Source organism: Luteibacter anthropi, from assembly GCF_023699965.1.
GTDB lineage: Bacteria > Pseudomonadota > Gammaproteobacteria > Xanthomonadales > Rhodanobacteraceae > Luteibacter > Luteibacter anthropi.
Window position 1 is genome coordinate 1,270,001 of the sequence record NZ_CP077072.1, and the last position, 461,373, is coordinate 1,731,373.

Annotated in this window: 382 protein-coding genes, 3 pseudogenes and 1 riboswitch (2 of these 386 only partly in view); of the genes and pseudogenes, 180 read left to right on the forward strand and 205 right to left on the reverse strand. The window is 64.0% G+C overall.

Annotated elements, in window-relative coordinates:
- On the forward strand, window positions 1-819 hold the 3' portion of the coding sequence (locus tag KR767_RS05800; protein WP_250878430.1) for an OapA family protein. Its footprint begins 645 nt before the window's first position; only the last 819 of its 1,464 coding nucleotides appear in the window; its start codon lies beyond the left edge, outside the window; its stop codon occupies window positions 817-819.
- Window positions 820-821: 2 nt separating this feature from the next.
- Entirely contained in the window at window positions 822-1,937 is a 1,116-nt protein-coding gene (locus tag KR767_RS05805) for an anhydro-N-acetylmuramic acid kinase (protein ID WP_250878431.1), read from the forward strand.
- Between the two features lie 6 nt (window positions 1,938-1,943).
- Here the strand turns inward: KR767_RS05805 and KR767_RS05810 are convergent, their stop codons facing one another.
- The 3 genes from KR767_RS05810 to KR767_RS05820 form a co-directional block, all read right to left on the reverse strand.
- Window positions 1,944-2,267: a hypothetical protein gene (locus KR767_RS05810; protein ID WP_250878432.1), complete on the reverse strand. Its 324-nt coding sequence runs from the start codon at window positions 2,265-2,267 to the stop codon at window positions 1,944-1,946.
- 35 nt (window positions 2,268-2,302) lie between these two features.
- The gene (locus KR767_RS05815; protein WP_166946360.1) at window positions 2,303-3,535 is read right to left on the reverse strand and encodes an AmpG family muropeptide MFS transporter; all 1,233 of its coding nucleotides are present in this window, start codon (window positions 3,533-3,535) and stop codon (window positions 2,303-2,305) included.
- Between the two features lie 77 nt (window positions 3,536-3,612).
- Window positions 3,613-4,383, reverse strand: coding sequence for an exodeoxyribonuclease III (locus KR767_RS05820; protein ID WP_166945363.1), 771 nt, complete (start codon window positions 4,381-4,383; stop codon window positions 3,613-3,615).
- A 72-nt stretch (window positions 4,384-4,455) separates the two neighbouring features.
- Here KR767_RS05820 and KR767_RS05825 point away from each other — a divergent pair, with 72 nt between their 5' ends.
- The 3 genes from KR767_RS05825 to KR767_RS05835 all read left to right on the forward strand — a co-directional run bounded on the left by KR767_RS05825 (window position 4,456) and on the right by KR767_RS05835 (window position 6,371).
- A complete protein-coding gene (locus KR767_RS05825) occupies window positions 4,456-4,968 on the forward strand; it encodes a GNAT family N-acetyltransferase (RefSeq protein ID WP_250878433.1) in 513 nt (170 codons plus the stop codon).
- A gap of 1 nt (window position 4,969) precedes the next feature.
- The gene (gene pyrE, locus KR767_RS05830) at window positions 4,970-5,617 is read left to right on the forward strand and encodes an orotate phosphoribosyltransferase (protein WP_166945367.1); all 648 of its coding nucleotides are present in this window, start codon (window positions 4,970-4,972) and stop codon (window positions 5,615-5,617) included.
- 97 nt (window positions 5,618-5,714) lie between these two features.
- A complete protein-coding gene (locus KR767_RS05835) occupies window positions 5,715-6,371 on the forward strand; it encodes a DUF4124 domain-containing protein (protein ID WP_250878434.1) in 657 nt (218 codons plus the stop codon).
- 6 nt (window positions 6,372-6,377) lie between these two features.
- Here KR767_RS05835 and KR767_RS05840 read toward each other — a convergent pair whose 3' ends face one another.
- Genes KR767_RS05840 through coaBC form a run of 3 tightly spaced genes read right to left on the reverse strand, consistent with a single transcriptional unit; the run spans window position 6,378 to window position 10,394 of the window.
- Window positions 6,378-8,711, reverse strand: coding sequence for a phosphomannomutase/phosphoglucomutase (locus KR767_RS05840; RefSeq protein ID WP_250878435.1), 2,334 nt, complete (start codon window positions 8,709-8,711; stop codon window positions 6,378-6,380).
- 19 nt (window positions 8,712-8,730) lie between these two features.
- Entirely contained in the window at window positions 8,731-9,186 is a 456-nt protein-coding gene (dut, locus tag KR767_RS05845) for a dUTP diphosphatase (RefSeq protein ID WP_166945373.1), read from the reverse strand.
- The gene (coaBC, locus tag KR767_RS05850; protein WP_250878436.1) at window positions 9,183-10,394 is read right to left on the reverse strand and encodes a bifunctional phosphopantothenoylcysteine decarboxylase/phosphopantothenate--cysteine ligase CoaBC; all 1,212 of its coding nucleotides are present in this window, start codon (window positions 10,392-10,394) and stop codon (window positions 9,183-9,185) included. Before coaBC ends, dut begins: the two co-directional genes overlap by 4 nt.
- Window positions 10,395-10,548: 154 nt before the next feature.
- On the opposite strand from coaBC, the gene radC reads away from it, so the two are divergent.
- Window positions 10,549-11,280 (forward strand): RadC family protein, encoded by a 732-nt coding sequence (gene radC / locus KR767_RS05855; RefSeq protein WP_166945377.1) that lies wholly within the window; start codon window positions 10,549-10,551, stop codon window positions 11,278-11,280.
- Window positions 11,281-11,287: 7 nt separating this feature from the next.
- Here the strand turns inward: radC and KR767_RS05860 are convergent, their stop codons facing one another.
- Window positions 11,288-12,412: an FAD-dependent oxidoreductase gene (locus tag KR767_RS05860; RefSeq protein WP_250878437.1), complete on the reverse strand. Its 1,125-nt coding sequence runs from the start codon at window positions 12,410-12,412 to the stop codon at window positions 11,288-11,290.
- Between the two features lie 668 nt (window positions 12,413-13,080).
- On the opposite strand from KR767_RS05860, the gene argS reads away from it, so the two are divergent.
- Both argS and KR767_RS05870 read left to right on the forward strand, forming a co-directional pair.
- On the forward strand, window positions 13,081-14,769 hold the full coding sequence (gene argS, locus KR767_RS05865; protein ID WP_166945381.1) for an arginine--tRNA ligase: 1,689 nt from the start codon (window positions 13,081-13,083) through the stop codon (window positions 14,767-14,769).
- Window positions 14,770-15,513, forward strand: a complete 744-nt coding sequence (locus tag KR767_RS05870) for an SPOR domain-containing protein (RefSeq protein WP_250878438.1) — start codon at window positions 14,770-14,772, stop codon at window positions 15,511-15,513. It abuts the gene before it with no gap.
- 182 nt (window positions 15,514-15,695) lie between these two features.
- Here KR767_RS05870 and KR767_RS05875 read toward each other — a convergent pair whose 3' ends face one another.
- Together KR767_RS05875 and speA are read right to left on the reverse strand one after the other, a co-directional pair.
- A complete protein-coding gene (locus KR767_RS05875) occupies window positions 15,696-16,556 on the reverse strand; it encodes an NAD(P)-dependent oxidoreductase (RefSeq protein ID WP_250878439.1) in 861 nt (286 codons plus the stop codon).
- A 59-nt stretch (window positions 16,557-16,615) separates the two neighbouring features.
- Entirely contained in the window at window positions 16,616-18,505 is a 1,890-nt protein-coding gene (gene speA / locus KR767_RS05880) for an arginine decarboxylase (RefSeq protein WP_250878440.1), read from the reverse strand.
- A 293-nt stretch (window positions 18,506-18,798) separates the two neighbouring features.
- Here speA and speE point away from each other — a divergent pair, with 293 nt between their 5' ends.
- Window positions 18,799-19,656 carry a polyamine aminopropyltransferase gene (gene speE / locus KR767_RS05885; RefSeq protein WP_166945388.1) on the forward strand — a complete coding sequence of 286 codons (858 nt, stop codon included), beginning with the start codon at window positions 18,799-18,801 and terminating at the stop codon, window positions 19,654-19,656.
- A 263-nt stretch (window positions 19,657-19,919) separates the two neighbouring features.
- On the opposite strand, the gene KR767_RS05890 is transcribed toward speE, so the two are convergent.
- Window positions 19,920-20,960 (reverse strand): hypothetical protein, encoded by a 1,041-nt coding sequence (locus KR767_RS05890; protein WP_250878441.1) that lies wholly within the window; start codon window positions 20,958-20,960, stop codon window positions 19,920-19,922.
- Between the two features lie 175 nt (window positions 20,961-21,135).
- Here KR767_RS05890 and KR767_RS05895 point away from each other — a divergent pair, with 175 nt between their 5' ends.
- The 5 genes from KR767_RS05895 (at window position 21,136) to KR767_RS05915 (ending at window position 25,115) form a co-directional block, all read left to right on the forward strand.
- Window positions 21,136-21,333: an antitermination protein NusB gene (locus tag KR767_RS05895; RefSeq protein WP_166945392.1), complete on the forward strand. Its 198-nt coding sequence runs from the start codon at window positions 21,136-21,138 to the stop codon at window positions 21,331-21,333.
- A 53-nt stretch (window positions 21,334-21,386) separates the two neighbouring features.
- Window positions 21,387-22,019 carry a ParA family protein gene (locus KR767_RS05900; RefSeq protein ID WP_250878442.1) on the forward strand — a complete coding sequence of 211 codons (633 nt, stop codon included), beginning with the start codon at window positions 21,387-21,389 and terminating at the stop codon, window positions 22,017-22,019.
- A gap of 50 nt (window positions 22,020-22,069) precedes the next feature.
- A complete protein-coding gene (locus KR767_RS05905; RefSeq protein WP_166945396.1) occupies window positions 22,070-22,540 on the forward strand; it encodes a SixA phosphatase family protein in 471 nt (156 codons plus the stop codon).
- 8 nt (window positions 22,541-22,548) lie between these two features.
- Window positions 22,549-23,103: a YceI family protein gene (locus KR767_RS05910; protein ID WP_166945398.1), complete on the forward strand. Its 555-nt coding sequence runs from the start codon at window positions 22,549-22,551 to the stop codon at window positions 23,101-23,103.
- A gap of 62 nt (window positions 23,104-23,165) precedes the next feature.
- Window positions 23,166-25,115 (forward strand): phospholipase D family protein, encoded by a 1,950-nt coding sequence (locus KR767_RS05915; protein WP_250878443.1) that lies wholly within the window; start codon window positions 23,166-23,168, stop codon window positions 25,113-25,115.
- A gap of 195 nt (window positions 25,116-25,310) precedes the next feature.
- On the opposite strand, the gene KR767_RS05920 is transcribed toward KR767_RS05915, so the two are convergent.
- Both KR767_RS05920 and KR767_RS05925 read right to left on the reverse strand, forming a co-directional pair.
- Window positions 25,311-25,838 carry an energy transducer TonB gene (locus tag KR767_RS05920; protein WP_166945402.1) on the reverse strand — a complete coding sequence of 176 codons (528 nt, stop codon included), beginning with the start codon at window positions 25,836-25,838 and terminating at the stop codon, window positions 25,311-25,313.
- A 52-nt stretch (window positions 25,839-25,890) separates the two neighbouring features.
- A complete protein-coding gene (locus KR767_RS05925) occupies window positions 25,891-27,177 on the reverse strand; it encodes an acetyl-CoA C-acetyltransferase (RefSeq protein ID WP_250878444.1) in 1,287 nt (428 codons plus the stop codon).
- 195 nt (window positions 27,178-27,372) lie between these two features.
- Between KR767_RS05925 and KR767_RS05930 the strand changes: the two genes are divergently transcribed.
- The gene (locus KR767_RS05930) at window positions 27,373-28,503 is read left to right on the forward strand and encodes a hypothetical protein (protein WP_250878445.1); all 1,131 of its coding nucleotides are present in this window, start codon (window positions 27,373-27,375) and stop codon (window positions 28,501-28,503) included.
- 71 nt (window positions 28,504-28,574) lie between these two features.
- On the forward strand, window positions 28,575-31,061 hold the full coding sequence (locus KR767_RS05935; protein WP_250878446.1) for a sensor domain-containing protein: 2,487 nt from the start codon (window positions 28,575-28,577) through the stop codon (window positions 31,059-31,061).
- A gap of 1 nt (window position 31,062) precedes the next feature.
- Here KR767_RS05935 and KR767_RS05940 read toward each other — a convergent pair whose 3' ends face one another.
- From KR767_RS05940 to KR767_RS05950, 3 genes are read right to left on the reverse strand one after another with little or no spacing between them, the layout of a single operon-like run.
- The gene (locus tag KR767_RS05940; RefSeq protein WP_250878447.1) at window positions 31,063-31,518 is read right to left on the reverse strand and encodes a GNAT family N-acetyltransferase; all 456 of its coding nucleotides are present in this window, start codon (window positions 31,516-31,518) and stop codon (window positions 31,063-31,065) included.
- 4 nt (window positions 31,519-31,522) lie between these two features.
- The gene (gene ntrC / locus KR767_RS05945) at window positions 31,523-32,908 is read right to left on the reverse strand and encodes a nitrogen regulation protein NR(I) (RefSeq protein ID WP_250878448.1); all 1,386 of its coding nucleotides are present in this window, start codon (window positions 32,906-32,908) and stop codon (window positions 31,523-31,525) included.
- Window positions 32,901-33,914, reverse strand: coding sequence for a two-component system sensor histidine kinase NtrB (locus KR767_RS05950; protein ID WP_250878449.1), 1,014 nt, complete (start codon window positions 33,912-33,914; stop codon window positions 32,901-32,903). The genes ntrC and KR767_RS05950 overlap by 8 nt, the downstream gene beginning before the upstream one ends.
- A gap of 223 nt (window positions 33,915-34,137) precedes the next feature.
- Here KR767_RS05950 and KR767_RS05955 point away from each other — a divergent pair, with 223 nt between their 5' ends.
- From KR767_RS05955 to KR767_RS05970, 4 genes are all read left to right on the forward strand, one after another.
- Window positions 34,138-35,265, forward strand: coding sequence for a serine hydrolase domain-containing protein (locus tag KR767_RS05955; protein ID WP_166945416.1), 1,128 nt, complete (start codon window positions 34,138-34,140; stop codon window positions 35,263-35,265).
- Window positions 35,266-35,342: 77 nt separating this feature from the next.
- Window positions 35,343-35,855 carry a GNAT family N-acetyltransferase gene (locus tag KR767_RS05960; RefSeq protein ID WP_250878450.1) on the forward strand — a complete coding sequence of 171 codons (513 nt, stop codon included), beginning with the start codon at window positions 35,343-35,345 and terminating at the stop codon, window positions 35,853-35,855.
- Window positions 35,856-35,863: 8 nt separating this feature from the next.
- Window positions 35,864-36,055: a hypothetical protein gene (locus KR767_RS05965; protein ID WP_250878451.1), complete on the forward strand. Its 192-nt coding sequence runs from the start codon at window positions 35,864-35,866 to the stop codon at window positions 36,053-36,055.
- Window positions 36,056-36,151: 96 nt separating this feature from the next.
- Window positions 36,152-37,039 (forward strand): patatin-like phospholipase family protein, encoded by an 888-nt coding sequence (locus KR767_RS05970; protein ID WP_250878452.1) that lies wholly within the window; start codon window positions 36,152-36,154, stop codon window positions 37,037-37,039.
- A gap of 87 nt (window positions 37,040-37,126) precedes the next feature.
- Here the strand turns inward: KR767_RS05970 and KR767_RS05975 are convergent, their stop codons facing one another.
- Complete coding sequence (locus KR767_RS05975; protein ID WP_250878453.1) at window positions 37,127-38,554, reverse strand: PepSY-associated TM helix domain-containing protein; 1,428 nt, start codon at window positions 38,552-38,554, stop codon at window positions 37,127-37,129.
- Window positions 38,555-38,777: 223 nt separating this feature from the next.
- On the opposite strand from KR767_RS05975, the gene KR767_RS05980 reads away from it, so the two are divergent.
- The gene (locus KR767_RS05980) at window positions 38,778-39,074 is read left to right on the forward strand and encodes a hypothetical protein (protein WP_250878454.1); all 297 of its coding nucleotides are present in this window, start codon (window positions 38,778-38,780) and stop codon (window positions 39,072-39,074) included.
- A 195-nt stretch (window positions 39,075-39,269) separates the two neighbouring features.
- Here KR767_RS05980 and KR767_RS05985 read toward each other — a convergent pair whose 3' ends face one another.
- Window positions 39,270-40,364, reverse strand: a complete 1,095-nt coding sequence (locus KR767_RS05985) for an alkene reductase (RefSeq protein ID WP_166945422.1) — start codon at window positions 40,362-40,364, stop codon at window positions 39,270-39,272.
- Between the two features lie 113 nt (window positions 40,365-40,477).
- The gene (locus KR767_RS05990; RefSeq protein ID WP_166945424.1) at window positions 40,478-41,251 is read right to left on the reverse strand and encodes an AraC family transcriptional regulator; all 774 of its coding nucleotides are present in this window, start codon (window positions 41,249-41,251) and stop codon (window positions 40,478-40,480) included.
- 114 nt (window positions 41,252-41,365) lie between these two features.
- Here KR767_RS05990 and KR767_RS05995 point away from each other — a divergent pair, with 114 nt between their 5' ends.
- Both KR767_RS05995 and KR767_RS06000 read left to right on the forward strand, forming a co-directional pair.
- Complete coding sequence (locus KR767_RS05995; protein ID WP_166945426.1) at window positions 41,366-42,259, forward strand: DMT family transporter; 894 nt, start codon at window positions 41,366-41,368, stop codon at window positions 42,257-42,259.
- A 107-nt stretch (window positions 42,260-42,366) separates the two neighbouring features.
- Window positions 42,367-43,494, forward strand: coding sequence for a Fic family protein (locus KR767_RS06000; protein ID WP_250878455.1), 1,128 nt, complete (start codon window positions 42,367-42,369; stop codon window positions 43,492-43,494).
- A 13-nt stretch (window positions 43,495-43,507) separates the two neighbouring features.
- On the opposite strand, the gene KR767_RS06005 is transcribed toward KR767_RS06000, so the two are convergent.
- The 7 genes from KR767_RS06005 to KR767_RS06035 all read right to left on the reverse strand — a co-directional run bounded on the left by KR767_RS06005 (window position 43,508) and on the right by KR767_RS06035 (window position 50,706).
- Complete coding sequence (locus KR767_RS06005; protein ID WP_250878456.1) at window positions 43,508-44,170, reverse strand: hypothetical protein; 663 nt, start codon at window positions 44,168-44,170, stop codon at window positions 43,508-43,510.
- A 2-nt stretch (window positions 44,171-44,172) separates the two neighbouring features.
- Complete coding sequence (locus KR767_RS06010; protein ID WP_250878457.1) at window positions 44,173-44,697, reverse strand: RNA polymerase sigma factor; 525 nt, start codon at window positions 44,695-44,697, stop codon at window positions 44,173-44,175.
- Window positions 44,698-44,792: 95 nt separating this feature from the next.
- A complete protein-coding gene (locus KR767_RS06015) occupies window positions 44,793-45,950 on the reverse strand; it encodes an acyl-CoA dehydrogenase family protein (RefSeq protein WP_250878458.1) in 1,158 nt (385 codons plus the stop codon).
- Window positions 45,943-47,253, reverse strand: coding sequence for an MFS transporter (locus tag KR767_RS06020; protein ID WP_250878459.1), 1,311 nt, complete (start codon window positions 47,251-47,253; stop codon window positions 45,943-45,945). Before KR767_RS06020 ends, KR767_RS06015 begins: the two co-directional genes overlap by 8 nt.
- A gap of 1 nt (window position 47,254) precedes the next feature.
- The gene (locus KR767_RS06025; protein ID WP_250878460.1) at window positions 47,255-48,229 is read right to left on the reverse strand and encodes a DapH/DapD/GlmU-related protein; all 975 of its coding nucleotides are present in this window, start codon (window positions 48,227-48,229) and stop codon (window positions 47,255-47,257) included.
- Window positions 48,230-48,231: 2 nt separating this feature from the next.
- Window positions 48,232-49,584, reverse strand: coding sequence for an amino acid permease (locus KR767_RS06030; protein ID WP_250878461.1), 1,353 nt, complete (start codon window positions 49,582-49,584; stop codon window positions 48,232-48,234).
- 144 nt (window positions 49,585-49,728) lie between these two features.
- A complete protein-coding gene (locus tag KR767_RS06035) occupies window positions 49,729-50,706 on the reverse strand; it encodes a LysR family transcriptional regulator (protein WP_250878462.1) in 978 nt (325 codons plus the stop codon).
- 401 nt (window positions 50,707-51,107) lie between these two features.
- On the opposite strand from KR767_RS06035, the gene KR767_RS06040 reads away from it, so the two are divergent.
- Complete coding sequence (locus tag KR767_RS06040) at window positions 51,108-52,409, forward strand: aromatic amino acid transport family protein (protein WP_250878463.1); 1,302 nt, start codon at window positions 51,108-51,110, stop codon at window positions 52,407-52,409.
- A gap of 129 nt (window positions 52,410-52,538) precedes the next feature.
- Entirely contained in the window at window positions 52,539-52,964 is a 426-nt protein-coding gene (locus tag KR767_RS06045) for a GNAT family N-acetyltransferase (RefSeq protein WP_250878464.1), read from the forward strand.
- Window positions 52,965-52,968: 4 nt separating this feature from the next.
- Here KR767_RS06045 and KR767_RS06050 read toward each other — a convergent pair whose 3' ends face one another.
- Entirely contained in the window at window positions 52,969-53,547 is a 579-nt protein-coding gene (locus KR767_RS06050; protein WP_250878465.1) for an RBBP9/YdeN family alpha/beta hydrolase, read from the reverse strand.
- A gap of 268 nt (window positions 53,548-53,815) precedes the next feature.
- Between KR767_RS06050 and KR767_RS06055 the strand changes: the two genes are divergently transcribed.
- The gene (locus tag KR767_RS06055) at window positions 53,816-54,883 is read left to right on the forward strand and encodes a sensor histidine kinase (RefSeq protein WP_250878466.1); all 1,068 of its coding nucleotides are present in this window, start codon (window positions 53,816-53,818) and stop codon (window positions 54,881-54,883) included.
- Window positions 54,883-55,602 carry a LytR/AlgR family response regulator transcription factor gene (locus tag KR767_RS06060; protein WP_250878467.1) on the forward strand — a complete coding sequence of 240 codons (720 nt, stop codon included), beginning with the start codon at window positions 54,883-54,885 and terminating at the stop codon, window positions 55,600-55,602. Before KR767_RS06055 ends, KR767_RS06060 begins: the two co-directional genes overlap by 1 nt.
- 134 nt (window positions 55,603-55,736) lie before the next feature.
- Here the strand turns inward: KR767_RS06060 and KR767_RS06065 are convergent, their stop codons facing one another.
- Both KR767_RS06065 and dkgB read right to left on the reverse strand, forming a co-directional pair.
- Entirely contained in the window at window positions 55,737-56,606 is an 870-nt protein-coding gene (locus KR767_RS06065) for a helix-turn-helix transcriptional regulator (RefSeq protein ID WP_250878468.1), read from the reverse strand.
- Window positions 56,607-56,700: 94 nt separating this feature from the next.
- Window positions 56,701-57,507, reverse strand: a complete 807-nt coding sequence (gene dkgB, locus KR767_RS06070) for a 2,5-didehydrogluconate reductase DkgB (protein WP_250878469.1) — start codon at window positions 57,505-57,507, stop codon at window positions 56,701-56,703.
- A 99-nt stretch (window positions 57,508-57,606) separates the two neighbouring features.
- Here dkgB and KR767_RS06075 point away from each other — a divergent pair, with 99 nt between their 5' ends.
- From KR767_RS06075 to KR767_RS06085, 3 genes are all read left to right on the forward strand, one after another.
- Window positions 57,607-58,509, forward strand: a complete 903-nt coding sequence (locus KR767_RS06075) for a LysR family transcriptional regulator (RefSeq protein ID WP_250878470.1) — start codon at window positions 57,607-57,609, stop codon at window positions 58,507-58,509.
- Window positions 58,510-58,636: 127 nt separating this feature from the next.
- Window positions 58,637-59,404, forward strand: a complete 768-nt coding sequence (locus tag KR767_RS06080; RefSeq protein ID WP_250878471.1) for a DNA/RNA non-specific endonuclease — start codon at window positions 58,637-58,639, stop codon at window positions 59,402-59,404.
- A 113-nt stretch (window positions 59,405-59,517) separates the two neighbouring features.
- The gene (locus KR767_RS06085) at window positions 59,518-60,138 is read left to right on the forward strand and encodes a helix-turn-helix transcriptional regulator (protein WP_250878472.1); all 621 of its coding nucleotides are present in this window, start codon (window positions 59,518-59,520) and stop codon (window positions 60,136-60,138) included.
- A 107-nt stretch (window positions 60,139-60,245) separates the two neighbouring features.
- On the opposite strand, the gene KR767_RS06090 is transcribed toward KR767_RS06085, so the two are convergent.
- From KR767_RS06090 to KR767_RS06115, 6 genes are all read right to left on the reverse strand, one after another.
- Window positions 60,246-61,805 carry a methyl-accepting chemotaxis protein gene (locus KR767_RS06090; RefSeq protein WP_166945449.1) on the reverse strand — a complete coding sequence of 520 codons (1,560 nt, stop codon included), beginning with the start codon at window positions 61,803-61,805 and terminating at the stop codon, window positions 60,246-60,248.
- Window positions 61,806-61,907: 102 nt separating this feature from the next.
- Window positions 61,908-63,704, reverse strand: coding sequence for a GGDEF domain-containing protein (locus tag KR767_RS06095; protein WP_250878473.1), 1,797 nt, complete (start codon window positions 63,702-63,704; stop codon window positions 61,908-61,910).
- Window positions 63,705-63,820: 116 nt separating this feature from the next.
- Window positions 63,821-64,426, reverse strand: coding sequence for a histidine phosphatase family protein (locus KR767_RS06100; RefSeq protein ID WP_250878474.1), 606 nt, complete (start codon window positions 64,424-64,426; stop codon window positions 63,821-63,823).
- A 43-nt stretch (window positions 64,427-64,469) separates the two neighbouring features.
- Entirely contained in the window at window positions 64,470-64,736 is a 267-nt protein-coding gene (locus tag KR767_RS06105; RefSeq protein ID WP_166945458.1) for a DksA/TraR family C4-type zinc finger protein, read from the reverse strand.
- Window positions 64,737-64,800: 64 nt separating this feature from the next.
- Window positions 64,801-65,271 (reverse strand): VOC family protein, encoded by a 471-nt coding sequence (locus KR767_RS06110; RefSeq protein WP_166945460.1) that lies wholly within the window; start codon window positions 65,269-65,271, stop codon window positions 64,801-64,803.
- Window positions 65,272-65,343: 72 nt separating this feature from the next.
- The gene (locus KR767_RS06115; RefSeq protein WP_250878475.1) at window positions 65,344-66,249 is read right to left on the reverse strand and encodes a LysR family transcriptional regulator; all 906 of its coding nucleotides are present in this window, start codon (window positions 66,247-66,249) and stop codon (window positions 65,344-65,346) included.
- 130 nt (window positions 66,250-66,379) lie between these two features.
- Between KR767_RS06115 and KR767_RS06120 the strand changes: the two genes are divergently transcribed.
- A complete protein-coding gene (locus KR767_RS06120) occupies window positions 66,380-67,270 on the forward strand; it encodes a 1-acylglycerol-3-phosphate O-acyltransferase, YihG family (RefSeq protein WP_250878476.1) in 891 nt (296 codons plus the stop codon).
- Here KR767_RS06120 and KR767_RS06125 read toward each other — a convergent pair.
- The gene (locus KR767_RS06125; RefSeq protein ID WP_250878477.1) at window positions 67,215-68,051 is read right to left on the reverse strand and encodes an AraC family transcriptional regulator; all 837 of its coding nucleotides are present in this window, start codon (window positions 68,049-68,051) and stop codon (window positions 67,215-67,217) included. The genes KR767_RS06120 and KR767_RS06125 overlap by 56 nt on opposite strands.
- Before the next feature lie 103 nt (window positions 68,052-68,154).
- Between KR767_RS06125 and KR767_RS06130 the strand changes: the two genes are divergently transcribed.
- From KR767_RS06130 to KR767_RS06140, 3 genes are all read left to right on the forward strand, one after another.
- Window positions 68,155-69,291, forward strand: a complete 1,137-nt coding sequence (locus KR767_RS06130) for an FAD-dependent oxidoreductase (protein WP_250878478.1) — start codon at window positions 68,155-68,157, stop codon at window positions 69,289-69,291.
- A 100-nt stretch (window positions 69,292-69,391) separates the two neighbouring features.
- Window positions 69,392-69,751 (forward strand): DUF2946 domain-containing protein, encoded by a 360-nt coding sequence (locus KR767_RS06135; RefSeq protein ID WP_250878479.1) that lies wholly within the window; start codon window positions 69,392-69,394, stop codon window positions 69,749-69,751.
- 42 nt (window positions 69,752-69,793) lie between these two features.
- A complete protein-coding gene (locus tag KR767_RS06140; RefSeq protein ID WP_250878480.1) occupies window positions 69,794-72,091 on the forward strand; it encodes a TonB-dependent receptor in 2,298 nt (765 codons plus the stop codon).
- Here KR767_RS06140 and lanKC read toward each other — a convergent pair.
- From lanKC to KR767_RS06165, 6 genes are all read right to left on the reverse strand, one after another.
- The gene (gene lanKC, locus KR767_RS06145; protein ID WP_250878481.1) at window positions 72,088-74,808 is read right to left on the reverse strand and encodes a class III lanthionine synthetase LanKC; all 2,721 of its coding nucleotides are present in this window, start codon (window positions 74,806-74,808) and stop codon (window positions 72,088-72,090) included. The two genes, KR767_RS06140 and lanKC, sit on opposite strands and share 4 nt — an antisense overlap.
- A 159-nt stretch (window positions 74,809-74,967) precedes the next feature.
- Window positions 74,968-75,090: a hypothetical protein gene (locus tag KR767_RS21320; protein WP_284732874.1), complete on the reverse strand. Its 123-nt coding sequence runs from the start codon at window positions 75,088-75,090 to the stop codon at window positions 74,968-74,970.
- Between the two features lie 211 nt (window positions 75,091-75,301).
- On the reverse strand, window positions 75,302-76,666 hold the full coding sequence (locus KR767_RS06150; protein WP_250878482.1) for a sensor histidine kinase: 1,365 nt from the start codon (window positions 76,664-76,666) through the stop codon (window positions 75,302-75,304).
- A gap of 10 nt (window positions 76,667-76,676) precedes the next feature.
- The gene (locus tag KR767_RS06155) at window positions 76,677-78,053 is read right to left on the reverse strand and encodes a sigma-54-dependent transcriptional regulator (protein ID WP_166946368.1); all 1,377 of its coding nucleotides are present in this window, start codon (window positions 78,051-78,053) and stop codon (window positions 76,677-76,679) included.
- A gap of 50 nt (window positions 78,054-78,103) precedes the next feature.
- Window positions 78,104-80,470, reverse strand: coding sequence for an ABC transporter permease (locus KR767_RS06160; RefSeq protein WP_250878483.1), 2,367 nt, complete (start codon window positions 80,468-80,470; stop codon window positions 78,104-78,106).
- Complete coding sequence (locus KR767_RS06165) at window positions 80,467-81,198, reverse strand: ABC transporter ATP-binding protein (RefSeq protein WP_250879128.1); 732 nt, start codon at window positions 81,196-81,198, stop codon at window positions 80,467-80,469. Before KR767_RS06165 ends, KR767_RS06160 begins: the two co-directional genes overlap by 4 nt.
- A 351-nt stretch (window positions 81,199-81,549) precedes the next feature.
- Between KR767_RS06165 and KR767_RS06170 the strand changes: the two genes are divergently transcribed.
- From KR767_RS06170 to KR767_RS06205, 8 genes are all read left to right on the forward strand, one after another.
- Window positions 81,550-82,359: a BUD32 family EKC/KEOPS complex subunit gene (locus tag KR767_RS06170; RefSeq protein WP_166945479.1), complete on the forward strand. Its 810-nt coding sequence runs from the start codon at window positions 81,550-81,552 to the stop codon at window positions 82,357-82,359.
- A gap of 55 nt (window positions 82,360-82,414) precedes the next feature.
- Window positions 82,415-84,895 (forward strand): hybrid sensor histidine kinase/response regulator, encoded by a 2,481-nt coding sequence (locus KR767_RS06175; RefSeq protein ID WP_250878484.1) that lies wholly within the window; start codon window positions 82,415-82,417, stop codon window positions 84,893-84,895.
- A gap of 150 nt (window positions 84,896-85,045) precedes the next feature.
- Window positions 85,046-87,220, forward strand: coding sequence for a glycoside hydrolase family 3 N-terminal domain-containing protein (locus KR767_RS06180; RefSeq protein WP_250878485.1), 2,175 nt, complete (start codon window positions 85,046-85,048; stop codon window positions 87,218-87,220).
- Window positions 87,221-87,266: 46 nt separating this feature from the next.
- Window positions 87,267-88,043 carry a 3-hydroxybutyrate dehydrogenase gene (locus KR767_RS06185; protein ID WP_250878486.1) on the forward strand — a complete coding sequence of 259 codons (777 nt, stop codon included), beginning with the start codon at window positions 87,267-87,269 and terminating at the stop codon, window positions 88,041-88,043.
- Between the two features lie 144 nt (window positions 88,044-88,187).
- Window positions 88,188-89,801: an alpha/beta hydrolase gene (locus KR767_RS06190; protein WP_250878487.1), complete on the forward strand. Its 1,614-nt coding sequence runs from the start codon at window positions 88,188-88,190 to the stop codon at window positions 89,799-89,801.
- A 132-nt stretch (window positions 89,802-89,933) separates the two neighbouring features.
- The gene (locus KR767_RS06195) at window positions 89,934-91,364 is read left to right on the forward strand and encodes an alpha/beta hydrolase (RefSeq protein WP_250878488.1); all 1,431 of its coding nucleotides are present in this window, start codon (window positions 89,934-89,936) and stop codon (window positions 91,362-91,364) included.
- A gap of 168 nt (window positions 91,365-91,532) precedes the next feature.
- Window positions 91,533-93,062, forward strand: a complete 1,530-nt coding sequence (locus KR767_RS06200) for an alpha/beta hydrolase (protein ID WP_250878489.1) — start codon at window positions 91,533-91,535, stop codon at window positions 93,060-93,062.
- 132 nt (window positions 93,063-93,194) lie between these two features.
- Window positions 93,195-94,745: an alpha/beta hydrolase gene (locus tag KR767_RS06205; protein ID WP_250878490.1), complete on the forward strand. Its 1,551-nt coding sequence runs from the start codon at window positions 93,195-93,197 to the stop codon at window positions 94,743-94,745.
- Window positions 94,746-94,797: 52 nt separating this feature from the next.
- Here KR767_RS06205 and glnA read toward each other — a convergent pair whose 3' ends face one another.
- Window positions 94,798-96,210, reverse strand: coding sequence for a type I glutamate--ammonia ligase (gene glnA / locus KR767_RS06210; RefSeq protein ID WP_166945496.1), 1,413 nt, complete (start codon window positions 96,208-96,210; stop codon window positions 94,798-94,800).
- 347 nt (window positions 96,211-96,557) lie between these two features.
- Here glnA and acpA point away from each other — a divergent pair, with 347 nt between their 5' ends.
- Window positions 96,558-98,225 (forward strand): acid phosphatase, encoded by a 1,668-nt coding sequence (gene acpA / locus KR767_RS06215; protein ID WP_250878491.1) that lies wholly within the window; start codon window positions 96,558-96,560, stop codon window positions 98,223-98,225.
- A gap of 151 nt (window positions 98,226-98,376) precedes the next feature.
- Here acpA and KR767_RS06220 read toward each other — a convergent pair whose 3' ends face one another.
- The 3 genes from KR767_RS06220 to KR767_RS06230 are packed head-to-tail and all read right to left on the reverse strand — an operon-like array spanning window position 98,377 to window position 102,818.
- Complete coding sequence (locus KR767_RS06220) at window positions 98,377-99,918, reverse strand: DHA2 family efflux MFS transporter permease subunit (protein WP_250878492.1); 1,542 nt, start codon at window positions 99,916-99,918, stop codon at window positions 98,377-98,379.
- A 3-nt stretch (window positions 99,919-99,921) separates the two neighbouring features.
- On the reverse strand, window positions 99,922-101,325 hold the full coding sequence (locus KR767_RS06225; RefSeq protein WP_250878493.1) for an HlyD/EmrA/EmrK family protein: 1,404 nt from the start codon (window positions 101,323-101,325) through the stop codon (window positions 99,922-99,924).
- Window positions 101,322-102,818, reverse strand: coding sequence for an efflux transporter outer membrane subunit (locus KR767_RS06230; RefSeq protein WP_250878494.1), 1,497 nt, complete (start codon window positions 102,816-102,818; stop codon window positions 101,322-101,324). The genes KR767_RS06225 and KR767_RS06230 overlap by 4 nt, the downstream gene beginning before the upstream one ends.
- Before the next feature lie 154 nt (window positions 102,819-102,972).
- Between KR767_RS06230 and KR767_RS06235 the strand changes: the two genes are divergently transcribed.
- The 3 genes from KR767_RS06235 (at window position 102,973) to KR767_RS06245 (ending at window position 107,231) form a co-directional block, all read left to right on the forward strand.
- Window positions 102,973-103,767: an undecaprenyl-diphosphate phosphatase gene (locus KR767_RS06235; protein WP_166945506.1), complete on the forward strand. Its 795-nt coding sequence runs from the start codon at window positions 102,973-102,975 to the stop codon at window positions 103,765-103,767.
- Between the two features lie 264 nt (window positions 103,768-104,031).
- On the forward strand, window positions 104,032-105,633 hold the full coding sequence (locus tag KR767_RS06240; RefSeq protein WP_250878495.1) for an alpha/beta fold hydrolase: 1,602 nt from the start codon (window positions 104,032-104,034) through the stop codon (window positions 105,631-105,633).
- Window positions 105,634-105,761: 128 nt separating this feature from the next.
- Complete coding sequence (locus KR767_RS06245; RefSeq protein WP_250878496.1) at window positions 105,762-107,231, forward strand: alpha/beta hydrolase; 1,470 nt, start codon at window positions 105,762-105,764, stop codon at window positions 107,229-107,231.
- Window positions 107,232-107,246: 15 nt separating this feature from the next.
- Here KR767_RS06245 and KR767_RS06250 read toward each other — a convergent pair whose 3' ends face one another.
- Entirely contained in the window at window positions 107,247-108,230 is a 984-nt protein-coding gene (locus tag KR767_RS06250) for a LysR family transcriptional regulator (RefSeq protein ID WP_166945512.1), read from the reverse strand.
- Window positions 108,231-108,415: 185 nt separating this feature from the next.
- Here KR767_RS06250 and KR767_RS06255 point away from each other — a divergent pair, with 185 nt between their 5' ends.
- From KR767_RS06255 to KR767_RS06270, 4 genes are read left to right on the forward strand one after another with little or no spacing between them, the layout of a single operon-like run.
- A complete protein-coding gene (locus KR767_RS06255) occupies window positions 108,416-109,615 on the forward strand; it encodes an efflux RND transporter periplasmic adaptor subunit (RefSeq protein ID WP_250878497.1) in 1,200 nt (399 codons plus the stop codon).
- 7 nt (window positions 109,616-109,622) lie between these two features.
- Window positions 109,623-112,814, forward strand: coding sequence for an efflux RND transporter permease subunit (locus KR767_RS06260; RefSeq protein WP_166945516.1), 3,192 nt, complete (start codon window positions 109,623-109,625; stop codon window positions 112,812-112,814).
- A 3-nt stretch (window positions 112,815-112,817) separates the two neighbouring features.
- Window positions 112,818-114,251, forward strand: coding sequence for an efflux transporter outer membrane subunit (locus KR767_RS06265; RefSeq protein WP_250878498.1), 1,434 nt, complete (start codon window positions 112,818-112,820; stop codon window positions 114,249-114,251).
- Window positions 114,248-115,021, forward strand: coding sequence for an SDR family NAD(P)-dependent oxidoreductase (locus KR767_RS06270; protein ID WP_250878499.1), 774 nt, complete (start codon window positions 114,248-114,250; stop codon window positions 115,019-115,021). The genes KR767_RS06265 and KR767_RS06270 overlap by 4 nt, the downstream gene beginning before the upstream one ends.
- A 784-nt stretch (window positions 115,022-115,805) precedes the next feature.
- Here the strand turns inward: KR767_RS06270 and KR767_RS06275 are convergent.
- The 12 genes from KR767_RS06275 to KR767_RS06330 form a co-directional block, all read right to left on the reverse strand.
- A complete protein-coding gene (locus KR767_RS06275; protein WP_250878500.1) occupies window positions 115,806-116,108 on the reverse strand; it encodes a hypothetical protein in 303 nt (100 codons plus the stop codon).
- Window positions 116,108-116,398 (reverse strand): hypothetical protein, encoded by a 291-nt coding sequence (locus tag KR767_RS06280; RefSeq protein WP_250878501.1) that lies wholly within the window; start codon window positions 116,396-116,398, stop codon window positions 116,108-116,110. Before KR767_RS06280 ends, KR767_RS06275 begins: the two co-directional genes overlap by 1 nt.
- Before the next feature lie 1,114 nt (window positions 116,399-117,512).
- Window positions 117,513-118,673 (reverse strand): AI-2E family transporter, encoded by a 1,161-nt coding sequence (locus KR767_RS06285; RefSeq protein ID WP_250878502.1) that lies wholly within the window; start codon window positions 118,671-118,673, stop codon window positions 117,513-117,515.
- Window positions 118,670-118,987 (reverse strand): hypothetical protein, encoded by a 318-nt coding sequence (locus tag KR767_RS06290; protein WP_250878503.1) that lies wholly within the window; start codon window positions 118,985-118,987, stop codon window positions 118,670-118,672. The genes KR767_RS06285 and KR767_RS06290 overlap by 4 nt, the downstream gene beginning before the upstream one ends.
- Before the next feature lie 3 nt (window positions 118,988-118,990).
- Window positions 118,991-119,479 carry a phage holin family protein gene (locus KR767_RS06295; protein WP_243852909.1) on the reverse strand — a complete coding sequence of 163 codons (489 nt, stop codon included), beginning with the start codon at window positions 119,477-119,479 and terminating at the stop codon, window positions 118,991-118,993.
- A 23-nt stretch (window positions 119,480-119,502) separates the two neighbouring features.
- Window positions 119,503-119,892 carry an ElaB/YgaM/YqjD family protein gene (locus tag KR767_RS06300; protein WP_166945528.1) on the reverse strand — a complete coding sequence of 130 codons (390 nt, stop codon included), beginning with the start codon at window positions 119,890-119,892 and terminating at the stop codon, window positions 119,503-119,505.
- An 81-nt stretch (window positions 119,893-119,973) separates the two neighbouring features.
- A complete protein-coding gene (locus KR767_RS06305; protein ID WP_166945530.1) occupies window positions 119,974-120,132 on the reverse strand; it encodes a DUF1328 domain-containing protein in 159 nt (52 codons plus the stop codon).
- 114 nt (window positions 120,133-120,246) lie between these two features.
- A complete protein-coding gene (locus tag KR767_RS06310; protein ID WP_250878504.1) occupies window positions 120,247-120,888 on the reverse strand; it encodes a YbhB/YbcL family Raf kinase inhibitor-like protein in 642 nt (213 codons plus the stop codon).
- Between the two features lie 13 nt (window positions 120,889-120,901).
- Window positions 120,902-121,996 (reverse strand): PQQ-dependent sugar dehydrogenase, encoded by a 1,095-nt coding sequence (locus tag KR767_RS06315; RefSeq protein ID WP_250878505.1) that lies wholly within the window; start codon window positions 121,994-121,996, stop codon window positions 120,902-120,904.
- 55 nt (window positions 121,997-122,051) lie between these two features.
- Entirely contained in the window at window positions 122,052-123,053 is a 1,002-nt protein-coding gene (locus tag KR767_RS06320) for a YheT family hydrolase (RefSeq protein WP_166945536.1), read from the reverse strand.
- Entirely contained in the window at window positions 123,050-123,850 is an 801-nt protein-coding gene (locus KR767_RS06325) for a lysophospholipid acyltransferase family protein (protein WP_166945538.1), read from the reverse strand. Before KR767_RS06325 ends, KR767_RS06320 begins: the two co-directional genes overlap by 4 nt.
- Window positions 123,851-123,933: 83 nt before the next feature.
- Complete coding sequence (locus tag KR767_RS06330; protein ID WP_166945540.1) at window positions 123,934-124,413, reverse strand: Lrp/AsnC family transcriptional regulator; 480 nt, start codon at window positions 124,411-124,413, stop codon at window positions 123,934-123,936.
- Between the two features lie 139 nt (window positions 124,414-124,552).
- On the opposite strand from KR767_RS06330, the gene phhA reads away from it, so the two are divergent.
- Window positions 124,553-125,443: a phenylalanine 4-monooxygenase gene (phhA, locus tag KR767_RS06335; protein WP_166945542.1), complete on the forward strand. Its 891-nt coding sequence runs from the start codon at window positions 124,553-124,555 to the stop codon at window positions 125,441-125,443.
- A 70-nt stretch (window positions 125,444-125,513) separates the two neighbouring features.
- Window positions 125,514-125,744, forward strand: coding sequence for a hypothetical protein (locus tag KR767_RS06340; protein WP_166945544.1), 231 nt, complete (start codon window positions 125,514-125,516; stop codon window positions 125,742-125,744).
- Window positions 125,745-126,445: 701 nt separating this feature from the next.
- Here KR767_RS06340 and KR767_RS06345 read toward each other — a convergent pair.
- The 7 genes from KR767_RS06345 to KR767_RS06375 all read right to left on the reverse strand — a co-directional run bounded on the left by KR767_RS06345 (window position 126,446) and on the right by KR767_RS06375 (window position 132,063).
- A complete protein-coding gene (locus tag KR767_RS06345; RefSeq protein ID WP_166945546.1) occupies window positions 126,446-127,153 on the reverse strand; it encodes an SGNH/GDSL hydrolase family protein in 708 nt (235 codons plus the stop codon).
- An 18-nt stretch (window positions 127,154-127,171) separates the two neighbouring features.
- Window positions 127,172-127,873 (reverse strand): RES family NAD+ phosphorylase, encoded by a 702-nt coding sequence (locus KR767_RS06350; protein WP_250878506.1) that lies wholly within the window; start codon window positions 127,871-127,873, stop codon window positions 127,172-127,174.
- Window positions 127,870-128,271: an MbcA/ParS/Xre antitoxin family protein gene (locus KR767_RS06355; protein ID WP_250878507.1), complete on the reverse strand. Its 402-nt coding sequence runs from the start codon at window positions 128,269-128,271 to the stop codon at window positions 127,870-127,872. The genes KR767_RS06350 and KR767_RS06355 overlap by 4 nt, the downstream gene beginning before the upstream one ends.
- A gap of 275 nt (window positions 128,272-128,546) precedes the next feature.
- The gene (locus KR767_RS06360; protein WP_250878508.1) at window positions 128,547-130,271 is read right to left on the reverse strand and encodes a DUF885 domain-containing protein; all 1,725 of its coding nucleotides are present in this window, start codon (window positions 130,269-130,271) and stop codon (window positions 128,547-128,549) included.
- Window positions 130,272-130,483: 212 nt separating this feature from the next.
- Entirely contained in the window at window positions 130,484-131,182 is a 699-nt protein-coding gene (locus tag KR767_RS06365; protein ID WP_166945554.1) for a helix-turn-helix transcriptional regulator, read from the reverse strand.
- Between the two features lie 69 nt (window positions 131,183-131,251).
- On the reverse strand, window positions 131,252-131,893 hold the full coding sequence (locus tag KR767_RS06370) for a glutathione S-transferase family protein (protein ID WP_250878509.1): 642 nt from the start codon (window positions 131,891-131,893) through the stop codon (window positions 131,252-131,254).
- Window positions 131,890-132,063 (reverse strand): hypothetical protein, encoded by a 174-nt coding sequence (locus KR767_RS06375; RefSeq protein ID WP_166945558.1) that lies wholly within the window; start codon window positions 132,061-132,063, stop codon window positions 131,890-131,892. Before KR767_RS06375 ends, KR767_RS06370 begins: the two co-directional genes overlap by 4 nt.
- Window positions 132,064-132,194: 131 nt before the next feature.
- Here KR767_RS06375 and KR767_RS06380 point away from each other — a divergent pair, with 131 nt between their 5' ends.
- On the forward strand, window positions 132,195-133,220 hold the full coding sequence (locus KR767_RS06380) for a class 1 fructose-bisphosphatase (protein ID WP_208392350.1): 1,026 nt from the start codon (window positions 132,195-132,197) through the stop codon (window positions 133,218-133,220).
- A 109-nt stretch (window positions 133,221-133,329) separates the two neighbouring features.
- A complete protein-coding gene (locus tag KR767_RS06385; protein WP_166945562.1) occupies window positions 133,330-134,253 on the forward strand; it encodes a patatin-like phospholipase family protein in 924 nt (307 codons plus the stop codon).
- Here KR767_RS06385 and KR767_RS06390 read toward each other — a convergent pair whose 3' ends face one another.
- Window positions 134,254-134,838, reverse strand: a complete 585-nt coding sequence (locus tag KR767_RS06390) for a TetR/AcrR family transcriptional regulator (RefSeq protein ID WP_250878510.1) — start codon at window positions 134,836-134,838, stop codon at window positions 134,254-134,256.
- 335 nt (window positions 134,839-135,173) lie between these two features.
- Here KR767_RS06390 and KR767_RS06395 point away from each other — a divergent pair, with 335 nt between their 5' ends.
- Window positions 135,174-136,394 carry a chitinase gene (locus KR767_RS06395; RefSeq protein WP_250878511.1) on the forward strand — a complete coding sequence of 407 codons (1,221 nt, stop codon included), beginning with the start codon at window positions 135,174-135,176 and terminating at the stop codon, window positions 136,392-136,394.
- An 86-nt stretch (window positions 136,395-136,480) separates the two neighbouring features.
- On the opposite strand, the gene KR767_RS06400 is transcribed toward KR767_RS06395, so the two are convergent.
- Window positions 136,481-138,592 (reverse strand): TonB-dependent siderophore receptor, encoded by a 2,112-nt coding sequence (locus tag KR767_RS06400; RefSeq protein WP_250878512.1) that lies wholly within the window; start codon window positions 138,590-138,592, stop codon window positions 136,481-136,483.
- A gap of 214 nt (window positions 138,593-138,806) precedes the next feature.
- On the opposite strand from KR767_RS06400, the gene KR767_RS06405 reads away from it, so the two are divergent.
- Genes KR767_RS06405 through KR767_RS06415 form a run of 3 tightly spaced genes read left to right on the forward strand, consistent with a single transcriptional unit; the run spans window position 138,807 to window position 140,931 of the window.
- Window positions 138,807-139,115 carry a DUF3649 domain-containing protein gene (locus KR767_RS06405; protein WP_250878513.1) on the forward strand — a complete coding sequence of 103 codons (309 nt, stop codon included), beginning with the start codon at window positions 138,807-138,809 and terminating at the stop codon, window positions 139,113-139,115.
- A complete protein-coding gene (locus tag KR767_RS06410) occupies window positions 139,112-140,665 on the forward strand; it encodes a PepSY-associated TM helix domain-containing protein (RefSeq protein ID WP_250878514.1) in 1,554 nt (517 codons plus the stop codon). The genes KR767_RS06405 and KR767_RS06410 overlap by 4 nt, the downstream gene beginning before the upstream one ends.
- Window positions 140,662-140,931 carry a DUF3325 domain-containing protein gene (locus KR767_RS06415; RefSeq protein WP_166945572.1) on the forward strand — a complete coding sequence of 90 codons (270 nt, stop codon included), beginning with the start codon at window positions 140,662-140,664 and terminating at the stop codon, window positions 140,929-140,931. The genes KR767_RS06410 and KR767_RS06415 overlap by 4 nt, the downstream gene beginning before the upstream one ends.
- 76 nt (window positions 140,932-141,007) lie before the next feature.
- Here KR767_RS06415 and KR767_RS06420 read toward each other — a convergent pair whose 3' ends face one another.
- A complete protein-coding gene (locus tag KR767_RS06420) occupies window positions 141,008-143,281 on the reverse strand; it encodes a CocE/NonD family hydrolase (RefSeq protein ID WP_250878515.1) in 2,274 nt (757 codons plus the stop codon).
- Window positions 143,282-143,348: 67 nt separating this feature from the next.
- Window positions 143,349-144,011 (reverse strand): M24 family metallopeptidase, encoded by a 663-nt coding sequence (locus KR767_RS06425; RefSeq protein ID WP_250878516.1) that lies wholly within the window; start codon window positions 144,009-144,011, stop codon window positions 143,349-143,351.
- A gap of 224 nt (window positions 144,012-144,235) precedes the next feature.
- Here KR767_RS06425 and KR767_RS06430 point away from each other — a divergent pair, with 224 nt between their 5' ends.
- Window positions 144,236-145,543, forward strand: coding sequence for a lytic polysaccharide monooxygenase (locus KR767_RS06430; protein WP_250878517.1), 1,308 nt, complete (start codon window positions 144,236-144,238; stop codon window positions 145,541-145,543).
- A 236-nt stretch (window positions 145,544-145,779) separates the two neighbouring features.
- Here the strand turns inward: KR767_RS06430 and KR767_RS06435 are convergent, their stop codons facing one another.
- Window positions 145,780-146,853 carry an NAD(P)H-dependent flavin oxidoreductase gene (locus KR767_RS06435; RefSeq protein ID WP_250878518.1) on the reverse strand — a complete coding sequence of 358 codons (1,074 nt, stop codon included), beginning with the start codon at window positions 146,851-146,853 and terminating at the stop codon, window positions 145,780-145,782.
- Between the two features lie 133 nt (window positions 146,854-146,986).
- Between KR767_RS06435 and KR767_RS06440 the strand changes: the two genes are divergently transcribed.
- On the forward strand, window positions 146,987-147,685 hold the full coding sequence (locus KR767_RS06440) for a lipopolysaccharide kinase InaA family protein (protein WP_250878519.1): 699 nt from the start codon (window positions 146,987-146,989) through the stop codon (window positions 147,683-147,685).
- A 163-nt stretch (window positions 147,686-147,848) separates the two neighbouring features.
- Window positions 147,849-149,957, forward strand: a complete 2,109-nt coding sequence (locus tag KR767_RS06445; RefSeq protein WP_250878520.1) for a TonB-dependent receptor — start codon at window positions 147,849-147,851, stop codon at window positions 149,955-149,957.
- A 145-nt stretch (window positions 149,958-150,102) separates the two neighbouring features.
- Here KR767_RS06445 and KR767_RS06450 read toward each other — a convergent pair whose 3' ends face one another.
- Both KR767_RS06450 and KR767_RS06455 read right to left on the reverse strand, forming a co-directional pair.
- The gene (locus tag KR767_RS06450; protein WP_250878521.1) at window positions 150,103-154,779 is read right to left on the reverse strand and encodes an autotransporter outer membrane beta-barrel domain-containing protein; all 4,677 of its coding nucleotides are present in this window, start codon (window positions 154,777-154,779) and stop codon (window positions 150,103-150,105) included.
- A gap of 701 nt (window positions 154,780-155,480) precedes the next feature.
- Complete coding sequence (locus KR767_RS06455) at window positions 155,481-155,678, reverse strand: hypothetical protein (protein WP_250878522.1); 198 nt, start codon at window positions 155,676-155,678, stop codon at window positions 155,481-155,483.
- A 54-nt stretch (window positions 155,679-155,732) separates the two neighbouring features.
- On the opposite strand from KR767_RS06455, the gene KR767_RS06460 reads away from it, so the two are divergent.
- The gene (locus tag KR767_RS06460; RefSeq protein WP_250878523.1) at window positions 155,733-156,107 is read left to right on the forward strand and encodes a hypothetical protein; all 375 of its coding nucleotides are present in this window, start codon (window positions 155,733-155,735) and stop codon (window positions 156,105-156,107) included.
- A 171-nt stretch (window positions 156,108-156,278) separates the two neighbouring features.
- Here KR767_RS06460 and KR767_RS06465 read toward each other — a convergent pair whose 3' ends face one another.
- From KR767_RS06465 to KR767_RS06485, 5 genes are all read right to left on the reverse strand, one after another.
- A complete protein-coding gene (locus KR767_RS06465; protein WP_166945588.1) occupies window positions 156,279-158,582 on the reverse strand; it encodes an Orn/Lys/Arg family decarboxylase in 2,304 nt (767 codons plus the stop codon).
- 3 nt (window positions 158,583-158,585) lie between these two features.
- Complete coding sequence (adiC, locus tag KR767_RS06470; RefSeq protein WP_250878524.1) at window positions 158,586-159,929, reverse strand: arginine/agmatine antiporter; 1,344 nt, start codon at window positions 159,927-159,929, stop codon at window positions 158,586-158,588.
- A gap of 12 nt (window positions 159,930-159,941) precedes the next feature.
- The gene (locus tag KR767_RS06475; protein ID WP_250878525.1) at window positions 159,942-161,417 is read right to left on the reverse strand and encodes a DcaP family trimeric outer membrane transporter; all 1,476 of its coding nucleotides are present in this window, start codon (window positions 161,415-161,417) and stop codon (window positions 159,942-159,944) included.
- Between the two features lie 365 nt (window positions 161,418-161,782).
- The gene (locus KR767_RS06480) at window positions 161,783-168,628 is read right to left on the reverse strand and encodes a beta-1,3-glucanase family protein (protein WP_250878526.1); all 6,846 of its coding nucleotides are present in this window, start codon (window positions 168,626-168,628) and stop codon (window positions 161,783-161,785) included.
- Window positions 168,629-168,977: 349 nt separating this feature from the next.
- Entirely contained in the window at window positions 168,978-169,712 is a 735-nt protein-coding gene (locus KR767_RS06485) for a GNAT family N-acetyltransferase (protein WP_250878527.1), read from the reverse strand.
- Window positions 169,713-169,814: 102 nt separating this feature from the next.
- Here KR767_RS06485 and pdxR point away from each other — a divergent pair, with 102 nt between their 5' ends.
- The gene (pdxR, locus tag KR767_RS06490; RefSeq protein WP_250878528.1) at window positions 169,815-171,299 is read left to right on the forward strand and encodes a MocR-like pyridoxine biosynthesis transcription factor PdxR; all 1,485 of its coding nucleotides are present in this window, start codon (window positions 169,815-169,817) and stop codon (window positions 171,297-171,299) included.
- A gap of 39 nt (window positions 171,300-171,338) precedes the next feature.
- Here the strand turns inward: pdxR and KR767_RS06495 are convergent, their stop codons facing one another.
- The 6 genes from KR767_RS06495 to KR767_RS06520 all read right to left on the reverse strand — a co-directional run bounded on the left by KR767_RS06495 (window position 171,339) and on the right by KR767_RS06520 (window position 178,467).
- A complete protein-coding gene (locus tag KR767_RS06495) occupies window positions 171,339-174,161 on the reverse strand; it encodes a TonB-dependent receptor plug domain-containing protein (RefSeq protein WP_250878529.1) in 2,823 nt (940 codons plus the stop codon).
- A gap of 640 nt (window positions 174,162-174,801) precedes the next feature.
- A complete protein-coding gene (locus KR767_RS06500; RefSeq protein WP_250878530.1) occupies window positions 174,802-175,572 on the reverse strand; it encodes an SDR family NAD(P)-dependent oxidoreductase in 771 nt (256 codons plus the stop codon).
- 31 nt (window positions 175,573-175,603) lie between these two features.
- Window positions 175,604-176,344: an SDR family oxidoreductase gene (locus KR767_RS06505; protein WP_250878531.1), complete on the reverse strand. Its 741-nt coding sequence runs from the start codon at window positions 176,342-176,344 to the stop codon at window positions 175,604-175,606.
- Window positions 176,341-177,456, reverse strand: a complete 1,116-nt coding sequence (locus tag KR767_RS06510; RefSeq protein WP_250878532.1) for a flavin monoamine oxidase family protein — start codon at window positions 177,454-177,456, stop codon at window positions 176,341-176,343. Before KR767_RS06510 ends, KR767_RS06505 begins: the two co-directional genes overlap by 4 nt.
- Window positions 177,450-178,103, reverse strand: a complete 654-nt coding sequence (locus KR767_RS06515) for a cupin domain-containing protein (RefSeq protein ID WP_250878533.1) — start codon at window positions 178,101-178,103, stop codon at window positions 177,450-177,452. Before KR767_RS06515 ends, KR767_RS06510 begins: the two co-directional genes overlap by 7 nt.
- Before the next feature lie 7 nt (window positions 178,104-178,110).
- Window positions 178,111-178,467 carry a carboxymuconolactone decarboxylase family protein gene (locus KR767_RS06520; protein ID WP_425602730.1) on the reverse strand — a complete coding sequence of 119 codons (357 nt, stop codon included), beginning with the start codon at window positions 178,465-178,467 and terminating at the stop codon, window positions 178,111-178,113.
- A gap of 140 nt (window positions 178,468-178,607) precedes the next feature.
- On the opposite strand from KR767_RS06520, the gene gcvA reads away from it, so the two are divergent.
- From gcvA to KR767_RS06540, 4 genes are all read left to right on the forward strand, one after another.
- Window positions 178,608-179,522 (forward strand): transcriptional regulator GcvA, encoded by a 915-nt coding sequence (gene gcvA, locus KR767_RS06525; protein ID WP_250878534.1) that lies wholly within the window; start codon window positions 178,608-178,610, stop codon window positions 179,520-179,522.
- Window positions 179,523-179,604: 82 nt separating this feature from the next.
- Window positions 179,605-179,751 carry a hypothetical protein gene (locus KR767_RS06530; RefSeq protein WP_166945610.1) on the forward strand — a complete coding sequence of 49 codons (147 nt, stop codon included), beginning with the start codon at window positions 179,605-179,607 and terminating at the stop codon, window positions 179,749-179,751.
- Between the two features lie 29 nt (window positions 179,752-179,780).
- Complete coding sequence (locus tag KR767_RS06535) at window positions 179,781-180,050, forward strand: hypothetical protein (RefSeq protein ID WP_250878535.1); 270 nt, start codon at window positions 179,781-179,783, stop codon at window positions 180,048-180,050.
- A gap of 181 nt (window positions 180,051-180,231) precedes the next feature.
- Complete coding sequence (locus KR767_RS06540; protein ID WP_250878536.1) at window positions 180,232-181,434, forward strand: DUF2252 family protein; 1,203 nt, start codon at window positions 180,232-180,234, stop codon at window positions 181,432-181,434.
- Window positions 181,435-181,574: 140 nt separating this feature from the next.
- On the opposite strand, the gene KR767_RS06545 is transcribed toward KR767_RS06540, so the two are convergent.
- The gene (locus tag KR767_RS06545; protein ID WP_250878537.1) at window positions 181,575-182,450 is read right to left on the reverse strand and encodes an NmrA family NAD(P)-binding protein; all 876 of its coding nucleotides are present in this window, start codon (window positions 182,448-182,450) and stop codon (window positions 181,575-181,577) included.
- A 91-nt stretch (window positions 182,451-182,541) separates the two neighbouring features.
- Between KR767_RS06545 and KR767_RS06550 the strand changes: the two genes are divergently transcribed.
- Complete coding sequence (locus KR767_RS06550) at window positions 182,542-183,489, forward strand: LysR family transcriptional regulator (RefSeq protein WP_250878538.1); 948 nt, start codon at window positions 182,542-182,544, stop codon at window positions 183,487-183,489.
- A 93-nt stretch (window positions 183,490-183,582) separates the two neighbouring features.
- On the opposite strand, the gene KR767_RS06555 is transcribed toward KR767_RS06550, so the two are convergent.
- The 4 genes from KR767_RS06555 to KR767_RS06570 form a co-directional block, all read right to left on the reverse strand.
- Entirely contained in the window at window positions 183,583-184,233 is a 651-nt protein-coding gene (locus KR767_RS06555) for a winged helix-turn-helix domain-containing protein (RefSeq protein WP_250878539.1), read from the reverse strand.
- Window positions 184,234-184,493: 260 nt separating this feature from the next.
- On the reverse strand, window positions 184,494-185,267 hold the full coding sequence (gene dsbG / locus KR767_RS06560; protein ID WP_166945618.1) for a thiol:disulfide interchange protein DsbG: 774 nt from the start codon (window positions 185,265-185,267) through the stop codon (window positions 184,494-184,496).
- A gap of 102 nt (window positions 185,268-185,369) precedes the next feature.
- Window positions 185,370-185,819 carry a GNAT family N-acetyltransferase gene (locus tag KR767_RS06565; RefSeq protein WP_166945620.1) on the reverse strand — a complete coding sequence of 150 codons (450 nt, stop codon included), beginning with the start codon at window positions 185,817-185,819 and terminating at the stop codon, window positions 185,370-185,372.
- A 30-nt stretch (window positions 185,820-185,849) separates the two neighbouring features.
- Window positions 185,850-186,764, reverse strand: coding sequence for a LysR substrate-binding domain-containing protein (locus KR767_RS06570; RefSeq protein ID WP_250878540.1), 915 nt, complete (start codon window positions 186,762-186,764; stop codon window positions 185,850-185,852).
- Between the two features lie 203 nt (window positions 186,765-186,967).
- On the opposite strand from KR767_RS06570, the gene KR767_RS06575 reads away from it, so the two are divergent.
- Window positions 186,968-187,570, forward strand: a complete 603-nt coding sequence (locus KR767_RS06575; RefSeq protein WP_250878541.1) for an NADPH-dependent F420 reductase — start codon at window positions 186,968-186,970, stop codon at window positions 187,568-187,570.
- A 390-nt stretch (window positions 187,571-187,960) separates the two neighbouring features.
- Here KR767_RS06575 and KR767_RS06580 read toward each other — a convergent pair whose 3' ends face one another.
- Window positions 187,961-188,773 carry a haloalkane dehalogenase gene (locus KR767_RS06580; protein ID WP_250878542.1) on the reverse strand — a complete coding sequence of 271 codons (813 nt, stop codon included), beginning with the start codon at window positions 188,771-188,773 and terminating at the stop codon, window positions 187,961-187,963.
- A gap of 407 nt (window positions 188,774-189,180) precedes the next feature.
- On the opposite strand from KR767_RS06580, the gene KR767_RS06585 reads away from it, so the two are divergent.
- From KR767_RS06585 to KR767_RS06595, 3 genes are all read left to right on the forward strand, one after another.
- Window positions 189,181-189,420: a hypothetical protein gene (locus tag KR767_RS06585; RefSeq protein ID WP_250878543.1), complete on the forward strand. Its 240-nt coding sequence runs from the start codon at window positions 189,181-189,183 to the stop codon at window positions 189,418-189,420.
- 640 nt (window positions 189,421-190,060) lie between these two features.
- Window positions 190,061-190,717 carry a glutathione S-transferase family protein gene (locus KR767_RS06590; RefSeq protein ID WP_250878544.1) on the forward strand — a complete coding sequence of 219 codons (657 nt, stop codon included), beginning with the start codon at window positions 190,061-190,063 and terminating at the stop codon, window positions 190,715-190,717.
- Window positions 190,718-191,280: 563 nt separating this feature from the next.
- Window positions 191,281-191,634: a hypothetical protein gene (locus KR767_RS06595; RefSeq protein WP_250878545.1), complete on the forward strand. Its 354-nt coding sequence runs from the start codon at window positions 191,281-191,283 to the stop codon at window positions 191,632-191,634.
- 62 nt (window positions 191,635-191,696) lie between these two features.
- Here the strand turns inward: KR767_RS06595 and KR767_RS06600 are convergent, their stop codons facing one another.
- From KR767_RS06600 to KR767_RS06635, 8 genes are all read right to left on the reverse strand, one after another.
- Window positions 191,697-193,202, reverse strand: coding sequence for a class I adenylate-forming enzyme family protein (locus tag KR767_RS06600; RefSeq protein WP_250878546.1), 1,506 nt, complete (start codon window positions 193,200-193,202; stop codon window positions 191,697-191,699).
- A 238-nt stretch (window positions 193,203-193,440) separates the two neighbouring features.
- On the reverse strand, window positions 193,441-194,298 hold the full coding sequence (locus tag KR767_RS06605) for a PA0069 family radical SAM protein (protein WP_345779900.1): 858 nt from the start codon (window positions 194,296-194,298) through the stop codon (window positions 193,441-193,443).
- Between the two features lie 302 nt (window positions 194,299-194,600).
- Window positions 194,601-196,166 (reverse strand): ATP-dependent nuclease, encoded by a 1,566-nt coding sequence (locus tag KR767_RS06610; protein WP_250878547.1) that lies wholly within the window; start codon window positions 196,164-196,166, stop codon window positions 194,601-194,603.
- Between the two features lie 370 nt (window positions 196,167-196,536).
- Window positions 196,537-196,893: a hypothetical protein gene (locus KR767_RS06615; protein ID WP_250878548.1), complete on the reverse strand. Its 357-nt coding sequence runs from the start codon at window positions 196,891-196,893 to the stop codon at window positions 196,537-196,539.
- A gap of 815 nt (window positions 196,894-197,708) precedes the next feature.
- Window positions 197,709-198,275 carry a hypothetical protein gene (locus KR767_RS06620; protein ID WP_250878549.1) on the reverse strand — a complete coding sequence of 189 codons (567 nt, stop codon included), beginning with the start codon at window positions 198,273-198,275 and terminating at the stop codon, window positions 197,709-197,711.
- 211 nt (window positions 198,276-198,486) lie between these two features.
- Window positions 198,487-199,716 carry a hypothetical protein gene (locus KR767_RS06625; protein ID WP_250878550.1) on the reverse strand — a complete coding sequence of 410 codons (1,230 nt, stop codon included), beginning with the start codon at window positions 199,714-199,716 and terminating at the stop codon, window positions 198,487-198,489.
- Complete coding sequence (locus KR767_RS06630; RefSeq protein ID WP_250878551.1) at window positions 199,716-200,855, reverse strand: nucleoid-associated protein; 1,140 nt, start codon at window positions 200,853-200,855, stop codon at window positions 199,716-199,718. Before KR767_RS06630 ends, KR767_RS06625 begins: the two co-directional genes overlap by 1 nt.
- A gap of 846 nt (window positions 200,856-201,701) precedes the next feature.
- On the reverse strand, window positions 201,702-201,842 hold the full coding sequence (locus tag KR767_RS06635; RefSeq protein ID WP_250878552.1) for a hypothetical protein: 141 nt from the start codon (window positions 201,840-201,842) through the stop codon (window positions 201,702-201,704).
- Between the two features lie 229 nt (window positions 201,843-202,071).
- On the opposite strand from KR767_RS06635, the gene KR767_RS06640 reads away from it, so the two are divergent.
- The 3 genes from KR767_RS06640 (at window position 202,072) to KR767_RS06650 (ending at window position 206,919) form a co-directional block, all read left to right on the forward strand.
- Window positions 202,072-203,147, forward strand: a protein-coding gene (locus tag KR767_RS06640) for an IS3 family transposase (protein ID WP_425602707.1) whose coding sequence is annotated in 2 segments (ribosomal slippage) — window positions 202,072-202,330 and window positions 202,330-203,147 — 1,077 coding nt in all. Because the reading frame shifts where the segments join, the coding sequence is not laid out codon by codon here.
- 1,754 nt (window positions 203,148-204,901) lie between these two features.
- Window positions 204,902-206,152 carry a hypothetical protein gene (locus KR767_RS06645; RefSeq protein ID WP_250878553.1) on the forward strand — a complete coding sequence of 417 codons (1,251 nt, stop codon included), beginning with the start codon at window positions 204,902-204,904 and terminating at the stop codon, window positions 206,150-206,152.
- 284 nt (window positions 206,153-206,436) lie between these two features.
- A complete protein-coding gene (locus KR767_RS06650; RefSeq protein WP_250878554.1) occupies window positions 206,437-206,919 on the forward strand; it encodes a PaaI family thioesterase in 483 nt (160 codons plus the stop codon).
- A gap of 55 nt (window positions 206,920-206,974) precedes the next feature.
- Here the strand turns inward: KR767_RS06650 and KR767_RS06655 are convergent, their stop codons facing one another.
- From KR767_RS06655 to KR767_RS06665, 3 genes are all read right to left on the reverse strand, one after another.
- The gene (locus KR767_RS06655; RefSeq protein WP_250878555.1) at window positions 206,975-208,057 is read right to left on the reverse strand and encodes a PA0069 family radical SAM protein; all 1,083 of its coding nucleotides are present in this window, start codon (window positions 208,055-208,057) and stop codon (window positions 206,975-206,977) included.
- 101 nt (window positions 208,058-208,158) lie between these two features.
- The gene (locus KR767_RS06660) at window positions 208,159-208,647 is read right to left on the reverse strand and encodes a hypothetical protein (RefSeq protein ID WP_250878556.1); all 489 of its coding nucleotides are present in this window, start codon (window positions 208,645-208,647) and stop codon (window positions 208,159-208,161) included.
- Between the two features lie 168 nt (window positions 208,648-208,815).
- The gene (locus KR767_RS06665) at window positions 208,816-209,172 is read right to left on the reverse strand and encodes a hypothetical protein (RefSeq protein ID WP_250878557.1); all 357 of its coding nucleotides are present in this window, start codon (window positions 209,170-209,172) and stop codon (window positions 208,816-208,818) included.
- A gap of 83 nt (window positions 209,173-209,255) precedes the next feature.
- On the opposite strand from KR767_RS06665, the gene KR767_RS06670 reads away from it, so the two are divergent.
- A complete protein-coding gene (locus KR767_RS06670) occupies window positions 209,256-209,480 on the forward strand; it encodes a helix-turn-helix domain-containing protein (RefSeq protein ID WP_250878558.1) in 225 nt (74 codons plus the stop codon).
- A gap of 99 nt (window positions 209,481-209,579) precedes the next feature.
- Here KR767_RS06670 and KR767_RS06675 read toward each other — a convergent pair whose 3' ends face one another.
- From KR767_RS06675 to KR767_RS06715, 9 genes and pseudogenes are all read right to left on the reverse strand, one after another.
- On the reverse strand, window positions 209,580-209,969 hold the full coding sequence (locus KR767_RS06675) for a hypothetical protein (RefSeq protein WP_250878559.1): 390 nt from the start codon (window positions 209,967-209,969) through the stop codon (window positions 209,580-209,582).
- A complete protein-coding gene (locus KR767_RS06680; RefSeq protein WP_250878560.1) occupies window positions 209,953-211,992 on the reverse strand; it encodes a hypothetical protein in 2,040 nt (679 codons plus the stop codon). Before KR767_RS06680 ends, KR767_RS06675 begins: the two co-directional genes overlap by 17 nt.
- Window positions 211,993-211,996: 4 nt before the next feature.
- On the reverse strand, window positions 211,997-213,715 hold the full coding sequence (locus KR767_RS06685; RefSeq protein WP_250878561.1) for a hypothetical protein: 1,719 nt from the start codon (window positions 213,713-213,715) through the stop codon (window positions 211,997-211,999).
- A gap of 220 nt (window positions 213,716-213,935) precedes the next feature.
- The gene (locus tag KR767_RS06690; RefSeq protein WP_250878562.1) at window positions 213,936-215,234 is read right to left on the reverse strand and encodes a tyrosine-type recombinase/integrase; all 1,299 of its coding nucleotides are present in this window, start codon (window positions 215,232-215,234) and stop codon (window positions 213,936-213,938) included.
- A gap of 155 nt (window positions 215,235-215,389) precedes the next feature.
- A pseudogene (locus KR767_RS06695) lies at window positions 215,390-215,614 on the reverse strand (PA0069 family radical SAM protein); the annotation flags it as partial.
- Between the two features lie 183 nt (window positions 215,615-215,797).
- A complete protein-coding gene (locus tag KR767_RS06700) occupies window positions 215,798-218,974 on the reverse strand; it encodes a TonB-dependent receptor (RefSeq protein WP_250878563.1) in 3,177 nt (1,058 codons plus the stop codon).
- A gap of 308 nt (window positions 218,975-219,282) precedes the next feature.
- Window positions 219,283-219,993 carry an MgtC/SapB family protein gene (locus KR767_RS06705; protein ID WP_250878564.1) on the reverse strand — a complete coding sequence of 237 codons (711 nt, stop codon included), beginning with the start codon at window positions 219,991-219,993 and terminating at the stop codon, window positions 219,283-219,285.
- A 174-nt stretch (window positions 219,994-220,167) separates the two neighbouring features.
- Window positions 220,168-221,826 (reverse strand): MFS transporter, encoded by a 1,659-nt coding sequence (locus tag KR767_RS06710; RefSeq protein ID WP_250878565.1) that lies wholly within the window; start codon window positions 221,824-221,826, stop codon window positions 220,168-220,170.
- Window positions 221,827-221,838: 12 nt separating this feature from the next.
- Window positions 221,839-223,314 carry a hypothetical protein gene (locus KR767_RS06715; protein WP_345779895.1) on the reverse strand — a complete coding sequence of 492 codons (1,476 nt, stop codon included), beginning with the start codon at window positions 223,312-223,314 and terminating at the stop codon, window positions 221,839-221,841.
- A 189-nt stretch (window positions 223,315-223,503) separates the two neighbouring features.
- Here KR767_RS06715 and acs point away from each other — a divergent pair, with 189 nt between their 5' ends.
- Together acs and KR767_RS06725 are read left to right on the forward strand one after the other, a co-directional pair.
- Window positions 223,504-225,444: an acetate--CoA ligase gene (acs, locus tag KR767_RS06720; protein WP_250878566.1), complete on the forward strand. Its 1,941-nt coding sequence runs from the start codon at window positions 223,504-223,506 to the stop codon at window positions 225,442-225,444.
- A gap of 11 nt (window positions 225,445-225,455) precedes the next feature.
- Window positions 225,456-226,121 carry a response regulator transcription factor gene (locus KR767_RS06725; protein WP_250878567.1) on the forward strand — a complete coding sequence of 222 codons (666 nt, stop codon included), beginning with the start codon at window positions 225,456-225,458 and terminating at the stop codon, window positions 226,119-226,121.
- Between the two features lie 74 nt (window positions 226,122-226,195).
- Here KR767_RS06725 and KR767_RS06730 read toward each other — a convergent pair whose 3' ends face one another.
- Window positions 226,196-229,657, reverse strand: a complete 3,462-nt coding sequence (locus KR767_RS06730; protein WP_250878568.1) for a PAS domain-containing hybrid sensor histidine kinase/response regulator — start codon at window positions 229,655-229,657, stop codon at window positions 226,196-226,198.
- 92 nt (window positions 229,658-229,749) lie between these two features.
- Between KR767_RS06730 and KR767_RS06735 the strand changes: the two genes are divergently transcribed.
- Window positions 229,750-230,367 (forward strand): 4'-phosphopantetheinyl transferase family protein, encoded by a 618-nt coding sequence (locus tag KR767_RS06735; RefSeq protein ID WP_250878569.1) that lies wholly within the window; start codon window positions 229,750-229,752, stop codon window positions 230,365-230,367.
- Between the two features lie 142 nt (window positions 230,368-230,509).
- A complete protein-coding gene (locus tag KR767_RS06740; RefSeq protein WP_250878570.1) occupies window positions 230,510-231,253 on the forward strand; it encodes a pyridoxine 5'-phosphate synthase in 744 nt (247 codons plus the stop codon).
- 324 nt (window positions 231,254-231,577) lie between these two features.
- Here KR767_RS06740 and KR767_RS06745 read toward each other — a convergent pair whose 3' ends face one another.
- The 9 genes from KR767_RS06745 to dnaA all read right to left on the reverse strand — a co-directional run bounded on the left by KR767_RS06745 (window position 231,578) and on the right by dnaA (window position 242,044).
- Window positions 231,578-231,985 (reverse strand): ExbD/TolR family protein, encoded by a 408-nt coding sequence (locus KR767_RS06745; RefSeq protein ID WP_166945646.1) that lies wholly within the window; start codon window positions 231,983-231,985, stop codon window positions 231,578-231,580.
- A gap of 6 nt (window positions 231,986-231,991) precedes the next feature.
- Entirely contained in the window at window positions 231,992-232,405 is a 414-nt protein-coding gene (locus KR767_RS06750) for an ExbD/TolR family protein (RefSeq protein WP_166945648.1), read from the reverse strand.
- Between the two features lie 20 nt (window positions 232,406-232,425).
- Window positions 232,426-233,175 (reverse strand): MotA/TolQ/ExbB proton channel family protein, encoded by a 750-nt coding sequence (locus KR767_RS06755; protein WP_166945650.1) that lies wholly within the window; start codon window positions 233,173-233,175, stop codon window positions 232,426-232,428.
- A 60-nt stretch (window positions 233,176-233,235) separates the two neighbouring features.
- The gene (locus KR767_RS06760; protein WP_425483421.1) at window positions 233,236-233,784 is read right to left on the reverse strand and encodes an energy transducer TonB; all 549 of its coding nucleotides are present in this window, start codon (window positions 233,782-233,784) and stop codon (window positions 233,236-233,238) included.
- A 321-nt stretch (window positions 233,785-234,105) separates the two neighbouring features.
- Window positions 234,106-235,398 carry a tetratricopeptide repeat protein gene (locus KR767_RS06765; protein WP_250878571.1) on the reverse strand — a complete coding sequence of 431 codons (1,293 nt, stop codon included), beginning with the start codon at window positions 235,396-235,398 and terminating at the stop codon, window positions 234,106-234,108.
- A 277-nt stretch (window positions 235,399-235,675) separates the two neighbouring features.
- The gene (gene gyrB, locus KR767_RS06770) at window positions 235,676-238,117 is read right to left on the reverse strand and encodes a DNA topoisomerase (ATP-hydrolyzing) subunit B (protein WP_250878572.1); all 2,442 of its coding nucleotides are present in this window, start codon (window positions 238,115-238,117) and stop codon (window positions 235,676-235,678) included.
- A 69-nt stretch (window positions 238,118-238,186) separates the two neighbouring features.
- Window positions 238,187-239,269 (reverse strand): DNA replication/repair protein RecF, encoded by a 1,083-nt coding sequence (recF, locus tag KR767_RS06775; RefSeq protein WP_250878573.1) that lies wholly within the window; start codon window positions 239,267-239,269, stop codon window positions 238,187-238,189.
- Between the two features lie 89 nt (window positions 239,270-239,358).
- Window positions 239,359-240,459 (reverse strand): DNA polymerase III subunit beta, encoded by a 1,101-nt coding sequence (dnaN, locus tag KR767_RS06780; protein ID WP_250878574.1) that lies wholly within the window; start codon window positions 240,457-240,459, stop codon window positions 239,359-239,361.
- Between the two features lie 214 nt (window positions 240,460-240,673).
- A complete protein-coding gene (gene dnaA / locus KR767_RS06785) occupies window positions 240,674-242,044 on the reverse strand; it encodes a chromosomal replication initiator protein DnaA (RefSeq protein ID WP_250878575.1) in 1,371 nt (456 codons plus the stop codon).
- A gap of 192 nt (window positions 242,045-242,236) precedes the next feature.
- Between dnaA and rpmH the strand changes: the two genes are divergently transcribed.
- From rpmH to KR767_RS06810, 5 genes are all read left to right on the forward strand, one after another.
- The gene (gene rpmH, locus KR767_RS06790; RefSeq protein WP_045828244.1) at window positions 242,237-242,371 is read left to right on the forward strand and encodes a 50S ribosomal protein L34; all 135 of its coding nucleotides are present in this window, start codon (window positions 242,237-242,239) and stop codon (window positions 242,369-242,371) included.
- Window positions 242,372-242,385: 14 nt separating this feature from the next.
- Entirely contained in the window at window positions 242,386-242,766 is a 381-nt protein-coding gene (gene rnpA, locus KR767_RS06795) for a ribonuclease P protein component (protein ID WP_166945662.1), read from the forward strand.
- 65 nt (window positions 242,767-242,831) lie between these two features.
- Window positions 242,832-244,520 carry a membrane protein insertase YidC gene (yidC, locus tag KR767_RS06800; RefSeq protein WP_250878576.1) on the forward strand — a complete coding sequence of 563 codons (1,689 nt, stop codon included), beginning with the start codon at window positions 242,832-242,834 and terminating at the stop codon, window positions 244,518-244,520.
- 52 nt (window positions 244,521-244,572) lie between these two features.
- Complete coding sequence (mnmE, locus tag KR767_RS06805; protein ID WP_250878577.1) at window positions 244,573-245,904, forward strand: tRNA uridine-5-carboxymethylaminomethyl(34) synthesis GTPase MnmE; 1,332 nt, start codon at window positions 244,573-244,575, stop codon at window positions 245,902-245,904.
- A gap of 274 nt (window positions 245,905-246,178) precedes the next feature.
- Window positions 246,179-247,222 (forward strand): virulence RhuM family protein, encoded by a 1,044-nt coding sequence (locus KR767_RS06810; RefSeq protein WP_166945668.1) that lies wholly within the window; start codon window positions 246,179-246,181, stop codon window positions 247,220-247,222.
- A 247-nt stretch (window positions 247,223-247,469) separates the two neighbouring features.
- On the opposite strand, the gene KR767_RS06815 is transcribed toward KR767_RS06810, so the two are convergent.
- From KR767_RS06815 to KR767_RS06825, 3 genes are read right to left on the reverse strand one after another with little or no spacing between them, the layout of a single operon-like run.
- Window positions 247,470-248,243, reverse strand: coding sequence for a serine hydrolase domain-containing protein (locus KR767_RS06815; protein WP_250878578.1), 774 nt, complete (start codon window positions 248,241-248,243; stop codon window positions 247,470-247,472).
- Window positions 248,129-248,626: a serine hydrolase domain-containing protein gene (locus KR767_RS06820; RefSeq protein WP_250878579.1), complete on the reverse strand. Its 498-nt coding sequence runs from the start codon at window positions 248,624-248,626 to the stop codon at window positions 248,129-248,131. The genes KR767_RS06815 and KR767_RS06820 overlap by 115 nt, the downstream gene beginning before the upstream one ends.
- Before the next feature lie 9 nt (window positions 248,627-248,635).
- Window positions 248,636-249,385, reverse strand: coding sequence for a hypothetical protein (locus KR767_RS06825; RefSeq protein ID WP_250878580.1), 750 nt, complete (start codon window positions 249,383-249,385; stop codon window positions 248,636-248,638).
- Between the two features lie 146 nt (window positions 249,386-249,531).
- On the opposite strand from KR767_RS06825, the gene KR767_RS06830 reads away from it, so the two are divergent.
- Window positions 249,532-250,314 carry a winged helix-turn-helix domain-containing protein gene (locus KR767_RS06830; RefSeq protein WP_250878581.1) on the forward strand — a complete coding sequence of 261 codons (783 nt, stop codon included), beginning with the start codon at window positions 249,532-249,534 and terminating at the stop codon, window positions 250,312-250,314.
- An 8-nt stretch (window positions 250,315-250,322) separates the two neighbouring features.
- Here KR767_RS06830 and KR767_RS06835 read toward each other — a convergent pair whose 3' ends face one another.
- The 3 genes from KR767_RS06835 to KR767_RS06845 all read right to left on the reverse strand — a co-directional run bounded on the left by KR767_RS06835 (window position 250,323) and on the right by KR767_RS06845 (window position 254,152).
- Entirely contained in the window at window positions 250,323-251,546 is a 1,224-nt protein-coding gene (locus KR767_RS06835; protein ID WP_250878582.1) for an MFS transporter, read from the reverse strand.
- Window positions 251,547-251,662: 116 nt separating this feature from the next.
- Window positions 251,663-253,195, reverse strand: a complete 1,533-nt coding sequence (locus tag KR767_RS06840) for an MFS transporter (protein WP_250878583.1) — start codon at window positions 253,193-253,195, stop codon at window positions 251,663-251,665.
- A gap of 48 nt (window positions 253,196-253,243) precedes the next feature.
- Entirely contained in the window at window positions 253,244-254,152 is a 909-nt protein-coding gene (locus KR767_RS06845) for a LysR family transcriptional regulator (RefSeq protein WP_250878584.1), read from the reverse strand.
- A gap of 105 nt (window positions 254,153-254,257) precedes the next feature.
- Between KR767_RS06845 and KR767_RS06850 the strand changes: the two genes are divergently transcribed.
- Together KR767_RS06850 and KR767_RS06855 are read left to right on the forward strand one after the other, a co-directional pair.
- On the forward strand, window positions 254,258-255,325 hold the full coding sequence (locus tag KR767_RS06850; protein ID WP_250878585.1) for an NAD(P)-dependent alcohol dehydrogenase: 1,068 nt from the start codon (window positions 254,258-254,260) through the stop codon (window positions 255,323-255,325).
- A 76-nt stretch (window positions 255,326-255,401) separates the two neighbouring features.
- Complete coding sequence (locus tag KR767_RS06855) at window positions 255,402-256,583, forward strand: MBL fold metallo-hydrolase (protein ID WP_250878586.1); 1,182 nt, start codon at window positions 255,402-255,404, stop codon at window positions 256,581-256,583.
- A gap of 3 nt (window positions 256,584-256,586) precedes the next feature.
- Here the strand turns inward: KR767_RS06855 and KR767_RS06860 are convergent, their stop codons facing one another.
- Entirely contained in the window at window positions 256,587-257,036 is a 450-nt protein-coding gene (locus tag KR767_RS06860; protein WP_166945693.1) for a winged helix-turn-helix transcriptional regulator, read from the reverse strand.
- Window positions 257,037-257,115: 79 nt separating this feature from the next.
- On the opposite strand from KR767_RS06860, the gene KR767_RS06865 reads away from it, so the two are divergent.
- On the forward strand, window positions 257,116-257,913 hold the full coding sequence (locus KR767_RS06865; protein WP_250878587.1) for an SDR family NAD(P)-dependent oxidoreductase: 798 nt from the start codon (window positions 257,116-257,118) through the stop codon (window positions 257,911-257,913).
- Between the two features lie 42 nt (window positions 257,914-257,955).
- On the opposite strand, the gene KR767_RS06870 is transcribed toward KR767_RS06865, so the two are convergent.
- Window positions 257,956-259,695 (reverse strand): PQQ-dependent sugar dehydrogenase, encoded by a 1,740-nt coding sequence (locus KR767_RS06870; protein ID WP_250878588.1) that lies wholly within the window; start codon window positions 259,693-259,695, stop codon window positions 257,956-257,958.
- Window positions 259,696-259,979: 284 nt separating this feature from the next.
- Between KR767_RS06870 and KR767_RS06880 the strand changes: the two genes are divergently transcribed.
- Entirely contained in the window at window positions 259,980-262,436 is a 2,457-nt protein-coding gene (locus KR767_RS06880) for an FtsK/SpoIIIE family DNA translocase (RefSeq protein ID WP_284732875.1), read from the forward strand.
- Between the two features lie 90 nt (window positions 262,437-262,526).
- Here KR767_RS06880 and KR767_RS06885 read toward each other — a convergent pair whose 3' ends face one another.
- The 16 genes from KR767_RS06885 to KR767_RS06960 all read right to left on the reverse strand — a co-directional run bounded on the left by KR767_RS06885 (window position 262,527) and on the right by KR767_RS06960 (window position 277,441).
- Window positions 262,527-263,801, reverse strand: a complete 1,275-nt coding sequence (locus tag KR767_RS06885; RefSeq protein WP_250878589.1) for a hypothetical protein — start codon at window positions 263,799-263,801, stop codon at window positions 262,527-262,529.
- Window positions 263,801-266,158, reverse strand: a complete 2,358-nt coding sequence (locus tag KR767_RS06890) for a hypothetical protein (RefSeq protein WP_250878590.1) — start codon at window positions 266,156-266,158, stop codon at window positions 263,801-263,803. The genes KR767_RS06885 and KR767_RS06890 overlap by 1 nt, the downstream gene beginning before the upstream one ends.
- A gap of 265 nt (window positions 266,159-266,423) precedes the next feature.
- Window positions 266,424-267,356 (reverse strand): ribose ABC transporter substrate-binding protein RbsB, encoded by a 933-nt coding sequence (gene rbsB / locus KR767_RS06895; protein WP_250878591.1) that lies wholly within the window; start codon window positions 267,354-267,356, stop codon window positions 266,424-266,426.
- Between the two features lie 21 nt (window positions 267,357-267,377).
- On the reverse strand, window positions 267,378-268,322 hold the full coding sequence (locus tag KR767_RS06900; RefSeq protein ID WP_166945707.1) for an ABC transporter permease subunit: 945 nt from the start codon (window positions 268,320-268,322) through the stop codon (window positions 267,378-267,380).
- A gap of 1 nt (window position 268,323) precedes the next feature.
- A complete protein-coding gene (locus KR767_RS06905; protein ID WP_250878592.1) occupies window positions 268,324-269,805 on the reverse strand; it encodes a sugar ABC transporter ATP-binding protein in 1,482 nt (493 codons plus the stop codon).
- Window positions 269,805-270,203, reverse strand: a complete 399-nt coding sequence (gene rbsD, locus KR767_RS06910) for a D-ribose pyranase (protein ID WP_166945711.1) — start codon at window positions 270,201-270,203, stop codon at window positions 269,805-269,807. Before rbsD ends, KR767_RS06905 begins: the two co-directional genes overlap by 1 nt.
- Window positions 270,200-271,096 carry a ribokinase gene (gene rbsK / locus KR767_RS06915; RefSeq protein ID WP_250878593.1) on the reverse strand — a complete coding sequence of 299 codons (897 nt, stop codon included), beginning with the start codon at window positions 271,094-271,096 and terminating at the stop codon, window positions 270,200-270,202. The genes rbsD and rbsK overlap by 4 nt, the downstream gene beginning before the upstream one ends.
- Before the next feature lie 114 nt (window positions 271,097-271,210).
- Window positions 271,211-271,567 (reverse strand): gamma-butyrobetaine hydroxylase family protein, encoded by a 357-nt coding sequence (locus tag KR767_RS06920; protein WP_250878594.1) that lies wholly within the window; start codon window positions 271,565-271,567, stop codon window positions 271,211-271,213.
- Between the two features lie 85 nt (window positions 271,568-271,652).
- A complete protein-coding gene (locus KR767_RS06925) occupies window positions 271,653-272,270 on the reverse strand; it encodes a hypothetical protein (protein ID WP_166945714.1) in 618 nt (205 codons plus the stop codon).
- Window positions 272,271-272,310: 40 nt separating this feature from the next.
- The gene (hslU, locus tag KR767_RS06930; RefSeq protein WP_208392355.1) at window positions 272,311-273,648 is read right to left on the reverse strand and encodes an ATP-dependent protease ATPase subunit HslU; all 1,338 of its coding nucleotides are present in this window, start codon (window positions 273,646-273,648) and stop codon (window positions 272,311-272,313) included.
- A gap of 3 nt (window positions 273,649-273,651) precedes the next feature.
- On the reverse strand, window positions 273,652-274,185 hold the full coding sequence (gene hslV / locus KR767_RS06935) for an ATP-dependent protease subunit HslV (RefSeq protein WP_208392356.1): 534 nt from the start codon (window positions 274,183-274,185) through the stop codon (window positions 273,652-273,654).
- Between the two features lie 68 nt (window positions 274,186-274,253).
- Window positions 274,254-275,135 (reverse strand): tyrosine recombinase XerC, encoded by an 882-nt coding sequence (locus tag KR767_RS06940; RefSeq protein ID WP_166945716.1) that lies wholly within the window; start codon window positions 275,133-275,135, stop codon window positions 274,254-274,256.
- Entirely contained in the window at window positions 275,132-275,818 is a 687-nt protein-coding gene (locus tag KR767_RS06945) for a DUF484 family protein (RefSeq protein WP_166945718.1), read from the reverse strand. Before KR767_RS06945 ends, KR767_RS06940 begins: the two co-directional genes overlap by 4 nt.
- A gap of 58 nt (window positions 275,819-275,876) precedes the next feature.
- The gene (gene dapF / locus KR767_RS06950) at window positions 275,877-276,704 is read right to left on the reverse strand and encodes a diaminopimelate epimerase (protein WP_250878595.1); all 828 of its coding nucleotides are present in this window, start codon (window positions 276,702-276,704) and stop codon (window positions 275,877-275,879) included.
- 6 nt (window positions 276,705-276,710) lie between these two features.
- A complete protein-coding gene (gene lptM, locus KR767_RS06955) occupies window positions 276,711-276,926 on the reverse strand; it encodes an LPS translocon maturation chaperone LptM (protein ID WP_166945722.1) in 216 nt (71 codons plus the stop codon).
- A 44-nt stretch (window positions 276,927-276,970) separates the two neighbouring features.
- Window positions 276,971-277,441 carry a GNAT family N-acetyltransferase gene (locus tag KR767_RS06960; RefSeq protein ID WP_166945724.1) on the reverse strand — a complete coding sequence of 157 codons (471 nt, stop codon included), beginning with the start codon at window positions 277,439-277,441 and terminating at the stop codon, window positions 276,971-276,973.
- Window positions 277,442-277,685: 244 nt separating this feature from the next.
- Between KR767_RS06960 and KR767_RS06965 the strand changes: the two genes are divergently transcribed.
- Complete coding sequence (locus KR767_RS06965) at window positions 277,686-279,170, forward strand: RimK family protein (RefSeq protein WP_166945726.1); 1,485 nt, start codon at window positions 277,686-277,688, stop codon at window positions 279,168-279,170.
- 564 nt (window positions 279,171-279,734) lie between these two features.
- Here the strand turns inward: KR767_RS06965 and KR767_RS06970 are convergent.
- Entirely contained in the window at window positions 279,735-279,950 is a 216-nt protein-coding gene (locus KR767_RS06970; RefSeq protein ID WP_166945728.1) for a hypothetical protein, read from the reverse strand.
- 135 nt (window positions 279,951-280,085) lie between these two features.
- Here KR767_RS06970 and aroE point away from each other — a divergent pair, with 135 nt between their 5' ends.
- Entirely contained in the window at window positions 280,086-280,922 is an 837-nt protein-coding gene (aroE, locus tag KR767_RS06975; RefSeq protein WP_250878596.1) for a shikimate dehydrogenase, read from the forward strand.
- A gap of 2 nt (window positions 280,923-280,924) precedes the next feature.
- Window positions 280,925-281,185 (forward strand): YkgJ family cysteine cluster protein, encoded by a 261-nt coding sequence (locus KR767_RS06980; protein ID WP_250878597.1) that lies wholly within the window; start codon window positions 280,925-280,927, stop codon window positions 281,183-281,185.
- A 225-nt stretch (window positions 281,186-281,410) separates the two neighbouring features.
- On the opposite strand, the gene KR767_RS06985 is transcribed toward KR767_RS06980, so the two are convergent.
- Together KR767_RS06985 and KR767_RS06990 are read right to left on the reverse strand one after the other, a co-directional pair.
- A complete protein-coding gene (locus KR767_RS06985; protein ID WP_250878598.1) occupies window positions 281,411-282,070 on the reverse strand; it encodes a peptidoglycan-binding domain-containing protein in 660 nt (219 codons plus the stop codon).
- Window positions 282,071-282,395: 325 nt separating this feature from the next.
- Window positions 282,396-283,067 (reverse strand): lysozyme inhibitor LprI family protein, encoded by a 672-nt coding sequence (locus KR767_RS06990; protein ID WP_250879132.1) that lies wholly within the window; start codon window positions 283,065-283,067, stop codon window positions 282,396-282,398.
- Window positions 283,068-283,306: 239 nt separating this feature from the next.
- Between KR767_RS06990 and KR767_RS06995 the strand changes: the two genes are divergently transcribed.
- Complete coding sequence (locus KR767_RS06995) at window positions 283,307-283,795, forward strand: glutathione peroxidase (RefSeq protein WP_250878599.1); 489 nt, start codon at window positions 283,307-283,309, stop codon at window positions 283,793-283,795.
- 6 nt (window positions 283,796-283,801) lie between these two features.
- Here the strand turns inward: KR767_RS06995 and KR767_RS07000 are convergent, their stop codons facing one another.
- Both KR767_RS07000 and KR767_RS07005 read right to left on the reverse strand, forming a co-directional pair.
- Complete coding sequence (locus KR767_RS07000; protein WP_166945737.1) at window positions 283,802-284,125, reverse strand: hypothetical protein; 324 nt, start codon at window positions 284,123-284,125, stop codon at window positions 283,802-283,804.
- A 91-nt stretch (window positions 284,126-284,216) separates the two neighbouring features.
- Complete coding sequence (locus tag KR767_RS07005; protein ID WP_166945739.1) at window positions 284,217-284,546, reverse strand: DMT family transporter; 330 nt, start codon at window positions 284,544-284,546, stop codon at window positions 284,217-284,219.
- 141 nt (window positions 284,547-284,687) lie between these two features.
- Between KR767_RS07005 and KR767_RS07010 the strand changes: the two genes are divergently transcribed.
- The 13 genes from KR767_RS07010 (at window position 284,688) to KR767_RS07070 (ending at window position 295,878) form a co-directional block, all read left to right on the forward strand.
- Window positions 284,688-287,021, forward strand: coding sequence for a TonB-dependent receptor family protein (locus KR767_RS07010; RefSeq protein WP_345779896.1), 2,334 nt, complete (start codon window positions 284,688-284,690; stop codon window positions 287,019-287,021).
- A gap of 128 nt (window positions 287,022-287,149) precedes the next feature.
- Window positions 287,150-287,419, forward strand: a complete 270-nt coding sequence (locus tag KR767_RS07015) for a hypothetical protein (protein ID WP_250878601.1) — start codon at window positions 287,150-287,152, stop codon at window positions 287,417-287,419.
- A gap of 105 nt (window positions 287,420-287,524) precedes the next feature.
- Window positions 287,525-288,055: a hypothetical protein gene (locus KR767_RS07020; RefSeq protein ID WP_166945745.1), complete on the forward strand. Its 531-nt coding sequence runs from the start codon at window positions 287,525-287,527 to the stop codon at window positions 288,053-288,055.
- Window positions 288,056-288,158: 103 nt separating this feature from the next.
- The gene (locus KR767_RS07025; protein WP_250878602.1) at window positions 288,159-288,476 is read left to right on the forward strand and encodes a hypothetical protein; all 318 of its coding nucleotides are present in this window, start codon (window positions 288,159-288,161) and stop codon (window positions 288,474-288,476) included.
- 36 nt (window positions 288,477-288,512) lie between these two features.
- Window positions 288,513-288,860 (forward strand): hypothetical protein, encoded by a 348-nt coding sequence (locus tag KR767_RS07030; protein WP_250878603.1) that lies wholly within the window; start codon window positions 288,513-288,515, stop codon window positions 288,858-288,860.
- 107 nt (window positions 288,861-288,967) lie between these two features.
- On the forward strand, window positions 288,968-289,267 hold the full coding sequence (locus KR767_RS07035; protein WP_250878604.1) for a hypothetical protein: 300 nt from the start codon (window positions 288,968-288,970) through the stop codon (window positions 289,265-289,267).
- A gap of 70 nt (window positions 289,268-289,337) precedes the next feature.
- On the forward strand, window positions 289,338-289,871 hold the full coding sequence (locus KR767_RS07040; protein ID WP_250878605.1) for a gamma carbonic anhydrase family protein: 534 nt from the start codon (window positions 289,338-289,340) through the stop codon (window positions 289,869-289,871).
- Window positions 289,872-289,928: 57 nt separating this feature from the next.
- Complete coding sequence (locus tag KR767_RS07045) at window positions 289,929-291,977, forward strand: M3 family metallopeptidase (protein WP_166945753.1); 2,049 nt, start codon at window positions 289,929-289,931, stop codon at window positions 291,975-291,977.
- 55 nt (window positions 291,978-292,032) lie between these two features.
- A complete protein-coding gene (gene xth, locus KR767_RS07050; protein ID WP_166945755.1) occupies window positions 292,033-292,800 on the forward strand; it encodes an exodeoxyribonuclease III in 768 nt (255 codons plus the stop codon).
- The gene (locus KR767_RS07055) at window positions 292,749-293,468 is read left to right on the forward strand and encodes a YecA/YgfB family protein (protein WP_166945757.1); all 720 of its coding nucleotides are present in this window, start codon (window positions 292,749-292,751) and stop codon (window positions 293,466-293,468) included. Before xth ends, KR767_RS07055 begins: the two co-directional genes overlap by 52 nt.
- Window positions 293,469-293,765: 297 nt before the next feature.
- Window positions 293,766-294,602: a pirin family protein gene (locus KR767_RS07060; RefSeq protein WP_250878606.1), complete on the forward strand. Its 837-nt coding sequence runs from the start codon at window positions 293,766-293,768 to the stop codon at window positions 294,600-294,602.
- Between the two features lie 123 nt (window positions 294,603-294,725).
- Complete coding sequence (locus KR767_RS07065) at window positions 294,726-295,409, forward strand: HAD family hydrolase (protein ID WP_166945761.1); 684 nt, start codon at window positions 294,726-294,728, stop codon at window positions 295,407-295,409.
- A gap of 94 nt (window positions 295,410-295,503) precedes the next feature.
- A complete protein-coding gene (locus tag KR767_RS07070; protein WP_250878607.1) occupies window positions 295,504-295,878 on the forward strand; it encodes a hypothetical protein in 375 nt (124 codons plus the stop codon).
- 190 nt (window positions 295,879-296,068) lie between these two features.
- Here KR767_RS07070 and KR767_RS07075 read toward each other — a convergent pair whose 3' ends face one another.
- The 11 genes from KR767_RS07075 to KR767_RS07125 all read right to left on the reverse strand — a co-directional run bounded on the left by KR767_RS07075 (window position 296,069) and on the right by KR767_RS07125 (window position 313,191).
- The gene (locus tag KR767_RS07075; RefSeq protein ID WP_250878608.1) at window positions 296,069-298,816 is read right to left on the reverse strand and encodes a glycoside hydrolase family 15 protein; all 2,748 of its coding nucleotides are present in this window, start codon (window positions 298,814-298,816) and stop codon (window positions 296,069-296,071) included.
- A gap of 4 nt (window positions 298,817-298,820) precedes the next feature.
- The gene (locus tag KR767_RS07080) at window positions 298,821-299,642 is read right to left on the reverse strand and encodes a carbohydrate ABC transporter permease (RefSeq protein ID WP_250878609.1); all 822 of its coding nucleotides are present in this window, start codon (window positions 299,640-299,642) and stop codon (window positions 298,821-298,823) included.
- On the reverse strand, window positions 299,639-300,517 hold the full coding sequence (locus KR767_RS07085) for a carbohydrate ABC transporter permease (RefSeq protein ID WP_250878610.1): 879 nt from the start codon (window positions 300,515-300,517) through the stop codon (window positions 299,639-299,641). The genes KR767_RS07080 and KR767_RS07085 overlap by 4 nt, the downstream gene beginning before the upstream one ends.
- Complete coding sequence (locus tag KR767_RS07090) at window positions 300,514-301,788, reverse strand: sugar ABC transporter substrate-binding protein (RefSeq protein ID WP_250878611.1); 1,275 nt, start codon at window positions 301,786-301,788, stop codon at window positions 300,514-300,516. Before KR767_RS07090 ends, KR767_RS07085 begins: the two co-directional genes overlap by 4 nt.
- Window positions 301,785-303,260 carry a glucoamylase family protein gene (locus KR767_RS07095; RefSeq protein ID WP_250878612.1) on the reverse strand — a complete coding sequence of 492 codons (1,476 nt, stop codon included), beginning with the start codon at window positions 303,258-303,260 and terminating at the stop codon, window positions 301,785-301,787. The genes KR767_RS07090 and KR767_RS07095 overlap by 4 nt, the downstream gene beginning before the upstream one ends.
- Before the next feature lie 174 nt (window positions 303,261-303,434).
- The gene (locus KR767_RS07100) at window positions 303,435-306,284 is read right to left on the reverse strand and encodes a TonB-dependent receptor (protein WP_250878613.1); all 2,850 of its coding nucleotides are present in this window, start codon (window positions 306,282-306,284) and stop codon (window positions 303,435-303,437) included.
- 149 nt (window positions 306,285-306,433) lie between these two features.
- A complete protein-coding gene (locus KR767_RS07105) occupies window positions 306,434-309,502 on the reverse strand; it encodes a TonB-dependent receptor (RefSeq protein WP_486624467.1) in 3,069 nt (1,022 codons plus the stop codon).
- Between the two features lie 234 nt (window positions 309,503-309,736).
- Window positions 309,737-310,729, reverse strand: a complete 993-nt coding sequence (locus KR767_RS07110; protein WP_243852930.1) for a LacI family DNA-binding transcriptional regulator — start codon at window positions 310,727-310,729, stop codon at window positions 309,737-309,739.
- Window positions 310,730-311,055: 326 nt separating this feature from the next.
- Window positions 311,056-312,654 carry a PepSY-associated TM helix domain-containing protein gene (locus KR767_RS07115; RefSeq protein WP_166945777.1) on the reverse strand — a complete coding sequence of 533 codons (1,599 nt, stop codon included), beginning with the start codon at window positions 312,652-312,654 and terminating at the stop codon, window positions 311,056-311,058.
- 4 nt (window positions 312,655-312,658) lie between these two features.
- Window positions 312,659-312,922, reverse strand: a complete 264-nt coding sequence (locus KR767_RS07120; protein WP_166945779.1) for a hypothetical protein — start codon at window positions 312,920-312,922, stop codon at window positions 312,659-312,661.
- Complete coding sequence (locus KR767_RS07125) at window positions 312,922-313,191, reverse strand: hypothetical protein (protein ID WP_250878615.1); 270 nt, start codon at window positions 313,189-313,191, stop codon at window positions 312,922-312,924. Before KR767_RS07125 ends, KR767_RS07120 begins: the two co-directional genes overlap by 1 nt.
- Window positions 313,192-313,461: 270 nt before the next feature.
- Here KR767_RS07125 and KR767_RS07130 point away from each other — a divergent pair, with 270 nt between their 5' ends.
- Entirely contained in the window at window positions 313,462-313,896 is a 435-nt protein-coding gene (locus KR767_RS07130) for an SPFH domain-containing protein (protein WP_250878616.1), read from the forward strand.
- Window positions 313,897-313,913: 17 nt separating this feature from the next.
- Here the strand turns inward: KR767_RS07130 and KR767_RS07135 are convergent, their stop codons facing one another.
- The gene (locus KR767_RS07135; RefSeq protein ID WP_250878617.1) at window positions 313,914-315,023 is read right to left on the reverse strand and encodes a restriction endonuclease; all 1,110 of its coding nucleotides are present in this window, start codon (window positions 315,021-315,023) and stop codon (window positions 313,914-313,916) included.
- A 96-nt stretch (window positions 315,024-315,119) separates the two neighbouring features.
- Between KR767_RS07135 and rsmG the strand changes: the two genes are divergently transcribed.
- The 6 genes from rsmG to KR767_RS07165 all read left to right on the forward strand — a co-directional run bounded on the left by rsmG (window position 315,120) and on the right by KR767_RS07165 (window position 319,659).
- Complete coding sequence (gene rsmG / locus KR767_RS07140; RefSeq protein ID WP_250878618.1) at window positions 315,120-315,749, forward strand: 16S rRNA (guanine(527)-N(7))-methyltransferase RsmG; 630 nt, start codon at window positions 315,120-315,122, stop codon at window positions 315,747-315,749.
- Window positions 315,750-315,838: 89 nt separating this feature from the next.
- Entirely contained in the window at window positions 315,839-316,687 is an 849-nt protein-coding gene (locus tag KR767_RS07145; RefSeq protein WP_166945787.1) for a ParA family protein, read from the forward strand.
- A gap of 9 nt (window positions 316,688-316,696) precedes the next feature.
- A complete protein-coding gene (locus tag KR767_RS07150; RefSeq protein ID WP_166945789.1) occupies window positions 316,697-317,572 on the forward strand; it encodes a ParB/RepB/Spo0J family partition protein in 876 nt (291 codons plus the stop codon).
- A gap of 25 nt (window positions 317,573-317,597) precedes the next feature.
- On the forward strand, window positions 317,598-318,131 hold the full coding sequence (locus KR767_RS07155; protein ID WP_166945791.1) for a sigma-70 family RNA polymerase sigma factor: 534 nt from the start codon (window positions 317,598-317,600) through the stop codon (window positions 318,129-318,131).
- A complete protein-coding gene (locus KR767_RS07160; RefSeq protein ID WP_166945793.1) occupies window positions 318,128-318,862 on the forward strand; it encodes a DUF3379 family protein in 735 nt (244 codons plus the stop codon). The genes KR767_RS07155 and KR767_RS07160 overlap by 4 nt, the downstream gene beginning before the upstream one ends.
- Before the next feature lie 80 nt (window positions 318,863-318,942).
- Entirely contained in the window at window positions 318,943-319,659 is a 717-nt protein-coding gene (locus KR767_RS07165; RefSeq protein WP_250878619.1) for a glycosyltransferase family 2 protein, read from the forward strand.
- A 155-nt stretch (window positions 319,660-319,814) separates the two neighbouring features.
- On the opposite strand, the gene KR767_RS07170 is transcribed toward KR767_RS07165, so the two are convergent.
- Together KR767_RS07170 and KR767_RS07175 are read right to left on the reverse strand one after the other, a co-directional pair.
- Window positions 319,815-320,759 (reverse strand): patatin-like phospholipase family protein, encoded by a 945-nt coding sequence (locus KR767_RS07170; RefSeq protein ID WP_166945797.1) that lies wholly within the window; start codon window positions 320,757-320,759, stop codon window positions 319,815-319,817.
- 12 nt (window positions 320,760-320,771) lie between these two features.
- Complete coding sequence (locus tag KR767_RS07175) at window positions 320,772-321,764, reverse strand: helix-turn-helix transcriptional regulator (protein ID WP_166945799.1); 993 nt, start codon at window positions 321,762-321,764, stop codon at window positions 320,772-320,774.
- Between the two features lie 195 nt (window positions 321,765-321,959).
- On the opposite strand from KR767_RS07175, the gene KR767_RS07180 reads away from it, so the two are divergent.
- Together KR767_RS07180 and KR767_RS07185 are read left to right on the forward strand one after the other, a co-directional pair.
- Window positions 321,960-322,895, forward strand: a complete 936-nt coding sequence (locus tag KR767_RS07180) for a hypothetical protein (protein WP_250878620.1) — start codon at window positions 321,960-321,962, stop codon at window positions 322,893-322,895.
- Window positions 322,896-322,989: 94 nt separating this feature from the next.
- The gene (locus KR767_RS07185) at window positions 322,990-323,862 is read left to right on the forward strand and encodes a DUF481 domain-containing protein (RefSeq protein ID WP_166945803.1); all 873 of its coding nucleotides are present in this window, start codon (window positions 322,990-322,992) and stop codon (window positions 323,860-323,862) included.
- 99 nt (window positions 323,863-323,961) lie between these two features.
- Here the strand turns inward: KR767_RS07185 and hemC are convergent, their stop codons facing one another.
- The 5 genes from hemC to KR767_RS07210 form a co-directional block, all read right to left on the reverse strand.
- Window positions 323,962-324,882: a hydroxymethylbilane synthase gene (gene hemC, locus KR767_RS07190; protein WP_250878621.1), complete on the reverse strand. Its 921-nt coding sequence runs from the start codon at window positions 324,880-324,882 to the stop codon at window positions 323,962-323,964.
- 72 nt (window positions 324,883-324,954) lie between these two features.
- Complete coding sequence (locus KR767_RS07195; RefSeq protein WP_250878622.1) at window positions 324,955-325,659, reverse strand: LytR/AlgR family response regulator transcription factor; 705 nt, start codon at window positions 325,657-325,659, stop codon at window positions 324,955-324,957.
- Window positions 325,637-326,680 carry a sensor histidine kinase gene (locus KR767_RS07200; RefSeq protein WP_250878623.1) on the reverse strand — a complete coding sequence of 348 codons (1,044 nt, stop codon included), beginning with the start codon at window positions 326,678-326,680 and terminating at the stop codon, window positions 325,637-325,639. Before KR767_RS07200 ends, KR767_RS07195 begins: the two co-directional genes overlap by 23 nt.
- 44 nt (window positions 326,681-326,724) lie before the next feature.
- The gene (locus tag KR767_RS07205) at window positions 326,725-327,393 is read right to left on the reverse strand and encodes an alpha/beta hydrolase (RefSeq protein WP_250878624.1); all 669 of its coding nucleotides are present in this window, start codon (window positions 327,391-327,393) and stop codon (window positions 326,725-326,727) included.
- A gap of 329 nt (window positions 327,394-327,722) precedes the next feature.
- On the reverse strand, window positions 327,723-328,685 hold the full coding sequence (locus KR767_RS07210) for a GlxA family transcriptional regulator (RefSeq protein ID WP_250878625.1): 963 nt from the start codon (window positions 328,683-328,685) through the stop codon (window positions 327,723-327,725).
- Window positions 328,686-328,787: 102 nt separating this feature from the next.
- On the opposite strand from KR767_RS07210, the gene KR767_RS07215 reads away from it, so the two are divergent.
- On the forward strand, window positions 328,788-329,075 hold the full coding sequence (locus KR767_RS07215) for a hypothetical protein (protein WP_250878626.1): 288 nt from the start codon (window positions 328,788-328,790) through the stop codon (window positions 329,073-329,075).
- A gap of 83 nt (window positions 329,076-329,158) precedes the next feature.
- On the opposite strand, the gene KR767_RS07220 is transcribed toward KR767_RS07215, so the two are convergent.
- Window positions 329,159-329,644, reverse strand: a complete 486-nt coding sequence (locus tag KR767_RS07220) for a nuclear transport factor 2 family protein (protein ID WP_250878627.1) — start codon at window positions 329,642-329,644, stop codon at window positions 329,159-329,161.
- A gap of 297 nt (window positions 329,645-329,941) precedes the next feature.
- Window positions 329,942-332,044 carry a prolyl oligopeptidase family serine peptidase gene (locus KR767_RS07225; RefSeq protein WP_250878628.1) on the reverse strand — a complete coding sequence of 701 codons (2,103 nt, stop codon included), beginning with the start codon at window positions 332,042-332,044 and terminating at the stop codon, window positions 329,942-329,944.
- Between the two features lie 219 nt (window positions 332,045-332,263).
- On the opposite strand from KR767_RS07225, the gene KR767_RS07230 reads away from it, so the two are divergent.
- From KR767_RS07230 to KR767_RS07275, 10 genes are all read left to right on the forward strand, one after another.
- Window positions 332,264-334,669 (forward strand): S9 family peptidase, encoded by a 2,406-nt coding sequence (locus KR767_RS07230; RefSeq protein ID WP_250878629.1) that lies wholly within the window; start codon window positions 332,264-332,266, stop codon window positions 334,667-334,669.
- A 915-nt stretch (window positions 334,670-335,584) separates the two neighbouring features.
- Entirely contained in the window at window positions 335,585-335,677 is a 93-nt protein-coding gene (kdpF, locus tag KR767_RS07235) for a K(+)-transporting ATPase subunit F (protein ID WP_166945822.1), read from the forward strand.
- On the forward strand, window positions 335,674-337,395 hold the full coding sequence (gene kdpA / locus KR767_RS07240; RefSeq protein ID WP_250878630.1) for a potassium-transporting ATPase subunit KdpA: 1,722 nt from the start codon (window positions 335,674-335,676) through the stop codon (window positions 337,393-337,395). Before kdpF ends, kdpA begins: the two co-directional genes overlap by 4 nt.
- A gap of 3 nt (window positions 337,396-337,398) precedes the next feature.
- Window positions 337,399-339,471, forward strand: coding sequence for a potassium-transporting ATPase subunit KdpB (gene kdpB, locus KR767_RS07245; RefSeq protein ID WP_166945826.1), 2,073 nt, complete (start codon window positions 337,399-337,401; stop codon window positions 339,469-339,471).
- A 14-nt stretch (window positions 339,472-339,485) separates the two neighbouring features.
- Complete coding sequence (locus tag KR767_RS07250) at window positions 339,486-339,671, forward strand: hypothetical protein (RefSeq protein ID WP_250878631.1); 186 nt, start codon at window positions 339,486-339,488, stop codon at window positions 339,669-339,671.
- Between the two features lie 55 nt (window positions 339,672-339,726).
- Entirely contained in the window at window positions 339,727-341,148 is a 1,422-nt protein-coding gene (locus KR767_RS07255) for an outer membrane beta-barrel protein (RefSeq protein WP_250878632.1), read from the forward strand.
- Between the two features lie 10 nt (window positions 341,149-341,158).
- Window positions 341,159-341,734 (forward strand): potassium-transporting ATPase subunit KdpC, encoded by a 576-nt coding sequence (kdpC, locus tag KR767_RS07260; protein ID WP_250878633.1) that lies wholly within the window; start codon window positions 341,159-341,161, stop codon window positions 341,732-341,734.
- Between the two features lie 240 nt (window positions 341,735-341,974).
- Window positions 341,975-344,635, forward strand: coding sequence for a sensor histidine kinase (locus KR767_RS07265; protein ID WP_250878634.1), 2,661 nt, complete (start codon window positions 341,975-341,977; stop codon window positions 344,633-344,635).
- Window positions 344,632-345,330 carry a response regulator gene (locus KR767_RS07270; protein ID WP_250878635.1) on the forward strand — a complete coding sequence of 233 codons (699 nt, stop codon included), beginning with the start codon at window positions 344,632-344,634 and terminating at the stop codon, window positions 345,328-345,330. The genes KR767_RS07265 and KR767_RS07270 overlap by 4 nt, the downstream gene beginning before the upstream one ends.
- Window positions 345,331-345,500: 170 nt before the next feature.
- Entirely contained in the window at window positions 345,501-345,845 is a 345-nt protein-coding gene (locus KR767_RS07275; RefSeq protein ID WP_166945838.1) for a hypothetical protein, read from the forward strand.
- Window positions 345,846-345,853: 8 nt separating this feature from the next.
- Here KR767_RS07275 and KR767_RS07280 read toward each other — a convergent pair whose 3' ends face one another.
- Complete coding sequence (locus KR767_RS07280) at window positions 345,854-346,642, reverse strand: AraC family transcriptional regulator (RefSeq protein WP_166945840.1); 789 nt, start codon at window positions 346,640-346,642, stop codon at window positions 345,854-345,856.
- 143 nt (window positions 346,643-346,785) lie between these two features.
- Here KR767_RS07280 and KR767_RS07285 point away from each other — a divergent pair, with 143 nt between their 5' ends.
- The 6 genes from KR767_RS07285 (at window position 346,786) to KR767_RS07310 (ending at window position 352,404) form a co-directional block, all read left to right on the forward strand.
- On the forward strand, window positions 346,786-347,028 hold the full coding sequence (locus tag KR767_RS07285; RefSeq protein ID WP_250878636.1) for a hypothetical protein: 243 nt from the start codon (window positions 346,786-346,788) through the stop codon (window positions 347,026-347,028).
- A 78-nt stretch (window positions 347,029-347,106) separates the two neighbouring features.
- Entirely contained in the window at window positions 347,107-347,565 is a 459-nt protein-coding gene (locus tag KR767_RS07290; protein ID WP_166945844.1) for a MarR family winged helix-turn-helix transcriptional regulator, read from the forward strand.
- A 25-nt stretch (window positions 347,566-347,590) separates the two neighbouring features.
- Complete coding sequence (locus KR767_RS07295; protein WP_166945846.1) at window positions 347,591-349,051, forward strand: efflux transporter outer membrane subunit; 1,461 nt, start codon at window positions 347,591-347,593, stop codon at window positions 349,049-349,051.
- Between the two features lie 25 nt (window positions 349,052-349,076).
- A complete protein-coding gene (locus KR767_RS07300; RefSeq protein WP_250878637.1) occupies window positions 349,077-350,288 on the forward strand; it encodes an HlyD/EmrA/EmrK family protein in 1,212 nt (403 codons plus the stop codon).
- Window positions 350,289-350,364: 76 nt separating this feature from the next.
- Complete coding sequence (locus tag KR767_RS07305) at window positions 350,365-351,897, forward strand: DHA2 family efflux MFS transporter permease subunit (protein ID WP_166945850.1); 1,533 nt, start codon at window positions 350,365-350,367, stop codon at window positions 351,895-351,897.
- Window positions 351,898-352,083: 186 nt separating this feature from the next.
- On the forward strand, window positions 352,084-352,404 hold the full coding sequence (locus KR767_RS07310; protein WP_250878638.1) for a hypothetical protein: 321 nt from the start codon (window positions 352,084-352,086) through the stop codon (window positions 352,402-352,404).
- A 67-nt stretch (window positions 352,405-352,471) separates the two neighbouring features.
- Here KR767_RS07310 and KR767_RS07315 read toward each other — a convergent pair whose 3' ends face one another.
- Window positions 352,472-353,002 (reverse strand): acyloxyacyl hydrolase, encoded by a 531-nt coding sequence (locus KR767_RS07315; RefSeq protein ID WP_250878639.1) that lies wholly within the window; start codon window positions 353,000-353,002, stop codon window positions 352,472-352,474.
- A 311-nt stretch (window positions 353,003-353,313) separates the two neighbouring features.
- Between KR767_RS07315 and KR767_RS07320 the strand changes: the two genes are divergently transcribed.
- Window positions 353,314-356,226, forward strand: coding sequence for a putative bifunctional diguanylate cyclase/phosphodiesterase (locus KR767_RS07320; RefSeq protein WP_250878640.1), 2,913 nt, complete (start codon window positions 353,314-353,316; stop codon window positions 356,224-356,226).
- Window positions 356,227-356,234: 8 nt separating this feature from the next.
- Here KR767_RS07320 and KR767_RS07325 read toward each other — a convergent pair whose 3' ends face one another.
- A complete protein-coding gene (locus tag KR767_RS07325; protein WP_250878641.1) occupies window positions 356,235-356,927 on the reverse strand; it encodes a YrbL family protein in 693 nt (230 codons plus the stop codon).
- A gap of 240 nt (window positions 356,928-357,167) precedes the next feature.
- On the opposite strand from KR767_RS07325, the gene KR767_RS07330 reads away from it, so the two are divergent.
- From KR767_RS07330 to KR767_RS07340, 3 genes are all read left to right on the forward strand, one after another.
- Window positions 357,168-357,944 carry a DODA-type extradiol aromatic ring-opening family dioxygenase gene (locus KR767_RS07330; protein WP_250878642.1) on the forward strand — a complete coding sequence of 259 codons (777 nt, stop codon included), beginning with the start codon at window positions 357,168-357,170 and terminating at the stop codon, window positions 357,942-357,944.
- A gap of 140 nt (window positions 357,945-358,084) precedes the next feature.
- On the forward strand, window positions 358,085-358,651 hold the full coding sequence (locus KR767_RS07335) for a DUF2239 family protein (RefSeq protein WP_250878643.1): 567 nt from the start codon (window positions 358,085-358,087) through the stop codon (window positions 358,649-358,651).
- The gene (locus tag KR767_RS07340; protein WP_250878644.1) at window positions 358,648-360,021 is read left to right on the forward strand and encodes an MATE family efflux transporter; all 1,374 of its coding nucleotides are present in this window, start codon (window positions 358,648-358,650) and stop codon (window positions 360,019-360,021) included. Before KR767_RS07335 ends, KR767_RS07340 begins: the two co-directional genes overlap by 4 nt.
- Window positions 360,022-360,051: 30 nt before the next feature.
- Here KR767_RS07340 and KR767_RS07345 read toward each other — a convergent pair whose 3' ends face one another.
- Window positions 360,052-363,216 carry an efflux RND transporter permease subunit gene (locus tag KR767_RS07345; protein ID WP_250878645.1) on the reverse strand — a complete coding sequence of 1,055 codons (3,165 nt, stop codon included), beginning with the start codon at window positions 363,214-363,216 and terminating at the stop codon, window positions 360,052-360,054.
- 256 nt (window positions 363,217-363,472) lie between these two features.
- Window positions 363,473-365,380, reverse strand: coding sequence for a TonB-dependent receptor domain-containing protein (locus KR767_RS07350; RefSeq protein WP_250878646.1), 1,908 nt, complete (start codon window positions 365,378-365,380; stop codon window positions 363,473-363,475).
- Window positions 365,381-365,537: 157 nt separating this feature from the next.
- A riboswitch (cobalamin riboswitch) is annotated at window positions 365,538-365,756 on the reverse strand.
- A 219-nt stretch (window positions 365,757-365,975) separates the two neighbouring features.
- Here KR767_RS07350 and KR767_RS07355 point away from each other — a divergent pair.
- From KR767_RS07355 to KR767_RS07365, 3 genes are all read left to right on the forward strand, one after another.
- On the forward strand, window positions 365,976-368,987 hold the full coding sequence (locus tag KR767_RS07355; RefSeq protein ID WP_250878647.1) for a TonB-dependent receptor: 3,012 nt from the start codon (window positions 365,976-365,978) through the stop codon (window positions 368,985-368,987).
- 1,139 nt (window positions 368,988-370,126) lie between these two features.
- A complete protein-coding gene (locus tag KR767_RS07360; protein WP_250878648.1) occupies window positions 370,127-370,417 on the forward strand; it encodes a hypothetical protein in 291 nt (96 codons plus the stop codon).
- On the forward strand, window positions 370,414-370,704 hold the full coding sequence (locus KR767_RS07365; RefSeq protein ID WP_166945872.1) for a hypothetical protein: 291 nt from the start codon (window positions 370,414-370,416) through the stop codon (window positions 370,702-370,704). The genes KR767_RS07360 and KR767_RS07365 overlap by 4 nt, the downstream gene beginning before the upstream one ends.
- Window positions 370,705-371,234: 530 nt before the next feature.
- Here the strand turns inward: KR767_RS07365 and KR767_RS07370 are convergent.
- Genes KR767_RS07370 through KR767_RS07385 form a run of 4 tightly spaced genes read right to left on the reverse strand, consistent with a single transcriptional unit; the run spans window position 371,235 to window position 374,580 of the window.
- Window positions 371,235-371,582: a gamma-glutamylcyclotransferase family protein gene (locus KR767_RS07370; RefSeq protein ID WP_250878649.1), complete on the reverse strand. Its 348-nt coding sequence runs from the start codon at window positions 371,580-371,582 to the stop codon at window positions 371,235-371,237.
- Window positions 371,579-372,730 (reverse strand): N-acetylglucosamine-6-phosphate deacetylase, encoded by a 1,152-nt coding sequence (nagA, locus tag KR767_RS07375; protein ID WP_250878650.1) that lies wholly within the window; start codon window positions 372,728-372,730, stop codon window positions 371,579-371,581. Before nagA ends, KR767_RS07370 begins: the two co-directional genes overlap by 4 nt.
- Before the next feature lie 49 nt (window positions 372,731-372,779).
- The gene (locus KR767_RS07380) at window positions 372,780-373,814 is read right to left on the reverse strand and encodes an SIS domain-containing protein (RefSeq protein ID WP_166945878.1); all 1,035 of its coding nucleotides are present in this window, start codon (window positions 373,812-373,814) and stop codon (window positions 372,780-372,782) included.
- A 13-nt stretch (window positions 373,815-373,827) separates the two neighbouring features.
- Window positions 373,828-374,580 carry a GntR family transcriptional regulator gene (locus KR767_RS07385; protein WP_166945880.1) on the reverse strand — a complete coding sequence of 251 codons (753 nt, stop codon included), beginning with the start codon at window positions 374,578-374,580 and terminating at the stop codon, window positions 373,828-373,830.
- A gap of 237 nt (window positions 374,581-374,817) precedes the next feature.
- Here KR767_RS07385 and zwf point away from each other — a divergent pair, with 237 nt between their 5' ends.
- The 5 genes from zwf to KR767_RS07410 all read left to right on the forward strand — a co-directional run bounded on the left by zwf (window position 374,818) and on the right by KR767_RS07410 (window position 380,696).
- A complete protein-coding gene (gene zwf, locus KR767_RS07390; protein WP_166945882.1) occupies window positions 374,818-376,290 on the forward strand; it encodes a glucose-6-phosphate dehydrogenase in 1,473 nt (490 codons plus the stop codon).
- Window positions 376,287-376,988 (forward strand): 6-phosphogluconolactonase, encoded by a 702-nt coding sequence (pgl, locus tag KR767_RS07395; protein ID WP_250878651.1) that lies wholly within the window; start codon window positions 376,287-376,289, stop codon window positions 376,986-376,988. The genes zwf and pgl overlap by 4 nt, the downstream gene beginning before the upstream one ends.
- Before the next feature lie 99 nt (window positions 376,989-377,087).
- A complete protein-coding gene (gene edd / locus KR767_RS07400; RefSeq protein WP_250878652.1) occupies window positions 377,088-378,899 on the forward strand; it encodes a phosphogluconate dehydratase in 1,812 nt (603 codons plus the stop codon).
- Between the two features lie 15 nt (window positions 378,900-378,914).
- Entirely contained in the window at window positions 378,915-379,559 is a 645-nt protein-coding gene (gene eda / locus KR767_RS07405; RefSeq protein WP_250878653.1) for a bifunctional 4-hydroxy-2-oxoglutarate aldolase/2-dehydro-3-deoxy-phosphogluconate aldolase, read from the forward strand.
- 282 nt (window positions 379,560-379,841) lie between these two features.
- Window positions 379,842-380,696: a DMT family transporter gene (locus tag KR767_RS07410; RefSeq protein WP_250878654.1), complete on the forward strand. Its 855-nt coding sequence runs from the start codon at window positions 379,842-379,844 to the stop codon at window positions 380,694-380,696.
- Here the strand turns inward: KR767_RS07410 and proP are convergent.
- The 3 genes from proP to KR767_RS07425 all read right to left on the reverse strand — a co-directional run bounded on the left by proP (window position 380,693) and on the right by KR767_RS07425 (window position 384,883).
- Window positions 380,693-382,189, reverse strand: coding sequence for a glycine betaine/L-proline transporter ProP (gene proP, locus KR767_RS07415; protein WP_250878655.1), 1,497 nt, complete (start codon window positions 382,187-382,189; stop codon window positions 380,693-380,695). The genes KR767_RS07410 and proP overlap by 4 nt on opposite strands.
- 313 nt (window positions 382,190-382,502) lie before the next feature.
- The gene (locus KR767_RS07420; protein ID WP_250878656.1) at window positions 382,503-383,528 is read right to left on the reverse strand and encodes a LacI family DNA-binding transcriptional regulator; all 1,026 of its coding nucleotides are present in this window, start codon (window positions 383,526-383,528) and stop codon (window positions 382,503-382,505) included.
- A 65-nt stretch (window positions 383,529-383,593) separates the two neighbouring features.
- Window positions 383,594-384,883, reverse strand: a complete 1,290-nt coding sequence (locus tag KR767_RS07425; RefSeq protein ID WP_250878657.1) for a sugar MFS transporter — start codon at window positions 384,881-384,883, stop codon at window positions 383,594-383,596.
- Between the two features lie 384 nt (window positions 384,884-385,267).
- Here KR767_RS07425 and glk point away from each other — a divergent pair, with 384 nt between their 5' ends.
- The 3 genes from glk to KR767_RS07440 all read left to right on the forward strand — a co-directional run bounded on the left by glk (window position 385,268) and on the right by KR767_RS07440 (window position 391,690).
- A complete protein-coding gene (glk, locus tag KR767_RS07430) occupies window positions 385,268-386,287 on the forward strand; it encodes a glucokinase (protein ID WP_250878658.1) in 1,020 nt (339 codons plus the stop codon).
- Window positions 386,288-386,408: 121 nt separating this feature from the next.
- On the forward strand, window positions 386,409-389,141 hold the full coding sequence (locus KR767_RS07435) for a TonB-dependent receptor (RefSeq protein WP_250878659.1): 2,733 nt from the start codon (window positions 386,409-386,411) through the stop codon (window positions 389,139-389,141).
- A gap of 269 nt (window positions 389,142-389,410) precedes the next feature.
- The gene (locus tag KR767_RS07440) at window positions 389,411-391,690 is read left to right on the forward strand and encodes a family 20 glycosylhydrolase (RefSeq protein WP_250878660.1); all 2,280 of its coding nucleotides are present in this window, start codon (window positions 389,411-389,413) and stop codon (window positions 391,688-391,690) included.
- Window positions 391,691-391,836: 146 nt separating this feature from the next.
- Here KR767_RS07440 and KR767_RS07445 read toward each other — a convergent pair whose 3' ends face one another.
- On the reverse strand, window positions 391,837-396,126 hold the full coding sequence (locus tag KR767_RS07445; protein WP_250879133.1) for a DEAD/DEAH box helicase: 4,290 nt from the start codon (window positions 396,124-396,126) through the stop codon (window positions 391,837-391,839).
- A gap of 148 nt (window positions 396,127-396,274) precedes the next feature.
- On the opposite strand from KR767_RS07445, the gene KR767_RS07450 reads away from it, so the two are divergent.
- Window positions 396,275-398,482, forward strand: coding sequence for a glycoside hydrolase family 3 C-terminal domain-containing protein (locus KR767_RS07450; RefSeq protein WP_250878661.1), 2,208 nt, complete (start codon window positions 396,275-396,277; stop codon window positions 398,480-398,482).
- Between the two features lie 76 nt (window positions 398,483-398,558).
- Entirely contained in the window at window positions 398,559-399,329 is a 771-nt protein-coding gene (locus tag KR767_RS07455) for a transporter (protein WP_250878662.1), read from the forward strand.
- Here the strand turns inward: KR767_RS07455 and KR767_RS07460 are convergent.
- The 3 genes from KR767_RS07460 to mprF form a co-directional block, all read right to left on the reverse strand.
- Window positions 399,326-399,487: a hypothetical protein gene (locus KR767_RS07460; protein WP_166945904.1), complete on the reverse strand. Its 162-nt coding sequence runs from the start codon at window positions 399,485-399,487 to the stop codon at window positions 399,326-399,328. The two genes, KR767_RS07455 and KR767_RS07460, sit on opposite strands and share 4 nt — an antisense overlap.
- 648 nt (window positions 399,488-400,135) lie before the next feature.
- Window positions 400,136-400,933 (reverse strand): virulence factor, encoded by a 798-nt coding sequence (locus KR767_RS07465; protein ID WP_250878663.1) that lies wholly within the window; start codon window positions 400,931-400,933, stop codon window positions 400,136-400,138.
- Window positions 400,930-403,542 (reverse strand): bifunctional lysylphosphatidylglycerol flippase/synthetase MprF, encoded by a 2,613-nt coding sequence (mprF, locus tag KR767_RS07470; protein ID WP_250878664.1) that lies wholly within the window; start codon window positions 403,540-403,542, stop codon window positions 400,930-400,932. The genes KR767_RS07465 and mprF overlap by 4 nt, the downstream gene beginning before the upstream one ends.
- 189 nt (window positions 403,543-403,731) lie before the next feature.
- Here mprF and KR767_RS07475 point away from each other — a divergent pair, with 189 nt between their 5' ends.
- Complete coding sequence (locus KR767_RS07475; RefSeq protein WP_250878665.1) at window positions 403,732-405,669, forward strand: LTA synthase family protein; 1,938 nt, start codon at window positions 403,732-403,734, stop codon at window positions 405,667-405,669.
- Between the two features lie 164 nt (window positions 405,670-405,833).
- Here the strand turns inward: KR767_RS07475 and KR767_RS07480 are convergent, their stop codons facing one another.
- On the reverse strand, window positions 405,834-406,535 hold the full coding sequence (locus tag KR767_RS07480; protein ID WP_250878666.1) for a pirin family protein: 702 nt from the start codon (window positions 406,533-406,535) through the stop codon (window positions 405,834-405,836).
- Between the two features lie 197 nt (window positions 406,536-406,732).
- Here KR767_RS07480 and KR767_RS07485 point away from each other — a divergent pair, with 197 nt between their 5' ends.
- Window positions 406,733-407,737, forward strand: a complete 1,005-nt coding sequence (locus tag KR767_RS07485) for an LLM class flavin-dependent oxidoreductase (RefSeq protein ID WP_166945911.1) — start codon at window positions 406,733-406,735, stop codon at window positions 407,735-407,737.
- Window positions 407,737-408,171: a putative toxin-antitoxin system toxin component, PIN family gene (locus tag KR767_RS07490; protein WP_250878667.1), complete on the forward strand. Its 435-nt coding sequence runs from the start codon at window positions 407,737-407,739 to the stop codon at window positions 408,169-408,171. Before KR767_RS07485 ends, KR767_RS07490 begins: the two co-directional genes overlap by 1 nt.
- 219 nt (window positions 408,172-408,390) lie before the next feature.
- On the opposite strand, the gene KR767_RS07495 is transcribed toward KR767_RS07490, so the two are convergent.
- Window positions 408,391-409,293 (reverse strand): LysR family transcriptional regulator, encoded by a 903-nt coding sequence (locus KR767_RS07495; protein WP_250878668.1) that lies wholly within the window; start codon window positions 409,291-409,293, stop codon window positions 408,391-408,393.
- Window positions 409,294-409,395: 102 nt separating this feature from the next.
- Here KR767_RS07495 and KR767_RS07500 point away from each other — a divergent pair, with 102 nt between their 5' ends.
- Window positions 409,396-410,106 carry an SDR family oxidoreductase gene (locus tag KR767_RS07500; protein ID WP_250878669.1) on the forward strand — a complete coding sequence of 237 codons (711 nt, stop codon included), beginning with the start codon at window positions 409,396-409,398 and terminating at the stop codon, window positions 410,104-410,106.
- A 139-nt stretch (window positions 410,107-410,245) separates the two neighbouring features.
- Here KR767_RS07500 and KR767_RS07505 read toward each other — a convergent pair whose 3' ends face one another.
- Entirely contained in the window at window positions 410,246-410,893 is a 648-nt protein-coding gene (locus KR767_RS07505; RefSeq protein ID WP_250878670.1) for a DUF6348 family protein, read from the reverse strand.
- Between the two features lie 23 nt (window positions 410,894-410,916).
- Window positions 410,917-411,714, reverse strand: a complete 798-nt coding sequence (locus KR767_RS07510) for a DUF72 domain-containing protein (protein ID WP_250878671.1) — start codon at window positions 411,712-411,714, stop codon at window positions 410,917-410,919.
- Window positions 411,715-411,873: 159 nt separating this feature from the next.
- Here KR767_RS07510 and KR767_RS07515 point away from each other — a divergent pair, with 159 nt between their 5' ends.
- On the forward strand, window positions 411,874-412,494 hold the full coding sequence (locus KR767_RS07515; RefSeq protein ID WP_166945922.1) for a response regulator: 621 nt from the start codon (window positions 411,874-411,876) through the stop codon (window positions 412,492-412,494).
- Between the two features lie 100 nt (window positions 412,495-412,594).
- Here the strand turns inward: KR767_RS07515 and KR767_RS07520 are convergent, their stop codons facing one another.
- On the reverse strand, window positions 412,595-413,590 hold the full coding sequence (locus KR767_RS07520; RefSeq protein WP_250878672.1) for a GlxA family transcriptional regulator: 996 nt from the start codon (window positions 413,588-413,590) through the stop codon (window positions 412,595-412,597).
- Window positions 413,591-413,661: 71 nt separating this feature from the next.
- On the opposite strand from KR767_RS07520, the gene KR767_RS07525 reads away from it, so the two are divergent.
- The 4 genes from KR767_RS07525 to bla all read left to right on the forward strand — a co-directional run bounded on the left by KR767_RS07525 (window position 413,662) and on the right by bla (window position 418,567).
- Window positions 413,662-414,300, forward strand: a complete 639-nt coding sequence (locus tag KR767_RS07525; protein ID WP_166945923.1) for an HD domain-containing protein — start codon at window positions 413,662-413,664, stop codon at window positions 414,298-414,300.
- 89 nt (window positions 414,301-414,389) lie between these two features.
- Window positions 414,390-416,603 carry a TonB-dependent receptor family protein gene (locus KR767_RS07530; RefSeq protein WP_250878673.1) on the forward strand — a complete coding sequence of 738 codons (2,214 nt, stop codon included), beginning with the start codon at window positions 414,390-414,392 and terminating at the stop codon, window positions 416,601-416,603.
- Entirely contained in the window at window positions 416,603-417,673 is a 1,071-nt protein-coding gene (locus KR767_RS07535; RefSeq protein ID WP_250878674.1) for a PepSY-associated TM helix domain-containing protein, read from the forward strand. Before KR767_RS07530 ends, KR767_RS07535 begins: the two co-directional genes overlap by 1 nt.
- Window positions 417,674-417,766: 93 nt before the next feature.
- Window positions 417,767-418,567, forward strand: coding sequence for a subclass B3 metallo-beta-lactamase (gene bla / locus KR767_RS07540; RefSeq protein ID WP_250878675.1), 801 nt, complete (start codon window positions 417,767-417,769; stop codon window positions 418,565-418,567).
- Between the two features lie 104 nt (window positions 418,568-418,671).
- On the opposite strand, the gene KR767_RS07545 is transcribed toward bla, so the two are convergent.
- Window positions 418,672-419,127: a hypothetical protein gene (locus tag KR767_RS07545; RefSeq protein WP_250878676.1), complete on the reverse strand. Its 456-nt coding sequence runs from the start codon at window positions 419,125-419,127 to the stop codon at window positions 418,672-418,674.
- A 289-nt stretch (window positions 419,128-419,416) separates the two neighbouring features.
- Here KR767_RS07545 and modA point away from each other — a divergent pair, with 289 nt between their 5' ends.
- The 6 genes from modA to KR767_RS07575 are packed head-to-tail and all read left to right on the forward strand — an operon-like array spanning window position 419,417 to window position 424,218.
- Complete coding sequence (gene modA / locus KR767_RS07550; protein ID WP_250878677.1) at window positions 419,417-420,184, forward strand: molybdate ABC transporter substrate-binding protein; 768 nt, start codon at window positions 419,417-419,419, stop codon at window positions 420,182-420,184.
- Between the two features lie 7 nt (window positions 420,185-420,191).
- On the forward strand, window positions 420,192-420,866 hold the full coding sequence (modB, locus tag KR767_RS07555) for a molybdate ABC transporter permease subunit (RefSeq protein ID WP_250878678.1): 675 nt from the start codon (window positions 420,192-420,194) through the stop codon (window positions 420,864-420,866).
- Window positions 420,863-421,522, forward strand: a complete 660-nt coding sequence (locus KR767_RS07560) for an ATP-binding cassette domain-containing protein (RefSeq protein WP_250878679.1) — start codon at window positions 420,863-420,865, stop codon at window positions 421,520-421,522. Before modB ends, KR767_RS07560 begins: the two co-directional genes overlap by 4 nt.
- A 28-nt stretch (window positions 421,523-421,550) precedes the next feature.
- The gene (locus KR767_RS07565) at window positions 421,551-422,543 is read left to right on the forward strand and encodes a lysylphosphatidylglycerol synthase transmembrane domain-containing protein (RefSeq protein ID WP_250878680.1); all 993 of its coding nucleotides are present in this window, start codon (window positions 421,551-421,553) and stop codon (window positions 422,541-422,543) included.
- 8 nt (window positions 422,544-422,551) lie between these two features.
- Entirely contained in the window at window positions 422,552-423,712 is a 1,161-nt protein-coding gene (locus KR767_RS07570; RefSeq protein ID WP_250878681.1) for a serine hydrolase domain-containing protein, read from the forward strand.
- A gap of 29 nt (window positions 423,713-423,741) precedes the next feature.
- Window positions 423,742-424,218: a T6SS immunity protein Tdi1 domain-containing protein gene (locus KR767_RS07575; protein ID WP_166945938.1), complete on the forward strand. Its 477-nt coding sequence runs from the start codon at window positions 423,742-423,744 to the stop codon at window positions 424,216-424,218.
- On the opposite strand, the gene KR767_RS07580 is transcribed toward KR767_RS07575, so the two are convergent.
- The 7 genes from KR767_RS07580 to KR767_RS07610 form a co-directional block, all read right to left on the reverse strand.
- A complete protein-coding gene (locus tag KR767_RS07580) occupies window positions 424,215-424,514 on the reverse strand; it encodes a type II toxin-antitoxin system RelE/ParE family toxin (RefSeq protein ID WP_250878682.1) in 300 nt (99 codons plus the stop codon). The two genes, KR767_RS07575 and KR767_RS07580, sit on opposite strands and share 4 nt — an antisense overlap.
- Window positions 424,511-424,780 carry a YlcI/YnfO family protein gene (locus KR767_RS07585; protein WP_250878683.1) on the reverse strand — a complete coding sequence of 90 codons (270 nt, stop codon included), beginning with the start codon at window positions 424,778-424,780 and terminating at the stop codon, window positions 424,511-424,513. Before KR767_RS07585 ends, KR767_RS07580 begins: the two co-directional genes overlap by 4 nt.
- Window positions 424,781-424,821: 41 nt before the next feature.
- Window positions 424,822-426,105, reverse strand: coding sequence for an RNA polymerase sigma factor (locus tag KR767_RS07590; RefSeq protein ID WP_250878684.1), 1,284 nt, complete (start codon window positions 426,103-426,105; stop codon window positions 424,822-424,824).
- A 33-nt stretch (window positions 426,106-426,138) separates the two neighbouring features.
- The gene (locus tag KR767_RS07595; RefSeq protein WP_250878685.1) at window positions 426,139-426,909 is read right to left on the reverse strand and encodes a YciI family protein; all 771 of its coding nucleotides are present in this window, start codon (window positions 426,907-426,909) and stop codon (window positions 426,139-426,141) included.
- Between the two features lie 12 nt (window positions 426,910-426,921).
- Entirely contained in the window at window positions 426,922-427,386 is a 465-nt protein-coding gene (locus tag KR767_RS07600; protein ID WP_250878686.1) for a VOC family protein, read from the reverse strand.
- A 26-nt stretch (window positions 427,387-427,412) separates the two neighbouring features.
- Window positions 427,413-427,844, reverse strand: coding sequence for a YciI family protein (locus KR767_RS07605; protein ID WP_166945945.1), 432 nt, complete (start codon window positions 427,842-427,844; stop codon window positions 427,413-427,415).
- Between the two features lie 97 nt (window positions 427,845-427,941).
- Window positions 427,942-428,901, reverse strand: coding sequence for an HWE histidine kinase domain-containing protein (locus KR767_RS07610; RefSeq protein WP_250878687.1), 960 nt, complete (start codon window positions 428,899-428,901; stop codon window positions 427,942-427,944).
- A gap of 508 nt (window positions 428,902-429,409) precedes the next feature.
- Here KR767_RS07610 and KR767_RS07615 point away from each other — a divergent pair.
- The 4 genes and pseudogenes from KR767_RS07615 to KR767_RS21440 form a co-directional block, all read left to right on the forward strand.
- Window positions 429,410-435,397 carry an alpha-2-macroglobulin gene (locus KR767_RS07615; RefSeq protein ID WP_250878688.1) on the forward strand — a complete coding sequence of 1,996 codons (5,988 nt, stop codon included), beginning with the start codon at window positions 429,410-429,412 and terminating at the stop codon, window positions 435,395-435,397.
- A gap of 98 nt (window positions 435,398-435,495) precedes the next feature.
- A complete protein-coding gene (pbpC, locus tag KR767_RS07620; RefSeq protein WP_250878689.1) occupies window positions 435,496-437,862 on the forward strand; it encodes a penicillin-binding protein 1C in 2,367 nt (788 codons plus the stop codon).
- Between the two features lie 98 nt (window positions 437,863-437,960).
- Window positions 437,961-438,731, forward strand: a pseudogene (locus KR767_RS21435) (PAS domain-containing protein); the annotation flags it as partial.
- A 150-nt stretch (window positions 438,732-438,881) separates the two neighbouring features.
- Window positions 438,882-439,283, forward strand: a pseudogene (locus KR767_RS21440) (methyl-accepting chemotaxis protein); the annotation flags it as partial.
- Window positions 439,284-439,287: 4 nt separating this feature from the next.
- Here KR767_RS21440 and KR767_RS07630 read toward each other — a convergent pair.
- Entirely contained in the window at window positions 439,288-440,043 is a 756-nt protein-coding gene (locus KR767_RS07630) for an excisionase family DNA-binding protein (RefSeq protein WP_166945954.1), read from the reverse strand.
- A 376-nt stretch (window positions 440,044-440,419) separates the two neighbouring features.
- On the opposite strand from KR767_RS07630, the gene KR767_RS07635 reads away from it, so the two are divergent.
- The 3 genes from KR767_RS07635 (at window position 440,420) to KR767_RS07645 (ending at window position 443,730) form a co-directional block, all read left to right on the forward strand.
- Window positions 440,420-441,814, forward strand: a complete 1,395-nt coding sequence (locus KR767_RS07635) for a sugar porter family MFS transporter (RefSeq protein ID WP_250878691.1) — start codon at window positions 440,420-440,422, stop codon at window positions 441,812-441,814.
- 380 nt (window positions 441,815-442,194) lie between these two features.
- Window positions 442,195-442,737: a DUF2058 domain-containing protein gene (locus KR767_RS07640; RefSeq protein ID WP_166945958.1), complete on the forward strand. Its 543-nt coding sequence runs from the start codon at window positions 442,195-442,197 to the stop codon at window positions 442,735-442,737.
- Window positions 442,738-442,743: 6 nt separating this feature from the next.
- Window positions 442,744-443,730 carry an NAD-dependent epimerase/dehydratase family protein gene (locus KR767_RS07645; RefSeq protein ID WP_250878692.1) on the forward strand — a complete coding sequence of 329 codons (987 nt, stop codon included), beginning with the start codon at window positions 442,744-442,746 and terminating at the stop codon, window positions 443,728-443,730.
- A gap of 88 nt (window positions 443,731-443,818) precedes the next feature.
- On the opposite strand, the gene KR767_RS07650 is transcribed toward KR767_RS07645, so the two are convergent.
- Window positions 443,819-444,877 carry a bifunctional transcriptional activator/DNA repair enzyme AdaA gene (locus tag KR767_RS07650; protein WP_250878693.1) on the reverse strand — a complete coding sequence of 353 codons (1,059 nt, stop codon included), beginning with the start codon at window positions 444,875-444,877 and terminating at the stop codon, window positions 443,819-443,821.
- Between the two features lie 163 nt (window positions 444,878-445,040).
- Window positions 445,041-446,402, reverse strand: a complete 1,362-nt coding sequence (locus KR767_RS07655; protein ID WP_243852944.1) for an MFS transporter — start codon at window positions 446,400-446,402, stop codon at window positions 445,041-445,043.
- 152 nt (window positions 446,403-446,554) lie between these two features.
- Here KR767_RS07655 and cyoA point away from each other — a divergent pair, with 152 nt between their 5' ends.
- The 6 genes from cyoA to KR767_RS07685 all read left to right on the forward strand — a co-directional run bounded on the left by cyoA (window position 446,555) and on the right by KR767_RS07685 (window position 452,536).
- A complete protein-coding gene (gene cyoA / locus KR767_RS07660; RefSeq protein ID WP_208392363.1) occupies window positions 446,555-447,619 on the forward strand; it encodes a ubiquinol oxidase subunit II in 1,065 nt (354 codons plus the stop codon).
- A 42-nt stretch (window positions 447,620-447,661) separates the two neighbouring features.
- Window positions 447,662-449,662 (forward strand): cytochrome o ubiquinol oxidase subunit I, encoded by a 2,001-nt coding sequence (gene cyoB / locus KR767_RS07665; RefSeq protein WP_166945964.1) that lies wholly within the window; start codon window positions 447,662-447,664, stop codon window positions 449,660-449,662.
- A 1-nt stretch (window position 449,663) separates the two neighbouring features.
- Window positions 449,664-450,290: a cytochrome o ubiquinol oxidase subunit III gene (gene cyoC, locus KR767_RS07670; protein WP_243852995.1), complete on the forward strand. Its 627-nt coding sequence runs from the start codon at window positions 449,664-449,666 to the stop codon at window positions 450,288-450,290.
- Window positions 450,287-450,685 carry a cytochrome o ubiquinol oxidase subunit IV gene (gene cyoD, locus KR767_RS07675; protein WP_250878694.1) on the forward strand — a complete coding sequence of 133 codons (399 nt, stop codon included), beginning with the start codon at window positions 450,287-450,289 and terminating at the stop codon, window positions 450,683-450,685. The genes cyoC and cyoD overlap by 4 nt, the downstream gene beginning before the upstream one ends.
- On the forward strand, window positions 450,682-451,470 hold the full coding sequence (locus tag KR767_RS07680) for an SURF1 family protein (protein ID WP_250878695.1): 789 nt from the start codon (window positions 450,682-450,684) through the stop codon (window positions 451,468-451,470). The genes cyoD and KR767_RS07680 overlap by 4 nt, the downstream gene beginning before the upstream one ends.
- 127 nt (window positions 451,471-451,597) lie before the next feature.
- Entirely contained in the window at window positions 451,598-452,536 is a 939-nt protein-coding gene (locus tag KR767_RS07685) for a DUF535 family protein (protein WP_250878696.1), read from the forward strand.
- On the opposite strand, the gene KR767_RS07690 is transcribed toward KR767_RS07685, so the two are convergent.
- The 3 genes from KR767_RS07690 to KR767_RS07700 form a co-directional block, all read right to left on the reverse strand.
- Window positions 452,533-454,884: a TonB-dependent siderophore receptor gene (locus KR767_RS07690; protein WP_166945970.1), complete on the reverse strand. Its 2,352-nt coding sequence runs from the start codon at window positions 454,882-454,884 to the stop codon at window positions 452,533-452,535. The two genes, KR767_RS07685 and KR767_RS07690, sit on opposite strands and share 4 nt — an antisense overlap.
- 138 nt (window positions 454,885-455,022) lie before the next feature.
- Entirely contained in the window at window positions 455,023-456,048 is a 1,026-nt protein-coding gene (locus KR767_RS07695) for a FecR family protein (RefSeq protein ID WP_250878697.1), read from the reverse strand.
- The gene (locus tag KR767_RS07700; RefSeq protein WP_166945972.1) at window positions 456,045-456,590 is read right to left on the reverse strand and encodes an RNA polymerase sigma factor; all 546 of its coding nucleotides are present in this window, start codon (window positions 456,588-456,590) and stop codon (window positions 456,045-456,047) included. The genes KR767_RS07695 and KR767_RS07700 overlap by 4 nt, the downstream gene beginning before the upstream one ends.
- 293 nt (window positions 456,591-456,883) lie before the next feature.
- On the opposite strand from KR767_RS07700, the gene KR767_RS07705 reads away from it, so the two are divergent.
- The gene (locus tag KR767_RS07705) at window positions 456,884-458,590 is read left to right on the forward strand and encodes an ArnT family glycosyltransferase (RefSeq protein ID WP_250878698.1); all 1,707 of its coding nucleotides are present in this window, start codon (window positions 456,884-456,886) and stop codon (window positions 458,588-458,590) included.
- A 1,177-nt stretch (window positions 458,591-459,767) separates the two neighbouring features.
- Here KR767_RS07705 and KR767_RS07710 read toward each other — a convergent pair.
- Window positions 459,768-460,385 carry a YrbL family protein gene (locus tag KR767_RS07710; protein WP_250878699.1) on the reverse strand — a complete coding sequence of 206 codons (618 nt, stop codon included), beginning with the start codon at window positions 460,383-460,385 and terminating at the stop codon, window positions 459,768-459,770.
- 118 nt (window positions 460,386-460,503) lie between these two features.
- Between KR767_RS07710 and KR767_RS07715 the strand changes: the two genes are divergently transcribed.
- Window positions 460,504-461,373, forward strand: partial view of an LTA synthase family protein gene (locus KR767_RS07715; RefSeq protein WP_250878700.1) — the beginning only. The gene runs 1,029 nt beyond the window's last position; only the first 870 of its 1,899 coding nucleotides appear in the window; it begins with the start codon at window positions 460,504-460,506; the stop codon falls past the right edge of the window.

A 461,373-nucleotide genomic window follows, 5' to 3' on the forward strand; every position in this document is an offset into this window, starting at 1 on the left:
GGCGCCGCCACCAAGGCCGGCATGAGCACGGCGATGGTGCTGAAGCTGGCCGAGGTGTTCAAGTTCGACATCGACTTCGTGCAGGACCTGCGCGTCGGCGACAACTTCACCGTCATCTACGACGATGTCTACAGCGACGGCGCCTTCCTGCGCGAAGGCGACATCGTGGCCGCCGAGTTCGTGAACCAGGGCAAGCGCTACACCGCCTACCGCTTCAAGAACACCGACGGCAAGGTGAGCTACTTCAGCGAGGAAGGCCGTCCGCTCACCGGCTCCTTCCTGCGCATCCCGGTCGACTTCACCCGTATCTCCTCGCAGTTCAGCGCCGGCCGCATGCACCCGATCCTGGGCAAGATGCGCGCGCACAAGGGCGTGGACTACGCCGCCCCCTCCGGCACGCCCATCCATGCGGCGGGTGACGGCGTGGTCAAGTTCCGCGGCTGGATGAATGGCTATGGCAACTTCGTGGTCATCCAGCACAACGCCACCATCAGCACCGCCTACGGCCACATGTCGCGCTTCGCCAACCTGCGCGTCGGCCAGCGCGTGAGCCAGGGCAGCACGATCGGCTTCGTCGGTATGACCGGCCTCGCCACCGGTCCGCACCTGCACTACGAATTCCGTGTCAACAACGTCCAGCGCGACCCGCAGACGGTCACCCTTCCCAAGCCCGAGCCGCTGCCGGCCGCGCAGCTGGCGAAGTTCAAGAAGGAGGTCGTGGCACCGCAGCTTGCGCGTCTCAACCGCGTCGACAGCAACGTCAAGCTCGCCAGCGCCGACACCAAGCCGGGCAACGATAAAGCCAAGAGCAACGACTGACCGTGGCACTACACGACGGCCTCTACGTAGGCCTCATATCGGGCACCAGCGCGGATGGCATCGATGCCGCGCTGGTCCGCTTCCGCAACGAAAGGCCCGCGCTTGTCGCGGGCCTCACGCATCCATGGGACGAAAACCTGCGCCGGCGCATCCTTGCCGTGGCCCAGGATGAGGAACGCCTCGACCTGGATGCCTACGGCCGGCTCGACGTCGCCGTAGCGCGCGCCTTCGCCGAGGCCACGCATGCCGTGCTGGCGAAAGCCGACGTTGCTGCGAGCGAGGTCGCGGCCATCGGCTCGCACGGCCAGACGATCCGTCACCGCCCAGACGGCGACCTGCCCTTCACGCTGCAGATCGGCGATCCCTCGGTGATCGCGGAAAACACCGGCATCGACACCATCGGCGACTTCCGCAGGCCCGATGTGGCCGCCGGCGGCCAGGGCGCCCCACTCGTTCCCGCGTTCCACGCCACGGTGCTGCGCCCGCGCGAAGGCGCCCGCGTGGTGCTCAACCTGGGCGGCATCGCGAACGTTACCCGGCTCACTTCCGACGGGGGCGTCACCGGTTTCGATACCGGCCCGGCCAATGGCCTCATGGATGCCTGGTGCCTGCGCCACCGTGGCGAAGCCTACGATCGCGACGGCCGTTTCGCCCTGTCCGGCACGGTCGACCCCGACCTGCTCGCCGAACTGCTGGACGATGCCTACTTCGTACTGCCGCCGCCCAAGAGCACGGGCCGCGAGCATTTCCACCTGGGCTGGCTCGACCGGCATCCGCGCGTGGCGGAACTGGCACCGGAAGACGTACAGGCCACCCTGCTCTCCCTCAGCGCCGTCTCCATCACCGATGCCATCCGCGAGCACGCCGGAGATGCGCTTGACGTCGTGGCCTGCGGCGGCGGCGTGCACAACCTCGCCTTGATGCAGGCCATCGCGATGCGCCTGGAAGACAAGGCCCTGGTGGTGAGCGCCGATTTCGATATCGACCCGGATCTGATGGAGGCCATGGGCTTTGCCTGGCTGGCCTACCGCCGCCTGCGTGGCGAACCCGGCAACCTGCCGGCCGTTACCGGCGCAAGGGGCCCCCGCCTGCTGGGCGCGCTGTACGCCGCACCCTGACCGGCTTCAAAGGGATTCGTCGGTCGCCTTGCCAGCCGGCTTCACCAGGCGGTCGGGCGAGGCCTGGGCCAGGGCAGACAGCGCCTCCTGGAAAGCGGCCTGTTCGCTGGCATCCCAGGTGCCGTGAAGATGGGCGATATCGCCCGGATCGAGCAGCAGTTCGCCGAATGCGTCGCTCGGGCCAAGGCCGAGGCCATGGCGCAACGCATGCAGGATCACCTCATTGATCGACCAGCGGCGTTCGCGGGCAAGTGTCTTGATCCGCTCGGCCATCTGGTCGTCGATATGTCGCACTACGATATCCGGCACGTGCGTGACCTCCTCGCGCATGCCCCCTGTGCTGCCGATCTTACACAGGTTTGCCGTCAGGGCGCATTGACCGGAACCGGCTTCGACAGGCCCGGAATACGCGGCCACAGCCACGCCAGCACGAGCAGCGTGGGCACGATCGACACCGTGCTGATGATGAACAGCGCCGGGTAGCCCGCGCCCTTCACGAGGAAGCCCGAAAAGCCGCCGATCAGCTTGCCGGGCAGGTTGGCCAGCGAGCTGAGCAGGGCGTACTGGGTGGCGGTAAAGCTGCGATTGACCAGCGATGACATGAAGGCCACCAGCACCGGCCCGGCGAAGCCCTGGGCGAGGTTGTCGCCCGACAGCGTCGCCACGAAGGCCCAGGTCTGGCCGGGGTTCTGCGCCATCAGCAGGTAGAGCATGTTGGACAGCGCCACGCCGATCGCGGAGATCACCAGCAGGCGCCGCATCTCGAACCGGGTGACCGCCCAGCCGCCCGCCAGGGCGCCCACGATGCCGATGATCAGGCCATAGACCTTGGATACCTCGGCGATCTGCGTCTTGCTGAAGCCGGCGTCCAGGTAGAACGGATAAGCCATTGCCCCCAGCATCTGGTCCGGCAGGCGGAACAGGGCCACGAAAACCAGCAGGCCCGCCGCCAGCACGAGTCCGAAGCGCGAATAGAAGTCGCGGAATGGCCCGATGAAGCTTTCTTCCACCGCCTGGCGCAACGGCACCCGCTCGCGTACACGGTGTTCGGGCTCGCGGGCGGCAAAGACCGCCGCCACCGGAATCAGGATGAGGGCGCAGATCACCACGTAGCCGCGCTGCCAGCCCACCATGTCGGCCACGATGAGGATGCCAGCGCCGCCCGCGATGAGACCCAGCCGGTATCCCAGCGTATAGGTGGCTGCGAGTGCCCCCTGTGCCTCGATGGGCGCAATCTCCACGCGGTAGGCATCCACCACGATGTCGATGGTGGCGCCCGCGATGGCCGCCAGCAGGGTCATGCCCATGAACACCTGCAGGGAAAGCGTCGGCGGCATCGCCGCCATGCCCAGCAGCCCCGCCGCCAGCAGCAGCAGGGCAAACAACAGCCAGCCACGTCGCTGCCCCAGCCGGCAGAACAGCGGCAGGCGGAACTTGTCCACGACCGGCGCCCAGACGAACTTGAAGTTGTAGGCGAAGGTCACGAAGCTGGCGATGCCGATGGCACCGTAATCCACCCCCGACTCCTTCAGCCATGCGGACAGCGTATTGCCGACCAGCAGGAACGGCAGGCCCGAACCGATGCCGAACAGCAGCATGGTGATGGCACCCGGCTGGGCAAAGGCCGCAAGGACACCCCGCAGCCCCTTGTAGCGGACCGTTCCCGACGCTTCGCTCACTCGGCGTAATCCACGGTGTAGGGCGCGTGGTCGGAGAAACGCTCGTCACGATAGATCGAACAACCGCGCAGGCGATCGCGCAGGCCCTGGGTGACGATCTGGTAGTCGATGCGCCAACCCACGTTGTTGGCCCGTGCCTGGCCACGGTTGGACCACCAGGTGTATTCCACGGCATCGGGTTTCAGTGCGCGGAAGCTGTCGACCCAGCCCAGCTCGTTGAACAGCAGGTCGAGCCATGCGCGTTCTTCGGGCAGGCAGCCGGAGTTCTTCTGGTTGGAGGTCCAGTTCTTGATGTCGTTCTTCGTGTGCACGATGTTCCAGTCGCCGCACAGCACGTAGTCGCGGCCGCTGGCGGCCCACTCGCGCAGGATCGGGGTGAGCCATTCCATCACGCGGAACTTGTACTGCTGGCGTTCGTCACCCGAGGAACCCGACGGGATGTAGAACGACACCACGCTGAGATTGCCATAGCGGGCTTCGATGTAGCGGCCTTCGCAGTCGAAATCTTCGCGGCCCAGCGAAGTACGCACTTCATCGGGTTCACGACGCGAATAAATGGCCACGCCGCTGTAGCCCTTCTTGCTGCGGGCGTCGTGATAGAAGCAATGATGGCCATCGGGCCGGAACATCGCATCGGTGAGCTGCGATTCCTGGGCCTTGGTTTCCTGCAGGCAGACCACGTCGGCGTCCTGCTGGCGAAGCCAGTCGAACACGCCCTTGGTGGCGGCGGAACGGATGCCGTTGGCGTTCAGCGAGATGATGCGCATGGGATCTTCTTTGCGACGTCGAGGACCGCATGATAGCGGCTTGCGCCGACGGCCTCCTGTTAGGATGTAACAATGATGCCGAACATCGAAGTGCGCCCCGTCGACGACAGCCTGCGTGCCGAGGTCAGCGCGCTCGCCGTCCACCCGGCGCAAACCATGTTCGTAGGCCAGGTATCCGACTCCTTAGCCGATGTCGCCGTATGTCCCGGCAGCGAGGCGCTGGCCCTGCTGGAAGACGGTGCGGTGGTGGGTTATGTGCGCATCGATCGCACGGCGGCGGCGCTGGGTGATTCGCCATTCGTCGCCGGCGCAGTGGCGCTGCGCAGCTTCCTCATCGATGCTCATCGACAGGGCCGGGGCCTGGGTACCCGTGCGCTCGCAGCCATCGCCGCATACGTCGCCGGACGGCACCCGGACCGCCAGCGCATCCTGCTTACCGTGAACGTGCGCAACGAAGGCGCCGTCCGCGCCTATGCCCGGGCCGGCTATGTCGACAGCGGCACGCTGTACCATGGCGGGTCGGCGGGCCCGCAACATGTGATGTGGGCGTCGCTGCCCCCATCGAACCCAGCAGAGACTTCCTGACGTGCACGATTACCAGCGCGAATTCATCGAACTGACCCTTTCCCGCGACGTCCTGCGTTTCGGCGAGTTCACGCTGAAATCCGGCCGCAGCAGCCCGTACTTCTTCAATATGGGCCGCATCGACTCCGGTGCCGCACTGGCCCGCCTGGGTCGTTCCTACGCCGCAGCGGCCACCCGCTCCGGCGTGGCCTTCGACATGCTGTTCGGTCCGGCCTACAAGGGCATCGCCCTGGCCGCCGCCACGGCCATTGCCCTGGCGGATACCCAGGACCGGGACATTCCCTGGGCCTACAATCGCAAGGAAGCCAAGGACCACGGCGAGGGCGGCACGCTGGTCGGCGCCCCGTTGAAGGGCAAGGTGCTGATCGTCGACGACGTGATGACCGCCGGCACCGCCGTGCGTGAATCCCTTGAACTCATCCGCGCGCAGGGTGCCGAACCGGCTGGCGTGCTGATCGCACTCGATCGCCAGGAACGCGGCCAGGGCGAGCTGTCGGCCGCCCAGGAAGTATCGAAGCACTTCGGCATCCCCGTGATCGCCATCGCCAGCCTCGCCGACGTGCTCGCCTATGCGGGCGAGCGTCCGGAACTGGCCGCCGAGCACGCGCGCCTGGTGGCGTATCGCGAGCAGTACGGCGTCAAGGCCTGACAAAAGCGCGACTGCGTCACGCGGACGGTCGCGATAGCGGCCTGCGCATGGTTCCCCTCCGATGGCTGGCTATACTCCGGCTTCAGGAGGGAACACCATGCGAGCTGTACGTTACATCCTGGCGGGAGCCGCGCTGTGCCTTGGCACGGCGGCACTCGCCCAGAGCAACACGTCCAACAACAACGGCGTCCGCTACAAATGGAAGGACGCCTCGGGCGCCTCCATCTTCAGCGACACGCTCACACCCGATGCCCTCAAGTCGGGCTATGACGTGGTGAACAGCCAGGGCATGACGGTACGCCATGTCGACAGGGCGCTCACCGCCGACGAACGCGCCGCAGCCCGCAAGCTTGCCGACCAGAAAGCGGCACAAGACCAGGCGCAGGAGCAACGCCGGCGCGAAGACGCGCAGATGCTCAATGCCTATCCGGACGAAACCTCGTTCATGGCGGCGAAAAACGCCGAGGTCGATAATTTCGAGCAGGCAGCCCGTACCACGCGCCTCAGCTTGCAGGGACAGGAGAAGGCCCTTGCCGACCTGCTCAACCGTGCCGCGGATCTTGAGCGCGCCAAGCAGCCCGTGCCGCCGTATCTCAAGGATCGCATTGCCGCCCAGCGCGATACCGTGACCAACCTGCGCACCACGCTCCAGCGCCAGCAGGCGGCCAAGGACACCGCAAAGGCCGGGCTGGACGCACAGCTGAAGCATTACCGCGACGTCAAAGCCGCCGCGCAGGCCCCCGCCGGCCAGTAGGCCGGCTCAGAACGGCAGCGAAATCCCGCTGTCCACGGCATGGATGTGCTGCCGGAATGCGTCCCTGATCCGCTCGAATGCCTTGCCGTCGTTCGCTTCGAAACGGAATACGAGCGCTTCCTCGGTATGCGAGGCGCGCACCAGGCCCCAGCCATCCGCCCAGTCGACGCGAACGCCATCAAGCGTGGTCACTCGCGCATCGTCGAACGGTATGTCGCGGAACGCCGCCATGAAGCGAGCCGACGCGCCCTCCTCCATCGCCAGGCGTAGCTCCGGCGTGGACATGCCATGTGGAAACTCGGCGACCAGCGCGGACAGACCACGCTCTTCCGGATCGCCCGCGAGGATTTCGAGCAGCCGTGCCGCCGCATACACGCCATCGTCGAAGCCGTACCAGCGATTGCCGTCGGCAAAGAAGAAATGGCCACTCATTTCGCCACCCAGCGCGGCGCCAGTCTCGCGCATCTTCGCCTTGATCATCGAGTGTCCCGTACGCCACATCAGGGGCACGCCTGCCGCCTCCTGGATGACCGGGCGCAGGTGCGCGCTGCACTTCACATCGTAGACGACCGTGGCCCCCGGATTGCGCAGCAGGACGTCTTGCGCAAACAGCATCAGCAGCCGGTCCGCCGGTACGATCTCGCCCTCGTGCGTGACGACACCCAGGCGGTCGCCATCGCCGTCGAACGCGATGCCGAGATCGGCGCCCGTGGTGCGCACGGCGGCGATCAGGTCGGCAAGGTTATGTGCATCGGACGGATCGGGATGATGGTTCGGGAAGGTGCCGTCCACGTCACAGTAAAGCGGCATCACCTCGCAGCCGATGTCTTCCAGCACGCGCGGCGCCACGGCGCCTGCAATGCCGTTACCGGCATCCACCACCACCTTCAGCCGGCGCCCGGCGGAAACATCGCCGACGACACGGGAAACGTAGGCATCGGTTGCGGATACCTCCCGCAGGCTGCCATGCCCATCGACAGGAAGCTGGCCTTCTTCGATACGCCGGCGCAGGTCGGTGATGGCGTCGCCGGAGAGGGTTTCACCGCCGACCACGATCTTGAAACCATTGTGACTGGCGGGGTTGTGGCTACCCGTCACGGCCACCGCGCAGCCCGTGCCAAAGTGAAAGGCCGCGAAATAGACCACCGGCGTGGGCGCGGCACCGATGTCGATCACGTCGATGCCCGCTGATCGCAAGCCGTCGGACAGTGCATGCGCAAGCTCCGGCCCCGACGTACGACCGTCGCGACCGATCACGATCTCATGCAGGCCATGCTCACGCATGAGGCTGCCGATGGCACCGCCGATCTGGCGGGCGGTGTCCGTGCCCAGGGAGCGTCCCACGACACCACGTATGTCGTATGCACGAAAGATCGAGGCGTCCACTGGACTCGCCGTGAGTTTCGGGATATCGGACACCACCTCGTCCGCGGCATGCGCGAGGGCTGGCGCCGCTGCGGGAGGCAGGCGTGGTTTGCGCACCACATCGGCAACAAGGATGTCCGGTTTCGGCTCGTCATCCACGGGCGGCGGAAGATGATTTCGTCGCCAGGCGAGAAAACCACCGCCACCCAGGCAGAGCAACGTCAGCACGCCAGCGACCACGACCGAATCGGGCAGCACGATGAAGGCGCGGGGCATGGCTGCCATGACGGAGAACATCGTTCCCGGCACCGGCATCCCGGTCGCTTCCAGTTCCGCCGCACGGGAACCGCGGGTCAGCAAGGGAGCGGCATTGTCGCCCTGGTGCAGTTCAAGGCGGCCGCCTGCGGGGGATACGGCCTCGAAGTGCTGGGTGATTGCGTCGAACGGAAATTCCAGCCAGATCCAGGCGCGTGGATCCCGGATATCACCGATGGGCTCCACAAGGGACATTCGCCGCTGGCCATTCACCAGCAACGTGGACGCAGGGACAGCCGTTTCCGTGCCCAGCGCACTCATCAACTGTGCGGCCTTGGCATACCCGAAGGTGCGATAGTCGGCATGCACCACTTCATCGAGGCCGCTGCTGTAGACGTCCACAGCCCGCGCATCCGGCATGGCAAGGCGAAGGCGGGCGGCCACGGCCGGATGGTCGTCAAGGATGACGGCGAGCGCCGGGTCACCGATGGCCTTGCGAAAGGCGCCCTGGTATCCGTTCACGACGCCCGCAATGGCCTGTACGGCCTCCCGCTGGGCAGCGTGCGTACGCTCGGCCGCGCTCTCCTTGTCGGCGATGAGCCAGGTCTGCCACGCGCAGAAAAACCCCAGCACGATGAACAGCGTCGCTCCCGCCAGCGGCAGCGTGCGACGCAGATCGATACGGAGTCTCCGCCCCACCCCTCCCGTTATCCGAGCCATGCCGCCCCTTGTCGTCGTGTCAGCCCACGCCGGTGGAACCGAATCCGCCTTCGCCCCGCTGCGACGGCTGGAATTCGTTTACCACGCGCAAACGCGCGCGGCCTACCGGCACGAGCAATAGTTGCGCAATCCGGTCGCCCGGCGCGATGGTCACCGTCGCATTTCCGCGATTCCAGCAGGAAATCATCAACGGGCCCTGGTAGTCGGCATCGATGACGCCCACCAGGTTGCCCATCACCAGGCCCTGCTTGTGGCCCAGGCCCGAGCGCGGAACGATCAGCGCGCACCAGGCCGGATCGCCGATGTGGATGGCCATGCCGGTGGGCACCAGCAGGCTTTCGCCCGGAGCCAGGGTCACGGGTGCCTCTGTAGCCGCGCGCAGGTCCATGCCTGCGCTGCCTGCCGTCGCCGGTTCGGGCAGCGGGATGCTGTCGCCCAGGCGCGGGTCGAGGATTTTCAGTTCGATGTCGATCAAGGTGTCGGTCCGTGGCCGGAAAGGAAGCGTTCGGCGATGTGCTCGATGAGCTGTCGCGCCAGTTCGGTCTTGGGCCGGGTGGGGAGTACGAGATCGCCACCCGGCCAGTACAGGTGCAGTGCGTTCTCGGCCACTTCGAAGCCCTTGCCCGCGCCCACTTCGTTGGCGGCGATCATGTCCAGGCCCTTGCGACGCAGCTTGTCCTGCGCGTAGCTGGCCAGCTCGTGCGTTTCGGCGGCGAAGCCCACCAGGAAGGGATGTCCGGGTTGCGCCGCGAGGGCCGCAATGATGTCCGGGTTTTCGGTGAGCTCCAGGTGCAGCGGGGACCCGTCGACCTTCTTCAGTTTGTGGTCGGCCGTGCCTGCCGGGCGGTAATCACCCACGGCGGCCGCTCCCACGTAGATATCGCTGCGCTGGCAGGCCGCGAGCACGGCGTCGTGCATCTGCCGCGCGCTGCGCACATCGATGCGCGTGACACCTGGCGGTGTCGGCAGGGATACCGGACCGGCCACCAGCGTGACCTCCGCACCGGCATCGCGGGCCGCGGCGGCCACGGCGAAACCCATGCGACCGGAACTGCGGTTGCCGATGAAGCGCACCGGATCGATGTCTTCGTAGGTGGGGCCCGCGCTCACGACCACATGTCGGCCGTGCAAGGCCTGGCTACCAAACGAGGCCACCAGGCGGTCACGCAGGTCGTGCGGTTCGAGCATGCGACCGGAACCGATGTCACCGCAGGCCTGGTCGCCATCGGCCGGCCCCAGGATGCCCACGCCACGCACGCGCAGCGTGCCGATATTGGCCTGCACCGCCGGATGGGCCCACATCTGCTGGTTCATCGCCGGCGCCACGTACACGGGTGCCGCGGTGGCGAGCACGACGGTGCTGAGCAGGTCGTTGGCAAAACCATGCGCCAGACGGGCAATGGTATCGGCGCTGGCGGGGGCGATGAGCACGCGCTCGGCCCATTTGGCCAGCTCGATATGGCCCATGGCGGCTTCGCCCTGCTCATCCCACAGGCTCACCCGCACCGGCTGTCCGGACAGCGCCTGGAAGGTGGTGGGCGTGACGAAGTGGGTGGCGCCCTCGGTCATCACCACACGGACCTCGGCTTCGAGATCACGCAGGCGACGGACGAGCTCGCAGACCTTGTAGGCGGCGATGCCGCCGGTGACGCCGATCAGGATGCGACGCTGACGAAGACTCATGGCGAAACAGCGTTTGCTCTAAAGGCTGGTTAGCTTAGCGGATTTCGCGCCTACCTCCGTCGCGGGCGACGAGCGGCGCTTTTTCAGAATCCTTCCATCGCGGCTTGCCGGTCATCCGCCTACCGTGGGCCGTCGCCGACACCGGAACACGAAGATGAAACAGGATACCCACGCGCAAGGGGTGGGGGATGCCCGCACGCCTCGCTACACCGCCGGAACCATCCCGCAATGGCCCGAAAGCGAACGCCCTCGCGAACGGCTGCTGCGCCATGGTGCCGTGGCGCTTTCCGATGCCGAACTCATTGCCGTCCTGCTGGGTAGCGGCAGTGCCGGCCGCGATGCCGTCGCCACGGGCCGGGCGCTGCTCGGCGAGGCGGGCAGCCTGGGGCGCCTGCTCGCCGACCCGGACCACATGCCCCGGGTGCACGGCGTGGGCCCCGCGAAGCGGGCGCGCATCGTCGCCGCGCTGGAGCTGGCCCGGCGTTCACTCGCCGAAGGCCTGGCAGACCTGCCTGCGCTCCGCTCGCCCGCCGACAGCACCGCCTATCTCGAATCACGGTTGCGGCACCTGGCCCACGAGGTGTTCGCCTGCCTCTTCCTGGACACCCGCCATCGCGTACTGGGCTATGAAGAATTGTTCCGCGGCACCATCGATGGCACCAGCGTCTATCCAAGGGAGGTCGTGCGAGCGTGCCTGCGCCATCAGGCGAGCGCGGTGATCTTCGCCCACAACCATCCGTCGGGCATCGCCGAACCCAGCACGGCGGATCTGGACATCACCCGCCGGCTCACCGAAGCGCTGGCGCTGATCGATATCCGCGTGCTCGACCACATCGTGGTCGGCCATGGCGAAACGGTGTCCATGGCCTCACGGGGGCTTATCTGACGATCCGTCAGGGCTGCTTCAACGGACCATAGGTCGCCGCATAGCTGCGCGGGGTGATGAACGGCATCAGCAGGCTGCGCAGCGCATGTGGCAGGCGGGCTGCCTTGGAGAGCTTGTCGGTCATCGCCTGCACGTGTTCGACGCGGGAACGGCGTGCTGCCTCGAAACGCTGCCCCACCGCCGGGCCCGCGCCCTCCTTCGCGACGATATCCGCCAGCACCAGGGCGTCTTCCATCGCCAGCGCGGCGCCCTCGGCCCAGACCGGGGCCGTGGCGTGCGCGGCGTCACCGATCAGGAGGATGCGGTCGCGACTCCAGGAGGTGAGGCGCACCTCTTCGATGGGCGAGTGATACACCGACCCGGGATAGGCCAGCACGGCGTCCATCGTCTCGCGCACCCGCGCGGGGAAGTCGCGCACTACATCACGCAGCAGCGACAGGTCGCTGTCGGCGGCGCCGGCCGACGTGGCCGCGGCCCAGCCGTAGACCGTGCGCTCATCCACGGGCAGCAAGAGCACCATGCCGCGCTCGCCGGTCCACAGGGTCCAGCAATCGAGGCCGGGGTTCGGGCCCATGAAACGCCAGCTTGCCGCGGCAAGCCGCGCGCTGGAGGCTCCGGCCGTGCCGGCCACGCTGGGCCGGATCGTCGAGCGCACGCCATCGGCGCCGACGAGCAGGTCCGAGATCCACTCCTGGCCGTCGGCCAGGCGGGTGCGGACGCCCGTGGCGTCCTGCGATACCGAGGCCACGCCGGTTCCGCGCAGGATGTGGGAGGCATCCTGGCCGCTGGCGAGCATGTTCATCAGGTCCGAGCGACGCACCGCACGCGGCCGCATCGCCTCTCCCCAGAAAGCGTCCTCATCGATCGACGCGAGGATCCGGTCCTTCCGCGTGCGGTACTCGCGACGCTTCACCGGATACCCCAGGCGCTCGATCGCCTCGCCCAGCCCCAGCCGGTGCAGGGCAGCCACGGCATTACCGGGCAGGTTGATGGCCAGACCGGCGTCGGCGGCCTGGAGGCTGCGCTCGACGATGGTGGCCGGCACCCCCTTCTGGGCCAGGGCCCGCAAGGTGGCGAGGCCGGCGATGCCGCCTCCGGCAATGAGGACACGCTGATTCTGGGGTTGATCCATCCGCTGGGCTTCCGGGTGTCGAAGAGCCGACATCTTCCCGGATCGGGCATGGGGTGTCCGGTACGAAACCATCAAATCGGGCGAGTGACCCGTTTCCAGACCACCTGGCCCGGCTTCTGTAGGAGCGCGCCTTGCGCGCGACCGGGGGGCCATCGCAAACGGCTGTCGCGCGCAAGGCGCGCTCCTACAAGGGCGCTGCGTTCGTCGGATGGTCTGGCATCCGGCGAATCGCAAAAATAAAGGCGCGAGTGCCGCTCGCGCCTTCGTGGGTCATCTATCGAGGGAGGGGCGTCGATAACCCGTCGTGCCATGGCGGGGAGACACCGGGCACGGATGAAAGTGTGACAGTGACCCGTGACAGACCCGTGACGTGCCGAAAATCCCCTGAAGAGGACGGCCGCCGCGGGACTTATGCACATTTGCGATCTTTCCCACTTGCCGGTCACAGCTGCTGTCCTTGCGCAGGTCAGGCACTTAACTTGCTGATCTTAAATACCTTTACTTGTGACGCAACGATGTCAAGAGGGGCTGGGGGGCTTCGAAGGCACTTGACGGGAGCTTTGTTCACAGAGTTATCCACAGGCAGCAAGGGATCTGTGGACAGACCCGAAGGGCGGGTTTTGCCTTTCTGATAGGATTGCGGGTTCCATCTCCGCGTCGCACATCCCGTGAAACATCCGCTGAAACAACTTGTCCTTCAGGCGATTGGCGCCCTGCGGGAGTCCGGCAAGCTGCCTTCCGACTTCGTCGCCCCCGCGTTCGTCATCGAGCGCACGCGCAGTCGCGAGCACGGCGATTTCGCGACCAATGCCGCCATGATGATGGCCAAGGCTGCCGGCCGTAAGCCGCGCGACATCGCCACCGACCTGGTGGAAGCCCTTCCGGTTTCCCCGCTCGTGGGCAAGGTCGAGATTGCCGGCCCCGGCTTCATCAACTTCTTCCTGGCCCCGGCCGCGTTCCACGCCGAAATCCGCCAGTCCCTCGCGCTGGGCGACAGCTACGGCCACAACCAGGACGGTGGCGGCCGCACGGCCGGCGTCGAGTTCGTCTCGGCCAATCCCACCGGTCCGCTGCATGTCGGCCACGGCCGCGCGGCGGTCATCGGCGACAGCATCAGCCGCCTGCTGCACGCGGCCGGCTACAAGGTGTTCCGCGAGTTCTACTACAACGACGCCGGCGTGCAGATCGCCAACCTGGCTCTCTCCACCCAGTGCCGCGCCAGGGGCATCGGCCCGGACGACGCGGGCTGGCCCGAGTCGGGTTATCGCGGTGACTACATCGCCGACGTGGCCCGCGCCTTCCTGGCGAAGGAATCGGTGGAAGCCGATGGCGAGGTCGTCACCGGTAGCGGCGACGTCGACAACCTCGACGATATCCGCCGCTTCGCCGTGGCCTGCCTGCGCCACGAGCAGGATCTCGACCTGAAGGCCTTCGGCGTCGGCTTCGACGTGTACTACCTCGAATCCTCCCTCTATACCGGGGGCAAGGTGGACGAGACCGTGCGCGAGCTGGTCGCACATGGGCACACCTACGAGGAAGGCGGCGCGCTGTGGCTGCGTACCACCGATTTCGGTGACGACAAGGACCGCGTCATGCGCAAGTCCGACGGCACTTACACCTACTTCCTGCCCGACGTGGCCTACCACCGCACCAAGTGGCAGCGTGGCTACGAGCGTGCCATCACCGAGCTGGGCTCCGATCATCACGGCTCCCTGGCCCGCGTGAAGGCCGGCCTGCAGGCGCTGGACGCCGGCATTCCGAAGAACTGGCCCGAGTACGTGCTGCACCAGATGGTGACGGTGATGAAGGGCGGCGAAGAGGTGAAGATCTCCAAGCGCGCCGGTTCGTACGTCACCCTGCGCGATCTGATCGACGAAGTGGGCCGCGACGCCACGCGTTACTTCCTGATCGCCCGCAAGGCCGACTCGCAGCTGGTGTTCGACATCGACCTGGCCCGTTCGCAGAGCACCGACAACCCGGTCTATTACATCCAGTACGCGCATGCGCGCGCCTGCCGCGTCTTCCGTGAACTGGCCGATCGTGGCCTGGCGACGGATCGCGCCAACGGCCTGGCGAAGCTCGACCTGCTCGACAACGAGCACGAGCAGGTGCTGATGGTGGAGCTGTCGCGTTATCCGGAAGTGGTGGAGGCCGCCGCAGCCAATCTGGAACCGCACCTGATCGCGCAATACTTGCAAGAGCTTGCGCGCGCGCTCCATAGCTACTATCACGAGCACAAGTGGATCGTCGACGACGCCGATCTGCGCGACGCCCGCCTCGCCATGGTGGCCGCCACGCAGCAGGTGCTCCGCAACGGTCTGGATCTGCTGGGCATTTCCGCCCCGGAGAGCATGTAAATGGCAACACGCAAGAAGGGCAAGGGCCGCCAGGCCGTTCGCAACAGCTCCGGTGGCATGCCGGGCTGGGGCTGGGCGCTGATCGGTATCCTCGCCGGCGCCGTGCTGATGGCCGTCGCGATGCGCGGCAGCATCATCCCCATCAAGAAAGACGGCCCGGAACCGAACCCGCAGGCCACCGCACAGAAGGGCAGCGACCCGGGCGTGGCGGACCAGGCCGAGCCCGAGAAGCCGAAGAAGCCGTCGTACGACTTCTATTCGGTGCTTTCGGAGAAGGAAGTCCGCATCCCCGATGCCGAGATCCGCGCGCAGGCCAGTGCCGAAGCGCAGCAAAAGCAGCAACAGCAAGCGGCCCAGCAACAGGCCGCACAGCAGGCCGCCGCACAGCAGCAGGCACAGCAGCCTCCGCAGCAGACCGCCGTCGTCGCCGCGAACCTGCCGAAGGCCACCACGCAGACTGTGACCGCCACGCCCTCGCAGCCGGCCCAGCCTGCCGCGCAATCGGCGGGTTCGGGTTACCTGCTGCAGGTAGGTGCGTTCCCGAGCGCATCGGATGCCGAAGCGCTGAAGGCCAAGCTGGCCTTGCAGGGTTTCGTGGCGAACGTGCAATCGGTGAAGGTAGGCGCGCAGACGTACAACCGTGTGCGCCTGGGGCCGTTCAAGTCGGCTACCGACCTGGAAAGCACGAAGCAGCGCTTGCAGTCGGCGGGGATCAGTGCCATTGCCTTGAAGGAAGGCAGCTGAGTCTTTGGCACCTCGCATAAAAAAGCCCGCTTCGGCGGGCTTTTTTATGGCTGGAGTTTCGGCCTGATCCGGTCGCGCGCAAGGCGCGCTCCTACATGGATTGGGGCTGTCGCGCGCGGGCGCGCTTCTGCACGAGCCGCCCTGTAGGAGCGCGCCTGCGCGCGACCGCTACGAAGCGCCCCTCAGCTCTTCCGCTTCAACCGGATCAACGCGGAAATATCGTCATCACCATACCCCTGCGACATCAGCTCGGCATAGTTCGCCAGCGACTGCTCGATGATGGTCCGATCCGTGCCCGCGTCCTGCGCGATACCACGCACGATGCCGAGATCCTTGTGCAGCAGGCTCAGCTTGAAGCCCACCGAGAACTCGTTGCGCAGCATCGTGGCGCCACGCTTTTCGAGAAACCAGTTGCCCGCCGCGCCCGCACCCAGCGTGGGAATCAGGCGATCCGCCTCCAGCCCCAGCGCCTCGCCCAGGGCCAGGCCTTCTGTCACCGCCTGGGCGATACCGGCCACCAGCACCTGGTTCACGGCCTTCGTCGCCTGGCCGCCACCCACCGGCCCCATGTGGGTAATACGCGCACCATAAGCCTCAAGCACCGGCCGCGCGCGTTCGAGCACGTCCGCCTCGCCGCCGACCATCACCGACAGCTTGCCGTTCTTCGCGCCTTCCACACCGCCGGACACCGGCGCATCGAGGAAATGCGCACCGACCTCGGCAAGGATGCGCGCGGCACGCTGCGCCGTGGCGGGCGCCACCGTGGAATGATCGATCACGATGTCGCCCCTGGACAGCGATGGCGCCAGCGCCTCCACCACGCCGATCACATCGGCATCCGCGCTGACGCACAGCGCGATCACATCACACGATGCGGCGATGCCCGCCGTATCCGGTGCCTGCACGCCCAGTTCCTTCGCCAGTTCGTCCGCGCGCGCCTGCGTGCGGTTGCCAACGGCGGCAAGCAATCCCTTGTCGTGGAGGTGCCGGGCCATGGGGGCGCCCATGGCACCCAGTCCGATGAATGCTGCCTTGATCGTCATTGCGTTATCCGTCGTCGTACGTGCAAAAAAAACGCGGCGCATGAAGCGCCGCGTCCGGTTCAACGCCCCGCGGTCTCCGCGAGGTAGGTGTAGCCTGTAAGGCCTTTCTCCAGCGCCTCGGTGAGCGTCGTCGCCTCGTCGTCGCCGATGCCCGCTGCCGCGATGCGGTCCGCGTAGGACTGGCGCAGCGCCTTCAGGTCATAGCCCACATAGTCGAGCATCAGGTCGGTGGTGTCACCACGACGGATGTGCGCGAACTCGTAGCCGCCGGCCGTGGCGCGGACATTCACGGCATCGGTGTCGCCGAACAGGTTGTGGATATCGCCCAGGGTCTCCTGGTAGGCGCCCACCATGAAGATGCCCAGGCGATACGACTCGTCGTCCTTCAGCGCGTGCAGCGGCAGGCTGACGTCCACGCCCTCGGCATCCACGTAGTGGTCGATGCGGCCATCGGAGTCGCAGGTGAGGTCGGCGATGACGCCACGACGGGTCGGCTCTTCGTCCAGGCGCGAGATCGGCACGATCGGGAAGATCTGGTCGATGGCCCAGATGTCCGGCACCGACTCAAACACCGAGAAGTTCACGAAGTACTTGTCGACCAGCTTCTCGTCGAGGTCGTCCAGCGCCTGGCGATGGGCGCGCTCGGCCGGCAGCAGGCGCGTACGCACCGCATTGGCGATGGCATAGAACAGCTCGTCGAGACGGGCACGATCGCGCAGGTCGAGCTGACCCAGTGCATACAGGGCCTGGCCTTCGGCGAAATGGTGCTGGGCCTCGTGGAACAGCTCAAGCGGCGGACGCTGGTCCAGCTCGGCGTGAGTCTCGCGCAGGTGGCGCAGCACCGTCGGCTCGCCGTCGCGCTCGGCCGGAATCGTACCCTCGGGCACTTCTTCCACTTCGCTGACGTTTACCACCATCACGGCGTGGTGCGCGGTCATCGCGCGGCCGGACTCGGTGAAGATCGTGGGCGCCGGCATGCCGTACTCGGCTACGGCCTCGGCCAGCGGCTGTACCACGCTGGCGGCGTACTGGCCCATGCTGTAGTTGATGGAGTTGAAGCTGCGCGAGCGGGTGCCTTCGTAATCCACGCCCAGGCCGCCACCCACGTCCACGATGTCGATGGGCACGCCCAGGCGATGCAGTTCGACGAAGTAACGCACCGCTTCGCGCATGCCGGCGGCGATATCGCGGACGTTCGAGATCTGCGAGCCCATGTGGAAGTGCTGCAGGCGCAGGGTGTGCTTCAGGCCGGCGGCATCCAGGCGGTCGATCAGCTCCAGCACCTGGCCCGGGCTGAGGCCGAACTTGCCCTTGTCGCCACCGGTGTTCTGCCACTTGCCCGCGCCGATGGAGGCCAGGCGCACACGTACGCCCAGCAGCGGCTCGACGTCGAGCACCTTGGCCTCGGCGAGCACGTGGTCCAGCTCCGAGAGCTTCTCGATCACGATGTGCACGCGCAGGCCGAGCTTGCGGCCGATCAGCGCCAGGCGCACGTACTCGCGATCCTTGTAACCGTTGCAGACCACCATGCTGCCCGGACGGGCATGCGCCAGCACGGCCATCAGCTCGGGCTTGGAGCCGGCTTCGAGGCCGAAACCGTGCTCGCCGGCGGCGACCAGCTCGCCGACCACGCCGCGCTGCTGGTTCACCTTGATGGGGTAGATAGCCGTGTACGAGCCGGCATAGTCCGCATCGTCGATGGCCTTGGCGAAGGCCTCCTGCAGGCGGGAAAGGCGGTCGGCCAGGATGTCGGGGAAGCGCACGAGCAGGGGCAGGCGCAGCCCTTCGCGCGTGGCCTGCTCCACGATGGCCGGCAGGTCGAGGGTGGGGCCTTCATCGCCGCGGGGGCGGATGTTGAGGTGGCCGTTGCCCGCTACGTCGACGTAGCCGTTGCTCCAGTGCGGGATCGCGTAGGTCAGCTTCGCGCGATCGATGGTCCAGTTCGCCATGGCAAACGTTTCTCCAGGTGAGTGTGTCGAGCCCTTTCCGGGGGCGCGGAACAGTCGCAGCGGCGAACCTTGACTCAAACGGGCCTGGCGGCCGGGAGCCTCGCACGCCGCGGGGCCGACCAGGCTGGGCCCACCACCCCTTGGAGGCGGGCAGACCTCGTATTGTAGCGGGCACCCATGACATCCGTGTATCCATCCGGCCAGGATCCGCGGGGACGGCCTTGGCCGCTTTTTCATCAGGAGCCGGTACAATCCCCTGTTCAGACCCCTTACCGTTTCCAGGAACAAGCGTCATGTCGCAGCAGCAGCTCAGCTGGTTTACCGAAGCCCACCAGGCCTCGGGTTCATCCATCGGTTACCGCGTCGAGCGCCTGTTGCACGCCGAGAAGACGCCGTTCCAGACCATCGAGATCTACCAGACCACCGACTGGGGCAACCTCATGGTGATCGACGGCTGCGTGATGCTCACCAGCCGCGACAACTTCCTCTACCACGAGATGATGACCCACCCGGCGCTGTTCACCCACGCCCGCGCCAAGCGCGTCGTCATCATCGGCGGCGGCGACTGCGGCACGCTGCGCGAGGTGCTCAAGCACGAGGAAGTAGAGAAGGCCACCCAGGTCGAGATCGACGAGCGCGTCACCCGCCTCGCCGAGCAGTACTTCCCGGAACTGTGCGACGCCAACAACGACCCGCGCGCCGAGCTGCTGTTCATCGACGGCATCAAGTACATGGCCGAGGCCGAGCCGGAATCCATCGACCTCATCATCGTCGACTCCACCGACCCGGTCGGCCCGGCCGAAGGCCTGTTCAACGCCGCCTTCTACGCCAGCTGCTACAAGGCCCTGCGCCACGGCGGCATCCTGGTGCAGCAGTCGGAATCGCCGATGGCCCACATCGAGCTGATCAAGGCCATGCGCTCGGCCATGCGCACCACGGGCTTCAAGGCCGTGCGCACCCTGCCCTTCCCGCAGCCGTGCTACCCCACCGGCTGGTGGAGCTGCACCATGGCCCGCAAGGACGGCGATCTCTCGGGCTTCCGCGAGCGCGGCGCCCTCAGCAAGAACTTCGCCACGAAGTACTACAACGCCGACATCCACAAGGGCGCCCTGGCCCAGCCGGAATTCATGCGCGAGGCGCTGGGCGAGTAAGCATTCGGATCACTGCTGCATGCGAAAAAAGGCGCCCGATGGGCGCCTTTTTTCATCCCGCCAGACCTCGCGGATTCACCCGCTTGTGTAGGAGCGCGCCTCGCGCGCGACCCCTCACCCTTTCCTGTAAAACGATGAGGCCTTGCGATGATCGGGCCGGCGGTTAACCGCTCGCACGACCATTGCAAGGCCTCGTTCGCCATAGCCGTTCTGAGGGGTTGCGCGCGAGGCGCGCTCCTACAGGGTCAGCGGGTGCGGGTTGGTCACTTGGCGCTTTCGAGCTTGCCCGGCTCCCAGCCGGGGGGCGCTTCGGCCTTGATGCCGTAGGCGTTGAGCGCGGCCAGCACCACGCTCATTTCGGTGCCGCCACTGCGAGCCAGGGAGAGCAGCTTCTGGGCCTTCGAGCGGTCGCCGAGGCCTTCCATGTGCAGGCGGGCGAACTGCTGCATCTGCCAGACGAGGTTGAGCCGGGCATTCTTTGCCGAGAGCTGGTCGGCGGCTTCCGGCGCCAGGGTCTCGCGCAGGTGCAGGCCGAGCGAGCGGCCCAGCGGGCTGCTGCCCCATTCGAGTACCTTGGCGAGCTTCAGGCAGTCGGTCACCACGCTTTGGTCATCCTTGTGGCCTTCGCAGTACTGCGCGGCGGCCGGGAACATCGGCAACGGCTGGGTCGCGGCCAGACCGAAGACGATTTCCAGCTGCACACCGGCCGCACCGGCGCCCTGCAACGGATCGAACGTATCCGGCGGCGGGGGAAGCTGGCTGACCGACATGGCCAGCGCCTTCATGCTGGCGCCGAGGTAGTCGTCATAGGACTTCGCGCTGGCGGCCTTGGCCAGATCCTCGCGGGCCTGCTTGTCGTTGCCCTGCGGCATGTCCATGCCGAGCTTGAGCAGCCACACTGCCGCGTTGTCGGGGGCCTGGTTCACCAGGCTGGCCACCGCGTCGGCATTGGGGCAGCTGCCGGCCTTGGCATCGCAATCGGCCAGCTGGCCCCAGGCCACGCGCGGACCAGCGTCGGCATTGCGCGCGGCGCGCTCCAGCAGGGCGTGGTAGGTGAGCACCTCGGGCGGATTGACCAGCGGACGCGCCAGCAGGGCGGCACCCAGCAGGGGCTCGGCCTCGGTGCTCAGCGCGACGACGCTGGCCAGGTCCTTCTGGAACTGCAACAGGGCCTTGGTGCGGTTCTTCTGCGCGGCAACAGGCCCCTTGGCCGGCGCCTTGGCGGCCTGGTAAGGCGTGGCGGCGAAAGCAGACAGCGAAAGCAGACCCGAAAGGGCAAAAGCTACGGCGCGACGTCCCCGCATGGGCCATCTCCATGACATAAAAAGGGAAGGATACCGCCCCACCATGAACGGAAGCTGCCGGGTACGCTTTCACAAACGAAAGACATTGCTACCATCGGAAGCTTGCGCGGGGGGACCACCGGCAGGGGGCCGGCACGACCGCTGCATCAATCCTGCGACAGAACAGGAACCTACAATGGATCAATTTGCCATCCTTGCCAGCGAACGTGCTGGTTTCTTCGTCGGCTGGGGCACGCTGGCGCTCATCAATGCCGGCCTCGCCCAGGGCAAGAACCGCGGCGGCCTCGCCTGGTGGGCCCTCTCGCTGATCCTTGGCCCCATCGCCACCCTCATCCTCGTACTGTTACCGAAAGTGCGGACCAAGATCTTTTGACCCGGGCGCCAGCCTGTGTAGGCTAGAGCCCTCCCCATCGCAGGTGCGCGCGGATGCTTACGACGCTCGTGGCAAGCAGCAAGGGTGGTTGCGGGAAGACGACGCTGGTCACCCAGCTGGCCACGCACTGGGCGCAGGCCGGCAAGCACACGGCCATCATCGACGCCGACCGCCAGCACTCCAGCCTGCGCTGGGTGGGCAGACGCCCGGAGAATGCCCCTGCGGTGACCGCCATCGAAGGCAGCCGCAAGGCCTTCGACCGGCTGTCCGACGATATCCAGCGGGTGATCGTCGACACCCCCGCGGGTGTCGACGAGAAAGACCTCGAACCGTATCTGGAAAAAGCCGACGTCATCCTCGTGCCGGTGCTGCCTTCGCAGTTCGACCTGGATGCCACGCTCGACTTCCTCGGCACCTTGCAGGGCATCGGCCGGGTCAAGCGCGGCAAGCTGCCCGTAGGGCTGGTCGCCAACCGCCTGAAGCCATGGACCAATGCCAGCCAGGCCGCGCTCGCGGAGCTGGCCGGACGTGCGCCGTTTCCCGTGGTCGGGGAACTTCGCGACTCGCAGGCGTACGTTTTGCTCACCGCCCTCGGTAAGGGCATCTTCGATTACCACTCGGAAAACGTGCGCGGGCACCAGGAGGACTGGGCCAGGGTGTTGCGCTGGATCAAGCGCAACAGCTGACGCACCGACCACCACGCCACGTCATGTGGCTCTAGCGGAGGGAGACATCCATGCGAGAACTCATCCTGTTACGCCATGCCGAAGCGACGCCGCACGGCAAGGAAGGCAAGGACGACCGCGAGCGAAAACTCACCGAACACGGAAAGAACGAAGCCCGCGCAGCCGGACAATGGCTCGCCGAGCACAAGATCACCTACGACCGCGTCCTCTGCTCGCCATCCGAGCGCACCCGTGAAACCGCGGCGCTGGCCCTGGGCCAGATCGAACCTTCCTACGAAGACAGCATCTACGACGCCACTGTCGGCGACCTCTACGACCTGCTGGATCAACAAGCCGACGCCGAGCGCGTGGTCCTGGTTGGTCACAATCCCGGCATAGAGCAACTGGTAGCCTTCCTCACCGAAGGTCGTTCCGAGGACTATCGCGGCATGCCGCCCGCCGGCATGGCCCGTCTGGTCTTCGATGGCCCCCTGCAACCCGGCACGGCGAAACTCGAAACCTTCTGGTCGCCACCCAACTGAGCCACCGAATGCGTTTCCTGCTGCCGGCGATCGCCCTGCTCCTGACGACGACGCCTCTTGCCGCCGCCGACCTGCACATCGATCCGCTCCGCTCGCGCGCCGAGTTCAGCGTTCGCCTGCTCTGGGTCAGCACGGTCTCCGGCAGCTTCGACGGCATTCGCGGTGAAGTCTCCATCGACCGCCAGGCCCGCACGGCCGTGGTCAAGGCCGACATCGACACCGAAAGCATCCGCATGGAATCTGCGCGCCTGCGTCGCTGGGTGCTGGCGCCGGAGTTCTTCGATGCCGAGCACCATCCGCAGATCCACTTCGTGTCACTGCCGGTGTCCCTGCATACGCTCAGCGGAGGCAGCGACATCGAGGGTAGCCTCACCCTGCGCGGCATCACCCGTCCGGTGACCTTCCACCTGGAACCCAACCATTGCCCGGCCGATGCCATGGCCGGCTGCGTCCTCCAGCTGGAAGGCAGCATCGACCGCACCGACTTCGACATGCGCGGCCATCGCGGCGCCCTGTCCGACCGGGTCACCCTCGGCATGGCCATCGTGCTGTCCGCTCCCTGAGCCGGCGGCCATCCATGGACGAACTCACGTGGCGTTGCTCCGCGTCGCCTAGAATCCGCGCCATGCGTCATGTCCTTATGTTCGTCATCCTCGCCGCCTCGCTCGCCACCGGCGGCTGCACGGTGTCGCGTGCGCGCATCCAGCGCGCCGACGCCGTGGTCAGCCTGACGGTGGACCGGCAGAGCACCTGCGACAGCGCGGACCACTGCGCCATCCCCTCGCCGCTGATGGAAGCGGCCAGCGAAGCCGATGCCGCGTCCACGGCCAAGGCGCCGGTGCATGTGGCCACCTTGCTGGAAGATGGCGAATCAGCTCTCGCGGCCCGCATCAACCTGATCCGTGCCGCCACCCGCAGCATCGACGTGCAAACCTACATCTGGGAGCAGGACGACTCCGGCAAGCTCGTGCTCGACGAACTCATCCATGCCGCCCGGCGCGGCGTGCGTGTGCGCATCCTGGCCGACCAGCTGTTCTCCTTCCGCGACCCGGGCCTGCTTGCCGGCCTCGCACGGGCCAGCGATCACCTGGAGATCCGCCTCTACAACCCGACCTTCCACAGTGCCCGCACGCCACCGCTGGAATTCGCGGCCGGCATCGTCTGCTGCTTCTTCAAGTTCAACCAGCGCATGCACAACAAGCTGCTGGTGGTGGACGACCTCATCGGCATCACGGGCGGAAGGAATTACGAGGACCGCTATTTCGACTGGGACGATGCCTTCGACTACGTCGACCGCGATGTCATGGTCGGCGGCCCCGTGGCGCGCACGATGGGCAAGAGCTTCGAGCAGTTCTGGGTGCACAAGCGCGCCGTACCGCTCACCCATCTTCGCGACGTCAACCGTGAGCTGGTCAACGACACCGACGATACCAAGCGCTGGAAGGAGCCGGCCTACGAGCATCCCGAGCGCGTGGCCCAGCTGCTCGCCAATGCAGAAGACGCCGGCTGGCTCGGCAGCCACATCCAGGCGACCTCGCTGCGCCTGAATCGCGTGGAGTACTTCTCCGACCTGCCTGGCAAGACCGACGAACCCAAGCGTCGCGAGGCGCGCACCCTCACCCGTCACATCATGGGCATGGTGCGCAACGCGAAAAGCGAGATCGTGCTGCAGACCCCTTACCTGGTGATGAGCCGGCCGGCCAAGAAGATCTTCGAGCGCCTGCGCAAGCAGCCCGACCCGCCCCGCATCATCGTGTCGACCAATTCGCTGGCATCCACCGACGCGTTCGCGGTGTATGCGCTCTCGTACAAGCACCGCAAGCGCTATCTCACCGACTACGGCTTCGAGATCTACGAGATGAAGCCGCATCCAACCGATGTCGATCGCGATGCGCTGGAGGGCCGCTACCACGCGCTCTACACGCCGCCGGTCGACACCACCGACGAGGACGATACAGCGACGCTGACCGGCAGCCGCGGACGCAGGCAGGCGCGGGCCGAAGCCGAGCGCGCCGCGGGACCGCCGTCGGAGTCGTCAGGCTACCTGTCGGCGGCCATGCGCTCCCGCCGCGGCCCACGCCATCGCCCTGCGCCGCTGCTCACCAGCGGCATCCGCTTCGGATTGCATGCGAAATCCATCGTGGTGGACGACACCTTCGCCATGGTGGGCACGCACAATTTCGATCCGCGCTCGGACCACTACAACACCGAGGCGGGTGTCATCGTCTACGACAAGCGCTTTGCCGACCGCCTGCGTGGTTCGATCCTGCAGGACACTCTGCCGGGCAACGCGTGGGTGATCGGACCGAGGCAGAAGTCGATTCCCGTGCTGTCGTCGGTGAACGAGTTCATCGGCGATGTGTCGGAGAGGCTGCCATTTTTCGACCTGTGGCCGTTTCGCTATGCCACCAGCTATGAGCTGAAGCCGGGGTGCATTCCGATGCGCTGGAACGACCCGCGGTTCTTCGAGTGCTATCAGGCCGTGGGCGACTTCCCGGAGGTGGATGTGTCGCTGAAGCTTATCTACACGCGGATGATCACAGCCTTCGGTTCATCGGCGGCGGGGATTCTGTAGGTTTGCGTTCTTCCGGTCGCGCGCAAGGCGCGCTCCTACAAATGCGGCAGGGCTACCGAACCGGACCGGCTGTTGTAGGAGCGCGCCTGCGCGCGACCGGGTCAGGCGATACATCCGGCATCCCGAACCCGCCCCTGTAGGAGCGCGCCTGCGCGCGACCGGACCGAATAACAGGAACGCCTCGCTGGCGCCCCCTCAAAACGGCCGCGTCAGCTCGAACCGCACCGGAAGCTCGGCAGTGAAATGCGCCGGACGATCAGCCGCCGCAAAGCGCCAGCGGCGGATGGCATCTTCCGCCGCACGATCCAGGTCGAAGTCACCGCTGGAACGCCCCACGGCCACACCCATCACGTCGCCTTCGGGCGTCACCGTCACGTTGAGCACCACCTGGCCCTCTCGACGGGCGCGCAAGGCGGAGATCGGATAACGCGGCGACGGCATGTACACGGCACGCAACGGCTCCGGCTTCGCTGCCTCGGCCACCATGGGCGACGACTCAGGTCGTGACCGGTTCACCACGCGCGGCGGCGGCTCGTCGCGCAAGATGCCCGCCGGGGCCGGCGCCGTGCCGGAACGCGATGCAGGCTTCGGCATAACCACCTCGGCCAGCGGCCGGGAGGCAGGTGCGCGTTCATAGGTAAGCGCGGTAAGCCAGCTCGTGCCGGCAATACCGAGGACAAGGCCCAGGGCGCTCAAAGAAGTGCTGGTACGTAATGCGAGCATGCAGATGTTGCCCGGCCGGCACCCCTTCGATGCCGGCCGTTCTTCCTTATTGTCAGGGGCGTTCGAGGATCGCCGTGACGCCCATGCCGCCTGCGGTGCAGATGGAGATCAGGCCGCGGCCCGAGCCCTTCTGCTCGAGCATCTTCGCCAGCGTGGCGACGATGCGCGCACCCGTCGCCGCGAAGGGGTGACCCGCCGCGAGACTGGAGCCGTTGACGTTGAGCTTCGACGGATCGATCGATCCCAGCGGGCCGTCGAGGCCCAGCCGGTTGCGGCAATAGTCGTCGTTCTCCCATGCACGCAACGTGCAGAGCACCTGGGCGGCGAAGGCCTCGTGGATTTCGTAGAAGTCGAAATCCCCCAGGGTGAGCCCGGCCTGCTTCAGCATGCGGGGCACGGCCACGGTAGGTGCCATGAGCAGGCCCTCGCCATGGACGAAGTCCACCGCCGAGACCTGGGCATGGGTGAGGTAGGCCTGGATGGACAGGCCACGCGAGGCCGCCCATTCGTCGCTGGCCAGCAGCACCGCTGCCGCGCCATCGGAGAGACCCGTGGAATTGCCGGCGGTGAGCGTGCCCTGGCCCGAGGTCTTGTCGAAGGCCGGCTTCAGCGAGCCCAGCTTCTCCAGGGTGGAATCCGGCCGCAGGAAGCCGTCGCGCTTCAGGCCACGGAACGGCACCACGAGGTCGTCGAAGAAACCGGCATCGTAGGCGGCGCCGAGCTTCAGGTGACTGGCAAGGGCCAGTTCGTCCTGCTCGGTGCGGCCGATCTTCCACTCCCTGGCCATCAGCTCGCAGTGATCGCCCATGGACTTGCCGGTGCGCGGTTCTGCCACACCCGGGAACGAGGGCTTGAGCTCCTTCAACGAGAAGCCACGGGTGGCAACCTGGAGCTTTTCCTTGAGAGTCTTCGCACGATTGAGCGCCAGCAGGCGCTTGCGGAACTTCTGCCCGTAGACGATGGGCACGTCGCTGGTGGTGTCCGAGCCGCCCGCGATACCCGCGTCGATCTGGCCGGTGGCGATCTTGTTGGCGATGAGGATGGCGTTGTCCAGCGAGGTGCCGCAGGCGCGCGCCGTGGTGATGCCCGGCGTGGTGGGCGCCAGGCCCGAGGACAGCAGCGCTTCGCGGGCCAGGTTCCAGTCCGACGAGTGGCGGATCACCGCCCCCATCGCCACTTCGCCCAGCTCCACGCCATGCAGGCCGTACTTCTCGACCAGCGCGCCGAGAACCTTGACCGACATGCCGAAGTTGCCGACGTCGGCATACGCGGTGTTGTTGCGGCAGAAGGGAATGCGGACGCCGCCGACCACACCCACGCGCTTTTGCGTCTTATCCATGCTGTTGTGAGGAACTATCCGGAACCGAAGGGGAGTGCCCGAGCGGGCGAACCCGTTCGAAGGCGAAGATGCCGTGGACGCCGACGATCGCCGACGAACGCGTATCGGCAAGGCTAACCCGCATCCCTCCCCGGCGAAAGCCCGAAGAGCCCGGATGGTAGAATGGCGTTCCTTTGCCGTTGTGGAAAACCCGCCGTGTCCGAGTCGCCCCTGATCGCCTGCCCCGCCGTGCTGGCGCTGGAACTGGCCGGGGGCGACAGCCCCGACCGGCTCGAACTCACCCGCGACGAAGCCCAGGAACTGGCCGCCCTGGTGGCAGAAGACCTGCGCGCCCTGGTGCCCGGCGTGGAAGCCGCCCGCTTCGCGCTGGCCGGTGCCCTGTTCGACGGCGTGGAGATTCTTCGCCCCGGTTACCCGGTGTTCGCCACCCTTGAGGAACTGGCCCGGCGCATCCCGCGCGTGACCACGGCCGGTGGCGTGGTGGCTTTCGGCACGCACGAGGGCCACATGCCGGCCCAGCCGCTGGTGCCCGATACGCGCTACGCCGGTGGCCCGATGCGACTCATCCCGTGGATGCTGCTGGTGCCGGCCGACCAGGCGGACGACATCACCGCCGCGATGGAAGTAGAGCTGGTGGGCCGTGGCGAAGCCGGCGCGCGCACGGCGGATTTCCTCATGCGCACGCTTGGCGTCCGCCTGGAACACGCGCGCTACCTCAGCCGCAACGACCTGCTGGCCCTCACCTGCGTGCAGTACGAACACGTGAACCTGGCGCCCCTGTGGACCATGCTCGAAACCGCCCTGCTCACGCCCTACCAGCAGGAGACGGCGCTGGGCTCGCGCGGCCTGCCGCTGCGCTATGCCGACGGGCAGGTGAGCATTCCCGGCATCGCCGGCTGGTTCACCCGGGACGGCGAGCACCGCGACAGCGCCGCCCACGAATTCGCCGGCACGCTGTTCGAACTTCGCCAGTACGCTGCCCTGCTCGACGCCCACCACGTGCCCCTGCGCATGGACGGCGACGCCGCCCGCAGCGAGCCGTATTTCATCGAGCATGTGGCCGACGCCGATCCGGCCCTGCCGCCGCCCGAGCTCTACGCCCATGAAGCCGCCGGCCTGGGCATGGCCGCCATCACCGTGGCGCAGCCGTCGGCCGGCAAGGCCCGCATTCTCGGCCACGGTTATCCGCTGGCGCCGAACGTGCTGGGCCTCCTGCTGGAAAACCTCGCCGACCGCTACGCCGCCACGCCGAATGTGCACGCACTCGGCAAGATCCTGCTGGATGCGAATGGTGCGCTCGACGCGCCTGCTCCGGCCCTTCACTAAGGTCTTCACGAACGATATACGCCGGCCGCGAAGGGCGGGTAGAGTGACGGCATTCCGCAGCCGGCGCCTCCATGCAACCCACGGTTCCACCACCGACCGCATCTCCGGCCGACTGGCCGGCCTATCTGCTGGATCGCGCGCCGGCGATGATCGCGTACGTGGACGCGGACACCCGCTATCGCTATGCCAGCCCCTCTTACCTGACATGGATGGGCATCGAGGGCAGCGTGGTCGGCCGACACATGGAAGAAGTGATTCCCGTCTCGCTCTACAAGCGCATCATCCCCGGCTTCGAGGCCGCCCTCAGCGGTGACCAGACGGTGGCCGACCGCGAGATCCGCGACGACGATGGCCGTCACTTCGCGCAGGCCACCTTCTCACCGGACATCGACGAATCAGGAGGCGTGCGTGGTGTCTTCATCATGCTGGCCGACGTCTCGGTACGCCGCGAACTGGAAGCCCGCCTGCGCGAGAGCGAACGCCGCTTCGCGCTGGCCTTCCGCCATGCCGCCATCGGCATGGCCCTGGTACGGCCGGACGGGCGCTGGCTGCAGGTGAACGAAGCCATCTGCGACATCCTCGGCTATACGGAAGACGAACTGCTCACCTCGGTGTTCCAGGACATCACCCATCCGGACGACCTGGCGGCCGACCTCGCCCTCACCGAGCGCGTGCTCAACGGCGACCGGCAGTCGTTCCACATGGAAAAGCGCTATATCCACGCCGAAGGCCACATCGTGCACGCGCTCATCAGCGTTTCGCTGGTACGCGACGAACGCGGTGAACCGCTGTACTTCATCTCGCAGATCCAGGACATCAGCGAGCGCAAGGCCTTCGAAGATGCGTTGTTCCGCGAGCGCGAGCTGGCCGAGGTCACGCTGAAGTCCATCGGCGATGCCGTGATCACCACCGACACCCACCTGGTGGTGACCTCGCTCAACCCCATCGCCGAAGCGATGACCGGCTGGAGCAGTCACGAAGCCGTGGGCCGTCCCATGGACGACATCTTTCGCCTGCGCGATCCGCTGACCCGCCAGCCCATCCCCAATCCGCTGCATGCAGCAGTCACCCGCAACACCATCGTGGGCCTCACCACCGACGCCATCCTCCTGCATCGCAACGGCTTCGACAGCCCCATCGAGGATTCGGCCGCACCTATCCACGATTACGCCGGCAACGTGGTCGGCGGCGTGGTGGTGTTCCACGACGTAAGCGAGACACGCGCGCTGGCCCTGAAGATGGCCCACCTCGCGCACCACGACACGCTCACCGGCCTGCCCAACCGCACCCTGCTGCAATCGCGGATGGACTTCGCCGTGACCGTGGCCGCCCGGCGCGGCCAGCGCGCCGCCGTGCTGTTCGTGGACATCGATCACTTCAAGCAGATCAACGACACCATGGGCCATGCGGCGGGCGACTCCCTGCTACAGGAAGTGGCCCGGCGCATCCGCTCGGCCGTGCGTCCCGACGACACCGTGAGCCGCCTGGGCGGCGATGAATTCGTGGTGCTGCTGCCGCACGTGGAATCCGCTTCCGACGCCTCCATCGTGGCCGAGAACGTGCTGCAGGCCTGCGGCGAGGCGATCGGCATGGGCGCGGGTGCCGCCGCCCTGGCGATCAGTTTCAGCATCGGCATCAGCCTGTTTCCCGACGATGCGCGCGACGCGGAATCCCTGCTGCGCAATGCCGACACCGCCATGTACGAGGCGAAGATGCAGGGGCGCAACGGCTACCGCTTCTTCAACGCCAGCATGAACGAGCGCAACAGCGCCCGCGTGCGCATCGAGATGGAACTGCGCCGCGCGCTGGCCCGCAACGAGCTGACCCTGCACTACCAGCCGAAGGTGGATGTCGAGCTGGGCACCATCGTCGGCGCCGAGGCATTGCTTCGCTGGCAGGTGGATGGCGAGGATGTCTATACGCCCGAGCAGTTCATTCCCGTGGCTGAAGACTGCGGCCTCATCGTGCCCATCGGCGACTGGGCCTTGCGCGAAGCCTGCCGCCAGGCCGAGGTCTGGGCGCGCACCTATCGTCCGCTGTCGGTTTCGGTGAATGTCTCCGCGCTGCAATTCCAGCACACGCGCTTCTTCGAATCCCTGCACAGCGTGCTGGAAGACACCCGCCTGCATCCCACCCTGCTCGAACTGGAACTGACCGAACGCACGGTGATGGAAGGCGGCGACCACATCGCCCACCTGCTGCGCCAGATCAAGCAACTGGGCGTTACGCTGAGCCTCGACGATTTCGGTACGGGCTATTGCAGCCTGTCGTACCTGAAGCACTTCCCCGTGGATACGCTGAAGATCGATCGCGCCTTCATCCGCGACGCCGCCTGGGACAGCGACAGCGCCGCCATCGTGCGCGCAATCATCACCATGGGCAAAGGCATGCACAAGCATGTGCTTGCCGAAGGCGTGGAAAGCCAGGAGCAGGCTGACTTCCTGCGCGCATCGGGCTGCACGCAGATGCAGGGCTTCCTTTATGGTCGCGGTGTCAGCGCTCGCGAATTCGAAGCCCGCATCGCGGAAGTGGACACGGGCCTGCCCGGCGCGCGCTGACTCAGCGCGCCAGCATCGCCTCGTACATGTAGTAGTGGCAGCGCTCCATGCCCAGGCCGGAGTATGTGGCCTGGGCGCGCTCGTTCTCCGTCTCCACGTAGAGACGGATGCCCACGGCACCCGCTTCGTCGGCCAGGCCTTTCACGTGCGCATACAGCGCGCGGAATACCCCGGCACGACGGGCCTCCGGCGGCACGTAGACGCTCTGGATCCACCAGAAATCACCGCAGCGCCAGTCGCTCCATTCGTAAGTGATCATCAGGCACCCGGCCGGCATGCCATCGAGCATCGCCACGAGATAGAAGCCGCGACGCGGCTCATCGAAGACGGCGCGCACGCCACGACCGATGATGTCGGGATCGAGTCGCTTCTGCTCGGTCTCCCAGGCCATGGCGCTGTTCCAGTGGGCGATCGTGTCGGCATCCGCGACCGTCGCCCGGCGAATCTCCAGGGTCATCGTTTCATCCATTGTTGGGCCGGCGCTTGCGCGAGGCGCCGAGTTTTCGGGTCAGGGTGTTGCGGCCGACGCCAAGCGCCGCCGCGGCCTGCTGCCGGTGGCCGTCGTTGGCCACCAGCGCGACCTGGAGCAGGGTGCGGTCCAGCGCCTCGCGGGCGCGCGCATGGATATCCGCCTCTCCCTGTGCCAGGGCATCCTGCGCCCACAGGCGCAACGCGTCCGTCCATTCACCCGACTTCGTCTCGCGACCGGGAAGCGCGCCGAGATCCGATGCAAGGATTTCACTGCCGGGAGCAACCACGGCAAGACGGCGACAGAGGTTTTCCAGTTCGCGGACGTTGCCCGGGTAATCACGTTGCTCGATCAGCTTCATCGCGGCGCGCGAGAAGCGCTTCGGCGGCAGGTTGAGTTCCGTGGCCGCGCGGGCGAGGAAATGCTTTGCCAGCAACGACACATCGCTGCCTCGCTCGCGCAGCGAAGGCAGCGCGATGCGCACGACATCCAGCCGATGCTTCAGGTCGGCGCGAAACAAGCCAGCCGCCACGCGTGCATCCAGGTCCTGGTGCGTGGCCGCCACGATGCGCACGTTGCCGCGCAGGGATTCGCGGCCACCCACGCGATAGTACTCGCCACCGGAGAGCACGCGCAGCAGGCGTGTCTGCAAGCCCACCGGCATGTCGCCGATCTCGTCGAGAAACAGCGTGCCGCCGTCGGCCTGCTCGAAGCGGCCGATATGCCGACGCGCGGCGCCGGTAAAGGCACCGGCCTCGTGGCCGAACAATTCACTCTCCAGCAGTTCGGCGGGAATGGCTGCCGTATTGAGGGCGACATAGGGTTTGCCGCTGCGCGCGCTTTCCTCATGCAGTGCGCGAGCCACCAGCTCCTTGCCCGTACCCGTTTCGCCGGTCACCAGGACGTTGAGATCGCTGGCAGCCACGCGACCGATCAGCCGGAATACCTCGCGCATGGCTGCGCTTTCGCCCAGCAGGGCGTGCGGGTCCTGGCGCAGTTCGGGCACCACCACGTCTTCATGCGACGCCGCGATGGCGCGTTCCACCGCCGCCACCGCCTGGTCAAGGTCGAACGGTTTGGCGATGTAATCCACGGCGCCTGCGCGATACGCGGCAGCGGTGGTCGCCACATCGGTGAAGGCGCTCATGACAATCACCGGGCCGATATTGCGCCGGGTAAGGTCTTCAAGCAGGCGCAGGCCATCTTCACCCGGCATGCGCACATCGGTGACCAGCAAGGCCGGCCGCGCATCGTCGAGCGCCGTGCGCACCGCGTCGCCCGCGCTGAATTCACGCACTGAGTGCCCGGCATCGCGCAATGCCTCGGCCAGCACGAAGCGCACGCCGCGATCGTCGTCGGCGATCCAGATGTCAGTCATGCGCACGCTCCATCGGAAGGTAGAGGGAGAACGTCGTCTCGCCCGGGCGGCTCACATAGCGCAGGTCACCGCCGTGTTCCTGCGCGATCTCGCGCGACAGCGCCAGGCCCAGCCCCGTCCCGTCGGGACGGCCGGAGACCAGTGGCTGGAACAGGCTGTCACGCAGCGCATCGGGCACGCCGGGACCATCGTCGATCACATCGATGCGCAGTGCCGACCGTACCGACCGTTCGCCAAGGCGCACGCCGTGCTCCACGCGCGTACGCAGCACGAGCAGGCCCGCCCCTGCCTCACGTGCATTTCGAGCCAGGTTGAGCAGCACCTGCAAGAGCCGGTCGCCGTCACCAAGGCTGTCCGGCAGGCTGGGATCGTAGTCGTGACGCACGCCAGGTGCCCCCGGCTCGGCGCCGATGATGTGTTCCAGTCGCTCCAGCAGCTCGTGCACATTCACCGGCGCGATCCGCGCCGCACCGCCATGCCGGAGCAAGCCATCGGCCAGCGCAGCCAGCCGGTCGGCTTCGCCGATCACCATCCCGGCCAGCTGCCGCAAATCGTCATCCTGCACCCGGCGCTGTAACAGCTGTGCGGCACCACGCAGGCCGGCCAGCGGGTTCTTTACCTCATGCGCGAAGCCGCGCAGGGTGGCCGACAACGGCGTCGTCGTGCCGCCCTGCTCGCTCACCAGCGGATGCACCTCGACCAGCACCCGCTCGTCGTCCACCGGCTGCACCATCAGGTCGGCCGTCACCTCCCGACCGCGCGCCACCCCGAAGGTGACTGCCCGCAGATGAAACGCCCGCCGCTCCCGCTGCGCCCGCACCAGGTGCGAGACGAGACCCGGCTCCCGCATCAGCTGCGGCAACCGCTGCCCCACCGCCGTCCGCGGCCCCACCCCCAGCACCTCGCCCAGGGCGGGGTTGATCCACAACACGGCGCCTCCTGCCCCGACGAGGGCAAGGCCGGTACCCAGCAGGGTCAACAGGTCGTTCGTATCCGGTGCATGCATTGCACCAATGTAGGGAGGTTGGATAACGGTGGCAATCGGGGGGAACGCGATGGCCAATGGAAATGCCGGCATAGTACGCGCAGGTGCCGGCCGGCCATCGCGAACCACTGACCGGTGCATGGCGGCTCGCGGTAGGTCACAAGTACGGAGGCCGACCGGCACGTACGCCTGGGCCTGGCCCTCCATAGGATGCATCCATTCATTCACCGGAGCAGGGGCCGCCATGGCAAAGCATATCGCGGGTCTGTTGATGGCCCTGGTCCTGTCGCAGGCGCCGCTCGCGCACGCGGAAACCTCCATGGCGGTCCAGGTGGACGACGTCGTGGCCAAGGATATGGCGGCTCGCCATACGCCTGGTGCATCCGTCGCCGTGATCAAAGACGGCAAGGTGGTGCTCGAGAAGAGCTATGGGCTCGCCAGCGTCGAACTGAACGTGCCAGCGACGAACGCGACACTGTATCCGCTCGCTTCCACGACCAAGGAATTCACTGCCGTAGCGATCATGACACTGGTCGAGCAAGGCAAGCTCGCGCTCGACGATCCGGTCAGGAAGTATCTTCCGGAACTCCCCGCCTCATGGATGCCCGTCACGATCCGCCATTGCCTTTCCCACACATCCGGCCTTCCCGACAATGTGCAGGACGATACCGTCAACGTGCTGCCATTGGCGGGTACGCGTGCGGACCTGATGGCCTTGCTTGCCAGCAAGCCGGTCAAGGCGCCAGGCACGTCGATGGCTTACAACCAAACCGGCTACATGTTGCTCGGCGACATCATCGCGCGTGTCAGTGGCATGCCTTACCAGCAATATATCGACGACCGCTTGCTGAAGCCGCTGGGCATCACCGGCTTACGGTGGGGTGATACGTGGACGCTCGTGCCGGGTCGTGCTTCGCTGTATACCGCCCTGCAGCCGACGGCCGATCACTCGAAGCTCCAGCTCGATGCGAAAGGTGCACCCGTACTTTCCACCGACGGCATCCACCCATTCGGATCGAAGATAGCGACGGAATGGTTGCTGCCCGCCGCAGGACTGAGCGGCAATATCGAGGCGATGGCCACCTGGGAGAACGCGCTATGGAGCGGCAGGATCATCAAGCCGGAAAGCCTCGCGCTGATGGCGAAACCCTACGTGATGACGGACGGCAAAACCGGCGACTTCGGCCTGGCGCTCATGCACGACAGCCAGCAGGGGCATGTAACGATACACACCGGGGGTGGCGCGGCCGTCTGGATCACCACGATCCCCGATCGACACCTGACGGTGATCGTTCTGACGAATCTCCAGGCATCGCAGCCTTATAAGCTGGTCGCAGGCATCCTCGATGTGTACCTGGATAGCCCGCACTGAGATTGTCCCTGACAAACTTAAGAAATTCATGCACCCAGCGTTGTTTCATTTCCGAGTGACTTTCTCAGGCTGATCAGATGAATTTTACAGCGTCTATTCCATACCTGAAAACAGAACGCCTGATACTTCGGGAGTACAGGCCTGGCGATTTTGAAGCTTTTGCTGCGCACCTTGCGGACCCCGATTGCATGCCGCCTCCGTACCTGTCTGACCGGAAAACCGCGTGGCGTATATTCGGATCTCATACCGGCCTATGGATCCTGGGTGGCGCAGGTTGGTGGGCTATCGAACACCGGGACACCGGTGAGCTGGTCGGCAATGTCGGAGCTTTCTTCCGCGACCGGGATCCGGTGCTTGAGCTTGGCTGGAATACATACAAGCCGTTCTGGGGGCAAGGCATAGCCGGGGAAGCCGCGACGGCCGTGCTACAGCACGCTTTCGATGTCCAGTGTAGATCACAAGTGCAAGCGCTTATCGGCGCTGGCAACAGAAGATCAATCCAGGTGGCGGAACGCCTAGGGTTTCGTTATGCCAACGACACCGGCCTCGACGGCCACATCATGCGGAGATATATGCTCGAACGAGTATGAGGACACCCATGAATGTGAAGCCACGGAGCATGCCAAGTTGGTATGCGAATGGTCCCGAATGTATTGATCGCCCGGTCAAGGCAGGGCAGCTTGCCGCTGCACTCCTACCAACGATGTACCTGTTCTATCGCCACCGGGTCATGGATATCGCGGATACGCTGCCAAAGTATCTCGACGGATGGGATGGACCGACGATCTGACAGACCACTTTCAATGGCGACGGCGTGTCCCCATTGGATGGCGGGGTCACCCACCGACCATTCGCCGAGACCACTCATGCCACGAGCCACCATTTCATGACCACCGGATTCCAGGAACTCCGCCGTTACGATTTCAGGGATACGAAGACGCTGGTCTTCGCCGGTGGCGGTAACCGCTGCTGGTGGCAATCCGGGGCACTGCGCCATCTACTCGATGCCGGGATGTCGCTACCAGGACAACTCGTGGGAACGAGTGCGGGAGCCGCCGTCGCTGCATCGTTTCTGACGAAAAGTGACGGCGAGGCATTGAAAGCCTGCCTGCGACTCTATGCAGGGACACCGAAGATCTTCGACTGGTCTGGCATCGCGAAGCTCAAGTTCCGCTTCGCCCACCAGCGCGTCTATCCGGCCTGGGTCGATGCGTTCCTCAATGCCGGCACGCTCGACACCTTGCGCCAGTCGTCGTCACGGCTCACGGTGGGCCTGACACGAACGGCACGCTTCCTCGGCATGCGTGGTTCCGTGGCGGCAGGCACGTTCGCCTACCTCATCGACAAGTACGTGTGGAACAGCATCCATCCGCGCCTCCCGTCGCTGATGGGCCTGCGCCAGGATTTCATGGTGCTCAACGACTGCACCGACATCCAGTCGGCGCAGGACCTGCTGATCGCGGCTGCATCCGCACCGCCCATCATGTCCGCACGCCCTGTCGGCGGCGCGCATGCCATCGATGGGGGCTATACGGACAACGCACCCATTCCTCCCCAGGCCGATGCCGAACGGGCGGGCACGCTCGTGCTGCTGACCCGGCACTACCCGAAGCTGCCGCCGCTGTTCCGCTGGGCCGGTCGCACGTACTGGCAGCCGAGCAAGCGCATTCCCGTCTCCACCTGGGATTGCACGCCCCGCGCGACGGTTCGTGAAGCCTACGAACTGGGCAGGCAGGATGCGGTGGAAGCCCTGCGCAGCCATCGCGTGTTCTGAGGCGGTTATATGTCACGCGAGGGGTATTACGAGAAGGGCGCCATGGTCTGCACGAGTAACGCCAACGGCAGTCAGGATCGGTCTGACTCAGCTTCGTGCCAGACCGAGGAAAATCCGGGCCTTGCTCCAGCGAGTGACAAGTAGCCGCTCCAGCATAAGAACCACCAGCAAGGTTCCGCCAAAGAGCGGCAGGCATATCCCCAGAAGGACAATGACCGCTATCAACGCGCCAGCCACGCGAGCACTTCCGTGCGCAGGTGGTGCCCCCAGCAAGCCGGATGGTCGGCGACGCCACCACAGCACCGTGGCGCTGACGGACATCAGCAAAAGGCCGAGTGCCGTGGCTACGCCGAGCACCTGATTCAGTGGTGCGAACAACTGGCCTTCGTGGAGGGCCACCCCATAGCCGATAAGCCGGTCGAGGAACGGACGATCCTTGAATCGCGTCACATCGATGATCTTTCCCGTGGACGGATCGATGCGCGCGTCGATCCGCCGAGGACGGTCCTGGACATCGGAGTGAGCCGACCAGAAAGGCGAACGCTTCGAAGGTGGGCTGATCAATACCGGCGCGGGCCAGTGCTGGCTGGCCATGCCGGGAACGATACGGTCGATCGGTGAATAGTCCGGTGCCACGACAGGCATTGAAGCCGTCTTGTCATCCATGGCCATGCCGGGCATCGACATCCCGGCCATGCCTGCGTGTTCATCCGTGACAGGTGCATTGGCTTCGCGGTTGATCCTTCGCTGGTCAGCGCTACCTGTGGTCCAGTCCTGGGCAACCACCATGTGGGAATAAGCCTGCCTTGCATCTTTCAGCAAGCCACCCCATGACTTCGCCCACGGAAGACCTGACAAAAGCAGCACGAGCGCCATCGCGGAAATCCATACGCCGGTCACCGCATGCAGGTCGCGCCAGAAGATGCGGGATCCTTGTCCCAGCCGGGGAAGTAGCACGCCGCGCAAACGCGTGCCACGCGGCCACCAGAGATAAAGACCCGTCAACAACATCACGATGGTCCACGACGCCGCCAGCTCCACGAGCATGGAGCCCGGCGTACCGGCCAGCAGTTCACCGTGCAGATAGAAGATCACCCGCATGAAGCGATCCTCGTCGTTCACGATGTGAAGCACCCGTGCGGTTGAAGGATCGACGAAGACACGGATGACTTGCGGGCCCTTGCCCACGAGAACCCGCGTGGCCTGCTCCGTGGTGACGGGAAGTTCGTAGGCGTTGAGGACGCTGCCGGGTACGGCGGCCAGCGCCGCAGACACCTGCGCCGAGGGTGGTAGCGTCGGGCCATGGGCCACATGCGCGTAGCCGCGTTCCAGCCACGGCTCGATCTGTGGCTTGAACAGGTAGACCATGCCCGTCGTCGCCAGCCAGACAATGAAGGGAAGGCAGAACAGCCCGGCATAGAAGTGCCACCGCCAGATCATGCGGTAGCGCGCGCCTCGCGATGGCGTCACCGCCGCAGGCGATAGCTCCGGGAAACGGTTTGCATCTGCGTTCACGCCGCACCTGGAGTAGGGACCAGGGTTGGGATGGTGACATACGAACCGGTGACCGGCGGCACCACCGTGGCAACGTGTCGCGGTGGCCTGCGCGATGTCCGTCCATCCTTGCGACAAGGCTTCTGGACGTTTCTATCCCACGCCTGAAGGCATGAAGTTACGTCCAATAAAACCGCCACGACTGGACTAGAATCGAAGCACCCGCACCACCGCCGGAGTCGCCATGAACACGCGTAGCCGCTTCCTGCTGCTGGCACTGGGAGCCAGCGTCGTGATGCCCGCCTGGGCCGCCAAGGACGATCCGGCCGCCCAGCTGGCGAAGCTCACCGAAGGCCGCATCGCGGGCAAGCCCCAGCGCTGCATCGACCTCAGCCAGGCCTATGACAGCCAGGTGATCGACAAGACCACCATCGCCTACCGCGTGGGCAGCACCTGGTACGTAAACCAGCTGCGCTCGGGCGGTGAATTCCTCGATTCGCGCGATGTGCTGGTCACCCGCACCTTCGGCTCGCAGTTATGAGAACTCGACAGCGTGCGTCTTGTGGAGCGCTATACCGGCGTACCCGGTGGCTTCGTGGTGCTCGGACAGTTCGTACCCTACCGGCTCCCGCCGAAGGATCACTGAGTATTTTTGTCGTGGCCCGATGGCTACGGTTTACATGAGTACACGGCGGGTTACCTCTTCAGGAAGCAACCCGCCGTGCATCGATCAGGCTCAGCCGAGTGACGGATAGTCCGTATAGCCGTGCTCGTCGCCACCGTAATAGGTGTTCGGATCGCTCGGGGCGATCGGGGCACCGGATTTCAGGCGCTCGACGAGATCGGGATTGCTGATGAACGGACGCCCCATGGCGATCACGTCCGCGCGACCTTCGCGCAACGCGGCATCGGCCAGCGCAAAGTCGTAACCGTTGTTGCCCATGTACTTGCCGTGGAAGGCCTTCTTCAGGGCCCCGAAATCGTAGCCCGGCACGTAGTCGCGCGAGCCGCCGGTGGCGCCTTCCACGATATGCAGGTACGCCGGGTTGAAGCGGTTGAGCCCTTCCACCGCATGCAGGTAGAGCGGCACGGGGTTGCTGTCGCTGGAATCGTTGACGGGCGATACCGGCGAAAGACGCACGCCGGTGCGACCGCCACCGATGGCGTCGGACACCGCGCCCATCACCTCGAAGAGGAAGCGCGTGCGGTTCTCGATGCTGCCACCGTACTGGTCATGGCGCTTGTTGGAGCCATCGCGCAGGAACTGGTCGATGAGGTAACCATGGGCGGCATGCACTTCCACGCCGTCGAAGCCGGCCTTGCGGGCCATCGTGGCGGCATGGGCGAAGTCGGCGACGATCTGGCGGATCTCGTCCACTTCCAGCGCACGCGGCTCCTCATGCGGCTGGAAGCCACTCTCGGTGAATGCATTGCCTTCGGGCTTCACGGCGGACGGTCCCACCGGCTTCACGCCCTGCGGTTGCAGCGACGGATGCGAGATGCGGCCCACGTGCCAGATCTGCACCACGATGGAGCCTCCCTTCGCATGCACGGCATCGGTCACGTTCTTCCAGCTGGCAACCTGCGCATCCGTATACACCCCCGGCGTGAACGCATAGCCCTTGGCGCTGTCGTCGACCTGCGTGGCCTCGGTGATGATGAGGCCGGCCGAGGCACGCTGGCTGTAGTACTCGACGGCGGACGGACGCGGCACGTCGCCCTTCAGCGCACGGCTGCGCGTGAGCGGTGCCATGGCGATGCGATTCCTGAGATCGAGGTCACCGAGGCGGATGGGCTGGAACAACGGGCTTGCGCTGCGATTTTCTGACATGAATATGGTCACCGGTATAGTAAATGTGGGCCGTTATTAGGACGGAACGGACAAAATAAGCTGCCCGTCTTCCTGCGGGCAGGTGACCCCACATTCAATCCCCGGTGACGGGATCAGGCGCGCGCCAGCATGCCCTTGCGAAACTGGTCTGGTGTGCAGCAGGCCTGGCGCTTGAACATCTCGATGAACGACGACGCGGTGGCGTAGCCGAGTTCGCGGGCGATCGTCTCTACCGACTGCTGCTTCGCCAGCAACTCCACGCCCAGCGTGAATCTCAGGCGCTGACGCCATTCACCGAAGCCGATGCCAAGCTCGCTCTGCGCCAGGCGCTCCAGCGTGCGTACGCTCATATGCTGCGACCGGGCGATGTCCCGCACCGAATCGCCACGCGCAATGTATGTTCTTGCGAATGCCATGGCGGCGACGAGGTGCGGCTCTTCGCTGGATGGCAAGAAGTTGGCCACCGGTCTTGCGGCGAGGATCTGGTCGATGACCACGCGCGACATGCGGACGTGCGCGGGCTCGCGCGGCGTGATGATGTCCAGCCGTGCAAACTCGTCCAGCAGCACTTTCAATACCTCGCTGATGGATAGCGCACAGGCTTCGGCCGGCATCTTCGCTGCAATGGCGAGGGAGACATACACCGCGCGAAATTCCAGCGCATTGCGATTGACCGCACCATGGGAAACGCCCGGCGGAATCCAGATACCGTACTGCGGCGGTGACACCATGCGTCGCGAGTCGACGGTCAGCTCCATCAGGCCTTGCGATACGTAGTTGAGCATGCCCCACGGATGCACATGCGACTCGAACACCGAGGGCGGCATCGTGCCGTGGCGGAAATAGATGGGGCCGGGCAATTGCTTGAAGGTAGGGATCGGACGCATTGGCGATCTCCCTTGCTGTCGCAGAACCGGGAGGCATTGTCGCATTTCAGGGATGCCCGGCAAATGCGTCACTGCTACGCTTTACCTGCCGTATCCCCTCCCCTGTACGACCCCATGAATTACCTCTTCCCCGTTATCGCCGCCCTCCTGTGGGGCGTGAACACGCTCGTCACCAAACTGGCCTCCGGCACCGTCGGTGCCGTGGACATCAGCCTGCTGCGCTGGTTTTTCGCGGCAGTGGTGGTGTCGCCCTGGGCGATACCACGATTGCGTCGCAACATGGCCGTCATCCGTCCCAACCTCGGCCGGTTCTTCCTGCTTGGCCTGCTGGGCAGCGTCGTCTACCAGTGTGCAGCCTATTACGCCGCCCATTTCACCTCGGCGACCAATATGGGCGTGATCCAGTCGCTCATTCCTCTGATCACCCTGATGCTCTCGGCGATCTTCCTGCGCCACCGGGTCACGGCGCTGGTCGTGGCCGGTGCCCTCGTTTCCGCGTTTGGTGTCGTCATGGTGATTTCGCACGGCGATCCGCGCCAGCTCACCGTGCAGGGGCTCAACCGTGGCGATGGCCTGATCGTGCTGGGTGCCACGGCGTTCGCGCTCTACAACCTGCTCATGCACAAGTGGAAGCTGAAGGTCTCGCTGGTGGAGTCGCTGTTCATGCAGGCCTCTACGGCCACCATCATGCTCGTACCGCTATGGCTGGCCTTCGGCGAAGGCGTGCACGGAGCGGCGGCATGGGGATGCATTGCCTTTGCCGGCATCGGTGCCTCGGTGATGGCCCCGCTTTGCTGGATGGCCGGCATCAGCCGCCTGGGTGCGGCCCGCGTCACGGGATTCTTCAACCTCGTGCCTATCGTGACGGCCGTGCTGGCGGTGTTCGCCCTGGGCGAAAAACTGACCGTGACCACGGCCTGCGGCGGCCTGCTGACGATTCTCGGCGTGATCGTCGCGGAGTACGCCGGGCGGCGCACGTCGCAGCCTGCGAAGGAAGCGCTGGCCTGAGGCGTGCTCGCGGCGGCACCCCCGCATGCGCCGAATCCTGCCTATAATCGGCTCACAATCTGAGCCGAATAAGTCCTGGATTCGGCTCATCGCCCCGGAGCAGGCCCATGAGTACCCTTCGCTGGATCTGGCAGGCACCGGACTGGCCCCGATTCACCTGGCAGGCTGATGCCCTGGCCCCTCTGCTGCGCGAATGCCAGCTGGCGCAAGGCCAGTTGCTGGGCATGGCCGGCACGGCGGGCGTGGAAGTCCAGGCGGAGGATGCCCTGGATACGCTGCTGTCCAACATCGTCACCTCTTCCGCCATCGAAGGGGAACGCCTCAATGTCGAATCGGTCCGGTCATCGCTGGCCCGGCGACTGGGGCTGGCGGAACACCCGCCCCGTCCATCCACGCCCCGGAGCGAAGGGCTTGCCGACCTGATGCTGGATGCCACCCGCGACATCGATGCGCCGCTCGACAGGGCGCGCCTCTTTCGCTGGCACCAGTGGCTCTTCGTGAATCACGACGCGTTGCTGCCTTCGCGCATCCGCGTGGGTGGCTTGCGTGGCGACGAACCCATGCAGGTCGTATCCGGTCGTATCGACCGGCCCGTGGTTCATTTCGAAGCACCGCCACGCGATGGACTGGAAAAACAGCTCGATGGATTCCTCGCATGGTTCGACGCATCACGACGCGATGCGACGCTCGATCCGCTGCTGCGTGCAGGCATCGCCCACTTCTGGTTTGTCACCCTGCATCCTTTCGATGACGGCAACGGCCGCATCACGCGCGCCCTCACCGATCTCTCGCTTGCCCAGTCCCAACCCCAGGCCATCCGCTTCCATGCCATGTCGGCAAGCATCCTTGCCGACCGCACGGGCTATTACACGATCCTCGAATCCAGCCAGAAAGCAGGGCTGGATATCACGGCATGGCTGAAATGGTTCCTGCGCACGCTGCTGGATAGTCTCCTCCACGCACAGCAACGTATCGATAGCGTCCTGTCCAAAGCCCGGTTCTGGCAGGCTCATCGACACCGTGGCCTGTCGGAAGATCAGGTCAAGGTCCTCAATCGATTACTGGACGGCGGTGACCGGGGCTTCCTGCAAGGTATCAGCGCCTCGCAGTACCAGGCCGTGGCAAAGGTATCCAAGGCCACGGCGACCCGACACCTCGCCGACCTGGTCGAAAAAGGCTGCCTGCGACGTCTGCCGGGCGGGGGCAGGAACACGCGTTACGAGCTCGACGTGTGACGGAAAGGCCCGGTCACTCTTTCTCAAACCGGGCAATCTCTTCCAGCATCGCCTCGGTGCGAACGACGGAGCGGCCGGCGTGGCTGTCTTCCAGCCACTTCGTGCGGCCCAGGCGGCGCACGAGGAGATAGCTCAGGGCCACCACGGCCAGGGATATCGCCGCGCTCGACAGCAGCCATGCCACGACACCCGGTGACCAGGTCCACGACGTCGTGCCGCGGGCGTCCATGCCGTACTGGCCCAACATCAGGAGCACGGGTATCCAGATGACGCTGCCCAGTACGGCGAACACCGGGGCTTCCACCTTCGTTCGCCATGTGCGCAGGCGGGCGACGCGGCGCTGGATATCCAGTACCGGAGCCGCATAGTCGATGGCGCGTACCATCCCCATGACCCTCGCCGTGAAGATGATGGCCAGCGTGCCGAAGACCTGCAACGCGATGCCGCTGGCCAGGGCGGGCCAGATACCCAGGTGGGTGGACCAAAAGCAGATGCCCCATAGCGCCAGCACCACGCCGATAGCCATCTGCGCCAGCTGCCCGATCATCAGCGGCCGCAGCCCCCGGCGCAGGCGGTCAGACTGGCCCTGGCGGAAGATCTGCCAGTTCAGCGCTTCCTGTTTTTCCAGGCGCCGGTCGAGCGCCTGCCAGGCGAGCTTCATGTCGTCGAGTTCCATGGTCATGCTCCGGTGGATGCCGCGCCTGTCATCTGCCCGCGCAGCTTCTGCTTGATGCGACCGATCTTGGTCGCGACGTTGGTTTCGCTGATGCCGAGGACCTGGGCCATCTCGGCGTGGGAACGGTCTTCGAGGTAAAGCAGGATCAGCGCCCGGTCGAAGGCCCCGAGGCGGCCGATAAAGGCATAAAGCGCTACCAGCCGCTCGTCGGCGTCGGGCGGCGTCGCGTCGCCGACACTTTCGAGGTGATGCCAGTCCAACGGCTCCAGCCGGTCATCCTGCACGCTGCCGCGCTTGCGCAGCTGGGAAATGGCGACGTTGAGCGCCACGCGGTACAGCCACGTCGAGAACTTCGCCTTGCCGGGATCGAAACGGCCGAAGGAACGCCAGGCCTGAAGGCCGATCTCCTGCACCAGGTCGCGGCGATCCTCGGCCTGCCGGGCGTACAGCGACGCCACCTTGAGCACGATCCGCTCGTGCTCGCGCAGCAGGCTCTGGAAGCGTTGTGGGTCGGCGTGGACGGTCATCGTGCGGATCGTTCCCCTGGGTACGGAACATGATTCGCACGGGGCGGAGAAAAATCACAGCCCGGCAGACGCCTCCCGGCCGAAGTGCCCTTCCTTCAGGAGCCGAGCGCCTGCCGCCCGAGCGCCACCAGGACGGAATCGGACTGCGGGCCGTGCACGCGCCCACAAAGCGAATCGCGAAAATGACGTTCCAGCGGATGATGACGGTCCAGGCCATGATTGCCCGATACGGACAAGGCCTTTTCCAGCGCCGTCACGGCGTTCTCGGTAACACGCATCTTCACGAACTGCGCATGCAGGCCAGGCAGTCCTTCATCGCTGTCGGCACGTCGTGCGGCGTCGTCGATGAGTACGCGATTTACTGCGAGCAGGTTTTCGATCTCGCCTACGACGGACTGAATGCGCGGCACCGTCGCGAGGGCGGCACCCAGGCTGCTCGGCGTGCGTTCGTTGAGAAAACGCAGCAGCCAGTCACGACCTGCGCGCGCAATCCCGTCGTAGAGCGCCGCAAGCAGGATGCCGTTCCAGATCTGGATCAGCGCCGACTGTTTCTGAAGACCATCGCTGCCCGGCTCATAGAGACTGAGGCAGGCATCGGCTGCCACGACGACGTCCTCCAGGTAAACCGAATGACTGGCCGAGGCACGCAAACCCGCGTGATTCCAGGTGGGTTCGACGCGCAGGCCCGGGGCATCCGCCGGCACGAGCCACATACCCACGCGCGGCCGCTCATCGTCGGTGCGTGCCAGCACCAGCCATGCACCGACCACGCCGCTGCCGGTAGCCCAGGCCTTGGCGCCGTCGATGCGCCAGCCACCGTCCGCGCCGACCCTGGCGATGGTTCCCGGCATCCCACCGCGCATGGCCGAACCCATATCGGGTTCGGCCTGCAAGGCATTGAGCACCGTATGGTTGACCACGGTATCCCTGGCCACATCGGAATAGACCGGCGGCCGGATGACACGCAGCACACCGTGCATCAGGTAGTGCATGGCAAGCAACAGGCCGGTAGCCGCTTCGCCGCCGCCGACAGCCCCGACGATTCGCGCGGCATCGGAGAGACCACCACCCTGCCCGCCGTGGATCGTCGGCACCGTAAGAGCAAGCAGGCCCAGGTCACGCAGATGCGCGATATGGGCGCGAGGGAACGACGCCGTCTCGTCGCATGAAGCGGCATCCTCGGCCATGACACGGCGAAGCTGGCGAAGGCTTTCGTCATTCGTATCGAACGGGGTATGAAGTCGGTTATTCATGGGATGACGGACGAAGGGGGGCCGGGCGATCCGGCAACGGCTTCCCGGCAAGATCACGGATGAAAGGCAGGGGAACGAGCGAAATCAGTCCGCAGCCCACGAGATACCAGGCCGGTGCCAGCTGGCTGCCGCTGATCTGGATAAGGCCAATGGCGAAGAACTGCGCGAAACCGCCAAAGACAGAGACTGCCAGGCAATAGACGATCGACATGCCCGAGGCACGGATATGCGCAGGAAACAGTTCGGCCAGCATCACGATGGTGGGTGCCGTGGTGAACGCCACCAGCATAGCAAGTACCGCGGACACAGCCAGCATGACGGACATCTCGGGGATGGCACGCATCAGCACGAACGACGGATAGATCGCAGCGACCAGGATGACCCGCGATACGCCGATCACCGCGCGCCTTCCCACACGATCGGAGAGGTATCCTGCCACCGGCGAGAAGATCGCCGCGGTACCTGCCGCCACCACGGGAAGCCATAACGAACTGCTCATGGCGATATGCAGGTACTTGTCCGTATAGCTGGCCAGGTAGAACAGCACGATATAGGTCGCGGCCGATGCCCCGAGCATCGCGAGCACGCCTTGCACGATGACCACCGCATGCCCGCGCAATGCAACGAACAGTGGCTCCCGCGATGCATGGTCGGGATGCCAGGTTTCCACCAGATGGCGCCGGATGTAGATGCCAACGGGGCCAATAGCCAGCCCGATCACGAAGGGTATGCGCCAGCCCCAGGCCTCCAGTGATTCACGGTCAAGGGATGATGTCAGGGTAAGCCCGATCACCGAAGCAACCAGTGTGTTTGCCGCCTGGCTCGTGAACTGCCAGCTGCCGTGATAGCCACGCCGGCCGGGCGTGCTGTGCTCCACCAGCCATGCCGTGGAAACACCGATCTCACCGCCCAGCGCAAAGCCCTGCACCAGTCGTGAAGCGACGATAAGCAGGGGTGCCAGCACTCCCGCACTCGCGAAGGTCGGTGCGAAGGCGATCATCGCCGAGCCCGCCATCATCAGCCACATCGTCAGCATCATGCCGGCGCGACGTCCCTTGCGGTCCGCATAGGCGCCCAGGGCAATGGCGCCGACCGGACGCATGAAGAAACCGACACCGAAGGTGCCCACGGCCAGCAGCAGCGAGATGAGGCTGTCGCCGGCTGGAAAATAGAGCCTGGCAATGACCGGGGCGAAAAAGCTGTAGATGGTGAAGTCGAAGAACTCCAGGCCGTTGGCAAAGCTGATCGCCACCAGTTCCTTGCGCGGCAACGCATCACTGCCGTGGAGAGAGCGGGAGGTCATGTCAGGTTCCCGGATGCATGTGTGGATTCAGTTGCCCCCATCCGCTGGCCCGGGCCAACGCTTCCAGATGTCCGGTCAGGCTGTTGCGGCGAAAGGTAAGCCTCGGCATGCCCGCCAGCTCGATAGCCTTGACCACGCGCCCGTCGGCCAAGGTCACAGGCAGGCCGGCCGTGACGTAGCAACCGGCTTCGATGACGCAATCGTCGCCCAGGGAAATACCCGTGCCGGCATTGGCGCTGATGAGGCAGCGCTCGCCGATGGTCACCATGTGCTGGTTGCCGCCGGAGACCCGGCCCATCAATGACGCCCCCCCGCCGATATGCGTCCCGGCGTGGACCACCACGCCTGCGCTGACACGTCCCTCGATCATGCACGCGCCCAACGTGCCGGCGTTGAAGCCACAGAAGCCATCAGGGGTGACGGTGGTACCCGGCGCGAGGTAAGCCCCCAGCAGTACGCGTGTGGCGTCGGCAATGCGAACCTCACCCGGGGTCACGTAATCAAGCATGGCAGGCACGGCAAAAACGCTGCGTACCAGCAGGTGCTGCCCCGCCAGTCGCGCACGCAGGCGCACGCTTTCCAGTGCCGACGCCACGCAAGGGCCCAGCGACGTCCAGGCCACATCATGGTTGAGCAGGCCGATGAGGCCCACGACATTGGCCTCGCGCGGCTTAACCAGTCGATGACTGAGCAGGTGCAGGCGCAGCCAGACATCAAAGAAATCGCGTGGCGGCGTATGGATGTCGATCGTCACGCGCATCACCTGCCGTCGGACGTCGCACACGGGGTCGGAGACCGCCAGTGGACGAAGCAGGTCCACCATCGCATCGCCGCGCTCTTCGTCACCCACGACGACACTTTCGCAGGGCCGGTCCGATGGCTCACGACCAGGCGCAGGAAACCAGATGTCCAGGGGAACACCCGCGGCACCGGTCGTCGCAAGGCCCACTGCGCTGATGCGTCGTGCCAAGGTCATCGTCAGGCTCCCTGGAAGTCGTTGTCATTCGCCGCGACAGGCCTGTCGATCCTGCACAGCCATGAAAGCAGGTAAAGCACGGCGAAGGCGGCAACCACATAGGCAAACACCGGGCGGAATGCCGCGTCCGTGGCAAGAATGCTCGTCACGGCCACGAAGAACAGCAATACCAGCAGATTGCTCGCGGGAAACCACGGTGCCATGTAGACAAGCTGATGCCCGGACGACTTGCTCGTGCGAAAACGCAGGTGTGCGACGACGAACAACGCCCAGATCGCCACCACGCCCATCGCGGTGCCGTTCATCAGCAAGCCGAAGACCTGGCCTGGCATCACGTAGTTCAGACCGATTGCCATCGAAACGAAACCAAAGCCCGTGGCCACGGCATACTCTGGTACGTCGTTGTCGTTGAGCCTGCCCAGGGCCGCCGGTGCACAGCCTGCGGCCGCCAGGGCGCGCAGCACGCGCGCCATGCCGAAGAGGAAGGAATTGCAGGACGACAGCAGCACCAGCACGAGGATCAGGCTCATGGCCTCGCCTGTGCCGGGCAGGCCGATGTGGTCGAAGATGATGACAATCGGGCTGGCATTCACGGGGACATCCTTCCACGGCACGAGCAGCACGATCATGGTCGTCGTCCCTACGTAGAACAGCAACAGGCGGCCGAGCAGGCCCTTGATCGCCCTGGGCAGCGCACGTTCCGGCCGGATCGTTTCCGCCGCGGCAAGGCAGATCAGCTCCGTACCTCCGAAGGCAAACGCAGCCACCGGCAATACCGACAGGAAACCCGTGGCACCGGTGGGAAAGAACCCGCCGTGCCGCCAGAGGTTTGCCACGGAAGCATCCGGCAGGCCTGCACTGCCATGCGCAAGCAGCAGGAACACACCCATGACGAGGAAGATCGACAGCGCGATGATCTTCACCAGGGTCATGACAAATTCGGTTTCGCCGAAGATGCGTACGCGCAGCGTATTCACCAGCGAAAGTACCAGCAGCCCGCCCAACGCTGCCGACCATTGCGGCACGGACGGCAGCCACGTATGGACAAGCATGCCCACGGCGCTCAGCTCGGCCATGCATACCATGGCCCCACACAGCCAGTAGGCCCATCCATGGACGAAAGCAAGACGAGGCCCGAGGTAACGCATCGTGTAGCCGACGAAGCTTGTTCCCTGCTCGTCGTTCAGCGCCATTTCGCCGAGGCAGCGTGCCACGATGTACATCACCAGGCCGGCCAGCACATAGGCCAGCAGGAGCGACGGGCCTCCGGCGTGGATACCCTGCCCGACTCCCATGAAAATGCCCGAGCCCAGCGCGCCTCCCAGCGCGAAGAATTCGACCTGCCGGCTATTCAAGCCGCGCGTATCGCCTTTCACCATCCACCTCGATCGTTCGTCTGCCCTGCCTGTCGGCAACGCGAAAATTATCGACAGATCAAGGCCACAAAGGCATGCCGCTGGCGGAACATGCACTGTGTAACCACGGTAGATAAAGCGATATCAGGCGTAGAAAGAGGCAAGCCGCGCGGCAATCGCATCCAGGAACACGCGGATCTTCGGCGTCAGGTGTCGGCGGGTGGGCAGCAGGGCGCAGATCGGTGCTTCCTCGGCCCAGTCGGGGAGCACCTGCACCAGCTTGCCGGCCGCCAGGTCGTCGGCCAGGTCGATGCTGGACTTGAACATGATCCCGCGGCCTTCCAGGCACCAGCCATGGATGACGTCCCCGTGGTTGGAGCGCAGGCGTGACGGTGCCACCAGTTCCATGTATTGCCCATCCGGCCCGGTGAGCTTCCACGGCATGCGGCCGTCGAACCAGCGCAGGCAGGCGTGCCGGAGCAGGTCGTCGGGCACCTGTGGCGTGCCATGGGCGGCAAGATAGGCCGGCGAGGCGACCAGGATGCGCCGGTTGTCCACCAGCTTGCGGGCCACGTAGTTATTGTCCGGGATGCGTCCCAGGTAGATGGCCACATCCAGCTGGCAGGAGATCGGGTCCTGCGGCCAGTCCTCCATCACCAGTTCGATCTGCAAGGACGGATGCATTTCGACGAGAGTGGCGATCACCGGGGCCACGTGTGCGGTACCGAGGCTGATGGTGCAGCCCACGCGGAGAATGCCCGTCGGTGCATCCTTGCCCCCTGCCAAATATGACTCGGCGGCATCCAGTTCGGCCAGTACCCGGTCCACGTGTTCCAGCAGGGCCAGCCCTTCATCGGTGGGAACCAGGCGGCGGGTGGTGCGATGGATCAGCCGGTGGCCCACCCTGCGCTCCAGTGTGGCAAGACGCTTGCTGACCACACCCAGGCCCACGTCGAGCGTGCGTGCGGCACCGGAGAGGCTGCCATGGGAGAGGATCAGCTGGAAGGTACGCAGCTCGTTCAGGTCGTCGAGCATGCCCGACGTGCGGTTCACCTTCGGCATGGCGTGGTTGTCGGAAGCGCCTTCGTTGCGGTCCTCGCGCTGGATCGTCCGCCGTGCCATCGGAATACGCCACCTTCGTGAAATCGCGTCATTGTCCGGCTATCTCGGGCCGAGAAATAGCACACCTCTCCCTCCCGTGGCGGCAAAACCCGACCGGCGTTGACAAAACGGTGCCGCGTTATCGCAGAATGGGGGCCCTGCCGGCGCATGCCGGCCTTCCTGGCGTGATTTCCCCGGTGAACACTGTGGACCTCGACACGACGAACGACACCACCCTCTTCACGGCACTGCCGTGTCGCGCGGGCGGCCGTTCGTGTTGTCGTCCCTGTTGAGCGTCTCCCGGACACACGCTGCCTGCGCCTGAGCGCCGGCCACCCCCTCCCCCCGAACACCACGCCCTCCGGCATCCCGCCGGATGGCATGCAGCGTCGTCGACGCGCACCGAACCGCAGGAACTTCCGATGGCTTATCTCCACGATCACGGCACCGATCCCGGCGAGCGCATGAGCGCCGAACAATGGCGTGCCGCCACCCGCTTCGACGGCACCGACGTGGGCTGGGTGATGATGAGCATCGGCATGGCCATCGGCGCGGGCATCGTCTTCCTGCCCGTGCAGGTGGGCCTGATGGGCATCTGGGTCTTCCTGCTGTCGGCCGTGATCGGCTACCCGGGCATGTACCTGTTCCAGCGGCTGTTCATCAACACGCTGGCCGATGCGAAACAAAGCCAGGATTACCCGAGCATGATCGCCGGGTATCTCGGTCGTGGCTGGGGCGTGGCGCTGGGTCTGCTGTACTTCGTGATGCTGACGATCTGGATGTTCGTCTATGCCACCGCCATCACGCGGGACAGCGCGTCCTACCTGCAGAGCTTTGGTATCACGCAGCACCTGCTTTCGGACAGTCCGTGGTATGGCCTCATCCTCATGATCGTGCTCGTGGCCCTGGCATCCCGTGGCGAGCGGGCCTTGTTCCGCCTGTCGTCACTGCTGGTGCTGACCAAGCTGCTCATCGTGGCGGCGCTAGGCTTCCTGATGATCTCGCGCTGGAACCTCGGCAATCTTGGCACGCCACCCGCCCCGGGCACGCTGGTGAAGAACGCCGTGGTCACCCTGCCCTTCACGCTTACCTCGATCCTGTTCATCCAGACGCTGAGCCCGATGGTGATTTCCTATCGTGCGCGCGAAACCTCCATCGCCGTCGCGCGGCACAAGGCGCTGCGCGCCATGAACATCGCCTTCGGCATCCTCTTCGCCACGGTGTTCTTCTACGCGGTGTCCTTCACCCTTGCCATGGGTCACGACGATGCGGTGAAGGCCTATGAGCAGAACGTGTCGGCACTGGCCATCAGTGCGCAGATCTTTCCCGGCAGCTGGGCCAGCCTGGTCGGCGTGGTGCTGAACATCTTCGCGGTGATGACGGCATTCTTCGGCGTGTACCTGGGTTTCCGCGAAGCCTGCCAGGGCATGCTGGTGACCCTGCTCGGGCGGTGGTTGCCGCAGGAACGCATCCCGCGCCACTGGGTGGCGCGCGGCGTCATGGTATTCGCCGTACTGCTCGCATGGGGCGCCATCGTGGGCAATCTCCCCGTACTGCCCTTCACGACCCTGAGCAGCCCGATCTTCGGCGTGCTGGGCTGCCTGATTCCCGCCTGGCTGGTCTACAAGGTCCCGGCATTGTCCCGTTACAAGGGTGCCGGTCTCGCCTTCATCGTGCTGATCGGCCTGCTGCTGTGCGTGTCGCCGTTGCTGGCGTGGCTCTGATAGTCACGACAAATGCCACCGAACTGGGTACATATATCGTGCTCAAGGGGACGCCGCGCGTCGAGCCGGTGAAGTGACGCAAGGCTCTGCGTTTCGCTATCGTGAGTGTCCTCACAAAGGAGAGACGCAGTGAACCTAGACATCATCGAGGAACCCACGCCCGAGGACCGCGCCGCCATCGTCGCCCCCCTGGTGGCCTATAACGAAGCGCACGGCCCGGCAGCCGTAATCAGGCCCGTGGCCATTCTGCTCAGGGACGATGCGGGAGACGCCATCGGCGGTCTGTGGGGCAAGACCATGTTCGACTGGCTGTATGTGGAATTGCTCGCCGTGCCCGAATCGCTGCGCGGCCAGGGCGCGGGAGCTGCGCTGATCCGCGCAGCGGAAGATCTCGCCATCGCGCGCGGATGCATCGGCTCCTGGCTGGATACGTTCGCTTTCCAGGCACGTCCGTTCTACGAAAAGCTGGATTATTCGGTGTTCGGCCAGATCGACGACCATCCGAGGAACAGCGCCCGCTACTTCCTCATGAAGCGCTTTGCGAACCGCCTGTAACGCGTTACACCATGCGACGCAGCGCTTCATGAACCTGCGGAAGCGCCGTGAACCCATCCTCCGCCATGAAGTGGCCGCCGCCGTTCACCACCTGGAGGTCGCTGCCGAGCGACTCGGCCAAGGCGTGTGAATGCCTGGTATCCACGATGACGTCGTTGTCCGAAACGATCGACACGATATGCGCGGCACGCTTGCGGACTACGTCGTGATCCAGGGGTGGCGAGGTAAATGCTGCCAGCGTGGGAATGGTATCCAGCGGGCAATCGAAGCCGGAAACCAGCACGATACCTGCTGCGCGCGTGCCAGTGGGCAGCGATTGCAGATGCCGCAACGCCGTCACGCAGCCCAGGCTGTGGCCGATGATGAAGGTGCGGTCATTCACCACCGGCAGCGCCTCCTTCAGTGTTCTGGCCCACGCATCGACCTGCGGTTCATTCGATTCGGGCAGCGCCACGACATCGACCTGCGCACCTTCGACTTCCAGCGAGCGTTTCAGGGCAGGAAACCAGTGGTCCGTCGGCGAGGCCATATAGCCGTGAACGATGACGACACGTTTGTTCGCGAAGGGGCGACTCGACGACATGGCACGTCCTTTGACCAATGTGGAGCCCCCTATCCTACGATACCTTCCACCGGCCACGTCGGGCGGAGCGAAAAGTAGCGCCTTACGGCCCACGTTCTACCGCACATCCCGCACGTACCGTCGATGGGGGCTGGCCCGCCGGCAGCCCTTGCGCTGGAATGTTCGCAGGACCCATGGACGGCCCCTGCCAATGTAGCTCCGGAAGGGTAGGATGCGGTCAGGGAGCCCGCAGCTTCCTTGCCGAGTCCCCCTACCATCGCAGGCCGCCATGCCGTTTCCTGTTCCGCCACGACAGCGCGTGCCCTTCCTGCTGCCCATCGCGGCCGGATCGCCCATCGTGGCCTGCATGGCCGTGGTCGGGCTGGCCGAGTTCGGCTACGAGCACGCCATCGCGGTGCGCATCTTCCTCGCCAGCGCGTTCGTACTGTGGAGCATCCCGCTCACGGTGTTGCAGCGTGCTTTATGGCGACGCATCCCCATGTGGATGCTGGTCGTGGCCATGCTCGCCGCCGGCTATGTCATGTCCGTGCTCAACAATGCGGTGCTCCAGCTGCTGGCGATCCACTGGGGGCGCGTACCGAGTTTCAGCTGGTTCCGTACGCTTGCCGGACTGGACGGTTGCTGGCTGGCGTATATCGCGTTCTGCGCCATCCATGCCATCGTGGCCCATGCGTACGAACTGAGGACGGCGCGCGAACGGTTGCATGAGGCCGAGGCGCTGGCCCGTGAAGCCGAGTTGCGTGCATTGCGCTACCAGATCAATCCGCATTTCCTCTTCAACACGCTCAATGCCATCTCGGCGCTCGTGACCGAACGGCGCAACGACGATGCCACCCGCATGCTTTCGACATTGGGCGATCTGCTGCGCACCACGCTCGAAGGTGATCACGCGCATGAAGTGACGCTGGCCGAGGAACTGTCCACGACCGGCCTTTATCTCGACATAGAGAAAGCCCGCCTGGGCGAACGACTCATCGTCGATGTCCGCGCCGGACCGGATGTGCTTCGCGCCCGGGTGCCGGGCCTGTTGATACAGCCGCTGGCGGAGAACGCGATCCGGCATGGCATTACTCGCCTGCGGACACCCGGCCGCCTCGACCTGCGGGTCGCACGCGAAGACGGGAACCTGCGCATTACGCTCCATAACGATGGGCCCGTGGCGGAATCCAACGATATCGTGCGGCCCGGGGCCATCGGTCTGGCCAATGTTCGCGAGCGGCTTGAGCGCCTGTATGGCGAAGCGCAGCAGGTGGCCGTGATCATGCCCGACGACGGCGGCTGTCAGGTCGACATCCTCCTGCCGTTCCGCCTGCATGCCCCGCCGGAGGTGGCCTGATGCGCGTACTGATCGTCGACGATGAGCCCTTGTCGCGACGCGGCGTGCTACTGCGCCTGGCGCGGCATGCCGATGTGCTTGCCACCGACGAATGTGCCGATGGCGAAACGGCCGTCGCCATGCTGAAAGAACAGCGCTTCGATGTTGCCTTTCTCGATGTGCGCATGCCGGGAATCAGCGGCTTCGATGTACTGGAGGCACTGCCGAAGGAACGCCGGCCGCTGCCGATCATGCTGACCGCCTACGACCAGTACGCCTTGCGTGCCTTTGAGGCCGCTGCGCTGGACTATCTGTTGAAGCCCATCGACGACACGCGTTTTGATGAAGCGCTGTCCCGGGCAAGGCAACACCTCGGGACCCGGGAACCGGCGCCCCAGGGTCATTCGCCTCACGCACGCTGCTTTACGGCACGCCTGGGCCATCGCGATGTCGTGGTAAGAACAGACGATGTCGAGTGGATCGAGGCCAGCGGCGACTACGTGGGCCTGCACGTCGGCGAACGCTGTCACCTGGTGCGGGAGACCATGCAGCAGGTGGAGCGCATGCTCGACCCGTCGTGTTTCATCCGCATCCACCGTTCCACCATCGTGCGCGTGGACTGCGTGGCCGAGCTGGAAGCGCTATCGAACCGGGATTGCCTGGTGCGCCTTCGCGACGGCACCCTCGTGCGCGCAAGCCGGTCCTATGTGGATGGCTTGCGACGCGCACTGGGGCTCTGAGAGAGGGCCACCCAAGCGCCGCCAGGCGAGGGTCCGGGGGTCGGGGCGCGCGGCACCGGGTGGCCCGCGACGAGCATGGGCCGTGAGTGTGGAGATTGGTTCCAGATTCGATGGAGATCGGATCGAGCCGCTGCTCAGGCCGCAGGCGAACCCAAGCGGCGCAGTTCCACTGGCGTGAGGCCCGTCAGCTGACGCAGCGTGCGGGTCAGGTGGCTGTGATCGGAGAAGCCGCAGCGATGCGCCACATCCGTTACCGAGTGTCCCGTGCGAAGCAACTGGCATACAGCCTGTTCGGTCTTGAGCAGGCGCACGTATTCCAGCTGTGTGTAACCGAAGTGGATCGGGAAATACCGGGCGATGGTCACCGGGTGACACTCGGCGATTTCGCCCAGCAGTTTCAGCGGGCAGCGCTCGTTCCAGTGTTCGGCGAGAAAACCGCGCAGGCGTGCGGCCCAGTGCGTGCGCGACTGCGCGGCGATCCGCTGCGACGACGCCAGCCACTGCGCCAGCATGGCGCGGGCTTCCCAAGGCAGCTGTTGCACGTTGGTGCGCGACTCGCGGAACAGGCGCAGCAGCACGAGACTGGCACCCGGTGAGTTGGTGAGAGCCAGTGCGATATCGTCTTCGCTGAGCCCGAGGTCGCGCAGGTAAGCCGGCTGCACGTCGAGGTTGATTACATGACCGGACAGCGAATCGGCATGCACGCGGTAGGTCTCGCAGCGACGTACCAGCAGCACCTCACCGGGCGAGGCCTGCTGGCGGCCCGAGCGATGATCCATCAGCAGGCGGCCGGAAGCCATGAGCGTGATGCGAGTGGATGCCAGGGCGATGCGTCCGGCATATCGCGGCACTTCCAGCCACGCCCGCGAGGCCAGCAGACCGTCCAGTGGCCGGCCCACGTCGTCGCCGGCCACCGTATCGGTGCGCTGGGAGCGCTGGACAGCCCAGTCCGGTCCCGGCTCGCAGGCGGCATCGAAGTGCGGCGGATGGATGGACGCAGGCATGCGGGGAAGCGAGGTCGGCTTGCGGAAGATGACGCATCTTCCATGGTTCTACCTTTCGCGACAATTACTTGCGAGCGCCCGGTCGATGAGGCGTTCAGACGTCCCAGGCGGGTGCCAGGCCTTCGGGGCTCACTTCGCGGCCGCCCCGCTCCAGCGCTGCGATGGCTGCCATGTCGTCGTCGCCCAGATGCAGGTCGCGGGCCAGCAGGTTGCTGGCCAGGTTCTCGCGCCTGGTGGACGACGGAATCACCGCGTAACCCTGCCGGAGAGCCCAGGCGAGCGCCACCTGCGCCACCGTCGCCTGGTAGCGATCGGCGATGCGGGTCAGCACGGGATCGGCCAGCACCTTGCCGTAGGCCAGGGTCATGTACGAGGTCACGGTGATGTCCTGCGATGCAAGGAATGCCGTGAGCGAGCGGTTCTGCAGGTAGGGGCTCAGCTCGATCTGGTTGGTGGCGATCTCGCCCGCACCCAGCACGTCGATGGCCTCGCGGGTCAGGGCGATGTTGAAGTTGGAGATACCGATGGCACGGGTCAGGCCACGTGCCTTCACCGCGGCCAGGGCTTCCAGCGTTTCGGCCAGCGGCACGCCGTTGCCGGGGGCCGGCCAGTGGATGAGGGTGAGGTCCACCCGGTCCGTGCGCAGCTTTGCGAGGCTTTCTTCCAGGCTGGAAGCCAGCTTGGCGCGCGAGTGGTTCTCCACCCAGATCTTCGTGGTGAGGTAAAGGTCGTCGCGGGATACGCCGGACTCGGCTACCGCGTGGCCGACCTCGGCTTCGTTGCCGTAGATCTGTGCGGTGTCGATGGCGCGGTAACCGAGATCCAGCGCATGACGGACGGAATCGACGACGGTCTGGCCGGTCAGGCGAAACGTGCCCAGGCCGAAAGTGGGGATGCCCATGGCATGCTCCGGGGAAGTGAGGGAGGCGCGCATTCTCGGCCTCTTACCTTTGTCGAAAAAGCCGCGTATAAGCGAAATACACTTGAGCCGAACGCAACGATGAACATCACCCTCGACGAGATCCAGAACTTCATCACCGTCGTCGACACCGGCTCGATCACCAGCGCGGCGCAGCAACTCGACCAGACCGTCTCCGCCGCCAGCCGCACGCTGGGCCGGCTCGAACAGAAGCTCAAGACCACCCTGCTGCGCCGTACCACGCGACGCATCGAACTCACCGACGAAGGCCAGGCCTTCCTCGAACGCGCGCGCGAGATCGTCTCTGCCGTGGAAAGCGCCGAAGAGCAGATGGCCTCGCGACGCAGCCGGCCCGCGGGACGGCTACGCGTCGATGCCGCCTCGCCCTTCATGCTGCATGTCGTGGTCCCGCTCATCGCGGGCTATCGAGAACGCTTCCCCGAAGTGGACCTGGAACTGCACAGCAGCGAAGGCTTCATCGACCTGCTGGAACGACGCACCGATGTGGCCCTGCGCATCGGCCGGCTGCGCGATTCCACCCTGCATGCGCGCTCCATCGGCAGCAGTCGCCTGCGCTGCCTCGCCAGCCCGGCCTACCTCGAACGGTACGGCACGCCACGCAAGGTGGCCGATCTCGAAAAGCACATGCTGCTGGGCTTCACCGAACTGGACATGCTCAACGAATGGCCTTTGCTCGATGCCAAGCGCCAGCCCGTGCACATCAAGCCGGCCATCGGTTCGTCCAGCGGTGAAACGCTGCGCTATCTGGCCCTCGAAGGTAACGGCATCGTCTGTCTGTCGGACTTCATGACGCGGACCGACCGCGAAGCCGGCACACTGGTCGAGGTGTTGCCGAAAATGACTATCGAGCAACGCCAGCCGATCAACGCCGTGTACTACCGCAATACCGCGATCTCCGCGCGCATCGCCTCCTTCGTGAACTATCTGGCCGAAACCATCGGTGACCACGGCTTCGAACACTGAGGCGAAACGCCCGAAGTGCGAGGCAGGTCGCACTTCCCTGCCCGCGTTGTCCCCAATCCGTCATCGCTTGCGGCAAGAATGACCGCCTCGCGAACGGGGGATCCGTCGCCTTCTTGGGGAACAACTCATGCTCAATCGTCATGCGCGCGCGTTCTGCGTGGTTTTCGTCCTGTTTGTCGGCGGCGCGGTCCACGCGTCGGACACCCAGTGTCCCCAGCTCTTCCAGGGTGGTCAGGCTCCCGACCTGACCGATACCTCGCTGGCCGAACGCACCACGCCGCTGTGCTTCGATGCCTACTCCCTGCTTGCCTCCGGTGTCACCAAGGGCCCGCTGTGGTCCGCGGAGCACCTCACCGCGCAGCAGATCGCCGATGCGCAGAACACGCCGCGCAAGGATGCCTTTCACGCCGAGACCGCCATCCCCGTGGCGGATCGCGCCCAGTTGGCCGACTACAAGGGCAGTGGTTACGACCGCGGCCACATGACGCCGTCGGGTGACGAGCCGAATTCCAGCGCGCAGTACCAGAGCTTCTCGCTGGCGAACATGATCCCGCAGAGCCACACGCTGAACACCGGCAAGTGGGAGCGCATCGAAACCAGCGTGCGCACCATGGCCACCAACGACGGCGAAGTCTTCGTAGTGACCGGCCCGGCCTTCGACGGCCCGACGCCAGACACGATCGGTGCCGATGCCGTGATCGTGCCGAACTACACCTGGAAGGCCATCTACGATCCCAAGGTCGGCGCCAGCGCCTGGCGTTGCTCGAACATCGACACGCCGGTCTGCTCGGTGGTGTCGATCAACGCGATCATCACCGAGACGGGCATCGATCCGTTCCCGTCGCTGTCGGCCACGCTGAAGTCGCGCACGATCTCGCTGCCGCTGCCGAAGTGATGTGACGCCGGTCCGCCGGGCTCGTATGCCCGGCGGACCGGTGGCATCGGCAGCGCTCGACGGCGTGTGCGTCCAGGCTGGACAGAAAGTCTCGCCGAACCCATGATCGTCGCATGACCGATGTCCTTGCCACCTTCATTCCCGTTGCCGATGCCATTGCTGCCGTGCTGAAGCCGCATGCCGAAGTCGTGATCCATGATCTCGGCAACGGCCGTATCCGGCATATCGCCAATCGCATGTCACGCCGTGCACCGGGCGATGCATCGCTTACCGATATCGCGGATATCGAATCACTCGACGATGCGGTGATCGGACCCTATCCGAAGACCCATGCCGACGGACGCTCGATGAAGTCGGTGACTGCCGTGCTGCGCGACGGGCGGCGCAAGGCGGTGGGGCTGCTTTGCATCAACATCGATGTGAGCATGTTCGAGGCAATGCATGCGATGTCGAAGGAATTCCTGCGTTTTGCAGAGGCCGCACCGCGACCGGATGCCTTGTTTCGTGAGGACTGGCGGGAGGAAATCAACGATCTGGTGGGTGCGTTCCTTGGTGAGCGTGGCACGAGTCTGGCCGGTTTGGATGTAACCGAGCGTGAGGCACTGGTGGCGCAGCTGGATGAACGTGGGTTGTTCGATATCCGCCACGCAGCGAACTACATCGCCAAGGTGCTCGGTGTATCACGGGCGACGCTCTACAAGTCGCTGAAGCGCGTCAGGCAAGACGACCTGTAGGAGCGCGCCTTGCGCGCGACCGGGTTGTCTCGATCACCCGGTCGCGCGCAAGGCGCGCTCCTACACCGGCATTCATCGCGATCACCCGTTCGCGCGCAGGTCCGTCCCTACGTGAGTTCGAAGTAAGCCACTTCGCGACGGAGGATTTCCGCGCTCTCGCGCATGGCGCGGCTTGCGGCGGCGGCCTGCTCCACCATTGCGGCATTCTCGCGCGTGGTTTCGTCGATGCCGCGGATCGCGCCGTTCACCCGGGCGATGCCGTCGTTCTGTCCGCGAGTGGCTTCCATCACCGAACCCACCAGACCCGCAAGGGACGTTACCCGCTCCCCGATGCCTGTCAGTACCGCACCGGCCCGATCCACCGACGTCACGCCCGCCTGCACGGCTTCGTCGCTGGCACCGATCAGGCCGCGGATGTCGCGTGCCGCCTGCGCGCAGCGCTGGGCCAGTTCGCGCACCTCGGAGGCGACCACGGCGAAGCCACGGCCGTGCTCACCGGCGCGGGCGGCTTCCACGGCGGCATTGAGCGCCAGCAGATTGGTCTGGAACGCTACCTGGTCCACCAGATCGAGCACCTCATTCATGCGCTCGGTGGTGCGCAGGATCGTCCGCATGTTGTCGATGGCGGCCATCGCTACGCGGTGGCCTTCGTCGGTCATGTCGCGCGCCTCGTTCACGGCCGAATGCGCTGCGCTGGCATGGCCCAGGCCACCCGATACGGCACGTGCCATGTCTTCCATCGACGCGGAAGTATGCCGCAGGTGCTGTGCCTGGGTGCGCGTGCGATCGTTGAGTGCGTCGTTGCCGTGCGCAATGCCGCTGGCGGCATGCGCCACCAGGTCTGCGCGATCGCGTACCTGGGTCACCACATGACCCAGTTGCGCGTCCATGGCGGTGAGCGAGGTCAGCAAAGCACCGATCTCGTCGTTACGGCCCACGTCGATGCGCGCGCCCAGGGTGCCGCTTGCGATGGCCGATGCGACGTCGGTCGCCTGGCGCAACCGCCGGCCAAGCGAACGGATGATCGCCAGATCCATGGCGCTGGCAGCCAGCAACGCGATGGCGAGCAGCACGGCCGACACCGCCGCGCCGCGCTGGATATCCGCGTGCTGCGCTTCGGCCTGCGCCTTGCCGCCCGCGAGCGCCAGGGCGAAGAGGTTGGAGAAGTCGCTCTTCAGCGGTACGACGGCCGACTGCACGTCATTGGACAACTGAAGCTGTGCCAGGTCGAACTGTTCGGCCTTGAGCAGTTCCACGACATCGTCGATGGCCTTGTCAGCGGCCTTGCGGTGTTCGGCAGCCAGCGAGACCAGTTTTTTCTGCGCCACGCCTAGCCCGCTGGCTTCGAGCGACTTCCACTGTTTGTCGATGTCGTGTCGATCCGCACCGATGGCGGTCACCGCATCGTCCACGGCCGAGGGCAGGCGCATCAGCGTGGCATGCACGAGCGCATCGAGCAGGTCGTTGTAATCGTTCTGGATGTGGCCGACGTCCGCCACGGGTGCCAGCGTGTCGCCGACGACGGACTGCAGGCGCTCGTTGGCGGTTCGCAACTGCACGCCACCCACGATCCACAGGGCGAGCAGCAGGCAGATGGTACCGGCAAGGCGCAGGAGCAGGCGCGCGCGCAACGTCAGCTCAGGTAACGGAAGGCGGGAGAATCGCATGGCGCACTCACGGGGGACGGGGATGCCTTCGTGTCGGCCGGAGTTTCTGCAACTTTAGCGATTTTTGGCAAATTATACTTTTGTTTCAGTTAGTTGAAGATGTCATGACAACGCATTCACCGGGCGTCCGTCGAAGTGCACCACGTGCAGTCCGATGCCCGAATGCTTCGCCACGCGCTTGGCCGAAGCGGCAAGGCTAGCCACGGTCTCCGCATCGCGCGGAAAGGCTTCCGTGAAGCAGGCCACGCCCACGGCGACCGTGGTGATCGGAAAGAAACGCTGGTGACCGTGGCGGTCTTCGCTGTCGATGCCGCCGCGTGCACGATCCACGTCATCGAACAGGTTGCCGGCCATCGCATTGAAGCGCACGCGCATCTCCTCGCATCGCGACGTCCAGTCACTGCCCTGGAACACCACGAGGAAATCGTCGCCACCGATATGACCGACGAAGTCCGCATCCTGGCGAAGATCGCCGGTCAGCGTGCTCGCCAGCAATCGGATCATCTCGTCACCACGGAAATAGCCGTACTGGTCGTTGAACGGCTTGAAGTTGTCGAGATCGAAATAGGCGGCGGCGAACGCGCCACCGGATTGCAGCAGGCGCTCGATATGTTCGGTCACCGGCAGGTTGCCCGGCAGAAAGGTCAGCGGGTTGGCGTAGCGCGCTGCTTCCACGCGGATTTCCGTCACCCGTCGCACGAGGGCTTCGCCCGTTCCCAGCCCGAGGTAGCGACCCCGCGAGGTAATGACGAAACCGTCGCTCAGATAGCGCTGGTCTTCGCCGCGCAGGATGTCGGCCATGTTCTGCAAGGGCATGTGCTCGTCGCAGAGCAACGGTTCGGCGTGCATGAAAGTCGTGCAGGGTTTGCGGCCGAACAGCTCGCGGGCGAACGGCTGCGCCATGCGTTCGGTGAAGACACGCCGGTTGACGATGCCCAGGGGACGGCCATCGTCGACGATGGCCACCGCATGCAGGCGCGGTTCGGCGGCAAACAAGTCCACGATGTCTTCGTTGAGCTGCACGGATGACAGGCAGGGCGCCTCGATGAGCATATGGCCTGCCGTGAAGCGGCTGCCCGATACGGGGCCACGCGGACGCGGTGGTACGGGTACATGGCCCAGTGACAATGCGGCGACGACACGGCGTGGCGGCTCGCTCAGGGACTCCGCGCTGGGACGGGCAATCAGGAAACCCTGCGCGTACGGAATGCCCAGTTCGCGAAGCATCAGCAGGTCGGCTTCTTCCTCCACGCCTTCACCGACCAGCTCGGCACCGAGGGTTTCGGCGACGGAACACAGCGCGCGCACGATGGCGAGGCGTTCGGCGCTGTGCGCCAGGCCATTGATGAGGTAACGATCGATCTTGACGATCTCCGGGTGCACCTCGTTCCACATCTCGAAATTCGAATGCCCGTTGCCGAAGTCGTCGAGGGCCACGCGGATGCCACGCGCACGCAGGAATCCCAGCGCGTGGGCCAGTCGTGCCGGGTTGTCGACGATGTCGCGCTCGGTGATCTCGATGGTCACGCGGCTCACGTCGAGACCGTGCACCGACAAGGCCTCGATCACCTCCTCGGCCCGCACGCCTTCCTGCACCAGCGCCTGCGCGCTGAGGTTCACCAGCAGGCGCCCCGACAGGCCGCTTTCGACAAAGCGCTCCGCGATGCGGCGCACCGCCGCCAGTTCGAAGACACCAAGACGTCCACGCGCCCGGGCCAGATCCAGCAGGTCCGGTGGCGTCAGGTCGAACTGCGGCAAGGCCGACCGGATCAGGCCCTCATGCGCCACCACCTGTCCGGTGTCGATGCGGATCACCGGCTGGAAGACGGCGGTGAGGGATGTTCCGGCGAGGGCCTGCTCGATCAACGACGGTTCGCGACCGCCGGCTGGGCTGTTCATGGGCATCGTCGTGGCAAGGCCGGGGAACTGCCCCGTTAATCGGCCACCGAAGCGAATGCTTTAGTAAAAACCCTTCGAAATCAATTATTTCTGATTTGTGACATCGGCCATGACGCTCAAGCGTCAGCCAGTTCCAGTGCGCTCAGGTTCCAGCGGTCGAAGGTGAAACGGCCCTCGCGCAGCGCCAGCGGCGTGTAGGCGCAGTTGCCGTGGTGGTAATTCGCCGTGTTGCCATCGCCCAGGGCGCCCAGCACCGCACGCAGGCAATGACCGTGCGACAGCACGGCCACGCGCCGGTAAGGCAGAGCGCGCGCGGCTTCCAGCGCCGGCAGCATGCGCGCCGCCACGTCGTGCAGGGACTCTCCGCCACGGGCCGCCGCGCCCGGCTCGGTACCGCGCAGCACCTCGATCCATCGCGGGTTCTCGGCCATGGCCTCGGCGACCAGACGGCCCTCCAGTTCGCCAAAGCTGCGCTCCACCAGGCGCTCGTCGAGGCTTACCGTGCCACCGATGGCGCGCGCGGCGATCTCGGCCGTGCGACGCGCGCGCAGCAAGGGAGAACTGATGATGTGCCCGACGCCCAGGCTGGCGAGGCGACGCCCCAGCGCTTCGGCCTGTTCAAGGCCGGCGGTGGTGAGCGGACTGTCCTCCCTGCCCTGCGCGCGGCCGGCGACGTTCCATTCCGTCTCGCCGTGGCGGGCGAGAATCACTTGTTCGAGCATGGGGATGCCTGGGGAGAGAGTTCGCTCATTGTAACGGCGCGCTTCAACGCAGCTGGCTGTCCTTGCTTCCGCGCCGGTTGTAGCCGCTGAAAGCCGCTTCCTCGTGATCGGCCGCTTCCTGGCAGGCCACGCACAGCCGCACGCCCGGCACGGCCTTGCGGCGCGCCTCGGGAATCGGCTTGTCGCATTCCTCGCAGTGCTCCAGTCCGGGGCCATGGGCCAGCCGGCTGCGCACCCGCTTCACCGCGTCGTCCACGGTGGCATCGATCTGGTCCTGTACGGCGGTATCGCCCGCCCATCCGGTCGCCATGGGGCACCTCCACGCCATGCGGTCCCAAGTAACTGATTTATGGGCGGACGCGCCGTTTCAAAGGTCAGCTCGCAGCGGCCTTCAGCTTCGAGATATCGATCTTCGTCATCTGCATCAGGGCGCCCATGGAGCCCGCATTGCCGGCCAGATCGGCGATATCCCCCGGCACCACCTGCCAGGACAGGCCATAACGGTCTTTCAGCCAGCCACAGGCCGACGGACTGCCGCCATCGGTGAGCGCATCCCAGTAATGATCGATCTCCCGCTGGTCGTGACAATGCACCACCAGCGACAAGGCCTCGTTGAACCGGAACACCGGTCCACCGTTCAAGGCCGTCACCGGCTGGCCATCGAGCTCGAAGGACACCGTCATCACCGAGCCCTCCGCACGTCCGGAGGCGGCGGAGGCTTCCTTCGGGTAGCGGGTGATCGAGAGGATCCGGGAGTTGGGGAAAATCCCGGTGTAGAACGTCGCGGCCTCCTCGGCCTGCGTGTCGAACCAGAGGAACGGGGTGATGCGCCGGAAAGCGGACATGCGGTTCTCCCAGGACAGGCCACGGCATGGCCCTTCATACGGTACGTCGAACGGCGGCAGGCTATCTCGACATCATGGGGCAGCGGCCAGCCCCACGCAGAAATCCACGAAGGCCCGCACCTTGGGCGGCGCGTTGCGGCGCGAGGGGTAGAAGGCATAAAGCGGGAAGGTCTCTTCGGCCCAGTCGGGGAACAGCTCCACGATGCGGCCATCGGCCAGCGCGTCACGCATGCTCAGCTCAAGTATCTGGGCGATGCCCACGCCGGACACGCACAGGGCGTACATGGTGCCGGAGTCGGTCGCCAGCACCGGACCGGTGGTCTCCACCGTCACGATCTTGCCCTTGCGATGAAATTCCCATTCGAACGGGCGCCGGGTCACGGGGTCACGGAACTGGATGCAGTGATGGCCGATCAGATCCTTCGGCGTGGCGGGCCGGCCGTGGCTGGCGAGATAGCCTGGCGTCGCCACGGTAAGCACGCGGGTATCGAGCAGCTTGCGGCCCACCAGCGACGACGACGGCGGCACGCCGAAGCGCACCGCCACGTCGATGCCGTCGGAGATCAGGTCGCCCAGCTCGTCACGGGTGACGATTTCCAGTTCCAGGTGCGGGTGCTGGTCGAGAAAGCTGCGCAGGCGGGGCGCCAGGATCTGGGCCGAGAACATCGGATCGACGCTCACCCGCAGGCGGCCGCGCACTGTCTGGCCGTCGCCCGCGGCCGAAAAGGCCGCATCCTCGATGCCGGACAACAGGGGACCCACCTGGGCATAAAGGCGCTGGCCCTCGTCGGTCAGCGTCACCGAGCGGGTCGTCCGGTGGAGCAGGCGCACGCCCAGGCGTGCTTCGAGGCGGCCGACGGCGCGACTGACACCCGAGGGTGACAGTCCCAGCGCATCTGCGGCGCGGGCAAAATTGCCGGTCTCCACGACGGAGACCAGCACGCTCAGGTTACCCAGCAGGCGGCCATCGGCAGGCATGGCAAAGACTCGTGATCAGGAGTCATGAAAGATCCTCGTCGCCCGGCGTAGCGTCAATAGTGCTGTCCCCGCTCACGGAACGGGGCCACGGACCAAGTAAACTGAACCTTCATCGATTTCAGCCAATCCCATGCTCGCCTCGCTCCCTGCCGTCCTGCGCATCCCCCTCGCCTGCCTGCTGCTGTTCGTCAGCACGGTGCTGCATGTGGTGCCGCTGTTCGTCCTGACCGCCGTGCGCCTGCTGGTCCCGCTACCGGCCGTGCGCCGCCTCTGCGCCGCCGTGCTGGTGGGCATCGCCGAGAGCTGGCTTGGCTTCAACAGCTGGATGTTCGGTGCCTTCACGCGGACCCGCTGGATCGTGGAAGGCACGGAAGGCCTTGGGCCTCGTGAGAATTTTCTCGTGGTTTGCAATCACCAGAGCTGGGTGGATATCCCCGCCCTGCAAAACGTGTTCAACCGTCGTATTCCGTTCATGCGCTTCTTCCTGAAGAGCGAGCTGATCTGGGTTCCCCTGCTGGGGCCGGCATGGTGGGCGCTGGATTTTCCGTTCATGAAGCGCCATTCGCGCCAGCAGCTGGAAGCCCGGCCGGAGCTGCGCGGCAAGGACCGCGAGGCCACCCGTAAAGCCTGCGAGAAGTTCAGGCAGGTGCCGGTGGCGATCATGAATTTCACCGAAGGCACCCGTTTCACTCCCGCCAAGCATGACGCACAGCAATCGCCATACCGCTACCTGCTGCGCCCCAAGGCAGGCGGCGTTGCCTTCGTCATCGATGCCATGGGCGAGGCTATCCGCGACATCCTCGACGTCACCATCGTGTATCCCGATGGCCCGAGCACGATGATGGACATGATTGCCGGCCGTATCCGCGAGGTGCGCATCCACGCGCGTCGCCTACCCATTCCGGCCGCGATGCGTGGCGATTACGAGAACGACACGGCCTTCCGCGAGCGTTTCCAGGCGTGGATCAACGATCTGTGGGCCGAGAAGGATGCACGGATCGCGGCGATGCTGGCGAAGTAGGCGCCCTTGCTGCCAGTTGTCCCGGCGTTACCCCAAGGGCCTTGCGGAACATTGCGATGAAATTGCTGGGCGACGCATAGCCCATCGCATCGGCCACGACAGCCACGGCGTCGCCCTGCGCAAGGCGGTCCAGCGCATGCAGCAGCTGCGCCTGCTGGCGCCACTGTGCGAAACCCAGGCCGGTTTCCGCCCGCATGGCACGACGCAATGACCGTTCGGACATGGTCGCCAGCGCGGCCCACTCGTCGAGCACTCGCTCGCGGCCCGGCTCTTCGAGTATGGCGTGTGCCACACGCAGCAGGCGCGCATCGCGTGGCATGGGCAGGTTGAGCGATTCGTGCGGCGCGCGGCCGATCTCGTCGCAGATGACCTGTGCGATGTGTTTTTCATCTGCCGCCAGCGACCGGGCTTTCTCCCAGCTCGCCGCGCGATGGGCCAGGACAGCCAGCACCTCGCTGATACCGATCACACACGGTGCCACGGGCAGGCTCGCACAGGCGGCCGGGGCCACGAAGATCGTCCATCCGCTCAGGGCGCCCGTAACGCGAACCTGATGGCGCACACCAGGAGGAATCCAGCCAGCACGATGCGGTGGAAGCAACCATGTGCCCTCTTCCGCCTGCACATGGATCAGCCCGGTCTCGACGCAGAGCAGCTGGCCGCGGTGATGGGCATGCCAGTCGTATTCGCGCGTACCCAGGCGATATTCGTTGTCCGCCGACGCATCGCCTGCGATGACGATCAGCGAAGGACCATCGACACGTTCACTGTGATCCGTCATCGGGCACCCTGGCCGGTTTCCAACAGTTGTCGTCCGCGCTTCGTTACCGCCGCCCGCGACTGCCATGTCACCGTTCACGCCTCACTTCACGGAACCGCTGTGCATGAACGATGCATTTCACGTTGCCATCGTGGGCGCCGGACCTGGCGGGCTTTGCCTCGCCCAGGCGCTGACCCGGACAGGTATCCGCTGCGATGTCTACGAGCGTGATGGTTCGGCGAACGAACGGACGCAAGGATATCGCATCAGGATCGATGCAGCGGGGCAGCGTGCGCTGGCGAAGGCCCTGACACCTGCCATGGACCAAGCGCTTCGCCTCACCGCATCGCTGGCCACGTCGCCGGGGCAGATACTGGACACGCACTTACAGCCCATAAGTGCGCAGCGGCCGGATAGCTGGCAGGACGACGAGGAACAAAGCGATCTCGGTATCCACCGGCAGAGCCTGCGCGAGGTGCTCATGACCGGCATCCGCGACAGGGTGCATTTCGGACACGCTTTCGCTGGATACGACACGCTGGATGATGGGCGTGTGCGTGTCGCCTTTGACAACACCACGAGCGTGACGACCGATGTACTCGTCGGCGCCGACGGCGTGCATTCGCGTGTGCGGACGATGCTCGCCCCTGAGGCAACGCCAACGCTTACGGATGCCGTCTGTCTCTACGGCAGATCCACCCCCCATGCGCACGAGGCCCTCATGGATGGCACTCGCATCATCCTCGCCCAGGATTGCGCGGCGATCATCGAAGCCATGCGCTTTCGCCATGACCTGCCCGATACCGTGTCGCCGGTGGACGATTATCTCTACTGGGCCTTGCTCACCACGCGCGAACGCCTGGACCTGTCCGCCGCACTGGCAGGCGACGTACCAGCGGCCATCGAACGAATCACGCATGCATGGCATCCCACCCTCCGCAGCGTGATGTGCGGTAGCGGGCCGTCGGATATCGCCATCGCACCGGTACGCACGGGCCGTACCGACGTCCGCTGGAAACGGGGGCGGGCAACCCTGCTCGGCGATGCCATCCACGCCATGAGCCCTGCGGGCGGACGGGGCGCGAACATGGCGCTGGAAGATGCAGTCGCCCTGGCCGCATGCCTTGCCGGTGCACCGGCGAACCCTTATGGGCTTACCCATGCCCTGGATCGCTACGAGGCGGAGATGAGGCGCAGGGCGGATGAGGCGATCGCTGTGTCGGTGGCCGGCATGGACAGGCTGCTGGGCAAGACCACCTGATCGCGCGACACCGTGCCGCAGCGGCCCGGATGCCGTTCGTGCCATCATCCCTTGACCCATGTCCAGGGTTTTACAAAGGGGCGCCCGGGTGCGTCGTGGCATGACAGGCAAACGCGGCTGGCTTTGGATGGCGCTCGTCGCCGTCTGGCTGACCGTGCTCGCCCCGACGGTCTCGCGGACCGCCGCAGCGGCGTTTGCCCTGCCCGACCTGGGTGCCTGGTGCGAGCCGGTGGGCCACCACCACGAGGATGGTGCTTCCGCGCATACGGACGAAGACGCCGCCTGCGGTTACTGCACCCTGTTTGCCAGCACACCGACGCTGGGCGGCGGCGCGTTCGTCGCCGGGGTGCCCTTCATCGCCGGCCCGGTGAAAACCGCCGGCCCTCCGTTGCCACGCGCCGCCACCGCCAGCTTCTTTCCGACCCATCCCCGGGGACCGCCCGTCGTCGTGACTGCCTGATCGCTACCGATCCGCCGCCCGACCACTTCCCGGACTCCCGTCATGACCATCCTCGCCCACGATGGCCGCGCGCTTGCGCGCGCCATTGCCTGCGCCCTTTGCACCACGACGTTTGCACTTCATGCGGCAGATGCGCCCGATACACCCCAGAACGCGACGAACCTGCACGAGGTGAGGGTTTCCGCCGCCAGGCAGGACCATGCCATCGATCCGGACATGCCTGCCGCCGTTGAAACCATCACGGCCGACAAGCTCGACCGGCTCAATGCCGTGAACGCCGAAGACGCATTGAAATACCTACCGGCCTTCGGCATCCGCAAGCGCTTCATCGGTGACGAGAACGCCACGTTCTCCGTACGCGGCACCAGCAACCAGCAAAGCGCGCGCGGCCTGGTGTATCTCGATGGCCTGCTGCTCTCCAACCTGCTGGGCAACAGCTGGTCGAATCCGCCGCGCTGGTCGATGACCTTTCCGGACAACCTGGCTCGCGTGGACGTGATCTACGGCGCCTATTCCGCGCTGTATCCAGGTAATTCCATCGGCGCCACGGTGGTGATGAGCACCCGCATGCCCGACACGCTGGAAGCCACGGGCGAGGTGCAGGCCTTTACGCAGCACGTGGACAGCTACGGGCTGAACCGTAACTACGGAGGCAGCCGGCAGAGTGCAACCTTCGGTGACCGCGTGGGACGCGTTGCCTTCCTCATCGGCGTATCGCACCTGCAATCGAACGGACAACCGCTGGTCTACGCCACGCAAAACCTCTCGACGCGTCAAGGGACGCTGACTCCCGTCACCGGCGCCATCGGCGACACGGGCGCGAACGGCTTGCCGCGCCAGGTCGTGGGGATCAACAGCGAAGGGCAGGAAGCCACCAGCCAGGACGAAGCCCACCTGCGCCTGACCTACGATTTCACGCCGGAACTGACCGGTGGCGTGACCGCCGGATACTGGAGCCAGGATCTCTCGCACCGTACTGACACCTTCCTTCGCGATGCCGCCGGACAACCCGTATGGTCCGGCCCGGTAAGCATCGGCGGCCGCACGTATACGCTGCCTGCCAACTTCTTTGCACCGAGCACGCGCCAGAGCCGCAATTATCTCTATGGGGTGTCACTGGGCACGCATCGCGATACCGGCTGGAATATCGAGGGCAATGCCTCCTACTTCGACATGGACCGCAACCGCGACCGTGTCGCCTCGGCATTCACCGACAACGGCCCCGGCCTGCTCACCGCGGGCGACGGCAGCCGCTGGCGCACGTTCGACCTGCGGGCGAGCCACACGCCCGATACGCAGGGGCCGAACACGCATACGGTGAGTTTCGGCTACCACTACGACGGCTATCTTCTGCGCACCGGTAACTACGCGCTGGCGCAGTGGCGCGATGGCGGCAGCGGCGCCTTCACGGGAGGTAATGGTGGCAGCACACAGACACAGGCGATGTACCTGCAGGATGCCTGGCAACTGGACGAGCGCTGGCGGCTGGTGGCCGGGGCCCGCTACGAACAATGGCGTGCCTTCGGGGGCACGCGTTCCACCGCCACTGCCAGCACGGGTTATCCGGAGCGCAAGGAATCGCATACCTCGCCCAAGCTATCGCTGAGTTACGCCGCTACCGATTCGCTGACCCTTCGTCTGTCCGGCGCGCGGGCCTATCGCTTCCCCACGGTGAGTGAGTTGTTCCAGGGAACGTTCAACGGTATCTCGCTTATCAACAACAACCCCTACCTGAAGCCCGAGAACGACCTGTCCCGCGAATTCTCTGCACAGTGGTATCGAGGCAATAGCGTGACGCGCTTCACCCTGTTCCGCAGCGATACCCGCAATACACTGTTCAGCCAGACCGATACCACCGTCTTCCCCAACGTGACCAACGTGCAGAACGTTTCGCTGGTGCGCACCCGGGGCGCGGAAGCCAGCTACGATGGCACGGGTGTGTTCTGGCCGTGGCTCGATCTGACGGCGAATGCCGCCTATACGCAGGCCACCACGGTGCGCAATCCGCAGAACCCGGCCTCGATAGGCAAGCAGTTCTATCGTATCCCCCGCTGGCGCGCGAACATCGTGGCCACCTGGCATGCCAGTGAGCGAGTCGGCCTCACGCTGGCCGGACGCTACTCCGGCAGGCAGTACAACACGCTGGACCACAGTGATATCAACCCGGATACCTTCGGAGGCGCCAGTGATTTCCTCACCTTCGATGCCAAGCTGAACTGGAAGATCAGCGAGCACGTCGAACTGGGTGCCGGTGTCGACAACCTCACTAACCGCCGTTATTACGTCTATTACCCGTATCCATCGCGGACTTACCTGATGGAAGCGAAGTTCCGGCTCTAGGCGGCTGCCAGCCTGCGGGCACCGGCCATGGCCGGCAGGTGCTCGTCGAGCATGAACGATGCAAGGCCACCATGCCTGAAGCGATGGAAGAATTTCGCCACGCCCGCACTGCCCGTGGCGAAATCGCAGCTGAGCCGCAGCAGGCGCGCGCCCGGGACAGCCAGCCCGTCAGGCCTGCGCACGAGGAACGGCTCGATGCCATTGGCGAGCTTGCGGGCTTCACGCAGATAGATATCCGAACGCTCGGGGAAGAAGGCCGCCAGGTCCAGAAGGGTTTCACCGATACCGGCGAGCCCCTCGAAAAGGCCGGGATGGATGGCGTGGTGCCGGAACAGGTCCGCTTCCGCCGTGAGCACCATGTCCTGATAGCACTGCTCGCCCGTGACCGCGTACATGCGAGCCAGGACGGCAACGATGCCAGCGGTACCATGCGCAAGATAGGGCTGGGTTACCGGGCGCCCCAGGGCCACGGGCCAGGTAGGGTCGCCGTCGGGATTCAGGCGACGCTGGGCGAAGTCGAAAGCAACCGCCGCCCGTGCTGCCGTCATGAATTCCTGATCACCGGTTGCGACATGCAGATGCATGAGGAACAAGGCGATTCCCGAGGCCCCACGTGCCAGTCCCACCGGCTGCTGCTCACCCGCAGGCCAGTACATGCCCTGTTCGTTCCTTATTGCCGCTTGCAGTAACGCGCTTCCAGCTTGCCTTGCCTCGTCAAGGAAGGCAGCGTGCGAAGTCGCATGCCAGGCCTTGATGCGACCCAACCCCCATCCCGCAAGCCCGTCGTGCAACCCATAATCGCCCCATGAGGCAGGCGCTCGCGTCGACATGCTATCCATCAAGGTGTCGGCGAGTGCCCGTTCACCCAGCTCATACAGGACCCAGGCAATACCCGTGTCGCCGGCCATCAGGCTGGCGCCACGATCGCGAGCCTGCGAAGCCCCATCGATCAGGTAGTTCTGCCACTGCGCCGGCGTGTTTCCTGAAATCTCCCGACAGGCATGAATCACACCCGCCGCTCCATGAGCGATGCCCCAGGGATGGGTCTCGAAAACGCCGATGTCGGCGGGCACGAATCGATCAGGCCGGGCTTCGGCGGCGCGTGCGCCGATGAAACGAAGCAGTTCGGATGTCGGATCGCAAACCGGAGGATACTCAACGCTGCGGTGAGGTACTGGCAGGTTACCATCGTCCATCTGCAGGACGGCCTCCCGCAAACGAACCATGGCATCTTGCGGGCGTGGCCGCCTCGTTGCGTTCACGGCGGTCAGATCGGCCACAAGATCGACGAGTGCGGCGGGATATCCCATGTCACGCACCATCATCACCACGAAGCGCGATGCTGCGCCGGTATCCAGGTACATCATGGCGTTTACCGGAATCACCGCGGCCAGGAGGTTGGCGCCGAATGCATAGTAGTCTTCGGACATCGCTGACGCGAGGTCCGTGCGCTGCGGTGACACCGACGCAAAGCCGGGCGTGCGCAAATCGACCGGCTCGTCCATGCCGTGTTCGATCGACGCTTCAAGATCAATGAATCGTACCCCGCCTCCTGCGTCGACGATGCAGTTTTCAGAGGACAGGTCGCCGATGGAAATACCCTCGGCGTGTACCTTCGCCATCGCTTCTGCCAGATGAGTGAACACCTTGCAGATCTCGTGCAGGTACATGGTGACGTCGGCGCGGGTTGCACGGCATTTCAGCCATGGATACCTCTGCACCAGCCAGCTACGCAGGGTGTTACCCTCCAGGTAGTCCTCCACCAGAAAAGTGTGCTCCCAGTCCCGGAAATGGGCGTAGGGTTGCGGTGCCACATCCAGGGAAGCCAGACGGCGGAGCAACCGGAACTCCTTGCGTAGGGTTGCCGTCGCACCTGTGCCTTCACCAACGTAAGGCCGCGCCTCCTTGACGACCACGCGCTTGCCGCTGTGCAGATCGTCCGCAAGGTAAACACCGCCGGCGGCAGAAAAGGCCAATGCCTTGTGAACGCGGAATCGACCGCCGCCAATGGCAATCTCAGCGGTCGAGGCTCCCGAAGGGTCTTCGCCAAAGGGGTCTTTCAGCCAGTCCGGTAGCCAGTAACAGGGGGCCCGCGCGTCGAGCAATTTACTACCGTCGGGTGCCGTGAGCAGCCACTCCCGGCGCGCGTCAGCGCGAATGCGAAAGTCCGAGCGAATGCCGCCATAGCGATAATGCAGTACACGCGAATCCCGATACCCTCGATCCGTGAGCACGCAAGGGCCTACGTAACCCGATAGTGACGAGTACAGGTCTTCCATGACGCTACGAAATTCGTGCACGTCGCAGGGATAGATCGTGATGAACTTGCCCGAGGCCGAGCGCGAGCAGCGCTTGCCGTTGATGACCCGCAGGAAACGCAGGTCCGCAGCGAACTTGAAGGCAACGCCACGCTCCACGAGCAGGGCGGTCACGATGGACAGGACAATCCGGGAGGTGGCCTCTACCGAGGACACGTGGATTTTCCATCCTTGTGCAGGAAGGACGATGCCCTCGGGCCGGCAATGCATCCAGATACCGGAACGTTCAAGCTCCCAGCGCCGGACGCGCATCACGGGAACAGTGCGACGGCGACGGCGGGCGATCTGCGCGCGTACCGGATCGATAAAGTCCTCGTCCTGTGCCCCCCGGTATCCCGGCGCGTCGAAATATTCCCTGTCGACACCTATAAAGGGTGAAAAATCGATGCGCTGCTCCATGACTATCCATTTCCGTTTACCCCAACACTACCGGCACGTGGAAGAAAGGCCGGACCCCTTCCTCCACGTGCCGCCTTCCCGGACTCAGACGATATCGATCGACATGACGCTCGCTGATCCCGGCCTTCCATCACCTGCCCATTCCCTGGACGGGCGCGTTCAGCATCCCGCGGTGCTGGACGTGCTTCCGATGTTGCTGGTATCGGTGATGAACGCTTGCTGGGACTCTGGTTCCTTGAGCATCTGCAGTCCCTTCACCAGATCTTCCAATAACTGATTCATGTCCTATGTCCTCCATGTCGATATCGTCCCGTACGCCCCGTGGGAAGACCGGGGCGTGGGGGAAATGTACGTATCGGCGACGTGTAGCGGCAACGCCTGGGAGGCGAAAATCAGCGGCTTTCGGCCCTTGCGCGTGACTTTCTTCGGCGCCTGGCCGGAAGCGGTCACGGCGCATGTCCGCGAATGGACACTTCCGTCCGCAAGCGGACGCTCAGGAGGCCATGCCGTAGGGCAGGCGGATCAGCGCCTGCGCACCGGGTGCCCCATGCCTGGGGCGTAGTTCCACCGTACCCCCGTGGGCTTCGATGATCAGGCGGCTCAGGCTCAGGCCAATACCCGATCCCTCGGGCTTCGTGGTGAAGAAGGGAACGAAAAGGCAGTCGCTGGCCGGCAAACCCACGCCCTCGTCGTCTATCGTCACCAGTACATCGTCCACATCCACCTGCCAGTCCACCCACACACGGCCTTCGGCAACCCTGGCCAGCGTTGCCTCGACCGCATTGCGTAACAGGTTCACAAAAACCTGGCCGAGCTGATCTTCGTCGCCCTCGATGGTCACCGGGCGCGATCCGGCGATGTCGATGGTCAGCCGGTGCTCGAGTCTTACAACCCGATGAAGCAGTTCGTCGAGCCTGAATCGCGTGCGCTGCTGGGGAGGCAGGCGTGCAAGCCGGCCGTATCCCGAAAGAAATCTCGCCAGGGCCGCAGCGCGGCGCCCTATGGCGTCCAGGCCATCGAGCAGGGGCTGCCGTGCCATCTCCGCCGACTCCTTTTCCAGCAGCACGGCCAGGCTGCCGGCCAGCGAGCCGATCGGCGTCAGTGAATTGTTCAGTTCGTGACTCAGTACCCGGATCAGGCGCTGCCAGGCGCGACGCTCCTCCTCGCTCAGTGCCGCGCTCAGGTCGTGGAGCATGACCAGGGTGTGTCCTCTTCCATCGCTGTACCAGGATGCACGACGAACGGCCCAGCGCCCCTTTCCCGCGGGGAACTGGTGATTGACGATCGTGTCATCAGCTGCTGCCAACACAGGACCCAGCCCGAGTTCAGCGGCATCGCGCCCCACCACTGCCGTGCGCTCTGCGCGCAGCAGACGCCGGGCCGCAGGATTGATCAGGCGCAACGCGCCTGCGTCGTCGATAACAAACACGGCACTATTGAGGGCCACGAGAGTCTTGCCGAGAAATCGCGAGGCTTCCGTTCGTTTTCGGCGACCCTGACGCAGCTCGTCCGACAGCGCGTTGATGTCAGCAACCAGTACCTGGAGCGGGTCACGCCGCCATCGGACATGCCCGCGCAAGCCGTAATCACCTTCCCTTAATGACGCCAGGAGATCGAAAGCCGTCGCCAGCGAGGAGAGCAATCGTCCACCGAGCAGGCGGCCCACCAGCAGGGATCCGGACAACCCCGTGATGAGAAGGCCCAGCCGTGTCGCAAACGACAGCTCGTCGCACAGCGCAAGCAGAAACCCTGTCACGGCCAGCGGAGCCGCGAAACAACCTGCCCAGACCATGGCCCGGCGGCGAAGCAGGCGAGGATGCATCGCGGATGCCGTGGCTACTACCGTGGAATCAGGCATGTGGCGTCCGTTACCCGGTCTGCTCGAAGTGGCCCCTGGACTTCATCTTGTCGATGCGACGATACAAGGCCTGCCGGGAAATGCCCAAGGCGTCGGCTGCGCGCTGGAGATTATGATCGTTGCGCTCCAGTGCATTACGAATGAGCATCTCTTCCGCTTCGGGAAGGGTGAGCCTGTCGAGCAGGAGTGGCGACTCATTGGGTGGCGTGGTAAGCGAAAGTACGGTGGAATCGATTTCGTCATGACTGGCCAGTAGTACGGCACGCTCGATGGAGTGTTCGAGCTCGCGCACATTTCCCGGCCAGTGATAGCCGCGCATCAGGCGTTCCGCCGACGGTGTGAAGATCATCGCGCATCGTCCCAGGCGGCGGCATTCACGTAGCAGAAAATGCCGGGCCAGTGGTATCACATCCTCGACGCGTTCTCGCAGAGGAGGCAACCTCACCTGCATGGCATTCAGGCGGTAGAGCAGGTCACGGCGGAAGCGGTTCGCGCGAATCGCCGCCTCGAGGTCCGCATTACTTGTGGATACGACACGGACATCCACCTTGCGCGTGCGGGCCGACCCCTCGCGCTCCAGCTCGCCTTCTTCCAGGACACGAAGAAGTTTCACCTGGTGAAATATGGGAATGTTCCCCACCTCCTCCATGATGAGCGTACCCTGATGTGCCAGCTCGAATCGCCCCGGCCGCGACATGGGCTTGTCTTCGCCGAACATGTCTTCATTGAAGCGTGATTCGGGAAGGCTCCCCATATCGGTGCGTATGACCGCCTGCTCGGCACGCGGCGACAGGGAATGAATTTCCCTGGCGAATACCGATTTTCCCGTGCCATTCTCACCTAGCAGAAGTACGTTCGAGTGCGTAGTGGCGACCTTGTATATCAGGTCGACCACTCGTCGCATCGACGACGATTCACAAACTCGCAGGACATCATTGTCCTGCCTCGACAGGGCGGCTTCGCTCCTGAGCCTCTGGTTTTCGTCCCGCATCTGCCCCAGCGCGATCTGGTTCCTTACCGATTGCAGCATCCGCATGTTGTTCCACGGCTTTTCGATGAAATCCGCCGCGCCGAGCTGCATCGCCTTTACGGCGATATCCACGCTTCCCCATGCTGTCATGACCAGCAAGGGCAGCTCCGGATAGGTTTCGCGCAGCTTCGCAACCAGTGCGAGGCCATCATGACCGGACGTGGTATCGGCGCCGTAGTTGAGGTCAAGCACGGCACAGGAAAATGCGGAGCAAGCCACGGCGGCCAGGGCAGCGGCAGGGGACTCGACCTGGACGGACGGGATGTTTTCCGTGCGCAGGAGGATATGCATCGCCAGTCGCACATCGGAATGGTCATCCACGACAAGGACAGGCAGGCTGTGATCCGGACCAGTCATTCGCATACTCCTGTCTCTTGGCTTTTGGCTTTTGGTTGGCAGGAGGTTTGTCAGCGGATTACATGAAGCGGATCAATCCGGGCAGCCCTCATCGCCGGGATTCCGCATGCAGCGAGTGTCAGCAAAACCATGACCAGGCTTACAAAGGTCACGACGGTCGTATCCACGATCTTCCAGCTCGTCAGTCGATCCATCCATCCCCTTCCGGACAACCAGGCGGCGATGGCAAGCCCGATGGCTACACCGGCGAACGCAGGTCCGCAGCCCCGGGAAAGCACCCTGCCCAGCAGATCGCCTGGCGTGGCTCCCATGGCTCCCATCATGGCAAACTCCCCACGCCGCATCGCAACGTCCACCGACTGGCTCGAATAGAGGCCGATGCATGCCAGTATCACGGCCACCATCGCAAAGGCGGTGGACAGCACCGCGTCACGGCGTGACGGATCCAGTACCGCATTGATGTCGCTTTGCAATGCACGCACATCGGAAACCGCCAATGCAGGCGCCACGGAGTGGACGACGGATGCAATCGTCGTCGCATCGAGTGTCACCGCTCCCGGGCCACGCATGATGACGTGCATCGCCATGAACCGGCGGGCAAAGGTAAACGTAGAGGGCGGCACCTGCGCCAGCGGAAGGAATACCGTGGGCTCAGGGTCCCTGTCGGGTCCAGCATGCCGCGTATCGGCAACCACGCCCACGATATGCAGGGGGTCGATCGTGTCGCCGGGCAAGGCAGGCCTCACCACGTCATCGGACCCGAATGCCCGCAGATACGCCTCGTTCACCAGGGCCACAGGCAAGGTATCCGGCGTATCTCCTTCTTCCAGCTGCCGTCCGCGCAGTATCTCCATGCCCATGGCCTCCATCGCGCCAGGGGTGATCACGGCATACTGAATGTGCTGGACCCTGCCATCGGTTGCCTTGAAGGGCATGATGAAACGCCCCGTTATGGGCAGGTGGTTGGATAAGCCCACGCTATCGATCCCCGGCAGGGCCGCCAGGCGATGGCGAAGACGTTCGGCCAGGGTTACGACATCATTCAATGATGGGTACTGAACCTCATCGGGCGATACCTCGAAGAGCAAGGCCTGATCTGCACGGAATCCCAGTGGCACCTGGTCCAGGTTCCACCAGCGAACGATCATGCCCACGCTCAGCACGAGCAGGATCGTGGCCAGTGCCGTCTGCGCGGTACCGACGATGCGTCGCGCATGGACAACAACTGCGCCGCTACGCGGAGCACCGTCATGGTGGCGCCTGGATATCCCCTCTGGTCGTCGATAGAGCGGCCTTCCCGAGGTTGCGATGGCCAACACGATCATTGCCACGACGACGGCAAACAGTCGAACACGCCAGTCGATCCTGACCAGGGCGTCCGGTGCAAACCAGGCGCCCGGCAGAAACCGGGTGAACATGTGTGCCAGAAAGCCGCCCAGTTGCAGCCCCATGGTGACGGCCAATGTGCCGATCAGCGTTGCTTCTGCGGCAAGTGGCAGCCACAGGCGGTAGCCACGAGCTCCCAGCGCCACCTGCAGTTCCACTTCGCGCGACTTGGCCATCGCGCGTACAAGCATGAGGCTGGACAGATTGAGGCCTGCAATAAGCAGCACGAGCGCACCGCATCCGAGGAATAGCAGCAGCGTCGGACGCGAGGATGCCGTTACCTGTGCAGCAAGTGATGTCGCGCCATAGCCACCAAGCTGATCCTTTGGAATGCCCAGTTCTCCGGCATGGCGCGTGGCCACCTGGTTGACCTGTCTTGCGAAAGAGTCGATGGATGTGCCCGGTGCAAGCCATGCCACGGCCATCAGATTGGAAGCGTGGTCCGCAACGTCGCCCTCATTGCCAAGGGGCAGCAGGACGTCCACGTCCTCAAAAAGCCGGTAGCTTGGCGGCAGCACGCCACGGACACGGAAGGGCCGTCCATTGATGAGGATCGTGCTACCGATGGCATGCGCATCGGCTTCCAGCCAGGTTCGCCAGAAATCCCACGAAACCATGGTTTCATCTGTATCACCAGAAAACGGATGACCTATCTCGGGCATCACGCCAAGGGTCGGGAGAAAACCCATGTTCACCCGTTGCCCACGCAGCAGAAGTATATGTTCGCCCACGCTGACATTGATCGCTTCGGATACACGCGCCACGCCGGTTGAACGTACACCCTCAGGCGTGGCCAGCAGGTTGTACAACCGTGGTGATATCGACCGATATTCTGCTCCCCTGCCGTAGAAAGCCACGTGTTCGTGATTCGGAAACGGCGGCGGCCTCAGAAGCAAGCCGTTGACAGGTACAAAAGCGCTCACCATGGCGGCGACGCCGAGCGCCAGCGTAAGCGACGCCATGGCCAGATAGCCGGGGTGACGGAAAAGACCGCGCAAGCGGCCGATCAGATCGGGCAGGCGGCTCGTCACAGAAACGACTCTGCTGCCCGACGTTCGTCTAGGCCGCATTCGGCCTCCCGCCGCAACTGCTGGAACGTGCTTTCATCGACGACGCGCCCATCCAGCAGGCGTACGACCCGGTCGGCCATGAAACCGAAGCGCTCGTCGTGCGTCACCATGCAGATGGTGCGCCCCGCCGCATGCAGGCGGGCCAGCAGGACCATCACGTTCTCGCCGTTGCGCAGGTCGAGGTTTCCCGTCGGCTCGTCTGCAAGAAGGATGGCCGGATCCCCCGCCAGCGCACGTGCCACCGCGACACGTTGCTGCTGACCTCCCGACAACTGGGCCGGGAAGTGACTTATGCGATGGGCCATGCCCACGCTCGCCAATGCCTCGGCCGCCCGTTCCATGCGCTCACGTCGGCCCACGCCCGGCCGGAAGGTCAAGGGAAGCTCCACATTCTCCGCAATGGTCAGGTCAGGCAGCAGGTTGAACGACTGGAAGACGAAGCCGATGTAGGCGTTGCGCAGCGCCGCACGGGCATGCCTGCCGAGCCCGGCGACATCGTGCCCGACGACCTGCAGTTCGCCATGGGTCGGCGTATCCAGGAGCCCCATCAGCGACAGCAACGTCGTCTTGCCACAGCCGGAAGGGCCGGCAATGGAAACGAACTCGCCACGACGGATATCCAGATGGATATCCGTCAGCACGTGGTTTTCCATCGCACCGGCATAGAACACCTTACCGATGCCGCGCATCTCGACGACGGAGGGGACGGTTTCCGCCAACACGGCATGACCTCGCTGGTGAGGCAAGTACGGGAGAGCCTACGCCCGGATCATGTCGGTTGTCGCGGTACCGCGAAGACTGCGTCAAAGCAGTTTTTGCTTATATGCCGAATACGCTTAGTGAATGCGCCGAACCGGCACAGACAACGTCAGGACTTAACCATTTTCTTACAAAGGAAACCTAAAGGATGATCTAAGCAAAAACTAAGCTTAGAATAGGCTTACGGGGTTGGGACGTGATCGCAGGGTCACGGTGTTTCTTGGCGCGCAGGCAGGCCACGCGGGTGACCGTGCAGGCAGCCTGTGTACGGAGAGCCCCGCATGGTGCAGAAATTCTCGTTGGGCGGTCGCACCGCCTGGTTGAAACGCTACGACCCGGACAACTGGCTGAGACCTGCCATGGTACGTCTCTGGAACGGTCTGGCCTCACGCCTGGAGCTGGCCGCGCTACGCTCTCCACCTCGCTATGCCGGCGAGCAGGCCAAGGAAATCGAACTTCGCCGCCTCGAAGCGCTGCGGGCCTGTGGCGCTCCGGTGCCGCGCATTCTTGGCGAGGGCCCTCGCAGCCTCATCCTGAGCGACATGGGCCCTACCCTTGCCCATCGACTGAAGCGCCTCAAGAGCGCCAACGACGCGGACATCCTCGTGCGCCAGACGGTGCATGCCATCGGTGAGCTGCATCGCCACGGCGGTTACCTGGGACAGGCCTTCGCCCGGAACATCACCGTCGGCGACACCGGCGTCGGCTTCATCGACTTCGAGGAAGACCCCAGCGAGATCATGAGCCTCGCCCAGGCCCAGGCGCGGGACTGGGTGCTCTTTACCACCGGGGTAGGCCCCTATTTCACGGGTCGCATGGATGTCCTGAGTGAACTGATCCGCGAGCAGGCAAGCCAGGCCGAGCCACAGGTCGCCCGGGAGGTCCATCGCATCGCCAGCAGGTTGGGCTTCCTGGAACGTACAGGGCGTTTCCTGGGTCGCAAGGCGTCGGCGATGGGCGCCGCCATTGGTGCCATCCGCAAGGGCTTTGCCACGCTGGCGCTCGCCGCCATCCTCGTGGACGTTCTCAGTGATGGCGACTGCGACATGTGGCTGGCCCTGGTCGACGTCGTACGCCATAGCGCTATCTGACTCCGTCGCGCGCTACCATCGCGGGTCAACCGTGTGACCCGCACAGGCCCGCCGCATGTCTTCCCTGCCGACCGACTATCCCTGGTTCCTGCCTGCCGATCGCGAACTGGGGCGTCTGATTCGCGAGCAGGACTGGACACACACCTCGCTGGGCCCGCTGGATAGCTGGCCCGATGCCTTGTGCCACACCCTGGCGTCGATGCTCCGCACCGAAGCCCCCATGGCGCTGTTCCACGGCACCGAAGGCGTGCTGTTCTACAACGATGCCTACCGTTCCATCGCAGGGCTGCGACATCCCTCCGTGCTGGGCCAGCCCGTCACCATCGGCTGGCCGGAGGTGGCGCCGTTCAACCGGCGTGTGCTCGACACGGTGCTGGCGGGTGGCACGCTCTCCTATCGCGACCAGCACGTGGTGCTCAACCGCACCGGCGAGCCCGAGGACGTCTGGCTGCACCTGGATTACAGTCCTATCGTTGGTGCCGATGGCGTCATTGCCTGCGTACTCGTACAGATCAAGGAAACCACCCATCGGGTAGAGGTGGAGCAACGCCTGCGTATCGCCCAGCAGGCCGGCGGTGTAGGCACCTTCGAGTGGTTTCCCGAAACCGGGCGCCTGGAAGTGTCCGACGAGTACCGGCAGATCTGGGGACTGCCCGAGCATGGACCCGTCACCGACACCATGCTCTACATGCTCCTGCACCCCGATGATCGCACCGTGGCCGCCATGCATCGCCTGGAGCAAGGCAATCCGCTCGACTACATCGAATACCGCCGCGTCGATCCCGTCACCGGCGAGATCCGCTGGATTGCAAGACGGGGCGAGGTAGTGCGCCATGAGGGTCGGGCACGCCGCCGCTATATCGGCATCGCCATGGATATCACCGAACGCAAGCGGGCCGAGGCTGAGCTGGCCGATCTCGCCGCCACCTTGCAGGAGCGCGTGACCCAGCGCAGCGCCGAACTGCTGCGCACGCAGGATGCCCTGCGCCAGAGCCAGAAGATGGAAGCCATCGGCAATCTCACCGGCGGCGTGGCGCACGATTTCAATAATCTGCTGCAGGTCATCAGCGGCAATCTGCAATTGCTTGCCGACGACGTAGGTGACAACGAGCGTGCCGCCCGTCGTGTATCCAATGCGCTGGCAGGCGTGGCACGCGGCTCCAAGCTGGCCTCGCAGTTGCTGGCCTTCGGCCGGCGGCAACCGCTCGCACCGAAAGTGGTGAACATAGGCCGCTTCATCCGTGACATGGACGACCTGCTCCGGCGCACGCTGGGCGAGGCCATCGAGATCGAGACCATCATCGCCGGCGGCCTGTGGAACACGCTTATCGACCCCGGCAACATCGAGAACGCGTTGCTCAACCTCGCCATCAACGCACGCGATGCGATGGACGGCCAGGGGCGCCTGACTATCGAGGCTGGCAATGCCTATCTCGATGCCAACTATGTCGATGCACTCGACGACGTGAACGCAGGACAGTACGTGCTGCTGGCCGTCACCGACACAGGACACGGCATCGAGGCAGGCATTGTCGACAAGGTATTCGATCCCTTCTTCACGACCAAGCCGGAAGGCCGGGGCACCGGCCTTGGGCTTTCGATGGTCTACGGCTTCGTGAAACAGTCCGGCGGCCATATCCGCATCTATAGCGAGCCGGGCCACGGCACGACAGTGAAGCTCTATATGCCGCGCACGACCCAGTCGGAAGATGTGATCGTCGACATCGATGCGGGCCCGGTGACCGGCGGCAACGAAACCATCCTGGTGGCCGAAGACGACGATGCCGTACGCGATACGGTCGTCGCCATGCTCGTCGACCTGGGTTATCGCGTACTGAAATCGCGTGATGCATCCAGCGCGTTGTCTATCGTGGACAGCGGCATTCCCATCGATCTGCTTTTCACCGATGTCGTGATGCCTGGCCCACTCAAAAGCACCGAGCTGGCCCGCAAGGCCTGCGAGCGACTTCCCGGCATGGCCGTGCTTTTCACGTCAGGCTATACGGAAAACTCGATCGTGCATGGCGGACGCCTCGACGAAGGCGTGGAATTGCTGAGCAAGCCCTATACACGCGAAACCCTCGCCAGGAAACTTCGCCAGGTATTTGTCGCACAAGCCCAGCGCAACGCGGCACGGCCCGCCCACGCGTTCACCATGATCCATTCGCCGCCAAGGGTGCGCATCCTTGTCGTGGAAGACGACTGGCTGGTGCGCACGACGGTGGTCGAAATGCTGCAGCTACGCGGGCACGATGTGTGCGAGGCCGGCGATGCCGCCCATGCCATTGACCTGCTTGCCAGCCAGGGCATCGACCTGCTGATCGCCGATGTGGGTCTTCCTGGCATGTCGGGCATCGAGCTTGCGGCCCGTGCGAGGGATATCCAGCCGGAACTGGCCGTCATCTTCGCCACAGGGCATGCGCATGCGGCCGGTGCCACGGCAGATGCGCGCACCGTGATCCTCGGTAAGCCTTATGGTTCGGATGGCCTTGCCGGTGCCATCGCCCGCCTTTTCCCATCCCGGCCGGCAGCCTGAGAAGCCTCGTGCCTTCACCTCGGTGAAGGTCTTGGCGCCCAACGACGTAATCGTTTACATGTAACGTCATTTACGTGCCCACTGCACGGATCGATGCCGGTATCCTAGCCCGCTTCCGGCCACGGCCGACGCTTTGCAGAACGCACCGACATGACTCGTGACTCCCGCATCGAAGACCTCATCACCCGCATGACCGTGGAGGAAAAGGTCGGCCAGCTCGGCATCTTCGCCGATGCCGTGCGCCCCTTCGCCCCGGACATCAACCCCGAGGTCAACGCGCGTGGCGCGGCCGAAGTGCTGGAGCAGATCCGTGCAGGCACGGTCGGTGCACTGTTCAATGGCGTGGGTGCCACGGAAGGTCGCGAAGCCCAGCGCGTCGCCATCGAGGAGAGCCGCCTGGGGATTCCCCTGATTTTTGGCTCCGACGTCATCCACGGCATGCGCACGGTGTTTCCTATTCCGCTGGGCGAAGCCGCCAGCTTCGAACCGGATCTTGCCGAGCGCACGGCGCGCGTCACCGCCGTCGAGGCCACGGCAGCCGGCGTGCACTGGACATTCGCTCCGGCGGTGGATATTTCGCGCGACCAGCGCTGGGGACGTGTCGCGGAAGGCTCCGGCGAGGATGTCGTGCTGGGTTCGGCCTTTGCTGCTGCGCGTGTACGTGGCTTCCAGGGCACGGACCTGACGGCCCCGGATTCGCTGCTCGCCACGCCCAAGCACTTTGCCGCCTATGGTGCGGTTGCCGGCGGCATGGAATACAACACCGTGGACATCGCACCGCAAACCCTGCGCGACGTGCACCTGCCGCCGTTCAAGGCGGCGCTCGATGCCGGTGCCATCACCATCATGAGCGCATTCAACGACATCAACGGCGTACCCGCCTCGGCCAATCGCGAGCTGATGACGGGCGTTCTTCGTGACGAGTGGGGCTTCGGCGGGTTTGTGGTGTCCGACTACACCGCGGACATGGAACTGATCGCGCATGGCTATGCCGCCGACGAGCGAGACGCCGCGCGCCTCGCTTTTCTTGCTGGCGTCGACATGAGCATGCAGAGCGGATACTACGCAGAGCACCTGGCCGATCTTGTTGCGAGCGGTGATGTTCCGATGGACGTACTCGACGAAGGCGTGCGGCGCGTATTGCGGGTGAAGGAAACCATCGGCCTGTTCGATAATCCGTATCGTTCGCTTGACCCCGATGTGGAAGCCGATACCTCGAAGCTCGCTGGGCACGACGCCCTGGCGCGCGATGCGTCCCGTCGTTCCATCGTGATGCTGAAGAACGATGGCGTGCTTCCCCTGCGCAAGTCCGGTACGCGGATCGCGCTGATCGGCCCGTTCGCCGAAGACCGCGACCACATCGAAGGATGCTGGACGCTCTTCGGCGACAAGACGCGTTATGTCGACATCGCCAGCGGCATCCGCGATGCACTTCAGGGCAGTGAACTGGACATCGTGGCCGGCAGCGGCATCGAGGAAGCCATCGATGGCGGCATCGAAGCCGCCGTCGCCGCCGCCCGGCGCGCCGACGTGGTGCTGCTGGCCATCGGCGAGCCGCAGAACTATTCCGGTGAAGCCCAGTCCCGCACGCAGATCGTGGTGCCCGCTGCCCAACAGGCGCTCGCCGAAGCCGTAGCCGCCACCGGTACGCCCGTGGTCGTGCTGCTGAAGAACGGTCGCGCCCTCGCCCTGTCGGGGGCGGTTCGCGATGCGAACGCCATCCTCGTCACCTGGTTCCTCGGCACCCAGGCAGGTCACGCTATCGGTGACGTTGTTTTCGGTGACTACAACCCGTCCGCCCGCCTGCCCGTCAGCTTCCCGCAGGACTCGGGCCAGCAGCCCTTCTTCTACAACCATGCGCGCACGGGCCGTCCCGAACTGACAGACCAGCCGCCGGCCTTCAAGGCACGTTATCGCGAAGCCACCTTCGAGGCGCTGTATCCCTTCGGGCACGGCCTCAGCTACACGCGCTTCAGCTATACACCGCCATCGGTAAAGACCACGGCAGCCTGGGACGACACCATCGTCATCACCGCCACGGTCACCAATACCGGCGAGGTCACCGGCGAGGAAGTGGTGCAGCTGTATATCCACGATCGTGTCGCCAGCCGCGTGAGGCCCGTGCGTGAGTTGAAGGCCTTCCGCAAGATCCTCCTTGCACCGGGCGCATCGGAAGAGCTGTCGTTCGAACTGACCCGCCGCGACCTGGCTTTCACCCACGTCGACGGACGCACCTTCGAGGCGGAACCCGGATTGTTCGACGTGTGGATCAGTGGTTCGTCCACCACGGGTGACATGGCGTCGTTCACGCTGACGAAACCCTGATACGACATGGTCTAAGCTTCGTCCTGTCCCCTGACGGAGCCACACCATGCACGATCTGGAAGGCAAGGTTGCCCTTGTCACCGGCGCGGCCAGCGGTATCGGCCGCGCCATTGCCGAAGCCTATGCAAAGGCCGGCGCACGCGTCGTCATCGCCGACATCGACCACGACAAGGCCAGCGAAGCCGCACGCGCGATAGGAAACGGTGCCATGGGCATCGCCATGGATGTCACCGACGAAGCACAGGTCGACGACGGTTTCGCGCGCACGCAACGTGAGCTTGGGCCAGTGGACATCCTGGTCAGCAATGCCGGCGTGCAGATCGTCGCCCCCCTTGTTGATTTCCGTTTCGCCGACTGGAAGCGCATGCTGGCCATCCATCTTGATGGCGCCTTCCTTACCTCACGTGCGGCGATGCGGCAGATGAAGGAAAAAGGCCACGGTGGGGCGATCATCCTCATGGGTTCGGCCCACTCCCATGTCGCCTCGAAACTGAAGGCGCCCTACGTCACCGCCAAGCACGGCCTGCTGGGACTGGCACGCACCATCGCAAAGGAGGGAGCCACGGATGGCATCCGCGCGAATGTGCTGTGCCCCGGCTTCGTGCGGACGCCGCTGGTGGACAGGCAGATCCCTGAGCAGGCCAGGGAACTGGGTATCGACGAGGACGCCGTGATTCGCGATGTCATGCTTCGTGACACGGTGGATGGCGAATTTACCACCCTTGGTGATATCGCCGATACGGCGCTGTTTCTTGCCGGTTTCCGCTCGAACGCGCTTACAGGCCAATCGATCGTGGTAAGCCATGGCTGGTACATGCAGTAGATACCGCCCACGTGGCAGGCAGCTCCTGGTACCAGCCGACCGGGACTGCCTCCTGTAGAAGACACGCTTTGTCCTCCGTAGCCTGATGGGCCGCTAACGGAAAGAAGGATGGCCATGAAGGCCCCTTCATCAGGAGGATGAAGCTTGTCACGACGACACCCCGCGAAACCCGCATACCTCTTCGCCCTGATGGGTGCCCTGGCATCGCCCTCGATGGCTACGCCCAGCGTGGCATGGGAACGCTGCCCTGCCAGCTATTTCTTCCACCCTGGTGAAGGCAGCGACTCCCGCCTGCAATGCGCCGAGCTCGATGTTCCCCTTAGCTATCGCAACGACGACGGCCGGACTACCCGGGTCAAGGTCATGCGCGTGCATGGCGGTCCGGATGCGCTGATCAGGCCCGCCATCTCGGTGAACCTCGGCGGTCCGGGATCGGACAACCGCCAGGCATTCGCCAACCTGGCAAGCGTCTGGCTGTCTATCCCCGCACATGACGTCGAGCTGGGATCCTTTCGCCGCATCATGGATACCTATGACCTGACCTTCGTGCTTCCACGCGGCCTGGATCCCGATCGCCCCATGCAGTGCGATGCGCTGGACACCAGGGTCTGGGAGTCTTTCCTTGAGCACCCCGTCGACCTTCGCTGGAATGCCCTGGTCCGCGAGGCGAGTCGTTTTGCGATGGCTTGTGGCCGACAGGCCATGAATGCCCAGGTCGACACGGATACGCATGCACGCGATATCGATCGCCTGCGTTCTGCCATGGCGCTGGATCGCATTCACCTGTTCGGCCAGTCGTACGGAAGCTGGGTGGCGCTCTGGTATGCCTCGCTCTTCCCACACCAGGCAGGCAGGACGGTCCTGGACGGTGCCATGGATATCGGACGCCGTCTCGACAAGGCCGTCATCGACGACCTGGAAGAAAAGGATCGCCTGCTGGTGGTCTCCGCCCTGCAGCCCATGGCGGATGCCCCGGCGACCTATGGCCTTGGCGACAATACGGTTTCCATCGCGGGACAGTTGTTGCGCATGGATCGCTCGCTCCGGGTAGGCTTTGCCTCCCTGTTCTACGGGGCACCGAGCGTTCTTGCCGCGATCCGTCTTGCCGGATGGGTCGATCGCTTTGACGCTACCCAAGTCTCCCGCCTGGTGGAGACCTATCGCTTCAGTCCCTCCGCCGAGGTCGACCGCCGTGCACGGAGCAGCGCCCGCGCATACCTCGAACGCATGGGGGTCGCCGCCCTGCATAGCGCACAGCCCTTCGATGCGGCCGAAGGCATGGACATTGCGGTGAACTACGCTGTGCATTGCAATGACACACCATGGGACCGTTCGCTGGACAACTGGAAGCGCTTCGCCACCCATAGCCTGGACTGGACGGTCAGCGCGCGTACCGTCGACATGCTGGTGCCGCTTATCTGTGCGCTATGGCCGCGCCAGGACATACCTGCACCGCCCATCGACAACATCGCGAAGCTGTCGTCACTGCTTATCGTCAACAGCGAGTACGACCGCGTCACGCCGTGGGCGTCGGTACAGCGTCTGCTCGACCGCTACCCGCGTGCCCGTGCGGTGAAGCTCCGCGGCTCGGCCATGCACGGCCTGGTAGGACTGAGGGAGGCGCCATGCGTAGAGCATGACGTTGGCCGTTACCTGCTCGATGACCGCCTGCCTCCACTGCGCACGACCGAGTGCGAGCTGGAGACGGACAACCGCACGACGACCATGCCTGCCGTCGGTCGTGATGAACTGCGCTGAGGAAAGGACATGTTACATACCCGCCTGCGACTCATGGCCGTTGCCCTCGCCTTCGCTTTCAGCGGCAACACGCAAGCAACGCAACTCCTCTGGGGCCCGTGCCCCTGGTCGTCACCCTCGGATACTTCACGCGTGACGTGCAGCCGCCTGCGGGTGCCTGTCGACCACGATGTACCCACTGGCCCGGCCATGGACATCGGGATCATGCGCATCCCCGCGATGCGTTCCGATGTACGTGAAGGAGCGATCTTCTTTCACTTCGGTGGTCCCGGCCTGCATCCCCGTGATTTCCTGCCTTCGATGATCGCGCGCTGGGAAAACTACGACGCCACCGATCCACTGCATGGCGACAAGCGCCGGCTCGCTGAACGCTACGATGCCATCGCCGTCATCCCGCGAGGCCTGCCAGGTGGCACCCGTGTCAGTTGCGAGGCACTGGCGCAGGACGAACCGCGGCGACCATCGCGTCCGCCGGATGATGCCCAATGGCAGGAGATGCTCGGCTACACCCGGGCCGTGGTCGATGCATGCCAGAACGAATCCCTGGCACCCTTTATCGACACGTATCAACACATAGGCGATACGGAAGCTGTACGCGTGGCGCTCGGAGAACCTTACGTCAACTACTTCGGAACCTCCTATGGCACCCGGGTTGCGATGGCCTACGCTTCACGGTATCCCGGATCGGTCCGCCGACTCCTGCTGGATTCCTCGATCGATCCCACCGTGAGCGTCGCGACGCTTCTGGACCAGGGCGTGGAAGAGCGTGACCGCATCGTGTCGCGGCAGGCCATCGGGCTGGCAGCGAATGATCCTTCACGCTGGCAGCTTGGCGCGGATCGCGAGGCGATACGCCTGCGCGTGAAGCAGATGCAGGGCGACCTTCGGGGTAACGTCGTGCCATGGCTGGACGGACCGGAAACACTGGCTGCCGCCCTCACGCTATCGGACTGGATGGCCGGCGCGGCCCATGCAACTGCCGATGATCTCAGGAAGCGCGTGGCGGAACACCGGTTTCACGTTGACGACGACACCCATCAGTTGATCCGCTCACGGGCCGAATGGCTGGTGGAAATGCATGCCGGCGAACGGCCTGATATCGATGCGGACGAGCTCTCGGCGTTGTCCGTCAACCTCATGACCCTCTGCAACGACGAGCGCTGGGTGACATCCACCGATGAGATCCGTGACATGACGTCCATGCTGGCCCAGCGACACATCACGTGGGACGGGCGCGAAGCGGCCCAGAAGCTCGTTTGTGCCCACTGGCCGCATCGCCTCCAGCGTCCGGCCGCACCCGTGCCGGTCATGCCGCCCCGACCCTTTCTCATGATTCAGGCCGAGTACGATGCCTACACACCACTGCGGGGCGCTGCCCGCATGGCCGACCGGATGGAAGGTGCCCACCTCGTGGTCGGCCGCGGCCTGCAAGGCCATTACCTTTTCGACCGCACCGATACACCGTGCATCGAACAGGCAGCCAGCCGCTATCTGCTCAGTGGCGAGCTGCCAACGCTGAAACATACGTCGTGCCCGGGCCAATCGCGAAAGACATCACCGTAGAAGCCACCGACATCCGCGGCCGACATGCATTTCCTTCAGACATGGAATTGACTTGCCTACGCTGAGCGTAGGCAAGATCCCACAGGCTTGCGTCCTTCTACTGGCTAGTCTGGCCACCCTCCGCCAAAAAGATCGCGGGCGGCCATGTCGCGTCAAAAGGAGTTCGTCATGAGGAATGCGCTGCTGCTCCTGCTTACCCTTATCATCACCTCCGGTGCCTGCGCATCCGTCACCACTCCTGAGAGCGGTGACGGCTTTGTGCCGGTCACCTGTGATCGCGCCATCGCCAGCTCGCTCCTGATGGCCTATCGCATCACATGCCATGTCTTGTCCGTCCCGCTCGATCACTCCAATCCCTCGAATCCGGCGCGCATCCGGCTTGCCGTTTACAGGATCGCAGCACGCCTTCCTCAGTCGCGCATAGGAACACTTCTCGTACAGCCTGATGGCTTCAGCCAGAACCCCCTGGCATCTCTCACGAAAGTTGCGGAGCATAGGTTTCAACGCCCGGGACCATCGGAACTCGAATCACTGTTGACGCTGGCCGATCATTTCGACCTCGTGGCCCTTCAACCGCGAGGCACGGGTGACACGCAACTCCGGTGCACGCAGATGTCGGCAGGCGCTGCCAGTCGCTACCTGCTCGATCCGTCTGATGACGCGGCATGGCATCAGTGGGTGGCAGAAGCTCGCGCTTTTGCCATGTCATGTGGCCCCAATGCAGCGTTCCTTGGGACCACGCAGGCCGTCAATGATATCGATGCACTGCGTACCATGCTCGGCGAGCCGTCCCTTTACTTCTATGCACAGGGGCGCGGAGCCTGGATAACGACCTGGTATGCCGCCGCACATCCCGACACGACAGCACGAATGCTGCTCGATGGTGCGATATCGTTTCATCTGCGCCGCTTTCCCTGGCAGACCAACGTCCATCAGGTGTACCGTGAGCGCATGCTGCGTGAAAGCCTTGTGCGTCCCGCCATCGACCTTGCTACTGGCGACGTCCCGGAGCAGACGACCGCCAGCATCATGCATCGCCTCCGGCACATGCCACTTGTACTTCGGCGCGCCTGGCACGCCCGGTTGAATCAACCCACCGATATCATGGCTGCGCTTGCCGTGGCGGACCGATGGCCCCTCCTTCTTTCCGGCGAGCGTATCCGGGAAATGAATCGTCACCGCTTTCATCCAGACCCAGCGCTCAATGCAAGGATTCGGCATGCTGCCGGCGATCTCCTTGAGGCCATACCCACCGACCACACCGCATGGGATCGCCAGGGGATCGATGGCGCGACACTTGCGACGCTATGCAACGATTCACCTCACCAGACGGATGTTGATGCATTGCGTGCCGACGAATCCTTTCATCGTGATGTCTTCTCGTTACCCGATACGGATGCCATCGTGCATGGAGTGGCGTGTCATGCATGGCCCTTCGGATCATCGAATCGTCCGCTTCCGCAGACAAGCTCAAAGGCTCCATCCATCATGATGATTCACGCCGGTGTCGATCATATGGCGCCACCGGGCGGAGTAGAAGGTGTGGCACACGATTACCCCAATGCCTATCTTGTAGTTGAGTCGTCATTGGCAGCTCGCCCCGTGTTCGGACACCCCGCAAGCCCGTGTGCAACGCGCATGGCTCTCGATTACCTCATGACAGGCCGGTTGCCCGCCACCCATATCACCCGCTGTTAACCGGACGTCTCCGCACGAGGGCCTGACGATGCCCGTCCATTCCATGGAGAGGGATGGCATATCGTCCGGATGCCGCGCGTTCGCGGTCACCCGGCATCCGTTTCCCGACCGCGATCACAAGGAAGATATCGCATGCAAGGACTTGCTCTACGTACGTTACCCCTTCTTCTCATGGGGTGTTTTTCTGCACATGCCTCACATTCCGCCACCATCGCATGGCGAACCTGCGATGGCATCGTCGATCATCAGGACATCGAAGCGCTGGGCCCGCGATTGAAATGCGGGAAGCTGGAGGTTCCGTTCGACCATGCCCGCCCCGGCGATAGTCGCACCCTCGCACTGGATGTCGTTCTTGCCACGGCAGGCGCACCTTCTGCTACGCAGCGCACACTGCTTCTCGAAGGCAGTGAAAAGCACGCGAACCTCCCGGCCAGGGCGGTACAAGCATGGGATGCTGCCATGTCCGGCGCCAGCAACGGGGCACTGGGCGACCTCGCAGATGCCTTCGACATCGTGGCGCTGGCCAATCGCCATGACATCTGGAAGCCTTCCGCCGGTTGCGCCACGCTTGATCTCACGGCACTTGAACGTGTTTCGACCGATCCGGAAGACAACCAGGCATGGGATTATTTCAAAGACTATGCGGGCCGATGTGCGGATGAAGCGCAGCACCTTGGCACGTCGCAGCGTGCGGCCGACGTTGAGTGGCTTCGCCGGGCGCTGGGTATCGACAAGCTGGATATTCTCGCCGGTGGCCACGGCGCCGGGCTCGTGACCTCCTACGCAACGCAATATCCGCAGTCCACAGGTCGCGTGCTCATCGACAACGGTATCAACCTGGATCACGGCTGGGACCGCTACTTCGTCGGATCCGCCGAATCGCTGGAGCGTGAACGCCATCGGCAGGCCTATGTGCCCGCCGCCATGGAACCCCGCCGCTGGGAGCTGGGTGACTCGGCCCAGGAAGTACGGGATAACGTCTTCGGCCGGGTTCCTATGCTCTTTCGTACGCGCTGGGCAGGGCTTCTGTGGGAACCGGCCGATCTTCGCGCTGCCGTGGAGGTCGCACGTCTCTATCTCAACGCCGGCGATGTAGCGCGCAAGGACATGCTCTCACAGGTGGAGCATCATCGATTCATGATCGATGATGCCGATGACGCTCGTGTGCGTCGCACGGCACGAGCCATGGTCGCCGCATTTCCGGAGCAAGGCATCTGGCGTCTGGGCACATTCCGTGCGTCGTTCCTTCCGGCGCTATGCAACGATCTTTCGCTCCGGCGCGATGAAGAGGGCGTGCGCCAGTGGCTGCGTAGTGCCCAGGACCAATGGCTTCACTGGGATCAGCGGATGATTGCCGCGATGGTCGTGTGCAGCCAGTGGAAGGAAAGCAGCCAGCCGAAAGCCACCCTCGATGCACTGTCGAAACTGCCACCTTTCGTATGGCTGCATTACGGCGAGCACCGGACCTACCCCCTTGCGGCGGTACAGCCCTATCTGGACGAGCTGCCCAATGTTAGGCAGGTGGTGATCGGCGGCCCGCAGGCGGTGGTGAACGGCAGGCCGAACCTGTATGCGCTCGGCCCGGCCCAGCCGTGTGCGAGCCAGATCGGTGCGCATTATCTTCTCACGGGCGAAACCCCATCCCAGAGTGTTACCGCCTGCCCGGCGCAAGGCACACCATAAACAAAAAAAGGAGGCGCTTTCGCGCCTCCTTTTTATTTACCCACCGACGCGATCAGATCGCGTAGTACATCTGGAACTCAAGCGGGTGGGTGCTGGCACGGTAACGGGTGACTTCCTGCATCTTCAGCGCGATGTAGCCGTCGATGAAGTCGTCGGTGAACACGCCACCGGCCTTCAGGAACTCACGGTCCTTGTCGAGGGCGACCAGCGCCTCGTCGAGGCTCGCGCAGACTTGCGGGATGTTCTTCTCTTCTTCCGGCGGCAGGTCGTAGAGATCCTTGTCAGCCGGCGCACCCGGGTCGATCTTGTTCAGGATGCCGTCGAGGCCGGCCATCATCAGCACGGCGAAGGTGAGGTAACCCGACTGCATCGGATCCGGAAAGCGGATTTCGATGCGGCGGCCCTTGGGGCTCGACACGTACGGAATACGGCACGAGGCCGAGCGGTTGCGGGCCGAATAGGCGAGCATCACCGGCGCTTCGTAACCCGGCACCAGGCGCTTGTAGCTGTTGGTGGTGGAGTTGGCGAACGCGTTGATGGCCTTGGCATGCTTGAAGATGCCACCGATGTACCACAGCGCCGTCTGCGACAGGCCGCCGTAGAGGTCGCCCGCGAAGAGGTTCTCGCCGTTCTTCGACAGCGACTGGTGCACGTGCATGCCCGAGCCGTTGTCGCCGACGATCGGCTTCGGCATGAAGGTGACCGTCTTGCCCTGCTGGTGGGCGACGTTCTTGATGACGTACTTCATGGTCATCAGTTCGTCGGCCTTCTTCACCAGGGTGTTGAAGCGGGTGCCGATCTCGCACTGGCCGGCGTTGGCCACTTCGTGGTGGTGCACTTCGACCACCTGGCCCAGCGACTCCAGCACCTTGCACATGTCGGCGCGCAGGTCGCCCAGACTGTCGACCGGGCTGACCGGGAAATAGCCGCCCTTCACGCCCGGACGATGGCCCGTGTTCGTGCCGTCGTACTTGTAGCGCGACGACCAGGCGGCCTCTTCGGAGTTGATCTCGTAGAACACGCGGCCCATGTCGTTCTGCCAGCGGATCGAGTCGAAGATGAAGAACTCGGGCTCCGGACCGAAGAAGGCGGTGTCGGCGATGCCGGTGGACTTCAGGTACGACTCGGCGCGCTTGGCGATGGAGCGCGGGTCGCGGCCGTAGGCCTGCATGGTGCTCGGTTCCAGCACGTCGCAATGCAGGATCAGCTGCTTGTGGGCGCTGAACGGATCCAGATGCGCCGTTTCCGGGTCGGGCATCAGCACCATGTCGGATTCGTTGATGCCCTTCCAGCCGGCGATCGACGAGCCGTCGAACATCTTGCCGTCTTCAAAGGTGCCTTCATCGATGGCATGGGCCGGGAAGGTCACATGGTGGTGCTTGCCGAGCATATCGGCGAAGCGCAGGTCGACGAACTCGATGTTCTCGTCCTGGATCAGGTTCAGCACTTTGGAAGCGGCGGACATACAAACCTCGGATAGGTATGGGGCGGAATGCGTAAAGCAATCGCTATGCCAGCGGCGGTGCCTGCGACGGACCGGCCTGGATCAAGCCGGGGCATCATAGAACGGGTATGCGACGGCTGCATGATTGCACCAATATGGTGCTTTATGGGCTGCCGTGCACCATTCCGGATGCAGCCAGCCGTGCAGAATTGCCCTTCATCACTCACGCAATGGCATCGTGGCGATGTGGATGGATGCGGCATGACCCCGAAGCCCCTTTCGTTTACCCTGCCCGGTCTATCGTGAACCCATGCATGGATGGATGCGGACACTCACGGTCCCCCACCACCTCGGCAGACAGATAGATCATGAGCAAACCCGAAGACGACAAGCCCGATGCCGGGCGTCGCCGCCTCCTTGGCGGCATGGCCACCACGGGCGCGCTGATCGCGCTGGGTGGCGGCAGCGATGTCATCGCCGCCGGCAAGGCTGTTGCGGCCACGCCCACCCCGACCGAACTCGATGCCTTGCTGGACAAGCACATCCAGAACGTGGTCGTGATCTATGCGGAAAATCGCAGCTTCAACAATCTGTTCGGCAATTTCCCGGGCGTAAAGGAGCCCCTGTCGGCCGTGCCGAAGGAACGCTACGTGCAGCGCGATCGCGACGGCAAACCCTTCGCGAAGCTGCCGCCGATCTGGGGCGGCATGGTGCCGGAGTCGCAGACGGTCAACCACCGCGTCTACAAGGTCGCGGAAAAGGACCTCACCGACCTGCCGAACGCCCCGTGGGCCCTGCGCATGCCTGATGGCGAGCCCCTCCCCCATGGCGTGGTCACCCGCGACCTGGTCCATGCCTTCTACAACAACCAGTTGCAGATCAACGGCGGCAAGAACGATGGCTTCGTGGCCTGGGGCGACAACGGCGCGCTGACCATGGGGCACTACGACGAAGCACCGGTGCACCTGCGCCTGTGGCGCCTGGCCGAGCAGTTCACGCTCTGCGACAACTTCTTCATGGGCGCCTTCGGCGGTTCGTTCCTCAACCACCAGTATCTCGTGGCCGCCCAGCCGCCGTTCTACCCGAACGCCGACAAGAGCCCGGCCCAGTTCGGCATCGCGGTGACGCAGAGCGGCTCGGCCACCGATTACCGCCTGAAGTTGGCGGACGACTCCCCGGCCAGCGCCACGCAGGGCAAGCCGAAGTTCGCCCATCACAACCAGCTCACCCCGGACTTCTACGCGGTGAACACCATGGGTCCGCCGTATTCGCCGGGCTTCAACGTAGACCAAAAGAACCCGGCGCTCGCCGACGCCAGCAGCCCGAACACCCTGGTGCCGCAGACGCACAAGCACATCGGCGACATGCTTTCGGCGAAGAACATCGACTGGGCCTGGTACGGCGGTGCCTTCCAGGCCGCACTGGATGGCAAGGGCGACAGCGAGAACGGCACCTTCCCTTCCACGCCCAACTTCCAGGCGCACCACCAGCCGCTCAACTATTTCGTGAGCCTCGCCCCGGGAACCGACGCACGCAAGAAGCACCTGCTGGACGGCGGCCTGGGCGAAACGGCGAAGACCAACCGTTTCCTCGCCGATGCAAAAGCCGGCAAGCTGCCGCCGGTAGCCTTCTACAAGCCGCAGGGCGATCTGAACATGCACGCCGGCTATTCCGACGTGGAAGCCGGTGACCGCCATATCGGCGCCATCATCCACGAGCTGCGCCAGAGCAAGCAGTGGAAGAACATGCTGGTGGTCATCACCTTCGACGAGAACGGCGGCTGGTGGGATCACGTGGCACCCCCAAAGGGCGACCGCTGGGGACCGGGCACACGCATTCCCGCGCTGGTGGTGTCGCCGTTCGCGAAGAAGGGCCATGTCGAGCACACCATCTACGACACCGGCTCCATCGCGCGCTTCATCACGCGCCGGTTCAAGCTGGAAAAACTGCCGGGCCTGAAGATGCGCGAAGACGCCATGACGGCCGCCGGTGGCCCGCCCCCCGGCGACCTGACCGAAACCCTCCAGTTCACCTGATCGTAACCATGTAGGAGCGTGCCTCGCGCGCGACCGGCCCGGAGCCATGCAGTCATCGCTTCCGAACGGTCGCGCGCAAGGCGCGCTCCTACAGTTCGCTTCGTAGCCATCGCATCCGCGATCCGGCGGCAGCCGGCCTGGATACAAAGGCTCAATGTGCCAGCGTGCCACCCGAAGCAAACGGCGGCTTCGCAAACCAGATCGCGATCATCGCCAGGCCGAACATCAGGCCGAAGAGCCAGAACACATCGTTTACCGCCAGCGTCGCGGCCTGCATGTCCACGATGCGATTGAGCGCCGCGTTGGCCGTGGGGCCCTGCACGCCGAAGGTCTGGAAACGGTCGAGGTATTCCATCGTTGTACGATCGCCCGAGCCGATGTGTTCCGCCAGCGTCGCATGGTGATACGTGGTGCGATGCGAGTACATCGTCGTACTGACCGCCGTGGCGATACTCCCTGCCAGCGTGCGGAAGAAGTTCGACAGACCCGATGCACTGGCCACCTGCTCGTCGGGAATGCCAGACAGGATGATCTGGTTCACCGGCACGAAGAACAGTGCCACGCCCGCACCCATCATCAAGCGCGGCAATGCCAGCTCCGCATAAGGCGCCGTCGTATTCAACGTCGCCATCCAGAATGAAGCACCGGCAAAGATCGCAAAACCCAGCGTATTCAGCAGGCGCAGGTCGAACTTGTTCTGGAACGCGCCGACCAGTGGCGACATGAAGATGGCAAGTATGCCGATGGGTGCCACGACGAAACCGGCCCAGGTGGCGGTATAGCCCATCACCTCCTGCACCCACATGGGCATCACCACGGTGCCGCCGAAGAACGCGAACATGCCCAGCGACAGGCACAGCACGCCGATGAAGAAGTTGCGCTTGCCCAGCAGGCGCAGCTCCACCACGGGGTTCTTGTGCATCAGCTCCCATGCCACGAGGAAGGTCAGGCAGACCAGCGCCACGATCGCCAGCACCGTGATGGTCTTTGAGGTGAACCAGTCATCATCGTTGCCGTTGTCCAGCATGAATTGCAGGCAGCCCACGCCAACCGCCAGAAGGAAGAGGCCAATGGCGTCCACCGGCATCTTCACCACCTTCGATTCCCGGCCGCGCAGCAGGGTGATGGTGATGATCAGGGCGAACAGACCCACGGGAATATTGATGAAGAAGATCCACGACCAGTGATAGTTGTCGGTGATCCAGCCCCCCAGAATCGGGCCGAAGACGGGAGCCACCACGACCGTCATCGCCCATAGCGCCAGCGCGATGGGGCGCTTGGCCGGCGGATAGTTGTTAAGCAGCAGGGTCTGCGACAACGGCACCATCGGCCCCGACACGGCACCCTGCAACAGGCGGAACACGATGAGCATCGGCATGCTCTGCGCCAGGCCGCACAGCGCCGAAAACACTACGAACAGCAGCACAGAGACGCTGAACGTCCGCACCTCGCCGAAACGCTTCGCCACCCATCCGGTCAGCGGCTGCATGACCGCACTGGCCATGGAATAGGCACTGATCGCCATCGTGCCTTCGTTGCTGCTGACGCCGAGATTGCCCGCGATGGTGCGCACGGAGACGTTCACGATGGAGATATCGAGCACCTCCATGAACGTCGCCAGTGCGACGCCCGCCGTGAGCAAGGCCAGTTGGCCGCCTCGCAGCGGCGCCAGTGAAGTGCTGCCGCCTGCCATGGCTTAGCTGCGCTTCGCCGGCACGGGCGCGGGCACCTGCACGGTGTTCGCGCGGATGATCTCCAGTGCGTGCTGATCGGCCTCGCCCATTTCCTGCTCGTAGACGTTGGTGGTCATCAGCGGCTTGCTGCGCGGTGTCTCGGACAGCACGCGACCACCGCGATCATGCGTATCGACGGTCACATCCGCGGACAGGCCCACGCGCAACGGATGCTTGCGAAGGTCTTCCGCATCCAGCGACACGCGTACCGGCAGGCGCTGCACGACCTTGATCCAGTTGCCCGTGGCATTCTCGGCCGGCAGCAGCGAGAACGCGCTACCCGTGCCCGCATTCAAGCCGATGACCTTGCCGTGGTATTCCACGCCTGAGTACATATCGGTAGTAACTTTCACCGGCTGGCCGATACGGATGTGCTGGAGCTGGGTTTCCTTGAAGTTGGCATCGACCCACAGATCGGACAACGGCACGATCGTGAGCAGGTCCTGCCCCGGCTGTATGCGCTGGCCTACCTGTACCTGACGACGCGCTGCGTACCCCTCGATGGGCGAGACGATGGCGTTGCGGCCGTTGTTGACCCAGGCGTTACGGAACTGGGCCCGGGCCTGGACCACCGCGGGGAAATTCTCCACGGTGGTGCCATCCACCTGTGCGTGGGCCGCGGCGGCCTCGCGTTCGGCGGCCTGCAAGGCAGCCTGTGCCTGCTGCATCTGCCGTTTGCCCGTATCGACTTCCTCGGCCGATACCGCACGACGCTCCAGCAGCGGATGGCGACGGTTGTACTCGTCGCGCGCCTGTTCGTACTGCGCACGTCGCTGCGGAATGGCCGCATCGGCCTGGTTGGCCTGCTGCATCTTCGCCTGTGCCTCGCGCACGGCCTGCGCCAGCTGGCCTTCGGCGTTCATGAGCGACACCCGTGCATCCACCGGATCGAGGCGGATCAGCACCTGCCCGGCATGGACGCGATCGGTTTCCTCCGCAGCCACCTCGACGACGGTGCCCGCCACACGGGACGAGACCGTCACCATGTCGCCCTTGATATAGGCATCGTCGGTGGTTTCGCGCAGGGAAAATACGAAGAGGTAGAGCAACAGCCAGGTAATGCCCGCCAGGATGAAGACGGCGGCGATGATCGAAAGAATCAGCACCTTCTTCCGCTTCGCCTTCGGATCATCTTCTTTCTTCTTGTTCTCGTCTTTTTCCTTGTCGCCACCCTCGCCCTTGTCCTTGTCATCGCCAGCGGCGTGATCCTTGTCGTCCGCCTTGCTGCCGTCATCGGCATGCCTGTCGTCGCCCTTTTCCTCCGGCGACGATTCATCACCGTACTTGTGCAGGTACTTGTAGCGATACTTGTAGGGCAGCGGTTCGCTCGCGCCTTCGTCGCGCGGATCGTCGTTTTCGGGAGTCATCGCGTGGATTCCTTGCCGGCGGCGGTGGCCGGTAGATCGGGCAGGTCGTCGGCGTGGTAGCCACCACCCAGCGCATGAATGAGTGAGAGGTTCGCGGAAATCATCTGGCCGGTGAGTTGCAGTCGGGCATCGCGTTGCTGGTCGACCTGCATGTCGGCGTTGAGCCAGTTGCGGTCGTCGATCAGTCCCTTCGAGCGACGGTCACCCGCCTTGCGCTGCTGTGCCTGCGCGGCATCGAACTGGCGGTCCTGCTGCTGCTTCTGGGCGTCGAGCATGCGCAGCCGCGCCACACCCTGGGCGATATCGCCGGCGGCCTGCACCACGGCACCGTCGTATTGCGCCACGGCCGTATCGAGCTGCGCCTGGGCGCTCTCGAACTGCGCTTTCAGCCTGCCTCCGCTGAAAATGGGCAACTGCACCGATGGACCGATGTTGCCGAGGGTCAGGTCCGTGCGAGTGCCGGAGCCGAGGTCCGGATAGGTGCGCAGGAATGCACCCAGGGCCATCAGGCTCACGTCCGGGTAATAGGCCTTGCGTGCCTGGTCGATCTGCCGCGACGAGGCCTCGATCTGCCAGCGCGCGGCAGCAATGTCAGGACGACGGGCCAGCAGGCCCAGGCGTGCGTCGGGCGGCAGTTCGGTATCGGGCGTGGGCAACGGCACGGACGACAACGTACCCAGTGCCGTCGGCGACACACCGGCCAGCGCGGCGAGCTGGGCCAGGTCCAGCGCTGACGCGCCCTCCAGCTGCGCTACGGCGCCGCGTTGCTGCGCCAGCTGGCCATCGGCCTGGTCGAGCGTGGTCGGATCGTCCAGCCCGCCGTGCACGCGAAGCTCGACCAGTTCCCGGTATTGCGCGGCGCTGTCCGCTGCATGCTTAGCCACCGCAAGGCGCGCCTGCTGTGCCTGCCAGTCGAAATACGTGTTCACGACGTTGTATTGCAGGGATGCGGCGGCCGACGCCCGCTCGGCCTCGGCCGCCCGGGCCTGGCCCACGGCGGCGGCCACGGCATCCTTCTGCTTGCCCCACAGGTCGATGTCCCAGGTGGCCAGCGCGCCAGCCACGCCGCTGTTGCTCCAGCTATGTCCGGGGCTCAGCTGGAAGCCCTGTGCATTGCCGGTGGCACCGGGCGCCTCGCCACGCAGCGTGACGTCACTGTAGCCATGCGAGCCGCCCAGCAGCCCGCGCACCTGCGGATTCAGCTCGGCGCGGGCCGAATCCACGGCACGCGATGCCGCGCGGTAACGGGCCTCGGCCTGCTCCAGGTTGGGCGAGCCGCGCATGGCGAGATCGACGATCCGGTCCAGCTGGGCATCGCCATAGCGATGCCACCAGTCGGGCTCGGGCCAGCCGGCCTTGCCCGTCGGCAGGCCGGCCAGGGGCACCTCGTCACGAGGGACGAAGCTGGGTGGCCGGACCGGCGGCGCGCAGGCGCCGAGGGTCAGGGTCGCCGCCAGGATGGCGACGCGTATCCGGAAAGTGGGAGGCGCCATGGGCAGGTCCGTATGCGAATTCTTGCGAATGGACGACCGCCGGGGCCGTCCATGCGTCGGGCGAAAGTAACAGTGCCCCGCGTGGGCACGATGTGACGGTGCAGGCCGCTCAGCGGCTAAGCTATGGCGCCGCCCCAACGAGAAAGCGAGTCACGTGAACGACCTCATCAGCGCCATCCTGCTCGGCATCGTCGAGGGAATCACCGAATTCCTGCCCGTCTCCAGCACGGGTCACCTGCTGATCGCCGAACGCTGGCTCGGTGCACGCTCCGACCTGTTCAACGTGGCCATCCAGGCCGGCGCGATCCTCGCCGTCACCTTCATCTACTGGCGCACGCTGTGGAGCTTCGTGCTGAACTGGCGGCGCCCGGAAACCCGCGCCTACATCGCGAAGCTCGCCGTGGCCTTTCTCATCACCGCGGTGCTCGGCCTTATCGTGACCAAGCTGGGCTTCAAGCTGCCCGAGAACATCACGCCGATCGCATGGGCGCTCATCATCGGTGGCATCTGGATGATCGTGGCCGAACGCCTCGCCGCGAAGCAGCCCGATCGCACGACGGTAACCTGGAAGGTAGCGATCCTCGTCGGCTTCGCACAGATCGTTGCCGGCGTGTTCCCGGGTACGTCGCGCTCGGCGGCCACCATCTTCGTCGCCATGCTGGCCGGTACGAGCAATCGCGCCGCCGCCACGGAATTCGCCTTCCTCGTCGGCATCCCGACGATGTACGCCGCTACGGGCTACGAGCTGCTGAAGACCTTCCACAATGGCGGAGCCGCCGGTGAGGACTGGACCGGCCTGGCCGTGGCCTTCGTCGTCTCGACCATCGTCGCCTTCGCGGCCGTGAAGTGGCTGCTCGGCTACATCCGCTCGCATCGCTTCACGGCCTTCGCGGTGTATCGCATCGCCCTGGGTGCTGCGCTGCTGTTGTTCCTGCCCTCGGGCGTGTGAGCGCAAAGCTCGCGCACCGGAATGCCTATGCACGGTGCGCGACCCGCGACAGGTCGGTGTCGTCCGGCAACGCTGGGCCAGCAATGGCTCACTGCGGCGGATGACACGCACATCAAGGATTTCATGACAGCGTTGTCGCCCCTTGGCCGGTCGCGTCCCTCCATGCGCCTATAGGCCATGCAACACCCATGTCCTACGTTCGGACGCACCACCGGATACGCCACATCGCGCACCGATGGTTCCAGCAACGAACAAGGACATTTCATGCAGGAACGCAAACCCCGCTCCACACGTCATCCGCTGGCCATGGGCATCCTGGCTGCCTGTCTTCTTCATGCAGGCGATACGCTGGCCTCCACGGCCGATCTCGACTGGGATACCTGCGAGCGCTCCAATCCGTATATCGGCGAGGAACATCCGGGCACCAGCGTGCTGTGTGCCAGTCTCCGCGTGCCCCTGGACTACCGCAACCCCACCGGGAAGACGACCGAGGTGCAGGTCATGCGCGTACGTCATGGCCACATCGACACGCCACGCAAGGCCATCTTCTTCAACTTCGGTGGCCCCGGCCACGACCCGCGCGAAACGCTTGAGCGAACCGCCGTGAACTGGGTCGACGTCGCGCCGGATGACGAAGTGTTCGGCGAATTCAACAAGGTCGCCGGGCAGTTCGATCTCATCACGCTCGTGCCCCGTGGCATGAACCCCGATAACCGCCTGGAGTGCGACTATGATCGCGAACTGCCCCTGCATGAGCTGTACGAAAACCGTGACAGCAACCGCGCGTGGCGCGGACTCCTGGAGCTGACACGAAACTATGCGAGAAACTGTGGCCCCGCATCGCAAGCACTGGGTGTGGACACCGATACCTATGTGAAAGACATCGAATCCCTTCGCATGGCCAGCGGTTACGACAAATTATCGTTCTACGGAGCATCTTATGGTTCGCTGACCGCGCTCTGGTACGGCGCCAGCTATCCGGACAGGGTAAGCCACATGGTGCTGGACGGTGTCATGGACGTCACCAGGACATGGAACGACATCGTCAAGACGGACCTCGCGCGCCGCGACCAGGCCCTCATCGACGCAGCAGTGCAGCCTACCGCCAACGATGCTCAGGCCTACGGGCTGGGGATGCAGGCCGGCAGCGTGCTGGTGAAGCTCATGCGCATGCCGCTGTCGCTGCGGATGGCATGGCAGGCCGACATCGAAACGCCCGAAGACGTGCTGGCTGCCGTCACGCTGTCGAACTGGCTGACGAACGGGATGACGCTACGCCAGGTGCGCGCAGCCCTCGACACCCACGACTTCAGCAAGGACACGCAGGTCAACCATGCCACCATCGTGGCAGCCGCGCATCTGTACGCGGCTATTCCGCGTCCGCCCATGCTTCATCGCACGAGCAACGACGAATCCGATATCTCTACCGGCACCAACCTTGCCGTGCAATGCAACGATGCACCCTGGGAACGGAACATCGATACCTGGCGGCGGTTCCTGCTCAACAGTATCGGCTGGTCGTTCAGTCTGGGCGAAGGCGATATCGTGACCTCGCTGGTGTGCGCTCAATGGCCACGCACGCAGAATCGTTTCCCTGATGTCAGCAAGCTGGCGAAACTGCCTCCGGCACTCATCCTCAACGGCGAATACGACCGCACCACGACCTGGGAGGGTGCCCGTGCCACCATGGCACTGATGCCCCGCGCACGGGCCGTGCTCGCACGCGACACCAGCGATCATGGCGTGCTCGGCAAGAGCTTCTCACCGTGCATCGAGCGAACCGCCGCCCGTTACCTGCTGACCGGCGCACTGCCGGCCAGCACCGTCACCAAGTGCCACTACGAGCCCATGCCCGACAAGCGCTGAACGCCTTCCCATCGACGTTGCTGACCTGGCTTCCTTGCCGGAGGACTACGCAAGCGTCCTCCGGTACCTCTATCCGATGGCGGGCGCCAACCCTAGTGTCATGGGTTTGAATGGACAAGGACGCCCCCATGGATCGCATCGTGCCTTCCGTTTTTCGCCACGCCTGGCTGCCGCTGCTTGCTCTGGCGGCCAGCCAGGACGCTGGTGCCACACCTGTCGCCTGGACCCCTTCGATCACGCCGGGCGTTGAATGCGCCGGCCTCGCCGTTCCGCTCGATTACCACGGCGATACGGCGGAAACCCGCCAGATCGAGGTCTGCCGGATGCGCCCGGCGGAACCGGCACACCGACGTGGCGTCATGCTGCTGGTTCCAGGGGAGAGCGACCTGACACCTGCCCAGGCGCTTAGCCAGCAGGTCGAGCGTTGGAGGCAGAGCACGCTCGACGACTGGAAGGCGCTGGCACGCACCTTCGATGTGGTCACCGTCGCCCCTCGCGGACTGACATCCGGCACCGACAATGCCTGCCTGTCGGCAGCCGACGAGGGCGGCCTCGCTACCTACCGCCGCTTCGGCATCGATACCTCAGCGGCCAATCTCGATGCGGCGGCCAATCGTGCCGTCCTGCTGGCCTTCACGTGTTCCGGTGACTCCATGGCGCCCTACGCAGGCATCCGCCAGCGCCTGGGTGACATCGAGAGTCTGCGCAGCCGGCTGGGTGAAGACTTCAGCGCCATCTACGCCACGGGGCAAGGCGCCTGGGTCGTCGCCCGGTATCTCGCCATCCATCCTGGCGCCATGTCTCCCGTGGTCCTGGACAGCCCCGTGGATTTCACCGCCACCCGCTGGGGGGCCACGCAATCGGGCCTGATGGCGCGCGGCGCGCTCTACCGGAATGCATTATCTCTCGTCGATGCATCCATCGATGCGACGGCGGCGTTTGCACGACTTCCCGCCTGGTTCCGCGTACTGGTGGACGACCATATCGCCGAACCCCGCGTCCTGAAGAACGCACTGGAGGTCGGCCGCTGCATGGCATCGGCATCGCCCGAGCTGCGGCCCTACTGTGCAAAAGGCTACGGCCCGGTGGGGGCGGACTTCCTTCCGGACGCCACCTTCCGCCTGATTGCGTCGGACTCACCTTCCGACCAGGAGAACCTGTCCGGTAGCGGGCGCAAACCCGCCTCGCAGGCCCATACGCGTGACGTCATCGCTCGCGCATGCGTGGATGACGATTCCTATCGCGCTCCCCTTGGCCTATGGAAGCAACGCATCGTCGGGCTGGATCGTGAGGCACCGCTGGCGCAATACGGCGAAGGCTTCGTCGGCATGGTCTGCTCGCACTGGCCGCGCAACGTGGCGCCGACGCCGGTACATCCGGATGCCGGCAATACGCCGGTGCTGGCATTGCGCAAGGAAGGCGATACCGCGGCGATGCATACCGATATCGTCAAGGCGATGGCATCGACACGCCATGGCACGCTGGTCATGAGCAAGGACCCCGTCATGCATGACGCCTGCGCGGCGCACCTTGCCCGGGCGTTCCTCATCGACGGGCATCGCCCGGCGACGCCCCTCGTGAACTGCGCCGCCGAGTGACCTGACCGCCGGCGGTCAGGCGACCTTCGCCACCGCCGGCATCGCCATCTTCTGCATCTTCATGAGTTCGGCCTGCTGCTGTTCCACGATCTTGCACTGCGGTTCGCTGGTGCGCTGGAACAACTCGCTGGTCCACTCGATAAAGGCCTGCACGCGCGCCGAAAGGTGGCGCTTCTGCGGGTAGACGATCCACAGGTTGGAGCCGGTGGAAATCGTGTCGGTCATGATGATTTCCAGCATGCCCTTCTCCAGTGCGCATGCGGCAAGGCAATGCGGCGCCTGGATGATGCCCAGGCCCGCGATGGCGGCCTGGATCACCGACTCGCCGTCATTGATCAGCATATGTGCGTCCACGTCCACCGACACGCGACCGCCCGGAGTGTCGAATTGCCACTGCGACGGCTTGCCCGTGCTGGGGTGCACGAAGTTCACCGTCTTGTGCTGGCGCAACTCCTCGATGGTCGAGGGCGTGCCGTGACGGCCGAGGTAGCCTGGCGAGGCGCACAGCACGTTGCTGAAGTGGCCGATCTTGCGCGCGATGAGGCTCGAATCGGCCAGTTCGCCCATGCGGATGGCGCAGTCGAAGCCTTCCTCGTTCAGGTCGAACGGGAAATCGCACATGGTCATTTCGAGGCGGATATCGGGGAAACGGCGCTCGAATTCCGCAAGATTAGGAATGAGCGCGGCACGCCCCACGGCCGATGACGCGGCCACCTTCAGCTTGCCCGCCGGCTTGGTCCTGGCGTAGCCCAGGGCCTCGGTCGCCTCGGTGAGGTCTGCAAGGATCTCCTTGCATCGTGCGTAGAACGCGGAGCCATCGTCGGTCAACCGCAGCGAACGTGTCGAGCGGAAGAATAGGCGCGCCCCGAGGTTTTCTTCCAGGCGGGAAATGGCCCGGCTCACCCCCGAGGGGGTCATCTCCAGATGCTGCGCCGCGGCGGAAAAACTCTTCGCCTCGACCACCCGGACAAACACGCTGATAGCGGAAAAGTCTTCCATCGCCGACTCCCCAAAGGATGCATTCGTGACTGGCCGTCACAGGCGAGGTGATTGTAGACCCATTTTTCGCTTGACGGGCAAGACCTAGATTTCGCCACCTGAAGCGGACCGCCTTGACCTCAACTTAAGTTGAGGCTCGATCATGCGGCACCGCAACGCCATTCCGATCAGCTCCCAGGACTACCATGAAGAAGAAAATCCTGTTCGGTTCGTCCGCCCTGGCGGTTGCGATTGCGTCGGCCCTCTGGTTGAGCGCGGGTGGTCCCAGCCACGCCGCCGAGCCGGCGGCCGCCATGCCAGCCCCCGAAGTCACCGTCGCCCAGGTCCTCCTGCGCCCGGTCGCCGACACTGCCGCCTTCACCGGCCGCATCCAGTCGGTGGACACCATCCAGATCAAGCCCCGCGTCAGCGGCTACATCGACTCGGCTCACTTCCGCGAAGGCGCCTCGGTGAAGAAGGGCGACCTGCTCTTCACCATCGACCCGCGCCCGTACAAGGCCGAAGTGGACCGCCTGGCCGCCAACCTGATCCAGGCCAAGGCCCAGGCGAAGCTCGCCGATGCCAACGCCGCCCGCGGCACGAAGCTGGTGGAACAGCACGCCGTGTCGCGTGAAGAGGCCGACAGCCTCGACACCGCCTCGGCCAGCGCCCGCGCCCAGGTCGCTTCGACCCAGGCTGCGCTCGACGCCGCCCAGCTCAACCTCTCGTTCACCCAGGTGCGCGCACCGGTCGACGGCAAGGTCAGCAATCAGCTGATCACCCCGGGCAACCTCGTCACCCCGAACGACACGCTGACCAGCGTGGTGAGCGTGGACCCGATGTACGTCTACTTCGACGTGGACGAGCAGAGCTTCCTGAAGCTCGATCGCCTGCGCCGCCAGAACGGCCGCGCGCCGGAAGTGGAAATGGGCCTGGCTGACGAAGACGGCTACCCGCACAAGGGCAAGATCGATTTCGTCGACAACCAGATTCGCAGCGGCGCCGGCACGATCCGCCTGCGCGCGGTGTTCCCGAATGCCGATGGTGCCTACACCGCCGGTCTGTTCGCACGCGTCGAACTGCAAAGCGGCGACACCCAGCCGCGCGCCCTCATCGACGACAAGGCCGTGGGCACCGATCTCGGCAACAAGTTCGTCTACGTGCTCGGCAAGGACAAGAAGGTGGAATACCGCCGCGTGTCCACCGGTGCGCTCGTCGATGGCCTGCGTGTCGTCGAGGGCGTGAATGCCGAAGACGTGGTGGTGGTGAACGGTCTGCAGCACGTGCGTCCCGGCGTCGAAGTAAATGCCAAGCGCGTCGCCATGACCTCGCTCACGCCAGACAACGGACGCAGCGTCGCGTCACGCCGGGCAGGCGTGGACAGCGTCGCCCAGAACCAGGACTGATCCTTCCATGAAAATCGCCCAATTCTTCGTCGAACGGCCGATCCTCGCGGGCGTGCTGTCGGTGCTGTTCCTGATCGCGGGCGGTATCGCCGTGTTCAAGCTGCCGATCAGCGAATACCCGGAAGTGGTGCCGCCCACGGTGGTGGTGAAAGCCACCTACCCTGGCGCCAACCCCAAGGTGATCGCCGAAACCGTCGCCACGCCGCTCGAAGAGCAGATCAACGGCGTGGAAGGCATGCTCTACACCTCGTCGCAGTCCACCAGCGACGGCGCGATGACCCTCACCGTGACCTTCGCCCTCGGCACCGACCTGGACAACGCCCAGGTGCAGGTGCAGAACCGCGTGTCGCAGGCGCTGCCGCGCCTGCCCGAGGAAGTGCAGCGCCTCGGCGTCACCACCAACAAGAGCTCGCCCGACCTGACGATGGTGGTTCACCTCACCTCGCCGGATCACCGTTACGACATGCTCTACCTGTCGAACTACGCCCGCACGCACATCAAGGACCAGCTCGCCCGCCTGGACGGCGTGGGTGACGTGCAGCTGTTCGGCGCCGGCGAATACAGCATGCGCATCTGGATGAACCCGGAGAAGCTCGCCATCCGCAACCTCACCACGGGCGACGTGGTGAAGGCGATCCGCGAGCAGAACATCGAGGTGGCCGCCGGTGCACTGAACGCGCCCCCGGGCCCGAACAGCAATGCCTTCCAGGTCAACATCAACACGCGCGGCCGTCTCATTACCGAGGACGACTTCCTCAACATCATCGTCCGCAGCGATGCCAGCGGTTCGGTCACCCACCTGCGCGACGTCGCACGCGTGGAACTGGGCTCGAACAACTACGCGCTGCGCAGCCTGCTGAACAACCGCGAGGCGGTGGCGATTCCCATCTTCCAGCGCCCGGGCTCGAACGCGATCGCGATCTCCGACGAAGTGCGCAAGGAGATGGCCGAGCTGAAGAAGGATTTCCCCCAGGGCGTGGACTTCTCCATCGTCTACGACCCGACGGTGTTCGTGCGCGGCTCCATCGACGCCGTGGTGCACACGCTGTTCGAGGCCATCGTGCTCGTGGTGCTGGTGGTGATCCTGTTCCTGCAGACCTGGCGCGCCTCGATCATCCCGCTGGTGGCCGTGCCCGTCTCGCTGATCGGCACCTTCGCGATCATGTACATCGCGGGCTTCTCGCTCAACGCGCTGTCGCTGTTCGGCCTGGTGCTCGCCATCGGTATCGTGGTGGACGACGCCATCGTGGTGGTGGAAAACGTGGAGCGCCATATCGAGCATGGCCTCGATCCGAAGATGGCCACGCGCCAGGCCATGACCGAAGTGACCGGCCCCATCGTCGCCACGGCCCTCGTACTGTGCGCCGTGTTCGTGCCAGCCGCCTTCATCAGCGGCCTCACCGGCCAGTTCTATCGCCAGTTCGCGCTGACCATCGCCATCTCGACGGTGATCTCGGCCTTCAACTCGCTGACCCTGAGCCCGGCGCTGTCGGCCATCCTGCTCAAGGGCCATAACGAGCCGAAGGACAAGCTCACGATCTGGATGGACAAGAGCCTCGGCTGGCTGTTCCGTCCGTTCAACCGCACCTTCGAACGCGCAGCCAATGGCTATGTGAGCGGCGTGCAGAAGATCCTGCGCTTCTCGGCCATCGTGCTGGTGATCTACGCGGGCCTCGTCGGCCTCGCTTTCCTCGGCTTCTCCAAGACGCCGACTGGCTTCGTGCCCCCGCAGGACAAGCAGTACCTGGTGTCGTTTGCGCAGCTACCCGATGCCGCCTCGCTCGATCGTACCGAAAACGTGATCCGCCGCATGGGCGATATCGCGCTGGCACAGCCTGGCGTGGAAAGCGCCGTGCAGTTCCCGGGCCTGTCGATCAACGGCTTCACCAACAGCACCAACGCCGGCATCGTGTTCGTCACGCTGAAGCCGTTCGAGGAGCGTCGTTCGGCCGACCTCTCGGCCAATGCCATCGCCGCTGCCCTGAATGCCAAGTTCGCGTCGGTGCAGGATGCGTACATCGCGATCTTCCCGCCACCGCCGGTGAACGGCCTCGGCACGATCGGCGGTTTCCGCATGCAGATCGAAGACCGCGCCGACCTGGGCTTCGAGGAGCTGTTCAAGCAGACCCAGGGTGTGATCGCCGCCAGCCACAAGACGCCCGAGCTTGCCGGCCTGTTCACCAGCTACCAGGTGAGCGTGCCGCAGTTCGACGCCGACGTGGATCGCGAGAAGGCCAAGTCCGAAGGCATCGACCTGGGCGACGTGTTCCAGACCATGCAGGCCTACCTCGGCTCGCTCTACGTCAACGACTTCAACCGCTTCGGCCGCACCTACCAGGTGAACGTGTCCGCGGAGCCGTCGTTCCGTCATGAGCCCTCGGACATCGTGGGCCTGAAGACGCGCAACGCCAACGGCGATCTGATTCCGCTGGGTTCGTTCCTCACCGTGCGCCAGACCAACGGCCCGGATCGCGTGCAGCACTACAACGGCTTCCCCACCGCCGAAATCAACGGCGGCCCGGCCCCGGGTTACAGCACGGGCCAGGCGCAGGATGCGATGGAAGCGCTGGTGAAGGCCAACCTGCCCAACGGCATGACCTTCGAGTGGACCGAACTGACGTATCAGCAGATCCTCGCCGGCAACACCGCGGTGCTGGTGTTCCCGCTGTCGGTGCTGCTCGTGTTCCTGGTGCTGGCTTCGCTGTACGAAAGCCTCAGCCTGCCGCTGGCCGTAATCCTGATCGTGCCGATGGTGCTGCTGTCCGCCATCTTCGGTGTGCTCATCACCGGTGGCGACAACAACATCTTCACCCAGATCGGCCTGATCGTTCTGGTGGGCCTGGCGTGCAAGAACGCGATCCTGATCGTGGAATTCGCCCGCGAAGCCGAAATCGAAGGCATGAACCGCGTGGATGCCGTGCTCGAAGCGGCCCGACTGCGACTGCGCCCGATCCTGATGACGTCCTTCGCGTTCATCATGGGCGTGGTGCCGCTGGTCACCTCGCACGGTGCCGGTGCGGAAATGCGTCACGCCATGGGTGTGGCCGTGTTCTCCGGCATGCTCGGCGTCACCTTCTTCGGCCTGATCTTCACCCCGCTCTTCTATGTGCTGATCCGCGCGTGGAACGAGCGCACCGAGGCCCGTCGCGCCATCCGCCGCGAACGCCGCCTCACCGCCCATGCAGCACGGGAGTCGTAAGTCATGAAAACGCTGTTCCGCAGCACTGCCCTGTTCACCGCCCTCGTGCTCGCCGGTTGCGCGAGCGTGGGGCCGGACTACCACGCACCGAAAGAAAGCCCGGTAACCCTGCAGGGCGTCGATCCGTCGCAGCAGCAGGCCACCGACTTCCAGGCGCAATGGTGGAAGCAGTTCGGTGATCCCACCCTCGATTCGCTGATCGGGCGCGCCGCGAAGAACGCGCCTGACCTGCGCATCGCGGTGGCTCGCCTGAAGCAGGCGCGTGCGGCACTGGGCAGCGAAGAGTCACGGCAGATTCCGGATGTCGAAACCGGCGTGTCCTACTCACGGGCACGCCAGCAGCAGCCTGGCTTCAGCGACCAGCGTTCGACTGTCACCAGCTATCAGGCCGGCTTCGACGCCTCGTGGGAACTCGACCTGTTCGGCGGCATCCGCCGTTCGGTCGAGGCTGCCCGCGCCGATGCGGACGGCAGCATGGCCGCCTTGCAGAATGCGCAGGTGAGCCTGTTCGCCGAAGTGGCGCGCAACTACTTCGACCTGCGCGGCACCCAGCTGCGCATCGACGTGGCCAAGCGCGACATCACCAATCAGCAGGATTCGCTGAAGGTGATCGCCGCCCGTGTCGAGATCGGCACAGGCGCCGAGCAGGATCTGGCCAGCGCCAAGGCACGTCTTGCCGCCGTGGAGGCACAGCTTCCGGTACTGGAAAGCCAGGCCAAGGCCGATCAGTTCCGTATCGCGGTGCTGCTCGGCGAACGCCCGGGCGAACTGGACGTCGATCTGTCGCCGGCCACGTTCAAGCCCATCGACGTCAGCCTCGCCATCGGTGGTGCCGACGAAGTGCTTTCGCGTCGTCCGGACATCCGCATCGCAGAGCGTCAGCTGGCTGCGGCCAATGCCCGCATCGGCGTCGCCAAAGCCGACTGGTTCCCGCACATCTCGCTGGGTGGTTTCGTCGGTTTCCTTGCCGGTCGCAGCAACGACTTCGGCGGTGCGCAATCGCGTGCGTGGTCCATCGCTCCGAGCATCTCGTGGGCCGGCCTCAACGTGCAGCGCGTCAACGCCGGTGTGAAGGGCGCCAAGGCGCAAGCCGAAGAAGCCCGCGCCAACTACGACCGCACGGTGCTCTCCGCACTGGAAGACGTGGACAACTCGCTGGTGGGCTTCAACCTCCAGCGTGAACGCGTGCAGAAGCTGATCGTGCAGGCCGACGAAAGCCGCAAGGCCGCGCAGCTGGCGAAGCTGCGTTACGACGCCGGCCGCACCGACTACCTCGAACTGCTCGATGCCGAACGTACGCAGCTCTCGGCCGAAGACCAGCTCGCCGAGGCCGAAGCCGCCATCAACACCCGTGCCGTGCAGCTGTACAAGGCACTGGGCGGCGGCTGGCAGGCTTGCGGCGACACCACCTGCTCCCAGGTGGCGGCTGCCCCATGAACGTAGCGAAGGTCCACCGCCTGCCGGTCACCGGCAAGCGGGCCCTTCCGACCGCCGTCGAACCCCCGCTCACCCAGCGCATCGCGCTGGTGACGGGGGCCAATCGCGGCATCGGTCTGGAAGTGGCCAAGCAGCTCGCCTCGCTCGGCGTCACCGTCTTCATGGGCATGCGCGAGCCAGGCAAGAACGACAAGGCCGTGAAAGCGGTTCGCGAACTCGGTGGCGATGCCTACGCACTGAAACTGGATGTCACCAAGGCTGCCGACGTCGAAGCCGCCATCGCCACCATTGACGGCAAGTACGGCCGCCTCGACATCCTGGTGAACAACGCCGGCGGTTACTTCGACCACGACGCCCGCGCCGAACGCCCCGACATCGACGCGATCCGCGGCGCCCTTGACGTCAACCTGCTCGGCGTATGGATGCTGACGGCAGAAGCACTCCCCCTGATGCGTCGCCACGGCTACGGTCGCATCGTCAACGTATCAAGCGAATGCGCCACCGTCGCGATGTGCGGCGACAAGGCACCCGCCTATCGCGTATCGAAAGCCGCACTCAACGCCTACACGCAGGTCATCGCACGCGAAATGAGCGGCAGCGGCATCCTCATCAACGCCGTCTCCCCCGGCTGGACCGCAACGACGATGGGCGGCAAAGGCGGCCGCCCCGTAGCCGAGGGTGCGGAAGGCATCGTATGGGCTGCCCTACTCCCCGAACGCGACTCCGGCAACGGCCAGTTCTACCGCGACCGCATGAAAATCGGCTGGTAACTCCCCTGTAGGAGCGCGCCTCGCGCGCGACCGGTTGAAACGGCGCGCTCCGTAGCAACGCCAAGCTCCCTACCGAAGGGGTGGGAGCCAATCGCATCGGCGATGCTTTTACGCTCCGTAGTAAAGCAGCCTTTGGAAGCCTCGCTCCTTAGGAAGGGCTCGCCTTGCGGCCTCGCTACTCGGCGCTCGAACGTGGCTAAGAACGAGCCGGCGGGGGCGGCCCTTGTCGCGCCGGCCTGCGGTGTCCCTCGGGAAAGGAGAGCCGCTGCGCGGCTAGTGTCTTATGGCTTGCGCCCCTTCGGGCCCGGTGAGCGTGCGGGGTTTTTCGACTCGGCTCCTGCCTCGGCGAAAAATGCCGGTCATCCTGACCGGCACCCTACGGGCCTTATCCGCCCACTCCCCTCACCTCCATCAAGTCGCGCCAAGGGCCACCCCCGCCGGCTCTCCACACGTTGCGGCAACTTGTTTGCTCTGCCTACGTTACGGCAGCCTGCTTGCTCTCCCCACGCCGCCGCAATCTGCTTGCTAGCCAAACGCTGCGACAACCTGCTTTTGCTCCCCACGTTGCGACCACCTGCTTGTGTAGGAGCGTGCTTGCGCGCGACCGGTTGTCGCGAATGACATGATGGTTTCGCCCTGACCGGTCGCGCGCAAGGCGCGCTCCTACACAAGCAGGTGATCGCGAGGTTGATCGCCGATGCGATCGGCTACCACCACACCGTAGAGAGGTTGCTACCGAAGGGGTGGGAGCGGATCGCATCCGCGATAGGCGCTCTCGATACGCCTACCGTGGCCCCGGCGCCAACCACCCCAACCACAACGCCGCCATCGTCGACCCAAACAACGTCGCTCCGGCGATATCCAACGTCCACGTCCACACCGGCTCAATCACCGTACACGACTCCGACGCAAACACCGCCACGGCCAACGCGCCGACCACGAATGCACTAAACGCCAACGCCACATTCCACTTCGCCCCCTTCGATAGCGGATCGCCATCCTCGCGCTTCCCCATCAAGACGGCGATGTTGATGCCCAGCAACACCACCCCACACATGGCCTTGGCAATCTCGACACGCTGTGCCATCACTTCGCCCCTCCCAACGCGCGCACCTCATCCCACATGCGCCGCACATTCGCTTGCTTGGTGCATTGCAGACCCATGCGATAAAGCACGTTCACACCGGACATGGCTCTGGCGACACACCGCTGATTCGGCAATTCGGTTTCCGCCATGTACTCGGTAAGCACCGACTGCATCGCCTCGGCATACGCCTGCCACGCCGTCGCATCATTCATCAACGTATCCATACTGGCCTCGGTATTGAGGCCAAAGCTCCCCTCGCCGAGGACGCTATCGTCTTTCGGTTCATTCATTTGCTGGTTTTCCCCTGGCATCGCTCTCCGAGCGGGGCACGCCAAAGGCCGTGCCCCTCATCAACTCGGGTGCGAGATCTCACCTATCCCACGTTTTGTCCGGATTTCTCATGCCCACGGCACTACGCGCCGGATACGACGGCAGGGCCAAAAAGCCAGAGGAATCAGGACCGACGCGGGCGCTAGCCGCGTCCTGACAGGGCGTCAGGACGTCCCTGGACCGTCCGGAACAGACGGTGGGCGTGAGAATGCCTTAGTATTTGGCATAGCCATATCAACTCCTATGAGGTTGGTTTGGTTAGCGGGTCAGGGGTGGTGCAAACACCTCTGGCTCGCGACTTTCTCGACACATCGAGCGATGGTTGCCCACCACGACATGACACGGACGCGTGGGCAACGCACACACCGTACCAAATTGCGGCCGCGTTTGGATATGGAAGGATTCTGAAAAATCGCGTTGATGTGTTTGCCAACGCGACATCCTTTACACGATCACCGCCCCCTGTAGGAGCGTGCTTGCGCGCGACCGGTCAGCACGAAACCATCGAATCATTCGCGACAACCGGTCGCGCGCAAGCACGCTCCTACAAAAGCGGATTGTCGCGATGTAGGGCGCATCTGTCGTGTTCGCGATTTCATCCGCACGTCTACCGCACCGTTTGGGAGAGCCGGCGGGGGCGGCCCTTGGCGCGACCTGATGGAGGTGAGGGGAGTGGGCGGAAAAGGCCCGTAGGGTGCCGGTCAGGATGACCGGCATTTTTCGCCGAGGCAGGAGCCGAGTCGAAAAACCCCGCACGCTCACCGGGCCCGAAGGGGCGCAAGCCATTAAAACACTAGCCGCGCAGCGGCTCCCCTTTCCCGAGGGACACCGCAGGCCGGCGCGACAAGGGCCGCTCCCGCCGGCTCATTCTAGGCCACGTTCGAGCGCCGAGCAGCGAGGCCGTAAGGCGAGCCCACCCTACGGAGCGAAGCCTCCAAAGGCTGCTTTCCTACGGAGCGTTAATCGCCGATGCGATTGGCTCCCACCCCTTCGGTAGGGAGCTTGGCGTTGCTACGGAGCGCGCCGTTTCAACCAGTCGCGCGCGAGGCGCGCTCCTACAGGGGTGGGGCGGGGTTAGCGGGAGATCATGTGTGCGAACCATTGCCAGCCGCGGAGTTTGGCAGTGATGAGTTTGACGCAGGTGAGCATCGGGACCGCGAGGATCGCGCCGGGGATGCCCCAGAGCCAGCCCCAGACGAGGAGCCAGAGCAGGATGGCGACGGGGCTCAGGCGTGAGCGGCGGCCTTGCAGCATCGGGGTGAGCAGGTTGCCTTCCACTGCCGTGATACCGGCGAAGGTTGCTGCGGGAAGCAATGCCGTGCCGAGGTCCTGGAAGTGGAGTGCGCCGACGATGGCCAGTACCGTTGTCGTCGTGATGGCGCCGACGTAAGGAATGAAGTTGGCGATGGTGGCGAAGCTGCCCCATAGCAGGGGGTCGGGCACGCCGTAGAGATACAGCATGCCCGATGTGACCAGGCCGAGCGTGACGTTGATCGCCGCTGTGAGCAGCAGGTAGCTCGATACTTCGATCTGGATGCTGCGTACGATGCTTACCGTGTGGCGCTTGTAGGCGAACGTCGGGGAGATTTCCACAGCGCGGCGCAGGATTTCATCGCCGTATACGAGGAAGAAGAACACCAGCAGGGCGACGGTGAGCACGCTTGCCACCACCTTCGGCGTACCGGCCATCACATCCCATGCGGTGAATGCGATGTCGCTGTTTGCCTGCGGCTGGTTGCGCGCGGCGCTGCCGCCCACGAGCGTCTGCGTGGCACGACTCGCGGCTTCGATCTGTTGCGTCATCGGCTTGATGCGCGGTGCGATCGAGCGCATGGCCGTGGGTGCCTGGTGCAGCCAGTTGAGTGCGGGTTGCGACAGCGTGGCGGCACCGGCGACCAGGCCGGTGCCCAGCAGGAACATCACGGTGACGGCGGCGAACCAGCGTGGAATGCGCCAGCGTGCGGCCCACGCGACGATGGGATTGAGCGCCAGGCCGATAAAACCCGCCAGCACCAGGGGCACCAGCAACGACTTGCCGATGGCGACGGTATAGACCAGCGCCAGCAGGATCATGCCGGTGAGTGAAATGCGGATCGACTTCAGGTGCCGGGATACGCGCCGCGTGCTGCGGCCGGCATTCGATCTGCGACGTGGACGGGTGGCGAGCGTCGAGACGGCAACGCCGGGCGCCGCGGCTGAGGCAAGCGGCAGGTGGGTACTGAGCGGGTCGTTCACGGCGGGTCGGTGGCGGTGTCGGCCGGATCGCCGGCGAAGTCGCCAAGGATACCGCCGGCTGCCATGGAAATAATCTTACCGATGAGGTCTGCGCTGCCGCCCGCCACGAGGCTGCTCACCCCGGGTACGGCCAGCGGATTCACGTTGACGTTGCTGAGCAGAAAACCCGAGCCGGCCGCGAGGCCGAGCACGGTGAGCGGGTATTCGTAGCCCCGCGCGATGAGCGCAGCGGCCGGAGCCACGGTCTCCTCGCGGGCAATGGCAACCTTTGCCCGTGCCTCGGTCACCCTGGCCATGCTGCTGAAAATACCCATCGCTTAGCCCTCGCCTTCGGCGCGTTCGCCTTCCGCCTTGCCCCGCTTGACGGCTTCCTTCGCCAGCAGGGCAAACTCGGCCCGGGTGGCGGGAAGGGTCAGCCAGTGCATGCCGCGGCGGAATACCAGGATCGACAGCACCAGCAACAGCAACTGGATACCGGCCAGGGCGGTGAGTGCCCAGGCCCAGGACCCGAACCACTGTGCCAATCCCCAGCCGGCCAGTGCCAGCAAGGTAAAGCCCAGTGCCACGGCAAATACGATGGCAGCCAGGCCCATGAACAGCATCATGACGATGCCGCTTCGCGCCAGGCCGATCTCCGCCAGCGCCAGCTTCAGCTGGGCACCGAACAGGTTCTTCAGGCCAGTGCCGAGACGGCGTACATCGTCGATCCAGTCCGGCATCGACAGCTTCGGACGGGCGGCGCGTTCTGCGCCGCCGCCGATGGGTTCCTCGCTTTCGCTACGCCCCGAGGGATCGTTTTCCAGCATGCCTCACCCCCGGGTGGATGGAATCAACGACGGAGGATGCGGCCCGCCAGCCAGCCAGCCGCCACGGCCAGCGCGATCGACTGTACCGGCTTTTCGCGCACGTAATCACGGGCCACGTCGAGCCAGTCGTTGGCCTTGTCGAGGGCGTCATCATAGGCCTCCTTGCCGCGCAGCTTGGCTTCCTCGGCCTTCTCGGCCGCGCGGGTGGCGCCATGGGCAGCCTTGTCGGTCGCCGAGTGCAGGGTGCTCTCGACCTTGTCCGCGGCACGATCGACCGCCTCACGGGTGCGGTCCACGGCGTCGGTGGTCGCCTGCTTCACCTTTTCGGCGCGATCCTCGATGCGCTCGGCGGCCGAGACGGTGTTGGCCGCAGCGGTGGCTGCGTTGGCGACATGGTCGGCGGACTTGGTCATGACAGGTTTCTCCGTCGAAAACTGGGCAAATCAGGTTAGGGGAGGATAAGTGACGCGGAAGTCATCGTCGCGGACCCACGGCTACACACTGCGGCCGCGGAAGAACGAGATGATCGCAAGGATCAGGAAGATCACGAACAGGACCTTCGCGATACCCGCTGCCGTACCGGCGATACCGGCAAACCCGAAGATGGCGGCGATGATCGCGATGACCAGGAAGACAAGGGCGTAGTGCAGCATGGCGGGTTCTCCGGTGGGTTGGCGCGGAACCATTTAGTCCCGCGCCCCGCGCATGCCATGTGAATCTGCCCGACGCCGCTCGCGCAGCGTTCAGGCTTCGGCTTCACGTACCGATCACGCCCTCGCCTTCGGGTTGAGGGTGTAGGTGCCGGTAAGCACGGCCTCGTCCACCACATGCCCCTTGATGACATCACGCAGCTCGGCCAGGGTGAAGCCGTTCTCCAGTGCCACGTGCTCTACATCCAGTGCATAGACATGGAAGTGGTAGTGGTGGATGCGGGTGTCGTTCCACGGGGGGCACGGGCCGTCGTAGCCGTGGTAATGGCCGTCCATGTCCTTGTCGCCCTTGAACCAGCCGGTGTAGTCGTTGAGACCCTGCACGGCGTTGCCCGGGCCCGTCAGATCATCCTTCAGCTTTCCGTTGCCCTTGCCGCGCGGCACGATGCCTTCGCCACAGGCACCTTCGCCCAGCTCACGACACTCCAGCGGAATGTTGGCCATCAGCCAGTGCACGAATTCCACGCGCGGCAGGTCGTAGCGCACTTCGCGGCCTTCGACGTTCACGTCGTCGGGTTTCGACGGCACGTCGGTGTCGATCACGGCGATGGCGAACGACTTCGTGGTGGTGGGGACTTCGGTCCACACCAAGTGCGGTGTCTTGTTGGCGGCGAGCTTTGCCGGCTCGCCGATCTCCATGAAGGCGTTGTCGGCCGGGATCGGCTTGCCGTGTTCGAAGTTGTCGCTCTTGAGGCGCATGCTTGTCTCCTTCTTATTTCTTGTAGGTCACGCGGTAGATCGCGCCGTTGAGATCGTCGCTGACGAGCAGGCTGCCATCGGGCAGCGTCTGTACATCGGCGGGGCGACCCAGCGCCTTTTCGTCGGCAAGGAAGCCCTCCACCAGTGGCTCGTAACTGGCAACCTTGTTGCCGTTCAAGCGCACGGTCATCACGCGATAGCCGGATTTCTTCGTGCGGTTCCACGAGCCATGTTCCGCAACGATGATCGCTCCACGGTAGCTGGCCGGGAACTGCGTGCCTTGATAGAAGCGCATGCCAAGAGCAGCCACATGCGCTCCGAGCTTCAGCACGGGCGGGGTGTAATCCTTGCAGCTCTTGCCCTTGCCGAAGTCCGGGTCGAGCGTGTCGCCCTGGTGGCAGTACGGGTAGCCGAAATGTTCCTTCGGCCTGGTGACATGGTTGAGCTCGTCGCTGGGCAGGTCGTCGCCCAGCATGTCGCGACCGTTGTCGGTGAACCACAGCGTCTTGTCGGTGGGGCGCCAGTCGAAGCCCACCGTATTGCGCACGCCGCGCGCCACCACTTCCGAACCGCTGCCATCGGGATTCATGCGCGTGATCTGCGCAAAGCCTTCGCTATCGCGATCACAGATGTTGCACGGTGCACCGATGGGTACGTAGAGCTTGCCATCGGGACCGAAGGCGATGAACTTCCATCCGTGATGGGTCTCGGTCGGTAGTTTGTCGGTGATGACCTCGGGCTTCGGCGGTGCATCGAGATGGTTCTCGATGTCGCGCAGCACGTAGATCTTGCTTACCGCCGACACGTAGAGGTCGCCATGGCGGAACGCCACGCCCACGGGAAGCTCCAGACCGGTGGCGATGCTGCGCACCCTGGTGACCTTGCCGTCGTCGCCGTAGGTCACGGCATAGACCTTGCCGGCGTCGTTGGAGCCGACGAAGACGGTGTTCTTCGTACCCAGCGCCATCTCGCGCGCATTGGGTACCTGGTCACTCCACAGGGAGATGGAAAAACCTGCCGGAAGCTTCAGCGCTTCCATCGGCGGTGGCGCGGCGAGTGCCGAACCGGTGAATAACAGGGAAAGACCGAGGACGAGGGCACTGCGCATGTGACGAACTCCCGGATGGATGGATCACGATGGACCCTATCGTGCGAACGCGGCGTCAGCGCTGGATCGCGTCGAATCGGGCGGCGATGTAATCGTCGGTGAAGCTGGTCATGCCGTAGTCGCGGATGAAACCGCAATGGCCGCCATAGGCGGCGATGTCCAGCTCGATGTTCGGCGGCAGGTCGAGCTGGTCGAACGCGCCGACCGGAATCACGGGATCATCGCGTGCCGTGAGGATCGTTGCCGGAAGGTGCAGGTCTTTCAGGCGGTTGCCCGCCACCGAGTAGCCGTCGAGATAGGCTTCGAGGGATTCGAAATCGGTATGGCGCAGCACCAGCGAGCGCGTGAGGTCACGCATGTTCTGCTTCAGCTCGGCCAGCTCGAAGTACGTCTGCTGCGGAAAGGCTTCCTGCTTCAGGCGCAGCGAGCGGCGCCATTTCTGCATGAAGTAGGCCTGGTAGAACCAGGGCGCATCCTTCTCCAGCGAGAACAGGCCCTCGGACGGGTCGATGATGGGACACACCGCCAGCACGTAGTCGAGCGCCACGCCCAGCGAAGGCGCCAGCATGGCGGCGCGCAGCGCGAAGTTGCCCCCCAGCGAGAAACCGGCGAGGCCGATCGCGCGGGAGGGGAACATCTTCACGATCTCGCCGAGGGCGACCACCACCTCGTCGATGCGACAGGAGTGGAACAGCGCCTCGTTGAGGCCGTGGCTGTCGCCATGGTCGCGGAAGTTCAGGCGGAAGATGTCCCAGCCGTCTTCCAGCAGGCGGCTGCCGGTCTGCAGTACATAGGTGGAATCGACGCTGCCTTCCCAGCCGTGGAACAGGATGGCCAGGCCACGCGACTCACGGCCCGTGGTCTGCGCGGTGTAGCGCCCGCTCAGGCGGTCGCCGTTGCCCACGTCGATCAATACATCCCGGGCGTTTTCCTGCACGCGCTGCGCGCGGCGCGGCAGCAGGCGCCGGCGGATGCCGCTGGACGAGAGCATGGTCTGGATGTGGCCGCTACGCAGCGGCCAGGGCGGCTGGAAGTCCGAGCCCCTCGGCAGGCTCATGCGCGCGGGCCGCTATCCAGTGCGGCGGCGATGCGTTCACGGGCCGTCTCGGCCATGCGGCGTCGGGCGTCGGGCGAGAGCGGCACGGGTTCGAGGAAGTGCACCTCGACATCGAGCGGCGGCTCGCCCAGCAGGCGGATGAAGTTGCCCAGGAAGCTTTCGCCGTCGCGGAACCCCGCGTCGATCAGGCGCTGGCCGTTGCGGGTGAAGCGCAGGGCCACCGGCTGCACCGGCACCTCGGCGTCGAGTGCCGCCTGGAAGATGCGGGCATGGAACACGCGCAGCACGCCGTTGTGGCCGGTGCCGCCTTCGGGGAACACGGCGACCGAACGGCCTTCGCGCAGGCGCTCCACCATCACCGCCATGACCGAGGCCAGGGAGTGGTTGTTGCCACGGCGGTGGAAGATCGTGCCCCCGCGCGCGGCCATCCAGCCCACCAGCGGCCAGCGGGCAATCTCGGCCTTGGCCACGAAGCAGGCGGCGCGCTGGGAATGCAGCAGTTCGATGTCCAGCCACGAGGTGTGGTTGGCCACGAAGAGCACGGGATCGGGCAATGGCGTGCCGAAGCGGCGGCTGCGAAAGCCGAACACCCCAAGGAGCATGGTCGACCACAGCCGGATGGTGCGGTGGGCGAGCGGCTCCCGGCCGTTCTTCATCACCCCGCCGGCCCAGCTCAGGATGAGCGTGCAGACCAGGATGCCGAACAGCACATGCAGCAACAGCAACGGCACCCGCCACACATAGCGCAGCGGACGCAGACGGTCACGTGGGGTCGGGTTGGCGGTGGCGGCTTCCATCGAGCGCACAAGATTAACGAGGGGCGGTCCCGCCCGCTAGGGGAAATAGCTATTGTCTTTATCTATAAGGCAGTTGCGTACCCCTACCCGGCAACGTTGCCCAGCGGCAGGGCCGCCGAGGCCTTCACCGTGCGCAGGACGAAGCTCGTATTGACGTCGGCCACCCCGGCGGCGTTGAGCAGCCGGTCGAGCAGGAAGCGGGAGAAGTCGTCCAGGTCGGCCACGTAGACCTGGAGCAGGTAGTCCATGTCGCCGGTGAGGGCGTAGCAGGCCACCACCTCTTCCCAGGCGCCCACGTGCTCGCGAAAGGCATCAATGGCTTCGGATTCGTGCTGGCGCAACTGCACGCGGACGAAGGCCTGCAGGCCCAGGCCCAGGGTGCGTGGCTCCAGCCGGGCGCCATAGCCGGCGATGACCCCTTCGGCTTCCAGCCGCTGGACCCGGCGCAGGCAGGCCGACGGCGAGAGGTTCACCTCGGTGGCCAGCTCGGCGTTGGTGATGCGGCCGTTGGCCTGGAGGGTGGTGAGGATGCGCAGGTCGGTGCGGTCGAGGTTCGTTTGCACGATTATTTCCTCAGATCGATTCAGATCGGTGGATCATTGCATATCAGGCTCTCGGTCATGCAACAAAACAAGCTCATTGCGTGCCTTACTCGCTAAGCTGTTGTTCCATCACCAGCAAACAGCCCCAAGGAGGCCCGCCATGGACACCACTCCCCGTCGCGTCGAGCATCAGCAGACCGATCGTGGATATGTGCCCGTCTACGCGACCGGCACGGTGGAGCAGCCCTGGGCGAGCTATTCGAGCACCGACCACGAGGTATGGGACACCCTGTACCGCCGTCAGAAGGCATTGCTGCCGGCCTACGCCTGCAAAGAGTTCCTGGAGGGCGTGGAGCGCTTCGGCTTTGGCGAAGGCGGCATTCCCCGCTTCGACGACCTGAACGAGGTGCTGGGCAAGGCCACCGGCTGGAAGATCGTCGCCGTGGAAGGCCTGCTGCCCGACGAGGTGTTCTTCGACCACCTGGCCAACCGCCGTTTCCCGGTGAGCTGGTGGATCCGCAAGCCGGACCAGCTGGACTACCTCTCCGAGCCCGACCTGTTCCACGACCTGTTCGGCCACGTGCCCCTGCTGCTGAACCCGGTGTTCGCCGACTACATGCAGGCCTACGGCAAGGGCGGCATGAAGGCGCATGCGATCGGTCCGGAGGCGTTGATGAACCTCACGCGCCTGTACTGGTACACGGTGGAGTTCGGCCTGATCCGCACCGACGAGGGCCTGCGCATCTACGGCGCCGGCATCGTCAGCTCGAAGGGCGAGTCCATCTATTCCATCGATTCGACGGCGCCCAACCGCATCGGCTTCGACCTGGAGCGGGTGATGAACACGAAGTACCGCATCGACACCTTCCAGCAGACGTACTTCGTGATCGACGACTTCGAGCAGCTGTTCGATGCCACCGGACCGGATTTCACGCCGATCTACGCGAAACTGGCCACGGGCGAGGCGACGTCGGCCGCCGAAGTGCTGGATACCGACAAGGTGTACCAGCGCGGCACGCGTGAAGGCTTTGCCACCAGCGGCGACAACTGAAACTCAACGGCGGCCTAACAAGCCGCCGTCTACGATGCACCTACGTTGCACAAAACAGGGTGGATCAACCGTGGTCGTCTTCGATATCCCTTTCGACTCCGTCGCGCCGGGGCTGTGGCTCCTTCAGAAGAACGAGACCGAATACGCCGAGTTCTGCTCGCGCGACGACGCGCTCGCCCACGCCCTGAACGAGGGCCGCCGCATCGAGGCCAGCCGTTGTGCGCGGGTGGTGCTGAACATCGAGGGCAATGACGGTCATTGGCGGGCGTTCGATACGTCGATCAAGCCTTACGTGAACTGACCCGGCATCACCGGGTAACACACGCTGCCCATCGTCGTTCCAGCGAAAGCTGGAACCTAGCGCGGTGCGGTGGGTTGTCGCGAGGGAATCTCCTACGCTGAAGCCGATGCAGCGCCCTCGCCCTGCTGGCGAACCGGGGCGCTGGGTTCCTGTTTTCACAGGAACGACGAGCTAAGGGCAACCGTCACCCCACCTACCGTCGTTCCAGCGAACGCTGGAACCCAGCGCGGTGCAGCGGGTTGTCGCGAGGGAATCTCCTACGCCAAAGCCGGTGCAGCGCCCTCGCCGTGCTGGCGAACCGGGGCGCTGGGTTCCTGTTTTCACAGGAACGACGAGCTAAAGGCAACCGTCCCCCACCTACCGTCGTTCCAGCGAACGCTGGAACCCAGCGCGGTGCAGCGGGTTGTCGCGAGAGAGTCGCCTACGCCAAAGCCGATGCAGCGCCCTCGCCGTGCTGGCGAACCGCGGCGCTGGGTTCCTGTTTTCACAGGAACGACGAGGGTTGGCTCGGGACCTCGTCGGATTTCGGGCAAAATAAAACCCCGGCAGCCAGGGGAGGAGCTACCGGGGTCGCGTCGGGTCCAGGCTATCAGGGGAAATAGCGGGACCCGGGACAATCGTCGAATATCCGTTCGATTGCCAACGGGTCGCCTCTCGGCGATCGAATACTTAGATAGGGGCGAAGCCGTGAAGTTCCCGTATCACTTCATGGTCGCGTTCGGGTTCTGTTTAACTTCGGCAGCCGTCGCGTGCTCCGCCAGCCACGGGCGCACCTGCGCAATCCACAGCGCGTAGCCGTTCGGCTTCATGTGCAGGCCGTCCTCCTTGAACAATTCCGGCCTGGGTTGGCCGTTTTTATCGAGCATCGCCGGCGCCACGTCGAGAAACGCCACGCCCTTCTGCTGCATCGACCAGTCGCGCACCAGCTTGTTCGCTTCGGCGATCTGCGCCAGCAGGTTTTCGCGGGCCACGCTCGGCTTGATCGAGATGAAGGCGATGGGCACCTCGGGCTGATCCTGGCGTACCTTCGCCACGAAGGCCGCGAAGTCGTCGCGGACCTGGGCCGGCGTATCGCCGCCCTGGAGATCGTTGTCGCCCGCGTAGAGCACGATGGCCACCGGGTGGTACGGCTTCACGATGCGGTCGGCGAAAGCCGTGGAGTCGTCCAGGTCGGAGCCGCCGAAGCCGCGGTTGATCACGCGGTACCCGGGGAAGTCGCTCGCCAGGCTGGTCCACATGCGGATCGACGAGCTGCCGATGAAGAGCACGGCGTGGGCCGGCGGCGGGTTGTTCTTGTCCGAGGCCTCGAACGCCTGGATATCGGGTTCCCACTTGGCGTGGTCGGCATCCTTCGCAAGCGCGCCGAGGGACAGGAACAACAGGGTAAGGAGGATCGTCAGGCGTTTCATACGGACGACCGTAAACGCTTACGTCCTTCCGGGCAAATTCTCACGCTCCACGGCAGTCACTTTCAGCACCGCTTCGATGCGCGTTCCGTTCCAGCGATAGATGTAGTGCGCGGCCTGCACGCAGGGCGCCACGAGGTCGGGATAGAACACGGCCACGCACTCGCCACCCGCGTGCCGGGCGCTGTCGTAGACGATGCCGTTGGAACCCGTCTCGCGAAGTGCCCTGGCCAGCTTCACGCTGGCAGCGTAGGAATCCGGATCGTGTTCGGCGGACCAGCCGCCACGGATGTCGTGGAACGATCCGGCGATGGCGGTCTTGTAGCAGCGCACCTGCACGTCGGTGGGCGGTTCATGGGTAGCGGCGAGGAACGCCTCGCGGTGGAACACCGTTTCCTCGATGGCCGTGGGGATGCTGTGGGCGGCGTAGAACACGCCCCAGTGGCCGTCGGAAAAGCGACTGCCTTCGGGCGGGATGTGCGCGAATGCCGCCATGACAGGGGTGGTGCCGGGGCCCACGATACGGCGTTCCGGAGGCACCAGACTCAGCGCGCCGATTTCGTCGCGCAGGCGGGGATTGGTGAGGGATTCGATCGCCATGACGGCGTCGATGTCCTTCGCATCGGCGATGCGGTCGAACAGGCCCACGGGTGGAAACCGGCTGGGGACGATGCGGTAGGCCTGGGTCCAGCGGATGCGCCTGACGGGCGGCAGCGGGTTCATCCGTTCCAGCCGCGCTGGGCGTCCAGGTATTGCCGGACGACGTAGAGATCGGCCACGTTGCCCGAGAGCATGCGCTCCAGGGCCGAGCGGCCGCCGAACAGGGGGGCCGTGTTGGGCTTGCGGACCCAGGCATCGGCCTGGGCCGGGTCGGGGAAGAGGATCTGGAGGTCTTTCCAGATGCCCAGCAGGTAGCTGATGCGCTCGATCACGTCGCGCGAGGGAGCGCCGTCCTGCTGTTTCTTCCACTTGAAGTAGGTGGACTCCGGCGGATCGCCGAGCAGTGTGCGTTGCTCGGCGGCCTTGAGTTTCCAGTGGTCGGCCAGCGCGAAGAAGGCCCGGAGGGCGGGGCCGCCCAGGTCACCGGCATGGATCGGTTCGGCATGGCGTGCGGGCTGCATCACGGCTTCACCTGTGGAGTTGTGATGGAGTATACGCCACAGGTGGAGTTTTTGCGATTCGTGGGGTGTTTTCGGTGGGTGGGACGTGTCGTCTGGCCCGGTCGCGCGCAAGGCGCGCTCCTACACAAGCCGCGTTGTAGGAGCGCGCCTCGCGCGCGACCGGTACGAAGCGATGCCAAGTCCAGACATCCCATGTAGGAGCGCGCCTTGCGCGCGACCGTTACGAAGCGATGCCCTGGAAGCTCGCCTGCGCGCGACCACCAAGGCAAGCCGCCTCACTGCCGCGACTTGATCCACCCGTCGATGCGCTCCTCCAGCACCGGCAACGGCACCGAACCCAGCGCCAGGATCGTGTCGTGGAACGCCCGCAGGTCGAACTTCTCGCCCAGCTGCTTCTCCGCACGCGCACGCAGCTCGCGGATCTTCAGGTAACCCAGCTCATACGACAGCGCCTGTCCCGGCCAGCTGATGTAGCGGTCCACCTCGTTGGCGATCTCGCGCTGGCTGAGGGCGGTGTTCTGGGTGAGGTAATCGATGGCCTGCTGGCGCGTCCACCCAAGGTGATGGATGCCGGTATCCACCACGAGGCGGCACGCGCGCCACATCTGGTAGGTGAGATAACCGAAGTGCTCGTACGGCGTGTGATAGATGCCCATCTCCTCGCCCAGGTACTCCGAGTACAACGCCCAGCCCTCGCCATAGGCCGAGATATAACCGTCACGCCGGAACGGCGGCAGGCCCTGCTGCTCGTCCGACAGCGACAGCTGCAAGGCGTGCCCCGGCATCGACTCATGCAAGGTCAGCGCCGGCATGTTGAACAGCGGTCGCGACGGCAGATCGTAGGTATTCACCAGATAGGTATCCGGACCACCACGGCCGGAGGTGTAGTACGGCGCGATATCCGCCGGCACCGGCTTGATGGCGAAGCGCTGGCGCGGCAGCAGGCCGAAGTACTTGTCGAGCTTGCCGTCCACCTGCTTGGCAACCCACGCCGTGCGCATCAGCAGTTCGTCGGGCGTCTTGGCGTAGAACTGCGGATCGGTGCGCAGGAATTGCAGGAAGGCCGGGAAATCGCCCTTGAAGCCGGTCTGCTTCATCGTGTCGAGCATCTCGGCATGGATCTTCGCCACCTCGCGCAAGCCGATGGCGTGGATGTCGTCGGGCGAAAGATCCAGCGTGGTGTATTCGCGGATCTGCTGGCGGTAATAGTCCTTGCCATCGGGCAGCGCTTCGGCGGCCAGCGTGGGCCGTGCCTTTGGCACGTATTCGTCGCGGAAGAAATGCAGCAGCTTCGCGTAGGCCGGGATCACATCATCGGCGATGGCCTTGCGCGCCTCGGCCTGCAACGCAGCGGCATCGGCGGCCGGCATGGTGGCCGGCATCGAGGCGAACGGCTTGTACAGCTCGCTGTCCTCGGGCTTCTTCAGCTCCGCCACGGCGGCGATGGACACGTCGCGCCCCTTCAGCACTTCACGCGGCACGGTGAAACCGCGCGCCAGGCCCAGGCGCATGTTCGCGATTTCCTGGTCCATCCACAGCGGTATTTCCTTCAGGCGTGCGATGTAGTTTCGATAGTCCTCGCGGGTGTGCAGATCGTTGCCGCGCAGCACGTAGCCGATATCGGACCAGAACGCGGAGTCGCTGTTGAACGGCATTTCCCACTGGTGGAACCGCTGGGCCGCAGCAAGGTTATGGATCTGCTCGTGGTAGATCTCGTAGTTCACGCGCTCCGCATCGCTCAGCGTCTTCGGGTCGATGCGGTCGAGCTGGGCGAGCACGTCGTTCCAGTAGGCCAGGCGCTTGCCCTGGCTGGCAGCATCCACGGTATTGAGCTGGCCACTGCCCGGCTGCGCCTCGCCCGAGGTGAGGATGCCGGCCTGGCCGTTGCGCCAGGCCCATTCCTTCTCATAGATGGAACGGAAGGTGTCGTCAGGCGAGGCGGCGTGGGCGGCACCGGCGAAGAGGCCGGCAAAGGCAATGGCGCGGATCCAGGGAGACATGCGGGTTCCGGGTGGCGGCGGGGAAACCCCGATGATGGCACCGCCCCGTGCCCTGCTCCACCGCCAAGGGTCATGCCCAGCTCCTGTAGGAGCGCGCCTGCGCGCGACCCTACGCCAGCGCATATCCGGGAAGGCCCGGCAACACCTGACGGAGTGGCATGACCGGTCGCGCGCGAGGCGCGCTCCTACAGGGGTATCTGGCGCCGCGATATCTACATGGCGTAGTAGTCGCGCATGGTGTCGAGGTAGGCCTTGAGGTTGCGGTCGGCTGCGTCGACGAACACCTCGCCCGAATGGCGGCAGTCTTCGATGCGGTCGGGGCGGAAGTTACGGAAGGCCTGCCGGTGCCGGCACCAGGTGCCCAGCGTCCACGAGCCGCCCCAGAACGACAGGCAAAGTGGCTCCACCTCGCGCGTGCTGGCGCGGCCTTCCACGTCGCGATACTCCAGGCAAAGCACGAAGCGATTCAGCACGGCCTCGTGCAGGCGGTCGAGCATCATCGCGATGCGGTTCTGCGCCGGATCGCGCCAGATCGGCGCGAAGATCTTCGCCTGCGCAGAACGCTCGCGCAGTTCCGGGGGCAACACCGCCTCGATCTTGATCAGCGCGGACTGCGCCTCGCGCGCCAGCCGCTCGCCGGCAAATGCGCGGACGAAGCGCGTGCCGGCCACCAGGGCTTCGAGTTCGTCGGCGGAGAACATCAGCGGCGGGATGTCGGAGCCCTTGCGCAGGACATAGCCGACACCGGCTTCGCCCTCGATGGGCACACCGGAAAGCTGGAGATCCGCCACGTCGCGATAGACCGTGCGTGGCGAGACCTCGAGCATGTCGGCGAGCTGTCGCGCGGGCAGTGCCGTGCGACGCCCGCGCAGGGCGTTGATGATGAGGAAAAGGCGATCGGCGCGACGCATCGGCACATCATCGCCCTGACAGCGACGTGCGGAAAGCGATGAAGGTCACGACCGCGCATCGTCCCGGCCTCACGCGGCCGCCAGCATCTGCGAACGGGCCAGGGCGGTATCCTGGTCGGCGGCACGCCGGATCGCCGGGCGGGCCATCAGACGCTCGACGTAGGTCTCGAACACCTCCTGACGCGCCACGATACCGGTGCCCATGGCCCAGGCCAGTGCATGCCCCCACAGGACATCCACGGCACTGAAACGCTCGCCGAGCAACCACGCCCCCTTCGACAGCTGGGTCGCCACCGTCTGCATGGTCGTATCGTAGTCCCCGTAGGGGCACTGGCTTACCGGCGAGGCCGGCCGCTTCAGCAGATGATCGATCAGCGCCGGTTCGAAACAGGTGCCATAGAAGGCCAGCCAGCGCAGGTATGGACCACGCAGCGGATCGCTCAGGCCGGGCGCCAGGCCCGCTTCGGGAAAGATGTCGGCCAGGTAGGCGAAGATCGCCGGTCGTTCCGTCACCAGGCCGCCCCGGTGCTCGATGGCCGGCACCTTGCCCATCGGATTGACCTTCAGATAGGCCGGCCGGCGGTTCTCGCCCGCGGCCAGATTCATCACGTGCATGTCGTACTGCGCGCCCAGCTCTTCCAGCAGCATCAGGGTGCTGGTCGAACGGCTGTTCGGGGCATGGTGAAAAACGATGCGATGCGTGGTGTTCATGCCTGCAATTCCTTCAAGCGATGGATCGTGGTCCTGGCGGCAGGCCGCGGCCGGGTGGCCTTCTGGCCCCCGGGGCGGTCGGGTGCGAAACGGAATCGGCCGTCCATCAGCCGTCCGCGATGGCCCATGGGGGCAAAGGCAGCAGCAAGGCGTTCGAGAATGCGGTTCATGCAGGTCCCCTCCCGTGGCTCGATGGAAGGAAGTCTGCCGGGGGGCTACTGACAACGTTCTGTCAGCAGCCCTCTGGCGCCGTTCACCCGGCACCCGGACAATGCAGGCTTTCGCGCCAGAGTCCGTCCCGATGTCGAAACCGATTTCACTGATCCAGTTCCTGATCGAAGAGAAACGCGCCGGCCATGTGTACGGCGAGCTGAGCCTGCTCATCGAAGTGGTGGCCCGCGCCTGCAAGCGCATCTCCGTCGCCACCGGCAAGGGTGCGCTGGGCGGCGTGCTCGGCAACGCCGGCTCGGACAACGTGCAGGGCGAGGCCCAGAAGAAGCTCGACGTCATCTCCAACGAGATCCTGCTCGAAGCCAACGCCTGGGGCGGCCATCTCGCCGCCTGTGCCTCGGAGGAAATGGAAGACCCGCAGCCGATTCCCGACGCTTACCCGAAGGGCCACCACCTGCTGCTGTTCGATCCGCTGGACGGCTCCTCGAACATCGACGTGAACGTGTCGGTGGGCACCATCTTCTCGGTGCTGCGCTGCCCCGATGGCGTCACCGAGCCCACCACGGAGGATTTCCTCCAGCCGGGCACGGAGCAGGTGGCCGCCGGTTATGTCGTTTACGGCCCCAGCACCCTGCTGGTGCTGACGTTCGGCCACGGCGTGCACGAGTTCACGCTCGACCGCGAGCACGGCAGCTTCGTGCTGACCAAGCGCGGCATCACCATTCCTGCCGACACCAGCGAGTTCGCCATCAACATGTCGAACCAGCGCCACTGGGAAGCCCCGATGCAGCGTTACATCGGCGAGCTGCTGGCCGGCACCACCGGCCCGCGTGGCCGCGACTTCAACATGCGCTGGGTGGCCTCCATGGTGGCCGACGTGCACCGCATCATCACCCGCGGTGGCGTGTTCTTCTATCCGCTGGACGCCAAGATCACCGCCAAGGGTGGCACCGGCAAGCTCCGCCTGATGTATGAAGCCAACCCGATGGCCTTCATCGTGGAACAGGCCGGCGGCGCCGCCACCACCGGTCGCGAGCGCCTCATGGACATCCAGCCCAGCGGCCTGCACCAGCGCGTTCCGGTGTTCCTCGGCTCGAAGAACGAAGTGGAAGTCGCCACGCGCTACCACCTCGAAGCCGACCAGACCCGCGTCTGAGCCGGCCCGGTCCGGGGCGGCACGCGTCGCCCCGGATCCGCCATTCCCCGGCCACCGGCCTGCCGCCGCGTGGCCCGATCATCCGCCAGCCCCCTTCCCGGTCATCACCATGTCCCTGCGTCGCGCCCGCACCTGGCTTCCGCTGTTTCTGACGGCCCTGCTTTCGGGCTGCCTCGGCGGCCACAAGACCGATACCCGCCTGGACACGGCCGTGCCCGTGCTGGCGGCGAAGCCGCGCATCGGCCTGGCACTGGGCGGTGGTGCGGCGAAGGGCTTCGCGCATATCGGCGTGATCAAGATGCTGGAAGCCAGCGGCATCCATGCCGACGTGGTGTCCGGCACCAGCGCCGGCAGTGTCGTGGGCGTGCTGTACGCCAGCGGCATGGACGCCTTCGCGTTGCAGCAGGAAGCCTTCTCGCTGGACGAGGGCAAGATCCGCGACGTGCGTATCTTTTCCGGTGGCCTCGTGCAGGGCCAGAAACTCCAGGACTACGTGAACCAGCTGGTGAAGCAGCAGCCCATCGAAAAGCTGCGCATTCCCTTCGCCGCCGTGGCCACGGAGCTGGAAAACGGCGAGCGCGCCATCTTCATCAAGGGCAATGCCGGCCAGGCCGTGCGCGCATCGAGCAGCATCCCGGGCGTGTTCGAGCCGGTGGAAATCAACGGCAGGCATTTCGTCGACGGCGGCGTGGTAAGCCCCGTGCCCGTGGACGCCGCGCGCCAGCTCGGCGCCGACATCGTCATCGCCGTGGATATCTCGGCTCGCCCCGATGGCAGCAACCCGGGCAACATGGTCGGCATCGTGGGCCAGTCGATCACGATCATGGGTCGCAAGCTGGCCGAGCAGGAACTGACTCGTGCGGACATCGTGATCCGTCCGAAGGTAGGCCAGATCGGTCCCACCGACTTCGACCAGAAGAACGTCGCGATCCTGGAAGGCGAACGTGCCGCCCTGGCGGCCATTCCCGCCATCCGCGCGAAGATCGCCGAGAAGACGGCTGCCATGGGCAAGCCGCCTGTCCCGGCGCACTGATCAGGCGGTTTCCACCAGTTCCATCGCGGACTGACGCCCAAGCGAGAGGATTTCATCGGACAGCGTGGTGTCGTCCACCGCACGCGCCAGCGAGAGGCTGCCGACGAGCGAGGAAAACACCGACATCGCCAGCGTGCGACGGCGCTTGCCGCGTACGGCGTCAGGCAGTGTCGATACGATCAGTTCCACCATGCCGCCGTAGCCTTCGGTGAAGGCAGCGCGCGTCTCGCTGGGACGACGTGCGACTTCGGCGGAGAGCGTCGCGGCGACACAACCGGTTTCCGGATGATCGCGGTGATCGCTCGACAGATAATTGTTGACCAGCGCGCGGTAGCTGTCGCCACGTGAAGCGGCCACTTTCGCGGCCATGCGCTCGGCCGCGGTGCTGGCACCGGTGGCGACGCATTCGCGCACAAGGTCTTCCTTCGAACCGAAGTGGTTGTAGAAACCACCCTGCGTGAGACCCACGTCGTTCATCAGGCTGACGACGCCGACGGCATCGATGCCATCGGAGCGGAACCGCTCGGAAGCCGCCTCGATGATCTTCTGGCGGGTCTGCTCCTTATGGCCTTTCTCGTAACGCATGCTGTTGCTCCTAGGGTTCGTTCCCCGGCCCTCTTTCGATTGTAGCTGGTCCTTGCGCATTGAAATGATGGGCGGCATGGCCCTTGTGCGACATACCTTTTTGTGTTCGACATTTTTCATTTCACACATCCAAGGACAGTACCCGCGCGTGTGAAAACATGCTGTTTCATTGCGCAAATAACTATGCGGCAACGATTTGTTTCGCACGAAAACGACGCGAAACCTTGCCGGAAACGTGATGATCTGCTTGCCCACTTTTTGGATGATGACCACCTTTCACGCAATGCGCCGCGCCCACGCGCGCGATGCATTGCCTACATCCCAAGGAGGTTCACTTGAAGCGCACGATGCACCGCAGCAAATGTTTCGCGTTCGCCTGCATGACCCTGGCTGTCGCTCCGTTCGCCATGGCACAGGATGCGCAAGGCCTGCAGGCCGCCCAGCGCACCGTCCTGCTCAGCAAGCTCCTGGCCGACGAGGCCGCGCAGACGAAAGCACCTTTCATGCAGTCGGTGAAATCCTCCGTGCGCACGCTCGACAACGCCTCCGTCGAAGCCGTGTCGCCGAAGCGCGCGCAGAACCCGGCCAACGTGCGCCGCGTGGAATCCATCGTGGACGAAGCCACGTTCAACTACATCTTTCCGCTGCGCCGGCCGGAATACACGTATCGGGGATTTCTCCAGGCCGTGGCGAAGTTCCCTGCGGTATGCGGCAGCTACACCGATGGCCGCAATGCGGATGCCCTCTGTCGCAAGACGCTTGCCACCATGTTCGCCCACTTCGCCCAGGAAACGGGCGGCCACGAAGACTGGCGGCCGGAGGAAGGCTATCGCCAGGGCCTCATGTACGTGCGCGAGGCCGGCTTTACCGAGCAATCCAACGGATACAACGGCGAATGCGCGGCGGATACCTGGATGACGCGCACGTGGCCCTGTGGCCGCTGGCCGGATGGCCGCTTCAAGAGCTACTTCGGCCGTGGCGCGAAGCAGCTGTCGTATCACTACAACTATGGTCCGTTCTCCGACGCCATGTATGGCGATGTGCATGTCCTGCTCGATGCGCCAGAACGCGTGGCGGATACGTGGCTCAACCTCGCCAGCGCCACCTTCTTCCTCGTCTATCCGCAGCCGCCGAAACCTTCGATGCTGCTCGCCGTCGACGGCACGTGGGTACCGAATGCCGCGGATCGTGCAGCGGGACGCGTACCCGGCTTCGGTATCACCACCATGATCATGAATGGCGGTATCGAATGCGGTGGCACCGGCCCGGAGCACCCGGCATCGGCCAACCGCATCACGTACTATCGCGCATTCGCCGCCAAGCTCGGCGTGCCCATCGATCCAAGCGAAAAACTCGGCTGCCGCAACATGCAGCAGTTCACGGCCGACAGCGCGGGTGCGCTGCCGATCTACTGGGAAAACAACTGGACCGAAAACCCCGGCTGCAAGCTAGTGAACTACCAGACGCCGAACTCGGCGCTGAAGCCCGGCGACTACGTGAAATGTGTACGCGCCTCATTCCCTGACGTGCAAATCGTGGACGATACCAAGAGCTGAACATGTAGGAGCGCGCCTCGCGCGCGACCATTCCGGCGATATCGCATCACCGGTCGCGCGCAAGGCGCGCTCCTACAATGGGTTTGTCAGAAACGGTAGCGAGCCATGCCCATGATGCTGCGGCGGGGGCCGTAGAAGCAGTCGCCGCGTGCCAGGCAGCTGGCGTTGTAGATCTGGTTGGTGAGGTTCGCCGCGTTCACGGAGAAGCGCCACGGCCCCTGCGTATACGCCACCATCGCGTCGAACAGCACCTTCTTCGGCACGCGGATGGTGTGCGTCTCGTCGTAGTTCACGCCGATATAGCGCGCACCCGCGCCGAAGCTCAGGCCGTCGCCGTCGGCATCGTTGACGTGGTACACGCCCCAGGCCGAGGCCTGGTTCTCCGGTAGCCCGGCGATGGTGGAACCGTCACTCGGCCGTGCATGCGTCCAGGTATAGGTGCCGATCAGGTCCACGTGTCGCGCGATGCGGGTGGAGGCTTCCAGTTCCACGCCGCGCGTACGCGCACGGCCCGCCTGGATCTGGTTCAGCGGATTGACCGGGTCCGGCGCCAGACGGTTTTCCTCGCGCAGGTCGAAGTACGTCGCCGTGACCAGCGTGGGGCTACCCACCGGCTGGTACTTCACGCCTGCCTCGTACTGCTTGCCGCGCAGCGGCTGGTACGGACGGTTGTAGACATCCAGCTGCCCCAGCGGCTGGAACGACTCCGTATAGCTCACGTACGGCACGATACCGTTGTCGAAGCGATACATCAGGCCGTAGCGCGCGGTGGTGGCGTTATCCACCAGGCGCTGGTTGCCCGTGGTCTGCGTGGCGCGGTCATGCCGGAAGCCGATGGTGCCGATCAGGTGCTCGCCCCAGTTCACCTGGTCCTGCACGTAGGCACCCGTCTGGCGCGAGCGCGACGAAGGCGACTTCGCCACCTCCGGCGCCACGAAACCGTTGTGGTACACGGGTGCGTACAGGTCGAACGGCGTCAGGTCCACGCCGCTGCCCTGCTTCGCATCGCTGTGCGAGTAGCCCAGGTCGAGACCGACGATTACCTTGTGATGGGTCGGGCCCAGGTCGAAGTCGGCTTCGCCGTGGGTATCGGAAGTGAAGCGGCGATAACGGGTCAGCGCCACCCACGAATACCGCGATACCGTACGCTCGTCCGCATCCAGGAACGGGTCGGCCGGCTTGCCGTACACGTTGGGATAAGCCGAGCGGTAGTCCACGTTGTCGTGCGAGAAGCGCGTGTTCTGCACGATCTTCCACGTGTCGTTGAAGCGATGCTCGAAGAACGACGAGATCGAACGCTGGTTCGTATCGTAGCGGTCGAAACCCGGCTCGCTGACGAAACGGTTCGTACGAATGCGTCCGTTGGGATTCGGGTAGATGGTGCCCGCGTGCGGCAGGAAGTTGAGCGTGCTGCCGTTGTGGTCGAACTGGAGATTCGCCAGCAACGTCCAGCGCGTGTTCTCGTCCGGCATCCAGGTGATGGCCGGCGAGATCGCCTTGCGGTCGTCGGGCACATGGTCGATCTGGGAATCGGAATCCCGGTACACACCGATGAGGCGATACGCCCAGTGGCCTGCCGTATCCAGCGGCCCGGTGAAGTCAAAGGCCAGCTGCTTGCGGGCATGGTTGCCCAGCTGCGCCACCACCTCGTGCGAGGCGGTGAACTGGGGACGCTTGGAGGTCAGTGCGATAAGACCGCCCGTGGTGCCCTGCCCGTACAGCACCGACGACGGTCCACGCACGATTTCCAGGTGATCCACGAAGTACGGCTCGGTGCGCGCATATGCACCACCGAAAGACTGCCGCAGGCCGTCGAGGTACTGCACGAACGACGTACCGCGCAGCATGGCGTCATCGCCACGGCTGTCCACGCCATAGGAATCCGCACGCACACCGGCCGAGTAACGCAGCGCGTCCTGCACGGTGAGTACGCCCTGGTCGAGCATCTGGGCCGCCGAGACGACGGAAATCGCCTGCGCCGTCTCGATGAGCGGCGTGTCGGTCTTGGTGGCGCTGGAGGCGTTCGAGCTGGCATAGCCCTCGGCCAGGCGCGTGCTGCTGACCGCGACCGGGGCCAGTTGCACGGCCTTGTCGTCGGTCTTCGTGGTCGCGCCGTCCGGGGCGGTCTGTGCCTGCAAGGCAAAAGGAAGCAGTGCCCCCGCAATCAGCAGGGACAGCGAATTTTTACGCAGAATCATGGACTTTCCCGGAACGGGCCGCGGAACCCTTCTCCCCGCGACCGGCAGTTATTGCGAATGAATCGCATTACATGATGCCGGATACGCGTGATTCGTGCAATATTGCGAACGAATCGCATTCGCGTACACTTCGGCGTTTGCCGATATCGCCGCGCGCCATCCCCTCGTCCGGGTAGCTATCCGCGCCAGCACCGGGGCCCTCTGATCGCGAGCTATGAGCAAGCGCAACCACACCGCTTTTGATGTCCGTTACGCCATGCAGGTGGCGTCACGCGCCATTGCCGCCCTTTTTGGCGGTTATGTGCTGGCGGCCATGACCACGGCCGGCCTCTCCCGCTGGCTGCCGCTACCCCGCGTGGAAGCGGTCATGACCGGAATGCTGTCGTCCTTCGCCATCTATGCCACGGTGGCCATCGTGGCCTTCGCCGTGAACCGGGCGTGGCGCATCTGGCTGTATCTCGCCATTGCCGGTGTGCCGCTGGCCATTGCCCTGGCCTGCACCGGACCGGGGATGACGCCATGAAGGGTGGACTGCGCCAGTCGATGGCCTGGCTGCATACCTGGACCGGCCTGCTGGTGGGATGGTTGCTGCTGGCGATCTTCATGACCGGCACCAGCGCTTATTTCCAGGACGAGATCACCCGCTGGATGCAGCCGGAGATCCATGGTGAGCGCGATCCCGTCGCAGCAGCCGAAGGCGTCGTCGGCTGGCTGGGCGAACACGCACCGGATGCTGCAAGCTGGTCGATGATGCTGCCCGGACACCGGGCGATCGCCACCACGGCGTACTGGGAAGACGCCGATGCGCGCCGCGGCGGCTGGCGCGACAACAGCTTCATCGTGGACGGTGCGGGCCATCGCGTGGACGCGCGCGAGACGCTGGGCGGTTTCTTTCTCTACCGCATGCATTTCGACCTGCATTACCTGCCGGTGATCTGGGCACGGTGGATCGTCGGCTTCTGCGCCATGTTCATGCTGGTGGCGATCATCAGCGGAGTGATCACGCACAAGAAGATCTTCATGGACTTCTTCACCCTGCGCTTCGGCAAGGGGCAACGCTCGTGGCTGGATGCGCACAATCTTTCCGCCGTGCTCGCCCTGCCCTTCCACCTCATGATTACCTACACGGGCCTGGTCACCCTGGCTTCGATGTATATGCCCTGGGGCGTCTCCGCTGTTTACAAGGACCGCGCCGAATACTTCGCGGACGCGTTCGGCATCGAGGCAACACCGGAGCGATCCGGAAAACACGCGCCCATGGCTCCCATCGCCGACATGATCCGCCAGGCGCGCCAGCAATGGCACGGTGCCGATCCGGGTTATATCGATATCTCCCTACCCGGCGACGCGAACGGTACCGTCCGCATGATGCGCGGCGGTGGCGAGGCGATGGGTGTACGTGGACAGACCCTGGTCTTCGATGCCGCGACGGGCCATATGCACACGCCACCGTCGCTCAAAGGCCCTGCGTTTGAAACCGAGAGCGTGATGATCGGCCTGCATGCGGGACGTTATGCTCCCATCGTGCTGCGCTGGCTGTATTTTCTCTGCGGTCTGGGTGGCACCGCGATGGTCGCGACCGGACTGGTGCTGTGGACCTCGAAGCGCCGGCTGCAACTGCCCGATCCGGAACGCCCACACCTTGGCTTTCGCCTCGTCGAGCGGCTGAACATCGCCACGATTGCCGGGCTGCCTTTTGGTATCGCCGTGTACTTCCTCGCCAACCGGCTTCTGCCGATCCACATGGCCGGACGTGCGGATTGGGAAGTGCACTGCCTGTTCATCGCCTGGGGACTGACGCTTATTTATGCCTGCGCGCGCAACACGCGAAGGGCCTGGATAGAGACGATATCGGCAGGTGCACTGGCGTTTTTCGCCGTACCCGTCGTCAATGCACTCACGACGGATCGCGGACTGTGGAATAGCCTGCGCCATGGCGACATGGTTTTCATCGGCTTCGATCTGGCCATGATCGTGCTGGCGGCAACGTTCGGATTCATGGCATGGAAGCTGTACACGCGTCCGGCACAGGCCATACGCAAATCCCGCGCGGCACGGGAGGTGACGGCATGATCCTGGTCTCGCTGGCGTGCGCGCTGGCAGGCTTTCTTTGCCTGTGCCTGGCCATGGCGCGTCACCAGCGCGACGTGCTGGGCCGCATGCTCCCGGCACGCCTGTCACGTGTGCTTTCAACGTGCGGATGGCTCGCACTGGGCGCGACGCTGGCCGTTGCCATGGAAGTGGAAGGCGCCGCCCTCGGCGCGGTTTATGCCGTGGGCATCTATACGCTATGTGCTATCACGGTTTCAGTGAGCGTGACTTATCTGTCGCGTCGCTGAGAACATATCGTCGTCGCGAGCTTTTCTCCAGCGCCCTTCATCTTCGAACTTCCGTGTATTTCTACCTGTGAGCGGCTCAGTGCCGGAAAGAACCGATAGGCAGATCCAGAAAGCTTCCAGGCAACCAGTTGATTTTCAAGGGCTCCCCGGCGTCGGCCGCCGTCTCGGCGCTCACGTCGTTCCCCGTACCCATGTTGATCTGCTGCCCCGCGCCCTTCACCACGGCCACCGTCACCACGAGACGGCTGCCGGGTTCGAAACGGCGGCTGGTGGTACGGCTGTTGGTGAAGTCCAGTGCGATCGGCTTGCCTGGCGTGAGCAGCTTGCGCACCGACCGGTCGGCAGCGTAGCTGGCACGCGTTTCGTACCAGGACAGCTGAAAATAGCTTCCGTCGGCCTTCTTTTCATACAGCGTGATCATCAGGTCGAAGTCGTGCTTGTTCGTCACCAGGTCGAGGTGGCCTGAGAACAGGCCGCTCAGTTCCGTTCCGTCGGGCAACGGCTCGCTCGTGAACACCAGCGCGTTGCGATCGTCCAGCTCCGGAGATTTCGCGTCCGGTGCCGGCAGGTCGTCACGCTTGCCCAGATCAACCGTGAGTGTGGCTGGCGTGGTGCCCTTGCCATCCGCCAGCGTCAGTGCCTTTCCATCGTTGGCGAGATACAGGCGACGATGACCCGGCGCCATGGCCGCCAGGGTCGGTGCATGTTTCCAGGTGTTTGCGCCCATCACCTCATAGTTGATCCGGTCAGCCAGCAACGCGGGTCTGGGTGCTCCACGGAAGACGTAGTCGAACCACTGGTAGCGCAAGACCTTGCCTATGTCCTGCTTTGCCACCGCATCGATGGCATAGCCGTCTACCACCGGGCGGGCGCTGCGCTGTGCGCCGATATGGTCCCAGGGGCCGAGCAGCAGGTAGTGATCCGCCTTCGGGTTGTAGCGGTAGTGCTGGGTCAGGTAGTACAGGGCGCCGATCTGTGCACCGTCGAAGTAGCCGGTCGTGGTGAGCACCGGGATGTCGATGTTCGCGAATTCCTCCTTGTACGGAATCATCGCCTGCCAATAGGCATCGTAGGACGGGTGATCAAGCCAGCGGCGGAAGACCGGATTGGGCTTTCCGTCGAGTACGTCCAGATCGCGATACGCGTTGCCACTCTCGTACCAACGCCGGTACAGGCCCTGCCAATGTGCGTTGTCGTCGTAGGCGGCCTGATCCAGGGCCTTGCCTTCGGTGACATAGGGCACCCACGAATACACGAAGCTCAGGAACACATTGCCTTCCATGGGCACGTCGATACCCGGTGCCGCCGTCACCGAAGGCATGAGGGCACGCAATGCCTTCGGCCGGTGCTTGGCCGCCGCCCACTGGGTGAAGCCGTTGTAGCTGCCACCGTACATGCCTACCCGGCCGTCGCTCCATGGCTGTTTCGCGATCCATTCGATGACTGCGTCGGCATCGGCGCCATCGTGCTCGTAAGGCACGGCCTGATCCGGGCTGATGCCCTTGCCGCGTGTATAACCCACGACCGCCGCGTAGCCGTGCGCCGCGGTGAGGCGCAGTTCCAGTTCGGACCACACCGGGTTGGCGTATACCGTGAAGCCGAGCAAGGCAGGCAACGGCTTGTCGTGTTTCTTCGGCAGCATCACCAGTGCCGTGACCTGCGCGCCATCGGGCGTGCGCACCAGCACGGGCGCGTGCACGTCATAACGGCGCGCGTCGTCTTCGGCGACCAGCTTGTCCGTATAGGGACGGAAAGCGGTGTAGGCCTCGGCCATCAGATGCGCCTTGACCAGGGCCACCGCGTTGTCCTGGGCGATGCTGTCCTTGCCCACCTGCGCCTTCAGCAACGTGCCGAAGTCGCGGCGCAGTTCCACCGGCTGCACATTGTACGGGTCGTCGTCGGAACCGAAGCTGGCCATGACCTGGGAGGACAGCACATTCTCCAGGGGTGGAACGATCTCGTGGAACGCATTCGCATATGCGTCGCCAAAGGCGGTGCCCTCCTTCGCCTCGATCTGGCGTGCCCGCGCGTAGATCTGCCAGCGGACGGTGCCCGCCGCATCCAGGGGGCGGACGCTGTCGCGACGCAGCGGCAGAAGTTCGGCGAGGGTCTTCAGGGCGTCGTCATAGCGACCGGCGGCTATCTGCAACTGAGCGCGCGTGTCGAGCAGGATGACGGGATCGGGCGAGTTGTAGCGCGGAATCAGGCCCGCGGCGAGCTGGCGCAGCGCCTCGCCGTTGTCCGTGCCATGGGGCACGCTCCAGGCGATGGGCGTATCGTCCGCCGCCCATGCGGGAATCCCCCATGCCAATCCCAGCGATACTGCCCAGCACAGCATTCCCTTCCGCATGGCTCGTTTCCGACGGGTATGAGGAAGGCCGATGCTGCCAGCGCCCGATTGCCCGACGCCAGTGCCCTTAGTCGCGAACCAGCAGGTCTTCGTAGAAGGCGCCGATGGCGCGTTCGGGATGGGCGATCTGGATCTCCAGGATCCATAGTCCCGACACCGGCACGGCGTCATGATTGCCCAGCGAACCGGCCTTGTGTACGGCATGCGGGAAGTCGCCCACCCGGTGTCCCTTGGTCTCGTGGTTCAGGCGCCAGCCCATGGCCTCGGCTTCCTTCCCGGCATAGGCGTAGAGCGCGATGCCATCCAGCCCCTCGTGCCAGCGCGCGGCAGTGCGCCGGAACAATTCGCGGGCGGCTTCCGCACAGGCGTGCATGACGGGGTCGCCACCGACCACGAAGGTGTCGCCAACGTCGCCTTCGTGACCATCGAAGACAGGGCCCAGGTCGACGAAGAAGATATCGTCCTGCCCCAGCACCGTGTCCGGCTCGGAGCGCTGGCGGAAGGTCTTCAGGGTGTTGGCACCGAAACGGATGATGCTCGGATGCCAGATGCGCTGCATGCCGGCGGCATGCAGGCGCTCACCGGCCATCGTCGCGGCATCGGCTTCCGCCATGCCCGGCACGATACGCGATGCGATGTCCCGCAGGGCAAGCCAGGCCTGCTCGCGGGCATGCAGCATGTGCTCATGGGAAAATGAGGAGCCTACGTTCTCGGCGGTGGCGACGGGCATGGGGACATCCTGCTCTGGCGGAGCGGGACATTATCCGCCGAGTGCCGTTCCGGTGCATGGGTAGCGCCCCTGCCATACACAACGAAGGGCAAGCGGACTTGTGAACCAAGCCACGTCAGCGAATGCCGCAGATGGAATTAGGACAACACCGCATATCGGGATGGGCGCCTCACAGCGAGAATCGCGCCACCATTCGGTTTTCCGTCTCATCAAAGGAGTGAAGAGTGAATACATCCGTTCCGCTGCCGTCGCGTGCGCGCGTTCCCCTGAAAGTCGGCCTGGCATCCGTCATCGTGGGCCTGTGCGCCCAGTGGGCGCCGTCCGCCGTCGATGCCCATGGCATGGCCTCGCGTCCCATCGCCCGGCAGTACCAGTGCAAGAAGGACGAGGGTTACTGGGGTGCCGTTGACGGTTCGAAGATTCCCAATGCGGGCTGCCGTGCGGCGTATCTCGCCGTAGCCGCCACCGAAGGCCAGCAGGCCGGCATCTATCCGTTCCAGCAGTACAACGAGGTAGCTGCCAATCCCCCTCGCTACGAGGACATGGCATCGATCATGGCCACGGTTCCCAATGGCCTGCTGTGCGCAGGCGGCGATCCGCGCAAGCGCGGTCTCGATGTCCCGCAGTCGAAGGGTTGGGCAAAGTCGGTGCTGCGCCCGGCAGGCGGTTTCGTCGACATGGCATGGGAAGCTACGGCGGCACATAACCCGTCCTTCCTCATGGTGTTCCTGACGAAGCCGGGCTGGTCGCCGGGCAGCGAGCTGCACTGGGAAGATCTAGATCTCATCTACAAGGGCGAATCGCCGGAGCCGGATCGCAGCGTATACCCGAACGTGTACCGCTACCGCGTGCCGTTTCCGGCAGGCCGGCATGGCGATGCGATGGTGTACAGCGTCTGGCAGCGCCGCGATCCGGGTAACGAGGGTTTTTTCAACTGCAGCGATGTCACCATCCAGGATGCAGGCATTCCTGATTTTCCGTGGGTGGAAGAGAAGCCGTTCGTCGTCGAATCGATGAAGCCTGTACCGGGCGAGCAGGTGCAGTTTCGCGTGCTCGGTGGCGATGCATCCGGCAGGGAAGTGGTCGATGTGAAGCTGGCCATTACCGATGGCAACAAGCATCCCGCGCCGTGGGTTGCCGAGCTGGCTTCCGCACTGAACCTTTCGCACGCAGCGCATGTGCAGGTGGGCGTTCGTGACGGCGATGCCGTGCGCTTCGATGGCGCCAGCATTTATGCGAACAAGGTGTGGCTGCGTGATGAGGGTTCAAGCAGCGCCATGCGCATCATCCCGGCCGATGGCCCGGGACCTGGCCCGGGTGATCATCCTGCATGGCCCGAGGGGCTGGGTGCTTACAAGGCGGGCGATGTCGTGAAGGGCATCGATGGCAACCTGTGGCGTTGCAAGGGCCACCCTCACGGCGCCTGGTGCAATATCAAGCCGAACACGGCACCGGAGTCGTGGCCTTATGCGCCGGGTAGCGCGGCCATGCCCGCCGATGAGGATCAGCATGCCTGGGTGAGGGCTGGTTGAACGCTGGTTCGTAGGGGAGGTAGTCGCTAAAACCGGCTGCCTCGCGCTGGGTTCCTGTTTTCACAGGAACGACGGGTAGGGAGGTGGCGGTAACTCTACCGAAGTCGCCGGTTGGGAGATGGAGGTAACCTCCCTACCCGTCGTTCCAGCGAAAGCTGGAACCCAGCGCCCCGGTTCGCCAGCACGGCGAGAACATCACATCGGCTTCTGAACAAGGCGTGGAATAACGCGCCACCTTAAAGACGCAGGATACGAACCGCCTCATCCAGCATGCGCCTGGCAATGACACTGGCCGATTCCTCCCGCGCAAAAACCCCGGCCTGTCCCGACCACAACGGCTGGAAATCTCCCTTGCCCCGAGGCTCCGTCGCCGCACGCAGCGGTGCAAGCGGTCCGCCCGCCAGGGGAAACGGTAGCGCATCGTCCGACAATGGCCCCACTTCACTCATGACCCGGTTGATCACACCACGCGCAGGACGCCCGGTGAGCACGTTCGTCACCGCCGTATTGTCATCCCTGGCAGCACGCAGCGCAGCCTTGTGTACCGTAGCGCTGGTGGACTGATCGGACAGCAGGAATGCCGTACCCACCTGCACCGCCGCCGCACCCAGGCAAAGTGCAGCGGCCATGCCGCGACCATCACCGATACCGCCGGCCGCGATCACAGGCACGTCCAGCGCATCGACCATCTGTGGAACAAGCGCCAGCGTGGTCGGCTGGGTCGCCATGTCGTCGGTGAGAAAATTGCCACGGTGCCCGCCGGCCTCGTATCCCTGCGCGATCACCGCATCGCAACCATGCTCCTGAAGATAGCGGCCTTCCTGCACGGTCGTCGCGCAACCGATCACCTTTGCACCGGTCGCCTTCACGCGCTTCAGCAGCGCCGTATCCGGCAGGCCGAAGTGAAAACTGACCACTTCCGGCCGCATTCGCTCCACCATCGCGCACATGGTGTCGTCGAACGGAGCACGGCCCCCCGCGGCGGCGATGGCCGATGTATCGACAGCGAATTCCTTGAAGTAAGGTTCAAGACGCGACAACCAGCGCTGCATGTCCTCATCGGTAGGGGCGATGGGCGTATGCGCGAAGAAGTTGAGGTTGACCGGTGCGTCTATCGCTGCACGAAAGCGTTCCACTTCCGCCGTGACTTTTTCGACGCTGATGGACGAACACGGTATCGCACCAAGTCCGCCGGCTTTCGCCACCGCAATGGCGAGATCGGCAAGGCCGGAACCGGCCATGGGTGCCAGCAGCAAGGGCTGCGACACATGGAGGAGATCGAGGACGCGGCGGTCCGTCCAGACGGTCATGACGACTCCTTTACATGATTGGCAGGCGCGTGAAGGGGAGCGTCACGCATCCGCCCGAGTATACGCCTCTTGATCCACACGGACCGCGCTCCCATGTCACCGCATTGAAGCGTGCAGCTGGCAGGGCAGGACGATGGTGCAAGGCATACCAGCGGATATCTGGTGGAACGACGAAGGTGAACTGGTTGAGCCTGCGAATCAAGGTCGTGGCGGCATCAGCTGGGTGAAACGACGCACCATTCACGGTGCCGGTACGTTCTACGTGAAACGCCAGCGTGGATACCTTTATCGCAGCCCTCGCCATCCATTCGGAAGGCCCACCGCGTTACGCGAGATGCTTGCCATGCGTGCTTTGCGCAAGCTGGGCATCGCAACACCTGAAGTGGCATATTTCGACATGCGCCACCGCGATGGCGCGTGGGAAGCCATACTCGTCACGCATGCACTCGAAGGTTACGTCAGCCTGCAGGATGGCCTGCTTTCTGCACGCTGGCGGCATGCACAGAAGGAGGCCATCCTTCGCCTGCTCACCGATGCCACGGTGATACTGCACCGTGCACGACGCCGGCATGGCCACCTCTATCCCAAGGAAATCTTCGTTGATGATCGCGGCACGCAACCACGACTGTGCTTTCTCGATCTTGAGCTGAGCCGTCGCCAGTTTCGCGTGCGCGATGCTGCCGAATCCGATCTTCGTCATCTGCTGCCATCGCTGCGCAACCTGGGTGTGGAGGCTTCCCTGTGCCAGGCCATCGTGGATCGCTATAGACGCAATGGCATCGCTTTGCGCGACGAGCGCATCGCACCACGCGCAAGGCAACGCGCTTATTGAAGACGGGCCTATTCGCGCCATGTCCTCCCGGTGAGGCATCTCGGCCGACATGGGTAGGTCACCGCCAGTAAGGTCTTGCGCCAGCTCGAAATATTCCATCACGGAATTGACACTTAAATGATAACCGTTATCATTCAAGCGTCCTTTCTCTACCGGTTCGTCCATGCCTTTCCTGCCTGCGCGGCGCCCGCTTGCGGCCGCCCTTTCGTGCCTGTCGCTCTGCTCCGTGGCCCTTGCCGACGATGCGCCCACCGACACCCGCCCCACCGCGCTCAAGGAAGTCAGCGTCACTGCCACCCGTACGGAGGGCTTTGCGGCCCGCCGGGTCGAGGTGGGGCCCTTCCAGGGGCAGGACATCCTGGATATTCCCGCCACGGTGAACGTGGTGACCCGCGACCTGCTCGACCTGCAGCAGCCGTCCGGCCTGTACGACGCGCTGCGCAACGTGGCCGGCGTGACCCGGCTCCAGCTCAACGGCCTGGCGTACGACAACCTGTCGCTGCGCGGCATCGCGCTGGACAACCGCTCCAGCTATTACTTCAACGGCGTGTTGCCGTTCGACAACAATATTGCGATTCCCATGGAGGACAAGCAGGGCTTCGAAGTACTCAAGGGTGCATCGGCGCTCTACTACGGCTTCGCCGTGCCCGCCGGCATCGTCAACATGACCACGAAACGCGCTGGCGATACGCCAGTAACCCAGATCGGTACGTCGGTGGACAACAACGGCTCGGTCAAGGGCACGATCGATGTCGCCCGCCGCTTCGGCGACCACCAGCAGTTCGGTGTACGCGTCAACGCCGCCACGCAGAGCATCCACGCGCCCATCGACGACGCGCACGGCAATCGCCACATGGCGAGCCTCGCCGCCGACTGGAAGGTCTCCGATAGCGTGCTGCTGAAGTACGACTACGAGCACGTGGAGCAGGACCTGCCCGAGCAGGCCGGCATCACGCCGCTGCCTGCCGTAAAGGGCCAGGTGACACTGCCGAGGCTTCCCGACCCCGGCCAGTTGCTGTCTTCCAGCCAGCACAACACGCGCGCGCGTGCCGACACGCACCTGCTGCGCGCCGACTTTGCCCTGAGCGAAAACTGGGCAGGCATGGTGTCGATCGGCCGCTCCACCACCGAGCGCGACCGCTGGGCCTGGATCTTCCGCAACTATAGCCTCGTCACCGGCAAGGGCCAGCTCCAGGCCAGCCAGCAGAACGGCCAGCGCTACCAGAACACCAATGGTCGCGCGGAGATCAATGGCGCCTTCGATACCGGCCCGGTCACCCACAACGTCACCATCGGCTTCTCGCGCAATCGTCTTTTCCAGCCCGACTTCACCACGAATTTCTTCGTCGCCAGCCAGTCTCTCTATGACCCGACGCAGAACCTGGTGCTGAAGTCATCCGGCGCACCCAAGCCCTTCTATGCGCAGACGGTGTGGAACACGGGCACCTACGTATTCGACCGTGTCTCGCTGGGCGAAAGCTGGGAAGTCACCGGCGGCATGCGTCGCTCCACCTACGAAAGCCAGCAGTTCGGCACGCCTTCCACGGATATCACCAAGAACACACCATCGGCCAGCGTGGTCTATCGCCTCGACAGCCAGAGCAGCCTGTATGCCAGCTACATCGAAGGCCTGGAGTCCGCCGGCAGCGCACCAGGTACGGCGGAAAACCCCTACCAGGTACTGCCCGCCGCCGTGAGCCGGCAAAGTGAGATCGGCTACCGGCACCGCTTCGACAACGAGATGCTGGTGTCGGTGGGTGCGTTCGACATCCGCCAGCCATCGGCCGGCGTGGACGCCAACAACGTGTATGCGCTGAACGGCCGTGCCCGCTATCGCGGCATGGAATTCTCGGCACAAGGACATGTCACCACCCAGCTGTCGGTGGCGGCCTCTGCCATGTGGCTGCATGCGCGCCAGGTGGCTTCGACCGATCCCACCATCGAGGGCAAGACACCGGAAAACACGCCCCGCACCAGCGCCAGTCTGTTTCTCGCCTACGATATCGCGTCGCTCCCCGGGCTCGATGTCAACGCGGGTGCGTTCTACACCGCAAGCCGGCCGATCAACGACCAGGACCAGGCATGGATCGGCGGCTATACGCTGTTCTCCGCCGGCTCCCGTTACCGCACGGTGCTCTCTGGCAAGCCCGCCACCTTCCAGCTGAACCTGGAAAACCTCGGCAACAAGCGCTACTGGAGTGCAGCGGGTTCCAACCTGCTGTCCGTGGGCCTGGGCCGTACGGCGATGGTCAGCGCCACACTGGATCTGTAATCCGTGGCCCTGCAGGAGCGCGCCTTGCGCGCGACCGGTGAGGCGGGAGGGTATGGGTGATTTGAAGGTATCGCCTTGTGGCGGTCGCGCGCAGGCGCGCTCCTACAGACGCAAGGGGCCGGATCAGCGTCCGGCCCCTCTTTTTTTACCAGTTGACGCGCACGCCGACCGTGCCGTTCACCGCCTGGATACCACTGCCGAAGGCCTTCTGGTAACCCAGGTTGGCGTAGATCGACGTCAGGCGACTCACCTGTGCGCTGACACCCGCCGTCACTTCGTACCAGGTGCCGCGCAGGTTCGAATGGAACGGCACGAAGCCATCTTCGGAGGAAATCTCCGTGCGCGGATTCGCCGAGAACTCCTTCCATACGTTGCCGCGCAACCACGTCGTGAGCAGGCGTGGCTGCATGCCGTCGTCGAGTGCCCAGGTACGCGCCAGTCGTGCACCCGCGCGGCCAGCCAGTGAATTGGCGGTACCGAAGCGCACGGTAGCCACGGGGTCGGAGGCCTCATCGGCAGTGACGCCCTGGTAAACCAGCTGTGCCTGCGGCTCGATGATCCAGTGATCCCGCAGCTGGATCGGGTAACCGGCTTCCAGTGAGGCGGCAAAACCGAAGGCATCGGTTTTCAGGTCGGCAAGCTGGCCCGAACCCGAGCGCGCGGTGTACCAGGTGCCCTGCATCACGGCATCCAGGTACCAGTTCTTCGCGCCATAGTGCGTCCAGTAGCCACCGAAGGTGTAGGCATCGAACTTGTTCGTGCCCGCACGGCTTCCGTCGTAGTGGGTGACGCTGCCGTTGCTGTGGCCGATGGTGGCATACAGGCCGGCACGATTGCGCGAGCCGTCGGCGAAACGCTCGTGGACGAGATCGCCGCCTGCCTGCAAGGCCACGAAGTTGTCGTCGAACGACGGCCCTTCGTTGAACAAGCCCCCGCGGCGCGCATTCCACTTGCCATCCTGGCCGATCACGCGGGCCCAGACACCATTGCTCTGGTCGGCCGTGAGGTCGGCCTGCTCGCCCATGCGCTCATGCAAGGTGCCCAGCGTGGCGCGGCCATAGTTCACCATCATCGACGACAGCGCGGTGTAGTCGGAGATTTCGCGACGGTAGTCCGGACGTGGATCGGGACCGGGACCCGGGCCCGTATCCGGATCACCGCCATTGTCGCCCTCTCCGCCATCGATGCCATTGGTATCCGGACCGTTGTACTGCGAACGCAGGTACCACGCTTCCGGCGTGGCACCGTCGCGGCCGCCACGATACAGCGCGTACTCGTAAGGACCGGCAATTGCGCGGCCACCAAGCGCGAAGGCATCGGCCGTGGTCGTCGCGCCGCGCTGGGCGTCGACAAGCAGGATGCCGTTGCCCGGCGTGGCCTGCCCCAGGCCGCCGACATTTGTCACGTTCAATGTCGAGCGGCCGCTCGCCTGGCCGCCGTTGATCACGATGCGATCGGTCGGCGAATTGTCGCCGCCCAGCACCGTGTTCATGTTGACGACCGCGTTCTGGCCCACGTAATTCGTCGTCGTCAGCGTATTGCCGGTTCCCGTGCCGGCAAGGTTGAGCGCACCGGCATTGACCAGCGTGCCGTTTACCGTGAAGTTGCCCTTTGCCTGCCCTGCGAACAGGGGCATGGCGTCGGCTACCGCGACGGTACCAAGGTTGTTTACCGTGCCGGACACGGCGCCATAGCCACCCAGCGTGGTGCCGGCGGCCACCTGCACGCCGCCATTGCCGGAGATCGTGGCCTGCGCGTTCCGTGCATCACCGACGACGAGGTTGCCCCTGGCGATCGTCGTCAGGCCGGTATACGTGTTCGCGCCATTGAGCACCGTCGTTCCGGCTCCTGCCTGGGTCAGCGTGCCGCTGCCCGAGATGGTTCCACCCATGGACAGCGTATCGCTACGGTTCACGACCAGTGCACCGTTATCCACGACATTGCCAAGGATGCTGCCGCTGGTGCCACCCGTGCCGAGCTGCAAGGTGCCGCCACTGATCGTGGTGCCGCCGGTATACGTGTTGGCGGCGGTCAGTACGGTGGTGCCACCTTCGCTCTTGGTCAATGCACCGTTGCCGCCGATGGCACTGTTCACCGTGAAGGTGGTGCCGGCTGCCGTGGCGAGCGTGCCACCGCCGTCATGCAGGGTGAGTGTACGGTTCGTACCGAAATTCGTCGTGGTACGCAGGGTGCCCTGGTCGAAGTCGACACCCGTATTCACGGCACCCAGGTTGGTGTCCTTCGAGACCTGCACCGTGCCACCGTCGATGGCTGTGCCGCCCGTATAGGTATTGTCGGCTCCGAGCACGAGCGTGCCCAGGTCGGACTTGCGCAGTGCGGTCTGTCCCGCCAGTACGCTGTTGATGGTGGCTGTATAGCCCGCACCGAGGGCGCTGCCGTCGCCGACGCGGATGGTCGACTGGCCGGGATCGGCTGCCGTGCCGACCATGGTGATGGGATCACCGGTGACGACATAGCCATCGCTGGCGAACTGCATGCCGGCGACATTGACGTTGCCCAGGCTGTTGTCCACCGTGACCGTCCCCGGGGCGGCCGAGAAGATGGCGAAGGCGCGATCCGAGAACGGCGCGTTGACGGCGCCACTGGCATCGGTCCAGTTATCGTTTCCGTTGAAGTTCTGCCAGGTGCCGTCGCCACCGTCGATGTGGCCGTCGTTTTTGGGGCCTGCCGCGCCATCCCAGTAATTGAGGGTGAGGCCGTTGGTGTTGACCAGGTTGACCTGCTTGTCCACCGAGGTCTGCACGAAGAAATCCGGCGAGGGAATGGTGCCGATGTCCAGTCCGTTGTTGGTCAATGATCCGGTGTAATCGATCACCCGGTACAGACCGGTGTCGAAGGTGCCGCCCTGCGCCACCGATACGTTCAGCGTGCCATCCAGCACGAGGTCGCCACCCACGCGCGTGAGATCGTTGAACGGACCGCCTGCCACGTTGGCCTGCCCGAAGCTGTAGTCGAGGATGGAGCCGCTGCCCAGGTTGAGGTTACGGCCGATGGTGAGCGTACCGGGCGCGATGCTGTTGTCGCCCGGCGACAGGGTGGCGCCATCGGCGACAATCACCGATCCGCCGATCGTGCCACGGCCGCCCAGCGTCGCACCGCTGGCGACGTTCGTATCACCCGTGGCGGCGGACTGATTGCCGTTGACATAGAGCGCACCGCTATCAACGTCCGTGGTGCCGGCATAACTATTGTCTGCGGTGAGCACGGTGGTGCCCGTGCCTGCCTGGCGAACGGCACCTGCTCCTGAAATCGTGTTGCCCAGGGCCACCGTATCGGCGCGATCAAGCCACAGCTGCGCGTTGTTGATGATATTGCCCTGCACGCTGCCACTGGTGCCGCCATCACCCAATTGCAGCACACCGCCGGTCACGGCGGTGCCGCCGGTATAGGCATGGGTGCCGGTTAGGATCAGCGTGCCATCGCCTGTCTTGCCGAGCTGGCCTGCGCCGGTCACCGGCTGGGAGAGCGTCGTCGTCACCCCCGCGGCGGTATCGATGGCACCGTTGTTTGCCGTCACCGAGACGGCGCGCTGTGCGCCGAGATCGAAGCTGTTGATGAAACTCAGCGCACCGCCATCGAGCGTGATCGCACTGCCGCCCGCGCCGATCTGGTTGTCGGCACCGATGGCAATGGCACCGCCCTGGATCGTGGTTCCGCCGGTGTAACCATTGATGCCGGTCAGCGTAAGGATGCCCGCCTGGGTCTTCTCCACGGCACCGCTGCCACTGATGACACCGGTATAGGTGCCGTCATCAGGCTGCGTGAAACGCACCAGGCCACCATTGGCGATGGCCTCGGGCAGGCTTTGTGCACGCGCCTCAAGAATGCCGGCGGCATCCACCTGCACGCTGCCATTAAAGTTCGTATTGTTGCCGGTCAGGGCCAGGGTGCCCTGCTGCACGTTGACCGCCAGCGGGCTGCCACCCGCATTGCCGATGGAGCCATAGAGCGTCCAGATGCCGTCACCGGTCTTGGTCAGCGTCTGGAAGTTGCTGATATTGCCCGCCAGCGAGTCGCTGGATCCGGAGGCACCCGCCAGGGTCAGCGTGTTGGTCCCGCCGCCACCATCGAAGCTGCCGGTAATAACCGAATTCGCTTCCAGCGTCAGGTTGTCGTTGCCCCCCGCGAAGGACAGGCTGCCCTCCACGCGGGCGCCACTGCGATTGATGAAGGTGACATTGCCGCTGCCGCTATTGCCGATGACATTGGCATTGGCCGAGGCGCTGCTGCGGATGATGCCGTAGTTGTCCACTACGTTCGATGCGCCCGTCGAGCGATCCTCGAACCAGATGGCCGCGGCGTTCTGTGCGGCGATGAGGCCGTTGTTGACGATGCGGTTGCCCGACCCCATGACGTTGATCGCTTCGGCATTGGTTTGCGTACCGGTAGCGATGACCTGCGCACCCTGCGCGATATTGATCGTGCCGTTGGAACCGAACTCGATCGTGTTCTTGCCCGCGTTCCACAGGCCCGCACCGGAACTGGCATTGTTCTGCACGCTCGAACCCTGGTTCAGCGTGATCGCCACGTTGTCACCGAGGCTGATGGCGCTGGTGTTGCCCACGGTGAGCTGCGCGTTGGGCGACATCGTTACGGTAGAGCCCGAAGCCGTATTGGGGCCGTTACCGATGATCGACGTATAGGGATTGGGGGCGTTGGCATCGCATGTCGTGGCATTGCCATTGGTGACACAGGTGGCCCTTCCCGGCTCCGCATAGAGCACACCGAAAGCAAGCAGGCCCACGAGCAGGGACGACGTAAGAGCGCCATGCGCATCGCGCGGCGACGGACTGAGCAACATGATTTCCTCCTTCTGGACAGGCGCAACAGCCCGTGCCCGTGCAAAGGCACGGACAGCGATTCGCTGTGTTGTTGGGGAGCGGGGGCCAGGGCGCGCTTGAAGCGCTAGCGCCTAATCAAAAATGTGACCCAGATCACAATATTACCATTGCGTTGCCGAATCAGCGGGTGTGATGAGTGCCTGGCACCTCCTTTTCCTGGAAGCATTCAGCGTTGCCGCGACGCCGTGTCTGCGTCATATGCCGGCGTCCATATGCACGGCAGGCGCATGGCGCACCCTTGAATGCCTTGATACATCTGGTTTTCCGCTGGCGACGCCCGCGCCTTCATTTACCGGGAATTTTCATCGGATCACTCTGAATTACGAAACGTCTCATTATTTGAAAGCGCTTCGTTATTCAGGAGATGCATTATCTTTATTCACGTCACGTGCACGAATGTGTATGACTTCGCACACGTTAGATGCTTGATGCCCTTCGGAACTCATGGTGTCCCCACTTCGTGCCGGCGATACCTGCATTACCGGCAATAAGGCGCATGGACATGCGGTATTTGCCAATTAAGCATGGGCCGTCCATGCACACTTCGCCTCTGTAGGAGCGCGCCTTGCGCGCGACCGATGCGAGGCGAAGCGACTAGAACGTATGCCACCTTCAACGAAACCTGTCGCGCGCAAGGCGCGCTCCTACAGGGGTTTCGCGATCAGCTGGATTTGCGGAGCCAGCCGCCGCCGTAGCGACGTATCCAGTCGGGTGTTTGTGCGGGCAACGGATTGCTGTCCAGGCAGATAAAGCCCCTTCGCCGCTCGATGCAGGCGATATCGTCGAAGGCCACCACCATCGCATCGCCCGTCTCGATCAACGTCAGTCTGCGCTGGGACCAGTCCACGTCGTGGAGCATGCCGCGACATTTCCGTGTGCTGTTTCTCCGGTGGCGGAGAAATGACGCCACCACGTGGTGACCGATGCAAAGCCGGGTCAGGCGAGCTTCAAGCGCTGCCACTGCGGTGCTGGAGAAATGGCGGATAGCCAGCACGCCATCGAAAGGCACCTCGGTCTGCCGGTGCTCATTCATGCCATGGGAAGGCAACGGGTTGGGATAGTCGAACCGCAGGACGCGGCTTCGCGCGTCAACCGCGTCGACCATCCCCAGGACATGTGTTCCGCCAGTGCACCACAGTTTGACATGGTGGCCTCTTTCGATACCTCGAAAAGGCGTGTCTTCGTCCATCGTATGGTGCATGCGGCGTTCCCGGCAAAAGGCGAACTGTCGGCAGGAGGCCAGCATGTGTCTGTCGGATACATCGCCAAAATTGGTTTTTCGGACTAGTCCTATGGTTGTTTTGTGACGGGAGTCGCGGACACCGGATTTATGGCTTATTTGTCTGTCGGTACCTTGTACGTTGCTTTGCTGGCCTGGTCGCGCGCGAGGCGCGCTCCTACACACGCCGCTCTATAGGAGCGCGCCTCGCGCGCGACCGGTTCTCACCGTATATATCGATCAGGCGTCGACGGAGAGAACCTCAACCACGTAATGATCCCGGCCGTCCTCGTCCACCTCGACGATAAGGCCATGCACGTCGGATTCGAAGCCTGGGAACTGCTGGTTCTGCTCGCGCGCGAGCTGAAGCGATTCAAGGATGGCGTGGTTCGTACCGCCATAACGCTCGCCAGGCATGATCGTGGGGATACCGGGCGGATAAGGCACGATCATCGTGGCCGCAATGCGGCCGTCGAGTGCATCGATATCCACGCGCTCAACCTTGCCCTGGACAAGACGATCATAGGCTTCCGCCGGCGTAACGACGGGCTCAGGAAGTTCGGTGTACATCTCGCTCATGATCCGGGCGACATCATGGGTGACGTTGAAGCGGTGCAACGCATCGCAAAGATCACGCAGGCCGACGTCCTCGTACACTTCCGGATAAGCATCCACCAGCGACGGCAAGGCATTACGCAATGATTCATTGCGATCGTAAAGACCCTTGAACGACAACAGTTCGGTGGCCAGCGTGCTCCACTTGCCCTTGGTGACGCCCATGGAGAACAGGCACAGGAAGGAATAGAGATTGGTCTTCTCGACGGTGATGCCGCGCTCCCACAGGAACTTGGTCACCACGGCGGCGGGGATGCCGCCCTCTTCGGTCGACTTGCCATGCATGTCCAGGCCAGGCGTCAGCACGGTGACCTTGATCGGGTCGATCATCACGTAGTCGTTCGGCAGGTCACCGAAACCGTGCCAGGCCGCACCGGATGCCAGCGACCAGTCTTTCTGCGCCGTGGTCACCGGGCCGATGGTGTCGAGGTCCTTTTCCAGCTGGCTGCGCAATGCATCCGGCTGCCATACCTGGAACCACCACTCCTCGCGCGACAGCTCGCGCTCGATATGCAGCATGGCCCGACGGAAGGCGATGGCCTCGTCATGGGTTTCCTGTACCAGCGAACGACCCGCCTTGCCTTCCATCATCTTCGAGGCGATGTCGCAGGAAGCGATGATGCCGTAGTGCGGCGACGTGGACGTATGCATCATGAACGCTTCGTTGAAGCGCTCGGCATCAAGGCTGTGCTCGCGGCCATCGCGCGCGTGGATCATCGATGCCTGCGAAAACGCCGCCAGCAGCTTGTGCGTGGACTGCGTGGCGAACATCACGGCGTCCTGCGTCCGCTCCTTGCCCTTGCCCATCGCATAGTGGTTCTCATACAGCTCGTGGAACGCTGCATAGCCATACCAGGCTTCGTCGAAATGCAGGTAATCCACGGCGGAGCCGATGCGCTCGGCAATGGACTCGGCGTTGTAGCACAGGCCATCGTAGGTAGAGTTTGTGACCGTGGCGATGCGCACCTTCGCACCGTCCATATGGGCCTTGCTCGCCAAAGGGTGTGCTGCGACACGTGCGGCCATATCGGCCGGGTCGAACTGGTCGAGGCTGATCGGGCCGATGATGCCGTGGGCATTCCGGCTCGGACGGAAGTAAACCGGGACGCCGCCGGTCATGATGATCGAGTGCAGCAGCGACTTGTGGCAGTTCCGGTCCACGAATACCACGTCGCCGCGGGCCACGACGCCATGCCATACGATCTTGTTCGACGTGGATGTTCCGTTGGTGACGAAAAAAGTATGGTCGGCGCCGAAGTTGCGGGCGGCTTCCTGCTCCGCCGTCTTGATGGGGCCGCTGTGGTCCAGCAATGAGCCCAGCTCCGGTACGGAAATGGAAAGATCGCTGCGCAAGGTGTTCTCGCCGAAGAACTGGTGAAGCGCACGACCCACCGCCGACTTGGTGAAGGCGATGCCGCCGGCATGACCCGGCGTATGCCAGCTGTAGTTCGAGCGCGAGGAATGGATCAGAAGCCCCTTGAAGAAAGGCGGAAGCAGACGCTCCATGTAATCGTCGGCGGCGCGCATGATCTGTCGCGCAATAAACGCCTTGGTATCTTCGTAAAGATAGATGAACCCGTGCACACGCCCAAGCAGCTTGGTCGGCACCTGTTCGATGGTGCGCCGTTCACCGTAGAGGAACACCGGAAGGTCGCCACGACGGGCATCCTGCTCGTCCAGGAACTGGTACAGGTCGTCGAACTGGGACGGCCCCTCTTCCGTGCCGTCGATGGAGATCAACACGGCCGACGCGGCCGTGTAGGTACGACCGGCTGCATGCGCATCGGCCATGTTAAGGCCCGTGAGCACACGCTGGTTATGCGTGGCGATCTCTTCGGCCAGCGCGCGGATCAGGATGCCGTTGATACGCGGCGAGTTGAAGTCGTCGTCGATGATGACGATCGGGTAATCCAGCGAATTGAAATACATGGCTCAGCTCCGGGGGGACGGGGATGCGATCTTCTGGGAGAGCGTCTTCTTGCGCCGTTCCTCGCTGAAGAACGGGTAGAACACGGTGATGAAGAGCATGAACAGGAAGGCCCAGGTAACAAGCTGGCCTTCGGTGCCGAAGATGGCCCACAGGCAGTAGCAGACCACGATACTGGTCAGCACCCAGTACACGCCCACATGCACCGTGCTATGGCTCTGCTCCACGACGAAGTAGCAGGCCACGCAGGAATAGATATACGGCAGCAGGGTCAGCACCACGGCCGCCGACGTCACCAGGCCGAACTGCGCCGATGCCGACGGCGAGGTGGCCGTGGCCAGTACCACGAGCGACATCAGCACGCCCACGATGATCAGGCCCTTCACGGGCGTGCCGTCCTTGTTGGTGCGACTGAACACGGCCGGGAACAGGCCGTCGTCACCCGCCGCCTTGGCCGACAGCGCCGTCAGCAGGATCCAGCCGCCCAGCGAACCGGCCGCGCCCAGCGTGGCGCACAGGCTGACGATGCCGCCACCGACCTGGCCGATGGCGACCTGCGCCGCCAGGGCAAACGGCGCATCGGCCACCTGGAGCTGGTCGTTGGGCACCATGCCCATGATCACCGCCGAGCTGGCGATATATACGACGGCAGCAAGCGCCACGCCCGCGAGCGTCGCGATGGCGACATTCTTTTCGGGATTACGTACCACACCGGCGGACACCGATGCCGACTCCACGCCGATGAATGCCCAAAGTGTCAACGATGCCGAACTGGAGATGGCCTGGAAATCGCTCTTGCCAGAGACGTTGTAGGCTGCCGTGAATACGTCGGACTTGAACCAGAACCAGCCCAGCAATGCCACGCCGAAAAGCGGTATCAGCGCAAACGACGTGGTGATCGACTGGATGCGCGTCACCACATGCGCACCGGCGATGTTCGCAAACGTGAACAGCCAGATCAGGCCCACCACCGCCAGGGTACGTATCCAGGGATTGGCCAATGCGGGAATGAAGTAGCTGAAATACCCCACGGCCGCGATGGGAAGCGCCACGTTGCCTATCCAGTTCGCAAACCAGTAGATGGTATTGGTCTGAAAACCCATGTAAGGCCCGAAGGCATCACGTGCGTAGGCATAAGGGCCACCTTCCTTCGGCGCCAGCTTGCCGAGCTTGGCGAAAACAAACGCCAGCAACAGGGAACCCAGCGTGGTCACCGTCCAGCCCCACATCGATACCGAACCCAGCTTGGCCAGGTTGCCGGGCAGCAGGAACGCTCCCGACCCCATCATGTTGCCTGCCACGAGAAACGTGGCTGCCACCACGCCTATCTTTTTGTCGCCAGCCGCCATGGGATGCTCCTGTTATTTGATGAAGCTGTACTGCACCGATCCTTGCAGCCGGGTATCGTTGGCCCGGCTGCCATTGCGTTGCTCAAGCGTGCCGTGGAGCAGTTCCATACCCATCGTCCAGGTGGGTGTCGGGCTCCAGATCATGTTCAATGCCGCGTAGTCGGTCATGGCGAACGCGGTATCGTCGTTGAGGTGATTGGACGGTACGCGCGCCTGCCCGTAGACCAGGTTCGAGCGCCACTGCTGCGACCAGTAATGGGTGTATGCGCCATACCAGCCCCAGGCCTTGCGGGCATGCAGGCGCCCGGCATCGTCCACCGTGGCATCGAGCCGGCTGCCGCTGGTGTCGGAGAGATAGCGGGCGATGCCCTTGCCATAGACGCCGCTGATCATCAGCATGTCCTTGTCGATCAGGGCAAAGGTGCCGCTGAGGGCCACGCCCCAGCCCGTGGCGTAACCATCGGACTTGCCGTCCGTATAACCCAGCCTGCGCAACAGCATGCCGGCCTGCACATGGCCCCAGTCGCGCTCGCGGCGCAGGGCGACCACCAGGTCCGGCACCCGCGTCGCCCCCTTCATGTCCGCCCGCGTTACCGTGGACGCCACCTCGGACTGCGGCCGCTCGCCCGAGATCGTGAGGCTGTTGCCCTCTCCAAACGGAAACGCCTGGTGGATGCCCGGCTGCAGAACAAACATCTGCCCGCCCGGACCCGCGAAGTCGAGCGTATCCGGCAGCGCATCCGCATCCATGAAGGCGGAATAACCGTAGCCCGCATAGGTATTGCCGATCTGCCCATACGCGTGACGCAGGTGGAACTGGTAGCTGTTGGCATCGCCACCGTAGAAGTCGTTTTCGAGATAGAAGCGCAGGCTGCCGTATTCCGTGGGCCGGCGCGCTTCGAAGGTGAAGCGGGTCTGACGCGCGTGCATGTTGAAATGCTCGTGGTCGCGCGAGGTGCTTCCTGCGGGAAACGCCCCGGGGATGAACTGCTCGTCGTTGCCGGCATCGTGGTTGTCGGCAATGGCATCCAGTTTCGCGTACCCGCCGATGCGGATTTTCGTTTCGGTACCCGGCACGTCGAAAAACCCCTTGAGCTCGGGGTCCGTGGGCGGGGGGGCATTATTGACACGCGAGGCACCGGCGCCCTGGTCAGCGACCGAGTTCTGTGAGGGAAGACGTGACGCGGGCACACCGACCGCCGTCGCCGTGGATACCTTTTCGGCCGGGGTCGTCGCCACGATGGGCTGACTGCCGGGAACAGCCCCGGCTGGAGGAACCGGGGCCGGTGGCGCCTTCTGCACCTGCGCGGTCTCTACCGCGTCCAGCCGTTCACCCATGCGCTTGACCACGTCACGCAAGGCATCTACCTCGGCGCGCAGCTGTGCGTTCTCTTTGCGCAGCTGCGCCTCACCGCTGTCCTGCGCCTGGGCCCCCATGGCGAAACACGCCATGCCCGCCGCGAGGGCAAGCCATCGAATCCGTTTCATGTACCGGATGCCTCCTTTCCCACCCATGGAAATACGCCGCCCGTGTATAAGAACGCGGTGCCTGCCTCGACGAAATATAGGAGCCTTCAGCCCACCCTACCCGCTCATTTGCGGCAAGGTTGTGACAGCTCTCACAGTAGCCTGGCCGTCGCACGGCGATGGTAGTGGTGCAACCGCAAGGCCCTTCCTTTTGTCCGGGCGGTGCGACACCGGACCGCAAGCAATCGCCTCCTCTGTAGGAGCGCGCCTGCGCGCGACCGGTGATATCGCAAACACCGGTCGCGCGCAGGCGCGCTCCTACAGAAAACAAAAAGGGCGGTGGATTGCTCCACCGCCCTTTTCTTTACAGCATGCCCTGCAACGGCTTACCAGCCGATGCTGAGCTCCAGGTGCTCGGGCTGCGTGCTCTGCAGCGACGAGCTGTGGTTGGCCACGTCATCGTAGGAGAAGCCGTAGGCATTCCCACCGATGTTGTGCTTGTGCCAGAACTTGGCGTAGTAGTTCGTCGGCGCCTGCAGGTAGTACTGCGTGTCGTCGTTCCACTTCGTTACGTCTTCCATCACGTGGCGGTTGAACGCACCCGCCATCTGGGCTTCCAGCTGCTCCACGATGCCCCACGGATCGGTACCGTCGGCGAGATGGCCTTCGCCGCCGAACACGTCCACGGAGGCAGGCTTCTTGATCTGGTAGAGCCTGCCCTGCTCCTCGCCCGGCTGCTGGGTATCGGCCCAGTTGGTGTGGGTCAGGGTCAGCACGCCGTCGATCACCTTGCCATCGAACTGCATGGCACCCATGGTCATGTGCAGGTTGTTGGTCGTGTAGTACTGCCACACTTCGTCGATGTACGGATCGAAGTAGTGGGCCTGCGAACCACTGGCCTGGAATGCATCGTCGTTCGGGGCCGGGATGCGCAGCGAGCTGTCGCCGAGGTTCGGAATCTGGAATTCAGGGCCGACTTCCTGATTGTACTCGGTGAAGATCTGCGAACGCGTCTCCGTGATGCCTGCGGTCTGGTGCGTGGTCTTGTTGTCGCCGTACAGATCGACCACCAACGGGAACGAGAACTGGTCGACCTGGGTGGTGTTGATCCACATGCCGTTGTCGGCCCAGGTGTACTCGTACCAGTCGTAGTAGGTGTTGATGTTCGGATCGGTGGCGTTGGTCAGGCTCGGACCCGCAAAGCCGACGGTTCCATCCGCCGCGACGTTGTTGGCCATGTACAGCGGTTCGCCGAACGAGATGAAGATACGGCCCGCGAACGACTTCGGCAGCTTGAGCAGCTTGGTCTGCGCCAGCGTGAACGCATAGTTCGGGTACGGATTTCCATTCTTGGTCAGGTGGCCCGTGGCGGTGTTGTCGGCCACGGTGATCGGCGCGATGTCACCGTTGGGATCGATCCAGGCGTACTGCTGGGTTGCCGGGTCCTTCGCGATCACTTCGACGTAGATCTGGTCGTCGCTCCACTTGCCATTGGTCGTGTTGCGCAGCTGCACGCCGACGAAACCCGGATAGATGTCGTAGTTGAAACCTTCCGGCGGATCATTGTTCGCACTGCTGCCACCGTTGCCGGTGCTGCTGGTACCCGTGCCGCCCGTGCCCGTACCGGTGCCCTGGTTGCCCGAGCCCTGTGCGGCCGCGACGGTGAGCACCGCCGGGTTGCTGGTCACGCTCTGGCCGAGGCCATTGGTCACCACCACGTCGTAGTTGCCCGCGTCCGTCGTGGCCACCACCTTGGTGTAGGTGGCCTGGGTCGCACCCGGGATGTTCACGCCGTTGAAGCGCCACTGGTAGGTGGGCTGGCCGGAGGCCTTGACGCTGACCGTGAAGGTCGCCGTCTGGCCGGCCGTGAGGGCCTGTGCGGAAGGCTGCGACACGAACTGCGGAGTCACCGGCTGGTACACCTCGAATTCCCACAGCGATACACCGTAGCCCACCGTATTCTTCGCCAGGCTGTGCATGCGCACGTAACGTGCGGTCTGCGCCGGGAAATCCACGCGTTCCACGCCGCCCTGGCCGGTGAACGGCTGGGCCGTCACAGGCTGCCAGTCGGTGCCGTTGCCAGTGTTGGACACCTCGATGTTGTGCGACGTCGAGTAGGCATTCTCCCAGCGCAGGATCACGTGGTCGAAGGTCTGCTGCGAACCTAGGTCGAGTGCAATCCAGGCTTCCGGATCGAACGACGAACCCCAGCGGGTGGTGAAGTCGCCATCGACCGCATTGCCCGGGCCGAGGTAGGTGTCGTTCTCGTTCTTCAGCGAGGTAGCCGACGCATGCAGCGCAACGTTGACGCCGTTCTGGCCGTCACCCGGCGTACCCGGATTGTCCGAGTTGCCACCGTTGTTGCCCTGGTTGCCACCGGTGTTCTGCGGAGGGGTTTCCCACGGCGGCAGGTCGAAGCCGCTGGTGGAGTTGTCCACCGTCAGCTGTACGACGTTGCTCAGCGTGGCGATGCCCTGTGCGTTGGTGACCTTCACCTGGTACTGCGCCGTGTTGTCGGCCGCGGTCAGGGCCGGCGTCGCGTAGGTGCCGTCATAGGTCACCGACACGGAGTCGCCGTTCTTGAACCACTCATAGGTCATCTGACCGGTGCCGGTGGCCGCCACGGCGAAGTGCGCCGAACGACCCACGCCGGCGGTCTGGGCCACGAGCGGTGTCGAGATCAGCGGTGCCGGAAGTGCCGTCGCCGAACCCGAGACGCAGATGGCGCTACCGGGATAGTTTTCGGCAAGCTGCGGCGTGACATCACCGGATCGACTCACCATCAGTGCCTTGTCGGCATCGCCCGGATCATTGTCGGTGGTCCAGGTAGACCAGTCCTGCGGGAAGGCATTGGTGGACAGGTTCTTGCCGCTGATGGCCAGTGCTTCGGCGGCGGATGGCAGGCGTGCATTGACCTGGGCGCAGTCGTCGGCCGCCTTGGAACGCTTGTACTGCGCACCTTCGTCGGCGAGGCTGCGTTCGTGACGCTCCCAGGTCAGGCCGCTGAGCGTGTCGGTGACGTGGTTATCGTCCTGGACGATGTATCTTGACGGCGCATCGCAGCAACTGGGCGTGTTGAACACCTCGAACTCATACATCGAGTAGCCGTAGTTGGTACCACGCTTCACGCCCTGCATGCGGACATAACGACCGCTGACCGGGTGGGGAAAGCTCAGGTCATCCGTGCCGCCCGTACCCGTCGAGTTCTCCAGTACATCGGTGAAACCCGTGTCCTTGTCGTTCGACACCTGGATCTTGTAGTCGGCGCCATAAGCCGCTTCCCACTTGATCACCACGTGATCGAATGTCTGCACGGCACCCAGGTCCACTTCGAACCATGCGGCATCCGTCTTGGCCGGATCGGAATCCTGCTCCGATGCCCAGCGCGTGGTGTCATCGCCATCGACGGCATAGGAGGACGGCGTACCGTTCGCATCCTGCACGCCACTGGCATAGGTCACCTTCTCACGCGCCAGATTGGCGCCCGGGGGAGCCAGGGTCAGCTGTGCCGTATTACTGGTGGCAGCCGAAGCACTACCCAGGATATTGGTCACGATGACCTGGTAGCCGCCCACGTCGGTCTGGCTGACGGCGGGAATGGTGAGCGTCGGCGAATCCGTACCGACAGCCAGGGTCCCGTGCATCCACTGGTAGTGGAACGGCGAGGAGCCGGCCACGTTTGCGGTGAACGAGGCAGACTGGCCGAGGTTCGCGCGGACATCACCCAGCGAGGCGGTGAAAACCGGCGGACGAGCCGCATTCACGGTCAGCGCCACCGGGCCCGACGTAGCGGGAGCCACCGGGTTGTCCACTTCGACCGAGAAATTGCCTGCATCCGATGCCTGCACCGCCGCGATGTCGTACGACGGACCATCTGCACCGACGATCTGCGTTCCGTTGTGGAACCACTTGTAACTCAGCTTCGGCGACCCACCGGCAGCCACCTGGAAGTGCGCGGGCTGACCGGCATCCACCGTCACGGCCTGCAACGGCTGGGTGATGGTCACGGCCTGCGCCGCGAACACGTGCAGCGTGGCAGGTGCCGAGTCCGGCGTGTCGCCCAGGCTGTTGTGCGCGGACACCGTATAGGTCGAACCATCGTCACCCTGTACGGTAGCCGGCGTGTCGTAGGCCGACGTGGTTGCACCATCGATCACCACACCGTTCTTCTTCCAAGTGAAGGTCATCGGCTGGGCACCGGAGACGGCGGCTTCGAAATGCCCACTGCTGCCCACGGTGACCGAATCATCCTGTGGAGTGGCGATCAGCGAAGGCGGCCCCAGCGGCGTCGACGGCTGCTGCACCGGCGAAATCTGGAACGTCGCCGAGCCGGCCGTCATGCCCGTCGCAGTGGCGGTGACCGTCACCTGGCCTGGCGTGAACTTCGTGCGCAGCGCGATCTTCTGCAGGCCGCCCTCGAACTTAAGTTCATGATCGCCTGGCGAGTGGTAACCGTGGATCGGTTCCTGCGAACCATCGAAGTTCGTGGTCGAACCGGCGGACCAGTCCACCAGCTGCTGCGTACCGCCCTGGTAGGTCACCAGCGAGTCACCGCTGGTGACGGTAAAGGTCACGTTGACGTCACCCTCGACCGGCACGAGCACGTTGTTGGCATCGAGCACGCGGGCTTCGATGAACGCGGCGTCGGAGCCGTTCGCGGTCACGGCGAAGGAGCTGCCATCCGGCTTCGTCAGTGCTACGTCGGGCACCACGGTGAGCAGGATGTGGTCCGGCTTGCCGGCCGTATTCAGCACGTCCTCTACCGGCTGGTTATTGGCGTCCTGCACCACGTTGCCGTCGGTGCCGATGCACTGCAGCTTGGCGGTACCGGACTGCCAGGTCACGTCCCAGTGCACCTGCTGGGGCAGCTTGGTGGTGGCGGCGGCCTGGGCCACGTTCTGCATCTTGCCCGTGGTCTCGCTGGGACCGTTCGGATCGCCCGCATTACCGTTGACGAGGTTATAAGAAGCCTGGTCGATGCTGGTCCAGTCGTTCGGCTGCTGGTCGGTGCCCTGCTGCACATCGTTGATGAGCAGGCGGGCGGCCGGGCAGTTGGTGAAGCCGCTGACGCGGATGTCACCCGACCGGTTCCAGGTGTTGGCGAGCTTCACGACCGGCTGCAGCTGGAACGGAGTCCAGAGGGCATCGTATGCGTAGTAGATCAGCTTCGGGAAACGATTCTGGTCGACCATGGAATCGCCCAGCGAACGCACGTTGTGGGCGAAGTTCTTGATCTGCGTGCCATCGGGATACTGCGCGATAGGCTGGTTCGGATCGCCGTTCACATGCTGGTAGGTCCAGTGCGTCGAGTCTTCCGTGCCTTCGTCGAAATTGCCGGTTTCACCCGGGGTATCCGCGAAGTACCACTGGGACATGCCGAAGGTACCTACGCTTCGCGCCTGCGAGTACGGCACCATGTAGTTCAGCAACATCGCCAGCTGCGCGTCGTAGGCCTGGCGCTGGGAACCGATACCCCAGTACTCGGCGCCCCAGACGGGCAGGTTCTTGAAGGCACCAGCCTTCATGGAGGTCTCGCAGCCGGCCTTGCTGCAACTGAACAGGTCACCGTTGATGATGGGCTGGCCCGTCGTGGGATCGGTTGCTCCGCTACGATCCGACGCTGCCCTGGGAGCGATGTTGTCCCACTTCGCGGCCAGGGCACGCAGCTCCAGCGCGAACGAGTTCAGGATCGCACCGTTGTCGGTTTCCCATGCAAGGATCGATGGGTGGCTGCGATCGCGGATCACCATGTCGCGATGCACTTCGCGCTTGACGTTGCGCATGTACAGGCACTGCGACACGGCGGTGGCGTCGCCCTTGGACGCGCACTCCTTGTCGAAGCCGCCTTCGCCGTCACCGCTGGGCTGGATGATGAACACACCCAGGGCATCGGCCGCCTCGACGAACTCGGGGCTCGACGACGAATGGCCAGGCCGCCACATGTCACCGCCACCGGCGGCGAACAGCTGCAGGTCGCGCCATTGTTGTTCTTCCGGCACGGACGAGCCGAGCGCCGGGTAATCGTAGCGGCCCGAAGCGCCATCGGCGCGGAAGCGCTCGCCGTTGACGTAGGGATAGCTCTTGTCCCAGGTGATCATGCGGATGCCCAGAGGGCTCTGCTTGGCATCCACGATGGCGCCGTCGATGCTGACGGTGTGGAACACCTTGTACATGTACGGACGCGGACGGCCGGTGTCGCCAGGCCGCGCCACGTTGTGCAGGCTGCCGTTCGGCCACCACAGGTGCAGGTCGGCGCCCGACACCGTCAGGTGCTGGTCGAACACCGGCGCGACGTCATTTGGTGCCTGGTGCGGAGCCAGCTCCTGCTGTTGCTGGTCGCTGGCCACCACCTTGCCGTTCTCGTCCACGATCTGCGTGGTGAGCGTGACGGTCTTCGGTACGTCCGTGTCGTTGACGACGTTGGTCTGTACGTCGATCACGGCCGACTGGTTGTTCGCACCCAGGCTCTGGGTGCCGACGTAGGTACCCCAGGTGTTCTGGCCTTCGTACACGTTCTCCGGAATGTGCACGAGGTTGGTCACGTGCAGCTTCACCGGACGGAAGATACCCGCCTCGGACTGGCCGAAGCGGAAGGCACCGCCGAAGCCCGGGTCCTGGAAGATGTCGCCACCATCGCGCTCGACCTTGACCGCGATGACGTCCGTGCCGTCGTAACGCAGATATGGGGTCAGGTCCACGATGTGCGGAATGAATCCGTATACATGGGTGGCGTTGGCATTGGGCTGGTTCGGCTGGTTGAGCGTGCCGGTACCCGGGATGAACTGCCCGTTGACGTAGACACGGTCGCCCGTGTGCGCGCCTTCGAACTCGATCATCACTTTCTTGCCACGGTAAGACGCCGAGTCGGTCAGCACCTTGCGGTACCAGCTCAGGCTACCGTCGAGGCTGCCCTGGCCGCCACCGGATTCCTGGTTGATGAAGGTGGTGAAGTCGTTGGCCGCATGCGGCAGGCCCACCACTTCCCACTGGGAATCGTCATAGGACGGATTCGCGCCGTCGTCGCCGTTCGGCACGGCGGCATGACCCGACTGGTTGATGTACTGCTTGATGTACTTCCACGGCGTGGCGCCGATGTTGATGTCCTGGCGATCCGAAGGCGCGAGTGTCACGGCATGGGCCGTGACCGTCGCACCAAGGAGCGCCATGGCGATGAAGGCGGATAGCCTTCCTCGCCCCGGGCTGCCCGGTGGTGACGCGGGGTGACTCTTCATGGGGTGTACGTTCCCTGGTTGAAGTCGCGGTGAGGACAACTCCCGCCCCAGGTCCGGGCATGGCCGGAGGCCGTTGCAATCACCGTCGATGTCGCCGACGGTGCACAGCGGTAATTCCCCTGTTTGCGCGTCGAAGCACTCCCACCGTGTCGGGTGGACGAGGGCATCGGGACGATGTCGCGGGGGAGCGTATGGATGCGTTCATCCACCGGCATACCCTATTCAGGGGTGTACGCCCTTGATCGCCTGCTCCACGATTCCGTTCCATGAACCGGCCCGCACAACGCGTGGTGCCGACAGGTTTATCCAAGACGACCGGACCACCTGCCACGATATTTCGAGCGCTGGACTAACCCTCAGGAACTTGCATGGGCGCACAAGTGCGTATCGCCGCCAGTGACTGGCGCTGCTGACCGTCGCGGTCGAAATTCCTCTCGGACAGCCATTGGACGAATCCATCGCGCAACGCAGGCCATTCGCCGTCGATCACCGAAAACCACGCGGTGTCCCTGCTGCGTCCCTTGTAGACGCTCGCTTGCCGGAAGATGCCCTCGAACGCAAAGCCAAGTCGTAACGCTGCCTCGCGCGAGGGCGCGTTGAGGCTGTCGCACTTCCATTCGTAACGTCGATATCCCAGCTCGTCGAACACGTAGCTCATGAGCAGGTACTGCGCTTCGGTGGATATGGGCGTGCGCTTCAGCCGGGGCGAGAACACCACGTGACCTACTTCGATCACACCATTGCCCGGATCGATGCGCATCAGTGACATCGTGCCTACGGCTGCCCCCGTGCGCTGGTCCACCACGGCGTAATGCAACGGATCGCTGCTGGCTGCCGCATCGCGCACGTAGCCTGCGAAGGCGGCTTCGCTGGTAAACGGCCCCACCGGCAGATAGGTCCAGCCCGAGGCATCCGGTGCCATCGCGTGGGCATTCCACAGCTCGGAAGCGTGGCGCTCCGCCTCCAGGGGCTCCAGCCGGCAGAAGCGCCCTTCCAGGCTGACGCGGGCGGGCCGGGGACGCGGGCGCCAGTCCGGCAGGGCGATGCCAACCGGTTGGCCGAGGGAATTAAGGGTGTCTGCCATGTCGTTCTCCGGAGAAGGGCTCGACAGCAAGGCTAGGCTTTCGTGGCTCTTCCGATAGTGCCACATGCTGGCACTATGATGGAGCCACACCGCAGGATCGCCATGCCCATGCCACCCCATGCCGACGACGCCGCCTGGTCCGACTTCCTCGCCGGGTCGCCACCCCTGCGCCGCGATGGTGCATCCCTGCAAGGTCAGCTGCTGCGCCACTTGCGTGCGGGCATCCTCGACGGGCGGCTGCCTGCGGGCAGCCGGCTGCCCGGCTCGCGTGCACTGGCGGATGCCGTAGGCGTGTCGCGCAATACCGTCACGGCCGTCTACGAACTGCTGGGAGCCGAAGGGTTCATCGCTGCCGGCCGCCAGGGCACCCGCGTCGCCGCCCTGCCCCGTTTGCGAACGTCACCTGCCGACGTTCGCGTGGCGCGGGCGCCAGTGCTGTCGGAGCGCGCCATGCGCATCCCTCGTCGTGCCGCTGCGGCAGACGATACGCTGGCCTTCCGGCCAGGCGTACCTGCCCTGGATCACTTTCCGGCAGGAGCCTGGAAGCGTTGCATGGACAAGGCCATGGCAGCCCATGGCGACACATTGCTGGGCCACGGCGATCCTTTCGGCGAACCGGCGCTTCGTGCCGCCGTGTTGCGGCATCTCACCCTCTCGCGTGGCATACGGGCGACACCGGAGCAGGTCGTCATCACCACTGGCGCGCAGGAGGCCCTTGGCCTTTGCGTGCGCCTGCTGGCCGATGCCGGAGATGCGGGGTGGATCGAGGACCCGGGTTATCGCGGTGCGCAGCAGGCCTTCGCCGCGGGTGCACTAGACGTCACGGCCTGTCCGGTGGACGACGCAGGCATCGTCATCGCAGACGAAGCATGGCAGGCACGTTCGCCGAAGCTGGTCTACACCACGCCATCGCACCAGTATCCGTTGGGTTCGGTGCTTTCCGCGGCACGTCGGCTGGCCTTGATAGAGAAGGCCACCTCGCACGGCACATGGATCATCGAGGATGACTACGACAGCGAGTTCCGCCGCTCGGGCGAATCCATCGGTGCCATGCAGGGCATGCTCCCGGACGCGCCGGTGCTCTATGTCGGCACCTTCAGCAAGACACTGTTTCCCGCATTGCGGATGGGTTTCATGATACTGCCCGAGGCCTTGCGCCCCGTGATGGCACCTGTGCTGGCCGAGCTGTTACGTGGGGGGCGACGCGTGGAACAGCTGGCCCTGGCAGACTTCATCCACGGCGGCGGCTTCGGTCGCCACCTCTCCGCCATGCGCCGGCTCTACCGTCAGCGCCGGGATGCATTGCAGGAGGCCCTGGCGACGCAGCTGTCCGTGCCACACCGGATCACCGGTGGCGACAGCGGCATGCACCTGAGCCTTCACCTGCCGGCTCATGTCCCCGACCGCCGGCTGGCCTTCATGGCGCGGGAACACGGCATGGCGCCCGAGCCCTTGTCCGCCTTCGCATCCTCAGGGCATCCCACATGCAACGGACTCGTACTCGGCTATGGAAATACCGATGCCTCACGGATGAAAGCACTGGTGCGCAGCCTTGCAACGCTCATCGAACGAGCGGTCACGCGCTAGGGAGGCAGCGCTTATCGCGCTGCCTCCCTAGCGATGTCGTCAGGCCTTCGACTTGCCACCGAAGTGATAGTCGAACTGGATCCACCATTGCCGCCCGTAGATGTCGTAGATGCTGGACGGATAGTTGGGCCATCCCTGCGTGCGATCCACCGGCATGCGATTGGCGACGTTATTGATGACAAGGGATACGGATGCCTCCTTGTTCAACTGATAGGCCACGCTCGTATTGAACAACGTGTACGGCGCCCGGTAACCCAGCTGGTTTCCGTACGGGATTCGTCCGTAACGGATGCCGTTGACCGTGGCCGACCAGTCGTTGCGATGCCAGCTCAGTGCCGCATTGACCTTGCTGCGCCATTCGGTCTGGTAGGCGGGGCTCAGGTAGTCCTGTATCGCATCGCCACCGAACTGCTCGTACTTGTGGCTGAACACCGTCGTGTAATCGAGCTTCAGGGCGAACAGGCCGAAGCGGTCACCGCCCCAGCGGATGTTCGAACTTGCATCCAGGCCGCTTGTGTGTTCGTTGGAAGCGTTGATCGGATTGACGTCCACGCTCGTCACGCCATTGGCATTCACCAGTGCATTGGCTGCAACACGGTGGACACGGGCAATGGCATCACTGCAAAGCGAGGACTGCGGGTCCACCGGTGTACCCGACAGGGTCTGGCCGGCGAGGCAGTCGGCATCGGTTCGCAGCAGCTGGTCCATGCTGAGGTTCGTCACCTCGTCGGTGATGGCGATATGGTAGTAATCGACCGACAGATCGAAGTTCCTGCTGGGCGACCACACTACGCCATAAGTGAAGGAACGGGCCGTCTCCGGCTTCAGTTTGCTGTTGCCGCTCTGGGTGTAGTTGATGTTGTATGTCTGGTCGCAGCTTCCGTACGGCTGGTTGCCGAGGCGGCACAGGTAATAATCGGTCTGCCCGGGGTTATAGCCCAGCGTGGCATTGGAGAAGATGTAGTTCATGTCCGGCGCACGGAAGCTGGTGGCGTAGTTGCCACGAATCAGCAGGCTTTCCACGGGTCGGTATTCCAGGCCCACGTTGAAGGTCGGCTTGCTGATCCTGTTGCCGGCGAAGTGGAAGACGTCGTAGCGCGCGGCACCCGACACCGTCAGTGAGGACAGCACGGGCGCATTGAATTCCACGCCTACGGCCTGGTTGCGCCGGGTGCCCCCGGACGAATCGGCGGTACCCGTGTTCCAGAAGTAGCCCTGGTCGATGCGTGGATCCGGGTGCTGGTGGTAGCCCTGGTCGCCCAGCTCCGCAATCGCCGCCACGCCAAAATCACCGCCGGGCAGTGTGAATGGGGTGCCGTTTACCGCGAGGCTGGCGGTCTGCGTCCATGAACTGTTCTTGCTCGTGCTGGATGCCGCGAGGCTTTCGTACTGCGCTGCTGACAACGGACTGTAGAAGTTGGCCAGGTTCGGCGCATAGGCGGGAAACGTCGTGCCATCGACAACGTGGCTGCCTACCTGCTGGCCGAGAAAGTACGTATCCACGCTATTGAGGAAGCGTTGCCGCGTCTGGTCGCTGCTGTAATGGGAGTATGTGTAGTTCGCATCGTAGTGCCAGTCGCTGCTGCCGAAGTCACCCCGGGCACCCACCGACGCCGTGAACGAGCGCTCCAGATAGGTGCGGTCGTATCCTTGCAGGCCGATGCCTTCGTCCGGGGCAAGGACGCGCGTGAGGTTTTCCAGGCGCTGGGTCTGGGTATCCCAGAACGGACCTGCGACGGACGAACTGGACCAGCTGGGCGGCCCGATCAGGTGGCTGGTGACACGGGTGTCGTCGGCCAGGAAGTCGCCATAGAGCGAGGTGTGGTCATTGATCTTGTACTGCAGGCTGGCAAAACCGGAGGCCTGCTTCTTGGCCGCTCCCAGCGTGCCGACGTTGTAGTACCGGTCGCTCCCGCAGTACGTGCCAGGGCGCTTCGGATTATTGCTGGTATCCAGGCCGACGCTGCCGCCCATCAGGCCGCCGAGGCCCTGGCATGCGCCATCGGGTGGCGCGAGATAACGCCCGGATATCGGATCGCGAATGGTCGCCACGCCCGGTACGGAGGTGGTGGGGTCGATCGCATTACGCGTGTAGGACGAACTCAGGTGCCGGTCGCCGAACTCCAGCGGCTGGGTATTGTTCAATTCAAGCCCGGCAACACCGGTCAGCTTGCCCGCATCGATACCCTGGGTGAGCTGGAGGCGCTGGTTGGCGCCACCGCCACCTTGTGTTCCGCCCGCACGTACCTTGATGTCGGTGCCGTCGTAGTGCTGCTTCAGGATCACGTTGACGACGCCGGCGATGGCGTCCGAACCATAGATTGCCGACGCGCCCGCATCGGTCACTTCGATGCGCTCGATGGATTCGGAGGGAATATTGGCGAGGTTGACCGCATTGACGCGGCCATCGTAAGCCACCGGATACTCCGCCAGGCGATGACCGTTGACCAGCACCAGGGTGTGGTTGGCACCAAGGTTGCGCAGGTTGAGGAAGTTGCCCGCCGGCGTGAAGGTGCTGCCGAAATCCTGACCCTGCACCTGTCCGGTGTTCTGCGTGAGCTGCGACAGGGCATCGAAGGCATTGCGATAACCACGGGCGTCGATTTCATCGGCCGTGATGGTGGTCACGGGCGATGCGCCTTCCAGTTCGGTGCGCGGGATGCGCGAACCGGTAACCACCACTTCCTGCAACTGCCGCGGCGAATCCTTGTCATCGCCGGGCGCTGACGAAGGTGCGGCGTCGGACGTCGGTACCGTCGCCGTCTGTGCCCATGCCGGCATCGCCAGCATGATGCCGACGGCGAGGGCCGTTCGTTGGAAAACCCGGGTAGCGCGAGTGGAAGTAAAGCCTGGACTGGACATGGGAGGGCAAATCCTGGGTTCGGCAACCCGTCCCGGCATCAGGGCCAGGTTTTCAGGGTGCAAGGTGATCGACAGCGTGCGCTGTCAGTGGGCATGGGAGGTGGAGCAGGAATCAGGCTGTGGGGACAGCCGTACGTAACGACCCGATCAACAACAGTGCGCGACGCCACGACAACAAGCGTCGCAGGTAGCGATTTTCAGGCACTGGATGTTCATAGCCATTCGTGGTCGTGAAGAGGTGGGGGGAACAGGCACGGATCATCATTCATGACGTCCGGCACGATCATTCTCTTCATCTATTTTTCATGGTGTCAATAAAGTTCCGCAGCGCACTTGCGGAACATGGACCACCGTGGCGGCCCGGAGCAGGAAATCACGAAAGTCGCGCCGCAGGACGGAGGCGGCCGCGTTTCCAGAAATCACCGGCAAAACCATGGACATGGATTGAGGTGACCGCTACGTGCACAGGATCTGGAGCGACCCGTCTTATAACCGATGGTTATAAGTACATAAGAAATGACCATATAGAAAAGGGCCGGTGACTGCCGCCATCCAGCCCTTGAAACGCGCACTCGACCGTGGATACGACCGACACCTGACAGGGTACGGCGACCTATGAACGAGCCATCGCGCGGATCGTTTACTGGCGTCCGGCGGTGACGCCACCGTCCACCGGAAGCACCGTACCCGTAATCCAGCCAGCCTGTTCGGAGGCAAGGAACAGGATGGCTTCGGCCACATCGCCGGGCTGGCCGTTGCGGCCCAGCGGGTGGAAGGCATCGAACGTGGGCAGCACTTCCTTCACCTGCGCGTCGCTCATGAAGGTGTTGTACACCGGTGTCTCGACCACGGCAGGTGCCACCGCGTTGATGCGGATGTGATGTGGTGCCAGTTCGATGGCCAGGTTGCGCACCATAGCGTGGACGCCGGCATTCGCCGCGGAATACGCCGCCGACGGCGTGGCGCCGATGGCCTGGATCGCCCACATCGAACCGGTCTGCACGATGGCACCGCCGCCAGAATCCTTCATGGCACGCGCCGCGGCCTGTGCCGTGAAGAACTTGCCCTTGAGGATCGTGTCCAGGTACCAGTCGTAGTCGGCTTCGGTGAGGTCGAGGAAGGGCTTCGGATTGAACACACCTGCATTGTTCACCAGCACGTCGAGACGACCGAAGCGACGCACGGCGGTGTCCACGAGCTCCTGCCCCGTGCGCGGATCGGCGATGTCACCGTCGGTGACGATCACGTGGCTGCCCGACGGGTTGATATCCTTCGCCGCCGCGACAAGCTTCTGGCGGTCGCGACCATTGATGACCACCTTCGCGCCTTCGGCGACGAAGCGCCGTGCGGTTTCCTTGCCGATGCCCGAACCGCCACCCGTGATGGCGATGACCTTGTTTTTGAAACGCATGTCGTTGTGTCCTGTTGTCTTTAAAAGGAGATCAGATCTGGGCAAAGCCGCCGTCGACGGCAATCTCTGCGCCCAGCATGTAGCGGGAGTCGTCACTGGCGAGGAAAAGCGCGGCCTGCGCGATGTCGTCGGCCAAACCAAGCCTTCCAAGCGGTACGCGTTGCGCAATGCGGGTCTTCGCAGCGGCGACATCCGCATCGGATGCGCTGCCGTGAATGGGCGTGTCGATGGCGCCAGGGCTGACGGCATTGACCCGGATGCGCCGCGCCAGCAGCTCTGCTGACCATGTGCGCGCCAGCGAACGCACGGCTGCCTTGGATGCCGACAGCATCGACAGGCCGGGCGTGCCCACTTCGTTGAGCCATGAGGTGTTGAGGATCACCGAGGCTCCCTCGCGCAACAGCGGCGACACCGCCTGCATGGAAAAGAAGACGCCCTTGACGTTGATATCCATCAACTCGTCGTAACGAGCTTCCGTGGTGGATTCCAGCGGTGTGCCAAAGGCCACGCCGGCATTGGCGAAGAACACATCGAGTCCACCGATCCGATCGCGCAGCACGTGTTGCATGCGTTTGAGGTCGTCGTGCGAACACACGTCAGCGACGATGGGTATCACGGCATCGCCAAGCGTCACTGCCACCTCATCCAGCCGTGCCGCATCGCGCCCGGTGATCGCGACACGTGCGCCTTCGCGGGCGAACAATGCTGCCGTCGCCAGCCCGATACCACTGCTGCCGCCCGTGACGAGCGCTGTCTTGCCTTCGAGTTTCATGGATTCATTCCTGCTATGGGGATGCCAGCGAGCGCGACGTCGACACCATGGTCCGCCGCCTCTATAGCACCGGCGATGTAGCCGGGCATCGAGGGCGACCACTCGCTGGCAATGCCGGCCATGACGGCATGCCAGGGCGCGTCGACACGCGAGATGGATACCGCTGGTTCGTGATGACCCGTGGCCATCTGGTCGTCTTCCGTAGCCGTCAGGGCATCGCATGCCCAGTCTTTCAGGTATTCGGCACGCGGCTTGGCCGCCTGCTCGCCGAACAGCCTTGCCAGCTCCGCCCTGCATTGCATGCGCAGGTCTTCATCCGAAAGGCGACGCCGCATCGTGGCCGGTATGCCGATGAAGCCGAACAAGGCGCCGCTGCCATCGCGAGGCGACGCATCGTGTATTTCGACGAGCGGCCCCGTGTTGCTACGCGCATGGCCCGACAGGCCTTGTTCGCGCCAGAAGGGCTCGTCGTATACGGCCACGTACTTTGCGTGGGGCGCCATCCAGGTGCCCGTCGATCGCCACTGCCGCATCACGCTGGCTGGCAGCGCGGGAACCAGATCAAGCGTGGCTGCCGCCAGACGTGGAGGAAGCGCCAGCAACACATGGGCTGCCTGCCATGAAACCGAAGCTCCATCGCCACGCACTGCATGCACGTCCACCGTTTTTCCATCGGTGGCGATACGTGTTACGCGGTGCTCCAGCCACAGGCACTCATCGGGTATGCGCCGCGCCAGTGCTTCGGCCAGGGCCACCATGCCACCTTCCAGCCGCAACGACGAAGGCGCAGAGATAAAGCCGGAGAAACGATCCGGCGCGCGACCGATGCTGCGTTCGACCAGCATGTCCCCCGCCTCGTGCTGACCGGTAGTGATCAGGCCAAGGCGGGAAACCAGTTCGTGCAGCTCGTGTTGCATGCCGGGCCAGTACCAGGTGGCACCGAGGTCATAGCGGTTTCCATGATCGCCTTCGGGAAGCGACAGCAGTCGTCCGCCGATGCGCTGCCGCGCTTCAAGCAGCACGACCTCGCGATGACCACGCTCCAGCAGCCGCGCAGCGGCATACAGGCCGGCTACGCCAGCACCAATGATGACGATGCGACGGTTCAGCACGGCAGGTGTCCCGTCTTCAGGTAGACCGTGACGCCTTCGCTGCCCGCCACGAATTGCACGGGACACCCAGAAGGAAACCGCAGCCAGCTACCTTGTGGATAAGCTGTGGTTTCGCCGTACAGTTCACCGCTGACGACGAATATCTCCAGGTTATCCACAGGTTCGTCGAACAGCGTGTGCCCCGCATCCAGCCGATGTATGGCGACGCTTTCATCCGCATACGTGTGCAGAACGCACACCATCCCGCCGGGCCGTGGCGCCCATTGCGATGGATCGCTCGTGTCCACGCGGACATCGCGCGTATCGCCTTCATCCATCTGGCGAAGCTTCACGAAGATCGTCGTGCCGTGCGTGCTGGATGGTGCGTGCGACGACCCTGAAGGATGACGCAGGTAGCAACCCGCTGGGTGGTCACCGCCGTCATCGCGGAAGATGCCTTCGAGCACCAGGATCTCTTCGCCGCCCGGGTGGACGTGGCTAGGAAACGACGTACCGCGCTCATAGCGGACCAGGCTGGTAGCGCGTGCACATTCCTCGCCGATGCGGTCGAGCATCATGCGGTTGACCCCCTGCTGCGGCGAATCCACCCAGCGATAGTCGCCTGGTGTAACGATCGCCGGCTGAGAGAGATCGGCGTGGACACGCATGACCGCCTCAGGCTGCCGGCAATGCGTCGAACGCGTCCAGCGTACGCGCCGTATAGGTCAGGGCAGCGCCGGCATTGAGGGCGATGGCCGTACCCAGTGCCTCGGCGATTTCCTCGCGCGTCGCTCCGTGTTCGGCCGCCATCTTCACATGCGTGGCAATGCAGCCGTCGCAACGGGTCGTGATGGCGACCGCCAGGGCGATCAGCTCATGGACCTTCGCACTGAGGTGGTTGCCCTGCTCGCCGCTGGACATCATCGACAGCCCGCGCATCACGGGCGGGTTGAGCCTGGTGAAGTCGCCGACGGTGCGATGCAGCTCGTCGCGGTAGGTATTCCAGTCATACAGCATGGCGTTGCTTCCCATGGGTGATCGAGGTAGAAAAACTATTCACGCCCCGGCAAGGCGATGTGCTCGGTTCGCTTTATGGGAAGCATGGTGATCCCCGGCTTGCGGGCTCACAAACGGTATATTCTTGGGCTCATATAAAGAATTTCTTTATCGCCATGAAATCACCCGTGTTCCTCAACGCCCTGCGTGCCTTCGAGGCCAGCGCGCGGCACCAGAGCTTCTCGGCCGCCGCGGCCGAGTTGAGCGTCACCCCCGCGGCCGTGGGACAGCTGGTGCGCAGCCTGGAGGACTGGCTCGGCACCCCGCTGTTCCATCGCAGTACCAGCGGCAAGGCCCGCCTGGTGCCCACCGAAGCGGCGGAACGGGCTTTGCCCGACATCCGTGCGGGATTCGACCGCCTTACGCTGGGCCTCAGCCGCCTGCGTGAGTCGTCAGCCAGCGGTGTCCTTACCGTGACCGTAAGCCCGGCATTCGCGGCCAAATGGCTGCTGCCCCGCCTGGAACATTTCCAGGCCGAGTACCCGGATACGGACGTACGCCTCGATACCAGCCTGAAGCTGATGGACTTCACGGCCCAGGGCATCGATATCGGCGTGCGCTATGGGCGTGGCGAATGGCCAGGCCTCGTGGCCGAGAAGCTGATGGACGAACAACTCTTTCCCGTATGCTCGCCGCAATGGCTTCGGCATCACCCGGACGTCAGCGAGCCATCCTCGCTGTCGGCACGCATGCTGATACACGATCAGTCCGTGGATACGCATATCGGTTTTGCATCCTGGCCCACATGGCTTGCCCACGCGGGTACGCCGGAGGTGGATACCACGCGTGGCCTGCGCATCAACAACTCGGCCGCCGTGCTCCAGGCGGCCATCGACGGCCATGGTGTCGCGCTTGCCCGCAGTGTCATGGTGAGGGACGACCTGGCCAGCGGCAGGCTCGTGCGATTGTTTCCCCATATCGGGCAGGCTTCCGAACTGGCCTACTTCGTGGTCTATCGTGCCGAATGCGCCTCGCTGCCGAAGCTGCTGGCGTTTCGCGACTGGCTCATGCACGAGGCACGTGCCGCCTGAACGTCAAGGCGTCCTCACAAACAACGCACGGGTCGTTCAAGGTCCACTAGTGAGGCTGGAATCTCTTTCCAGGAGTCCTGTCATGGCCAACGAGAAAAACCGTCCGCCGCAACATCCCGGCCAGAATGATCCGCCGGAACATCCGCGCAACCCCACGCGCCAGCGCGAAACCAACGATTCGGGTGACCCGAAGGACGATTCGGGCGAAGACAACCAGCAGCAGAAATAACCTGTCCTGCACCTTCGAGGAGAACGCCGATGCTCCAGCTCAACCCGCCGCTGCCAATGAACACCCCGAAGGGCGAAGGTTTTGCCCATATCCTGATCGACTATGGCCCGGAGTCCGATCTGTACTGGACGGTGCTCATCACGGCGACCGGGGAGATCTGGACCTTCTCCAATCGTGAGGTGCGCGCGTCGAAGAACATCACGCTGGGCCGCACCTCCCCTTCGGCGCCACGCGCGGTACGGCGCGCGGAAGCAGGTGACGGCGCCGTCGTGGCACTGGGATCGAAAGACGCCCTGTAGGAGCGCGCCTTGCGCGCGACCCAACGGTACGGCTATGCCCGATGATTAAAAACGGTCGCGCGCGAGGCGCGCTCCTACAGGGGTGGCGGTGGTGTGCGGGGCATCTCGCTGGCTTCACCTGGTGGGGCACACGCTGCCAACGCCCAACCTTCCACACCGGGCGAAGGAACCTGCGAAATCCATGTCCCGCTCCGAAGCCGTCTCTCCCGACCGTCGCGAACCCCACCTCACGGCCCTGCGCAATCTCAAGATGGCGCGCTCTGCGCATGCCTTCGTGCGAGGGAACACCCTGCAGTTCTACGAGTGGCTGGAAGGTGCGGATCGCACCCTGCCCAAGGGACCCGATATCTGGATCTGTGGCGATTGCCATGTCAGCAATATCGGCCCGGTGGCCGACCGCGAGGGCGGGCTCGATATCCAGATCCGTGACCTCGACCAGGCTGTAATCGGCAACCCCGCGCACGACATCGTGCGGCTGGCGGTGTCTCTCGCTACCGCGGCACGCGGCTCCGACCTGCCCGGCGTGATCACCACCCGCATGGTGGAGCAGCTGATCGCGGGATACGAGCGCGGCATGGCTGGCGGTCGCAAGGAGTACCGCGTGGTGGCGCGTCCGGACACCATCCGGCTGGTGATGAAGGCGGCACTCAAGCGCCGCTGGAAACATCTGGCACGGGAACGCATGAAAGGCGTGCGCCCCGATATTCCCGAGGGTAAACGCTTCTGGCCCGTGACCGACGAAGAGCGGGCGCAACTGGAGAGCCTTGCCGCCACCGATGGCATGCGTGCGCTGGTGACCCAGCTGGTTCACCGCGACGACGATGCCACGATCGAACTGCTGGATGCGAAGTACTGGGTGAAGGGTTGCAGCTCGCTCGGGCGCCTGCGTTATGCCCTGCTCGTGCGATTGGCCGCCAAGGGTTCGCCGGACGAGTTGTGTCTGGTCGACGTCAAGGAAGCCCTGAAGGCTGCCGCGCCTCGCAGTGCCAATGCGGGCATGCCACGCGATAACGCCGAACGCGTGAAGCAGGGTGCGTTGCACCTGGCCCCCAACCTCGGCGAACGCATGATGACCGGACGCATCCAGGGCCGCACGGTGTTCGTGCGCGAGCTGCGCCCGCAGGACCTAAAGATCGACCTGGAGCGCCTGGCCGATACCGAAGCCATGGACGTCGCCCATTATCTCGGCAATGTGGTGGGCCGTGCACATGCGAGCCAGCTCTCATGGCCCGAGCGCAAGAGCTGGCTGGGCGAGCTGGCGCGTAACCGGCCCAGGAGTATCGATGCCCCCTCATGGCTGTGGCGCAGCGTCGTCGAGCTGGTCCAGGCGCACGAGGGTGGTTACCTGGAACATTGCCGGCGCTTCGCCAACGAACTGCGTTGAGGCGAGTGCGCCTGCCGGCGCCTTGTGGATAACCCGGTAGATATCCACAGACATACCGACAAGCGCGCTTGTGCTGCTACGCATGGCTTGTGGATAACAAAGCACATATCCACAGGTTGATCCCCTGCTCGAAAAGAGCCTTACCTCGAAAGGGGTAAGGCCATGCCCGCCACGACGTCCTCGAACGAACGATGGCCCCGCACGTGCTCGGCCCCCTCGTGATCGAACGCGATATGGCCGCTGTTGAGCGCCTGGTTCATTTCGACGAAGCCCCTGATCGCAGTTCGTGAGAACGGGTTCTGCGCCAATACGCCTTCCCATGCGTTTTCATCGAGTGCCACGGCCGTTACCGTCCGGCCCAGCGCGTGGCCCAATGCCCTGGCAATCTCATCCGGAGAGCGGGCTTGCGGACCTTCCAGGTTGATGATGCGAAGTCCTTCCCACGACTGCCGCAGCATGTCGCCGGCCACATCACCGATATCGGCCGTAGCAACCATGGGAAGCGCTTTATCCACAGGCGCCAGCAGACTGGGCAGCACACCCTCGCTGGCCGCCACGGCAAAGACCCGCTCCCAGTTCTCCATGAAGTAGGCGGCGCGCAGGAAGGCCACGGGGATGCCGAGCGTCGCCATGCCTTGCTCGGCCATGCGGTTGGTGGCGATCACGCCGACACCATCGCGATCCGCACCAATCGACGAAAGCAGGACGAGCTTCGGCAGACCAGCCCGACGGATCGCTTCCGTTACGGCATCCGTCGTCCTCTGCGCATGCTCGAAGAGGTCTTCGCGGTCGTAGCCCGGCGGCTTGACGAGGTACGCTGCGGTGGCTCCCGCAAAGGCAGCCGCCATGCCCTCCACGTCGGAGAAGTCGGTCACGACGACCTCCGCGCCGCGCTCCTGCCATTGCGCAGCCTTGCTGATATCCCTCAACACCACGCGTACCGGCTCGCCTTCTGCAAGAAGACGCAAGGCCACGACGCGGCCGGTACGACCGGTGACACCTGTGACGACGTACATGATTCACCTGACATGCATGCCCGGACCGGGCGACCCGCCTAGAATGGTGATCGCACACCCCCTCCCCAAATGCAGCAAAGACATAGCCGACATGCATCCGGTGGATATTGCTTCGCTCGATCTCAACCTGCTGAAGGTGCTGGACGCCTTGCTGAAGGAAGGCAGCGTCACGCGTGCCGGTGTACGACTGGGCCTCAGCCAGCCCGCCACCAGCCGTGCCCTGGCGCGGTTGCGCAAACTGCTCGGGGATCCCCTGCTGGTGCGCACACCGCAGGGACAGGAACTGACCCCATGCGCACTGTCACTCGCGGAGCCGCTGGAACGCTTGCTGGTAGAAGTCCGGCAGATCGTTGCGCCGGTACGCTTCGAGCCATGGACACTGGTAGGCCGCTTCACCATCGCCAGCATGGATCACCTGACGACGCTGGTCGTACCTGGCCTTTCGGCGCGCCTGCAAGAGCTTGCACCCAACGTGGATGTCGCCGTGCTTCCTGCCCGGGGCGACAACGTGGACCTCGTTACGCGCGGCGATGCCGATGTCGCCATAGGTCGTTTCGACGTCGATGCGCTACCCGCCAACATGCACTCGAAGCAGCTGTACGACGAACGGCTGGTGTGCGTGATCCGGCGTGATCATCCGATTCGTCAGGCACCATGGAATCTCCCGGCCTTCCTGTCGCTGGCTCATGTCGTGACGACCATCACGGGCGATGGCCCGGGCCTCGTCGATTCGGCGCTCGCATCGATGGGGCATTCCCGCCGTATCGCATTGCGTCTTCCCCAGTTCCTTACGGCCCCCCTGGTGGTGGCACAGGGCGACATGGTTGCGGTGATTCCCGAACGCCTGGCGTTGTACCTGTCGCGCCAGTTGCCGCTGGCCCTGCTTGAACTGCCCTTCGCACTGGCGCCTTTCCCGTTGTCCATGATCTGGCATGCGAGGACCCATCGCGACCCGCGGTCCGCGTGGTTACGCCAGCAGCTGATGGCCGTCGTAGCGGCGGTTCCGGTCGCGGAAACCCGAGGTATCGAACCGGACTGAATGTACGTCGTTGTGGATAACTGCATACCTATCCACAGGGAAGTCCACATGCATCGGCGTCGCGATGCACAGATGATTCTCAAACCTTGAGACTTACTTCCTGACCATGTAGCCGAAGCCACGAACGGTGCCGATGGCCTCTTGCCCGAGCTTGCGACGTAACGAGTGCACCAGCACTTCCAGCGCGTTGGAGCCCACGTCGGAATCGCAGCCATAGACCGAGCGTTCGATGACGTCGCGCTGCACGATGCGACCTGGCCGGCACATCAGCGCGCGCAATACGGCGAATTCCCTGCGGGTAAGCTCCACACGGCGCCCCTCCAGCGAGACTTCGAGCCGGCCGATATCCATGTGGATGGGGCCTGCCTGCATGCCGTTGTCGGCTTGTCCTTCGTGGCGTCGTGCAAGACAGCGGGCCCGTGCCGTGAGTTCGTCAAGGTCGAAGGGTGTGGCAAGGCAGTCGTCGGCACCGGCATCCAGGGCGTCGATACGCGCCCTGGCGCTGTCGCAGGCCACGATGACGAGGATCGGCGTGCGTACTCCGGCGCGCTTTGCATCACGCAGCAACCCGGTATCCACGGGCTCGGGCAACGCAATTACCACGAGATCCGCATCGGGCTGGCGCAGCGCTTCCAACGGACTGTTGCCCGCGTTGATCCACAGGACCGTACAGGCCATCTGTTCGAAGGCGCGCTTCATCGCCATGCCCTGGCGTGGATCTTCTTCGACGATGATGACGTACATGTGGCAACCGGCCCCTTTGGAGAACCCGATTGTGCCGTGAATCACGCCACTTCCGTTACACGACTTCGGCCAGCCCACTTATCCACAGGACCTACGAAGCCCCTGTAGGAGCGAACCTTGTCCGCGACCGCACAAGCGAAGGCAAACCAGGTAAAACACCCGATCCGACGAAGCGAGCGATCACCGCCCGCTCCATCAGCACAACGCTTCCTCCGCCATAGCCATCATGACGAGGTCACGCGCAGAGCGCGCTCCTGCCGTTACTTCGGGCCCAGGATGCTTTCGAGGCCGCCCGAGCGCGGCATGCCGCCGAACTTCGACAGCTTGCCGTCCGCACCCTGCTGCACGATGCCCGGCGTACCCTGGATATCCAGCGACATCATCAGCGCCAGGTTGCCGTCGAGCTGCTTCTGCACCTCGGGCGAAATGGTCTTCTCCGCCGCAATGCCGCCCTTGGAGAACGCTTTTTCGTTGCGGGTAAGGGCTTCGGCCGGATCCTTCGCACCGAGGATGGCCGCCGCCTTGGCCGGGCTGTCCTCGCGGATGATGCCCACGACCAGATAACGGATCTGCACCTTTCCGCTTTCCACCCACGGCCGCGCCGCTTCCCAGAACGCATGGCAGTAGGGGCAGTTCGGATCGGTGAAGACATAGACCACGCGCGGCGCGCTGGGCTTGCCGTCCAGCACCCACTTCGACTCGGACAGCTGCTTCATGATCTTCGCCGCACGCGGCTTGATCACCAGTTCGTCCATTTTCTTCGCATCGATCCGGCTGCCCTGGGCATCGACGCGCGTGCCGACGATGGCATTGCCGTCAGGCGTGACATAGACCGACATGGGCTCGTCGCCGACGATGCCTGCAAAACCCCGTACGCTGCTGCCCGCGTCGAACTCCTGGACGTCGGTGAGGCCTTGCGCCTGCAAGGCCTTGAGCACGGGTGGCGGGGTCTTGCCATCGGCCGCATGGGCTCCGGTCGAGACCATGATGGCCATGGCGAGGACGGCGCGGGGCCACAGGGGCAAACGGATCATGGGCATTCCTTCATCGGTTGTTCTTCAGGGACAGACCGATGTTCGCCGGTTTTCCTTACATGCGAAACCCATGGGGCGCCGAATCAGCTTTTGGCTGAGGGCCTAGCGCAGCCGCAGGCTGTAACGAACGAAGTCATCGGCGCTGACGAATTCGTCGTAAAGACGCCTTGCCGGATTGTCCTGGCGCGTGTGCCAGTAGAGGCGCGACCAGCCCTGTGACTTGCCTGACGTTACGAGGTCTTCGATGAGCTTTCGCCCGATGCCCTTGCCACGGCAGGACGGATCGACGAACAGGTCTTCGAGATAGCACACCGGTTCCACTACCCAGGTTCCCTCATGCAGGAGGCTGATGCTGAAGCCGACCACGGTGCCGTCCATGTCGGCCACGCGGCAGGTCAGCGCGGAATCCGTGCCGAGGATGCGCTGCCACGTTCTCGCTGTGACTTCCGGGGCAACGCTCGCTTCGTAGAACGCGTTGTAGCCGGCCCACAAGGCCAACCACGCAGCTTCGTCGGCGGTGTTGGCATCCCGGATGATGAGGTGATCGGACATGCGAAAGTTTTCCTGGAACTGCGTGGGGTATCAGGTCAGCGCAGGCAACGTGTCAGCAAGAAAGTCTACCAGCGCCCGCACAGAGGGCAGCATGTACCGCCGCGACGGAAAGACAAGGTGCAGCACCAGCTCCGGTGTGCTCCAGCCTTCGAGTACCTTGACGACGTCGCCACGATCCAGCGCTGCCTTGCAGGCTGCGTCGGGCAGCATGGCGATACCCAACCCGCGCATGGTGGCGTTGAGGACGGCTTCGCTATCCATGCAGGTAAGCACCGGCTGGTGGCGAACCATCGCCGACTGGCCCCTCGCATTGACCAGCATCCACTCCTGCCACTCGTCCCCTGCCCCGTAGACGAGGGTGCGCTCCTGGCGCAGGTCTTCCGGATGCGACAGCGCGGTATGTGGTTCGTAGTTTCTGCCTGCAACAAGGATGCGCCTGCTCACTCCGAGCCGCTTGGTAACAAGATCGGGCTCCATGTCGTCAGGACGATAGAGCCTTATCGCGACATCGATGGACTCTCCCTGGAGGTCGACGCGCCGGTCGGTGGTCACGACCACCAGGCGAACGTTCGGATAGGAGGCCATGAACGTCGGAAGGTGCGGAGCAAGATAGAGCCGCGTCGCCAGGGCGGGGCAACTCAGGCGGACCAGCCCGCCCGGACTGGCGCTCGCCACATCGACGACTTCCTGTGCGGCCAACGCCTGTTCGATCGAAGACTGGCTGTGCGCAAAGAACCGCGTACCCAGCTCGGTCAATGTCACCCGCCGCGTGGTCCGGTGAAGCAGGCGTGCACCAAGACGCTCTTCGAGCATGGCAACCCGGGCGCTGAGTCTCGACTTCGGAATATCCAGCACGCGAGCGGCCGCCGAAAATCCACCGTGCTCGGCCACCATCACGAAATAGTAGAGATCGTTGAGATCTTCGAGGATCGCCTGGGTCTTCACTGGATTGTCCGGTCAGGGGTAACGGCGCGTTCGACTATGGCGGCTATATGCCCGATTTTTCATGTTCTAGCCTGTAGGAACCTCCCACGCATGGTCAAGTTGGCCGGGAATGCTCCGTTCCCGAAGACGCTCATGACCTGATCGACGTGCCCCGGCTCCATAGGGGCTTTGTTCCCTGACGAAAAGAAAGCAGGAAATCCAGAATGAGAATCGGCATCCTCGGTACGGGCCGGCTGGGCTCGGCACTCGCCTTGCGCATGGTGCGCACGGGACATCAGGTGGTGCTCGCCAACCGGCGTGGACCGGAATCCCTTTCCCGCCTCATGGGCCAACTGGGCCCTGGTGCCCGCGCAGGTTCCGTCGCGGAGGTGGCTGCACAGGATGTGATCGTCCTGGCTGTCCGCTGGGAGGATGCCAGCGAGGCCATCGCCTCGCTCGGCTCGCTGAAGGGAAAAATAGTGATCGATACGACCAACCCCTACATGGAGAAAGACGGACATATTTCCCTCATCGATATCGGGGATAAGACTTCGAGCGAAGTCATCGCCGGCATGCTGCCCGGTGTCCATGTCGTCAAGGCCTTCAATACCTTGCTGGCGGATATGCTGGGTTCCAATCCGGGCAAGGGCGGTGGCCGCAGGGTGATTTTCTACTCCGGTGACGATCCCACCGCCAAGGCTACCGTGAAATCCATCATCGCCACCTCGGGGTGGGCACCTGTGGATCTGGGAGGTCTGGTACAGGGAGGACGACTGCAACAGGCAGGCGGATCGCTTGCTGGTCTCAATCTGGTGCAGTTCACTTAAGTGCGTCTGTCGTCATCGGCCCGGGACACCTGGCGCATCGCATCAACCGGAGTCGACGGAACGGTGCCGGTAGTTGCAACACACCACAAAGCCCGGGAGTCAGTTACCTGGCTCCCGAGCAAATGAGTCTACCGATCCGGTCTAGCCGAGCATTTCGCCCGCCAGCCCCGAAATCCGCAGAATGGTCTTCCAGACTGAAACAAGGATGTTCATCGTCATGCCAATACTTGCCTCGAGCTAAAGGTATTTCGTTTATTCACTGACAGGAACGGGTCAGGTGGCGTCCGGGGCAAGGTCGGTGCGCATCGGCCACGCGGGAAGCCTCCGCATGGTTCGTCAACGAATGCATTCGCACCGGTGATCACAGGAATGCGTCTTTGCCGGGTTCTGTCACGGAAGGTTCCCGATGAACGCGGACAGCGCCTGTCCGATGTCACGTGGCGAATCTTCCTGCAAGACATGCGATCCCTTCACTTTCACCTCTTTCTGGTTCGACCAGCTCCGGGCGTAGTCCAGCGCGGCGCCGGAAAGTGCTGCCCCCGGATCGCCGGCGATTAGTAGCTTCGGGATATCCGATCTCGCTATCCATTCGCTTGCGGAAGTCACGATATCCGCCACTTCTTCGGGCTCGCCATTGATGGGGAGCTCTCGTGGCCATGCGAGCATGGCTTCGCGCCTTTCCGGATCGCGATAGGGCATGCGATAGCCATTCATGGTCTCGTCGTCCATCTTTTCAATGACCGTATGCGGAAGGATGCCTTCAATGAAGAGGTTTTCCTCCATGATCATCTTCCTGCCAACCGGCGACCTCAGTGCCTGGAACATCTTTCGCATGCCATCCGGGAACTCGGACCAGCGCGATGGCCTGATGATCCCCTCCATATAGGCGAATCCCGCCACACGTGACCGGTACCGGCTCGCCCAGTACGAGGCCAGCGCCGTGCCCCAGTCGTGGGAGACGAGCACGATCTTATCGCCCAGGTTCATTTTCTCGAACCATGCATCCAGGTAACGAACATGGTCATGGAAACGGTAGCTGCCCGAAGGCGATAGTCCCGACAGGCCCATGCCGATCAGATCGGGGGCGAGGCAGCGCCCGTTTCCTTTTACATACGGGATGACATTCCGCCACACGTATGACCAGGTGGGATTGCCATGCAGGAAGACGATGGGCCGACCTTCACCCACATCGACATAGCTCATGCTGGAATCGAGTACAGGCACGCTACGGCGCTGATGCCGGTCGCCATGGGACTCAGGATCGGTGGAAAAGGAAGTCGAACGCGCGATTGACACGGTGAAGCCCTCACGATGAATGATTGATCCGGCGTCACGAGGCCGATCGTCGATACCTTAACGATCCAGGCCTTCTGGCCCGCTCGATCAGCGTTTGGACAGGCTATTCCGGTCGACGGACGCTATACAGCCGTCCGCTCCGGACGATCTGTTACCGCGATCCGGACAATCGGGATCTAGGCGACTGATTCGGCCGCGGCGAGGGTGAGTTGTTGCTGCATCCACCGCATTTCCGGATGCGGCATCAGGGCGGCGGGCGCCAGCATAGGGCACCTGAAAGCCCTTCAGCTTCCGATCCGTATGGCGTTGCTGGCATGGCATCCATGGTCATTGCTGAGGCGCGCCATATCCGCATCCGTGATGTGATTCGCGACTCGTTCCGCTGTCGTCATGCCTTGCCAGGTATCCAGTTGCAGGCAGTGTTTATCCGTGACGCCGAGAAATCCCTGGATGACGCGGGCGGCACCCGCCAGTCCTTGTGTCCGCGGATCTTTCAGGCGCAGGATTGGGGCACCCTTTCCTGGCGGCCCACCGGGAAGCCGATACGCGCGTGATGCAGCCATTCCTCCATCTGCCTGCAAGAGATTGCTCCCTGGAATAAAAGCGGGGGTACCTGGTGGCGAAGCCGGCGATTCATTGCTCGTTTCATGCATGGGCCGATCCGTTGCAGGGGGCGATCCTTGCAGCGCACTTTCCGCTATAGGGGACACCGGCACAGCCGCTGGCCTGGCTGGCGCGTCATGGTGCCGCGTTTCAGATGTCGATGAGATGGCTCTAGTGACCAGACGTGCAGTCTTCGGCACCGGCATCGGTGTGCGTACCACGGCTGTTGCTCTGTTTGCGTCGATAAAGCGCACTTCCAATGCCGATGACGTTTCCTGGTTCATATCGGATGGAGCATTCGGATGCCATGCAAGCAATGCGAGGACAGCTAGCAGGTGAAGCGACGAAATCACCCCCAGCGTGACGCCGCGACGCAGCCACCCGCGTTCGGATGAGCCATGTCCGGTCAGGTACTGCATCCGTGTACGTTGCATCCGTGGCCCCCGGCCCAGGTGATCGTCGCTTGCCCTGAACCGGAATGCCCCGGTTCCCTTGAGTCAGGATTCGACTTCCGGGACATCGATTGGTTCACCCCTTCCGGACTACTATCCGTTGGCCCCAGTCCGGTCCATCACCTCAAGGAGCCCGACGATGTCCATCACCATCACCGCCTTTGACCGGTCGCCCGACGGCGGCAAGGGACTTGCGCGCGATACGCGTGTGCGTTGGGCGCTGGAAGAGCTGGGACTGCCCTACGAGGTGCGCTTCGTATCGTTCAAGACGATGAAGGAGCCCGCACACCTGGCCCGCCATCCGTTCGGGCAGATTCCCACCTTCGAAGAAGGTGAGCTGGTGCTGTTCGAGACCGGATCGATCCTTCTCCATCTCGCCACGCATCATGCGGGCCTGCTGCCCGACGATGCCAATGCAAGGGCACGCGCCATTACCTGGCTGTTTGCCGCCCTCAGTACGGTGGAACCACCCATCCTCGAACTAAGCAATGCCAGGTTCGCCGAAGGCGACAAGCCTTGGACTGCCGAACGCATGCCACTGGTCAAGGAACGCATCGGCCAGCGGCTTCGCCAGCTTGCCATGTGGCTGGGTGATGCCGAATGGCTTGATGGTGCATTCAGCGCAGGCGACCTGATGATGATCTCGGTGATGCTGAGGCTGCGGCCATCGGGCATCCTGGATGAACATCCCTCCCTCGCAGCTTATGTCGCCCGGGGTGAGGCCAGGCCTGCCTACCGTCGGGCTTATGCGGCGCAATGGGCCGTCAACGCCGGGCCTGATGCGGGCTGCGCGTAGGAAGAGCGACTCCGCCGTAGCCATCATGGGTGCCATGCCGGCGTTTCGGGCATTCCCTTCGCAAGTTCATGCGCATTTACGGCATAAATAGAGCGACCGCTCACCGGGAAATACCCATTTCCACCCGGCACTGACCAGTGAACATGCCGAATCGGCGGCAACTTCACGGCTCTTTCATGGATCGCATGAATTATCGGGCCCACCAAAGCGCCGGGGCAGCCGGCTGCAAACGTTAAGACCCGCAACAGGTCGAGCGTCACGCTCAAGGGATCCGCACTTCTTCCGCATGCCATGGCCCGAAGCCGGCAGGCACCACCGTGCGACATGTCCTGAATCAGCGTCGGCAACGTCAGGCCTGCACGGATAAACACGGCACAACAGGAGTGCAAAGGCGGAAAAAGGGGCTATCTGTCAGATGCTATTCGAATTGTCGCTTGCGACGCGTTGCGTTGTATCGCCACTCGTCTTCATGCAGGCGACAAGTGTGAGGAGAACGTAGGAAGGCTATAGAGAGCCACGCAGTGAGTAGAGATCAATACTTCAATCACTCAAGGAGACAACACGTGCGAATTCAAGCAATCAAGGCGGCTGCCTGTACGATGTTCCTGATGTTTTCGGCCACTGCCATCGCGCAGGATGCCGGACAGGATGAGTCGCTGAACTTCTCCCATGGCGTCAGGAGCGTCACCCCTGCCCCGTCGATAGCACTTGCCGGTCCGTATACGCACTTCTGCCTGCAGAGCAAGCTCAAGGACACCGGCGGCACGTACAAGTGCAACTGGATGGAAAGCTTCGCCGCCGCCTGCGAAATCAAGGATTTCGTGGGAGAGATCTACAAGGGCGCCATCATCGATGGCCCCAAGGTCCTCGGTAACTGCCCCAACGGCAGCCCCGTCGTCATGGTGACCCACTACTGACGATGGAAGGATGGAACCTCCGGGCATGATCCCGGGGGTTCCATACTTCGGCAGCGCACGGATCAGATGGTCTTCAACAATGCCCCTGCCACTTCGTGCCGAAGTACCTTGCCCATGGCATTGCGCGGAATACGCTCGATGGTATGCAGGCGATCAGGTAGATGAAACGCACCGAGCTGGGTATTGAGCCAGGTCATTACCGACGCCAGGCCGTCTTCTCCTGCATCCGGAGCCAGCTTGATCGCTGCTACGACGAGTTGCCCACGCCTGTCGTCGGGTATCCCGACCACGGCGACATCGGCGACCAGTGCATGCTGAAGAAGCCTGTTTTCGACGGCCGTAGGTGAGATGTTGAAACCCTCGCGCAGGATCATGTCCTTGCTTCGCGAGACGAAATGAAGCATCCCGTCTTCGTCTTCGCGCATCTTGTCGCCCGTGGCCAGCCAGCCGTCGTCCGTGAGATGCGTCCTGACGACGCCCGGTGCCTCCCAGTAGCCCAGGCTCGTGTTAGGGCCGCGCATATGTACCTCGCCGATCACGCCTCGCGTCACGGTATTCCCGTCAGGGCCGACCAGACGGACGCGAAACGGCCTGGGCCGCATGACATCCCAGGTATCACCCAGGTCCATGCTACCGAGGCATTCGGTCATGCCATAGGTATTCCTTAAGCGCACGTTGAACGCACGCTCGAAATCGAGGGCCACTTCGGAGCGACAGGCATCGCCACCGATGCCGCATATCCGCAAGGAGCTGACATTGCGGGGGTTGCGCAGCTGCGCATCCACCATGACGGGACAGATGAAAGGCACCACGAACATCGCCTGCACGCCATGCTGTTCGACGGCATCCAGCACATGATCGATAGTGGGGCCTTCGGGCATGACCAGCGTGCAACCGGTAGACAGGCCCACGAAGAGAATCATCGTTCCGGACACATGGGCGATGGGGCTGTTGGCCATGAGGCGCATGCCCGGACCGGTTTCCCACTGTTCCATGGATTCAACAAGATGGTGAATCGCCCGCTGGTTATAGGTCACCAGTTTCGGTACACCCGTGGTACCCGACGTGGCGAGAAGCAAGCAGACCGCTTCCAGATCGGTAGAAAACACATCGGATGTCTGTTCAACCGAGAGACTCCTCCACGAGATGTCGCCCTCATTGTCGGACGTCACGATGCGACACGGAAGGCCGGCACCCGCGGATGCGATGGACGGCCCCATGTCGATATCGTGGAAGATCAGCGAGGGTGATAGACGATGGAAGAACTCACCCAGCTCGACGACGGTCAGCTCTTTCTTCAATGGAACGATGATTGCTCCGGCCAGCACGCTGGCGAGCATGAAAATCGCAGCATTCGGCGATGTCTTGGCCAGCGTCACGATCCGGTCGCCCTTGACGATGCCCGCCTTGCGCAGGCCGCGGGCAAGCTTCAGCACTTCGCTGGAGAGGCGTGAATACGTCCATGCTTCATCGCCGATGATGATGGCGATGGCATCGGGGTGGTTACGGGCGAAGTCGAGGAACGACCGCAAGGGTCCGGCGACCGGTGAATCGTCGATGGTGCTCATGTCACATGGCGTCCGGCAGGGGTAAGTGTGCCGTACTTGACCACGTGTGGAACGGGCTCTCTAGATCAAAATCCTTGGTTATTCATCCCTAGGACAATTCCATGAAACATGGATGTTTTCGTCATACGGACATGCCCCGGCAATGAAGCGCATTGCCAGACCTCAATGGTAGTTATGCATATGTGCGACGTTCACTGACCGGAACCCGGCGGAAAACAACCCTATCGACATGCCATGCTCAGAACAATTCGCCTTGAGGTGAATGAATACGCGGCGGCACGAATTGCGACGTATCCAACACCGTATCCCAGGCACGGTATAGACCGGCTTTTCTTGAAGCCACCTGCACTCGTTTCCGGATGATGTCCGCGAAGACGCCCTGCCCGCGCATCCGGGTAGCGAAGTTGCTGTCGTAATCCTTGCCGCCGTTCATCTGCTGGACGAGGCTGATGATATGTGCGGCGCGATCGGGGTAATGGATATCCAGCCATTCGCGAAACAGCTGCTTCAACTCATGCGGCAGACGAACGCACGTATAGCCAATCGAGTTGGCGCCGTTCGCCGCAGCGCGCTCGATGATCCCTTCCACGTCCTTCTCGTTCAATGCGGGAATGATGGGCGCGACGAGAACACCTACCGGCACGCCGGCATCGCGCAGGGTTTTCACGGCCTTCAGCCGGCTATGCGGCGCCGATGCGCGAGGCTCCAGTTTCGAGGCCAGCTTGTTATCCAGTGAGTTGATCGAGATGAACACCTGCACCAGGTTCCGCTCAGCCATCGACGCGAGGATATCGATATCGCGCTCGATCAACGCATTCTTGGTGACGATGGTGCAAGGGTGGTTGCACTCATTGAGCAACGCCAATGCTGCCCGGGTCAGCCGCCACCGCTTCTCGATGGGCTGGTATGGATCAGTATTGCTGCCGATGTTGATCGGCTTGCACACGTAGTTCTTCTTTGCCAGTTCGCCGCGAAGGATCTCGGCCAGATTGCTTTTGGCGAAGAGCTTGGTCTCGAAGTCCAGGCCGGCAGACAGGTTGAGATAACCGTGCGAGGGCCGGGCATAGCAATAAACGCACCAACATTTTATGACGATCTAGAAAGTGTTCAATTCTTTCGCGCTTGCACGGACCAGCTAACGCATTTAGCCCGGATACAATTTAACGAATAATCCAGGAAGAGCTACTGTAATAGCCTAGCGATCGTGCCATGCGACAGCGCGCCCAGCGCTGCCGTCAGCCGCTGCTGGATGGGCTCTAACCTTTGGCGATCGAACGCAACCTTGACAGCTCGTCCGCGGTCTCAAATTTTCAGCTGCGCTTCGCAATCCCAATCGGCGGCGTGCGTGCTGCGTCCAGTTAACGCGGTGCCTCCACCGCGACAAATGCAATGAGACGGTCATCGTCGCCATTGCGTGATGCACTGATAGATCTCCTGGATCATATGAACCAATGTCGGCGTTGAGTGTGCTTTATCGAAGTTAGCAAATGAGTCCGCAAATTTAAGCGCGACATCAACCTTCGACTTCTTCGTAAGTGGCCGGAGGCGCCGGCCATCCATGGAGTAGTATGTTTTTCTGAATTCATCTGGTAGATACGACTCGATCGTATAGCCGTCCGTGACCCAAGCTCTACGCAACGGATTCTCAGATTTAGAAATGCTCGCAAGCATCTTGGCTTTAGGACTTCGTCCACTCCTCGGTACTGCGCCTTTGTCATTGTCGTTTTCGAAGTCGAGATCACGATCCATTAGAACAAAAGCATTCGGATTAATCTTAAAGATGTCGATGGCGTCACCAGCTCCCCCGCCAGTGTAGTGGCTCAGCGCGGCACCGCCGTAGCTGCAGAATGCATAGTCGACGTTCTCTTGTGGAAGCAGGCAATTCTCCCGGACGCACCAGAGCTTCAGCCAATGCAATAGATAGATGCGATCGGAGGGTCCTTCGACCCAGACTATGCCGTTCGCGAGGCACAAATCGCTCGGCCGATGTCCAAGCGACAACAGGGCCTTCGCCGGCTCTGTCAATGACTGGAACCTCCAACCGTTGGCTTCGAAGAGACGCATCGAAGGGTCGGACGAAGCTACGTCGATTGTGATGGCGGAATGGCTTGTTATGAAGACTTGTAAGTCGCGCTCGGAGGCAATCTTGCTGACCTCTCGTATGGCAATTCGCTGCAAGGTCGGATGCATATGCGTTTCTGGCTCTTCTACAATGCACAAACTACCTTCTACGCGGGTTCGCAACCATCCCAACAATCCACCGAGTGCCCGCCAGCCAGATGGAATAGCTGATATCCGGACGTGATTACTTTGAGACAGGTCGTCATTGAAGTTGGTATGGATCGTAAATTGATCTCTTTCGATGAAGGGCGGAATGTGGTTTATACGTAAGTTTAGCAATCCGTCATAAAAGGGTTGGTCGGGATCCAGCGGAAAGCGATTGGTCCCATTGAGATACTCGGCATGTGTATTTAATGGGGCCAGCCAATCGGCAGTAGCGACACCGCGTTCGTCATGATTGTTTCGATAGAAAATGCAAGCACCTATGCCGAAGACCAGATCTCGCAGATCTGGAGGTATCGAAACGCCGGGCTCCACGCTAATGGGCCCCTTCCACGTCAGATAGTTTCCACCAATCTTCGCAATTGCGGACACGCCTGCCTTATCGATTCCTAGCTTATTAAAGTTAAACATCAAATAGCTACCGTCATCGAATCCCAAACGAAATCCGGACTCCGTTCCAATCCTGAGGTTCTCTCTTACGATAGTTGAGAGTAAGTCGGGATCCAGGAGGCAACGGACAGTGTCGACCACGGTCGACTTTCCGCCACCATTTGGACCGATGACTACATTGACCAAGGAGAGGCTATGACCCGGCCCACTAAGGTACCCAGGTTGACCAATGGTGCCATGATTCAATTCGAGTTTTCGCAATCCAGCGAAGGCAATAGTGCTTAGCTTCATTCCTGCGACGGTCCCTTCCTTAGCTTTCTAATCTGCCTTGGTAGACGAGTTTCACGTTTCATAGATTCTCATGTTCGCTTATCCGGCGAAACAAACGACAGATCCATGTGTACCGACGAACAGCGCCGGTGGCGTAGACCCCGGTAGCAGTAACACTATCTACTTCTCACCGATTCTCTCTAGCGAGAGTCACACTTTCTAGATTCGGCTTCGTCGCGTCTCATCTAATGCGTTCGGACTGATGCATTGAGACACCGCCTTTAACATAGCTCGATCTTAGGTTTACTCAGCGATGAGCGTTATTACTTTTGTAGAGACGCAAGGTTGTATATCAATCCGTTGAGCTCTCTGAGGCGGCGAGAATTTTTCCTCACTCGTTGCAAGGCATGCTATCGATGTCGAGCATCTCACCAGGAAAAAGATTAGAGAAAACTGAGTAGTCCAGCGTATGTTCAGATGCACCGTCAAGCCGAATGACGAGACCCTCGAGAATGATTCGCGCTCGAACGGACAGCTCCGAAGGTGTCAAAGGAACAAACTCGAAGATCTTTCCTGCGATCGCGTGGCTGAGCGCATTCGGGCCAGAGCCGCCATATCCCCAGGCATATCCGCCAGCGTAGGTATAGAGATCGACTCGTGCAGGTACGTTCTCGGCCCTTCCTTTTGGGTAGCGACGATAGAGGACGACAGCAGCGCCTTCGCAGAAGCGCAGGAGAATCTCCGACATTTATAAGCTCCTTAGGTTATTGTGTTTCCGCGCTTCCAACGAAACGGTTGTCGGTCCGAAGGGCCTATCCGTATATCGGCACGACTTGGCGATCCTTTAACCGTATTGGGCTGGCTGCTTCTAACTCACGTGGCGGTCTCGCAATCATAGAATTGCTGCGGCAGCGCTCCCGCTTGGCCCACCGGGCCGATTTCGTCCAAGTCGCGGGGAAGATCGACTGCGCCCCCATACCGGCAACTCCCGACTGCCAGGTGTTTAAGACGGTCATGCTGGTTCCGTCGATTTCATGTAGTCAAGGCTCCGCCTTCTCGCGCACCTCCGTTAGATTGCGGAAGACGTGCATGTCTAGTGCACCGCGCCAAAGGCAGCCAATGCACCATCATCGAACGATTTCGATAGCCAAGCTTGTATTTTCTTTTCGTCATTAAATTTTGGGATTTGCATTGCATCGTCCAGGTGAGGGCTCGTCCAGTCGGGCGCTTGCCCGTGAGACCTAGTCATAGCGAAGCTGTTGGAACGAGAGCATGGCCGCCAAATGCATGACCATCTCATTCCGCGGGAGGTCGTGCCGAACCTTGATATCGTAATAGAGCGCGCGAATCGCAGGGAAACTCTCGAGCGTTATACGAACTTGGGATCCGTGGCCTACCCACGTAATCGCTATCCCTTCAAGCCTATCAAGTGCATGAAGAGATACGGATGCCGCTGCTCTCAGATCGTGCTCGTTAAAGACGTCTTTGTTTTCCTCTAGTCCGATCGAAAGGCAAGACAGAAAATCTAATCTTTCTTGCCCGTCCTCTAATGAAGGAGGCATCTCAAATTTTGCCTTTTTTTAGCACGATGTCCTCGCGCCTGAGAAAATTGTCTACGATAGCAGCGACGGTAGCTCCGTCGAGATCTAATAGAGTCCTGGCGTAACGTTCGTCTATTACCCTAACGATCGGATCCTTAGCGAATTCAGCTGTGGTCGCCGTTAACCGTTTCCAGTTCGCTGCAGTACAACCGAAGAAGATGATGTAGTACTGCACTAGGCAAGGGCCGTAGTGTGATATTGCATCATGCAGTCCGACCTTCAAGTTCTTGGAGAGCTCCTGCTTCTTATCGCTTATCTCCGAGTACGACTTAATCTGGAATGCCACATAGCGTTCGGCTTCGTCTGCAGACCCTAACTTTAAGAGGACGTCGACGCCCTGGTCCCTCGGACCTTGGACTACATAAGAAATTTGATCGTACTTTTGGAAGCAATCACCAATGTCGGTGAGCCTTTCTTGCAGAATGTCGCAAAGTTCATTATGCGTGTAGTCGGCGTTCTTTTCCGTGTCTTCCGCCGAAGATCTACGTAACCTGACGACTTCAGCAACTACCTCTTTCGGCGTAAGCATATCCTTGCGACCTCAGTTAGTACCTAGACATACGAACGCGTTGGAATTGTCGGTAGATCCGGCATAGGACAGAATGAAAAATTCACTGTCTGAATGAGTGAGAGAACTTCGCTCTCGATCTCGAGAAATTCTACTCTGGGCTGGCGGATGGTGGATATCGGGCACCACGGATCACTCAAACCAGTTCGCGTGGACCAGCGCCGCTCTCAACCTAGATAAACATTAGATTAGCGAAACTAATCATCCATAGCCTGAATAGCTCGCTATACCTATAGGAAAAGGTACCTACTGCAAGGAGGGTTGGTGCCCAGCTGAGAATGCGAATTAGGGTTAGTATCCGCTTGGAGAAGCGCAGCTGTTTATTGAAGCCCTGGATAGCGGAAGCTAGGCTCTTCCTAATCGAATCAGGATACGTCTGCATCTTCCCCGATAGCGGATCAAATATTACTTTGAACGCGCCATGGATTCGCGCTAGCTGGAGACTCTGGTTTTCTGTGAATCCGGCAAGGAGGACACTGATGAGTAGTGCCCCTAGGCATAGTATCAGTGATTCAATAAATGACGTTGCATGATAGATACCAAGTACGGTTGCAAGGCTCAATGGCAAGCCCAGCAGTTTCGTGGCTCCGTCCCCCACGACGCTCTGGAGCTTGGTGACCATGTCGAGCTCAGCCTGGCTTATCTCTTTGCGCACTTTATCGAATGAGAATCGGCTTATGTAAGCATCAACGTCATACTGATACTTTTCCAGCACATCGGGCCACCGCTTAACCAGATAGGTCAGATCGGCCGAAGCAAAATCAGCTTCGCCTAAGATATCGGCAATCGATAGCCGAAAAAGCGCTCGGCGCTCCTCCTGATGAATGCCGGCATCGTCTCCAGTCGCGGTGAGCGCTCGTAGAGACTTCAAGTCGGGTGTCGCCAGCTCGAGCAATTCCGCACCGATTCGAGTAACCAACTGAACGGTTATGGGTGGACTTTTTTCGTCCGCGGGGATGACGAACAACAGCTTTAGGGGATCCGCAGGACCGCCTCTCAACGGCTGGGTGATCTGGGACAGCTCGCTCACCAGCGTCGCTACTTGGTTCAACCGGCTAATACCCACCGGCATCGGCTCCTCGCCTGCCGCGTAGTCCACATCGACAATATAGTAAGCGACGGGGACGATTCCCTGACTTGGCCGCGTAGAGCCCTCAGCTAGAGCGGTGACGTTGTCATAGAAGCGAGCATACTCGTTTGCGGCGAGACGCCATTCAAATGTGATCTTGCCGTCTACTGTTTCAGGAGGATCAGAGAACTGTCCAAAATGCGCCTGCAATCCCTGGCACGCGCGAATGGCTTCCTGCACAACCAAGCTTGCTTCGCCGTCAAAGGAAAACGCGCCATCAATAATCGTAGGTCGCCCACAAATTCGGTAGAGTGCTACGACGTGGGAAAACATCAGTTGTCCTCAGCAAGCTGATCGCGATCTCGAAGAGTTTGCTCGATCTTCTTAATCATTCGCTCCGGTAACTGGCGGATTGTCAGCGATCGCTGCTCACGGCTGTAGATAACTTCACCGTCGTTGACGCTTAATGCACTTGCTTCAAAATTGAGCGACCAGCGGTCTGTTCGCTCACTGATTCTAGCGTACGTTTTAAGTGCTTTTTTACTTACTTGAAAGTCGTCCGGAATTTGATAGGCATCAGAATTCAGAAAAGCCTTCATGCCGTCTAGGTGCTGCACCAACTCGACAGGAAGTTGGCGACCGACGACTTCGACCACATGGTCCAACGTCACCGTCGTTCCATCATCAAGGCTTGCCATATAGTCAATAATGCTCTGACGCGCCTTAGAGGCATGATCAGCGATGGCTTTGACGCTTTTTACGTAAGCTCGCACAGCTTTTACCACACCCTTGGTCGCTCGAGCGGAAGACACGCCCTTCTCGCAGCCAAGTGCGGTCGTAAAGTAGCCGGCAATGTCATCGCGTCCGCTGCGATTAACAAAGCACAAATATGTTCGCTCTCTTTCCGCATCGGCGTCGGAGTCATCCTGCTCATCGATTACATCGGCAGGTCCATTAAGCTGCGCCAGTTCGTGCGCATAGCGCACCAGATTGATGCGTGCTGCCTGATGGAGTTTTGACAGATCTACTTCGTTGATTTCTTCAGGCTCGAAATCCTCCGTCAAATGAATGCCATCGCGCTCTTTAATCATCGCAACGAGGAGGTAATTTGAGTTCTGGTGCGAATAAGCGGCGAAGAAAATGAAGCCGCCGGTCGCTAACGGCTCCTTGGCCGAGTATGTGACCAACTCCCTCATCGCACTATGAGTAAGCGCCATAAAGTGACCTGAGTCGGTATCTTGAACAAATTCGGCCACTGCGCCAGGAAAAGGTCCTTCCCGCCGACGATCGCCAAATTGGCCATAGTACAGAGCCCCTTGCTCATGACCCATCAGACCAGCCAGCAGGTTTGCCAGCCGTATCACCATAGGCTTCGTTACATCCAGCAGCTGATTTCGAAGCTTGGCGTCGGCGGTGTCACTGCCACGATCCTTGGCCAGCTCGTGGATAACCGCAAAATCTAAACGATCCATGATGCCTCCCTGTGTCCTGGATCTATTGTAATCGATGATCGCTCCTGGCGTCGGCTACTCGCCTCTCATCAGCACCAAAGGTGTCTACGGCCGCGTCGGCAACTGTGCCGACGAAGCGCTGAGTATTCCTTGTCCAATAACAGGTCGACAGGCTTGCCGTATGCAACGGGTCGCTTTGGCAGCGGCAATTTTTCATATCAAGGATCGAAACTGAAGAAACCGCGTTTACCCGTGGATGCTTCAGCACGAGGTATCTGTACTCTTTTTTTTTGACTACGTCAAATTTCTGACAGTTCGCCGCTGAGCTACTTTGGAAACGACGGCGAGCAGTAATGTTTCGTCATTGCGAACGGTATCCATTGCTGTCCCGGTGTCATCGAAATTGTAGAGACGCATAGCCTCGCTATTGCTATTCGCATCAATGCTACTTAGACCAGTCGCAACGAATTACATGTGCATTACAACTGCAAATTTGGTATTGACTTGGTCGTTAGCTAGCGACTTAAACCTACGGAATTACACGCATTTTTGTACGTAACTAGCGTTAACCTACGGAAGGCTAAACGAGCATTTCGTACTCGCAAAGTATTACGTAGCGAGACAGCGCGCAGTCATTTTAAAAATTTCACTCTTCCTTCGCCTCGGACCGATTGGACGATCCGACATAGAGGAAATGATGAAACGACGTACCCGGGACTTGCTCCTCACCTCCGCTCTTTCGCTCGCGACGATATCCAGATCGAGCCAGCTCAACCCAACGTGGTATACGTTCCACGCTATAACCCTGCAACGGTATACGGCGCTCCGACAACCACGACGACCACAACGACGATCAGCACTTCGGGCTCACCGTTGCCGGACGTGGATCAAGAGGTCGTCACGACGTCCTCCGACCCCGGCGTGAGCGTCGGTGGTGCGGTTGCCACAGGCATTGTCGCGTTCGGTGCCGGCATCGCCGTAGATCATCTGTTCCTGCACCACCACCATCACGACAACTCGGCAGGTTGGGGCGACTGGAATGGACAGCCACCGCCGCCGCCAGCAGGCCTGCCACCGCCGCCGCCTAATGCCACCGGCTGGACCAGCACATGGAGCAGTTCCTGGACGACTCAGCCCGATGCCTCCGCAGCAACTGCAACAGCGGCGGCCGACGTCCCCCCAGATTTGAGTAGTGCCCCGGTTTCGAGTCCAATTCCCCACGAGAAGGAGATTGGACGTGAAGAAGCGCTTTTCCGAAGAACAGATCATCGGCTTCCTGCGTGAGGTCGAAGCCGGCATGCCGGTCAAAGACTTATGCCGCAAACACGGCTTCAGCGAGGCCTCGTATTACCTGTGGCGGAGCAAGTTCGGCGGCATGAGCGTGCCCGAGGCCAAACGGTTGAAGGACCTGGAGGCGGAGAACAGCCGCCTGAAGAAGTTGCTCGCCGAGCAGCTTCTGGAAAACGAGGTCATCAAGGACGCTCTGCGAAAAAAATGGTGAGCGCACCGGATCGGCGTGAGCTGGTGCGCTACTTGGTCGGCCGGGAACTAAGCGAGCGCCGTTCGCTGGCGATTGCCGACATGAGCGCAAGCGCCTATCGCTACGAGCCGCGCCCCGACCGCAACGTCGAACTGCGCGAGATGATCTGCGCGCTGGCGAATCGCCATAAACGCTATGGCGTAGGCATGATCTATCTGAAGCTTCGCCAAGCCGGACACACGGTCAATTACAAGCGGGTCGAGCGCCTGTATCAGGAAGCTAACCTCCAGGTGCGGAAGCGCAGGCGAAAGAAAATCCCGCCGACCCAAAGGCAGCCGCTGCTGCGCCCGGCGGCTGCGAACGAGGTCTGGTCGATGGATTTCGTGTTCGATCGTACTGCCGAGGGCCGCGTCATCAAATGCCTGACGATCGTCGATGATGCGACGCATGAGGCCGTCGCCATCGAAATCGAGCGGGCCATCTCGGGCATCGGCGTGACGCGTGTCATGGATCGCCTGGCGATCACGCGCGGCCTACCGAAGGTGATTCGCAGCGATAACGGAAAGGAGTTCTGCGGCAAGGCCATGGTCAGCTGGGCTCATGACCGTGGCGTGCAGCTGAGGCTTATCGAGCCCGGCAAGCCGAACCAGAACGCTTACATCGAATCATTCAATGGACGACTGCGCGATGAATGCCTCAACGAGCACTGGTTTCCCAGTCTTCTACACGCCCGCACAGAAATCGAAAACTGGCGCCGTGAATACAACGAGGAGCGACCGAAGATAGCACTGGGCGGACTGACGCCCGCTGCCTACGCAAAACAGTTACAGTAACTCGGGACTCAAACCGGACCGCTACTGAAGGCGGGGGGACGTCGCGGCATCGGCAGCCGCTCCCGATCCGACGGTAACGGCAGCGCCTGCGACGGCGACAGCGGCCGTACCTACGGCCGCTCCATCAGCCGCGCCTGCTGTTTCACCGCCCACGCCGGTGGTGTCGCCAGCAGCACCCGTTGGCAGCCCGGCTCCCGCGCCTGGCCCGGTCGTTACGCCGTCCTCAGCGCCTACGGCTGCGCAGGCACCGTCTCCTGCCCCTCTGCCAACGGCGCCCCAGGCACCAGGAGCTGCGCCCTCAATTCCAGCGTCCCCTGCACCGACAGCAGCGGCGGCCGGTTCTCCCCCAACGCCTTCTGCTACGCCAGGCGCGCCTGCGCCAAGCGCTGTCCCGCCTACGTCTCAGTCGCCCGCATCCATGATGGCGCTCAAGAAGCCGAGTGCTCCCAATATCCCGGGTACAGCCGCTGCTCCAGGAAGCACGACGCCACCTGCTGCGGGCGGCCATGGCGCTCTGCCGGGTTCCAACACCCCCGCTATCGCTCCCCCCGCCGGAACCAAGGCTGGTGCGACAGCGAGCTCTCAACCCGCGAAGCAGCCGGACTTTGCCCACATGCAACAACCGCATTTCAATGCGGCCATGCTGCATCCTACTGCCGCAAACCAGCACCCCGATCTCTCACAGATGCAATCCAGAAAGGGCGCTAATGCTTCCTCGGCGACCAGCCCTGGAACGGCATCACGGCCCTCGGCCGGCACCGCGTCGTCAAACCCGACTCACCTCCCAGCAACTACTGCAAACCATGAACGCTTCGGATCACCCTCGGTCTCCCTACCCTCCCACAACTCGTCCATGACGCGGCAAAACACTCGCTCCGATGAAATGCGTCGTACGCCACCTTCGACGGATGAGGCTAGATCGTCAGTACAGAGGAATCAGCCACGCGACTTTGCCGAAGATTCGCCCCGTTCAATCAACTCGGTGACGTCATCACGGCCAGGAAGCACCACAGCGCAACGCAACGACATTGATCACAATCACAGCATCATGCCGCGTGACAGCTTCAACCAACATATGGCCCGTGGATCACAACCTGTTCGCCGTACCTCGCTTGGAAGTACACATCCCAATCAACGTCCATTGCAGCAACACCACAGCCAAGGGCAGAACCACACGCCGAAGCAGAACAGGAACGATCACTAACATCTCTCATATCGAGACATCTACGGCGATTACATAAGTCGCTCTGGATAAAAAGACTTCATGGTGTCAAAGCGCCGCCAATCAATTGATACCGGCGCTTTGACCAACGGATCCAGCGTGTCTCGTACCTCTGGCACAGTACTTCTGAAGTACATCCGTTATCACCGCTATCCAGACGGATTCACTGCGAAAAACCATCTCTTGCGAATGTATGGTCATTTCCGGCCTATCGTTCCTATGCCCGTAGATCCAGATATTTACTGCAAATTCTCGGCCACACCGCGCATCGACATCCAAGTCATCTGCGAATAAAACCCTCCGCCTACCGCCGAAATCGCAGCATTTGATCACCACGGAATATTTTCGTATGCCTATACCGGCTAGTTTTAAGAATACTCTTGTCCTTTGCAGCACGTTGCTCTTGGTAGGATTCCAATCCCCTGCATCATCCACTCCGCTGGACACATCACTACGTACGTCCGCAGCGTCCTACGGGGTCATTCATCACCTTACCGAGAACGGCCTGGTGCTACGAGTGGGCGCAAGAAGTATGGAGATTAAGGCCAGCACAACGCAGTTTCCCATTGACGCTGCCAAGGATGCCGCATCCATACAAATAGATAAGCAACCTTCGGGGCAAGTCTGTCACGTGGACGACCAGACAGACTGGAGCGATGGCCAATCCGCATCGATCTATTGCGAGACGGTGTTAACACGCCCCTTATCGCTCTACGTCATGGGCGCTCGGATATCCAAAAGCGTGGACCGCATTTACCTTCCCCTCCGGCTTGGCGACACGTCGGGGAACATTTCAGGTCTACTTGATACTGGATCTGCAGGCGCCGTGCTGAATGCATTTCAAGTATTTCCCGAGTCTATCCTGACGAAGGATGGATTCCGTTTTCCATCCGGAAGTCACCGTATCGAATATAACGGCATCATCGTCACCGACGCCGTGGTCAAGAAAATGTATGGCGGAAAAGGAGATAACGCCAAGTCCATGGTAGGAAACCTTGGATTCGCGCAGATTAGTTTTGGCAAAGACGACCGTATCGTTACCGGTATGGTTCCCGTTCTATTTGCTTTCGCGAAAGAGAAGGGCACCAGTATCGCTGCCCTCCAAGCTAATGATTCTTCGTCCAACATTATTGGCATCAATCCTGACGAAAACGCCCTCAGAAACCTGGACTACGATGCATCCGGCCAAAAAGCCTCGCCCATCCATGCAACCTGTGATGATCACCTGACAACTAACTGCGGGTTGATTAGCCCACTGCGCAAACTCACCTTTGCACCGGCTGTCGATCAGGGTTTCGCCCTCAGTCGCGTCCCTATGTCAAATTGCTCCACCAGTTCCATAGGTAGATGCCCAGGGTCTGGAACGCTGACCATCGGTCTTGATCAAGAGTCCATGCGAGGTTTTGTTACGGCGCCGATGGAATGCCGCGGTATTTCGGACGAACAGGGTACGTTAAATCTCTGCAATCCGGTTCTACGCGATATCACGATCTCATCCGCCGGCAATTCGTTCAATGGCCGAGCCCTATTTGACACGGGAAGCCCTCGTTTCATCATCAACGTATCAGAGGGATCGACCATGAACGCCTATTCTTCAAGTGACGACTCTCTCTCGGTGTCCATCGATAACCAGGTGATTTATCACAACTCCCTATCTAAGATAGGAACGCAGAAGATCATCGTTAATCTGGATTCGAAGAACTATTCCAACGTGGGAGTCGCATTCTTCGAAGAACATGCGTTCTTCACGAACTATGACAGGAAAACCATTGGATTCCGTTAATCGGTAAGGTCATTCTCGTCCTTTATGCTTGCTAAGAAAGCATCTGGAAGAAGTGCAGATAGTTGGTCTTTGCGACCACCTTGTTGATCACCGTTTAGCTGAACAACACCATCATCCCCGAAATCGACCTATAAACTCGATCCCGTTTACATCCCTGTCGGCCATATTTTCAGAATCTGATCTCCCAACGTCGGTCGGGTGGTGATCGCATACCCGTGATCACCACCCGACCGTCAGAGGCCCCGGCGAAACACATCCGAGCATCGTCGCTCAAAGGATCTATAGTGAGCAACCATCATGATCTATCAAGCTATCTCGTCAATCGCGATGGCATCGACGTTATCAACGGCATCAAGAATGGAACGGTTCCCCTCCCTCCATTGCTTGAGCTCTTTCGCCCCACCTTGGTGGAAGTTTCCACAGGCTTCGTTCGTCTGGAGGCGACACCCGATTACGAACACCTCACGCTTACCGGCGTGGCTCATGGGGGCTGGGCACTCACTCTCCTCGATAGCGCCATGGGCTTCGCCGCGCTGACCGTTTTAACAGGAGGAAGCGTTTGCGTAACGTTGGAAACCAGTGCGCGCCTACTCAAAGCAATTCGTCCAGGTGGCCGAGGAATTTCTATTACCGGAAAGGTGGAGTACCAGGGCCGCGTACCGATCGAGGTCTCCGGTCGTATCGAGTACGACGGTCAGTTGCTTGCCATCGGTAATTCGTCATGCCTCACCGTTCTACCTCGGAAGGAGCCAACCGATCATTCGTGAGTGTGACCTGACCCAACTATTCCTATTACCTCGGGTACAGCGAGCTTTTCTGCAATTAGAAAAGCTCACCTTGTGGTGAATGGATTCGCGGTGGCACAAACCTTGACGTATCTAGCCAGGTATCCCACGCTCGATGCAGGCCGGCCTTGCGACATGCCACCTGCACGCGCTTGCGTATAACATCCGCGAAGATACCCTGCCCTCGCATCCGCGTGGCAAAGGTGCTGTCATAGTCTTTTCCGCCATTCATTTGCTGGATGAGGCTCATGACGTGAGAAGCGCGGTCGGGATAGTGTACGTCGAGCCATTCCCGAAACAGCTGCTTGAGTTCATGGGGCAAGCGAATGCACGTATAGCCGATAGAGTTGGCGCCATGGGCGGCCACACGCTCGATGATACCTTCGAGATCCTTTTCGTTGAGCGCCGGAATGATCGGAGCCACCAGGACGCCCACGGGTACGCCGGCATCGTGCAAGGTCTTCACCGCCTGCAGGCGCCGGTGTGGCGCCGACGCACGCGGCTCGAGCTTCGATGCCAGCTTGTTGTCCAGTGAGTTGATCGAGATGAATACTTGCACCAGGTTCCGCTCAGCCATCGAAGCGAGAAGATCGATATCTCGCTCGATCAGCGCATTCTTGGTGACGATGGTGCACGGATGATGGCAGTCGCTGAGTAATGCCAATGCCGATCGGGTCAATCGCCAGCGTTTCTCGATAGGCTGGTAGGGGTCGGTATTGCTGCCGATATTGATCGGCTTGCAGACGTAGTTCTTCTTCGCCAGTTCGCCGCGAAGGATCTCAGCGAGATTGCTCTTGGCGAAAAGCTTCGTCTCGAAGTCCATGCCGGGCGATAGGTTGAGATAAGCGTGCGATGGCCGGGCATAGCAATAAACGCACCCATGCTCACATCCCCTGAAGGGGTTGATCGCCTGGTCAAAGCCGATGTCAGGGGAATCGTTTCGGGTAATAACCGACCTGGCCAACTCTTCGCGTGTCTCAGTCTGGGGCCGATGGTCATCTTCTTCGCGATACCAACCGTCATCCTCCGCCACTGCGCGAGTGCTCTCGAACCGCCCCTCTGGATTAGAAGCGGCGCCACGGCCCTTGTACGGGCGAATTGTCGGAATGGGCTGGGTCATTGTACAAATGTACACTCTCCCCGTCTCAGGAGGTGGGATCGGACTGAGGCAAAGGGCGGCGCCTACCGGACTTTACGGTGGCTTCGTAATCACGTCGTTGCCTAGCGGCCGAGTGCCCATTCTTCCCCGTCAAAAACGGGTGAGCTGGCCAGGTCCCCCAAGCCGCCGGCACCACAGTCCTCGGTGGTCATGCGAACCGTCCCAGCCCCTCCACTGAAGCGCACGATGACCAAATGGTCCGGCCACGGTTCGGTCCATGCTTTTTCCATCCGCCGCCCGGCCGCATGCTCGGTACCACGAACCAAGCGGCCTGAAACCCGATCCAGTTCGAACCAGAGATTTCGGCCTTCGCCGGCCGGAATTAGGGCCTTGTTGATGATTTCATCGGCACATGTGCGAATGTAACCGTCGCCCGCCATCAGAAGCCATCCCACAATAGAATTGATGTCCACTGGGCGTGCAAAGCATTCGACCAGCACATTGGTGCGTGGCTCTCGAAAGACACGTGACACCAACGATACGTCGTCGATGAAAGGCGGGACGAGACTTGTAAAGACCGCGAAGCCGCCGCCGAGGTGGGCATTCGGCATGACTTCATTAAGGGGACCTTGTCCCACCTTTAGCAGGCGCTGCCCCTTGTAGATGTCTCGAATGTAGTACCCAACGTGTACATCAGCACCTCGCATAATCCCCTCCCCAGCTCCAGACACATGTGTGTGAAGACCCAAGAATCCTGTTGATAACCGTTGCGGAACCGCTCAACCTTCCGGGCCCTCGCTCAAGGGACTATGACGATCCGCGTGTGCCAGCCGGCTCTCGATATACAGCTGCATCGCTGTTCTGGACCGTATAGCCGATAAAGGGACCTCCTCCCTTTGAGCCTTGGCCAACTCGATCGCATAGGCCATTTGCCCCGGCGTAGGACCGAGGAGATCGCTATCGACGATATGGGGAATCACCCGGTTGAATTCGTCCGAGATCCGCCGGCCAAAGGCCTCGCGGCAGTCCCGACGCCCCAGGCGCTGACTTTGCAGCTCCAATACCAGGACCACGGCAGGCGCAAGGTCCAACTCGAGGTTCAGTTCAAAGCCTTGTGCGACTAGGTAGACCGGCATCGATAGGGGCTCCACTGCTACATATATGTAGCCTACCTTTAAGGGCGTAGTCTTAAAAGTAGCGGAACTCTAGCCTCGCCCGCATGGTTGAGGCAGACGCACTAGTACGGCTGGGAACGGTAATCGGGGAACTGCGACGTGCCAAGGGCATCAGTCAGGAGCGCTTCGCCGATTCAATAGGCATGCACCGTGCCCAGTACGGAAAGATCGAGCGCGGACTCACGAATGTGACGCTGACGACCTTAATAAGGATAGCTGCCGGTCTGGGGACGACCCTCGCCGCGCTACTCGTGGACGCAGATCTATAGCCGGCTAGGCTCCCTCAACGCCGCGTTGGCGAAGGCATGGCGGTGTTACGCCACTCTGGGGGTTATCACTAAGCGCCGCGCCAAAGCACACCGATCCCGTTACTTGCCGACTACTTTGAGCGTCTTCGAATCCGCCTTGCGGCGGACTTCCACCAATTCGGCGAGTAGCGCGGCCTGGATCGTGAGGCTTTCGTTCAGCTGCTCGCTCAGTGACTTGACTCGCCGCTTTTGCTCAGCTGAGCAGGCCCTGGCAAGTCTCGCCGATTCGCCATTTTCGATCACCTGCAAAATGCGCTCGCGAACGAGCGGATAGGCACACGCCGGATCGCCGATCAGCGTTCGACTATGTCCCGATTCGCGGGCCACCGAGGCGATCGAGAGCCGAAGCGTCCCCCGCGCCTTGGCGGCAATCAACGCCGGGTGCGAGGGCTCGTTGATTGACAATCGGTCCAACGCATCGAGGAAATCCCGCTCAATGGAGGTTTTCATCAGCTCTTCTGCCCGCATGTCGTAGGCCGTCACGCACCGCCTTCGCCGTCTTCAATCTCAGCTTCATGACCTCGCGTGCGTTGGCCTCCAGGTCGTCGGATCGAGCCAGATATACCTCAATTGCCGTGACACGTCTTTGCCAGTAGCCCAGATGCTTGACCATGGCGGCGAAGCACGGGCAACCCAGGCACGTCAGTGGCGCGCGGAATGCCTCATTGGGCGCGACGCGAAGCCATGATTCCGTACCGGCGTTCTTATTGCACTGAGAGCGTTCGGGCATTGCTGCGATGCCACAGACTCCATACTCGAAGACAAAGAACCGAAAATCCAAGGTGGTCACGGCCAACTCGTAATCGGCCACACTGCCTTGATAGCGCTCTCCGAAGGACCGAACAAAGTCCACAAAGCGTCCGATCATCGGTTCGCCCCCCTCAAGCACCTCGTACAATAGTTGCGCGGCCTCGTAGTAGGCCGGGTCAATCTCGGAGCCCATGAAACGCGCATCGGCGCCGACATAACGGTGCTCCGTAGTCGCCATGCGCATGTGTTTGAAATGTTGAGCGATCTCGGGCATCAAGCGATCGTCAATACGCATCATGTATTGTGCGAAGGTGGTCCGCCATTTCTGGTCGCGAATACCTTTGCCAAACACGTAATCAGCCACTAAGTCGTCGGCGAGATCGTCCAGATGGCACCAGTCGCGAAAGAACTCTCGCTCCGCAATCGTCACGCCACACGCGGTGGCATGACCGATCTGTTCGCCACTGCGCGGCAGACCTCGCGCGCTCGTGAAGACGATCATCAGGCGTCTCGTGTCAGCCATGACGCGCCAAGGTAACGTCAGACGATGCAGTATTGAAAGAGCGCGCACCGCCGGTGGAAGATATTCGGTGCCCCACGGCCGGGACCCTATCAGAGTCAGCGCGGTATCGCGCTGCTTCAGATTGATGTTACTTAGATAAAAGTTCTCCATGATCCCATCGGCCGAGCGCATCGTCGTGACGCATGACGGGAGCGCGCCCGTGAAGCTGTCGTCCTCGATGCTGACCAGTTGATCCACGCGCATGGCGACCAACGCCTGTATCACCACCACGCATGCCGACTGGATGGCGATGATGGCTCTCCGGAGTATCTGGCGCTTCTCTACAGTCACGATGCGCCCGTCGTCCATTAGCCGGGTGTAGGGCCGTTTCAGATCGATCCATGGCATCGCCTCGCCAGGGAGCGTGGACGGCATATAGTGACTCAAAATATGCCCTACCTCGGCGTACACCAACTCATGGGCTACCTTGTTGTCGGGCGTGGGTGCATACAACTGGGGGCAACACAGCGCTTGAAGCTCAATGACGTCCTCCGCGGCTTGGTCCAAAAGGCGGAGGGCACCGTGGACGATACTCAGGAAAATAGCGTCGGGAATGGGCGTCTCCTTGTCGCCTCGCCGCATCTTGAGGTCTTCGTTGACGACCGCATCAACCGAACGGCCATCAAACGGTTGCTCCTCGATCACAGAGATACCATGGATGCGCAGCGCTGGCTGTTGACGGTAGATGAGCGCGGGAAAACGAAGCCTTAGGTTGCCCGAAGCCCATGTTAGTTTCCTCTGCCGATGATCTGTCCCGCCAGATCCCTCGTAGTTCTCCTTGAACCAATCGAAGTACCGCCAGCTCGCCGCGTTATCCAAACAAGAAAAGTCGTCCAGGTTCTCACTCACCATCCACGATGCACCGGTGGTGATGGTCTGGGTGAAGCTGGACAACCCACCCTCGGATATAGCCTTGGATCCCCGCGGATCTTTGATTGCCGTAGCGAGCAGCATCTTCAAGTGCCATAGAAGCCGAGCGTGCCGGGGATCGGTAAGAAACGATCCATCGTCCAAGCGGATGGACCATTTGATCGCTCCCCAGTTTCTTTTCTGTCCCGGCGCGGGTGGCGCCAGTTGCCAAATGTCATCGTGGAAAAAAGCCAGCCCGAGCGGATTCTTGGCGTAGTCAGACTGATTTTCGGAGGAGCGTGAATTGGCCATGGGGCTACTCCAGAGCAGGCAGTGGCGGCAGGGTTAGCGTGCTAGCCGCAGGCCAGATGGTGCTATGAAACGCCGGCAGCCAACCCTTTTCCAGGGCGCGCAGTTGCGCACCCCACCGCTCTTCAAACGCCTCCGGCGTCATGACCGCGCGCGCCTGCCCATAAAGACCTCGCAACTCCAAACAGCGCGCAGCGGCACGTACGTTCGTGATGTCAAGCGTGGCGTGGGGGCAGTCAGCGCAAAACCCGTAACCAAGGCACAGCTGCCCGGGCGTTTCGCTGCGAAGGGGCGAGTCATATGGATCGATGCAACCGAATGGCGGTGTAGCCCCTGACACGTCATGATCTTTGTGCACATTGCGCGCCTCGATTTTTCCCCTGGAAAGCGCCCAGCGTGTCCGTACGTTCATGCCCCTAGCAAGCATGTCCATGCCATGCGCGCGCATCGCATCCGTGCGGTAACGTGAATGAGTAGTCTCTACCGTGGCGTGATGCAGGTGTTTGGCAATCTGGTCCATATGACCATTGACGACCTCCGCAGCGATTTCGGACATCAACCGCCGGATTTCCTGCTCGCCGGTCCATTTGATGCCGGCTATTCGGCACAGTGAACCAGAATGCGTGTTGAAGAGTGTCTTAGAGAGTTCACCGTGTGCGTAGCTCCTCACGGGATCTTCTACGCGCCTGTTGCGGAATTGGTAGATGAATAGGTTGTCGGCATCCTCGGCCGACGCGGCGAGTCGAATACCGGACGTCCACTTGATGAGAAAAGGAACGATGTTATAGGGACTCATCGGATCCTTTGACTCAACGAAGCTTTCAGTAACCACCATGCCATCGGTGCTGTACGAAGCGTGCGCTCGTCGCTTTACCGATTGAAAGACGAGGTATCGCGTTCCTTCAAACTCAAGTGATCCGATTTCACTGACCTTCAAGTCGACCAGTGGCTGCTGGTTAAAACCGGTGTGAAATAGTAGGTAGAAGATAAAGGGACATAGATCCGATGCGTAAGGTCCGAATGCTCGAGCCATGTCCTTGTAGCCAAACTGTTGGATCATCGGCCACAAGGGATGATCGTTTTCCGTGAGGTCCTTACGCTGGGGGATTACCTGACCGAAGTAGGTCTTTACCAGGAGGAGGCTCTGCGCCGCCAGAGCCTCGGCCTTGCTCCATCCCAGCAAGACGAGATTGTCGACGTTGGCGCGTTCGCGACGTTCCAGAGCCCACAGCGCCTCTACCGTTTCCATCTTACTCTTTACCGCCTGGTAGCAAACCGCGTACAGGTGGCCCAGCTTCTCCCTGTCAGGTTGCTTAATTGGGTTGCGCTGTGCAGGGTCGCGATAGGCACCGGCCCATGGATTGCGTCGGATGACACTATCCTCTGGCAGCGGCTCCTTGTTTCGGATCAGACCGCCATGAATGTTGCGCAGTGCACTTAGGTAGTGAATTCGCGTTTCGATGTTAATGGCGTAGGTCTGGTCGTCGTTCTTACGACTGAGATAGTCCTCAATGAAACGGTTCAACAATCGCGTTGTCATATCCATCGTCGTAAACGATTCGGCAAGGTTTTCCTGAATCAGGAATCGAATGAATCCTGACTGCAAGGAGGCGAGCATTGCGTACACACTCCCCCACCTTAGTTTTCTATCCGTCGACAACGCGGCGAGGGCGAACTGCTCCGCGCACAGGGGCACCGTCAGCAGCTTGCTGACGTCAAGATGCATTTCTCTAGTTCCACCCTTGGGGATAAATATGAGAGTAAGCGACGTTCCATCGTCACTCCTCAACACCTTCCCATTCTTCTTCCGAGCCAGCCAGATCTTTCCGGTTTTGAATCGTCCAATCGATGCTCGACGCGTCGGCATGTCTTGTCTCCTCGACTCGGCAAAAACTTGGTTATCCGCTCTCAGGCGGATTCAAGCCATTTCTACAGGTAGAACACCATCAACTATCCTCAGTGGCGATGTCACCGAGGATGGCGAGCCTGCGTTGCAAATCCTCCGAGATGGATTTACGAAAGAGATCCTGCGTGTTCTGGTAAGTTCCAATCGTCGTCGACAGGCTACGGTGGCCAAGCAGGTTCTTTACCGGGAGGCTGGGATTAGTCTTACCTGCCTCGTCATACTTGATGCCCGTCCAAGTCGCGAATGTGTGCCTGCAATCGTGGAATCGGTACGGCTTCAAAATGATGGACCGTGCCGCAAGAGATTTGACCGTCCGGTGAAAAGCTTTGTAGATCGTGTCATCGCTCACTCGCATGCCACGTCTTACGGTTGACTTCGGACCGTTAAGAAGCAACGCACTCTGTTCCTTATAGTGGGGGCCATACAAAGCTCGCCCCTCTTCCACAGCCATCTCACGCGCTGTATTGATGTAGTTCATCAATTTTCCAACAAGCCATCCCGGGAACTCGACGTAGCGCGACATCTCGCCTTTACCGATAACATTGACGTAATAAGGCTTGAGCGGCTTATCGGCGATGTAGACGGGCTTGTGCTGGAGTACGTCGATGACGTCGAGTGACTGGATCTCACTTATCCTCATACCCGTCGCTAGCGCGATTACCGTACCAAGATAACCGGCATGCCAGAGGTCAGATGAATAACTTCCACGTCCGGCTATGGCCAGTTCATGAAGAATTACCTTCGCCTCACTATGAAGGATGACGTGGAATACCAAAGCGGCTTTCTTAGCATGCGCTCTTCGTCGACCGGGTGCTTTTTCCTCGTCGTCGATATGGGCCGACTGCACGTACCGCTCACCCGTGCTGACCTGAGTGAAGTCGATGCGTCGCCTCAAAAGCCCGTTCGTTTGTAGCCATTTGACGAAGTCGATCACCGTGCCCATACGACGAAGGCACGTGGCATACGCGTACGGTCGCCCAGTGGCAGGACTTTCTTTTTCGTGAGCCGCCGAGAATGAATTAAGGACGCTTTCGTCGATGTCTTCGATGGAACACTCGTACTCCTCAAGCGCGTCGAAGAACTGACACAAATCGGAAGCGCATGCGCGGTGAGTATTAGGGCTGTTTCGCGTCGTCGAGTGTGCCGGCGCGCGTACCCTGAGCACATAGCGCGACCACATGTAAGCTCTGGCCGCCTCGACGATGCGACCCGATTCTTCGACCAGCAGCGGAAAAGCCGAAGGCGGATGGGGCAACCGCCGACTTGCGCAGAAGGCGAGCGTCGCCGACGTCGTAACAGTCCAACGTACGTTTATGCGAGATGTCTTAACTGCATCCATAGCGAGCTCCCTCACTTAGGATGCGTTCTACTCCGATTTCCTCGTCAGTCTAGCTGTCCATTTCGGGCAGGCGATATCACCTGCCCTGTCCAGATTTACGATCTACTTTCCATATTTTTCAATAACTTGGAAATGAACAATTAAAGGATCGTGATACCATGCTCACATCCCCGATAAGGATTCATGGCCTGGTCGAAACCGATGTCCGGCGAGTCGTTCCTCGTAATTACGCTTCGGGCCAGTTCCTCGCGGACCTCGGTCACGGGCCGGTGCTCGTCGTCTTCGCGATACCAGCCGTCGTCCTCGGCCTGGTGGCGCGTGGATTCGAAACGCCCCTCTGGATTGGAGGCAGCACCGCGGCCTTTGTGGACCCGGATCATGGGGATGGGCTCGGACATTGTACAAATGTACAACATCCGGATCTCATGACGCGAGACATCCCACCGGTCGCTCAATCTTTTGAAAAACAAAAAAAACCGCCCCCGGCCCATGCGCGGCCGGGAACGGTAATTGGGGGATTTGCTTAGGTTTCTTGGTTTGATCCAGCTATTTGCGGAGTCCGATCAGAAGTCGTACTGCATGGACAGACGGACAGACCTTGGAGCCGAGTAATCCACAGCGCGCTTATAGGTCGGCTGCGGTACACCGCCGGACCTGCCTTCCACGACCGGACCGGTCTGCGAACGTTCTTCGTACACCGTCATCCGCTGGGTGTTCACGACGTTGAACACCGTAGCCGTGAATGCCAGCTTGTGATCGGCAAATGCAGGGGTCCACGTTACGCCGAGATCCAGAGAGTACGTCCAGGGCATATTGCCCTTGGCACCACGCGGAGACGGGGTCCCGTAGCAGACGTGGTATGCGGCACTGGAAGTACCGCGTGCCATGTAAGCGTGCGTCGGATCGGTGTAGATACCATTCACATCGCGGAACCAGGCACCCAGGCAGCTCTTGGGTCGCCCGGAGTTGGCCGTGGCGGTGGCACTGACCATCCATTCCGGAGACAGCTGGTAATAACCGAAGCCACGCAGCTGATGGCGACGATCATTGGGCAGGTTGCCGTTGGCATAGCGCATGAACTCGGGGTAATCCCAGTCCTGTGACGCGGCCACGTCACCCTGTGCGATGTCCGACTTTACCTGACCCTCGGTGTTGCCATAGCTATGGGACCAGGTGTAGTCGACGCGACCATACCAGTTGTTAGAAAACGGATGCTCGGCATACACGTTCAACGATGTGTACTTGCGCTTCGGATCCGGCATGCCAAGGTCTTCCTTGGACAGCTTGATGTGGCGAAGGTCAACCGGATCGCCAGGTCCGGCGATATTCACATCAAACTCCGCGCCTCTTCCCGGATTGAAGATCACGCCCTGGTAGTTGAAGTCGTTCATGCAGTTCTGGAAACTGCCGTAGTCCTTGTAGTTCGCCACCATGTAACGGCAAACCGGCCGCGGATCAGACGTATCGTCGACCTGTGATTTGAGGTCGCGATAGATCGCGCGGGCACCCACCGTGATGTCTTCGTTAAGCTGCTTGTCGAAGCCGACGATGTATTCGTCCTGGTAATGAGAACGCAGTCCCTTGATTCGTGCCGTCCTCGGATCGCGCGACTGGCCGAACTCCGAGTTTGCGGACGTTGCGGGTCCCTGCGCGACCAGGTTCAGGGGAAGATCGTTGGTGGGATCGATATCGGTGAACGAGAACTGCTGGGTCGTGAACAACGAGCCACCTGCGCCACGTACGGCAACGCCGTTGGGTAGCGCAAGGAAGTAGCGGCCTGCATTGGCATAGATCTTCAGGCTCGAATCGCCATTGACATCCCAGCTCAAGCCGAGGCGGGGTGCCCACTGGTTCTTCTTCTCGATGAATTTCTGCCCGAAGGAGTTGTAGTTTTCATACCCTTCGTTACGGACGCCGATGTAGGCGAGCCAGCGATCACTGACCTGCCAGTTATCTTCGAGGTAGTACGACTTCAGCTTCAACTGGTAGTGACCACCGTTGGCCAGGCGTGTCTGCTCTACAAGTCCCAGGGGATTCACGCCCGCAGGGTCCACGATGTAGGTATATTCGCCTCCGAACACGTCCATGTTCGCACTGGCCTGGCCCGTAGTCGTCTTCAGCGTCTGCTTGTCGATGCCTCCCTTGAGGTCATGGGAACCCAGGCGATATTCGAGATCGATGCGCCAGCCATCCGTCTTGTTCTCGCCATCGATGGCAGGCCGCTGGTTGGCCGTGGACAGATAGTTATGAACGCGATTGGCCACGGGGCTGGTGGCGTTGGCTCGCACAAAAGGAATGAGCGGCACGACGGACAAGTTCGGGTCGATAGTCCGCGACCGTCCATACAGCGCGCTTACCGTGAAGTCATCGGTGATGTAACCGGTGTACTTGGCGATGTACAGGCGATTGTTGTTCTTGGATTTGGTGTCTTGCGCTGGCTGCCTGTTCAACTTGCTGAGCGTGGCGTACGACCAGCCATAGACTTCGTTGTCGCGCCGGGTATTGTCCTGCATACCCGTGAATTCCATGATGTGATTGTCCGTGATATTCCAGTCGAACTTGGTATACCACTTGACTGCTTTGATCGTACGGTCACGGTAGCCGGATCCCGCATTGTTTGCCGAAGCGCTGGTCAGCGAGCCGTTCGGGTTGTACTGGGCAATGCCGGTAACTTCCTGTCCGTCTGTCCGCTGGAAGCTGGCGGCGCCATACATGAAGAGCTTGTCCTTGATCAGCGGGCCGCTCAGCTGAACGCTGTAGAGCACGTCCGTGTTCTTGGTCTTCTTGCGGTACTGATACAGCTTGCCATCCGAACCGAATGGCTGGGTGATACCCGTTGCCGTCGCTCCCGGCTTGATGCCCCACCCCTTGATGTCGCCAAAACCCGCATCTTCAGGATTCCCGTCGTAGCGGAGATTCTTGGGATCGGAGCGCAGCGATTCAGGCGTCCAGTCGACGCGAAAGCTTGCCTTCCATTCGTTGGTGCCGCGCTTGCCGACGATGTTCACGACACCACCGGTGGTGTGGCCGAACTGCGCGCCCGCACCACCTGTCAGCACCTGGGCCTGATCGATGGCGAAGAACGGCATTTCAAAGAATGTTTCGTTCGACTGCGGATCGGTAATGTTGTAACCATTGATCTGATAGGCGTTCTCGGAGATACCGGAACCACCCATCGCAAGGCGGGCCTTGCCATCGGTATTGAAGCGCGAATCGCCCGCTACGACACCAGGCGCCAGAAGCGCGGCTGCCCCGACGCTCGTTCCGACAGGAATCTTCTGCAGCTGTTCTGCCGTGAATACCGAGCGCGTATCGACGGACGAGACGTCGATCTGCGGAAGAGCCGATGCATTGACCGAAACGCCTTCGAGCGTCTGCGCCGCATTGCCGGAGCCGCCAAAGGAGACTTCGGTCGATCCTGAGATCGTGACGATCACGTTGTCACGGGTGGACAGTGTTTTCCCACCGTCCATGAGGGTTACGCGATAGGTACCCACTTGTAGCTGCGAGGCACGATACCGGCCGCCGTCTTCCAGTTTCAGTTCACGCTTGAAGCCCGTGCCCGGATTCTCGATGACAACGGTAGAGCCTGGCGATGCGTTGGCGATGGTACCGAAGATGGCACTCGTGCTGGACTGCGCACCAGCCTGGCCCGCAGCACCTGCAAGGCAGAAACCAAGAGCCAGACTCAGAGCCGAGCGACGCCATACGCGTCCCCGGAAGGATTCGTTCGAAAACATTCGGTTGTACTCCCCAGATAGAACAGAACGTTCAAAAGCGAAGCCACCCAACCCTTGCGTTCCCCAACCGGGTGGCTTCGAAAAGAAGAGCGTGTTCCCTCACACGCTCTTGACAGGTTTATAACGGGGAAAAGTTCCGTTAGCAACAATTTGCGAATCAGCTCACATTACGGTGTGCGTGCCGTATCCACTTGATCTATAAAAAGATCCACGTGAACATGGCTATAAAATCGATGCGAAACACGGGGTTAATTCGCAATATCACAGGGCATGAAATCGAAGGATCATGCCGTACTTGCCGAATACGCTTATTCGTTTTCGAAAGAATGCGTGGTATCCGGGGCGTCGTAGCTCACGCTCCTGAGCCCTTCCAGGTCGCGAAGCGAGTCTGCCAGTGACGCCAGTTGCTCCCTTCCGACAGGCCGGGCAAACAGGATCGTGACCACGTCATCGCCCGATGCGTCGCGCCGCAAAACGGTTTTCGCGAAAGGGAGATGGTGTTCGGCCAGCGCGGTTTCGCAGGCGGCCAGTGCCGTCGTGCCACTCAATCTGACGGTCATTCGTGGGCGCCGGTTTTTCTTTCCGACGAGCCGTCGTTCAAGCGGTTTGAGCAGGGCGAGAATCACCCAGATCACCACGGTGGCAATGATGGCTCCGGTATAGAGCCCACCGCCTGCAGCCAGGCCGACAGAAGCCACGGCCCAAAGGCTGGCGGCCGTGGTAAGGCCACGCACGATCTGGTCGCGTTCCACGAAAAGAATGGTGCCGGCGCCCAGGAAGCCGATGCCACTGATGACCTGTGCGGCGATACGCGACGGGTCCAGCACCACGTGCTGTTCGTTCAGTACATCGTTAAAGCCGAAGGCCGATACGATGATGGCCAATGCCGCACCCACGCCGACGAGCATGTGGGTGCGCAGGCCGGCGGTCCATTCAAGCCTGCCGCGGTTGGCGCCGATGATGCCGCTCAGGATCGCGGCAGTGACCAGGCGGGAGAAGATATCGAGCGGATGGATCATCCGTGCGAGCTTAAGCCGGCCCTGGTATAGGGCGTGTGACCTCGTGCATGCGGACATTTAAGTGTTTAAACGTTATTGCTGCCGTTTGTTGCACGGCAGCAATGCATGCGTTGCAGCAGCGCCTCGCGCGCGATCAGGACTGGTGGGGAACCCGGTCGCGCGCGAGGCGCGCTCCTACAGGGGGTGGTCTTTGGTTTCGCGTACGAAGAACAGGCCGATCACGAAGGTCATGAGGGCCACCGCCACGGGATACCAGAGGCCGTAGTAGATATCGCCCTTCCAGGCCACCAGCATGAAACCGATAGTGGGAACGAAGCCGCCGAACCAGCCGTTGCCGATGTGATACGGCAGGCTCATCGAGGTGTAGCGGATGCGCGTGGGGAACATCTCCACCAGCCATGCGGCGATCGGGCCGTAGACCATGGTGACGTAGATCACCAGCAAGGCCAGCAGCACGATCAGCATGGGGTAATTCGCCTGGTCCGGGTCGGCCTTTGCAGGATAACCGGCGGTTTTCAGCTGTGCGTCGATCTTTGTCGTGAAGTCCTTGTTCTGTGCGGTGAACGTTGCCTTGTCGAGTGCACTTCCCTCGAACGAGGCGATCACCTCATCACCGATCTTCACGCTGGCCAGCGTGCCTGCCGAGGCTGCGATATTCGAATAGGGAATGCCTTTCTTTGCCAGCACGCTCTTGGCAACGTCGCAGGAACTGGTGAAGGTTTTCTTGCCCACCGGATCGAACTGGAAGCTGCATGCTTGTGGATCGGCCGTCACGCTCACTGGCGCCGAGGCCGCGGCGGCTTCCGCAGCCGGATTGCCGAAGTGGGTGAGTCCCTTGAAGATCGGGAACATGGTGAGCGCCGCGATCAGGCAGCCGGAGAGCACGACGGTCTTGCGGCCGATGCGGTCGGACAGCCAGCCGAAGAACACGAAGAACGGCGTGCCGATGAACAGCGCAGCGGCAACGAGCAGGTTGGCGGTGGTGGCGTCGATCTTCAGGCTCTGGGTAAGAAAGTAGAGCGAGTAGAACTGTCCCGTGTACCAGACCACGGCCTGACCGGCCGTGGCACCCAGCAGGGCGAGGATCACCAGCTTCAGGTTCTTCCACTGGCCGAAGGCTTCGGTGAGCGGTGCCTTCGACTGCTTGCCTTCTGCCTTCATCTGCTGGAACACGGGCGATTCGTGCAGCTGCATGCGGATATATACCGACACGCCCACGAGGATCGACGAGACCAGGAACGGAATGCGCCAGCCCCAGGCTTCGAAGGTCTCGCCGCCCAGGCCCAGACGCGTACCCAGGATCACCAGCAGCGACAGGAACAGGCCGAAAGTGGCCGTGATCTGGATGAAACTGGTGTACAGGCCACGCTTGCCCTGCGGCGCGTGCTCGGCCACATAGGTGGCGGCACCACCGTATTCACCGCCCAGCGCCAGCCCTTGCAACAAGCGCAGCAGGATGAGCAACACCGGTGCCGCCATGCCCATCGTGGAATAGCCGGGCAGCACGCCCACCAGGAAGGTAGACGTGCCCATGATGATGATGGTCACCAGGAAGGTGTACTTGCGCCCGATCAGGTCGCCGACGCGACCAAACACGATGGCACCGAACGGACGCACGGCGAAGCCCGCCGCGAAGGCGAGGAGGGCGAAGATGAACTGGCTCGTCTCGTTGAGGCCGGTGAAGAACTGCTTGCCAATGATCGCGGCGAGCGAGCCGTAGAGATAGAAGTCGTACCACTCAAACACGGTGCCCAGGCTGGAGGCGAAGACCACGCGCCTGTGGCTCGTGCCGATGCTGCCGTCGGCACGCAGGCCGGATGCTGTCGTTGCCATGCGTTATCTCCCTCAGAACCGGTAATTGCCGTTGAGCGTGAACTCGTTGGCGGAGGTCTTCTGCCGGCCGAGGCCGTTGGTAGTGGTGGAATCCAGGTTGGAGTGGATCCACTCCACGCTGAAGTCATAGGCACCGGCGGTGTATTGCAGGCTGAGCGCCTGCTGGCGGTTTTTCAGCAGGCCGGCCGTATTCGGTGCGCGCCAGCGCAGCACGTCGTCCCGGTCGGGCTTGCTGGCCGAGATGAAGCCGTAGAGGGTCCAGTTCGGCGTGAACTTGTAGCCGGCCTGGACATAGCCGCCCTTGTCCTTGATGTCGCCGAACTGCGACAGGCCGCCGAAGATCTGGCCGATGGCGTTGCCCGTGTACACCGCACTGCGGAAGATGAAGTCGCCGGGCATCCACATGCCCCCGATTTCCACGGCGGAACTGGTGATGTCGCTCTTGATCGGCGTAGCGGTCCCGCTATCCACGCCGTGCAGGTCCAGCTTCGACCAGTGCGCGGCCGCGAAGGCCTGCCACTTGTCGCCCTTGGCGGTCAGGCGTGCCTCCACCTGTGGCTTGAAGCCTGCGTTGCCGGCCGTGAGGTAGTTGGTGGTGAGACCCGGGCCATTCCAGCTGCCCTCGAAGGCGGCCAGGTCGAAGCGCCACTTCACGCCGTCGGAGTGATGGTTGAGCTCCTGCATCCAGATGATGCCGGGGTAGCGCCAGCCGATCACGCCCGTGCCATAGCCCAGCGGAAAGGCGATGTGCGAGAGCGACTGTGGGATGTATTCCAGGGGGAACATCAGGTCCCACATCTGGCCGATGCGGAACGTGGTGCCGCTCTCGACATTGGTGAGGTCCATATAGGCACCGCGCAGGCGGGCAATCGGCTGCTGCTGGCTGTAGGCACCGGTGCCGTTATAGCCACCGAAGAAATCCATCTCCAGGCGGCCGCCGCCGGTCCAGTGTTCATTGAATTTCGCGCCGCTGAAATCGAGCCAGAAGCGGGTATTGCGGACATCGACGCCACTGAGCGAATCATTCACCCGGCCGCCCTGGCCGGGGATCGGATACTCGGCATTGGCACCGTTGCCGAAGGTGTAGCCCTTGCTCTGCGAGAAGGCGCTGGCGTTGATGAAGCCGTGCAAGGCCACCGACAGGCCAGGCGTGGTGCTCAGCACGGGCTTGGCGGGCACCGAGGCCACGGTCTTCTCGACCTTGGTCACCTTTTCGTCGGTTTGCTGTGCCTGGGTCTGTGCAGCCTGGGCCGTGGCTGCGGCCTGGTTCGTGGCGGCTTTCTGCTCCTGGATCATGGCCTTCAGCTCGGCCAGCTGCTGTTCGAGCTGGTTTACCCGGGCTTCCAGTTCGGCTTCGTGACTGGCGGCTTTCTTCGCGGTGGACTGGGCGTGAGCTCGTCCGGGCAGGGCTGCCAGCGGCAGCATCAGGGCGCAGGCGATACTTAAGGCGACCGCGTTGCGGCCTCCATTACGGATCGGTTTCATCATGGTCTCCCCAACCATTGGCGGCCCGAGCATGTGGCAGGCCCGTGCAAGCCTTCCATTGGCCAAAGGTCGAAACTCGACCAAAGTCGAACGGGGGGTGCGCTCTTACGTCGCACGGCAAGGGTAAACTCGACGATCCAAGCCCCACGCAACCGTTCGGCACGGCCGAAACCCCGTCACGCAGGAGCCCGCATGTCCGAGAAGTACCCGGTCGACCCCGCTTTCGCCGAGAAGGCGCGTGTCCGCAAGGACGACTACGAGCGCATGTACGCCGAGTCGGTCCAGAACCCCGACGGTTTCTGGAAGACCATGAGCGAGCGGATCGACTGGATCGTGCCGCCGACGAAGATCAAGAACGTCTCCTACGACCCGGCCAACCTGCATATCCGCTGGTACGAGGACGGCCAGCTCAACGTGGCCGCCAATTGCCTCGATCGCCACCTGGAGACGCGCGGCGACAAGACCGCCATCATCTTCGAAGGCGACGATCCCGATGAGACCCGCCGCCTCACCTATCGCGAGCTGCACGGCGAGGTATGCAAGTTCGCCAACACGCTGAAGAACCTCGGCGTGGTCAAGGGCGACCGCGTGGTGATCTATCTGCCCATGGTGCCCGAGGCGGCCGTGGCGATGCTGGCCTGCGCGCGCATCGGCGCCATCCATTCGGTGGTGTTCGGCGGTTTCTCGCCCGATTCGCTGGCCAGTCGCATCGCCGACTCGAAGGCCAAGCTCATCATCACGGCCGACGAAGGCTGCCGCGGCGGCAAGAAGATCCCGCTGAAGGCCAATGTCGACGAATCGCTTACCCGACCGAACACCAACAGCGTGGAAACGGTGATCGTCGTACGCCGCACGGGTGGCGCTATCCAGATGCAGTCGCCACGCGACCGCTGGTACCACACGCTGATGGAAGGGCAGTCCGCCGACTGCCCGGCCGAACCGATGAACGCGGAAGACCCGCTGTTCACGCTGTACACCTCCGGCTCCACGGGACTACCCAAGGGCGTGCTGCACACCAGTGGCGGCTACCTCGTGTACACCAGCCTCACGCATGAACTCACCTTCGACCTGCGCGAGGACGACGTTTACTGGTGTACGGCCGATGTGGGCTGGATCACCGGCCACAGCTACGTGGTGTATGGTCCGCTGGCCAACGGCGCCACCGTGGTGATGTTCGACGGCGTGCCGAACTATCCGGATTTCAGCCGCTTCTGGCAGGTGGTGGACAAGCACCAGGTGACGCTGTTCTACACCGCGCCCACCGCCATCCGCGCGCTGATGCGCGAAGGCGACGCGCCGGTGAAGAAGACCTCGCGCAAGAGCCTTCGCATCCTCGGCACGGTAGGCGAGCCGATCAATCCGGAAGCCTGGAGCTGGTACCACCGCGTGGTGGGCGACGAGCGCTGCCCCATCGTGGATACCTGGTGGCAGACGGAAACGGGCGGCTTCCTCATCACGCCGCTGCCCGGCGCCACGGAACTGAAGCCGGGTTCGGCCACGCTGCCGTTCTTCGGCATCAAGCCGGCCATCGTCGATGCCGACGGCAAGCCGCAGGATGGCGAGTGCAGCGGCAACCTGGTCATCACCGATTCCTGGCCGGGCCAGATGCGCACGGTCTACGGCGACCACCAGCGCTTCATCGATACCTATTTCAAGACCTATCCGGGCAACTACTTCACCGGTGACGGTGCGCGCCGCGATGCCGATGGTTACTACTGGATCACCGGCCGCGTCGATGACGTGATCAACGTCTCCGGCCACCGCATCGGCACGGCCGAAGTGGAAAGCGCACTCGTGGCCCATCCCAAGGTGGCCGAGGCTGCCGTGGTCGGTTGCCCGCACGACATCAAGGGCCAGGGCATCTATGCCTATGTCACCCTCAATGCCGGCGAGTCGGGCAGCGATGAGCTCAAGAAGGAGCTGATTGCCGGCGTACGCAAGGAGATCGGCCCCATCGCGGCGCCGGATCACCTGCAATGGGCGCCGGGCCTGCCGAAGACCCGCTCGGGCAAGATCATGCGCCGCATCCTGCGCAAGATCGCGGAAAACCAGCCGGACCAGCTGGGCGACATCTCGACGCTTGCCGATCCCGGCGTGGTGCGCAGCCTCGTCGAGGAACGGCTCGTGAAGTAATGGGGCCACCCGTGCAGGTTCTCATCGCCGACGACCACCCGCTGTTCCGTGACGCGCTCCAGCGTGCGGTGGTCGCGGCCGTGCCGGATGCGACCGTGCATGCGGCGGACAGCGTGCCCGCGCTGTTCGCCCTCATCGAATCGCTGCCGGAGGCCGATCTGCTGCTGATGGATCTGCATATGCCCGGCGCGCGAGGCTTTTCTGCGCTGGCGCATATCCGTGGCCAGTATCCCGGGCTGCCGACCATCGTGGTATCCGGACATGAGGAAGCGCAGATCGCACGACGTGCGATCGCGCATGGTGCCTCGGCTTATATTCCGAAGTCGGCGGCCGTGGACACCATCGTGGAGGCCGTACGCAGCGTGCTCGACGGCGACGTCTGGCTGCCGCCGCAGCTGGTGATCGGGCAGGCGGAACTGAAGCCCGACGAAGCGGACATGGCTGCACGTGTCGCGTCGCTCACGCCACAGCAGTTCCGCGTGCTGAACATGATTGCCGAAGGTCTGCTCAACAAGCAGATTGCCTACGACCTGGGCGTATCGGAAGCCACGGTCAAGGCCCACATGACCGCGATCATGCGCAAGCTTGGCGTCTCCAATCGCACCCAGGTCGCCCTGGCCGCCAGCCACCTCGACGTAGAAAAAACACCCCTGCCGGAGTTTCTGGACTCCCTGTAGGAGCGCGCCTTGCGCGCGACCGGTACGAGGCGAACCATGCACGGCCCTGTACCGGTCGCGCGCAAGGCGCGCTCCTACATGGTGCGTTTGGCCAGCGCGACCAGCAGCGCGCGTAATGCCGCCGGCTTCACTGGCTTGTGCAGCAACGGATAACCCAGCTCTCTCGCGCGCTGTTTCAGTTCCGTGCTGCCATCGGCCGTGATCATCGCTGCCGGCGGCAATGTGCCCACCCGGGAGGCGAGATGCGCCAGCGCATCCAGGCCGTTGCTTCCCTCGGCAAGGTGATAGTCGGCCAGGATAAGGTCCACGCGTGTCTGCCGCAGGATGGCCTCGGCCTGTTCGACATCGATGGCCGTGCGGCAATCCACGCCCCAGCGCCCCAGCAACGCCTGCATGCCTTCGAGAATGGTCTCGTCGTTGTCGAGGCACAGCACCGTCAACGGCAGCTGCTCGCCGCCCGGTCGTGCCACGGATGCCTTGCGTTTGCGTGCCACGGCGTTTGCCCGGGGCACGGTGATGGCAAAGCAGCTGCCGTGACCCGGGCGCGAGCGTAGATCCAGCGGGTGTCCCAGGATGCCGGCGAGGCGATCGCAGATGGAGAGCCCCAGCCCCAGGCCTTTCTCGCCCCAGGGCGACGGACGCTCCAGGCGCTGGAATTCCCCGAAGATGCGTGCGCGCTGTTCTTCAGCGATGCCCGGGCCGCTGTCCCAGACTTCCACCCGCACGTCGTCGCCTACACGGCGCACACCCACCACGACACCGCCGACGCGGGTATAACGCAAAGCGTTGGACACAAAGTTGGCGACGATACGGCGCAGCAATTGCGGATCGGAGCGAACCGCCATCGCCGTTGGCACGACGCGCAAGGATAGTCCCCGCTGTTCCGCCACCAGGGCGAACTGCTGCTTCAGCGAATCGAACATATCCGCCAGCGCGAACGGCGCCACTTCCGGACGATAGCTACCCGCATCCAGCCTCGATACATCCAGCAATGCATCCAGCAGGTCTTCGGCTGCGCGGAACGAAGCATCGATGCGCTCGGCCAGCTGCGTGGCTTCGCCATCCAGGTTCGGATGATGTCGAAGCGCCGACGTGAACAGGCGCGCGGCATTCAGTGGTTGCAACAGGTCATGGCTCGCCGCCGCGAGAAAGCGCGTCTTGGACGCGTTGGCCGATTCCGCTTCGCGCCGCGCAATGGCCGTGGCATTGAGCGCTTCGCTCAGTTCTGCCGTGCGATCGTCGACGCGTTGTTCCAGCGTCTCGTTGGCATCGATAAGCGCCTGTTCCACGGCCTTATAGGCCGTGACGTCGGTAAAGGTGGTGACGAAGCCGCCACCGGGCAGCGCGCGACCGCGCATCTCGATCACCGTGCCATCCGGCCGCACACGCTGGAACACATGCAGGGAGCCGGCACGCATATAACGGATGCGCTTGGCGACGTGCTCGTCGACTTCACCGGGGCCGCACTCTCCGTGCTCTGCATTCCAGCGGATGAGGTCGGCTACCGGCAGACCGACATAGACCATGCCGTCGGGATAATCGAACAGCTCGAGATAGCGCCGGTTCCAGGCGACCAGGCGCATCTCGCCATCCACCACGCTGATGCCCTGTGACACGTTCTCAAGCGTGGTGGACAGCAGCTCGCGATTGAAGCGCAGCTCCTGGGATGCTTCGTCCATGAGGGCCATCGCTTCGGCGATGTCGAGCCCCGTACCGGAGAGTGCGCCCATCAGGATGCGCCGCGCACTGGCCGCGCCCACGGCGCTGGCCAGCAGGCGTTCGGTGAACTGGATCAGCGAACGATCCGCGGCATCGCCGGGGGCCAGCGTGGCGCCGTGGCGCTGCCCATAGTCGCTGAAGGCACGTGCCGTCGCGCGCTCGCCGACGATGCGGCCGGCGATCGTGCCCAAGTCACGCACCGTCACGCGCCCCCGCCAGTCGCCGGCACCGCTGGCGCCACGTACGAAGGGGTCCACGAACAGTGCGGCATGCAGACGTTCCGCCACGCTCGGACGGAAGCGCAGGGAGATAAAGACCAGGCATGCCACATTGGTCAGCAACGACCAGAACGTGCCGTGGGTGACTGGTTCCCAACCACTCAGATGGAACAGTTCGGTCGGTTTCAGCCAGCCGATGCCGAAGGGGCCGTCGTCCAGCCAGGGTGAGGCTATCCAGCCCGTACGGGTCATGGCGGGAAGCAGCAGCGTATAGGCCCACATGGCGAAGCCCGCCAGCAGCCCGATATAGACACCGACCCGGCTGGCGCCGCGCCAGTACAGCGCGGAAACGATGGCGGGTGCGAACTGGGCGACGGCGGCGAAGGACAGCAGCCCGGTGGCGGCGAGGTTCTCCGCTCCGGCAATGATGCGGTAGTACACATAGGCCATCGCCGCGAGGCCGACGATGGCAATGCGGCGAACGGCCAGCACCACGCCGGACAGGTCACCGCGCCGTTCCAGGCCCAGCCGCTCGATACGCAGCAACATCGGCATGACGAGATCGTTGCTGATCATCGTCGCCAGCGCCACGGCCGCCACGATCACCATGCCTGTGGCGGCGGAGAAGCCGCCGACGAAGGCGAGAAGGGCGATGCCCTTGTTGCCCAGCGCAATTGGCAAGTTCAGCACCCAGGCATCCACATGGCCCTGCGTGACCAGCGGCAGTCGCAGCCCCGCACTCACGATGGGCAGCACGCCCAGTGAAATCACCACCATGTACAGGGGAAACATCCACCGCGCACGACGCAGGTCGCGCGGGTCCGCACACTCCACGACGCCGATCTGGAACTGGCGCGGCAGGCAGAACATGGCGCAGAACGCCAGTAGCGCCTGCGCGAGGAAGCCGGCGGGCAGGCTGTTTTTTTCCAGTTGCAGCACGGGGGCGCGCAAGGTTTCCGTGAGACCCGGGCCGTGCATCCATGCGTACACGCCGATGGCGACGAAGGCCAGCAGCTTCACCAGCGATTCCAGCGCCACGGCCAGCATCATGCCGTGATGGTGTTCGGTGGCGTCGATGCTGCGGGTACCGAACAGGATCGCAAACACGGCAAGCAGTGCGGCGCACCACAGCGCGGTGTCGCCCGTCGAATCACCTGCGCCTAGCACGTTGAAGGACATCGTCACTGCTTTGAACTGCAAGGCGATGTAGGGAATGATCGCAATGACGGCAATGATGGCCACCAGCGCTGCCAGCCCATGCGACTTTCCGAAGCGCGCGGCGATGAAGTCGGCGATGGAGGTGATGTTGCGTTCGCGCGCTACCAGCACCAGCCGCTCGAACAGGCCGAAACCGAGCACGAAGAGCAGCAAGGGGCCGAGATAGATGGGCAGATAGGAGAGGCCAGAGCGTGCCGCGGTACCGACGGCGCCGTAGAAGGTCCACGACGAGCAATAGACGGCCAAGGCCAGGCTGTACACGATGGGCCGCAGGCGCGGCTGGCGCGGATAGAGCGGACGGCGGTCGCCCACGTAGGCAACCGCGAAAAGCATGCCGACATAGAGCAGCGATACCAGCAGCAGCAGCCAGCCTGCGATCACTTCGATCCTTTCCCCGTGGAGCCCCTCGCCATTCTAGGGCTTCGATCCCGATGATGGGCGCCTCGACAGATCTTCTGCGCTAGCATCCCGGCATGCATCCCGATGTTCCTTCCCTCGCGTCCGATGAAATCCACGTCTGGCGCATGCCATGGTCCGGCACCACCGAGCCACCGTTCCTGTCATTGCTTACGGCCTATGCCGGCGACGGGGCGCCCGCGGTCGTCCGGGGCGAGCACGGCAAGCCTCTCTGGCCCGCCCCGTGGAGCCAATGGGGATTCAGCTGGTCGCACAGCCGGGATACGGCGTTGTTCGCGATAGGCCGGGGTACCGAAGGATTCGAGCTGGGCATCGATGTCGAGCGTATGCGCCCGCGGCCACGTGCACTGGAGCTGGCGCGTCGGTTCTTCGCTGCCGATGAGACGGCCTACCTGGAACAACTCCCAGCAGATGCGCTACTGGCTGCTTTCCTGGACCTGTGGACGGCCAAGGAGGCCGTATTGAAAGCACAAGGGGGTGGCCTCTCCTATGGATTGCACCGCGTCGCCTTCCGCATCGATGGCGGCGGCCTTCGTCCGGAGGCCTTCGACGGCGAGGTGGCACCTGCCGCTGCCTGGCAGGTCCGGCCGCTGGCGCTTGGCGAGGGCCTGGTGGCTGCATTGGCCTGGCGCGGTCCTGAACGCCGGATTCGCGTCTTCACATATCCGCTTTGAACCTTTTCGCCGTGAGATGTGTCTGATCTTGCGTGTGTGTGGAGCCGTGAGTGCGCCACATGGATGTTGCGCGTTATGCTGGGAAGACAGTCATTACGCACGTCGCGTTGGCGACGTGCGTTTTTTTTGTTCAGGACCGTCGATGACCCTTCTCAGTGTCAACCTCAACAAGATCGCCGTCCTTCGCAATTCGCGTGGCGGCAGCGAACCGGATATCGCTACTGCTGCGAATACCTGCATCGATGCAGGCTGCGGGGGGCTTACCGTGCATCCACGCCCGGACATGCGCCATGTCACGCCGGCGGATGTGCGCACGCTGGCCGGCTTGTTGCGCGGGCGTGTTGAATACAACATCGAGGGCAATCCTTTCGCTGCTGCGCGCGGCGCTTATCCGGGTCTTGTCGAACTGTGCCGCGAGGTGAAGCCGACGCAGGTCACGCTGGTGCCCGATGGCGACGGACAGATCACGTCCGATCATGGTTTCGACCTGACGAAGGACATCGAGATCCTGAAGCCCGTGGTCGCCACGTTTCGTGAGATCGGTTGCCGCGTGAGTGTGTTCGTCGATGCGGGAGCCGAGGGTTTCGAAGAGGCCGTGAAAATCGGCATCCAGCGCGTCGAGCTGTATACCGGGCCTTATGCCAAGGCATTCGCCGATGGCGATGCGCGCAAGGAAATCGCTTCCTTCGCCAATACGGCGCAGCGTGCACAACAGGCGGGTCTGGCTGTGAATGCCGGGCATGATCTCAGCCAGGACAACCTCGGCACGTTCAAGTCGGCCATTCCCGGGCTGGCTGAAGTGTCGATCGGGCATGCGTTGATCAGCGAGGCGCTGTATCAGGGGCTGACGCCTACCGTGAAGTCGTATTTGCGGATTTTGTCCTGAGGTTTTGTGCGGTGTGGCGTGTCGCCTGATCGGTCGCGCGCAAGGCGCGCTCCTACACAAGCCGCCCTGCGCGCGACCATCCCCAAGCGATACACACATCCTCTTGTAGGAGCGCGCCTCGCGCGCGACCGTCCCCAGGCGGTACACGCATCCTCTTGTAGGAGCGCGCCCCGCGCGCGACCGTCCCCAGGCGGTACACGCATCCTCTTGTAGGAGCGCGCCTCGCGCGCGACCGTCCCGAAGCGATACGCGCATTCTTCCCGCGAACATAAAAAAACCCCGCCCAGAAGGCGGGGTTTTTAGGTCTTACGGACGAGCGACCGATCAGTTCGAGTTAACGAAGCCGATCTTGGTCAGGCCCTGGCCCTTGGCGTCGGAAAGCACGCGTGCCACGACCTCGTACTGGACCGCGTCATCGGCGTCGATCTGCAGTTCGGGCTGGTTGGACTGCTGGGCAATCACCGCGATCTGAGCTTTGAGGCCCAGCTCGTCGACCGGCGTATCGTTCCAGTAGAGCGAACCATCCTGGCGAATCTGCAAATGGACGGGATCCGGCGGATTCTCGGGGTTGACGATGTTCGGGTTCGGCTGCGGCAGATCGATCTTGATCTTATGCGACAGCATCGGCGCCGTGATCATGAAGATGATCAGCAGAACCAGCATCACGTCGACGAGCGGCGTGACGTTGATATCGGCCATCGGGCCACCGGAGTTGCCTGAGCTGAATGCCATGTTCGCTTACTCCTTGCCAGTCGACATGAAGCCGACGTGGACCATGCCGGCGTCCTTGGCGTCGCCAAGGATCTTCTTCACCACCTTGTATTCGGTGGTGCGGTCGGCACGGATCTGGAGTTCCGGCTGCGGCGACTTCGCCGCCGCAACCGCAAACTGGGCCTTCAGCTCTGCCTCGGTGACTTCACCGTCATTGAGGAAGTACGTGCCGTCCGGCTTGACCGCGAGATCCATCGGCTCCACCGGGGTGTCATCCTTAACGTTCGGATTAGCCTTCGGCAGATCGATCTGGACCTTATGGGACATCAGTGGTGCCGTGATCATGAAGATGATCAGCAGAACCAGCATCACGTCGACGAGCGGCGTGACGTTGATTTCTGACATCGGCCCACCGGAGTTGCCCCCGCTGCTCATAGCCATGGGTCAATTCCTCTAGCTAATTACTTCGTGCCTTCGACACGGGCGCCCGTGGCGAAGAAGTCGTGCAGGTCGTGCGCGAATTCGTCGAACTGGGCGTAGGTCAGGCGGTTCGAGCGCATGAAGAAGTTATACGCAAGCACGGCCGGGATAGCGGTGAACAGACCGAACGCGGTCATGATCAGCGCCTCACCGACGGGGCCGGCGACCTTGTCCATGGAAGCCGAACCGGACGCGGCGATACCGATCAGCGCGTGGTAGATGCCCCACACGGTACCGAGAAGACCGATGAACGGAGCCGACGAACCGACCGTGGCGAGCAGGGTCAGGCCGCCTTCAAGACGCAGGCTCTCGCGAGCCACGGCCTGGCGCAGGGCGCGATCGATGAATTCCGAGCGCGACAGGGTTTCGGCGAGGCGACCGCCAGCAGCCTGCTGGTGGTGAGCGACGGCCGAAGCGGCGTCGAGCGCGATCTTCGAGAACGGTTCGCCCTTCGGCTGCTCTTCGAGCACGCGGATGGCTTCCTGGGTGGACGAGGTGCTCCAGAAGCCCTGGATGACCTTGTCGGCGCGAGCGCGCACCAGGCTGTTACGGATGAAGTTGGCGACGATGAAGTACCACGAGAGTACCGACATCACGACCAGCACCACGAACACAATCCAGCCCAGGGGGTCGAAGTTGTGGATGAGGTGGTCGAAGCCCATCTGCTTGAGGGCGTCGGCATTGGAGTTCTGACCTGGATTTGCAGGCTGTGCGGAGGTGTCTTGCAACATAACGCTACCCTTGGGAAGTCAAGCGTGAACTTAAAAGATGTAAGTAAGTGTGAGGACTACTTACAGCTGGTTTAGGTTGAACGTAACGGGGACACGTGCATAGCCTTCGACGGCCTGACCGCCTCGCTTGCCCGGGTTGAATCGCCAGTTCCTGGCCGCATCCTGCGCTGCCTTGTCCAGTTCGCGGAAACCGCTCGACTGGTCGACCTGGATGTCCTTCGGCGCACCGTCGACACCCACGAGGACCAGAAGTACCACCGTACCCTCATGCCGCTGACGTACCGCCTGCGGCGGATACTTTGGCGGGTTGCGCTGACGGTACGACAGATTCTCGCTCGGCGCGATATCCGCCGGCGGTGCAGGCGGCGCGGGAGGCGCCGGCGGCGGGGCCGGAACGGCATTCGTGCTCGCTTCTTCCACTGCCGGCGGCGGCGGAGCCGGCGGCGGCGGTGTCGGCGGCGGCTTCACCTGCTGAATGATCTTCGGCGGCGGCTGCTTCGGCGGCTCCGGCGGCGGCGGCGGGGGAGGCGGCGGGGGCGGCGGCGGTTCGATAAAGTCGACCTGCACCACCTTCTCCTTCTGCTTTTCCTGCGTCTTGGGCGGCGCCATGGGCGCGACCAGCACAAGGAAAGCGAACGAGTGCAGCGCGATGGCTACTGCCAACGCACTGGTGCGCCCCCAACTGAACGGCGCTTGGCCGGTTGATTCGTTACTTGAGGCCATCAGTCACACTATCAAGAGCTAATCAAGCGGAAGTGAGACCCGCACTGCACTTCCGGCGTTCGGCGATTGACATTGCCGAAAACGCAGGTTTCTGCAAGCGGAAAGATATGCAAGTTACACCAGCATATGGCGTTTGTATAGCACCTGAAGGGAAGATTTATGGCTTGCCATGTGATCTCCTTCAGGCACTTTACAAATGCCTGCCGATTACTTTGCAGTTTTCAACCAGGCGTTAGCCTTGGCAGCAGTTTCAGGGTCCTGAGCCGCGAGCTTCATGTCCGCGATAGCACCCTGCTTGTCTTTCTGACCACGCTTGGCTTCCGCGCGCACCATATAGGCCTGGCCCTTATGCTGCACACCCTTGCTGATGGCGTCCGTCGCGGATTTCTGGGCGGCGGCGTACTGGTTTTCCTGCAGCTGGACGCGCGCGGCCTTGAGGGCCGGCTCGCCATTGGTGGCGACCGCGGCGGCCTGCTGGTAAGCAGCCAGGGCGCCCTTCATGTCGTCACCGGTGACAGCGGCGTCACCGAGCAGGTTGTAGTTGTCGGCGGTCTTCTGAATAACGCCCTTGGAGAAGCCTTCGTTCAGCACGGCCACGGCCTTGCCTGCATTGGTCTTCTGGCGATCCTGGTTTTCCTGGCCGTCGATCAGGTAGATCTTGGCGAAGTTGATGTACTGCTTTTCGTCCTTGATGGCGCCGGCGGCCTGCGCCTTCTGGTAGAGCGCGATCGCGTCCGGATACTTCTGCGCCTGGATCAGCGCCGAGGCGGCGTTGTTCAGCGCGGTGGAGTCGTTCGGGTTCTTCGCGAGCTCGTCGGAGGCCATGGCGGCGGCCTTGTCACCCTGGCCGGTTTCCGAGTAGCTGGCCATCAGGATCTGGTCCCACGAGGCCTGCGGCTTGGCGTCCGGCATGGCCTTCGCCTTGGTGATGGCGTTGATGGCGTCCTGGTACTTCTCGAGGCGGTAATCGATGTTGCCCTCGAGGCCGTAGGAATCGGCGGTTTCCTTCTTGCCCTCGTTGCGCCACTCCTGCAGCGACTGCAGGGCCGGTGCGTACTGCTCGTCGGCCACGAGGAACTGGGTGTACATGTACTTCAGCTGGAAGTAGGTGTCGTTCGGCATGACGCCGATATCGAGCGCCTGCTTCAGCGTGGTGATGGCGCCCTTGATGTCGCCATCGTTGTATTTCATGTTGGCCAGGCCCTGGAGGGCGAGCGCCTGGGCGTACTTGCTGCTCGTGCCCGAACCGTCGGCCAGCGGCGTGAGGATCTGGGTGGCCTTGTCCTTGTCGCCGTTGTTGGCGGCGTCGAGGCCTTCATTGATGGCCTTCTGGTCCTTCTCGCTCTTGAGGTCGAGCTTGGGCTCCGTGCGAGTGGCGTTCGGGTACAGCGCCTCTTTCTTGTCCTTGGCCGGCGTATCGCGTGCAACCACTGCGCCGCTGACAAGAGAAAGTGCGATCGCGGTAGCGAGCGCCATCTTGCTGAAGGAACCCTGTTTCATTGACTGGCCTCTGTTGAAGGACTCGTCGCACGGTGTAGTGCTCCGGGGGACTACAGAGGTTAACCCGATTCGATTCCTAAGAACAAGTCGCAGCGCCACAAAAATTTACTGTCAAAACAATGACTTGTTAGAAGAATGTTGTGAGGGGTCCGGAATCGCGTCTTTTGGCTCTTGAAAACACCGTTTTCATCCCCCTTCCGGAACACACCGCAGAAAACGCGAAGGCCCGATTGTCCGGGACAATCGGGCCTTCGTTTTCATCGTGATGTCGCCGGTGTTACACGTCGAGGTTGGCGACCTTGAGTGCATTGGACTCGATGAAGTCGCGACGCGGCTCCACGGCCTCGCCCATCAACATCGAGAACATCTGGTCGGCGGCCACGGCATCCTCGACGCCCACCTGGAGCATGCGGCGGGTTTCCGGATTCACCGTGGTCTCCCACAGCTGCTCCGGATTCATTTCGCCCAGACCCTTGAAGCGCTGGATGGTGCGGCCCTTCTTGGCTTCGTCGAGCAACCAGCTGCGCACCTCGGCAAAGCTCGTGACGCCTCGCGACGCATTACCGCGCCGAACCACGGCGCCCGGCTGCAGGCGAAGTTCGGCCAGCTGCTCGGCCATGGCATGGATGGCACGGTATTCAAGGCCGTTGAAGAAGGCCTGCGGCACGATCCAGCTGTGGCTGAGGCCATGCTGCATGCGCTCGATTTCCACCGCTGCACCCTGCTCGTTCAGCGCCGAACGGAAGCGCAGCTTGTAGGTGGGCTTACCCAGGCCGCTGGCACGCAGGCGCGTCGCCACGCCATCCAGCCACGCCTGCATGCGTGCTTCATCGGACCAGAAGGCCTCCTGGAGCGGTGCATGTTCGATCATGGCGTTCAGCGCTGCCGGATCGAAGCGGTGATTGAGGCGTTCGATCTGGTCGAGGGCCGTCTGGAAGTCGCGCAGGAGCTTTTCAAGCGTGACGCCATCAATGCCCGGAGCGCCCTCTTCCGGCATCAGCGACGCATTGTCGACCGCGCTGGCAATCAGGTACTCGTTGAGGACGGCGTCATCCTTGATGTACATCTCCTGCTTGCCCTGCTTCACCTTGTACAGCGGCGGCAGGCCGATGTAGACATGGCCGCGCTCGATCAGCTCGGGCATCTGGCGGTAGAAGAAGGTAAGCAGCAGCGTACGGATGTGGGAGCCGTCCACGTCCGCGTCGGTCATGATGATGATGCGGTGGTAGCGCAGCTTGTCGGGGTTGTATTCCTCCTTGCCGATGCCCGTGCCAAGCGCGGTGATCAGCGTGCCGACTTCGGCGGAGGAAATCATCTTGTCGAAGCGGGCCTTCTCGACGTTGAGGATCTTGCCCTTCAAGGGCAGCACCGCCTGGGTACGGCGATTGCGGCCCTGCTTCGCGGAACCGCCTGCGGAGTCACCCTCGACCAGGAACAGTTCGGACAGCGCCGGGTCCTTCTCCTGGCAGTCGGCGAGCTTGCCCGGCAGGCCGGCGATGTCCAGCGCGCCCTTGCGGCGGGTCATCTCACGGGCCTTGCGGGCAGCCTCGCGGGCGCGAGCGGCATCGATCGCCTTGGAGGCGATGGCCTTGCTCTCGCCCGGGTTTTCGAGGAGGAACTCGGCGAGCTTGTCGTTGACGACCTGCTCCACGGCCGTCTTCACTTCGCTCGAAACCAGCTTGTCCTTGGTCTGCGAGGAGAATTTCGGGTCTGGCACCTTCACCGACAGCACGGCGATGAGGCCTTCGCGCATGTCGTCGCCCGACAGGCCTACCTTGGCGTTCTTGGCCAGGGCTTCCTTCTCGATGTAGCTCTGCAAGGTACGGGTGAGCGCCGCACGGAAGCCCGTGAGGTGGGTGCCGCCGTCACGCTGGGGAATGTTGTTCGTGAAGCAGAACATCGTTTCCTGGTAGGCGTCGGTCCACTGCATGGCGACTTCGACCGTGATGCCCTCGGAGAACGAGCTGAAGCTGATGACCGTGGGATGCAGCGCGGTCTTCAGGTGAGCCAGGTGCTGCACGAACGACTTGATGCCACCTTCGTAGGCGAAGATGTCCTTGCGGTCGTTGCGCTCGTCCACCAGCTCGATGGTGACACCCGAATTCAGGAAAGCCAGCTCGCGCAGGCGCTTGGCCAGGATGTCGTAGTGGAATTCGTTGTTGTTGGTGAAGGTGAGCTTGCTGGGCAGGAAACGCACCATCGTGCCGCGCTTGGGGCTGTCGCCCGTGGCCGAGATGGGGGCCACCGGCTCGCCATGGGCGTATTCCTGGTTGTGCTCTTTGCCGTCACGCCAGATGGTGAGCCAGAGCTTTTCGCTGAGGGCATTCACCACCGAGACGCCCACGCCGTGCAGGCCGCCGGACACCTTGTAGGAATTGGCGTCGAACTTGCCGCCCGCGTGGAGCACCGTCATGACCACTTCGGCGGTCGAACGACCTTCTTCCGGATGAATGTCCACGGGAATACCGCGGCCATTGTCCGAGACGCTGGCCGAGCCGTCCTGGTGGATGGTGACCGTGACGTAATCGCAGTAGCCGGCCAGGGCTTCGTCGATGGCGTTATCCACCACCTCGAAAACCATGTGATGGAGGCCGGTACCGTCGTCGGTATCGCCGATGTACATGCCGGGGCGCTTACGAACGGCTTCCAGGCCCTTGAGGACCTTGATGCTGCCAGAGTCGTAGGCGTTCGAATTCGTCGGATCGATAGGTTCGTTCATGCGATGCCTGGTGATGGCGCCAGAGAGCTGCCCCGCTGCGGCGCGAGAAGCTTCGGGACAGTCGGTCGATTATAGCAAAGCCGTCACGGCACCCTGTTCCACGTGGAACACAGTGGCCGGTTGGTCGACGAGGGCTACGGGGATCTCGGTTCCCGTGATGAGGACCTGGACATCCCGCCCGAGAAGTTGGGCCACAACCCACTCTTGATGGGTACGATCGAGCTCGGATGCAAGGTCATCCAGGCAGACGACGGGCCATTCTCCACGGATTTCAGCGTGAAGCGACGCTTGTCCGAGGAGGCAGGCCAGGGCACAGAGTTTTTCTTGCCCACGGGACAGGTGCTCTCGCAAGGGCGCGTGCTCGAAGGCGACCGAAAAATCTGCCCGGTGAGGTCCGGCGGTGGTGTGACCGCGGCCCATGTCCCTGTGGCGCCGTTCCAGAAGCGTAGTCGCCAGATCGGTCGTTTCGTCCCAGCCCGATTTATAGCGGATGCTGAAGGTGCCGAGTTCGGGAAGAACCTTGGTCATGAAGCCCTGGATATGGGGAAGCAACCGGTCGAGATAGCCCTTCCGGAAGGCGGAAATGGATTCCCCTGCCCCGGATAGTTCGTTTTCCCACGGATCTATGAGACTGGGGTCCATGGGCGGACCGCTTCGAAGCAGGGCATTTCGTTGTTTCAGGGCACGTTGATACCGGCGCCACTGTGAAACAAAACCATGTTCCACGTGGAACAAACCCCAGTCGAGGAATCGCCGACGTTCATCCGAAGCCCCCGCGATCAAATCGTGCGAACCGGGCTCAAAACACACCACGGCGCATTCCTGGACAAGTGCCCCGAGTGAAGCGGCCGAATCCCCATCCACCCTGGCCTGCCACCGGCCACTTTCACGGCCCAGGCCCAGCCGACGGGTACGGCCGTCGTTTGCAGAGACCTCGGCAAACACTGAAAGCGATGATGCACCGCGCTTCAGGAGGACATCCCGGGAACCCGCGCGAAACGAGCGACCGTGGGACAGCAGATAGGCGGCTTCAAGAACGCTGGTCTTCCCTGCCCCGTTCGCACCGACAAAAACGTTGATACCGGGCGCCGGTGTCAGCGACACGCCATCCAGGCAGCGCAGACCATTGATCCTCAGCGTTTCGAACTTCATTCCCGGAACATCCCCAGCCTGTAACGAAAAACGCCGGGGTGTCGAAGACATCCCCGGCGTCGTGGGCCGAACTCTACCTTGTTCGCCCGTCAGAGGCGAAGCGGCATCACCACGTGGCGGGCCTCGTCGTTGCCCTCTTCCTGCAGGAGACAGCTGGACTGCGCATCGCGCAGGTTCAGGCGAACTTTTTCACCACGCAGGGCGCCCAGGGCGTCCAGCAGGTAGCTCACATTGAAACCGACCGCCAGATCTTCCACGGAGGTCTCGGCTTCCACTTCTTCCTGGGCTTCTTCCTGCTCAGGATTGTGGGCAACGATCTTGATGCGACCGGCCGACAATTCCAGCTTCACGCCGCGATACTTTTCGTTCGAAAGAATGGCGGCACGCTGAAGCGCACTGCGCAGCACATCGCGTTCGATCGTGGCCTGCTTGTCGGCGCCAAGCGGAATCACCGCTTCGTAATCCGGGAAACGACCGTCGATGAGCTTCGAAGTGAACTGCACGCCACCGCGACGGACACGCAGGTGGTTACGGCCGAATTCCAGCTGGACGGTGCCATCCCCGGCTTCAAACAGGCCGACAAGTTCATTCACGCCCTTGCGGGGAATGATGATCTGGCGACGAGCGGATACGGCGCTTTCCAGCTTCGTTTCCTTGAGCGCCAGGCGGTGGCCATCGGTGGCGACGCAGCGCAGCGTGTGTTCCTGCAGATCCAGCAGCATGCCGTTCAAGTAGTAACGGACGTCCTGGTTGGCCATGGCGAAGGACGTGCGATCCATCAGATCACGCAGAACTTCTTCCGGAAGCGTCACACGCTCAACCAGCTCGATCTCGTCGATGGTCGGGAATTCATTGGCGGGCAGCGTGGCAAGCGTGAAACGGCTCTTGCCTGCGTTCAGCGCGATGCGTTCGCCATTCAACTTGATGTCGATGTTCGCACCGTCCGGCAGAGCCCGGACGATATCGAACAGCTTGCGGGCCGGAATCGTGATCTCGCCGTCCTGGACCTTGTCGGCCGCAGTGGTGGCGATCATCTCGACTTCGAGATCCGTGCCGGTAAACGAAACCTCGTTGCCGGAGACCCTGACCAGGAGGTTTGCCAGCACGGGTAACGTCTGACGGCGTTCAACGACGCCAACAACCTGCTGGAGGGGTTTGAGCAGTACTTCCCTCTGGATGCTGAATTGCATGCGTCCCCTACTCCTGCTTTTAAATGTTTTTAAAGATTTTATGTAGTGGTTGTAGGGCCGGTGGATATCTTGAGAAGTCCAAAAAAATTTATCATTTCATGAACTTAGCTAAAAATATCGACTAGCCAAACTATCCGGTTTCATGTGGGTGTCTTGTGGATAACTCCGAGGTCCAGAATCATCCTCCGTCCATCCACCTATTATCCACAGCTTCTCAGCCCGTCAATATGCGAATGAGCTGCTCCCAGTCCTGCCTCATGCGCACGTCCTTCTCGGTAAAACCGCGGATCGTCCGGCAGGCATGGAGCACCGTCGTGTGGTCACGGCCACCAAAGGCCTCACCGATCTCAGGCAGGCTGTGCTCGGTCAGTTCCTTGGACAGGGCCATGGCCACCTGTCGGGGGCGCGCCAGCGAGCGCACACGGCGTTTGGAGAGCAGGTCCGAAAGACGTACCTGGTAGTAATCGGCCACCGTCTTCTGGATGTTCGGCACGGTGACGGCCTGCGCGTGCGTATTCAGCAGGTCGCGCAGGGTCTCTTCGGCGAAATCTGTGGTGATCGGACGGCGATAAAAGTTCGCTCGCGCGGCCAACGTATTGAGCGCGCCTTCCAGGTCGCGCACGTTGGAGCGGATACGCCGGGCAAGCAGCATCGCGACGTCTTCGGAGACTTCCATCTCCTTGTCGGCCGCCTTGGAAAGCAGGATGGCCGCGCGGGTCTCGAAGTCCGGCGGCTCGATCGCCACCGACAAACCCCAGCCCAGGCGCGATTTCAGGCGCGGCTCGAGCTTGTCCAGTTCCTTCGGGTAACGGTCGCAGGTGAGGATGATCTGCTGCTTGGCCTCGAACAGCGCATTGAAGGTGTGGAAGAACTCCTCCTGCGTCGTGTCCTTGCCGGCGAAGAACTGGATGTCGTCGATCAGCAGCGCATCCACGGAGCGGAAGCGACGCTTGAAGTCGTCCATGTTCTTCTGCTGCAGGGCCTTCACCATGCCGCTGACGAACTGTTCCGAGCGAAGGTAAAGCACCTTCGCCTCGGGGTTGTTCCGCAGCAGCATGTTGCCTGCCGCGTGCATGAGATGCGTCTTGCCCAGGCCCGTGCCGCCGTAAAGCAGCAACGGGTTGTATGCCCTGCCGGGATTCATGGCCACCTGCATGGCGGCGGCCTTGCCCAGCTGGTTCGATTTGCCTTCCACGAAGGTCTCGAACGTGTAGTGGGGATCGAGGTTATGCACATGCGCAGGTTCTGCCGGGGACAGATCCTCCACGCGCGGCATGACGGGCGCCGGTGCCGGCGGTGGTGGCGCCACGGATGACGCCGGCCGTGCCGGTGCCGGCCGGCTGCTGCCGAACGAGCCGATTTCCAGGCGTACAGGCGTGGCCTGGCCGCTCAGGTGCACGACGATGGCCTGGATTTTCGCCAGGAACTGCTCGCGGACGGTGTCCAGCGAGTACGGGTTAGGTGCGTAAAGATGCAGTCCGAAGACGTCTTCCCGGGCCTGCAAGGGCATCAGCCAGGTATGGACATCCTCGGCGCTCAATTCGCCTTCAAGACGCTCGAGACAGCGCCTCCACAGATCACTCATCAGGTATTCTTGCCACGGAAAGGGGCGCGTACGCGCGGGGTGGACACTCAAGTCTACCAGCGTTCCGTCCCCCACTCGGAGTTCGCCCCGGCGTAGCTCCGCCATCTGCCCGTGCCCAAGCGGTTGACAGTCTTCAAGATTGTCCCGCATACTCTCGGGCCTTTTTCACTCTTTACCCCGGATGTAAGCGCCATGAAGCGTACTTACCAGCCCAGCAAGCTCAAGCGCGCCCGTACCCACGGCTTCCGCGCTCGCATGGCCACCGCCGATGGCCGCAAGATCCTGAACGCGCGTCGCGCGAAGGGTCGCAAGCGTCTGATCCCGTAAGCGGTTCGCCAGTCGTGCGAGCCGCAGCCCTGCCGCGCGATGCGCGGCTACGCCGCGCCGCCGACTTCGCCGCATTGCGAACAGTCAGCGGTCGCCTCGGCGGCCGCTGTTTTCTTTTGCGCTTCGGAAACAACGAAGCCGGTACGGCCCGGCTTGGTCTGGCGATTTCCAAGCGCTGTTCGAAGCGGGCCGTCGATCGCAACCGCATCAAGCGCCTGGCGCGTGAGGCGTTTCGTCGCGTGCGCGAGGACCTACCACCCGTGGATATCCTCGTGATGGCCCGCGATACGGCGGTGAAAGAGACCGGTGCGAACCTCCTGGCCGAGCTGGACACCCTGCTCCGTAGGATCCGGCCGTTGAAGCGCGAGGGTGCCGACGGCACAATCGCGCGTTGATCTATCAAGCCCACCCGCCTTCTCCGGCCAGCCGGCCGAGGCGTCATCCGGATCTGGCCTAAGCAATGAATCAAACGCGCACGCTTCTTTTCTTCGCGCTCATGTTCGTGGCGTACCTGCTGTGGACCGAGTGGGAAAAGGACTACGGTCCCCACCCCCAGGCTGCCACGCCCGCCGCGCAGACCGACGCCGGCAAGAACGCGGACGGCAGCGTCCCGGGTGCGGCCAACCCGGCCAACGTGCCGAACGAATCGGCGGCCAGCGACGGCAAGGGCCAGCTGGTCACCCTGTCCAACGACGTGCTGCGCCTCACCATCGATACGCGTGGTGGCAGCATCGTTCGTTCGGAACTGCTCGCCTATCCGGACGAGCCGGTTACTAAGAAGAATCCCACGCCGCCGCCGGCACGCCTGCTGGACGACAGCCCGGAGCACTTCTTTGCCGCACAGGACGGCCTGGTGAGCAACACGGGTGCCGCGCCCGATCATCGTGCGCTGTTCCAGGCCGCCACCACCGAAGCAAAGCTCACCGATGGCGAAAAGTCCGTCAGCCTCGACCTGACCTGGACCGATCCGTCGGGCATCAAGGTGGTGAAGCGCTATACGCTGGGCCGCACCACCTACGTGGTCGATTTCGATCAGCGTATCGAGAACGGCTCGTCCGCCACCTGGACCGGCAACGCCTACCAGCAGTTGCAGCGCGTGCCGGCGCCGAAGGCGAACTGGTTCAAGGCCTATACCGATCCGGCGCAGCACAGCTTCTTTGGTGCCGCCTGGTACAGCCCGGAAAACAAGTTCGATTCGCTGTCGTTCCTCGACTTCGCCAAGAAGCCGCTCAACCACGCCTTCAGCGGTGGCTGGATCAGCATGATCCAGCACTACTTCTTCGTCGCGTGGATTCCGCCGGCCGACCAGACCGTTACCTATAGCAGCAGCATCGTCGATCCGACCTCGGCCACGCCGCGCTATCTCGTACGTGCCTTCGGCCCGGCCATCCAGGTGGCGCCCGGCCAGAGCACCGACAGCGTTGCGCGCCTGTACATCGGTCCGAAACTGCAGGGCACCCTCGATGCCGTCGCGCCGGGCCTTGAGCTCACCAGCAACTACGGCTGGCTCACCATCATCGCGCAGCCGCTGCACTGGCTGCTCTCCCAGCTGCACGCCATCAGCGGCAACTGGGGCGTGGCGATCATCCTGCTCGTGCTGATAATCAAGGGTGCGCTGCTCAAGCTCACCGATGCGCAGTTCCGCTCGGGCGCCCGCATGCGCAAGCTTCAGCCTCGTGTCCAGGCGCTCAAGGAGCGCTATGGCGACGATCGCATGAAGATGCAGCAGGCGATGATGGAGCTGTACAAGAAGGAAAAGATCAACCCGATGGCAGGCTGCCTGCCCATCCTGATCACCTTCCCCATCTTCATCGGCCTGCTGCGCGTGCTGTCCGAGTCGATCGAACTGCGCCACGCGCCGTTCTTCGGCTGGATCCACGATCTCTCGGCACCCGATCCGTTCTACGTGCTGCCGGTGCTGTACTTCCTGGTCACGCTGCTTACCCAGCGCATGATGTCCACGGTGGGCATGGATCCCACCCAGGCCAAGATGATGAAGGTGATGCCGCTGCTGTTCGGTATCTTCTTCGCCTTCTTCCCGTCGGGCCTGGTGCTCTACTGGACCGTCAACGGTGCCACCAGCCTGCTCCAGCAGTGGTGGATCAACCGCAGCGTCGACAAGGCGCACGAGAAGGCACGCACCGCGTGACCTTCCGGGCGGCGCGTCTTCCGACGCGCCGCCTCGTCATCGAGGACATCGCATGACCGACGGCGTCGACACTATCGCGGCTATCGCCACAGGCGCCGGCGCGGCGGGTGTCGGTGCCGTTCGTGTTTCCGGGCCGCTCGCTCCGGCTATAGCCACGCGCTTCCTCGGCCGCGAGCCGGCACCTCGTCATGCGCACTTCGCGGCTTTCCGCGATGGTGCAGGCGAACTGATCGACCGTGGCATCCTGTTGCACTTCCCTGCCCCGCACTCCTACACCGGCGAACACGTCGTGGAGTTGCAGGGCCACGGCAGTACTGTACTGCTCGATGCCTTGCTTCGTCGCTGCATCGAGCTCGGTGCGCGGCTCGCGCGTCCGGGTGAATTCACCGAACGTGCCTTCCTGAATGGCAAGCTCGATCTTGCCCAGGCCGAAGCGGTTGCCGACCTTGTCGCGGCAACATCGCAGGCCGGTGCTCGTGCGGCCTTGCGTTCGATGGAAGGCGTGTTCTCCGCGCGTGTCGACGACCTGCTCGCTGAGCTCATCGAACTGCGCGTGCATATCGAAGCGGCCATCGATTTTCCCGAAGAGGAGATCGACTTCCTTGCAGACCCCATCATCGGTGACAAGCTTACATTGCTGCGCCATCATCTTGATGAACTGCTGACTGAAACGCGACGCGGTGTCCGTTTGAACGACGGCATCGCCGTTGCCATCGTTGGCCGTCCCAATGCGGGCAAGTCGAGCCTGCTCAACGCACTGGCCGGCGAAGAGCGCGCCATCGTTACCGACATCGCCGGCACCACCCGCGACGTACTTCGCGAAGCGATCCATATCGATGGCGTCGCACTTGAACTGGCCGACACGGCAGGCCTGCGCGAGTCTGATGACATCGTCGAACGCGAAGGCATTCGTCGCGCACGCGCACAGCTCGAACGCTGCGATGTCGCCCTCCTCGTCACCGACGAAGCACATGCCGATACCGATCAGGCCTTTTTTCATGGTGTTCCGGCACACGCCGCACGTCTGGTCGTGATCAACAAGATCGACCTTGCGAGTCGTCATGCGCAACGTGAAGGCGATACGTTATGGCTTTCGGCGCGCACGGGCGAAGGTCTGGGTGCGTTGCGTTCACGCCTGAGGGAACTCGCCACGGCCGGCGCCGGCGAGGGCGCCTTCAGCGCACGGCGCCGTCATGTCGTTGCGCTGGAATCCGTGCGTGGATACCTGGACCACACGGCCGACGCCCTGCATGGCACCCGCTCCGGCGAACTTGCCGCCGAAGAGCTCCGGCACGCGCAGCAGGCGCTGGGCGAAATCACCGGCACCTACTCGTCGGACGATTTGCTCGGAGCGATCTTCGGGTCATTCTGCATTGGGAAGTGAGGTGGGGCTCAAGGACATTCATTGAAGTCTGCTGATGCGCCATTAATTCGCATAAATAAAGGGGTTTCTGTCTGCTGAGTGATTCGGTGATACAGTCAAAGCCATCGCTGTTCGGGCCCCTGTACGGGGCCCAGCTCACTGTATAGCCTTCCAGAAGACCGCCGCGTTCGTCGAAAAATTCAAGGGGTAGGTGGGCAGATGTAACCGGCCAGAGTTATCGAACTGGCGTTAAAGCGTGCCTGGTCGACGTACAGATCACGTGGAGATACTCGGTATGAATGGCAAAAAATTGATACGCAACAGCACAGCCGAGTTTCTGATCTTCACTGGCCAGGCTGGCGAGCAGAGCATCGAGGCCCGCTACGAGGACCAGACCCTATGGCTGTCGCAGAAGCTGATCGCCGAGCTATTTGGTATAGATGTACGTACCGTCAGCGAGCACCTGAAGAACATCTTTGCCAGTCAGGAACTTATGCCTGAGGCAACTATCCGGAAATTCCGGATAGTTCAGCAGGAGGGCCAGCGGGAAGTATCACGGTCGGTGGACTTCTACAGCCTCGACGCCATCATTTCCGTCGGCTATCGGGTCAACTCCATACGTGCGACACAGTTTCGTCAGTGGGCGACCGGCGTCCTGCGTGAGTTTGCCATCAAGGGCTATGTGCTGGATCGTCAGCGAATGGAAAACGGCAGCTTCCTGGGCGAGGATTACTTCGAGCGGCTGCTGGCGGAAATCCGCGAGATCCGTCTCAGCGAGCGACGCTTCTACCAGAAGATCACCGACATCTATGCCACCAGCGTGGACTACAACAAGGACGCGCCGACCACCAAGGCCTTCTTCGCCAAAGTACAGAACAAACTGCATTACGCCATCCACAGCCATACCGCTGCAGAGTTGATCCGCAAGCGGGCCGATAGCAGCAAGCCACATATGGGATTGACGTCCTGGGCGGGCGCGCCCGAAGGCAAGATACTGAAAACTGACGTGGCCGTGGCCAAGAACTACCTGACCAAGGACGAGTTGGATTCATTGGGTCGTATCGTCAACGCCTATCTGGAACTGGCCGAGGATCGTGCTCGCCGCAAGATTCCCATGAGCATGGAAGACTGGTCCAAGCGGCTGGACGCCTTCCTAGAGTTTGATGACCGGGAAGTACTACAGAACAGCGGCAAGATTTCTGCGAAACTTGCCCAGACACATGCGGAAAGTGAATTTGAGAAGTACAGAATTGTGCAGGATTGCCTGTTTGAAAGTGACTTCGACAAAGCAGTGAAAAAACTGGCAGCCGATGAGGCGAACATCAGAGATGATAAATAAACCTCTGGTCCGCTTGCTGCCTGAGGCGGCCTGTGATCAAGTTGTACGCTGACACATCGCGCCCAACGGGAGAGCGAGAAGCATCCATCAATGGCTATCCGTCGCTACCGGAGTACAGCTTTGTTTTTGGACTCAAGAATCGATCCAAGCGTGTTAAAGGAATTAAAAGCTACTTTGAACAACAATAGTGATGCATCGGAGGCGTCACTTCTGCATCAACAGGTAGCACGGCCGGGCGGGCCATCCGTCAGGAGCCACTGCGCCCTGACGCAGGGAACTCAGTGGGAGCAACCGTCTGCATCACGGCGTCCACCAGCGTACGTGACCACACGTTCTTTGCACTGCCGTTGGTGAGATAGACGATGATGTAAGCACGCTCATCAAGCGGTTCCTTGAAGATGATTCGGACCCGGCTGCGCGCGCCGCCATCATGCCCCACTTCGCGATAGCCATGGCTCTCGCCATAGTCCCAGCCTGTCGCGAACCAGCCACGCTGGCCTGTGGACAACTCGCGGGGTTGCCATGATCGCTGCAACGTTGCCTGGCTGACGAGCTTTCCTGACGCAACAGCCTGCATGAAGTGTGCGAGGTCGCTCGCGGTCGTATAAAGCTCAGCGTGACCGTATGCATACGATGGCCACGCAATGGCGGCATCTTTCTGAAGCCTGCCATTCTTGCCGGTGTACGCCGTTGCCCGAAGATCTTGTGGAACATCGGAAGGTCCCAGCCACGTGTGCTTCAGTTGCAGCGGCCGGATGATGCGTTCCTGGACAACCTGTGGATAAGGCTTGCCATAGCAAGCGGCGAGTAGGGCCGACAGCACCAGGTAATTGGTCTGCGTGTAACGGGTCTCCGTGCCGGGTACGAACTGTAGTGGAGCGTTCGCCAGGGAAGCAAAGACCGCGGTTATATCGGGCGGAAACCTCGTGTCGGCGGCCAGTTCCTCGCCTTGCCGCTCCCGAAGTACTCGGGAACACCCGAGGTGTGATCGAGAAAATCCCGCACGCTTATGTGCTTCCATCGTTCGGGAAGCCCCGTGACGTACTCACTGGCCGGTCGGCTCAGGTCGAGCCTGCCCTGGTCGGCCAGCTGCATGATCAACGTGCTCACGAAAAGCTTGCTGATTGAAAATGCGGGGAACACGCTGTCGTTCTTGACGGGGCGATGGCTGTCGATGTCGATCTGCCCATCCACGCCGCTGAAGATCACCTTTCCATCGTGCATCACGACCAGGGCCTGGCCCGCGATACCGTAATGCTGGCGATTGGAGCGCATCAATGCCTGCAGTCGCTGTGAAAGATCGTTTTGTTCACCAGCGGCAAATGATGGCGCCATGCCTGTCATGAAGAGCAGGAGCGTCGCGACCACGCGAGCCCTGACCGATCGGTTATCGAAGATTCGCATGACGAATCCTCAATGAACAAAGAACGCAGTACGAGCGACGCCCGCATTGTTGCTTGATCCCATCCATGCGCTGACTTCCAGTTCGTAGAGTCCGTGGGAGTCGGCAGGAATATCCGCAACGAAGACTCCCGTTGCGGCATCGAAGCGCAAGGGGATGAGCCTTGCCGCCCCACCATCGATGACCAGCGAGGCCCGCACCTCGGTATCGCTGGCACGCCAGGGCCCTGCGGCGGTGATCGCGCAGCCGCACAGCATCGTCACCCCGACGCGCACCGGCACGGTCGTACCGGCTTTCACCGTCTGATAAGCCAGGGGGCTGGCCACGTCCACGATGAGGCCCGGCAGTTCCATGAGCCATCCATCGCCGGCCGTAAGGGAATGCCCGGGCAGGATCCATTGCGTACTGGTTGCCGTGGTCGTCGCCTGCGGCTGGCTGAGCGGACCGGTCACGCTCAGGGTGACCCGGCGCGGCCGGTCGAGATCGAGCGACGTGTGGAACACGGCCGATCCCTCCGTGGATCGCGTTCCGCCCTGCCCCATGATCTTCGCGGTGTCGCCGGTCGTACCGGTGGTCTGCCCGTGGGCAAGTACTTCGCCCGTGTCGGCATCGGTAAGGACCACACGCACCGGTGCGGCATAGCCGCCGAGGAACTTGGCGCCGCGCGCCAGCACGCGGACATCCACCTCGGTATGGGTCGCCCGGGCGACACCGAGCAGGGTAAAAAGCAGGCACAAGGCCAGGGCGGACAGGATGCGCATGAGCGGGTTTTCCTCGCAGAAGTGCCACGGGTGGCTTCGGGAAAATCCTGGGGCCTTCTGCCAGAATGGTCCACCGACATGTCATGAACTCGCCTGACATGTCGTGACCGTCAAGGGATTCAACGCGTTACGCGGGGGTAGGCACGATGCTTCGCTTTGACGATATCCGTCTCGACCCGGTCCTGTTGCAGGCGTTTCGGGGCGACGTCCCGCTTGATGCACCGCCCCAGGTTGTCGAGGTGCTGGTTTACCTGGTTCACCATGGCGAACGGATCGTGCCACGCACGGAGCTGCTCGAACGCTTCTGGCCACGTGCGGGTACCGGCGGGGATGCGGCCCTCAATACCTGCATTCGCCGGATGCGGACCCTGCTGGACGACGATGCCGAAGCCCCCCGCTATATCCAGACACGGCCTCGCGCGGGCTATCGTTTTATCGGCACGCTGTCCGGCGACATGCCGGTCGTGCCGCCAAGCAGGCCCTGGTTTTCCGGCGCGCGCATGGCCATGGGCGGTCTGTCGGCCGTGATCCTGCTCGCTGGTGTGCTCTGGGCCCATGCCGCTATGCGCACGTCGTCGCAGCGTATCGCCGTGGAGCCCGTGCAAGGCATGTGCGAGTACGTGCTGTTTCCGAACTTCAACGCGGGTCTGCGTGAAAGTCTTGTAGCGAGGGTGAGTCGCGGATTGCCGGAGGGTTACAGCATCGCCACCGATCCGGCCGGTGCAGACCTGCATGCCCGCGTCAGCGTGCGGCAGACACCGCAACAGACCGTCGCGGTCATAAGTCTGCTGGATGACAGCAAGGGACGCATCGTGTGGTCGGGAGAATTCGCCGAACCCACCGACACGAACGACTATGTACCTCTCCAGGGCGTGCTTGCCGATCGCATGGCAACCGACCTGCTGATCGCCCTCGGCAAGCGCTCGTGAAAAAGTTATCAACAGGCTTCGATGGCGTTGCCTGAGGTGTCGCGACGATCCACCGCCACCGACACGCCCCACAGCAGCAGACCACCCAGCGCCAGCACGCTGCCGACCCAGCCGGGTGAGGTCCAGCCGTAACCGTTGGCGATGGCGAGGCCACCAAGGAATGGGCCCAGCGCGTTGGCGGTGTTGAATGCGGAATGGTTGAGCGAGGCGGCCAGGCCCTGCGCATCGCCGGCCACATCCATCAGGCGGGTCTGCAAAACCGTGCCCAGGGCGCCGCCAATGCCGATCAGGAAGACGGTAACGCCCAGAGTCCAGACGTTTCCGGCCGTGAACGGGAAGATCGCCAGGATGACGAGACTCCACAGCAGCAGGCCGCCGGCCGTGCGCATCAGGGCCCGGTCGGCGAACACCGGAACCACCATATTGCCCAGGGTCATGCCGATACCGAACACGCCCATCACCCAGGGCACGGTGTCCAGCGACATGTGCGTGACGTGCAGCAGGATGTCGGCGAGATAGGTATAGACGGCAAACATGCCGCCGAAGCCGATGGCACCTATCCCCAGAGTTATCCACACCTGCGAGCGCTTCAGCGCACCCAGTTCACGCAGGGGGCTGGCCTTCGCATCGGCCGGCGTGTCCGGCGCAAAAGCGAACACCGCGCTCAGGGTGGCGATGCCCAGCAGTGCCACCAGGGCGAAACTCCAGCGCCAGCCGACGGCCTGGCCCAGCCAGCTGGCTAAAGGCACCCCGACGACGGTGGCAAAGGTGAGGCCGAGGAACATCTGGCCTACGGCGCGGGTCCGCCGGTTCGGCGGTACCAGCGAACTGGCCACCAGCGCGCCGACGCCGAAATACGCACCGTGCGGCAGGCCCGCGAGGAAGCGGAACACCAGCATCCAGTGGTAATTGGGCGACAGGCCGGTCAGGCCGTTGAACACCGTGAACATCGCCATCAGCAGCAACAGCAGGCGGCGGCGCGGCAGGCGCGCGCCGAGCACGGTGATGATCGGCGCACCCACCACCACACCCAGCGCGTAGGCGCTGATTGCATGGCCGGCCGTCGGCGCATCGATGCCCAGTCCCTGTGCAAACAGCGGCAGCATGCTCATCGAGGCGAACTCGGTGGTGCCGATGGCAAAGCCACCGACGGCCAGGGCGAGGATCACCAGGCCCACATGGGGCGCGCGAACGGGCGGTGCCGCCCGGCTGGAGACAGGGGAGGAAGACATCGAAGGACTCGTTGCAGGCGCGTACGCAGGGGATAGCGATGCGATGTTGCAGTGCATCACGGTCAAGCATACGGCTTTTCGGAGTCAAACGGGCTAAATCGCAGGGTGAATCAGGCTCATCGATCCCGTCGGCGCATGCAGGTCCAGACCACGATGGCGGCGAGGGCCGCCACCGCCCCGGCGAGCAGGAAGGCATGGGCAAAACCGATGCCGTAGCTGGCGTGGGCCAGGGCGTCGAAGGTGGCGGCCGGTGTCGCCGGGGACGCGGCCCGGGCCTGTTCGAAGTCGCCCACCACCAGCCGGTCCAGCGCCATGCCCGACAAGCCCAACCCCGCCTGGGAGAACTGCTGCACGGCGGCGTCGTGTACGCCGGAGGCCAGGGCGGCGCCCAGGGTGGCGAACCCCAGCAGGATGCCGGCGAACCGGGCCGTGGTGGAGATGCCCGAGGCCATGCCTGCGCGGTCGGCCGGCACCGTGCCCATGATGGCTTTCTGGGTCTCGCCGTTGAGCAGGCCGCCCCCCGTACCCAGCACCGCCATGCCGGCGACGAGCCAGTTGGCATCCCCGCCCCCGGCCGCCAGCACCAGGATGGCGTTGCCGATCGCCGTCACCACAAGGCCCAGCGCCAGTATGTCGTGGGCCGCCAGCCGCTGGCCGAGACGACGCCCTACATGGGGGAATACCAGCATGGCCAGTGCAAACGGCAGCATGCCTATCCCCGCACCCAGGGCGTCGTCACCGCGCGCGTTCTGAAGGAACAGCGGCAGCAGCGAGGCCATCACCTGGGCGGCGGCGGCATAGGCGAACATCGCCAGCACCGCGCCCACGAACGGGGCGCCACGGAACAACGACAGGTCCAGCATCGGGTGGGCGCGATACCGTTCGACGACGACGAAGGTGACACCCAGCGCGATACCGGCCGCCAGCCGTCCCAGCACGGTCGGGCTGGCCCAGCCGTGGGCGGGGCCGCCGATCAGGGCCCAGGTCAGGCAGAACATGGCGCCGGAAAACAGCAGCATGCCGGGCAGGTCGAGCGTGCGTGGCACCGGGTCGCGCGATTCGGGAATGACTGGCAGCACCGCCAGGCCCAGCACGAAGCAGATCGGTGCATTGATGTGGAAGGCCCAGGGCCAGCCCACGTAACAATTGATGAGGCCACCGGCCAGCGGCGACAGCACCATGGTCAGCCCCATCACCGTACCCCAGGCCGCCCAGGCGCGGGCGCGCTGCTGGGGCTCGGTAAAGGCGTGGCCGATGATGGCCAGCGCCGGTGCAATCTGGAAGGCGGCGCCGATGCCCTGCACGGCGCGTGCGAGGTACAGGGCCGCTGCGCTCGGCGCGAGCCCGCAGGCCACCGAGGACAGGCCGAACACGGTCAGGCCGAACAGGTATACGCGCTTGCGGCCATAGCGATCGGCGATGGCGCCCGCGGGCAGCAGCAGGGAGGCGAAGCACAGCACGTAGCTGGTGATCACCCATTCGATGTCGGCAAAGGAGGCGTGCAGGTCGTGCGCGATGGTGGGCAGCACGACCCCGACCACGTTGGTATCGAGCACGGTGAGCGCGCAGCCGGCGGAGGCGACGATCAGCAGGGCGCGTTGGGCGGCAGAGGGGTTCATGGACGGCAGGCGCAGCGATGGGAAACCCATTGCAGCAGTCGTCCACGTTCATCGCATTGCCGCCAGGGTGGCAGTTGGTTAGCTTCTGCCTAAGCCCGGCCCCAGCTCCTGCAGCAGATCGATGAAGGCGCGCAGGGCCGAGGTGACCTGGCGCTGGCGCGGGTAATACAGCATGAACCCCGGATAGGGCGGCAGCCAGTCGTCCAGCACGCTGACCAGCTGCCCCTGCCGGATGAACGCTTCCACCTGTTCCTCGAAGACCAGCATGAAGCCTATGCCGGCAAGGGCGGCATCCAGGGCGGATTCGAAGGCGTTGAAGGTGCAGCGCCCGCGGACATCCACCTCCAGCTTCGTTTCACCCTGCTCGAACTCCCAGTGATAAAGACGGCCGCTGGGAAACCGGAAACGGATGCAATCGTGCGACAGCAGGTCGTAGGGATGCGTGGGGATGCCACGCGCGGCGATGTACTCGGGCGTGGCCACGCAGATGCTGCGCTTCGGCCCGCCGAAGGGCACGGCCACCATGTCCTCGGGGATCGACTCATGGAAGCGCACGCCTGCGTCGTAGCCATCCGCGACGATATCGATCATGCCGTTGTTGTCCACCGCCTCGAAATGGATGTCCGGATAGCGGCGCAGGAAGATGGGCAGCACCGGCGGCAGCAGCAGCCGACCGGCCACGCTGGGCATATTGATCCGCAGGGTGCCCGCCGGGGTACCCCGGAACTCGTTCATTTCCGCCAGCGCCTCGCCTACGTCGCGCAGGGCCGGTTGCAGGCGTTCGAGCAGGCGCTGCCCCGCTTCGGTGAGCGAGACACTGCGGGTGGTGCGGTGGAACAGGGTCACCCCCAGGCGTTCCTCCAGCCCGCGGATGGCATAGCTGATGGCCGAGGTGGACAGCGACAGCTCCACCCCTGCCTTGCGAAAGCTGGCATGGCGGGCGACGGCCGCGAAGGCGGCAAGATGGGAGAGATTGTCCGGTCGCATGATTATCTAGGATATCTCAACGATTCGTTGCAAAAATCCCGCTGGCCCGCCGGATTGTTGAAGTTTATGGTTTCCTGATTTCCCACCCGGTTGAGGACGACACCCATGTTCGAAGTACGCGGATATGCCGCCAAGGACGCTAAGTCCCCCCTCGTCCCTTTCAATTTCCAGCGCCGCGACGTTGGCGCGCACGATATCCACATCGAAATCCTGTACAGCGGCATCTGCCATTCGGACCTGCACCAGGCCCATAACGACTGGGGCAATTCGATCTACCCGATGGTCCCCGGCCACGAGATCGTCGGCCGTGTCGTGGCGGTGGGTGCGCAGGTTAAGAAGTTCAAGGTGGGCGATATCGCCGGCGTGGGCTGCATGGTGGATTCCTGCCGTGAGTGCGCGTCGTGCAAGCGCGACCTGGAGCAGTACTGCCTGAACCACACCAGCTTCACCTACAACGGCACCGAGCAGGACAAGAAGACCCCGACCCAGGGCGGCTACTCCACCGACATCGTGGTCGAGGAGCGCTTCGCGGTGAAGATCTCGAAGGATCTCGACCTCAAGGCCGTTGCTCCCCTGCTCTGTGCCGGCATCACCACCTATTCGCCGCTGAGCCACTGGAAGCAGAACGTCGAAGGCAAGAAGGTCGGCGTGATCGGCCTGGGTGGCCTGGGCCACATGGGCGTGAAGTTCGCCAAGGCCATGGGTGCCCACGTCACCATGATCACCACCTCTGAAGCCAAGGGTGCGGATGCCAAGCGCCTGGGCGCCGATGCGGTGCTGGTGTCGAAGGACGCCGAGGCCATGCAGAAGGCCGCCGCCAGCTTCGACTTCCTGCTCAACACCATTCCGGTCAGCCACGACATCAACCCGTATATCGCGCTGCTGGCGCTGGACGGCGTGATGGTGCTGGTGGGCGTGCTCACGCCGGTCGATCCGGTGTTCGGTGGCGGCCTCATGCTGCCGCGTCGCTCGGTGGCCGGTTCGGCCATCGGCGGCATGGCCGAAACCCAGGAAATGATGGACTTCTGCGCGAAGCACAACATCGTGTCCGACGTGGAAGTGGTGGACATGGCGTCGGTCAACCAGACCTACGAGCGCCTGGTGAAGAACGACGTGCGCTATCGCTTCGTGATCGACATGGCCACCATGAAGGACGCGCCGGTCGCGGCCTGATGGCATGCGTTCCGGGCCGTCCACGGACGGCCCGGAACGGTTATCTTCGGCGCCGGCAGAACCTGGAATTGTTCCGTTGAAGCGCTTCTTTCGTTACCTGGCGATCCTCGCCGTTGTTCTCGTCGTTTTCCTTGGTGTCGTTGCCCTCACTGCGTGGCCGAACGTCGGCGCGCTATCGCAAGGGCACGAGCTGGCGCGCGACGAAGCCTCACCGCAGTGGCATGGCGGTCGTTTCGCCAATCCGCAGCCCATGTTCATCGACCTCAAGGGCGGCATCCTCCAGCTGTTCGCATCGCGACCGGGCGAAGAGCCCGATGCGCCGGTGCCCACGGTGGATTCCACGGCAGCGTATCGCACGCCGCCGGCCAGCGGCCTGCGCGTGAGCTGGTTCGGTCATTCCTCGATGCTGCTGGAGATCGACGGCACGAATGTCGTCGTTGATCCCTTCTGGAGCGAGCGCACTTCGCCGTTCTCCTGGCTGGGCCCGAAGCGCTGGTATGCGCCGCCCGTGTCGATCGACCACCTGCCGCATGTCGATGTGGTGGTGATCTCCCACGACCACTACGATCATCTCGATCGTCCATCGGTGCAGGCCTTCAACCGGCGTGGCGTGCGTTTCGTCGTGCCGCTGGGCATCGGCGCGCACCTGGAAGACTGGGGCGTTCCCCGTGAACGCATCACTGAACTGGACTGGTGGCAGGACACGACGGTGGGCACGTTGCGCATCGTGTCCACGCCATCGCGCCATGCGTCGGGACGCCTGAACGGCAACAGCGGCCACACTTTGTGGACGGGCTTCGCCCTGCTCGGTCCGGCGCATCGCGTGTTCTATTCCGGCGACACCGGCATGAACGACACCTTCGTCGATGTCGGCGAGCGCTATGGCCCCTTCGACGTCAGTCTCATCGAGACGGGTCAGTACGACGCTCAGTGGCCCGACTGGCACCTCGGTCCGGAGCAAGCGGTGCAGGTACACCAGGAAGTGCGCGCGCGCACCATGATCCCGGTGCACTGGGGGCTGCTCAAGCTGGCGCACCACGCCTGGACGGAACCGCCGGAACGCGTACTCGCCGCCGCCCGCTGCGTGCATGCTGACGTGCTCATCCCCGAACCGGGCCAGGCGGTGGAACCGACTACGCATCCGGTCATCCCGCGCTGGTGGCCGTCCATACCGTGGCATAGCGCCGTCCAGAGCCCCATCGTCGCCACGCATCATGGCGACCCGGCCGATCGTTTCGCCCCGTTGGCCTGTCCGTAAGGATCAGGCCACGCCCTCGGGCAACACGATCCGCGTGCGCACCTCTCCGAAGGGCGCTCCGGTGGCTTCGTCCACCACGATGGCGTTCGCCCGCTCGCCCGTGTCCTCGTTGACCAGGTAACTGAGCGGCGCGCCGCAGCCGTTGTGGCGGCGGCCCCACTCGCCGATCGCCGCCAGGATCGGCAGGAATTCCCTGCCGGCCTGGGTCATCACGTATTCGTCGCGAGGCGGCCGCTCGTTGTAGCGGCGCTTTTCCAGCACGCCCACGTCCGTCAGCGCCTTCAGGCGACGGGACAGGATGTTGGGCGCGATGCCCAGGTTCGAGCGCAGCTGGTCGAACTGGGTCTGCCCACGCCCTACTTCGCGCAGGATCAGCGCACTCCACGCGTCGCCCACCAAGGCCAGGCCCCGGGCGATCGGACAGGTGCCGGAAGAAAGTTTCTCGGGGTCCATTGCAATATGGTAGCGACGTCCCTATCGTACCGCAACGCAGTCACTATCGTTTTGATATCTACTGGTACGGAGAGATCCCATGAGCAATCAACAGAGCAAGGGTACGGCGCTGGTCACCGGCGCCTCCGGCGGCATTGGCGAGGTGTATGCGGAGCGTCTGGCCGATCGGGGTTACGACCTCATCCTTGCAGCGCGCCGCACGGATCGCCTTGAAGCCCTGGCAGCGAAGCTGCGCGAACGCACCGGCCGCCAGGTCGAGGTGCTGCGCGCCGACCTGTCCCGGCGCGCGGACATCGAGGCGCTGGAGCAGCGCCTTGCCACGGATGAGGCCATCACCCTGCTGGTGAACAACGCGGGCATCTCGCTCAACGGCAGCATCCTGGAAAATGGCGCCGACGCCATCGAAAGCCTGCTCACCATCAACGTCACGGCACCAACCCTGCTGTCGGCGGCGGCGGCCAAGGCATTCAAGGCGCGCGACAAGGGCGGCATCATCAACATCGCCTCGGTGCTGGCGCTGGTTCCGGAACTGTTCGACGGAATCTACAGCGGTAGCAAGGCGCACCTGGTGAACGTGACGCTGGGTCTGGCGAAGGTCCTGCAGGGCACGAACGTGCACGCGCAGGCGGTGCTGCCCGGCGCTACCCGCACGGAAATCTGGGACAAGTCAGGCAAGGATGTCGATGCCCTGCTACCGGGCAAGGTGATGGAAACCGCCGACCTCGTGGACGCCGCCCTGCTGGGCTACGACCGCGGTGAAGTCGTGACGATTCCCACCCTGCACGAGGAAGGTCATTTCCGCATCTACGACAGCGCGAGGAAGATCATGGCACCACTGCTGTCCAACAAGGACGTCGCACCGCGTTATCGCGCATGACGCAAGAGGCGGTCGCAGGCGGGGCCTGCGACCGCCCGTCTCTTACGGCTTCGGGGTGATCCGGCGCAGCATGCCGTCGCCACCGCCACGCACGTACCAGATGCTGCCATCGGCGGCGACCTTCAGCGCGCGCACGCTACCGGTATAGGTGCCCTTGGCATCGCGACCGTAGCGCTCCACGCCCGTCACGTTGCCCGAGGTATCGAGGATCACGCGATACAGCGCGATCGACGAGGTGGAACCCAGTAGTGCGGAGCCCTTCCACTGCGGGAACAGGTTGCCGTTATAGAAGGCCAGGCCCGAGGGCGACATCGAGTTGGTGGTGGGGAACCAGCCCCAGTACGCCGCCGGCTGCACGTACTGTGGTGCCGTGTCGTGACGCGGATACGGCTGGCCCGGCATCCAGGCATCGCCGTTGTAGTGATTGCCGTTGCTGACCAGCGGCCAGCCGTAGTTGCCGCCCTTCACGATGAGGTTGAACTCATCGCCGGAAGCCGGGCCCATCTCGGTTTCCCACAACTTGCCGTCGGCGCTGAACGCCAGGCCGTACGGATTGCGGAAGCCGCTGGCCCAGATCTGGCCGGCCACGCCAGGCTGTGATGCATTGGGGTTGTCGCTGGGTGTGCTGCCGTCGAGGTTGAGCCGGATGATCTTGCCCAGGCCGGAGTTGGGCAGCTGCGCGGTAAAGCCACGATCGCCCTTCGCATCCGGGATGTCACCATCGCCGGCCGAGAGGAACACGTGCTGGCCATCCGGCGCGAAGGCGATGCGTGCGCCGGGCTGGCCGCGCACCGAGTAATTCGACGGCTCCTGCCAGACCACCTGCAGGTTGGCGAGCGATGCGCCCTGTGCCGATTCGTCCAGGCGTGCCTTGGCGAGGGTGAGGTGGTTGTTGCCGTCGGTGGCCTTCGCCACATAGCTGAACCACAGCGTGTGGTCCTGTGCGAAGGTCGGCGATGCAGCCACATCGTGGAAGCCGCTCTGGCCGCCGCCGCCGTTGGCACCGACCGAGGTCGGCAGGCCCGTGATCGAGGTCTTCGCACCGGCGGTGGTCACCACGTACATGTGGTCGCTCTTCTCGGTCACTACGACGCGACCGTCGGGCAGGAAGTCGAGACCCCAGGGGTTGTTGAACGAAGCGACATCGGCGATGACGAACGGTGCCGGCGGCTCGGTCTGCGCACCGGCGACGCGTGCGTTGTAGGACGTGGTCGGGCCGTTGCCCGGATTCTGCGGGTTGCCGTTACCTGGATCACCGGGGTTGCCAGGATTACCGGGATCACCCGGGTTGCCCGGATCACCGGGCGTGGAATCGTCTGCGCCGAACACCTGGAATTCAAACAGCGAATAGCCGTACTGGGTGGTGCGCGTGAGTCCGTACATGCGCACATAGCGCGCCTTGGCCGGGGAGAAATCCAGCGTTTCGCTGCCACCCTTGCTGGTGGGCTGGGTAGCGACCGGCTGCCAGCTCTGGCCGTCGGTGGAGACATCGATGTGATACATCCCCGCGTGCGCACGCTCCCAGTCGAGCGTGACGCGGTTGATCTTCTGCACCGAGCCCAGGTCGACCGAGATCCACTGCGGATCGGAGGCGGCGGACGACCAGCGGGTGTCCATGCGTCCATCGTTGACGTTGTCGGCCTTGAAGGCGATGGCGTTCTCGGTGCTGCTCGCGGTGACGGGGCGATGAAGCGCGAGGTTGACCGGCGTGCTCTGCGCGAAAGCACAGGGCGCGGTCAGTACGGCGGCTAGCGTAAACAGGATCGGCGATACGCGACGCATGGCAAGCTCCATCTCGGGGAAGGTCGCAAGAAGCTACGCCAGGGGGCGTGCGCATTTTTGACCAAAAAACGCGTCGATGCGCGAAAGCGCGACCCGGTCGCAGATTCTTGTATCCGAACGCCGGGGTTACCTGGCTTTCACGCCTCGCAGGCTGACTTCGTGCTGGCCCTCATAAAGGGTGGCCTGTCAGCACAGACAGGGGGTTAGCGGGGGTTTCAGCGACGATTCGTACAAATGCACGCTAAACTACGGCTTCTGCTCGATTCTCTCTCCCTCGGTAAGGCATGGCTTCCTTCGTGTTCGGCGCCTTCGGGCTTTCCACTGTCTGGTTGCTTCCCCTGTTATGGCGCTCGCTCGTCGCCCTGGTCCGTCGCCGGCCGCAGCCGGGTGCCGGGCCAGGTGCCATTCGCTTCTGGGCGGGCTTTACCCTGGTTCTGCTTTCGAGTGCCATGCTCGAAGGGTTGGTCGTAGCCCATTTCACGGACGATCCTGCGGCAGGTGGCAGCGTCTGCCGCTGGCTTGCCGGAACGCTTGGTGCCCTGCCCGGGCCCATGATCGGCAGCGTTGTCGCCATCGTCCTGCTGTTTCTCGCCCTGCCCTGGTACCTGGGCGTGCCCTGGGGCCGCATGCTGTCCGCTGCCACGACCCTCGTCGAGCCGCTGGGTGCGCTGGCCATTGCGCTGACGCATCGCGCGTTCTCGCGAACGTCGTCATCGCGCGCAGCCCCGCGCCGGGCTTCCGGTGCCGTGCGTCGTGCAGACCGCCCTGCGGCACGTCGTCGTGGTCGTCCGGCACCAGCGAAGAAACCCGCTCCGGCAAGCAAGGCGCCGCGGGTGGAAGCGAAGCTGATCGAGCCCGTGCGCGCCGAGCCTTCGCGAACGAACGGCCCTCGTCCTTCCGTGACCACGCCCGTGCCGCCGCGTCACCGGTCAGAGGAAGATATCGTGATCCGCGAACCGTGGCTGGCGCCGCGCACGATGGCACAGGCCTCCGTCGCCGAAGAACCGGACCACGTGTTGCCGGCATCCGAGCCGGCACCGGCACCGATCCCGGCTGCGCGCGACACCTACGTACCGGCAGAAATACCGACGACGCCCATCGAAGAAGATGAGCCGGAGACCGCCATTCCCGTACTGGCGGCACCACCACCTGCGCCCGTGTCGCGTTTTGCCATCGCGGCAAACGACGAAAGTCCTGCGACGTCTGCGCAGGTCGTCACGCTCACGCCGGTGCGCGCGTTGCGCGCCACCACCAGCAACAGCACGGTGACCTTGCCGCCGCTCTCGTTGCTCGCTGCCGCCACGCAGAACCACCTGGCCATTTCCGACCACGAACTGGCGGAGACGGGCGAGCTGATCGAACAGCGCCTGCGCGAGTTCAAGGTGCCGGTGCAGGTCGTGGGTGCGTCGGCGGGTCCGGTCATCACGCGTTACGAAGTCGAGCCCGCCGTCGGCGTGCGCGGCAACCAGATCGTCGCGTTGATGAAGGACTTGGCACGGGGTCTTGGGCGCAGCTCAATCCGCGTGGTGGAAACCATTCCCGGCAAGACCTGCATGGGCCTGGAGCTGCCGAACGAACAGCGACAGATGATCGCGTTGTCGGAGATCCTCGATTCCAGTGAATACCGCGGCTCCGATTCGCTGCTGACGCTTGCGATGGGCAAGGGCATCACGGGCGAGCCGGTGGTGGCCGATCTCGCGAAGGCGCCCCACATGCTCGTTGCGGGCACGACGGGCTCGGGCAAGTCGGTGGCGGTGAACGCCATGATCCTGTCGATGCTGTACAAGGCCACGCCCGAAGACGTGCGCATGATCATGATCGATCCGAAGATGCTTGAGCTTTCGGTCTACGAAGGCATTCCGCATCTGCTGGCGCCCGTGGTCACCGACATGAAGCTCGCTGCCAATGCGCTGAACTGGTGCGTGGCGGAAATGGAAAACCGCTATCGCGTGATGTCCGACCTGCGCGTGCGCAATCTCGCCGGCTTCAACCAGAAGGTTCGCGAAGCGCGCGCGGCGGGCAAGCCGCTGTTCAACCCCTTCCCCGCACATCCCGAAGTGCCCGAGCATCTCGACACGCTGCCGATGATCGTCGTGGTGATCGACGAGCTGGCCGATCTCATGATGGTGGCCGGGAAGAAGATCGAAGAACTGATCGCACGACTCGCACAGAAGGCACGTGCGGCAGGCATCCATCTCATCCTGGCGACGCAGCGTCCGTCGGTCGATGTGATCACCGGCCTCATCAAGGCGAACATTCCCACGCGCGTCGCCTTCCAGGTGTCGTCGAAGATCGACTCACGCACCATTCTCGACCAGATGGGCGCGGAAAGCCTGCTCGGCCAGGGCGATATGCTGTTCCTGCCGCCGGGCACGGGTTATCCACAGCGTATCCACGGTGCATTCGTTGCCGACGAAGAAGTGCATCGCATCGTCGCGTGGCTGAAGCAGTTCGGCGAGCCGGATTACAAGGACGAAATCCTTGCCGGTCCGCCGAGCGATGCGATGGACGGCGAACCGGGCGAAGACGGCATAGATGCAGAGCTGGATCCACTCTATGACGAAGCGGCGGCCTTCGTGCTGCGCACGCGCCGTGCATCCATCTCGTTCGTGCAGCGCCAGTTCCGCATCGGCTACAACCGCGCGGCGCGTCTTGTCGAAGCGATGGAAAGCGCAGGCATCGTCTCCCCGATGGGCATCAACGGCCAGCGCGAAGTCGTGGCACCGGCCCCCCAGGACTAACAATCACTGTAGGAGCGCGCCTCGCGCGCGACCGGTGATGCGAATGCGTTGATGATTTTCGCGAAAACCGGTCGCGCGCAAGGCGCGCTCCTACAACCGCATCACCGGGCCTTCCTGCTGCATGGCCATCTGCTGGGCCTGCTGCTGCGATTGCTCATATACCTGCTGATCCAGCCCCCGTGCCAGTGCGATGCTTTGCTCCTTGGGCGGCGCCGGCGTATCCATCGCTACCGCCACCTCGCTCCCCGGCCGCACGCCCCGACACACCAGCTCTCTCCCCTCGACATCCACCCCGGCCAGATCACGCTCGTGGTGAATGCCGATACCCCTGGCCCGCACCGCCATCTGCGCCACCTTGTCATCGGATACGTCCAACGGCAGCTGTAGTCGCATGCTCGCGTAGACAGGATCATCTCCCGCTGAAGGAAAGCTCGACGACGGCCGGCTATCCGCTAGCGGATGCGGCGACGCATGCAGCTTGCCTGGATCATCCGGATGAAACGCCTCGCGGGCGGCTTTGCGTTCCAGGCGAAGGCTGCGGGTGTCTTCCAACTCCTGGATGGTCTTCGGATCGGTGACGTCCCGCATGTCGGTCTCGGTGCCGATTGCCGTATGCAGGGTACGGAATTCGCTCCAGTCACCATTGCGGTCACGACCGAAGTAGTGATCCTTCTGGCCGATGATGTCGGGTGAAAGATGGGAGCGATCCTTCATGGCCGTGAAGTACGCTGCTGCCATGTCGGTGATGTAGCCCTTCTGATCGTCCGGTGACATGACGCGATCGACCGACGCTTGCAGGGCCGTGGCGCTCATGCGGTGCAGTCCGCCGTAGCCGTTGTTGAGCATCGTGGACCAATGCGTGTGGGCGTGATGCCCGGCTTCCTCGGGGCACATCTCATCGCGATCTATTCGGTGTTTTTCCTCTATGTCCCTTTGATGTGCGGCCTCCAGCAGCTTGCGGGGTGTCCAGGCATTGGGGTCAATCTGGATGTTGTTGAATGAATCATCATGAGCTTTCTGAATATCGCGTGCTGGTAAATTTAACGCCAACTGGGTCTCGCCCGACCGAAATCGCTCAGATCGGGCAACGTAATCGCGCTTCATCAGGTCAACGCCAAAAGAATCCCATTCGCGCTCCGTGAGTACTTTCCCATCATGTTCACGTGCGTAGGCCTGGGCATAAGCATTCGCCGTTGCACCCGGCATGTTGTCGTTTCGTACGACACCCAAGGCAAGAGCGCCGTACCCATCATTGCCAGGAACGCCAGCCAGGTAGTTCCAATACAGTTCACGATTTCCCGTTTCGGCATACGACGACAGAATGTCGATATCGCGCTGATCCAGAGCCCCCTTTTGGTTGCTCATTATTTCAGCTCACCGTCTTCCATGATCGAAATAATTTTCTGTTCGATACGTTTCCAATCGAACATGACGGCGCGGTTGTAATCTATTTCTACAATGGCTTTGTATTTTGGCAAGAGGAACAAGTGAAGGCAGGACGATCGCCTGCGATCTTCTGGATTATCCACAATTCGTCCATTGACGAGCTTTACGCCGTCAGGTACCGATTTCACATTGCATCTGATAAAAGTCAACGGAAAACCGGTTTCTCCCGTCGCAACATACCAATCATGATGACCATCGGGTTTACTTGCATGAAGGGTTTCCTGGGATGCGAAGCCATATCGCCTCTCGTAATACGAGACCAGCTTTCTGAAATCAGCGTAGTACGGAGTGAGTCCATAGACCAGGTCGCCTTTGATGCGTAGATCCAGGTTGTATTCTGGATGGTCTTTCTGACTGTCAAACGCTTCCATCGAGCGTCCCAACCTACCGGGATAAGCCTCATCGGAAATCCGTGAAAGATGCATCACCGTGATTCTCACGCTTGAGAGAAACATATCCGTTGAATCGTGGTAATCCACCCCTTGCGGCACGGGTGTGAGTTCGGGCCACAGCAGGACCAGATCGAGACGTCTCGGATCGTCGTCCTGTCCCGCTTGTCCTTCAAACAGATTGACAGGAAGGCGGAATCGATGCGGTCCCAGGCACGCGCCAATGAATGCTGGCTGGCCCTCAATGCCGCTCGAGATATCGCATCGACGGTTGCTGTCATAAGCCGTTGCGGACGGGGGCACTGTGGTTTCGGGCGCTTTTGCCGAGCACGCTGCCATCAGTGAGGCCAGCAGGCCGGCGAGGGAACGGGGAAAAGGCATGGCATCTCCATCGGGACGGTCTGGCAAGGTGGCAGGCCGGTAGCGCATAGTGGGTATGCGACATAGACGCGGTATCGAATGCGGACGGATCAGCACGAGTTGGTGATCGGCCTTCAGTTCGCACAGATCGCGTGTCGTCGCCGGGCGCGTCGGTGGATGCCGGTGCGGCTCATGCACGGACACATAAGCTTCCAGTGCGGCCTGTTCAGCCTCCGCGGTGGTTTGATCGGGGGCGGTCTGCATGACCACGCAGGGAAAGCGCTGAAGCAAGGCGGAAAAGTCACGACCGTAGACCGTGCGGAGGTTCGACAGGCGGCGCGTCGTGGCAAGGCATGACACGTCGCCGTCGAGCAGCACCGGCAGGTGGCCAAGGTGGTCGAGTCCATCGAGGATCAGCCGTCGATGCGGTACCTCGCGCGTGGCATGTCGCCACCACGCGATGAAGGCATCGACCAGAGGCCGGGCCTGTCGCTGCATGTCGGCCGGAAGTTCCAACAGGACGACTGCCTTCGTCAGGTCGATGCCGGCAAGGTCATTGCCCCGGGTCGCCGCATCGGCCAGCGGACGGCTGAACAGGCCAAGGCCACCCCGCAAGGCCTCGCTGACCCGTGCGAAGGCCTTGTCGTCCAGGGCGCACCAGGGCTGCAGCGCCTGCCGCGTAGCTTCCGAGATACCCGGTGCCGCGATGAGGTGATCCAGATAGGACCGGCGTGAATCCCTACTCAAAGGCTCAATGAAACGCTGAAGGTCACCCGGCGCCGGGATAACCACCTCGCCACCATGGCGAAGTACGTCATCGATGGCCCGGACCAGCGCCACGAACGCCTGCCGCGCATGGCTGGTGAGCAAGCGCTGGCGAGGGTCGGTGACCGGAAACCAGCGTTCGGCGAGACTTTCCAGCACAGGCAGGTGCAGCCCGTTTTCGCTCCACGCTGCCGCGAAGGGATTCCAGCGATGGCCGTGGCCGAACGCAGCGACGCGAACCACAGGCCGGCCTCGGGTCTGCGACGCAGCGGCAGCAATGACCTCCGGGGTGCCGACGAGCAGCCAGGGGCCACGCGCGCGGCGCAGGGTTGGCACGAGGGTGCCTTGCAGTGCGCGGCGGGCATTTGGCGCGACGACCAGTACCGAATGATCCGTGGCGATACCGCGCGCGAGGATGACGCCATGCCGGAAAGCTGCCGATACGTGGGTCAGGGGTTCGAAGCGCGGTGTCGGGCGCAAGGCACGATGAGCGCGAAAAGTACGAATCAACGCGACGACGCAGGCGAGGATCACCAGCAGCGGTATGCCGAAGCCCAGGCCACCGGCGAGACGGATGCGCCAGGCGTAGGCGGCATAACCGGCCTGATGCATCACCCGGGCGTAGTCCGACCACAGGTGCCAGGTCACCGGAGGATCGGTGAGGCTGAGAAGCCAGAGCGTAAGTTGGCCGGCCAGATAAGGGGCCGCCATGATCGACAGCGCGATGCCGATCACCGGAAAGAGCCTGTTGCGCAGCCTCAAGGGAGGCGACCTCGTCAGTGACTGAAGAGGTTCCCCAGTGTAGGCATGCGAAGGGGAATGTCTTTAGGACTGGTCTGAAAATGCGGTCGATGTTTCCTAGGAACACGGCGACCGATACCGTAAAACCCGATCCCTGTAGGAGCGCGCCTTGCGCGCGACTGGATGGATCGGAACGATGATGATGTTCGCGACAATCGGTCGCGCGCAGGCGCGCTCCTACAACAAGCGGGCTGTCAGAAAAACGGGCCTTTCGGCCCGTTCTTTTTCATTCCTTTGTAAGCAATTTCAGCGGCACGGCGATGGTCTTGTCCACCGGCTGTTTGTCGATCAGCTTCTTTGCTGTCTCGACACCGAGCTTGCCGATCTCTTCTGGCTGCTGCGCGACGGTGGCGGCCATGGTGCCGTTCTGCACGGCGGCCTTGCCGTCCGGCGTGCCGTCGAAGCCGACCACGAGGATCTTCTTGTCCTTGCCTGCCAGCGCCTGCACGGCGCCGAGGGCCATCTCGTCGTTTTGGGCGAAGATCGCCTGCACGTCGGTGTTGCCCTGGAGCAGGTTCTCGCTGACCGAGAGGCCCTGGGCGCGGTCGAAATTGGCCGGCTGCTGGGCGACGATCTTCAGGCCGGTGCCGGCGATGGCATCGTCGAAGCCCTTGCCGCGCTCGCGGGCCGCCGAAGTGCCGGCCACGCCCTGCAGTTCGATGACATTACCCTTGCCGTTGAGCTGCCTGGCAAGGAAGTCGGCGGCCATCTTGCCGCCGGCGATGTTGTCGGAGGCGATATGCGAGGCTACTTCGGCGCCATCGACGCCACGGTCGAGCGTGATCACCGGGATGTTGGCGCGCTGCGCCGACTGCACGGCACCGGCCAGTGCCGACGAATCGGTGGGGTTGAGCAGGATCACCGACACGCGCTTCTGGATCAGGTCCTCGACGCTGGAGATCTGGCGGGCCGGATCATCCTGGGCATCGACCACCACCAGCTGCACGCCGGCATCCTTGGCCGCCTTCTGTGCGCCGTCCTTGAGTTCGACGAAGAAGGGGTTGTTCTGCGTGGACAGTGCCAGGCCGATCACCGGGGTGCCGGCTGCACCGCCACCTGCCGAGGAAGACGCCGAGGGGGCGGACTCGCCCGGACCCTGCTGCGAGCAGGCCGCAAGAAGCGTGGCCGCTGCGGCGGCGAAGAAACTGAGTTTGCGCATGGGATGTGTCCCTCGTGGTGATTACTGGCGCCGGTCGAGCAGGACGGCGATCAGGATGACGATGCCCTTGACCACCTGCTGGTAGAACGAGCTTACGCCCAGCAGGTTCAAGCCATTGTTGAGGAAACCGATCAGCAGCGCGCCGACCAGGGTGCCGAACAGCCAGCCACGCCCGCCCGCCAGGCTGGTGCCGCCGAGCACCACCGCTGCGATGGCATCCAGCTCGTAGCCGGCGCCGGCCGTGGCCTGAGCTGAGTACAGGCGCGAAGTGAGCACGATGCCCGCGAAAGCGGAGAGCAGGCCGGACAGGCCGTAGATGGCGAGTTTCATCGGCGCCAGGCGCACGCCGGAGAGCCGTGAGGCCTCTTCGTTGCCGCCGATGGCGACCACGTGGCGACCGAACACCGTGCCGCGCAGCAGGAAGCCGCACAGGGCGAAGGCCACGAACATCCAGATCACCGGTAGCGGGATCAGGTTGGCGACATAGCCGCCGCCCAGCAAGGCGAAGCCCTGGTTGGTGACGGGAATGGGGCTGCCCTGCGTATACGACAGCGTGACGCCGCGCAGCAGGGTCATGGTGCCCAGCGTGGCGATGAAGGGCGCCACCTTGCCCCACGAGACCAGCACGCCGTTGAGCATGCCCAGCAGCAGGCCCAGGCCGAGGCCTGCCCCCACCGAAAGCACCATGCCGTGGCCGGCCGCCATGAGGCCCGCCGTGACCGCGCCGGTGAGGGCGAGGATCGCGCCTACCGAGAGGTCGATGCCCCCGGCGAGGATCACGAAGGTCATGCCGAAGGCGATCAACGCGTTGATCGACACCTGGCGCAGCACCGTGAGCAGGTTGCCCGTGGTGAGGAAGTCGGGGCTCATCACCGAGAGCACGATGAAGAGCAGCACCAGGCCGATCACCGAACCCAGGCGTTGGAGCAGTGGCGCCACGCGGCTCCAGTTGATTTGCTGCGTCATGTCACTTACCTCCGGTGGCGGCGGTCATCACGGCTTCCTGGGTAGCGCCGTGGGCATCGAGCAGGGCCGTTGCATGGCCCTCGTGCATTACCAGGATGCGGTCGCTCATGGCGAGCACCTCCGGCAGTTCCGAGGAAATCATGAGGATGGCCACGCCCTGCTCCGCAAGTTGGTTGATGATGTGGTAGATCTCGGCCTTGCCGCCGACGTCGACGCCACGGGTGGGCTCGTCGAGGATGAGCACGCGCGGTTTCAGCGCGAGCCACTTGGCGAGCACCACTTTCTGCTGGTTGCCGCCGGAGAGCGCGCGCACGTCGAGCTCCATGTCGCGCGTGCGGATCTTCAGCGCGTCGATGAGGCCGGAGGTTTGTTTCTTTTCCGCCGGACGATCGACGAGGCCCGCGCGCGCTGGCACGCGCGGCAGGCTCACGTTCTCGCGCAGGCTCATGTCGAGCACGAGGCCTTGCGCCTTGCGGTCTTCGGTGACGAAGCCGAAACCGGCGTGGATCGCCTCGCTCGGTGTCTTCGGGGTAACCACGGTGCCTTCGAGTGTCACCTTGCCGGCTTCGAGCTTGTCCAGGCCGAACAGCAGGCGGGCCAGTTCGGTGCGCCCCGCGCCCATGAGGCCGGCCACGCCGAGCACTTCGCCGGCGTGCAGCTCGAAGCTGACGTCCTGCACGATGCCGCCGCTGATGTGTTCCACCTTCAGGCGCACGTTGCCGATGTTCGGCGTGCGCTCGGGGAAACGCGCATCGAGCGTGCGGCCGACCATCATCTTCACCACTTCATCGAAGGCCAGGCCCGGAATGGGGCGCGTGCCGACGAACTGGCCATCGCGCAGCACCGAGATGCGGTCGCAGATGGCGAAGATTTCTTCCATGCGATGGGAGACGTAGACGATGCCGGTACCGTGCGCGCGCAGTTCGCGGATCAGCGCGAACAACGTGGTGGTCTCGCGTTCGGTCAGTGCGGCGGTGGGTTCGTCCATGATCAGCACGCGTGCTTTCTGTCCCAGCGCGCGGGCGATCTCCACCATCTGCTGCTGGCCGACGGAAAGACGTTCCACCAGCGTGTCCGGATCGAGGCGATCCATGCCGACGCGCGACAGCCATTCCTTCGCACGGATCTCCATGGCCTTGCGGTCGAGCAGGCCGAAGCGATGCAGTTCGCGACCGAGGAACAGGTTGTCCGCGACGCTGAGCGACGGGATGAGGTTCAGTTCCTGGTGGATGATGGCGATGCCGTGCTTCTCGGCATCGGCGGGCGAGGTGATGGACACCGGCTGGCCATCCACTTCGATGGTCCCCGCGTCGGGTGCGTAGATCCCCGTGAGGATCTTCATCAGCGTGGATTTGCCCGCCCCGTTCTCGCCCATCAGGGCATGCACTTCGCCCGGAAGCAGTTCGAAGGCGACGCCTTCGAGCACTTTCACCGGTCCGAAGGCCTTGTGGATATCGCGCATCCGGACAAGTGGCGTGTTCATCAGAAGGTCACGCCTGCATGCAGGATCACGTTCGCGTAGGGGGCGGTTTCACCCGTGCGCACCACGGCGACGGCGCGCGAGGTCAGTTGCTTGAAGTCGTCGTGAGGCACCTCAGCGATGCGCAGGCCCTCGCCTTCCAGGCGATTGCGCAGCGCGACCATCGCAGGATTGTGCGTACGGATCTCGCTGGCGAGGGTGAGGCTTTCCACCGCCAGTTCCGCGTATACCGCCTCGAACACGGCCGCGAACGATGGCATGCCGGGCAGCACGGCGAGGTCGATGCAAGGCACGCCGGGTGGTACCGGCAGGCCCACGTCGCCGATCACCAGGGTATCGGTGTGACCCATGGCGGCGATGACGCGGTTGAGTTCGGCGTGCAGCAGCCCGCTACGTCTCATGCATGCTTCTCCAGGAACGCCGCAACCTCGTCGGCACGCGGCATGCCACCCTGGGCGCCCAGGCGAGAGACGGCGATCGCCGCGGTGGCGCAGGCCTTGCGCACCGCCACGTCGAGACCCTCGGCGAGGTACACCGCGAGGGCGGCGTTGAAGGTGTCTCCGGCGCCGGTGCTGTCCACCGCGTCAATCTTGAAACCGGCCTGGTGGCGCGGCTCGTCGTCCGTGTCGCGGAACCACGCGCCTTCCGCACCGCGGGTCAGCACGACCGGACACGGTGCGCGACGCATGAGTTCGCGGAAATCGGTTTCGCCCGCGTCACCGAGCACGGTGGCCAGCTCGTGCTGGTTGGGCGTGAGAAAGCGCACGCGATGCAGCCATTCCACCGGAAGGCGCTGCGCGGGCGCAGGGTTGAGGATCACCGGCACGCCCTCTTCCTGCGCGATGCGCAAGGTGGCGTCCACGGCGTCGAGCGGAATCTCCAGCTGCACCAGCAGGGCATCGGCGCCGCGGATCGTGCCGCGCGCGGCCTTCACCTGGGCAGGCGTGACGCGACCATTGGCGGCGGGCACCACGATGATTTCGTTCTCGCCACCGGCGACGGTGATCGACGCCGTACCGCTGCCGATGCCTTCCACGCGGGTGACATGGCTGACGTCGATGCCTTCCGCTTTCAGCCCGTCGTAGAGCTGCTGGCCGAAGGCGTCGTCGCCGATATTGCCGACCATCGCCACCTTGGCGCCGAGGCGCGCGGCCGCTACGGCCTGGTTGGCGCCCTTGCCGCCGGGGATGGTGAGGAAGCGGTCCCCGGTCAGGGTTTCACCCGGCTCGACGAAACGCGGCGCGAGGGTGACCAGGTCCATGTTGATGCTGCCGACGACGACGATTCGCGTCATGCCTTGGTGCTCCGGTGTGAGTACCTTGGAACGTCCGTTGTTCGCCGGTGTGTGGTGCGGGATGGCGCGCAAATATACGCCTTGCGTGCGCGCAATGCTTTCATCCCCGTGCGCTCATTCGCGGGAAAGACCTTTTTCTTCGAGCTGCGCGAGATAGGCGGGCCACGCGCTGTCGTAGGCGCGGCCGAGGTCGTGCAGGGTGTCCCAGCCGAAGATGCCGCTGGCGTGTCCGTCATCGAAGCGCAGCAGCACGCCGTAATGGCCTGTGGGTTCCACGGCGCTGATGCCGACATGGCGTTTGCCGGATACGAGGACTTTCTGGCCCGGGCCGTGGCCCTGCACCTCGGCGCTGGGCGAGTTCACCCTGAGGTATTCGTAGGGAAGCCGGAAGCGTTCGCCGTTGTCGAAGACAACTTCAAGAACGCGGGAAGCCTGGTGCAGGGTGATGTCGAGAGGGCGCGGGCGGGACATGGGGATGGACTTGTCGTTGTAGGAGCGCGCCTTGCGCGCGACCGGCGAAAGCGTCGCGCGCCAGACGCGCTCCTACAGGTAGGTGTCAGGTGGCGTGGCCGAAGCCGCCGCCGGTGCCCTGCTCCAGCGGCGGGGGATCGCCCGCCACGGCCAGCAGCGATGTCGCGTAGGCGTCTTCCATGCTGATCGTGGAGATTTCATCCCACGAGAAGAACGACGGCTCGCGCAGCCATTCCGCGTCGGGGGTGATCTCCTGCATGTTGAAGCCGTCTTCCTCGACGCTGACCAGGCGGCCGATGTAGCAGACTTCTGCCTCGTCCTCGCTGTCGACATGCACGCCGATGACCGGCGCCATCGTCGAGGCGGTCTTCACCACCTGGCTGATGTCGTCCAGCGGGAAGTCCACAGGCGGTGTCGGGACGATGCCCTTCAGCGCCATCGCCTTCTCGAGGAAGCCGGCATGTTTGTCCGGCGCCTCGAATTCGGAGATGTCGCGGTGCCGCATGATGTACATGCCGTCGTAGCTCACGCCGTCGCCGACGACCCACAGCAGGAAGAACTCGCGGCCGACCCCGCCCACGTAGCCACAGAAGCTGCCGTGCTCGAGTTCGCCGCGCCAGATGCGAATCAGCTGGCGACTGTCCTGCGCTTCGCGCAGGGAGGCTCGCTGGCCGTTCGTTTTGAGTTGGATAACCTTGCCCATAGTGGTCAATAGCTTAGCAGAGGGGAGGGGTCATCCATGTTCAGAGGATGTAACGGCTCAGATCCTCGTCCTTGACCAGCGAAGAAAGGTTTTTATCGACGTATTCAGCGTCAATACCATAGTTTTCGCCGGACTTGTCGGCTGCTTCGAAGGAGATCTTCTCCAGAAGACGCTCCATGACCGTATGCAGGCGGCGGGCGCCGATGTTCTCGGTGCGCTCGTTCACCTGGAAGGCCACCTCCGCCAGGCGGTCGATGCCCGTGTCGGTGAACTCCAGCGTGACGCCCTCGGTCTGCAGCAGCGCAACATATTGTTTGGTCAGGGCGTTGTTCGGCTCGCGCAGGATGCGCTTGAAGTCGTCCACCGACAGCGCGCTCAGCTCCACGCGGATCGGCAGGCGGCCCTGCAGCTCGGGGATGAGGTCCGAGGGCTTGGCAAGCGAGAAAGCGCCCGAGGCGATGAACAGGATGTGGTCGGTCTTGATCGAACCGTACTTGGTGGAGACCGTGGAGCCCTCGACCAGCGGCAGCAGGTCGCGCTGCACGCCTTCGCGGCTCACGCCGGCACCGCCCCACTCCGAACGCTGCGCCACCTTGTCGATCTCGTCGATGAAGACGATGCCGTTCTGCTCGGCGATATCCACCGCGCGACTGCGCAGTTCCTCGTCGTTGAGCAGCTTGCCGGCTTCTTCCTCGACCAGCAGCGGGCGTGCCTGGCGGATGCTCATCTTGCGCTTCTGCGACTTGCTGCCGCCCAGGTTCTGGAACATGCGGCCCAGCTGCTGGCTCATTTCCTCCATGCCCGGCGGAGTCATGATCTCCACGCCCACGTTCATGGCGAAATCCAGCTCGATCTCGCGATCGTCCAGCGCGCCCTCGCGCAGCTGCTTGCGCAGCTTCTGGCGGGTGTCGTTGTCGATGGCCGGTGCGCCCGTGCCGGTGTCGTCCCAGCCGGTGGACTGGCGGCGCGGCAGCAGGGCGTCGAGCAGGCGGTCTTCGGCGGCATCCTCGGCCTGGCTGCGCACGCGCGACTTGGCCTGCTCGCGGACCAGCTTGTACGAGACATCGGCAAGATCGCGGATGATCGACTCCACATCCTTGCCGACATAGCCCACTTCGGTGAACTTCGTGGCTTCGACCTTCACGAACGGGGCGTTCGCCAGGGTGGCCAGGCGGCGGGCGATCTCGGTCTTGCCGACGCCCGTGGGGCCGATCATCAGGATGTTCTTCGGGGTGACCTCGTCACGCATGCCCGGTTCGAGCTGCATGCGGCGCCAGCGGTTGCGCAGCGCGATGGCTACGGCACGCTTGGCGTCGTGCTGGCCGATGATGTATCGGTCGAGTTCGTTGACGATTTCGCGGGGGGTGAGTTCGGACATCGTTCAGAGCTCTTCGATCGAAACGTTGTGATTGGTATAGATGCAGATATCGCCAGCGATCTTGAGCGCTTTTTCGGCGATCGTGCGTGCATCCATGTCGGTGTTCTCAAGCAGGGCCAGCGCGGCGGACTGCGCATAGGGGCCGCCCGAACCGATAGCGATGAGGCCGTGCTCGGGTTCCAGCACGTCGCCGTTGCCCGAGATGATCAGCGAGGCCTCGCGGTCGGCCACGGCCAGCATCGCTTCCAGGCGGCCCAGGCGACGGTCGGTGCGCCATTCCTTGGCCATCTCGACGGCGGCGCGGGTGAGGTTGTAGCCGTGCTTGACCAGCTTCTCCTCGAACAGCTCGAACAGGGTGAAGGCGTCGGCGGTGGCGCCGGCGAAGCCTGCGAGCACGTCGCCCCGGCCCAGCCGGCGGACCTTGCGGGCGTTGGCCTTCATCACGGTGTTGCCGAGGGTGACCTGACCGTCGCTGCCGATGACGACCTTGTCGCCGCGGCGGACGCAGACGATGGTCGTGGCGTGCATCGATTCCATGGTGCGTTCCTTGGGGGAGAGGCCCAACGTGGGGCCGGAAGGCGGTCCGGGCAAGTGCCGGAAATGCGTCACGACTTCCGTTTGGCCCGGGGATGGGCGGCGTCGTAGACCTTCGCCAGGTGCTGGAAATCGAGGTGGGTGTAGATCTGGGTGGTGGCGATGTCCGCATGGCCCAGCAGCTCCTGCACCGAACGCAGGTCGCCGGAGGACTCCAGCATGTGGCTGGCGAAGGTGTGCCGGAGCATGTGCGGATGGACGTGGCGGGACAGCCCGGCCGAGAGCAGGCTGAGGCGCTTCTGCACGGTACGCGGATGGATGGGCAGCCCGGCCCGGCCCTTGAACACGGCCTGCTCCGGTGCGTTGCCACCCTGCGCGGCGAGGTTGCGCAGGGCCGTGACGGCGTAACGGCCCACGGGGAGGATGCGTGTCTTGTTGCCCTTGCCGAGCACCCTCACCTGCCCGTCGTCCAGGTCGAGGTCGCCCCAGCGCAGGCCGCACAGCTCCGACAGGCGCAGGCCGCTCGAATAGAGCAGTTCCAGCATGGCCGTGTCTCGCGGTGCGTGGGCGTCGTCGAGCGTGGTCTCCACCAGTTGCTTGGCTTCGTCCACGTCGAGCACGTGCGGAAGCTTGCGCCGTACCTTCGGGCCACGAACGCCGGCGGCCGGATCGTGGGCGAGCCGGCCCTCGCGCTGGAGGTAGCGAAACAATGTGCGGCAGGCCGAAAGCAGCCGTTGCAGGCTGTTCGGCGCCAGGCCGTAGCGATGCTCACGGGCGATCATGCTGCGCAGGCGATCGGGTACCAGGGCGTCGAAGCCGGTGATGCCCTCGGCCTCCATGAAGGCGAGCAGCTTGCCGAGGTCGCGACGGTAGGCGTCCAGTGTGTGGGCGGACGGTGCCCGCTCCGCCGCGAAGTGGCGGAGGAAGGCCTCGACGGCCTCCTGCGGTGTCACGCGGCCTTCCGGGCCCGTTCGATCGCCGAGCCGACGCTGGTGGAAATCATGTCCAGGAACAACGTGCCCATGCCCGGGTGGAAGCGACCGGCGTCGTTGCTGCCGATGGCCAGCATGGCGTCGCGGCCGATGCGCATGAGGGCGGCCGAGCGCACCTCCCCGGCTTCCTCGCCGAACAGGCGATGCAGTTTCTCGGGCGCGAGGCGACCGGCGACCGGGTCGCCGTGTTCGAGGAACGAGGCAAACTCCGGCAGGCCGGCACTGCCGCGCGCTTCGCGCAGCAGCCACGGTTCGTCGGGCAGGCCGGCGAGGTCGCCGAAGAAGACCAGGCGCACGCGCTCGGAGCCGAAGTCGTCGGTGAGCCGGCGGACCACGCTGCGTACGGTTTCCGCGATGTCGCCCGCGCTGAGCAGGGCCAGCATGAGGCTGTGTACGCGGCGCATCAGCGTTTCGTTCTCGCCGGCCACGGTGGACAGCTCGCGCAACCGGGTTTCGAGTTCGGTGTTCTTCTCGCGCAGACTGCGCAACTGGTGCACGGCCAGCGAGGTGGCCGGACCATTGCGCGTGGGTAGCACGAGCAGATCGGCCAGGTCGGGGTGATCGGCCAGGAAGTCCGGATGCCGGCGCAGGTAGGACGCCACGGTAATCGGCTCGATGTCGCCTTCGATCGCGGTCTCGCTCATGGGGCTGTCCTTCATCTGCTGCGTGCCTTACCCAGTGTGCCGCGTTCGGAGGCTGACGTCACACCTCGCCTTCGAAGACGAAGGCGGCCGGACCGGTCATCCATAGCGTATGGCCTGGACCCTCCCACGCCATGGTGAGCGTGCCGCCGGGAAGCTCGACGTGCACGGTGTCGCCGGCAAGACCCAGGACGCGTGCCACGGCGGCGGCCGCGCAGGCGCCGGTGCCGCAGGCGCGTGTCCAGCCACTGCCGCGCTCGTGCACGCGAAGGCGCAGGCGATCGGGCCCCAGGCGCTGGGCGAAACCGATGTTGGCGCCTTCCGGGAAGACGGGGTGACGCGTGAGCTTCGGCCCGAGCCGGTCGACACGCGGGTCGGCGACATCATCGACGAAGATCACGCCATGGGGGTTGCCCATGGACAAGGCGCCGAAGGTGGCCTCGTCGCCGTCCACGTCGAGCGTGTAGGTCGAATGCGCCGGGCGGTCGAGCGGGATATGCGCGGGCGTGAAATCCGGTTCGCCCATATCCACCGTGACCATGTCCGCTCCGAGCACGCGCACGGTGACCGGCCCGGACGGGCTTTCGAGCCTGACCGGCACGTCGCGCTCGATGGCGCCATCGCGATAAAGCCAGGCCGCCACGCAACGCACGCCGTTGCCGCACTGGCCCGAGGGCGAGCCGTCGGCGTTCCAGATGCCGTAATAGAACGCACAGGAGGGATCGCGCGCCGGCTCGATGCTGATGAGCTGGTCGAAGCCGATGCCTGTCTGGCGGTCGGCCAGCGCGGCGATGCGCGCCGCGTCGGGGACGCGGCCGGCATCGTCACGCCAGTCCACGATGGCGAAATCGTTGCCGATCCCATGCATCTTGGTGAAGCGGGAGGGCATGGCGGCTTACTGGTGGATGATCGGGTTGAACGGCGACATCGTGGTGCTCACGGGCGCGGGGCCCTGCACCGTGGACGCGGCAGCCGGATGCGGAACGGCCTGTGGCTTGGCGGTGCTGCCCGGCGCGGGCGGGGGTGGCATGAACAGCGGGCCCTTGTTGCCGCAGCCCGACAGGGCGACGACGGCAATGAGGAGGGCGCATGGGAGGATCGATCGGCGCATGGTCGGTTCCCTGGAAACGAGGGCCAGTATAGCCCCGTGACCGCTCAGAGCTGCTTCTCGAAACGCAGGGCGTCGGTGCCGTCGGCGTAATACGCCGCGTACTCACCGATCTTTTCGTAGCCCAGGCGCTCGTAGAGCCGGATGGCCACGCCGTTGTCCTTGCGTACTTCAAGGCGCAGCGAGCGGCAGCCACGCTGGCGTGCCGATACCTCGGAAGCCTCGATCAGCGCCGAGCCCACGCCCTTGCCCTGGGCCGCCGGCTGGGTGGCGAGGGAGTACAGGCGTGCCACGGTGGTGCCCTTGCGGAAGAACACCACGGCGGTACCGAGGAAACGGCGGTGATTGGCGCTGGCCACCAGGACCAGGGCGGTTTCGCTGTCGAGGTGCTTGCGGTACTGGGCGCGGCTCAGGCGGTCCTGGGCGAAACTCGATTCCTCGAGCGCGACCAGGTCGTCGAGATCGCTGACTTCGGCGCGACGAACGCGTACCGCGGCGGTAACCGGGGGTGGACGCATGCGTGATGGAACTCCGGCGCGGGTGGGACAGGACGGCTGCGGAGCCGGACAGGGGTATTCGGCAAGCGCGGCACTGTAGACCCCTCGCCCCCATCGATCAATGACTTTTTCATGAACCCGTTCAATCGGGCTTCAGCGCCCCGGCTTGTGCGTCGTGGCAGCGGGGAACACACTGCCGGCACCGGCGAAACGCGGCGGCCCGATGTCGGGCCCCGGACACGGAATCGTCGTTTGCTGAGGTCTCATGAGCCGGCTCGTCATCGTCGTGGAGAAAGCCTCGGACTGGGGCTCGTACTACCCTTCAGCCGACGTCGTCAGTGCCATGGATTACCTCCGCGAGCCCATCGGCGGCGACGACGAGCGCACCCATGTCATCAACCTGTGCCGCAGCTACAAGTACCTGGGCACCGGTTACTACGTGTCACTGCTGGCCGAGGCCCGCGGCCACAAGGTGATCCCCTCGGTGCGCACGGTGAACGACCTGCGCCGTCGTTCGCTCTATGGCCTGGACATCGACGACCTCAACCAGAGGCTGCAGAAGTTCCTGCCGGCCGGCGGTCGCGACACCACTGATTTCGGTGTCCTGGTCTACTTCGGCGAAACCGCCTATCCCGACCTGCAGGATCTCGCCCGCCAGGTCTTCGACATGTTCCCCTGCCCGCTCATGCGCATCGAGTTCGAGCGCGAGCGGATCTGGCAGGTGACGGCGGTGAAGCCGGTGGGCCTGCATACACTGGACGACGCCCAGGAAGACGCCTTCGCTGCCGCGTTGGAGAAGTTCTCGCGAAAGATCTGGCGCAAGCCGCGTACACGCCGCCGCTATCGCTACGACATCGCGATGCTGGTCGACCCCAACGAGGCCATGCCGCCGTCGAACCGCAAGGCGCTGAAGCATTTTGTCGAGGCGGGCAAGCACCTGGGCATCGAGGTCGATCCGATCGGCAAGAACGACTACCAGCGCCTGGCCGAGTACGACGGCCTGTTCATCCGCGAAACCACGGCCAGCGACAACCACACCTACCGCTTCGCGCATCGCGCGGAGAAGGAAGGCATGGTGGTGATGGATGATCCGACCTCGATCCTGCGTTGCACGAACAAGATATTCCTTAATGACCTGATGGTCTCGCGCAAGCTCGCCACGCCAACCACCGAGATCATCTATCGCGACGACCCGAAGCAGCTGCGCGAACTGCCGGACCGGCTGGGCCTGCCGCTGGTGCTGAAGATCCCGGACGGTTCGTTCTCGCGCGGCGTGGTGAAGGTGGAAAGCCGCGAAGCGCTGGAAAAAGCAGCCGGCGAGCTGTTTTCGCACAGCGCCCTGCTCATCGCACAGGAATATCTCTACACGGAATTCGACTGGCGCATCGGCGTGCTCAACCACGAGCCCTTGTATGCATGCCAGTACTTCATGTCGCGCGGCCACTGGCAGATCTACAACCACGGTGCCAAGGGCACGGCGAAATCCGGCGGCTTCCGCACGGTGCCCGTGCGCGATGCGCCCAGCGAAGTGGTGAAGCTGGCGCTCAAGGCGACGCAGACCATCGGCGACGGCATCTACGGCGTCGACCTGAAACAGGTAGGCGAGCGCCCGGTAGTGATCGAGGTCAACGACAACCCGTCCATCGACGCAGGCGTGGAAGACGCCTACCTGGGCGAAGACCTCTACCTGCGCATCATGCAGGAATTCCTCCGCCGCCTCGAAATGAAACGCCTCGGCCTAAGCACCTGACCCCACCACCCTGTAGGAGCGCGCCCCGCGCGCGACCATTTGAAACGTGACATCTCCGAATGAGAAGGCTTCCCTACCGAAGGTGTAGGAGCCGATCGCATCGGCGATGTTGCGCTCCGTAGGAACGTAGCCCATGTGGTGTCTCGCTCTATAGCAAGGGCTCGCCTATCAGCCTCGCGCTCGGCGTTGGAACGTGGCAGAGCAGAGGCGACGGGTGCGGCCCTTGTCGCTCCGGTCTGCGGTGTCCCTCGGGAAAGGAGAGCCGCTGACGCGGCTAGTGTCTTATGGCTCGCGCCCCTTCGGGCACGGGGAGCGGGCGGGGCTTTTCGACTCGGCCTCCGTGCCTCGGCGAAAAGGGCCGGCCTTCCTGGCCGGCCCCGCTACGCGGCCTTATCCGCCCACTCCCCTCACCTCCATCAGTCGCGCCAAGGGCCGCCCCCGCCGCCTCTCCCCATCGTGATCGCAGGCTGTTGTAGGAGCGCGCCTGCGCGCGACCGGTTGTCGCGAAAATTTTCATCGTTTCGATATCACCGGTCGCGCGCAAGGCGCGCTCCTACATGAAACTCAGCGGCGCAGGAGTGCCGCCAGCAGCTCCAGCGGCAGCTTCGGCCGCATCGCCAGCAACACGCTTGCCGGCGCCAGCACCAGCCAGAACAACGGCGACCAGCCCAAGGCGTCGCTGCGCGCGGACAACGGGGTGAGCACCAGCAGCAGGCTGCCCACGGCCAGCCAGGCCAGGGCGATAAGGGCGCGAAGGCGGTGCGGCGAGAGCGTGTTCATGGCGGGATTCCTGCCGGTGGTGGTGGAGCCTAAGGTAGGCAGCCCCTGTCTCACGGGTCGCGACAGCCCTTCCACCGCCGCATTGCTAGAATCCGTCCGCCGGACATGGTGTCCGGCCAAGAGCCAGGAGAGTCCATGAGCGTCGAAGCTCGTCGTTACGCCGTGTTCGGTCATCCGATCGCGCATTCGCTGTCCCCCGAAATCCATTCGGCTTTCGCGAAACAGCTGGGTATCGCCCTCGATTACCGTGTCATCGACGCCGCGCCCGAGGTCTTCGAAGCCGAGGTCCGTCGCTTCTTTGCCGAAGGCGGCCATGGGGCCAATGTCACCATGCCCCACAAGCTGGTGGCGCTCGCCATGGCCGACGAGGTGACCGAGGCGGCGAAGCGCGCCGGTGCCGCGAACACCCTTACCCATCTGGGCAATGGTCGCATCGAGGCTCACAACACCGACGGCAGCGGCTTTGTCCGTGACATCACCGAACGCCACGGCTTTGACCTGCGTGGTCACGACGCACTGCTGCTCGGTGCCGGCGGCGCGGCCAAGGCCGTAGCCTGGGCCCTGATGGATGCTGGCGTAAAGACGCTGACCATCGTCAACCGCACGCCCGAGCGCGCCGACGAGCTTGCCGATGCCATCGGCGAACCTGCGCGTTGCCACACGCGTTACTGGGACGGCCTGGACGGCGAGTGCTTCGATCTCGTGGTCAACGCCACGTCCATCGGTTTCCACGGTGGCAAGTTCGACCTGCCGATGTCCATCGTGCAGGATCATTCCACCGCCTACGACATCTGCTACGGCACCGCGGCTGCCGGCTTCAAGGGCTGGGCGGTTGCCGCTGGCGTGCGTCCGGACTGGTTCCGCGACGGCCTGGGCATGCTGATCGAACAGGCCGCCGACGGCTTCGAGCGCTGGCACGGCCAGCGTCCGGATACGGATCCGGTCTACCGCGAACTGCGCCAGCGCTTCTGAGCATGGCCCTCGCCTGCCGCCCCGGGTGTGGCGCGTGCTGCATCGCTCCGTCGATCAGCTCGCCCATTCCCGGCATGCCCAACGGCAAGCCGGCAGGCGTTCGCTGCATCCAGCTCACGGCGGACAATCGCTGCGCCATCTTCGGTCGTCCCGAACGGCCGAAGGTGTGTGGCGGCCTGCGTCCCGAGCAGGAGATGTGCGGGACGGACAACACGTATGCCATGGCCTGGCTCACCCAACTGGAACGCATGACGGCAGCCTGATCATTCCGTCGCTTGTCTCGCCTGCGGCCAGGGAGCACCCTACGCCACCAGCCATCGATGGCTTGAGAGGGTGATCATGAAATCAGGATGCAGCACCATTTCAATCCGCATGTTGGCAAGGACGGCAAGCCGGATTCGGGTTACGCAATCATTCCCGTGAAGTTTGAGCTACACCAGCCGGCTCGACCATCTGCTTAGTGTGTCCCTTGAATCTCAGGGCGAAGCTTATCGGGGCAATCCTTGAATTTGTTCAGAGGATTGTTCGATTTGCTGTGCTTGCTGGCGCTCCTGCTGATGCTGTTCTTGAATGCTCTGGAAGCGACTCATGGCCTCTGGCCATCGGTCTGTGCTGACTGAGACTGGAGTGCTGAGTGACTCCATGGTCGGCGCATGGGTGAAACGATCAAAAAAGTGATCGCGTATGCCGGGCGGTCGCTCCGCTCCCCAGACCTTGCTCGCATCGCTGCTCAGTTCCAATTGATCAATCCGGCTGAGCCCGTCATGACGCGCGTTGACGACCAGGCATGCCGCAAGATTCTGGCTCTGGTGGTCTGGTTCACGGCCATGTCTCCGATCGAGATCATGCACAAGCTTCAGCGTTGTGCTGAAGAACTTATAGTCTGAGTGTAGTGGGTCGCTGAGTTGGGACACCGGTGTTCGAGAGTCTTCATTAACTTTGATGGCCGGCGATGGCTGCTCATATGCTGCAAGTTGTTCAGCAATTGCGTTCCTGGTTATAGGTCCGGCAATTCCGTCAGGGCTTAAGCCCGATGATTGTTGAAATGATCTGATGGAGGATTGTGTTGCTGGACCGCTCAACCCATCGACAGAGAGTGGATTTCCGTCATCATCGGTATACCCTAATTTGTTCAATGATTCCTGCACGCCTCTCAGCGTGCCGTCTTTGTTTGAGCGGGGTCTACGATGCGCACCTGTCTCGTGCTGGGCTACTGGTACTTCATATCCAACGAACGAGTTTGGTCTTCGGTAAAGCCATGTTCACCCAGGAATGATTTGACCCCGCCATGATCCGATCCTACATCGAACTGGAGAAGGCCGAATGAGTAGGTGCTGCTTCCTCCGCCGGCATAGCTGAATTCATTTAAATTTGATGGCTGATTGTCTGTTTCAGTTTTTGTAGAGCAGCTTGCGGAGCTGATCTGCTGTCATCCCAGTCATGGATTTTCCCTCCCTGAGCTAATTTCCAAGACTAGCCGCCGTAGCATTTTCCGTAGGTAAACTCGATCAATTCTTTCTGGTCTTCTTTCGCTGCCGGTTCCATGGCGAAATGACCCAGCATGTCGTCATTGCAGATCTTTACTTTTTTCTGTGTTTTATCGTTTTTTATCGTGCAGTAACCACCAAAACTATGGTTTGAATGTCTTGTGCCTACGGGGATATCGATCAAACTGCTACAGCCGATAATTTCTCCCGAGGTTCCATTGGACTTCATCGACTGATTGAAATCTTTAATGCGGTACGCGCTATCACGATAGGTGACGACGCTGCGGCAGGGTGCTTGGTCGATGAGCTCGCAATGAGCTTCGTTGATGAGAATTTTGTCGTTCTTTGCCAGTTGGGCGATTCGATCTCGATAGGACGATGCCAGGCAATCATTGGAGTCGCATATATCACGCACATAACGTATCCAATGCCGCTGCTCAACTATCAGCTGGGCTTTGCTTTGATCGTCTGCGGTGGAATATGCGTCCTTGTATGTGCTTGCCAGTTTGGAGTCCAGCGTTGATAGGGTCGCATCTGAGCAGATTGCCTGCTCGCTAAGAGAGTTTGCTTTTGAACAATCGAAACTGGCAGCGAAGCTCCTATCTGCAAGGGAAAGCAACGCCAGAAATACCCATATCCATTTTGTCACCAGTCCCATCTCCACCCGATTGCGGTACCTGATCTTACCTTGGTATGTCGTGCACGGCGTTTGAGAAAATTGGACAAGTACGATGTTGAATATTTTTACTGATCGACCGCCAGACGTATGGAGCACATGGCGGTTTGGAGACGGCGATAGCTCCATAGGCGATGCCTATCAATTTTCTTGAATCAATCGATTGGTCTTGTGCTTCCATGAGATGGACACTCCCCTGATCAACCACAGGGAATCCCGCCATGCAGTCCATCTACGAGCACCAGCTGCGCACCATCGACGGCGATACCGTGTCCATGGACACCTATCGTGGCAAGGCGCTGCTTATCGTCAACGTGGCCTCACGCTGCCAGTTCACGCCGCAATACCAGGGCCTGGAAGCGATGTACCAGCGTATGCGCGGGCAGGATTTCGAGATCCTCGGTTTTCCCTGTGACCAGTTCGGAAACCAGGAGCCGGGTGCGGACGCCGAGATCAAATCGTTCTGTGACCTTACCTATGGCGTGACCTTTCCGATGTTCTCCAAGGTGGAGGTCAATGGCGCCGGGACGCACCCGTTGTTCGCTTCGTTGAAGCATGCTGCGCCCGGCCTGCTCGGGGCGGAGGACATCAAGTGGAACTTCACCAAGTTCCTTGTCGATCGTTCGGGCAGGGTGATCAAGCGCTATGCGCCGGCTTTTACGCCGGACTTCATCGAACGCGAGCTGGCCAGCGCCGCCCTGATGCATTGAGCTGTGTTACTTCGGCGCCAGTGCCGTCACGCTATGCGGACACGTATAGGTTGCCCGGTACTGGTAGCTCGACTTGCCGTGCTGGTCGACGCCGGTAGTCACGGGCGTGGCCAGCACCAGGTGGATCGTATCCACCTGTGGTGACTGGCACGACTCGCGGGCCTGCGCGATGCAGGGTTGTTCGGTCATGGCGTCCGTCGTACAGGAGACGGCGATGGGAGCCACATGGTGTGTGACCACGGCTACCGGCGGCGGGGATGACGTGGCGCACGCGGCCAGCCATGCCGGCGCGATGGCGATACCCAGGAAACGCAACGCGGAACGACGCATCGGATCCTCCTGACAAACGGGCCGTGTACCGGACCCAAGGCTGGCCGGATGAGCGGCCGTTTTCAGTGAACGGGTTGGCGAACCTCGCCGCTCAGTGCGACACCGATTTCGAAAAGACGTTCACCACGATCACCCCCGCGATGATCAGGCCCAGGCCGATGAGTGCGGCCAGGTCCAGGGCCTGGCGGTACCAGACCCAGCTGACTGCCGAGATGAGCACGATGCCTACCCCGGACCATATCGCGTAGGCGATGCCGGTGGGAATCGTGCGCAGGCACAGGGACAGGAACCAGAAGGCGATGCCGTAGCCGATGACCACCACGACGCTGGGCCACGGACGACTGAACGAATCCGAGGCTTTGAGGGCGGATGTGGCGACCACCTCGGCGACGATGGCGATGGCGAGGTAGAAATAAGGCATGGCGTCGCGCTCTTTTGGACGAAACACGCAGGACGATAGCAGCCGAGGCCGGTATTGGCGTAAGACGCCCGTCATATACGAGTAAGCATCGTTACATGAAGTCAGGCGACGCTTTCGCGAATGCCCAGGAAGGATTTCCCGATGACGTTCGCCCGTACCGCACTCCGTCGTACCGCCCTCGCCACCGCCCTTGCCCTCACCCTTCAGGTGGGCCTTGCCCAGGCCGCCGACGACGGCGCCAAGCCGGCTCCGGCTGCCGCGTCGACGGATGCGGACACCAACACGGACGGCAACAGCAGCAAGACCGCCCGCCAGCTCGACGCCGTGTCGGTGATCGCGCCGGGCGAAACCCGCCAGATCCAGAGCATCGGCACCGACGAGATCGTGCGCCAGCAGGTGCCCGGCACCAGCGCCTTGAAAGCGCTGGAAAAACTGCCCGGCGTGCAGTTCCAGGCAGCCGACCCGTTCGGCGCCTACGAGTGGTCTACGCAGATCAACCTGCATGGTTTCGATCAGTCGCGGCTGGGCTTCACCCTCGACGGCATCCCGCTCGGCACGATGGGCTACGGCGTGACCGACGGCCTGCAGGTGACCCGCGCCATCACCACCGAGAATCTGTCGACGGTGGAACTTGCCCAGGGCGCCGGTGCCCTCGGCACCGCCTCCAATACCAACCTCGGCGGCACGGTGCAGTTCTACTCTGCCGATCCGGACATGAAGCCGGGCGTGCGCCTGAGCCAGGTCATCGGCTCGGATTCGACCAAGCGCACCTTCGCCCGCGTGGATACGGGTGACCACGGCGGCTTCTCTGCCTACGTGTCCTTCGTGCACGCCGATACCGACAAGTGGAAGGGCTTCGGCGACCAGAAGTCGAACCAGGCCAACCTGAAGGCCGTGTACCAGTGGGGCGACGGCAACCGCATCAGCCTGTTTGCCGACAGCAGCAAGCGCAAGGAATACGACTACATGGATCTGTCCCTCACCAGCCAGCGCGTGCTGGGCTGGAACTGGGACTACCTGCAGCCGGACTGGAACACCGCCGTGCAGATGGCGAATGCGCTCAACGGCAAGGGCGCCTACCCGGCCGTGCTCAACGGGCTGCCGGCCAATTACGACAAGGGCGACGCCACGTACTACGCCGGCGGCGGCATCCGCCAGGACAGCCTTGCAGGCCTGTCCGGCTCGTTCAACCTCGGCGAGGGCATCACTCTCGACAGCACGGGCTACTACCACACCGATCGCGGCGAAGGTCAGTGGGCCACGCCGTACCAGGCCTCGTCGCCGACCGTGCCGCTGTCCATGCGCACCACCGATTACGGCCTGGACCGCTATGGCCTGACCTCTGCGCTGAAAGCCACCGTCGGCAACAACGACATCGAAGTGGGCGTGTGGGGCGAAGAGTCCAATACCAACCAGGAGCGCAACTTCTTCCCCCTGGGCGGCGAGTACACCGCGCTGTATCGCGTCTACAACGATCAGACACCGTTCCTTCGTGCGTTCCTGCAGCACTATGAAACCAAGACACGCATGGCCTACGCCGAGGATACGATCCATCTCCTCGACGACCAGCTCACGATCAACGTCGGCGCCAAGTCGCTGAGCGTCACCACCGACGCCACTTCGCGCGTGCCCACCACGTCGTTTGCCCAGGGCAGCATGAAGGCCAGCAAGGGATTCCTGCCGCAGGCCGGTATCGACTACAAGCTCGACGCCAACCAGGACATCTACGCCTCGTACGCGAAGAACATCTCGGCCTACGGCATCACGCCGTTCAGCACCTCGCAGGCAGCGTTCGATGCGGCCAAGTCGCACCTGAAGCCGGAAGAATCGCAGACCTGGCAGGCTGGTTACCGCGCCCACGGCGACACCTTCGAAGCCTCGGTAGGCGTGTTCTACACCCGCTTCCAGAACCGCCTTCTGGTGGTCACGCCCTGCCCCGCCGTGGTCACCTGCGCCTCCTCGCTCAACAACGTCGGTGACGTGAAGAGCCAGGGCGCCGACCTGGCCTTCCTGTGGAAGCCGGTGCAGGGCCTGAGCTGGCTCAACTCGTTCTCGTACAACAAGTCGCAGTACCAGGACGACTACGTGACCGGCGGCGTGACGATCAACACGGCCGACAAGTACGTGGTGGGCGTGCCCAAGACCATGTTCTCCAGCTCGGTCAGCTACGAGATCGCCGGCTGGCGCGCCAACCTCGAAGGCAAGTACACCAGCCAGCGCTACATCACGTACATCAACGACTCCAAGGTGCCGTCGTACTGGATCTTCAACGCCGGCCTCGCGTACGACTTCGGCGACCTCGACGTGTTCAAGGGCCTGAGCGTGGGCCTCAACGTCACCAACCTGCTCAACAAGCGCTACTTCGCTTCCACCGGCACCAACGGCTATGTGGCTTCCGACCCGGACGGCTACAACCAGACGCTGATGGCCGGTGCGCCGCGCCAGTACTTCTTCAACGTCAGCGCGAAATTCTGACGGGACATATCGGTGAAATCCCCTGGATGACAGGCCACGGGGCCTGCCACTCCATGTCAAAGTGAAGGGTGCATGCGTAGCGGATGGCTCGCATGCACCCTTTATGTTTCATGACACGGAGTCACACCATGTATCGATGCATCACCCTTGCCCTTCTTGGCCTGGCGGCGTCTACCGCCGCTGCCGGTGACACCCATACCACCACGCGCATCGTGGTGAAGAAAGTATGCAGTGATGCCCAGCGCCAGCAGGTTCGCAAGCAGCTGCTGGACGGCCATTCGCTGGAAACCGTACGACAGGCCAACCCCTGTTTCGACCGGGAAATTGCCGCGCTGGCTCTTGAACCGGATCTTCGCAGCCTGGGTGGTGTGTACCACGGCTCGTCGAATCATCTGTAACACGCTGTCTGCAACTGCCACGGTACTGCAACGAAGCTGCGATACCGTCCGCGTCCGTCGGCCACAGTGGGTGTGTCGGCGGATGCCCCATTGCGAGCCGCCCCCATGCTCCTTGCCAAACCGGTCGTGCCATCCCGTCGCGCGATCCTCATCATCGGCGCAGCCGCCATCGTGGCCTGTGCGATAGCCTCGACGATATGGCTGCGCGGTCATCGTGCCGATACCGGGGCGATGATCGGGCATACCCTCAGCGTATCCACGGACCCGGCGGGGCATTCGAGCGAGGTCGATATCCTGCTCGGCCTGGCGCGGCAGGCAACGAAGGAGGGGCGCCTGGTCGCCCCCCAGGGCAATAACGCCTACGAGTATTACCTCAGCATCATCCAGCTCGACCCCGACAACCCGTCGGCGCTGGATGCCCTGCGCGAGACGTTGCCCTTCGCCTCGCAGGAGATCGAGCAGCAGATCAACCGCCGCCAGCTCGAAGAAGCCCGGCGTGAAATCGCGCTGCTGCGCGACTTCGACCCCACCAATTACACCCTCATCATCCTGGGTGCGAAGCTCGATGCGCAGCAGCAGGTGGTAACCGCCGAAGACGAGGCGAAAGCTGACGCGATGCGTCGGCATGGTGGATAGGCGAATTCAGGAAGCGGTTGGCGCCGGATGCCCATAGTGGCCGCCCGCTCTTCGCCACGGCGAAGGACGGACAACGACCACTACAGGAAACGGAACCTCCTTCATGAACCACATCGTTCGCAAGGCCCTCGTGGCCCTTTTCGTCGCCGCTCCGGCCATCGCCGCCGCCCAGGTCTCCACCCCCGCCGTGGATGCCCCGGCCATCCAGCCGGTACCGTCCCGCTGCGGCGTGACCGACCTCAACGAATTCGCGGCCTTCATCGCCGGCAAGCCCACGCCGGCGGAGTTCCGTGCCTTCTATTCGTGCGTCGGCCTCGTGCTCCCCGGCGACGTCACCACCACCGAAATCCGCTACGACAACAGCCGCTATTTCGCGCAGCTCGACGCGCATGGCCGTATTGTCGGCGGCCGCTTCCGCTGATTCAGCGAATCAACCTATCCCGGCAAGGAGCCACACATGTATCGCACCCTTCTTTCGGCCCTGTTCGTGGCCGCTCCGCTGGCTGTATCGGCCCATACCCCCACCGATAGCATGGTTTTTCCGGCCGCTGCATCGCAGGCGGACCGACCCGTTCCGGGTTTCGGTGGCGGCAACGACGTGCGTCGTTGTGGCATCACCGACATGGCCGCTTTCGACGCCTATGTCGCCACGCGTCCGACCCCGGTCGAATTCCGCAGTCGTTATTCGTGTCTGACCCTCGTGCTTCCCGGTGACATGGCCACCCGCGAACTGCGCATGGACAACAGCCGGTACTTCGCTGATCTGGACGCGCACGGCCGTATCCAGGGCGGCAGCTTCCGCTGATCCCGCAGGCAGGAGGGAGGTAGCTCTCCTTCCTGCCGAATACGTTCATGGTTGGCATACCCCATTCGGGGGATAATCGGCCCTCCCCCAAGGCAAGGAGCCTGCCCATGCACCGTCTCGCCACGCTTTTCTTCATGGCCGTTCTCGGCGTCGCCATCCTCAGCGCATGCCGCACTGCGCCTGCCGCCAGCCAGCCGGTGCCGGTCGCCGGTTTCGTCACCGATATCAAGGCCTTCGACGCCTTCATCGGTACGCATCCCACGGCGGCCCAGTTCCACGCGGCCTATCCCGATGTGCTGCTGGTGATGCCCAATACGGCCACCACGATGGAAATCCGCATGAACAACAGCCGCTATTTCCCGCAGTTCGACGCGGATGGGCGCATCACGGGCGGCCGCTTCCAGTAAACCTAAACCGGTCCGGGCCGGGGCGCGAAGGCGGTATCCTGCCGGCTACGTTCACGGTCCCTTGAAGCTCATGTCCCATGCCATCCGCCCGTTCCGGGGCATCCTTCCGCGCCTTGGTGCCCGCGTCTACGTCGATCCGGCCTCTACGGTCATCGGCGACGTCGAGCTGGGTGATGACGTGTCGATCTGGCCGGGTGCCGTCGCCCGCGGCGACGTGCATCACATCCGCATCGGTGCCCGCAGCAATCTCCAGGACGGCGCGGTGATCCATGTCACCCACGATGGCCCTTACACACCGGGCGGCTTCCCCACCCTGATCGGCGAAGACGTCACCATCGGCCATGGGGCGGTCATCCACGCCTGCACCATCGAAGACGCCTGCCTGATCGGCATGCATGCGACGGTGCTCGACGGTGCGGTGGTGAAGAAGCATGCCTTCGTGGCCGCCGGTGCCCTCGTCCCTCCGGGCAAGGTGGTCGGCGAGCGGGAGCTGTGGGTGGGCAATCCGGCGAAGATGGTGCGCGTGCTGAGCGACAAGCAGGTCGAGCAGCTCTACTACTCCGCAGCCAACTACGTCCGCCTGAAAGACGAATACCTGCTGTAGGAGCTGCTTGATTTGATGCGCCGCTGGCTCCACGCTGGGAATCCGAGAGGAGATCCCATGGACAGCACCACCAACCCCCTTCTTGATCCCAGCGGCGACCTGCCGGCGTTTTCGGCGATCCGGCCCGAGCACGTGGAGCCTGCGGTCGACCGCCTGATTGCCGCGCAGCGCGCCGGCATCGATGCCATCACGGCAGCGGGCGCAGCCCGCGATTTCGAGCACGTGATCCTCGCCCAGGAACGCCTCGACCAGACCCTTTCGCGGGCCTGGTCGCCGGTAAGCCACCTGCATTCGGTGGCCGACTCCGAAGCCCTGCGCAAGGCACACGGCGCGGCGGAAGAAAAACTCACCGACCACGGCATCGAAATCGGCCAGAACCGCGATCTTTATGCGGCGACCCAGGCCGTGGCCGACCGGAGCGACTTCGCTTCGCTGCCGGTGGCGGCCCGTGCGGCCGTCGAGCACGCCTTGCGCGATTTCCGCCTGTCCGGCGTAGCCCTGGAAGAACCGGCGCGCAGCCGCTTCCGCGAGATCGGGGTGGAGCTGTCCAGGCTCAGCACCGAATTCTCCAACGCGGTGCTCGACGCCACCGAGGCTTGGCACAAGCACATCACCGACGAGCGCGACCTCGCGGGCATTCCGGAGTCCGGCCGTGCCGTGCTGCGCGAATACGCCCGCGAAGCCAACCTCGACGGGTATCTGGTCACCCTCAAGCAGCCCAGTGTCCAGGCCGTGCTGACCTATGCCGAGAATCGCGACCTGCGTTTCGACGTGTACTACGCCTACCAGACCCGCGCCTCGGACCAGGGCCCGAACAAGGGCAAGTTCGACAACTCCGAGCGCATCGACCGGATCGTCGCCCTGCGTCACGAAGCCGCCCAGCTCCTGGGCTTCGCCAATGCCGCCGAGGAATCGCTGGCCACCAAGATGGCCACGTCCCCGCAGGTGGTGCTCGACTTCCTGCGCGACCTCGTCGCGAAGGCCCGCCCCCGTGCGAAGGAAGAACTGGCAGAACTGCGCAAGTTCGCCACGGAACGCCTGAAGATCGACAACCTGGAGCCGTGGGACGTCGGTTTCGCCGCCGAAAAGCTGCGCGTCGAGCGCTACGCGCTCGACGAAGAGCAGCTGAAGCCCTACTTCCCCGCCCAGCAGGTCGTCGACGGCCTGTTCGCCGTGGTGAATCGTCTCTACGGCGTCACCTTCGCGCCGCGCGACAACGTGGACACCTGGCACAAGGATGTCCGCTACTACGACCTGCGCAATGCCGACGGCACCGTTTTCGCGGGCGCCTATGTCGACCTCTACGCACGCTCGGGCAAGCGTGGCGGCGCCTGGATGGATGTCTGCGAGGCGCGCTTCCGCGACGGCGGGCACCTGCAACTGCCGGTGGCCTTTCTCACCTGCAACTTCCCGCCCCCGACCGACGGCGCGCCGGCCCTGCTGACGCACGACGACGTGCTCACGCTGTTCCACGAATTCGGCCACGGCCTGCACCACATGCTGACCGAGGTGGATATTCCGTCCGTCGGTGGCATCGACGGCGTCGAATGGGACGCGGTGGAGCTGCCCAGCCAGTTCATGGAGAACTTCGCCTGGGATCGCGAAGCCCTGCGCCTGTTTGCCCGTCACTACCGCACGGGCGAGGAACTGCCCGACGAGCTGTACGAGCGCATGCTCAAGGCCCGGCATTTCCACACCGGCATGTTCCTGGTACGCCAGCTGGAATTCGGCCTGTTCGATTTCCGCCTGCACCTGGAATACGACCCGGCAAAGGGTGCCCGTCCCATGGACGTGCTGGAGTCGGTGCGCCACGAGGTGTCGGTGCTGCATCCGCCGGCCTGGCAGCGTTTCCCGCACGGCTTCACGCATATCTTCGCCGGCGGTTATTCGGCCGGTTACTACAGCTACCTGTGGGCCGAAGTCCTCTCGGCCGATGCCTTCGAGCCTTTCGAGGAAGCCGGCGTGCTGGATCGTGCCACGGGCGAGCGGTTCCGCCGGCAGGTCCTGGCCGTAGGCGCCACGCGTCCCGCGCTGGAATCGTTCAAGGCCTTCCGTGGCCGCGAGCCGCAGCCGGGCGCCCTGCTGAAGAGCTACGGGCTGGCCTGACGATGAAACCCGTGTGACGCCGGGTCGTCACACGGGTTTCCTTTACAATGGGGCGATGAAGATCGCTTCGTGGAACGTCAACTCGCTCAAGGTCCGCCTGCCCCATCTCCAGCAATGGCTGGCCGAGGCGCAGCCGGACATCGTCGCGCTGCAGGAAACCAAGCTCACCGACGACAAGTTTCCGGTGGACGAGATCGCCGCCATGGGCTATCGCTCGGTGTACTCCGGGCAGAAGACCTACAACGGCGTCGCCATCCTGGCGAAGCAGGAGCCCGTGGACGTCGTAACGGACATCCCCGGCCTCGACGATCCGCAGCGACGCATCCTCGCCGCTACCGTCGGCGATATCCGTGTCATCGATCTCTACGTGGTGAACGGCAAGGCGCTGGGCGACGAGAAGTACACCTACAAGCTGCACTGGCTGGCAAAGGTGCGCGACTTCATCGAGAAGGAAATCGCACGACACCCGAAGCTCGTGGTACTGGGCGATTTCAACATCTGCCGTGACGATCGCGACGTCTACGATCCGGTGGCCTGGGGCGAGGACATCTTCTGCTCACCGCCCGAGCGTGCCGCCTTGCAGGCCATCCTCGATACGGGCCTGCACGACAGTTTCCGCCTTTTCACCGAAGAAGGCGGCCTTTTCAGCTGGTGGGACTACCGTCAGGCAGCGTTCCGCCGCAACATGGGTCTGCGAATCGACCTCATCCTCATCAGCGATGCGCTCAAATCCGTGGCGACCTCGTCGATCATCGACAAGGCCCCGCGAAAATGGGAGCAACCCTCCGACCATACGCCGGTGGCACTGGAGCTGACGCTTTGAACGTACCCAAGTCCGAATGGCCGAGTTCCCTCGACGACAAGGAACTCGAAGAACTCGACACCTACCTGCGCGCGCACGGCGGTGAGGGCGATCTCATGCTCGACGGCGTGCATGGTCTGCTCTCGGCGGTGGCGGTGGGCCCGCTCGAAATCAAACCCGAAGAGTGGCTGCACGAAGTGCTGCACGAGGCGTTCGACGACGAGGACGAAGGCAACCGCGTGCTGGCGCTGCTGGCCAAGCTCAACGACTCGATCAGTGCCGAGCTCGACGTCGATGCGTACGAGCCCATCCTTGGCGAGATCGATACCGAGGAAGGTCCTCTGCTGTCGGCCGCCGGCTGGTGCGAGGGTTTCAGCCGCGGCATCGACATGCGTGCGGGGGTGTGGGAAAACCGCCTCGCCGAAGACCCCGACCTGATGCAGCTGCTGGGTCCGGTGATGGCCCTGGCTGTCGATGAAGGCGTGCTCCAGGCAGACGCCGAGTTCGAGAAGCTCAGCGACGAGGAATACGACGAGTGCCTGGGGCAGCTGCCCGAGGTGCTCAATGCGGTGAACGAATACTGGCGCCAGAAGCCGCCGACCGAGGATGAGATCAAGTCGATGGTCGCTCCGCGTCCCGAAGGGGACGATCATCCGCCGCGGCAGCGTTCCGGGCATTGGGTGCATTGAGAGGGATTCTTCGCGTGGCCGGTCGCGCGCAAGGCGCGCTCCTACAGGGTCGCGGTGGACCCGGGGGGCGTGACATGGCTTGTTGTAGGAGCGCGCCTTGCGCGCGACCTTCTACAGGATCGCGTTGGAACCGGGGGCGTGACATGGCTTGTTGTGTAGGAGCGCGCCTTGCGCGCGACCGGCCAGGCGATAACCCCGCACCCCCACACCGAAACAGATCGTTCACCCCACACACCTAGGCATCCCCCGTCCCCGGGCGCATCTTGTGCGCATCAGAAGCACACCCCGGAGCACGACATGACCCATCGCAGCATCATCCGCCGCGTCCGCGGCATGGATACCGCCGACGGCGCCGGCGTGAAGCTCAAGCGCGTCATCGGCCAGCCAGCCCTCGACATGCTGGACCCCTTCCTGCTGCTCGACGAATTCCGTTCCGACGACGCGGGCGACTACATCGAAGGCTTCCCCGAGCATCCCCATCGCGGCTTCGAAACCGTGACCTACATGCTCGCCGGTCGCATGCAGCACGGCGACAACCACGGCAACCGGGGCGACCTGGGTCCGGGCAGCGTCCAGTGGATGACCGCCGGTCGCGGCATCCTGCATTCCGAGATGCCGCAGCAGGAAGCCGGCCTGATGTGGGGCTTCCAACTGTGGGTGAACCTGCCGGCCTCGGACAAGATGACCACGCCGCGCTACCAGGACATTCCCCCGGGCGACATCCCGACGGTGCATCCGGCCGAAGGCGTGACCGTGAAGGTCATCGCGGGTGAGCTGGACGGCGCGACGGGTCCGGTCTCGGGCATCGTCACGGCGCCGGTTTACCTGGATATCGCGCTCGAACCCGGCGCGACGCTCGACCTGCCGCTACCCCAGGGCCATAGCGCATTCGCCTACGTGTTCGACGGCGGTGCCGCCCATGTGGCCGGGCAGGTGCTGGATCGCAGCGAGCTGGCCGTGTTCTCGCGCACCGGCGATACCGTGCCGCTGGCGGCTGGCCAGACGGCCACCCGTATCCTCGTGGTGGCGGGTCGGCCGTTGTCCGAGCCGGTGGCCCGCTACGGCCCGTTCGTGATGAACACCCCCGAGCAGATCCACGAGGCTATCGCGGACTTCCGCGCCGGCAAGTTCTAAGGCCGCTGTAGGAGCGCGCCTTGCGCGCGACAAGCCAACGAAGCGGCGATGCGGGGTATTCCGGAGACATTCGGTAACCCCGGTCGCGCGCAAGGCGCGCTCCTACAGGTGTAATCTTCGGGTATGTCCAGACAAAAGCACGCCTTCCTCTTCGATCTCGACGGCACCCTCGTCGACAGCGTCTACCAGCATGTCCTCGCCTGGAAGGAATCGCTCGATATGGAGGGCATCGATCTCTCCGTGTGGCGTATCCACCGGAAGATCGGCATGAGCGGTGGCCTGTTCACCGATATCCTGCTGCGTGAGACGGGCACCGAGATCACGCCCGAGCGCATCGACCGCCTGCGCCGCAACCACGCCGCCGCCTATGGCCGGCTGGCCGAGGCAGGCGCCGTGAAACCCCTGCCGGGCGCCGTGGAGCTGCTGCGCTGGCTCACCGACGCGAAGATCCCCTGGGCCATCGCCACCAGTGGCCGCATGGAAACGGCGGCCCACAACATTGCCGCGCTGGGCGTGGACCCGCACACGATCCCCGTCGTCACCCGCGACCAGGTGCGCCACGCAAAGCCCGATCCGGACCTCTTCGTCACCGCTGCCGAGCGCCTGGGCACCGATATCCGCGATGCCATGGTCATCGGCGACGCCATCTGGGACATGCTGGCTGCCCAGCGGGCCCGGGCCCTGGGCATCGGCCTGCTTTCAGGCGGTTATGGCGAGAATGAACTGGAGCGTGCAGGCGCCTATCGCGTCTTCGAGGATCCGGCCGATCTGCTGCGCCATATCGATGAAGTGGCGGCACGAAGCTGAACGAACGCAAGAAGTTCCGTAGCGCGTTCAACTTACGGACGGGTAACGGCACTTAGCATCGGACGTCTGACGCTGTTGTGAGGTCGATGTACCCATGCGTTCCATCATCAATCGCTTTCTCTTCACCGCCGTGCCGCTGACGGCGGCGCTGATCATCGCCGCCTGCTCGCATGCCGAGCCTCCGGCCCCCGAAGCTGCACCCGCTGCGGCCACCACGGCAGCGTCCTCCCCTGCGCCGGGCCGGGCCGCTCCGGCCAATCCGGCTCTTGGCTCGCCCGAGTGGCTTGCCTGGGTCGACAAGATCCTTGCGGTCAGCGATGACGGTCACGGCCCCACGCCGGGTTCGGCGGAATGGGATGACGCCGTGAATCGCAAGCTGGGACAGGAAGCGCCGCAGGCCAAGCCAGGCTCTGCCGAATGGCAGCAGTCGGTGGATGCGTTGCTGCGTACGCGCGTGGCGACGCATTGAGCCGGTAGGTCGGGTGCTTTCGTAGCGCGTTGGGTGCGAGTGTCTACGTGGTGGGTTTCCGGGATGCTGGGTCGCGCGCAGGCGCGCTCCTACATTCCCCTGTAGGAGCGCGCCCGCGAGCGACTCAGCTACCCCCTGTAGGAGCGCGCCTGCGCGCGACCGCCGAAGGCGCATGAGCCCATACCCTCGACTACAGAGAGACCTCCTGCGCGACACCAGTCTGCGCCAGCCTCACTTCCTTCCCCGGCAATGAAAGCACCAGTCCACCCGGCGGCCGGATCGCCTGCGTGACAGTCACCCAGGCACGCCCATCCTTCACCTTCAGCGTATAACCCAGCCGCCCATACGGCGTACGCAGGTCGCGTACCGACACGCCCTCACCTTCCAGCCAGTCCATGGGCAACCCTGCGCCGAGGACGATGGCGTGGTCATCGGTCCGCTCGTAGGCGAACAGGTCCAGCGCCGAGCGTACGTAATCCGACGCAATCCACGCATGCGGCATGTCGCCGACAAAACGCGGCTTGCGCGGATCATGACCGACCACCTCTGCCCACTGGTTCCAGGCGGCAGGCCTGCGATCTGCAAGGAAAAACGCCAGCAGCTCGCCGACGCGACCACGCCAGCCCAGCCGGACGAAGGTGGCGATCACGCGAACCTCATAAGGCGTGTAATCGTCCCAGTCGCGCCGACCATCGCGACGCGCGACAAAGTCGCGCCAGTAGCGTTCAAACGTGGCGTCGAGCAAGGTCCTGGGCAGATGCGACTGCTCACCACCCGGTGACAACGCTATGGTCGTCGATGTCGCATCGAAATCCCCCAGCTCGGCTGCGCCCGGGATGAAATCGATACCCTTCTCCTTCACGGCCGCAGCGATGGATGCATGCAGATCCTCGCGGAACTGATCGCGCGATGCCGTAAATCGCCGGACATCTTCGCCACGGCCCATCTCCTGCGCGAGGCTTACGGCATCGTCATATCCCTTCAACGCCCAGAAATCGTCCCAATACGAATGCATCGGCTTGGCCGAGTACCCTTCGTGGCTGATCGATGCAGGCATGAGTCCGTACAAAGCCCGATCAGCACCATCCAGGCGGGCGGGCTGTCGCTCCGACAGGCGTAGACGGTCCATGTAATCGATAGCCTTGCCCGCATACGGATAGAGCGATGCGAGCATCGTGCGATCGTGTGTGTAACGCCACAACTCGGCCATGGCGAAGACCAGCTCGCCATGGCTGTCGTTCTCGGGCACCGGATCGGAACCCCGTGCATCCACACAGCACGGTACCTTGCCGTTAGTGAACTGGTGCGGCGCGTACCAGCGCACGAACTCACTCGCCACATCTTCGTGCCCGGTTCGCAGCAACCCCTCAAGCATCATCGCGCCGTCGCGCACCCATGTCCGCGAGTAGGATCGGGTGCCCGGTTGCAAGGCCGGCCCGTCGCGTGAGATCAGCATATGGGCGATGCCGGTCTTCATCGTATCGACCACGGGTTGCGCCATGGCCGGTACGCGCAGATCGACCCGATCGAGCGCTTCATGCCATTGCGACGCTACGGTATCGGCATGGGACTCAAGCCAGTTCGCCGCGTCGGCGGGACGTGGTACATCGATGCCGGGCGTTGACGGCACCACGAGGCCCAGATCGACATGCCCATGCGCCGGCAGGCGAAGCTCATAGAGCAACGCACCTTGTGCGAAACCCTTCGGATCGCTGACCCGCGCTACGCCATCATGGGGTTGTACCGTCGCCACGGTGTCGCCCCTGGACCATTGGTCCACGAGGGTACTGGCTTCATCCGCCTGGGCCACGAAACGCGATGGCGTCTGCAACGGAATCACCCGTCGCTCGCTGTTCACGACCAGGGCATCGCCATTCCACGCCATATCGTGGATAGGCGACATGCCGCCCGGTGCATTCAGGAACTGGGTCGGCGGGTTGACCTGGAAAGGACGCGCAGCCAGCGCGAGCGTGACGTTTCTCTCCTTGTCGCTGTCGTTGGCCACCCGGTAGGACAGCACGAGCAACGACCTGCCTGGCTTGCCTTCGGCAAAAGCCGCACTTGTAAGCCGGAGCCCATCGCGTGCCCACGTTACCGACGGCATCGGAAGATAGCGTTCGCGCAATGCCTGGGTGGCCGTGACGTCCGCCCATGTCGTCAACCTGCCGTTCTCGATGAGAAACGGCTCGATGGTGAAGCCGCCCCGCGTTACTTCGACGGCACCATCCTCGGAGATCAAGGCCGAATCCTTCGATCCGCCATCGACACCGATGATCGTCCAGTACGACTGCTCACCCGAGAAACCGCGCGGATAGATCCCGCGGCGCCCGTGCTTCGCCCGTGTCTCGAACATCGCGTTCGATGTGACTGCAACGGGCGGAACGGCTGCGATCTGACGAGGCGTGAGCCGCAGATTGTCGAAACACACCTCGCCCTTGTCGGCAACACCCGCCGGCTGGGCCTCCTTGTAGACCATGAACTCGATGGCCCGTGTATGGCGCAGCACGCGGTCCTTCGTCGGTCCCCAGGCAAATTCCACCTCGCGACTGGTGGCCTGCACGGTCCGCCAGGAAGCCGACGGCACGAAGCCCGGCTTCTGGAACCACCACACATTGTCACCGCTGGCGTCGATGAGCTTGAGCTGCAGGGTATTCGCCGGCATGTCGCCACGCACATCGAACGACAGCATGAATCCGGTCGGGAAATCGATGGGTAGCTCACGACGCATCGAGGCCGAGCCGGACACGCCGTTGAAGTCGAACGCCAGGCACAAGGCATGGCCATGCTTGCCGGACGCCGGATGCAACGACGCAGATACATCGTCGGTATGCGCAGCGGTCCATCCCGATGCAGCATCGAATCCATCGAGCAGGCGCGGCGCTTCCGTTGCGTGGACGACGCCATATGGAAGCAGCCATGCCAGCAGGAAACGACGCATGGATTCAGCCCTTTACGCTGCCAAGCAACAAGCCTTCAAGGTAATACCGCTGCAAGGCGAGGAACAACACAAGCACGGGAAGGATCGTCACCACCGAGCCGGCCATCATCAGTTCGCTGTCCTGCACGTGCTCGCGTGATAGCGACGCCAGTGCGATAGGCAGCGTGTAATGCTCCTGCCCGGTCAGCGCGATCAACGGCCACATGAAGTCGTTCCATGCGGCCAGGAAGGTAAAGATCGCCAGCGTCACCATGATGGGTTTGAGCAGCGGCATCACGATGGTGGCGAAGATGCGGAATTCGCCGGCACCGTCGATCCGGGCGGCTTCCAGAAGATCGTTGGGGATACCGCTCGCATACTGGCGTACGAGGAAAATGCCGAAGATCGTCGCCAGCGCGGGCACGATGATCGCACCGTAGGTATTCACCAGCCCCATGTACTTCAACAACAGGAACAGGGGCAGCATCGCTACCTGGGCGGGAATAACCAGCGCGCCGAGCAGCCCCTGGAACAGCTTCTGCCGTCCGGTGAACTCCAGCTTGGCGAAGGCATAACCCGCCATCAGGTTGAAAGCCAGCGAGATCACCGTGATGGCGGTGGAAATCAGCAGGCTGTTGAACAGGTAACGCCCCATGCCGGCATTCATGAACAGCTGGCGATAGTTCGCCAGCGTCGGGTGGTCGGGCAGGATGGGCGGCGGCAGTGCGCTGGCCTCACCCGGTGTCATGAACGACACCGACAGCATGTACAGCAGCGGCGCAAGGGCGATGGCCGCCCAGGCGATAAGCAGGCCATTGATCACGGCCTTGGCACTACGCGGACTCATGCGGCTTCTCCCCGCTTCGACAGGCGAAGCATCGTGGCGGTAACCGCGAACATGATCGCGAACAGGATGAAGGCCACGGCGGAGGCGGAGCCGAGATTCCACCACTTGAAGCCTTCTTCGTACATCAGGTAAAGCACCGAGGTCGTGCTTTGCAGCGGGCCGCCTTCGGTCATCACATACGGCTCGGCAAACAGCTGGAAATAGCCAGAGACGGTGAGGATGCTCACCATGGTCATCGTCGGCTTCAGCATGGGCAGCGTGATATGGCGGAACTGCGCCCAGGCCGACGCGCCGTCGATGCGCGCGGCTTCGTAAAGATCACCCGGAATCGCCTGCAGGCCCGCCATGAAGATGATCATGTTGTAGCCGAAGTTCTTCCACACGGCGAACAGGATGATCGTGGGCATCGCCCAGTGCGGGTCACCCAGCCAGTCCACGGTGGGCATGCCGATGGAATCCAGTGCGTAGTTGATCAGGCCGTACTTCGTGTTGAACAGGTAACGCCAGATCACCGCCACGGCGACCACCGTCGTCACCACGGGCGCGAACAACGCCGTACGGAAGAACGGCTTGAACCGGGCCAGGGGCGAATTGAGCAGCATGGCTGCACCAAGCGAAGCCAGCAGCGATAGCGGCACGCCCACCACCACGAAATACACGGTGTGCCCCAGCGCAGACCAGAACAGGGGGCGGTGCAGCAGGGTCCAGTAGTTGTCCAGCGCAATGAAGCGCAGGTTGCGGATATCCGCCAGCGCGTAGAGGTCGTAGTCGGTCAGTGACAGCGCCAGCGCGGCGATCACCGGCAGCAGGAAGAACAGACCGAGGATGACCAGGGCGGGGGTGATGAAGATCCAGGCGGCGCGTGAGGGCTTCATGGGGTTGCCTTGTGGCCGTGGTCGAGCATCCAGCGGCGTTTCTCCAGCAGGCGGTCGGCGCGGCGATCAATTTCCGCGGCGGCCTCGTCGACGGTGATATCGCCATGGGCGGCCTGCGCGGCCACCAGCTGCATCTCCGTGACGATGCGTTCCCACTCGGCCACCTGGGGCGTGGGTTTCACGCGCTCAAGCTGCTCGCGGAACGCGGTGGCCTTGTCGTCATGGCGCAAGGCCGGGGCGTCCCAAGACGAACGGCGCGGCGGCATGTCGCCCAGGATGGCGTAGAAGCGCTCCTGGATATCGGGACGGGAGAGGAACTCCACCAGCGCCCAGGCCTCGTCCTTGTGCTTTGACGCCTTGTAGATCACGAGGCTGGAACCGCCGGCATTCGATGCGCCAGGGCCATCCGGTCCGGGGAGCGGCGTGGTTCCCCAGTCGTCCTGTTGCTCCGCAGGCAGGCGCTTGCGGAATTCGCCGATGTTCCACGGGCCCGATAGATAGAACGCATAGAAGCCCTGTCCGAATGCTGCCCACGGATTGCCGATGCCGACGTTGGTCATCATTGGGGCCTGCTGGTCGCGGAAAATCGAGACGTAATAAGCCAGCGCCTTGCGGAAGCCCGCGCTGCGGAAATTGCCGTAGCGGCCATCGTCACGCAGCAGCGGTTCGTCCTGCTGCAGGGCCAGCGCGAGCAGTTGCTCGAATTCATTGGTGGGCAGCAGCACGCCATACGCCTGGCCCTTCGGCTGGGCCAGCTTCGCCATCATGGCCTGCCACTCGGCCCAGTCGCGCGGAGGATGGTCGTAGCCAGCCCTGGCCAGCAGGTCCTTGCGGTAAAACAGCAGGCGTGTATCGACATACCAGGGCACGCCATACAGGGTGCCGTCGATGACATTGGTTGACCAGATCGCCGGGAAATAATCCTTTGGATCCACGACGCGGGATGCCGCGACGCGCTTGTCCAGTGGTTCGAGGGCACCCAGGGCCACCATTTCCGGAATCCAGGTATTACCCAGCTGCGTGATGTCCGGTGTGGAATCGCCGGCATAGGCCGTCAGCAGTTTCTGGTGCGCGGCCGTGAGCGGAAGCTGCTGCACGACGACATGCAGGCCGGGGTGCTCGCGTTCGAACTCCGGTAACAACTGGCGCACGGCTTCGCCTTCGCGGCCGATGGTCCAGAACTGCAATTCACGCGTCCCTGTGTCGGTCTTGCCGCAAGCGGTGGCAAGACAGGCGAACGCCAGGAACAGCGCGGTAGCGAACGACTTCACCACAGCTCGGCCGCCGTGTCCGCGTCGAGCCAGCCGCTGCTGAAGCCTGCGCGTTGCAGACCCTTGCGGATATACGGATTGCGCTTCATCACGTTCCAGACGAAGTCGCTGCGGTAGTTCTCGATCATCAGCACGATCGGACCCTGGTCGATGCCAAGGTGCACCGTGTCGGCCCAGCCGAAGCCCGGCACGACGCGCCCGGTGCGCAGGTCCGTATGGGTATCGAAGCTGAGGTTGAAGGCATCCACGAAACCGTATTTGGTATAGATGTACTGGCCGTAGCGCTTCTTCATCTCTTCCAGCGCAGGAATCACGATCTCCGGTGCGAAGGCAATCGAGCCACCGGCCGCCGTCGGCACGATGGTGCCGTCGTCCGAGATGTAGTCGAGACCGGCGCCGCGCGCCGTATAGCCGTGGAAAGTGCGCTCCTTGTCACCCTGCTTCACGATCAGGCCGCCGGGGCCGTTGCTGGCCGTGAGACCCCAGACATCCTTGCCGTAGCCCTTCCAGCCGCCGGGGTTGGCGATGGCATAGGCCTGCTGCGAATAGGTGGCGCGGCGGCTGTTCTCGAAATAATCGAGGTTGTGCTCGCGGTTCCATTCGTCACGGATGCCACGGAAGTCCACCCAGGTATGGCTGTACTGGTGACCGAACATCGGTGCGAAGTTCAGGAAGGTCTGGCCGTGGAATTCGCCCCAGGTCTTGTCGTAGGTCTTCGTCCAGGCGGACCAGGCATCGTCGCCCACCGGATGCGTGGGAGAGCCGAGCGCGAGGATATAGACGAGCATGCCTTCGTTATAGCCCTCCCAGTCATGCGGGATGGTGCGGCCGCCCGGCGTCCAGCCCATGCTGATCAGCGGTGAACGCTTCTGCAGCCAGGTCCAGTCGATGCCGCGATAGATGGCGTCGGCAAGCTCGCGGATTTCCTTTTCCTTTGGCGTGTCATGGTCGTAGTAGCTTTGTGCGAACAGCACGCCACCCAGCAACAAGGTCGTGTCCACCGACGACACTTCGACCCAGTTGGCAAAGCGCTTGCCGGTCTTCATGTCGAGGAAGTGATAGAAGAAGCCGTGGTTGCCCGTTTCGCCCTCTTCGGCATCGCCTTGCGGCGCGTTCTTGAAGAAGCGCAGCGTGGCCAGCGTGCGATCGATGGCCTGGTCGCGGGTGATCCAGCCACGCTCCACGCCCACGCCATAGGTGGTGAGGCCAAAACCCACGGCGGCGATGGAGGCGAACGAATCGCCGGGGTAATGATCGGGAATGAGCCCGTTCTCCGGGTTACCACTGTCCCAGAACCACTGGAAGCTGCGCTTCTGCAGGTCGGCGATGGTCGCCGGAATGGCATGCGGTTCGCTCGCCACCGCATGGTGCGTGGCACGGGCTTCGGCTTTCTGGGCCATCGAGAACGGTGCGACGGTGGCCAGCAGAACGCCCAGGGCGACGGAGAGGCTTTTCTTCATGGAGGCTTGCATGGCGATCCTTGGAGGAGGCGGTCACGAACGCCGTGGGGCCGGCGGTATACGGGTAAAACGGATGGCGATGGACGTTAGCATGGTGGTGCAAACGTTTACATTGCCGTGTGGAAAAATCTCCGTTCCGTCACTCCGTTGCCTTCGAATCAGCGGAGTGACGGACGAAGCGATGCATCAGAAGCTGTAACGCGCACCGACCTGATAACTGCGGGTCACGCCCACGATGCAGGCTGGTTGGCCGAAGTTGGGCTCGGTAACGAGCGTGGTATAGCAACCGTAGTTCTTGAAGTTGAAGACGTTGAACGCGTCGGCGCGTAATTCCAGTGCCTGGGTGCCGGCGAAGCGGAAGGTCTTCGACAAGGCGAGGTCGACGTTGCGGTAACCCCAGGCATTGGGAATGATGAAGTTGCCCTTCTTCGGTGCGGCAGCGCCGATATGCGTGCCCCGGTTGGGGTCGTTGTATGCCGTGCCGTAGGCCACGTCGTATGGATCGCCCGAACCCAGGGTGATGAGTGTGCTGAGCTTGATATCCCAGGGCAGCTTGACCGAGCCGTTCATCACCAGGCGATTGCGCTCGGCAGTGCGACCGCCGGGATAGGCGCCCGGGGTGGCATAGTCGAGCGAATAGGCATCGTTGCCCTGCTTCTTCGCATCGGTATAGGTATAGGCGATGCCCACGCCCCAGCCGGATTCGTCGGTATACGGCTTGTCGATGCCGATCAGCACGGAGCTGGACGAATATTTCTTCGTCGTATTGATCAGCACCGTGTTGTACGGGCCTACGGGTACGGAGGTGTAATCGGGACCAGGACGATTGCCGAAGATCCAGGTGAACTGGCGATAGCCCAGCATACGGCTCAACGTGAGTGAGCCCACCCAGTCGCCCATGACCTGGCGCACGCCGACACTGAACTGGTCGGTGAAAGGCGGCCGGGTCTTGTTGTTGAGCAGGTCCATCTCGCCGCCGCCCGGATTGCCGCCGCTGATCAGGCCATCGAGGCCGGCACGGGTAAGGTATTGCGACTGCCAGGGGATGGTGGCATTGCCTTCCTGGTTCGGCGCGCCGTTGGCCGAGAAGAAGAAGTTGTAGTACGGGAACTGCGCGTGAAACGACTCCTGGATGATGTTGTCGTACGGCGTGCGGTCGTAATACCGGCCGGCACCACCGAACAGGGTCGTGCTCTGGTCCCCGCTGGGGCTCACGTCGAGCGAGAAGCCCACCCGTGGCTGTATCTCACCCTTGTAAGCGCTGCGATTATGCCCGTTGCTTATGTAATCCTCGGATAGTCCAAGCGCTCGCACCACGGCGGCCTGGTCGGCGGGCGTCACGTAGAATCGGTTGATCGCGTTGGTCTCGTAGTCCCAGCGCACGCCGAGGTTGAGCTGCAGGCGGTCGGTGACGTCCCAGTCGTCCTGCACGTAGATGCCGTACTGCTTGTTCTTGAGGCTGGCGCGCTTGCCGGACGGTGAATACACGGCGGCATACGGGATATCCAGCCCATTCACTGAATCGGGCCGATAGGTGTACTGCGGGGTGAAGCTGTTGTTTTCGAGCAGGCGCTGGTTGACGGTGGCGATCTTCACGCCGGTCTTGATCACGTGCTGGCCATGCCAGTTGAGATCGTCGAAGGTCACGTCATCACGGATTGTGAAATTCGTCTGTTCCTTGCTCTGCAGGCCCGATGCGCCACCGATCTGCGCGATGCCCACGTAGTTCTGCGAGGGAATGTCCGGATTCACCGGGCGCGGGTTGTACTTGTAGAAACCCCGGTCGATCAGCACTTCGTTGACGAACGCATTGCCACGGTACTGCCACTTCAGGAGAAGGTCGGTGACCTTGTTCTCACGCACCTGCCGGGCATCGTATGCCGTGGTACCGCCGAAGTTGATCGTTTCCGAATCCTTTCGGTTGGAGTAACTGAGGTCGACGTCGTTCTTGTCGTCCGGGTGCCAGCTCAGCTTGCCGAAGTACACCTTTTCGTCGAAGGGTGCGGAATAAGTACCGTTGTACTGCTGGAAGCGGTCGGCATACCGTGGATTATTGATGAAGACGGTCTTGTTGGCGTCTTCCTTGTTGCCTTCGAAGTTGATGAAGAACTGCAGCTTGTCCTTGATGATGGGGCCGCCGAGCGACGCGCCGTACTGCTGGCGCCGGTACGCAGGCTTGCCGTCGCTGACCTTTCGCGAGAATTCATCCTGGGTGACCATGCCGCGGCTTTGCAGGAAGTCGTACACCGAGCCATGGAACTCGTTCGTGCCCGACTTGGTCACGGCTGACACGATGGCGGTGCCGGCCTGCTCGTACTCGGCCTTGTAGTTCTGCGTGAGAACGCGGAACTCCTGGATGGCTTCCTGCGAGAACGGATTGCCGCGCGAGGAATCCTGGCCGACCAGGCCACCCTGGAGGATATTGTTCTTCAGGCTGGCGCCGTCGATGAAGACATTGGTCTGGTTGCTCGGCTGGCCACCGGCGCTGAACGACTTCGAGTTCTTGTCCTTCGGCGTGCTCACGCCGGGGGTAAGGCCGGCGAAGTTAAGGAAGTTGCGCGAGTTCTGCGGAAGGTCGCGGATCTGCTGTGTGGTGATGTTGCCTGCCACTTCCGACGTACGCGTCTCGATCAGCGAATTCGCCGTGACGGTAAGGCCTTGCAGGTTGGCCGCATTCTCCGGCTTTACCGCGGCGCCGGCCACATCCATGTCCAGTACCAGCGACTGTCCGATCTGCACCGTCACCGTCTGGCTGGCCGTGGCGCCATTGGCGGTGGCATCGATGCGATAGGTGCCTGGCTGAAGTCCGGCGAGCGTATACGTGCCATTATCCCGCAGCGGTACACGTGCGACGGAGCCGTTACTCACACTCGTAGCGACCACCTCGCCCTTTGCCTGGGCGGGAGCATTATTCAGGTGGCCGCGGATGGTCGCCGTGCTGGACTGTGCGAACACGGGGACGGGAGCCACGGCGGCGGTCATCAGCCCGAGGGCGATGGCGACGTGCCTTGCAAGCTTCGCGTTGGTCTTTCCCATGATCAGTGCCTCTCGGTGAATGAGCGTTGCTGTCGGCCAGCCGTAAACGTTTACGGCTACATGGAACAAAAAAGGGCCGCTGGCGGCCCTTCCCTGCGCCATGTGAAACGAGGTCCGCGAACGGACCCCGGTTCCCGATGTGGCTTACGTCAGAACTTCAGGCCCACGGTGAAACGAGCGGTGCGCGGAACGAACGTGATGTTGCCGTGGCGGTTGTAGGTGACGCCGTTCGGGTTGAAGACGCCACCGCTACCCCAGTTGGCGGTGTAGTCGGCGTAGTTCTTCCAGTTGAAGAGATTGAGCACGTCGAAACGTGCGTAGATCTTGGTGTCCTTGTCGATCACGAAGTCCTTGGTCAGCTGGACGTCGATGTCGCGATAGCCCCAGATGTCGCCACCGATAAGGAACTTCGAGCCGCTGGGCGTGCCGACCGACGGGGTGCACTTGGCACCGTTGGCGGCGATGGCATCGAAGCAGGCATTGGCGGTGTACGGAATCGGTGTCGCAAGGGTCAGCTTGATGGACGCGTTCAGGCCCCAAGGCAGGTCCACGGCGGCCGTACCGACGAAGCGATGCTTCGACACGGCGTTCGAGGTAAGCACGGGGAATTCCTGGATGGTGGGCTCTTCGAACGCATAGTGTTCGTTGATGTCGCGGTTCTGCTTGGCGTGCGAATAGGTGTACGCGAAGCTGGTGCTCCAGCCCGATTCCACCGTATAAGGCTTCTGCGCCGAGAGCAGCACCTGCGTCGTGCGCGTTGCAATACCGTTGTTGCCTATGATCAGGCCGCCGAGACCCGGAATGCCGCGGTTCCAGGCAGCCTCGCCGGTGTGATCGACACCATCGGTGAAGTACTTGTTGTCAGCGGGGGTGGCGAAGTAATTGCCTCCCGGGAAGCGATTGCCGAGCGTGAAAGCAAAGCCATCCCGGCTGATGACGCGCGACACGGTGGCGTCGGTAATCCACTCGCCGATCGTGTTGGACATGCCCAGGCTGAACTGGTCCGAATACGGTGCCTTCAGCTTGTTGTTCATCATGTCCACTTCCTGGCCGCTGTTCGGACCGATGGCCAGCCCTTCTAGTGCGGCCTGTCCCTGCAGCAGGGCCGGGTTCCATGCGATGCAGTTAGACTGCGAGAGATCACAGCCATGGCCTGGCACGTTGAAGAACAGGTTGGTCTGCGGCAGCGAAAGTTTGGTCTGTTCGAGCTGGAGGTAGTCGTACAGGTTGCGGTCGTAGGCACGGCCGGCACCACCGTGGATCACATGCGCCTCGTCCGCGAATACGTCGTACGAGAAGCCCAGGCGCGGCTGCCATGCACCACGGAACGAGCGACGGTTATGGCCGTTGCTGATGTAATCGTTGATGTTGATGCCGCCGGCGGCAAGCGTCTGCCGGAACGTCTGACCGGCCGGGGCGCCCGGGTCCTGCGAGTCGATGGCATCGAGCACGCGCTGGGGCGTCACGTAGTTCACGTACGACGGCGTCACTTCGTAATCCCAGCGCACGCCGAGGTTCAGCGTGAGGTGGTCGTTCACCGTCCAGTCGTCCTGGGCGAACATGCCGTACTGACGTGCTGTCGTCTGCGCGATACCGCTTTCGCCGGGCACGCGCTGTGCGTAGAACGCCTTCCAGGGCACCGGGGAGGTGCCGTTCTGTGAGGTCACGTCGTAGTAGAACTGCGGGTTGTTGGCTGCGGCATCTTCCGCGCGCAGTTCGACGGACTTGAACTTGTAGCCGAACTTGACGACGTGGTCGCCCTTCCATTCAAGGTCATTGAACGTGAAGGTATCCGAGATGCTCGGGCCTTCCTGGCTCTTGTTCTGCGTGGCGCGCGGATCGGCCGAGCCCGTGTTGAGGATGATGTTGTCCTGGTCCAGGCGCGACGTATAGATGGAGCCTGGCGCATCGTTGAACGCCGAAGCCTTCACGAACGCGTTCTCGTACGTGAACATCAATTCGTTGAACCAGCTCTCGCCACTGTGCTGCCACTTGAACGTGCCGCGGGTGTCGTGATTGGTGTTGTTCAGGCCGGTGGTCGCCGCCAGGCCGGTACCGATGCCGCCGACCTGCGTCTCGCGGCGCACCTGGGTGCTGAGCTCGATGCGATCGCGATCGGTCAGTTCCCAGTCGATCTTGCCGAAGTAAAGCTTCTCATTGAACGGAACGTTCGCCGGGCCCAGCTGCGCGCGCGCGCTCGCCGGCAGGAAATTACCCGGGTCCTGTCCGTCGAAGTGGCTGATGTTGGCGCTGTTGGGCACCACCGTGACCGGCGTATCGAACTTCTTCTGCTCGAAGGCCACGAAGAAGTGCATCTTGTCCTTGATGATCGGACCGCCGAACGCGAAGCCGTATTCCTTCGACTCCGACTCCGCCTTGGAACCGGCGTACTTCTCGGCCGGCGTGCGATTGCGGAAGGCATCGTTGGTGTAGGTGCCGAAGACCTCGCCATGGAACTCGTTCGTGCCCGACTTGGTTTCCGCGGTGATCGCAGCGCTCGACACCTGGTCGTATTCGGCCTTGTAGTTCGAGGTGATCACCTTGTACTGGCCGATGGCCAGCTGCGGGAACGGGTTGCCCTGGCTGCCGCTCTGGCCGGAGACGCCGCCCTGCTTCACGTAGCTCTTCTGGCTGACGCCATCGATGTAGACGTTCGCGGAACTGTCGTTCATCGCGCCGCCGCGCAGCGACGTATTGCCCTTGTAGTCCACGCTGAACACCATGCCCGGCACGGTGTCGGCGAATTCGAGGAAGTTGCGCGATACCTGCGGAATGGTGGCGATCTGGTGCAGCGAGATCGTCTGGCCGACTTCCGGCGTCTTCACTTCCTGGATCGTGGTGGCCGCAACGGACACCCCCTGCAGCGCCGTGGCGTCAGCGGCGCTCGCGGACGTGGCGGCTGCCGGGGCGGTGATGTTCACCGTGGCGATCGAGGCCACCTGCAGCGTCACGTCCTGCTCGGTGCCGGGACCGGCATCGACGCGATAGGTGGCCGGGGGAAGGCCGCTGATGACATAGGAGCCATCGTCGTTGGCGGTCGCCTTGCGCGTCAGGCCCGTTGCCGGGTTGAACACGGTGACGTTGGCGCCGGGCGTGGCCTTGCCGCGCAGCGTGGCATTGGCCGACTGCGCATGAACGGACGACAGGCCTGCCGCGGCAACCGTGGCGGCGATGACACTGACCAACAGCTTTTTCTTCAACTGCATCGAAGCCTTCATGCTTCCCCTCTCCCAAAGTGAGTGTCGTTCCGATCCGTCATGCAGGGATCACGGTGGCGGTCCAAACGGACCCCGTCGCGCGTGGTCGAGCCACGTTCGTCATGGGCGATCTGCCCCGTATTCCCTGCGATACCGCGTTCGCGGACCGGCGTTGGCGTTTGAAATACTGCGGGTGCTGCTTGTCTTGCCGGGGGCGTCGCGGCACGACGCCCCCAAGGGCTGGCGAAACGGCGGTCAGCCCTTTCGCGTGCTCGCGTCGCGGCTGCCGGTGGAGGCGCGCACGACCAATTCGGTACCCACCACGATGCGTGGTTCGGGCGGGCTGTCTTCGTCGGCATCGATCATCCGCACCAGGCGCTCCAGTGCGGCTTCGCCAAGTTCGGCGATGCGCACGCGGACCGTGGTGAGTGGCGGCGACACGTAGCGCGCCATCGGGATGTCGTCGAAGCCGGCCACGGCGATGTCGTCGGGTACGCGGATGCCTGCTTCGGCCAGCGCGGACAGGCAGCCGATGGCCATCATGTCGTTGGCGGCGAAGATCGCATCAGGGCGTACGGCGGCTTCGAGCGCCTGCTTGCCTGCGTGATAGCCGGATTCCTCGGTGAAGTCGCCCGACAGCACCGTTGCGTATTCGCCCAGGCCGGCTTCGGTCATCGCCTCGCGGTAGCCGCGGCAGCGTTCCTGCACGTCGTGGTTCACTTCGGGGCCGGCGATGAAGACGATGCGGCGGCGGCCCTGCGAAAGCAGGTGCTCCACCATAGCGCGGGCGCCACCGTAATCGTCGACGTCGATGGCGGCATGTCGCTCGGAGCGCACGTGGCTGTTGATCAGCACGGTCGGCAGCACGATGGGCAGGCTTTCGTCGAGGAAGACCCGGTCGGCATGCGGCGACATCACCAGCAGGCCATCCACGCGGCCCTGCATGGCCCGCAGCGCGATGGCCGCCTCGGTGGCATCGCCGTGGGAACTGGATACCAGCAAGTAGAGCCCACGGGCACGCGCGGCCAGATCGATACCGCGGATCAGCTCGGAGAAGAACGCGCCATGCAGGTCGGGCAGCAGGGCCCCGATGGTCTGGGTGCGCCGGGTGATCAGGCTGCGTGCGGCGTTGTGCGGCACGTAACGCAGGCGGGTCGCCACTTCACGGATACGCTTCTGGGTTTCGGCGGTGACGCCGGTGTGCCCGTTGAGCGCGCGCGAGACCGAGGCCACGGATACGTTGGCCATTCTCGCGACGTCTTTGATCGTCACACTCACGTGTCTTCTCGCCCTTTCCCCTGCCGCAGAGGGCATGTGGGCGCGCAACGTAAACGTTTTCACGCAAGCTGTAAAGCCTGATAAATCAATAGCTTGTTGCGATGCACGAGTAACGGGGGTTACGTGCTGCGGCCCCCTCGGGAGGACACCGAAAAATCTTTCGGTGTCAGTTGCTTGGGTGCGCCGGAAACGCATGTTGCGGTGCAGCACGCGTTTCCACGCGCTTTTCACCAGCCTGAATGCCTGTCGTGGCTATCGGTTCCCGATGTAGGCCCTTCGACGGGGACCGGGATAACTCATGCGGCCTGCGTTTCGTCGCCGTGACGATGGCGATCCGTGCGCCCACCGAACCAGACACTGCACGGGTCGCCCGCTCGCGCGCGCCGCCGCGTGGCGATGCCGAGCCAGCCGAAGCCCAGGCCCATGGCGATAGCCACCAGATCGACACCGATGACGTCGTAACGGCCATCGGCCAGCGTGCGAAGCAGGCGATCGCCATGCAGGATCATGTCGAGCACGCCGACCGCAACGCTCAGCAGGGCCGTGGCGAACAGCAGGTCCACGGCGGCACGCGCCGGACGGCGCACGAAGGTCCAGATCACGGCGACTGCCACGGCAATGAAGAAGACTGGCTGCACGAAGGCGGTGGGCGCATAGCCCGCGTACGACCCGAGCAGGTTGGCGACGAAGACCACCGAGATGCCGAAACAGGTGCCCAGGCACACGCCCACGGTGGCCGTTGCCATGGCGCGTACCTTCAGCGGCTGGTCTACCTGACGACGTTTGCGGCGTGTCTCGATGTAGAGCAGGTTGCCCGAGTAGAACAGGAACGCACCGGCCAGCCCGAGCAGGAAGTACAGCCAGCGCAACGACAGGCTGCCGAAGGTGCCGAAATGCAGGCCGAAGATCGCCGAGTACGTGGCGTGGTTGGCATCGCGCGTGCCGCTGACCTGCACCTGGAGGACGTGACCATCGGTGGCATCCAGGGCCACCATGCCGTATTCGCCGAGCGTCTTCGTCGATGTGCCACGTACTTCGGCGGCAGCGCCCGGCTTGCCGTAATGCATGTAGCGCATGTAATCCGGATGGAAGTCCGCCGCACCGGCTTCCATGGCGGCGCGGCGCGCACGCTGCGCGAGTTCCGTCGGCGACAGCATCACGGCGTGGCCGTCCTTCGCCTCCACCGCCGGCATGGCGCTGGTCATGCGCTCGAAGGCGGGCATGAGCCTGCCGTCGAAGGCGAGCGTGTTGAACGCCAGCAGCGCAACGGACGTCAGGCAGAGCAAGGCACCGGTGATGGCGAAGATGATGTGGAACGGCAGGCTGAGGATGCCGATGACGTTGTGCGCGTCCTGCCACAGGCGCTTGAGGTTGTGTCCCGGACGCAGCGCGAACAGCTCGCGCACGAGGTTGGGCAGGTGGATCAGCAGGCCCGTGAGCAGCGCCAAGCCGTAGATCACGCTCACCACGCCCATGAGGTAGAGGCCGGCCGTGGGAATACCCAGGTCGTAATGCAGCTCGTACACGAAATCCGCGAGGCCGTGCTCGTGGTCTTCGGTGCTGCGCGGCTGCGTGTCAGCCAGCGTCTGCGTCTTCCAGCCGTCCTTGTCCATCCAGTACGCGGCGATCTCGTGCGAGGGATGATCGGCCGGGTAGGTCAGGCCGATCTGCTCGCTGGCCGCCGGGTGCTTCGCCACGATGTCCTTGAGCATATCGCCTGCGCGATCCAGCGAATCGGCGTGTGCCGCTTCGGCCTTCGGTAGCGCCCAGGTGTCGATTTCCTCGTGGAACATCGTCAGCGCGCCGGCATAGAAGGCGACGAACAGGGCGAAACCGGCCAGCAGGCCGGCCCACGTATGCACGGTGGTGAAGGTGCGCAGGGTGGCGGCTTTCATGGGATCAGAGTCCGGGCAGCGTGTGCTTGGCGAGGAACAGCGCCGCGAAGGCGAGGATATTGGCGGCCACGAGCCAGCCCCAGGCACGAAGCCCGCTGCGGAACAGGAAGGTGCAGGCCATCACGCCGATCCACAGCGGGAAGAACAGCACCAGCAGGGGAATGACGGCGCTCTCGCTGGAGCCGGGCCAGAGCCAGATCGCCAGGGAGACGATCGCGATGGACAGCGGAAAACCGAGCACGGCGCCGGCAAAGGTGCGGGCGAGCATCAGCGGGACCTCCGCTCACCGGCCGGCCGCAGCCACCAGCACAGGTAGGGGAACACCACGGCGCCGAACATCAGGGCGGTCAGCGCTGAGAAAATTCCCGGCAGCGTCGTTTCCCCGGCGACCCAGGCCACGAGGGCCAGCACCGCGAACACGCCCGCCAGCCAGCGGGCGGCCCGGCCCAGCGGGCGCGCCATCGCCCGCTGGTGGGGCGAGGCGAGATAGACAAGGAGCATGGCGACGAAAGCCGCCGCGCAGCCGAGGAGATTCATGGAAGTGGCCGGCCGGGACGATGATTGATAATTGTTATCATTCGTGTCGGAGCGGTCAAACTTTGATCGTTCTGCCCCGCGCCCTGGTCGTTTTATGACCGCTGCTCAACTTTTGACCAAACCTTCCGCTAACTGAACATGGGGGTTTGGTAAAACTGGCGTTAACGACGGCCGTTAAATTAGAATTAAACCCCTAGTTCGGTCACGGCAGTGCAGCACTTTCTTTCGCACTGCAACAGGAATCGCCCATAAGTTTCTGACGTCGCAGCCATGTTGATCAGCATCCTCCTTGCCAGCTCGATCGCCCTCCTCGCCCTTGTGGCGGCGTCGGTGCGCCGTGTCCCCGAGGGGCAGGTCTACAGCGTGCGCCGGCTTGGCCGCACCCCTGCGCTGCTCACCACGGGCACGCACTTCCTCGTTCCACTGCTCGACAAGGTCACCCACAAGATCGACCTGGGTGGCCAGGTGCTGCGCTTCGACGGCGGCACGGTCTACTGGCAGGTGCTGGAGCCCGAAGTGGCCGATGAAGTGATCGACGAGGCACCGGACATGATCCGCCGCAACGTGGTGGCCGCCCTGCGCGACAGCGCCACGGCCCACCCGGCCGACCGCCGCGCCGTCGGCACCCAGCTCAAGCACGCCGTCAACGGCTCGCTGCGTTCGCGCGGCATGCTGGTCACCCGCGTCGAACTCGACGCCGCCTGAGGCGAAGGCAGCGGGCCTCAGCGCCGGTTGGTACGCAGGATCGTCCGCATCGTCTCCGGAGAGGTCGGAGACTCACCCGTCCCCTCGGGCGTTTCGTAAGGGGGCTCGTCGACACGCTTGTCCACGGGCGGGGCTTCCACGGCCTGAGCTGCCGGGCCGTGCGCTCGCTCGGCCTTGCGGGCTTTCCACGCCGCGAATTCCTCATCGCTCATGTCTGCCGATTTGTAGACGATCTCTTCTGCAAGCGGCGTGGGCTTCGCTTGCATGCTGTCACGGGGCTTGTGGGGTGCCACGTGGACGGGGTCGGGCGCTGGCCGGGCCACGTCAGGCTTGCTTGCTTTCGCAGAGGCGATGCCTGCTTTAGGAGGCGCTACCTGGGGCGATTCGACGGGTTTGTTTTCAGGTGCGGGCGTTTTACTTGCCACCGTCGTGGATGGCCGGATCGTAACGATCAGGGCCACGGTCGCAGCGAGCATCGTGCACGCGGCCAGTGCCAGCCACACGCCACGTCGTGATGTCAGCGGCGCTACGGGGCGGCTCGTGATGGAGTTTCCGCGTACTTCACGATAGGCATCGGGGCGGGTGATCGATACCGGGGCATCCTCGACAGAAGGAGCCTGTCGCAGAATGGACATCGTCGGGTGTACCTCGGCGTCGGATGCCGGGGGAATGGGCTGCGTCTTGTCCAGCAACCAGGATAGATGAGGAGCAATCATGCTTCTCAGCTTCTTGCCATCGATCAGCTCTACGCCATTCGCGTCGGCGGTTTTCTTCGCCGCGTCCTTGAACTGCCCCGAATTGACGACGATACAGCCCTGAGCCTTCTCCTCGGTTCGCAAGCCGGCAAGCTGCGCCACCGGGTTATAGGGAACCTGGTAGACCTTGTGGTGTTTGCAGTCCACGATGATCCGCCGTCCCGATTTTTCAAGGACGAGGTCTACGCCGCCATCCACGATGGATCTGCCTTGACCCGTTCCCCGATGGGCGACCTGGAAGCCCTGGTACGTAAACCAGCGCGCCATGACACGCTCGAACTCCTTCCAGTCGATACGCGCCAGCGCATCGTTGAAACGGTAGTCGTCACTGACTTCGACTGCCCCGGGTGGGGCATTCCGTTTGCCTGCCATGAACGCTCCTTGTCGGAATCTTCGATGCCGGGACGGTAGCGGGTTTGGACTGGGCCAACCATACTTCGCAGCCAGCCGTGACACCGGAACCTGCGCATGACGACCCGCGAAGCCCTTCAAGACCAGCTCCAGCGCGGCATCGCCGACCTGCGCCTGACCCTGCCGGAGGGCGCCGTGGAGCGCCTGCTCGATTATCGCGAGCTGCTTGAGCGCTGGAATTCGGCCTACAACCTCACCGCCATCCGCGACGACCGCAAGATGATCGCGCGCCATCTGCTGGATTCGCTCACGATCCTGCCGTATGTGCATGGCCGCACGCTGGCCGACCTGGGCACCGGTCCGGGGCTGCCCGGCATTCCGCTGGCCATCGCCGAGCCGGCGCGCGAGGTGCTGATGGTGGACTCCAACGGCAAGAAGGTCCGTTTCCTGCGCGAGGCGACCCGTTCGCTGAAGCTCGGCAATGCGCGTGCCTTGCAGAGTCGTGTCGAAGAGGTCGAGGGCACGTTCGAATGCATCACGGCCCGCGCTTTTGCCTCCCTGGCCGACATGCTCGGCTGGGGTGGGCATCTGCTGGCTCCCGGGGGCACCTGGCTGGCCATGAAGGGCAAGCACCCGGCCGAGGAACTGGACGGGGTGCCGGCCGGCTTCCGGGTGGAGGCGATCCATACGCTTTCGGTGCCGGGGGTGGAGGGTGAAAGGCACCTGGTGGTGATACGGCGGGGGTGACAGGGGCTGTCGAGCGCAAGGCGCGCTCCTACAGGGGGCTGGGATGCTAACCTAGCGCCCTTTCCGCGCACGGCAGCAAACCACACTCCATGGCTCGCATCATCGCAGTCGCCAATCAGAAAGGCGGCGTCGGCAAGACCACTACCTCCGTGAACCTCGCCGCGGCCCTTGCCGCTGCGAAGCGCAAGGTGCTGCTTGTCGACCTGGACCCGCAGGGCAACGCCACCATGGCGTCGGGTGTGGACAAGTACGAAACCAAGCCCAACGGCTGCGAAGTGCTGATGGACGAAGTGCCCATCCGCGATGTCCTGGTGCGTACCGAAGCCGGCTTCGACCTGCTGCCGGGCAATGGCGACCTCACCGCCGCCGAGCTGAAGCTCATGGACGGCATGGCGCGCGAGCACCGCCTGAAAGAGCAGCTCGCCAAGGTCGCCGGCGATTACCACACGATCATCATCGACTGCCCGCCCACGCTGCACCTGCTCACGCTCAATGCGCTGACAGCCGCCGATGGCGTGCTGATTCCGGTGCAGTGCGAGTATTTCGCGCTGGAAGGCCTGTCGAGCCTGCTCGATACCATCAGCGCCGTGCGCCAGCGCCTGAACCCGGCACTGGAAGTCGAAGGCCTGCTGCGCACCATGTACGACGTGCGCAACAACCTCGGCAACGAGGTTTCGGCCCAGCTCACCCAGCATTTCGGCGACCAGGTGCTGCGCTCGATCATCCCGCGTAACGTGCGCCTGGCCGAAGCGCCCAGTCATGGGCAGCCCATCCATCTGTACGATCGCGGTTCGCGCGGCGCCATCGCCTATATCGGCCTGGCCGGCGAAATCATCCGTCGCGATCGCGTCCGTAGCCAGGGCGCGGCGGCAGACGATGCCCCTGTCGAAGCCGCCACGGCGGATACCGGCACCGACGATCCGGCGCAGACGCCTTAAGGAGCCCCCATGGCAGCAGCGAAGAAACGTGGACTCGGCCGTGGCCTGGATGCCCTGCTCGGCGGAGGCAGCGGTCCCGATGCCGCGCCGTCGGTGATCGAACAGGAAGGCGAGCTGCGCACGCTGCCGATCCACCAGATCCAGGCCGGCAAGTACCAGCCGCGCCGTCACTGGAACGACGAAGCCCTCGACGAACTGGCCGCGTCGATCAAGGCCCAGGGCCTGATCCAGCCGGTGGTGGTCCGTGCCATCGGCAAGAACAGCTATGAGCTGATCGCCGGCGAGCGACGCTGGCGCGCCGCGCAGCGCGCCTCCATGAGCGAGATCCCGGCGCTGGTGAAGGACGTGCCCGAGCAGTCCGTGCTGGCCATGGCGCTCATCGAGAACATCCAGCGCCAGGAGCTCACCCCGCTGGAAGAAGCCCAGGCCCTGCAGCGCCTGGTCGACGAATTCGACCTCACCCACCAGCAGGCCGCCGATGCCGTCGGCCGCTCGCGTGCGGCGGTGTCGAACCTGCTGCGCCTGATGGAGCTGCCGTCCTCGATCAAGCAGCTGATGGACGAAGGCAAGCTGGAAATGGGCCATGCCCGCGCCCTGCTGACCCTGCCCGCATCGGTGGCGGAGGCGCTGGCGCTGGAAGCCTCGCGCCATGGCTGGACGGTGCGCGAACTGGAAGACGCCGCCCGCAAGGCGCAGATGGCGCCCAAGGGCAAGGCCAAGTCGGCCACGGCGGCCGATCCGAACGTGGCCGACCTCGAACGCGAGCTGGCCGAGCGTTTCGCCACCCGTGTCGAAGTGGCCACCGGCCGCGGCGGCAAGGGCAAGCTGGTCATCCACTATCACAGCAACGACGAGCTGGACGGCATCCTCAGCAAGATCCGCTGAGGCATGTCCCTGTAAGGAATCGGCGATGGCTCCGGTCCAAGGGAACGTGAACCCGAAACAGCGCCAGTACGAAGCCATGGTGCGTGCCCTGTCGGCGGACCTCTACCGGTTCGCGTTCTGGCTGGCGCGCTCCGAATCCGTTGCCCAGGACCTGGTGCAGGAAACCTTCCTGCGCGCCTGGAAAAACCTCGACGCCCTGCGTGACGCGGAAAGCGCCAAGCCCTGGCTGTTCACCATCCTGCGCCGGGAACACGCCCGTCTCTACGAGCGCAAGCACTTCGATACCGTGGAACTCGACGACACCGTTGCCGAAGACGCCGCGTTCGCCAGTCCCGAACGCAGCGGCGATGCCGCCCAGGTCCGTGACGCCATGCAGAAACTGCCCGACAAGTACCGCGAGCCACTGGCCATGCAGGTGCTCGGCGGCATGAGCTGCGACGAGATCGCCGCCGCCACCGACCAGCAGCCCGGTGCCGTGATGACCCAGCTGTTCCGTGCCCGCCAGCGGCTGAAAAGCCTGCTGGGCGGCAAGAGCGCGGCCGAAGGAGGTCGGGCATGAACTGCCTCGAATTCCGTCGCCGCATCGGCGCCGAGCCGCGTTCCACCGATCCGCAGCTGCTGGCGCATCGCGACAGCTGCCGTGAGGGCTGTGCCGCCTTCTGGCAGCGCGCCCAGCGCTTCGAGGATGGCCTGGAAGCCGCGCTTGCCGTGCCCGTGCCTGTGGGGCTGGCCGACCGTATCCTGCTGGCCCAGGCCACCGGTGAGCGACGGCGTCAGGTCGGGCGTCGCCGGGCATGGATGGCGATGGCGGCCTCGGTGCTGATCGCATTCGCGGGCGTGGGCATGCTCTGGCGCCATACCGACCTGAACTCCCTGCCCGCCCTGGCCGTGGCACACATGCCCGAGGAAATGAATTCCCTGGGCATGACCCACCCCATGACCGATGCCCAGGTGGAAGCCGGTTTCGTAGGCCGTGCGGCGCCGCTGAAGGGGCCCGCGCCGAATGGCGTCACCTATGTGCACGACTGCACGGTAGGCCCGTATCCGGCCGTACACGTCGTGACCCGGATGGACGACGAGCCTGTCGTGGCCCTCTACATGCCCGGCAAGATGACCGATGGCGACAGTTCGTTCCGCCGCGATGGCTGGGACGGCCGTCAGCTGGCCCTGAGTGGCGGCACCCTCGTGGTGATGGCCCAGGGTGCCAGCCGGCACACCATGGATGCCGTGGCCCGTGCCTGGCGGTCGGCCATCGAGGGTCCTTCCACACAGGCCGTGGGCCGGATCTGAACGGATGTGGGCGCCACGGCGCCCAAGCGGCGCCGGTTGGGCGATAATGCCGCCCCTGAATTCCTGCCTCCGGAACCGCGATGACCGACCTCGCCGTGGTCGTGCCCGTCTTCAACGAGCGCGACAACATCCCGCCCCTCCTCGCCGAGATCGCCTCGGCCCTGCGTGGACGGATCGACTTCGAGATCATCTACGTCGACGACCTGAGCACCGACGACAGCGTAGCGGTGCTTACTGCCGCCCGCGCCCAGTATCCGGAGCTGCGCATCGTGCGCCACCTCACCCGCAGCGGCCAGAGCACGGCCGTGTGGAATGGCGTGCGTACCGCGCGTGCGCCGTGGATCGCCACGCTCGACGGCGACGGCCAGAATGATCCGGCCGATATTCCGAAGCTGCTGGATGCGCGCGCAGGTGCCGCGCCCGACCTGAAGCTCTTCGCCGGCTGGCGCGTCACGCGCCGCGACAGCTTCAACAAGCGCATTTCCTCGAAGATCGCCAACGCGGTGCGCTCGCGCATGCTGCGCGACGACACGCCGGACACCGGCTGCGGCCTCAAGCTGTTCGAGCGCGAAACCTTCCTGCGCCTGCCCTACTTCGACCACATGCACCGCTACCTGCCCGCGCTGGTGAAGCGTGCGGGTTTTGCCAGCCAGAGCGTGCCGGTGGGCCATCGCCCGCGCACGGCGGGCACCTCGAAGTACGGCATGCTCGACCGCCTGTGGGTCGGCGTGGCCGACCTGCGCGGCGTGGCATGGCTGATGCGCCGGGCGAAGGTCACGAAGACCGAGGAGCTCTGAGGCATCGCCGATAGGGGGCGCGCGAGGCGCGCTCCTGCAGGTGTAGCTGTGCGTTGCATTGGGTCGCGCGCGAGGCGCGCCCGTACAGGAGCGGGGCGTGGTCGGTTTTTGTAGGAGCGCGCCTTGCGCGCGACAGCCCGACGAAGCGACCTACCTCACCCCTTCGGCAGATTCCGCGGCTCCCACCCTTCCAGCATCTTCTCCGTCCGCTCGCGCCCCAGCTCGATCAGCTCACGCGCCCGGTAAAACTCGTACACCGCGGACACATTGCGCGGCATCTCAATGAGCAGGTCAGGCGGATACGCCGCCAGGCGCAGCCGCGACAGGTTGGCCTGCATCAGGTCCATCGCCTGGGTCATCAGCTCGAACGCGCCCGGGTCTTTCGGCTTCGGATCGGAATGCGGCAGCACCTTGCCGATGAGACGGCCGAGCCGCGCGGCATAGCCCTGCTCCGGCACGGCGGTAACATTCTTCTCCGGTGCCTTCTGCAATTCGGCCGCGCCGTCCACGCTGACGGCGATGACGTAATCGGCTTCCTCGCGCATCAAGGGAAGCACGGGCAACGGGTTAAGCAGGGCGCCATCCACCAGCCGCCGACCATCATGCTGATACGGCCGGAACAGCGTGGGAATCGCAATGGACGCGCGGATTGCGTCGAACAGCGGCCCCTTGGTGAGCCACACCTCGCGCTCGCGATCCAGGTCCGTGGCAACGGCGGTGTAGCCGATGTCGAGGTCCTCGATGTTCACCTCGCCGATCAGCTCGCGCAGCGCCGCCATGATGCGATCGCCCTTGATGAAGCCGCCGCCGGAGAAGCTCCAGTCCACCAGGCGCAGCACGTCGAAACGGGCCAGCGTCGACACCCAGTCGCGGTAGACATCGAGCTTGCCCATCGCATAGATGCCCCCCACCAGCGCACCCATGGAGGTGCCGGCGATGGCGACGATCTCGAAGCCGTGCTCTTCAAGCACCTCGATGGCGCCGATATGCGCCAGCCCCTTCGCAGCACCCGCACCGAGTGCCAGCGCGACGCGCGGCTTGCGCGGATGCCCGTGAGTGGCGGGGAGAGCCCCGGGGTCGGCGATATCGATGTCGCTCATGGAACGCTATGGCTAGTGATTGGCGTCGGACCCGTTCTGGTAACCCGTGAGGGCCAGCTGGAGCAGGATCTTCATTTCCTCGCGCAACGGCAGCGGTGCGACGATCTCGGCATCGGGGCCGTACTTGAGCACGTCCATCAGCAGTTCGCGTGAGTTCGAGTACGGCACCTTGAGCTCGTAGCGCCCGTCGGGCAGCCACTCGCCCTTCTGCTGCGAATGCCAGTGCTCGTCGGCTACCCAGCGTGCGGCATGCGAGGAGAAGCGTATCGTGGCCCAGGCCTTGGGCTTGCCGGCGAAGATGCCGTAGCTGGAGGCGAGCAGGTCGTTGAGTTCGGCCTCTTCCACGTCGCGTGCGCGGGCTTCCAGCGCCTGCGGTTCGGCGATGCGGTCCACGGCGAAGCTGCGCAGCGCCTCGCGGTCGTGGTCCCATACGTCGAGGTACCAGTTGTCGCGATAGTGCGTGAGCCGCTGCGGCGAGACCGTGCGCTTGGTGTCTGAATTGGTGGTGCGCGCACGATAGCGGAAGGTGACCTGGCGCCGCTCCAGCACCGCGCCCGCGACGATGCGGAACACCTGCTGGTCCATCTTGCGCGCGCCCCAGGAAATCACCCGGATGCGGTCCACCGGCAGGGCCTTGCCGCTGCCATGGTCGGAAAGCAGCCGCTCGATGCGCGCTTTGAACGGTGCGAGCGCGCCGGCCAGCACGCCAGGGTCGGAGCGTCCGATGAGTTCGTTGAGGGCCATGAGGGCCGCCAGCTCGTCGCTGGTGAGCCACAGGCCGGGAAGTTCGAAGCTGTCGCCCTCGCCCGCTTCGTAGCGGAACGACGCCTGTTCGCCGGCAACGCTCTGGACGGGGGCGCCCAGGGCATCGCGCAGGAAGGCGACGTCGCGGTAAAGCGTGGCGCGCGAACACTCCAGTTCGTCCATGAGGCGGGACAAAGGCACCGGATAGTGCGCGGACTTCAGCAGTCGGTGCAGGGTAAGAATGCGCTCGTAGCGGTCCATGGGTGTCGCCGGCAGATGAAGCGTGGGTAGTGTGTCCGTACGGGTGTGACGCCCGTATCTACGCAACCCAAGCATGGCGGTGGCCGGGGCGCTCCGCAAGGGCGTCGGCCTGGGGCCCCGTCCGCCTTCCGGTTTGCGCCCGAGGGCGGCAAGCCGCAAAATGCTGCTTTGCGATTCGCCGCAAGGCTTCCCTCCATGGCGGAACCGAACGACACGTCGACCGTCGCCCTGGGTCGCCAAGACCCCCCCGGCGACAAGCCACGTGCCCAGTTGCTCTTTTCCGTGCCGACGGCCGTCATCCAGACCGCCACGGCAGCGGGCCATGGCCTGTGGATGGTCCTGGGCACGTCACTGGCCCTGGGCCTGTATCCCGATGGCCGTGGCGAGGTGCTGGTACCGCTGGCGATCGGCCTGGTACTGGTGAGCCTGGGCCTGCTGGCCACCTGCCTGCGCCTGCCCTTCGCCCCTGAGTGGCATGGCTGGAACCCGGTCCGCCGGATGATGCCGACCGCGGAAGGCCTGGTGGCGATGCTCAACTACATGCCGATGCTGGCCCTGGCCGGACTTGCGCGCGGTGGCAACGACTTCTGGGCCACGCGCGTGGCCGGCGCTGCCCTCATGCTGTGCAGCCTGGCCACCCTGGTGTTCACCAGCCGGGGCATGACCCGGCAGCTCGCCCTGCCGGTGGATCTGGCCACGATGGCCAATGTGCAGCCGCTGGGTCGCACGGTGGGGGCGCTGTTTGCAGGTGGCCTGTGGTTCTGGCTATGCGTGGCCGCACAGACGGAAACCCGGGGCGAACCGTTCAATCCCTGGCGGCTGGCGCTGCTGGCCGTGGGGCTCGCCACGGGTGTGGTCGAGGGTCTGCGCTGGCGCTCGCTGCGCCAGCTGGCAGAGGAACGCGGCCAGACGGCATGGCTTACCACCGGCCGCAGCGGCGCATCCCTGCTCGGCTGGCGCTTCGGCGTGGCAGCCCTCTCCGTGGGGCTGCCCTGCGTGCTGCTGGTCACCCATGGCGAGGGGGTGGGGCAGATCGTGAGCGCCGGTGTGGCCGCGTTAAGCTGCCTTGTCGGTCAATGCCTGGAGCAGCGGCTTTACGGCCGCGCTTACGCCCAGCTGCCGCAAGGCTGAGGCGTACCAAAAGAACACGGCGCGGGGGTGCGCCACGTCCGGTCGCTGGAGCGGCCGGGCGCAAAACCATTCCAATCACCTATTCGGGAAGACGATGAAACAACTGCTTATCGCCACGCTCGTCCTCGCCGCGCTGCCCTTCGCTGCGTCGGCCCAGGACGCCAACGCCACGCCACCTGCTGCCGACCAGAACACCAATGCAGCACAGAACGGCGGCTGGACCGGCTCGGGTGAATTCGGCTTCGCCTCGGCCCGCGGCAACTCGCGCTCCGAGAACGCCAACGCCAAGCTCGGCCTCAGCCAGGAAAACGAGGTGTGGAAGAACAACTTCTTCCTCAACGGCCTGCGCTCCAAGGGCGAGGTCTCGGTGCAGGACGGTGAAGGCAATACGGTCAACAAGTTCAGCACCACGGCGAACCGTTACGACACCGGCGCATCGGTAGGCTACAAGTTCGACCCGCGCAGCTACGTGGTGACGGCGGCGCGCTATGAGCATGACGACTTCGGCGCCAATACCTGGCAGGGTATTCTTTCGGTCGGCTACGGTTATATCGCGCTGAAGAACGAGCGCGCCGAGCTGTCCTTCGAAATCGGTCCCGGTTTCAAGCGCTACCAGCCGGCCAAGTCCACCCGTGACATCACCAACCCCGACGGCACGCCGGCGCTTGGTCCCAACGGCTCGCCGCTGACCGAACGCTACACGCCGAACGCCGAGAGCGAGGTGGTGGGTCGTGGCCTGGTCAACGGCAAGTACCGTCTTACCGCCAACACGGCGCTGGAAGACACGCTGCTGATCGAAGCGGGCTCGAAGAACCAGTACTACCAGAACGACATCGGTATCTCGGTCAGCATGACCAAGAAGATGGCGCTCAAGGTCGGCTACCAGATCCGTTACAACAGCGACACCCAGCCGGGCACGGTAAGCACCGACAAGCTGACGACGACCAACCTCGTCTACAACTTCTGATCGTGTAGGAGCGCGCCTTGCGCGCGACCGGTTGCCGCGAAACCATGGATACATTCGCGACAACCGGTCGCGCGCAAGGCGCGCTCCTGCAGTTCGCGGTTATCGCTGGGGTTTGAGGAAATCTTCGGCGCCCTGCCCTATCAGCATCGCGGCCACTTCGTGGCCAAGCTCCACCGGCCGGTCGCCCTCGATTTCCGCGCTGGCCCGGATCAGCTCGCCGGTGGCGGCATTGCCCACCAGTCCGTGCAGCACCAGGCCGCGCTCGGTTGGCACGCACCAGGCACCGATGGCCACGGCACAGCTGCCACCCAGTCGCTCGTTGAGTGCGCGCTCCGCGTCGATGGCCGTGCGGGTGTTCTTCTCGTCCAGCGCGGCCAGAAGGTCGAGTACACGCAGGTCGGCCTCCCGTGCCTCCACGGCAATAGCTCCCTGCCCCGGTGCCGGCAGCCAGTCCGGGCTGGCGAGACGTGCGCGGATGCGGTGTCCGAGACCCAGGCGTTCCACTCCGGCACAGGCCAGGATGATGGCGTCGTACTCGCCCTCGTCGAGCTTGCGCAGCCGGGTGTTCACATTGCCGCGCAGGTCGAGCAGTTCCAGGTCAGGGCGCAATGCGCGGGTCTGGGCCTGGCGACGCAGCGACGAGGTGCCCACCTTCGCGCCCTGCGGCAGGTCGGCGAACGTGGCGTAGGTGTTGCTGATGAAGGCATCGGCCGCATCGGCCCTCTCCACGATGGCGCCGAGCGTGAAACCCGGTTCCAGTTCGGCCGGCACGTCCTTCAGCGAGTGCACCGCGATATCGGCGCGACCCTCCAGCATGGCGACTTCCAGTTCCTTCAGGAACAGGCCCTTGCCACCCAGGGTGGCGAGCGAGCGGTCGAGGATTTCATCGCCCCGGGTGGAAAGGGGAACCAGTTCGACCAGCAGGCCCGGATGGGCACGGCGCAGCAGGTCGGCGACATGATTGGCCTGCCAGAGGGCAAGGGCACTCTGACGGGTGGCGATACGAAGCGGGGCTGTCATGGAAATTCCGTTGGATGGCGCGCTCATAGCCCGCCATTGTCCCGCAAACCCCTGTCGCGCGCAGCGCGACGATCAGCCGCGCAGCAGCTGCCGCACGGCCGGCAGGTTGCGCCGGCTGACCTCCAGGCTGGCCTCGCTGCCATCGAGCCGGGCCATGACGCGGCCATCGGTGAGGGACTTCAGGCCGAGCAGGCGTTCCCGAGGCACCAGGCAGTTTCGGTGCAGGCGGATCAGGCGATCGCCGTGGCTGGCTTCCAGCTGGCGCAGCGAGTCGTCTATGAGATGGACGCCATGGGGGTGATGCACGGCGACGTATTTGTCCTCGGCCAGCAGGTAGAGCACTTCGGCGAAGGCAATACGGATCTCGTCGTTGCCCCGGCGCACACGCAACCATGTGCCGGAGGTCGACGATCGCACGGGCAGCCTGGCGGCGGCACGATCCAGCGCCTCGTCGAGGCGCTCGGTGCGGACGGGTTTGAGCAGGTAATCGGTGACGCCCAGATCGAAGGCCTGCAGGGCATGGCCTTCATAGGCCGTGCAGAACACCACCTGTGGGCGCATGGCGAGCGCGGCCAGACGGTTGGCCACATCGGTGCCGCGCAAGCCGGGCATCTCGATGTCGAGCAGCACCAGATCGGGATGCAGGGTTTCGCAGGCGGCGATCACGGCCTCGCCGTCACCGACGTCGCCCACCACTTCCACGTCGGTGCGTCGCGCGAGCAGGCCGGCCAGGCGTGCCCGTGCCAGCGGTTCGTCATCGGCGATCAGCACGCGCATGGGCGACCTCCGGAAGAAACAGGCGCACGACGAAGCGGGCGTCCTGTGCGGCCGCATCCACGCGGGCGCGTTCGCCGTAGTGATAACGCACACGTTCGCGGACGCTGCGAAGGCCGTGCCCCGTACCTGCGGGTGCGGGAATGAGCGGTAGAGGGTTATCCACCTGCACGTCCACGCCGCCTGCTACGCGTCGGATCACGATGCCCAGGGTGCCCCCGTCGATGCGTGGCTGGATGCCATGACGTATGGCGTTTTCTACCAAGGGCTGCAGTAACAGGCGAGGCAGCGGGAGTGTGTCGGGTGCATCCAGCACGCGCTCCACGACGAGGCGATCTCCCAGCCGCAGTGTCTCGATTTCGAGATAGTGGTCGATCAGTCGCCATTCGTCGCCCAGCGTGCCGATGGCATCGCGGTCGTTGCCCAGTGCCGCGCGGAAGAGTTCGGAGAGGTTTTCCACCGTGCGTTCCGCCGCGGGCGGGTCTACGGCGATCAATGCCGCCACGGTATTCATGCTGTTGAACAGGAAGTGCGGCCGGATGCGTGCCTGCAGCGCAGCGACCTGCGCCTGCGCCTCCGCCGCGACACGTGCCTGCCATTGCCCCACGACGTAGAAGTAACGCAGCAGGCAGGCACCAAGCAGGCCGGCGGAGAGCATGGCCATCACCGTGAACCGTTGCGGTTCGGCAGGCCCGATGCCCAGGGACAGGCCATGGTCGAGCCAGCCCAGCACGGCGGCCGCGACGCCCGTCATCGCCACCAGCACCAGCCAGACCGCCGCATACGGCCAGGGTCCTGGTAGCCGCTGCATGGCGGGGCGAAGCTTGCACAGCGCCACGGTCAGCAGCATCGACAGCCAGCTGGTGAACAGCACCGCGGCACTGTATTCGCGCCAGCCGCCGGTGGCGCCCGGCGCGAGCCGCATGAGGCTGACCGTAAGTGCCCCCACGACCAGCAGTGCGAACAGCACCGGCAGGCTGCAGAAGTCGGGCAGGGGCGAGGACGGGCGGGGCGCGGTGGGCATGCGCGGAGTATGCCGGATGCCCTCCGGCACGGACGCGCGCACCGTCACGCGGCGGCGAAGCGCTCCGTGAGCCACGCGCGGATATCGGCGATTTCCGGCAGGGATACCTGGTGACCCATGGGATAGGTATGCCAGTCGATGCGATGGCCGAGGGTTTCGAGCAACTGGCGGGAGTGCTCGCCTAGCTGCAGTGGCACGACGGGATCGGCGACGCCGTGACCCCAGAAGATGGGCGTGGCGTGGTTTGCACCGGCGCGCTCGGCCTCGATGGTGTCGTGCAGCGGCAGGTAGGCGGACAGCACCAGCAGGCCGGCCAGCGCTTCGCGATGGCGCAGGCCCGCGGAGAGCGTCATGGCGCCGCCCTGTGAGAAGCCGGCCAGCACGATGCGTGAGGTGGGCACGCCACGCTCGTTCTCGCGGGTGATCAGCTGTTCCACTTCGTCGATGGATGCGCGGATGCCTTCGGCATCCTGCTTGTCGGCGATGGCCAGGCCCTTGATGTCGTACCAGGCGCGCATCGGCACGCCGTTGTTCACCGTGACCGGCCGCACGGGCGCATGCGGAAACACGAAGCGGATACCAGGCCATGCCGGATCCACCAGCTCGGGCACGATCGGCGCAAAGTCGTTGCCATCGGCCCCGAGGCCATGCAGCCAGATCACCGACCAACCGGGATCGGCCTGGGTTTCGTGTTCGACAGTAGGCAAGGTCATCGCAATGATCCAGCAAGGCAACAACCCCACATCCTAACGTAACCCTGTAGGAGCGCGCCTCGCGCGCGACCGGTTGGAATGGTGTCGCTCCGTAGTAAAGCAGCCCATGTGGTGCGTCGCTCCGTAGGAAAGGCCGGCCTTCCTGGCCAGCCCCGCTACGCGGTCTTATCCGCCCGCTCCCCTCACCTCCATCACCTCGCGCCAAGGGCCGCCCCCGCCACCTCTGTCGAACGTGATCGCAGGCTGTTGTAGGAGCGCGCCTGCGCGCGACCGGTTGTCGCGAAAACCATCATCGTTTCGATCCAACCGGTCGCGCGCAAGGCGCGCTCCTACATGAGGTCGGTGCGCAGCTCGCGCACGCCCCTGCCAAGGCGCTGGCGAAGCAGGGTGCGCAGCGTGGCGCCGTCGCCGTAGCCGACTTCTGCGGCGATGGATTCCAGGTCGAGCTTGCTGCCGTGAAGCAGCGACTGCGCGCGCTCCACGCGCAGGTCCTGGAAATAGGACAGCGGTGACTTGCCCAGCACGGCCTCGCAGCGACGTTGCAGGGTGCGCGGGCTGGTCGCCAGTGCGTTTGCGGCATCCTGCAACGAAAAACCTTCCTTCAGCCGGTCGCGTGCCCATCGTTCGAATCGCTGCACGAGCGGATCGGCCTGCGCGAGGTGGTTGGGAATGATGTAAGGCGCCTGCAACGAGCGCAGGTCGGCCAGCAGGTACCGCGACACGACGGAGGCCAGTTCCGGGCTGGTGCGACGTATCAGCCACAGGGCGAGGTCGAGGTGTCCCATCGCGGCACCGGCGGTGACGCCGATATCCGTGGGCACCAGCATGCGCGATTCGTCCAGTTGCACACGGGGATAGCGCTGTCGGAACAACGGCCCCAGCCACCACGTCGTTGTCGCCTCGCGGCCGTCGAGCAGGCCGGTTTCGGCCAGCAGGAAGGTGCCGATGCACGAGGCGGCCAGCTGCGCGCCATCGGCGTGCCAGGCAAGTAATTGCGCCGTGGCTTTCCTGACATCCGCGCGTGCCAGGGCGGGAACGAGTGTATCGGGCGTTCCCGTGGCCAGCGCCGGCACCACGATCCAGTCGGGGCTGGGTGCTCCGGCCATGGGTGTGGTGGGCATGAGCATGCCCAGCGCGGTCTTCACCCGTTTGCGCATGCCCACGACGGTGAGCTGGAAAGGTGGCTTGGCACCCTCGCGCATGGCGAAGCGGTTGGCCATGGACAGGGCGTCCAGCAGGACGGTAAGGCCCGTATCGAACAATCCTTCGAGGGCGAGGATGTGGATGCGCATGGCGTGAATGCCGCTAATGTTGTCGTTTACGACAATACCAGCGCCGCGTGCCGATCACTAGATTGAGCCATCCCCACACACGGTCCCTCAAGGAGGCCACTCATGAAAGTGTTCGCAATCGGCTCGGGCAGCGCTCCGCTTACTCCGGAACAGCGCCAGCAGTACATGCCGAGCGAGGTACCCGCCACGCTCAGGCTTTACCTGGACGGCAAGATGGACCAGTTCTGGTTCCGTGGAGACACGCCGGGCGTGGTCTTCCTTATCAACGCCGAAACGGTCGAAGAGGCACGCGACATCGTCGGAACGTTGCCACTTGCGAAGGCAAGCATCCTGAACTTCGACTTCATTCCGGTGGGCCCGCTGGCGCCGCTGGGCATGCTGATCGCCTGATGGAGTGACATCACCTGCCGGGCGCGAGGGTTCGGCAGGTGATGCCTTGAAGGCAGGGACATCCGGCGGAAGTTCCTGCGGGGTCAGAACGTGTAAAGCTCGCTGGCAATCTTCCAGCGATCACCGGTTTTCACCAGCTGAAGCACTTTCCATCCGGCTGCGGATTCCGGCTTGCCCGACACGCGTTCCGTCACGAAGTCGAGCGAGACCTGCGCCAGCGGCCCGTTCTGTTCGATGTGGATATTCGAGAAGCGCTGTCGGAAGTGCTGTCCGCTTGCGAACACGGCCTTGCGAAAGGCTTCGTACTGGCGAAGGTCTACCGGTGCATTTGTGGCGGGTGTCGTTGCGACGTCAGAGAACGGAATCCGGTCATCCAGAAGCATGTCGCGAAAACCTGCTTCATCGCCCTGCGTGACGCATCGCGTGTAGTTCGCCAGCAGGGCTTCGATGGCCCTGCGATCGCCGTCGTTAGACCGGTGTGCGGTAGTCGTCGGTGCAGGAGAGGCAAGCGCAGATACGGTAACCAGCTGCGCGGCGAAAAGCGCGAGACAAAGCGGAAGGGCTTTCATGCAGGGAGGCTCAGGGGGCGGGTATCCAGAGCATAAGCGACGGCGCGCATCCCTGTAGGAGCGCGCCTGCGCGCGACCGGTTGTCGCGTAAACATCCATGCATTCGTCATGCCGGTCGCGCGCGAGGCGCGCTCCTACAGGGGTGCGTTGGTCGTCGGTACGGTCGGCCCGGTAGCCGCGGTGCATTGTAGGAGCGTGCTTGCGCGCGACGGGTTGGGCGGGAACGCTGACAGATTGCGCAATGAACGGTCGCGCGCGAGGCGCGCTCCTACAAGGAGGCGCCTGCGCGAGAGGGGTTTATTCGCCCAGGCCAAGCTCCGTGGCGAAGAATGTCATCGACAGCGCCGCATTGCCTACACGCTGGCTGAAAGGCGCTCCAATGCCATGCCCTGCATTCATGCGCGTCAGCAGCAGCACCGGCTGGCCGGAACTGGTGGCGTCCTGCAATGCCGCGGCGAACTTGCGCGACTGCCAGGGTGCGACGCGCGGGTCATTCGCTCCGGTGGTGAGCAGCACGGCGGGATACTTCGTGCCCTTCTTCACGTTGTGCAGCGGCGAATAGGCCAGCGTGGCCTTCGCCTGCGCGGCATCCTTCACCGTGCCGTATTCGCTGACGTTGTACGGGCCATTGGCGAACGCTGTTTCGTGACGCGGCACGTCGTAGATGCCGACCATGCCGACCACGGCACGGTACTGCTCCGGGTGCTGCACGAGCGACGCACCCATCAGCAGGCCGCCGTTGCTGCCGCCGAGGATGCCCAGGTGCTGCTTGTCGGTCCACTTCGTGTCGATCAGTGCCTGCGATGCGGCATAGAAGTCGTCGAAGACATTCTGCTTGTGCAGCTTCTGGCCCTGCTCGTGCCATGCTTCGCCGAACTCGTTGCCGCCACGGATGTTTGCGTACGCAAGCACGCCGCCGCGTTCCAGCCAGGCGAGGTTGGGGCCGATGAAGCCCGGCGTCACCGGGATGCCGAAACCGCCGTAGCTGTACAGGATGGTCGGGCGCTTGCCATTCGGTGCGATCCCGTCCATCGAGATCACCGTCACCGGGATCTTGCTGCCGTCCTTCGAGGTGCCGTCGATACGGGTGACACGCACCTTCGAATAATCGGCCGCCGGTTTCACTTCGAAGATGGTCTTCAGGGTGCCGGTCTTGCCGTCATACTCGGCCCAGTGCGTGGGCGTGGTCCAGCCGCCGTAGGTGATCAGTGCCTTGTCCTGGCCCTTCTCCGAGGCGATGCCGCCGATGCTCACGCCAGTGGCGGGCAGCGGCACGCGGCGCACGAGCGTGGCCTTCGCATCGTACTGGTCGGCCCACCAGTCGGGACCGGCGCTGCGCACCACGAGGAAGCCGTCGCCCAGTGGCTTTACCTTCTGGATGGCGCCGTCGCCCTGGGCCAGTACGTCGGTCGTCGTGCCCTGGGCATCGACGGCCACGATGCGGCCGCGCGGTGCATTGGCAAAGGTGACGACGAACAGGCGGTCGCCGACCCAACTGGCCGAACGCACGTCGGCGTCGCGGCCCAGCACCTTGCGGAATTCGCCCTTGCCATCGCGCAGGTAGACCTCGGCCGGACCGCCGTCACCCTCGTTGGCCAGCAGCGCGGTGGACTTGCCGCCGCGACCTTCGTCGAGAATGTATTCGGCGATGGGCGAATAGCCCTTGCCGAACACGGTGGTGTCCTTTGCCGCCGGCTGGCCTATGACGTGATGGGCCAGGTAGGCGTCGAAGCCGGTCAGCGGCTTGTCCTTGGTGGGGGCATCGAAGCGGGCATAGGTGACGCCCTTCTCGTCGGCGTCCCAGGCCAGTGCCTGCGGGGCGGTACCGCCACCGGCCCAGCGCAGTTCGTCCGGCAGGGCCTTGCCCGTGCTGGTATCGAGGATATGGATGGTGGTCAGTTCGCTGCCGCCTTCGGCCGTGCCATAGGCAAGATAACGACCGCTCGGTGACGGCCAGTATTCGGTGATTGCCGTATTGCCGTCACCCTTGTTGAGATCGACCAGCACGCGGGTGTCGCCGTCGGGCCATTTCTTCGCGACCAGTACCGGCTGCGGCTGGGGCGGCGTGTTCTCGAAGTAGAACAGCGTACCGCCGGCCAGGGTGGGCGACGAGCGGGTGGTGGAGGTGATCGCCAGCTCACGGATGCGCGCGCTCAGCTCCTTGCCCAGCGGCATGGCGCCGATGGTGGACTCGGTATAGGTGTTCTGGGCCTCGATCCACTGCTTTACGTCGGCCGCTTCGGGGTTTTCCAGCCAGCGGTAGGGATCGTTCACCGGCACGCCGGCCAGCGTCTCGGAGACCATCCGCTTGGGCGTCTGCGGTGGCGTGCCCGGGGCGGCATGGGCGCTGAAGGCCACGAGCAGGCTGGCGGCGAGGAGACGGGGCAGGATGACGCGCATGGAGGCGGCCTCATGACAAAGGGGGACCCGAGGGTAGCAAACCCTCCACCCATCCCACCCCTGCCGGGAGTCCTGTATGTAGGAGCGCGCCTTGCGCGCGACCGGGGTACCGCAAGACATGATGGATATCGTCACCCCGGTCGCGCGCAAGGCGCGCTCCTACATGGGGTGTGTGGCGGTTATGCTGGCTTCTTTTGTCCTCGCGGAAGCTCTTTGTTTATGCGCGTACTCGCCGCTGCCCTCATCACCGCCCTGGCCGCTGCGCCGGCCCTTTCGGCCCAGGCGCCGCTCGACATGGAAACGATCATGGCCGATCCGGACTGGATCGGGCCGGCGGTGGAACTGCCTTACTGGAGTGTCGACGGACGTCAGGTCTACTACGCGCTCAAGCGCGATGGCAGCCCGGTGCGCGATCTCTATCGCGTCGCTGCGTCGGGTGGGGCGCCGGAGCGCCTCGACCCCACGGCGGTGGCTGCGGCCGACGGCAATCACATCGTGTACGACCGCGCACACCGTCACGCAGCCTTCGTGCGTCACGGCGATGTCTTCGTGCGCGACCTGGCCAATGGCAGCACCACGCAGGTGACCCGTACTCCCGCGAAGGAAGCCGAGCCGCGCTTCTCGCTCGACGGTCGTCTGCTCACGTTCCGCAGCGGCAATGACTGGTTCGCGTGGCCCGTGGCCGGTGGTCCGGCGGCGCCGGCCGCCGTGCTCAAGGAAGGCGAAGACCCGAAGCAGCACAAGAGCGACGACCTGAAGGACGACCAGCAGGCGCTGTTCAAGACCCTGCGCCAGCTGCGCGCGGATGAAGACGCCATGCGCGCGGACGCCGACGCACTCGCCGCCGCCGATACGGGTCGCGCGCCGCAGCCGTTCTATCTGGGCAAGGATGTGTCGGTCTCCGATACCTCGCTCTCGCCCGATGGCCACTGGATGATCGTGGTCACCCAGGCCAAGGATGCCGATCAGGGCAAGATCGCCGACCTCACCCGCTACGTCACCGATTCGGGTTACGCGGAAGCCGAAGCTACGCGCCCCTACGTGGGTCGCAACGATCCGGCACCGCAGTCGCTGCACCTGCTCGACCTGCGCAAGCACGCCAGCTTCGACCTCGATACGGCCACGCTGCCCGGCATTTCCGACGATCCGCTGGCCGATATCCGTGCGAAGACCGTCGCAGCGTTGCGCAAGGACGGCAAGAACGATCGCGCCGACGCGCTCGCCGCGCCGAAGAAGCGCCCGCTCATCGTCAACAGCGAATACAGCCAGGGCATCGTCTGGAACGATGAAGGCAGCCAGGTGGCCGTGCAGCTGCGCGCCATCGACAACAAGGATCGCTGGATCGCCACGGTGGATTTCGACCGCCATGCGCTGGTCACCCAGCATCGTCTCACCGACAAGGCCTGGATCAACTGGGATTACAACGATTTCGGCTGGCTGCGTGACGGCCGCACGTTGTGGTACCTCAGTGAGGAAAGCGGCTGGTCGCAGCTGTATACGCGCGCGCCCGGTGGCAAGGCCACGGCGCTGACCTCCGGCCACTTCGAGGTGGATCACCCGGTGCTGTCGCCGGATGGCAATACCTTCTATGTGCGTTCCAACAAGGTGGCGCCGTACAGCTACGACATCTACAAGGTGCCGGCTGCCGGTGGCGAGCTGTCGCGCATCACGCGTTACGAAGGCCTCGACGACTTCTCGCTGTCGCCCGACGGGCGCTCGCTGGCCGTGCTGCATTCGTCGGCCTACGTGCCGTCGCAGCTGGCGGTGATCGGCGTGGATGGTGGCCAGGGTCGCGATCTCACCGATACGCGCAAGCCGGGCTACAAGGCGCGTGAATGGATCGCACCGAAGGTGGTGGAAATGCCCTCCAGCCATGGTGCGGGCACCATCTACGCCAAATTTTATGGCGAAGGCGCGGCACCGGCCTCGGGGCGTCCGGCGGTGATCTTCGTGCACGGTGCGGGCTACCTGCAGAACGTGCATCTGTCCTATCCCGCGTACTTCCGCGAGCAGATGTTCCACAACATGCTGGTGCAGCGTGGCTATGTGGTGCTCGACGTGGATTACCGCGCCTCGAAGGGTTACGGCCGCGACTGGCGCACGGCGATCTACCGCCAGATGGGTCATCCGGAGCTGGAAGACCTGCTCGATGGCAAGGCATGGCTGGTGAAGAACCAGGGCGTTGATCCGAAGCGCGTGGGCATCTACGGCGGCAGCTACGGCGGTTTCATGACGCTGATGTCGCTGCTGCGCGCACCGGGCGAGTTCGCGGCAGGCGCGGCCTTGCGTCCGGTCACCGACTGGACCAGCTACAACCACGAGTACACCTCGAACATCCTGAACGACCCGCAGCTCGATCCGGAGGCGTATGCCACCAGCTCGCCGATCCGCTATGCCGAGAACCTGTCTGATCCGCTGCTGATGGAACACGGGTTGATCGACGACAACGTGCTCGCCAGCGATACCGTGCGCATGTACCAGCGCTTCATCGAGCTGCACAAGAAGAACTTCTGGATGTCGCTGTACCCGCTGGAGCGCCACGGCTTCGTCCACCCGGATTCCTGGTACGACGAATACCGCCGCATCGACGAGCTGTTCAAGGAACGCCTGGAAGGCACTCGCTGAGTAGCCAGCGAAGGTAACCTGCACAGGAACGACACCCACGCTCGTCGTTCCTGTGAAAACAGGAACCCAGCGCCCCGGTTTGCCAGTAAGGCGAGGGCGCTGCATCGGCTTTGGCGTAGGGGGCGTTATCGCGACAACCGGCTGCATCGCGCTGGGTTCCAGCTTTCGCTGGAACGACGGCTTCGGGCGGGGTTGCGTTAGCTCCCCTACCTGTCGTTCCTGTGAAAACAGGAACCCAGCGCCCCGGTTTGCCAGTAAGGCGAGGGCGCTGCATCGGCTCTGGCGTAGGGGGTGTTATCGCGACAACCGGCTGCATCACGCTGGGTTCCAGCTTTCGCTGGAACGACGGCTCCGGGCGGGTGGCGTTACCTCCCCTACCCGTCGTTCCTGTGAAAACAGGAACCCAGCGCCCCGGTTTGCCAGCACAGCGAGGGCGCTGCATCGGCTCTGGCGTAGGGGGGGTTATCGCGACAACCGGCTGCATCGCGCTGGGTTCCAGCTTTCGCTGGAACGACGGCTTCGGGCGGGGTGGCGTTACCTCCCCTACCCGTCGTTCCTGTGAAAACAGGAACCCAGCTCCCCGGTTTGCCAGTAAGGCGAGGGCGCTGCATCGGCTCTGGCGTAGGGGGCTCCATCGCGACAACCGACTGCATCGCGCTGGGTTCCAGCTTTCGCTGGAACGACGGTTGCTGGTGGATATCAGGGCCATATAAAAATTTACACAAACGTTACGCCCCCTCCCCGCCCCGATACACCGTAAATATCCGCGGAAACGAACAATACGCACCGTCCCTTCATGACGGATTGCCCCCGTGGAATTCCTGTACGTCCTCCTTGCCGTCGTGCTCACCGCCATGACGATCGGCTTCCTGATGATCTGCGACCGCCTGGGTCGTCGCTGAGGAAGCTGCCGTCATGTCTTTCGTGTACATCGTCGCCACCGCCATCGCGGTCGCGCTGGCCGGCTACCTCTGCGTGGCCCTGCTGAAGCCGGAGTGGTTCGAATGACCGCCAACGACTTCTTCCAGGTCGGCCTGTTCCTGGTCGTGCTGCTGGCCCTGGTCAAGCCCATGGGCAGCTACATGGCCCTGGTCTTCTCCGACGAGGCCAACAAGGTCACCCGCTTCGGTTCAGGGGTGGAACGCATGCTTTACCGCCTGGCAGGCATCCGTGCCGACGAGGACATGGGCTGGAAGCGCTACGCGCTGGCCATGCTCGTGTTCAACGTGGCCGGCCTCGCTGCCGTTTACCTGCTCCAGCGCACCCAGCAGTGGCTGCCGCTGAACCCCCAGCACTTCGGCGCCCTGGCCCCGGACCTGGCCATGAACACCGCCATCAGCTTCGCCAGCAACACCAACTGGCAGGCGTATACGGGCGAGTCGACCATGAGCTACCTCACGGACGCCCTCGGCCTCACGGTGCAGAACTTCCTCTCGGCCGCCACGGGCATTGCCGTGCTGGTAGCCCTGGTGCGCGGCTTCGTGCGTCGCGGTAGCGCGGCGGTGGGCAACTTCTGGGTCGACATGACCCGTACCACGCTCTACATCCTGCTTCCGCTTTCGCTGGTGATGGCCCTGCTGCTGATCTCGCAGGGCGTGGTGCAGAACGTATCGGCCTACCTCGACGTAGCCACCGTGCAGCACGGCACGCAGACCCTGCCGATGGGCCCGGCCGCTTCGCAGGTGGCGATCAAGATGCTCGGCACCAACGGCGGCGGCTTCTTCAACGCCAACTCCGCGCATCCGTTCGAGAATCCCACGCCGTTCTCGAATTTCATCGAGATGCTGGCGATCTTCCTTATCCCTGCGGCGCTTTGCTACACCTTCGGCAGCATGGTGGGTGACCGCCGCCAGGGCTGGGCGATCCTTGCCACCATGCTGCTTATTTTCGTGCCGCTCACCGTAGGTCTCGTGGCAGCGGAACAGGCGGGCAACCCGGCGCTGCACGGTCTGGCCATCGACGCACAGGCCTCCGCCCTGCAAAGCGGCGGCAACATGGAAGGCAAGGAAACCCGTTTCGGCATCGCCTCGTCGGGTCTGTTCGCCGCCATCACCACGGCCGCATCCTGCGGTGCGGTGAATGCCGCGCACGACTCGCTCACCCCGCTGGGTGGCCTGGTGCCGATGTGGCTGATGCAACTGGGCGAAGTGATCTTCGGCGGCGTCGGTGCAGGTCTTTACGGCATGCTGGCCTTCGCCGTGGTCGCGGTCTTCATCGCAGGCCTCATGGTGGGCCGCACGCCGGAATACCTCGGCAAGAAGATCGAAGCGTATGAAATGAAGATGGCGAGTCTCGCCGTGCTGATTCCCGCCGCCCTGGTGGTCATCGGCACCGCCGTGGCGGTGATGAGTCCCGCAGGCGTGGCCGGTGTCTCCAATCCGGGTGCACACGGCTTCAGCGAAATGCTTTACGCCGTGAGTTCGGCGTCCAACAACAACGGCAGTGCATTCGGCGGTCTGTCGGCCAATACGCCCTTCTGGAACGTCCTGCTGGGCATCTGCATGTTCCTGGCACGCTTCCCGCTCGCCATCGCGATGCTGGCCATGGCCGGTTCGCTGGCCGCCAAGCGTCACGTGCCGCCGTCCGCCGGCACCTTGCCCACGCATACGCCGCTGTTCGTGACCCTGCTCGCCTGCGTCGTCATCGTCGTCGGTGCGCTCACCTTCCTCCCGGCACTGGCCCTCGGGCCGATCGCCGAACACCTGATGTCCGCCACGGGCCACTGATCCATGAACACCCATGCTCATACGCCGCGCGGTTTCGATCGTGCGCTGGTGATGCGCGCCCTGCGCGACGCGTTTCTCAAGCTCTCGCCGCGGTTGCAGTTCCGCAATCCGGTGATGTTCGTCGTCTTCGTGTGCAGCGTGCTCACCACCCTGCTCTGGGTGCAGGCGCTCACCGGTCACGGCGAGGCACCCACGGGTTTCATCTTCTGGGTGAGCCTGTGGCTGTGGTTCACGCTGCTGTTCGCTAACTTCGCCGAAGCGCTGGCGGAAGGTCGCGGCAAGGCCCAGGCCGACGCACTGCGCGGTTCGCGTCGCGACGTGGCAGCGAAGAAGCTGGCTGGCCCGGATCGCGAGGCCGCCATTACGTTCACGCCGTCGAGCGACCTGCGTACCGGCCATCACGTGCTGGTCGAAGCCGGCGACATCGTGCCCGGCGACGGCGAGATCGTCGTCGGTGCGGCCAGCGTGGACGAAAGCGCCATCACCGGCGAATCCGCGCCGGTGATCCGCGAGTCCGGCGGCGATCGCAGCGCGGTCACCGGCGGCACTCGCGTGCTGTCCGACTGGATCGTGGTGAAGATCACCAGCAATCCGGGCGAGAGCTTCCTCGACCGCATGATATCGATGGTGGAAGGCGCCTCCCGGCGCAAGACGCCCAACGAGATCGCGCTGACGATCCTGCTGGCGAAGTTCACCCTGATCTTCCTGCTGGCCTGCGCCACCCTGCTGCCTTACTCGATCTACAGCGTGCAGGCCGCCGGCAGCGGCGAGCCGATCAGCCTGACCGTGCTCATCGCCCTGCTGGTCTGCCTGATTCCCACCACTATCGGTGCCCTGCTTTCGGCCATCGGTATCGCCGGCATGGATCGCATGATCCGCGCCAACGTCATCGCCACCTCCGGCCGTGCCGTGGAAGCCGCAGGCGACGTGGACGTGCTGCTGCTCGACAAGACCGGCACGATCACCCTCGGCAACCGTCAGGCCGTGGCCTTCCACCCGGCACCGGGCATCGAGGAACGCGAACTGGCCGAAGCCGCCGAACTGGCCTCGCGTGCCGACGAAACACCGGAAGGCCGCAGCATCGTGGCCCTTGCCAACGACACCTTTGGCTGGAGCGGTCGCCGTCGCGACGATGCACGTGCCGTGTTCGTGCCCTTCACCGCGCAGACCCGCATGAGTGGCGTGGATACCGGCACCCGCCACATCCGCAAGGGCGCGATGGATGCCGTGGAGCGCTACCTGGATTCGCAGGACAGCCACATGCCGCCGCTGGTGCGTCGCATGGCCGAAGACGTGGCCCGTCGTGGCGCCACGCCGCTGATCGTGGTCGACGGCGCGCTGACCCTGGGCGTGGTCGAGCTGAAAGACATCGTGAAGGACGGCATCAAGGAGCGCTTCGCCGAGATGCGCCGCATGGGCATCCGCACGATCATGATCACCGGCGACAACCCGCTCACCGCCGCGGCCATTGCGGCCGAGGCCGGCGTGGACGACTTCCTCGCCGAAGCCACCCCTGAAGCGAAGCTCAAGCTGATCCGTGACATCCAGGCCGAGAACCGCCTGGTGGCCATGTGCGGTGACGGCACCAACGACGCCCCGGCGCTTGCCCAGGCCGATGTCGCGGTGGCGATGAACAGCGGCACGCAGGCGGCGAAAGAAGCCGGCAACATGGTCGACCTGGATTCCAATCCGACCAAGCTGATCGAGGTGGTGGGCATCGGCAAGCAGATGCTGATCACCCGTGGCGCGCTCACCACGTTCTCCATCGCCAACGACATTGCCAAGTATTTCGCGATCATTCCGGCGGCGTTTGCCAGCACCTATCCGGCGCTCAATACGCTCAACGTGATGCACCTGGCGACACCGCAGAGCGCGATTCTCTCCGCCGTGATCTTCAACGCGCTGATCATCATCTTCCTCATTCCGCTGGCCCTGAAGGGCGTGGCCTATCGTGCGCTCGGCGCCGGTGCGCTGCTGCGCCGCAACCTGCTCGTCTACGGCCTGGGCGGCATCGCGGTGCCGTTCGTCGGCATCAAGCTGATCGACATGTTGCTGGTCCTGGTCGGACTGGCCTGACCCGAGGTATCACCATGCAATCCGTCAAGCTCACCCTGCTCATCGAAGAAGGCGCCGACCTGGACATGGAAGTGCGCGTCGTGAACACCGAACAGGCTACCGGCGCGAACACTGCTCCCGTCACGACGCTGCGTCCGCGCGTCGTGACCGTAGGCCGCGATGACGACGAATACACGCTCGGCGGCTACGCCGGCATCTGACGCAACACCCACTCACACACACCGAAAAGGGGTCCCGGAAGGGATCGGTCCAACCATGCGCACCACACGTTATGCTTTTCTTGCCGCCATCCTCGCGGTCGCCCCGGTCTCGAAGGCGCTTGCCGCCGACGGCAGCGACGACTGCTCCAAGGGCTTCTTCACGCGTCTTGCCGCTGCCTATAGCGAAGACGCCCAGCCCGCCGACCCGAACGCTCCGGCGCCGGCACGCCGCGCCATGCCGTCGCCGCTCCCGTCGATGCCGTTCCCCTCGGCGGAGTGGCAGCTAGGTGGTGTCGAGTACCCCATCGGCGTACCGAACCTGAATTCGCAGTACCCGCTGGAAAAGGCATTGACCTGCACCCGCGTCGGCAAGTGGATGAAGGACAACCGCATCGAGGTATACGGTTGGATCAATCCGTCGATCAACGCCAGCAGCTCGCAGCACACGAACTATCCGCTGTCGTATGCCACACGTCCGAATCGTGTCGAGTTCAACCAGGCGCTGCTGCGCATCGAGCGTCTGCCGGACACGGTGCAGACCGACCACATCGACTGGGGTTTCCACATCGATAACCTTTACGGTTACGACTACCACTACACCACGATGAAGGGCGTTTTCAGCAACCAGTACCTGAACAATCCGCGTGCGGACCAGGCGCTGCCGGGCAAGACCTATGGTTACGACCCGATGCTGTTCTACGGCGAAATCTATCTGCCGCATATCGCCGAAGGCATGGTCGTACGCGTGGGTCGTTACCTGTCGCTGCCCGATATCGAGGCGCAGTTCTCGCCCAACAATTATCTCGTGACCCACTCGGTGCTCTATACGGTCGACCCGTATACACAGATGGGCATCATGACTACCACACGCCTCAACCAGCAGTGGACGGTGCAGATCGGCATCAATGGTGGCAACGACACGGCTGTGTGGAACCATCAGTCGCGACCCACCCTGCAGGCCTGCGTGCGCTGGGTGTCGGCCGACAACAACGACATGCTGTATCCCTGCGTCAACAGCTTCAACTCGTCCGACTACAACTACAACAACGTGCAGATGTACGTGACGACGTGGGGCCATCGCTTCAGTGAGAGCGTGCATATCCTCACCGAGGCGTACTACATGTACGGCCGGAACATCCCGGGTTATGGCCCGGATGGTACGCCGGGCGTACCGGGTTCGTCGGCCACGGCTGGCAAGGCGGGTGAGTACGGCATCGTCAATTACTTCAACGTGGCGATCAACACCACCAACATGTTCTCGTTCCGCAACGAGTGGTACAACGACCAGAAGGGTCAGCGTACCGGTTATGCCACGCGCTACACGACGCACACGCTGGGCATGACGCACTGGGTCACCCAGGACCTGGAGATCCGCCCCGAGCTGCGTTACGAGAAGTCGTACGACGTGGCCGCTTACGACGGCGGTCGCAAGAACAACCAGCTGAGCGCCATCGTCGACGCGATCCTGCATTACTGAGGCAACACCCATGAGCACCCTGCTGCGCAACGCGATCGTTCTTCTCCTGCTGCTGACCGCCGTCACGGGGGTGGCTTATCCGGCCGTGGTCGGTGGCCTGGGCCACCTGCTGTTTCCGCATGAAGCCGGCGGCAGCATCGTGGAGCGTGACGGCAAGCCGGTCGGTTCGTCGCTGATCGGCCAGTCGTTCACGGATCCGCGCTATTTCTGGAGCCGTCCGTCGGCTACGACGCCGACGGGCAACAATGGCGCGTCGTCGTCGCCTTCCAACCAGGGCCCGACCAATCCGGCGCTCACCGATGCCGTGAAGCAGCGTATCGCTGCCTTGCAGTCCGCTGATCCGGGCAACCAGGCGCCCGTACCGGTGGACCTGGTCACCGCCTCGGGCAGCGGCCTGGACCCGGAGATCAGCCCGGCCGCTGCCGAATACCAGCTGGCTCGCGTGGCGCGGCTGCGTGGGCTGGCACAGGCGAAGGTGCGTGAACTGGTAGCCGCCCATACGCAGGGTCGGCAGTTCGGTGTGCTGGGTGAGCCGCGGGTCAACGTGGTGCAGCTCAACCTCGCGCTGGATCAGGCGTCGCGGTAACGGCGGTCGCTCCGGACCGGTCGCGCGCAAGGCGCGCTCCTACACGGCACCCCTGTCGCGCACGACCGCCACAGGCGATACGCAACGGACCCATGTAGGAGCGCGCCCCGCGCGCGATCGGCCCAGGCGATACGCAACAGGCTCGTGTAGGAGCGCGCCTCGCGCGCGACCGCTCCGAAGCGATGCCCCACCCACCCCCACATCCATTAGGATTTTCCCATCCCCCCAGGCCATCGACTCATGACCGACACCCGCGACGCCCGGGCCGATGCCCTGCTCAACACGGTAAAGAACGATGTCGGCCAGCGACTGAAGATCTTCCTCGGCGCCGCGCCCGGGGTCGGCAAGACCTACGCCATGCTCTCCGCCGCGCGCGACCTGCGCCGGCAGGGCATTGACGTAGTCGTGGGCCTGGTCGAAACCCACGGTCGTGCGGAAACGGCCGCCCTTCTCGACGGCATGGAAGTGCTGCCGACGCGCACGGCCCAATACGCCGGCCGTGAATTTCGCGAATTCGACCTCGAAGCGGCCCTTGCCCGCCGCCCGGCGGTGATCCTCGTCGACGAGCTGGCTCACACCAACCTGCCCGGCGGCCGCCACGCCCGCCGATGGCAGGACATCGCCGAACTGCTCGACGCGGGCATCGAGGTGTACACGGCCCTCAACGTGCAACACCTGGAAAGCCTCAACGACCAGGTGCGCCGCATCACCAACGTGGCCGTGCGCGAGACGGTGCCCGATGCCTTCCTCGACCGCGCACGCGACATCATGCTGGTGGACCTGCCGCCGCGCGAACTGATCGGTCGCCTGAAACAGGGCAAGGTCTACGTGCCGGAAACGGCAGCCGTGGCACTCGATGCCTTCTTCTCCCCGACCAATCTCGCCGCACTGCGCGAACTGGCGGTGGAAACCGTTGCCTCGCACGTGGACAGCGACCTGCGCGAACACATGCTCGCGCGCGGCGGCGCCATGCCGGTACGTCGTCGTTGCATGGCCGCCATCGATGGTCACGCACAGAGCGAATACCTCGTGCGCATCGCACGTCGCATCGCCGAACGCCGTGGTGCGCCATGGAGCGTCGTCTTCGTGGATCGCGGCGGCCTGTCCGACGAGCGTCGCGAGCGTGTCGATGCCGCGATGCGGCTTGCCCGCCGCCTCGGCGGCGAGGCCGTGATCCTTCGTGGTCACGCCGTGGCCGATGAGCTGCTGGCCTGGGCCGATCGCGAAGGCGTAGGCCAGATCATCGTGGGGCGCACGCGCGAGCGGCCCATCGCCCGCCGGCTCGGCTATTCGCTCACCCAGCAACTGCTCCGCCGCGGGGCACACCTGGAACTGACGATCGTCGCGACGCCGACCGAGCGCGCCCGTGCACGCCGCCGGCTGCGCCTGCCCGAGCATCCGAACGACCGCAAGGACTACGTCTTCGCCACCCTGGCGACCGTGGCTGCCATGGCGCTGGCTTTCGTGGCCGACCGCTTTTTGTCTGTCGCCAACCTCTCCCTGATCTTCCTCACCGCCGTGCTGGCCGTGGCGGTGCGCACGCGCATGGCGGTGGCCGTCTACACCGCATTGCTCTGCTTCGTGGGCTATAACTTTTTCTTCGCGCCGCCCCGCTACACGCTGGCGATCGCCAACGCGGACGACGTGCTCGCCGTCGTACTGTTCCTGGCGGCGGCCCTGGTATGCAGCCGGCTCGCGACACGCCTGGCGGGGCAGGTGACGTCACTGCGCGCCGCGCAAGTGCGCGGCCGGGCGCTGGTGAGCCTCGGCCAGCAGCTGGCGACCAGCGCCGATGCCGATGGTATTCGCGCCGCCGGTGCCCGCGCGCTGGCGCGCACGCTCGATGCCGAGGTGGCGATCCTCGCCCGCGATGCGAGTGCCCACCTGGGCGTGGTGACGTCGATGCCGGATGCGTTCGCCCTGTCCACACAGGATCGCGCCGCTGCCGACTGGAGCGAGATCCATGCGGAACCGGCAGGCCGCTACACCGATACGCTCAATGCCGCGTCGTGCTGGATGCTGCCACTGGGCGCGGAACACCAGCGTGCGGGCGTCGCCGCGCTTCGCTTCCCGCTTGGCGCACGCGAGCCTGACGCTGACCGTCGTGGCCTCGCGCTGGCGATGGTGCAGGACATCGGCCAGGCGCTGGAACGCGCACGCCTGGCCACCGAGCTGGAAAGCGCCCGCGTGCAGGGCGAAACGGAACGCCTGCGCAGTGCACTGCTGTCGTCCGTGTCGCACGACCTTCGCTCGCCGCTGGCTTCGATGATCGGCTCGGCGGGCACCCTGCTCAGCTACGAAGCCCAGCTGCCCGTGGAGGAACGGCGCGAACTGCTGGAAGCCATTCTCGGGGAAGGCCAGCGCCTGGATCGTTACATCCAGAATCTTCTCGACATGACCCGCCTGGGCCACGGCACACTCAAGCTCAACCGCGACTGGGTGGATGCCGGCGAGATCGTCGCCGCCTCGGTAAGCCGCCTGCGCAAGCTGTTTCCGGATACCCGCGTGGACGTGCACCTGCCAGCCGATACGGTACTGCTGCACGTGCATCCGGCGCTCATCGAGCAGGCGCTGTTCAACATCCTGGAGAACGCGGCCAGCTTCTCGCCACGTGACGAAGCCGTGCGAGTGATCGTGCGCACGGAGGCCGGGCGCCTGCTCGTGGACGTGGCCGACCGTGGCCCGGGCATCCCCGAAGACGAACGTGCCCGGATCTTCGACATGTTCTATTCGGTATCGCGCGGCGATCGCGGCAAGCAGGGCACGGGACTGGGGCTTGCGATCTGTCGCGGCATGATCGGTGCGCATGGTGGTAGCGTGGAGGCCTTGCCCCACGTGGGCGGTGGCACGACCATCCGGGTCTCGCTGCCACTGCCTCCGCCACCTGACGACACCCCATGAACCCAACCGCCCACCGTGTGCTGGTGATCGACGACGAAGCCCAGATCCGCCGGTTCCTCGACATCGGCCTGCGTGCCGAGGGCTACCAGGTATTGCTCGCCGCCAACGGCGAGGAGGGCCTGGGCCTTGCGGCCACGCAGTCGCCGGACATTGTCATCCTCGACATCGGCCTGCCCGACATGGAAGGCCACGACGTGCTGCGCGAGATCCGTGGCTGGAGCCCCGTGCCGGTGGTGATGCTGTCGGTGCGTGACGCGGAAACGGAAAAAGTGAAGGCGCTGGATGCCGGCGCCAACGACTACGTGACCAAGCCTTTCGGCATCCAGGAGCTGATGGCGCGCCTGCGTGTGCTGCTGCGGCAGAGCGCGAAGGGCGGTGAGCCGCAGGCGCCCGTGCGCTACGACGACGAGCGCCTGTCGGTGGACCTGGCCCGGCGCGAGGTGTTTCTCGATGGCCAGCCGGTGTCGCTGACCCGCAAGGAATTCGCCGTGCTCTCACTGCTGGTGCGCCACCCCGGTCGCGTGGTGAGCCAGCAGCAGATATTGCGCGAGGTCTGGGGCGGCACGCACGTGCAGGACACCCATTACCTGCGCATCGTCATGGGCAAGCTGCGCCAGAAGCTGGGCGACGATCCGGCCACGCCGCGCTGGCTGAAGACCGAGCCGGGCGTCGGCTACCGCTTTCCGGCGCACTGACCTCCCATGTAGACAGGTCTCGCCTTCGTAGGCGACGTCTTCACATTTTTTGAGAATCCTTCCATATCGGTCCGTTCTTGCGGCCGTCACGCTGCCCCGTCTGGAAAACGTCCCTTTACGAGGAGCCTGGGGTGGGAACTCTTCAACCGACGCGGCGGCGCATGCCGTCCGTGTTTGTCCTGATTCTGTCGCTGTGCCTGTTCGCACCGGCGCTCGCCGTCGTGGTCGATTGCGGCGAAGAACACTACGTCAGCGGCACGCATCGCCTGCCAACCCACGAGGAAGCCATGGCGCAATGCCGTGAGCAGGAAACGGCCATGGTCGGCACCGGCGCATGGCGAAGCGTGCGCTCCTGCTACGACGTGGCCGCTCCCGGCGAACATGGGCCATGGGTGCATGGCCGTATCGGCGTCGATGTCGTGGCCAGTGCCGGTGGCGATCCCATGACCTTCGAAGCGCTATGGATGTGCAAGCCGACGACGGGGCGCGACATGGACGGCCCCGCCTTCGACTGATGCCGCGATCAGCCTGCCGCCTGTCGTGCGAGATAACGCCCCGGCGAATCGCCAAAGGCCTTGCGGAACATCGCCACGAATGCACTGGGCGTGGCATAGCCCAGTGCATCGGCCACCACTGACACCGGTTCGCCGGTGGCCAGTCGTTCCAGTGCGCGCGTGAGCCGCGCCTGCTGTCGCCATTCGGCCACGCTGCACTGCGTTTCCTGGCGGAACAGGCGGGTGAGCGTACGCGTGGACATGCCGGCCCATGACGCCCATTCCTCGATGCAACGCGTGTCGTCGGGCCGTTCGTACATGGTCATGGCGATACGACGCAGGCGGCGGTCCACCGGCATCGGCAGGTGCAGCGGTTCCACCGGTGCGCGGCGCATTTCGTCGAGCAGCACGGCGAGCAGGCGCTCGCGTTCGGGCGTGGGCTCGTCTTCCACGCTCCACAGCGAGGCGCGCTTGATGATCTCGCGCAGCAGGTCGTCCACGCCGACCACGCAGGGTTTGTCGGGCAGGCCCTGGGTCATGGTCGGGGTGATGAAGACACCCCAGGCCCGGCTGGGCCCGGCAATGCTCACCGTGTGCAGTTCGCCCGGCGGCATCCAGCCGGCCCGTTTGGGCGGCAGCAGCCACGAGCCGTGCTCGGTCTGGGTAACGAAGACGCCCTCTTCCACGTAGAAGAACTGGCCACGCACATGGCTGTGCCAGTCGGTTTCCTTCAGGGGGATCTCGCCCCGGGCGTGATAGGCGATCAGGGGAGGCCCGTCGGGGCTCTCCAGGAGCTGATGGAGTCGATCATTAAGCATATTGGCCGACCTTCGACATAACTTGGCCTGATAACGTTATCAGGCCGATACCTTCCTTGGCTAACATTTGCTACCCCAAGTAACTGTCCTGACAGCTGTCCCTTCAAGGGACCTGACGGGGCAACCGACGCCGGAGGTCCCCCATGATCCGTCTCGTCACCACCCAGTTTTCCGAGGAAGCCGAGGATCGCCAGGCCGGCGATGCCCTGGTCACGTTCGTCGCCTGCGCCCATTCCATGCTCGACCCGAGCACCCCGGAAGCGCAGCTGCGGCGCCTGGAACCGCGGCTTCTCGCCCAGTTGCCGACCCTGCGGGCGCTCGGCGTCTTCGAGTTGTTCGAGGTGCGCGACCCGGCGCTCGCCGCGCTGCTGGCCGATGAAGGATAAATAAACCCGGATAACAAAATATCCGACGTGCGCATATTTGCCTTGACAACTATATTCCGGGCAATAGAATGCACGTCCATGAACCCTTCCCTCTGCTATTCCCCTGACGGCCGCGACAGCCTCGGTGCCCTGATCGGCATGGTGCGCAGCGAGATCGTCAGGGCGATCGAGACCGATCTCGCCGCGCAGGGGGCGGACCTGAAATTCACCCAGTTCCACGTGCTCAAGCGCCTCGCCACGATCGGCCCCATGACGGCCACCGAACTGGCCCGTGCGGTGGACCTGGATGGCGGCGCCATGACCCGCCAGCTCGACCAGCTCGAATCGAAGGGTTACCTGCGTCGCCAGCCGCACGAGCTGGACCGCCGTGCCCTGCGCATCGAGCTGACCGAGGCGGGCGACGCGCTGTGGAGACACCTGCACGAAAGCAACGTCGCCACCCTGGAGCGCGCCCAGCGCGATCTCTCCGGGACGGAGCGCGAGCAGTTGCACGATTACCTGGAGCGGGTGCTGACCGCGCTCCGCGACAAAGACTGAACCCACACGTTCGAGGCGAAACGCAATGCGTCTGCACACTCTCGTGGCGGCCGTCGGGGCCGCATTGGTCCTTTCCGGCTGCGTCACCAGCCGCGGACTGGAGCCGCAGGGCAAGCTGACCGACCCTGCCACCCTTCATGCCGAGCGCAGCCTGGCCAAGGTGCAGGTGTCGCCTGCCGGCTGGCCGGCGGCCGACTGGTGGACGGGCATCGGCGACAGCCAGCTCAGCGGCCTCATCGAGGAAGCACTGAAAGACAACCCTGACCTCGCCGCCGCGGATATCCGCGTGCGCCAGGCCCAGGCCCAGGTCGGTGCGGCCGATGCCGCGCGTGGCCCGGATGCCAAGGTCGGTGCCGGCGTGGCCGGTGCCCACCTGCCGGGCACGTTCTTCCCTGCGCCGCTGGGCAACCACTTCTCGTGGACCAAGTACGGCTACGGCGACTTCAACTGGGGCCTCGACCTGTGGGGCGGCAAGCGTGACGCCTGGGAAGCGGCGCTGGGTGCGCAGCGCGCCAGCGAGGTCGATGCCCGCGCCGCGCGCATCGAGATTTCGACCAACGTCGCCCGTGCCTACGTGCAGCTCGGCTACGCCTTCACCCAGCTGGACGTCGCCCGTGCCGAACTGGATCGCAGCAACGCCTCGCGTGACCTGACCCGCCAGCGCGTCGCCGCCGGCGTGGACAACCAGATGCAGGTCAAGCAGGCCGACAGCGAAGTGGCTTCGGCCGAACGCGAGATGGCCGTGGCCCAGCGCGCGATCGATTCGGCACGCAGCTCGCTCAGCGTGCTGTTGGGCAAGGGCCCGGACCGTGGCATGGACATCACCCGTCCTTCGGCGCTGAATCCGACGGCCGTCGCGATCCCGGTGAACCTGCCGGCCGACCTGCTGGGTCATCGCGCCGACCTGGTTGCCGCGCGCTGGCGCGTGGAAGCGGCATCGAAGGAGATCGCCGCGGCCAAGACCGAGTTCCTGCCCAATGTCTCCATCGGCATCCTTGCCGCGCAGGCGGCGGGTGGCTCGAAGGACCTGTTCAACTCGCGCGCCCGCTTCTGGCAGGTGCTACCGGCCTTCAGCCTGCCGATCTTCGATGGCGGTCGCCTGCGTTCGAACCTCGCCGGCAAGGATGCGGACTACGACCTCGCCGTGGCCCAGTACAACAAGACCCTGGTCGGCGCGCTCAACGAAGTGGCCGACGACCTGTCGGCGCTGGACTCGGTGGGCACGCAGCTGCAGGCGCAGCAGCGTGCACATGAAGCCGCGCAGCAGGCCTACGACCTCTCGCAGCAGCGTTACAAGGCAGGCGTGGGCAGCTACCTCGATTCGCTGGTGGTGCGTCAGCAGTTGCTCGAATCCGAGCAGCGCCTGGCCGCCCTGCAATCGCAGCAGGTGGATACCTCCGTTCAATTGATCCAGGCGCTCGGTGGCGGTTTCCGCCCCGAAGCCGCCGACCAGCCGGTCGCGTCCGCCGCGCCGGCCAACCACTGAATTACGTTCCTCGAGGCAGCTAACGATGTCACAAGAAACCACCGCCCCTGCCGGCGCCGTCGTGGCGCCGCCGCCGAAGAGCCGTCGCGGGTTCTTCCTCAAGCTTCTGCTTGCCGTCATCGTCCTCGCCGCCATCGGCTGGACCGTCTGGTACTTCGTGGACGGCCGCTGGTACGAGGACACCGACGACGCTTACGTCAACGGCAACGTCGTGCAGATCACGCCGCAGCTCGCCGCCACCGTGCTGTCGATCACCGCCGACGACGGTGACCTCGTGCACAAGGGCGACGTGCTGGTGAAGCTCGACGACAGCGACGCGAAGATCCAGGTCGAAAGCGCGCGTGCCGATCTGGCCAACACCGTCCGTCGCGTACGCGGCCTGTACAACAACGTCAGCTCGGCGCAGGCCGACATGGCGGTGCGCCAGACCGCGGTGGACCGCGCCCGTGCCGATTACAACCGTCGCCGCGACCTGGCGAAGACCGGCGCCATCTCGGCCGAAGAACTGTCCCACGCCCTCGATGCGCTGACCTCGGCCGAGAGCAGCCTGTCTTCAGCGAAGCAGAGCTACAGCACGAGCAAGGTGCTGGTCGATGACACCGTGGTCGCCTCGCATCCTGACGTGCGTGCGGCCGCCGCGAAGCTGCGCGACGCCATGCTCACCGAAGCGCGCACCTCCATCCTCGCGCCGGTGGATGGCTATGTCGCCAAGCGTAGCGTGCAGCTGGGCCAGCGCGTGCAGCCGGGTGCCGCCCTGATGGCGGTGGTGCCGCTCCACGAAGTGTGGATCGATGCCAACTTCAAGGAAACCCAGCTCACCCATATGCGCATCGGCCAGCCGGTGGACGTCACCGCCGACGTGTACGGCAGCGACGTGGTCTACAAGGCGAAGATCCGCAGCCTGGGTGTCGGCAGCGGCAGCGCGTTCTCGATCCTGCCGGCGCAGAACGCCACGGGCAACTGGATCAAGATCGTGCAGCGCGTGCCGGTGCGCGTGGTCTTCACCGACCCGAAGCAGCTCGACGAAAAGCCGCTGCGCCTGGGCCTGTCGACCAAGGTCACGGTGTCGCTGCATGACCAGAGCGGCGGCCTGCTCGCCAAGCAGGCTCCGACCGAGCCGGAGTTCTCCACCGACGTCTACAACAACCGTCTGGCCGGTGCCGATGCCGAGATCGCCCGCGTGATCCACGAGAACGCGTCGGCCGGCGACGGCGAACAGGAAAAGGCGCCGAAGTAAGCGTCATGGCGGACGGGGTTTCCTGCCCCGTCCGCCGCTCGCCTGCGGCCCCCTCCCCCATCGATCAGGTTCTTCCATGAGCACCGAATTTCGACCGCCCAATCTGGCGCTGTCCACGGTCGGCCTCTCGCTCGCGACCTTCATGCAGGTGCTGGACACCACGATCGCGAACGTCTCGCTGCCCACCATCGCGGGCAACCTCGGCGTCAGCTCCAACCAGAGTACGTGGGTCATCACCTCGTTCGCGGTGAGCAACGCCATCGCGCTGCCGCTGACGGGCTTTCTTACCCGTCGCTTCGGCGAAACCAAGCTGTTCGTCTGGGCCACGCTGCTGTTCTCGCTGGCCTCGTTCCTGTGCGGCATCGCGCAGAGCATGAGCATGCTGATCCTGTTCCGCGCCATCCAGGGTGCGGTGGCAGGCCCGATGTACCCGATCACGCAGAGCCTGCTGATCTCGATCTATCCACCCGCCAAACGAGGCATGGCGCTGGCGCTGCTGGCGATGGTGACCGTGGTGGCGCCCATCGCGGGCCCGATCCTGGGTGGCTGGATCACCGACAACTACACCTGGCCGTGGATCTTCTTCATCAACGTGCCCATCGGCATCTTCGCCAGCATGGTCGTGTCCAACCAGATGAAGGGGCGTCCGGAAACCACCGAGAAGCCGCGCGTCGACTACGTAGGCCTGATCACGCTCATCATCGGCGTGGGCGCCCTGCAGGTGGTGCTCGACAAGGGCAACGACGAAGACTGGTTCAATTCCACCTTCATCATCGTCACCAGCATCATCGCGGCCATCGGCCTGATCGTGTTCCTGATCTGGGAGCTCACCGACAAGGACCCGATCGTCAACCTGCGCCTGTTCCGTCATCGCAACTTCGCGATGGGCACGTTGTGCCTGGTGCTGGCCTATGCGGCGTTCTTTGCCATCGGCCTGCTGGTGCCGCAGTGGTTGCAACGCAACGTGGGCTATACCTCCACATGGGCCGGTTTCGCGGCAGCGCCACTGGGCATCCTGCCCGTGATCCTCACGCCCTTCGTGGGTCGCTATGCGCACAAGTTCGACCTGCGCCTGCTGGCCACCGGTGCGTTCCTGGTGATGGGCGCCACCTGCTTCATGCGGTCGGATTTCTATCTTGAAATCGACTTCTTCCATGTAGCGGGCGTGCAGCTGATCCAGGGCCTGGGCGTGGCGCTGTTCTTCATGCCGGTGCTGTCGATCCTGCTGTCCGACCTGCAACCGCGCGAGATCGCGTCGGGCTCCGGCCTGGCCACCTTCCTGCGTACGCTGGGCGGCAGCTTCGCCGCCTCGCTCACCACCTTCCTGTGGGATCACCGCGCGATCGTGCACCACGAGCGCCTGGCGGAGAACATCACGGCGTTCAATCCGGATGCGCAGCAGGCGCTGACGGTGATCGGCGGTGGCGATCCGCAGTCGCAGTACGCGGCCGCCTCGATGAACCAGCTGATCACGCAGCAGGGTTACCAGATCTCGTTCAACGAAGTCTTCCAGCTGCTGGGTTTCATCTTCTTCGCGCTGGTCTTCGTGGTGTGGCTCGCCAAGCCGCCGTTCACGGCCAAGGCAGGACCGGCAGCGTCGGGTCACTGACGAGCCACCGCTTCACTGTAGGAGTGCGCCTGCGCGCGACCGGGAGATGCCTTGGGCACCACGGTCGCACGCCGGCGCGCTCCTACAGGGGCTGGGCGTGAGGGCGCACGCGTATCGGGCGATATCTCCGCTGGAGCCGCGCATCATCCGACACGGACAATGGCCGGCCACTCACCGGAGCCCGCCATGATCAGGACGATTGCTTTTCTTACCGCCGTTATCTGCGCCCTTCCGCTGTCCGCTTCTGCTGGCAGCCTTCCCCGTTCGGTTGCCGCATCTACCGGATCGTCCGATGCGCGCTGCCTGCAGGCCTTCCAGCAGTCGGCAGCGGCCGCCACGTGCTCGGCAAACGTTTCTGCAGGCAACGATCCGGGTACCTGTGCGGTCCAGGCATCCTGCCGCAACAGCCGCGGATCGATCAGCAAGTCATCGACGAAAGCCAGCTACCCGGAAGGCGTAGAGAAGCTGGTCAACTGCAATGGCAACCTGCGCCAGCGTCGTTGCTGACACCATGAAAAAAGCCCGGCCGCTGGCGGCCGGGCTTTTTTCATGCGCGAATCAGGGCTGGCGCAAATCAGATATCGAAACCGATACCCACCAGTGCCATCGTCTCGCCACGGTTCGGCTCCTTGAAGCTGCCGTTGGAGATGTGGCGGATCTGGAAGCTGACGTTCTTGAACTGGTAGCCGAGCGTGCTCACGAATTCGTAGCCGCTGGAAAGCGCCTGCGTGTGGCCGCCGGCCGCGCCGGCCACCTGGAAGCTGAAGAACAGCGGCTGGTACCAGTCGCCATCGTTGCCGTAGTGGAAGCGGGCGCCGGCCGCGCCGATCCACACGCTGTTGCGTACGCCGGGATGCGAATCCCTGAAGCGGCCGATGTCGCGGCCCTTGATGTAGCCGATCGACACATCCGGCGACCAAGTGAAACGGCTCTGGCCGATGGTGTGCGGATCGAACACCGATTCGATGAAGAACGCGGGCGTGCCGTAGCTATCCATGTAGCTGCGGCCACCCTGTACCTCGATGTGGGTGGCAGCGGCTGGGGCGGCCACGGCGGCGAGGGAGAGGGCGGCTAAGGTGCCGAGGGCAAGGCGTGAGGGACGCATGGGGGAGAGTCCTTATCGGGAGTACTTGTTGTTGTTTTGACGGGCCGTAAGTTTGTGAACCGCATCGTTCGGTAAATAGTGTTCAGTTGGCGTGAATAAAGGGGGTGGGATGAGAAATTTCATCTCAAAGAGTGCAAGATGCCCGATGCCCCTTTTCGGGGCTTGCACGTTCAAGGCGGCCACGGGCCTGCCGTTAACGTCGCACGGGTCCCGTGTGCTGCTGCGCATGGGCGACGAGGGCACTCACGAGGGATGAGGGGACGGTGCGGGAAGCGAAGGCAAAGGGGGCCAGGAGTCGACGCGCCCGCCGGATGCGCCTGGCAACCTGGGCCGTATCCCTGGCGGTGACGGTCGGCGTGGTCGCCATCGTCGGTGCGTTGCAACTGGAAGGCTACGAGCGCCTGCAGGTGGGCTATCGGCGGCAGCTGAGTGGCGTGGCTACCGCGCTGGTTCGCATGGTCGACCAGCAGATCGACGCCAGCCTCGGCCCCCTCCTCGCGCTGCGCAATGCCGTGGATGGACCTGACGACGAATCGTTGCGGCACCGCCTCGCCGAGGTGCAGGCCCGGCATCCCGAGCTGCCGGGTTTCGTGGCCCTCGAAGCCCGTGGCGATGTGCTCGCGGCCGTCGGCAATCCGGCCTCCGACTGGCGTCCCGGTATGGAGACACCGAAACGTACTGTCCTGGGTGTAGGTGTCCGCGTGGGTGTCGCGCAGACCAGCGGGACGGTGCCGGCAGCCATCCGCGTGATAGCGGATGCGCGTGTGGACCGGCCCGCGGCTTTCGGAACCCTCATCGACGCCGCACGCGTGAGCGAAGGCATGCGCCACATGATGCCCGGCGGCGGCACCATGGGCGTGTTTTCCCCGGATGGTCAGCTCTTCGCGGGAAATCGCGACGACCTTCATGCGGTCTGGCATGGCCAGGGTCCGCGCGCGGGGACCAGTGATCACGGCGAGGAAGGCGACAACCTCTACGCCTGGTCTGCGTCGGCGCGTTATCCCTTCGTGGCACTGGCCGAACTGGATCGGGCGGCGATCCGGGCCGAGTGGGTGCGGCAGGCAGAGCCGACCGTATTGGCGACGCTCGGCCTCGTGATGCTGCTGAACCTGGGTGCGGGACTTTTCTCGCGTGCCTATCGCCGCCAGGATCGCTTGCTCGATGCATTGAGCCGCACGGCGCGCCATCTCGGCGATGTGCAGCGGACAGGGCATATCGGCCTGTGGGAAGCCGACCTCGCGACCGGCACCATCGCCTGGTCGGGGCAGGTCCACGAGATCACCGGCCTGCCGCCCGAGCGTGTCGGTGGCCGACAGGGCACGTACTACAAGCTGGTGCATCCGGAAGACCAGCCCGCCATCGTGGAATGGCTGCATCGTTTCAACGAGGGCGATGGTCCGTACGACATCGAGCATCGCCTGTGCCGCCCCGATGGCCGCGAAGTGCAGGTGAACCTGCGCGGCACGCGGATCACCGACGAGGCGGGCAAGTCGATCCTCGCGGGCACGATTTCGGAAATCACCGCCCTGCACGAAACACGCCTGCGCCTGCGCGACAGTGATCGCTACCTCGCAGCGAGCGAAGCGGCCTATCGCCGCCTGCTGGCGCGCGTGCCGTTGCCGCTGGTCATCGTGCGCAACGATCGCATCGCCTATGCCAACCTGCTGGCTCAGGAGCGCCTTGGACACGACGGCGGCACGCTGGTCGGCAAGGAGGCGGCGGGCTTCATGGATGAAGACACCTTGCAGGCCGTACGTCGTGGCGGCGAAGGCGACAGCATCGCCGCGTGGCTGGAACCCGTAGAGGGCATGCCTTTCGAGGCGGAGCTGGCACTGTCGGGCATGCGCGACGAACACGGTGAAGGCACGCTGGTGATCGTGCGCGACGTCACCGAGCAGCGCAGCTACGAAGAGCGCCTGAATCACCAGGCCACGCACGACGATCTCACTGGCCTGCCCAACCGGCGCTCGTCGCGCGAGACGCTGCAACGGATGATCCTGGAGGCACGCGTCAACGGCACCGGCGTGATGGTGCTATTCGTCGACCTGGATCATTTCAAGGTCATCAACGACGCGCTGGGCCACGAACTGGGCGACCAGGTCTTGCGTGACATCACCCTGCGCCTGGGCGACGTGCTGGGCAGCGAGGCCCATGTGGGTCGTTTCGGTGGCGATGAATTCCTCGCCGCGCTGCCCTTCACCACCTCGCCGGCCAAGGCGCTCGACGTGCTGCCGAAGCTCCAGGGCGCCATCGAGGAGCCGCTCGAAGTGGGTGGCACCGTACAGCGCCTGAAATGCAGCATCGGCGTGGCCTTCGCATCGCGCGATGGCGCCGATGCCGACACACTGATCCGCAACGCCGACACGGCGATGTACGACGCGAAGCGTTCGGGGCGCCATACCTGGAAGCGTTATTCGCCCGACATGCACGCTACCGCCATGGCAAGGCTCACCGTGCTCACGCGCCTGTCGGGAGCGAACCTCGATCACGAGCTGGCGCTGGCCTGGCAGACCCAGCATGCCGGTGACGACGGACGCGTGATCGGTGTCGAGGCGTTGCTGCGCTGGCCCACGGCGCCCGGCGACCTGGGCTCACCGGACCGGCTCATTCCCTTGCTGGAGGAAACCGGCGCGATCGTGCAGATCGGCCAGTGGGTGCTGCGCGAGGCCTGTCGTCGCCAGCGGCGCATCGCCGAACTGCTGGGGCCTGACTGCCGCATCTCGGTCAATGTCTCGGTACACCAGCTGGTACATAGCGATCTGGTGGCGGAAGTGCGGCAGGCCTTGCAGGAGACCGGCGCGCCGGCTTCGTCGCTGGAACTGGAGCTGACCGAAAGCGCCTTCATGCACGAACCGGAGCGGGCGATCCGCACGCTGCACGAACTGCGAGCGCTGGGCGTGAGCGTGGCGCTGGACGACTTCGGTACCGGCTATTCCAACCTCACCTACCTGTCCCGCCTGCCGCTGGACAAGATCAAGATCGATCGCCACTTCACGGCCACGCTGTTGCAGGACGACGTGGATACATCGATCTGTCGCTCGATCATTTTCCTTGCCCGCAACCTCAATCTCGAAGTGGTCGCCGAAGGCGTCGAGACCGAGCGCCAGCGTGGCTGGCTGCTCGCCGAAGGATGCGTATCGATGCAGGGCTGGCTGTTCTCGCGAGCCGTGCCGCTGGAGCAGCTGGGTCCGCGGTCGACGCCGCTGGACCCGGTGATGTCCTGACGCGGCCCTCAGGCCGCGCGGGACGCCTGTCCCTGTCGATGCTCACCGGGCCGCACCCGTACGGTCTCCGCCGGCATGCGCGGACGCGCCTTGTCGATCGCGGCAAGCTGCGCCCGCAGGCGTTCGAATTTCAGCCGGGCGCGGCGCGCGTTGTGGCGACGGCTCATCGACGTGAGCGGCAACACGTTCTTCTCGCCGAAGCCATCGATGATCACCAGTCGAGGGCCGCCCCGCGAATCCGTGCCATACACGACATTGGCCGCGTGCAGGTCGTTGACGATGACGTAGTGACGCAGCACTTCTTCGAACAGGCGGTTGATCAGTGCGTTGATCTCAGGCGTCATGCCCTGCACCTTCACCATGGATTCGAGCGAAGGCGCCATGCGCCCGTCATTGCCCGTTACCTTCTCCGAAACCAGTCCCAGGCCCTGGTCGGTATCGACCAGGCCCACGATACGGGCCACGGGCGACGGCTCGTCCGAGAAGCGACGAGAGGTCAGGTACTCCTTGAATTCCCGCATGTAGCTCACGTACGGGCCGGTGCGCGCCAGCCTGCGATACCAGGGCGCGTTGAACCAGCGATGCTGCAGGTTATCCGGCCGCATCACCTTGATGAGCAACGACGGATGGTCCGGGTGCTCGTAAATGTACCGACGGCCGCCTGCGGCGACCGGTTCGATCCCCTCTAAAGAGATGATCATGTTGCTCCTCTAGTCCCTCCCTACCCGCTGGGACCAAGGGCCGGACAGGCACTGCCCTGCCATATTCCTGTAAGCCAAATGTAAGGTTCCCACGGAACTTTTCAACGCGCAAGAAAAAACGTGCATTTCGTCGTTCACCATTCGGCGCCAATGCGTTCGCCGGAAGACGATTTATAGCGACGGGGAGAACTCCTACATTGGGAGGGTGGCGACCGCCACGGCCCGTCCCCAGGTGTCCTCATGATCCGCGCCCCCGCCCTCTTCATCTCCCACGGTGCTCCGACCTTCGCGTTGCAGCCCGGCCTGCTCGGCTCAAAGCTGACGCAGATCGGTGAGCCGCTGGGCGCGGCGGCGGCGATCGTGGTGGTTTCGCCGCACTGGCAGACCTGCGGCATCCGCGTCACCGGGGCGGCGATGCCCGCGACCATCCATGACTTCGGCGGATTCGCGCCAGAGCTCTACACGCTCACCTATCCCTCGCCCGGCGCCCCGGCCCTGGCGGCCGAAACGGCCTCGCTGCTGATCGATGCGGGTTTTGTCGCCATGGTGGACGCCGAGCGCGGCTACGACCACGGCGCCTGGGTGCCGTTGCGCTACCTGCGTCCGGATGCCGATGTTCCGGTGATCCAGGTATCCATGCCGCATAACCTGGATACGGAAGGTGCCCTGCGCCTGGGCAAGGCGCTGGTCAGCTTGCGCGAGCGCGGCGTGGTGGTGGTCGGCTCGGGCAGCCTCACGCACAACCTCTACGAGATACGCCGCGACGGCGGCCAGGGCCACGCCGACTACGCAGCCGAGTTCGCTCGCTGGACGCGCCAAGCCGTGCTCGACGGCGACACCCGCTCGCTGCTCGACTACCGGCGCCTCGCTCCCAGTGCCATCCGCGCGCACCCGACCGAAGAGCACTACCTGCCCCTGCTCGTAGCCGCCGGTGCCGCCGGCCAGGACACGCCCACGGCGATCGATGGCGGTATCACCTACGGCGTGCTGTCGATGGATTCCTACCTCTGGCACTAACTGTAGGAGTGCGCCTTGCGCGCGACCGGTTGTCGCGAAAACCCGGTCGCGCGCAAGGCGCGCTCCTACATGATCATTCTTGACGGTTAATTTAATCCGGGTAATATCTGCGCGTTGCCTCCACCCAGCGAGATAGCCCCATGTCCTCCTACGCCGCTTTCGACGGCCACGTACGCGTGGCTGCCGGGTCGCTTGCGGAAGTGGCCGAGCGTTGCAAGCGCCTGCTCGACGCCCGCCCCGATGCCTGCCCCATCATCTACGACGATACGTCCGGTCGTCCCGTCGATATCGACTACCGGGGCAGCGTGGAAGACGTGCTGTCGCGACTGCCCGCCGATGAAACCGAACCGCCGGCGAAGCGCGGCCCCGGGCGGCCGAAGCTCGGCGTCGTGGCTCGTGAAGTCACCCTGCTGCCCCGCCACTGGGACTGGCTCGCCAACCAGCCGGGCGGTGCCTCGGTGGCACTGCGACGCCTGGTCGAAAGCGCCAGTCGCGAAGGGGCACCCGCAGAGCGGGTGCGCCAGGCGCGCGAAGTCGTGGACCGGGTGATGTTTGCCCTGGCCGGCGACCTGCCGGGTTATGAAGAAGCCTCGCGTGCCTTCCATCGTCATGAGGCCGGTCGCTTCGACGAACTCATCGCCGGCTGGCCCGAGGACGTGCGACGCTATGTGAACCATCTCGTGGACCGCACAAGGGCCGATGCATGAAAGCGAATCCTTCCCTGATCGAGGGACCGATCGGGCGCACGCTGTTGATGTTTTCCATGCCCATCCTGGCGACGAACATCCTGCAATCGCTCAATGCCTCGGTCAATGTGATGTGGATCGGCCGTTTCCTCGGGGAGGCGGCCTTTGCCGCCACGGCCAATGCCAACCTCATCCTGTTCTTCCTGCTGGGCCTCGTGTTCGGCATCAGCATGGCCACGACGATCATGGTCGGGCAGGCGCTGGGCGCACGTGACATCGCCGAAGCGCGTCGCGTCGTCGGTACGGGACTGGGTTTCTTCGTGCTGTTGTCCGTGCTCGTGGCCACGGGGGGATTCATCACCACGCCGGCCATGCTGGCCGCCATGGGTACGCCGGCGGATGTGCAGCCCTACGCCATTGCCTACCTGCGGATCATCTTCCTGGCCCTGCCTTCGGCCTATCTGTCCGTGCTGCTGGCGATGGTGCTGCGCGGCGCGGGCGATTCGCGGACGCCCCTGCTTTTCATGATTCTTGCCGTGGTGCTCGACATCGCGCTCAATCCGGTCTTCATCTTCGGGATCGGCCCGATTCCCCGGATGGGCATCGCCGGCTCCGCCGTGGCGACCCTGATCGCGCAGGTCGTTTCGGTGATCGCGCTTATCGCTTGGCTTTACCGGCGCAAGCATTTCCTGTGCATCCATCGCCATGAACTGCACATGCTGATTCCCGATCGCGCCGTGATGCGCAGCCTGATCTTCAAGGGCATGCCGATGGGTGCGCAGCTGGTGGTGATCTCGTCGTCGGCCATCATCATGATGGCGCTGGTGAACCGCCACGGCTCGCAGACGACGGCGGCCTACGGCGCGGCCGTGCAGCTGTGGAACTACATCCAGATGCCTGCGATCGCGGTGGGTACGGCGGTGTCGTCGATGGTGGCGCAGAACGTGGGCGCGCGTCGCTGGGATCGCATTCCGGGCATCGGCAGCGCCGGTGTGCTGGCCAGCCTGGGCATGACCGGAGCGCTGGTCGTGATCGTGTGCCTGTTCAACCACGGCGCGCTGTCGATCTTCCTGGGCTCAGACAGCACGGCCATCGGCATCGCGCAGCACCTGAACCTGATCGTGGTCTGGTCGTACCTGATGTTCGGCGTGACCTTCGTGCTGTTCGGCGTGGTACGCGCCACGGGCGCGGTGATGTTCCCGCTCTGCGTGCTGGCGCTCACCATGTGGTTCATCCGCTATCCGTTCGCGTACTTTCTCGGCCCCTACTGGGGCGCTGATGCCATCTGGTGGGCCTTCCCGGTGAGCTCGACGATATCGGTACTCATCACGGTGGTGTACTACCGCGCCGGCACCTGGAAAAACGCCAGCATCTTCCCCGCCGCAGCCTGACCCCCGCTCCTACATGGTTCGGCCGGCAGGTCAGGAGCGCTTCTTTCGTATCGCCTTCCAGCGCTTCAGCCGTTTCTTGAGCAGTTTGCGGTGCTTGCGGCGGGCCTTGCGTACCTTGCGGTCGTGATTCCACAGGTAGATCGCCGGTGTACTCAGCAGGGTAAGCAGCTGGGAGACCAGCAGGCCGCCGACGATGGCGATGCCCAGCGGGCGGCGCATTTCCGAGCCCACGCCGAAGCCGATGGCCAACGGCAGCGCGGCGCCCATCGCCACCAGGGTGGTCATCGTGATCGGGCGGAAGCGCACCAGCGCGGCCTGCCGGATGGCCTCTACCGGTGTCATGCCCTGCTCGCGTTCGGCGACCAGCGCGAAATCCACCATCAGGATCGCGTTCTTCTTCACGATACCTATCAACAGCAGTACCGAGATAATCGCCATCAAGGTCAGCTGCGTCTGTGTGACCAGCATCGCCAGGAACGCACCGGCACCGGCGGCGGGCAGCGTCGAGAGAATGGTGAGCGGGTGGCCCAGGCTCTCGTAGAGGATGCCCAGCACGATATACACCGCGAGAATCGCACCGATCAGCAACACCATGCCATTGGATTTCGCATCCTGCAGGCGCTGGTTGAGGCCCGTGACGTCCATGCGGATGCCTTCGGGCAGGTGGATCGCACGCAGTGCCTGTTCGATCAGGGCGTTGGTCTGGTCCGGCGTGACACCCTGCGGCAGGTTGTAGGTGACGTCTGCGGATTCGAACTGGTTCTGGTGCGTGACGGCCGTGGGAGCGGCTCGCGGCAGGATCTTCGCCACTGCCGACAGCGGTACCATCGTGCCCGTGGCGCTCTTCACGTAGGTATTGAGCAGGGCTTCCGGGCTCATCGCTTCCGTGGCGGTGGCCGTGAGCACCACCCAGTATTGGTTGATGTCCGAATAGATCACCGACACCTGGCTTTGTCCGAAGGCGTTGTATAGCGCCGTGTCGATCAGGCCCATGCTCACGTTGAGCCGGTTGGCCGTATCGCGGTCCACGGTAAGCATCTGCTGCTTGCCCACCACGTCGAAATCGCTGCCGACGTCCTTGAACTGTTTCATCGTGCGCATCTGGCGCACGAGCTTCAGCACCCAGGGCTGGAGATCCTGGCCGTCGGTGCTGATGAGCTGGAAAGAATACTGGCCGCGGTTGCTGTTGCCACCACTGCCACCCAGGAATTGCACGGGCGACATGAACACCTGCACGTCCGGCAGTTTTTCGTAGACCTTGCCCAGCCGTTCCATCACCTCCTTGATGCCTTCATGGCGCTGGCCGGGAGCGCTTCCCTTCGTTTTCAGATCGATGAACATCGTGCCCTGGTTGCCCACGGCACCACCGTTGTCGCCACCCAGGATGGTGGTGACATCCAGCACGGCATCGTCGTGTTGCATGATCTCGCCGACACGCTTCAGTCTCTCGTTCATCACATCGGGCGAGATGTTGGCATCCGCGACGACGTCGGCCTGCAACATGCCCGTGTCCTCGTCGGGCATGAAGTTGCCGCCCGCCGTCTTGACCACGGCGATGCCCAGCAAGACGGTGGCAAACAGCAGGGTCAACGGCTGCCAACGCATGATCCGGCGATGGTGCATGGCCCAGTCGAGCGCGCGTTCATACAGGCGCAGCAGGCCACGGTCGAAGCGTTCCAGGCGCTGTTCGAGCCGGCCGGGCTTGCGGTCGGGATCGTCGTGCTTGAGATAGCGCGCACACAGCGCAGGCGTCAGCGTGAGCGAGACGATGGCCGAGATGAGCACGGCCGAGGCGAGCGTCACCGAGAACTCGCGCAGCAGCTTGGTGATCATGTTGTTGCCGAACAGCAGCGGAGCGAACACCGCCACCAGCGACACCGTGATCGAGATCACCGTGAAGCCGATCTCGCGCACGCCGTCGAGCGAGGCCGGCATGGGCTCCGAGCCGTTCTCCATGTGGCGCACGATGTTCTCGATCACCACGATGGCATCGTCCACGACGAAGCCGATACACAGCACCAGCGCCATGAGCGACATGGTGTTCAGCGTATAACCGAGCACCCACATCACCACGAAGGCGCCGGCCAGCGACAGTGGCACGCTGAGGGTGGCGATGAGCGTGGGCCCCAGGCGTCGCAGGAACACCAGCATCACCAGCATCACCATCACGATACTGATGAGCAGCGCCACCTTCACTTCGTGCAGGGCGGACTGGGTGGTCTGGGTGAGATCGAAGATCGGCGTGACTTCCGCATCGGCGGGCAGCATGGCGCGGAAGCGAGGCAAGGCCTCGCGGATCGCCTCGGCCGTGGCGATCGCGTTCGCCTCCGGCCGCTTGTTGATCTGCATGGTGACCGAGCGCTGCCCCTGGAACCACGCGGCCTGGTACTGGTCCTGCTGGCCGCTGTAGACGCGGGCGATGTCGGACAGCCGCACCGGCACGCCATTGCGTACGGAGATGAGGATTTTCGCAAAGTCCTCCGGCTCGCGCAGGCCATCGTTGGCGATCACCGTCATATTGGTGAGGCCGTCACTGAGCAGCCCCTGCGGCGAGTTCACGTTGGCGGCGCGCAAGGTATTGGCGACGTCGTTGGCGGTGAGCCCCTTGGCGGCCAGCGCCTGGGTGTTCAGCTCGATGCGCACCGCATGCGGCGTGCCGCCGAAGACCTGTACGCGTGACACACCGTCGATCTGCGCCACGGTCGGCCGGATTTGCGTATCCACCAGATCGTAGAGCTTGTCCGGCGGCATCGACTTCGACGTGAGCGCGACCAGCAGTACCGGGATCTGGCCTGTATCGAATTTGAAATACTGCGGAGGCGAAGGCAGTCCGGGCGGCAGGTCGGCCGCCGAGGCGTTGATCGCCGCCTGCACGTCGCGGGCGGCGGCATCGGTGGTGCGATCCATCGTGAAACGGATGCGCACGAAGCCGCTGCCTTCGGCGCTATTGGAATACATCTGGTCCACGCCGGGAATGCGCCCGAAGTGGCGTTCCAGCGGGGCGATGATGGTGGTGGCCATCGTCTGGGCGTTGGCGCCGGGCATCTGCACCTGCACGAACACGGCCGGCACTTCCACCGCCGGCAAGGCGGCGACGCCCAGCAGCAGGTAGGCCAGGAAGCCGGCCAGCGTGAGGCCCGCCGCCATGAGCGAGGTTCCGATCGGCCGGCGGATGAATGGAGCAAAGAAGTTCACAACACTCCCTGTGATCGCGGGGAACATGCCCGCGCCCGGGCGCACTTTATGACGTCCGGGCTTCTTTGTGGCTGTGCCTATGGTAAGGCCCCTGCCGGAAGGCAGGGGCCTCGTTTATCTTCGTGTGGCGATTTTTTGTAGGAGCGCGCCTTGCGCGCGACCGGGGTGGTCGGCGAACCTGCCACTGGCGTCGTCTGAAACTCGTGGCGTATCGCTTCGTACGGTCGCGCGCGAGGCGCGCTCCTACAGAGGGGTATCAGTGGCTGGGGGTGTAGTTGAGCGTCAGGTAGTAGGTGCGGCCCAGCTGGTTGTAGAACGCGGCCGTTTCGTAGCGCTTGTCGCCCACGTTCGCCACGCGGCCCTGCACGCTCCAGTCGCTGTCCACGTGCCAGGTGGCGCGCAGGTCGACGGTGGCATAGCCGCCAAGACGCAGTGTGTTGGACGCGTTGTCGTAGCTGCGGCCGGCGGCGTAAACCGAACCGCCCACGGTGAAGGCGCCCAGGTCCTTGTCCACGTCCGCGCGGGCGAAGCGCTCGGGACGACGTTGCAGGAGGTTGTCGTACGTGGGGCCCGCGCTGCGGTCCTTCGGCTGCTGGAAGGTCGCCGAACCGCGCAGGTGCCAGCCGTCCACATCGGCACCCACCTGGCCTTCGAGGCCGCGCAGGCGGGCCTTGCTGACGTTCGCGGGTACGAAGTCATCGTTCTGGCCGATCAGGTCGTCGATCGTGGTCTGGTAAGCCGTGACGCCCCAGTTCCACACGCCCTGGCGGCCCGTCAGGCCGAGTTCCGCCGTGCGCGATTTCTCCGGCTTCAGGTCCAGCCTGACGGTGCCGTAGTAAGGGGAGAACTCGTCGTTGAAGGTCGGGGCATGGAAAGCCGTGCCATACGAGGCCGTGAGCTTGATGCCGTCGCTGAACGAGTAGCCGTACGCCGCCGACCCGGTGGTGTGGTTGCCGAACTGGTTGTTGTGGTCGTGACGCGCCGACAACTGCACCTCGTGCGGGCCGAACACGCCCTGGTACAGCGCGAACACGCCGTTGTTGTCACGGCTGCCGCGCACATAGGCCGGCGAGCTCTTCAGCTTCTCCTGCTGGAAATCGACGCCGGCGCTCAGCGTCTGGCCCGGCGCGAGGGTGACGTCGTTCTGCCAGGAGGCCTGGTTGCGCTTCGAATAGAGATAGCCGGTACGGTATTTGTCCGGGTCGGTGACGATGGGAAGGAAGGTCACCTGGTCGCGCACCACCTTGCCCTGGCCATTGAGATAGCTGTCGGCGCGGTCCTGGTTCTGGCTGAGGCTAACGGACATGCGCCAGTTCTCCAGCACGTCGAAGGCAAGCTTCGCACCGGCCACCTGCTGCGACTGGCGGGTGAGGTTCTGGTAGTCACCGTCGTACTCCACCATGCCCTTGCTGCGCAGCCAGCTGCCGGTCAGTTCGGTGCCGTTGTCCCAGCGGTAACCGCCCGAGAGCGCGCCGTTGTAGGTACGGTAGGCGTCGTCATGCGCCACGTCGTTCGTGAAGCAGCCGGCGCCGGCCGCGGCCGAGCCGGGGCGGCAGGCCTTGATGCCGGAGGTGTACTGGCCGCCCAGGCTGGCGTTGTACCAGCCATGTTCGGTGCCGCCGGACAGGCCGACCTGGCCGCTCGCATAGCCATGGCTGCCGCCACCGATGGACACGCTCGGGGTCGGTGCCTCACCGGCCTGGCCGCGACGGGTGAAGATCTGGATCACGCCGCCGATGGCGTCGGAGCCGTACAAGCTGGAACGCGGCCCGCGCACGATCTCGATATGGTCGATCTGGCCCACCGGCAGCTGTTCCCAGGCGGGAGCGCCCGTGGTGACCGAGCCGACGCGGACGCCGTCGATCAGAAGCAGCACATGGTCGCCGTTGGTGCCACGCATGAACATCGTGGTCTGCTGGCCGATGCCGCCGGTGCTGGCCATCGAAATGCCAGGCAGGCCGTTGAGCAGGTCGCGGACATTGACCGGCTGGATGCGGTCGATATCGTCCCGGGAGATCACGGTCACGGGGGCCAGCACCTGGTCCAGCGGCGTGGCGGCGCGATTGGCGGTGACCACCACCGGATCGAGGCGGTCGGGGGCATCGGCCGCGTGGGCAGCGGCCATGGACGACAGCAGGGCCATCGCGAGCAAGGTCTTCTTCATGGAACGGGTTCCTCCGCCGCGTGGATAGCGGCAATCACGAAGCGATGGACGAACGTGAAGGAGGAAAGACGAACGCGTGCGGCCGCGAACGGCCACAGGGCGGTCCGGATCCGCCCTCCGCGAATCGTCCGAAACAGGCAGAGCGCCCACGAAAGTTCGCAGGCGCATCCATCGGGCCGGTCTCCGGACTCGCGTCATGGGACCCGGCGCCTTCCCGCTCTCGCAGTGGCTGCCAGCCGATTCCCCGGGAGAAAACGCCTCCCGACGCTTACCGTTGCGGGGGCAGTGCCGGCCTTGCCGCGACGCGGCGCACCGGCTTCCCGTTTCATCCCGCCGGCCTGGAGCCAGCCGGGACACCCGAACGGCGCCACTGTAGCCCCCGGCCGGACGTGTGTCACGAATTTCTAACAATCGCTTGACAGTCGCAAGCAATTGCGGCTACACCGGTTGAGATGCCCACCGAAGCGCAACTACTTGCGCACGGGCGGGCGCCCGGGTGGGGGGTACCAGCCGGGCGTGGTGGTCATCAGATGTGCACTTGCTTGGCGGTCGCGCTGCGGCCGTCGCCTTGTTGTTCATTCCGGGGAGACCACAAATGAAGCGTTCCTTGTTTCGCGGCATCCTGCCGCGACGTTCGTCGCTCTGCACTGCCCTCGCCCTCTGCCTCGTAAGCGGAACCACCCTCGCCCAGTCCAACGCATCGGGCGTCATCTTCGGCCGCGTGGCCCAGCCCGAAGGCGCCGTCGTGCGCCTGCAAAACCTCGATACGGGCTTTGCCCGCGACACCTCGGTGGATTCCGAAGGCCGCTATCGCGTGTCTTCGCTTCCCGTCGGCCGCTACAAGATCACGCTGGAGCGCAGCGGCCAGGTGGTGGAAAGCCGCGACGACGTCCAGGTCGCCCTGGGTACCGGTGTAGACGTCTCTTTTGCAGGGGCTGCCGCATCGGCAGGCTCGGCACAGAACCTCGAAGGCGTGCAGGTCACCGGCAACGTGCTGCCGTCCATCGACGTGTCATCCGTCGACTCGCGCACCGTGCTCACCTCGCAGCAGTTGCAGAAGCTGCCGCTGGCGCGCGACGTCACCGCCGCCGCCCTGCTCGCTCCTGGTGTGATCTCCGGCGACAGCCGCTACGGCAACGTCGCTTCGTTCGGTGGTTCGTCGGCCTCGGAAAACCAGTACTACATCAACGGCTATGCGGTCACCAACGCGCTCACCGGCCTGGGCTTCACCAGCCTGCCCTTTGACGCCATCGACCAGCAGCAGATATTCACCGGCGGTTACGGCGCCGAATACGGCCGCTCTACCGGTGGCGTGATCAACATCGTGACCAAGCGCGGTGGCAATGAGTGGAAGGGCGGCGTTGGCATGTACTGGCAGCCCTCGGGCCTGCGCCAGAGCCCGCGCAGCATCTATCGCAAGAATGGCGTGCTCTATCAGGAGCGCTCGGAAAACAAGAGCAACGACACGCAGTACACCGGTTACATCAGTGGCCCGCTCATCAAGGACAAGCTGTTCTTCTTCGCGGCGGGTGACTTCACCCGTTCCAACAGCAAGAACATCAGCCCCATCATCGCGCCGCAGAAAACCAACCAGGAGCAGAAGGCCACCAAGTGGATGGCCAAGATCGACTGGAACATCACCGACAGCCACATCCTCGAACTGACCGGCATCGGCGACAAGACCAACACCGAGCGCAGCGTCTATCGCTACGACTACGCCACGGGCAGCCGTGCCAACTACATCGGCACCGATAACCTCAAGAACTTCGACGCGGGTCCGGGTTCAGCGCCGGGTGGCGACGTCTACATCGGCAAGTACACCGGCTACATCACCGACGACCTCACGGTGAATGCGCTCTATGGCCGTTCCAACACGCGCCACGTGCGTAACCTCCGCTACGCCGACAATCCCAACTGCCCCTGGATCACCGACCAGCGCACGGTCAACGTGCCCATCACCGGCTGCGGCCTGGTAAACAACACGGTGCTGGGCCAGGGCGCGAAGGACAAGACGCACGGCTATCGCCTCGATGTCGAATACCACATCGGCGACCACGACCTGCGCGCCGGTATCGACAACCAGACGCTCGAATCCTATTCGGGCAACGTGTACGAAGGCGGCTACCGCTGGGTCTACAAGGATGCCGGCGCGGTGCCCAATCGTCCGGACATCGTGCCGCCACCCGGCGCCCAGTACTTCGTCGAAAAGCGCCTGTTCCAGACCGGTGCGTCGGTGAAGACGGAACAGGAAGCCCAGTTCATCGAAGACCGCTGGCAGGTCAACGACCGCTGGATGGCTTACATCGGCCTGCGCAACGAGCAGTTCAAGAACATCAACGGCAATGGCGATGTGTACGTGAAGCAGCGTCACCAGCTCGCCCCGCGACTGGGCCTTACCTGGGACGTGTTTGGCGACTCCACGTTCAAGATCTATGGCAACGCCGGTCGTTACCATCTGGCGATTCCGTCCAACGTGGCCATTCGTGCCGCCTCGGCATCCACGTATTACAGCGAGTACTACTCGTATACGGGCGTAGGCCCCAACGGCGAACCTACCGGAGCGCAGCTGCTAGGCTCGCGCCGCTACCTCAACGGTGAAGACGGCACGGTGCCGAATCCAAAAACCGTTGGCGCCCAGGGCATCAAGGCCTATTACCAGGACGAGTACATCCTCGGCTTCGACAAGGCCATCAATGCCGACTGGAGCTACGGTGCCAAGGCCACGTATCGCAAGCTGAAAAGCTCTATCGATGACTTCTGCGATTCGCGCCCGTTCGAAACCTACGCGGCACGCAACGGCATCGACCTCAGCAACGCATCGATTCCCGGCTGCTATCTGTTCAACCCGGGCAAGTCGAATACCTTCCTCGTCGACGTGGGCGGCGGCAACCTCGTGCCGTTCAAGCTGAGCAAGGCCGACTTCACCTCGCCGCCGCCGGGCAACGTGCCCTTCCCCGACCTCAAGCGCAGCTACTACTCGCTGGACCTGTACCTTGAACATCACTTCGCGGATGGCTGGTTCGGTCGCGTCGATTACACGTTCTCGCGCAGCTACGGCAACTCCGAAGGCCAGCTGAAATCGGATATCGGCCAGCTCGATCCGTCGGTGACGCAGGATTGGGATGCCCCGGAAATCATGCAGTACACCAACGGCCCGCTGCCGAACGACCGCACGCACCAGCTGAAGGCCTACGGTTACTTCCAGGCCACCCCGGAATGGCTCTTCGGCGCCAACCTGTCGGTCGCCACGGGGCGTCCGAAGAACTGCATCGGCGTAGACCCGGTAGATGCCATCGACTACGGTGCGTCGTACTTCGAATGCGGCCTCAAGCCATCACCCCGCGGATCGAAGGGCCGCCTGCCGTACACCTGGAACCTCGACCTCAATGCGGAATACCGTCCGGTATGGGCAGGTGAAAAACAGCCGCTTGCCTTCACCGCCGCAGTCTTCAACGTGGTCGGCAGCCAGCGCCCCGTCGCACAGATCGACGTCGGCGAAACCGGCACCATCCGCGACGGCATACCGGTCGTAAGCCAGGACTACCAGCGCCCCATCGCCTTCCAGAACCCACGCTACTTCCGCTTCGGCGTCCGCTACGACTTCTGACGCCACCAAAGGGCGTCCGGGCAACGTATCCGGATGCCCCGCGAATCCCCAGAACTGGCCGGCGCGGACACGCCGGCCCTTTTTCTGCCCTGTAGGAGCGCGCCTCGCGCGCGACCGGTTGGAATGTTGCGCTCCGTAGTAAAGCAGCCCATGTGGTGCTTCGCTCCGTAGGGTGGGCTCGCCTTCCGGCCTCGCATCGGCGCTGGAACGTGGCGTTGCAGAGGCGACGGGGGCGGCCCTTGGCGCGCCGGCCTGCGGTGTCCCTCGGGAAAGGAGGAGCCGCTTCGCGGCTCAGTGTCTTATGGCTTGCGCCCCTTCGGGCACGGGGAGCGGGCGGGGTTTTTCGACTCGGCTCCTGCCTCGGCGAAAAAGGCCGGCCTTCCTGGCCGGCCCCCTTCGGGCCTTTTCCGCCCACTCCCCTCACCTTCATCAAGTCGCGCCAAGGGCCGCCCCCGCCGCCTCTGCCGATCTCACGGTGATCTTGTAGGAGCGCGCCTGCGCGCGACCGGTTATCGCGAACACCATCATCGTTTCGATTCCACGGGTCGCGCGCAAGCACGCTCCTACAGGGATTGTGTGGCGCTGGATGGATATCGAAACGACTGGCGCCAAAGCCGATGCAACGTCATCGTGTTTGCTGGCAAACCGAGGCGCTGGGTTCCTGCGTGCGCAGGAACGACGGGGGCGATTTTTGAGAATATTTCCATACCCAAACGCATGCGCAATTTGGTACGGTGTGCGCGTTGTCTGCTTGTTCGTTGACGGCTCGGCAGACAACCATCGCTCGACGTATCGAGAAAGACGCGGAACGGAGGTGCGCTAACACCTCCGCCCGCTGACCAAACCAACTGAGTTAGGAGTTGATATGGCTGTGCCAAATCTTAAGGCATTCTCACACCCACCGTCTGTCCCGGACGGTCCAGGGACGTCCTAAACGCTCGTCAGGACGCGGCTAACGCCCGCGTTCGTCCTGATTTCTCACCGTTTCTGGCTCTGCCGTCCTACCCGGCGCGTAGCGCCCTGCCTGTGAGAAAACCGGACAAAGTGCGGGAATCGTGAGATCTCGTCGCCCGAGTCGATGAGGGGCACGGCCCTTGGCGTGCCCCGCTCGGAAGCGGCGTACCAGGGAAAACCAAACCATGAGTGATCCGAAAGACGATGGCGTCCTCGGCGAGGGGAGCTTTAGCCTCAATACCGAGACCAGTATGGATACGCTGATGAATGACGCGACCGCATGGCAGGCGTATGCCGAGGCGATGCAGTCCGTCCTTACGGAATACATGGTCGAAACCGAATTGCCGAATCAGCGGTGCGTGGCCCGGGCGATGTCGGGCGTCAATGTGCTGTATCGCATGGGCCTGCAATGCACCAAGCAGGCGAACGTCAGACGCATGTGGGACGAGGTGCGTGCGCTGGGAGGGGCGAAATGATCGTGGGGCTGTGGGAGGTGGGTGTCGCGCTGGTGTTGCTGGTGGTGAACCTGCTTGTCTACATGAGCAGTTATGGCCAGAGGTGTTCGCTGGCGACGGGGGCGCGGATGTTTTCGGTGTTGTCGTTTGTGGCGTTTATCGCCGGGTCGTTTGCCGTGGGGGATATGGCGGCGCATGGATGTTTGCTGCCGCGGGAGGTGTGGCCGGGGATGGTGTTTGAAGCGGCGAGTGCGGGGTTAGTGGGCGCGTCGTTGGGGGCGGTCTGGCTTTGGGGGATGTCGCGGTAGGAAGCGATGCACCCGACGACACCGTATCCCTGTAGGAGCGCGCCTTGCGCGCGACCGGATGCATCGAAACGATGATGGTTTTCGCGACAACCGGTCGCGCGCAGGCGCGCTCCTACAAGATCACCGTGAGATCGGCAGAGGCGGCGGGGGCGGCCCTTGGCGCGACTTGATGGAGGTGAGGGGAGCGGGCGGAAAAGGCCCGAAGGGGGCCGGCCAGGAAGGCCGGCCTTTTTCGCCGAGGCAGGAGCCGAGTCGAAAAACCCCGCCTGCTACCCGTGCCCGAAGGGGCGTAAGCCATAAGACACTGAGCCGCGCAGCGGCTCCTCCTTTCCCGAGGGACACCGCAGGCCGGAGCGACAAGGGCCGCCCCCGTCGCCTCTGAGCGGCCACGCCACAGGCGCCGAGTGCGAGGCCGTAAGGCGAGCCCTTGCTACAGAGCGACGCACCACACGGCCTGCTTTACTACGGAGCGACACCGTTCCAACTGGTCGCGCGCGAGGCGCGCTCCTACAGGGACAGAGTGCTGGGGGTCAGGCCTGGATGTAGACCCAGGCTTCGTGGCCGGACTTCAGGCGTACCGAGACACGCTTGTAGTCGGAGACTTCGTAGCGATCGGCTGCCGCGAGTTCGTCGGCGGTGATGCGGAAGACCTTGCCGGCGACTTCGTCGGTCGGGTTGCCCGTGTGGCTCACGATGGGATGGAAGCGTTCGCCGCTGGTGCGAAGTACGTCCGGATCCGTGATTTCCACCATGGTGCTGTGGTAGCCGGGGATGGCGTCGTCGGCGCCGTCGAGCAGGCGGCCGAATGATTTCAGCTGCACCGTGTCGAGTTGCAGGGTGCCGTAGGAGAACAGCAGGACGTCGCGTTCGTTGCTCATGCCTTGCTGTAGACCTTCTTGCCGCCGATCCAGGTCTCGGCCACGCTGAAGTCTTCATCGGCGACGACGAAGTCGGCGCGGTAGCCGGCGGCGATGTGGCCGTGTGTGCGATCCAGGCCCAGGAAGGCGGCCGGGTACGTGGCTGCCATGCGTGCGGCTTCGTCGTGCGAGACGCCCACCATTTCGACGGTGTTGCGCACGGCCGTGGCCATGTCGAGTGCGGAGCCGGCCAGTGTGCCGTCCGCGGTCTGGCAGACGCCATCGCGTGCGGTGATCGTCTCGCCCTTCAATACGAAGTTCGGATCGTCAGAGCCAACCGGCGGCATGGCGTCCGTGACCAGGATCATCTTCGCGCGCGCCTTTGCCTTGATCGCGACGCGCAGCGATGCCGGATGTACATGGTGGCCGTCGGCAATGAGGCCACACCAGCTGCCTTCGTCGTCGAGCGCCGCACCGACCACGCCCGGCTCGCGGCTGGTGAACGGCGTCATGGCGTTGAACAGGTGGGTGAAGCCGCGCACGCCCAGCTTCAGCGCCTTCACGGTGGTGTCGTAGTCGGCTGCCGTGTGGCCTGCACAGACGATCACGCCGTTTTCTACCAGTTGGCGAAGCACCGCATCATCGGCACGTTCCGGTGCAAGGGTGAGCAAGGTCACGCCGCCGTGGCGGCGCGCGACCATCGCGATATCGTCGGCATTGGCGATGCGGAACTTCTTCGGGTCGTGCACGCCCTTGCGTTCCGGCGCGATGAACGGGCCTTCCAGGTGAATGCCCAGCACGCCAGGCACGCCCTGCTCCACCGCCGCGTTCACCGCATTGATGGCCCTGGCCATCACCTCGGCGTCGTCGCTGATCAGCGTGGGCAGGAAACCCGTGGTGCCGAACTTCGCATGCGCCTCGCCGATGCGGCGGATCGCATCTACCGTCGGCTCGTCATTGAACAACACGCCACCGCCGCCGTTCACCTGGCAATCGATGAAACCCGGCAGCAGCGTACGGCCACCCAGGTCATGCTTCTCGGCCGCACGCACGCGCGGATCGGAAGGCAGGGCCAGCCCGGTGATCGTGCCGTCATCCACCAGCACGGCGAAGCCGCTCTGGAATCCGTTGTCGGTGAGTACGCGTCCGTTGACGAGGGCGAGAGTCATGGGGAGATTCCTTCGATGGGTCCAGTGCGTAAATGACGGCGAAGCGTGGTCAGACGGTCTCGGTCACCTTGTTGAGGTGCGGCGGCACATCCGGATTGAAGCCGCGCTTCAAGGCCAGCGCCGCGGTGGCGCGGTAGAAGCTCTGCACGGCGATCAGAGGCGCGGCAATCGGTGCGCTGCTGACCAGCGGCAAGATGTCCTCGCCTTCGACGCCCGGCGCCGCCACCCACACGCGCGAGCCGCGCTTGCGGAACTCGGCGGCCACATCAAGCACGCTGGGCAGCGTGTCGTCGTTCTGGGTGAAGAACAGCACGGGGAAGCCCGGGCCGACGATCGCCATCGGGCCATGCTTCACTTCGGCAGCGCTGAATGCCTCCGCGTGGATGCCCGAGGTTTCCTTGAACTTGAGTGCGGCTTCCAGCGCGGCGGCGAAGCCGAAGCCACGGCCTACCACGAAGAGGTTGTGCGCGGTGACCAGGCCATCGGTAAGCGACGACCAGTCGGCGTCCCAGTTGGCGCGCAGCTGTGCCGGCAGTGCGGTGAGTGCGTCGGCGATGTCCTTCTTGCCGCTCCAGCGGGCGGCGATGTGCAGGATCGCGAACAGCGCACCGAGATAGCTCTTGGTGGCGGCCACACTCTTTTCCGGGCCCGCATGCAGCGGAATGACAACGTCGGCGACTTCCGCCAGCGGCGAGTCCACCACGTTGACCAGCGCCACCACATAGGCACCGGCACGCTTGGCGGCTTCGGCGTTGCGGACCAGGTCCGGGCTCTTGCCCGACTGCGACACGGCAACGTACAGCGAGCCATCGAGGTGCTGGTCGGCGTGATAGATCGACGTCACCGATGGCGAGGCCGATGCAGTGACCACACCCAGCTGGGTCTCGAACACGTACTTGGCATACATCGCCGCGTGGTCGGAGCTGCCGCGGGCACAGGTGATGATCATGCGTGGCGGGTTGGCGCGCAGGCGCTCGGCGAGTGCGGAAACCACCGCCTCGTTCTGAGCGAGCTGTCGCTCGACGACCTCGGCGGTCTCGTGCGCTTCGCTGTACATCAGGGTGTCTTGCGGCTTGATCGTCATGGGTAGTGGGCTCTCAGTCGCTTTGCAGTTCCGCGACGAAGTCGTAGATGTCGCCGCGATACCAGGAACAGGTGAATTCGACGATGCGACCATCGTCGAGGAAGCTGCGTCGCTCGATGTTCAGCCCGGCGCTGCCGGGTGAAAGGCGAAGCAGGCGGGTCTGTGCGGGGCCCAGCACCACGGCGCGCAGGCGTTGCAGGGCGCGCAGCGGTCGGTTGCCGAGCTTGTCGAGGGCCTCGTAGAGGGAATCCTCGACCAGGTGCGGATCGGGCAGCAGGTCGTGCGGCACGGCACTGCGCTCGATAGCGAGCGGTTCATCGCCCGCATAGCGCAGGCGATGCAGGCGTACCACCTGCGTACCGGGCGAGAGGTTCATTGCCATGGCCTCTTCCGGCGTGACTTCGCCGATGGCCTTTTCGAAGAACTCCGAACGCGGGTTGAGGCCGCGGGCGCGCAGGTCGTCGGTGAAGCTGGTGAGGCGGGAAAGCGGCTTGACGATGCGCTCGGAAACAAAGGTGCCCGCCCCGTGCCGCTGGGTGAGCAGGCCGTCTTCCACCAGGCCGCCGATGGCCTTGCGAACGGTGACCCGGGACAGGGTGAGGGCCCTGGCCAGGTCGCGTTCGCTGGGCAGCGCATGACCCACCTGCACCTCGCCATTCTCGATGACGTTGCGGATGGCCCGGCGCAGGCGCATGTACGCCAGCGGCTGCCGGGCGGCCGGGTCGTGCTGCAGGCGTTGGTATTCGGCGACGAGGGCGCTTTCCATCCAGCGAAGATACCAATCAGCGACCAGTGCGGCAAGCACTTGGGCTTGCGCGCATACCACCGGCCGGATTGAACGCTTGTTTGCACGATTTAAATTACAAGGAAAACGTTTTCAGACTGTAATCGGGCCGTCAAAGCGCCCGTAAGGATTCGCGAAGTGGTACGGGGCTGGTACGTCCTGGTATGTCACTGGTACGATCCGGAGGCATCTCAATCCGAATCCCATGAGGCGACTGTCGTGAGCGCTCCCCTCCCCGTGATCGAACCCTTCGATCTGGTCATCTTCGGCGGCACCGGCGACCTCGCCGTGCGCAAGCTCCTGCCCGCGCTGTACCACCGCTTCGTGGACGGCCAGATCCAGGGCGGCAGCCGCATCATCGGCGTGGCCCGCGAAGGCCTGGACGACGCCGGCTACCGGGAACAGGTCCGCGCAGCGGTCGAGAAGAACGTGACCCACGTGGTGGCGTCGCAGCTGGATGCCTTCATCCAGCTGGTGAGCTATCGCGCGCTCGATGCCCGCAAGGCCGAGGGCTGGGATGACTTCGCTGCCCTGATGGCGCAGCAGGCAGACCACATCCGCGTGTTCTACCTGTCGACCTCGCCCGAGATCTTCACCGACATCTGCCAGCGCCTGGGCTCCCTGGGCCTCAATGGCGAGCGTTCGCGCGTGGTGCTGGAAAAGCCCATCGGCCGCGACCTCGACAGCGCCAACGCGATCAACGACGCGGTGGCCGAAGTCTTCAGCGAATCGCAGACGTATCGCATCGATCATTACCTGGGCAAGGAAACGGTACAGAACCTGCTGGCGCTGCGCTTCGGCAACGCCCTGTTCGAACCGCTGTGGAATGCCCAGCACATCGACCACGTGCAGATCACCGTGGCCGAAACCGTCGGCGTGGGTCATCGCGCCGGTTACTACGATCGTGCCGGCGCCCTGCGCGACATGGTCCAGAACCACATTCTGCAGCTCCTGTGCATGCTTGCCATGGAGCCGCCTTCGTCGCTCGCACCCGACGCCGTGCGCGACGAGAAACTCAAGGTGCTGCGTTCGCTGCGTCCCATCGACGCCAGCAACGCAGCCCAGCTCACCGTGCGCGGCCAGTACCGCGCCGGTGCAGCGGAAGGTCAGGGCGTTCCGGGCTACCTCGACGAGCTCGGCAGCGACCAGTCCAGAACCGAAACCTTCGTCGCCCTCAAGGCGGAGATCGGTAACTGGCGCTGGGCCGGTGTGCCGTTCTATCTGCGCACCGGCAAACGCCTTCCCAATCGGGTCTCGGAGATCGTGGTGACGTTCCGTGCGTTGCCGCATTCCATCTTCGACCCGACCAGCGGCCCGCTCCTGCCCAACCGTCTCACGCTGCGCCTGCAGCCGGACGAAGGCGTGAAGCTGTGGCTGACAATCAAGCACCCGGGTTCGGGTGGGCTGCGTCTGCGTCACGTGCCGCTCGACATGAGCTTCGCGGCGGCGTTCGGTGTGCAGCAGCCCGATGCCTACGAGCGCCTCATTCTCGATGTCGTGCGCGGTAATCCCACTCTTTTCATGCGTCGCGACGAAGTCGAGGCGGCATGGAACTGGGCGGGCCCGATCCTCGACGCGTGGGAGGCCGCGGGCGACACGCCCAAGCCGTATACCGCAGGCACCTGGGGTCCGAGCGCCGCCGTGGCGCTCATCGAACGTGATGGCCGCACCTGGGCCGAGGATGCCGCATGAACGCCAAGATCAACCGCCATGAATTCGCCGACAAGCTGACCCTCGCCGACACGCTCGCACGCGATGTCGCCGCGAAACTCGACGCCGCCATCAAGGCGCGCGGCAAGGCCACCCTCGCCGTCTCCGGCGGCGGCACGCCGAAGATGATGTTCGCCGTGCTGGCCGAGCAGGAGATCGACTGGTCGAAGGTCACCGTGACGCTGGTGGACGAGCGCTGGGTGGATACCGACAGCGATCGCTCCAACGCGAAGCTGGTCGCCGATCACCTGCTACACCATGAAGCGCATACGGCTCAGTTCCTCCCGCTGTTCGATGCAGCCCACAAGGACGACGTGGATGCCGCGCTCGCCGGTGTCGGCGCGCGCATCGATGCGCTGGGCCTGCCGTTCGACGCCGTGATCCTGGGCATGGGCCCGGATGGTCACACCGCCTCGTTCTTCCCGGGTGGCGATCACCTCGCCGAAGCCATCGATCCGCGCGGCACGAAGACCGTGCTGTCGATGCGCGCCGGCGGTGCCGGCGAGCCGCGCATCACGCTCACGCTGCCGAAGGTGCTCGACACCCGCACGCTGTATCTGCACATCGAAGGTGCCGACAAGAAGGACGTGCTCGCCAAGGCCGAGGCCGGGGAGGATTTCCCGATCCGTTCCGTGCTCACGCAGGACCGCGTTCCGCTCGACGTTTACTGGGCGCCGTAAGACGCCTTTCCTGCCGCCGATGGGGAGTCGGCGGCTTTCCGCCACTCCCGCGCGCCATGATGGAGCGCGCGGCACGGTCAAAGCCTTCAGGAACATGCCATGACCATCCATCCTGTCCTCGCCGAGGTGACCCAGCGCATTGTCGAACGCAGCCATGCGTCGCGTGCCGCCTACCTCGCGAAAATCGAAGCCGCACGCGGGAAGGGCGCGAAGCGGCATCATCTGTCCTGCGGCAACCTCGCACACGGCTTCGCCGCCTGCGGCGAGCAGGACAAGAACGCGCTGCGCAACGGCCATGCCGCGAACATCGCGATCGTCACCGCCTATAACGACATGCTTTCGGCGCACCAGCCGTACGAGCGCTACCCGGAGCTGATCCGCGGCCTGGCGCGCGAACGTGGTGCCACGGCCCAGGTGGCCGGTGGCGTGCCGGCCATGTGCGACGGCGTGACCCAGGGCCGTCCGGGCATGGATCTGTCGCTGTTCTCGCGCGACCTGATCGCCATGGCCACGGCCGTGTCACTCTCGCACGACATGTACGAAAGTGCCGTTTACCTCGGTATCTGCGACAAGATCGTGCCGGGCATGCTGATCGGCGCGTTGTCGTTCGGCCATTTCGCCAGCGCCTTCATTCCGTCGGGACCGATGCCCTCGGGCATTCCCAACGAAGAGAAGTCGAAGGTGCGCCAGGCCTTCGCGGCAGGCAAGGCATCGCGTGCCGAACTGCTCGAAGCCGAAGCCCGTTCGTACCATGGTTCGGGCACCTGCACCTTCTATGGGACGGCCAACTCCAACCAGATGCTGATGGAGATCATGGGCGTGCACGTGCCGGGTGCAAGCTTCGAGGCACCGGATACGCCGCTGCGCGATGCACTTACCGCAGCAGCTATCGATCGCGTGCTTGCCTCGGACTGCCTTGGCGAGCATTACCTTCCGCTGGGCCGAATCATCGACGAGCGTGCCATCGTGAACGGCGTGGTCGGCCTGCATGCCACGGGTGGTTCCACGAACCACCTGCTGCATCTGGTCGCCATCGCCCGCGCGGCGGGTGTCGAGCTGCGCTGGGATGACTTCGATGCGCTTTCGGCGGTGGTGCCGCTGCTGGCGCGCGTGTATCCCAATGGCTACGCGGACGTGAACCACTTCCACGAGGCTGGCGGCATGGCCTTCCTGATGGATCAGCTGCTCGATGCCGGTCTGTTGCATGGCGATGTGAACACGATCATGGGTCACGGCCTCGACGCGTACCGCCAGCAGCCGTCCTTGGTGGACGGCAAGCTCACGTGGACGCCGGTGTCGAAGGAAAGCGGCAATCGCGGCGTGCTTCGTGCCATCGCCGAGCCGTTCCGTCATGACGGTGGCCTGCGCATGCTCAAGGGCAACGTCGGCCGTGGCGTGATCAAGGTATCGTCGGTGCCCGAAGACCGCATGGTCGTCGAAGCTCCTGCCATCGTCTTCGACGAGCAGGATGACGTGAAGGCTGCTTTCGACCGTGGCGAGCTGAACCGTGATTTCGTGGCAGTGCTGCGTTTCCAGGGGCCGCGTGCGCGTGGCATGCCCGAACTGCACAAGCTCACGCCGACGTTGAGCCTCTTGCAGGATCGTGGTCATCGCGTGGCGCTGCTGACCGACGGCCGTATGTCCGGCGCGTCGGGCCGTGTTCCCGCTGCCATCCACGTCACCCCCGAGGCAGAAGCCGGTGGTCCCATCGCGCGTATCCGCACAGGTGACATCGTGCGCCTGGATGCCGTGACGGGAAGCATCGAAGTGCTGGTGCCCGCCGACGAGTGGAATGCGCGCATTCCCGACAACATCGACCTGTCCGCCCACCATGTGGGCATGGGCCGCGAACTCTTTGCCATGTTCCGCCAGTCGTCCGTCACGGCCGACCTCGGTGCGGGCGTCTTCTGAACCACCGGAGTAGAGATGAGCAACGAAGCGAAGCAACAACAGGTCGAATCCACGCTGCGGCTCGCGCCGGTGGTACCCGTGGTGATCATCGAGGACGCATCGAAGGCCGTCGGCATGGCGCGTGCGCTGGTCGCCGGTGGCGTGCCAGCCATCGAGGTGACCCTGCGTACGCCGGCCGCGCTGGATGCCGTGCGTGCGATTGCGGCTGAGGTGGAAGGTGCGTTTGTCGGCGTGGGTACGGTGCTCACGGCGAAGGATCTGGAGGCGGCTTTCAAGGCTGGCGCGAAGTTCGCGGTGTCACCGGGCAGCAGCCCGAGGCTGCTCAATGCGGCGGACGACTCCGAGCTGCCGCTGCTGCCGGGCGCCGCGTCGGCCAGCGAGGCGATGGAGTTGCTGGAGCGCGGTTACCGTTTCCAGAAGTTCTTCCCGGCCGTGCCGGCCGGTGGCCCGAAGCTGATAGGTGCCTGGGCTTCCCCGCTGCCGCAGATCCGCTTCTGTCCCACCGGCGGCGTCAGCCTCGCCAATGCGCACGAGTTCCTGTCGCTGCCGAACGTGGTATGCGTGGGCGGCTCGTGGCTCACCCCGGCCGACAAGCTGGCCGCAGGTGACTACGCTTCCATCGAAACCCTGGCCCGCGAAGCGGCCCAGCTGAAACGCTAAGGCTAACGCACGGTAGAAGTCCCCACCTACCGTCGTTCCAGCGAAAGCTGGAACCCAGCGCGGTGCGGTGGGTTGTCGCGAGGGAATCTCCTACGCTGAAGCCGATGCAGCGCCCTCGCCGTGCTGGCGAACCGGGGCGCTGGGTTCCTGTTTTCACAGGAACGACGAGCCAAGGGCAACCGTCACCCCACCTGCCGGAACAACGAGTGGGGTATCCAGGGTGTTTGCGCCGGGCGCGCTACGGGCGCATTCTTCGCCACCTTGAACCCGGGCGTCGTTTCCATGCTCTACATCCTTCTCGCCGTCGCCTTCAGCGTCGCCGTCTCGATCCTGCTCAAGCTTGCCCGCCGGGCCGGGATCGACATCGTGCAAGCGGTCGGCACCAACTACATCGTGGCGTCGGCGCTCACCTGGTGGTTGCTCAACGGCACGCCCCGGGCTGCTCTCGATGCCCGGGCGACCTGGACACCTCTGATTGCCCTCGGCGTGCTGCTGCCCTCGATCTTCATCGTCATGGCGCGCTCGGTGCGCACCGTTGGCATCGTGCGTACCGACGTGGCCCAGCGACTCTCGCTTTTCGTTTCCCTGTTTGCCGCCTTCGTCTTCCTCGGCGACACGCTCACGCCGCTCAAGGGTGCCGGCATCGGCCTGGCCCTGGTCGCTGTCCTGTGCGTGCTCTGGCGCAAGGAGCGCGGCAAGGTGGAAGCCGGAAGCTGGTGGGCGCCCCTGCTCGTCTTCGCAGGTTTCGGCGCCATCGACGTCTGTTTCAAGCTCATCGCACTGGCCGGCGCATCGTTTGCCAGCGCCCTGCTCGCCGCCTTCCTGATCGCGATGGTGCTGTGCTGGCTGGTGGCCTTCGGCCGGGCTGTGGCCGGCAAGGCGGCGCTATCCCTGCGCAACCTCGGCTTTGGCGCCGTGCTGGGCGCCTGCAACTTCGGGAACATCCTGTTCTATATCCGTGGCCATCAGGCCCTGGCGAGCGAACCGTCCCTGGTCTTCGCCTCGACCAATGTCGGCGTCGTCCTGCTCGGCACGCTCGTGGGCGCGTTCGCGTTCCGCGAGAAGCTCTCGGCGCTGAACTGGCTGGGCATCCTGCTCGCCATTGCCGCCATCGGCGTGATGACGCTGGCCCGCTAGGCGGGCTTCGCCTCACCCTCGGCGTTACTGTCTTCAGGCAGTGCAGGCAGCGTTTCATCCACTGTCAGCGGTGCATCGCCGGCCAGCAGTTCGCGTGCCTCGGCATGATCGGCCACGGCCGGCGGCGAGCCACGCAGCGGCATGCCGGCGGTTTCGGTGACGAACAGCATCGTGATGATGCCGATGATCGCGGCACCCATCAGGTAATACGCCGGTACCAGCGGATCGCCACTGCGCTCCACCAGCCACGCCGTGACCAGGGGCGTCGTACCACCGAACAGTGACACCGACACGTTGAACGCGATGGACAGCGCGCTGTATCGCACGGGCGTATAGAACAACGCAGGCAGCGTCGACGGCATCGTGCTCGTGAAGCAGACCAGCATCACGCCAAGTGCCATGAGGCCGGCGAAGATCAGCAGGTCGTTGCCCGTGCCCACCAGCAGCATGCAGGGAATGGCGAGCAACAGCATCGCCACGCACGCACCGATGATCATCGGGCGACGGCCGATACGGTCGCTGAAACGCCCGCCCACCACGTTGAGCGGCATCATCACCAGCATCACGATGATGATCAGCAGCAGGCCCTTGGCCTCGCTGTAACCCATCGTCACCGTGAGATAGCTCGGCATGTAGGTGAGCAGCATGTAGTCGGCGACATTGAACACCAGCACCAGGCCCACGCATTTCAGCAGCTGCGGACCATGCACGGATACCAGTTCCAGCAGGCCGATGCGCGGCGTATCGCCATGCGCTTCCATCGCTTCCGCATGTGCCTTGAATGCAGGAGTTTCCTCCAGCTTCATGCGCATGTATAGGCCGAGCAGGCCCAGCGGCCCGGCAACGAGGAACGGCACGCGCCAACCCCATGCGTGCATGTCCTGCGTGCTCAGCAGCATGGTGAGTGCGGTGACCACGCCGGCGCCGGCGATATAGCCGCCCAGGGTGCCGAACTCCATCCAGCTGCCCATCTGGCCGCGCCGTGCATCGGTGGAATACTCAGCGATAAACGTGGCCGCCCCACCGTATTCACCACCGGTGGAGAAGCCCTGCACCAGTCGCGCAAGCAGCAAAAGGATGGGCGCCCAGATGCCGATGCTGTCGTAGCTGGGAATCAGGCCGATGGCGAAGGTGCCCAGCGCCATCATGATCATGGTGGCAGCCAGTACGCGCTGGCGCCCGAAGCGATCGCCCAAGGGACCGAACACGAGTCCGCCGATGGGGCGAACGAGGAAGGCCACGGTAAACGTCGCGAAGGTGGCGATCACCTGTGCGGTGGGGCTGCTGCCGGGAAAGAAGACATGCCCCAGCGTCACGGCGAGATAGCCGTAGACACCGAAGTCGAACCACTCCATGGCATTGCCAAGGGCGGCAGCGCCCACGGCGCGCTTCAACATGGGTTCGTCGACGATGGTGAGATCGTCGGGTTTCAGATGCTTGCGACGGCGGGTAAACCAGCCGAAATGGGCGTCATGCCCTGCGGAATCCTGCATCGTGTGTGCTCCTGTTCACGCGGACGCGCAGGCACACGAACACGTGGCCGGGATTGCCGTCCTGGGGATAGGGATGCGCAACGCGAAAGGCGGCGCTCGAAACGGTCCGCCGGTAAACGATTGGGGGACTCGCGGGATGTCCTGCACAAGGCGTCGAGGCTCGACGCGGGGAGGACATCCCGCAAAGCATAACAAACCGGGCGTTAAGACCCTGTGGACTCCCGAAAACCCCGTAGGAGCGCGCCTTGCGCGCGACCGGTCATCGCGAAACCATGGGAATATCCGCGACAAGCAGTCGCGCGCAGGCGCGCTCCTACAAGCGTCTTGGGGCCGTGGAGCCGCGTACTACCAGTTCGGGGCTGAAGCCTTCGTTGTCGATGGCGGCGCCCTCTTCCCGCTCCAGCTCCGCGATGAGCCGCTGCGCCGCATGCCGGCCGATCTCGTCGGTGTTCTGCCGCGCGGTGGTGAGTGCCGGCCACGACTGCTTGGAGAACGGGCTGTCCTCGAAGCCGGCGATGGAAAGCTCCCAGGGCACGTCGACGCCACCGGAGCGGGCGGCGGCCAGCACGCCGGCGGCGATTTCGTCGTTGGAGCCGAAGATGGCCGTCGGTGCTTCCTTCAGCGCGAGCAGCTTGCGCGCACCTCGAAAACCGTCGTCGAAGGAATAATCGCCCTCCACCACCAGCTTCTTGTCCACGGGCAGGCCGTATTCGCGCAATGCATCCTCATAGCCCTGATAACGCTCGGGGCTGGAACGATGTCCCTTGCCTCCCCACAGGAAACCGATGCGGTGGTGGCCTAGCTGGATCAGGTGTTCGGTGATGGCATAAGCGGCGTCGCGGTCGTCCACGAAGACGCAGGGCCAGCCGTCCTTCGGATCCTGGCGTGCCGAAATGATTCGCACGAAGGGTACGTTCTGCTCGGTCAGCGAGGCCAGCAGGCCCGGCTGTTCGGACATGGGTGGGCACAGCACCAGCCCGGCAAGACGGTTGCGCCGTACGAGGTCGCCCAGCTGCTCGGCCAGCCGCGGGGCGGACGAATCGCAGGGGTGGATCTGCAGGCCGAAACCGCGCTCCCGGCACACCGACAGCACGCCGTTCTGCATGGCGATGACGTAGTGCGCGTTGGGGTTGTCGTAGACCAGGCCCAGGGCATACGTACGCGAGCTGCGCAGGCTGCGCGCGGCCTGGTCGGGCTGGTAATCGAGGGCTTCGATGGCGCGCTGCACCTTGTCGCGGGTGCGCGCATGGACGGAAGGTTCGTGGTTGATGACGCGGGACACCGTCTTCAGCGAGACGCCCGCGCGTTCGGCCACGTCCTTGATGGTGGGGCTGCGCAATCTACGACCCTCATAAGCAAGACGGCCATCCTAGCGGATGGCCGTTGCACTGCGAAGATAGGGTGTCAGTCCTTGACGTGCTGACCGACGCGATGGCCTGCCGCCCCGTAGTACAGGATGTACAGGTAGCACGGCACCATGATCGCCAGGAACACCCCCTGGAAGTCGAACACCTGCTTCAGGTGGGCGAACAGCACCGGGATAATGGCGCCGCCGGCGATACCCATGACCAAAAAGGCCGAGCCGAATTCGGTCAGGCGCCCCAGGCCCTTGATGGCCAGCGGGAAGATCGCCGGCCACATCATGGCGTTGGCGAAACCCAGGGCGGCGACGAAGCCCACCGAGGTGTAGCCCGTGGTCACATAGGTGCCGATGGAGAAGATCACGCCCAGGATCGCCGAAAGCGCAAGGTATTTCTGCTGGGAAACGAACTTCGGAATCAGCACGAGGCCGGCGATGTAGCCCAGCAGCATCGCGAACAGGGTGTACGAGGTGAAGTGCTTGGTTTCGTCCGGCGAGATGCCGAAGCCCTGGCCGTAGGTGCCGATGGCGTCGCCGGCCATCACTTCCACGCCCACGTACACGAACAGGCACAGCACGCCCAGCCACAGGTGCGGGAAGCTCAGCAGGCTGCCCTTGGCGTGGCCGATGGCTCGCTCGGAGTTCTCGTTCGACGGCTTGATCTCGGGCAGCGAGGAAAACACCACCCAGATCGCCAGCACCACGAGCAGGCCGGCCATCACCATGTACGGCATGTGTACCTTGGCGGCAAAGGCGGCCAGCAGGGCATCCTTGTCGGCGGCCGTGGAGGCGGAGGCGATCTGCTTGTCGAAGCTGCCGATGTTGCTCATCACCAGGGCGCCGAAGACGAACGGGGCGAGCGCGCCGGCGATCTTGTTGCAGATGCCCATGAAGGCGATGCGCTGGGCGGCGCTGTCGATGGGACCCAGGATCGAGATGTACGGGTTCGAGGCCGTCTGCAACAGCGACAGGCCGGCACCGATCACGAACAGGCCGGTGAGCGCGCCCGGATAGATGCGCATGGTGACGAACTGGCCGAACAGCGCGGCACCGATGGCCATCACGAAGAGGCCCAGGCCCATGCCTTTCTTCATGCCCGTGCGCTTCAGGATGAAGGACGACGGCAGGGCGAGGAAGAAATACGACAGGTAGAAGGCCATCGGCACCAGGAAGGCGCCCACGTCATCGAGCGCGAAGGCCAGCTTGACGAAGGTGATCAGCGGGCCGTTGAGCCAGGTGACGAAGCCGAAGATGAAGAACAGGACACCGATGATGACCATCGGTACCAGGCTGGATTGGCGCGTCTCGTCGACGGCGACCGTGGTGGACGACATGGGAACTCCCCGCTTAGTTGTATGTGGTATCCCGGTCGGCATCACCGACGGACACGCCCCGGTTTTGTCCCTTTATTGACTCGTGTGCGCAACGTTGTCAATCAGCGAAAGCGATCCTTCGACTTCGTTGTCAGTCCCGGATGACTTTCGATGCTGCGATGCAGCAAGTATCTGACGAGCAAATAATCACGATTGAAAAGCGGGTGTTTTGCTTATCCCGGGAAAAACGGCAGGAAGCGGCTATTGCGGCGCATGACGGAAACCGGCATGTCTTGTCCGATAGTCATGTTGACAACGTTGTCATTCCACTCAAGACTGCGCCGGAATGCAGGGCGTCACGGAACATTCATGTGACGACACGGAATCAGTCATAAGGGGCAAGGCGTGGGCGAGTCGGCCAAACAGCGGGAAATCGTGCGTGCTTCGCGTCAGGAGGCGTTTCTCGCCGCCGACGTGGGCGGAACGCATGCCCGTGTAGGACTCGTGCAGCGCGCCGGCAACGGCATCGAAGTGCTGCGCTACGAGCGCTATGCCTGTGCCGACTGGCCGAGCCTTACCGCCGTGCTCAAGGACTTCGTCGGTCGCCTTGAAAGCCACGCTCCCATCGCGCATTGCGCCGTGGCCAGCGCCGGTTACGTTCTGGGCGACGCCGTGGTCAACGAGAACCTGCCCTGGCCGGTCTCCATCGGCGACATCCGCACGACGCTCGGCCTTTCCGGCCTTGCCGTGGTCAATGACTTCGAGGCGGTGGCCTATGCCTGCCAGTTCCTCGAAAGCCACCAGACTACGGCGGTGATCGAAACCACCGCCGAGCCGGCCGTGGGTCCTGTATTGGTCATGGGTCCGGGCACCGGCCTGGGTTCGGCCGTGCTGCTGCCGGGCACGCCGCACGCCACCGTGCTGGCGACCGAAGCCGGACAGATCTCGCTGGCGCCGGGCAACGAGCGCGAATCCGCCATCCTCGGTGTGCTTTCCCGTGGCCGCGACTACGTTTCCTACGAGACCGCCCTCTCCGGGCCCGGTCTGGTGAACCTCTACAACGCCATTTCGACATTGCACGGTGTGCCGTCGATCCTGGCCCAGCCCGCGGACGTCACCCGCGCCGCACTCGACGGGAGCGATCCGGTCGCGGTGGAGGCGCTGGATGTGTTCTGCGGATTGCTGGGCAGTTTCGTCGGCGACCTCGCCATGCTCTACGGCGCTCGCGGCGGCGTGTATCTCGCCGGCGGCATCCTGCCGCAGATCCGCGACCGGCTGCTGCAGAGCAGCTTCGCTACCAGGTTTTTCAACAAGGGCGTCATGCGCGCCTTTCTACAGCAAGTGCCGGTACGTCTGATGGACCACGGACAGCTGGGAGTGATCGGTGCCGCCGGTCTCTACCTGCACGGTTCGACCGCTCATTGAAGAGCGGGGAAGGAACGCTGACTCGTTAAAAAACCGGGCCCTCCAAGGCCCTTCGATAGCAACAAGGCACGGCGCGGTCGCGAAACCCGTCGACGCTTTCATCCTCTGAGGGGAGGACATCATGTCGCATCGTAGAAACCTGCTCACGGCGAGCATTGTCGCCGCACTGTGCTGTATGACCGGAGCTGCCTTCGCGCAGGATTCGGCAGCACCCGCCAAACCGCAGACGGCCCAGGAAAAGGCCGATGCTGCCAAGGCGGCCCAGCTCGACGCGATCACCGTCACCGGTATCCGCGCCAGCCTTGAGAAGTCGCTCGACACCAAGCGCAATGCAGACGCGGTGGTGGAAGCGGTCACGGCCGAGGACATCGGCAAGTTCCCGAACACGAACGTCGCCGAAGCGATGACCCAGATCCCGGGCGTCGTCATCGATCGTCAGTTCGGCCAGGGCGACCGCGTGTCGATCGACGGCACCGACCCCAGCCTCAACCTCACCTTCCTCAACGGCCAGCCGATCTCGCAGACGCCGTGGCAGTACGGTGCGCAGCCGAACCGCGGCTTCGATTTCACCATGCTGGCGCCGGAAATCGTGGGTCGCCTGGAAGTGTACAAGTCGCCCGAAGCGCGCCTGCCGGAAGGCAGCCTGGGCGGCACCGTGATGCTGCACACGCTGCAGCCGCTGGACCTGCCGGCCAACACCGTGCGCGCGTCCTTCGGCCTGAACTACAACGACCAGGCGTCGTCGGGCAGCCGCCCGTCGGGTTCGGCGCTGTACAGCTGGAAGAACACCTCCAACACCTTCGGCGTGATCGCTTCGTTGCAGCACTACGAAGAGAAGATCGATCGCCAGGGCCTGGAGATCTTCAGCTACAGCCCGGTCTCCAAGTGGGCCGCCAGCCCGGCCGTCGCCGCCGGCATCGCCAACGGCACGCTCGATCCGAACGCCAAGGTGCCCGACGAGGTGAACTCGGCGTGGTTCCAGCAGAAGCGCAAGCGCGATACCGCCACGCTGGGCTTCCAGATCCGTCCGACCGACAACTGGGACATCGACGTCACCTCGCTGTTCGTCCGCGAGAACTTCGACAACTGGAACCAGTCGCTCTATCCGTTCACCGGTTCGGCAGGCACGCTGGGTAACGTCACCAGCTTCAACCAGGGTCCGAACGGCGTCATTACCGGCGGCCATGTCTGCGGCAACGACAGCCCGAACTGCCCGGCCATTGCGCAGGGCACGTACGACAGCAACGTCCGCAAGTCGGTGGTGCGTACGTCGGCGTTCGATGTGAAGTCGACCTACCACGGCGAAGGCTGGAGCCTCGGCGGTGCGGCCGGCTACAGCAAGGCCGTGAACAACAACATCTCGCAGGCGGTGATGGAACCGGTGTATGCCGGTGGCTACACCTGGGACATCCGTCGCGGTTTCAACTTCGACAACCCGGCTGCCGCGCGCGATCCGAACAACTGGCACATGGGCGACACCCCGGGACTCGGCGGCTGGCCGGGCAACTACGGCTCGTACAACGCACGTTCGCGTGACAGCTATGGCCAGCTCGATTTCACCAAGGATTTCGACTCCTTCGTCAACCAGCTGCTGGTCGGCTACCGCTGGAACCGCCACGAAGAGGGCATGAACGCCCACGTGTACGGCGGCAACGGCCCGATCTCGCTGGCCGACCTCGGCACCTCGGGCTATACCAACCTCGACGGCGTCAGCATGTGGGATGGCGCGGCCAGCCACATCATGCCGGACCCGGACAAGCAGTACGCCTGGGTGCGCGCCACGAACGGTGGTAACGAAGATCCGGGTACGTTCCTCAACGGCACGTACAAGATCATCGAGAAGACCAACGCGGCCTACGCACAGGCCAACTTCGCCGGCGGCGATTTCCACGGCAACGTGGGTATCCGCTACGTCGACACGAAGACCGATGGCTTCGGCTACAACTACCTCGGTGCCCCGGTGCTGCCGGCGCCGGCAGGCTCGTACGTGAAGTCGTCGCAGACCTCGAAGAACTGGCTGCCGTCGGTGAACATCGCCTATGACGTCGCCGAAGACGTCGTGCTGCGCTTCGCTGCCGCGAAGGTGCTGGCCCGTGCGCCGTACAACATGCAGGTCAACAACCTGTTCCTCAACGACACCGTGCTCACCGGCGCGGGCGGCGATCCGAACCTGAAGCCGTACAAGTCGAAGAACTTCTCCCTGTCGGCCGAGTGGTACTTCGCGCCGCAGTCGTACCTGGCCATCACCGGGTTCTACAAGAAGATCGACGACTACATCTTCATGGACGTGTTCCAGGAGCGTCACTTCAACTCGGCCACCTCGACCGATCCGAAGACCTTCGCCAGCCAGCTGGCAGCGGGCCTGTGCACGGCCGACGGCTTCTGCAACTACAGCGTCAGCCGTCCGACCAACGTCGGCTCGGGCAAGATCAAGGGTGGCAGCATCAGCTACCAGCAGGCGTTCGGCGAAACCGGTTTCGGTGTCACGGCGAACTACACCTATGCCAAGGGCACCCTCGATTCGGGCGGCTCGCTGCCGTACAACTCGAAGAACGCCTACTCGCTCAGCCCGTACTACGAAAAGGGCGCCTTCAGCGCACGTCTTTCGTACAACTGGCGCAGCAAGTACCTGGCAGGTGGCTACGTCGCGGGTGCGCCGCCGGCCACCACGGAAGACTACGGCGACCTGGGCGCCACGCTGGGCTACAAGCTCAACGACAAGGTCTCGTTCACCCTGGCAGGCATGAACCTGACCAACGAAGCCTACAAGCAGTACATCGGCATCAAGGACATGCCGGTCGCGCATTACACCACCGGCCGCCGCTACATGGCCTCGGTGCATTTCGACCTCTGATCGAATGTGATGGATCGGCGGCCACGGACGGCCGCACCACCCCTCGAAGCTTCATTCCCCACGGGCCCGACAAACCCTACTTTTCGGGCCCGCTTTTTTTGCACGAAACAAGCGTGCCATGTCGCGCTGCCCGGCCCGGGCCTGTGCCCATCCGGCGAAACCTTCGCGGAACACGCGGCACTTTACGAATATCCAACCTGTGCGTAGGGTCGAAGCTTTTACACTTCCCGCCCGGTTCAAGACTTCTCAACATCCACACAGGGGTAACTATGCGTCGCACTCTCATGCTCGCCCTGGCTCTCGGGTTGAGCGCATGCGCCAGCCAGCAGCCACGACACGACAACGCACCGGTCGATACGACGCCGTTATCCCTGATTCCCATGCCCGCGCAGCTCGCGCGTGCGCCGGGTCACTACCGCATCGATGCCACGACCGCGATCGTCGTGCCGGCTGGCAACGCCGCCGCGAAGCGCGTGGCGGCACAGTTGCAGGGCTGGGTGCGCCAGGCGCGCGGTTTTGCGCCGGCCATCGTGGAAGGCAAGCCCAGGGGTGGCGCCATCAACCTGGCGACGCAGTCCACGGCGAAGGGCCATGAGGGTTATACGCTCGATGTGGACGGCAAGGGTGTGTACATCGCCGCCAACGACGAGACGGGGCTGTTCTATGGCGCGGTCACCTATTGGCAGCTGCTGACCGATCCGGCGTCGGAGAACGGCGTGCCGGGCGTGCACATCGTGGACGCCCCCCGTTTTGCCTGGCGTGGCCTGATGCTCGATTCCAGCCGGCATTTCCAGTCGGTGACGGAGATCGAACATCTCATCGACCAGATGGCGATGCACAAGCTCAATACCTTCCACTGGCATCTCACGGACGACCAGGGCTGGCGCCTGCAGATTGATAAATATCCGAACCTCACCCAGCAGGGCGCATGCCGCCAGCCGGTTGGTCCCGACATCGCGCTGACCGGTGGCGCGAACAAGCCGTACTGCGGTTTCTACACCAAGGACGAGGCACGACAAGTCGTGGCCTATGCCGCCGAGCGTCACATCACGGTGATTCCCGAGATCGAGATGCCGGGCCATGCGCAGGCCGCCGTCGCTGCGTATCCGCAGTTCGGCGCAGGCAAGGGCAAGCATGCGGTGTCCTCGGACTGGGGCGTGAACACTGCCTTGTTCAATACCGACGATGCGACCTTCACCTTCCTCGAAAACGTGCTCGACGAAGTGATGGAGATCTTCCCGTCCACGTACATCCACGTGGGTGGCGATGAAGCCGCGAAGGACGAATGGGAGCATTCGAAGTCCATCCAGGCGCAGATGAAGAAGCTCGGCATCACCGACGAGGAAAAGATGCAGGGCTGGTTCGTGGCGCGCATCGGCGACTACCTCGACCAGCATGGCCGCCGCCTCATCGGCTGGGATGAAATCCTCGACGGCAAGGTGCCGGCCAGCGCCACCGTGATGTCATGGCGCGGCACGAAGGGTGCGATCAAGGCGGCCAATGCCGGGCACGACGTAGTACTGGCGCCCTCACCCACGCTCTATCTCGACCAGTTGCAGTCCACCCTGCCGGATGAACCGGCCGGGCGTCCTTCCGGCCAGTCGTTGCAGACGGTGTACGACTTCGACCTGGTGCCGCCGGAAATCGACGCGGCCAAGGCGGCCCATGTGCTGGGTGCACAGGTCAACCTGTTCGCCGAATACCAGCCTACCTGGGCGCGTATCCAGCATGCGATCTTCCCGCGCATCGCGGCGCTCGCGGAGCGTACGTGGTCGCCGAAGGCCGACTGGAATGGTTTCATCGCCCGCCTGCCCGCGCAGATGGCCCGCTATCGTTCCGCCGGCATCGTGCCTGCCGACAGTGCCTATGCCGTGGCGATCTCCGCCGAGCGCGTGGATGGCGACAAGGCACGCGTCACGCTGTCCAACCAGGTGAACTACGGCACCTTGCGCTACACCATCGACGGCTCGGCCCCCACGGCGCAGTCGAAAGCGTACGAAGGCCCGTTCGAAGTCACCTTGCCCACCACGATCCACGCCAATGTATTCTCGGGCGGTTTCGGCCTGGCCGGCCCGCGCGAGGAAGCCATCGATGCGAAGTCGCTGCTGTCCCGCAGCAGCGATCAGCTCGACAGCTGCGGCGACAAGCTGGTGCTGCGTCTTGAAGCACCCGACGCCATCGATGGCGTGCGCCCGGTGTACAAGGTGGACATCATGAACACCTGCTGGGTGTGGAAGAAGGTGCCGATGGATGGCCTGTACGGTATCCAGGTCAAGGTGGATCGCCTGCCGTACAACTACGCCCTGTGGAAGGACGCATCCGGCATCGTGTCGCGCAAGTCGAAGACCAGGGCCGGCGAGATCGAAGTCCACCTCGACAGCTGCGACGGCCCGAAGATCAGCACCATTCCGCTGGCCAAGGCCAACGACGGCCGCGCCACGCTGGACGGCATCCTGCCCAAGCGCGAGGGCGTTCATGACCTTTGCTTCGTGATCACCGGCAAGCCCGGGCCGAAGCTGTGGGTGATCGGGGATATCCAGTTGCGTTGAGGCTGACCGGTCGCGCGCGAGGCGCGCTCCTACAGGGAGCGCGCCTCGCTGCCTTCTGTAGGAGCGCGCCTCGCGCGCGACCACCCCAAAGCAAAGCGCAACCCATGTAGGAGCGCGCCTCGCGCGCGACCGAAGCGAGCGCTTCCCTACCCGCCCCCGGAAGAAACCCGCATATCCGATCGCCGCTGTAACGCCCCCAGCACCTCACGCTCTTCCTCTGCCGACAACTCGGCCAGCGTCACAAACTTCCCCGCAACCATCGCCCCCACCGGCACGCCATCGCGTATCGCAACACGCGTACCCAGCACGGCAGGCAATTTCGCCCCGGCGATGATGCCGCCCACGATATTGAGCGGATCGGTACCAGCAATGCACACGATCTCGCCATCATGCGACCGATGCCGGATCTGCCGCAGGGCCACCAGGGCATCCGGCAACGCAAACTGCTCGCCGACCAGCCCATCGACGAAGCGCCCGCCGCGGATCTCCCCGCGCGCCTCCAGCCGGTGATACACCCGCCGCAACTCGCGCCACGGCGGCAGCCACGCCGCCTCGCGCTCAAGAATACGCCAGCTCACCACGCCATAACGACGCAGCAACGTGCGGGCGATATGTTCCAGCCCATCGGCATCCGTGCGCTCGTCACGCGGGCGCCGCGCCAGTGACCAGCGGCCGGCATCCTCAATGCCGCTCAACATATGCCGGCGTGTACGCCGGTGGCGATGGTTGTCGCGCCTGGATGCCGGCAATAACAACGCGCGCAGGCCCGCAAAGCTATCCGCCGTGACACGACCGCTGGCGACCAGCTCGCCCAGTGCGTCTTCCAGCTCGGTACGCAGCAACCGGGTGATCGACGCCAGCTCATCGAAGAACAGCGCGCCCTCGTCACGCAAGGCATCGGCCACGGCCTGCGCGCGCGACGACAGCTTCACGTCATCGTCGGCATCCGGCGCCGCGGCCGACCAGATGCCGAGCTGCCGGCGCGGCAGCAGCACGATCGGCGTCGCGCGCACGGGGCCGCTCGTTCCCGTGCCCGGACGCAGTCGACTCCACACCACGCGCCCTGCACGACACAGGTCGTCAAGCCAGCCGATGCTGTAATCGCTCACGCGCGCCGGCAGCAATTCGGCCTCCCACGCTCCGGCCGCACCTTCGAAACCTTCCAGTTGCGCTATGACACCAGCCAGGGCATCCGGCCCGGCCACCTGCGAGGATCGCGTGACGTGCTGCCAGTCGAGCAGGAACCGGTAGAAATCGCGCCGCGTCACGGGCTCGATCTCGCGGCGCAGGCGACCGATGGTGTAGCGGTGGATGCGTGCCAGCAGATGACGCTCGCACCATTGTGTTGTGGTGATGCCCGGTGAGAACAGGCCCTGCATCACATAGCCCTCGCTTTCCAGCGAGGTGAGCGCCAGTTCGATATCGGCGACGGGCACATTCAACGACGCGGCAACCGGCACGGCAGAGATCGGACCAAGGCCGCCCAGGCGTCCTCGCACGATATCCACCAGCGCCGTTTCGCGTGTCCATGCCTGCGCGGCATACTCCGCCGGCGCTTCGATGGCCGGTCGCATGGAGGCATCCGGATGCAGCGCACACCACGCAGGCAGGCGCTCGGCTGCGATCCACAATGCGGTGTCACCCTCGCCCAGAAGCGTGGCGCGTGCATCCTTCGCCAGCGCTGCAAGCAGTTTGTTCCACCCCGCGTTGTCCATCACTTCACTCAGGGTCACCGCACCGAGAAGCATCAAGGCTTCATGCATTTCATCGGCACTTCGCGCCTCGGGCCACGCCTCTTCGCGCACGGAATCGATGGCTTCGGCATCCAGGCGACCAAGATCGTCGGCGCTCTGCGCTTCGTTCCAGCGGCGCGACTGCACGGCCTGGGTGCGTCGTTCTTCCAGCGGCGCGTCGTCGAGGAAGGCATAAGGTGCCGCGCCCAGTACTTCGGCCGCCAATGGCGACGGCGTGGCGAGGTCGCGCGCGATCACGCGGATGCGTCCGGATTCCAGCCCACGCAACACGTCGAGCCAGCCTTCGCTGTCCATCGCCTCATGCAGGCAGTCGTCGAGCGTCTGGTTGACCAGCGGATGATCGGGCACCTCGCGTTCGCCCACGATGTTCTCCAGGCAGGCGACCTGGTCCGGAAACACGGTGGCCAGCAGGTCCTCGCTCTTCATGCGCTGCAACTGCGGCGCGACCTTCTTGCCACCGTTGAAACGTGGCAAAGCAAGCGACGTCGTGGCATTCCAGCGCCAGCGCACGCCGAACAGCGGTGCATCGAGCAGGGCCTGTACCAGCACGTGTTCGGCGCTGTTGGAGTGCAGATAGCGCGACACCTCTTCCAGCGGAAAACTGTGGCTGGTGGACAACGACAGGATGGTCGCGTCTTCCGTGGCGGCCGCCTGGAGCTCGAAGTTGAACTTGCGGCAGAAACGCTTGCGCAGCGCGAGGCCCCAGGCCTTGTTGATACGACTGCCGAATGGCGTGTGGATGATGAGCTGGGTGCCGCCCGACTCGTCGAAGAATCGCTCCATCACCAGCGTATCGTGCGTAGGCAGCGCGCCAAGCGCGGCGCGTGCGCGGAACAGATACTCCACCACCTGCTCGGCCGCTGCCTTCGAAAGGGATAGCGTCTCCATCAGCCAGTGGAGCGCATTTTCACGACCGCCCTCATCGAAACGTGCGGATAGTTCGCCACGCAGTCGCGACACGCCGGCTGACAGCTCATCGGTGCGACCGGGCGCCTCGCCCAGCCAGAACGGAATATTGGGTGGCTGTCCCTGCGCATCCTCGACACGCAGGCGTCCCATCTCCACGCGGATGATGCGGTAGGAACGATTGCCCAGCTGGAACACGTCGCCGGCAAGGCTCTCCACGGCGAAGTCTTCGTTCACCGTGCCGATCAGCGTGGCCTGCGGTTCCAGCACCACGTTGTAATCGCCGGTTTCTGGAATCGTGCCGCCCGAGGTCAGCGCGGCAAGGCGCGCGCCGCGTCGTTCGCGCAGGCGCCGGTTCACGGCATCGCGATGGATATAGGACCCTCGTGGACCCACGCGCGTGGTGAAGCCATCGGCCAGCATGCGGACGATGGCGTCGTAGGATTCCCGTTGCAGCGTGCGATACGGATACGCCCGTTTCACCAGATCGTAGAGCGCATCTTCGTCCCACTCCTGGCAGGCGACTTCGGCGACGATCTGCTGTGCAAGCACATCCACGGGCTGCTCGGGAAAGATCAGTGCATCCAGTTCGCCGCGTCGTACGCAGTCCAGCAGGGCCGTGCATTCCACGAGATCGTCGCGGGAGGTGGGAAACAGCCGTGCCTTGGGTGTGCCGCCCACGGCGTGACCTGCACGCCCCGCGCGTTGCAGGAAGGCGGCAATGGAGCGGGGCGAGGCAATCTGGCAGACCAGTTCGACATCGCCGATATCGATGCCCAGTTCCAGCGATGCGGTAGCGACCAGTACGCGCAGTTCCCCCTGTTTCAGGCGCTGTTCGGCGTCGAGGCGTTGTTCGCGGGAGAGACTGCCATGGTGCGCGGCGACGATCTCCTTGCCCAGCCGCTCGGACAGGTGCCTGGCAAGACGTTCGGCCATGCGCCGCGTATTCACGAACACCAGCGTGGTGCGATGCTGTTCCACGAGGTTGGCGAGCCGGTTGTACACCAGCTCCCACATGTCGTTGGACATCACCGCTTCCAGTGGCACCGGTGGTACTTCGAGCGCCAGGTCACGTTTGCGTGCATGTCCGATGTCCACGATGGCGCAGTCCGTACGCTCGTCGCCCACGAGAAAGGCCGCCACCTTGTCGATGGGTTTCTGCGTGGCCGACAGGCCGATGCGCACGATGCGCCGTTGCGCCAGCGCTTCGAGGCGTTCAAGCGACAACGCAAGATGGCTGCCGCGCTTGCTGGCCGCCACGGCGTGGATTTCGTCGACGATCACTTCGCGAACGTCACGCAACATCGCCCTGCCCGACTCGGAACCGAGCATCACGTACAGGGATTCCGGCGTGGTCACGAGGATATGCGGGGGACGCTTGCGCATGCGTTCGCGATCCGGCGATGGCGTGTCGCCCGTGCGCACGGCGGTGCGTATCTCCACATCGGGCAGGCCCTGCCTGCGCAGTTCCTCGCGGATGCCTGCCAGGGGCGCATCGAGGTTGATGCGGATGTCATTGGACAAGGCCTTCAACGGCGAGACGTAGAGCACGGTGGTGCGATCGCGCAATCCACCGTCGCGCACGCCTTCACGCACCAGGCTGTCGATGGCCGAGAGAAACGCCGTGAGCGTCTTGCCCGAACCCGTGGGCGCCGCCACCAGCGTATGGCGACCGGAACGGATCATCGGCCACGCCGCCATCTGCGCGTCGGTGGGCGCAGGAAAAGTGGCCTCGAACCAGGTGGCCACGGCGGGGTGGAAATCGGCGAGCGGCATCGATTTTTGTGAATTCATTGAACCACTTAAGTGGGGTCTTCAGACCCTTCTGGCAAGGTCCAAGCCTAGCGCGGACCCGCCTGCCCAGTTGCGATGAAAACGTTACTGGAACAAGGTGGGACGTTTTCCTTGCAACGGAACCATGCCCATGACCGTCGATGTGCGCCGCACCGCCCTCGCCTTCGCCATCACCGCTGGCCTCGCCGCCTCCGCCCATGCCGCCACCCCGACGGATCGTCCCTGGATGGATCGCTCGCTTTCGGCAGATCGCCGCGCCGATCTCATCGTCGCGGCGATGACGGACGACGAGAAATTCCGTCTCATCCGCTCCGAGTTCGGCCAGAAGAGCGAGAAGTTCGAACAGCCCGAAGGGGCGCTGGGCGGTGCCGGCTATATACCGGCCATTCCCCGCCTTGGCCTGCCTGCCATCCAGGAAACCGATGCCAGCCTGGGCGTGACGCGCACCGGTTCCGACGGCAAAGGGGCCATCTCGCTCCCGGCCGGTCTGGCCACGGCGGCCAGCTTCGATCCGGCGGTGGCCCACGCCGGTGGCCGCATGATCGGCGGCGAGGCGCGCGGCAAGGGTTACAACGTGATGCTCGTGGGTGGCGTGAACCTCACGCGCGATCCGCGCAACGGCCGCAACTTCGAATACGCCGGAGAAGATCCGGTGCTGGCGGGCACCATCGCCGGCGCCGCCGTGAAGGGCGTGCAGGAGCGCCACGTGGTGGCCACGGTGAAGCACCTGGCCATCAACGATCTCGAATCCGGCCGCAACACGCTCAGCTCGGACATCGATCCCGTCGCGTTGCGCGAATCCGATCTGCTCGCCTTCCAGCTGGCGATCGCCAAGGGTGATCCGGGCTCGGTGATGTCGGCCTACAACAAGGTCAACGGCGTCTATGCGGGCGAAAACGAGTGGCTGCTCAACGACGTGCTGAAGAAGGAATGGGGCTTCAAGGGTTTCGTGATGTCCGACTGGGGTGGTGTGCACAGCGCCACCAAGGCGGCCATGGCCGGGCTCGACCAGCAGTCGGCCGGCGAGGTTTTCGACAAGGAGGTCTTTTTCGACAAGCCACTGCGCGAGGCCTACGCCAAGGGTGAATTCCCCAAGGCACGCCTGGATGACATGGCGAAGCGCATCCTGCGCAGCCTGTTCGCGCATGGCGTGATCGACGAGCCGATGAAGAACGGCAAGGTGCCTTACGCTGCCGATCGCGTTGTCGCCCGCGACACGCTCGAAGCCGGCGCGGTGCTCCTGCGCAACGAGGGCGGCCTCCTGCCGCTGTCGGGCAAGGGACAGTCCGTGGTGGTGATCGGTGGTCGCGCCGACAAGGGCGTGCTTGCCGGTGGCGGCTCGTCGCTGGTGACCGATGAAGCCGGCGATCCGGTGCCGGGCCTCGAGCCCACCGGCTGGCCCGGTCCCGTGCGCTACCACCCGTCCGCCCCGCTGGATTTCATCCGCAAGTTCGCCAGCAAGGCGAGCTTCGATCCCGGCACCGATCCGGCCGCGGCCGCGAAAGCTGCGGCTGGCGCGGACGTGGCCGTGGTGTTCGTCACCAAGTGGGCGGCGGAGTCGTTCGACACGCCGGACCTCACCCTGCCCGACCAGCAGGACGCACTGGTCGAGGCCGTCGTGAAGGCCAATCCGCATACGGTGGTGGTGCTGGAAACCAATGGCCCGGTGAAGATGCCGTGGCTGGACCACACCGCTGCCGTGATGCAGGCCTGGTATCCGGGCTCGGGTGGTGGCGAGGCCATCGCACGCCTGCTGTACGGCAAGACGGCGCCCTCGGGTCGCCTGCCGATCAGCTGGCCGCGTGACGAGTCCGAACTGCCGCGTCCGACGATCCAGGGTGCCGGCCTGTATTCGAAGGAGAAGCCGGCCGACAACGTCGACTACAACATCGAAGGCGCGGACGTCGGCTATCGCTGGTACGAGAAGAAGAACCTGAAGCCGCTGTTCGCCTTCGGCTATGGCCTCACCTACACGAGCTTCGCCTACAGCGATTTCGCCGTGGACAAGGATGCCAGGGGCAATCCGGTGGCCCATGTGACGGTGAAGAACACGGGCAAGGTCGCCGGCGCCGATGTACCGCAGATCTATGTCACCGGCCCCTCCGGTGGCACGCGTCGCCTGGCCGGCTGGTCGAAGGTGCAGCTCGATGCCGGTGCGAGCCGCCGCGTGGACATTCCGCTGGAAGCCCTCGCGCTGGCGCGCTGGGACGACGCCGGCAAGCGCTGGCACATCGCGGCCGGCCACTACGCCGTGAAGCTCGGCCGTTCGGCCACGGATGTGGCGGCTGACGCCAGCATCGACCTGGCAGAAACGTTCCCGGTGGTGAAGGCGCCCTGAGGTCGTGACGGGAGCGGCCCGGCGCCGCTCCCGTTTCCTTCGCACGGGCGTGACGGGCGCCGTCGACAATGCCCGCATGAATTTACGCCGGCTGACGCCCCTCCTCCTGCTCGTTGCCTCGCAAGGCGTCCTCGCCGACCCGCCCGACTTCGACCGCCCTGGCGCGGGTTTCGCCACGACGACCGTGCCGTTGGGCACGCTCGCGTGGGAACAGGGCCTGCCGACCTATCAGCGCGAACGTCCGGGCGGCGTCCTGCAAGGCACGTATACCGCCGACAGCCTGTTTCGTATCGGGCTGGGCGGCCCGCTGGAATGGCAGTTCGGCGGTTCGGCGTGGAACCGCTTCGAAGAGAGCGACGTCGGCCTGCATCGCCATCACCTGGGCCACGGCGACAGCAGCGTCGGCATGAAATTCGCACCCGGGGGTTCCGGTGACGCGGGTGCCTTTTCCTGGGCAGCGCTCGCGAAAGTCACCTTCGCCAACGGTGACCACGACCTCAGCAACGATGCACGCCAGTACACGCTGGGCACCACCATGCAGTGGAAGCCCGACGACATTCACCAGAACACGCTCTATGTAAACCTGGATCGCCTCGGCCGCCACAACACCTGGACGGTGGCTCCCACGTTCGGCCGCCGCTTCGGCGATCACTGGACAGCCTATGTCGAGGCCGATCTCATCCACGACGCCGACAACGGCAACGAAGTGCAGGCCGGCGGCGGTGTAGCCTACGACATCGGTAATCACGCACAGCTGGATGCCTATGCACTACACCGGATCGGCAGCCACGGCCCATCGCTGATTGCCGGGCTGGGCGTGTCGGTGTTTTTCGGCCGGCCGGATTAACGGTTTGCCCGCCGCATCGCGCGGAAGACGATCACGGTGAGCACCAGCCCGACGAGCAGGCCGATACCGGCGCCCCACAAGGAGCCGGGACGCGAGTCGACCAGGTAACCGATGCCGCAGCCGAGCAAGGCAAAGAGAGGAATTGGTAAGCAGCCCATCCGTCGAGCCTAGAGGTCGGTGCACGCGGCTGTAAAGTCGATGGCACCAAAAAACATGGCCCTGGCGCTCACGCGCAGGGCCATGGTGACCGTCCCTGGGTCTGATGGCGCTAGCCACCGTTATAACGCGGCCCGGCGAAACCGACGCGGCGCTATCGCCGATGAAGGGGGGATCGATCCTGGCGCTAGGGACGGACGGCATCCTGCCGTCGGATCGGTCATCGACGATATCGTTTCCCGCCGCTGGCAGGCTGAGCGGGAGACGGCCTTCATCTTCCAGACGTGAAGGCCGGCCGGATATAGGAGAAGTCTTAAAATTCGTACGGCTTTACCGATACGGCAGTGGTCGCCATAAATTCAGCCTATGCTGGCGCATGCGTCTCATGACGAGGCTTGCGCGCAGGCGGGCGCACGTCCCTGGGTGCGCGTTTCACAGGCGTGGGCACAGGACTTCCCCGGCTCGCCAGGCTGCGCAGGCGTGCGCAATCAGATGTTCCGTAGTCGCGTTTTCCCGGTTCTCGTTGCATGGTTCTTCTCCGCGCACGCCTCCACCCGCACAGGCAGGTTGAACGCCGGAAGAGAAATTTCCGGTGGCGTGCGGGTGAAGCTTTCGTGACGAAGCGGCCGGGCGAATCGGCCGATTCCCGGTTAAGGCGATGTGGAGGCGCCGGCCGGCATGCGTTGGATCAGCTCGGTAGCCAGCTTTTCGTAGTTCTCGTCGAAATGGTGCGAGCCGGGTTTCTGGTAGACCGTGACGAAGGACGGCAGCCGGTGATCGGTGCAGAGGCTGTCATCGGCGTCTTCCTGGCCGTAGTAACAGGCCATCGGTGGCTTGCCGCCGAGTTGCACGATAGGCGGCATGGCGTCGGTATGCACCACGGGATTGAGCCATTGCAGGAAGTTGTGCGTGTGGGTGGTCCACCAGCCCTGCTTCATGTAGCCCTCGAGCTCGATCTCGAAGTTGACGTCGCGACTGCCCGAAAGCAGCACGAGCTGTGCCAGCTTTGCCCGATTGTCGGGCCGGATCATGCCGACGATAGTGGGCAGCACGTCGGCGCCGAACGAATAGCCGATCAGCAGCACGCGCTTCTTGCTCCACTGCGCCGTGTACTTGTCGAGCAGGCCGTCGAGGTCGTGTGCGGACTCCTGGGGTGAGCGATAGCGCCAGAAATACTTGAAGGTGCTGACGCCGGCCACGGGAATGCCGCGCTGGACGAACACGGCGCCCAGGCGCTGGTCGAGATCCCACCAGCCCCCGTCGCCGGAATAGATCACCACCAGCAGGTCTTCCTCGCCCTTCGGAGGCGAGGCAAGCGCCGGCAGTTCCACGGTGGATTTCTCCATGGATGCATGCGTCCATGGATGCCAGGCCAGCAGTGCGAGCGCGCCCAGCGCGACGATCGCAAGCAGCACATAGCGAACAACTTTCTTTGCAGTAAACGTCACCGGCGCACCACTCCACCCAGACCACCGGAAATCAGGCTGGCGACATTCGCCAGCGCGAGGGGCACGGCAATGCCGGCGGCCACGGCGATGTAGCGTGGCTCCCATTCCGGATCGAATTTTTCCTTGTACTTGTGCAGGCCGCGGAAGTTGTAGAAACGCTCGCCCCGGCCGAACACCATGGCACCGAAGCGACTCCACAGTGGCGCCGTGCGCCGGTTGGTGAGGCCTGACAACGGGGCCATGCCCAGGTTGAACCAGCGATAGCCCTCGGCTTTCGCCCAGACCATCAGTTCGATGAACAGGAAATCCATGATGCCGGAAGGGCCCTCTGGCAGGTGACGCATGAGGTCGACGGAGGCTTCTTCCTTCGACTCGGTGAGGAACATGTTGGCAAAGGCCACGGGCTCGTCGCCCTGCCAGACCACCGCCATGGGTGTGCGGGCGAGATAGCGTTCGTTGAACAGGCCCAGCGAGAAGCGCTTTTCGCGCACCTTCTTGTCGCGCATCCAGGCGTCGGAGATCTTCTTCAGGCGCGGCAGCAGGGCCGGCACCTCGTCGATGGGCACGATCTCCAGGCGCAGGCCGTCGCGCGTGAGCTTGTTGACGGTGCCGCGCAGGGTCTTCTTCGATTTGCCGTCGAGGTTGAAGGTTTCCAGGCGCACGCGTGCTTCTTCGCCGATCTTCAGCAGGTTCATGCCTACTTCGAGATACAGGTCGAGATCTTCCGGGCGCACCTGGTAGAACAGCGGCCAGCCGCCGGCACGCTCGCATTCCTCGCGGAAGGCCCAGACCAGCTCACGACGGGCTTCCTCGTCGTCCCCGACGGGATCGCCCATCGACACCCAGCTGCGGCCCTCGATGTCATACATGATGAAGGCGCGGTCGTCGGGCGCGAACATCAGCATCTTGTCGCCGACCAGCGCCAGATGGGCCTGGGCCGAGCCGAAATGCTTGAGCAGCGGCATGGCCCGGCCAAGCTCGGCTTCGCCGGGCAGCGAGCGGCGTGGGCGTGCCGGGCGGATCAGGTTGGCCAGCGCGAACAGCATCACCACGGCCGCGGCGCCCACGAGCGCGCGCAGGGCGCGCGGCGCACCGCCGTGGCGGAAGCTGAATTCCCACCAGAGATTGTTGTTGTATTCGACGTGCTTGAAGCTGAAGAACACCAGCCAGGTGGCGCAGCCCAGCACGGCCAGGATCGCGACCACCCAGCCCACCGAGAAGGTGGCGCGGAACAGCGATGCACGCCGGTAGAAATGCTTGTGGGCGGGTGCCAGGGCGAGGGCCAGCAGCGACAGCAGGGTGGCTTCCTCGTAGTCGATGCCCTTGAGCAGCGAGAGGATTGCGCCGACGAGCAACAGGATCAGGGTGAGTACGTAGGCGGCATCCAGGCGGCGTTGCAGGCCACGCGCGAGGATCAGCAGCAACATGCCGACCATGCTGGACAGGAAGTGCGAGACCTCCACCAGCGGCAGTGGCACGAAACCGCGCAGGATCTCCATGCGTCCGGGGATCGCCAGCGTGGCGCCCGAGAACAGCAGTACCGCGCCGCAGACCAGCGTCAGCCCCGCGAAGAACGGCGGCAGCAGGCTGCTGAACCAGGGCGTGATGAGTGCCGCATGGCGCAACGCCCGCACCTCGCGCCAGATCACCATCAGCGTGGCCACGGCCAGCGGCAGCAGGTAGTAGACGAGGCGATAGGCGGCCAGCGAGCCCAGGATGGGGGCTTCCAGGCCCTGGTTGCCGGTGGCGCCGAAGCCCGCCAGCAGCACGGCTTCGAACACGCCCAGGCCGCCCGGCACGTGGCTGATGAGGCCCGCCATCTGCGCCAGCACGAACAGCGCCAGGAAATGGCCGAAACCGCCCACGATCTCCTGCGGCATCAACACGTAGAGAACGCCGGCGGCCAGGCCCCAGTCGAGCGCGCCGATGAGGATCTGCCGGGCGGCCACGGCCGGTTTCGGCGCGTGCATGGCCCAGCGCCACACCCTGATCGGACGACGCATCGTCAGCGAAAGGATGAACCAGGCCAGGGGCACCAGCGTGAGCACGATGGCCAGCGGAATGCGCAGGCCCGACAGCGGTACCTCGGGCGGTATCGGCACGATCAGCAGCGTGACGCCCGTGATCGCGGTGAGGCCCAGCCAGAAACTCAGCGTCGTATAGAGCACGACGCGGGCGATCTCGCTCGTGGTGAGGCCGGCCTGCAGGTAGAAGCGGTAGCGGATCGAGCCGGAAACCAGCAGCGACATGCCCAGCGCGTTCGAGAAGCCGTAGCTGATGAACGAGATGAAGCCCACCCGTTTGGCCGGCAGGCGCTTGCCGACGCTGGCCAGGCCAAACCAGTCGTACAGCGTCATCACGGCATAGCCGGCGCCGGTCAGCAGCACGGCCAGGGCGATGTCCGTATTCGGCAGGCGGTGCACGTAGTGGGCGATCTGCCGGTACGTGACCTCGCTGGCCATCGCATGGAGGGCCCACAGGGCGAGGCACAGCAGGGCCACCGACAGCAACGGGCCGCCCGCACGGCGCAGCAGCGTCGCGTACAGCGCCGGCTTCGCCAGGGTCGGGTCGGTCGTCGTCGGGAGCTCGGTCCTCGTTTCGTGCTCCACCCTGCCGCGACTCCACTTGTATCGATAAAGGTCGTGTAGGGTGCCACAGAGCGGCTTGGGAGGGCAGCGGGAACGACAATCCCGTGTGATGAAAGGTTCCCCTAAGCTTATGGAAAGCCACCCGTAAGCCCGGATTCTTACGATTCCGCGACAGCCCGCCGTCCCGGCCGGTTCTGATCGCGAGGCATCATGCGTCCTGTTAACCCGGCACCCGGCGCGCTACGGCAGCGTTTCCGGCCTCTTATCTGGTTCGGCGCCCTCTTCGTGGGCGTGGCCTTCCTGGTTCGTCTGGTGTTGCTGGTGCATACGGGGCACGAGGTGCCCCATGACCCCGGCATGTGGCTTTACCTGTTCGCGGTGGGCCTGGGCTACGACCTGATCACCTATATCTATATGGGCTGGCCGCTGCTGCTGGTGCTCTGGCTGCTGCCGCGACGGGCCTACCTCTCGCGCTGGGGGCACCGGATCTTCCTGGGCTTCTGCTTCGTACTGGCCTTCGCCATCCTCTACCTGGGTGCGGCAGAGCTGGTGTTCTGGGGCGAGTTCGGCGCGCGATTCAACTTCATCGCCGTCGATTATCTCGTCTACACCCACGAAGTGGTCGGTAACATCCGCGAATCGTACCCGATCGTGACGTGGTCGCTGCTGCTGCTGGCGGCCACCATCCTGGTCATGTGGTTCAGCCGGCGCCCCCTGCGCGCCGAAGACAACGGCTCGCGCTTCCGCGGCCGCAGCGCCGTGGTGGGCGTGTGGCTGCTGCTGACCGTGGCGGTGAGCTTCGCGGTCGATGGTTCCATGAAGGACCAGTCGCGCAACAACTACGTGAACGAGCTGGCCGGCAACGGCATCTACCAGTTCTTCGCGGCCTTCCGCGACAACCAGCTCGACTACACCAAGTACTACCCCACCATCCCCGATGGCGAAGCCTTCGCCAACCTGCGCAGCCTGCTGAAGACGCCCGACGCGACCTTCACCAGCACCGACCCGATGGACCTGACCCGGCATATCACCGCCGACCGTCCTGAGAAGAAACTCAACGTGGTGCTGATCAGCGTCGAGAGCCTGTCCGGCGACTACGTGGAAGGCCTGGACGTCAGCAAGCACCGCGGCCTCACCCCGAACCTCGACGCCCTGGCCTCGAAGAGCCTGTTCTTCACCCAGATGTATGCGAACGGCACCCGTACGGTGCGCGGGCTGGAGGCGCTGGCGCTCTCGGTGCCGCCGACGCCGGGCGAGTCCATCGTGAAGCGTCCGGACAACGAGAACCTCTGGTCGCTTGCCGACGTGTTCAATGCGAAGGGCTATGTGTCGGAGTTCGTCTATGGCGGCTACGGCTACTTCGACAACATGAACCACTTCTTCGCCAGCAATGGCTACGCGGCAGTGGATCGCAACGTCATCGACAGCAAGGACATCCACGCCGAGAACGTGTGGGGCGTGGCCGACGAAGATCTGTACACGCTGGTGATCAAGCGCATGGACGCGGCGTATGCGAAGGGCAAGCCGTATTTCGGCCACGTGATGACCACCTCGAACCATCGCCCGTTCACCTTCCCGGCCGGCCGCGTGCCGCTGCCGCAGGGCATGCGCAACGCGGCGGTGCAGTACACCGACTGGGCCATCGCCGATTTCCTGAAGCGTGCGGCCACCAAGCCGTGGTTCGACGATACGATCTTCGTGATCACGGCCGATCATTGCGCCACCAGCGCGGGCAAGACCAGCCTGCCGATCGACCGTTACCACATCCCGCTTTACATCTATTCGCCCAAGCACGTGCAGCCGGGCGTGATCGACCGCGTGATCAGCCAGATCGACGTGCCGCCGACGGTGCTGGGCATGCTGGGTTTCAGCTACGACTCGCACTTCTATGGCTACGACCTGTTCCGACTGGAGCCGGGTCGCGAGCGGGCTTTCGTCAGCACCTATCAGGAGCTGGGCTACCTGCATGACGGTCGCCTGACCTCGCTGGTGCCGCGTATGCCGGTGAAGGAAATGGTGCCGCAGTTCACCACGGGCGACGCTACGCCGGTGGAGCATCCGGACCCGCGCGACGGGAAGGATGCGATTACGTATTACCAGACGGCGGCTTACCTGTTCACGCACGGGTTGATGAAACACAAGCCGTGACCGGTCGCGCGCAAGGCGCGCTCCTACAAGGCACCGAATCCCTGTAGGAGCGCGCCTCGCACGCGACAGCCATCAAGCGCGACGCACAGGATGCCCCTGTAGGAGCGCGCCTTGCGCGCGACAGCCGACGGAGCGGCAAAGCCACCCCGCCGGCTACCTGCTACTTACGCCGCACTATCCACCAGCACCAGCTCCGCATCCTCCTTTGCAACGATCCGCAGCACGGTCTCGTCACGGATTGCCGCGCCATCGCCCTTGCCCAGCGCCTGGCCATTGATCTCCACCGAACCCACGGCCGGCACCATATAGGCGTAACGACCCTGGCCCAGCGGATACTCCACGCTTTCGCCGGCCTTCAGGCTGGCGCCGAGCACGCGGGCGTCGGTACGGATCGGCAGAGCCTCGTCATCACCGGGCATGCCGCTGGCCAGCGCCACGAAACGGCCCGAACGCTCGCCCTTCGGGAACGGGCGGGTGCCCCACGAGGGCGCCTTGCGCTCACCAGCGGGGATGATCCAGATCTGGAAGATCCGGGTTGCGCCGGGTTCGGCGTTGTACTCCGCGTGGCGGATGCCCGTACCCGCGCTCATCACCTGCACATCGCCGGCCGTGGTGCGGCCCTTGTTGCCCAGGCTGTCCTCATGGGTGATCGCACCTTCACGAACGTAGGTGATGATCTCCATGTCCGAATGCGGATGCGGCGGAAAGCCGGTGCCCGGGGCGATCGTGTCGTCGTTCCACACGCGCAGGGCGCCCCAGCCCATGCGCTTCTGATCGTTGTACGAGGCGAACGAAAAATGGTGCTTTGCATCGAGCCAGCCGTGGTTGGCGCCACCCAGGCTGCTGAAGGGACGGATGTCGATCATGGTGTGCTCCCCCGGGGTTAACCGGACTGGTTGAACGAATGGGTACATTTTCCTCCCCTCATCGTTCCGTGGCGCATCGCTGAGCCGAACGGATTGTTTCCCCATCGTGCCTTGTAAGGGTTGTAAAGCGGCCTGCGGTGCCCATGTCGGACGCATTGGCGGTCTGCCGCCTCCCCCTATTCGAGGTGACCTTAAGGATGATTCCGTTCTCGGTGCTCGACCTGTCCCCCGTGGTGCGTGGCGCCACCCCGACAGATGCCCTGCGCAACTCGCGCGATCTCGCCATCCACGCCGAAGCGCTGGGCTTCCACCGCTACTGGCTGGCGGAACACCACAACATGACCGGCATCGCGAGCGCCGCGACCGCCGTGGTGATCGGCTACGTAGCCGAGGCGACGAAGACCATCCGCGTAGGCTCCGGCGGCATCATGCTGCCCAATCACGCGCCGCTGGTGATTGCCGAACAGTTCGGTACTCTCGCCTCGCTCTATCCGGGCCGTATCGATCTGGGCCTCGGGCGTGCGCCCGGCACCGACCAGGGCACGGCGCGTGCCTTGCGTCGTGCGATGGGGCCGAGCGACGATCGTTTCCCGGATGACGTGCTCGAATTGCAGCGCTATCTCGGACCGTTGCAACCGGGCCAGACCGTGCGTGCCGTGCCCGGCGTGGATACGAACGTGCCGCTGTGGCTGCTCGGCTCAAGCCTGTTCAGCGCGCAGCTTGCAGCGCAGCTCGGCCTGCCCTTCGCCTTCGCCTCGCATTTTGCGCCCGATCTGATGATGCAGGCGCTGCACGTGTATCGCACGATGTTCCGTCCGTCGGACGTGTTGCAGAAGCCGTACGCGATGCTTGGTATCAACGTCGTGGCTGCCGATACCGACGAGGAAGCACGCCGCCTGTTCACCTCGCAGCAGCAGGCGTTCTGGAACCTGCGTCGTGGCGTGCCAGGCCAGCTGCCGCCGCCGGTGCACAGCATGGAAGGGGTGTGGACTCCGATGGAGAAGGCGCAGGTGGATCACGCCTTGTCGTGCGCCATCGTCGGTTCGCCCGATACCGTGCGTGACGGGCTTGCGGAATTCATCGAACGCACGCAGGCCGATGAGCTCATCATCACCGCGCAGGTGTTCGATCATGCGGCACGCAAGCGCTCGTACGACATCGTGGCCGCGCAGCGCGAACGGCTTGCAGGTGCGGTGGCCTGATGCCGGCACGGGTTGTCCTCGATACCAACGTCTGCCTGGATGCGTTTGTTTTCGGGGATCCGCGTGCAGCACCGCTGCTTGCGGCGATCGAAAGCGGTGAAGTCGAGGCGGTGACGCATGCGGAATGCCGCGAGGAATGGCTGGCCGTGCTGTCGTATCCGACACTGAAGCTCGACGATGCGAAGCGCGAGGTGGCTGCCTCGCGCTTCGATGCGCTGTTGCAGGTGCTTCCCGATATGTCTGCCGTGAACCGGCCGCCGAGATGTCGCGACAAGGATGACCAGAAGTTCCTGGATATCGCGGCGGCGTCGGGTGCGTCGGTCCTGTTTTCGCGCGATGCGGAGGTGCTTCGCCTGGCGCGTCGCACGCGGCGGGAGGGCTTGTTCGAGATCATGCGGCCGGAGGACTGGCCGGCGTATCGCGATTCGGATTGATCGCGGCCTGGCCGCGGTTGCGCGCACGGTGCGTTCTTGCAATGTTGATCCACCCCGGCCAAGGCAATACGCCTTTCGCTCCGGTCCGGTCGCGCGCAGGCGCGCTCCTACACAAGCCGCGGTGTAGGAGCGCGCCTGCGCGCGACCGTCAGGGCGAAAGCGTAGCGATGGATACCGGAGCGCGCCTCGCGCGCGACCACAGAATGCCAATGCCCCACATCACTCCCCCCAACGCCACGCCTCGCGCAACCGCTCCGAACAAAAATCCACGAATCGCCGCACCCTCGGCGCCAGATGCTGCGCGTTCGCATACACCGCCTGCAACGGCGCGGCAGGCACGGTGAATTCGGGCAGGATGCGCACGAGCCGCCCCGTGCCCAGGTCGTCGCCGATATCCCATACCGACTTCTGCACGATGCCGCCACCGGCCACCGCCAGGGTATGCGCGGCCTCGCCATCATTGGTGTGAAAGGCGGCCGTGACTTTCACCGCCACGGATTCTCCATCGCGATGAAACGTCCATTCCTTTCCGGGCCCTGGTCCGAACACGATGCAATCATGCGTAACAAGATCGGCTGGTGTTTTCGGCATGCCCTTGCGCGCCAGGTAGGAAGGCGCCGCGCACAGCACGCGGAAATTCGGCGCCAGCGGCCGTGCGATCAGCGAGGAATCCGAAAGCATGCCAAAGCGGATGGCCACATCCAGGCCTTCATCCACGATGTTCACCAGCGCATCGTTGAGATCCAGGTGCACGCTCACCCTGGGATGCTGTTCGCGGAACGCGACCGCCAGCGGTGCGATCCAGCGTCGCCCGAAACCTCGCGTGGCCGTGATCCGCAGCACGCCGGTCACCTCATCCCGACTGTTCGACAGCGCCGCTTCCGCCTCCTGCACTTCGGCGAGGATGCGCACGCAACGCGCATGGAAGCTGTGCCCTTCGTCGGTGAGCGATAACCGACGCGTGGTGCGCTGGATAAGACGCACGCCCAGCCGCGCCTCAAGGGCGGACAGTCGCTTGCTCACCACGGCCAGCGACAGGTCCAGATCGCGCGCGGCGGCTGAAAGGCTGCCCGTGGAGGCGATGCGGGCGAAGACGGTCAGTTCCAGGAGGTTATCGAGCATTCTCAAGGCCCGGGAAAGAGTGCATTCGTCTGACGACGGTTTGTTGGCAATGTCGCAAGGATCATAGTGCCGGGTATTCCATTCCGACAGTGAGGTGCTTGCATGTTCTCGTTTTCCAGCCAGGACGTTCTCGTCGTCGGCGGCAGCTCGGGTATCGGCCTGGCCACCGCCCGGGCTTTCGCCGAAGCAGGTGCCCGCGTCACCATCGCCTCGCGCTCGCCGGGCAGGCTCGATGCCGCCGTGAAGGACATCGGCCACGACGCCCGCGCGGTCGTGCTCGATACGGCGGATGCACTGGCCGTCGAAGCCCTGCTTTCGACGCACGCCTGGCACCACGTGGTGGTATCGGCAGCGAAGACGCCTTCCGGCCCCGTGCGCCAGCTGTCGCTCGATGACGCCTACAAGGCGATGGAGAGCAAGTTCTGGGGCGCGTATCGCGTGGCCCGCGCCGTGCGCATCCACGATGGCGGTTCGCTCACGCTCGTGAGTGGTTACCTCGCCACGCGGCCCAGCGGGGGTGCCGTGTTGCAGGGGGCGATCAATGCGGCGCTGGAAGGGCTTGTGCGTGGCATGGCGCTGGAGTTCTCGCCGGTACGCGTGAACGCCGTATCGCCCGGCACCATTCGTACCCCGCTATGGGATGGCATGGACGACGACAAGCGCGAGGCGATGTTCGCCTCGGTAGCTGGCAAGGTGCCGGCCAAGCGTGTGGGTGAGCCGGAGGATGTGGCGCGCGCGGTGCTGTACGCGGCGGCCACGCCGTTTACCACGGGCTCGACGATCATCGTGGATGGCGGCGCATCCATCGGTTGATTCAACCCGCCATGTAGGAGCGCGCCTCGCGCGCGACCGGGCCAAGCGATGCCATACCGGGCCCTGTAGGAGCGCGCCTTGCGCGCGACCGGGATACGCGATGGCACGTCCGGTCGCGCGCAAGGCGCGCTCCTACAATTCAGTTGAGGGGCACCAGGGCGATGAGGTTGCGCAGGCTGTAGAAGTGCGGGCGCTGCGGCCATTCGGCCGAGGCAATGGCCTTGTGGCCAGCGGCCCAGGGCTCGTTGTCGAGCAGCACTTCGACCTGCGTCTTGCCGTCGCCCACGTTGCCGTAGAACACGCGGATCCAGTGCACGTCGTTCGTCAGCGGTGCCGTGGCGATGGCCGCTTCCAGTGCCGACAGCACATCCTCGGGAATCTCCAGCTCCGCACCCTCGTTGCCGCGCAGCGCGAAATCGCCGACGTACACGGTGAAACGATGCGTACCGGCAGTCAGCTCACGCACGGCAAGCCGGTCGCGATCCACCGTGTGCCAGCACGCGGCCAGCACGACGTAGAGATCGTTACGGGCGAAACTATCCAGTGCATCACGGCAGCCGGCCTTGCCGCCGCCCATGCCTCCGAAGCTTTCCTCGATGGTGCGCTCCTCGTCGAGCACGATATCGAGGTCGAGCCGCCCCATGCCGCCGTCCTTGCCCTCGTGCCATATGCCGCGCAAGGCGGGGAAGTCGTCGCCCTCGGTGAGCAGCCAGTCTTCATCAGGTTCGAGGCCGATCTGGTGCTCGGCGAAAAGGTCGATCAGGGTGTTCTGGATAAGACGATCCATGGGGCTTCCGTAAGGGGAACAAATCAGGCGTCGCGATGGACACGTGTGTCCAATGCGACCGCGGCGGCAGGATTGCGTTCCTTCGCCGCCGAGATGAAATACACGAAGACGTCGCGCGACACCATCGTGGTGGAGGGGCCTTCTACATGGGGCAGGTCGGCAGGATCGCCCCCGGCGGCCCATTCACCAGCGCGCCGGGCCCAGTGGTCGAGCGCCTTTCCCGGGTAGCCGGAGGTCTCCCCGGCCTGGCTGCGCATCAGCCGGGCATAGACGAAAGGGCCGGTCAGATCGGCCATGGACGGGTGCTCGGTGGAGTCCGTGAAGACCGTGGCGATGCCCCGGCCCCGGGCCAGTTCGCACCAGCGCGGGTCGAGAAAGCTCTCGTGGCGCACCTCGATGGCATGGCGCAGTGGCAGGCCCGAATGCGTTTCCGGCAAAAGGTCGAGGAACGCCGCGATGTCGTCCGGATCGAACCGTCGCGTGGGCAGCAGTTGCCAGAGGATCGGTCCGAGGCGATCACCCAGCCCGGCGGCGCTCTCCACGAAACGCTTCACGCGCTCGCCCGTGGAGGCCAGTGCGCGTGACTGCATGATCGTCCGTGGTGCCTTGACCGAGAACACGAATCCATCGGGCGTCTGCCCGGCCCAGCTGCGCCACGTTGGCGCATCGGGCGAACGGTAGTAAGTGCCGTTGATTTCAAGGGTTCTCAGCGCGCGACTGGCGTATTCGAGCTCACGCCGTTGCACCAGGCCCTCGGGGTAGAAGGTTCCACGCCACGGTGCATATACCCAGCCACCGATGCCACAGCGAATCCTGCCCATTACCGGCGTGTCTTGGGTTTTCGTGCTTCGGGATCTGCTCATTGTGCGCAGAGTCGCAATTGCCGGGTGCACGGCGTGTCATGGAATGTAGACCACCATATATTTGCGCGTCTCCCCTTTGCGCGATACTCGGGGTACCCACTTTCTGGCCAAGGCTCCATGGCGTCCATCCGTATCATGACCGTCGACGATCACCCCCTGCTGCGAGAAGGCATCGCCGCGGTGATCGAGGGGCAGCCCGGCCTCGAACTGGTCGCGGAGGCCAGCACGGGCGAAGAAGCGATCGAGCGTTATCGCCAGGTGCGCCCCGATCTCACCCTCATGGACCTGCAGATGCCGGGCATGGGCGGCATCGCCGCCATCGAGAAGATCCGCGCGGAATTCCCGGATGCCCGCATCCTCGTGCTCACCACCTATCGCGGCGACGTGCAGGCGATGAAGGCGTTTCGTGCGGGTGCGCAGGGTTACCTGCTCAAGAGCGAGCTGCGCAAGGACATGCTGGCCACCATCCACCAGATCATGGAAGGCAAGCGGCGCGTGCCCGAAGAGATCGCCAACGAGATGGCGGAATACGCGGCCGACGACGAACTGACCCCGCGCGAGACCCAGGTGCTACGGCGTGTGGCCATGGGCGAGGCCAATCGTGACGTGGCCGGTGCACTCGGCATCGCCGAGGAGACGGTCAAGGCGCACATGAAAAGCATCCTCGCCAAGCTCCAGGCCAACGACCGCACCCACGCAGTAGCCATCGCCCTGCGCCGCGGCATCATCGACATCTGACGTCCCCGCATTCAACGCCCGGCGACATCCTACCGTGCCCTACCTGACGCCCGCTCCGCGTGACCACGCCCCTGTAGGAGCGCGCCTCGCGCGCGACAGGTCACCGCGCAAACGCATGCCGCTTCCGATACTCCGCCGGCGTCACCCCCAGCCGGCGCACAAACGCCCGCCGCAGCCCGTTGACGTCGGCATACCCACACCGTGCCGCCACCCGCTTGGGCGTCTCATGACCTTCCTCCAGCCAGCGCCGCGCCGCTTCCACGCGCATCGCCTCCACGAAGTCCGCCGGCGTCATCCCCGTCTCATGCCCGAACACCCGGGCAAAATGCCGGGGACTCATGCCCACCCGCGCCGCCATCGCACCCACGGAATGATCCTCCCCCGGATGCGCCGCCACGTAGCGCTGCAACTCCTGTAACGCCCCCCGTCCGGCTGGCGCAGCCTCGCCGTGGCGGCTGAACTGCATCTGCCCGCCCGGCCGCCGGTAGAACACCACCAGCTCTGCCGCGACGGCCATGGCCACTTCCTTGCCGAGGTCTTCCTCCACCAGGGCGATGGCGAGATCCATGCCCGCCGTGACACCCGCCGCCGTGCAGACGGCGCCGTCGCGGACCACGAAGGCATCGGCTTCTACCTGGAGCGAGGGATAGCGCTGGGCGAGCAGGTCGGCCACCTTCCAGTGCGTGGTCACCCGACGGCCATCGAGCAGGCCCGTGCGGGCGAACAGCAGGGCACCGCTGCAAATCGAACCGTGGCGGCGTGCCCTGGCCGCATGCCGGCTCATCCAGTCGATCACATGCGTCTCGGTCGCCGCATGGGGCAGATCGGGCGAACCGGCCACCAGCAGCGTATCCAGCCGCTCCATGTCCTCCAGCACGCTGCGGTCGGGCAGAAACCGGATGCCCGACGACGAGGCCACGGCCAGCGGCGCCGTGCCCACGGTGACGACGCGATAGACCTCGCGCCCCGTCTGCCGGTTGGCCTCGGCGAAGACATCGGCCGGCCCGGTGACGTCCAGCATCTGGACCCCCGGCGGGGCGAGGATGACGATGGGTAGCGGTGTCTGCATGCTGCGCAAGATGGCAGTATTTGCCATATCGCGTCAAATCATGACGGGCATGCCTCGCGGTGGAATGGTGCTCCTTTCCCTTCGATGGATTTCCCGCCATGACCGTCATCGCCGGCATCGCCATTCCCGACAGCACCCTCGCGCGCGACATCACCCAGCTCGTCCGCGACACCGAAACCGACCTGCTCTACCACCATTCCCGCCGTGTATTCCTCTTCGGTGCACTGAGCGGCAACGCGAAGAACCTGGGCTACGACCCCGAATTGCTCTACGCGGGGGCCATGTTCCACGACATGGGCCTGATGCCGGACTACGCCAGCGCCACCGAGCGTTTCGAGGTGGATGGCGCCAACGCAGCCCGGGATTTCCTCAAGACGCGGGGCATCGCCCAGGGCGACATCGACGTGGTCTGGGCATCCATCGCGCTGCATACCACCCCGGGCATTCCCGTCCACATGAAGCCTGAGATCGCCCTGGTCACGGCGGGCGTCGAAATGGATGTGCTGGGACTGGGATTCAGCACCGTGAGCACGGCCGACCGCGAGGCCGTGGCCGTGGCCCATCCGCGCGGCCCGGCCTTCAAGCAGGGCATCATCAACGCCTTTTACGACGGCGTGCGCAGCAAACCCGACACCACCTTCGGCAACGTCAAGGCCGATGTCATGGCGTACAAGGAGCCGCATTTCCACCGCACGGATTTCTGCCAGTGCATCCTTCACAACGCCTGGCCGACCTGACATCCTTGCGGCTTCAAGAATGATGTATTTGATCTGATAATCATTCGCACTTACGATGGCGGCCTTTCGCTTTACGCCAGGCCGCCTGAATGTCGCTTCGCCCCACCCTGCTCGCCGTCGCTGTTGCCGGCGTCCTTTCCGTGTCGTCCGTCTTCGCCGAGGACGTCCCGAATCCGCCGCCGGCCGAGCTGGAGGGTGTCAAGGTGGTGGGCGACTGGCTGGGTGAAGCCGCCAACAACACGGTGCAGAACCATCCGGGTGCACGCACCGTCGTGCGTCGCGAAGAGCTGCGCGAGGCCGGTGCAATCAACCTGCGCGATGCGCTGCGTCGCATCCCCGGCGTGCAGGTGCAGGAAAGCAACGGCACGGGCGGCAGCGACGTATCGCTGAACGTGGGTGTGCGCGGCCTCACCTCGCGCCTGTCGCCCCGCTCCACCATCCTGCTCGACGGCGTGCCCATCGCCGTAGCGCCCTATGGCCAGCCGCAGGTGTCCATGGCGCCCGTGGGCCTGGGCAACCTCCAGGCCGTGGACGTCGTGCGCGGTGGTGGTTCCGTGCGCTACGGGCCGCAGAACGTCGGCGGCATCATCAACTTCGTTACCCGTGACATTCCCGAGACCTTCGGCGGCAGCGCGGGCGTGCAGTTCCAGGGCAGCGACAAGGGCGGCATCCGCACCAACAGCAACCTGTTCCTGGGCGGCACCACGCAGAATGGCCTTGGCGTGGCCCTGCTCTACAACGGCGTGCATGGCCCGGGTTTCCGCGAGCGCGAAGACAACGAAAGCATCGACGATGTGATGCTGAAGGCGAAATACGCCATCACGTCCGAAGACACGCTGAGCGCCAGCATTCATCACTACGACGGCCAGGCCGGCATGCCCGGCGGCCTCACCCAGGCCGACTACGACGCCGATCCGTTCCAGTCGCGCCGTCCGTACGACGATTTCCACGGTCGTCGCACCGACTACGTGATGAAGTACAGCCATGTGGACGATCGTCGCAGCTTCGAGGTGCAGACCTATTACACCGACAGCTTCCGCGGCAGCCACATCGAGACGATCAACCAGAATCCGAACGGCACCTACTCGCACCAGCTGAACGCGTATCCGCGCAACTACCACACCTTCGCCATCGAGCCGCGCTATTCGCAGCTGTTCGACTGGGGCCAGGTGACGCACGAGATCGGCGTGGGCTATCGCTACACCAGCGAAGCGATGCACGAGCAGACCTATCGCAACAACAAGTACAACTCGCCGCTGTGGTACACGCCGTTCGACAGCAATCCGTACAATGGCCCGTACGTGCTTTCGGGCAACAACACCGGTGCCAACGAGGCGCATTCGCTCTACGTCGACGACACCATCAACGCAGGCAACTGGACGATCACGCCGGGCATCCGTTTCGAGCGCATCCACAGCCAGTGGGAAGCGCATCCCAGCAGTACGGTGATCGTGAAGGGACCGACGACGCGCCGCGAGGAATACTCCAAGTCGCTGCCGTCGCTCAATGTCATCTATCACCTGAGCGATGCACTGAAGCTCTATGCCAACGCCGAAACCTCGTTCGGCTCGCTGCAGTATTTCCAGATCGGCCAGAAGGATTCCACGAACCAGTTCGCCTCGGGCCTGAAGCCGGAAACCGCGCGCACCTATGAAATCGGCACGCGCTACGACGACAAGGCCTGGGGTGGCGAAGTGTCGCTGTTCCGCATCAACTTCGACCACGAGTTGCAGCTGGTGGGCAAGCTGCCGAACCAGCCCGATTCGCACGACGGCTGGACCTCGCTCGGCGCTACCACGCACAAGGGCATCGAATCCGCCGCGCACGTGGACCTGGGCGCGTTCAGCGATGCGTTGAACGGCCTTTCGCTGTGGGGCACGGCAACCTATACCCATGCGTTCTACCGTCATGGATCGTTCGCCGGGCTGGATATCCCCTTCTACTCGCGTCGCACCGCGAACCTGGGCCTGCGCTACGGCATCTCGCAGTGGACCTTCAACCTCGACGCCTTCGCCCAGTCGAAACAGCATTCGCCGGGTGCGCCGAGCTTCGATCCCACCCGCCCCAGCGTGTACCAGCGGGTGCCGACGCCGGATGGCGACCTGGGCGACATCCCGGGCTGGACGACCTGGAACGCCCGAGCCGAATATGCCTTCGGTCCGTCGTACTCGAACCTGCGCATCGGTGCCGGCGTGAAGAACTTCACCGACAAGCGCTACTTTACGCGTTCGACCGACAACAACGACGGCATCTATGTCGGCCAGCCGCGCACCTACTTCGTACAGGCCTCCGTGGACTTCTGATGAGCCCGACACCACGCCGCTTCCGTGCCGCCCTGAAGACCCTGCACCTGTGGCTGGGTCTCACGCTCGGCCTGTTGCTGGCGCTGGTGACCTTGTCGGGCAGCGTGCTGCTCTTCGAAGACCCGCTATTCGAAGCGGCACATTCCGAGCTGACGTCGCGCCAGCTACCCGATCTGGCAACACAGGGGCGTGCGCTGGACAGTCTTTTGCAATCGACTGAAGGCAGGCAGCTCCGCACGGTGGCCGCTCCAGACGCAGAACTGCCGGTATGGGATGGTCAGGCCCGCAATGGCGATCACTACTATTTCGATCCCACCTCGGGCGAGCTTCTGTTCCACCGCGTGCAGGCGCGCGACATCCTGCTGCTGCTCAAGGAATGGCATACCAAGCTACTGACCGGCGACATCGGTGAAACCGTACTGGGCATCGTCTCGATCACCGGCCTGTTCATGCTGTTCTCCGGCGTATGGCTGTACTGGCCGGGCCGCCAGCGCGCCCTGCGCCACCTGAAGCCGCACACGCAGCCTCCGATACTGCGCTGGGCCAGCTTCCATCGTTTCGTCGGCGTGGTTGCCCTGCCCCTGCTCATCGTCTCCCTCGGCACCGGCGCCACCATGGCGTACCGCGGCGCCGTGCGTGACGGGCTGGCGGCGGCCTTCCATGAACCGGCCCGCCCCAAGCCGCCGAAGCGTCCCGCCGCGTCGCATATCGACTGGCCGGCGATCCTCGTCGCCGCACAGGCCGTCGCCCCCGACGCCGCCCTCACCCGCCTCACCCTGCCAACGAAAGACAACGGCACACTGGTGATGCGCATCCGCCGCCAGGGCGAATGGAACCCGATCGGCCGCAGCACCGTCTGGCTCGATCCCGTCACCGCCCAGGTGCTGGGGGGCGAAGATGCGACCCAGCTTGGCCCGGGCGGTCGCCTCGCCAACACCCTGTTCCCCATCCACTCCGCCGCCGTGGGCGGGATGCTCTGGCGTGTCGTGGCCTGCGTTGGCGGGTTGCTGCCGATGTTCCTGCTGGTGACAGGTTTCCTGTTCTGGCGGGCCCGCAAGCGTCGTCGCTGACGCGCTGCCCGCGACAGGCCATAAGTCAGGCTCGTTCATTCCTCCCTGGTAGCCGTATCCTCCTGTCGACTTTCGTCCATGGGGAACACCTGAATGCGCCGTATCCTTCTTGCTCTCGCGGCCTGTGCCGCCCTGCCCGCTCTTGCCGATGACCATGCTGCGTGGAGCGAGCCGGTCGCGCCGCACGTTGTCTTCGGTAATACGTACTATGTCGGCACCAAGGGCTTGTCAGCCATTCTCGTGACGTCGCCGCAGGGGCATGTGCTGATCGACGCGCCGATGAACGACACCATTGCCGCGCAGGTAGAGGGAAACATCCGCAAGCTGGGTTTCAAGGTGGAAGACATTCGCGTCATCCTGAACTCGCATGCCCATTTCGATCACGCGGGTGGTCTCGCGAAACTGGCGAAGGACACGGGCGCGCCGGTACGCGTCACGGCGGCAAGCGCAAGGGCGATGATGCTCGGCGGCCGGGATCCGGACGACCCGCAGTTTGGCGAGGCGTCTGCGTATACGCCGGTGAAAGCACGCGGCGATATCGTGGATGGCAGCGTGGTCACCATGGGCTCGTTGAAACTCACCGCCCACATCACGCCGGGCCATACGCCGGGTGGCACGGCATGGACATGGCGCTCCTGCGAAGGCGGCACGTGCAAAGACATTGCCTACGTCGATAGCTTGTTTGCTTTCTCGTCGGACAACTATCGCTACAGCGCCCACCCGGCATTCGTAGCGGCCTATCGTAAAACCTTCGAGCGCGTTGCCGCCCTGCCTTGCGAGATCCTGCTGACGCCCCACCCCGAACAAGGCGAAGGCGAAACCTGCAAGACCTACGCCCAGGCCGGCGCCAAACGCCTCGACGAAAAACTGGCCGCCGAACAAAAAAACCACTAGCCCGCTTGTGTAGGAGCGCGCCTGCGCGCGACCGGTCATCGCGAACACCATCATCGTTTCGATTCCCACCGGTCGCGCGCAAGGCGCGCTCCTACAAGGGTGGGTCAGGTTTCTTCTTCGCGGTAGCTGGCGTGTTCGGCTACGCCGGGGAGCATGGTGGAGGCCACGTCGCGTGCTACGACGACGCGGTTTTCCACGTGCAATCGAGCTACATAGGCCAGTGGGCCCTGGGCGCCGTTGATCACGACGTCGTAGCCGCGCTCGGCCAGCTCGACGGCTATCCATAGCGGATTGCCGAGGTCGGCGAATGCTTTTGCCGGCACCTTGACCGCGCCATCCTTGCAGCGGATGTGGAGTGCCGAGGCGAGCGTTTCGGGCGCTACGCCTTCCGCGCCCCAGATGCTGGCCGGCCATGTGGGTTTGTCGATGGTGAGCGAGGCGTGGCATGCCACGCCGTCGGCGCGGTGAAAATCGACTTTCTTGACGGTGGTGGCTTCGGCGGTCGCGCTTGCGAAGTGGAGTGCGAGTGCAGCCGTAATCATGCAGTGCCAGGTTTTCAACGGTGGGGCTCCTTGTTCCATGCGCGGCGCCGGAGGGGCGTGCCGCCGATCTGGACGGGCCACCGGCGAAATCGAATGGCAATCCATACGTGATTATAATGATGATTCGTCAGAAATTACTGTTTTCGGATAATTTGGCGTATATATTACGTTTAATGATGGGTTTGGCCTACATTTCTATCAATATGGCATCTTATAGTTGTCATATGGGGTGTGGGTATCTGGCCTTTCGCAGTCTTTCGGGGGAGCCCCTTCTTCCCGGTCGCATTCCATGGCTATAGTCCTGCCCATGACATCGACCGCCTTCCGCCATCGTCTCCGCATCTTCGGCCTCGTGGCTTTTTGCCTCGCCTGCGGTCCAGTGGTTGCCGCCGACCTCGTCGTCTCGGCCGCCGCCAGCCTCACCGATGGCTTCCGGGCCGTGGGCGTGGCGTATGAAAAGACTCGCCCAGGCACGCATGTGGTCTTCAACTTCGCGGCGTCGGACGTGCTGCTGCGCCAGGTCGAGCAGGGCGCGCCCGTGGATGTGTTCGCGTCCGCCGATGAGGCAGCGATGGACAAGGCCGTGGCCGGCAAGGTGGTCGATGCCACGTCGCGCCGCGATTTCGCCAGCAACACCCTGGTGCTGATCGTTCCCATGGGTACGGGGCAGGCCATTACCGCGCCGGCTGATCTGGCCACGCCAGCGGTGAAGCGTGTGGCTTACGGCGATCCGGCATCGGTGCCGGTAGGACGCTATACGAAGGCGGCGCTTGAGGCGGCAAAGCTGTGGGGTGTCGTGTCGGCCAAGGGCGTGCTGGCGCAGAACGTGCGACAGAGCCTGGATTACGTCGCGCGGAGCGAAGTGGATGCGGGCTTCGTGTTTGCCACCGATGCGGCCGTTGCGAAGGGCAGGGTGCGTGTCGTGGCGACCGTGCCCACGCCGGTGCCCGTGCGTTATCCCATCGCCTCGGTGGCTGGATCGAAACAAGCAGATGAGGCGCGCGCCTTCCGCGATTTCGTGTTGTCGGCCGAAGGGCAGGGCATTCTTGCCCGCTACGGCTTCGGCGCGCCCTGAGCGACGCGTGTACGGGCTCTGGATTCCACTGGCGCTGTCACTGAAGGTTGCCGCCTGGGCCACCGCGATCGACGTGGTGCTGGGTGTCGCGGTGGCGTGGGGCCTGTCGCGCTGGCGTTCGCCGGCGCGCGAGCTGGTCGATTCCATTCTGACCCTGCCGCTCGTGCTCCCGCCGACGGTGCTCGGTTATTACCTGCTCGTGCTGTTCGGGCGGCGCGGTGTGCTGGGCGAATGGCTCGACCGGATCGGTATCCAGCTGGTCTTTACCTGGCAGGGCGCGGTGATCGCCTCGGCGCTGGTGGCGTTTCCGCTGGTGCAGAAGGCAGCGCGAACGGCTTTCGAGGCGGTGGACCCGCAGATGGAGAGTGCAGCGCGGGTGCTGGGGCTGCGGGAGATGGCGGTATTTTTTCGGGTTTCGCTGCCGCTGGCATCGCGCGGCATCGTGGCGGGTGCCTTGCTGGCGTTCGCGCGGGCCATGGGCGAGTTCGGTGCCACGCTGATGATCGCAGGCAACCTTCCAGGGCGGACGCAGACCTTGTCGGTAGCCATCTACGCCGCGGTACAGGCCGGTGACGACGCCGGCGCCGGGGTCATGGTGGCGGTGACCTCGGTCACCTGCGTGGCGGCCCTGCTGCTGGCCGGCTGGCTGGCGCCGAAACATGCGCCGAGGGCCAGCGCATGAGCGTGGATGTTGCCATCCGCATGACGGTGGGCGAGGGCGATCGTCGCTTTGACCTGGATGTGGCGTTTGCGTCTTCGCAGCGCCGTATCGTGCTGTACGGGCCTTCCGGTGCGGGCAAGAGCCTGACGTTGCATGCCATCGCGGGCCTGTTGACGCCCGATGCGGGTCATGTGCGCATTGACGGACGCACCCTGTTCGACGAGCGCACGAACCTGCCGGCGCGGGATCGCGGGACAGGCTATGTCTTCCAGGATTACGCGCTGTTTCCGCACCTGACGGTGGCGCAGAACATCGGCTTCGGGCTGTCGCCGGGCTGGATCAATCCGTCGCGGCGCAGGCGTGATCCGCGCGTGGAGCGCTGGCTGGAGCTTTTCGAACTGGGGCAGGTCGCTGGCCACCATCCGGCGCAGCTGTCCGGAGGCCAGCGCCAGCGCACGGCGCTGGCCCGTGCCCTGGCTGCCGAGCCGCGCATCGTGTTGCTCGATGAGCCGTTCTCCGCGCTCGATCCGGCGCTGCGTGGCCGCATGCGCGAGGAATTGCGCGAACTCCAGGGGCGTCTCGACCTTCAGCTGCTCGTAATCACCCACGATCCGGCCGATGTGGCGGCGCTGGACGGTCACACCATCGAGATCCGCGACGGCCGTGTGGCGGCGTGACTTGAGATCGGCGGAGCCAAGGGGGATCATGCCGCCCTTCGATTGCGCCACGAGTGATGCGGTGACCCTAACGGACCACAAACCCACCGGCAGGCAGCTGGCCAGCCGCGTGGCGAAGTACGCCGTCACCCTGGTGATCGTGGGCATGGCGGTCTTCCTGCTGCACCGCTATATCGCACGGATGGCCTGGCACGACGTGCGCGACGCCATCGACCGCATTCCGCACTGGCATGTGGTGGGCTCCATCCTCGCCACGCTGGTGAGCTGGGGCTGCCTCACGGCCTACGACGTGTTCGCGGTGGAAACCGTGGTGCCGGGCAAGGTGCCGATGAAGATGAAAATCTTCTCCGGCGTGACCACGCATGCCATCTGCAATGCGCTCGGCTTCCACGCCATTACGGGCACGGCGCTGCGTTACCGCATGCTGTCCACGCAGGGCGTGAGTGCGCCCGATGTGGCGCGCGTGGTGGGTCTGGTGGGTTTCTCCGTGTCGATGGGTTTTGCCGCGGTGATCTGCATCGCGCTCATGCTGGAGCCGGACATTGCCTATGGCTGGGGTCGCTGGCCCGGCGTCGTACTGGTGGTGTTGTTCGTATTGTTGCTGCGCTGGCTGGCGGGCAGGCATGACGAGCTGAAGATCTGGAAATTCTCCATGCCGGTGCCGTCGGCGCGGTCGGCTGCCGCGCAGATCGTGCTGGGCGTGATCGAGATGACCGGCGCCACGCTGGCGATGTATTTCCTCATGCCACCGGAAATCGCAGGCGATTTCCTCGACTTCGCACCGATCTACGTGGGCGCGATCATCGCGGGCATCATCAGCAACACCCCCGGCGGCATCGGTGCTTTCGAGGCGCTGACGCTGGCGGCATATCCGCAGGAGCAGCGCGCGCAGGTACTCGCGGCGCTGCTGGCCTACCGGGTCATCTATGGCCTGGGCCCTGCGCTGCTGTCGTCGGTGGCCGTGGGCATCTTCGAGCTGAGGCGTCGTGTGCTGAAGCCGCGCGTGGTGTCGCGCGCATGATTCGCTACGTGCGTCTCCTGCTTGTGCCGGGCCTGTTGCTCCTTGCCGCCTGCGCCACGTCGCATGCGCGGCGCACCGATGTGCTGTTCTGGAACGAGCCGCAGCGCGAAGCGGCGTTCCGTGCGATGGAAACGCATTACGCAAGCAATACGGTGCGACATGGCACGCCGCATCCGCTCGCCACAGGCGAGCCCCTGCTTCCTCGTTTCGACGATGGCGGGACACTCGACGATTACATGCGCGAGCACCATGTCGCCGGCGTCATGGTGCTTCAGGATGGAAAGATCCGTCTAGAGCGCTATGGGCTCGGCGCCACGGCGGCGACGCGCTGGACATCGTTCTCGGTGGCGAAATCGTTCACGTCCACCCTCGTGGGCGCCGCATTGCGCGACGGCTATATCCACAGCCTCGACGACAAAATCACGCGTTACATTCCGGAGCTGGATGCCGGTGCGTATCGCGACGTCACCGTGCGCCAGTTGCTGACGATGACCTCGGGCGTGCGGTGGAACGAAGACTACGTCGATCCCCATTCCGATGTGGCACGCATGTACGAAGGCGAGCGCCAGAAGGGCGTGCCGCTGCTGGTCACCTACATGGCGAAGCTTCCCCGCGAATTCCCGCCGGGCGAGCGCTGGGTCTACAAGACAGGCGAGACCGATCTCATCGGCATCCTCGTCGAGCGAGCCACGGGCAAGACGCTGGCGGCGTACCTGTCGGAAACGATCTGGAAGCCCTACGGCATGGGCACGGACGCGATCTGGCTGAAGGACGAGGTGGATGGCACCGAGGCCGGTGGCTCGGGTGTATCCGCCACGCTGGCCGACTATGCCCGGCTGGGGCAGTTCCTGCTCGATGGTGGCGTGGCCGCCGGCAAGCCGGTACTGGCGGACGGCTGGATCGCCGATGCGACCCATAAACATGCGGATATCGGCGTGCCCGGCCGCGGTTATGGCTACCAGTGGTGGACCTGGGACGACGGTTCGTTCGCAGGCATCGGTATTTTCGGGCAGTTGCTGCACGTGGACCCGACGCGCCACCTGGTGATCGTGCAGCTTGCCGCATGGCCCGTGGCCACCAATGACGCCCAGGCCCGGGCGCGGTCGGAGTTCGTCAGGGCGGTGCAGCGCGCCGCCGATGCCCCGTCGTCCGGGATGGGAGTAAACTAGGCCATCCCCGCACGTATCCCTTCCCCCGTATGTCCCTTTCCTGGAACGATCTCACCTGCACGCCGGACAAGGCGGCCATCGACGCGCTTGCCGAATCCTGGCGCTGGCGCATTGGCGATGCCTTCACCCCGCTCCTGTTCACCGCGTTGGGCGACATGTTCTACGAGGCGGACGAAGGCGGCGTGTACTGGCTCAACACCGGCACGGCCGAAGTGGAGCAGGTGGCTGACGACGTCGAGCAGTTCAACGCGCTGCTGCGCGAGGAAGTGGCCGAGGAATGGCTGCTTCCGCCGCTGGTCGAGGCGCTGATCGAAGCCGGCAAGCCCTGCGCCGAGGGCGAGTGTTACACCTATGTCACGCTGCCGATTTTTGCGGAAGGCGAATACTCGGTGGAAAACCTCAATCCCGTATCCGCCCTGGAGCACTTCGAGCTCACCGGCTCCATCCTGCAGCAGCTGCAGGACGTGCCCGATGGCACCAAGGTCAACATCGACGTCACGCACTAGGCGAACCAGTCGTCCTCGCGCTGGTGACGGATGGCGAGGATGGTGACGTGAGTGGCTTCAATTTCAAACAGCGCTATGTATCCACTCGCGCCGAATGACACCACGAGCTCGCGCAGAAACGGATTGCCGTGCTGGGCCTTGCGGCAGGTGAAGGGAAAACGTTCGAGCAACGACGTGGCGCGGATGATGGTATCCAGCGCCCGCGACGCAGCGTCTGCATCGTGTTCTGCGAGAAAATCGATAAAGCGGAGCAGGTCGGTTCGCGCGGTTTCCGTGTAGCGAACCTCGTAGCTCATCGCTTTCCCTTGGGCAGGCCGCCGAGGCGTTCGGCGATCTCCTTATGTACGTCCGCAGCGGCGTGATAGACGCCCGTACGCGCGGCGTCATCGCGTGAGGCGAGCCCGCGGGCGATGAAGTCCCGTTGCATGCGGCGCCGGTCGATGGCTTCGGCCAGCGCGGTTTCCACGAAGGAGGAGAGGGTCTCCCCGGCAACCAGCACGTCTTCGGCCTGTTCGCGGAACGCAGGTTCGACCCGGATCGAGGGGATGGTGGCGGTTTTCATGGCGGCACCTGTGCATTGCAATTGCGATGCAGGCTAGCACGTCAGGCTTCCAGGCAGCTATTCGCCCGCTGGGTCAGCACGCTCTTCTCGCGTTCGTTCCGCGTCATCGCGGCGGCACGGAGAAACGCTTCGCGGGCTTCGGGCAAGCGGCCGAGGCGGTAGAGCAGGTCGCCCTGCACGCTGGGCAGCAGGTGATAGCCGCGCAAGGCCGGCTCGTCGAGCAGGGGCTCCAGGATGGCCAGTCCTGCGGCCGGGCCGTCGGCCATCGAGACAGCCACGGCGCGGTTGAGCTCCACGACAGGCGATGGCACCACGTCCACCAGTTCGGCGTAGAGCGCGGCGATACGGGGCCAATCGGTATCTTCCGCGCGAATGGCTCTCGCATGACAGGCCGCAATGGCCGCCTGCAAGGCATACGCACCGTTGCGGCCACCGAGCCTTTCGGCACGTTTCAGCGCGGCCAGCCCGCGGCCGATCAGCAGGCGATCCCAGCGTCGGCGATCCTGATCGAGCAGCAGCACGGGAGCACCGTGGCGATCCAGTCGCGCAGCGGTACGCGAGGCCTGGATCTCCATCAGTGCCACGAGGCCATGGACTTCCGGCTCCTGCGGCATCAGCTGGGCAAGCATGCGCCCGAGCCGCAGGGCGTCCTCGCACAGGGCCGGACGCATCCAGTCGTTGCCGGCCGTGGCGGCATAGCCTTCGTTGAAAACGAGGTAGATCACGCGCAGTACGGCCGCCAGTCGCGCCATCCGCTCTTCGCCGCGCGGCACCTCGTAGGCCACCTGCGGATCGGCGAGGCTGCGCTTCGCGCGCACGATGCGTTGCGCGACGGTGGCTTCCGGCACGAGGAAGGCGCGGGCGATCTCGTCGGTGGACAGGCCGCCCACGAGGCGTAGCGTGAGTGCCACGCGCGATTCTTCCGACAGCACGGGATGGCAGGCCGTGAAGATCAGCCGAAGCATGTCGTCGCCGATATCGTCATCCAGCGCCTCGATCAGGGCGTCATCGCTCGATTCGAGCAGTCCCTCCATGTCCTGGCCCAGTGCTTCCAGCTTGCGGCCGGCCATGCGCTCGCGGCGGATGCGGTCCACGGCACGATGGCGTGCCGTCTGCGTCAGCCACGCGCCAGGGTTGCCGGGTACGCCTTCCGTGGGCCAGCGCTCCAGCGCGATCACGAGCGCATCCTGCGCCAGTTCCTCGGCCAGTCCGACGTCACGGACCAGGCGGGCGAGGGTGGCGATGATCCTTGGCGACTCGATCTTCCAGATCGCGTCGATGGCGCGATGTGCGGCGTCGTTCGTCATGGCGACGGATGACAGCATCCGTCGCCATGCGAGGCAAGCCGCGGCGCGGCATCAACCGGCTACGGGGATGAGATCCCTCATGCGGTACAGTTCGCGGATTTCCAGCCGCGCGTCGTCGCCGTCGGGGAAGGGATAGGTTTCTGTCCAGGCGATCACATCGTCCAGCGAGTTCACCCGGAGCACCCAGAAGCCCGCCACCATTTCCTTGATCTCGGCGAAGGGGCCGTCGAACACGGCTGCCTTGCCCTGGCCGAAGCGCACCCGCTTCGCATGCCTGCTCGACGACAGGCCCTGGCCGGCGATGAGGAATCCCGCCTCATGGCCCTGCCGGTTGGCCTCGGCCATGCGCCCGAGAATATCCGGGCCCGGATTCCAGTCGGTCTCGCTGCGCGGGTTGGCCTTGAGCATCACCATGTAGCGCGGCGTGTCCGACTCACCCTCAGCGGGGTCGCCGAAGCCGCCCAGCCCACCCGGGCAGCCGATCGGCCGGATCTCGACCTCGGCCTGACCATGGGCATCTTCCGCCGGCCAGTCGCGCACCCAGGCCACGGCGTCCTCCATCGATTCGACGTCGATGATGCTGAAGCCTGCCACCAGCTCCTTCGCTTCGGTGAAGGGACCATCGACCGTGATGGCCTTGCGCCCCGGCCCGAAATGCACGCGCACGCCTTCGCGGCTGGGCCGCAGGCCCTCGCCGGCGAGAAAGCGACCGTCGGCGGCCAGCGTGTCGACATAGTCGGCCATCGCTTCGAGCAGTTCGCGATGCGGGCGGACCCCGGCCTCGCTGTCATGGTCCGCCTTGCGGACGATCAGGAATCGCATGGGGTGTTCTCCTTACGGCACGGCTTTCGGGGTGCCGGCGTTGACCATCCACGATACGCCGAAGCGGTCCACCACCATGCCGAAGCGTTCGGACCAGAAGGTCTCGCTGAAGGGCATGCCGACCTGGCCGCCCTCGGCCAGTGCATTGAATGCTTTCTCACCCTCGGCCACCTCCGCGAAGCCCAGGGTGATGGAACAGCCCTGGATGCCGTCGTACTTGAAATGCGAGGGGCAGTCCGAAGCGAGGAGAACCTGGCCGCCGAAGTCGAGGCGGGCGTGCATGATGCGGTTTTCGTTTTCCTTGATCTGCTCGGGCGTTGCCCTGGGGCCACCGTCCGGATCTTCGGAAGGCGGGGGCGTCGGAGCGTCCTTGAAGCGGGCGAGCATGGAGATCGTGCCGCCGAGCACCTTGGCGTAGAAGGTGACGGCTTCTTCGCACGTGCCGTTGAAGAACAGATAGGGCTGGAGATACTGCATGACGATGTCCTCGTGGAAGAAGGGGTTCAGTACCGCGTGGCCATGTCCGCGCGCAGGCGCTCTTCCTGCTCGCGCGCCTCGGGCGTGAACTCGGCGCCGAAGTCTTCGGCCTCGAAGACCTGGCGCAGTTCGATCTCGGAGAATTCCGGTTCGTCGAACGGCGTAGGACAACGCTTCACCCACTCGATGGCCTCGTCCAGCGAGCGCACCTGGATCAACCAGAAGCCGGCGATCAGTTCGCGGGTTTCGGCGAAGGGGCCATCGATGACCTCGCGGCGGTCGCCCGAGAAGCGCACGCGGGCGCCCTTGCTGCTGGGATGCAGGCCTTCCATGGCCAGCAGCACGCCGGCCTTGGCCAGTTCCTCGTTGTAGTTGCCCATGGCCGTGAGCAGTTGCTCGCTGGGCATGGCGCCGGACTCGGACGTGGGGTTGGCCCGCACGATGACCATGAATCGCATGACGTTTCTCCTTGGCTGGGGGTGGGAACCTTCCCACCCTTCATGAAGTACGTCGATTGCGCCTTGTCCGAATCGACACGGCCGACAAAAAAATTCGTCAGCCGCCTTCCACCCGCAGGGAAGGCTCGCCCAACCGACCACTGAGCCGGAAACCTGCACGGGCCGGCGCCTCGAAGACACAGCGTACGCCGTCGGGCTCGAAGCGCACCTGGGCCATGCCACGCGCCTGGTCGGCCAGCACGCGCTCGATGAACCGGGTGCCGAAGCCGCGTTGGCTGGGCAGGTGCACGGCGGGGCCGCCGGCTTCCTTCCATTCGATGCGAAGCATGCCGCCGCTGGTCTCGCGGTAGTTCCAGTCGATGCGCACGGTGCCCCGGGCGACGGAGAGGGCGCCGTACTTGCCGGCATTGGTCGCCAATTCGTGCAGGGCCATGGCGACGGAGACCGCCGTCTCGGGCCTCAGCATGAGGGCCGGCCCATCCGCTAGGATGCGATCTCCGCCTGGATCGTGCGGGGCGATGGTGGCCTCCACGATGGCTCGCAGGGACACTTCCTCCCACGACCGTGCGATGAGCAGGTCGTGCGCACCGGCCAGGGCGAGCAGGCGTTGCTCGAAGGTCTGCCGGGACTCGGCGAGACCGCGATCGTCGCGGAAGCTCTGCGCGGCGATGGCCTGCACCACGGCCAGCGTGTTCTTCACCCGGTGGTTGAGTTCGTTGATGAGGATGCGCTGGGCCTGCTGGGCGTCTCGATGGGCCGAGACATCCACGCAACTTCCCCAGTAACCGGCGAAGTGACCATCGCGGTAATACGGCGCACCGTTGTCGAGCAGCCAGATGTATTCGCCGTCGGCCCGGCGCAACCGGTATTCCATGGAAAACGGCTCGCGCGCATGGAAGGCGCCGAGATAGGTTGCCAGGCAGCGGTCGTAGTCGTCGCGATGAACGCCTTCGGTCCAGCCTTCTCCCACTTCTTCAGCCATGCTGCGGCCGGTGAAATCAAGCCATGGCTTGTTGAACCAGTCGCAGAGTGCATCGGTGCCGGAACGCCAGATCATGACTGGCGCAAAATCGGCCAGATCGTGAAACGCAGCGTCACCGGTAGCCAGGGCCCTCTCGAAAGGAGTCTCTCGATACTCGCTCATCATGGTCACCGTCGCGAGTCGCGCCGCGTGTTTCTTCCCCCCTCCCGGCACGACATGTCCGTGATAGGCGCACCGCCCCCCGCGCGTGCGTCGCCCGCCAAGGAGAGTCGAGAGGCGGACGACCAGACGATAACGCAACGCGCGAGCATGTGGCATGCCCGGAAGGCATGTCGTGAAGTATTTCACGCCTTCACGTGTCCGCAGGATTTTTCAGAATCCTTCCATGGGCATCGGTTGTGCCACAAAAAATTCCGAAGAAAGGCGGTGCTGTGTCAGAATCCCGTCGCTCGCAGGACATCCGTCGCGAGCAGGCTGCGCATGGGGATACCGATCCTGTTCGCGCCACCGCCAACGCGGTGGTGCCGTCGGCGTATCCGTCATCGCGGCCATAGTCGTCACCCGACTCAAGGATCAAGGGAACATGGATCTTCTGCGCTTCATCCTGCTGCTGCCGGTGCGCCTGGTGCGCGGCCTGCTCTGGCTGCTGGGCCGCCTGCTACGGCCTGTTTTCGGCAATATGGCCTGGTCGGCCCCTTCCTGGGTACCCGCCACCGGTCGGGTGGCGCGCAGCCATCCCCTGAAATTCACCGGTTCCATTGCCGGTGTGTTGCTGCTTGCAGCGGCCGGGTGGTTTGGCTGGCACTGGTGGGAAAACCGCCCGCGTCCCGTGGAGCCCAATCGCATCACCTTCCAGGCCCCGGCGCCTGACATCTCGGATTACGCGCGCACGCCGGTCAGCATCCATCCCCTCGTGGTGAGCTTCTCGGCGTCAGCGGCGAAGCTGGAATCACTGGGCAAGCCGGTGACCGATGGCATTGCCATGGAGCCGAAGCTGCCGGGCCAGTGGAGCTGGGAAAACGACCGCACCCTGAAATTCGTGCCGGCCGGCGACTGGCCGGTGGGCCGCAAGATCGACGTACGCTTCGACAAGGCCAAGGTGTTCGCGCCGCATGTGCTGCTGGCTGACGATAAGCTTAGTTTCAGCACGGCGCCGTTCACGGCGCGCGTGGTCAACGGCGAGTTCTACCAGGACCCGCAAGACCCGACACGCAAGAAAACCATCATCCAGCTCGGCTTCAACTACCCGGTGGATGCCGCCCAGCTGGAAAAGCGCATTGCGCTGGACCTGCGCGAGCGCGATGCGAAGCGTGGCGACGCGCTGAAGTTCAGCGTCACCTACGACGAACGCCGCCTCAACGCCTTCATCCATTCCCAGCCCCTTCAACTGCCGCGTGACGATGGCTCGGTGGGCCTGAAGCTCGGCGATGGCGTGACCAGCAGCCGGGGCGGGGAGGGCACGGAGAAGGCGCTGGAAACCTCGGTGCGGGTGCCCGGCCTGTACAGCCTGAAGCTCGACGAGATGTCGGCCACCCTGGTCGACAACGAACGCTACGAGCCCGAGCAGGTTGTGGTGATGAATTTCAGTGGTGCGGTCAGCGATGCCGAGCTTGGCAAGCGTCTGCATGCCTGGATCGTGCCGGACGACTTCCGGTTTCCCGGTAACAACAACATCAGCGAGAGCGACCTGCGCCGCTTTACGGCGATCAAGCCTGAGGTGGTGCCCACCGAGAACGACTGGTCGCAGGCGCAGAGCTTCCGTTATCACGCACGCCCTGGCCAGCGCATCTATGTGCGCGTCGACAAGGGCATGACCTCATTCGGCGGCTATGTCATGGCATCGCCGCGCGTCGAAGTGCTGCAGGTGCCGGATTACCCGCGCCTGCTGCGTTTCATGGCCGATGGCGCCTTGCTGTCGCTGTCCGGCGACCATCGCATTTCCGTCGTATCGCGCAACATGCCCGGCATGCGCGTGGAAGTGGGGCGTGTGCTGCCCGACCAGTTGCAGCATCTGGTGTCGCTCAACTCCGGCAGCTATGCCAAGCCGCAGATGTACGGCTTGAGCGCCGACAACATCGTGGACCGCTTCGTAAAGAAGGTGAGCTTCCCGGACGAAGGCCCGGGCAAGGCACATTACGAAGGTTTCGACCTCGGCCAGTACCTCGCCAGCGGCAAACGCGGCGTCTTTCTCATCAAGCTGTCCGGCTACGACCAGCAGCAGGCCGACGAGCAGCTGGAAAACCGCCGCAAGGCCGCCCGCGAAGAAGCATCGCGCCAGGCGGGTGGGGATCCCGACGCGGCGGCCGCGGCCGTGGTCGCCAGCGATGACTCGGGCACCCATTACGACTGGCCGCGCGACGAGCGCCTGGTGGTCATCACCGACCTCGGTGTGATCGCCAAGCACTCGCAGGATGGCAGCCAGGATATCTTCGTCCAGTCGATCCGCAGCGGGTCGCCTGTGGCTGGCGCCACGGTCAGCGTCATCGCCAAGAACGGCAGCACCCTGTTGACGCAGGTCACGGGCGCGGACGGTCGTGCGCACTTCGGCAATGTCGATGGCTTCAATCACGACAAGACGGCCGCGATGTTCGTGGTGCGCCAGGGCGAGGATCTCTCGTTCCTGCCCGTCACCTCTTACGATCGCATGCTCGACTTCTCGCGTTTCGACATCGGCGGCGAGCCCAACGCGCATAGCCAGGGCCAGCTCTCCGGTTACCTGTTCTCCGATCGCGGTATCTATCGTCCGGGCGACCTGTTCCACATCGGCATGATCGTGCGTGCCAACAGCTGGACGCGCAACGTAGCCGGTATGCCGCTCATTGCCGAGGTGGTGGATCCGCGTGGTACCACGGTGCGCCAGCAGAACGTGTCGATGGACCAGGCCGGCTTCGCCGAGCTGGACTACACCACCGCCGAGACCTCGCCCACCGGCAACTGGACGGTGAACCTGTACATTGCGAAAGACGGCAAGCCGTATTCGCAGATCGGCAGCACCTCGGTGCAGGTGAAGGAATTCCAGCCCGACCGCATGAAGGTCTCGGCGAAGCTCTCCACGGCGGTCGCCGAAGGCTGGGCCAGGCCCGACAAGCTCAAGGCACTGGTGGACGTGCAGAACCTGTTCGGCACGCCGGCGGCCGATCGCCGCGTGGAAGGCTCGCTGGTGCTGCGTCCGGCGTTCCCCTCCTTTCCCAGCTACCGCGACTACCACTTTTACGACATCCGTCGTGCGAAGGAAGGTTTCGAGGAAAAGCTGGCGGATGCCAAGACCGACGACAAGGGTCATGCCGAGTTTGCCCTCGATTTGTCCCGCTACGCCGATGCGACCTACCAGCTCTACTTCCTCGCCAAGGCCTACGAGGCCGAGGGTGGCCGCAGCGTGGCCGCTGCCACGCAGGGCATGGTGTCGTCCAATGACTGGCTGGTGGGCTACAAGTCGGTCGACAACCTCGACTACGTCAGCCGCGATGCGAAGCGTTCGGTGAACCTCGTGGCCATCGATCCCACGGCGAAGCGCATCGATCTCTCCGGCCTGAAGCAGGCCATCGTCGAGACACGCTACGTGTCCGTGCTGACCAAGCAGGATTCCGGCGTCTACAAGTACGAATCCAAGGCGCGCGAATCGGTGATGTCCGAAACGCCGCTGACGATTCCCGCGGCCGGCCTGGATGTGACGCTGCCTACCGACAAACCCGGCAACTTCGCCCTGGTGGTGAAGAATGCCGACGGCAAGGAAGTGAACCGTGTCGCATGGTCGGTGGCCGGCGAGGGCAATGTGTCCCGCTCGCTGGATCGCAACACGGAACTCCAGCTCAATCTCTCGAAGAAGGACTACGCCCAGGGCGAGGCGGTGGACGTGGCGATCCGTGCGCCGTACCCGGGCAGCGGCCTCATCACCATCGAGCGCGACAAGGTGTATGCGCACGCATGGTTCCACGCCGACACCACCAGTTCCGTGCAGCACATCACCGTGCCCGCCGACTTCGAGGGCAACGGCTACATCAACGTGCAGTACGTGCGCGATCCGTCGTCCGACGAGATCTTCATGAGCCCGCTGTCGTTCGGCGTGGTGCCGTTCTCCGTGAACATGGATGCGCGCCGCAATGCCATTGCCGTGGAATCGCCGGCCCTGGTCAAGCCCGGCGACACGGTGACCTTCCACGTGACCTCCCCGGTACCGACGCGTGCCGTGGTCTTCGCCGTGGACGAGGGCATCCTCCAGGTTGCCCGCTACAAGCTGGGCGATCCGCTGCAATACTTCTTCCGCAAGCGGATGCTGGAAGTCTCCACTTCCCAGATCCTCGATCTCATCATTCCCGACTTCCAGAAGCTCATGACGATGGCGGCACCGGGCGGTGACGCAGACGGTGCCATCGGCCGCCAGCTCAACCCCTTCCGGCGCAAGCGCGACAAGCCCGTGGCCTACTGGTCGGGCATCGTCGACGTGGACGGCTCGCGTGACCTTACCTACAAGGTGCCCGACTACTTCAACGGCAAGCTGCGCGTAATGGCGGTGAGTGTGTCGCCGGACAAGATCGGTACCTTCGAGGGCGCCACCACCGTGCGCGGTGATTTCGTGCTGTCTCCCAACGTGCCTACCACGCTGGCTCCGGGCGACGAAGCCGAGATCAGCGTCGGCGTGGCCAACAACCTCACGGGTCTGGGTGGCAAGGAGGTGCCGGTGTCGGTCGGGCTCAAGACCGGCCCGCAACTCCAGGTGGTCGGTGAAGCGACGAAGACGCTGAGCCTGGGCGAGATGCGCGAAGGCGTGGCGATCTTCCGCGTGCGTGCCACCGACAAGCTCGGGTCGGGCAACCTCAGCTTCACGGCAGGTGCCAACGGCAAGTCCGCGAAGCAGGGTGTGGATCTTTCCGTGCGTCCGGCCTCGCCGATGCGCACCGATCTCGCTTTCGGTCGCGTCGATGCGCATGCACGCGGCGACGTGACGGCGCTGCGTGACATGCACGATGAATACGCCCGTCGCGACGTGTCGTTCTCCACGGTGCCCGTGGTGCTGGCGCGCGGGCTGGCGGCTTATCTGGTCGACTTCCCTCACTACTGCACCGAGCAGGTCATCAGTGCGGCCATGCCCGCCCTGATCCTCGGCAAGCGCCCTGAGTTCGGCGATGTGAAGCCGGCGCAGATGCGTGATGGCGACAGCCAGCCCGCCGATCCGGTCGCCGCGCTGTTCGACGTGCTGCGTGCACGCCAGAACGGGCAGGGCGGTTTCGGCCTGTGGACAGCCACGCCGGATACGCACACCTTCGCGACCGACTACGCCGTGCATTACCTCATCGAGGCAGCCGATCGTGGGGTGGCGATCCCGCGTGACATGCTGGCGTCGGCAGACAATGCGCTGAAGCAGATCGCCGCCGATGACAGCGACGATTCACTGGCCGGCATGCGTCAGCGTGCCTATGCCATCTACCTGCTGACCCGTCAGGGCAATGTCACCACCAACGACCTGGCCTCGTTGCAGCGTCGCCTTCAGGACATGCATGCGAAGGAATGGAAGAACGACGTCGCGGCAGCATGGCTGGCCGCGTCGTACCAGTTGCTGCACCAGGATCGTCTGGCGGCCGACCTGATATCCGGCCCGCGCAAGCTGCTTGCGCGCAAGGGTACCGACGAGGCGTACTCGTATGCCGACTATTACGACCCGGCCATTCGCGATGCGACCGTGCTTTATCTGCTGGCCAGGCACTTCCCGGACCAGGCGCGCGCCCTGCCTGCGGAGACCGTCGACAATCTGGTGCGTCCGCTGGGCAACGGGCACTACAACACCTTGTCATCGGGCATGATCATCCTGGCGCTGGACGCCTGGGCTGCGCAGGCACCGGACGACGTGAGCAAGCTGTCCATCGGCTCCGTGGCCGCCGACGGCAACGTCACCCCCATCGGGGCAGTGAAGGGATCGCTGGTGGATGGTCACTGGAAGGCGGGGGCGCAGCGCTTGCGCCTGGTCAACGATGCTGACGCGGCCGCATGGTATGGCGTGGCGCAGGCGGGTTTCGACCGCAAGCCGTCGACGCAGACTCGCAAGGATGGCATCGAGGTGACCCGCACCTATACGGACGCCAAGGGCAAGGCCATCGACAAGCTCAGCGTCGGTGACGAGATCGATGTGCATCTGCGCATCCGCTCCACGCGCGACACGGAAGTGTCCGACGTGGCCATCGTCGATCTGCTGCCCGGCGGCTTCGAGCCGGTGCTCAATACCGAGCCCCCCGCCGATGCGCCATCGACGGACGAGGCGGTATCGCCCACGGACAACGAAAGCGAGGGAAGCGAAGGCGACGAGCCCGAAGGGGAAGCCGACGACACGCCCGCCTGGCATGCGCCGATCGGCACCTCGGCCTCCACCTGGTCGCTCGATTACGCCGACGTGCGCGAGGATCGCGTGGTGGTCTACGGTTACGCCTCGCCCGATGTCGCGGAGTTCGTCTACCGCATCAAGGCAACCAATGCAGGTACGTTTGCAATCCCGCCGGTGCTGGCACAGTCGCTGTATGACAGCAGTGCCCTGTCCACGGCACCAGGCGGCGGCACGATCACGGTAGAACGGAAACCCTAGCCATGTAGGAGCGCGCCTTGCGCGCGACCGGTACGAAGCGAACAGCTCACGTTTTCATACCGGTCGCGCGCAAGGCGCGCTCCTACAGATAGAGCACCATGGTCCTGATCCGTCTTTTCCACCGCATCAAATGGCACAACGCCCTGGTGGCGTTGCTGCTGCTTGGGGCGATCCCCCTGGGTTTCCGTCTCTGGCCGCACGAGCCCCTGCGCGCCTGGTTCCCGTCATCGACGGCGGTCTACGACGCCGACGGTCGCCTGCTGCGTCTTACCCTCGCCAGCGATGATCGCTACCGGCTATGGGTGCCGCTGGAAGACATCTCGCCTGCGCTGGTGGATGGCGTGCTGCTGCATGAGGATCGCTGGTTCCGCTGGCATCCGGGCGTTTCCGCCTGGGGCCTGTTGCGCGGCGCATGGATGACGTATGTGCGGCACGGCAACCCCCAGGGCGGCTCGACCATCACGATGCAGCTCGCGCGACTGGTATGGCACCTGGACACCCGCAGCCCCGGCGGCAAGTTCATCCAGGCACTGCGTGCCGTGCAGCTGGAGCTGCAGTATTCCAAGCACGACATCCTGGAGGCTTACCTCAATGCGGCACCCTACGGTCGCAATGTCGAAGGCGCAGGTGCGGCAAGCCTCGCCTACTTCGGCAAGGCACCATCGAAGCTCAACCTGCCCGAAGCACTCACCCTGGCGGTGATCCCGCAGGAGCCGGCGCGCGGGCTGCCCGGCAATGTCGACGGCACCAGTGTCATCGACAATGCGCTCAAGACCTCGCGTGATCGTCTTTTCCAGCGCTGGGTCGCGAAACATCCGGCCGACGAAACCTCGCGCCCGCTGTTCGATCTTCCGCTGCGCCTGCGCCCGCTGTCACGGCTTCCGTTCGAAGCACCGCACTTCGTCGAACAGGTACTGGCCGAGCGACGTATCGATGGCAGCGATGACATGCGCGTCACCACCACGCTCGACCTGGGCCTGCAACACAGCCTTGAGCGGCAGGTGCGCCAGTACGTGATCCGTGCCGGTGACCGGGGCATTCGCAACGCGGTGGCCATCCTCGTCGATACGCGCGACATGGGTGTCAAGGCGATGGTCGGCTCGGCCGATTATTTCGACTCGTCGATCTTCGGCCAGGTGAACGGCACGCTTGCGAAGCGTTCGCCTGGTTCCACGCTGAAGCCTTTCATCTACGCACTGGGATTCGACCAGGGCCTGCTGCATCCGGAGACCGTTCTGCGCGACGTACCGTCATCGTTCGGGCCGTATACGCCCGAGAACTTCGACGGTCACTTCCTCGGCCCGATCACCGCCACCCAGGCACTCGTACGCAGCCGCAATATCCCTGCGGTGCAGGTGGCTTCGCGTCTCGACAGCCCCAGCCTTTACCAGTTCATGCGCGATGCCGGCGTGTCGCGCATGGCGAGCGAAAAACACTACGGGCTCGCGCTGGTGCTCGGCGGCGGTGAAGTAACGATGCAGGAGCTGTCAGGCCTCTACGCCATGCTGGCCAACCGGGGCGAACTACGGCCCTTGCGCCTGCTCGCCGACACGCCACGCACGAAAGGCACGCGGCTGCTCAGCGAAGAAGCCAGCTTCATGGTGATGGACATGCTTCGCCAGAACCCGCGTCCCGACGATGCCGTGGCCGCACAGCCCTCGCGACTTCCGCTGTACTGGAAGACCGGTACGTCGTGGAGCTTCCGCGATGCATGGACGGCGGGAAGTTTCGGCCCCTACGTGCTGGTGGTCTGGATCGGAAACTTCGACGGTTCGGGTAATCCGGCCTTCGTGGGCGTGGACGCCGCGGCACCGCTGTTCTTCCGCATCGCCGATGCCTTGCGTGCGGAGCGCCCGGGGCTGACCGAACCTGTCCGGCGCAATCCGCCCAACCTGCGTCGCGTGCCGATCTGCATCGCCAGTGGCGACCTGCCCAATGCGTGGTGTCCCCAGGTCGGCAGCACCTGGTTCGTTCCCGGTAAGTCGCCGATCCGGGTGAGCACGGTGCATCGTCCGGTGGTCGTGGATACGCGCACGGGCAAGCCGGCGTGCCCTCCCTACGATCCGCAGACCACGCGCACCGAGGTCTACGAATACTGGCCCTCCGACCTGGCGCGGGTCTTCGCGCAGGCCGGCATGCCACGGCGCACGCCGCCGCCGTTGCCCGACTGCCAGGGCGGCGGCCAGCTCGCCGGCGACCCGCCGAAGATCACCTCACCGCTGAAAGGCAGCACCTACCAGATGCGCGTCTCCCGGCTGGGCAGCGAGAAGATCGCCTTCACGGCCACCAGCGATGCCAGCGCACGCACGCTTTACTGGTTCGTGGACGACGCCTACCTGGGTAGCGTCCCCAGCGGCCAGGTGCTGATGTGGGCGCCGGAGCGCACGGGGCGTTTCCTCGTTCGCGTGGTCGATGACCAGGGGCGCAGCGATTCCCGCCAGCTCGGCGTAGGTGCCGTGGAATAGCGTTTCGCAGCAAGTTATATGTTTTTTCGGCAACGCCAGTTCAGCGATCTTCGGAAATCGACGATAAGAACGAGCGTCATTGAGCGCTGGGGGTCGCCATGGCAATCGACATCATCGCCGGAGTTCGTGCCCTGTTCGGCACATCTTCTGCCGACATTCGCGGAAAACTGGACGCGATCAACCGTACGCAGGCGGTGATCGAGTTCGCCCTGGACGGCACCATCCTTGCGGCCAACCAGAACTTTCTCGACGCCATGGGCTATGCCGAGCGGGAGATCGTCGGCCAGCACCACCGGATCTTCGTCGATCCCGACGATGCCGCCTCGCCCGAGTACGCGGCGTTCTGGGAACGGCTGGGCTCGGGGCAGGCGGACGTAGGCCTGTACCGCCGGCTGGGAGCCGGCGGGCGGGAAGTATGGATACAGGCCAGCTACAACCCGGTGCTGAACCGCTGGGGGAAGCCGGTGAAGGTCGTGAAGTTCGCCACCGACGTCACCGGGCAGCGATTGCGCACGGCAGACATGGAGGGCCGGCTCTCCGCCATCGACAAGGCGCAGGCCGTCATCAGCTTCACGCTGGAGGGCATCATCCTCGATGCCAATGACAACTTCCTCGCCACCATGGGCTACTCGCGCGACGAAGTCATCGGCCAGCACCATCGCATGTTCGTCGATCCTGCCGATCGCGAAAGCCTGGAGTACCGGGAGTTCTGGGAAAAACTCGGGCGTGGCGAGTACGACTCATCGCTCTATCGTCGTGTTGACCGGCGAGGTCGCGAGGTGTGGATCCAGGGCAGCTACAACCCGATCCTGGATATGGCAGGGCGTCCGTTCAAGGTGGTGAAATACGCCACCGACGTCACCGCTCAGACACGCGCCACGCGCACCCTGCATGCATCGCTGGCCGAGCTGGCCGATACCGTGCCGGCGATCGCCGAGCAGGCGCGCATCACCAATGCCCTGGCCAACGAGGCCAGTCGCTCGGCCACCGATGGGGGTGCCTTGGTGGAAGCGGTGATCGCGACGATGGCCGCCATCCAGGAAGGCGCCCACGATATCGCCGAGATTGTCGGCATGATCGATTCCATTGCCTTCCAGACCAATATCCTCGCGCTGAATGCCGCCATCGAAGCCGCGCGCTCAGGCGTGCATGGCAAGGGCTTCGCGGTAGTGGCGCAGGAAGTGCGCATGCTCTCGCAGCGCAGTGCCGACTCGGCCCGGGACATCCGCGCCCTCATCGAGCGGACGCTTGAACGCGTGCAGGAGGGCAACGACCGCAGCGGCGAAGCCGGGGCGGCCATGCGCGACATCCTCACCTCGGTGGAGACCCTGCTGGACCGTGTCTCTGACGTGGCCCGCGCAACGAATACACAGGCCGGCGGCATCGATACGGTACGCCGGGCCGTATCCGAACTGGCCTGACGACTCAGCGCCGGCCGCGTTCGGCCATGTAGAGACGGATCTCGTCTTCGGCCAGCGCGGCCAGCGCGCGCATGCCGGTGGCCTGCACCTCGCTGAGCCGGCGCGGACGCCAGTCGAGGATGCACAGCGTGCCCACGGCATGCCCGTCGGGTGTATGCAACGGCAATCCTGAGTAGAAGCGGATATGCGGCGCCCCCGTCACCATGGGGTTGTCGCGCACGCGCACGTCCTGGCGTGCGTCCTCGATTTCCAGCGCGGCGCTACCCATGATGGCGTGGCTGCAGAAAGCCCACTCACGCGGCGTTTCCGCAAGATCGCTGCCGAAGCGTGATTTCACCCACTGCCTGTGTGCGGTCAGCAGTGACAGCAGGGCTACCGGTGCGCCGGTCAGCTGCGCGGCCAGCCACGTGATGCGATCGAAGGAGGCTTCGGGTGGTGTATCGAGCAAGCCGGTGCGGCCTACGGCGCGCAGGCGTCCCGCTTCGTCGGCGGGTGCAGGGTAGGCCGGTGAACGATGGGGTCGCAGTTCGGCAGATGATGGCGAGCCGCCTTCGCTCGCCCTGGCCGTTCGCTCGTCGAGCAGGGCAAGCACTGCGCTGCGGTGCATCCGGCGATGGCCTCCTGGGGTTTTCCAGGATTCCAGCGCGCCGCTTTCGATCCACTTCTGCGCCGTGCTGATGGAGATGCCGAGCAAGCGGGCCGCTTCGCCCGTGGTGATGGAGGGATCGGTGGAATGATGGGTAACGTCGGACTTGGCCAAGAGCAGGTCATGCGTGGGAATAACGCAGCGACGCTACCACAGGCCTGACGAAGCGACGCCACGTATTCGTCGCAGGGTTGCTGAATGTCGTGAAGTGGTTGCCGGCAGGGCACGGTTGAATCATTTGTGGGACTTTTCATGGCTCGATGCGCCGGGCTGATCGGTGCTCGTCGGGCGGCCGGGTTCCATGCCATGGCACGTTGCGCAAAAGTTTTTTGCCGGATAAGGGCAGGGCGCCCCATGCCTTCCAGGCACGACATTCCCCTGAACCCCGAGCCGCAAGCTCACCCGCGTGAGACACCGCGACGACGGAACGAACACATGTCGAGGCATCCAATTCCGGGAACCCTTTCACATTCCTGAAGGTTCCACAGCCATGGATACCGCCGTCAAACAAGAGGTCGACACTGCCCATCCCAAGGCAGCGATCATCACCACCTGTATCCTCGCCGCGCTGGCCGGACTGATGTTCGGCCTGGATATCGGCGTGATTTCCGGGGCCACCCAGTTCATCCAGGCCGAATTCAAGATCAGCGACCACATGATCGAGTGGATAGTCAGTTCCATGATGGCCGGAGCGGCGGTGGGTGCACTCGGCGCCGGCTGGATGTCCGCATCGCTGGGACGCAAGCGGTCGCTGATCCTCGCAGGCGTGCTTTTTGTTGCCGGCTCGCTGTTCTGTGCGGTGGCTGGATCGCCCGAGATTCTTATCGTGGCGCGCTTCGTCCTGGGCCTGGCTATCGGCGTGGCAACCTTCACGGCTCCGCTCTATCTTGCGGAAGTGGCGCCGGAGCGCATCCGTGGCGCCATGATTTCCACCTACCAGCTCATGATCACCACCGGCATCCTGCTGGCCTTCCTGTCGGATACCGCATTCAGCAGTTCGGGCAACTGGCGCTGGATGCTCGGCATCATCGCCGTGCCGGGCCTGTTGTTCCTCCTCGGTCTGTTCTTCCTGCCCGATAGCCCGCGCTGGCTGCTGCTGAAGGGGCGTCGCAAGGATGCGCAGGTGGTGCTGGCGAAGCTGCGCGGCGACGAGAAGGTGGTAGAGAAGGAAATGGCCGATATCGACGAGCAGCTGAAGACCAAGCAGCACGGCTGGAGCATGTTCCGCGAGAACAGCAATTTCCGTCGTTCGGTCGGGCTGGGCGTGCTGTTGCAGGCCGTGCAGCAGTTCACCGGCATGAACGTGGTGATGTATTACGCGCCGCGCATCTTCAAGGATATGGGTTACGACACACATGCGCAGATGTGGTTCACCGCCGCCGTGGGCTTGACCAATGTGCTGGCGACGCTCATTGCCTTTGGTCTGGTCGATCGCCTGGGTCGCAAGCCCATCCTCTATGTCGGTTTTACGATCATGGCCATCGGCCTGGGTGTGGTCGGCACCATGATGAGCACGGGTATTCATACCCGCGGCGAGCAGTTCTTCACCGTCGCCATGCTGCTGGTCTTTATCGTGGGCTTCGCGATGTCGGCCGGCCCGCTGATCTGGACCCTGTGTTCCGAGGTGCAGCCGCTGAAGGGTCGTGACTTCGGCATCGCCTGCTCCACCTTCACCAACTGGGTAACCAACATGATCGTGGGCGCCACCTTCCTCAGCCTGCTGAGCGGCATCGGTAACGCACAGACGTTCTGGCTGTATGCGGCGCTCAACGCGGCCTTCATCTTCATCACCTTCTGGCTGGTGCCGGAGACCAAGGGCGTGACGCTGGAACAGATCGAGCGCAACCTGATGAGCGGCAAGCCCCTTCGCCAGATCGGCCGCTAACCGCCCTGTGCAGGAGCGCGAGCTGTCGCGCGACCGGTCGAAAGCGAGGCCCTCCAAGGCTTACCGTCCAACCCGGTCGCGCGCAAGGCGCGCTCCTACAGGGCTGCGTTTCCTCCTGCCGGTACATCGCTTTTGTAGGAGCGCGCTTGCGCGCGACCGGTCGAAAGCGAGGCCCTCCAGGGCTTACCGCCAACCCGGTCGCGCGCAAGGCGCGCTCCTACAGGGCTGCGTTTCCTCCTGCCGGTACATCGCTTTTGTAGGAGCGCGCCTGCGCGCGACCGGTCGAAAGCGAGGCCCTCCAGGGCTTACCGCCAATCCGGTCGCTCGCAAGGCGAGCTCCTGCCGTTAGAATCGGGCTTCAGTCATCGACCCCTACGATCATGCGCAACCCCCTCCAGGAACAGCTTCTCAAGGCCGGCCTCGTCAAGAAGGACAAGGCCGCCAAGATCGTCCGCGACCAGGCCAAGCAGCGCCAGGGCAAGGCCCCTGCCGCGCCTGCCGAAGAAAAGGTCGATGCTCGTCAGCTTCAGGCCGAACGTGCCGAGCGCGACCGGGCGATTGCCGCCGAGCGCAATGCCGAAGCCCGGCAGAAGGAAATCCGCGCCCAGGTCCGCCAGATCATCGAAACCACGCGGGTCAAGCGCGACGGGGACATCGCCTATCGCTTCACCGATGGCGAACGCATCACCAGCGTGTTGGTGAATGAAGCGCAGCGCGGCCAGCTGGCGGCGGGTACGCTGGTCATCGTTCGCCATGGCGAGGGTTATGAACTGATTCCGCGCCTTCCGGCCGACAAGATCCACCATCGCGGACCGGATCTCATCGTGCTCGACCACGGCCGCAAGGAAGGCGATCCCCTGCCGCCGGACGATGACGACGAGTACTACAAGCAGTTCGTCGTTCCCGACGACCTGGTCTGGTAACAACGCATGCGCATTCTCGTCACAGGAAGTGCAGGGCATCTGGGCGAGGCCCTGGTGCGTCGTCTTCGCAAGGATGGCCGCGCGGTGCGCGGCATCGACATCAAGCCTTCCGCCCATACCGACGAGGTAGGCTCGATTGCCGACGAAGCCTTCGTGCGCGAAGCCATGCGCGGTGTGGATGCGGTGATCCACACCGCCACGCTGCACAAGCCGCACGTGGTCACGCACAGCAAGCGCCAGTTCGTGGATACGAACGTCGCCGGTACCGTGGCCCTGCTTGAGGCGGCGGTCGCGAATCAGGTGCGCTCGTTCGTGTTCACCAGCACCACCAGCGCCTTCGGCGCGGCGCTGTCGCCTGCGGCCGGTGAGCCGGCGGCATGGATCGACGAAGACGTGGTGCCGATCCCGAAGAACATCTACGGTGCAACGAAGATCGCCGCCGAGGGGATGTGCGAGCTGGTGGCCCGCAAGGACCGCCTGCCGGTGCTGGTGCTGCGTACGTCGCGGTTCTTTCCGGAAGACGACGATCGGGCCGGAGTTCGTGCGGAATACGACACGCTGAACATGCAGGCGAACGAGCTGCTTTATCGCCGCGCGGATATGGCCGACATCGTGGATGCGCACCTGCTGGCGGTGGAGCGTGCACCGGCGCTGGGGTTCGGCCGCTACATCATCTCGGCGCCGCCACCGTTCTCGCGTCACGATGTGGCGCAGTTGCGCCACGATGCACCTGCGGTCGTGCGTCGCCTTTTTCCGGAAGTAAATGCGCTCTATGCGACACGTGGCTGGAAACTGCTTCCTTCACTCGATCGCGTCTACGACAGCTCACGTGCCGTACGCGACCTGGGCTGGACACCGAAACGCGATTTCGCCTTCGTGCTCGACTGCCTGCGTCGCGGCGACGATTTTCGCAGCGACCTGGCCCGGACCATCGGCGTAAAGGGTTATCACGACACCGTGTTCGAGAACGGCCCCTATCCCGTAACCAGCTGACCCGCTTCTGTAGGAGCGCGCCTGCGCGCGACCGATCGTAGCGAAACAATCCACCCTGCCGTCACCCGGTCGCGCGCAAGGCGCGCTCCTACAGGGTGGTTGCCAGTTTGCGTTCGTGGCGTAGCAGCCAGTCTTTCCGCCATAAGCCACCGCCGTAGCCGGTGAGCGACCCATCCGCCCCGATCACCCGGTGGCAGGGGATGACGATGGCGATCTGGTTGGCGCCATTGGCCCGCGCGACGGCGCGCACGGCCGTGTGCCGGCCGGCGCTGGTCGCGATCTGGGAATAACTGCGCGTGGTGCCCACGGGAATCGCCATCAGCTCGTCCCATACCGTGCGTGTGAACGCCGAGCCATGCATGGCCAGCGGCGTCTCGAAGCGGGTGCGCGTTCCGGCGAAGTACTCCCCAAGCTCCCTCTCGATCCGCTCGATGACCGCATTGCGCCCGAAAGCCACGGCGGAGCGGGTCGCCTCACGCAGCTTCTTCAGCTCGGACGGCAGGGCGGTGCGGTCGACGAATTCCAGCAGATGCAGAGCCGTTGGGTCCGCCACGGCCAGCATCGGGCCGATAGGGGTCTCCACCCAGTCGGCCTTGAGCAGGTCACGACCGCGCAGATGCAGCGGCGTGTCTCCAAGCAGCCGCGCCACGGCATCGCGGAAGCCGCTGCCCGACTCGAATCCGGCAGATTGTTGTGCCTCGATCACGGGCGCGCCGGTGGCCAGCTTGTCCATGCCAAGCCCTGTCCGGCGCAGCCGGGCCATGTCGAGGAAGGTCAGGCCGAGCTGGCGCTTGAAGGTGCGCCGCACGGTGGACGGGTCGTAGCCCAGGGTTACCAGGTCGTCCTCGGACCAGATCCGCTCCGGGTCGTCTTCCAGCCGGGCCAGCAAGGCCCGCACCATGGGCTCGCGCTCGCCCATCGGGTCGAGCGGGCGGCAGCGCAGGCAGGGCCGGAACCCGGCCTCGAAGCAGGCAGCCACCGAGTCGTAGAACTGCGTATTGCCGATGTTCGGCTTGCGGGCCGGACAGCTCAGCCGGCAGAACACCCCTGTGCTGGTGACGCCCACGAAGACATGGCCGTCATAGGCGGGATCGCGGTCCAGCAGAGCGCGGTACAGGGTGTCGTGGTCGGGCAGGTCGAAAAGCATGGGTAAAGGGTACCCGGCCCGCAGGGCGGCTGGCGACGGGAATCGGGCGGTTATTCAACAGAGCGATACCCTGTAGGAGCGCGCCTCGCGCGCGACCGGTACGGAGCGCGTGGCTCATGGCTTCGTACCGGTCGCGCGCGAGGCGCGCTCCTACGGGGTGTGGTTACACCGGGGTTTTGGAGCGTTCGGTTTCCAGGGCCTTGTTGATGCGCAGGGCCAGCAGGGTGCAGACCACGCCCGAGAGCAGGTACGCACTGACGGCGATCAGACCGAAGCGCTGCGACAGGCCCAGGGCCACCAGCGGGGCGAAGGCCGCACCGATCAGCCACGCGAAGTCGGTGGTGAGGGCAGCACCCGTGTAGCGGTAACGCTTGGCGAAGTTGGCCGTGACCGTGCCGGCCGCCTGTCCATAGGACAGGCCCAGCAGGGCGAAGCCCAGCACCAGGAACAGGTCTTGCGCCAGCTTGCCGCCGTTGAGCAGGAAGGGCGAGGCGATGGCGAACAGGCCGATCAGCACCGCCATGGTGCCCAGGGTGTTGCGGCGACCGATCTTGTCGGCGATGACGCCCGAGGCCACCGTGGCCAGGATCGCTACGAAAGCGCCAACCAGCTGCACAATCAAGACGTTATTGATGTCCTGGGAGTGATTCAGGGCGATCCACGACAGCGGGAACACCGTGACGATGTGGAACAGGGCATAGCTGGCCAGGGCGGCGAAGGCGCCGATGAACAGGTTGTAGCCCTGGGCCTGGAACATCTCGATGATGCCGATGGGCTCCAGCTCGCGCTCTTCCATCAGCTGGGTGTATTCCTCGGTGACCACCAGGCGCAGCCGGGCGAACAGGGCCACCACGTTGATGGCGAAGGCCACGAAGAACGGGTAGCGCCAGCCCCAGCCCAGGAAATCCTCGCGGGACAGCTGGGTGTTGAGGAACAGGAACAGGGCACCGGCAATCAGGAAGCCCGTGGGTGCGCCCAACTGGCCGAGCATGGCGTACCAGCCGCGACGCCCCTTGGGCGCGTTGAGGGCCAGCAGGGAGGGCAGGCCGTCCCACGAGCCGCCCAGGGCGATGCCCTGGAGGAAGCGCAGCAGGGACAGGATGATGATCACCCCGTAGCCGCCGGAGGTGTTGGCGGGCAGGAAGGCGATACAGACCGTGGAGGTACCCAGCAGGAACAAGGCCGCCGTGAGCTTGGTGCTGCGGCTCCAGGTGCGCTGGATGCTCATGAACAAGGTGGTGCCGATGGGGCGGGCGATGAAGGCCAGCGAGAAGATGGCGAAGGCCATCAGGATGCCGTCGAGCTGGCTCAGGAACGGAAAGAACACCGACGGAAAGACCAGCACCGAGGCGATGCCGTAGGTGAAAAAGTCGAAGTATTCCGAGGCCCTGCCGATGACCACGCCCACGGCGATCTCGCCGGGCGCCACGGGCGCGTGTGCCGCACTTCCATGATGGTGAGTGAGATCCCGCTCGGCCTGTGCCCCCGCACTGGCGTGATCGGCGTGTGAAAGGCTTGACATCATGATCCTTCCCCGCTTATTGGCGTTGGGGACAGCATAACCAAGATCGCGTCCCGGGCAATCCCCGTACATGGGACAATGTGTCCTATGGTCCAAAAAAGCGGATCGGCGTACCTTTTTGTGTCCCCACGATTGCCTCCATCATGCGAATGTCCATGAAGATGATGCGCGGATTGCTGATCCCCGCCCTGGTCCTGCTCCTGTCGGGGTGCGATGCCGTCCTGATTTCCCCGGCCGGCGACGTCGCCCGCCAGCAGCGCGATCTCATCGCGATCTCGGTGGTGCTGATGCTCATCATCATCATCCCGGTCATCGCCATGACCTTGCTGTTCGCATGGAAGTACCGCGAGTCGAACAAGGCAGCTCATGCCGAGTACGACCCGGAGTGGAGCCACTCCACGGTGCTCGAGCTGATCGTCTGGTCGGCCCCGCTGATGATCATCATCGCGCTGGGCGCCATCACCTGGACCAGCACCCACAAGCTCGACCCCTACCGCCCGCTCGACCAGATCGGCCCTTCCCGGCCGGTTGCCGAAGGCACCAAGCCGCTGGTGGTCGAGGTCGTGGCGCTGGACTGGAAGTGGCTGTTCCTCTACCCGGAACAGGGCATCGCCACGGTCAACGAGATGGCCGCCCCGGTCGATCGCCCCATCGAGTTCCACATCACGGCCTCCACCGTGATGAACGCCTTCTTCGTCCCCTCCCTGGCGGGCATGATCTACGCCATGCCGGGCATGGAGACCAAGCTCCACGCCGTGATGAACAAGACCGGCGACTTCGAGGGCATCTCCGCCAACTACAGCGGTGCCGGCTTCTCGGACATGCGTTTCCGCTTCCACAGCCTCTCCAACGGCGACTTCGACACCTGGGTGGCGAAGGTCCGCGCGGGCGGCGGCGAGCTGGGTCGCGACGACTACCTCAAGCTGGAGCAGCCCAGCGAGCGTGAGCCGGTGCGTTACTTCGGCAGCGTCAGCAAGGGCCTGTACGACCGCATCCTCAACCGGTGCGTCGAATCCAACCGTATGTGCCAGAACGAAATGATGGCGCTGGACAAGCAGGGCGGGCAGGGCATCGTGGGCACGTACAACGTGGCCTCGCCGGATGCCGCCACCCGCTCGCGCCTGGGCTTGTCCGAGGCCGAAAAGCGCTACGTCGGTTCGCTGTGCATCAGCCGCACCGACGATGGCGTGGCCATGTCCCCTGCCGGACGCCCGCTGTAAAGCGGCGGCCACTTACGAATTGAAGCCTAGCCGAGCCCGGTAATGAACACGCCAGATCTAGTCAAACTGATCTTCGGTCGCCTCACCATTGAGGCGATCCCCTACCACGAGCCGATCCTTCTCGGCACGTTCGCCATGGTCGCCATCGGCGGCATCGCCCTGCTCGCCCTGATCACCAAGGCGAAGCTGTGGGGCTACCTGTGGAAGGAATGGTTCACCAGCATCGATCACAAGAAGATCGGCATCATGTACATGGTGCTGGGCATCGTGATGCTGCTGCGTGGCTTTGCCGACGCGCTGATGATGCGCGCCCAGCAGGCCATCGCCTTCAACGGCAACCCCGGCTTCCTGCCGCCGCACCACTACGACCAGATCTTCACCGCCCACGGCGTGATCATGATCTTCTTCGTGGCGATGCCGCTGGTCACGGGCCTGATGAACTACGTGGTGCCGCTGCAGATCGGTGCGCGCGACGTGGCCTTCCCGTTCCTCAACAACTTCAGCTTCTGGATGACCGTGTCCGGTGCGCTGCTGGTGATGGCCTCGCTGTTCGTGGGTGAATTCGCCCGCACCGGCTGGCTGGCCTACCCGCCGCTGTCCGGCCTGGCGCAGAGCCCCGATGTCGGTGTCGATTACTACATCTGGTCGCTACAGGTGGCGGGTGTCGGTACCACGCTGTCGGGCATCAACCTGATCGCCACCATCGTCAAGATGCGCGCTCCGGGCATGACCATGATGAAGATGCCCGTCTTCACCTGGACCTCGCTCTGCACCAACGTGCTGATCGTCGCCGCCTTCCCGGTGCTCACCGCCGTGCTGGTGCTGCTCTCGCTCGACCGCTACGCCGGCACCAACTTCTTCACGAACGACTTCGGCGGCAACGCCATGATGTACGTGAACCTGATCTGGATCTGGGGCCACCCCGAGGTCTACATCCTGGTGCTGCCGGTGTTCGGCGTGTTCTCCGAAGTGGTGTCCACCTTCAGCCGCAAGCGCCTGTTCGGTTACGCCTCGATGGTCTACGCCACCGTGGTCATCACCGTGCTGTCGTACCTCGTGTGGCTGCATCACTTCTTCACCATGGGATCCGGTGCGAGCGTCAACTCGTTCTTCGGCATCACCACGATGATCATCTCGATCCCCACGGGCGCGAAGATCTTCAACTGGCTGTTCACGATGTACCGTGGCCGCATCAAGTTCGAAGTGCCGATGCTGTGGACGATGGGCTTCATGGTCACCTTCGTCATCGGCGGCATGACCGGCGTGATGCTCGCGGTGCCCCCGGCCGACTTCCTGCTGCACAACAGCCTGTTCCTGATCGCGCACTTCCATAACGTGATCATCGGCGGCGTGGTGTTCGGCGTGTTCGCCGCCATCAACTTCTGGTTCCCGAAGGCCTTCGGCTACAAGCTCGATCCGTTCTGGGGCAAGTGCTCGTTCTGGTTCTGGCTGGTGGGCTTCTACCTCGCCTTCATGCCGCTCTACGTGCTGGGCTTCATGGGCGTCACCCGCCGCATGAACCACTTCGAAGATCCGTCGCTGCAGATCTGGTTCCAGATCGCCGCCGTCGGCGCGGGCCTCATCGCCCTGGGTATCGGCTCGTTCATCATCCAGCTCTTCGTCAGCTGGAAGCGTCGCGACGCCCTGCGCGACGTCACGGGCGATCCGTGGCACGGCCGCACCCTGGAGTGGTCCACCTCGTCGCCGCCGCCGGATTACAACTTCGCGTTCACCCCGGTCGTGCACGATTCCGATGCCTGGTGGCAGATGAAGGAACACCACGCCGAGCGTCGCACCGAGGGCTACCTGCCGATCCACATGCCCAAGAACACGGGCGCGGGCATCATCCTCGCCGGCTTCGCCTTCGTGCTCGGCTTCGCGATGATCTGGCACATGTTCCTCGTGGCCGGCCTGGCCTTCGTGGGCCTGCTGGTGACCGCGATCGGCCACACCTTCAACTACAAGCGCGACTACTACATCCCTGCGGAAGAAGTGGCTCGCACCGAGACCGCACGTACGGAAGAGCTTGCCTCCCATGTCTGATATGCATGCCACGTCTTCCGCGGGCACCGCGGGCCAGAAGCTCCAGTTCTGGATGAAGGAAGACCACCACCCGGCCAACGGCACGCTGCTCGGGTTCTGGATCTACCTGATGAGCGACTGCCTCATCTTCGCCACCCTGTTCGCCACCTATGGCGTGCTCGGTCGCAGCTACGCAGGCGGCCCCTCGGGTGCCGACCTGTTCGAGCTGCCGCTGGTGGCGATCAACACCACCATGCTGCTGCTGTCTTCCATCACCTACGGCTTTGCCGTGCTGGAGATGCAGAAGAACCGCAAGGGCACCATGATGGCCTGGCTGGTCATCACCGCCCTGTTCGGTGCCGCGTTCCTGGGCATCGAGCTGTACGAGTTCGCGCACCTCATTCATGAGGGTGCGGGCCCGCAGCGCAGCGCCTTCCTGTCGTCGTTCTTCACCCTGGTGGGCACCCACGGCCTGCACGTCACCTTCGGCATCGTCTGGCTGGTGACCCTGCTGTTCCAGGTGAGCAAGCACGGCCTCACCGCCGCCAACAAGCGTCGCATCATGTGCCTGTCGATGTTCTGGCACTTCCTCGACGTCGTGTGGATCGGCGTCTTCACCTTCGTTTACCTGATGGGAGTTCTGCCGTGAGCGCGCACGCCGAATCGCACGATCATCACGACGATCACGGCCACGACGACGCGCCGCACAGCACCATGAAGGGCTACATGACGGGGTTCTTCCTCGCCGTGGTGCTGACGGCCATCCCGTTCTGGCTGGTGATGGACAAGGTCATTCCCGACTCGCGCACCCTCGCGGTGGTGCTGCTGATCTTCGGGGCCATCCAGATCGTGGTCCACATGATCTACTTCCTGCACATGAACACGAAGTCGGAGGGCGGCTGGAACATGCTCGCGCTCATCTTTACCCTGGTGCTGGTGGTGATCACGCTGACCGGTTCGATCTGGGTCATGTACCACCTCAATACCAACATGATGCCGGGCATGACGCATGACATGACCGAGCAGGTAAAAAACCTGCCTTGAGCGGGAACGACGCCACTGTCGAGAAGACGCCGCGCTCACCGCGCGGCGTCTTCGTTCTGGGGTTGCTCGCCCTTTTCGGGGTGATCGTGTTCGTGGGCTTTATCGCGCTGGGCACCTGGCAGGTGCACCGCCGCGCGTGGAAGCACGAGCTGATCGCCCGCGTCGATGCGCGCGTGCACGCCGAAGCCGTGGATGCTCCTCGCAAGGGGCAGTGGCCGCAGGTAACCGCCGCCAGTGACGAATACCGGCGTGTACGCCTCACGGGCATCTTCCTCGACGACAAGAGCGTGCGCGTGCGTGCCAGCACCGAGCTGGGCATGGGTTCGTGGCTGCTGACCCCGATGCGACGCAAGAACGGCGACATCGTGATCATCAATCGCGGTTTCGTTTCGCCGACGTGGTGCGATGGCAAGGCCACCTGCGTGACCGGGCCCGAAGGCGAAACGATCGTCTCCGGCCTGCTGCGCATCAGCGAGCCCAAGGGCGCCTTCCTGCAGAATAACGAGCCGGCGAACGATCGCTGGTTCTCGCGGGACGTGGCCGCCATCGCTGCCGCCAAGGGGCTCGACGACGCGGCGCCGTACTTCATCGACGCCGATGCGCTGTCCTCTCCCGGCAAGGGTGGCGGCAACGACGGCCCGGTGGGTGGCCTCACGGTCATCGCTTTCCCCGACAATCACCTGCAATACGCCATCACCTGGTACGCCCTGGCCGGGATGACCCTGGTCGGAGCCTGGATCGTCTGGCGCGACCAGCGTCGCCGGTCCCGGAACCGCCCCCTGTAGGAGCGCGCCTCGCGCGCGACCGCTTGTAACCGGACATTCACGGCCCTGACCGGTCGCGCGCGAGGCGCGCTCCTACGGGAAATCCGGGGCCGGTTTCACTTTTTCGCCCCTGATACGTCATAAGGACATGACTGCGCACCATCACGCCCCCCAGACGCTTTCCGACCTGCCTCTCGGCTGGCCGGGCCAGCCCGGCCACGGTGGTTTGCTTGCCTTGCTCGAACACGCCAGGCGCCGGGCCGCCCTGCGGCGTCGCCAGGTGCTGCCCGAGGGGCGGCTGCGGTATCTGCTGAACAGCCTGGTCGCACTGCCACGGCATGCCGCATGGCTGAAGCTCGTGGGTTCCTCACGGACGATGCGCGCCGCGGCGGAACTGAACCCCCGGCTCTACGAACGCTGGCAGCCGCACTATATCTCCCGCGATTTCGATCTGGCCGCCCGCGCCCGCATGGTGGATGCGCATTACCGCTTCATTTCCAAGGAGCTCCCGGAGCGCCTGAGCCGTCGCCTGCTGAAGGGGCATGACGTGCGCCTTGCCACGCTCCCGCTGGGCGGTGGTGAGATGGCCTATCTGCATGCCCGTGCTCCCGAGAACGAAAGCTGCGGCGAACTGGGCCTGGTCCTGCTCAACGGAGACAAGGAGGTGATTGCCTCCTGCGCCATCACCTTCGCCGGTGAGGAAGGCGTGCTGCTGGGCGCCCTTCGCGGTCCCTGGGCCTGCCTGGATCGCAGTGCGATGCTTCCCCTCATCCGGGCCAGTGGCGGCCTGCGCCCGCGCGACCTGCTGTTCGCGGTGGTCCGCGCGCTGGCGCGGCACTACGGATTTCGCAGGCTTCGCGGCGTGTCTGCCGAAGCGCATCCGCTTGGCCGGCGGGCCGGCGTCACTATGGCGGCTTACGATCGCTTCTGGCGTCGCCACGGAGGTATCGCCGGAGACCACGGCTGCTACGAGCTTCCGCTGGTATCGGTGGCAAACGACGAATCCGGCGAACGCGAGACGTTTCGTCACGAGGTCTGCGAGGTCACGTTGCGTGCGTTTACACGCGCAACCGGTACAGCGGCCTAGAAGTCGTAGCTGCCGGTGAGCAACACGACACGTCCCTGCCGGATCGGCACGAAGGTCTCGTCGAAATTCACGGCATACAGCGTGCGGGCGAAGAGATTCTTCACGCCCAGGGTAACTCGCCAGTTCTCGCCGTAGCGGGTCACATTGGTTTCGACGCTGGCCTGCCCGGGAATACCGAAATACTGTCCGTCACCGCTGGTGCGTCCCAGGCTGTGGCTGCGTGCGAGGATGCCTGCGGCAACACCCCAGGGCTGGATGCTTCCCTCGCCGAAGCGATAGCTGGCCCACACGGCCGCCTGGTGGCGAGGCGCGCCGGTGGGGCGCGTGTCGTCGCTGTTGTGGATGCGGGTTTCCGTGAGGCTGGCGAGCACATCGAAACCGGGTGCGACGCGACCGGTGAATTCCACTTCCAGCCCATGATTGGTCTGTCCGGGCCCGGGCGTGGCGAAGAACGGCGGTTCCGGCGAAACCAGGCTGACGCTGTGATCGACACGGATGCGATAAAGCGCGGCGGTAAGTCGCGCCCGCTGGTCGAACAGGTCGAACTTGCCGCCCACTTCCACCTGCCGTGAGGTGGCAACGGGCAGGGGCTGGCCATCCTTGCCGAGCAGCGGATTGGGCTGAAACCCGGTGGATGTGTCCGCATAAAGCGACACATCGGGGGTGAGCTTGTAGACCAGGCCAAGCTTGGGAATCCAGCGCGATTTGTTCACTCGCCGCGGTGCGCCGTCCGTCCAGCTCGTATCCAGCCGGTAGTTGGTGCGACGTAAGGCGGCAAGTACGATCCAGCGCTCGCCGATGGAGATCTGGTCTTGCAGGTACAGCCCGGAATTGGTTTGCCAGGAGCCGCCGAGCGATTGCACGGTGGTATTGATGGGCACCAGGGCTTCGGCGAACTTGGCTTCGGAGAATGTGTTGCCGCTCAGCAGATCGATGGCTAGGGGACGGGTAGAAATGAACGCGTCACCCTTGCTTACCTTGTCGTTGGTTTGGACTTCGGTGGTGCCGCGATCGGAATCGTCGCCGGCATGCGTTCGCGCCACGTCGAAACCGATCAGCACGTTATGGGTCACATTGCCGTGCTGGAAGCGCGCGGCGAGGTCGTTCTGCCAGGTCCAGTACTTGGCGGTGTAGCGAAAGCTCCGCGTTACCGGCGCAAGCAGGCCGTAGACGTTGTCCGAGTCGTAGGACCAGCTGCGGCCGTCACTGCGCTGGCGCACGTATTGTCCACGGCTGTGGAAGGTCCAGTCGTCCCAGAAATCGTGCTCCACATCGAACACGGCCCGCGTGGTCCGGAAATTGGACCGGTCATCCGGGATGTCGGGCAGGTCGCGGACCGGTGATCGCGATGACAGCGTTGCGCCGAGCAATACGGTGTGTTCCGGGCCGGGTATGCGGTTGTTCACGTATTCCAGGCCGGCCATGACGCGCGTGTGCTCACCCTGCCATGCAAAGGATGGCGCGAGATAGTTGCTGCGGCCGCCACCGTCACCCTGTGGTGTCTTCGCGGCCCGCTGGCCCGCCGCGACCAGGCGATAGGTGAAGGCACCATCTTTTGACGCGGCGCCGGCCAGATCCACGCCCAGTCGCGCGCCATCGTATTCGCCAACGGAATAGGTGAGGTTGCGCACCGTATCGGCCTGCGGGCGCTTCATCACGACGTTGATCGAGCCGCCGAAATTATTGTTCTGCGACGTGTCGCCCAGGATCGCTTCGGGGCCGCGCAGCACTTCGACGCGCTCGATGCCGATCAGCGGCGGCAGGTCTTCGGTGCGCGCCACGCCGTTGGGCATGCCGTCGGTGAGGCCGAGGCCCGCGTCGAAACCGCGAATGAGAAAGATCGGGGAACTGCCGTAGCCATCCACATACTGCACACCAGCGACATAGCGGGCGACGTCGCCCAGGTCCACGGCCTGCTGCGATGCGATCACTTCACGGTTCACCACGGTCACGGACTGCGGCACGTCGGCCAGCGAGGTCTCCGTGCGGGTTGCCGAGCGCGTGGTATCGGCCTTGAAGCCCCCATCGGTGATCAGGCCACGCACGTCCACGGTGGCCAGGGGCACCACGCTCGATGGATCGAAAGCCACGTCGGGCTCGGGTGGCGTGGCGTCGCCCGGCTTCTGCTTTTGACGCACCACCACGGTATGCGGATCGTAAGACTCCGGCACCAGATCCGTGCCGCGCAATAGCTCGTCAAGCGCGGCGCCCGGGGTGAGCACACCCTGGGCGCCATCGGTGCGCCAGTTCGAGATGGAGCCCGAGGAGGTGAGTACCTGAACGTTGGACTGTTTGCCCCAGGCAAGCAGGGCCGTCGCCAGGGGTTGGGGCGCAATGGCGAACGACATGGCCGTCGCCGGCGGCGGAAGATCGCCACCGTCCGCGAAGACGGCCGGAGGAAGCGCGATCAATAGCGCGAGTGCGCCGGTGGATACGCGCCGGCGCCCGCGAACCGTGTACGGCAAGAGTGGCGGCCCCAAAACGTTTTAACGCGGCCTGGCACTCCGCGCGGTCGAAGTCTGACGGGCAAGTTCGAGCCGGTCGGCATACGAATCCACCCGCACCGGGAAGACGCGCGGCAGCGCGGCAACCCAACTGTCGATGGTATCGACCTGCACGGTGCCGGTAAACGTCAGCCTGCCCAGCGCCGGATCGGCCAGACGCACAGGCCGGGTCGCATAGCGGTTGACGTTGGCCAGGACCGAGGCCAGCGGCTCGTTGACGAACTCCAGGCGATTGTCGCGCCAGGAGGTGGCCGTACCCGGATCGACGTTGAGGAAGCGCATGGCCTGGGTCTCGGGATCGAACGAGACCTGGCGGCCGGCGCCAAGCTCCACCGGACCTCCGCCGTCGGCGCCGGACGGCGATATGCGTACACGGCCTTCCGTGACGGTCACGGTCACCCGGTCGCCAGTGCGGCGCACATTGAATGCCGTACCCAGGTCGCGGATATGCAGCGGGCCCGCGTTGACCACGAACGGCCGCGCCGCGTGGGCGACATGGAAATACGCCTCGCCCTCGTCCATGTCGATGGCGCGCTCGTTCTTGCCATAGCGGGTCGTCAGCGACGTGGCGGCGCCCAGCTCGATGCTGGACCCGTCGGGCAGCGAAATATCGCGATGCCCGGCGCGTTCGCTGGCGTACTGCGTCGTTGCCTCGCCGTGGGTGCCGCGCAGGCCCAGGACCAGGGCGCCTGCCGCGAGAGCCACGGTGGCCACGCCGGCAGCGAGTCCAAGCGCCAGGCGGGGGCGCCGGGCGGGGGCCATGACACGGCGCTGTGGAGAAGCGAAACGATCGACGAACGCCTGGCGCTCGGCCGGCGCCATGTCGCCCATGGATTCAGCCAGGGCGGCGACATGATCGAAGGCATGCGCGTGGCGCGGATCGGCTTCAAGCCAGTCGCTCCACTGCAACAACGCCTGCTCGGGAAGAGCCGGGTCACGCAGTCGTGCCCACCAGTCCGCGGCGGTGTGTTCGATATGCCGGTCGTATCCGGTCGGCATGGTGTTCATCGTGGGGTCTCCGCACGGTCTCGGTGTTCTCGGCAGTGCGCCAGCGCATTGCCTACGTGGTAGCGAACCATGCGCTCGCTGAGGTTCATGTCGCGGGCAATGGAGGCGAAGTCGCGGCCATCGATCACATGCATCACGAAAGCCCGGCTGGTCTTGGGCGGCAACTCGTCAAGGGCCTCGCGCAGCCCTCGCCATTGCTCCACGGCCGAGGCGTGCTGTTCGGGAATGGGGGTGACGTGCCAGTCGTCGTGATCAGGATCGACCGGGGCTGCCGCGCGGACATTGCGCATGCGCAGGCGGTCCACGGCGAGATTGGCCGCCGAGCGGAACAGGAAGGCACGCGGCGAATCGATGGCCGTGTCCGGCCCCAGCGTCAGCAGCTTCAGGTAAACCTCCTGCGCCACTTCCTGGGCATCGGCGAGCGAATTGAGGCGCGCCCGGAGGAAGCCCACCAGGGCCGCGTTGTGCTCGCGGAACAGCGCCACCACCTGGGAGGCACGTGTCTCGCTTGCCGGTGTTCCCGCCGGCGGGGTTCGTTCCATGGCTCTGACCGCATTCATGGGGCTGTATCGAGTCTATAAGGTCGCACGGTGGGAAATCGGCGCCCATACGGGCAGGGACAGACGCCGATTTCCGCACCGGCGAACCTCCTAGACGTGCGGTCTCGTGAAAATTGAAATGGTGCCGCGAAGAAATTTCGCCGTGAACTGTCGCAACGAGGGCAGGGCAGAGCTAACTACCTGTCACATTTGCCGAAAATTCCTAAGGTCTTTGTAAGGGCGCGGACAGGCGGGTCCGTTAGGATGGCTGCCGACCTGTCCGGCCCATGGTTTTCATGCTTTCCAACGACGAACGTTCCTTTCGCCGCGAGTTCGGCTGGTTCATGCTCATCGCCCTTCTGGTGCTGGCGGCGGGCATCGGCCTGCGCGACCCGTGGCCGCCGGATGAACCCCGTTTTGCCCTGGTGGCCCGGCAGATGCTGGAGTCGGGCCAGTGGCTGTTCCCGCACCGGGGCATGGAGCTGTATTCGGACAAGCCGCCCATGCTCATGTGGACGGAAGCCTTCTGGATGTGGCTCACCGGCGGCTGGCGCGGTGCCTTCCTGCTGACCTCGCTGTGCTCGGGCCTGGGCACCCTGGCGGTGGTCTGGCACGTGGGCCGTCGCCTGTGGACCCCGCGCATCGGCCTGTATGCCGCGGCCATCGTCCTCATGACGATGCAGTTCGTCGGGGTGATCCGCCACGCGCAGATCGATCCCCTGAACCTGTTCTGGATCACCCTGGGCAATGCCGGCATCCTGCTGCACTGCCTGAAGGGCCCGGACTGGCGCATGTACTGGCTGGGCTGCTTCGCGGCCGGCCTGGGCGTGATCACCAAGGGCGTGGGTGTCATCGCCCTGCTGATGCTGCTGCCTTATGTGGCGATGCGCATGCGCCGCTGGCCGGGCGTGACGCTCACCCGCGGCGACGGCTGGCGCTGGGCGGGTGGTGCGCTGGCCTTCCTGCTCGCCATCTCGCTATGGCTGGCACCGATGCTGGTCACAGCCTACGGCATGCGCACGCCGGAATACCTGGCCTACGTGCACGACATCCTGTTCCGGCAGACCGCCGAGCGCTACGCCAATTCGTGGGCGCACGAGGAAAAACCCTGGTTCTTCCTGCTGGTGATCCTGCGCACGTGGATTCCCACCTGGCTGCTGGCTGCGCTCATCGTGCCGCGCTGGCGCGAAGCATGGCGACTGCGCGAGCCGCGCGTGTGGATGCCGCTGGTGTGGTTCCTGCTGGTACTGGTGTTCTTTTCGATCCCTCGTGGCAAGCGCGAGATCTACCTGCTGCCTGCGTTGCCGATGGTGGCACTGGCGATGGCGCCTTATGTGGGCGAGCTGCTGAAGACGCGCTGGCTGCCGAAGGTTTCATTCTGGGTGACGATGGCCTGCGCGGTGGTGTTCGGTGGTGCGGGCCTGTGGGCATGGAAGACCGCGCCGAAGATTGCCCAGCGCTTCGCTGAAGGTTACGAGCTGCCCGGTCATGGCGAGGCGCTGTGGCTCTGCGTCGTGGCCGTCGGTGTCGCCTTCCTGGTATCGGCCCTGGTGTTTCGTCCGAAACGCGGCGTGGCCGCGTTGCTGGGTGGCATTGCGCTGGCCTGGATCGTCTGGCCGCTGGGCAGCTATCCGTTGCTCGATGCCAACCAGTCGACCCGTGGCCTCATGACGACAGCCGACGAGGTGATCGGTCCGGATGGCCAGCTTGGCCTGGTGTCCTGGCGCGAGGAAAACCTCCTGCAGGCCCGTCGCCCGGTGGCTGAATTCGGCTTCTCGCGCGATGCGGTGTATCAGTTGCAGGACGCTCGTCAGTGGCAGGCCGCCGATCCCGTGCATCGCTGGCTGCTGGTCAACGACGAGGCGATCGACCGTTGCGCGATCCGCGAGAAAACCCGCCATATCGGCGCGGCCAACCGCATGAGCTTCTCGCTGGTACCGGCCGATGCGTGGATTCCCGGCTGCGCGTCGTCGATGGAAACCCGCATTCCCCCAACCCCGTAACCTGCAACCTACTGTCGTTCCTGTTTTTGTAGGAACGATGGTAGGTGAAGTTACGGTACCCGCCCCCGAAGCCGTCGTTCCAGCGGAAGCTGGAACCCAGCGCGGTGCAGTCGGTTGTCGCGATGAAGCCCCCTACGCCAGAGCCGATGCAGCGCCTTCGTTGTGCTGGTAAACCGAGGCGCTGGGTTCCTGTTTTCACAGGAACGACGAGTAGGGAGGTGGCTGTAATCCCACCCGAAGCCGACGGGCGAAGGTGACGACCCAACCCGAAGCCGACGGGCGGAGGGACGACGACCCCACCCGAAGCCGTCGTTCCAGTGAAAGCTGGAACCCAGCGCGGTGCAGTCGGTTGTCGCGATGAAGCCCCCTACGCCAGAGCCGATGCAGCGCCCTCGCTGTGCTGGTGAACCGAGGCGCTGGGTTCCTGTTTTCACAGGAACGACGGGTAGGGAGGTGGCGGTGAACCCACCCGAAGCCGACGGGCGGGGGTGACGACGACCCAACCCGAAGCCGTCGTTCCAGCGAAAGCTGGAACCCAGCGCGGTGCAGTCGGTTGTCGCGATGAAGCCCCCTACGCCAGAGCCGATGCAGCGCCCTCGCTGTGCTGGTGAACCGAGGCGCTGGGTTCCTGTTTTCACAGGAACGACGAGTAGGGAGGTGGCTGTAATCCCACCCGAAGCCGACGGGCGAAGGTGACGACCCAACCCGAAGCCGATGGGCGGAGGGACGACGACCCCACCCGAAGCCGTCGTTCCAGCGAAAGCTGGAACCTAGCGCGATGCAGTCGGTTGTCGCGATGAAGCCCCCTACGCCAGAGCCGATGCAGCGCCCTCACCATGCTGGTAAACCGGGGCGCTGGGTTCCTGTTTTCACAGGAACGACGGGTAGGGAGGTGGCGGTGAACCCACCCGAAGCCGACGGGCGGGGGTGACGACGACCCAACTCGAAGCCGAGGGGCGACGACCCCACCCGAAGCCGTCGTTCCAGCGAAAGCTGGAACCCAGCGCGGTGCAGTCGGTTGTCGCGATGAAGCCCCCTACGCCAGAGCCGATGCAGCGCCCTCGCCCTGCTGGTAAACCGGGGCGCTGGGTTCCTGTTTTCACAGGAACGACGGGTAGGGAAGGTAACTACAGCCCCGCCCGAAATGGTCAGGTAGGGCGGCGGCCGTAAGCGGCGCTTACTTCGGCGCTTCGGTCTTCGTCCGTTTCAGCATCCGCTCGTACTTCTTCTTCGTGCGCGACGCATTATGCGAGCGGCTCATCGAGCAATGCGGAATCAGGTTCTTCTCCCCGAACCCGTCGATCATCACCAGCCGCGCACCACCACGCGAATCCTCGCCATACACCACGTTCCAGGCATGCAGGTCCGCCGCGATGACATCATGCGACAACAGCCGGGCGTAGAACTCCTCCAGCGCGGCCTGCGTGCGATCGGTAAACCCTTCCGCCTGGACCCAGGCATGCAGGGTAGGCGCCAGGGACCCGTCGGGCGAGCGCACCTTCTCCACGATCTGCCCCAGCCCGATGTCGGTCATCTCGATGCCGACCACCCGGGCCACCGGCGAAGTGGCATAGTCGCCCTTGTAGATGCTGGTGACGTATTCGCGAAACTCGCGCACGAAGTCCTTGTACGGACCTGCGCGGCCCAGCCGGCGTATCCACGGGCCGTTGTCCCAGCGCTCCTTGATGGAGGCCGTGGAGATGACCTTGATCAGCAGGTCGGGGTCGTCAGGGTGCTGGTAAACCTCGCGCACATGTCCCGTGGCGATCGGCTTGGCCTGGGCCAGTCTGAACATCGTCGTCCTCATGCGGCGGCCGAAAGGCTGCCGTAAGTCAATCGTGGAAGCGTTATATTGTCACAACCCGTGACATCACCGTACGGCAAGCCCGCCGTACCCAGCCGGACCCACCCAAGTGCGCAAGCTTACATGGCGATTCATTGTCGCCACCCTCGTCTTCCTGACACTGTCCCGCCTGGGACTGTCTTTCTGGCAGTGGCAGCGCGTTCATGACTCGGGCGGCCTGTGGCCCGTGCTGTCCGGCGGCTGGCGCATCGACCTGTCGCTGATCGCGATGGTCGTGGCGCTGCCCGCCCTGCTTTCCCCCTGGCTCGGCCACCGCCAGTGGCCCACCCGCATCACCGCATGGTGGTATCGCGTGTGGTGGGTGCTGTTCGCGCTGCTGGAAGTCTCCACGCCGCAGTTCATCGTCGAATACGACACGCGCCCCAACCGTCTGTACTTCGAATACCTCACCAGCCCGCATGAAGTCGCGGCCATGCTCTGGCACGGCTACAAGCTGTCGGTGGGCGCGGGCCTGATCGCCCTGGTACTGATTGCCTGGATCGGTTTCCGCCTGCTGCCCACCCGCAAGCCCGACCGCCGGCCGGTGCGTGGCTGGGTGCGTCCGGTGGCGACGGTGATCGGCTTCGCGGTGCTCTTCCTCGCCGCACGCGGCACCTTGCAGCATCGTCCGCTCAATGCGTCGCAGGTGGCCTTCACCAACGATGCCATGGTGAACACGCTGCCGTTGAACTCGCTGTACAACGTGCTGAACGCGGCGATTGCACTAGGCAACGAGCGCTCGGCTTCGGCCGTGTACGGACGAATGGACGACGCCGAGATGCAATCCATCGTGCGCCAGGCCGCCGGTCTCGATGGCCCGCCGCTCGACCCGCAGTATCCGAGCCTGCACAAGCAGGAGGCCACGCGCCAGGGCGACAAGCCGCTGAACCTCGTGATCATCCTGGAAGAAAGCCTCGGTGCGCAGTTCGTGGGCAGCCTG

Coding starts and splice junctions, on each gene's coding strand:
- KR767_RS05810 (WP_250878432.1), bottom strand. CDS start 2,267: ATGCGCGAGGAGGTCACGCACGTGCCGGATATCGTAGTGCGACATATC.
- KR767_RS05815 (WP_166946360.1), bottom strand. CDS start 3,535: ATGCTGCTGTTCGGCATCGGTTCGGGCCTGCCGTTCCTGCTGGTCGGC.
- KR767_RS05820 (WP_166945363.1), bottom strand. CDS start 4,383: ATGCGCATCATCTCGCTGAACGCCAACGGCATCCGTTCCGCCGCCACC.
- KR767_RS05825 (WP_250878433.1), top strand. CDS start 4,456: ATGATGCCGAACATCGAAGTGCGCCCCGTCGACGACAGCCTGCGTGCC.
- KR767_RS05835 (WP_250878434.1), top strand. CDS start 5,715: ATGCGAGCTGTACGTTACATCCTGGCGGGAGCCGCGCTGTGCCTTGGC.
- KR767_RS05840 (WP_250878435.1), bottom strand. CDS start 8,711: ATGGCTCGGATAACGGGAGGGGTGGGGCGGAGACTCCGTATCGATCTG.
- coaBC (WP_250878436.1), bottom strand. CDS start 10,394: ATGAGTCTTCGTCAGCGTCGCATCCTGATCGGCGTCACCGGCGGCATC.
- radC (WP_166945377.1), top strand. CDS start 10,549: ATGAAACAGGATACCCACGCGCAAGGGGTGGGGGATGCCCGCACGCCT.
- KR767_RS05860 (WP_250878437.1), bottom strand. CDS start 12,412: ATGGATCAACCCCAGAATCAGCGTGTCCTCATTGCCGGAGGCGGCATC.
- KR767_RS05870 (WP_250878438.1), top strand. CDS start 14,770: ATGGCAACACGCAAGAAGGGCAAGGGCCGCCAGGCCGTTCGCAACAGC.
- KR767_RS05875 (WP_250878439.1), bottom strand. CDS start 16,556: ATGACGATCAAGGCAGCATTCATCGGACTGGGTGCCATGGGCGCCCCC.
- speA (WP_250878440.1), bottom strand. CDS start 18,505: ATGGCGAACTGGACCATCGATCGCGCGAAGCTGACCTACGCGATCCCG.
- speE (WP_166945388.1), top strand. CDS start 18,799: ATGTCGCAGCAGCAGCTCAGCTGGTTTACCGAAGCCCACCAGGCCTCG.
- KR767_RS05890 (WP_250878441.1), bottom strand. CDS start 20,960: ATGCGGGGACGTCGCGCCGTAGCTTTTGCCCTTTCGGGTCTGCTTTCG.
- KR767_RS05895 (WP_166945392.1), top strand. CDS start 21,136: ATGGATCAATTTGCCATCCTTGCCAGCGAACGTGCTGGTTTCTTCGTC.
- KR767_RS05900 (WP_250878442.1), top strand. CDS start 21,387: ATGCTTACGACGCTCGTGGCAAGCAGCAAGGGTGGTTGCGGGAAGACG.
- KR767_RS05905 (WP_166945396.1), top strand. CDS start 22,070: ATGCGAGAACTCATCCTGTTACGCCATGCCGAAGCGACGCCGCACGGC.
- KR767_RS05910 (WP_166945398.1), top strand. CDS start 22,549: ATGCGTTTCCTGCTGCCGGCGATCGCCCTGCTCCTGACGACGACGCCT.
- KR767_RS05915 (WP_250878443.1), top strand. CDS start 23,166: ATGCGTCATGTCCTTATGTTCGTCATCCTCGCCGCCTCGCTCGCCACC.
- KR767_RS05920 (WP_166945402.1), bottom strand. CDS start 25,838: ATGCTCGCATTACGTACCAGCACTTCTTTGAGCGCCCTGGGCCTTGTC.
- KR767_RS05925 (WP_250878444.1), bottom strand. CDS start 27,177: ATGGATAAGACGCAAAAGCGCGTGGGTGTGGTCGGCGGCGTCCGCATT.
- KR767_RS05935 (WP_250878446.1), top strand. CDS start 28,575: ATGCAACCCACGGTTCCACCACCGACCGCATCTCCGGCCGACTGGCCG.
- KR767_RS05940 (WP_250878447.1), bottom strand. CDS start 31,518: ATGACCCTGGAGATTCGCCGGGCGACGGTCGCGGATGCCGACACGATC.
- ntrC (WP_250878448.1), bottom strand. CDS start 32,908: ATGACTGACATCTGGATCGCCGACGACGATCGCGGCGTGCGCTTCGTG.
- KR767_RS05950 (WP_250878449.1), bottom strand. CDS start 33,914: ATGCATGCACCGGATACGAACGACCTGTTGACCCTGCTGGGTACCGGC.
- KR767_RS05955 (WP_166945416.1), top strand. CDS start 34,138: ATGGCAAAGCATATCGCGGGTCTGTTGATGGCCCTGGTCCTGTCGCAG.
- KR767_RS05960 (WP_250878450.1), top strand. CDS start 35,343: ATGAATTTTACAGCGTCTATTCCATACCTGAAAACAGAACGCCTGATA.
- KR767_RS05965 (WP_250878451.1), top strand. CDS start 35,864: ATGAATGTGAAGCCACGGAGCATGCCAAGTTGGTATGCGAATGGTCCC.
- KR767_RS05970 (WP_250878452.1), top strand. CDS start 36,152: ATGACCACCGGATTCCAGGAACTCCGCCGTTACGATTTCAGGGATACG.
- KR767_RS05980 (WP_250878454.1), top strand. CDS start 38,778: ATGAACACGCGTAGCCGCTTCCTGCTGCTGGCACTGGGAGCCAGCGTC.
- KR767_RS05985 (WP_166945422.1), bottom strand. CDS start 40,364: ATGTCAGAAAATCGCAGCGCAAGCCCGTTGTTCCAGCCCATCCGCCTC.
- KR767_RS05990 (WP_166945424.1), bottom strand. CDS start 41,251: ATGCGTCCGATCCCTACCTTCAAGCAATTGCCCGGCCCCATCTATTTC.
- KR767_RS05995 (WP_166945426.1), top strand. CDS start 41,366: ATGAATTACCTCTTCCCCGTTATCGCCGCCCTCCTGTGGGGCGTGAAC.
- KR767_RS06000 (WP_250878455.1), top strand. CDS start 42,367: ATGAGTACCCTTCGCTGGATCTGGCAGGCACCGGACTGGCCCCGATTC.
- KR767_RS06005 (WP_250878456.1), bottom strand. CDS start 44,170: ATGGAACTCGACGACATGAAGCTCGCCTGGCAGGCGCTCGACCGGCGC.
- KR767_RS06010 (WP_250878457.1), bottom strand. CDS start 44,697: ATGACCGTCCACGCCGACCCACAACGCTTCCAGAGCCTGCTGCGCGAG.
- KR767_RS06015 (WP_250878458.1), bottom strand. CDS start 45,950: ATGAATAACCGACTTCATACCCCGTTCGATACGAATGACGAAAGCCTT.
- KR767_RS06020 (WP_250878459.1), bottom strand. CDS start 47,253: ATGACCTCCCGCTCTCTCCACGGCAGTGATGCGTTGCCGCGCAAGGAA.
- KR767_RS06025 (WP_250878460.1), bottom strand. CDS start 48,229: ATGACCTTGGCACGACGCATCAGCGCAGTGGGCCTTGCGACGACCGGT.
- KR767_RS06035 (WP_250878462.1), bottom strand. CDS start 50,706: ATGGCACGGCGGACGATCCAGCGCGAGGACCGCAACGAAGGCGCTTCC.
- KR767_RS06040 (WP_250878463.1), top strand. CDS start 51,108: ATGGCTTATCTCCACGATCACGGCACCGATCCCGGCGAGCGCATGAGC.
- KR767_RS06050 (WP_250878465.1), bottom strand. CDS start 53,547: ATGTCGTCGAGTCGCCCCTTCGCGAACAAACGTGTCGTCATCGTTCAC.
- KR767_RS06055 (WP_250878466.1), top strand. CDS start 53,816: ATGCCGTTTCCTGTTCCGCCACGACAGCGCGTGCCCTTCCTGCTGCCC.
- KR767_RS06060 (WP_250878467.1), top strand. CDS start 54,883: ATGCGCGTACTGATCGTCGACGATGAGCCCTTGTCGCGACGCGGCGTG.
- KR767_RS06065 (WP_250878468.1), bottom strand. CDS start 56,606: ATGCCTGCGTCCATCCATCCGCCGCACTTCGATGCCGCCTGCGAGCCG.
- dkgB (WP_250878469.1), bottom strand. CDS start 57,507: ATGGGCATCCCCACTTTCGGCCTGGGCACGTTTCGCCTGACCGGCCAG.
- KR767_RS06075 (WP_250878470.1), top strand. CDS start 57,607: ATGAACATCACCCTCGACGAGATCCAGAACTTCATCACCGTCGTCGAC.
- KR767_RS06080 (WP_250878471.1), top strand. CDS start 58,637: ATGCTCAATCGTCATGCGCGCGCGTTCTGCGTGGTTTTCGTCCTGTTT.
- KR767_RS06085 (WP_250878472.1), top strand. CDS start 59,518: ATGACCGATGTCCTTGCCACCTTCATTCCCGTTGCCGATGCCATTGCT.
- KR767_RS06090 (WP_166945449.1), bottom strand. CDS start 61,805: ATGCGATTCTCCCGCCTTCCGTTACCTGAGCTGACGTTGCGCGCGCGC.
- KR767_RS06095 (WP_250878473.1), bottom strand. CDS start 63,704: ATGAACAGCCCAGCCGGCGGTCGCGAACCGTCGTTGATCGAGCAGGCC.
- KR767_RS06100 (WP_250878474.1), bottom strand. CDS start 64,426: ATGCTCGAACAAGTGATTCTCGCCCGCCACGGCGAGACGGAATGGAAC.
- KR767_RS06105 (WP_166945458.1), bottom strand. CDS start 64,736: ATGGCGACCGGATGGGCGGGCGATACCGCCGTACAGGACCAGATCGAT.
- KR767_RS06110 (WP_166945460.1), bottom strand. CDS start 65,271: ATGTCCGCTTTCCGGCGCATCACCCCGTTCCTCTGGTTCGACACGCAG.
- KR767_RS06115 (WP_250878475.1), bottom strand. CDS start 66,249: ATGCCTGCCGATGGCCGCCTGCTGGGTAACCTGAGCGTGCTGGTCTCC.
- KR767_RS06120 (WP_250878476.1), top strand. CDS start 66,380: ATGCTCGCCTCGCTCCCTGCCGTCCTGCGCATCCCCCTCGCCTGCCTG.
- KR767_RS06125 (WP_250878477.1), bottom strand. CDS start 68,051: ATGACGGATCACAGTGAACGTGTCGATGGTCCTTCGCTGATCGTCATC.
- KR767_RS06130 (WP_250878478.1), top strand. CDS start 68,155: ATGAACGATGCATTTCACGTTGCCATCGTGGGCGCCGGACCTGGCGGG.
- KR767_RS06135 (WP_250878479.1), top strand. CDS start 69,392: ATGACAGGCAAACGCGGCTGGCTTTGGATGGCGCTCGTCGCCGTCTGG.
- KR767_RS06140 (WP_250878480.1), top strand. CDS start 69,794: ATGACCATCCTCGCCCACGATGGCCGCGCGCTTGCGCGCGCCATTGCC.
- lanKC (WP_250878481.1), bottom strand. CDS start 74,808: ATGGAGCAGCGCATCGATTTTTCACCCTTTATAGGTGTCGACAGGGAA.
- KR767_RS21320 (WP_284732874.1), bottom strand. CDS start 75,090: ATGAATCAGTTATTGGAAGATCTGGTGAAGGGACTGCAGATGCTCAAG.
- KR767_RS06150 (WP_250878482.1), bottom strand. CDS start 76,666: ATGCCTGATTCCACGGTAGTAGCCACGGCATCCGCGATGCATCCTCGC.
- KR767_RS06155 (WP_166946368.1), bottom strand. CDS start 78,053: ATGACTGGTCCGGATCACAGCCTGCCTGTCCTTGTCGTGGATGACCAT.
- KR767_RS06165 (WP_250879128.1), bottom strand. CDS start 81,198: ATGCGCGGCATCGGTAAGGTGTTCTATGCCGGTGCGATGGAAAACCAC.
- KR767_RS06170 (WP_166945479.1), top strand. CDS start 81,550: ATGGTGCAGAAATTCTCGTTGGGCGGTCGCACCGCCTGGTTGAAACGC.
- KR767_RS06175 (WP_250878484.1), top strand. CDS start 82,415: ATGTCTTCCCTGCCGACCGACTATCCCTGGTTCCTGCCTGCCGATCGC.
- KR767_RS06180 (WP_250878485.1), top strand. CDS start 85,046: ATGACTCGTGACTCCCGCATCGAAGACCTCATCACCCGCATGACCGTG.
- KR767_RS06185 (WP_250878486.1), top strand. CDS start 87,267: ATGCACGATCTGGAAGGCAAGGTTGCCCTTGTCACCGGCGCGGCCAGC.
- KR767_RS06200 (WP_250878489.1), top strand. CDS start 91,533: ATGAGGAATGCGCTGCTGCTCCTGCTTACCCTTATCATCACCTCCGGT.
- KR767_RS06205 (WP_250878490.1), top strand. CDS start 93,195: ATGCAAGGACTTGCTCTACGTACGTTACCCCTTCTTCTCATGGGGTGT.
- glnA (WP_166945496.1), bottom strand. CDS start 96,210: ATGTCCGCCGCTTCCAAAGTGCTGAACCTGATCCAGGACGAGAACATC.
- acpA (WP_250878491.1), top strand. CDS start 96,558: ATGAGCAAACCCGAAGACGACAAGCCCGATGCCGGGCGTCGCCGCCTC.
- KR767_RS06220 (WP_250878492.1), bottom strand. CDS start 99,918: ATGGCAGGCGGCAGCACTTCACTGGCGCCGCTGCGAGGCGGCCAACTG.
- KR767_RS06225 (WP_250878493.1), bottom strand. CDS start 101,325: ATGACTCCCGAAAACGACGATCCGCGCGACGAAGGCGCGAGCGAACCG.
- KR767_RS06230 (WP_250878494.1), bottom strand. CDS start 102,818: ATGGCGCCTCCCACTTTCCGGATACGCGTCGCCATCCTGGCGGCGACC.
- KR767_RS06240 (WP_250878495.1), top strand. CDS start 104,032: ATGCAGGAACGCAAACCCCGCTCCACACGTCATCCGCTGGCCATGGGC.
- KR767_RS06245 (WP_250878496.1), top strand. CDS start 105,762: ATGGATCGCATCGTGCCTTCCGTTTTTCGCCACGCCTGGCTGCCGCTG.
- KR767_RS06250 (WP_166945512.1), bottom strand. CDS start 108,230: ATGGAAGACTTTTCCGCTATCAGCGTGTTTGTCCGGGTGGTCGAGGCG.
- KR767_RS06255 (WP_250878497.1), top strand. CDS start 108,416: ATGAAGAAGAAAATCCTGTTCGGTTCGTCCGCCCTGGCGGTTGCGATT.
- KR767_RS06260 (WP_166945516.1), top strand. CDS start 109,623: ATGAAAATCGCCCAATTCTTCGTCGAACGGCCGATCCTCGCGGGCGTG.
- KR767_RS06265 (WP_250878498.1), top strand. CDS start 112,818: ATGAAAACGCTGTTCCGCAGCACTGCCCTGTTCACCGCCCTCGTGCTC.
- KR767_RS06270 (WP_250878499.1), top strand. CDS start 114,248: ATGAACGTAGCGAAGGTCCACCGCCTGCCGGTCACCGGCAAGCGGGCC.
- KR767_RS06275 (WP_250878500.1), bottom strand. CDS start 116,108: ATGGCACAGCGTGTCGAGATTGCCAAGGCCATGTGTGGGGTGGTGTTG.
- KR767_RS06280 (WP_250878501.1), bottom strand. CDS start 116,398: ATGAATGAACCGAAAGACGATAGCGTCCTCGGCGAGGGGAGCTTTGGC.
- KR767_RS06290 (WP_250878503.1), bottom strand. CDS start 118,987: ATGGGTATTTTCAGCAGCATGGCCAGGGTGACCGAGGCACGGGCAAAG.
- KR767_RS06295 (WP_243852909.1), bottom strand. CDS start 119,479: ATGCTGGAAAACGATCCCTCGGGGCGTAGCGAAAGCGAGGAACCCATC.
- KR767_RS06300 (WP_166945528.1), bottom strand. CDS start 119,892: ATGACCAAGTCCGCCGACCATGTCGCCAACGCAGCCACCGCTGCGGCC.
- KR767_RS06305 (WP_166945530.1), bottom strand. CDS start 120,132: ATGCTGCACTACGCCCTTGTCTTCCTGGTCATCGCGATCATCGCCGCC.
- KR767_RS06310 (WP_250878504.1), bottom strand. CDS start 120,888: ATGCGCCTCAAGAGCGACAACTTCGAACACGGCAAGCCGATCCCGGCC.
- KR767_RS06315 (WP_250878505.1), bottom strand. CDS start 121,996: ATGCGCAGTGCCCTCGTCCTCGGTCTTTCCCTGTTATTCACCGGTTCG.
- KR767_RS06320 (WP_166945536.1), bottom strand. CDS start 123,053: ATGAGCCTGCCGAGGGGCTCGGACTTCCAGCCGCCCTGGCCGCTGCGT.
- KR767_RS06325 (WP_166945538.1), bottom strand. CDS start 123,850: ATGGAAGCCGCCACCGCCAACCCGACCCCACGTGACCGTCTGCGTCCG.
- phhA (WP_166945542.1), top strand. CDS start 124,553: ATGGACACCACTCCCCGTCGCGTCGAGCATCAGCAGACCGATCGTGGA.
- KR767_RS06345 (WP_166945546.1), bottom strand. CDS start 127,153: ATGAAACGCCTGACGATCCTCCTTACCCTGTTGTTCCTGTCCCTCGGC.
- KR767_RS06350 (WP_250878506.1), bottom strand. CDS start 127,873: ATGAACCCGCTGCCGCCCGTCAGGCGCATCCGCTGGACCCAGGCCTAC.
- KR767_RS06355 (WP_250878507.1), bottom strand. CDS start 128,271: ATGCAGCCCGCACGCCATGCCGAACCGATCCATGCCGGTGACCTGGGC.
- KR767_RS06360 (WP_250878508.1), bottom strand. CDS start 130,271: ATGTCTCCCTGGATCCGCGCCATTGCCTTTGCCGGCCTCTTCGCCGGT.
- KR767_RS06365 (WP_166945554.1), bottom strand. CDS start 131,182: ATGCGTCGCGCCGATCGCCTTTTCCTCATCATCAACGCCCTGCGCGGG.
- KR767_RS06370 (WP_250878509.1), bottom strand. CDS start 131,893: ATGAACACCACGCATCGCATCGTTTTTCACCATGCCCCGAACAGCCGT.
- KR767_RS06375 (WP_166945558.1), bottom strand. CDS start 132,063: ATGAACCGCATTCTCGAACGCCTTGCTGCTGCCTTTGCCCCCATGGGC.
- KR767_RS06380 (WP_208392350.1), top strand. CDS start 132,195: ATGTCGAAACCGATTTCACTGATCCAGTTCCTGATCGAAGAGAAACGC.
- KR767_RS06385 (WP_166945562.1), top strand. CDS start 133,330: ATGTCCCTGCGTCGCGCCCGCACCTGGCTTCCGCTGTTTCTGACGGCC.
- KR767_RS06390 (WP_250878510.1), bottom strand. CDS start 134,838: ATGCGTTACGAGAAAGGCCATAAGGAGCAGACCCGCCAGAAGATCATC.
- KR767_RS06400 (WP_250878512.1), bottom strand. CDS start 138,592: ATGATTCTGCGTAAAAATTCGCTGTCCCTGCTGATTGCGGGGGCACTG.
- KR767_RS06405 (WP_250878513.1), top strand. CDS start 138,807: ATGAGCAAGCGCAACCACACCGCTTTTGATGTCCGTTACGCCATGCAG.
- KR767_RS06410 (WP_250878514.1), top strand. CDS start 139,112: ATGAAGGGTGGACTGCGCCAGTCGATGGCCTGGCTGCATACCTGGACC.
- KR767_RS06415 (WP_166945572.1), top strand. CDS start 140,662: ATGATCCTGGTCTCGCTGGCGTGCGCGCTGGCAGGCTTTCTTTGCCTG.
- KR767_RS06420 (WP_250878515.1), bottom strand. CDS start 143,281: ATGCGGAAGGGAATGCTGTGCTGGGCAGTATCGCTGGGATTGGCATGG.
- KR767_RS06425 (WP_250878516.1), bottom strand. CDS start 144,011: ATGCCCGTCGCCACCGCCGAGAACGTAGGCTCCTCATTTTCCCATGAG.
- KR767_RS06435 (WP_250878518.1), bottom strand. CDS start 146,853: ATGACCGTCTGGACGGACCGCCGCGTCCTCGATCTCCTCCATGTGTCG.
- KR767_RS06440 (WP_250878519.1), top strand. CDS start 146,987: ATGGTGCAAGGCATACCAGCGGATATCTGGTGGAACGACGAAGGTGAA.
- KR767_RS06445 (WP_250878520.1), top strand. CDS start 147,849: ATGCCTTTCCTGCCTGCGCGGCGCCCGCTTGCGGCCGCCCTTTCGTGC.
- KR767_RS06450 (WP_250878521.1), bottom strand. CDS start 154,779: ATGTTGCTCAGTCCGTCGCCGCGCGATGCGCATGGCGCTCTTACGTCG.
- KR767_RS06455 (WP_250878522.1), bottom strand. CDS start 155,678: ATGCTCCACGACGTGGACTGGTCCCAGCGCAGACTGACGTTGATCGAG.
- KR767_RS06465 (WP_166945588.1), bottom strand. CDS start 158,582: ATGTATTTCAATTCGCTGGATTACCCGATCGTCATCATCGACGACGAC.
- adiC (WP_250878524.1), bottom strand. CDS start 159,929: ATGGCGGCTGGCGACAAAAAGATAGGCGTGGTGGCAGCCACGTTTCTC.
- KR767_RS06475 (WP_250878525.1), bottom strand. CDS start 161,417: ATGAAACGGATTCGATGGCTTGCCCTCGCGGCGGGCATGGCGTGTTTC.
- KR767_RS06480 (WP_250878526.1), bottom strand. CDS start 168,628: ATGAAGAGTCACCCCGCGTCACCACCGGGCAGCCCGGGGCGAGGAAGG.
- KR767_RS06485 (WP_250878527.1), bottom strand. CDS start 169,712: ATGGCAGACACCCTTAATTCCCTCGGCCAACCGGTTGGCATCGCCCTG.
- pdxR (WP_250878528.1), top strand. CDS start 169,815: ATGCCCATGCCACCCCATGCCGACGACGCCGCCTGGTCCGACTTCCTC.
- KR767_RS06495 (WP_250878529.1), bottom strand. CDS start 174,161: ATGTCCAGTCCAGGCTTTACTTCCACTCGCGCTACCCGGGTTTTCCAA.
- KR767_RS06500 (WP_250878530.1), bottom strand. CDS start 175,572: ATGCGTTTCAAAAACAAGGTCATCGCCATCACGGGTGGCGGTTCGGGC.
- KR767_RS06505 (WP_250878531.1), bottom strand. CDS start 176,344: ATGAAACTCGAAGGCAAGACAGCGCTCGTCACGGGCGGCAGCAGTGGT.
- KR767_RS06515 (WP_250878533.1), bottom strand. CDS start 178,103: ATGCGTGTCCACGCCGATCTCTCTCAGCCGGCGATCGTTACACCAGGC.
- KR767_RS06520 (WP_425602730.1), bottom strand. CDS start 178,467: ATGGGAAGCAACGCCATGCTGTATGACTGGAATACCTACCGCGACGAG.
- gcvA (WP_250878534.1), top strand. CDS start 178,608: ATGAAATCACCCGTGTTCCTCAACGCCCTGCGTGCCTTCGAGGCCAGC.
- KR767_RS06530 (WP_166945610.1), top strand. CDS start 179,605: ATGGCCAACGAGAAAAACCGTCCGCCGCAACATCCCGGCCAGAATGAT.
- KR767_RS06535 (WP_250878535.1), top strand. CDS start 179,781: ATGCTCCAGCTCAACCCGCCGCTGCCAATGAACACCCCGAAGGGCGAA.
- KR767_RS06540 (WP_250878536.1), top strand. CDS start 180,232: ATGTCCCGCTCCGAAGCCGTCTCTCCCGACCGTCGCGAACCCCACCTC.
- KR767_RS06545 (WP_250878537.1), bottom strand. CDS start 182,450: ATGTACGTCGTCACAGGTGTCACCGGTCGTACCGGCCGCGTCGTGGCC.
- KR767_RS06550 (WP_250878538.1), top strand. CDS start 182,542: ATGCATCCGGTGGATATTGCTTCGCTCGATCTCAACCTGCTGAAGGTG.
- KR767_RS06555 (WP_250878539.1), bottom strand. CDS start 184,233: ATGTACGTCATCATCGTCGAAGAAGATCCACGCCAGGGCATGGCGATG.
- dsbG (WP_166945618.1), bottom strand. CDS start 185,267: ATGATCCGTTTGCCCCTGTGGCCCCGCGCCGTCCTCGCCATGGCCATC.
- KR767_RS06565 (WP_166945620.1), bottom strand. CDS start 185,819: ATGTCCGATCACCTCATCATCCGGGATGCCAACACCGCCGACGAAGCT.
- KR767_RS06575 (WP_250878541.1), top strand. CDS start 186,968: ATGAGAATCGGCATCCTCGGTACGGGCCGGCTGGGCTCGGCACTCGCC.
- KR767_RS06580 (WP_250878542.1), bottom strand. CDS start 188,773: ATGAGCTATGTCGATGTGGGTGAAGGTCGGCCCATCGTCTTCCTGCAT.
- KR767_RS06585 (WP_250878543.1), top strand. CDS start 189,181: ATGGCATCCATGGTCATTGCTGAGGCGCGCCATATCCGCATCCGTGAT.
- KR767_RS06590 (WP_250878544.1), top strand. CDS start 190,061: ATGTCCATCACCATCACCGCCTTTGACCGGTCGCCCGACGGCGGCAAG.
- KR767_RS06600 (WP_250878546.1), bottom strand. CDS start 193,202: ATGAGCACCATCGACGATTCACCGGTCGCCGGACCCTTGCGGTCGTTC.
- KR767_RS06610 (WP_250878547.1), bottom strand. CDS start 196,166: ATGAAGCTAAGCACTATTGCCTTCGCTGGATTGCGAAAACTCGAATTG.
- KR767_RS06615 (WP_250878548.1), bottom strand. CDS start 196,893: ATGTCGGAGATTCTCCTGCGCTTCTGCGAAGGCGCTGCTGTCGTCCTC.
- KR767_RS06620 (WP_250878549.1), bottom strand. CDS start 198,275: ATGCTTACGCCGAAAGAGGTAGTTGCTGAAGTCGTCAGGTTACGTAGA.
- KR767_RS06625 (WP_250878550.1), bottom strand. CDS start 199,716: ATGTTTTCCCACGTCGTAGCACTCTACCGAATTTGTGGGCGACCTACG.
- KR767_RS06630 (WP_250878551.1), bottom strand. CDS start 200,855: ATGGATCGTTTAGATTTTGCGGTTATCCACGAGCTGGCCAAGGATCGT.
- KR767_RS06635 (WP_250878552.1), bottom strand. CDS start 201,842: ATGGTGGTGGTGCAGGAACAGATGATCTACGGCGATGCCGGCACCGAA.
- KR767_RS06645 (WP_250878553.1), top strand. CDS start 204,902: ATGGAGATTAAGGCCAGCACAACGCAGTTTCCCATTGACGCTGCCAAG.
- KR767_RS06655 (WP_250878555.1), bottom strand. CDS start 208,057: ATGACCCAGCCCATTCCGACAATTCGCCCGTACAAGGGCCGTGGCGCC.
- KR767_RS06660 (WP_250878556.1), bottom strand. CDS start 208,647: ATGCCGAATGCCCACCTCGGCGGCGGCTTCGCGGTCTTTACAAGTCTC.
- KR767_RS06665 (WP_250878557.1), bottom strand. CDS start 209,172: ATGCCGGTCTACCTAGTCGCACAAGGCTTTGAACTGAACCTCGAGTTG.
- KR767_RS06670 (WP_250878558.1), top strand. CDS start 209,256: ATGGTTGAGGCAGACGCACTAGTACGGCTGGGAACGGTAATCGGGGAA.
- KR767_RS06675 (WP_250878559.1), bottom strand. CDS start 209,969: ATGAAAACCTCCATTGAGCGGGATTTCCTCGATGCGTTGGACCGATTG.
- KR767_RS06680 (WP_250878560.1), bottom strand. CDS start 211,992: ATGGCCAATTCACGCTCCTCCGAAAATCAGTCTGACTACGCCAAGAAT.
- KR767_RS06685 (WP_250878561.1), bottom strand. CDS start 213,715: ATGCATCTTGACGTCAGCAAGCTGCTGACGGTGCCCCTGTGCGCGGAG.
- KR767_RS06690 (WP_250878562.1), bottom strand. CDS start 215,234: ATGGATGCAGTTAAGACATCTCGCATAAACGTACGTTGGACTGTTACG.
- KR767_RS06700 (WP_250878563.1), bottom strand. CDS start 218,974: ATGTTTTCGAACGAATCCTTCCGGGGACGCGTATGGCGTCGCTCGGCT.
- KR767_RS06705 (WP_250878564.1), bottom strand. CDS start 219,993: ATGATCCATCCGCTCGATATCTTCTCCCGCCTGGTCACTGCCGCGATC.
- KR767_RS06710 (WP_250878565.1), bottom strand. CDS start 221,826: ATGGCAACGACAGCATCCGGCCTGCGTGCCGACGGCAGCATCGGCACG.
- KR767_RS06715 (WP_345779895.1), bottom strand. CDS start 223,314: ATGATGAAACCGATCCGTAATGGAGGCCGCAACGCGGTCGCCTTAAGT.
- acs (WP_250878566.1), top strand. CDS start 223,504: ATGTCCGAGAAGTACCCGGTCGACCCCGCTTTCGCCGAGAAGGCGCGT.
- KR767_RS06735 (WP_250878569.1), top strand. CDS start 229,750: ATGCATCCCGATGTTCCTTCCCTCGCGTCCGATGAAATCCACGTCTGG.
- KR767_RS06740 (WP_250878570.1), top strand. CDS start 230,510: ATGACCCTTCTCAGTGTCAACCTCAACAAGATCGCCGTCCTTCGCAAT.
- KR767_RS06745 (WP_166945646.1), bottom strand. CDS start 231,985: ATGGCATTCAGCTCAGGCAACTCCGGTGGCCCGATGGCCGATATCAAC.
- KR767_RS06750 (WP_166945648.1), bottom strand. CDS start 232,405: ATGGCTATGAGCAGCGGGGGCAACTCCGGTGGGCCGATGTCAGAAATC.
- KR767_RS06755 (WP_166945650.1), bottom strand. CDS start 233,175: ATGTTGCAAGACACCTCCGCACAGCCTGCAAATCCAGGTCAGAACTCC.
- KR767_RS06760 (WP_425483421.1), bottom strand. CDS start 233,784: ATGGCGCCGCCCAAGACGCAGGAAAAGCAGAAGGAGAAGGTGGTGCAG.
- KR767_RS06765 (WP_250878571.1), bottom strand. CDS start 235,398: ATGAAACAGGGTTCCTTCAGCAAGATGGCGCTCGCTACCGCGATCGCA.
- gyrB (WP_250878572.1), bottom strand. CDS start 238,117: ATGAACGAACCTATCGATCCGACGAATTCGAACGCCTACGACTCTGGC.
- recF (WP_250878573.1), bottom strand. CDS start 239,269: ATGAAGTTCGAAACGCTGAGGATCAATGGTCTGCGCTGCCTGGATGGC.
- dnaN (WP_250878574.1), bottom strand. CDS start 240,459: ATGCAATTCAGCATCCAGAGGGAAGTACTGCTCAAACCCCTCCAGCAG.
- dnaA (WP_250878575.1), bottom strand. CDS start 242,044: ATGAGTGATCTGTGGAGGCGCTGTCTCGAGCGTCTTGAAGGCGAATTG.
- rpmH (WP_045828244.1), top strand. CDS start 242,237: ATGAAGCGTACTTACCAGCCCAGCAAGCTCAAGCGCGCCCGTACCCAC.
- yidC (WP_250878576.1), top strand. CDS start 242,832: ATGAATCAAACGCGCACGCTTCTTTTCTTCGCGCTCATGTTCGTGGCG.
- mnmE (WP_250878577.1), top strand. CDS start 244,573: ATGACCGACGGCGTCGACACTATCGCGGCTATCGCCACAGGCGCCGGC.
- KR767_RS06810 (WP_166945668.1), top strand. CDS start 246,179: ATGAATGGCAAAAAATTGATACGCAACAGCACAGCCGAGTTTCTGATC.
- KR767_RS06815 (WP_250878578.1), bottom strand. CDS start 248,243: ATGGAAGCACATAAGCGTGCGGGATTTTCTCGATCACACCTCGGGTGT.
- KR767_RS06820 (WP_250878579.1), bottom strand. CDS start 248,626: ATGCGAATCTTCGATAACCGATCGGTCAGGGCTCGCGTGGTCGCGACG.
- KR767_RS06825 (WP_250878580.1), bottom strand. CDS start 249,385: ATGCGCATCCTGTCCGCCCTGGCCTTGTGCCTGCTTTTTACCCTGCTC.
- KR767_RS06830 (WP_250878581.1), top strand. CDS start 249,532: ATGCTTCGCTTTGACGATATCCGTCTCGACCCGGTCCTGTTGCAGGCG.
- KR767_RS06835 (WP_250878582.1), bottom strand. CDS start 251,546: ATGTCTTCCTCCCCTGTCTCCAGCCGGGCGGCACCGCCCGTTCGCGCG.
- KR767_RS06840 (WP_250878583.1), bottom strand. CDS start 253,195: ATGGGTTTCCCATCGCTGCGCCTGCCGTCCATGAACCCCTCTGCCGCC.
- KR767_RS06845 (WP_250878584.1), bottom strand. CDS start 254,152: ATGCGACCGGACAATCTCTCCCATCTTGCCGCCTTCGCGGCCGTCGCC.
- KR767_RS06850 (WP_250878585.1), top strand. CDS start 254,258: ATGTTCGAAGTACGCGGATATGCCGCCAAGGACGCTAAGTCCCCCCTC.
- KR767_RS06860 (WP_166945693.1), bottom strand. CDS start 257,036: ATGGACCCCGAGAAACTTTCTTCCGGCACCTGTCCGATCGCCCGGGGC.
- KR767_RS06865 (WP_250878587.1), top strand. CDS start 257,116: ATGAGCAATCAACAGAGCAAGGGTACGGCGCTGGTCACCGGCGCCTCC.
- KR767_RS06870 (WP_250878588.1), bottom strand. CDS start 259,695: ATGCGTCGCGTATCGCCGATCCTGTTTACGCTAGCCGCCGTACTGACC.
- KR767_RS06880 (WP_284732875.1), top strand. CDS start 259,980: ATGGCTTCCTTCGTGTTCGGCGCCTTCGGGCTTTCCACTGTCTGGTTG.
- KR767_RS06885 (WP_250878589.1), bottom strand. CDS start 263,801: ATGAGCAACCAAAAGGGGGCTCTGGATCAGCGCGATATCGACATTCTG.
- rbsB (WP_250878591.1), bottom strand. CDS start 267,356: ATGCGCAAACTCAGTTTCTTCGCCGCCGCAGCGGCCACGCTTCTTGCG.
- KR767_RS06900 (WP_166945707.1), bottom strand. CDS start 268,322: ATGACGCAGCAAATCAACTGGAGCCGCGTGGCGCCACTGCTCCAACGC.
- KR767_RS06905 (WP_250878592.1), bottom strand. CDS start 269,805: ATGAACACGCCACTTGTCCGGATGCGCGATATCCACAAGGCCTTCGGA.
- rbsD (WP_166945711.1), bottom strand. CDS start 270,203: ATGAGACGTAGCGGGCTGCTGCACGCCGAACTCAACCGCGTCATCGCC.
- rbsK (WP_250878593.1), bottom strand. CDS start 271,096: ATGACGCGAATCGTCGTCGTCGGCAGCATCAACATGGACCTGGTCACC.
- KR767_RS06920 (WP_250878594.1), bottom strand. CDS start 271,567: ATGTCCCGCCCGCGCCCTCTCGACATCACCCTGCACCAGGCTTCCCGC.
- KR767_RS06925 (WP_166945714.1), bottom strand. CDS start 272,270: ATGGGCAAGGTTATCCAACTCAAAACGAACGGCCAGCGAGCCTCCCTG.
- hslU (WP_208392355.1), bottom strand. CDS start 273,648: ATGTCCGAACTCACCCCCCGCGAAATCGTCAACGAACTCGACCGATAC.
- hslV (WP_208392356.1), bottom strand. CDS start 274,185: ATGGAATCGATGCACGCCACGACCATCGTCTGCGTCCGCCGCGGCGAC.
- KR767_RS06945 (WP_166945718.1), bottom strand. CDS start 275,818: ATGAGCGAGACCGCGATCGAAGGCGACATCGAGCCGATTACCGTGGCG.
- dapF (WP_250878595.1), bottom strand. CDS start 276,704: ATGCCCTCCCGCTTCACCAAGATGCATGGGATCGGCAACGATTTCGCC.
- lptM (WP_166945722.1), bottom strand. CDS start 276,926: ATGCGCCGATCGATCCTCCCATGCGCCCTCCTCATTGCCGTCGTCGCC.
- KR767_RS06960 (WP_166945724.1), bottom strand. CDS start 277,441: ATGCGTCCACCCCCGGTTACCGCCGCGGTACGCGTTCGTCGCGCCGAA.
- KR767_RS06965 (WP_166945726.1), top strand. CDS start 277,686: ATGAGCCGGCTCGTCATCGTCGTGGAGAAAGCCTCGGACTGGGGCTCG.
- KR767_RS06970 (WP_166945728.1), bottom strand. CDS start 279,950: ATGAACACGCTCTCGCCGCACCGCCTTCGCGCCCTTATCGCCCTGGCC.
- aroE (WP_250878596.1), top strand. CDS start 280,086: ATGAGCGTCGAAGCTCGTCGTTACGCCGTGTTCGGTCATCCGATCGCG.
- KR767_RS06980 (WP_250878597.1), top strand. CDS start 280,925: ATGGCCCTCGCCTGCCGCCCCGGGTGTGGCGCGTGCTGCATCGCTCCG.
- KR767_RS06990 (WP_250879132.1), bottom strand. CDS start 283,067: ATGGGACTGGTGACAAAATGGATATGGGTATTTCTGGCGTTGCTTTCC.
- KR767_RS06995 (WP_250878599.1), top strand. CDS start 283,307: ATGCAGTCCATCTACGAGCACCAGCTGCGCACCATCGACGGCGATACC.
- KR767_RS07000 (WP_166945737.1), bottom strand. CDS start 284,125: ATGCGTCGTTCCGCGTTGCGTTTCCTGGGTATCGCCATCGCGCCGGCA.
- KR767_RS07005 (WP_166945739.1), bottom strand. CDS start 284,546: ATGCCTTATTTCTACCTCGCCATCGCCATCGTCGCCGAGGTGGTCGCC.
- KR767_RS07010 (WP_345779896.1), top strand. CDS start 284,688: ATGACGTTCGCCCGTACCGCACTCCGTCGTACCGCCCTCGCCACCGCC.
- KR767_RS07015 (WP_250878601.1), top strand. CDS start 287,150: ATGTATCGATGCATCACCCTTGCCCTTCTTGGCCTGGCGGCGTCTACC.
- KR767_RS07020 (WP_166945745.1), top strand. CDS start 287,525: ATGCTCCTTGCCAAACCGGTCGTGCCATCCCGTCGCGCGATCCTCATC.
- KR767_RS07025 (WP_250878602.1), top strand. CDS start 288,159: ATGAACCACATCGTTCGCAAGGCCCTCGTGGCCCTTTTCGTCGCCGCT.
- KR767_RS07030 (WP_250878603.1), top strand. CDS start 288,513: ATGTATCGCACCCTTCTTTCGGCCCTGTTCGTGGCCGCTCCGCTGGCT.
- KR767_RS07035 (WP_250878604.1), top strand. CDS start 288,968: ATGCACCGTCTCGCCACGCTTTTCTTCATGGCCGTTCTCGGCGTCGCC.
- KR767_RS07040 (WP_250878605.1), top strand. CDS start 289,338: ATGTCCCATGCCATCCGCCCGTTCCGGGGCATCCTTCCGCGCCTTGGT.
- KR767_RS07045 (WP_166945753.1), top strand. CDS start 289,929: ATGGACAGCACCACCAACCCCCTTCTTGATCCCAGCGGCGACCTGCCG.
- xth (WP_166945755.1), top strand. CDS start 292,033: ATGAAGATCGCTTCGTGGAACGTCAACTCGCTCAAGGTCCGCCTGCCC.
- KR767_RS07055 (WP_166945757.1), top strand. CDS start 292,749: ATGGGAGCAACCCTCCGACCATACGCCGGTGGCACTGGAGCTGACGCT.
- KR767_RS07060 (WP_250878606.1), top strand. CDS start 293,766: ATGACCCATCGCAGCATCATCCGCCGCGTCCGCGGCATGGATACCGCC.
- KR767_RS07065 (WP_166945761.1), top strand. CDS start 294,726: ATGTCCAGACAAAAGCACGCCTTCCTCTTCGATCTCGACGGCACCCTC.
- KR767_RS07070 (WP_250878607.1), top strand. CDS start 295,504: ATGCGTTCCATCATCAATCGCTTTCTCTTCACCGCCGTGCCGCTGACG.
- KR767_RS07075 (WP_250878608.1), bottom strand. CDS start 298,816: ATGCGTCGTTTCCTGCTGGCATGGCTGCTTCCATATGGCGTCGTCCAC.
- KR767_RS07080 (WP_250878609.1), bottom strand. CDS start 299,642: ATGAGTCCGCGTAGTGCCAAGGCCGTGATCAATGGCCTGCTTATCGCC.
- KR767_RS07085 (WP_250878610.1), bottom strand. CDS start 300,517: ATGAAGCCCTCACGCGCCGCCTGGATCTTCATCACCCCCGCCCTGGTC.
- KR767_RS07095 (WP_250878612.1), bottom strand. CDS start 303,260: ATGCAAGCCTCCATGAAGAAAAGCCTCTCCGTCGCCCTGGGCGTTCTG.
- KR767_RS07100 (WP_250878613.1), bottom strand. CDS start 306,284: ATGGGAAAGACCAACGCGAAGCTTGCAAGGCACGTCGCCATCGCCCTC.
- KR767_RS07105 (WP_486624467.1), bottom strand. CDS start 309,502: ATGAAGGCTTCGATGCAGTTGAAGAAAAAGCTGTTGGTCAGTGTCATC.
- KR767_RS07110 (WP_243852930.1), bottom strand. CDS start 310,729: ATGGCCAACGTATCCGTGGCCTCGGTCTCGCGCGCGCTCAACGGGCAC.
- KR767_RS07115 (WP_166945777.1), bottom strand. CDS start 312,654: ATGAAAGCCGCCACCCTGCGCACCTTCACCACCGTGCATACGTGGGCC.
- KR767_RS07120 (WP_166945779.1), bottom strand. CDS start 312,922: ATGCTCGCCCGCACCTTTGCCGGCGCCGTGCTCGGTTTTCCGCTGTCC.
- KR767_RS07125 (WP_250878615.1), bottom strand. CDS start 313,191: ATGAATCTCCTCGGCTGCGCGGCGGCTTTCGTCGCCATGCTCCTTGTC.
- KR767_RS07130 (WP_250878616.1), top strand. CDS start 313,462: ATGTTGATCAGCATCCTCCTTGCCAGCTCGATCGCCCTCCTCGCCCTT.
- KR767_RS07135 (WP_250878617.1), bottom strand. CDS start 315,023: ATGGCAGGCAAACGGAATGCCCCACCCGGGGCAGTCGAAGTCAGTGAC.
- rsmG (WP_250878618.1), top strand. CDS start 315,120: ATGACGACCCGCGAAGCCCTTCAAGACCAGCTCCAGCGCGGCATCGCC.
- KR767_RS07145 (WP_166945787.1), top strand. CDS start 315,839: ATGGCTCGCATCATCGCAGTCGCCAATCAGAAAGGCGGCGTCGGCAAG.
- KR767_RS07150 (WP_166945789.1), top strand. CDS start 316,697: ATGGCAGCAGCGAAGAAACGTGGACTCGGCCGTGGCCTGGATGCCCTG.
- KR767_RS07155 (WP_166945791.1), top strand. CDS start 317,598: ATGGCTCCGGTCCAAGGGAACGTGAACCCGAAACAGCGCCAGTACGAA.
- KR767_RS07160 (WP_166945793.1), top strand. CDS start 318,128: ATGAACTGCCTCGAATTCCGTCGCCGCATCGGCGCCGAGCCGCGTTCC.
- KR767_RS07165 (WP_250878619.1), top strand. CDS start 318,943: ATGACCGACCTCGCCGTGGTCGTGCCCGTCTTCAACGAGCGCGACAAC.
- KR767_RS07170 (WP_166945797.1), bottom strand. CDS start 320,759: ATGAGCGACATCGATATCGCCGACCCCGGGGCTCTCCCCGCCACTCAC.
- KR767_RS07175 (WP_166945799.1), bottom strand. CDS start 321,764: ATGGACCGCTACGAGCGCATTCTTACCCTGCACCGACTGCTGAAGTCC.
- KR767_RS07180 (WP_250878620.1), top strand. CDS start 321,960: ATGGCGGAACCGAACGACACGTCGACCGTCGCCCTGGGTCGCCAAGAC.
- KR767_RS07185 (WP_166945803.1), top strand. CDS start 322,990: ATGAAACAACTGCTTATCGCCACGCTCGTCCTCGCCGCGCTGCCCTTC.
- hemC (WP_250878621.1), bottom strand. CDS start 324,882: ATGACAGCCCCGCTTCGTATCGCCACCCGTCAGAGTGCCCTTGCCCTC.
- KR767_RS07195 (WP_250878622.1), bottom strand. CDS start 325,659: ATGCGCGTGCTGATCGCCGATGACGAACCGCTGGCACGGGCACGCCTG.
- KR767_RS07200 (WP_250878623.1), bottom strand. CDS start 326,680: ATGCCCACCGCGCCCCGCCCGTCCTCGCCCCTGCCCGACTTCTGCAGC.
- KR767_RS07205 (WP_250878624.1), bottom strand. CDS start 327,393: ATGACCTTGCCTACTGTCGAACACGAAACCCAGGCCGATCCCGGTTGG.
- KR767_RS07210 (WP_250878625.1), bottom strand. CDS start 328,685: ATGCGCATCCACATCCTCGCCCTCGAAGGATTGTTCGATACGGGCCTT.
- KR767_RS07215 (WP_250878626.1), top strand. CDS start 328,788: ATGAAAGTGTTCGCAATCGGCTCGGGCAGCGCTCCGCTTACTCCGGAA.
- KR767_RS07220 (WP_250878627.1), bottom strand. CDS start 329,644: ATGAAAGCCCTTCCGCTTTGTCTCGCGCTTTTCGCCGCGCAGCTGGTT.
- KR767_RS07225 (WP_250878628.1), bottom strand. CDS start 332,044: ATGCGCGTCATCCTGCCCCGTCTCCTCGCCGCCAGCCTGCTCGTGGCC.
- KR767_RS07230 (WP_250878629.1), top strand. CDS start 332,264: ATGCGCGTACTCGCCGCTGCCCTCATCACCGCCCTGGCCGCTGCGCCG.
- kdpF (WP_166945822.1), top strand. CDS start 335,585: ATGTCTTTCGTGTACATCGTCGCCACCGCCATCGCGGTCGCGCTGGCC.
- kdpA (WP_250878630.1), top strand. CDS start 335,674: ATGACCGCCAACGACTTCTTCCAGGTCGGCCTGTTCCTGGTCGTGCTG.
- kdpB (WP_166945826.1), top strand. CDS start 337,399: ATGAACACCCATGCTCATACGCCGCGCGGTTTCGATCGTGCGCTGGTG.
- KR767_RS07250 (WP_250878631.1), top strand. CDS start 339,486: ATGCAATCCGTCAAGCTCACCCTGCTCATCGAAGAAGGCGCCGACCTG.
- KR767_RS07255 (WP_250878632.1), top strand. CDS start 339,727: ATGCGCACCACACGTTATGCTTTTCTTGCCGCCATCCTCGCGGTCGCC.
- kdpC (WP_250878633.1), top strand. CDS start 341,159: ATGAGCACCCTGCTGCGCAACGCGATCGTTCTTCTCCTGCTGCTGACC.
- KR767_RS07265 (WP_250878634.1), top strand. CDS start 341,975: ATGACCGACACCCGCGACGCCCGGGCCGATGCCCTGCTCAACACGGTA.
- KR767_RS07270 (WP_250878635.1), top strand. CDS start 344,632: ATGAACCCAACCGCCCACCGTGTGCTGGTGATCGACGACGAAGCCCAG.
- KR767_RS07280 (WP_166945840.1), bottom strand. CDS start 346,642: ATGCTTAATGATCGACTCCATCAGCTCCTGGAGAGCCCCGACGGGCCT.
- KR767_RS07285 (WP_250878636.1), top strand. CDS start 346,786: ATGATCCGTCTCGTCACCACCCAGTTTTCCGAGGAAGCCGAGGATCGC.
- KR767_RS07290 (WP_166945844.1), top strand. CDS start 347,107: ATGAACCCTTCCCTCTGCTATTCCCCTGACGGCCGCGACAGCCTCGGT.
- KR767_RS07295 (WP_166945846.1), top strand. CDS start 347,591: ATGCGTCTGCACACTCTCGTGGCGGCCGTCGGGGCCGCATTGGTCCTT.
- KR767_RS07300 (WP_250878637.1), top strand. CDS start 349,077: ATGTCACAAGAAACCACCGCCCCTGCCGGCGCCGTCGTGGCGCCGCCG.
- KR767_RS07305 (WP_166945850.1), top strand. CDS start 350,365: ATGAGCACCGAATTTCGACCGCCCAATCTGGCGCTGTCCACGGTCGGC.
- KR767_RS07310 (WP_250878638.1), top strand. CDS start 352,084: ATGATCAGGACGATTGCTTTTCTTACCGCCGTTATCTGCGCCCTTCCG.
- KR767_RS07315 (WP_250878639.1), bottom strand. CDS start 353,002: ATGCGTCCCTCACGCCTTGCCCTCGGCACCTTAGCCGCCCTCTCCCTC.
- KR767_RS07320 (WP_250878640.1), top strand. CDS start 353,314: ATGCGCCTGGCAACCTGGGCCGTATCCCTGGCGGTGACGGTCGGCGTG.
- KR767_RS07325 (WP_250878641.1), bottom strand. CDS start 356,927: ATGATCATCTCTTTAGAGGGGATCGAACCGGTCGCCGCAGGCGGCCGT.
- KR767_RS07330 (WP_250878642.1), top strand. CDS start 357,168: ATGATCCGCGCCCCCGCCCTCTTCATCTCCCACGGTGCTCCGACCTTC.
- KR767_RS07335 (WP_250878643.1), top strand. CDS start 358,085: ATGTCCTCCTACGCCGCTTTCGACGGCCACGTACGCGTGGCTGCCGGG.
- KR767_RS07340 (WP_250878644.1), top strand. CDS start 358,648: ATGAAAGCGAATCCTTCCCTGATCGAGGGACCGATCGGGCGCACGCTG.
- KR767_RS07350 (WP_250878646.1), bottom strand. CDS start 365,380: ATGAAGAAGACCTTGCTCGCGATGGCCCTGCTGTCGTCCATGGCCGCT.
- KR767_RS07355 (WP_250878647.1), top strand. CDS start 365,976: ATGAAGCGTTCCTTGTTTCGCGGCATCCTGCCGCGACGTTCGTCGCTC.
- KR767_RS07360 (WP_250878648.1), top strand. CDS start 370,127: ATGAGTGATCCGAAAGACGATGGCGTCCTCGGCGAGGGGAGCTTTAGC.
- KR767_RS07365 (WP_166945872.1), top strand. CDS start 370,414: ATGATCGTGGGGCTGTGGGAGGTGGGTGTCGCGCTGGTGTTGCTGGTG.
- KR767_RS07370 (WP_250878649.1), bottom strand. CDS start 371,582: ATGAGCAACGAACGCGACGTCCTGCTGTTCTCCTACGGCACCCTGCAA.
- nagA (WP_250878650.1), bottom strand. CDS start 372,730: ATGACTCTCGCCCTCGTCAACGGACGCGTACTCACCGACAACGGATTC.
- KR767_RS07380 (WP_166945878.1), bottom strand. CDS start 373,814: ATGACGATCAAGCCGCAAGACACCCTGATGTACAGCGAAGCGCACGAG.
- KR767_RS07385 (WP_166945880.1), bottom strand. CDS start 374,580: ATGGAAAGCGCCCTCGTCGCCGAATACCAACGCCTGCAGCACGACCCG.
- pgl (WP_250878651.1), top strand. CDS start 376,287: ATGAACGCCAAGATCAACCGCCATGAATTCGCCGACAAGCTGACCCTC.
- edd (WP_250878652.1), top strand. CDS start 377,088: ATGACCATCCATCCTGTCCTCGCCGAGGTGACCCAGCGCATTGTCGAA.
- eda (WP_250878653.1), top strand. CDS start 378,915: ATGAGCAACGAAGCGAAGCAACAACAGGTCGAATCCACGCTGCGGCTC.
- KR767_RS07410 (WP_250878654.1), top strand. CDS start 379,842: ATGCTCTACATCCTTCTCGCCGTCGCCTTCAGCGTCGCCGTCTCGATC.
- proP (WP_250878655.1), bottom strand. CDS start 382,189: ATGCAGGATTCCGCAGGGCATGACGCCCATTTCGGCTGGTTTACCCGC.
- KR767_RS07425 (WP_250878657.1), bottom strand. CDS start 384,883: ATGTCGTCCACCACGGTCGCCGTCGACGAGACGCGCCAATCCAGCCTG.
- KR767_RS07435 (WP_250878659.1), top strand. CDS start 386,409: ATGTCGCATCGTAGAAACCTGCTCACGGCGAGCATTGTCGCCGCACTG.
- KR767_RS07440 (WP_250878660.1), top strand. CDS start 389,411: ATGCGTCGCACTCTCATGCTCGCCCTGGCTCTCGGGTTGAGCGCATGC.
- KR767_RS07445 (WP_250879133.1), bottom strand. CDS start 396,126: ATGCCGCTCGCCGATTTCCACCCCGCCGTGGCCACCTGGTTCGAGGCC.
- KR767_RS07450 (WP_250878661.1), top strand. CDS start 396,275: ATGACCGTCGATGTGCGCCGCACCGCCCTCGCCTTCGCCATCACCGCT.
- KR767_RS07455 (WP_250878662.1), top strand. CDS start 398,559: ATGAATTTACGCCGGCTGACGCCCCTCCTCCTGCTCGTTGCCTCGCAA.
- KR767_RS07460 (WP_166945904.1), bottom strand. CDS start 399,487: ATGGGCTGCTTACCAATTCCTCTCTTTGCCTTGCTCGGCTGCGGCATC.
- KR767_RS07475 (WP_250878665.1), top strand. CDS start 403,732: ATGCGTCCTGTTAACCCGGCACCCGGCGCGCTACGGCAGCGTTTCCGG.
- KR767_RS07480 (WP_250878666.1), bottom strand. CDS start 406,535: ATGATCGACATCCGTCCCTTCAGCAGCCTGGGTGGCGCCAACCACGGC.
- KR767_RS07485 (WP_166945911.1), top strand. CDS start 406,733: ATGATTCCGTTCTCGGTGCTCGACCTGTCCCCCGTGGTGCGTGGCGCC.
- KR767_RS07490 (WP_250878667.1), top strand. CDS start 407,737: ATGCCGGCACGGGTTGTCCTCGATACCAACGTCTGCCTGGATGCGTTT.
- KR767_RS07495 (WP_250878668.1), bottom strand. CDS start 409,293: ATGCTCGATAACCTCCTGGAACTGACCGTCTTCGCCCGCATCGCCTCC.
- KR767_RS07500 (WP_250878669.1), top strand. CDS start 409,396: ATGTTCTCGTTTTCCAGCCAGGACGTTCTCGTCGTCGGCGGCAGCTCG.
- KR767_RS07505 (WP_250878670.1), bottom strand. CDS start 410,893: ATGGATCGTCTTATCCAGAACACCCTGATCGACCTTTTCGCCGAGCAC.
- KR767_RS07510 (WP_250878671.1), bottom strand. CDS start 411,714: ATGGGCAGGATTCGCTGTGGCATCGGTGGCTGGGTATATGCACCGTGG.
- KR767_RS07515 (WP_166945922.1), top strand. CDS start 411,874: ATGGCGTCCATCCGTATCATGACCGTCGACGATCACCCCCTGCTGCGA.
- KR767_RS07520 (WP_250878672.1), bottom strand. CDS start 413,590: ATGGCAAATACTGCCATCTTGCGCAGCATGCAGACACCGCTACCCATC.
- KR767_RS07525 (WP_166945923.1), top strand. CDS start 413,662: ATGACCGTCATCGCCGGCATCGCCATTCCCGACAGCACCCTCGCGCGC.
- KR767_RS07530 (WP_250878673.1), top strand. CDS start 414,390: ATGTCGCTTCGCCCCACCCTGCTCGCCGTCGCTGTTGCCGGCGTCCTT.
- KR767_RS07535 (WP_250878674.1), top strand. CDS start 416,603: ATGAGCCCGACACCACGCCGCTTCCGTGCCGCCCTGAAGACCCTGCAC.
- bla (WP_250878675.1), top strand. CDS start 417,767: ATGCGCCGTATCCTTCTTGCTCTCGCGGCCTGTGCCGCCCTGCCCGCT.
- modA (WP_250878677.1), top strand. CDS start 419,417: ATGACATCGACCGCCTTCCGCCATCGTCTCCGCATCTTCGGCCTCGTG.
- KR767_RS07560 (WP_250878679.1), top strand. CDS start 420,863: ATGAGCGTGGATGTTGCCATCCGCATGACGGTGGGCGAGGGCGATCGT.
- KR767_RS07565 (WP_250878680.1), top strand. CDS start 421,551: ATGCCGCCCTTCGATTGCGCCACGAGTGATGCGGTGACCCTAACGGAC.
- KR767_RS07575 (WP_166945938.1), top strand. CDS start 423,742: ATGTCCCTTTCCTGGAACGATCTCACCTGCACGCCGGACAAGGCGGCC.
- KR767_RS07580 (WP_250878682.1), bottom strand. CDS start 424,514: ATGAGCTACGAGGTTCGCTACACGGAAACCGCGCGAACCGACCTGCTC.
- KR767_RS07585 (WP_250878683.1), bottom strand. CDS start 424,780: ATGAAAACCGCCACCATCCCCTCGATCCGGGTCGAACCTGCGTTCCGC.
- KR767_RS07590 (WP_250878684.1), bottom strand. CDS start 426,105: ATGCTGTCATCCGTCGCCATGACGAACGACGCCGCACATCGCGCCATC.
- KR767_RS07595 (WP_250878685.1), bottom strand. CDS start 426,909: ATGCGATTCCTGATCGTCCGCAAGGCGGACCATGACAGCGAGGCCGGG.
- KR767_RS07600 (WP_250878686.1), bottom strand. CDS start 427,386: ATGCAGTATCTCCAGCCCTATCTGTTCTTCAACGGCACGTGCGAAGAA.
- KR767_RS07605 (WP_166945945.1), bottom strand. CDS start 427,844: ATGCGATTCATGGTCATCGTGCGGGCCAACCCCACGTCCGAGTCCGGC.
- KR767_RS07610 (WP_250878687.1), bottom strand. CDS start 428,901: ATGATCTGGCGTTCCGGCACCGATGCACTCTGCGACTGGTTCAACAAG.
- KR767_RS07615 (WP_250878688.1), top strand. CDS start 429,410: ATGGATCTTCTGCGCTTCATCCTGCTGCTGCCGGTGCGCCTGGTGCGC.
- pbpC (WP_250878689.1), top strand. CDS start 435,496: ATGGTCCTGATCCGTCTTTTCCACCGCATCAAATGGCACAACGCCCTG.
- KR767_RS07635 (WP_250878691.1), top strand. CDS start 440,420: ATGGATACCGCCGTCAAACAAGAGGTCGACACTGCCCATCCCAAGGCA.
- KR767_RS07640 (WP_166945958.1), top strand. CDS start 442,195: ATGCGCAACCCCCTCCAGGAACAGCTTCTCAAGGCCGGCCTCGTCAAG.
- KR767_RS07645 (WP_250878692.1), top strand. CDS start 442,744: ATGCGCATTCTCGTCACAGGAAGTGCAGGGCATCTGGGCGAGGCCCTG.
- KR767_RS07650 (WP_250878693.1), bottom strand. CDS start 444,877: ATGCTTTTCGACCTGCCCGACCACGACACCCTGTACCGCGCTCTGCTG.
- KR767_RS07655 (WP_243852944.1), bottom strand. CDS start 446,402: ATGATGTCAAGCCTTTCACACGCCGATCACGCCAGTGCGGGGGCACAG.
- cyoA (WP_208392363.1), top strand. CDS start 446,555: ATGAAGATGATGCGCGGATTGCTGATCCCCGCCCTGGTCCTGCTCCTG.
- cyoB (WP_166945964.1), top strand. CDS start 447,662: ATGAACACGCCAGATCTAGTCAAACTGATCTTCGGTCGCCTCACCATT.
- cyoC (WP_243852995.1), top strand. CDS start 449,664: ATGCATGCCACGTCTTCCGCGGGCACCGCGGGCCAGAAGCTCCAGTTC.
- KR767_RS07685 (WP_250878696.1), top strand. CDS start 451,598: ATGACTGCGCACCATCACGCCCCCCAGACGCTTTCCGACCTGCCTCTC.
- KR767_RS07690 (WP_166945970.1), bottom strand. CDS start 454,884: ATGTCGTTCGCCATTGCGCCCCAACCCCTGGCGACGGCCCTGCTTGCC.
- KR767_RS07695 (WP_250878697.1), bottom strand. CDS start 456,048: ATGAACACCATGCCGACCGGATACGACCGGCATATCGAACACACCGCC.
- KR767_RS07700 (WP_166945972.1), bottom strand. CDS start 456,590: ATGGAACGAACCCCGCCGGCGGGAACACCGGCAAGCGAGACACGTGCC.
- KR767_RS07705 (WP_250878698.1), top strand. CDS start 456,884: ATGCTTTCCAACGACGAACGTTCCTTTCGCCGCGAGTTCGGCTGGTTC.
- KR767_RS07710 (WP_250878699.1), bottom strand. CDS start 460,385: ATGTTCAGACTGGCCCAGGCCAAGCCGATCGCCACGGGACATGTGCGC.